Below are 449546 nucleotides of genomic sequence, written 5' to 3'. Positions count from 1 at the left end.
CCATCGTCGAGCTGGTACGGTGTTTCCCCGCGAGCCATTCGCGTGAGCAGTGCCCGCGGCTCACCCTGGTGACCCGTCACGACCGGCAGGAAGTTCTCCTTGCCGTCGTTCATGATCCGCTCTAACGTCTGATCGATGGATCGACGGTAGCCGATCATATCCACGTCGGACGGGAAATCGACACCCATCCGTTTCGCGGTCCCCGAGTACTTCTCCATCGAGCGGCCGAGCAGAATCGGCTCGCGGCCGATATCTCGAGCGAACTCGATGAGCGATTTGACGCGGGCGATGTGGCTCGCGAACGTCGTGGCGACGATCCCGCCGTCGTAGTCCTCCATGCTGTAGAGGGTGTCACGGAGGTGCTCGCGTGCGACGTTCTCGCTCGGGGTTCGGCCCTTTTTGTTCGCGTTGGTACAATCCTCGATGTAACAGAGGACGCCGTCGCCCTCGCGACCGATCTCACGGAACCGGTCCATATCGATCGGATCGCCGATGACGGGCGTGTGGTCCATCCGCTTGTCCAGTCCGTAGACGACTGCGCCCTCCGGCGTGTGGAGTACGGGATTGATCGCCTGGATGATCGAGTGGGTGACGTTGACGAACTCGAGTTCGACCTGTCCGCTGTCGCCGATCGACATCGTCTCGCCGGCCTCCATCCGGATGATCTCGTTGTCGAAGCCGAACTTCTGCTCGTCGTCGACTTCCTCTTCGACCAGTTCGCAGGTGAACGGCGTCGCGACGACGGGTGCGTCGTACCGGTGGCCGAGCTTGCTGATCGCGCCGATGTGGTCCAAGTGACCGTGGGTCGGAACGATCGCTTTCACGTCGCCCTCGAGGTCGCTCATCACCCGATCGTCGGGGATTGCGCCCATGTCGATCAGATCGAGGCTGTGCATCCCCTCTGTCTGGATGTTGTCGTGAATCAGGACCTTCGACAGGTTCAGCCCCATGTCGAAGATCACGATATCGTCGCCCGCGCGGACCGCAGTCATCTGTCGCCCGACTTCTTCGTAGCCGCCTATCGTTGCGATTTCAATGTCCATTAGTAGACCCGATCATAGCAGTCCTGTGAGACAGTCTTGCAGCCAACGTGGCTGGGTTGTGGGATTCTGAACGGTCGGCGACGTGAGCAAATCCGTCGGTCACGTCCTCGGCAATATCGACCGTTCGGTCCCGACTGTGCGCCAAGGACAGCGCTTCTTTCGGTTAGTTATCTAATGAAACTCCAGACGTAAGTACTCCATGTCTCGGCTCGGTTGAGCGGATCACTCCGACGCGAGCAGTGCCTCGACGTCGGGAATAGCACGTTGGTTCCCTTGTGGATGTGTGCGTGCATATCCTCCTCGAGCGATCTTCGCCGCTCTTTCGCGAAGGTTGTCGTCCTCGCCAACGTGTTGTGGCAAAATCGAGAGGAAAACCCATCTCCACAAACGCCACGAACGGAACTTTCGGGCGCTAAATCCGTCGTTACCGGATATCTAAGAGAGGGTCAGAACGAGTGTGCCAGTTCGATCCAATTCTTGCCGCTCGCGAGTTTGCTCGCGGCGAGAATATGGGCCAACTCGGATTTGAACCACCTGAAGACGGTCTCACTCGCTGCGCTCGTGAGCATGCGTCTTCCGTAATTCAAATCCTCGCGGCAGCACGCACTCGCGGCTCACGAATTTGTTCGCCGCGAGAAGTGGGCCAACTCGGATTTGAACCGGAGGGAGACATTCCGGGTCGCTCACTTCGTTCACTCCCGGGCTGTGACTTCCAGAGCTCAAATCCGAGTAGGATGTATTTCTACTGCTCACGGCTCACGACGTTCGCATTGTTCGCAGCAGAAATGGGCCAACTCGGATTTGAACCGAGAGCCTCCACCTTATCAGAGTGGCGCTCAACCTGATTGAGCTATTGGCCCGCGTCGCAATCAGTAGTTGCCGGGTGGGATGTTTAAGCGTTTCTTTCTTGGTGGCCCGTGCGAACCGCTACCGCGTGGGGTGGTCCCCGGCGTCGTCGTCCGATTCGTCCGACAGATCCGAGGTCCGCTCGTCGCCGAAATCGATCGTGTACGACTCGCCATCGGTCCCGTCGTCGACGGAGTAGTCGTCGGCACCGAGATCGTACGTTCCGTTCTCGCTCGAGCCGCCTTGCCCCTCTCGAGCCATCCCGTCGTCCGGAAAGCCGATCGTCCAGACCTGTCCGCTGGCGAAGCCGCCGGTCTTCTTGTCCGCGTAGGGGACGATCACGAAGCGTTTGAGCCCGGCGCGGATCGGGATCCGCGTCAGCGGAATCACGAGCAGGAAGCCGATGAGGTCCGTGACCAGCCCGGGCGTGAGCAGGAACGCGCCGGCGGCGATCAGCAGGCCGCCGTCGAGCAGTTCGTTGGTCGGCGGCTTCCCCTCCATCAGCGACCGCTGCATCTTCCGGATGGTTCGGCGACCCTCGGCGCGGACGAGCAACATGCCGACGAGTCCGGTCAGGACGACGAGCAACACCATCCCGACCCAGCCGATGTACGTCGTCTGGCTGACGACGACGGCGAGAATCACCGCGTCGAGAAAGGGGATGAGCAACAGCGCGAAGATCCACCGGAGCATGCCACGATATAGCCGGGGGAGGGTGAAAACGCTTTACTCTCGTTTCGCGTTCGGTGATTTCGAGCGGTCGAGCGACAGACGAGTCTCGAGCGCTGACGCTGCGAATTCGAGCCACGATCGAACGAAGGGCTTACGCCGGCGACAGCCGAGGTGTCGGTATGGACGATCCGACACGTGTCGAGTGGCGCGAGTGGGGACCGGACGCCTTCGACGAAGCGGCGGAGACGGACGTTCCCGTGTTGCTCTCGCTCACCGCGACGTGGTGTGACCACTGCCACGAGATGGACCGAGAGACCTACGCGGAGCCCCGAATCGCGGCGAACGTCAACGATAGCTTCGTGCCGGTACGGGTCGACGTGGATCGCTACCCGCGCGTGCGTGATCGGTACAACATGGGCGGCTTTCCCTCGACGGTTTTTCTCGCCCCCGACGGGACCGTGTTGACCGGCGCGGGCTACCTCGGCAACGACGGAATGCGACAGGTACTGGACAGCGTTCGGACCATGTGGGACACGAAGGGCAGCGGCGCCGGACGGGTTCCGCGACCGCTTCGGGAGGACAGCCCGCCCGCGGGTACACTCACTAGCGACGTCGAGTCCGCGATGCTCGGCCAGCTGACCGAAACCTACGACGAGGTCGCCGGCGGCTGGGGCCAGAGCCCGAAGTTTCCGCTCCCCGACGCCCTCGAGTTCGCGCTCAAGCGCGACCGGGAGATGGCGCTGCGCTCGTTCGACGCCGTCGGCGCGAACCTGTTGGACGAGTACGACGGCGGTTTCTACCGATTCGCGACCGACCGCGACTGGTCCGGGCTTCAGTACGAGAAGTTACTGGACTCCAACGGCGCGCTCGTGCGCGCGTTCGCGAACGCCTACCTGCACACGGGTAAAGACGAGTACCGAGAGCCCGCCGAGCGAACCATCGAGTACCTTACGACGACGCTGTGGAACGACGACGCCGACGCGTTCGCGAACAGTCAGGCGCCCGGCGACGACGCCGCACACAGCCTCGACGCGACCGACCGCGCCGCAGCCGACGAGCCGCCGGTCGACGACGGCGTCTTCGCCGGGCCGAACGCGCTGGCGATCGAGGGGCTCCTGACCTACTACGCCTACACCGACGACGAACGCGCTCGGCGGTACGCCGAGCGTGCACTCGGGACGCTGCGAGACGACCTGCTCACGGATGGCGTCGCCGCTCACGCCCTCGAGGGCGGGATAGAATCCGACGAGAGCGGCGAGCCGACCCCGCTGCTCACCACGCAGGCGCGCACGTTGGCAGCACTGACGACCGCCGCGAGCACCCTCGATACGGCCGTCCTCGAGGATGCCACCGGAGTCGCGGACGCGACGATCGATCGGCTTCACGACGAGGCGTCGTTCCTCGACGGGCCGGCAACGGGCGTCGGTCTGGTCGACCGCCCGCTCCGGCCGCTCGACGCGAACGTCGCGTTCGCGGACGCGCTACTGGAGCTATCGGTCCTAACCGACGAGGAGCGATACCGCGACGTCGCACGAGAAACGCTCGAGGCGTTTGCCGGCGCGAGCGACCGGTTTGGAGTCCAGATCGCCCGCTATGCGACCGCTACCGCACGATTACTCGAGGGACCGCTGGTGATCCGCGTCGCGACCGGCCCCGGAACGGACCTCCATCGAGCCGCCCTCCGACTGGCTGATCACGAGAAGATCGTCGTTCCCGGCGCCGACGGTCTCGAGTCGAAAACGGCTCGGGTCGAACGCGGGGAGATCGTTTCGGAATCCGCCAAAACCCCGGACGAGTTGAGCGAACGCGTGCAGACGATCCTCGAGTAACGCCCGACTGCACGTCCGTACCGGGTGAATCACTCGACTGTCAAACCACCACAGCGTTTATGTTTCTTCGGTTGGTCTGTGAGCACATGGCCAGTCTCAGGGACCTCGGGCTCTCGGAATACGAGGCTCGAGCGTATCGAGCGCTCTTAAACACGGGCCCCACAACGGCAAAGGAGTTGTCGCGGGCGAGCGACGTGCCGATGGGGCGGATCTACGACGTGTTGAACAGCATCGAACAGTACAACCTCGTCCGGAGTCAGACCGCGAGCCGACCGAAGAAGTACGTCGCCGTCGAGCCGTCGACGGCCCTCGACCGGCTGCTCGACGACAAGAAGCGCGAACTCGAGGAGAAGGCCGACCAGTACGAGTCGATCGTCGACGATCTGGCGGACGAACTCGACGCAGCGGAGCCGGTCGAAGACCAGTTCTGGACGGCCGCCGTCGGTCCCGACGAGACGATCGATCTCCTCCTCGAGCGACTCGCGGCCGCCGACGACCACATCGTGATGGTCTCCGCGGATCCGGCCCCGCAGTGGGATCTCCAGGCCGTCAGTGAGGAGGTTAACGCGGAGGTCGAAGACGCCCTCGATCGGGGTGTCACGGTCGATCTCTTGATGACCCGCGAGATGGTCTCGTCGCTCTCCGAGGAGGTGGGGAGACGCTATCGGGAGACCCTCCAGCAGCGCGACGATTTCGACGTGCGGACGAACGACGACGTCTCGGGCTCGTTCAACATCATCGACGGCGTCGAAGTCTGTATTCAGGTACCGAATCCCCTCTCCTCGGGCGACGCGTTCGGGATGATCGACCTCAAGGATCCCGAGTTCGCCGCGAACGTCCACGAGGAGTTCGTCCCGCGGTGGGACGTGGCCGACCCGCTCGAGTTCTGAGGCTGACACAACCAGAACCACGACTCGTCGAGTGAGCACATTTATGATAGAGAGGAAGAAATTCCGCGTATGCGTTCAGTTACTGACGGGTCGACCGTACCGATCGGGATAGCGACGGTCGTTCTGCTGGCCATGACGTTCGGCGGTGTAGCGGCGCCCGTTGCGGCACAGGAGGACGTCGATTCGGGAAGTATGGAGGTGACCGTCTCGGAGGACGGCTCGCTCGAGCGGATGGAGCTGTCGATGGGGATGACCGACGAAACGTACGATGAGTACGCGACGTGGGCCGAGATGGATAGCTACGAAACGGTCGAAGCGTGGTACGAATCGATGTTCGAAGCGGACGAGTCGATCGGCGACGCATCGGTAACGATGACGGAGCTCGACGGCGGGTACGAGTTATCGATAACGCTCGACGACGTCGATACGAGCGAAGAACCGTTCATTGATATCGAAGCGGACGACGGAACGGTCGTTTACGAGGAGTTCGACGTTCAGGATCCCGCCGACGATCCCGAACTCTCCGAGATTACGTATCAGGTCAATATGCCCGGAGAGATTACCGATTCGAACGCCCACGAGATCGACGGTAACGTGGCGGTGTGGGACCTCCACGACGAACACACCGACGAACTATTCGTCGAGGCAGCCCTCGAGGGCGGAATCGAACTCGACGTCGAGGAGAATACCGATGCGGACGAGGAGAGTGCCGACGACGAGTCCGAGAGCGACGACGGCACCGGCACCGACGACGCCGAGCGGTCCGCTGTGGACGACGATGACGGCGACGATAGCATGCCAGGCTTCGGGAGTACCATCGCGCTCGCCGCCCTCTGTCTCGCTGCACTGCTGGCGGTACGTCACCGAACGGACGCCCGGTAACAGACGGAGAGCCCCCGCGACGGCTTGTGGAGTCCGTCGTACCTTGTATCGACTCGAATCCGACAGCGACCCGAATCGATACGGAGAGGCCCTACAAGCGGCGCTCGAGCGAAAGAGGTGTTTTTACTTCTATACGTTAATTTCATCTTTTGAATACAGTGTGGTTTCTTTTCACCGGGACAGTGGTACGCGGTGGCAGTACGATCAATGACCGATCGATCCCATTCACGACGCTGGTTCATGCGGACGAGCAGCGCGAGCGTCGCCGGACTCGCACTCGCCGCCGGGGCGGGAACCGCGCTCGCTCAGACCGAGTGGACGGCCGCCGACGCACCGACAGAAGAGACGCTATTCGACGTCACACGGACAAGTCAGGGACCGTTCGCCGTCGGCGCGGGCGGCGTCGCGACGCTCCGACGGAGCGACGGCTGGAACGTCGTCCTCGAGCGCGGCCCGACCGTCGAGTCGAACCCGCTGAACGCAGTCGACGCCACCGACGACGGCGAACACGCCTGGTTCGCCGGCGGCAGCGGTGTTGTCGGTCAGTACGACGTCGAGGACGCACAGTTGACCGACTACTCCGCGCCGATGGAGATGACCAGCAGCTGGGAGGGAATCGCCGTCACGGGCGAAGCGGGCGAAGAGACCGTCCACCTCGTCAACGGCTCCGGCGAGTACCTCTCCGGAACGAAAACCGACGACGGTGGGATGGATTGGGGTGAGGTGGTCGAGCCCGGCGGCGGCTCGAGCGCCTTCGGGATCGATTTCCTCGACAGCGAGACCGGATACGTCGCCGATACCGCCGGCCAGGTGTACGAGACGACCGACGACGGCGACTCCTGGGAGACCATCGGCATCGACACTGCGGACGAGGGGCTCCTCGACGTGGTGGCCGTCGCGACGGACGACCTCACCGTCGCGGCCGAGGGCGGCGTGATCTACCAGTACGACGGCGAGGAGTGGACCGAGAACGATGTCGGCGAGGAACCCGTCCAGTCCGTCGACCGCGACGGCGAGACGGGCCTCGCTGCGGGCGGGGAGGGATTCGTCTACGACTACGACGGCGAGGAGTGGGAGCAACTCGAGTCCCCCACCGAAAACACCCTCTACGGCGTCGCGCTCGACGCGACCGGCGACTACCCGGACGCAGCGGTGGGCGAGGGTGGCACCGTTATCGAGCGTGGCGAGTATACCGCCGACGACGACGCCGAAGCCATCGAGACGGGCGAGTGGACCTCGATCGAGTCGCCAGTCGAGGAAACCCTCGCCGGCGTCGTCCACTCGAGTCGCGGCCCCTACGCCGTCGGCGCGGGCGGCGTGGTTCTCACCCGCCGGGCCGACGGCTGGGAGACCGTTCTCGAGCGCGGGCCCACTGTCGAGTCCAACCCCTTGAACGACGCGGCGGTCACCGACGACGGCGAGCACGTCTGGTTCGCCGGCGGCAGCGGCGTCGTCGGCCGGTACGACGTGGAGGAGTACGTCCTGACGGATTTCTCCGCGCCGATGGAGATGACCAGCACCTGGGAGGGGATCGCCGTCACCGGCGAGGCGGGCGAAGAGACCGTCCACCTCGTCAACGGCTCCGGCGAGTACCTCTCCGGAACGGTCACCGACGACGGTGGGGTAGAATGGGGAGAGGTGGTCGAGCCCGGCGGCGGCTCGAGCGCCTTCGGGATCGACTTCCTCGATAGCGAGACGGGCTACATCGCGGACACGAACAGCCAGGTCTACGAGACGACCGACGGGGGCGAAAGCTGGGAGACCATCGGCGTCGACGGCGGTAGCGTCGCGCTCTACGACGTAATCGCCCGCGCTCGAGACGAGATCTACGCCGGCGGCGGCGACGGGACGGTCTTCCGGTACAACGGCGCGGTCTGGACGAAGCTGTGGGCCGGCAGCAACGAACTGCTCGGCATCGACGCGACCGAAGACGAGGCGGCCGCGTCGGGCGCCGAAGGAACGATCTACGAGCGCACCGCTCGAGGCTGGCAGCCGGCCGAAACCGACGTCGAGGAGACGCTCGAGGACCTCTCGCTCGACGACTCCGACGAGTACCCACACGTCGCCGTCGGCGCGGACGGCACCGTCGTCGAACGGGGCGAGTACGAGGCCGATTCCGTCGAGGACGACGAGGAGCCCGCGCCGTGGGCCGAAGTCGACTCGCCGATCCCGGAGACGCTCCACGACGCGACCCACGCAGAGGACGGCTACGCGGTCGGGAACGAGGGCTACGTTCTCGAGCGCGACGCCGGCGAGTGGACCGTCGCGGTCGACGACGGACCCACGGGTGAGGGCAACGTGCTCAACGGGGTCGCCGCGACCGACGACGGCGGGACGGTCTGGGTCGCCGGCGGCAGCGGCGCGATCGGCGAGTACGACGTCGAATCGGACGAACTGACGGACCGCTCCGCACCCGACGGTCGAACAAGCACCTGGGAGGCCATCGACGTCACCGGCGAGGCCGGCGACGAAACCATCCACCTGATCAATGGCTCCGGCGAATACCTCTCCGGAACGAAAACCGGCGACGGCGAGGTGGACTGGGACGACGTCGTCGAACCCGGCGGCGGCTCGAGCGCCCTCGGAATCGACTTCCTCGACAGCGAAACCGGCTACGTCTGCGATACGACGAGCCAGGTGTACGAGACGACCGACGGCGGGGACTCCTGGGAAACTATCGGCATCGACAACGCGAGCGCCGGACTGACCGACGTCGTCGCCGAGGAGACGGACGCCATCCTCGTCTCGGCCGACGACGGGACGGTGTTCCAGTACGACGGCGCGGTCTGGACGAAGCGGTGGGCGGGCGGCACCGAACTGCTCGCCGCCGACGCCGTCGAAGACGCCGCCGCGACGGCCGGCTCCGAGGGGACGATCTACGAGCGAACGCCGCGCGACTGGCAGCAGGCCGAGACCGACGTCGAGACCGACCTTCGAGGCGTCTCCCTCGCCGAGGGCGACGAGGACGAACTCGCACGCGGTATCGCGGTCGGGACCGACGGCATCATCCTCGAGCGCGGCGACCCCGACGAGGACGAGGAAGACGAAACGGACGAAGACGAGACCGATGACGGCGCGGACGACGGAACCCCCGGCTTCGGACCGATCGCCGCGATCACGGGCGGCGGCGCCGGCGCGTACCTCTACGCGCGCAGCAAGCTCGGCGGCGGGTCGTCCGAAAGCACTGAGACCGAGTTATCGAGCGTTTCGAGCGAGTCGGCGGACGAAGCCCACGCTGGCGACGACGGGACTGCGAGCGAACGATCTGTGGACGAACGGAACGAGAAGTAACGACTAGCGATCGGCGGCTTAGCGCTCGAGGTCGCCGTTGACCTCCTCGCGCAGCGTCCCCATCTCGACGATGCGGTCGGCGTGGGCGTTGTGCTGGTGGATCGATTCGTCGTTGGACTGTTTCATCGTGATCACGGCGTCGTCCGCGAGGTGGTCGAACTCGTCGACGACCCCTTCGGCCAGCGCTCGCACGCAGTCCTCGACGAACTTCGCGTCCGAGTGCGCGTCGAAGGTCATGTGGTCCTCGTCGGGTCGCTTCGCGAGGTTGTAGATCCGGGCGCTCATCGCGTCGCGCGCGATGTCGATGACGTCGTTCAGATCGACCTCGGGGTCGCCGCTCGCTTCGACGGTCAGGGTCGCGTGCCCGCGCTGGGAGTGACCCGGCTGTGGGACTTCCTCCAAGAAGTCGGTGATCGTCTCCTGCTCGACGCCCAGATCCTCGAGCGTCTGTTTTGCGCGCGCAGCGGACATCCCCTGCGAGCACGGACAGACGGTCATCCCGGTTACTTCCGCGCCGATCTCCTCGCGGGTTCCCTCGTCCGTCGCCGTCGCGGAGGCGATGATATCGACCGTGTGCTGGGTCTCGCGGTCGCTCGCGGGCGTCTGCTCGCGGCGCATGAACTCCGCTTCCATCGAGACCTTCGCGGTGGAGGTGTAGTCGTGTTTCTCGAGCAGCCGTTCGGCGGCGTCGCCGCAGACGTCCTCGACGCGGTAGGCTTCCTCGCGGGTGGCCTCCTCTAAAATCTCGTCGATGACCTCCATGTTGCGGCTCATGTCCGCGCCCTTGCGCCAGGCGGGAAGATCGACGAAGACCTCGAACTCGGCGGTGAGGACGATCGGGCGTTTGCCCTCGCGGGCGATCTTGACGAGTTTGTCGACGCCGGTGACGCCGACCTGACTCAGACCGACGGTGACGTCGGGCGACGTTGCCTGCACGTCCGGGAGCTGGTGACTCATTGTCCGCATTCAGGGAAGGGGCCGATTCAACCTTTCGAAAGCTGCAGTCCTCGGTGGACGGGTGGCCAGTATTGCCAGCCACAGCGCGTGTCGTCGGCGCTCGACTCGAGCCTCGCGCTCGACCGTTCTTTAAGCGCTTCTGGTCACAAGGTGAAGATACGACGGAAGGACGTGGGGTTCTACGGACTCACCGATTCGCCACCGACGGGTATCCGCGGCTCACAGTCGTAGCCGTGACTCCCGAGTACTGGGTACGGTGTCGACCGCTGTTCAACTGCCACCGGTCACAGAATAGTGCTACGACGAGGGAACGGTCGCTTCTCAATGATTCACCCCGGGCAGCGGCAGGTGTAAGACCAACGTATCGGTGAACGGACTCGCCATAGTTTGGTGTCTCGAACTCGCGTTTCGGCGATACGTACGAGATAGGTAGGGACTATCCAGATAGCCGGAGTCTCCGTCTCCATTTCAAAAAAGACCCATAATAGGCGGGGCTGAAGCATACGATAGATTCCTGTGAGTCAAACACATGCGCGCCTAATTCACCAGTATGATGCACCGTCGTGGGTCGTCACTGTCGTCGGAGCGCTGTTCGGGATTGTCGGCGTCGCGTACGTGTACACACACCCCGTACCGATGAGCCTCTGGGCCATCGAATTCGCACTCGTCAGTGCCCCGGCCGCCCTCATCGTATACGGTGGCTATTGGGTGGCAACACGACCACTGAGTCGTTCTGATCGCTGGAGTGTCGCCGTCTGGGGACTCGTCGGCGGGAGTGTCGTCGGCGCGGTCATTGCCGGGTACATCGTCGTCGAGCGGCTCGTCGGCGGAACCGTCGTCGAGCCGGGGGAGTTGCTACTTCTCGGTGTCTCGAGCGGGATGGTCGTGTCACTGTACGCATCGATTGTAACGGAGCGACAGCACCTCGCTACCGAGCTCGGGACGGTCGAGTCGGAGCGACTAGCGAACGTACCGAGCGAGCCCCTCTCGGAAGACGCACTGGAGTTAGCCGAACTCGCACTGGACACCCGGTCGTGGAATCTCCTGTACGTACTCTCGCTGGCCGAGAAGCCACTCGCTGTCGAGACGCTCGTCGACCGAGTCGCGATAGTAGAACGCACGGACGGAACTGACGTGTACATCGATGCGATTCACGTACGAATCCCGAAACTGGAAGAAAAAGGACTCGTTCACTACGAGTCCGACACCGAGGTCGTACGCCCTGCGGATCGACTCGAACGGATCGTGAACGCAGGTGACGAACTCTCCCTGGTCGGTCGGCCGCTCGCTTCGGCACTGGATGCGTAACTAACCGTGTACGCACAGGATCGCTCCGAACGTGGCTCCCGGCCGGCGACGATAGCCGGCGTTCTTTAAGTGCTTCTGGTCACAAGGTGAAGCTACGAAGGGCATTTCGGCGCGGTCACACCGCGTTTTCGGTTCTCCGTTTCCCAGTACTCGAGCGACAGCTATGGCCACCGTTCCGGACCACGTCTTAGAGAGCGTCGACGAGTTGCTGACGACGATCGAACGCGAGCACAGCGTTTCCGTCGCGCTGGCGGTCGCCCGCGGCAGCCGTGCCTGGGGTGCGGCGAGTCCCGCGAGCGACTACGACGTCGGCTTCGTTTTCGTCTCCGAAGATCTGCGGCGGTACGCCCACCTCGAGACACCTCCGACGACGATCCACGAAGACGCCGAGAGCGACGGCATCGAACTGCAGGGCTGGGACGTCCGCACGTTCGCGCAACTGCTCGCGGACTCCAACGACGGCGCGATCTGCCTGCTTCGGAGCCCGATCCGCTATCGCACCGCGTACGACCCGACCGACCTCGCCGAATACATCGAGCGTACGTACAACCCGATGGATCTCTATCACGCGTGGCGCGGCATCGCGACCAGCAACTACCGCAAGTACATCTCGCACCATCTGGTGTCCACCGACGACGAACTGGTTCCGATCCTCGAGGTGCTCGAGGACGACGCGTACGTCGTCGAAACCGACGACGGAACGACCACGATCATGGCCAGCGACGAGCGATTCGCCGAGACGCAGACGAAACCCACCGTAAAACGGAACCTGACGATCTGTCGGGCGGCGATGTCGGCTCGATACCTGAAGGCGATCGGCGAGCGGGGCGAACACGACCTGCCGGCGCTCGAGTTCGAGACATTTCTGACCGAGCAAGCGCCAGCGGTCTTCGACGCGGAACGGATCGAGAGGGCTCGCGAGTTACTCGAGCGGAAGCGAGCGGGGGAAGGAACTGCAGAGATCGGAGACGCCGTCGGCCGCAAGTTCGCCCATCCCCCGCGGGAGATCGATCCCGAGATTCACGCACGAGAGGGGCCCGACACCGTACGGCTGGACGAGTTCGTCGACGAACTGATCGCAGCAATTCGGTGACGACGTCGATTCGGCCTTTACATACCTCTGGTTACAAGGTGAAGATACGACGGGAGAACGGTCGCTTCTCGATGAGTTGTCAACTGACCAGCCATCGGTTTCCACAGTCTGCGTTCACGCTCGGAACGTCGTGGCTTCGCAGTTCTTTAAGTACTTCTGGTCACAAGGTAAAGATACGACGGGAAGACGACCGTTCTACTGCACTCAAATTCACCAGCCGAGGGTATACTCGCTTCGAAAGCCGTGGCCGCGAAGACGTATCGCCCGGTGTCTCTTTAAGTGCTTCTGGTCACAAGGTGAAGCTACGAAGAGCTTTTCGCGAACCGCAGATCCTCGAGAGCCCCAGCGCCGTGTACGGCGCAGAGACCTATCCGTTACAGTGTCAGTCAGCCTGAGAGACCATCCGACTGGAGCGAGCCTTTTTCCGTCTGCCTGTCTGAGCGGGAGGTAATGAGAGACGACGGTGCTGAACCCGCAGGCGTCGACCACCCTTCCGCCGTCGGCGACGGCCAGCGACTCGAGTACGACGAGGACCGCCGCCTCGAGACGCGGCCGGGCTCCGGCTCGCTCTCCCGGGCGGACGTCCAACGCGACTCGACGGTCCGGCAGTGGGGCGTCGTCACGCCGAGTGCGACCGTCATCGGCCGCGCGGAGTCCCCCGACGCAGACCTCTCCGAAAGCATCCGGCGGCTCCACGACGAGCAACACGGTGCGACGCCGGGCTACAGCGAGCGCGCCCACCACCTCGATCGCCTCCGGACGACGCAGGCGCTGTGTAACGCCCTCGACGTGACGCCGTGGCAGCGGGACCTCGCGCTCGGCGTCATGGACGAGATCGACCTCACCGAGTTCGGCAGCCAGCGCGCCATCCCGAAGGTCGCCCTGGTCGTCATCCGCCACGTCGTCGACGTCGACCGCCAGCAGTACTTCGGTCTGGACGATATCGACACGCAGGCGCTGTCGCCCGACCGCATGGAGGAACTGTTCGGTCAGTACCGCGCCCACGACATCACCGACGAGGAGACGTTCAAACGCCTCGCCGCCGACTACGGACTGGACACGACGAGTCTGAACCGGCTTCGACGCGTGCTCAAAGAGCAACTCGAGGACGAGTTACCCGCCTACGGCCGAAACCCCTACCGAGACCCAAACCTGCCGGACGTGACGGGGACGACCGACGAAAGCGCGAGCGCGACTGCGGGAGGCGACGCGAACGGAAGCTAAGCCGTGCTACTGGTGCGCCGTCCCCCTCGAGGCGGGAACTACTCCAGTACGGCTTCGACGGCGTCCATCGCCCGATCGACTTTTTCGACTTCTGCGTTGTATCCCATGTGTCCGAATCGAAGGATGTCGTCCTTCAGATCGCCGAGTCCGGTCGCCAACACGATCCCCGCCTCGTCTGCAACCCGCTGTTGTACCTGCGTTGCTTCACCCGGGAGGTGAAACGCCGTCACGGTCGGAGAGGCGCGCTCGAGGTCGGGATACAGTTCGAGTCCGAGTTCGGCTCCCCGTTCTCGGCACCGTTCGGCGGCTGCCCCGTGGCGTTCGTAGACGGATTCGAGGCCCTCCTCGAGCAGCCGATCGAGGGCCGCGTCGAGCGCGGCGACGTTCGCGTCCAGGTGCGTGTAGGGGAAGCCGTCGGAGACGTCCCGCCACGGGAGGAAGTTCGTGTACAGCGAGGACGGATCGCGCTCCTCCATCGCCGCCCACGCGCGGTCGCTGATCGCGGCCGTCGTCAGCCCCGGCGGCGCGCTGAAACACTTCTGGGAGGCCCCCAGACAGACGTCGATCCGGTCGGTGGGAACCGGCGTCCCGCCGAGCGACGAGACGGCGTCCACGACGCTCAGGACGTCGTGCTCCTCGAGCAGGTCGAGGACGGGCCCCATCTCGTTGAGCGTCCCGGTGGGCGTCTCGCAGTGCACCAGCGTCACCACTCTGAACGGGTCGCCGGCGTCGGCGGCGTCCTCGAGCGCCGTCGCAACGGCTTCGAGATCGTATCCCTCGTCGTACGGTGCCGAGACGAGTTCCGCCTCGCCGTCGTACGAGTCGACGAAATCCGCGAAGCCGTCGCCGTAGAGTCCGTTCGAAACGCAGAGCACTCGGTCGCCGGGGGCGACCAGCGAGGCGATGGCCGCCTCGAGACCGAGAATTCCCTCCCCGCCGGGAACGACGATGTCGTGGGACGTGTCGTAGACCGCCGCGAGTTTCGTACAGACGTCGTCGTAGCGGTCGGCGAATTCGGGTTCGAGATCGGGGTTCGGTTGCTCCGCGGCCATCGCCTCCCTGACCGCCGGCGGGACCGTCGTCGGACCTGGCGTGAATCGCATACGATCCCGTGCGGGCCGCACCCATTAGCCGGTTACGGGACGTGCCCAAGTAGCGGGTTTGGGACGTCGCGTGCGGAGCGTGCCGGTTGCCGTCGCCTTTTCAGTCGTGCCTCCCTACTGGGCGTATGTCCAACGAAATTCAGCGGGTCGAACTCTACGCCGACTACGTCTGTCCGTTCTGCTATCTGGGGAAGAACTCCTTCGAGCAGTATCGCACACAGCACGAGGGGGTACTCGAGGTCGACTGGCGGCCGTTCGACCTCCGAAGCGGGAAGCGGAACCCGGACGGCTCGATCGATCACGATGTCGACGACGGCAAAGACGACCAGTACTTCGAGCAGGCGAGACAGAACGTTCGCCGTCTGCAAACGGAGTACGACGTCGAGATGGCCCAGGAGTTGGCGATCGAGGTCGACTCGCTGCCAGCCCAGCAGGCGTCGTGGTACGTCAAACAGGAGTACCCCGAGCAGTGGGCGGCCTTCGACGGGGCGATCTACGACGCGCTCTGGCAGGACGAGCGAGATATCGGCGACGAGGAGGTGCTGGCCGACGTCGCTGAGACGGTCGGGCTGCCGGCGGACGAGATTCGATCCGCGATCGACGACGACGGACTTCGAACCGAACTCGAGGACCGGTTCCTCGAGGCCCAGCGTCGCGGGATCACCGGCGTCCCGACGTTCATCGCCGGCGAACAGGTCGCCCGCGGTGCCGTTCCCCCGGCCCAACTCGAGCAGTTACTCGGCTGAGACGACGATCGTACAGAATCGCTCGCAGTGACGGCTTTCGAGGGGGTCGCGCCGTTCGACTGTCCGGACCCATTTTGCAACACAGGGAAACTCACTCGAGCGACCCGTTCACGCTGGCGGCAACGGGTACCACACCGTGGGTTCTTCGTTCACTCGAGTTTCTCGAGACTCTCGACGAAATTCCCTCGCGGCCCGACGAGCGTGATCGGCTCGTCCGCAACCGAGATATCGACCGTGGCGGGTAGCTCGAGTCGCTGCCGGTTCCGGCCGTCGCTGATCGCGTAGGCGGTGTCGGGTCCGGAGACCGCGAGTTCGAGGTCCGTTCCGGGATCGACGACCAGCGGCGGCATCCCGTCCGCGGCGGCCATCTGCGTGACGACGAGGGCGTCCATCGACGGGTGGACGAGCGGACCGCCCTCGCTCAAGTTGTACGCGGTCGAGCCGGTCGGCGTCGCCACGAGCACGCCGTCGGCGTGGCTCTCGGCGTACCGGTCGCCGTCGACCCGAACCTCGACCGCCGCGCCGCCGCCGTGGCCTCGCCGCTTCCCGTGGACGACGACCTCGTTGAGCGCGGGATCGAGCGTCCACTCCCCGTCGGCACAGGTGGCTTCGAGTCGGGCGAGTTCGCGCCCCTCGAGTGCACCGGTATCGCGACACTCCGCGACGAGATCGGTGACGACGTCGACCGCGTCGGCGGGTGCGACAGCGTTGAGAAAGCCGACCTCGCCGAGGTTGACCCCGAGAATCGGCGTGGAGCCGATCTCACGGGCGACGAACAGCAACGTGCCGTCGCCGCCGATACTCACCACGAGGTCCCGGTCGGCCATCGCGGCGACCGGCACGCCGGGTTCGCCGATCGGCTCGGCGGTCGCGTCGTCGACGACGGTGCGTACGTCGCACTCCTCACCGATTCCGGCGCCGCGCTCGAGCGTCTCGACCAGTTTCGCGGCGAGTCCCTGTGCGCGTTCGTTGTCCCGTTGTGCGACGATGCCGACGGCGACGTCCATTGTCGGCGAGTAGCCCTCCCGTCGTCAAAAAGCCACGTTTTGGCGGTGCCGTCTCGGTCGGTTTCTCTGCCCGAAGCCCGGACGGCAACAACATTCATCGTCGTGGGGCACACTCGAGCTATCTGAACGACGACGCGCGTCGCCACCCTCGCATGAGCACGTTCCCGAGCAGTTCGGTCGACTCGACGATGGCCGCCCGCAGAGCCGACGCCGTCGAACGGTTCGAGCCGACGAACGGCGGTGATCACCGTGAGTGACGACCGCGAGGACTGGTTCGAACGCGCGCTCGAGGAAAACGACGGGGCCGAGGAAGCGGCCGACGAGGGACCCGAGGAAACGACCAACGACGATCCGGCGGCGCTGGACGGCGAGCGAGGTTCGGACGGCGACGGGGTCGATACGCCGTCGGCGGTCGACGCGGATCACGACGAGGGCGATGCACCGGGCCGGAGCGACGGTGCCGCCGAAGACTCGCTGTTCGACGACGATTTCGGGTCGGCACTCGAGAACGTCGACGTGCCGAGCGTCGGGGACGAGCCGGGACCCGACGGGTTCTCGGATCTCGATTTCGGGCTCGAGGGCGCGGACGAACCCGACTTCGACGCGGAACTCGACTCGGAACTGCCGCGACTCGAGCTCGGGATCGAGGGGCTCGACCGGATGATTCAGGGCGGCGTTCCCGAACGCTCGTTGATCGTCGCGATGGGGAGCGCCGGGACGGGGAAGACGACGTTCGGACTGCAGTTTCTCGACCACGGGCTGGCACGGGGCGAGCACGCGGTGTTCATCACGTTGGAGGAGAGCCGAGCGCGGGTGATCGACAGCGCGACGGAGAAGGGGTACCCCTTCGACGAGTACGTCGCCGAGGACCGACTCGCGGTCGTCGACGTCGACCCAATCGAGATGGCCAACAGTCTCGCGTCGATCAAGAACGAACTCCCGGAGCTCATCGAGGAGTTCGACGCGTCGCGGCTCGTGCTGGATTCGGTCTCGTTGCTCGAGATGATGTACGAGGATCGCGCGACGCGACGCAGCGAGATCTACGACTTCACCCGGAGTCTGAAAGAGGCCGGCGTCACCGCGCTAGTGACCAGCGAGGTGTCCCAGGAGACGCCCTACGCCTCCCGGTACGGTATCGTGGAGTACCTCACGGACGCGGTGTTCGTCCTCCAGTACATCCGCCCGGACGACTTTCGGGAGACGCGGCTCGCGATCGAGATACAGAAGATTCGGGACGCGAACCACTCTCGAGAAAAAAAGCCCTACGAGATCACGAGCGAGGGGCTCTCCGTCTACCAACAGGCGAACCTCTTCTGAGACCCGACTGTTTCTGAGACCGGACAGTATCTCATTTCGCCTGCGTGACGGCACTCACCAGTAAGTGTGCGTTATGGCTGCGTTCGCTACCCATACTTTTGCGCCTCTCGCCGCCACCGATGGGCATGGCTCAACGGACGACGGCTGACGAGAGACTCACTCGATCCGACCTCGCCGCGTACCTCGCGGGGCTCTCCGAGGAGTTCGAGCGGGATAGCGAGGAGATTCACGTCGACGTCGGCAACAAGACGATATCGCTCACGCCGCCCGAGGAGGTCGACTGCTCCGTAGACGTCGTCGAACGCACCTCGATGCTTCGAGGCAGCCGCGAGACGATCAAGATCGAACTGAGCTGGAAGCCCTGATCCACTCCTGGATACTGCATCCCAAGCGGTGGCGTTCCCGACGAAGTGCAACGGAGTTCCCACCAGTGAAAAACCACAGCAACTGCTATTTCACTCCGCTCGCGACGCTCGAGTAGGGTCGCAATGTACGACACAATCCTCGTTCCCACTGACGGAAGCGATCAGGCGGCGGTCGCCGCAACGCACGCGATCGACATCGCAGCGATGAGATCGGCGACGGTACACGTGCTCTCGGTCGTCGACGATCGGGCGTTTCTGCTGCTCGACGACGACCGCGTCTCGGGGGTTCGAGCCGATCTCCGGGCGAACGCCCGCGACGCGATCGACGACGCGGCGACGGCTGCTCTCGGCCGCGACCTCGAGGTCGAAACAGCGATCGAGACGGGCCACCCCGCCGAGCGAATCGTCGACTACGCGGCCGATCACGGCGTCGACCTGATCGTCATGGGGACGAGCGGTGACGAGTACGAGACCAACGTCGTCGGCAGCGTCTCCCAGCGCGTCGTTCGGCAGGCTCCGACTCCCGTCCTGACCGTCGGGCCGGACGTCGACGGTTGAGCCAGCGGCCGGGTGCGATCACGGTAGCCGGCTGTCGGTCACCGTCGCCGCGAACCTGTCAGCCATTGTGGTCGGTCGGTTCACAGGAACCGGCGGTAGCAGCCGTGTTGGCATCGATACCGGCGCGAATCGACCACCTATATTGATATGTCGGCAGCCGCTAGGTGGATTCGAATGCGCCGTTCGCTCGTCATCGCCGTCACGTTACTCGCGATCTCGTTCCTCTTCGTCGGCGGGCCGTCGCTGTTGTTCTCTCCCTCGACCGACAGCGTCGCACCCGACGAAACGGAGGTCTCGCCGAGCATGACCTCCCTCGAGGAGTCGGACAGCGAGTTCTGGCGGTTTCTCAGCCCGGCGGAGCGCTTCCAGCAACGCAGTCCGCTCAACGTCATCGTTCGCGGAGACAGCGACGACATCCTGCGGATGATGACCGAAGAGGCCGACGGAGACTGGGAAGAGATCGAAGCGGTAGAAGCGGAGTACGAAGACAACGAAACCGTCCTCCAGGAACAGGAGTTCCTCGAGGAACACGACCGGCACGCGACGGGAATCGAGTGGGGTGACGCCCACGGGACGACCCGCTACGCGTACGTCGATCCGGGTCCCGACGAGGACGCCTACTGGACCGACGAGTCGGGACAACTCGAGGACGGGGACTACTACGGCCAGCGATACCACATTCGGCTCTACGAGAGCCCGAACTCGGACGATCAGTGGGTGGCGATGCAGGCCCACACCGAGCACTTCGACTGGTTCACGCTTCGCCACCGCGTCGACGGCGTCGAAGCCGCCCAGACGAAAATCGAGCAGGACTTCATGAATCATCCGCAGGTCGACGTCGAACAGGACGTGCGTCGAGTCTATCTCGACAATGCCGGCCCGTCGGACGCGAACGGCTGGGCGACCGTCGTCGATCTCACCGGCATGATCCTCCTGCCCGCCGGCGTCGGACTCGCGGCCAAACGACGCGCAAGAACCGCCAGTACCGGTATTAGCAGAGAAACCGACTCCGAACAGGTCTCCGATCACACGCCCGACGCGATCGACGACCACCTGACCGACGTCGACCGTCGCCGGATCGCGGCCGCCTACGATCGACTCGAGGCCGGCCACATCATCCTCCTGTTCACCATCCTCGCGATGTTCCTCGGCGTGCGACTGGGCGGGGTCGCCCTCGAGCGCAACGCCGAGTTCATGACACCGCACATGATCGCCGCGTTGCTGTACCCGGTGATCGCCCTCGGGATTCCCGTGGCGACGTATCTGATCGCCGGAACGCTCACGCGGCGGCTGGACGCCGCCATCGTCGCGGCGGGCTCGCTCGCGGTGGCCATCTGGTTGGATTACGGTCTGCTCGGCGTAGACTCGCTGCCCGTCGACGTCGTTCTCCAGCGGATGCTCGTGGTCGTCGCGCTGGGGCTGATCGCCGGCGGTGCAGCCAAACGCGCGACCCGCGAGTCGCGGTTCAACGACATGCTGATCGCCGGCGTCGTCATGTGGGTCGTCGTCCTCGGCGGCACGCTGCTCGGCTACTTCTGAGGCGTCGCGCCCGCGGCGCCGTACGCGTTCGCCGCTACAGATACGGCTCGCACACGCGCCGAATTCCCTCCTCGAGCGGAACGGTCGGCTTCCACCCGGTCTCGCGCCGGAGAGCGCTCACGTCCGCACGGGTATCGTGTACGTAGACGTCCTCCGGAATTGGGTTCTCGACGAACACCGGTTCGACGTCGGGCTCGAGTTCGTCGGCGAGCAGGTCGACGACCGCGTCGAACCTGTGAGCGGTGCCCGTCCCGAGGTTGTAGATGCCGGTCAGCTCGGCGTCGGCGACCGCCTCGAGCCCGCGGACGACGTCGTCGACGTGGACGAAATCCCGGGTCTGGCTCCCGTTGCCGTAGAGCTCCGGGCTGTCGCCGCGCGCGATGTCGTCGGCGAACTGCGTGACGACGTTCGCGTACGGCCCCTTGTGCCCCTCCGCACCGTGGTAGCCCTGATAGACCGAAAAAAGCCGAACGCCGGCGATCGTCGTCCCGTAGTGGGTCGCGACGTACTCCGCGTAACGCTCCCTGGCGAGCATCGACGCCTCGTAGCCGCTCGAGGCCTCGACGGACGCCGTCTCCGAAACCGGCGCGGTTCGGTCGCCGTAGACCGACGACGTCGAGGCGTAGACGACGCGCTCGCAGCCGTCGTCCCGGGCCTGCTCGAGCGTGTTGACGAACCCCTCGACGTTCACGCGCGCGCCGTCCGCGGGATCGCGTTCGTGCATCGCGTACGAGGAACGCGCGGCGAGGTGGAAGACGACGTCGACGTCGGTCGGGAGGTCGTCCTCGAGGACGGATCGGCGGCGATAATCGACCGTGTTCCGGAGGTTCGCGGGATCGCCCAGCGACTCGTCGTCGATCGCGATCACCTCGTGTCGGTCGGCGAGGTGGTTCGCCACGTTCGAGCCGATGAACCCGGCCCCGCCGGTTACCAGTACGCGCATCTGTTACAGGGAGTCGGTTTCGGCCGATACGTGCGGGCTGCTCTCGACTGACACTCGTGTGGTCACGGCGAACCGTTCGTTTCGCGCCGCCGCGTCCGCCCTTGCGTGGTGCATGCGTTCGCTTCGAACCGGCTGCTACTAAATCGCACAGCTTCCGCATCGGACGAGCGAGCACGACCCATCACGGAAATCGGCACCGCTCGATCACGAATTACGCGGTTTGCGATCCGCTCTACGCCGGTTTCGAGGGAATATGCGGCTCGAGTCGCGACCTCTAGCAGAACTGGACTACGTAAAGATCGGGACTATTTGACGGCGAGGCCTTAAGGTCCTGCAACTCGGTATCTACATGAAATGGCAAGTTCCACCCGCCAACGCCAACGTGATTCTGAAACCGACGAGAAAACGAACGAAGAAACACAGGGGCGGGTGTGTGACGAGTGTGACGGTGGCACGCTCGTCAAAAGCGAGGATCAGGGCGAACTCGTCTGTGACCAGTGTGGACTCATCGTCGAAGGCGCGAACATCGACCGCGGCCCGGAGTGGCGCGCGTTCAACCACTCCGAACGGCAGAATAAGTCCCGCGTCGGCGCGCCGACGACCCAGACGATGCACGACAAGGGCCTGACGACCTCGATCGACTGGAAGAACCAGGACGCCTACGGGCGATCGATCTCCTCGGACAAGCGCAACCAGATGCGCCGCCTGCGCAAGTGGCAGGAACGGATCCGTACCAAGGACGCCGGCGAGCGAAACCTGCAGTTCGCCCTCTCGGAAACCGACCGCATGGCCTCTTCGCTCGGGATCCCGCGATCCGTCCGCGAGGTCGCCTGCGTGATGTACCGACGCGCACTCGACGAGGACCTCATCCGCGGGCGCTCCATCGAGGGCGTCGCGACCAGCACGCTCTACGCCGCCTGCCGCATGGAGGGCATCCCGCGATCCCTCGAGGAAGTCGCCGCCGTCTCCCGAGTCGAACGCAAGGAGATCGGCCGAACCTATCGGTACGTGGCCCAGGAACTCGGCCTCGAGATGGAACCGGTCAACCCCAAAAAGTACGTGCCCCGATTCTGCTCGGAACTCGAGCTCTCCGAGGAGGTCCAGGTGAAAGCCAACGAGATCATCGACACGACGACCGAGAAGGGGCTGCTCTCGGGCAAGTCGCCGACCGGCTACGCCGCGGCCGCGATCTACGCCGCATCGCTGCTCTGTAACGAGAAGAAGACCCAGCGCGAGGTCTCCGACGTCGCGCAGGTGACCGAGGTCACGATCCGGAACCGGTACCAAGAGCAGATCGAAGCGATGGGGATCTACGAGTAGGGCGCGCTCGGATTTCGGCGATCAGTTGGAACTATCATTTTCGGTGGACTCGAAGCTCGAGCGACTGGTATCCGAAGACCCCATCGAAAAATGCGCCGGCCGGGAATTGAACCCGGGCCGCGAGCTTGGGAAGCTCGAGTCCTACCACTGGACCACCGGCGCGCTTCGTCTCTGCGTTCCTCGCGCGCCGAGGCTCGTAGTTCCGAAGGAACTACTCACCACCGGCGCATTGCGCTCACTTCGTTCGCTTGTGCGCCGAAAATCGCAAATCCTTCGGATTTGCTCACCACCGAAACACGTCTCCGACGTGTATCGAGCCCCACCTCGCTTCGCCCGGTGAGACACCGGCGCTCACCCCGTTCGTAGCCGTCGATCGCACTTCAACGTAGCGCTCCCCGAAGTTCCTTCGACGACGACCTCTCGATAACCCAACACTCGTACACTTTTTTCCAGTAGGGGGAGGCTATTAGAACGAGCCACCCGTACAGGCGTCCATGATCGACCTTCGCTTTTCGGAGGGGGAACTGGATCACCACCGCGACCACATCACCGATTTCGTTCGCGACCGCGTCGACGCCGCGGGTGCCGAAGGAGCCGTCCTCGGCCTCTCGGGCGGAATCGACAGCACGCTCACCGCCTATCTCGCCGTCGACGCGCTCGGGGCCGAGAACGTCCACGGACTCGTCCTCCCGGCGACCGTCAGCAGCGGCGAGAACATGAGCGACGCCGAGCGGGTCGCACAGAACCTCGAGATCAGCTACGACGTGATCGAGATCGAACCGATCGTCGACTCGCTGCTCGCGGCCTACCCCGAAGCCGAGGGCGACCGCGAGGCCGTCGGCAACGCTCGAGCGCGGGTTCGTGCCGTCCTGAACTACCTCGTCGCGAACCACGAGGAACGGCTGGTGCTGGGCACCGGGAATCGCAGCGAGGCTGCGGTCGGCTACTTCACCAAGTACGGCGACGGAGCGGTCGACTGCCACCCGATCGGGAACCTGTACAAGGCCCAGGTTCGCCAGCTGGCCCACCACGTCGGCGTTCCCGAGGATCTCGTCACGAAAACGCCGACCGCGGAGCTGTGGGACGACCAGACCGACGAAGACGAGATGGGCGTTAGCTACGAGACGCTCGACTCGATCCTCGCGACGCACGTCGACGGCCCGCTGTCGGTCGCCGCGACCGCCCGGCTGCTCGAGGTCGACGCGGAAACCGTCGAGAAAATCCGCGGCATGTACGAGCGCAGCGAGCACAAACGGCAGGTGCCGCCGGCACCCGAACCGTTGGACTGACCGCGACTCGTGTGGTCCACGTGTCTTATTCCGACTCTGATTCCGAGCGCCACTCGTCCTCGAGCAGCCCGTACCAGTAGGTGTCCTGAAACGCGCCGTCGACGAACACGTCGTCGCGGTGAACGCCTTCGCGGGTGAAGCCCACGGACTCGAGGAGCCGTCTCGAGGCCTCGTTGAACTCGAAGACGCGAGCGGTGATCTTGTGCAGCCCGAGCTGGTCGAAACCGTAGGCGACGAGACGGGCTGCGGCGTCGGTGCCGTACCCCTGTCCGTGGTGCTCCGGGGCGACCCAGTAGCCGATCTCCGCCTGTCTGGTCTCCCAGTCGATCGCGTTGAAGGCGATCGTCCCGACCGGCGACGAGTCGGCGACGATCAGGAGGTTTACCGTGTCGTCGTCGCAGACGACGTTCTCGAAGAACGCCCGCTCTTGTGGGCCGTTGACCGGTCGTGGGCGGCCGATCGCCCGCCAGATTCGCGGATCGTTGATCTCCCGTTGCAGAAACCCGAGGTCGTCCTCCTCGATCGGTCGGAGATCGATGCGGTCGCCGGAGAGAAACACCGAATCGGCCATTGGCTGTCGGTCTCACCGGTACGATAAAAGTGGTTGGGTCGCCCACACGTCCACCGAGCTCGGGCCCAACACTCGGCGATTGTCACGCGAATACGTCTTCGATGACCGTTACTCGACTACGCCTTCGATTGCCGTCACTCGAGCACGGCGTCGATATCGTCGGCGTGGCTCTCGACGAGGGTTCCGAACGCCTGCGCCTCGAGTCGCTCCTGGGTCGCTCGCTCTCGGTCGTCCCGAAGCCGTCGTTTCAAAACGGCGAGCGCGTCGTCGGCGTTTTCCGCGATCGTCTCCGCGACGGTTCGCGGGTCGTCCTCGATTCGGGAGATGAGTCCCATCCGTCGGGCTTCGTCGGCGTCGACGGTTCGGCCGGAGAGCGCGAACTCGAGGGCGTCGCCCTCACCCACGACTCGCGGTAGTCGGGCGGTGCCGCCCCAGGCACCGAAGAGGCCGAACGTGACGCCGGGCTCGCCGTAGGTCGAGTCGGGGGTTCCGACGCGGACGTCACAGGCGAGTGCGAGTTCGAGACCGCCGCCGCGTGCGGGACCGTCGATCCCGGCGACGACGACGGCCGGCGAGTCCTCGATGGCTCGGGCGACGCGCTGGCCCAGCCGAGCGAACTCCACGGCCCGCTCGCGATCGCCGTCGAGGTCGCCGACCGCGGAGAGATCCGCACCGGCACAGAAGGCGGGACCGTTCCCGGTGAGGTAGATCACGGTCTCGTCGGCATCGTTGATCGCGCGCTCGAGTGCCTCGAGGCCCGTCACGGTCAGCGCGTTTCGCGCGTCGGGGCGGTCGAACGCCACGGTACGGACGGAACGGTCGGTATCGACCTCCTGATCGATCATGTCACCAGTCGATCGGACGTTTCCAAAGGTCTTTGCCTACACCGTCGTAAGCCTCTGCTGATGGAGAAAGCCGACAGCTGTCGGCGTGCCGCCTACGACGCCGTCGCAGACGTGGAACCACCCGAGCTACACGACTACATCGAAGCCAGCCTCGCGGAGGCCTCGATGGTTCCCGGCGTACTGACGATCGAGAGCGCCGCGGCGACGGCGACCGACGGACACAGCGTGCTCGAGGCCGACGCACCGCCGTCGGAGAACGGGGCCGAGTACAGCGACGAACTCGACGACACGAGCGGGGTCGCCACCCAGGCTGCCGGCGTCCAGCTCATCTACGAGGGGCTGCGGCTGACGCGGGTGCTCGCACACGACGAGCCGTGGATCGAGAACGGAGCCGGCGGCGAAAGCGCCGAAACGGGAGACCTCGAAATCCTCGCGGCCGACATCCTCGTTGCCCGCGGCTTCTACCTGCTCGCTCGTACCGACGCCGCCGGCAAGGCCGTCCGGACCGTCCAGGCGTTCGGCCGCGATCAGTCCCGACGAACCATGGGAGACGGTGGAGAGACGGATCCCGCGACCATCGACGCCAATCTGGAACGCGATATCCTCGAACTCGCCGTGCTCACCGGCGCCGCAGCCGTCGGCGAGACACCTAGTCCGCGGCTGCTCGCGACCGTCGACGAGATCGCCGATCGCGTCGAGGCCCCCTTCCCGCCGGCCGCGACCTACCTCGCCGACCTCGAGCCGACGCGCTCCGAGCAGTCGCTCGAGGAGCACCCGACCGACCGAGCGACATCGGCGACCGACCCCTGATACGGATTGCTGTAACGATTTACCGGCCCGACCGCAGGACGGCTCGCGGTCGGGCCGGAAATGACTTACAGTAAACCGTACGAGACGGGCGTTTCCCAACCGAGACACACCCACCCACGCCGGTGGCGAATCGAAAGCCCTAAAGACGACTCGAGACAACTGAGAAATGCGCGCCTGGGTAGCTTAGCGGTAAAGCGCGTCCTTGGTAAGGACGAGAGCCCGGGTTCAAATCCCGGCCTAGGCTTGCTCCTTCGTTGCAGACCGTAATTCCCATACAGCGCCGCCCTAGCATAGTTCTTACGGCTGTTTTCAGCGAGAAGGGTACCCGTTTCAAGGGTTATTTTACCGGAGATACGACGGGCTAAAGGAAACCCGCGCGAGCAACCGCTCCGCACTGTATGGTGGTTTTCAAAAATGAGAGTTGAGCAACCGAACTATGCTAAGCGAGAACGGCGCACCACACAATCTCCTGAATATTCAACCATCAATAGTAGCTGCTGTCTCGATCAATACTACTGAGTGTCGCTAGCCACAACAAATCTTATTCACAATAACTTGGGTGAGGGTTCGTGGCCTAATCCAAGCAATTACTCCAACTCATTCTCTACTGTGATAGAGATTCGTGACACGATGGGCCGTTACATCTACTGTATAGATCTGGGTTTGATAGCTAATTCGGCACCTCGTGTGAATTGCAAGGGATGAAAACTGGATACTCGTACTTAGTATACCAGAAGGCCAGCAGGCAGCCCACCTCTTCAGTTCCTGTCTGACTAGCAAGGAAGTCATTGACAAGTTGCTCTTTCGACTTCCTTAGTCAAATTGGTAGTAACCATCCTATTTAGAAGAAGACTGAGGGAAGTTGTTGCCACAAAGATTCTTGGTTGTTGTTTCGATATAATATTGGGCGAAAGTTTTAATATACTAGGGATTCTTTGAAAGAGAGGAGAACTCCTACTGCGGTAGCAGGAATTGAGTAGAAGTGCGATCATACACGAGATTGTTCACATCGTTGTATGGTCAGCCCCCTATTTGTGAGCTAAGTACGATCCCGTATTTGGTCAAGATGCTAATCTAATGGGTTAGCATTCTCGCTCCGCTGTGATGGATGGTGAGGGGCCATATTTTCAGGCAATGTCGGGGAATACAACCCGAAGGTAGCTGACGACAGATATGGTAATACACCTCTTAGGTAGGTCCCAAGCAAGAGCGGCTGAAGGGAACTAGCAAGGGCCGTTTTGCAATTTGATAAAATCGTGTTATACTATATCATGATAAAGAGCGACGATACGATGGGTACAATAGTATAGTACAATCTCTAAAGAGTATCTTCTTAGTCTCCCTTGAATATCTAAACAGTTTCACTAAAAGAGATAGGAAAAATATACCCGGTCCTTTCATTGGAACTGTATAAGTAGAAGGGTTAGGTGGTATACTTGGGGTTCTAGTCGGGAACAGTTATTGTAGCCAACTAATTTCTAAACAAGATCTATGTCTCATTGAAACCAATCTGGGTATAGCTCTTGAATTCTAGAATAATTCTGTGAGAGTTGCTTTACCTTTAGTCCTGCAGAGATCCCTTAATGTTCTAACCTCTTCCGCTCCGCCTTCTAGTCTAATTCGAGTAACCTGATGCAGTCCTTTGTGTAGAAGCCTTGCCTCGAAGATCCGATGTAGCTATGGACCTCTACTTTCAGACTCCCGCTCAAATAGGATTGTAGGAAGACTTCTTTCCATTCCAATTTTTATGTTTTCTCTTATCATATTTTCTTTCTCCTCCTCGTCATGGTCGGATTCAAGAATTTCTCTAAACTCATCTTCACGCTCTTCCATAATTTCATCAGTTACTTTCGACAGAGTATCTGGGAGTTCCTCAATCATCTCTTGGGATGATTCGACTTCACTATATAAGCCTACAAAACCTCGTTCAGGACCTTCTGTCGTTATATCTCCCCAATTAGAGATCTTGTCTACCGAATAAACAGAAATATCAAAAGAATCGAGTGTGTGACCTCCTACTCCTACTCCCTGAATAACACGACGAGATATTAAATCAACCAGACTGCTAATTGCTGGTTCTTCCCAATCCTGATAGAGCAAGAGACTTCCAGAGGTATACGATTGAAATCCAGCGCCACTTGCATATAAAAGAATCATACGTCCCAAGTGAGGCAACTGACCAAACTCTCCTAGATCTTCGCCTACCTTTTCATGGTCTGACTTAATGATATACTCTTCTGCATTTTCAGTTGCAACTGCTCTTGAAAGATGTATATTCATCTCTTCAAAATCCGTTACACGTATTTGTTGTTCGTCATTATCACTTGCCATTGTAGAGGTAATAGGTGTCAATGAGTTATGAAACCTGTGGGCTATGCTGCAGCAGTCCTTTGTAGAGAAAAAATCTCCTGATTTAATTGACGGACTGGCCTTCAATGGGTTCAATTTCGTCATCACTTAGCTCTCTAAGCTCTCCGATCTTCTCACACATCTCTTGTAATAAACTGAAAGCGTTCTGTATTTGCCTTAGTGCTTCCTGTCGATCCAAGTTATCATAATCAGTGTGAGCAACATTATTCCGATAATCAACTAGTATTGAGATCTCATGATACTGTCTTTGGCTAATCATTTTTTCCGTGCCGGTTGGATGTTGAATGTGTTTCAGTGCCTCTTTTCGACTGTAGAATCTCGCCTCATTCCAAGATTTTTCACGACCAAACGCCTCAATTGATCTGATATTCCTTAGCTGACCTAGTTCTAATAGGGCTTTTTCGACTGCTCGACCTAAGACAAAGAGTGATGTCGAAAAATAGCCAAGGCAATATAGGTCCCTAGCCTCATAAACATCATTCCGGTACTCTTCAGGAATATCGTGTACGCTGATTTCCCATCCGCGACGTTCAATGAAGTCGCTGAATGGTTGATATATACCCTTATATGGTGATTGTGAAGTATGGTCAAGGATTTCTCTTAATCGACTCTCTAATTGTCCCGGCTTATCATCAAAGACGCCTTTTTCAGCTCGCCATGTGGCGGCTGCGACCGTTTGCCAAAAATCAACAAACCAATCTTCACTAAGGAGGTCTGGAAAATTATACAAATATTCTTCCAAGCATTGAATCAACGTATGGATATTGCTGATACCCTTGTGTAGCAGTGATCTAGATGGTTCCGACTCGTTGAGATCATCTACAAGCTCTTCAACCTCGTCTAATGACTCAAAAATTTTGTCAAAATCTCTATTTAGCCTGAATATACGTTGTAAAACATTTTGGTTTTCAAACGGTATCCATGGTTCTTCAAAATAATAATATAAATCGCCGTCGTCCGTTTTGAACTCTTTTGGATTCATATCCCTTAATTGGAGTAATGGTTAATAGTCTTCTTGGATACTATTATCATGAGATCTGCTATTCATCGGATGCGCAGTCCTTCGTATGGAAAGGATTGCGGGGCACGCAGCACATTTATACGTTGATAAGAAAAACTAAATGCTATAATGACGTTTCAGGAGGACTTGGCCGAATACGCGGAACGCTCCTCCGCACTTATTGACGGTTCGCCGCAGATGGATGAACAAAACACGAAGAGAAAAATCATTGAACCACTTATTGATCTTTTGGGTTGGGAAATACTCTCCTCAGATGTTGAACTCGAATATTCTGTCCAAATGGGTTCTGGGACGAAGAAAGTTGACTATGGTTTAAAACTTGAATCTGCACCCGTGGTTTTTGTTGAAGCAAAAGGATGCGATACGACGATCACCGAGTCCCATAAAAACCAACTCAAAAGTTATATGCGGCAAGTAGGTGTTGATTGGGGCTTGCTATCGAACGGACGAGAGTTTGAGGTTTTTAGACGCGACCATTCCAGTACTCGCCCAAACGAAATTTCCCTTGCGAAATTCCCACTCCAAGAAATAGAAGCCAACAAACACGCCTTAAAGGCACTTTCAAAAGAATCTATCAACACAGGTGAATCTCAACAGATAGCTCAGAAGATCGAATCAGTGAAGAAGGCGACTGATAGGTTACAGGAGAATAAAGAGAACATAGCTGAAGAGATAACAGGAGTAGTAACTGAAGTGATTGGTGAATCAGTGTCGCAGCGTGTTGAAGATGAAGCAAAAAGTTTCGTTGACGAACTGGTTTCTGTATTAGATGATCAAGCACATCGGATCAATGCCGAAAGTACACCTTCTGTAGCCGAGTCAACCAACCAGAGTAAAACAGATACCAAAGGCACATCCTGTATGGATTCGTCAGACGAAAAAGACGATTATATTATACAACTCTCCCAGAATGATACAGTAATCTATGAGCATTCAGGTCAAGTCCAATCGGAAGTGATAGCAGAGGTTGTAGATTTCTTAATACAACAAAAAGATCTGTTAGAGGAGATTAAATTGCCGTATGTAGCTGGAACCGGAAGAGGGACGCAGGCACTGGTAAATACGGAACCAGTTCATACGGATGGAAGCGAGATGAGGACTTACAAGGAACTTTCAGATGGGGCCTATTTACATACTACACTTAGTGCGAATTCAAAGATGAGATACATTCCACAATTGGCCGAGGAAATAGGGTTAAAATGCGAATTCAGTGGTGACTGGTAATTTAAGGCGTAGTTTGTGTGGAAAGGATTGTTTGCATACGGGTTGGCCAACAAATTGTTTACCCCCTTACACAGACTTGGTAGCGTGAAGAATAAGTATCCCTCAGATTGGGACTCACGTCGAAGAGAAGTTTATAAGAGAGACAGATATACCTGCCAGAATTGTGGTAGCAAGGGCGGGCGAAAAGGAAATACAGAACTCCATGCACATCATATTGTACCAATTAGCGACGAAGGCACCCATAATAAAAACAATTTGAAGACATTATGCAAAGACTGTCACGGAGCAGTACATAATGAAGGAAAGGTAGCTCCAACCGCTAACTCTAGTAGTGAAAAGAGTGTTCTTGAAGACGGAGAAAGTTTTGCATTAGCGATTATTGCTGTAATAGCTGGAGGTGTGTTTGGAATACCGATTGCATTTATTTCATCACTTAGCTTTGGAGAAGCAGCGGTAGCGGTGGCAATGGTCGCAGCTATTTTGCTTAGTATTCTGGTTGTTGTATTTCGAACAACAGATCTCTTGGCAGGTGTTGCTAATGAACCGAATGAGTTAGAAAGACTAGCTAAGGATGATGTGGAGAAGTTTATGCATCATGACGGTCTTGGATTGAAGGTCGAAATAAAGATCAATGATGATTCTAAAGTATACTGTGAAGAAGAGGGAGAAGTGGTTGAAAACAAAGCAAAAAAGGGAGATATAACGCATTGTGCCGGTGTTTCTAGAGTTAGTCGTAATAAAGATGGAGAGGTGTATATAACATATTCTGATAGCGTGAAAGAAATGTATGAGGACGCATACATAACTGCTGTCTCTGGTGAAAGTATGGCTGTTCCAATAACAAGTGAAAAAGATGATATGAACTTCATGATGATGCCTGACGAGGGTGAGAGGCTCATAGATGTTAATTACGTCAGGCACATAGATGTCGAATCTGGAGAATTTAAAATAGAATATGTTGATGGTCCCGAAGAAGTAGAAGCGAAAGAAACAGACCAAATCATAAGGGGCGCTACCCACGGTTAATTAAATATCTCTTATATGATTTCGGCGTCTTTCAGCCTTTTCGGCACTTGTACCCTTGTCATAGTGTTTATCTAGCACCTTTCCGCTCATATTCACCCGTTCCCCCGTTACGTCCTTTGGCTGTCCTGCGTTTCTTGCAGCAGTCACATAGCCCCGACGTAGTGCATGAGGACTTACTGATCCCGGACATTTGCACGAAGTATTCCAAGACATAGCTTCACAATCTTCGGGCTTCCGGTCGAACGGGCATTCCCCTCCGTTGTAGTAGCAGGGACGAGTTGCTGTGTAGACGTACCGTTGTATCGTAGTTTCTACTACACGACCACTCTTAGACGTAAGAAGGGGCTTTCTCCCGTGCTCATCGGTTACATCCTCCCGACTGTTCTCAATGTAATTACAGATAACGTCAGCCACTTCAGAAGTGATTAGCACGTCCCGCTCACTCTTTTCTTTATTCTTCAGAGGTGTTCCTCTCGTTGGTCGGTGGCGGAGTCTTAAGGCTGGCCGTCCATCATCAAAATCATCAATATCAAGCGCTCTAAGCCCGCTCATCCGCATCCCGGTCTTCCACAAGATCAGTAGGGTTACATGACGGTTTGTCGCGTACTCGTACTTCTGAAGGAATTCAAGCAGCTCAAGGGCTTCATCCCGGGTAAGAAGATCGTCGCAGATTTCGTCGTTCTCGCTGGTTTGGGGGATTCGAACCATATCAGACATACCCCGGGGAACTGCAGCGATGTGTTCACAGAACTCTATGAACTGCTTAACCGTCATCATGTCTTGCCGAGCTGTGATGACCTTCACCTTGGATAGTCGGTGTTCCTTGTACCGCTGGATCAGTTCACTGTCCAGTTCGTTAAGGTCTGTAAGGTTCTGTTCATCCAGCCAGTCACAGAACTGTCGTAGCGTCGTTCGGTAGTTCTTGATCGTCTTCTTGGTGACGCCCGGCTTCTTGTCGTTGAGAAATCTGTTCTTGGCTTCGTGCGGCGGTGTTTGTTTCAGGCTCATGGTTTTCAACACAGCCTGCAACACTGGCGCAAGCCCCTGTTAGCGGCTTCTGCGTCCGTCTCCGAGAGCCCGGGTTCAAATCCCGGCCTAGGCTTTCTGCGTTCGTTCGACTCCGTTCCTACAGAGTGAAAACTCGAGCATCCGAACAGCCCATTGTCCCTCGGTAAAAGACAGTAACCACCGTCACAGCAGATCCTCGAGAGATCCGACGGTCAGTGATCGATACCGGGTCGCTGGAAGGTCGTTTCGTCCGATATCGGCTCCTCGAGCGCCTCGTCGATTTCCGGGGCGGCCAGCACGACGTTTCGGTCGGGCTCATCCGGCCGTCTGAAGTAGTACGTGTCCGCACAGCCGGCGACCATCTCGGCCAGGGATCGGTCCTCGTCGTGGACGACGGACACGAGATCGCCGGTGACGGCGATCAGCACCGCATCGGACGGTTTGTGAAGTTCCTCCCGCAGCTCGTCGACGGTACAGTCAGCAGGGAGTTGCAGATGAACACCGTCGACGGTTACCCATCGCGTCTCCATACTATACCGTTCGTCCGTCACACGCTAGACGGTTGGGGTCGCAGCTACAGGCCGCTTATACGGCGACGGCGAATCGATCGGGACCCAACGGCAGAGCCACGCGACGCTCCGGCGATGCAGGTTAGAAGGACGGATTAGCACGATCCGGCCGGCGACTCTTCTCGACGGAGCGGACTCGAGCCCGGCTGGTCGAGGACGACGAGGACAGCCCGGGACTGAGCTGGCCGTAGCGGCGTCGGCTACGGCCGCGGAAGCGCCGGCCGCCACCGGGAGACGCCGTCCTCGTTGCGCGCCACCAGTACCACGCGTGGCTCGTCACCGACGGCGTACTCGGCGTAGTAGAGGATCGTCAGCTTCGAGCGCGAGCACGCCGTCAGGAGTTCGTTCGCCTCGAATCGAAACGGATTCCCCGCGCTGGACTCCCCCGCCGGTGGCTCGAGGTAGTGTTCGTACCAGAGCACGCCGCCGGGGGCGAGCGCGTCGACGATATCCGAGAGACGGTCGCGCGCGTCGAAGAAACTCACCGCGAGCAGGTCGTAGACGCCGCCCGGAACGCAGTAGCTGTCGACGTCGGCGAGGATCCAGTTCACGGGGTCCGAGGGTGGGGGACCGGTCGACCGCGTACGGCCCCGCTCCCGTTCACGCGCCCGAGCCAGTTTCGCACTCGAGAGATCGACGGCGTCGACGGTCCAGCCGCGCGCCGCGAGGGCGAGGGCGTTCCGGCCGGTTCCGGTGGCGACGTCGAGGGCACGTCCCGGCGATAGCTCATCGATGATCGATCGCAGAACTGGCGAAATATCGTCCGAGCACCGTGGCTGGCCACGGTCGGACGGATCATCCGTCGTCGGTGACTCGTCGTCGGTCACTGGTCGTACTCGCGGGGCGCAGGCCCTTAGGTAGTCGCCTCAGGAGACGTACAGCGAGTAGGCGATGACGGTGAAGCCGACGAGCATGAGGAGACTCTCGAGCAGAATGCCCGTCATCAGCGAGACCTCGAGCAGTTCGTAGAGCAAGCCGGCGAGTACCAGCCCCAGCGTGACGAGGCCGAAGCCGGCGGCGAGCAAGCCCAGCGCGCGCTGTCGCGTTCGACGGTAGGCTTTGTACGCGAAGAACGTGATAACGCTGCCCACGAGCAGGATAAGCGTCTTGACGACTGCGAGTGCGATAGCGATCGACGTTCCTCCATCGTGGACGCTCATGTAGTTCCACGTCGAGAATTACAAACTGGAACCAAGTAGCTTGCGTTCACGACGGTTTCGGCCGCGCCAGCCGAGCGTCGCTCGAGGCGATCGAACCGTTCGGTCGGGCCGCGCGCTTTTCACCGACCGCTTCGAATCGAGACCCATGACACGACTGGTCGAACTCGAGGCGACGGGACCGCGGAAGCTCGATCCCGACGATATCGACGACGAGAAAGGCGACGTCGCGATCTGTCAGTGTGGTCTCTCGGCGTCGTTTCCCTTCTGCGACGGCAGTCACCGGAAAACCGAAGACGAAGAGGCGGAGACGACCTACGTCTACGACGACGGCGACCGGCGCGCGGTGGATCGCGTCGTGACGGCCGACGAGGAGTATCGTAGCCACTGAAAGTCACTGCACACTCGATCGCAGGACCGCGTTGCGATCGATGTGTAAATCGTTTCAGTTGTTACGATAGCTGCCGAACTCGAGACGCCGTCACCGAATCGACCGCGCGGAGTTGGCCACGACCAACAAACTACTCGCGGCCATCGCGACCGCGGCGAAAAGGGGGTTCAACAGCCCGGCGATCGCCAACGGAATCGCGATCGCGTTGTAGACGAACGCCCAGCCGAGATTCTGTCGAATCCGCCGGTGGGTCCCGGTTGCGAGCGCGAACGTCTCGGCTACAGCCTCGAGGTCGTCACCGACGATCACGGCGTCCGCGGCGTCGGTCGCGAGTTCGGTGCCGCTGCCGAGTGCGATGCCGACGTCGGCCGCGGCGAGCGCCGGTGCGTCGTTGCTGCCGTCGCCGACCATCGCGACGGTGCCTCGCGTTCGGAGTCGGCGGATCGTCTCCGCCTTCGCTTCGGGCGGCACGCCGGCGAACACCTCGCTCACGCCGTCGACGTCGCGAAATCGGTCCGCCGCCGCTCCCTCGTCACCCGTGAGGACGACGACCTCGCGGCCGTCCGAGAGCGTCTCGACCGCCTCGTTCCAGCGCTCGCGGGGCGCGTCACCGACGACGATCACGCCGCGTGCCCGACCGTCCCAGCCGACGACGACCGGGACGTCGCCGTCGGCTCTCGCCGCCGAAATAGGCGACTCGAGCGACGGCGAGATCGAGAGTCCCCGGTCGCGACAGTGATCCGGGTGACCGACGACGACGCGCTCGTCGTCGACGAGACCGACGACGCCGCGGGGGTGGCGCTCGAAGCCATCGATGTCGGCGGTGTGATCGTCGTCGTCCTCCTCGTTGCCATCGATCGTGTCGCTCTCGCGGGCCGCATCGACGATGGCGCCGGCGATCGGGTGCTCCGAGAGGGTCTCGACGGCCGCGGCGCGACGGAGGACGGTCCGTTCGTCCGAGATGGGCCTCGAGTCGGCGGCGGGGCCACCGCCCTCGACGTGAACACGCTCGACCGACATCTCACCCTCGGTGAGCGTTCCCGTTTTATCCAGGACGACGATATCGACGTCGGGTGCGTCCTCGAAGAGCGTCTCGGTGGCGACGACGATCCCGCGTCGCGCCGCGGTCTGGACGCCCGAGGCGATCGCCAGCGGCGTGGCCAGTCCGAGCGCGCACGGACAGGAGACGATGACGACCGTGAGTCCGACGAGAAACGCCGTCGCGGGACTCGAGCCGGTCGCGAGCAGCCCGACGGTCGCCGCGACCGCGAGGAAGACGACCAGCGGAACGAAGATGGTCGCGAGTTTGTCCGCGAGCCGCTGGACGCCCGGCCGCGAACTCTGGATCGACCAGAGCAGCGAGACGAGTCGATCGTGGGTGCTTTCCGCGTCCTCGCCGACGGCGACGATCACGGGTGCGTCGGTGACGACGGTCCCGCCCCGGACCGAGTCCCCGGAGTTCTTTTCGACCGGCAGGGACTCGCCCGTGACCAGCGACTCGTCGACCGCGGCCGACCCCTCGACAACGGAGCCGTCGAGCGGAACGCGCTCGCCCGGCCGAACGAGCAGGCGGTCACCGGGATCGACCGCCTCGAGCGGGACCCTCTCGCCGTCGCCCGCGCGTCGAGCCTCGTCGACCTGCGCCTCGGTTAGCTCCGACAGCAAGCCGGCGGCCCGGCGCTTGATCACCCCCTCGTAGTAGGTACCGGCCGTGACGACGAGAATTATCGCGACCGTCACGTCGAAGTACAGATCCGTTCGCCCGAGGACCATCGCGAGCGTACTGTACGCGTAGGACCCGACCGCAGCCAGCGAGACGAGCAGATCCATGTTCGGCAGCCCCGCCCTGAGGCTGACGTACGCACCGCGAAGGATCGGATACCCCGTGTAAAAGAGCACGAACGACGTCATGAGCCAGATGTTCACGACCAGATAGTAGCCGTCGTAGCCGCCGAAGTCGGCCACCGGCTCGTAGCCGAAGTACGTCGGATACAGAAAGACGGCGTACCAGACCATCACCATCATCCCGAACAGCCCGCCGCCGATCAGGAACTTCACGAGCGCGGCGTCTCGAGGCGCTTCCTCGCGACCGTCCGCCCGGTCTCGAGCCTCGTAGCCGTAGCCCGAGACGATCTCCGGGAGCCGAGCGTCTTCGATCACGTCGGGATCGTAGACGAGTCGGAGCGTGTCCGTCGCGTAACTCGCTTCCGCACCCAGAACGCCCGACGTGCCGGTCGCTCGCGTCTCGAGAAAGGCCTCGCAGGTCGAACAGTGCATCCCGTCGACCGCGAGGAAGGCGTCCTCGCCCTCGAGATCGTCCAGGGACGACTCGTCGTCGAGCCGAGCGCGAACGTCGTCGGCGTCCGCGTCGTCGACGTCATCGAGGGTGCGATGGATCTCGAGACAGCCCCGGCAGCAGAAGGTCCCCGTGATGTCTGGATCGGTAACCGGCTCTCCCGGCGTTGGAAACGAACAGAGCGTACAGCCGTCGGGGCTCTGCCCCCCTCGGTCGGGCTCCGTAGCTCGTCCGCTCTCGCCGATGTCGACGGTGTCGTCGGCGTGTTCGGACTCGGAACGGGTGGGAAATCGGGTCATGGAAGCGAGGGAACGATCACAGCGGTCGAGGGACGATCACAGCGATCGGGAGAACGATAGCAGTGACTGTGGCAGGTAGGTTCCGTACAGTAGTACTCCAGTGCACACGAGCGAGTCGGCGCGCTCGGTGCCTGCCACACTCGTGTCGTGGTCGCGGGCAAGCGCGTTGCGGGCGACCATTCGCAGTTAGGACGACGCGCCGTTCGAGTCGTGATCGTGATGCCCCGGAACGGGCTCGAACGCCACGTAGAGGCAGGCAACGATGATCAACACGTTGACCGCGGAGACGACACCCGCCGCCAACGAGCTCTCGAGTGCGTACCAGGAGAGTGGCAGCAACGCCAGCAAGCCGACCGGAAGCGCCTGTCGCGGTGAGAACTCCTCGAGGTTCATACCGCCGTATAACGGTGGGTGATACGTAAATAGTGCCTCTTGTTCCTACGAGTCGGGAATCTCTCTAGCTGTTAACCCACGAGTATTCCAACACGAACACATGACGCAGTCGACAGAGAGCGACCAGTCGGATCAAATACGGGAGATCGGGCACGACGAGTACGATCCGGTCGGGACGCTAGCCCTGATCGGTCTGTACTTCCTCATTCTGGTACTCCTGTGGTTCTTCATGTACTTCGTCGAGTTCCTCGGAAACGAGCCGACGGTTACCGGCCTCCTGCTCTCGGTGGTGGGTCTCGCATGAACATTCACACGTACGAGAAGCTGTGGCTAGTCGCAGCGATGGTGTTGATCGTCGGCTTCATCGCGACGATCACGTACGGCTCGGTCGGTCTCGGAATCACGATGGTCGGCGATCAACAGCCCACCATCGAACCCAGCGAGATCAGCGACGACGAACGCTTCGGCGAGCCGCGCGTCGAACACGTCGGTGAGAACGAGTACGAAGCCTACGTCGTTGCACAGACGTTCGCCTTTTCCCCCGATCCAATCGAAGTCCCCGCGAACAGCGAGGTGACGTTCTACGTGACCGCTCGAGACGTTATCCACAGCTTCAGCGTCGCCGGGACCAACATCAACACGATGGTCATCCCCGGCGAAATCGCCGAGATGACCGTCGAGTTCGACGAACCCGGCGAGTACGGGATCGTCTGCAACGAGTACTGTGGTTCCGGTCACCACGACATGGAGGGAATGCTCCACGTCGTTCCCGAAGACGAGTTCGACATGACAGAGCTGTCGGTCGACGCGGACGACGAACTCGAACTCGGCGACGAGGCGGCGTTCAACGTGTCCGTCGAGAACCGAATGCTCGACGACCTCGAGACGACCGCGACGCTCGAGATCGGCGACGAAATGCTCGAGGAGGAACTCACCGTCGCTGGCGGCGATCTCGAGGAGACGACGTTCACCGTCGACACGACCGATCTCGGCGAGGGCGAGCACGACTGGACGGTCGCCATCGACAACTACGAGGAAAGTGGGACGCTGACCGTCGTCGAGGAACTCGAGACGGACGACGAAAACGAAGACGACGACGGCGACAACGGCTCTGACGGTGACGACGACGAGAACGACGATGGCGAAACCGACGGAGGTGAGGACGATGAGTGAAGCGGGATCGACGTACATCGACGCGTTCCCGGCGGAAGCGAAGGTCGTTCGGGCGGCCTTCTACAGCTCCTTCCTCGCGCTCGCGATCGGGGGCCTGTTCGGGGTCGTCCAGACCCTCCACCGGACCGACGTCTATCGGTTCATGGATTCGGCCGACTACTACACCGTGCTCACCGCACACGGCGTCTTGCTCGCGATTACGTTCACGATTTTCTTCCTCGTGGGCGTGTTCACGTGGGCGATAACGACGAGCCTCGACCGAGGTGTCGAGGACATCCGATTCACGTGGGCCTGGTACGGCCTGATGGTGCTCGGAACCGCACTCGTCGCGATTCCGATCTTCGCCGGCTTTACCGACTCGATCGACATGAGCGCGTCGGTGCTCTTTACGTTCTACGCGCCGCTACAGGCACATCCGCTGTTCTATCTCGGCCTCGTACTGTTCGTCGTCGGCACCTGGCTCGCCGGCGTCGACTGGTTCCGCTCCTGGCTGGCCTGGAAGGCCGAAAACCCGGACGAGCGGATTCCGCTACCGACGTTCATGGTGTTGACGACGACGCTCATGTGGTACATCGCCACGCTCGGCGTCGCTATCGCGATTCTCGCCTTCCTATTGCCGTGGTCGCTCGGCCTGATCGACTCCGTCAACCCGCTGCTCACCAGAACGCTGTTCTGGTTCTTCGGCCACCCGGTGGTCTACTTCTGGCTGATGCCCGCGTACATGATGTGGTACATCATGCTGCCGAAAGTCTCGGGCGGGAAACTGTTCAGCGACCCACTGGCCCGAGTCGTCTTCGTGCTGTTCCTGATCCTCTCGGTGCCGACGGGGATCCACCACCAGTATCTCGATCCCGGTATCGCGGAAGGGTTCAAGTTCATCGCGATGACGAACACGATGTTCCTCCTGTTGCCCAGCCTGCTGACGGCGTTTACCGTCGTCGCCAGCATGGAACACGGGGCCCGCCAGCGCGGCGGCGAAGGCTACTTCGGCTGGCTCAAGGCGCTGCCGTGGCGCGACCCCGTCTTCACCGGGATGGCGCTGGCCGGGCTCATGTTCGCCGCCGCCGGCTTCTCGGGGATGATCAACGCCGGAATGAACATCAACTACCTCGTCCACAACACGTTCTGGGTCGTCGGCCACTTCCACCTCACCGTGGGAACGGCCGTCGCCCTGACGTTCATGGCCGTCACCTACTGGTTCCTCCCGCAGGTGACCGGCAGGGCGCTGTGGAACCGCTCCGTCGCGCTCGTCCAGGTCGTCCTCTGGTTCGTCGGTATGACGTTCATGTCCAACGCGATGCACCGCGCCGGCCTGCTGGGCGTGCCGCGCCGAACCGCCGAACCGCAGTACGACGGCTTCGAGTTCGAGGCCGCCGTCGGCAGCGTCGGCGAACTCAACGCCCAGATCGCACTGGGCGGGATCTTGCTCACGCTCTCGCTCGCGTTGTTCTTCGCGAACGTCGTCGGCACGGCGTTCAACGGCAAAAGTGACAGCCTCCCCGCGAACGGCTACGCCGAGACGCTGTCGGGGTCCGAGGATGCACCGCTCGTCCTCGACAACCTCAAACTCTGGACGGCCATCGCCGTCGTGCTCGTGATCTTCGCGTACACGTTCCCGATCCTGAGCATCGTCGACCGCGGCGGCCTGTTCGGACCCGACGTCAACCCGTTCCCGGTCAGCCTCGACACGCTCCCGGTCCTCGGGCTGGTGCTCGAGCAGTACGTCACTACCGCCCTCGCTACCGCAGGCGAACTCACGGGATCGATCGTCACGGAGGTGACGCCGTAGTGCGCATCTCGAAGGGCGCGCTGCTCGTCGTCCTCGCGTTTACCGTCCCGCTGATCGTCGAGCTACGGACGGTCCTCGTCTGGGTCAACATCGATCTGAGCGTCCTCGAGTCGGCCGCGCTCGGACTCGTCATCGTCGGACTCGTCGTGGTCTGGGCGTTCCTGCCCGAACGGGAAGACGACCGCCAGGAACGAGACGACGACCAGACGGACGGAGACGTACCCAACGGTAACTGAGCCGCAGACGCGGTCGGTCAGTTCCCCCAGGTTTCGATTCGTCCCTCGTGGACGTCTTCCACGCAGCCTTCGCAGTCCGGATGGCCGTCCTCGTAACACGCCGGCCGATACTGCTCGTCGAGCTTCGCGGCTCGACGCTCGGCGTAGCGGCGACAGACGATCTTCGCTCGGCCCGCTTCGTCAACGGGCAGACCGCGAGCGTTTTTCGCCGCCTCGTACGCCTCGCGGGCTTCCGCGAGCTGATCGTTGGTCGAGCCGCGAGCGCGCTCGTACTGCTCGCCCGCCTCCCGGAACCGCGAGCGCAAGAACTGCTCGAGCCGACGGCGGTCCGACATTACCACTCCGTTAGCTCGCGAGAACTATAGACCCGTCGCCGACGGGCGCGCCGAAATTGCGGCGGTCCAGCGACTGGGGTACGTTGACCGACCGATTGAAGACGGTGAGTTCCCTAGGTTTGTCAATGCCGGAGTGCGACTACTGTGACGCGTCGTTTTCCGACGAGACTGCCTACCTCGAGCATCTCGCGAGCGACCACGAGGGCCAACTGGGTCGGATCGATCGGCGGCGCGTCGAGGACCACCGCGGGACGGGGGGCGATGGGGACGACGAATCGCTCGGACTTGCCGTGTACGGATTCGGCGCGATACTCGGTGTAATCGTGCTGGCGCTGGTCGGCTACGTCGTCATGATGGGCGTCAGTGACGACGGCGAGAGCCGCGTCCACGACCACGGCCAGCTCACCGTCGAGGTCGACGGCGAGACGTTCGACTTCGAGCAACAGGCGTACTACTACCAGGAACTCGGCGGCACGTTCCACTTCCACCCGGGCGACGGCAACGTCTGGCACATGCATCCCGAGCGGGTGACGCTCGAGGAGGCCATGGAGGACGTAACGATGCCGATCACCGACTCCTCGATCACGATCGAAGGCGAAACGTACGCCGACGAGGAGCCGGAGACGAGCGTCGATATCGCGGTCGACGGACAGACGGTCGACCTCGACTACGAACTGCAGGATGGGGACCACGTTCAGATCGTCGTCGAAACCCCGGACGGTGACGGAATCGACGCGATCAGTGACGATGGCGAGACCGACGGCGACGACGAGGAGACCGACGCCGGCGACAGCGGTGACGAGAACGCGAATTCCGACAACGGGTCCGATGACGACTGATCGAAGTCTCCCCGCCGTCTCCCGGTTCGGCCCGCCAGTATTCACTTTCACTCCGGCCCCGATACTTTAAATACTATTGGGCGCGAACCGACGTATGCCTCCCAGTGAAACCAAAGAGGAGGCGTGACACAATGAGCGACGTACGACAGCACGCGGACGACATACACGCGCAGTTTTCAGACCACATCGACGTGAGCGTCGACGACGTCGAGGAGCGACTGACCACGCTCGTCGACGAGTACAAGGTACCCATCGACGAGGCACGCCGAAGCGTCACCAACCACTACTTAGAGGAGGCCGGCCTCGAGCGCGAGGACATCTCGCGGGGCGGCAGCGAGGCGGCCAACGTCGAGGACGTCGACGAACCCGAGCAGTGGATCGACCTCACCGCGAAAGTTATCGAACTCTGGGACCCCCGGAGCGACTCCGTCGCGCAGGTCGGCCTGCTGGGCGACCCGACGGGGACGATCAAGTTCACCAAGTGGGCTAAATCCGACCTCCCCGCACTCGAGGAGGGCGGCGTCTACGAACTCCGAAACGTCGTCACCGACGAGTACCAGGGCCGGTACTCGGTGAAACTCAACTCGACGACGGTGATCGAGGAGCTCGACGAGGAACTCGAAGTCGGCGACGACACGAGCGAGATCGAAGGCGCACTCGTCGACATGCAAAGCGGCAGCGGACTCATCAAGCGCTGCCCGAAGGAGGACTGCACGCGCGTCCTCCAGAACGGCCGCTGTAACGAACACGGCGAGGTCGAAGGCGAGTTCGACCTCCGCATCAAGGCCGTCGTCGACGACGGCATCGACGCCCACGAGGTCATCTTCGACAAGGAGGCCACCGAGGACCTGACGGGGCTGAGTCTCGAGGAGGCCAAAGAGATGGCGATGGACGCTCTGGACACGACGATCGTCGCCGACGAGATCATGGACGACATCGTCGGCACCTACTACCGAATCGAGGGGCCGACGTTCGGCCGCTACGTGCTCGCCGACGACGTCGAAGAGCTCGACGGGCCGGCCGATCCGGAACAGCTGCTGATCAAAGCGAGGTCGATGTAACATGAGCCAGGCAGAACTCACCCGCGAAGTCGCCCGCCGCGTCTTCGCCTCCGAATTCAACGACTCGACGTATTCCTTCAAAGAGAGCGACGACGAGCGCGCACCCAACTACGCGCTCCTCCCGACCGGCGACCGCGCGAACCGCGTGTTCATCGTCGGCACCCTCACCGAAACCGAGGACGTCGGCGACGACAGCGAGTACTGGCGCGGCCGCGTCGTCGATCCGACCGGGACGTTCTTCGTCTACGCCGGGCAGTACCAGCCCGAGGCCGCCGCCGTATTGCGAGATACGGAGCCGCCTGCATACGTCGCCATCGTCGGCAAGCCGCGGACCTACGAGACCGACGACGGCACCGTCAACGTCTCCGTCCGACCCGAATCCATCGCGGTCGTCGACGACGCGACTCGCGACCGCTGGGTCGTCGAAACCGCCGAACGAACCCTCGACCGCATCGAAGCGTTCGAGGAGTGGGAGGCCGAGCAGGAAGCGCCCGAGAGCGGGTCGACGGCCCCCACCAACGAGTACGCCCAGATGGCCCGCGAGCGATACGACTCGCCGGTCATCAACTACCGCAACGACGTGATCCAGGCCCTCGAGGGACTCGAGGGGCTGGAAGACGAGGACGAAGCCGAAGCGCCGGCCTGAAACGGTCGACCGACGCCGTTCTTTTCGGAGCCGACTCGCTCGACTCGAGCGACGCTGCCAGCACAGCGGTTACCGGACTCGAGCGACGAGTAACGAGTATGAGCGAAACTGACGACAGCCGTGACGACCGCGCCAGACTCGTCGGGACGAATCACGTCGCACTCGAGGTCGGGGACATCGACGACGCGCTCGAGTTCTACCGCTCGCTGTTCGCGTTCGACCTCCGAGGCCGAAGCAACACGAAGGCGTTCATCGACATGGGTGACCAGTTCATCGCGCTGGCCGAAACCGATGCGGCCGGCGAGACGGCCGACGACGCGCGCCACTTCGGACTCGTCGTCGACGACGCGGGCCGCGTCGAACGGCGACTCGCCGAACTCGAAATCGACCGTCTCGACGTGCCGGGACTCGAGTTCCACGATCCGTGGGGCAACCGGTTCCAGATCGTCGACTACGAGGAGATCCAGTTCACGAAAGCGGATCACGTCCTCGACGGCATGGGGCTCGACAACCTCGAAAAGAGCGAGGACGCGCTCGAGGAGCTTTCGGAGAAAGGACTCGGCCCGGATTCGACGTAGCTCGTCACGACTCGAGAGCGCGCTCGAACAGCCCACCGATCGCGTCGAACTCGTCGCCGGTGACCTCGTGTCCCGTCTCGAGGTAGCGCCGCTCGTCGACGGTTGCGTCAGCCCGTTCGAAGACGCGAACCGTTTCGGCGACGTGATCTGGATCGACGTGAGGGTCGTCCACGCCGTAGCCGAGCAGGATCGGCGTTCCCGCGAGCGAGCCGTCGATATCGATCGATTCGAGGTCGTCCATCGAGCCGGGGAGCGTGCCGGAGAGGACGGCGAGGCCGCCGTAACGAGCCGGATTACGGTGGACGAACTCCGCGACGACGCAGGCGCCCTGCGAGAAGCCGCCGAGGACGGTTCGTTCGGGCGGGATGCCGATCGATTCGGCTCGCTCGAGCGCTGCGGCCACGCAGTCGACGCTCGAGGAGAGCCACGGTTCGTTCTCCGCTCGCGGTGCGTTCGCCGGGCGGGGATACCAGCGGCTTCGGTCGGCCTGCGGCGCGAGCACGGCGAGTCCGTGGCGATAGGTCGGCTCGAAGAGGTTGACGACGCCCTGTGCCGTCGCGCCGCGGCCGTGGCAGACGACGAACGCGGCCTCGGCGGCCAGCGCGGGAGCGCCGGCCGTGAGCAGCGGCTGGCCGGCGTGGGGTCCCGAAACTGCGCGCATCGATCGATCCGCGCCGGTCATCGCTCGAGGGCGGCTCCCGTTGGAGCCGTCAGTGCGGGAAGTTGACTCTCGATCAGATCGCGGTCCGCCTCGAACCGACCGGGCAGGTACAGCGACTCCCCCGGGCCGCCCGTCTCGCCGCTCGCGGCGACGCCGTCGGTCTCGGTCGCGAGTTCGAAGAGCACGCCGCCCGGTTCGCGGACGTACAGCGAGTGGAAGAAGTGCCGATCCTTGACCCGCGAGACGTCGTAGTCGCGCTCGGCGAAGAGGTCGTGCCACTCGTAGAGGGACGCTTCGTCGTCGACTCGGACCGCGACGTGGTGGAGCGTTCCGGGCCCCTCGCGGCCGAAGGGAGCCTCGCGATCGAGGATATCGATCGCCGTCGCTCGGGGTCCCGAGGCCCGGTATCGGATTCGGTTCTCGTATTCGGCCTCGTGGTCGAAGCCGAGCGTCTCGAGCGTGCTCGCCGTCGAGTACGGGTTGACCGACAGGAGCGAGACGCCGTGGAGTCCGCGGACGGCGCTGGCTTCGGGGACGGGGCCCGCCGTCCACGGCTCGGTACCGGTGTCGAGGTCGGAGCCGGGATCCGACGCCGGTCCGGCGACGAACTCGAGTGCCGTTCCGACGGGGTCTTCGAACTGCAGCACGCGCTCGTCGAATCGCTCGGAGGGGCCCTCGACGGCGATATCGTGATCCTCGAGTCGGGTCTGCCAGAACTCGAGTGCGTCTGCCGGAACGACGAACGAGACCGACGCGACCTGCGGTGTGCCGCGGCGACCCGGATCGGCGTGGGGGTCCGGAAACTGCGTCAGGACCGTTCCCGGGGAGCCGGCCGCGTCGCCGAAGTAGAGGTGGTGTTGCAGGATGTCCTCGTAGTTCACCGTCTGCGCGACGAGTCGCAGGCCGAGGACGCCCGCGTAGAAATCGATCGTCTCCTGGGCGTCCCCGACGATCCCCGTCACGTGGTGCAGCCCCGGCGTGTCGGTGAGCATGGGTTGCGTTCGGTCCGGAGTCGGATAGCCTGTCCGGTCGTGAGGGTCTGCAGACGCGGGACGCGGCACCTCGTCTGACGAACCGTTAAGTATCAGGACCGACGAATAGATGCCAATGGGCAACAAGAACAAGACGATCTCGTTTCGCGTGAACGAGGACGCGTTCGCGGCGCTCCAGGACATCGCCGAGGAACGCGACATCTCGTTGTCCGCGGTCTTTCGTGACTACGTCGACCTCCTCGTCGAACACGATGGCCAGGTCGAAGTCGTCCCCGAGGACGAACTCGAGGCGCGAGGGGCGGCCGGGTCGGGAGGCGACGACGGCGACCGGACGTTCCCGCCGAGCGTCGAGGTCCCGAAGAGCTTCATCCGCGAACACGAACGGCTCGAACTCGAGGCTGACCACCTCCGGGAACAGCTCGACGAGTACAAGGGCTACGTCAACGACCTGCAGGACCGACTCGAGGACGAGGAGGACGAAGTGCTGTTGCTCGACGAACTCGACGAGGAAGACGAGTCCTACCAGTTGCGGTAGAACGCGGTAGGAGTCAGCGTCTTATCTGGGGTGGCGCGTGTACAGATTGGGACTTAGTGGCTCTCTGCGGATTGCGATCAGCGGGTGAGATTCTGCTTCTCCCGTCGGATCTCGTCGTACTTTTCGTTCGCGCCGTCGACCTGCGCGAGCCCTTCGGCCGCCTCGAGCGTCCGCACCGCGTTGTCGAGGAAGGAAAGTACGTCGCCGGGGTAGGCGTACACCATGTAGTCGTCGGTCATCACGTCGACGATGGCGTCCGGACCCAGCCCCTGTGCGCGCAACTCGAGGAGATACTGCAGGAACTTCCGTTCCGGACAGCCGCAGTAGGGGTTGTTGTCACAGCCGCAGTCGAGGAAGTCCTCCGTGAAATCGAGGACGCGGTCGCGGGTCGCGTCGTCGAGTTTCTCGAGCCCCTGGCCCTGGAAAAGCATGTCCAGCGTCGCGCCCTTGAACGCGCCCTTCGGGATGTTCGTCTCGAGCTGGGAGCTGAGCTGGCGGTGATTCTTGACGTAGATTTTGTCGGTGATGGCCACGCGTTGGCGGTGCTAGGGCCTGTGTGCCGAAAAACGTCCCGGTCGACGGTCGCTGATGTGGCGTGTAACGGTCTCGTCGGCAGTGCGTCTGGAAATCCCGCGGTACGGAGTCGCACGGGTGCGTACTCGAGTCGTAACGTATTTCAGTCCGACCGCGCGTATTTTTTCTTGCAAGCGTGTCCGGGTTGGGGTAGTGGTTATCCTTCAGCCTTGTGGAGGCTGAGACGCGGGTTCGATTCTCGCACCCGGACTTTTTCGCGACGAACGAAGTGAGGAGCGGAAAAGCCGGAAGGCGAGATCGAACCAGAGAGAGCGCAGTCTTCCGAGCGAAGCGAGGAAGGAAGCGATCGACCGTGGTTCGATTCTCGCACCCGGACTTCCTGCAGCGTCATCGCGAACGGAGTGAGCGATGGCTCGGAGCAGCTTTGCTGCTCCGGCGAACAAATTCGTGAGCCGTAGGAGTCGTCAGAGAATCGAGTCACGCGAGACGAGCAGAGCGAGTCTCGCAATCGGGTTCGATTCTTGCACCCGAACTTCCTGCGGCGTCATCGAGAACGGAGTGAGCAATGCCTCGAAGTAGCCGTACTGCTCCGGCAAACGACCTCGTGAGCCACAGAAATTCGTCGGGTCAGAACCCAGGATCGTAATTACTCGGGGGTAACCTACGAGCTAACGTAGACATTACCTGACAGCTATGCATACTGGCTCCGTTCGACCGTATGGGGAAGGGAAGCGATACCAAATGAAACCGACGTGTGACGATGGAGAACACAAGCCAGCGTGGGATCCCCAGCAAGGGGAGAGCATCTGCCAGCGGTGTGGATACCCAGCGGAACGGATTGTGAACTATCTCCACCACTCATTATACAGACAGGAAGCCGACAGAGAGACGAGAAATGACTGACGAAACGGACGATGAGCAGCGCCCACCGGACGCAACCGATGAAGACGTCGCCGAGGCGATTTCACAGTTCGAATCGGATACGGATCGGTCAGAAGGCATTCTGATAGCGTGACATCTGCCCACGACTGAAGTCGTGGGTTTTCTCGCCCAATTCGGATAACCCTCGAGGACGAGCAGCGAGGGCGACACCGCCCGTCGAGCCCGTTTTACACTCTCGGAACTACATCGCGTCCTCGAGAAAACCGGTCAACCGCTCGACGAAGTACTCGGGCCGTTCCTCGGGAATCCAGTGGCCAGCACGCTCGAGTACCTCCCCCTCCACGTTCGTCGCAACCGCCCCCATGTCGCGAATCGGGAGCTCGCGGAACGACGCGGCACCACCCAGCGCGAGGACTGGGATCTCGAGTGGCTCCTCGGCGTGCGCGTCGTTGTTCGCAGCGTCCTCCTCGTAGGCCCGATAGTACTCGAACCCGCCCCGTAGTCCGCCGGCCTGCGAGTAACAGCGGACGTACTCGTCGCGGGCGTCGCCGGTGATCGCCGAGGGGTCGTACGCACCTTCGTTGTAAAACCACGAGAGGTAAAGCCGTTCCCGGCCGGCGACCAGCCGCTCCGGCAGGTCCGGAACGTTGTGAAAGCGCGTGTGCCAGAGCTTGCGTTTTCCGTCCTCGTTGATCCCCGGGAGGCCGGCCTCGAGCACGCAGAGCGCGGCGACCTCCTCGCGGTACTGAGCCGCGTAGGCGTAGGCCGTCGCCATTCCCCAGTCGTGGCCGACGAGCGCGATGGGCTCGTCGTCGAATCCGAGGTGGTGGACGAGTTCGCGGACGTCGGTCGCGACGGTGTCCTTGTCGTAGCCCGCACGGGGCGTCTCGGAATCGCCCATCCCGCGCAGATCCGGCGCGATGACGGTGTAATCGGTCGCGAGGGTGGGGATCACCTCGCGCCACTCGTACCAGGTCTGGGGCCAGCCGTGACAGAGGACCAGCGGCGGCCCCTCCCCGGCCGTTACGTAGTGGAGTTTGGTGTCGTTGACGCGAGCCAGTCCGTGCTCGAGGCCGTCGAGATCGTCGATATCCGCCGTGGTTCCCATGCGCTACTCGTTCGCACACAGTCAGTTCACTCTTCGGTTAGTGACGAACGAGCGATACGGCAGTCGCCGATCGAACGGCGGTTATCGCACTGACGACGCACGGACCGGACCGACAAGCCAATACCCACCCGCGCGTACGATCGGGCGATGTCCGACTCGGACGGTCCCTTCGACTGTGATGGCTGTGGCGCCGCAGTAGCACTCGAGGACGCCCGCCGCACGAAGACGATGGGCGGTCTCGACCCCACGAAGTGGCAGACGCTGTGCTGTCCGGACTGCGGCTCGCGGCTGCGGACGGTCTACGTCGGCGATTGATTCACCCACCTTTCTGCGACCTCGCGCGTTCGACCGCGATCGTACCCGTACGCAGGCTCACTCGTTTAGCGATCCCGTCCCGTGATGAACGGTATGGTCGACGCTCGACTCGATGGTGCGGTGAACGCGACGCGGCGAAACGCGGCGTTGGCCTGGCTCGTCACGATCGCGCTCGCGTCCTTCGCGGTCGCTCACGGTCTCTCCGGATCCTATCGCTGGTTCGCGTTCACCGGGTTCGCGGTCCTGGTCGTCGTCCTGCCGGCGGCGTCGTTTCGGGACCCGCGCGTAATGCCGCCGTGGGAACTGCTGGTGCTCGTCGTGCTCCCCGTCGCCGATGCGACGCTACTCGGTACATCTCCGCTGACGACGATCGGCGTCTACGTCGCCGTCGCGGCGATCGCGCTCGTCGCCACCGTCGAGATCGATCGGTTCACGGCGGTCCGGATGAACCACGCGTTCGCGATCGGCCTAGTCGTGCTCACGACGCTCGCCGTGGCCGGCGCGTGGAACGTCGCGCAGTGGCTGTCCGACGCCCTCCTCGGGACCGAGTACATCCTCGACGGCCGGTCGCAGGACGCGGCCAACCACGCGTTGATGGTCGACTTCGCCTACGCGGCGTTCGCCGGCCTGTTCGCGGGCGTCCTCTTCGATCGCTACTTTCGGACGTACGCGGAGAGTACCTCCGATCGAACGCCCGCACCGCGTGAAACCTCGCCCGACGCCGAACCGGATCCGGTTCCGACTCTGATCCGTGACCGGCTGGATGCACCCGAACGAACCGTGAGGGTGCTCTCACGTGCGATGCAGGTTGCCCTCGCCGTAATCTTGCTGTACGGTCTCCTCTCGAGAGATCTGACGACGGTCGTCAACGCCGCCATCGCGCTCTCGATCACGTTCCTCCCCGCCGTCTTAGAGCGCGACGCCCGACTGCCCCTCGAGCCCGGACTCGTCTTCTGGCTCACGGCGGCCGTCTTCCTCCACGCGCTCGGATCGGCCGGGTTGTACGGGATGATCGGCCCGTGGGATAGCCTGACGCACACGGTCTCGGCGTCGATCGTCGCCGCGGCGGGGTACGCCGTCGTCCGAGCGATCGACCTCCACACCGACGAGATCTACGTTCCGCCGACGATGCTGTTCGCGTTTATCCTCGTGTTCGTGCTGGCCTTCGGCGTCCTCTGGGAACTCATGGAGTTCGCGATCGACTGGAGCGCGGGAGAGCTCGGCCTCCAGGCGGTCGTCGCCCAGCACGGCGTCGACGATACGATCGTCGACCTCGTCTACGACGTCGTCGGTGCCGTCGTCGCCGCTATCTGGGGCTCGTTCTACCTCACCGACCTCTCCGAGCGAATCGCGGGCCAACTCGAGGCCTGAGCGCTCCGCGTTGGGCTCACCTCGCCGCGTCGGTCAGCCGTTGGATCTCGTCGTCGGACAGCGACAGCTGCGAGGCCGCGACGTTCGACTCGAGGTGGTCGGGGTCCGACGTGCCCGGGATCGGAAGGATGACGTCCGAGCGCTCGAGCAGCCACGCCAGCGCGACCTGCCGCCGCGTCGCGTCGTGTTCCTCGGCGATTTCGTCGAGCAGGTCGCCGTGTTCGTCGAGGTCGTCGCCGTCGATCGGCGCCCACGGGATGAAGCCGATGTCGTTCTCCGCACAGACCTCGAGCACGTCCGCGTTCGAGCGATCGTCCAGATTGAACCGATTCTGGACCGTCGCGACGTCGACGTGTTCGCGGGCGGTCTCGAGTTGCTCGACGGAGACGTTACTGACGCCGACCTGGTCGACAAGTCCGTCGTCCTGCAGTTCGGCGAACGTCTGCACGGAGTCTTCGTAGGGCGTGTCCGGATCGGGACGGTGGAACTGGTAGAGGTCGATCGTGTCGGTGCGCAGCCGGTCGAGGGAGGCGAGCACCTGGTTGCGGATGTAGTCTGGTTCGCCGTGGGCGAGCCACTCACCCTCCCGGTTGCGGAGGAGACCGGCCTTGGTCGCGACCAGCACGTCGTCCGGATCGCCGAGCGTCTCGCCAATGAGGCGCTCGCTGACGCCGGGGCCGTAGGAGTCCGCGGTGTCGACGAAGTCGACGCCGTAGTCGACTGCGTGCTCGAGGACTTCGCGTGCCGTTTCCTCGTCCTCCGGCGGGCCGATGATCCCCTCACCACAGAGGCGCATCGCCCCGAAACCGAGTCGGTGGATAGTCGTATCGCCGATTTCGAACGTGTCGCTCTCGTTGGTAGTCGTCTCGCTGCTCACGGAGAGAGCAAACAGAAGGAAAGGGATAATCGTTCGCCGTTCAGTTGCCACGACCGATCGACTCCTCGTGGGGCCCCAGACGTTCAGTCGTCGCTTTCTGTGCTGTTTTCGGTCGGACTGCCAGAGTCGCCGTTCTCGGTGCTGTTCCCCGCCGGATCGCTCGGGTCGTCGTTCTCGGCCGTCTCGCTTGGGAATACGTGCACGTTGCCGAGGTTCACCGATCCGTGGTCGGTTTCGATCATCAGTGAGACTTCGGTATCCTCATCGACCGTCGGTGCCTGATACGTCAGTTCGAAGTTCCCGCCGCCCGACACCGCCTCGTAACTCGCCGAGTCGACAGTGGCACCGGTTTCGTCGACTAACGACGCCGCACCCGGAATCGATTCGGACCCGTCCGTGTGAGCCAGTATGATGTAGGTGAACTCGGTCCCCGATTCCATACTCGGCGTCATATCGATCACCTTGAACTCGACGGTCCCATCGCCTGCTGGTTCGTCGTCTCCGTCCGTTTGTTCGCTTTCGTCGCCTTCGTCCGCTTGTTCGTTCTCGTCCTCCCCTTGGTGCTCACTTTCGTCGTCTTGGTCTCGGCTCTCGTCTCCATCCTGCGCCGAATCATCATCGACGTCTTGCTCTGAATCGTCCGCGTCCTGGTCCTCCCCGTCCGTGGCATCTGTATCGTCGTCATTCGCCTCGTTTTCCTCGTCATCGACCGAATCGTCGACATCGCTCGTATCGGTGTCGTCCGTATCCGTGTCCTCCGCTCCGGATCCAGTTCCGTCGGTCTCCAAACTATCGAGACAGCCGCCCAAGAGAGCCGTTGCCGATGTCACCGCTCCGACAGCCGTTCCCGCCAAATAGTTTCTTCGTCGCATAACTCTACCACTACCGATGGACTCCAAAAAATACACTAAAGAAATCTTGGGAATGAATCGTGGTATTATGAACGTGTAGCGGAACGACACGATGGACCGTCGCCACGAGTGAGGAAGTAACAGGAGAAGTATGAGCGCGGCGCCGCGGAGACGGGTCGTTCGCTCGAGGATGCAATCGACGACACGATCCGCTGCGGGCGTGACTATATGCCCCTCGAGCGAAACGCCACGGTATGGCACGAATCAGCTACGTCGATCCGGAGGACCTGCCGGCCGAGAAGCGAGACCTGCTCGACACGCTCTCCGACGCCGACGTGGACGACGCGGACCGCGGCCACTCGCTGACGGGTGGCACGCTGAACGTCTACCGGACGCTCGGGCGAAACGTCGCGCTACTTGAGGGGTTCCGAACCTACGGCTCCGTCGTCTGGACCAACAGCGGCCTCTCGGCGCACGAACGGGAGCTCGTCATCCTCGCGACCTCCTACTACGCGGAGACGGCCTACGAGTGGCACCAGCACGTTCGCGTCGCCCTTGACGAGGGGGTAGAGCCGGAGCAGATCCTCGCGGTCTCGCGCGAGGAACCCGACCGACTCGCGGACGAGTACGCGGCCCTCGTCGCGTACGTCGAGGAGTTCGTCGAGGGTGACGTGGCGGACGACACCCACGAGCGACTGGCCGCCCACTACGACGAAGCCGTGATCCTCGGCGTCGGCATGCTCTCCGGCTGCTATCTCGGGCTGGCGCGAGTGTTGCAGGGGCTGCAGGTGGACCTCGAGGACGAGTTCGTGGGATGGGACCTCGAGAACCTGTGAGTGAGATTGCCCGGTAGCCGGTTTCCGATCGACTCCGTTCGGACCGAGCCCTGGATAGTTCCGATCCACAGTTCGATATCACGCGAACGGGCGGCTCTCCACCTCGTCGAAACCGTCGCCGGGTTCCGAACGCCGTCCCGTAGTCGACAGCCGTGTTCGAGCGGAGTGCCACCTAGCGGATTCGAACCGGAGACAACACGAGGGCGCTACGAGGCGCCGTAGTTGTCGATCAGTGCTGGTGGCTATGCGAGTGGCCGTGATTGTCCGGGGGTGATAGCGACCGCTCGCACCGGACGTTCGTGTAGTGCGACTGAAACAGTTCCACGAACTCGTCGTCGGGATCGAACTGGTGGCGCTGGATACAGCCCACGTCTGCCCCGAGCAGGTGCACGCTCACGCTCGGCACGTCCGACGACGTCCGTACCTTGTGGATGTCGTTGTTCGGCGGGATGAGTTCGTAGAAATCGCCTCGTTCCACCTCCTCGGTACGGAGATGTTCGAGATCGGCGTGGCCGATGTGGTTGTCCTCGTCGTCCGCTCGGCGGTAGAAATCCTCCGTCTGCGTCCCCGAGTAGATGCCGACGAGTCCCCACGCGAGGTGATCGTGGACTGGCGTCTCGACGCCCGGCGGAAGCACGAGCGTGAACATCGTGAGCTTCTCCGGACGGCGGTACAGGAGCCACTGGGCGATGTCGCGCCCCATCTCCCCCTTGTCGTCGTAGCCGTCGGGAACGAGGCCGTCGTACGGTTCGGGAAGCCAATCGTCGTCGGTCAGCAGGTCCCGAAAGGGATCGCGGAGCGCTGCCAGGAGATCCGGAATCTCCTCGTGTGTGTCTGCGGCTTCGTCCACCGTGTCGACGAACGACCGGATGCGCTCGTTGTCGAGGTGCCATTCTTCGGTCATACCCTCCCTTTGCCGCGAAACGGCTTAACTCTCGTTCGGCTACGTTCCGCGTCGTTCGGAGAAATACGCCCTGTTTTCGAACCGGGAGAAACCGTCAGATGCTCGCTTCGCTCGGCGCTGTGACGTCCAGCGGTCAGAGTCCGGTCGGTTTCATCTCCGTCGCTCACGAGTTAGTCGCCACGGTACTGCCATCGCCCGAATGTGACCCGCGCCGAGACTGCAGTGGTCCCGGACCGAGCTAGAACTCCTCGGCGGTATCGATGCCGACGACGACGCCGCGGTCACCGTCTCCGAAGCGGTCGTCGACGCCGACCGCGTCCGCAAACACCAGTTGCGCCTGCTCGGAGTGAGCGAATTCGACCGCTGCGGCGACCTCGTCCTCGAATCCGAACTCGTCGGCTAGGTCGTCCCACACGGTTTCGGGAACGCGATACGCTCGAGTACCGTCGACAGTTGCGTACTCGTATTCCCGCTCGAGCGTGGAGTGGCGACCGATCAACGCCGCGTGAAGGACGACGAGCGCGTCCGAAATCGTCTCTGGGTCGACCCCGGATCGGTCGGCAGTCCGCTCGAGGACGGCATCGTCGATGTGTGCTTCGCTCGTCTCGGAGGACTGATCGTCGGACATTGGTTCGCGAGGAACGTCGTGGCCCGGCCGTTTTGGAGTTTCGCCGGGACTAATAAACGGCGCTTGCCGTATGTCGCTCCCGAAGGAGTCGTAGGGTCTCTGCTCACGTAAACGGGAACTCGTCGGGAATTCGTCGATCTTTGGTCGAGTCTGAGAGCTTCTCGAGTTGGTATCGGGCGAGAAAGGGATGCCGCCTCCCGGATTGTGAACTACGCGAACACGGTCGCTCGCTTCGCTCGCGCTGCGTGTTCTCTCGTTCAAACCGGTCGGTTGGATACTTTCCGCTCGGCGAATTGCCTCGCGGAAAAGTATGCCGCCTCCCGGATTTGAACCGGGGACAGCTCGATCTTCAGTCGAGTGCTCTCCCAGTCTGAGCTAAGGCGGCTCACTCACACATCCGTCGATGGTATAAAAAAGGATTTCGAATCGGAGTTGCTGTTCGTGTGAGTACCACCCACGGTAAGTTTTCCAGACAGTAATTCCCAGTAGGAACACGTATCGAACAATAACGGGGAGAATACGATCACGTTCATGAGCCATTGACCCGCGTCTGTTGGATTTCGGGATATTCAAGACACCCTTTTCCGGGCTGGCGAGTAATATCGTGTTATGGAAGCACTTACCTCGAGTCAGGAGGATCAAGAACTCTCTGCTGACACCATCCTCGAGTTGCTTGCCAACCGCCGCCGCCGATACCTCCTCTACGCGCTGCGCGGACAAGACGGCCCGATCGAGCTGTCGACGCTCGCCGAACAGGTCGCGGGCTGGGAGCACGACGTCCCGCCGGACGAAGTCGCCAAGAACGAGTACAAGAGCGTCTACGTCTCCTCGGTGCAGTGTCACGTCCCGAAACTGGCCGACGCGGGTGTCGTCGACCACGACGAGGACAATCACACCGTCGTCCTCTCGGAGAACTTCACCCAGCTCGAGCCGTACCTCCGCGTCGTCGTCAAGGACGAACCGGAGAACTCGACGCTCCACGCGGCCCTCACACAGGAGTCCGGAGACGGCCTGCTGGGTCAGATCCGGGAGAACGTCGCCCGACTCAAACACTAAGGCGTGGCATACGGCTGGACAGCGACGAGCAACGATCAGTTCGACTCGAGGCAGGGGGCCACTTTTTCCAGTGAGACGAACGGTTCGACACTGCTCGAGTCGATAGCCACGACTGCCGTCGCTGTCGGTATTTACCGCCGGGAGCGATTCCTGCAGATCGAAAGCGGTCACTGTGAGCGTATCCTCGAGTTACCGCACTCCGAGTGGAGCGATCGACGTCAGTAATCCCCAGTTCTCGACGTTGGGTGGAGGGTAATGGAATGCTATGGTGCAAACCGGACCGACAGCCGTGAGCGAGCACTCTCGACGACCGCTACCGGTCACCCCCAAAACGATCGTTGGCGCCGGAGACAACAGTTCGGATGACTATCACGGACCCATTACTGACATCGCAAAGCCACGTAGCCTCGCAAAATGGCCCGAGAACCCAGTCCGTGGGAGTTACTCGAACGTGCATCCTCGACGGCGCGGTCGGAGGGACCGCGCGAGTTGTACCGTCGAAGCGTTCCGGTGTACCGGCGGCGACGGGATCGACTCTGTCGACGACTGCTGTCTCGAGCGGGGGGCATTCCGGCCGGACGGACGTATCTCCGGGCGCGACGGCGAGTCGATCCCGAGTCGATCACGGACGCGGATCCCTTCGTTCGGCTGTGGCTCGATCCGGCCCGAATCGATCGACAGGTCCGAACGCCGTCGAAACGCTGGGGGCGAGTCGACGGTGGCGACTGGGATCGGGACACGGTCCCGGTCGGAGAGACGGCTGCCTACCGCAGCGTCGAGGCACACTTCGATCGGGGCGTTCCCTGGCGAGAGACGGCCGAGTTCGAGCAGTACCGCGAGCGACTCGCAGCCGGTGAACAGCCGAAGGGCTGTGCAACCGAGGCCGAACTCGAGGCGCGCTTCGAGGAGTTCGACGCGATCTACGAGCGAATCGCGACCGACGGCTACCGCTCGCAGCCGGAACTCTGGGCCGAGCGACCCGACTACCAGCGGGACGTCTTCTACAAGTGGGATCGGACGCTCGATCCGCGACTCGACGAGGTCACGGTGAGCATCGGCAGGGACGGAACGGTGTTACACGGCGACCGCGGCGACCACCGACTGGCCATCGCGAAGCTGCTGAATCTCGAGGAGATTCCCGTACTGGTCCGTCGCCGACACGCGCGCTGGCAGGCGATCCGCGACGAACTCTCAGCTGCGACGCGACGGTCGGCGCTGGCCGATCGGGCGAAAGCACACCTCGATCATCCAGACGTGTGCAAACTGCACGGGTTCGATTCCTCGAACGAGGGAAGGGGGGCCGCGATGTCGGTCCCGAGTAGTTGAGTAGCAGGAGTGCCCCGCAGCCGTTCGCTTCCGGCCGCACTATCGACGATTACCGACGGCGAATCGAACGGTATGGACCACGTGGTCGCCGTTCAGCCGCGCCTAACTAACCCCCTTCGTCGCGTCGTAACGGGTACGAAACATGCTCGAGAACCGAGACGACGACGCGTTCAGGCCGGCACCAGCCGACGCGGAGTGGGACCCGCAGTCGATGTCCGGCGTCGTCGGCGTGCGAATCGCGACGACTGACGACGATCGACCGTCGTCGACGGAGTGGATCTGGTCCTCGAAGTGGCTGGATCTCGTCGCTAAGCGCTAGCCGTTTCGGGTAGCAGTCACGGCGGGGACGTGGCTCGAACGTCGCTTTGGCCCGCACGGTGTCTCGACGAGCGTTCGTTCTCTGAGGAAGTAGTTCGCGAGCAGGTGACGCACCGCTCAGCCGTCGGTCTCGGCCAAGTCGCGGAGGTCGGGGTGGTCGGGAACCGTCCCCGATCGGCCGCAGTCGTCTCGATAGATCATCCAGTCTCGGTGGCGAACGAGGACGCCCACGGGAACCGACTCGAGACCCAGCAGCTTCGCGATGGCCAGTCGGTGGCGACCGTTGACGAACAGAAGGTCGCCGCCGCGACCGACGTCGACGAGCACCTCTTCGGTGACGCCGAGCAGGGAGCCGTAATCGAGGTCTCGCTGGGACCGGTAGCCGTCGCGTTCGATCCGCTCGTAGAGCGCATCGATCGCCGCACACCGATCCAGAATATCCTCGCGGGAGGTCAGACTCCGCCAGGACGGCTCGCCGGCGTCCGCCAGTTCGAGACAGCGCTCGACGAACGGGGTCTCGGTCCAGTCGACGCCGTCCTCGAAATGCGCGCGCATCGACTCGAAGAAGACGCTCTCGGTGAACCGATCGGCCCGGTACAGGTCGTATCGCTCCCGGTAGTCGTCGTCGACGATCTCCACGTCGTCGGTTCGGTCCCAGTCGCCGTCGCGGACGGTGCCCAGTTGTGCCTCCTTCTCGTGATAGGGGGGATAGGGACGACCGGTGAACGATCGAACGTTGGCCGGATCGACCGCCAGCGTCGCGAACGGATCCGGCGGATGATCGAACGGACCGAAGTCGTCGTCGACCGTTCGGCGAATGTAGGCGTTCTTGACCGGCGAGGGGACGTCGAACGGCAGATCGGCGTAGACGCGCTCTATGGTCCGAGTCGGCAGCGACGACCGATCGGGCAGTGACATACGGTGGGAAACGTCCCGTGGGCGCAAAAGATGGCAGAATCGTTCACGGTCCATAGTCGAATACTACCATCGGAGGCGAACACTCTCCACGCGGATAACGTTCCCATAACAATACCGTCTCGAACGGTCATACGAATCGAATTCATGTCTACCGAGGATCTCACGCGTCGCGAGAAGCTCCGGGGGTTGTACCTCGTTGCGACCTACCGCCCGGCACTCACGGTCTTCCTCATTGTCTTCAGCGGAATCGTCGCCGTACTGGAGGGCGTCGGGGTGAGCTTCATCATCCCGATCATCGAGATGGCGCAGGGGTCGGGCGAGGCCGCCGCTGACGACGAACTCGTCGGCGTCTTCCTGACCGCATTCGAGTTCATCGGGATACCGTTTACGCTCGGTTACATCGTGCTGACCGTCAGCGCGGTGATCACCGTTCGGTATCTCGCGTCGTTCGCCGTCGGCTGGATGCGCGTCTGGCTGCGGACCCACTACGTTCGCGACCTCCAGTCGCAGGCCTTCCGGAGCGCGCTCGACGCTCGAGTCGCCTACTTCGACAAGGAAGGCTCCGACGACGTCCTCAACGCGATCGTGACGCAGGCGGAGTACGCCGGAAAGGTGATCCGGGACTTTGTTCGCTTCTTCGAACAGGTGCTCCTGATCGGGATGTACCTCGCCATCGCCTTCTACATCTCGCCGCTCATGACCGTCGTCGCCGGGGTCGCCATCGTCAGCCTGACCTTCCTGGTTCGACACGTGCTCGAGGGCGGCTACGACGTCGGCGATCAGGTGGCCGACGCGAACGAGGGGATCCAACAGAGCGTCCAGACGGGGACCCAGGGGATCCGGGACGTGAAACTCATCGGGAAACACGACGAGATCTACGACACGTTCTCCACTCACCTCGAGCGCTTCACGAACTCGTCGATCAAACTCGGCCGCAACGAGGCCGCGATCGGCTGTGCGTACAACCTCGGGATCGCCGTCATGGTGTTCGGCCTGATCTACGTCTCGATCACGTTCGCGGATATGTCGCTTGGCGCGCTGGCCGCGTTCCTGTTCATCATGTTCCAGCTCGGCCCCCGCGTCAGCAACGCGAACGAGTACTTCTACAAGGTCGAAGGGCGGCTCCCACACCTCGTCCGAACGCAGCAGTTCATCGAGGAACTCGAGGCGAACAAGGATCACGAGGGCGGCGACCGACCGGTTCCCGAGACGCCGACGCCGTTGGCGTTCGAGGACGTCTCGTTCTCCTACGAACCCGACGAGCCGGTGCTCGACGACCTCTCCTTCCGCGTCGACGACGGCGAGTTCGTCGCGTTCGTCGGCCAGTCCGGCGAGGGGAAATCGACCATCGCCGCGCTGGTCGCCCGGCTCTACGAACCCGACAGCGGCGAGATCACCGCCAACGGCGACCCCATCGGCGAGTTCGACACCGACGAGTGGCGCTCGCGACTCGCGTTCGTCCGGCAGGACCCCTACATCTTCAACACGACGCTCCTCGAGAACGTCACGGCTGGGAACGCCGACGCATCCAGGGAGGAGATCGAAGAGGCCTGCGAAATCGCCCAGGTCACCGAGTTCCTCGACGAACTGCCCGAGGGCTACGACACCGAACTCGGCGACGACGGCGTTCGCCTTTCCGGCGGTCAGCGCCAGCGCGTCGCCCTCGCCCGCGCCCTGCTCGAGGACGCCGACATCCTCGTGTTGGACGAGGCGACGAGCGACCTCGACGCGAACATCGAACGCCGCGTCCAGGACGGCATCGAGGAGATGTCCCAGGAGTACACGATCCTCGCCATCGCCCACCGTCTCTCGACGGTTCGAGACGCGGATCGGATCTACACGCTCGAGGACGGCACTATCGCCGAACGTGGTGAGCACGGACAGTTGCTCGAGTTGGACGGCGCGTACGCGGAGCTGTACTCGGCGCAGTGATTGTGGCTCTAGTGTCGTGAGTTGTGGGCACTCGAGTTGGGATCGTCGATTCGTCTCGAGTCGAATCGGGCGGGAGGATCGTTTTCGTGGACCTATCGCGACGGGTTAGCGGAAGGGAGGTTGAGATGCTCGGCGGGAGATCGATTGTGAGCATCCAACGGCACGTACAGGGCAAGCAGGTACCGGTGTTCCTCTCACTCTCTTCAGTAACTGCAAAACGGGTGCAGAGCATGATTATGTTTATACGTTAGCATAAATTAGAGTGAATAATGAGACGACTCATTCGTCCAATGGTCATTCCGTTTTTTATGGCGCTCTTTCCGGCAGTGTGGTACATCAATCGTAACGTGACGACGGAGCGGCTACCACCCTACACGGAACCCACCACAGAAGTGGTCGCAATTGCTATCGGAACTGCGGTTTTCGGTTCTACCGTGTTTGCTGCGGTCGTCGCACGCTTCAGGCAGCAGCGTGGCGAGACTGAGCAGTATACGTTACCGTACCGTCAGCGGCTGTTTCAGCCAGATAATACCGCTCTCGCCGTATTCGGTATTTTCATCGCTGTCTCTTTCGTCTGGGCGCTCATCGAAATGGCTGGTTTTGGGCCGGCATGGCTTGGAGAACTACTACAGATAAGTCTTATTCCGATAGCTATTCCCCTAGTAGTTCTTGCACCGCTTGCAATACACTTTCACTGGGCAGTGGTTCTTGGACTCGTTCTCTGTGTCCTTTGGATGTCTCTTTTGGGGACCGTTTTTTCAGATGTCGTCCATCGCCGGACACTCCCTCTACTAACTAACTGAATTGCCTGTAGTGCCGGTCTTCACATCCTGTTCCTTCTATTTCCTCAGAGATGTGTCCGTGATCAATTCGTCCAGCCAGTGAGCGAGTGTTCCATCCGAACTACAGGAAGGAGTGTGACAGCGGGCGAGTTTCGATGGTGGGCTCGAGCGGGTTCGAACCGAAATCAGACGTGCTCGCTTCGCTGCGCGCGACTGATAGGGTTCGAACCCGCCCTCACATACATTTCTGTGGCTCGCGGAATTGCTCGCCACAGAAATGGGCTCGGGCGGGTTCGAACCACCGACCTCGGCCTTGTAAAGGCCGCGTCATAACCAGCTAGACCACGAGCCCGTATGCCGACCAAATCCCCCCGTCCGAATAACCTTTACTTTCTCACGCCGCAGGATCGGTATGGTCCTCGAGCGGGTCTGGAAGTCACTCCTCCTCATCGCCACTCTCTCCCTGATTGGCCTGCTCGTCCTCCAGTTGGGATTCGTCACCCCGCCCTGGGCCGAGGAGCGAGCCGAGGTTCGCGTCCTCGAGGCCGACACCGGCGACGAACTCGCCGTCATCGACGCCGAGGTCGCGGACACCCGCGCCGAACGCTACACCGGGCTGAGCGATCACGACTCGCTCGCCGACGGCGAGGGAATGCTGTTCGTCCACTCGAGCGAGGGCGAACGAACCTACGTCATGCGCGAGATGGACTTCGACATCGATATCATCTTCGTCGACGCCGACCGCGAGATCACGTCCATCGAGGAGGCCCGCGCACCCGAGACCGACGAGGACGGCGAGGATCTCGAGCACACCGGGCAGGCCCAGTACGTCCTCGAGGTGCCGCGAGGCTACGCCGACGGGATGGGAATCGAACCGGGCGACGTGATCGAAATCGAGTACCGATGAGCCCCACACGAAAACGTCCGGAGCGCGCTCGGCCGTCGAGATGTTTCGGTTCGTAGCAACCCTTATTGGCAACGGACCCCGAGCCGAACGCAATGGAGGACGTCGACTGGGACGATGACGACCCCTTCGAGGAGCAGCGCGAGCAGGTCGAGAGTCCGATGCGTCGCTTGCTCTTCGAGTACGGTCGTCCCTACTGGTTTTCGGCTACCGTCGGGCTGATCTCGAGCGTGCTCGCGCGAGCGCTGGATCTGTTGCCTGCACTGTTGCTCGCCGTCGCCATCGACGCGATTTTCGGTGATGCGGCCTTCGCCGAGCAGGTCCCGCTCGTGATCCTGCCCGAAGCGTGGCTGCCGGCGACGCGCGAAGGCCAGTTCTGGTTCGTCGCCGCCGCTATCGCGGGCTCGTTCGTCCTCGGTGCGATCTTCCACTGGCTGCGCAACTGGGGGTTCAACGCGTTCTCGCAGGACATTCAACACGACGTCCGGACCGCGACCTACGACAAGATGCAGCGCCTGGATATGGAGTTCTTCGCCTCGAAACAGACCGGCGAGATGATGTCGGTCCTCTCGAACGACGTCAACCAACTCGAGCGCTTCCTCAACGAGGGGATGAACTCCGCGACGCGGCTGATCGTCATGGTCGTCGGGATCTCATTTCTGCTGTTCTGGCTCAACCCGCAACTCGCACTGGTCTCGCTCGCACCCGTCCCGCTGATCGCGATCTTTACCTACATCTTCGTCAAGAAGATCCAGCCGAAGTACGCCGCCGTCCGCTCCTCGGTCGGGAAGGTAAACTCCCGGCTCGAGAACAACCTCGGCGGGATCGGCGTCATCAAGTCCTCGAACACCGAGCCCTACGAGTCCGACCGCGTCGAGGACGTCTCGAAGAAGTACTACAATACGAACTGGGAGGCCATCTGGCTGCGCATTCGATTCTTCCCGGGCCTCCAACTCATTTCGGGAATCGGCTTCGTCCTCACGTTCGTCGTCGGGGGCTACTGGGTCTTCACCGGCACCGCGCCGGGGCCGTTCACGGGGACGCTCCAGGAAGGTGTCTTCGTCGCGTTCATTCTCTACACGCAGCAGCTCGTCTGGCCCATGGCCCAGTTCGGCCAGGTCGTCAACATGTACCAGCGAGCGGAGGCCTCGAGCGAGCGCATCTTCGGTCTGATGGACGAACAGGGCCGGATCGAACGCGACGAAGGGGCCGCGGATCTCGAGGTGACGGCGGGACGCGTCGAGTACGAGAACGTAAGCTTCGGTTACGAACAGAACGAGCGGATCATCGACGACGTCTCGTTCGACGTCGACGGCGGCGAGACGGTCGCGCTCGTCGGCCCGACGGGGGCCGGGAAGTCGACCGTGCTCAAACTCCTCCTCCGGCTCTACGACGTCGACGACGGAGCCATCCGGATCGACGGTCAGGACGTCCGCGAGGTCTCCCTGCCGAGTTTGCGCCAGTCGATGGGGTACGTCGGTCAGGAGTCGTTCCTCTTCTACGGCACCGTCGAGGAGAACATCACCTACGGCACCTTCGACGCCTCCCGCGAGGAGATCGTCGAGGCGGCGAAGTCCGCCGAGGCTCACGACTTCATTCGGAATCTGCCCGACGGCTACGACACGATGGTCGGCGAGCGCGGCGTCAAGCTCTCGGGCGGCCAGCGCCAGCGCGTCGCCATCGCCCGCGCGGTGCTCAAAGATCCCGATATCCTCGTGTTGGACGAAGCGACCAGCGACGTCGACACCGAGACGGAGATGCTCATCCAGCGCTCGATCGACGATCTGACCGAGGAGCGGACCACGTTCGCCATCGCCCACCGGCTCTCGACGATCAAGGACGCCGACCAGATCCTGGTGCTCGAGGGCGGGAGTGTCGCCGAACGCGGCAGCCACGACGAACTGCTGGAGAACGGCGGGCTCTACTCGCACCTCTGGGGCGTCCAGGCCGGCGAGATCGAGGAGTTGCCCCAGGAGTTCATCGAGCGTGCCCAGCGCCGAACTGCGCGGACGGAAGCCGGCGATGACGACGACTGATCGCCGGTCGAACGCGATAGAATAGCAGTGCCGTCACCGAATGCGATTTTCTCGAGATCGGTCGACGGTTAGCTGAGAATCGTCCGATTGAACCGGTAGTAGCCGATCGCGAGCGGGACCAGGATCCACGCGGCGACGAACACCCAGGCGAACCAGGGCTCGAGGTAGAACGGAACGTCACCGGCGAGTCGATCCGCCGGCGGGACGGTCTCGACACCGGCGATGTCGACGAGCGTTCCGGAGATCACCGCGAGCGGCTCCCAGATACCGAGTCGTTCGACGAAGAGGTACCAGGTCGGGAGATCGGTGGTGCCGGGAAGTTCTCGCTCGAGTAGCCAGTAGATCGCCATCGGGACGGCCCACCAGAGCCAGTCGGTGACGATGTAGATACCGAGCACGCCGGCGACCGCCTTCGCGCGGGTGCTGACGCTCGCGGAGACGCCGACGGCGAGAGCAACGTACACCAGTCCGATGAGCACGGAGAACGCGAGGAGACTGACGTAGGTCACGACGTCGAACCCGTCGTAGAGGATTGCGATCACGATGCCGCCGACGACGAAGCCGATCACCGTCGGAACGGCGACGACGGCGGCTCGACCGAGAACCTTCCCGATGATCACGTCGAGACGGCTGTTCGGCAGCCCGAGCAGGAACCGAATGCTCCCGGATTCGCGTTCTCCGACGATCGCCTGATAGCCGACGACGAGCCCGATGATCGAGATCATCGTCACGACCACCGTAAAGAGGAAACTCAACGCCTCGTCGAACCCGGGGGCCGGTCCCTGGCCGGGGGTGTGGAGGAGGTGTGGGATGGACGAGATGCCCGCGACGAGCAGGATCATCAGCGCGGAGAGGATCCAGAGCATCATCGATCGGCTCGCGTCCGCGAAATCCTTCCGCGCGATCTGCACCCAGCTCATGCGTCGACCTCTTCGAGAGCCGCTTCGGCTCGAGACGCTCGCGCGTCGCCGCGGGTCGCCCCGTCACCGGTGGTGAACGCAGCGAACAGATCGTCGAGCGAGTGGTCCTCGGCGGTGATGTCGGCGATCACGCCGCCCGCGTCCTCGACCGCGTTGATGACCACGGCCTTCGACCGCGAGTTCGACACCGACGTCACGATGTCCGTGCCATCGACGCGGACGTCGAGGACGCCGTCGACCGGCTCGAGGCGCGACACGATTCCGTCGGGGACGGCGTCGACGGTCAGGATGAGCCGAGATTCGTCGTCGAACTGGTCTTTCAACGCGTCGATCGAGTCCTCGGCGACGAGTCGGCCGCCGCTCATGATTCCGACGCGGTCGCAGATCGCCTCGACCTGTTCCATGATGTGGCTCGAGAAGAACACCGTCGCGCCGCGGTCGAGTTCTTCCTGAATGATCGCACGCATCTCGCGGGCCCCGTTGGGGTCGATCCCGGAGGACGGCTCGTCGAGGATGAGTAACTCGGGTTCGCCGACGAGAGCCATCGCGAGCGCGACGCGCTGTTTCATCCCCGTCGAGAAGCCGCCGGCCTTGCGGTCGGCGGCGTCGGAGAGTCCGACGCGCGACAGGAGGTCGTCGGGGTCGTCCGTAGCCCCTTTCGTGTCGATGGCGAACTGAACGTGCTTTCGGGCGGTCAGACGCTCGTACATCCCGAAGTCCTCCGGGAGCACGCCGATCGACTGGCGGATGGCGAGCGACTCGTCTTCGATGTCGTAGCCGAGTACCGTCCCCGAGCCCGACGACGGCGGCGTGAAGCCCAGCAGCATGTTGATGGTCGTCGATTTCCCCGCGCCGTTCGGGCCGAGAAAGCCGTAGGCCTCGCCGTCTCGGACGTGGAGGTCGAGCGACTCGACGGCGACGACGTCTCCGAATCGTCGAGCGAGTCCGCTCGTCTGGATGGCGGTCATTGAATCACTCCTAGTTTACCGAACGGGAAACGTCATAACTATACCGATCAGTTCGACGTGGAATCAACGGCCGAACCGAGGCATAGAATGTACGCGACGACGCTCGGGGGACTCGAGCGCCGACCGTTCGGCGATCAGTCCGTCGCGGACGAGGTGTCAGCAGGAACCAGTTGGCTAATGACGAGTCGATCGATCATCGCTCGCGTTTCGAGGAGCGCGTCGTCGTTACCGAGAAAGATCTTCTTGCTCTGTGCGCCGGTAATGAGATCGTCCAGCACCTTCGCGAGTCGGAGCGTGTCGACGTCCTCGAAAACGCCCTGGTCGATTCCCCCCTGCATGATAGTGTGAAAGTGATCGACGAGTTCGTCGGTGAGCCGGTTGATCAGTACCTGATGATCCCGGTTGTGGTGGGACTGCGCCATGATCTCGTACAGCGCCGTCACGAACATCCAGTAGTCGAAGTCCGCTATCGCTTCGCCCAGGAGAACTCGGTCGATCTCGTCGTTCAGTTTCGCCAGCGGGTCGTCACCCGGAGAACTGTCTAACTCCCGGCTGTACTGATCGACGAGGACCGAGAGCGTCTCGGTCACCAACTCGTCTTTGCCGTCGAAGTAGTGATGGATAAGTTGGCGACTCTTCGGAAACTCGGCGTCGATATCGCGGACACGCAGGTCGAGGTAGCCCGTCTTGGAGAGCGCGAGGAGCGTCGCCTCGACGAGTTCTTCGTACGTGTCGTCCGGAATCGATGGAGGGGATGGTGTGGTCATCGGCGGTCGGTCGTGACCTACGAGTAGCAACCCAATCGACTTGAACCGTTCTCACCGCGCTCTCCGATCGCTGGCTCGCTCGGGCGTCGACACGCAGTCATCGACCGGTCACGACCGGTCATCGAACGAACCCGATGATACGGAAGGCGAACGCTATCAGCACAAATACCGACACCGCTCGACGTTCGTATTACGTTCTATAGGTACCGAAACAGATAGTATGTTCGAACCGTCACATCGGGTATGCCGCCGCGAACACCGCTGTTCGATCCTGCGGGCTACTTCGAAACGCGTTCCGAGACGCTACAGCAGGGACTGGCCGTCTTCGTGGCGTACACCCTCCTGGAGGTCGTCTGGCTTTCCGTCGTTATCTGGCAGCTCTTCGTCCCCGACAACACGCTGGCGATGACGCTCAATCTGTTAGTCACGTCGGCGACCCTGGGGGGCATCACGTTGCTCGTCGTCGCCGCGATCATGCACTTCGGAAGCGGGGGTGCGAACGCGAGCGGGTCGCACACCGACGCGGTCGCCGTCGCCGGCTGGGCGTACGCACCGAATATCGTCGTGTTCGTTCCGACGGCACTCTACGGCTGGCGACAGCTGCAGCAGCTGACGTACACCACGTTTACGCCCGAAGAGCTCACCGCCGATATCGCCGCCGTACCGGCGCTGAGCGAACTGGCGGCCGTGCAACTGATCACGGCGTTCATCGCGATCCTCTGGAGCATCTATCTTCTCACGCACGGAATCTCGAAAACGCACTCAGTACTGCCCAAAATAACCGTTGTCCCGGCGTTTTTCATCGGCATCGGATCCTTCATACTGCTGGTTTTTGGCCCGTAAACTCGCGTCGGGACGAGCTACCCGAGCGAACGGCCCTCGGCGACCCCTCAGAACGACTCCTGACCTTCCTGGTCGTCCTGGTCCGGTGCGCCCTCGTCCTGACGGTCCTCGCCCGTCGCGGGGGGCGTGCGGTCGCTGTAGTTCTTCCGTCCGATGGCCTCGTCGCCGACCATGTTCATGATCGCCTGTTCGACCTCGCCGTAGTCTCGGTACTCGTCCTCGTTCAGCGGGCCGATGACGTCCTCGAGCGTCGACGTCTCGCCTTCCATTTCGATCTCCTCGTCGCCGTACGCCTCGAGCAACTCGTCTTCGCTCATCGGATACTCCGCGGACTCGAGTTGGTCGCCGAGTTCGCCGAGTTCGACGCCCAGCTGTCGGTTGTCGTCGGTCATACGAGAACTGTCGGCGAGGCGTCGGAAACCGGTTGGCCCTGCGTTCGCCACTCGCGAAGACCGGCGAGAGCCGGACGCTCGTCGGGACCGAATCACCGCCGGCGCGACGACGAGCGCGCCGAGCCCGGCAGCGGGACCGACTGATTGTAACCCGCCACCAACGACGACGAGCGCGACGAGAAGTCCGAGCGCAACCGTCGCCGACTCCGCGTGATACGCGGGCCGTGCGGACGAGAGCCGACCGGAGCGAGGGCGGGCGAACGACCAGACCGCCAGACCGCCGGCTGCGAGTGCGGCGTACGCCACCGATCGACCCGCAAAGCCGCTGACGCCGACCGCGACGAGCGCGAGACCGAGCGCCAGCGCGAAGGCGGTCGTCGTTCGATCGACCGGCGACCGCTCGAGCAGCCACCAGACCGTCGCGAGGTAGGCGACTCCGACGGCGATCCCGGCGACGATATCGCCGGGGTAGTGGACGGCGAGGACGACCCGCGAGAAGCTCACCGCGAGCGCGAGGACGCCCGCGGCCGCGAGTCGGCTGCGACGCGTGCCGAGGGGAATCGCCAGCGCCAGCGCTCCGTAGGCGACGGTGGCTCCGACCGCGTGGCCGCTCGGAAAGCCGTAGCCGCCAAGCGTCACCGTCGAGACGTACGTCGACTCGAGCGCCGTCGGTAGCGTGCTCGGGGTCGTCGCGACGAGCTCCGGCCGCGGCAACGCGAAGAGATACTTCAGCGCGGTCATCGCGGCCAGCCCGCCGACGACGACGCCCACGAGCCAGACGGCGGGCGCGCGGTCGGCGTTTGGTGCGGTCGAGTCCGTCTCCGAACCCGTCCCCGGATACTCGAGTCCGTTCGGCGTTCCCCGCCACGTCAGCAACCACGACGCCACGATCGCGATCGAAATGAGGGCCGCGACGTCGCCGAGGCGGGTCACGAGTGCAGCGAGCAGGAGCAGCCACTCCGGAACGGAGCCGTGGAGGGCCTCGAGAGCGTCGCCGCCGCGATACATAGCGTCGAATTTCACGCACCGTCGGATACGGACGGGACCGGCAGGGGCAAGCGTACTAAATGGGGGTGAGAGCGAGTCGCGCCCACCGGGAGTTTCTTGGCCGCTCCGTGGGAGTACTCCCCATGAACCTACGCGACGCGACGTGGACGGACGTTCGCGACTGCGAGACCGATCTCGCGGTCGTCCCCGTCGGGAGTACGGAACAACACGGCCCCCACGCGCCGCTCGGGACGGATGTCATCGCCGCGGAAGCAGTCGCCGACGCCGGAATAGCCCGCGTCGACCGCGAGGTCGTGCGCGCGCCGGCGATTCCGGTCGGCGTCGCCGAAGAGCACCGCCAGTTCCCCGGGACGATGTGGGTCTCCGACGAGACGTTCCGGCGCTACGTCCGCGAGGCCGTCGAGAGCCTCGCCTACCACGGCTTCGACCGCGTGGTCATCGTCAACGGCCACGGGGGCAACATCGACGCGTTGCGGGAGGTCGGCGGTCGACTCACCCGCGACGGCGACGCCTACGCCGTCCCGTTCACCTGGTTCGAGGCCGTCGGCGAACACTCCGCGGAGATGGGCCACGGCGGGCCGCTCGAGACCGCCCTGCTTCGCCACTGCGAGCCCGACCTGGTTCGCGAGGATCGGATGGATGAAGCTCAATCCGGGCGAGCCGACGGCTGGGGCGAGTGGGTGAGTTACACGAATTTGGCCTACGATTCGGCGGAGTTCAGCGAGAACGGCGTCGTCGGGGATCCCGAGGCGGGCGACGAGCGGCGCGGCGAGGAACTGCTCGAGCGAGCGGGCGACGCGCTGGCGCGACTGCTCGAGGCCGTCGTGGAGCGAGACGTCTCGCGACCCGAGCGTCGGTAGCAGGCTCGACCGAGCGAGTATCGGTGACCGTGCGTCGGCTCGAAATTACTCTTCGTCTTCCTCGTCTGCGTCGTCCTCGTCAGCTTCACTCTCCGCTTCCTCCTCCTCTTCGTCGTCGTCCTCGTCCTCGGCGGGACCGGCGTCCTCGAGCGTGCCGCGAAGGGCCGGAATCGTCGAGGTGAGTTCGCCGACCTGTTCGCCGGCGTCGGAGATGTCCTCGATGGCTTCCTCGAGGTCGCCGATCTCCTCCTCGAGGTCGTCGGCGTCCTCGAAGGCGTCGGCTCGCTGCCCCATCGTGAACCACTTTTTGGCGTCGCGGAGGTGGTCTTCGGCGTCGCCGGCGTTCAACGCCGAATTCAGTCCGTTGAGCACGCCCAGCACGTTGTCCGCGTCGGTCTCCCAGACGTCGTCGGCGCTCGGCAGCGCGTCCCAGGCCTCCTCGAGCGAGGCTTCGACGTCTTCGCGCATCTCGTTGGCGGCTTCACCGAACAGTTCCTCGTCGTCGCCGAACGTCGCTTGGCTCATGTCATTCCCTTCACCGTGACTGGGGTTAAAAGGTCGCCCGAAAGTGAAAGTGAAAATCGACTCGAGCGGGGTGATACTGGCCGAACGGCAGCGAAGTTTCGAAAGGGAGGTCGATCCAGTCTCGAGGAGGAACGGAAGATGGCGGAAGCTAACTCGAACCAATCAGTGCAGCAACCCCTTTTACCGGGGGCATCGGCTGTCGTCTGCGACGCCAGCCTCAACCCCCGGCAAAACCCGTTGATGCTGTCAGAACGCATCGCGTTCTGACTGTTAATCAGAGTCGCAAGGCGGCTCTGATGATGCCAAAAGGCCGCCGTCACGGGGTTTCACCCCACTCCGGCGGCGAACCGCTCGCTTTGCTCGCGGACGGTGAGGGTCTTCCGCAGTGTTCCACTCGCAAGCGGAGTGAGCGAATCCGAGGCGGAAAAAGGTACGTGGTCCTCTCTACTGATCATTGTGAAGCGTTCGATGGCACGCTGTTTCAGTGGCAACGATAGTAAGAACTGAGACGGACTGCTGCACGTCATTGCCGGTGCAACCGCGACCGCCAGATGATTTTCGGTACGTCACTACAGAGGACCGTATCAGTGGGTACCGTAGTCGTTCACGTTGACGTTCGAAATCTCGAGACGGACACCGCCGGTTTCTGAATCCGTGATACGGACGTCCCAGCCGTGGACGTCGACGATCTCCTTGATAATCAGGAGACCGTAGCCGGTTCCCGTATCCGACGTGGAGTAGCCGGCCTCGAACACCTGCTCCTGTTCGGCTTCGGGAATGCCCTTCCCGTCGTCAGCGATGTAGAACCCGTTTTTCTCCTCGAGCAGCCCGACCTGAACCGTGACGTCCTGCGCACCGTGTTCGACGGCGTCCTCGCGAGCTTGTGAGTGAGGGCTTGTGGAACCGTGTTCCACTGCGTTCCGAAACGCGTTCTCGAAGAGCTGACCGACGAGACTCCTGTCGGCCTCGATCGTTCCGAGATCGGCCATCTCCGCGAGCTGACCCCGATCCTCGCCCGTTATCTGCCAGGCCCGTCTGGCTGTTTCCGCGAGATCGACGGATTCGGTCGTCTCAGCCGCTTTTCCGATCCGAGAGAGGGTCAACACGTCCGTGATGATCTCCTCGATTCGAGTGAGCGCCTGTTCGACTACGTCGAGGTACGTGTGACTGAATTCGTCCGTCACGAACTCGAGGTACCCCTTTGCGGTGGTCAAAGGGGAACGAAGATCGTGAGAGAGAATGTTGGCGAACCGTTCGAGGCGTTCGTTCTGTCGCTCGAGTTCGAGTTCGGTGCGTTTCCGGCCCGTGATATCGATCGTGACGCCGACCACTTCGGGCACTTCCCCCGGGCCACTCTCGAGCGGGAAAATACGAGTTTCGACCCACCGAATCTCGCCATCCGGTCGGATGATACGAAACTCTTCCTGGACGGACTCCCCGTTCAGGATGCGCTCATCAGCGCCCGCCATCATCTTCGCGACCAGATCATAATCGTCAGGGTGAGTGGCCTCGGTAACGACGGACAAATCCTCCCTCACATCTTCGACGGGACGCCCGTAGATCTCTTCGAACGAGGGACTCAAGTAATCGACGCCGGACGGGTCTCCCGACCAGACGATGACGCTCTCAAGCCGATCGACGAACTCGTGAAAATCAGCACGTTCCGTCAACTGTTGCTGAAAAGGCTGTGGCATATGGCCAGGTATTGTACTCCACTTGGGATAGCCTTGGCGGGGTGAAATACGGCCGCAAACGTATCAAAAGCACCGAATAAGGCATCAGCCCTTGTTTCATATTTCGCGTTACAATAACGTCGTCTACGGGGACGGCCGTTCACCAACGTGGATGGTCTTCGGACAGAACAAGTCGAGTGCCCGAGGTCGAAATCTCCCAAAGCGACCGAGAACAGCTGGGGTACTACCGATCCCGAACCGACTCCACGCGCATCAGCGGATAGCCGTCCTCCATTTCCATTCGCGTGACGACCTCACAGCCCTCGTAGTCGACGACGATGTCGACCTCGAGGAATCGACCGGTCAGTTCGGTGTAGTCGGCCGCCGAGTCGGCGAGTTCGGCCTCGAGTTCGTCGACCAACACCTCGACGGTCACGTCGGTACAGTGGGGCTGATTCTCGATCGACTCCTCTATCGCCTGCGCGAGACTCGCGGCGCTGTCCGGCGAGACCGGCGTGCCGGCGAACTGGTGGTAGAGCGTGCCGAACTTGATGCCGGCCTCGAAGCAGGCGGCCTCGGCAACCGTGGGGTCCGTGTCGGTGGTCATGTGAACGTGCTCGAGTGCGGTCGGCAAGGGGATTACGATGCGGGCGGCGTGTCACGCCGTTCCGCTGGACCGAAGGGTGCTACAACCACTCGAACCGACTCGGAACCGCATGGTTCTTATCGTCGCTTTCCCTCCCACCGAACGAATGGCACAGTCGGTCCTGCTGACCGGGGCTGCGGGGCGCGTCGGAGAGGCCATCCTCGAGGGCCTCGCGGACGACCACGAGTGGCGCTTGCTCGATCGCGATCCGCCGACGGAGGACTACCCGGGCGAGTTCGTCGTCTCGGATATCACCGAAGAAGAGGCCGTCCGCGAGGCGATGGACGGCATCGACGTCGTTCTCCACCTCGCAGGCGACCCCCGTAAGACCGCGCCGTGGGACAGCGTCCTGACGAACAACATCGACGGGACCCAGACCGTCTTCGAGGCCGCCGTCGACGCCGGCGTCGAGAAGGTCGCGTTCGCCTCCTCCAACCACGCGGTCGGCCACTACGAGACGGAGGAGCGAACGCCCGACATGTACCGGACCGACGACGACTACCTGCTCGACGGGACGGAACTCCCCCGGCCGGGGAATCTTTACGGCGTCTCGAAGGTCGCGGGCGAGTCCCTCGGGCGCTACTACCACGACGAGTACGGCCTCTCGGTCGTCAACGTTCGCATCGGAAACCTCACCCGGGGCCACCCGCCGATCGATTACGAACGCGGGCAGGCGATGTGGCTCTCCTACCGCGACTGTGCACACCTGTTCGATCGGTGTATTCGAGCCGACTACGGCTACGAAATCGTCTACGGAATCTCCGACAACGACCGGAAATATTACTCGCTCGAGCGCGCGAAGGAGGCGCTGGGTTACGAGCCGCGGGACAACTCCGCGGACCACGACTGATACCGGCCGTTTCGTTCTCCGTCGAGCACGACTGAAGCAGACCGTTTCGTTCTCTGTCGTCGTAACCGGAAGCCGCACCCCGACCTCGAGTCGCGACGTTTTAACGGTCGGCCGTCGCAGCAACTCCTATGGAGTACACGACGCTCGGGTCGACCGGCATGTCGGTCAGTCGCATCGGGCTCGGCTGCATGAGTTTCGGCAGCGGCCGCGACTGGATGCTCGACCGCGAGGAGAGCACCGAACTCATCGAGCGCGCGATCGATCTCGGGATCAACTTCTTCGATACGGCGAACGTCTACTCGACGGGGGAATCCGAGGCAATTCTCGGCGACGCGCTCGCGGGCTACGACCGCGATTCGCAGGTCGTCGCGACGAAGGTGTACGCCGAGATGGACCCCGATAACCCGAACTCCGGCGGGCTCTCCCGGAAGACCATCGAGCAGGAACTCGAGGCGAGCCTCGAGCGACTCGGGATGGATACCGTCGATCTCTACCAGACCCACCGCTGGGACTACGACACGCCGATCGACGAGACGCTCCGGGCGCTCGACGACGTCGTCCGACGGGGGAAGGCCCGATACGTCGGTACGTCGTCGATGTGGGCCCACCAGTTCGCCGAGGCCCTGCGGACGAGCGACGACCTGGGACTCGAGCGCTTCGCGACGATGCAGAACCACTACAACGCCTTCTACCGCGAGGAAGAGCGGGAGATGCTGCCGCTCTGCGAAAAGGAGGAAATCGGCGTCATTCCGTGGTCGCCGCTGGCCCGCGGCGTCGGCACCCGCCCGCTCGAGGCCCTCGAGTCGACGACGCGCGGGCAGACGGACGAGTACCTCGAACAGATTCCCTACCTCCAGGGCGGCGGCGAGGAGATCAACGAGCGGATTCAAGAACTCGCCGCCGAGAAGGGGGTCACGATGGCCCAGATCTCGCTTGCCTGGCTGCTCCACAAGGAGTGGGTCGATGCGCCCATCGTCGGGACGACCAGCGTGGAGCACTTAGAGGAGGCCGTCGAGGCCATCGAACTGGAGCTCTCGGCGTCGGATATGGCCTACCTCGAAGAGCCGTACGAGCCGTTGCGGATCGCCGGCCACGAGTAGTCGGTCGGAGGCGGAGCCCTGGTTTTCGTGTCTGAGTGTGGCAGGCGACGGTCAATCGTCGTCCGTCGCGGACGACGGTAGCTCGCCGGAGATCGTTTCGTCCTCGAGCCGGCCGGTTTCGTAGCCGTCCCAGTCGAACCGCTCCTGAAAGTAGACGGCGACGTGGACCAGCGCGAGCAGGACGGGCACCTCGATGAGCGGGCCGACGACGGTTGCGAACGCGACGCCGGAGCCGACGCCGAAGACCGCGACCGCGACCGCGATCGCGAGTTCGAAGTTGTTCGACGCGGCGGTAAACCCGATTGCGGTCGTCGTCGAGTAGTCGGCACCGATTCCGCGACCCATCCCGAAGCTCACGAGGAACATCACGACGAAGTAGATCGTGAGCGGGACGGCGAGCCACAGCACGTCGGTCGGTCGGGCGACGATGGTGTCCCCCTGCGTGGCAAACATCACGACGACCGTAAACAGCAGCGCCAGCAGGGTGATCGGGCTGATCGTCGGGACGAACTCCTCGTCGTACCACTCCTCACCCTTGGCTCGAACACCGCCGAGGCGCGTGAGGATGCCGCCGGCGAACGGGACGCCGAGGAAGATCGCGATCGCCCAGAACACCTGCGTGACGGTGATGTCGAACGCTTCGATGCCGGAGGCCATGGCCTCTAACCCGAGAATCGGCGGGAGGAAGAGCGCGAAGAACCAGATGTAGACACCGTAGGTGACGATCTGGAAGACGCTGTTGAACGCGACGAGTCCCGCGGCGTACTCGTTAGAGCCGTCCGCGAGATCGTTCCAGACGAGTACCATGGCGATACAGCGGGCCATCCCGATGAAGATCAGACCGAGGAAGTACTCGGGACGGGCGGGAAACCACGGGACGACCCCGCTGAAGAAGATCACCGCGAGCAGGAACATCAGCGTCGGTCCGATCAGCCAGTTCTGGATCAGACTCAACGAGAGGATGCGCCACTTCGAGAAGACCCGCGGCAGCCGTCGGTAGTCGACTTTCGCCAGCGGCGGATACATCATCGCGATGAGACCGATCTCGACGAGGGAGTACTCCTGAATCGGGTCGACGACCGACGGCGCGACGGAGCCGAGGCCGACACCGAGCGCCATCGCTCCGAAGATCCAGACGGTGAGATACTTGTCGAGGAAGTCCATCGACCGCGGGTCGCCGCAGTCCGAACAACCGCAGTCGGGTCCATGGTCGTGTTCGACGCCGCTCATGAAGCGAACTCCTCCGAGTCAGCGGTGGTCGACAGGCGTGAAACCCGGCACGTCGGCTCGACTGCAGAGTGCGTGGACATTGATCGTGAGTGAAACACCGCTATTCGTCGGCCGCGACGACGTCCAACTGTACGTCCGCACCGCCGGGGAGCGAACAGACACCGACGACGGTTCGGGGTGGCTGTTCGACCCCGTCGAACCGAGAGTCGTACACGGTGTCGACGGCTTCGCTGGCGTCCGGATCGGTGAGATGAACGTCGACCTTCATCACGTCGTCGAGCGTCACGTTTCGGGTTTCCAGCACCGACTCGAGGCGGTCGAAACAGGTCGCCGTCTGCTCCTCGATTGAGTGTGTGTTCAATACTTCACCGTCGATCTTCGGTACGATTCCCTCGAAAAAGATCAGATCCGACTCACCGGTCCGTTGACCGAACGCACCGGTGTGTTCGAATCCGTCCCGCTGTCGCTTGCTACGTGTGCTGAGTGAGTCGTCCGTGTTCATCGTCGGTGCCTGATTTCGTTGTCGCTCGTCCTCGTTCGTCGTTCGAACCATATTATATGAACAAGTGCTCAATCATTAAAGCGTTTCGAACGGCGCGGCGGCCTCGTTCGAGCAGCGTCGGACTGGGAGAAGAGAGCGTTACCGGGAGCCGTCGAGAACGGTTAAGAGAGCGGTTGCACGCTTCGTCGCGCGATATTTTCGCCATCGGCCGTCCTTTCGTTTGGTCACGAGTCCGGCGTCGGTGAGCGTCGAGAGCGCGTGACTGACGGCGCTGTCGCTGACGTCCACGAGCGGGGTGATTTCACAGACGCAGAGCTCGTCGTCTGCCGTCACGAGCAGCCGAACGAGCCGGTACCGCGTTTCGTCGCCGAGCGCCGAAAACGTCGCCACGTCGGTTCCGGCCGTCCGGCCATCGAGTACCGCTTCGAGGTCGTCGAGTTCGGCGAGTCGCTTCTGTAAATCCTCGTTCTGACACGTCCCGAGTTCGTCCTCGAGGTACCGTCGCAGCCTCGCTTCCGTTTCGGTCATAGACACAGTTGCACGTTTGCTCAAATAAGAGTTCCGTCAGATCCCGTCGGTGAGCATCGGCCCAGTTCGTAGGCTGGCTGGCGACGGCTCGTTCGAGTCGACGGACCGATCGGTCGCGAACTGAACGGCCAACCACCGTCAGAACAGCCCTTCGACGTCGGTCTCTCGAGCCGCCCGCCGATCGACGTGATCGGTGAGCCGCTGGTAAACGATGCCCCGATGCTCGTCCTCCCGAACGAAGTCGAACAGGAGCGTGATGAACCGGCTACCGTCGTCGCCGGCCTCGAGATCACGTCGAGCGTACGTCCGGGCCTGTTCGATTGCCCCCTCGTCGTAGCCAAGTTCCTCAGCGAGGACCGTTGCGGCGACCGCGGTCGGTTCGAATCCGAGATCCGCGAGCGTCGGCACCGATCCCTCGTGTGCGAGTCGAATCGGTCGCCGACGCTCGAGCAATTCGGGATCCGCCGCGAGGGCCTCGAGGAACGACCGAACGGGTTCGAGCGAAACGTCGCGGTAGTCGGCGGGCGGCCCGTCGAGATACGCGCGTGCGCTTTCGGCCAGCCCGACGGCACCCTCCCAGTTGCGGCCGCGGGCGTGGTGGACCGCGGCCGTGAACTGGATCAACCCGTGGAGCAGCCGCTCGTCGTCGGTATCGGCCTCGAGGTCGAGCCAGTACTCCTCCCAGGCGTCGTGGGCGGCGTGATAGAAGCCCGCGTTGTAGATGGCGGCGCCAGCCCGGAGCTGATCGCGCATAGTCGGTGTAGGCACTCGAAAGGGGTGAGACTGTCGGATGGGACGAACACCGAAGACGGTGATCGCCGGATACGTACCGCCTCCGGCGGGGCGGGCAGACAACTGAAAGGGAATACGCTGCCCACCGATGCTCAGTCGGCGGCAGCGTCTGGGACGAGCAGCGAGTCCCGACCGGTTACTTCGCCGCCACCGGTCATGGCGGTACTCGATTCCAACGACGATTCCCTACATTATTATGCAGCCGCTTCGCCGTTTCATGGTATGAGTTGCCAGCGCATAAGAGGGTATTAACAGGCTGCTACTGTCGGCTGTAGTGACTAACGTGCGAACGTGAACGAGGCGCAGAATCCACAGATTGCGAGTTACTCGAAGCCGTCTTCCCACCGAAAGCGGCCATTACGCTGGACGACGGTCCCGTCAACCTCGAGTCGCGAGTCCTCGCTGACGTCGGTGATCATGTCGACGTGGACCGCGGAGTCGTTGCCGGACTCGCCGTCGGGGAGGTTCGCGTCGTAGGCCCGTCCGAGCGCGAGGTGGATCGTGTCGCCCATCTTCTCGTCGAAGAGGATGTTGTCCGTGTAGCGGTCGATCCCGCGGTTCATGCCGATACCCAATTCGCCGAGTCGGCGGGCACCGGCATCGGTCTCGAGGATCTCGGCGATCACGTCCTCGCCCTGTTCGGCGTCGTAGTCGACGACCTCTCCGGACTCGAACTCGAGACGAACGTTTCGGACGGATTCGCCGTGGAGCGTCATCGGGACGTCGAAGGTCACCTCGCCTTCGGTGGCGTACGGCGCGGTGAACACCTCGCCGCTGGGGAGGTTATGCGAGTCGTACGCGACCGAGGCGGCGCTGTTGACCGCCGTGCGGCCCTCGATCCCCATTGTGAGGTCGGTTCCACGGGAAACGAGCCGAACCTCGGAGCCGTCGTCGAGAATGTCCTTCATCCGACCCATCTCCTCGGCGAGGACCTCCCAGTCCCGGAGAATCGCATCGTACGCGAACGCCTGGTACTCCTCGTAGGCCATGTTCGCCTGCTGGGCGAGCGACCGAGTCGGGTGGACCGTCGACACCCAGCGAGTGTCCATTCGGGCCTCGCGAATCTCGCTTCTGGCGCTGCCGTAGGCCTGACGGGTCTTCCCCGGCACGTCGGCCGTCGCGCTCGTGTTGCGTCCGCCGCCGAGCGAGAGGTAGACGTCGGCGTTTTCGACCAGTGCGAGCTCGTGCGCCGGGTTCTCGTCGAACTCGCCGTCGTGTGCGCGAAGATACGCGCGCGTGATCTCGCCGGAGCTGTAGGTTGCGAGTAGGTTCGCCCCCCGTTCGCCGAGCGCCTCGGCGACCGCCACCGCGAGTTCGTGGGCGTCGGGTCCGACGGCGAGCACGACGTCGTCGCCCGCCTCGACCCGGGCGCTCCAGTCGACCAGTACCTTCGCGTGTTCGCGTACGCGTTCGTCCATATCGATCCCTCTCGAGGCGGGTTACTAAACGTCCTCGTTCGACGCGAAAAGCGGATGCGGGGGAAGCGCCCCGTCGCTCAGGCGACCGTCGGCTCGTCGTCGGCCGTCGACTCGCGCGAGCGGACGACGGAGACGACCGCGTAGACGATCGGCGTGTCGACGACGGCGATGGCGAGTTTCAACAGGTACTGGCCGATCATCAGCGCCAGCAGTTCGCCGACGCCGAGTACGGGACCGACGCCGAGGAGAGCCGGCGCGAGCGAGAAGGCGATCGCGACGAAGATGACGGTGTCGATGGCCTGGCTGCTCGCCGTCGAGGCGACGTTGCGCAGCCAGAGTTTCTCGCGGCCGGTGTAGTCGCGGATCCGATGGAAGACGATCACGTCCCAGTTCTGGCTGACGACGTACGCGAGCAGGCTTCCGAGGACGATGTTCGTCGACGCACCGAGCACGTCCGCGAACATCCCCGGGTCGATGCTGGTCTCGGCTGCGGGGGCTGCGATAGTCGACCAGACGAGCAGGAGAACGACGAAGTTCATCGCGAAAGCGACGTTGACGACGATCTGTGCCGCCCGTCGGCCGTACAGTTCCGCATAACAGTCACTGGCCAGAAAGGTCAGCGCGTAGGCGAGTGCGGCACCGGGAAGCACCAACTCCGCGCCCGTGATCGGAAGCGAGAACGCGAGCACCTTCGAGGCCGTCAACTGCGCCGTCACGAGCGCCGTCACGAACAGCCCGATCAACGCCACCTGCGCGACCGTCGGGCCGGCGTGTGGCTGCGATGGGGAATTTGGCTCCGTCATGCCCATCGCGTATCAGCGGAGCAACCTAAACGATTCGAGACAGCCTCGAGTGCGCCTCGAGCGGCTCGTTGGATCGGACCGATCGGTTCCCGGAGCGGTCGTCCGGCGAACGTGAGCGAACGTATCACTCGTGCTCGAGTGAAATCGGTCGGGAAGACCCCCTGAACGGGCATTTCTCACGGTTGTGGGAATTTTATAGTCAGATCCAATATGGTTCTAAAACGCTCATATTTCGGCTTCAAACCGAGTTCTCACGCGTTTCGCTCAAGCGTGTGTCTGTCTCCCGAGAGGACGAGTATAACACAACTGTTATACGTAACCCGGCACTCTCTTGGATTGCAATGGCGAAAGGAAACGTTGATTTCTTCAACGACACAGGCGGCTACGGTTTCATTTCGACGGACGACGCGGACGATGACGTTTTCTTCCACATGGAAGACGTTGGCGGTCCGGACCTCGAAGAAGGCACAGACATCGAATTCGACATCGAACAGGCCCCCAAGGGCCCCCGCGCCACCAACGTCACCCGCCTCTAACACGGCTCTACACGTTCGGTAGCGGATTTCACAATCCAATACACATTCTTCGGTAGACTACACGGCAAGCGACCGCGATAGTGACAGGTCGTTCGAGTACGACGAACGTCGACGCGGAGGACAGTCGTCACCGAACGTGTCTCGTTCTACCACATTCACAGTCGAGAGTACGTCTTCGGAAACGCAGCGATCGTTTCACGATCCGTTCATTTTTCGTTTCGATAGTAAGCGGTCGTTGACTGTCTCGCACGACTAAAACTAGCCCGCAGAGACGCGAGACGTACAGATGCGACACTCCGAGCGACGAACCGCCAGCAAGCGGTGTGACGAGGCGCGTCGCCCGTAGTCATCTGTTACCGACAGTGGAACAGAATATCACTGTAATTATCTCAGTTAGACCGTACACACAGTCGAGAAACAGTTGATACGAGAACGATAACAAATAGTCGAACAGTTGGTGTATCGGTGTGGTTGCAACATGGACGATCTGACCGGATTTCAACGCGATCTGCTGTACGTGATCGCCGGAGCCGACGAGCCGTCTGGCCAGGAAGTAAAAGACGAAGTCGAGAAGTATTACAACAGCGAAATCAATCACGGCCGGCTGTATCCCAATCTCGACACGCTCGTCAACAAAGCGCTCGTCGAGAAGGGACAGCTCGATCGCCGAACGAACTACTACGCGATCAGCGACAGCGGCCTCGAGCAAATCGAAAACCGAAGAGAGTGGGAACAACAGTACATCGAGTAATCGAATTCGAGCCGGTCGACTGAGCGACGCGTGACAGTCGATGTCGTGCAGACGCTTCACCGTCGCACGACGGCGGCCACTCGGGGCTTCAGCGACGACTCGAGCGATGTGATCCGGCCGGGACGAGCACCAGCCGATGGGATTCGTCGGGTCTACCCTCGATCTCTCACGTTTCGGCCTCTCGCAGTCGATGACCAGTTCGGCGGTCGCTTCGAAGGGGACAGGAAGCGACGCGTCCCTCAGTATCGGTCAGCGCGTCACCCCCGAAACTCACGTTCCGTAGCGATGGGCACGGTCGCTGTTGTCGCCGTAGACGCGGTAGACCGCTCGGAAGCGTACGCTCCACAGTGTCCGTACGTGCTCGAGATCTCGGACGACAGTTACGGTGTACTCGTCACGCCGACCACCCCGTTTCGGCTACTAATATCGCAAGCAGGCGGCGACCCGGAACCAGTGACTGGTTCGGTTCCGGTTTGAAACCCCCTGTTTCCGAAACAGAGAACGGGCGTTTCGGATGGTTCAGTACCGTACTATCGGCCGAATCGGTTTCGGCCACGCTTCGGGTGTGTTGCGCATGGGCCCTGACGGATTCGAACCATCGACCACTCGGTATCTCACACACCCGCACCAGTTGCGACCGTGTTATGAGCCGAGCGCTCTAACCAGACTGAGCTAAGGGCCCTCACACGAACGAAATCGAGGAATATAGTTAACCCTTACTCTCCGTCCTGCTCGAGTCCCGCCCCAGCCGTCTCATCGAAGAACTCGAGCATCCTCGTTTGGGCCTCCTCGTGCCGCCGTCGACGCTCTGGAACGGTGATCTCCTCGACGCCCTCGGGAACGGCTCGATCGTACGACTCGTAGTAGCCGTCGGGGACGACCCAGTCGTTGTAGTACTCCGGTCGGACGTCGCGAACGAGCGTCAGCGCGACGTCGGCACCGTTGCCGGCGTTGACGATTGCCTGATGGTTCTGACTCGTAATTCGTCCGGCCGCGTACAACCCGTCGCAGTCGGTGCGGCCGTCCGCATCGGTCGGGACCACCATCACCGGACCCGGCTCCTCGGGTTCGCGGGTCACCGGAAGGTCCTCGAGAAACGCCGTCCGGGCCCACGACGCAACGATGAGTCGGTCGGCCAGGACGGTTCGGTCCTCGGCCTCGAGGACGAACCCACAATCGCTCTCGTCGCCGTCTTCGGAGCGCCGAACTGCCGTCACACCCGCTCGGTAGACGCGAGCGCCGGCCTCGCGAGCGTGCTCGCGGGCCAGTTCGAGGAACTGTGTCGGCTGGATTCCGAACGGAAAGCCGAGGTAGTTCTCGAGGTGGGCCGACTTCAACAGCGCCGAGCGGTCGTGTTCGAACAGGACCGTCTCGAGGTCCGCACGCGAAGTGAAGACGGCGGCGGAACAGCCGGCGGGGCCGCCGCCGATAACGGCGACGTCGTAGGTCGGGACGTCGTCGGTTGGGGGAGTCGTCGAGTCCGATGCAGCGGTCGAGTCGGTCGATGAATCAGAGTTCGTCATAGCTGGGATGGACGCTGGTGATCAGCGGTCGGTTCAGTCTCCCCGATCCCGGTTGCAGCCGAGAGCAGCGTCTCGGTGTACGCGGTGGCGGGATCGGTACAGAGCCGTTCCGCGGCGCCGGACTCGACGACCTGCCCGTCTCGCATGACGGCGATACGGTCGGCGAGGTGACGGACGACGCCGAGGTCGTGGCTCACGAGCACGAACGCACAGTCGAGTCCCGCCTGTAGGTCGAGCAACAGGTTGCACACCTGCGCGCGCACGGAGACGTCCAGCGCGGCGGTCGGTTCGTCGAGGACGACGAGCGCCGGCTCGAGGGCGATAGCCCGGGCGAGCGCGATTCGCTGGCACTGGCCGCCAGAGAGCTGGTGCGGTCGACGGTCGGCGTGGCGGTCGTCGAGGCCGACGAGCGAGAGCAGCGCCGAGATCCGCTCCCGTCGTCGGTCACGCTCCCAGCCGGCCTCGAGCAGCGGTTCGTCGATCGCCGTCCGGACGCGCTGTCGCGGATCGAGACTCGACTGTGGATGCTGGAAGAGGCGACCGATCGCGGCCAGTTGGTCGCGCGAGCGGTCGTCGACCGTGCCGAGCGTCTCGCCGTCGACGACGACCTCTCCCGTCGTTGCCGACTCGAGGCCCGTCACGAGATCGATAACGGTGGATTTGCCGGCCCCGCTCTCGCCGACGATTCCGAGAGTCTCGCCGCGGTCGACGGCGAGGGAGACGTCGTCGACGGCGTTCGTGTATCGGTCTCGCCCGCGTAAACGTGCGAGCCACGAGTCGTCGATCGGATAGCGCTTCGAAACGTCACGCAGTTCGAGGATCGGGTCGTCGACCGGGTCGGTGCTAGCGGCACTCGCGGGCGCATTCGAACCGAGCGTGTCGACATTCGGTGAGCCCGGTGGCGACGGCCGGGAGCCGATATCGTCGGCGACTCTCCCGCCGTCGACGCTGACGGCGGCGATCGACTCGAGTTCGCCACAGCGGACCCGTCCGCCGTCCTCGCGATCGACCGTCGGCGGGGCCGTCGTCCGGCAGCTCTCGGTCGCGTGCACGCAGCGGGCCGCGAACGGACAGCCCGTCGTCTCGGCGGTCGGATCCGGGAGCGTTCCGTCGACGGTGGGGAGCCGGTCGCCGGGCGTCGTCCCCTCGAGTCGGCAGGCGAGTAACGCCCGCGTGTAGGGGTGGCGAGGCGATTCCAACACCCGATCGGCCGGTCCGGCCTCCATCACCTCGCCGGCGTAGGCGACCACGACGCGATCGCAGCGCTCGCCGACGAGCCCCAAGTCGTGGCTGACGAGCACCGTCGCCAGATCGCGCTCGGCGACGAGGTCGTCGAGCAGATCGAGGATCGCTTCGCGCGTCGTCGCGTCGAGGGCCGTCGTCGGTTCGTCGGCCAACAGCAGGTCGGGGTCCGACGCCAGTGCGGTCGCGATCGAGACCCGCTGGGCCTCGCCGCCGCTCAGTTCGTGGGGATAGCGATCGAGGTAGTCGGGGTCGTCGAGGCCCACCTGCTCGAGGAGGGCGAGCGCTCGCTCCCGGCGCGTTCGGCTCGGTTCGCCCCAGTCACGCCGGGAGAGACCGAGGGCCGCTCGAAGCGAGCCGTCGTCGGGACGGTCGGCGAGTCGAAGCGCCTCCTCGAGGTGGAACCTGACCGAACGTGTCGGCGTCAGCGTCGCGGCGGGATCCTGAAAGATCGTCGAGAGTCGCGTCGCGCGAATCCGCCGGAGTCGTTCGTCGGAAAGCGAACGGAGATCGATGCCGTCGAACGTGACGGCGCCGTCGACCCGTGCAGTGTCGCCGTGCAATCCCGCGATCGCACGGACCGCAGCCGATTTGCCACACCCGCTCTCGCCGATGAGACCGACGGTCTCGCCCGCCTCGACCGACAGCGAGAGGCCGTCGACCGCACGAACGGGTTCCGTGCCGGTCTCGAACCGAACCGCCAGGTCGTCGACGGACAGCAGCGGGTCAGTCACGGCGGCTCACCTCCCGGCCGCTGCGCTCGGTACGATCGTTCGGATCGAGCGCGTCCCGCAGGCCGTCGCCGAGCAGGTTCGTCCCGAGTACCGCGACGACGATCGCCAGCCCGGGCGCGTTGACCAGCCACGAGGCCTCTCGAAGGTGGTGACGACCCGTCGAAAGCATCGTCCCCCACTCGGGGGCGGGCGGCTGTGCGCCGAGGCCGAGAAAGGAGAGGCCGGCCGCCGCGAGGATCACGCCGCCGAGGTCGAGCGTCGCCAGCACGACGACCGGCCCCGCGACGTTCGGCAGGACGTGGCGTCGCAGCACGCGGCGACGCGGCGCTCCGGTCAGCCGCGACGCCTGGACGAACGGTCGCTCGCGCATCTCGAGGACGCTCGAGCGGACGACCCTGGCGTAGCGCGTCCAGCCGACGACGGCGAGTGCGAGCGCGAGGTTGGTCAGGCTCGGGCCCAGGATACCGGCGACGACGAGCGCGAGGACGATCCCGGGAAAGGCGAGCAGCACGTCGACCAGTCGCATCAGCGCCTCGTCGACCCAGCCGCCGCAGTAGCCCGCGATGAGACCGACGACGACGCCGATCGTCAGTCGAACCGCGGTGACGAGGACGGCCAGTCCCAGCGTGATGCGGGCGCCGTAGAGCAGTCTGGTCGCGACGTCGCGCCCGAGTTGGTCGGTTCCGAACGGATGTGCGAGCGAGGGTCCCTGCAGCCGATTGCCGAGGTGCTGTGCGTTCGGATCGTACGGCGTGAGAACGGGGCCGACGATCGCGAGGACAGTGATGGTCGCGACGACGAGGCCGCCGGCGACCGCCGACGGATTTCGACGGAGGGCGCGGATCGTCGGATGCTCGAGGATCGCGGCCAGCGCGGACCGACGATTCGCGAGGACGCCGGTGACGCTCACGCGCGACCACCACCGAGCGAGACGCGGGGATCGAGTCGGTGATAGGCGAGGTCGGTCAGCAGGTTGACGAGGACGAACGTCGCGCCGACCAGGAGCGTGACCCCCTGAATCACGGGGAAGTCCCGCGCGAAGACGGCGTCGACGAGTAGCGTGCCGAGTCCCGGTCGCTGGAAGACGACCTCGACGACGACCGCGCCGCCGAGGACGTACCCCAACTGCAGCCCGATCATCGTCACGACCGGCAACAGCGCGGTCCGCAGCGCGTGAGCGGTCACGACGCCGCGTTCGGCGAGCCCGCGAGCGCGGGCCGCGTCGACGTACGGCTCCTCGAGCGTCTCGAGCAGCGACGAGCGCACGAGACGGGTGAGGACGGCGGCCATCCCGGTCCCGAGCGTGATCGCGGGGAGCACGAGGTGAGCGAGCGTCCCGGCACCGTAGACCGGGAATACTCCGAGTCGCAGTGCGCCCCCGATGATGAGCAGGTAGCCGAGCCAGAAGTTGGGCATCGAGACGCCGATCAAGGAGGTACCCTGACTGACGTAATCGATCCAGGTCCCTCGATAGACGGCGCTGACGACGCCGGCCGGAATCGCGATCGCGACCGCGATCAGGATCGATGCGCCGGCGAGTTCGATCGTGTTCGGGAGGTACGCGAGCAGTAACTCGAGCACATCGCCGTCGCCGTAGTACGATCGGCCCAGATCCCCGCGCAGGACGTCGCCGAGCCAGTTGCCGTACTGTATCGGAACCGGGTCGTTCAGCCCCTGTTCGGCCCGGAACTCCCGAACGTCCGCTTCGGAGGGCTGCCGTCCCTGTCGCTCGGCGAGGACCGTCCGCGCGGGATCGCCGGGCGTCAGATGAACCAGCCCGAAGGTGAGGACGGTGACGCCGAACAGGACGACGGTCGAACTCGCGAGGCGACGGAGCAGATAGCTCATGGGATGGGTGTCAGTCGTCGATTGCCGTCGGACGGGTCCTCCCTATCGACGGTTCCGGTCCGAACCGAACCACGGTCAGCCCTCGTACTCGAGGTGGGCATAGTCGGTCATCGGATTGATCGGGTGGAGATCGGGAAGCGAAACCGCCTCTCGGTGGGCGAGCACGTACTCGACGTAGTACAGCGGCAGGGCGACGGCCTCCTCGACGACTCGCCGCTGAACCTCGCCGTAGGCCTCGCGTTTGTCCTCGAGGGACTCGGCGAAATACCCCTCCTCGATGAGCGCGTCGACCTCGGCGCCGAGGTTCATCACGCCGGTTCCCTCCGACTCGTAGCGCTGCTCGTTGTCGCTGCCTTCCGAGTGGAACATCGCGCGGATGAGGTAATCGGCCGCGGCGCTGTTCGAGCCGAGCGTGACGATCGAGACGTGCGCGTCGCCGTCGGTGAACGTCTCGTAGAACGCGGCCGATTCGACGCTGCGGATCTCGCTGTCGACGCCGATCTCCTCGAACTGGTACTGGAGTCGCTCGGCGACGTTTCGATCGTCCGGCTCGCTGCCGTCGATCAGGATCGTCAGCGTCTCGCCGTCGTAACTCGAGTCGGCGACGAGGTCGCGCGCCCGGTCGTGGTCCGGCCCGAACGCGGGCAGGTCGTCGTGGCTCGACCACGGAATCTCGGGTGAGATCGGCCCGCGGGCCGGATCGCCGACACCCTCGAGGATGGTCTCGACGAGCTGTTCCTGATCGATCGCGTACGCGAGTGCCTGCCGGAGGGTCGCGTCGTCCGTCGGTTCTTTGTAGATGTTGACCCCGCCGAAACAGGTTCGGGGCGTCCGCTGGCTCGCGGTGGCCGTCTCCGCACTCGAATCGAGTCCGGAGACGGTGTTTCGCGGCGGATCGATCGCGACCTGTACGTCGTCGCCCTCGAGGGCGGTCACGCGCGTCGTCGCGTCGGAGACGACCTCGAACGAAAGTCGTTCGACGGAGGGCACGGTATCCCAGTGATCCTCGTATGGAGCGAGCGTGACGTCGTCCCCGTTTCGCTCCTCGAGTTGAAACGGCCCGGTACCGATCGCGACGTCGTCGTCCGCCTCGGTGTCGGGATGGACGACGCCGAAGTAGTTGTGCGAGATCGTTCCCGGCAGCGACGGAAACGGTTCGATCGTCTCGAACTCGACGGTGGTGTCGTCGATCGCGGAGACGCCATCGGGTTCGACGTTGATCCAGCCGGTAGCGCTACGGTCGTCGATGATTGCTTGGAAGGAGTCGACGACGGTGTCGGCGGTAAGCGCCGCCTCGTTGTGGAAGGTGACGTCCTCGCGCAGGTCGAATCGCCAGGTGTACTCGTCCTCGCGCATCCAGTCGGTCGCGAGAAGCGGCTCCGGTTCCATCTCGTGGTTCGTCCCGACGAGCGGTTCGAACACGCCGGTGAAGTAGGGGATGACGCCACCGTAGACGTCCCACTCGCCGTCCTGGGAGGATTGGGGGCGAGCGACCGTTACCGACTCACCGTCGCCCGATGGGTCGGAATCACCGAGACAGCCTGCGAACGTCGCGACACCGACTCCGATACCACCGAGAACGGCCCGTCGCGTGTGGCGTCCAGTCATGTGTTACTAAATCTTAACTCTATTTTAATATAGTTTGCTAATCTAGCATCGTCTTCTGATAAATAGTCTAGCCCGGCCGAGCGGGACCGCTGCATAGACTGGGGCCATACACCGGAGGCAGTATCGGATGGAGGGGGTGCTGACGCAGCCATCACGTCGTGTCTCTCGTCTGAAGGCAAATATAGTTGTCTAAATGAAACTGAGCTTTATTTCCAACGGCTGTATCGATGACCGCTGTGCGGGCGGCCGGAGATGACACTGGCTACTCGAGCAGCGCACAGTGCCGAAAACGAAATTAGTCGAGCCGTCGCGAACGGGGAGTCCGCTTACTCCTCGTCCTGGTAGGCCGACAGCGATTGATCGGTTCCGCCCTGTCGGTGGCGCGTCGCGAGGCCCGCCAGATGCGGCGCTTCGGGGACGATCAGTTGCTCACAGGCCGTCCGGCAGGCGTTCGTGCTCCCGGGGAGACAGAACACCGGCGTGTCGACGGCGATTCCGGCCGTCGCGCGCGAGGCCATCGCGCGGGTACCGACCTCGTCCCACGAGAGCGACCGAAAGAGTTCGCCGAAACCGGGGAGTTCGCGTTCGAACAGCGACGCCGTCGCCTCGGGCGAAACATCGTCTGCGGTGACCCCCGTTCCGCCAGTCGTGAGCACGATGTCGATATCCCGACGGGCGACCAGTCCGCGCACCGCCGTCCGGATCGACGAGTAGTCGTCCCGGACTAACAGCCGTTCTTGCACCTCGTGGCCCTCGGTCTCGAAACACTCCTGAATCGTATCGCCACCCGGATCGTCGGGATCCGGTTCGTCGGCCTGCGCGCGCGAACTCGAGACCGTGACGATCCCCACGTAGAGCGGATCGATGATATCGTGGCCGTGATCGTCGGTGCTCCGGCGGTCGTCGGTGTCGGTCGTCATAGGACGATATCCTCGCCGGAGGGCGATAATAGCTCCCCTCCCGGGAGCTGCCGACTCGAGCGACCGGGATCGAAGACTCGGCTCACGAGTCCGACCCTCCGTGCGATACCGTCACCGTCTCGCTCATCCCCGTCGGTGCGGGATTCTCGAAGGCCGACCAGTCGGACTCCATCTCCTCGTCAGTCAACAAACAGTCGTCGAGTCTGGACTGGAGGTCCTCCATCGCGATATTTCGGCCGATGAGTGCGAGTCGCGTCTCGCGGTCGCCCCACTCCTCGTCCCACGCGAGGTCGGGCTGGCCGCGTCGGTACTGCGCCTGTCGCTCCTCGGAGAAGCTGGCGATCCAGCGGCCGGTGACCTCGAGACTGGTCTCCGACCCGGCGTAGCTCGCCGTGATCGCCTGCTTCTCGCGGCCGGCGATCCAGCACAATCCCTTGGCGCGCACGAGGGTGTCCGGAAGATCGGCGAGGAAGGCCGCGAGGCGCTCGGGGTGGAACGGCCGTCGTCGATGGTAGGTATCGACCTCGATGCCGTACCGCTCGGGGGGATGGACGTGATCGTGAGCTCCATCGCCATGACCGTGTGACTCGTCGTGGCCCGGGTCGTGATCGTCGCCGTGACTGTGATCGTGCTCGTCGTGGCCCGGTTCGTGCTCGTCGTGGCCCGGTTCGTGCTCGTCGTGACTGTGACCGTGCCCGTCACCATCGTGGCCGTGAGCCGAGTCGTCCACATCGTGTTCGTGCGCATCGTCTCCGTCACCATCGGCAGCGTCGGTCTCGATCGCCTGCTTCCAGCCCGCCGAATCGGCCGCCGTCTCGAGATCGAATCGCTCGCTGTCGAGCAGCGCCTCGGGCTCGAGCGCGCCGTACTCGGTCGTGACGATCTCGGCGCGGGGCTGGAGCGTCTCGAGCAGGGCGACGACCCGCTCGCGTTCGTCGTCGTTCACGAGGTCGCACTTGTTCACGACGAGCAGGTCGCAGAACTCGACTTGCTCGAGCAGCAGATCCCCCAGGGGGCGACTCCCCGTCTCGTCGGGACCCTGCGGCTCCGGAATCGGTGGATCGTTTCGCTCGTCCGAATCGTCTCCCACGAACCGGTCGTAGAACCGCCGCGCGTCGACGACGGTGACGACCGCGTCCAGATCGTACGGACCGCCGGCTGGCCCGCGGACGAACTGGCGCGCGATCGGTTCGGGTTCGCCGACGCCCGAGGCCTCGACGACGAGGTAGTCGAACTCGTGTTCCTTCCAGAGCTGGATCACCGACCGGGAGAGTTCGCCGCCGAGGCTACAGCAGATACAGCCGTTCTCGAGGGCGAGCACCTCCTCGCCGGTCGTCAGATCGGTTCGAGCCTCCACGAGGTCGGCGTCGACGTTGACCGCGCCGACGTCGTTGACCAGGACGGCGATCTCTCGGTCGGTCGATTCGAGCAGGCCGGACAACAGCGTCGTCTTGCCCGCGCCGAGTTCGCCACAGAGTACGGTGACGGGAACGCTCATTTACTCGTTCGCGAGCGCGAGTTCACGTTGCTCTTCCGGTTCGAACGGATCGGCGTAGCGCTCCCAGTCGTCGTCCATCTCGGCGTCGGTCAGCACGCAGTCGTCGAGGCGGGCGATCAGGTCCTCGTCCTCGAACTCGCGGCCGATGAAGACGAGCCGCGTCATGCGGTCGCCCCACTGATCGTCCCAGTCGTCTTTCAGTCCCGGTCGCGCAGCGAAATACTGCTCGCGCTGTGCCTGGGGGAGCGTCGCGAGCCACTGCCCCGACGGGCCGGCGCGGACCGACGTCCCGGCCTTGTCGATCCCCATCGCGACGTCCTCGCGGCCTGCACTCCAGAAGAAGCCCTTCGCGCGGATGAGTTCGTCCGGCAGCTCCGTGAGCAGGGCCGCGACCCGCTCGGGATGGAACGGTCGATCTCGCTGGTAGACGAAGGAAGTAACGCCGTGTTCCTCCTGTGGGTCGTGGTGGTGATCGTGTTTGAGTTCGTGCTTCCAACCCGCAGACGCCTGTGCGCGCTCGAAGTCGAACTGGCCGGTGCCGAGAATTGCGTCGGGCTCGACGTTCCCGAACTCCGTTCGAACGATGTCAGCCCGTGGCTGAAGTCGCTCTAAGACGGCCTCGATCTCGTCTAGCGAGTCGTCGGGAGCGAGATCGCACTTGTTCAGCAGGAGGACGTCACAGAACTCGATCTGGTCCAGCAGGACTTCTTCCGGCACGCGGCCGGACTCGCCCTGGAGTTGCTGGTCCGTCAGCGCGGTCCCGGTGTCGAACGACTCCCAGATGCTGTGGGCGTTGACGACGGTGACCATCGTATCCAGTTCGTAGGTGTCCGTCGGATCGAAGTCGGCGTCCTCGAACCCCATCGCGAACGTCTGGGCGACCGGAATCGGCTCCGAGATGCCCGAGGATTCGACCAGCAGGTAGTCGAAGTCGCGACGGTCGGCCAGTCGCCCGACTTCGTCCAGCATGTCGCCGCGCAGGCGACAGCAGATACAGCCGTTGGACAGCTCGATGATCTCCTCGTCGCCGCCCAGGTCGGTCTGCTGGGTGACGTGCTCGGCGTCGACGTTCACGTCGCCCATGTCGTTGACGACGACGGCCACCTCGAGACCGTGGTCTGCGGTCAGCACGTGGTTGAGGACGGTCGTCTTGCCCGCACCGAGCGGGCCGCTGAGAACGGTTACGGGAATACGGTTGCTACTCATAGATCAGTTGTGAATGGGAACCCAACCCTTGTTAATGTTAGTTATTACGTAAGCGCCCACCACCTCATAACAAATTCTATTATCTTAGATCTCAACGTTCATACTATCAATGCCCGTCGTCAGCGTCTCGATGCCCGCCGAACTGATCGACCGACTCGATGCACACGCCACCGAACACGACTACACCGGCCGCAGCGAAGTCGTCCGCGAGAGTGCACGGTCGTTACTCACCGAGTTCGACGACGAGCGGCTCGCAGAGGAGTCCCTCGCCGGCGTCGTCACCGTGTTCTACGATTTCGGCACCCAGTGCGTCGAGCGTCGCGTGACGGAACTGCGCCACGAACACGACGCAGACATCGCCGCCAACGACCATAGCCACGTCGCGGACTACTGCGTCGATTGCTTCGTTCTCGAGAGCGATCTCGAGTCGATTTCGACGTTCGTGGGCAAGCTCCGAGCGATCGAAGACGTCGAGACCGTCGACTACTCGCTGGTTCCGCTCGAGTCCATCGGGCAGTTGCAGGACGCCTGATTCGAAGCGCGTCTCAGGGTCGGCGCAGGTCCTCGAGTCGCTCGTCGAACAGGTACTCCTCGGCCCAATTGAGTCCGTCTCGCTGGCCATTTTTCGGCGCCCGAAATCGGATCTCCATCGTCCCGCTCGCGGCGTCCGAGACGGGGATCAGATATCGGTTGTCGTTTATCGGATCGTACACGGCGAAGTACTCCGCACGGCCGTCCGCTCCCCGGCGGTCGTACCGCTCCCGTCGCTGGCGGGTACAGACCGTCTCGAACGCGACGGTTCCCGCAGTCTTCCGGTACGCCGTCTTGCACTGAATGCGGTGGAATCGACCACCGACTTCGACGACCAGATCGTAGGGCTCGTCGTCGGCGGCCGGCACGAGCACCGGAACGTCGCACACGGCGAACGCCGCCCGAACGATCGCTTCGGTGGCCTGGCCGCGCTTTTGTGGCTCCTCGAGGTTCTCGTATCGCGTGCTTCGGTCGAGCATGCACGGTTTCGCCGCGCTATTCGGTATAAACCATCGCACAGACACTCGAAAATCCACGTGCGGTGGCGCGCGCCGGAGCGCGTCGAGCGTGAAGTGAGACGCGGTCCGAAGCCGTGCGAGGTCGTCGCGAGTAATACGAGCGACTGCGTGGAAGACGCGAAGCGTCTTCCTGTGGATGAGCGAGTGAATAGAATGACGAGCGAATCGGCTGGGGAGGCGGTGGAACTCACCGTTGCCACGTGAGCAGAACGGTCGCGATAGCATCCCCCACTAGCAACATGGACGGCTGGCGGCTCTGACTCACCGTGTGAGCGAACCGCTCACTGAAGAAACGCCGAAGCTAAGACTCGAACAGGTGCGAGATGGTCCTGCTCGCTCACTCCGTTCGCTGCGCGGTCGGCGGCGCGAAGCGCCGACTGCTCGAGGAATATCCGATCCCTCGCTCGCTGCGACTCGCGTGTTCGAGTCCGTCTTGTTCCGCTGTTTCTCTCACCGGATTCGCTTGGAGTCACGACTCCTCGCGAGTAATGTCCGAAAAACAGCGCCAAAGCCAGGACTCGAACCTGGGACAACCTCGTATCTGCGGCGACCAGCGAAACGCTGTGTCACCGTAACAGCGAGGTGCTCTACCAACTGAGCTACTTCGGCTCATTTCCAAATAGTCGGGTGTGTTTGATAGGGCTTTCGTTTTGCTTGCTCCGTGTTCGACACCCTTTCACGCACCGCTCGAGTACCATCCCCCAATGAGCGAGGAGGACGCTGCGAGCGACGACCCCGACCCGACCAGCGACGACGGCTTCGAGTCGGTCGTCGCCACCATCCACGAGCGAATCGAACCCGACGCGGACGAACGAGACCGCCTCCGTGCGGTCGCCGACCGACTCGTCGCGCGGGCCGAAGCCGCCGCGACCGATCGCTGTCCCGACGCCGACGTCATCCAAGTCGGCTCGACCGCCAGAAACACCTGGATCAGCGGCGACCGCGACATCGACATCTTCGTGCGCTTCCCGCCGGATCTCGAGCGCGAACGCCTCGAGCGATACGGCCTCGAGGTCGGCCACGCGACCCTCCCCGACGGCCACGAGGAGTACGCCGAACACCCCTACGTCAAGGGGACCGTCGAGGGGTTCGATATCGACGTCGTCCCCTGCTTTCGCCTCGAGTCGGCCACGGAAATCCGCTCGGCCGTCGACCGCACGCCGTTTCACACGGAGTACCTCGAGGCCCGCCTCGACGACGATCTCGCCGCCGACGTTCGCCTCACCAAGCAGTTCCTGAAGGGGATCGGTGCCTACGGCAGCGACCTCCGAACGCGGGGCTTCAGCGGCTACCTGACCGAACTGCTCGTCGTCGGGTACGGCGGCTTCCGCGCCCTGCTCGAAGCCGCGGCGAACTGGCACCCGCAGGTCGAACTCGACCCCGAAGACCACGGGCGAGCGCGCGACGCCGGCAGTACCGACCGCCCGTTCGACGACCCGCTCGTCGTCATCGATCCGACCGACCCGGAGCGAAACGTCGCCGCCGTCTGCGCACCCGAAAACGTCGCGCGCCTCCAGCACTACGCCCGCTCGTTCCTCGAGAACCCCCGAACCGAGGTCTTCGAACCCACAACGCTGGAGCCGCTGAGCGAGTCCGAGCTTCACGCACACCTCGATCGCCGCGGCACGACGCCTGTCGCCGTCCGATTCGAGGCGCCGGATCTCGTCGAGGATCAGCTCTACCCGCAGCTACAGAAATCCGTCGACGGCATCGCGACCGGACTCGACGACCGCGGGTTCGACGTCTTCCGCGCGACGACGATGGCCGACGACACCGCGGTGATTTTCGTCGAACTCGCCGTCAGCGAACGTCCCGCGGTCGAAGCCCACCGCGGCCCGCCGATCCACGTCCGCAGCCACGCCGAGGGGTTCTACGACGCCTACGCGGACGATCCCGAGGCGTACGGCCCGTTCATCGCCGGCGACCGCTACGTCACCGAGCGTCCGCGTGAGTTCACTACTGCTCGCGAGTTCCTCGAGAGCGACCGCCTCTTCGACGTCGGACTGGGCGCTCACGTCGAAACGGCGCTCGCGGACGAGTACGAGGTCCTCGTGGGCGATGAGATCACGGCGCTGTGCGGGGAGTTCGGTCGAGAACTGCGGCGATACTTCGAGCCGCGTCCGTGAATCGAACCGGCCACCCAAAGCTTATCACGGCCTGTTATCGAGACATATGTGACATAAATGAGAGATGGCGCTCGAGTAGGAATCGGGCTGCTAGGGATCGGGGTAGGATTCGTCGCCCTGTCGCCGATTGCCGAAGCGTATAGTAGGACTGCCCATCCCGGGATGCTCGGAAGCGTGTTCGTACTGACGGTAGCTAACGTCGGAATCGTCTATTCCATCTTTGGCGTCGTCCTCACGGCCTGGAACCGACTATCTCGATCAACGCGACTACCGTACGGTATCGCCGTCCTCACGGCGGTCGTTGCTATCGCGGCCGTTACCGTCGTCGAGATAGCCAGCACGACGGGCATGAGCGAGGGAGTTCAGGCGACAATGGAGGATGCGACGGTAGGAGTCCCGCTCGTCATCAGTTGCTGCGTCGCCTGGGTGCTCCCGAGTATCGCTCCCGTTCGAGACATCCCGACCCGCCGTCGACGACTTCTCGCAATCGCGGGACCGGCTATCTTCCTGATAACGCCGCTCGCAATCGTGCTAACTGACGGTACCGCGTCTGCGGTTGGGATCGATACCGTCGTGCCAGTATGGATTTTCGCGGCCAGCGGTGTTCTCGCTTTCGCGGGAATGTACGTACTTCCTGCGTACATCGTTCGAAAGGCGCTCACAGCCGCGTAGCGCCGCCGCTATCGCCATATCGGTTCTGGACCGTATGCGTAGCCACGACGGTCGGCACGCGACAGCCTTCACCGCGCGTCGAGAACTCGAGCGACGAAGTCGAGGAGTGAGTCGGCGTCGTATACGGACAGGAGGGCCCGAAACGCCATCAGCTGCCGAAATCCAGATCCAGTCCGTGCGCATCGGCGACGTCGGCCAACGCCGACTCGGCCTTCTCGTCGAACTCCGAGTCGGGCTCGATCGGCTCTCGTCCATCGAACGTCTCGTGGACGATGGCGACGCTGTCGGCGAGCACGTCGAGTCCGTAGCCGCCCTCGAGGATGAACGCGAGCGCGGCGTCGGTCTCGTCGGCGAGCGTTCGGAACCGATCGGTCATCAGGGCGTACGCCTCCGTCGACAGCCGAATCCGCGAGATCGGATCGTGCCGGTGGGCGTCGAAACCCGCACTGATCAACAGCAGATCTGGGTTGTAGTCCGTCAGCGACGCCATAATTGGGCCCTCGACCGCGGCGAGGTACTCGCCGTCGTCCGTCCCGGCAGGCATCGGGATGTTCATCGTCGTTCCGGCACCGTCGCCCTCGCCGGTCTCGTCGATTGCGCCGGTCCCGGGATACAGCCCCTTCTCGTGAATTGAGACGAAGAACACGTCGTCGCGGTCGTAAAATATGTCCTGCGTGCCGTTGCCGTGGTGGACGTCCCAGTCAACGATTGCGACCCGGTCGACGTCGTACTCCTCGGAATCCAGCGCGTACTGGGCCGCGACCGCGGCGTTGTTGACGAAGCAAAACCCCATCGCGTCGTCGTAGACGGCGTGGTGGCCCGGCGGCCGGCCGATCGAAAACGGCGTCTTCCGCCCGGCCGCGCCCTCGAGTGCGGCCTCAGCAGCCCAGCAGGCGAGTCCGGAGCTGTGACAGACCGCGTCCCAACTCTCCTCGACGGCCGTCGTATCGGGATCCCAGTTACCGCCGCCGTCGGCACAGAACTCCTCGACGGACTCGATGTACTCTCGTTCGTGGACGGCGGCCATTCGATCGATGTCGCAGGGCTTGGCCTCGACGTACTCGACGCCGTGTTTCTTCTTCAGTCGCTCTCGGATCGCTCGTAGCCGGTCCGGCGACTCGGGGTGGCGCGAACCGGGATCGTGTGCGAGACAGGTCTCGCTGTAGCCGAATTGCATCTCACTCGAACAGCGAGAAGTACGTCTCGATGTCGTCCTCGGTGATGGTTCGTCGGTCGGCGTGGTGGGCGAGGGTTGCGGACGCCCGAGCGACGTTGTCCGCGTAGTCCTCGAGAATATCGGCGAGGGCGACGCGAGCGTCCATCGAGACGCGATAGCGATCGTCGATATCCAGCCTGGCGATGCGATCGACGGGAGCGACAGGGAGCTCGAGATCGTCCTTGTCGACGACCCGTTCGACGCCGAAATCCTCGGCCATCAGCGTCTTGCGCCCGTCCTCGGTCGCGTGCTCGGCGGCGTCGATCGCGAGCTCGCTCCCGTGTTCTTGGATCCGCGTTGCGAGTTCCTTCGACGCGTCGGCACTCACCCGAAGTTCGCCCGCGTTCCGCCGGATTATCGTGTCCACCGGGGCGAACGGGAGTTCGACGTTCATACCATGATAGGCGAAGCTAACTCCCTTAACGCTTTTCCTAGCCGCTCGATGAGGTTGCTCGCGGCGTCAGAACACGTCGTTTGCCTCGAGGCGACCGTCGCGGACGACCCCTCGGGCGGTTACCTCCTCGCCGAGACCCACGTCGACGTCGGTCGAGACGCTCATCGTCGACTCGCCGTCGTCCAGTACGACCGGATCGCCGGCCTGGACGACGACCCCGGTGAACTCGAGTTCCTCGCCGTCGGTCGGGTCGTCCGACTCGGTGGCTGCGTCGCTCGAGTCGTCTGCATCGGTGTCGGCCGCCTCTGGATCATCGGCTGCATCGTCATCGCCATCGTCGCCACCGGCGAACGCCGACAACCCGGCATTCGCGTCGCTCGAGTCTCCCGACTCGTTGCCCCCGCCTCCACTACCGGCCGAGTCGGACTCGAGCACCGTGATCGTCGACTGCCAGCCAGCGGAGGCCTCGAGATCGTCCTGCCAGCCGTCCTGGATCTCCACGTCGCCGAGGGCGACCTCGTCGCCCGGACCGATGTCGATGTCGGCCTTCTCGCCCCACATCGCCACGCGAATGTCGCCGGTCGCGTCCTGCACGCGGATGTTTCGAACCTGGCCCTCGGAGCCGTCGTCGCGGTCGAACGTGCGCTTCGGATCCGCCGAGCGGACGACGCCCGCGATGTCGACCATCTGGTCGATCTCGAGGTCCTCGATCGGCGTGCTCTCGGGGACGTACTCGACTTCCTCGTCGACCTCCTCGACGGCACCGCGGTTGCCGACGTGGAGTTCGAGCGTGCCGTCGCGATCCTTGACGTACCCGTCGATCACCTCGACCGTCGTGCCGGGGTCGATTGCCGTCGCGGTGTCGGCCTGCTCGTCCCATAGCGTCACGCGCACGCGACCGGTCGAGTCGCCGAGGACGAGGTTCGAGACCTTCCCCTCGGAGCCGTCGTCGCGGTCGAACGTGCGGACGCTATCGGTGTCGAGCACGAGCCCGACGAGATTGACGTTCGAGAGCCCGAGCGAGAGCGCCTCGACGGTGTGCGTATCGGCGACCTGCACGTCGACCTCCGCGTCCGGATCGGGCTGGACGTCATCGACACTGATTTCGACACCGGAGAAGCCCTCCTTCGGGCGGCCCTTGACGCGCAGCACCTGGCCCTCCTCGAGTTCCTCGATCGCCGCTTCGGCGTGCTGGTCCCAGAAAGCGGCTCGTACGGAGCCGGTCTCGTCCGCAACCTCCACGTTGACGACGCGACCGTCCTCGTCCTCGCCGTCGCGTTCGAAGGTTCGCACCTCGCCGATGCTGGTGACCTTGGCGATGAACTTCACGTCTTCCATGCCGGGTTCGATGTCGGCGATCCCGCCGACCTCGCTCTCGCCGATCTCGTGAGCGACGAGCATCGCCGCCGTCTCCTCGTCCGCGAGACCCCCCATCTGCTCGACTTTCGCCTCGACGGCCTCGCGAAACTTCTCGAGAGAAACGTCGGCCTCGAGGTCTTCGTACACGCCCTCGATGTCGCTCATTCTAGGTTCGTGCATGCGTAGGTCGCGCATAAGCGTTGTTCATTCGGCGTCGTCGACCGGGGTTCCGACTGGGGCCGGATCGATCCAGTGGCGTTCGATCCGTCCTCTCGAACCGGCCTATCCTCGCGTCCGAGCGCATACCCCTGCTGGTCCCGTCTTAGTATATAAAATCGCGGCTCGAGGGAGCGTCTCCGAGGTCGATCGTGGGAGACGCAGCCACGCACGAATCCGCCAGTCGGCGGCCGTCTGCCGGTCTCTTTCGAAAGGGCTTTAGTGTACACGGGGTTACGAAGAGATGAGTCCTGGTAGGGTAGTGGACTATCCTCTTGGCTTGCGGAGCCAGGGACCGGAGTTCAAATCTCCGTCAGGACGCTCACTTATCGCGAGTTCTTCACGTTGTTCAGCACTCGCTCTTGCGTTCGGTCCTGACGTGCCTTACGCTCACTTCGTTCGCGTAAGACTCCGTCAGGACGTTTTCACCGACGCAACAACGCCGAGCGCAACGAGGCGTTCGAATCGGTGGAAACTCATACGCGGAGGTTTGAGCAGGGAAGTCGCAGCACGACCGAAGGGAGCGACCGTCTTCCCGCGTTCAAATCTCCGGACGACGCATGCGTCGTCCGTGCTCTCTGCTCACTCCGTTCGCAGAGAACTCCGTTAGGACGCTCACTTATCGCGGACGCTTCGCATTGCTCAGCGTCCGCTCCTGTATTCGGTCCTGACGTGCCCAACGCTCGCTACCGCTCGCGTTGGACTCCGTCAGGACGCTTTTAGCCAGTCTACTGACGACGCTGCTCGAGGAAACTCCAATGGAACAGCTCGGTCGAACCGCCGTTTTCGAGCAGTAACGACGCCGTCGCTGACGACGGTCGCGAAGCGATCGTAAACAGGTCGTAATACCCGAATATGAGAGAGAATGCATCCCGTGTCTTCCGGCTTCGCACCTCACAGCACAGTTATACCTTTCCGGAAGGAAAAAGCCTATAATGCTTGATCTGACCTTTCAGATCTTATCGAACAAACAACGACGTCAGTTACTCACGAAATTATTGGAATCTCGCAACGATACTGGCGTTTGCGTTCCCGAAGAGGTCGTCGATGAGGATCAGCAGTTAGAGGAAGCCACTCTCGAACTCCGGCACCGCCATCTTCCGCTCCTGGAAGAAGCTCAATTTGTCGAGTGGAATTCGAGCAGACACACGGTCGAGCGCGGGGCGAAATTCGGCGAAATTCGTCCGCTACTCCGACTGCTGACCACCAACCCCCACAATCTCCCCGGAGAGTGGACGTAACTGATCGCAACTGAAAAAACGACGGTCTACAGAGCGTGTATCCCAGTTGAGTGCTCGAGAACAGCGAACTGACGTCGTGTCACGAGCGTCTATCACGACCGTGACCGACCGGAACATGCCGGCCGGGATGGTACCCGTATCCACCACTGAGACGCAGCCAACCAGCAGTGCACGGTGGGACACATGAGCGACAATCACGCGAACACGACGGGCGAATCGCACGAAACCGACGGCGAATCGCACGAAACCGACGGCGAATCGGCGACCGTCAGCCGACGACGAATCCTCCAGACGACGGCGGCCACGACAGTCGGTGGGGTCGGTCTCGCCGGCTCCTCAGGGTCGGCCGCCGCGAGCGGCTTCTCGGGCTGTGAGGAGTGGCTAGACGCACCCGCGGAGTACCCGGAGATCGACCTCACCAGTTCCAATCCGTCGGCGGCGAACTTCGACGCCCTCGAGGACGAGTCCGAACTCGTCGTCTCCGTCCACGGCTGGCTCGGCCTCGAGACCAGCACGGACCAGGCCTACACGTTCGAACAGGCACTCGAGGAGTCCGGCTACGATGCGCCGGTCGTCGCGGCCTCGTGGGAGGCCGACACCCGAAACTACTGGCGCGCCGAGAGCAGGACCGAGACGGCCGGCCAGCGACTCGCGTCGTGGCTCGCGTCCGATCGGGCAAATCTCGAGGAGCGGACGGTCAGGCTGATCGGCCACTCGCTCGGCGGACGGCTCTGTCTCGAGACGCTCACGGCGCTCGACGGCGAGGCGACGGTCGACACCGTCGCGCTGGTCGGCACCGCCGCGGACGACGATTCGGTCTGTACGGACGGCGAGTACGCCTACGGCATCGAAACCAGTTCCGAGGCAGTCTACAATTACCACTCGGAGAACGACGACAGCGTCTGTTACGGCTACGATCTCCAGTCGCTCTCGAGCGGCCTCGGCTGCGGCGGGGCAGACTGCGACGGCGGCTGGGTCACCGACGACAGCGGCTCCGTGCCGGACAACTACACCGACGTGGACGTCACCGACGAGGTCGACGACCACTGCGACTACACGAAGCCCGAGGTGGGCTGCGTGCCACAGATCGTCGCCGGGTTCGAGTGATATCGACTGAGAAGGCGTGCGAAAAGAACGATGACGCGAAAAACCGATCTCCGGAGCGTCGTCACTCGAGTACGAAAACTGGGTGAGAGGAGTAAGCCCCCTTCTGTTCGTCCCGGCATTCGGCTGAGCGTCCGCGCCGTCCGCGGCGAGGCCGCGGGGCGTTCGGGCTACCACGGCACGGACTTGCACCGGTGAGGGTTCGCCGTTCCATCGCTCCTCGGCCGTCTCCATGCGGTCGATCGTGACTCGCGGTTCTCGCGCCGAAGGCGCTCCGAACCGCGCACACGATCCGCGGATTCGAACCACGGGGTATCAACCGCAATCCTCTGCGGGTTAGCTCCCCTTCCTCTCGGTCGGGTTCGCGCGCATCATCGGTCGGGCCGAGACGTGTCGTTTCTGTTCCAGAGCCAGCGGTCTCCCGCTCCGGACTTGCGCCCGGTCACCTGCCCGAACAGGTGGGGGGACTTTCCTCGCGAGCGTTGGGCAACTCGAAGAGTTGGCCAACGTCAGATAGCAGTCCCGTCTCCGGGACAGCTACCGCGGCAGCCAGGCTCTCTCTCCCAGTTATCGTACGGCCGGCGGCCGAATAAGTCCCCCGGTCGACGCGACGGCTCACCGTTCGATTCGAATGGAAGCGTTTTAGGAGAACAATTCCCATGTATATCTGTATGTCCCAGCGACAGGGCGTCAACCTCTCCTACGAAGACGGTGCACGCGCGGTTGAACTCGCGCGCGAGTCCGTCGAATCTTTCGTACAACACGGGCAACGAGAACAACCGGGCAGCATGCGCGAGGCCTTCTACGAACGAACCGGCGCGTTCGTTCGCCTCGAGTCCACCCGCGGCCGGGGTAGCCTGCGTGGCTGCGCTGGCGGCTATCGCTCGGGCGAGCAACTCGGCCACGTCATCGTCGACGCGGCGATCGAAGCCGCGAGCGAGGATTCCTGTGGCTCCGAAGTAACCCCCTCAGAGCTTCCGAATCTCACTGTCTCGGTCTGTGCCGTCCGAAACGTCGTCCTGACCGACGATCCGCTGGCCGACCTCGAGTTGGGAACCCACGGCGTCGCCATCGACGGCGGTGGCGAGAGCGGCTGGCTCTATCCGACAGTCCCCGTCGAGAACCGGTGGAGCGCCGAGGAGTACCTCGATCGAACCAGCCGAAAGGCGGGGCTGGCACCGAAGGCCTGGCAGGACGACGACGTCATCGTCACGCTGTTCGAAGGGCAGGTTTTCCGCGAGCGCGACGCCGACGGCAGCATCGAAGAACTCTAATCGACGACGCGACGAGGCGTGCTGGTCGACTCGCCGACGCTGGCGAGGACCGCTGCAGCGTGCCGTCCCGTTCTACACTACTCCTGATACCGCGTTGATTTCGACGGATCGACCTCGAGCAACGCGGCCGACAGTCGACCGCCAGCGATCGCCAGTCCGTTCCAGAGGTGCATGGCGAGGAAGCCGCCGAGAACGCCTGCCGTGGAGACGACGAGCGCCGCCGGGAGCGTCTCGACGTCGTACGCGCCGACGGTGTACGTGATCGTCGGGTCCGCGTACACCAGCGGTGCGGCGAGCGCGGCCAGCACGAGAGAGGCAGCAGTAACGAACACGGTGAACGCGAGGATGCCGTAGGCGAACTTGGCGACCACTAACACCAGGCTGGTCCAGGTCGTCGGCGCGGCCACCAGCGCCGCGAGGGCGTCGAGAACGCCGTCCTCTGCCCGCGAGAGGCTTCGCGGGTTCTCGGCGCGCAGCGATTCGGGCAGCGGCGCGTCGACGCCGACCAGGTGGCTCGTCAGTCGCGCGTCGAGCGCCGCGAGCACCGTCGTTCCGATTAGCGTCAGGACGAGCAGCGGGAACCCGACGAGCGTCACGAGCAGGCCGAACCCAAGCGAGAGTCCGACGGTGACGGCGGTGAAGTAGATGATTCCGAGGGGGAACGCGATCAGCAGATAACAGAGGTTCAGGTAGGTCCGCGCGCGAAACGGGACCCCGAAGAACCAGCGCAGCGGTCGGTCGTCCGGTCCGTCAGTGCTGTCTCGAGCGGTCAGTGTTGCGTAGGTCATTGGCCTCGTTCGAGGCGACGGGCCGGCGAACCCTATAACGAGAGAGCGAGCTGGCGGATCGCCAACTCTGCACAACGGTTATATACCGGCGCGAATCGCGCCTCCCGTCACCGACCGTCGACCGCCTTCGGTCACCGATCGAACGTCCGGTAGATCGCGAGCAGTCCCGCGGTGTGAAAGAGCGTGATCGCGAGGAGACTCTGGGCGTCGGTGAGCCCGAGGACGGGGTCGAAGAGGTAGAGGATCAGGTACGGAATCACGGCGATACAGACGATCCCGACCGCGAGCGCGCGCATCGTCTGACTGTCGTTTCGCCGGTAGCCGCGGTAGGCGAGGTGGGCGACGAACAGCCCCACGACTGCGGTGAGGGCGGACGCGAGTGCGGTGATTGATTCGAGCATTGTCAGGTGGTGTAGACGACGTAGAGGATGACCAGCAGGCCACACAGCTCGGAGAGCGTCGTGAGCAGCAACTGGGCCGCGAGCGGGACGGCCTCGAGGTTCCCCGCGAGCAGTCGGACGAACATCGGGGCCGGCGCGAGCAGGAACATCCCGACGGCGAGCAGCAGGATCGGACGCGCCCGCGTCCGTCGGTAGCCCTCGACGAACCGGTAGGTGACGAGGACGGCGAGGACGGTCGCCACGAAGAACGTCACGACAGCGGCGAGTACGACGGGCGTCGAGCCGCCCTCGACGTCGACCTGCAGCGGCAGCGAGACGAGCATCGACGGCTCGAGTGGCCCAATCCACGTCGCCACCCCGGAGCCGATCGAATTGTCGACCGTCGCGACTCGGCGCGCCGCCTCGAGCCCGCTCGTCGGTGTGTTGATCGGTCCACTCATCCGGAGAACTCCTCGTAGAGCCGCGTGAACGTATCCGCAGCGTCTTCCTCGCGGTAGTCGACCGTCACGTCGAAGCCGTCGTCGGTCACGTCGATCGCGACGTGCTCGAGGCGGGCGACGTAGACCTTGTAGTGGTGGCCGTTCGGGTCGAGTCGTTGCTGGTCGGCCAAGAGCTCACGCTCCTGGAGGCGGTCGATACGACGATAGACGGTCGAGGGATCAGCGTCGCAGGCGTCGCTCAGCGCCTCGACGGACTGTGCGTCGCGGTAGGTCTCGAGGATGATCGTCCGCGCGTACTCGTCTTCGAGCAGGGCGAGTAGCTCCTCGGTGTCGGCGTCGACGACGGCCGTCATCGGTGGTCCCTCCCTCGAGCGTCGACGAGGTCACCCGAGTCCGAACGGCGTTCGAGTCGCACGGTCGTCGCGACGGAGCCGCAAGTCCTGCCGGTAGCGGACTGCGGGCCGTCGACGGACTCCGGTTGCCGGGCCGACACGTCCCTCCTGACTCCCGCTCGAAAGGCAATAATCGTTCGGATCTACGGGACGTTTGCGACGGCGTTCGCACAGACGGCGGTCACAGCACGTCACGCCCAGGTTCGAGGCCCCCGGCAAGATTTATGTTAACTGGCCGACGAGAGTTCGGACGTGAGTCTTCGAGCGGGATCCATCCGCATCGACGGCGTCGGGCGGACGATGCGGGCCGCAGCACTCAGTCCGTTCCGGCCGCAGACCTATCTGAATCTCTGCTACCTGCTGCTCGCGTTTCCGCTCGGCATCATCTACTTCGTCTTTCTGGTGACCGGCTTCTCGCTCGGGTTCGGGCTGCTGATTATCGCGGTCGGCGTGCCGATCTTGCTCCTCGTGCTCGCCGCGAGCCACGTCTTCGCGGCATTCGAGCGCGCGACGACCCGACATCTGTTGTCGATCAACATCGATTCGCCCGGCTACCCGTTTCTCGACGGCGAGGACGGGATCGACGGCGTTCGATTGCTCGTCTTCGGTCTCGAGACGTACGCGGCGATCTGTTACCTCTTTCTCAAGTTCGTCGTCGGCATCGTCTCGTTCGTCCTGCTGACGACGATGCTCACCACGTCGATTGCCCTGCTCCTGACGCCGCTGTACTACGACCAGCCGAACGTGCAGGTGGGGCTCGTCAACGGGGGCGACCCGATCCATCTCACGCCGTCGCTGGAACTCCCGTGGAACGAACTGCTCGTCGGGGTCGAGTTCGCCGTCACGATCGCCGAGTGGGAGGCGACGACGCTCCCCGAGGCGCTGGCGGTTTCGGTCGTCGGAGTCGTCGTCTTGGTCGCCTCGCTCGCGCTGTTGAACGCGTTCGCGTGGCTCAACGGGCAGGTCAGCCGACTGTTTCTGGGAACGGCCGGACGGGACGCACTCGAGTCCGTGCGCGAACGGACTGCCGACTAACCCGCCGGGTGCACAACTCGTATATAACTGTTTGCCACGACTGCCGGCCCGACAACTGTGAATCCGCTTATAGGATGCTCCCGGTCGACGGTCAGCACGCAATGGGAGACACGCAGACCGATACCGGCTCCGGAACCGGACCGATCGACGCAGCGGTCCCGTATCGAAACGAGCAGTACCGGCGATCCGAGCGCAGCGTAGCCGACGGCCGGAATCGCCGCAGACAGCCGGCGAGGGAGGTGTGACGATGGCCGCGATCGAAACGACCGGGCTGACGAAACGCTACGGCGAGGAGACGGCCCTCGAGGCCCTCGAGTTGACCGTCGAGGCGGGCGAGGTCTTCGGCTTCCTCGGGCCAAACGGCGCGGGGAAGACGACGACGATCGATCTCCTGCTGGACTTCATCCGGCCCACCGAGGGGACGGCGACGGTGCTCGGCTACGACACCCACGAAGAAACCGACGCGGTTCGCGACCGCGTCGGCATCCTCCCCGACGGCTTCGACCTCTGGGAGCGCTCCTCGGGCACCCGACACCTCGAGTTCGCCCTCGACTCCAAGGGCGGGACCGAATCCCCAGACGCCCTGCTCGAGCGCGTCGGACTGGACCTCGCCGACGCCGAGCGGCCGGTCGGCGACTACTCGAAGGGGATGAAACAGCGACTCGCGATGGCGATGGCCCTCGTCGGCGACCCCGAACTCCTCGTACTGGACGAGCCCTCGAGCGGCCTCGATCCCCACGGCATCCGGACCTTTCAGGAGATCATCCGCGAGGAGGCCGCGGACGGAACGACCGTCTTCTTCTCGAGTCACATCCTCGGACAGGTCGCGGCGGTCTGCGACCGCGTCGGCATCCTCGACGGCGGCGAACTCGTCACCGTCGACACCATCGCCGGACTGCGCGAGCGCTCGGGCGTGGGCTCGAGTCTCGTCGTCGACGTGGCGGGGGAGCCGTCGGTCGACCACACCGAACTCGTCGATATCGACGGCGTCAGCGAGGTGACGGCCGAAAAGAACGGTCGGCTCCGAGTCACGTACGCCGATCCGGCCGCGAAGGCGCACGCGATCCACCGACTCGTCGAGTCCGGCACGCCGATCGTCGACTTCGACATCGAAGAGGCGACGCTCGAGGACCTCTTCTCGGCGTTCACCGGCGTTGAAGCGGAGTCGGTCCGGGAGGAGAAAGCAGTTGACGACTCGACGGTCCCGCAGCGAACGGCTGCCGACGGCGGCCTGGCCGGCGAGTCCGCCAGTGCAGGCTCCGTCAGTGTCGACGAGGAGGTGGGTCGATGAGCACCGCGCTGCTGGCCCGAAAGGACTTCGAGGACGCGATCCGCTCGCGGATGATCTGGGCCGTGATGGGCGTCTTCGTCTTCCTGATGGGGATCATCGCGGTCGGCGCGGCGACCGACAACCTCTCCGATACCGAACCGACGGAGGTTATCGGCGTCGTCGCCAACATCGGCGGACTCCTCCTCATCCCGATTCTGGCCCTGCTCGTCGGCTACATGGCCGTCGTCGGCGAGCGACAGTCGGGCAGCCTGCGGGTGCTGTTCGGCCTCTCACACAGCCGCTGGGACGTGTTCGCCGGCAAACTCCTGAGCCGGCTGGCCGTCATCGCCGTCGCGTCGATCGTGGCCTGTCTCGTCGCCATCGTGATCGCGCTCGCGCTGTTCGACGACGTTCCCCTCCAAACGTTCCTCGGGTTCTCGGCACTGACGATTCTCCTCGGGATGGCCTTTACCGCCATCGCGGTCGGCGTCTCGGCGATGGCGTCATCGAGAATGCAGGCGATGGGCGGCGCGATCGGAAGCTACGTGGTCTTCACGCTCGTCTGGCATCCGGCCGTGACGGCCGTCCACTACCTCGTCGAGGGCGAACTGCCCGGACTCGAGGCCCCCGAGTGGTACTTCTTCCTCCTGCAGCTAAACCCGCTCGAGGCCTACCGCGCGGTCTCGAGCGAACTCGCCGACCAGTTCATCTGGCCGATGCTCGGCTGGCAGACCATGATCGAGGACGTTCCGGAGGAGACGATGGAGAATCCGAATGCGCTCCTGGTCTCGAACCGCGTGAGCGGCGATCTGCCGTTCTACCTCAGCGACTGGTTCGCCGCCGTCGTCCTGCTGTGTTGGATCGTGATCCCGCTCGCGATCGGCTACTGGCGGTTCGAGCGGGCGGATCTGAACTGAACGATGCCCGCCATCCAGCCGGCGCTGCGACCGGGAGTCGGTCACTCCCGCTCGTGGAGTTTCGACTCGAGCAACTGGTCGAGGGCGGCGAAGACGGCGTCGACGACGAGCCAACAGACGACGATATTGCCGAGTGCGAAGAGACCGATCCGAAACAGGCCGAGCGGACCCGAGATCATCATGGCAGACCAGTTGACGACGACTGCGAAGACCGCGATACCGACCAGTTTGAGCGTCAACAGGTTCACGATCGCGTCGCGGGACGGCGCCGCGTCGGTTGCAGACTCCATACCGCGTCTGCCGACGGCAGAGAGTTCAATCCGTTGATTCGTCGAACCCGACTCGCTCCGCGTCGGCCAGACACCGCTCGCTCGCGTCGTCGAGGTCGAACTCGCGGACGATCTCGCCGTCGCGAACGAGCGGCTCGAGCAGGGCCTCGCCGTCTTCGGGACCCTCCCGATCGGCGAGCGCGACGTGGTGGCCCCCCGCTGCCGTCCGGTACACCTCCTTGACGCCCGAGAGCTTGCCCCGCTTGGAGACCGACTCGCCCTCGAGGGAGACGATATCGAGGCTGAAGTCGACCGAGTCGGCGCCCGTGATGTGACTGCCGACGCCGAAGCCGTCCGCAATATCTCGAAGCTCGCGGATCGACTGGGGGGTGAGCCCGCCGCTACAGAAGATGTCGACGTCCTCGTGGCCGCGCGCGTCGAGTTCCCAGCGGATCTCGCGGACGATGTGTCGGAAGTCGCCGCGTCTCGAGCCCGTCGTATCGAGGCGAACGCCCTCGAGGCGGTCGCCCAACGTCTCGGCGGCCAACAGGCTCTCGCTCTTCTCGTCCCAGAAGGTGTCGGTCAGCGCGATCCGCGGGACGTCCTCGCCGACGGCCTCGTCGAACGCCGTCCACGCCTCGGCCTGGTTGCCCTCGCCGAAACAGAACATGAGCGCGTGGGGCATCGTCCCGCCGGCTTCCCGACCCAGAATATCGCCCGCGGCGACGTGCGAGAAGCCGTCGAGTCCGGCGAGCAACGCGGCGCGTTCAACCGTCGCCGCGATCGAGGGATGGACGTGGCGCGCGCCGAACGAGAGGACGGTCGAATCCGGGGCCGCCCGCCGAACCTCGAGTGCGCCAGTCGCGAACCCGCTGGGCTGGGACAGAAAGCCGAGTAGGGAGGTCTCGAGTTCGGCGAACTCGAGGTACGGCCCTTCGATTCGCATTACGGGACCGCCGTCGAACAGTTGGCCGTCGGGCAGCGCGTCGATATCCACGTCGCGGCCCGCAAAGAGCGTCGCAACGTCTTCGACGCCGGTGAACACCTCGAAATCGCCGGTCGGGAACTGATCGGCCGTCACCTCGGCGACGACGTGTGGGTTCTTCCCCGCGTGCTCGAGAGTGTCCCGGGTGCGCTCGAAGTAGGCGTCGGTGGCCCGGCCCTCGAGAATCGCCTCCGCTGGGACGGTTCCGAACGGGTTTGTCATACCGACGACTTTCCGGGGCGGACAAAAAAGCTACTTGTCTGCGGTCGGAGCCGCGAGCGCGTCCGGTTTGGCCCCGTCACGTGCGGTTCTGGGCTCCGGTGGACGTTACTCGGCCGTCGATCCGGTTTTCAGCGCCGACAGCTCGCGCGCGATAAACCGCCGCTTCGTGAGGACGAATCCGACGGCGATGAGGAGGAACCCGAAGACCGTCGAGGGGTAGATCGCTTCGCCGAGGTAGAGCCAGCCGACGACCGCGGCGATGGCCGGTGCGACGTACGAAACCATATTGAGTTCGACCGGACCGAGCGTTTCGAGCAGGGTGAAGTACAGGAAGAAGCCGAGCACGCTCGAGACGATCACCAGAAACGCCAGCGAGCCGATCGCTTGCGGGTTCGTCCAGGCGCCGACGTCGATCGGTTCGCCCATCGAGGCGCTCACCGCGTGCATGAGCATCGCCCCGCCGAGCATCGCCCACGCCTGCATCGTGAGCGTGGGAAGCGACGACTCGATTCGGCGCGAGAGGACGCTTCCGAGCGCCATCGCCGAAGCGGCACAGAAGATAAGGCCCGTCGCGACCACGTCCGACGACAGCAGATTCCCCGGATCGGGACGTGCGATGACGACCACGCCGGCCACACCGCAGAGAAGGGCGACGACGCCGATCGGGGTCAGCGAGTACTCGGGAACGAACACCCGCGAGAGGCCGGCCGAGAGAATCGGCGTGAGGCTCACGATGATCGCGGCCGTCGCGGCCGTCGTGTACTGCTGGCCGGCGAAGAGAAACGCGTGGTACGCGGCGATGAGAAACACCGCGCCGACGGCGACCTCGGTCCACTCGGTTCGTCCGCAAGGACGCCAGACGTCCGCCGTGACATAGACGTACGCGAGGAGGAGTATCGCGGCGAGATCGTACCGAAACGCGGCGAAGAGCACCGGCGGAAAGTGTAACAGCCCGGCGCTGATCGCCACGAACGTCGTTCCCCAGATGAGACAGAGGGTGAGAAACAGGCCGCCGTTCCGGTATCGGTTCACGAACCGGGTGTTATCGGCACCCCCGCTTGAATACACCGAACTCCGCGTTCCTCGAGAGCCCACCGCTCCGCGTCGACCGGTCCCACGGTTGCGTTACGGTCGCGCAGCGACGATCGGCCCCGAGACACTCGTCGCCGGCGCTGACGCCGTGACCGGGCGCTCGAGCGTCGTCGACGCCGCCCCCGATCCGTGAATCGCCTCGATCTCGTCGACCGTCGGCGCGCCGACGATTTCGACGCGGTCCCCGTCGACGGTCACGCGGTAGGCGCCGGCGAACGCCTCGTCGTCGTCGATTCGGTAGACGTCGTCCGCGCGTTCGACCGCCGTCGCCCCGCGGTTCTCGAGGAGCGTTCGGTAGGCGTCGGCGAACTCGTCGGCGTCGTCCTCGCTCTCCCAGGCGAGAGACCAGACGTGGCCGGTTCGGTCCTCGTCGTCCGCGTCGTGGTAGACCTGCATGGTGTCGCCGGTCCAGCCGTCGGTCGCCGGGGAGGAGTAGTTGTACGGCGAGAGGTCGGTCGCCCCGTCGGTGAGCCACCGGTCGACGACGTCGTTAGTCCAGAGGGCGGCGAACAACGTCGCCTCGCCCACCGTCTCCGTGCGGGGCTCGCTCCCGCGGGTGAACGGCTCCCAGTCGTCGCTCGAGCGGTCCGGCACTTCGACGTCGACCGGTCGATCGTCCGGGTAGCGCTCGGGGTGGATCAGCTGGCTCGTGCTCACCGGTCGATCGTCGTAGGCGTCGTCGACGGCCGACCAGCCGCCCCGATCACGGAGGTGGTCGACGAACGGCGGCCCCTCCGAGTACGGCGCGTAGATCGAGAGGAAGAGCCCGGCGTTGAACGGGGTCTCGCCGAGATTGGTGGCCGGCGGCCGCTCGTGGTCGGCGAGACACTGCCACTCCTCGCCGCAGCGCTGGTCGTACAGATGCGGGATGTACTCCGCTTCACCCTCGGTGAGCCCGATCTCGGCTCGCTGTTCGTCGATCGTCTGGCCGCTCCGGTCGAGCCCGAACTGTTGGTCCTGCAGCGCGTGGACCAGTTCGTGGACCAACGTGTTACGATTGATCCGAATCTCGTCGGTGTCGTCCGTGATGATGACGATTCGATCGTTCGTGTAGTAGCCCTGGACGGCCCCGCCGTAGAGGGTGTTCATCGCCTGACTGACGTCCGTCTCGCCGTCGACGATGAACGCGCCGCGCCAGACCTCGTTGACGAACGGCGACGCCGATCCGGGGGCGCCGCGCTGGCTTCGATACTCGTCTCTGGAGATCACCTCGAGCCTGACGTCGTGTTCGAACTGCAGCCCGCGAACGACCTCGATCCGGGCCATCGATCGGTACTTGACGGCCTCGAGTTGGTCCTCGGTGAGCGCGTCGTGGTCGTCGAACTCGAAGGCGTCGTCGTGGGCGTAGCCACCGACGTATCCGAGCTCTCGGTCAGTGTCGAACCGGTCCGGGGAGTCGGGAAGGGCACAGCCCGAGAGCACGAGAAGGGAGACGACCGCGAGGAGTCCGAGGTGGCCCCGTTGCATCGACCCCTTCTTTCGACGGCGAGGTCATAGGTTCATCGCTCGCCGCGACTCGAACGCATCCGCCGACTACCCACGGCGCTCAGTTCCGGAGCCGAGCCGCGAGCACGGCGACCGCGACGGCGATCACCGCACCGGGGGCGGCGAATCCGGGAATGGAGTCGTCGGACGCCGCCCCGTCATCCTCGTCCGCCGTCTCGTTCAGCTCACTCGGTTCGCCGGATTCGGCGTCGTCCGTGTCTCCGTTATCCGCGTCGTCAGTGTCCGCGGTGACGCCCGCCGCGACGGCGTCCAGGTCGTCGACCGACGGCGCGCGAACGATCGTCACCGTCTCGCCGTCCGTCTGAACGGCGTACGCGCCGGGATACGCATCATCGATCTCGTAGAGAGCCTCGCCGTCGACGGATTCGGCACCGTTGAGCTCGAGCAACTCGCCGTAGCCGTCGGCGAACTGCTCGGCGTCCTCGCTCGAGGCCCACTCGGTCTGCCAGACGAAGCCGGTCTCCTCGGTCGCAGGCGTTCCGTTCGCCGCCGCGGCCGAATCGACGTAGGTAACGAGTTGGTCGCCCGCCCAGCCGTCCGTGTACGGCTGATCGTAGTCGATGCGGAAATCGGGGGTGAGGAACGCGTCGTCTTCGATCACCGACGGCTGGGTTGGATCGAGCGCGTTCCCGCCGAACATCGCGACCATTCCCGCTTCGCCCACCGTCTCGGTCGCGACCTCGCCGTCGACCTCGAACGGTTCCCAGGCCTCGTCGGACTCGTCTTCGATGCTGACGTCGGCCAGTTCACGCTCTTCGTCGGGGTGGATCACCTCGGCGGAATGCTGTGGCGGGTCGTCGTAGGCCGCGTCGACTGCCGACCAGCCGTCGTCGGCCTCGAGCAGGAAGTCGACGTATGCCGGCCCCTCGTCGTAGGGATGGATGAGCATCGAGTAGATACCCCAGTTGACGTCGCTCGGTTGGGACGGCTGGACCTCAGTCTCCGGGAGGCAGTCCCACTCGACCCCGCAGTTGCGGTCGTACTCCGTCTCCACCGTCACGGCGTCGCCCTCGATCAAGCCGTTCTTCGCGTTATCCTGATCGATGGTCTCGCGGTCGTACCCCGAGAGATCGAAGTGCTGGTCCTGCAGCGCGTGGAGCAGTTCGTGACCGAGGATCACCTCGTCGACCTCGGGCGACTCCGGACTATCCGAAACGAGGACGACCTCGTTGGCACCTGGGTCGTAGTAGCCGCCGACGCTATCGCCGTACATGCTCTCGAGTTCGGCCTCCGCGTCGGTCTCGCTGTCGACCATGAACAGCGCCTCGTAGGTGACGTTCTGTTGGACCCGTTCGTCCGCGGAGAGTTCGACGAACAGTTCGTCGTGGTCCTCCTGGAACTCCTCGCGGGAGATGACGTCGACCGGAACCTCGTCCTCGAACGTCAGTCCGCGGATCTCCTCGACGCGCGCCATCGACCGGTAGATCACCGACTCGAGTTCGTCCTCGTCTTCGATGGCGGCGTCGTCACGGTCGTCGACGGCCAGTTCGTCGTCGTGCCAGTAGCCCTCGACGTAGCCGACGGTGTCTTCGGTGGCGGGGTCGTCGGGCCGGTCGGCGGAGTCGCCCGCGGGCAGCAGCGGGACTGCACCGCTGGCCGCGACGAACAGCAGTGCGAGCATCGACACCGCGACCAGCGCGGCGAGGAATCGCGTTCGCGTCAGTGTGGCCGTCATTTGGAAGCGTTGACAGGCAGTAGGGAAAGGAGTGTAAAAAGGTCGCTGGTTGGTGCTGTACTCCGCTGCTCTCGCTCGCCCCCGTCTGCGAGATAGCGTCCCCGACGACGGCCGTCCCGTCACGAACGTTTTTAGCGGCGAGTTCGTACGATACGCTAACTATGCACCTCGAGCCAGCCGACACCGCGGTCGTGGTCGTGGACATGCAAAACGGCTTCTGTCACCCCGACGGCTCGCTGTACGCGCCGGGCAGCGAGACGGTCGTCGAGCCCGTCGCCGACCTCGTCGAGCGGGCCGCCGGGGCCGACGCCGCGGTGGTCTACACGCGAGACGTCCACCCGCCCGAACAGTTCGACGACGCCCACTACTACGACGAGTTCGAGCAGTGGGGCGAACACGTCCTCGAGGGGTCGTGGGAGGCCGAAATCGTCGACGAACTCCCCGTCGAGGAGGCGGATCACGTCGTCGAGAAACACACCTACGACGCCTTCTACAACACCGAACTCGAGGGCTGGCTGAACGCCCGCGGCATCGACGATCTCGTCATCTGTGGCACCCTCGCGAACGTCTGCGTGCTTCACACCGGCGGCAGCGCCGGGCTGCGGGACTTTCGGCCGCTCATGGTCGAAGACTGCATCGGTGCGATCGAGGACGATCACAAGGAGTACGCCGTCGACCACGCCGACTGGCTGTTCGGCGAGGTGGTCGACAGCGACGGCCTCGAGTTCGGTGCCGAGTGAGTGGCGAGGACGGGTGAGCGGACGAGACGCGACTGCGCTCCGGCCACCGGTCGTCGATCGCCGATCGAGCCGAAGTGAGAGCGTTTTCTACCCCCCGTCCCAAGAGCGTGGTATGAGACGCTCTCGGCGACCTCGAGACGGGGTGCTCGAACGCCTCGCTGACGACGCGGGTGAGACCGCATGAACGAGCGACGAATGCGGACGATGTACGTCGTCGGGATCGCGCTGAACGCGGTCGCGCTGATCTACGCGGCGATGGACGGCTCGCCGCTGTTCGCGGTCACGTTCGGCATCGTCATGATCTACCTCGGCGTGCGATATTGGATGGTCTCGAACACGTAACTGACCGCGACCGCCTAAGAAGCGTGTCGCAGTTCAGGTGCAACAGTATCGACGGCGAGACTGTACGGAAAGTCGATGCTCGAGTCGGTCCCTCCACTCGTCGAAACGGTGATCTACGGCTACTTCCTCCTCGTCGCGGCGATCGGCTGTTACCTCCACGGACGCTTCTGGGTCAGTGCTCGGTGCCGGAATAGCGACGAGTTAGCCGATGAAGCGCCCGGTCTCGAGAGCTAGGTCCGCCCCGCTACGTCTCCCCATTCGAGCACCTCACCGCCGTACTCCTCGGCGAACGCGTCGGCCTCTTCTCGATCCGAAAACGGCAAGAAATCCTCGCCCATCGCCCCGTGAACCTCGCTGTCGGCGACGTAGTGGAGTTCCGTCGCGTCCGCGAAGTCCTCGGCGGCCGCGTGCGTCGAGATGTGCAGTCGTTCGTCGCCCTCGAGGAGGTCGTACGCGACGCTCGAGTAGTCCGTAACGAACGCGGCCCGTTTCTCCCAGCCTCGAGCCTCGCGTTCCGCGTGGAAGACGAGGAGTTCGGCGACGCTGTCGAACCGCGCCGGGCCGTCTCGATCCTCGGGTTCGCCGTCGGCGTAGAACACCTGCCCGGCGGGGCCGAAGTGATCCGCGATCGCCATCCCGCAGACGTCGCACTCCTGGCCCTCGGTGAGGTCGACGGGCTCGGCGGCCTCGTCGTCCGGCCCGCCGGCACCGAGACAGCCCGCGAGTGCGGCGGTCGCCAGGCTGCCGGCTCCGAGGAGGACCCGCCGCCGAGTCGGCAGCGGTTCCGCTCTCGAGGTCGCGGCCGTCATAGCCGTCGCCTCCTGACGGCTACGGCTGCGAGCGCGATCGGCGCGGCGATCCAGACGACCAGCGCGGCGACCAGCACGCCCGTCGACAGCCCCGCCTCGGCGAGCACGGCGGCGAATCCGGCGTCGCCGCCGGCGCCGAGTGCGCCGAGGACGAGTGCTCGAAAGACGCCCGTCGGATTGGAGAGGACCATGGCCGAGATAGCCGCGTCGGGCAGCCGAAACGCCGCGACTACGCCCAGCGCGAGCAGGTCGTGTACGAGCACGAACCAGGCCCACGCGAGCAGCGCGAAGCCGAGTGCGTGAGTCTTCTCCCGCGCCAACGTCGACAGCAGGACGCCGAGCGCGAGGAAGGCGAGCCCGAGGCCGACCGCACCGAGCAGGAAGCCGACGTAAGCATCGAAGCCGTCGAACCCGTACTCGAGTAAGAGCAGGCCGCCGGCGAGTCCGAAGCCGACGACCGTCGCGCTCGCGAGGACGGCCGCGCGACCGAGGGCGGCCCCGAGGACGATCCACGACCGCGAGACCGGGAGAGCGAACAGGGCGTGGAGCCAGCCGCTCTCCTCGCGGCCGACGATCACGTCGTAGCTGAACGCGAGCGCGACCAGCGGAACGAGATAGACGGCGAGCACGGCGAGGCTCGCCACGACGCGTTCGAAGCCGGCGGGGCTGACCGCCGAGCCGCTGAACGTCGTCAGCCCGAGAGCGAACGCCGCGAAGATCGCCGCGATCGCGATCGCCCAGCGGCTCCGCACCGCCAGCCGGTACTCGGTCGTCGCGACGACGAGCACCTGTTGAAGCGAGGTGCCGGACTCTGGCGCGTGGCCGACGCTCGAGGCAGAACCCGTCTCGTAGCCCGCGCTCGAAGCGGGATCCGTCTCGTAGCCGTCGTCGGGTTCCAGCTCTCGATCCGACGGTGCGGATCGGCGGTCGTCTCGTCGGTGATCGTGGCTCATGATGGGATCTCCTCGGTGGTGGCGGTCTCCGCGGGTTCGTCGCCGTCCTCGTTTTCGAGCGCCTCGTGGAACGCGGCCTCGAGTCCGGGCTCTCGAACTTCGAATCGGTCGACGAGCTTTCGATGGGACTCCCCGAGCGCGGCGACGAGGTCGAACGCCGTCTCGCGGTCGCAGGCGACCTCGAGCGCGTCTCCGGTGTCGGTAACGTCGCCGTAGCGTCGAACGACCGTCAGCAGCGCGGGGCGATCGCCCTCGCTCGCGGGGCGGACGGTGACGGTCACGCGACCGTCGTTCGATCGCAGGTCGTCGACGGCTCCCGCGGCGCGGAGTGTTCCGTCCTGCAGGACGACGACTTCGTCACAGAGGCGTTCGACCTCGCTCAGCACGTGCGAGGAGAGGACGACCGTGGCGTCGGTTTCGCGATCGATTCGTTCGATGATTCGGTGGAACGCGGCGACGCCGCGGGGGTCGAGACCGGCCGTCGGCTCGTCGAGGACGAGCACCGGCGGCTCCGCGAGCAGCGTGGCCGCGAGCCCGAGTCGACGTCCCATCCCGTTCGAGTAGCCCTCCACGGCGCGGTCGGCCGCGTCCGTCAGGCCGACGATCTCGAGGCAGTCCTCGATGCGCGCGTGTCGGTCCTCGAGCCCGCGGATGCGGGCGTGGATCGAGAGGACCTCGCGTCCGGTCAGCGCCGCCGGGAAACCCGTGTGTTCGGGCAGGAACCCGACGCGCTCGCGGACGCGGTGGCCCGCCCGCTCGACGTCGAGTCCGCCGACCTCGATCGTGCCGCCGTCGGGTCGGTCGTGGCCGACGAGCAGTTCGAACAGCGTCGTCTTTCCCGCGCCGTTCGTCCCGAGGACGCCGAACGTCGACCCCGAGGGTACCTCGAAGGAGGGACCGTCGAGGGCGACGACGTCGCCGTATCGCTTGTGTACGTCAGTGATCGTGAGTTGCATAGTAGTCCCTCCAGTCGTCGTGGGGCGGTTCCGCGAGCGGTCGGTGGTCGACGACGCCGCCGGTCTCGAGGACCGGGAACGAGCTCTCGGCGAGCCGGACCGCGTCGAACGCCGGGCTGTCGGCGAAGACCGCCGCCTGCGGTTGTTCGTGGACGATTCGTTCGACCGCGCCGGCGGGCTGGTGGCGGATCTCGCTGGAGCCGTCGCCGTCCAGATCGACGACGCTGGCGTCCGACCAGTAGTTGCCCCGGTCGGACTCGTTCCAGGCGACCTGCACGTTCTCGGAGGCGTACGCCTGCAGGTCGTTGTCGACGAAGCTGTTTCCGGCGACCAGTTCGCCGCTCGTCCCCGCCGTGACGGAGATGCCGAGGTCGTTCCCCAGCACGAGGTTGTCCGTGAGTTCGTTGTTCTGGGCGTTGTAGACGTAGAACCCGTTGCCGTTGCCGACGACATCGTTCCCCCGGATCTCGCTCCTGTCGATGTCCTTGACCAGGATCCCGTGGGCGCTCGAGCCGCGGTTGTTTATCGCCGCGTTGTCGACGATCTCGAGCCCCGCCGAGACCATCAGCGCGAAGCCGACGTCGTTGTCGAAGGCGACGTTGCCCTCGAGCCGGTTGTCGTCCGAGTACATGTAGTGGACGCCGTAGCGGACGTTCCACAGGACGTTGTCCTCGGTGACGACGTTCTCGGCCCACTGGTAGAAGATCCCGTCGCGGGTCTCCGTGATCGCGTTGTTCCGCAGGACGGCGTCGTCGGCCTCCCAGAGGTGGATGCCGTTGCCCCGATCGGTGCGCGGGGTGACGTCCGCGTGGCCGGCGATCACGGAGTCCTCGACGGTGACTCCGGTAGCCCCGTCGATCCAGACGCCGTGGGAGACGTCGGTGATTCGGACGTCCGAGACGGTCGCGCCCGCCGCCGTTTCGGCGACGCGAACGCCGGCGTGCTCGCCGCTCCGGTCCAGACCGGAGTCGCGGATCCAGAGCCCGTCGACGGTGACGTTTTCCGCGCCGATCTCGAGGACCGTCCCCTCGCCGCCGCCGTCGAGCAGCGCGGCGTCGGGATCGGTCGCCTCGAGCGTCAGCTTGGGTGTCTCGACGACGACGCGCTCGTCGAACCGCCCCTCGAGGACGATCGTGTCACCGGAGTCGGCAGCGTCGACGGCGTTCTGGAGCGAATCGAACGCCTCGCCGTCGATCGTCGCGACGCCCGGCTCGCCGGGTTCTTCGACGCCGTGAGGATCCGGCACGTCGGGCGTGACGGCGACGGCGTCCGACGCCGACCCGGTGTCGGCGCTCGCGGCGAACCCCGCTCCGGCGAGCGAGGCGATCAACATCGCCGCTGCGAGCGCAGCGAACCAGCCCTCTGTTAGCTGTGGACTCATGATCGGTGTCCCTCGGTTTCGGGTCGGTCGTTTTCGGTTCTCGAGATCGGCGGTCGATCGGCCGTCTCGGATCGAGTCCGCTCGCTGTCGGCCGTCTCGGATCGGGTCGGCTCGGCCGCAGTCGGACGGTCGATTTCCCGTTCCTCGCCGCCGTTGCTGTCCCGCTGTGCGCCGTCGTCCCCGCCGCGTCGACGGCGGAGATACTCTCGAGCCCGTTCGCCGCTCGAGCGGACCAGCGCGGGCGCGTCACGGACGGTCGCGTCCGTGTCCCGCAGGAGGTAGGCGACGGCGAGCAGGGCGACGGCCGTCAGCGTCAGGTAGCCGCCGGAGCCGAGCCACGCGTAGCCGCTGATATTGGCGATCTCGTAGGGTCCGATTACCGGCGGCGTGAAGCCCTCGACACCCCGAAGCGGGGCGTTCGGGTCGAGCGCGTGACCGGCCTGGTGCAGTCGGTACTGGACGACGGCGAGCGTCCCCGCGAAGAGGACGATCGTCGCCATCAGGTGGTAACGCAGCCGGCGGGCGAGCGCCTCCGCGGTCGGAGCCAGCGCGACGAACACGCTCCCGATGGCCGCGAGGACGAACGGAAGCGGGCCGAACGACCACTCCGGAACCGCGATCGCGTTCTCGTGGACTTCGTAGTTCGGCTCGAGGTAGACCGGGTCGGGGAAGTAGAACCCGACGTAGTGGTTGAGGAGCTGTACCTCCGCGTACTCCCCGCCGAGTCGCGGGTAGGCGTAGAGTTCGACGGGCAGCGCTCGGCCGGCGTACTGCGGCGCGGTGAGCGTGATCCGCCACATCGGGAACGCGATGGCGATCAGCAACAGCCCGGCCGCTACCACGGGGAGGAGCCGCCGCAGTTCGACCGCGCGTCGAAGCCGGGCCATCGCGACTCAGTCCTCCTTCGGTTCGACGAGCAGCCGCGAGCGCATCTCGAGGTGCAGTGCGCTGCAGAAGTACGCACAGTACATCCAGTAGACGCCCGGCTTGTCGGCCGTGAACGTCACCTCGCGCGTCTCCTGCGGAGCGGTCTTGACGTTGATGTCGTACTGCGGGATCGCCAGCGAGTGGACGATGTTCTCGGCGCTCTCGATGTTCGTCGTCGTGATGGTGACCTCGTCACCCTCCTCGACCGTGACCGTGTCGTGGCCGAAGTGGTTCCGCTGGTTGTACATCTTGACGTGGACGCGACCGTCCTCGCGCTCGATGCCGGTCTCGTCGAGTCCGATCTGATCTAGCTCGAGGTCGTCGGGGTCGTAGACCGTCTCGGGTTCGATGTTGTCCCGGTGGACGATCGTCGCGTCGTGTGGTTCGGGGTGGCCGGGGGTGTCTTTGACCAGTTGCATCCCCTCCTCGTCGTCGCCGATGTAGATCAGCTGGTCGTTGACGGGGAACGTCGGACCGACCGGGAGGAACCGGTCCATCGAGTGCTTGTTCAGCGAGATCAGCCAATCCCCGCGCGGGTCCGCGGTGTACGACTGAGACGTGTTCAGGTGGCCGGGGCTGTAGTGGACGTCGATCCGGTCGACGACCGCCTCGTCGGATCCCGGCTCGGAGTCGACCGCCCGTTCGATGTCCCACTTGACGACCTGCGAGTCGATGAACAGCGACGTGTAGGCGTGGCCGCGGTCGTCGTAGCGGGTGTGTAGCGGCCCCATCCCGAGTTCGGGCTGGCCGACGATGGCGTCCGTCAGGTCGTCTACCTCGTCGAGTCGAGCGATATCGATCACCGAGCAGGTGTTGTCGAGTTTCCCGGAGGCGATCGCGTAGCTGCCGTCGGGCGTGACGGTCACGCCGTGGGGGTTCGAGGGAACGTCGATGTAGTGAACGATCGGGCTGTCGCCGCCGTTGAGCGAACTGTCTTTCGTCCCGTCGACGACCGGGACGCCGTCGATCTCCTCGTAGTCGCCGTTCTCGACGGCGTCCTCGATCGCGGGGATGTCGAACGCCTGCACGTAGTCGGTGTCCGACCGCGTCATCTCGCTCTCGGTGACCGCTTCCTCGCTGTTGTAACAGGTCCCGAAGAACCACCGGCCGTCCTTTCCGGAGTCGGCGTTGTCCATGTTGCCGTCGACGAGCACGTCGAAGACGGGGTTCATCGTCTCGGGGTCGACCGCCGACAGTACGGACGTGTACTCCTCGGGGTCGTCGAGGTTGCGGCCGTCGTTCGGCAACGGCACCCGGAACTCGCCGACGCCGAAAATGTACTTCGTGTCGGGCATCAGCGCGCAGGCGCCGTGGGTCCCCTGCTGGTTCGGCAGGTCGACGATGGCGTCGGTCTCGAAGTACGTTAGATCGATCCGCGCCAGTCGACCGTTGGCCTTGTCGTTGACGAACAGCCACCGGCCGTCGTACTCGTTGTCCGTCTGGCTCACGCGGGGGTGATGGACGTCACCCCAGGTGTAGCCGCCCGATTCCTCGAGCATCTCTCTGGTCTCGTCGTCGTAGCCGTAGCCGCGGGCGCTCTCCTTCGAGAACACGGGGATGCGCATGAGCTGGCGCATCGACGGCACGCCGTAGACGCGCACCTCGCCGGAGTGGCCCCCGGAGAGGAACGCGTAGTATTCGTCGAGTTCGCCGGGCGCAACGTCGGTGTCCACGTCGTCGATGGAGACCGAGCCGTCGCGGTCGAGGATGCTCGTACAGCCGGCTAGCGACCCCATCGCACCGACCGCGCCGGCGGCCATGCCCGCTTTCATGAAGTCGCGTCGCGGGATCCGCGCGAACAGCGGATCGCGTTCCGACGCGGCGTCGATCTCGAGATCGACGTCGGTCGAGTGGGTCGTGTCTGTCGGTCCGTCGTCGGAGTCGTGTGTTTGTGTCATCGGTCTGGGTCTGCGGTGCGGCTCGAGGCCGCGTGCTGGTTACCACGCTGTGCCGGCGTGACGTGGCAGTCGGAGTCGCCAACGCGGTTCGACGCGCCGATCGACTCCCCGTCACAGTTGGCCCTCGGAAACAGCGGGTTATAGCTGGGACAGCGATTCCTGAGAAGTGGAAAAGGGCACGAACCGGTTCGGGAGAAAGTAGAGGTGGAGCTACTAGCACGGTTGAATTCGGCAACATCCTCCCCGATACGAACGCCGGTTAAGCCGGTTGGAGCGGCGATCTCGGTCCGAGGGCGACCGCGCGCGCTCGACGGACGGCTACGACAGCCGGAGGGCAGCAACCGCCGATCGGCGATGAATCGCGGCCTCGAGGCAAATCGAGGACGGCTCTACTCGGGCCGAAACACCCGATACGCGCCCTGACCGGTCGCGACCTCCTTCGTCTCGCCGTCCGGCGTCGTGCTCTCGACCGTAATCTCGCTGACGCCGACGCTGCCGCCGAGACGGACGACGTTCGCCGTCGCCGAGAGGTCGCCGACGGCGGGCCGCAGGTAGTTGACGTTCAGGTTGATCGTCGCGATTCGGGCGCCGAACGGTTCGTCCATCGCCGTCCGGAGCGCGAGGCCGCCGACGGTGTCGATCAGCGTCGCGGCGACGCCGCCGTGGAGATCCGCGCGCTCGTCCGACGGCGCGTTCGGCCGCGTGTTGCTCAACTTCTCGTCGTAGGGAAGCGCGAGCGTCATCGTGCCGTCGCCGACGTCGTCGACGCGCGTTCCGATCCACGAGAGGAACTCCTGGTTTTCGTCGATGAAGTGCTGGAGCAGACTTTCGAGGTCGTCGAACTCCTCCATCATCGCTCGCATGTCCTCGGTCATGTCCGTTGCTCCCAGACCGACGTTCTTTACGCCTCCGCTTCAGGGTTTGCCCGTTGACAACCGTTCATACTGCCGTCGCAAGCAGCGCCCTCACCCGTCTCCCGCGCCGTAGACGAGAACGAGCCTGCCTCGCAGGTCTCGTGGTGATCTCTGTGTCCGACACCGACCCCGAGTACGACGTCGACTTTCGAGCACACCCCGACCAGTACGAAATCGGCCGCGGCGAGCAGGGCGTGTTCAAGGTCGAACCGTACAAGAGCGAACTCCTCCCGCTGTGGTCGTACAAGAACGAGGAGGCGGCCCGCGAGTCCGCCGAGGCGATCTACGAACGGTACGAACGCTACCGGGAGGACGACGACTTTCCCGGAATGGACATGGCCCGAAAGTACCTCCAGATGGGGTACACGCGGGCGATGCGCTACGCGAAGTATCCAGGCGGAACAAAGTACGATTCCGGCGAGGAGCGCGAGCCCCAGCGTTGGGCCGATCCGGAGAAACGGGACGCCGCGCTCGTCTTCGAGCGCTACTGGGAGCGGGTTCGGGAGGATCAAGTCTTCCTCGAGGGGAACGGCGCTCACCGAGAGCGATAGAACGGGAAGCGGCGGCCGGCGTGTAGCGCTCGGTACGGACGAAGCAGGTACTGAAACTACTGTTCTTACCCTCCGGTAGTCCGACTATCTCGATCCATAGGCGAGAGTGCGACCCGTTTCCAACGGAGAGCTGGAGTTACTCGAGTGGTTCGATGACGTCGCCGGGGCGAATCATCCCGTCTTCGAGCACGTCCGCTCGGAGCCCACCTCGATGAGTGAGCGCCTGCAGCACGCCGTCCTGAGTGATGCGCTGAAGATGACTACACGGCTCACACAGTCGATCCCCTCGACAGATGGCGTCACCGATTCGGAATCGGTGTCCGACGAGATGATTGAGTGCGACGTCACGAGTTTCGACGTTCCGTCGGTGTTCTCCCGGTGCGAGTTCGATTCCCGCTTCACGTTCGATTGCCGCAACGGCCTCCTGCTCGATCAACGTGAGGTCGTATCCGTCGGGGCGTTCCTCGCCCGGCCCCCACTCGACGAAGGTTCCCGTCTCGATCTCGCCGAAGTAGCGATCGCCGCGGAGCCCCTTTCCGGCGACCGCCTCGACGTCGGTCCGTTCTCGCATCTCAGCTTCGGCTTCGGGTGCGATGAAAATCCGCTCGACGGTGCCACTCCCAGTCATGCGTGCTATGCATGTCCACAGGGCATAAACGCTCGGATATGGGGTGTCTTTGACAAGGTACCTCGGCGGTACGTCCGCTCAGGACGTGACCGAGGGAACGAATTGCAGCGACGACCGCTCGAATCCGAACGGAGCGTTCAGGCTACGGAAACCGTCTATCGCGGTCGCTGGCGACTCGAGCGTAGAATCAGTCGCCGACGCTCGAGCGAACTCGAACCCGAACCTTCTCGCCGGCCTCGAACTCCGTGTCCGGACAGATCAGCTTCGCCCCGAAGTCGGCGTCTCGAGCGCAGAACAGCGAAAGCCCGGTGATCGGCTCGCCGTTCGCCGTAACGACCACGTCGTTCCAGTCGATCGTTCGCCCTCGAGCGACGCCGAGTCGGTCTCCGTTCAGCGAGACGGGCGTCGAATCGCCCTCGAGCGCCCCGCCTCGGCCGTGAACCCCGCCACCGTCGTAGTGCGGGAGTCCTCCATCCAGCACCCCACCACCGTCAGCCCGAACCCCCACGAACGTCTCGCCAGGGTCGGGATGTGTCGGCGCGTCGAGCACGGCGTACGTCTCGCCGGTTGCAACCACCGTCCCGGTGCCGTCCCATCCGAGCGGCCGAATCTCGACGCCCACCTCGAGCGGGAGCGATCCCGACGCCCGATGCGGGTTCTGGTCGGGACCCCGAACGCCGACGTGGAGGTGGTTGTCGACCCAGGGGGCGAAAAAGCCCGCTCGGACGAGCGTTCCCAGCGAGTCCCCGCGTTCGACGTGTTCTCCGGCCTCGACCGACGGCTCGACGTGAAGGATACGGGCCGTCAGTCCAGCGAGATCGTCGGGGCCGTCGCAGTCGACCAGAATCAGATAGTCGTGCTCGGGCGCGTATGGCTTCGGCGGCGCGCGGACGGCTCTGGTCTCGAGGACGGTGCCGGAGACCGGACTCGGCGCTGCGGTCGTGCGGCCGTCCCGAAGCGTCCCGGGATAGAGATCGATCGCACAGCCCTCGTCGTGGGCGGGGTACGGCGAGTTGTACAGCGAGAAGCGCTGGTACTGTCCCAACAGACTCTCGGGGAGCGTCACGGCCATCAGTTGTCAGTACCGTCTGCGCAGCGGGAGCGTTTAGGTCCGTCGGGACCAACCGCGTGTCGATGCGAGTCCTTCGCGGCCGCGCGGCGACGATCGAGACCGACCGCGACGTCAGCCGGCGGCTGCTCTCGACGGCCGCTGCCGGCGAGCCCGCCGTTCGAGTTTGGACACCCCACCGGCAGGTCGCGTTCGGGCGTCGGGACCAACGACTCGAGGGCTACGAACTGGCCCGCGAGCACGCTCGTGAGCGCGGCTTCCCGCCCGTCGACCGCGACGTCGGCGGGCGAGCGGTGGCGTACGACGGCGAGACGACGCTCGCGTTTGCCCGCGCGGAACCGGTCGCGGACTTTCGTCGGGGCACGGACGACCGATACGGGCGCGCGACGGCCGCCGTCGAGGAGGCGCTTCGAGGCCTCCAGTCCGACATCGGATCCCTCGAGCCAGTTCGCGGCGAACCCGACGACTCGTTCTGTCCCGGCACGCACTCGCTGTCGCTCGAGGGAGCGGACGGTCGCCGCCGAAAGGTCGTCGGCATCGCCCAGCGCGTTCGTCAGGACGCCGCGGTGGTCGCCGGCTGTGTTCTCGTCTCGAACCGCGAGGGGCTTACGGCCGTCCTCGAAGACGTCTACGACGCGCTCGCGGTGCCGTTCGATCCCGAAACGGTCGGCTCCGTCGCGGCGGCGGGCGGGCCATCGGAACCGTCGATCGTTCGGTCGGCGCTCGAAGACGCCCTCGTGGGCGACGAGCGATCGGCCGTAACGGTCGACTCCGCAGCAGAACTCGGCGACAACTGAGTCCGTCCGAGCGGGACGGCTAACCGGTTAGACCGGCGGTATGTGGACGACCCGCAGGTGTCGACGGCGCGGCATCGTGGCGATGAGACAAGGTTTTTCCTCTCGGTGCCGTCGGGGTCGAGTATGACTCGAGTCCGACCAACCGTGGAGGAAGCACGATGACAACGGACACAACCGACTCGCAATGGACGGCCGTCCTCGAGGATGCGACGGCGATCGCCGAGGAGTACCAGGAGAACGGTTGGGACGCGGTCGTCCTCGAGCCCGACGCCGTCTCGCCGGTCGACGGCGAGGAACGAACCGGGTTCGACGTGGCGGTGTCGCCCGACGAGTACGAGTTCCTCGAGCGGCTCATCGAGAGCAGCGAGGTCACCGTCACGACGGCGGACGTCTACTACCGGCCGCCAGAGAACGACACCGATCCGCGGATCGCTCTCGCGGTCGAGCGCGACGACGACACGGAGACAGCCGTGTTCATCCCCCTAAAATACGATCTCGACGACTCGCGGGCCGTCTTCGAGACGGCGCTGCGGGCAGAGGAGCTCCTCCTTCACGTGACGACCGCCACGCCGGCGGACGACGGCTGGGTCAGCTTCTCGCACGACGATCCGTCGCTGTTCCTCGAGGAATCCGACGTCCGGGAGTGGAGCCAGTAAGGAACGGCTCCCGCTCGGCCGGAAATTATTCCGGCCGGCCGGAACGGTTCAGCACGAATCGAACTCGAACTCACCGTTGAGCGCCATCGAGTGGTCGTCGTAGTACGCGTAGAGGGTTTGTGGCGCGGTGTATCGCCCGCCGTAGTGGCCGACCGGGCCGTTCGTGTCGATGATGTTATCGGCGTGGTCCGTCGTGAACCTGAAGTCCTCACGTTCGAAGATGAGTTCGTCGTCGAGCCAGTATCGCACGATACCGTCGGCGTTCGCCTCGCCGTCGGTGACCGTGTTCGCGCACACGTAGTACTCGAACTCGTACCACACACCGGGTTCGATCGCGGGCGATCCCCGCGCATATTCCTCGCCGTCGAGGAGGTAATTGTGATCCCCGGTTCCGTCGCCGTTCCCCATGTGGTACGTGTTCGAGAGGAGGCGGAACGGGCCGTTCGGATCGGTGCCTCTGTCGGTCACGTACATACGATTACTCCAGCCGTTCGTTCCGTCGGGGGTACCGCCGCCGGCACTCCCTTCACCGCGGGCGATCGCACAGTTCCAGAGCCGACAGTTCGAGGGCGCATTACGGCCGCCCATCGTCCAGTTGGTGTTGAGCGCGAAGTTGACGCGCCCGTTGAGTTCGAACAGTCCGTCCTCGAAGTCGTAGTGCGTACTCACGCCCCAGTGGTCGTTTTCGCGGACCCGGAGTTGCAAGGCGCTCTCTCCGGACGCCGTCGGATCGGAAACGATCGTCATATTGTCACGGTCGCCGTTCGACACGCGGTAGATTTCCTCCCAGCTACCGTAGTCGTCGTAGTCGAGGTGAACGATCGAATCCGGGCGGTTACAGCTCGCAGCCGCAGTGTCGGCTCCGAGCCCGGCCACGCCAAGCAGACTGCCGGCACCGAGGAGGCTGCCAAACTGCAGCGTCCGACGTCGGGTGACGTTGGTGTTGGTCGTCTTCTCGCTCGATTCGTGTTCAGTTGCGTCTTCAGCCGCGCGGTTCTCCGCGTCCGTAGTATTCGTAGACATCCACTCTTCGTTGGGTGATAGTCGCTAATTGTATCGAATTCGCTACGAATGTGAAGATCGGTGTCAGGTTACCACGCGAATAGTTGTTGAGTGCAGAACAATCATAGTGCAACGACTACTTCACCCGTCCGGTCAATATTCGGTACCGGTGGGCTACAGACGGCAGCACCCGAAATCCCTTCGGCACGTACAGGGTGAACAAGTCGAATAATGGGCATCGAGACGGACGGTATACACGACGAGAACGGCCGGCTTACTGCCGTGGTTGACTGTTGGCACACGAACAACAGTAGACAGCCACTCCGTTATCAGCGATACCGAGACGTGAACGGTGCCGATTACTCCGCGTCTTCCTGCTCCCGCAGCTCCTCGCTCGCCGCACGAACTTCGCGCATGACACTCGAGATTCGCTCTTCGGCCTCGAGTTCGTCTTCGACGGAGAGGTCGACGCCCTCGACTTCCAGCAAGAACTTGGCGACCTCGGTCGACTCGTACATGACGTCGTCGAGCTCCTCGGCGGTGAAGAAGTCACACATCGCGCCGTAGAGGAATGTCGCACCGGCCGTCCGGACCTTGTCCTCGAAGGAGGATCGAGCCTGGTTGACCGCCTGCGGCGTGTAGGTGTCGGTCATGAAGGGGACGAGTTCGGGCAGGTTCTCCCCGATCTTGGTCATCTCGACGCCGGTCTCGGTGCGGAAGTCCGAACAGAGTCGGGCGATCGCCCACTCGCGGGCGGTGATGTAGGTTCTGTCCCGCAGGAACTCGTTGACCCGGTCGTACTGCGCGCCGTCCATCTTCGTAAAGCGGGCGTACTTCTGGACGTCCTCCGGGACGTCGGATTCCGCGGGTTCGGGGTCCGGGACGTTCGGCATCGGGCCGTCGCTACTCGCCTCTTCGGCACCGTCGTCGGTGTCGAGGGTGTCACCCGTAGCGTCGGGATCCGTTTCGCGCGTCTCGGAGCGAGACTCCGATTCGGAGGGAGATTCGGCGTCGTGATCGGCGTCGGACGCCGACTCGCGTTCGGCGTCGACTCGAGCGGCGTTCAGTCCGTCGTCGTCCATAGCCGCGTATTGCGAGCAACTCGGGATAAGCATTGTTCTCGAGTGTGTGCTTTGGCGGCGAGAGACCCCCATTACAAATCCGCGTCGAGGGACCTCGTCGCCATCGTAAACAGTTGCTGTGTGGACAGGAGTTCTACCGGATTTAAGTTCGTGAGGGATGTTCGCTACGACATGTCACAGACGCCAGTCGTGGTCAAGGCAGTACGAACCCCGCAGGGGAAAGAAGACGGCGTGTACGCCGACGTCCGCAGCGAGGACCTCTCGGTGCCGCTGATCGACGAGATCCTCGCCGAGACTGGTCTCTCCGGCGAGGAGGTCGACGACCTGATGTGGGGCTGCGCCCAGCAGCGCGGCGAACAGGACAACAACGTCGCCCGCGTCATCGCCCTCCTCTCGGAGCTCGGCGAGGGCGTCCCGGCGACGACGATCAACCGCTGGTGTGCCTCCTCCATGCAGGCGGTCATCTCCGCCTCCGACGCCATCGCCGCGGGTAACCGCGACGCCGTCATCGCCGGCGGCGTCGAGAGCATGTCCCGCGTCCCGATGGGCGAGAACACGATGGAGGTCCACCCGCGACTCGCCGAGATGTACAACATCGGCGAACTTCAGATGGGGATGACCGCCGAGAAGGTCGCCGAGGAGTACGGCGTCAGCCGCGAGGAACAGGACGAGTACGCCGCCCAGAGTCAGCAAAACGCCGAGGAAGCGACCGAGGAAGGCCGCTTCAACGACGAGATCGTCCCGATCGAGACCGAGGACGGCACCGTCTCCGAAGACGAGGGCATCCGTCCCGGCACGACCGCCGAGAAGCTCGCCGAGCTGCCGACCGTCTTCAAATCCGACGGCACCGTCACGCCCGGCAACGCCTCCCAGATCTCCGACGGCGCCTCCGCGCTGCTCGTCACGAGTGAAGCCTTCGCGGAGGAGCACGACCTCGAGATCATGGCCGAAGTCGGCATGAACAACGTCGCCGGCGTCGACCCGACCGTCATGGGGATCGGCCCGGTGCCGGCGACCGAGGGCCTGCTCGAGCGCAACGGCCGCGATATCGACGAGTACGATCTGGTCGAACTCAACGAAGCCTTCGCGAGCCAGTCGGTCTACTCGCGCGACGAACTCGGCATCGATCCCGAGATCTTCAACGTCAACGGCGGCGCTATCGCCATCGGGCACCCGCTGGGTGCCTCCGGCGCGCGCCTCCCCGTCACGCTGATCCACGAACTCCAGAAGCGCGGCGGCGGCCTCGGTCTGGCGACACTCTGTGTCGGCTTCGGTCAGGGTGCGGCGATCGAGTTCGACGTCAACTGAGCCACGGCAACTGGACCTTTTGGTCCAGGTTTTGCGAGGGAGGCTGCGTAGCAGCCGACCGAGACAAAAGGTGGTCGCGTCAGGGTGCGGCGATCGAGTTCGACGTCAACTGAGCGCCGGTCTCGGATTTCGTCTTTCGCGCGGGTGATACGAACAACTGGAAGCGACGGATACCGGGAGCGATTCACGTGCGGTGGCGCGCGCTGGGACGTAGAACGTCGAAGGCGAACCGCGGGACACCGATACGCGAGAGGTGAGTTCGACAGGCGGTGGAGATCGACTTCTCTAGCCAGATCGAGGGCGGGAAACAGTAGTCTCACCGAAACCGATATACTCGGTCCCACTCTACGTGGGATTATGGTAACGGTGGATTCGAAAGGGCGAATCGTCCTCCCACAGAAGGTGCGAGAGCGTCTCGGTCTCACTCCCGGTACGGAAGTCGATATTCGCGAAGAAGGCGATAAAGCGATTGTTGAGCCCGAAGACGACCCCGAACGGATTATCGAACGCATGGAGCAACTCGTCGAGGACACGCCTTCGGAGCGCGGGAAGACGACTCCGCTCGACGACGGGGCCGACCCGATCGCCCAGAAGCATAGAACTGCTGTTCGGCGAGGCGCGGAGAAAAACAGCGATGAGTGACGCTGGTGGCCCGTATCTTTTCGACGTCGGAGTGATTGCCCTCGCACACACGGGGGCACCCGTTCGCGAGACTGCCCTATCCTACGTCCGAGACGCCATCACCGGCGACATAGCTGCCGTCGTTCCGTATCCCGCGCTGTTCGGAGCGCACACCGTCCTGACGACGTACTACGGGCGGTCAAACGCGGACGCGTCTCGACTGTTACGGAATTTTATGGACGCGAAACGAATCCGGTGGTACGACGAGATGCCCGAAACCGTCGTTCGGGGTGGGTTTTCTCTGGCGGATGACGCAAATGTCGGTGGATGGGACGGCTACTATGCGCAGGTGGCCATCGACGAAGGGGTGAACACTGTGTTGACTATCGACAGCGACTTCGAACGGTTCGACGCGTTCGATACCGAGGTTATTCTCTCACCCGACGAGTTTAGTGAACTGAATGAATTCCTCGAGAACTGATTCATCAGCGTTCTACAGAACGAATCCATCTTAGCAGCTACTGAAACGGCGACTCGAGTCCCCACGACGAACCGGGCCCGAGTCCCCAGTTTGGCCGGGAGTTTAGATAGTCAGAACCCGAAGTGTGCGTATGAGTACCCTGTTGCTGGCGGCGATCGTCGGCATCCCGCTCGCCTGGCATCTCGCCCTCACGGCGTTCGCCTACTACGACGCGGGGAAGGTCGGTCTCGAGCCCCCGAAGAAGTGGGCCGCGATCACGTTCTGCATCCCCATCTTCGGCTTCTTCATCTACCTCTTCGAGCGCAGCGAACTCGACTACAAGCCCGAAGAGGACCCCTACCGTGGGCACAACTTCAACATCCACCCCTCGAGAGCCGACGACGCGCCGCTGCGGTCTCGCGGCGACGACCGGCCGGACCCCGACGACGCCGACTGGGACGGCACTGACGACTGGGAGGGACCGAACGACCGAAACGAGTCGAACGAGGAGTGGGGCGGTCGCGAGGGTGACTGGGGCAACCGAGACGACGGCGACGAAGCGCGCGAGAGTCGGTAGCGCTCGCTTAACTGTACGTCCAGCAGGAGGACGAAGCCCGACGTCACTCGCCGAACGCCAACGTCTTCACCACGACGGGGACGCTCTCGCCGCCCGGCATCGGTTCGCCGACGTCGAGGTAGTCGCCGTCGCCGACGACGAGTTCGTCGAGAACGAGGAGGGGTCGATCCGTTCGTCTGCGGAGCACCTGCCCGAGCACCTTCGCGCAGTTCTGTCGGGTGACGACGACCATCGGGAGCGACGGCGAAAGAGACTCGAGCGCGGGCACGAGCGCGTCGCCGACCGCTCGCAGCCGGTCGTACGCGAGCGGCCCGACGTCGTCGATCGAGAGCGCGACCGCGTCGACCTCGTCGGGATCGTGGCGCTCGAGGAGCCGCGAGACGCCCGCCTCGAAGCGCCCCTCGAGCGCCGCATCCGAACAGTTGGAAACGTCCGGAACCGCCGCGACCGGCACGTTTCGAAGGGGGAGCGTCGACGGCTCGAGCGAAACGGTCCGGCCGCTGAGCGTCGTCGTCTCCGTTCCGGCGCCGACGACGGTCGCCCGGATGTCCTCCGCGGGCTCGAGCACCGGCCACGATCGAACGACCGCGTGGTCTGCGAGCGCAGCGGCCAGCGAACCGCCGAGATCACCGTAGGCAAACGGATCGTCCGGCGGCGAGGCGACGAGCCGACCGACGCCGCCGCTAAAGACGACGCCGTCGAACTCGAGTGACTCGTCCGGAAGAGGACCGATCGCGAGGGCGCGGGTGAGGTCGTCGAACGGCGGTCCCGCGCACAGATCGACGATCCGGTCGGCCATCGCGGCCGCGAGGTCGTCCAGCGCGTCCGCAGGCGGTGACTCACCTCTCGCAATCGGCAACTCGAGCGCCTCGACGAGCGTCCGAGCGGGCGGCGAGACGGAGATGACGCGTCGCCGGTCGTCGAACGTGACGAGCCGACCGCCGACATCGAGACAGCGAGTCTCCCTGACCGCGACGCCGTCGCTTCCGGGTCCGGTCCTATCCCTCGCGGAGTCGCGCCCGTCGAAGATCGCGACGTTCGTCGTCCCGCCGCCGACGTCGACGTTGGCGACCAGTCCGCCGGCCTCGGCGGCGCGGGTCGCCGCGCCGGAGCCCCGACCCGCGAGGACGGCCTCGAGCGATGCGCCGGCCACCGCGGCGACGAACTGGCCGCTGTCGGCGGCCAATCGATGAACGAGCGGTTCGGCGTTCGCCCGGCGGGCGGTCTCGCCGGTGACGATGACCGCGCCGGTGTCGATCTCGTCGGCGGTCACGCCCGTGGCCTCGAGTTCGCGGTCGACGAACGCGGCGACGCGATCGACGTCGATGGTCTCCGAATCGAGCAGCGGGGTTTCGCGAACCGTCCCCCGATGGACGATCTCTCGATCCGTGATTTTGGGACTGGCAGCGCCGCCCGGCGGCGTCTCGACCCGCAGTCGGCTGACGATCGCGTGCGTCGTAGTCGTCCCCACGTCGACGCCGATGCTGGTGAGCGTTCGCCGGGCGTCAGCCACGGCGACCGCCCCCGCTACGTCGTGAACTCACGGTCGTCGTCGCGGAGGTCGATGCCGCTGGCCTCCCGCTCGAGCATCTCGGCTACCAGGTCGACGAGTTCGGCGCCGGCTTCGACCGGCGGCAGCCCGCCGTCGTGGATGTTCGAAATAACCGACTTCTTCGCCGTCGGGAGGCCGCGCTCGGGCCCGTAGACGAGGTACGCGCTCAGGCTCTCGGCGGTTCTGAGACCGGGGCGTTCCCCCACGAGATTCACGCAGCAGTCGGCCTCGAGTTCCTCGCCGATCGCGTCCATCACGTCGACGCGGCCGTACTCGACGAAAACCGGCGTGCCGACGTCGATATCGCGGTCGGCGAGGCCGTCTCGCAGGACCGCTAATAGCTCCGGGACGTTCGCCTCGACGGCCGTCGAGGAGAGCCCGTCGCTGACGATGATTTGGACATCGGGGGCGTGTGCACACTCCGCTCGCAGCGTCTCCAAGCTCTCGTCGGCGAGTTCCCGGCCGAGGTCCGGACGGGCCAGGTACTGGTCCGTGTCCGCGACCTGCGTTCGTAGTTTTACTAATTCGAGGTCGTCGACGAGAGTCTCGTCGACCCGCGAGTGAACGGCGTCGCGAGCGAGCCCGTGATCCGCGCGGAGCTCGAGGAGCGACGCCGTCGTCGGTCGCGGCCCGGCGCGGCCGACGCCCAGCCGCGTGGGGGTTCGGTCGACGATGCGCCGGAGCGCTTCGTCGCGTCGGTCGTCTACCTGCCCGGATTTGCCGGTCGAATCGGCGTCGTGAGTGCGATTTGAATCGGAAGCCATGGTTACGTGAAGATGGTCGGATCGCCCGCGCGGTCGGTCAGTCGTCCGTTCTCCCAGAGCCCAACGTCGACGAGCCACTCCCGGAACGGAGCCGTCGGCTCGAGATCGAAAATCTCCCACAGCGCGGCGGCGTCGTGGTAGCTGTTCGACTGGTAGTTGAGCATTACGTCGTCGCCCATCGGGACCGTGATGAAGTAGTTCGTCCCCGCCGCGGCGAGCAGGACGGCGAGATTCTCGATGTCGTTCTGGTCGGCCTGAATGTGGTTCGTGTAGCAGGCGTCGATCCCCATCGAGATGCCGTGCAGTTGGCCCATGAACACGTCCTCCAACCCCGCGCGGATGACCTGCTGGCCGTCGTAGAGGTACTCGGGACCGATGAAGCCGACGACGGTGTTGACGAGGAACGGGTCGTAGCGCTTCGCGAGGCCGTAGCAGCGAGCCTCGAGTGTCAGCTGATCGACGCCGTGGTGGGCGTCGCCGGACAGTTCGGCGCCCTGTCCGGTCTCGAAGTACATGACGTTCGGTCCCGACGAGGTACAGCGACGTTGGGCGAGGTCGTACGCCTCGTCGAGCAGGTCGACGTCGACTCCGAACTCGTCGTTGCCCGTCTCGGTGCCGGCGAGGCTCTGGAAGACGAGGTCGGCCGGCGCACCCTCTCGAATCGCGTCCATCTGGGTCGTCACGTGGGAGAGACAGCAGTTCTGCGTGGGGACGTCCCACTCCTCGATGAAGTCGTGGGTCGCCTCGAGGATCCGCGTCGTCGTTTCGACGGTGTCCGTGACCGGGTTGACGCCGATCACGGCGTCGCCGGCGCCGTAGGCCAATCCCTCCCGCGTCGCGTCGATGATGTTGTCGATATCGTCCGCGGGGTCGTTGGGCTGGAGTCGAAACGAGAGGGTGCCGTCCTCGCCGACGGTGGTGTTGCAGCGGGCCGTGATTTCCATCTTCGAGGTGACGAGCACGAGGTCCATGTTCGACATGAGCTTCGTCACCGCCGCGATCATCTCGCTGGTGAGTCCGGGTCGGATCGCCGCGATCTCGTGATCGCCCGTCTCGCTGGCGACGAGGTACTCCCGGAGGTCGGCGACGGTCCAGTCTTTGATCTCGTCGTAAATCGGCTCTCGGACGGCATCCTGAATGACTTGTGTTACCTCGTCCTCCTCGGACGGGACGACCGGGTTCTCACGAAGCGTCTCGAGGCGCATCCCGGCCAGCGCCCGTTTGGCGGCGACCCGTTCGGCGTCCGACTCGGCGGCGATTCCGGCCAGTTCGTCGCCCGTCTTCGGCTCGTTCGCCTTCGCGAGAACCTCGACGACGGAGTCGAACCGATCGCCGGCCGAGGCGTTCGTGGTTTGGATAGACATGGCAGACTGATCGCCAGTACATCGTGAAACGCCTTCACAGTTTGGTAGTAAGTCCCAAACGGCGGTTGCACTACTGAATTCGCAGTTGTTCGCTTACAGCCGAAGCGCGTAGACGATGACGAACAGGCCGATCAGTTGGCTGAGTTCCGAGGCGACGACGACCCCCTGTTCCGCGATCGACGGCGGGCCGACGACCGCGACGAGCGGAAGCCCCACGAGGAAGAGCGCGAACGGGACGCCGAGGACGAGGACGAACCCGAGCGAGAGGTACAGCATCGGCCGACTCTCGTTGCGCTGATACCCTCGATACGCGATGTACGCGATCCCCAGCCCGACGAACGCTTTCAGGACGTTGATCGCCAACATGGCCGCCTCGAACTGATTCGGATCCAACGCCTCGCTGACTTGTAGTGGTGTTTCGAGCATCTCACATCTCCCCGATCAGGCGGGTGAATCTGTCGGCCATGGGTTCTCGGCGGTCGACCTGGAAGTCGATGCCGTCGTCACCGATCTCGACGACGATCCGTTCGAGGTTGGTCGCGTACACCGTGTGATGGTGGCCGCGGTCCGTATCCAGGCGCGTCCGCTCGACCAGCAGGTCGCAGCGTCGCATATCCTCGAGTCGACGGTAGACCGTCGGTTTCGAGGCGCCACATCGCCCGCTCAGTGCGCTCGCTGACGCGGGCTCCCGGTAGATCTCGGTGAGGATGCGACGAGCCGTCTCGTCTTCCAGCAGCGCCGCGAGCTCCTCGAGTGGCCGATCCTCACTCACGGTAGCAACGCACAGGGGGAGCGGATATATAATCGTGACGACGACTTCACCCCCTGAAGCCGTGCTCGAGGCGCTATTGTGCCGGTCCGCGAGGAAACACACGAGATGGAGGGTTCACCGCACGCTTCGGTTCGCGCAGTACTCGACTCGCGAGGACGGCGCACTCGGCTCGAACGCGATTCGCCCGGACGAGCGATGCGTTCGACCGTCGCACTGGCCCTCGTCGTGAGTTCGCTGCTCGTCGCTGGAGCCGTGGGACCGGTCGTCGCCGCGGGCGCACCGATCGATGCGGACGGCACCGAAACGTCCGCTTTGGACTGCGCGAGCGACGAGTCCGACGCGGAGCCGGTGTTCGACGACCCCGACGACCTCGAGGCGTTCGTCGACGACGCGATCGCCGACCGGCGGGCCGAACACGAGATCCCCGGCGCAACCGTCTCCGTCGTCGAGGGCGACGAGACCGTTCTCGCGAAGGGGTACGGCGAGGCCGACGCCGAGGCGGGCACCCCAGTGCGGGCGAACGAGACCGCGTTCATGGTCGGATCGGTCGCCAAACTCGTGACCTGGACCGCCGTCATGCAGGCGGTCGAGGACGGCGAACTGGACCTCGACGAAGACGTCAACGCGTACCTCGAGGACTCCGAGGTCGAGGTCCCCGATACGTACGACGAACCCGTGACGCTGCGACACCTCGGCACGCACACCGCTGGATTTGACATCGCCCTCAGCCCCGGCCTCGTCGAAGACGGCGACGACGTGACCGCGCTCGAGACGGCGCTGGTCGAGGACCAGCCGGATCGGGTTCGCCCGCCCGGCGAGACGACCAGCTACTCCAACTACGGGACGATGCTCGCCGGCCACGTCGTCGAAGAAACGTACGACACGAGCTTCGAAGCGTACGTCCAGTCGGACGTTTTCGGGCCGCTCGAGATGGATCACAGCACGTTCGCCCAGCCCGTTCCCGACGATCACCCCGGCGAACTCGCGGCCCCGCACGCGGCCGACGGCGAGTCCGAAGACCGCTGGTACATCAACTGGCGACCGGCCGGCTCGATGAGCGCCACGGCGACCGATATGGCGTCGTTCATGCGCGCACACCTCGACGACGGGGCCGTCGACGACGCCCGAATCCTCGAGCCGGAGACGGTCGCGACGATGCACGACACCCATCACGAGCGCCACCCCGAACTCACCGACTGGCGGTACGGCTTCTACGAGTACGGGGCCACCGACGCCGACCTGCTCGCTCACTCGGGCGGGACGATGCACGAGGCGAGCAAACTCGTCCTCGCGCCCGAGGACGACGTGGGCATCTTCGTGAGCTACAATTTGCGCGACGACGCGGCCCCGCCCGGCGACGTCGTCGACGAGATCCTCGAGGCCTACGAGCTTCAGCCCGAACCCGAATCGGACGCGGACGTCCTCGAGGGGGCCACCCCCGACGAAGCGGGTGAACGCGCCGACGCGGTCGCGGGCGAGTATCGGACCACGATGGCTCCGACAGACGGGCCGGAGCAGGTCGTCGATCTGGCGATGCGGTTCTCCGTCGAAGCGACCGGTGACGGGCGACTCGAGAGCGATACGCTCGGGTTCAACGAACAGGAGTGGGTCGAGACTGAGCCCTACGTCTACCACGAGGTCGGCGGCCACGACGTGCTCGTCGCCGACGTCGTGGACGGCGAAGTCGAGTCACTCCACGCGAGCAGCGCGCCGATGCTGGCCTACGAACCCGTGGCGGCCCACGAGCGAACGCTCGTCGTCGGGAGCAGCGTCGGCGTCGCGGTCCTCGGCTTCGCGCTATCGGTCCTCGGCTGGATCGGATTCGCAACGTGGCGACGCGTGCAGGCCTGGCGAACGGGCCACGAGCCCAGCGAAGAAGAACTCGGTACCACCAGCGACGACCCCGCTCGAGGCTCGCTCCGCGAGCGACTCAGCGACCGACTGCGGCATCCGCCGTGGCTCGCTCGCGCCCCCGGGACGGCGCTCTGTGTCGTCTCGCTGGCGTTCGTCGGCTCGTTCCTGTGGGGACTCGGCGTCGACGGCGAGTTCGCGTTCGCCACGGTACCGACGCCGTTTCGGTTCGCGCTCGCGCTGCCGCCGCTCGTGGGTGCGTTGGCCCTCGCGACCGCGATCGGATCGGTCCTCGCGTGGCAGCGGGGTTACTGGTCGCGACGCGCTCGGATCCACCAGACGGTCCTCACCGGACTCGGCCTCGCGTTCGTCTGGTTTCTGGTCCAGTTCGGATTCCTGGGCGTATGACCGCGCGCAAAAAACGAGTCCGGTCGATCGATAACCGAGTCGAGTCGTCGTATCGACGTCCCGTGATCAGTCGTCGGCCGGTGCGGCAGTGTCGCCGCCGAACTGGTCGTCGGGCACCGTGCCGTCGTCGTTCCAGCCGCGTTCGTCGTAGTACTCCGCGAGCCCCTGATCGAAGTCGGGGATCTCGTAGGGCAGCGCGTCGTCGCCGCGGTCGAAGCCGCGCTGGTTGTTGAAGTGGCGCTCGAGCGAGACGACCTCGCCGCCGAGGTCGAGGAGTTCCTCGTAGTCGGCGTCCAGTAGCGTCTCGAGGCGCTCGGGCGTCACGAAGTCTCGGGAGAACTTACAGAGGACGCCGCTGTCTTTGATGACGTTGACGTTCTCGAGTTCGATCACCTTCGGCGGCTTGTTCTCGAGGCCGTCCTTGTCGAAGGCGTCGTCGGCGTCGACGAGCGGGTACTCGTAGGGGTAGAACTCGGCGTACATGTGGTCGGCGCCGCGGTTCGACGTGGCGAAGGCGAGTCCCTGTCCGTTCAGCGTGCGGCCGTCGTGGGCGGGGAACTCCATCCCCTTGACGGTCCAGTTCTCGACGCCGAGTTCGTCGTGGAACTCGTCGATGCCCTCCGCGAGCGTGTCGCCGATCCCCTCTCGGTAGGCGATTTTCTCGACCGTCTCGTGGATGAGATCGGCGTTGCCGAACTCGTCCTCGCTGGCGAGGTACGCCGCGACGGCGTCGCCGGCCGAAATCGTGTCCAGCCCGAGGTCGTCACAGAGCTTGTTCGACTTCATCACGTCGACGACGTCGTCGATCCCCGAGTTCGAGCCGAAGGCCATCACGGTCTCGTACTCCGGTCCTTCGGTGACGACCCCCGACTCCTCGTCTTTCGTCGGCAGTTTGCAGGCGAACGCGCACGCCGAACAGGTCCCCTTCTTGTACTTCTTTTCGGCGACCGCGTCGCCGCCGATCCCGGCGGCGCCCTCGAACGAGAGCTCCGAGAAGTAGCGGGTCGGCAGCGCCTCGACCATGTTCGCGTACTCGGTGACGGAGGTCGTTCCCGACTCCTTCATCGGATGTTCGGCCTGGGCGGCCTCGCCGTGGATCTCCATCTGGACCGGCGGGATCTCGATCTCGTGAGTCGAGTCGCCGTCGAAGGTGATCGCCTTGACGTTCTTCGCGCCGAGGACGGCACCCAGTCCGCCGCGGCCGAACGCGCGCTCCTTCGAGGTCATGATCGAGGCGAAGCGAACCTGATTCTCGCCGCCGGGTCCGATGACGACCGTGTGTTCGTTCTCGAGGCCGTGTTCCTCCTCGATGTAGTCGCAGGTTTCGGGAACGGTCGCCTCCTCGAGATCCGGCACCTCCTCGAACTCGACGCCCTCGTCGGTGACGTGGACGATGACGAGGTCGTCGCTCGCGCCCGTGATCTCGACCGCGCTGTAACCCGTCCCGGTGAAGTTCCGCGAGAGGAACCCGCCCGCGTTCGAGGAGAGTAGGCCGCCGGTGAGCGGCGAGACGCTCGTCGCCGACATTCGGCCGGTGAAGCTCATCGTCGAGTGCTGGAGCGGCCCCGTCGCGAAGTAGAGGCGGTTGTCGGCCCCCAACGGGTCGACGTCGAACGGAACGCGGTCGTGTGCCAGTTTCGTACCGAGCGCGCGCCCGCCGAGGTACTCCTCGAGGACGTCGTCGATGTTCTCGGTCTCGCTCGTTCGTGCGCCGACGTCGACCGTACACAGCGGTCCCCGTACGTGTTTCATATACACGATTATGCCCTCCCCGACTGCAAAATGCTACCGGTTCCTGTTACACGGACACAGGGTTCTGTTCGCTGATCGATACGACGGGCATCTCGTGTTCGAAACCGGTTCGGTACCCGTCATGTGGACGCGTAGTCCGACGAACTTTAGCCGTCTTGGTGTGAGCACTCGACAATGTCACGATCGGAGGGTCAACCCGACGACCCGACGCTGGACGATCTCTACGAACAACTCGAGACCTTAGCGGAGACGGTCGACGACCCCGACGAGCGAACGGAAGTTCGGCGGACGATGCGGCTGGCCGACCGACTCTCACACAACGGGATGGTCAACCGGGTGATCACGCAGTTCACCGGGAAGGACAAGGCGGAGGCGTTCGTCGGTAGCATGCTCATCGGCCTGCCGCTGCTCGTCGAGGACGGCGTCATCGAAATCGGCGAGTTCCTCGCCGAGACGCCGATCTTTTTCGCGATCAACCTCGCGCTCGCGGTCTCGCTCGTCGTCGGCATCCTCTACGTCGCCGACTTCCGCGAGGTCCAGATACACAACCCCTACTTCGGCGTGCTCCCGCGTCGGCCCGTCTGGGTGCTGGGAATCGCGTTCGTGACCGCGACGGCGATGATGACGCTGTGGGGCCGGGTCACCTGGGACGAGCCGTGGGTCAACCTCTGTCAGGTGTCGGTGATCTTCACCGGGATGGCCGTCGGCGGCTCGCTGGGTGACATCATTCCCGGCGAGGACTGATCGATTCCGTCACAAGCGAGATTGGAACACGTGCGGTGGCGCGCGCTGGGTCGCGCGAGGTCGTCGCGAGTACTACGAGCGACTGCGCGGAAGACGGGGAACGTCGTCCTGCGGATGAGTGAGTAGAGCGAACGAGCGTTAGCGCGGGACCGAAGGTCCCACGAACTATGCGAACGGTGCGCGGTTCGGAGTGAACGAAGCGAGCGAGAACCGCGAGGAGAACGGAGCGACCCGTGAGCAGAAATCGGCTGGGGAGGACGTGGAATTCCTCGGTGCCAGTGAAAGCAGAGTAGATGATTTTAGGGGTGTCGTAGAACGATTCGCACGATCTTCTTTTCACCCCATCTGTGCTGAACTATCCGATCATTGTACGTACGAACTGACCGCTGTGGTTCCTCCCAGTTACAGATGATGACCGACGAGTCGTGTTGAATACAGCGCGCGACTGTCCTGCGAGATTCGACTTGATTTGCAACTCCCACTAGCGATCGGTAAAGGGCGCGTATCCAGCGCGGCCAGTACCGAGACGAGCGGTCAGAACGGGACGTTCACACGCCGTCGGCAGGGATCGTAAACGTGAACGTCGTCCCCTCGCCGGGTTCGGAGTCGACCCAGATTTCGCCGCCGTGACGTTCCACAATTCGCCGACAGAGCGCGAGCCCGATTCCAGAGCCCGGCTGTTCGGTCTGACTGTGGAGTCGCTGGAACACCTCGAAGATACGGTCGGTCGCGTCGGGATCTATCCCGATTCCCTCGTCACGGACGGAGATTACCCAGTACTCGCCGTCGCGCTCAGCAGTGATATCGACCTGTGGCGGCTCGTCGCCGCTGTACGTGATCGCGTTACTCAGCAGGTTTTGGAAGAGCTGGCGTAACTGGCTTTCGTCGCCCTCGACGCGCGGTAAGTCGTCGGTCGAAATAGTAGCGTCGTTCTCTTCGATTCGCATCTCGAGATCCTTCAACACCGTCCCGAGGACGCTGTCGAGGTCGACCGGCTCGAACGTCTCGCCTTTCGTTTCGATCCGCGAGTACTCGAGGAGGCCGTCAATCATCTCGCGCATGCGGTCGGCGCCGTCGATCGCAAAGTCGAGGAACTCTTCGCCATCTTCGTCGAACGCGTCCCCGTACCGGCTATCGATCAACTGGAGATAGCTCGTCACCATCCGGAGCGGTTCCTGCAGATCGTGGGACGCGACGTACGCGAACTGTTCCAGTCGTTCGTTCGACAGTTCGAGCTGGCGCTGATACTCCCGCCGCTCGGTGATGTCCTGGACTAGCAACATCCCCGCGTAAATCTCGTCGTCGATGTTCCGAATGGGAAGCGTCTGTGCGAACAGGTCTCGGTCGTGATACTCCACCTCGAACGACCGTGCGTCGCCGTCGAAGACGGCTTGGAAGTGCGGTTTTATCGTTTCGATCAGTTCGTCGGGATAGCGCTCGTAGATACTGGCACCGACGATTTCGTCGGGAGAAATGCCGAGGTCTCCCAGGAGTTCGCCACCGGCGACGGTGTAGGTCAGGTCGTCGTCGTAGAGGCCGACTGCCCCGTCTGGGAAGTTTTCCACGAGCGACCGGTACCGACGTTCGCTCTCCTCTACGGCCCGTTCGCGTGCCTTCCGTTCGGTGATGTCACGGACGACGCCGATTCGTCTGCGCTCGTCGCCGGGCAAGACCGAGAACGTCGCTTCGGCAGGCACACGGTCGCCGTCTGCCGTCCGTACCGCCGCCTCTAGCTTGGGATCGTCGGCACGTCCGTCCACGATCTCGGTCTCCGTCGCGTTCGCTTGCTCGATCGTCTCGTCGTCGACGACCAGCGAGGCGTGTGAGCCGAGCAGTTCCTCGCGAGAGTAGCCGGTGAGCTCGGTGTAGGCGTCGTTGACCATCGTGAACCGATTGTCCGCGTCGACGACGTAGATACCGTCGTTGACGGTTTCGACGATCGTTTCGTACTGTTCGAGTTCTCGCTCCCGCTCTTTTCGCTCGGTGATATCACGGACGACGCCCGTTCTCCCGGTCATTCCATCTTCGTATTCGTACGGTCCGAACCGCCCCTCGACGGGAATCGTTTCGTCGGAGGCAGTATCGAGGTCGAACTCGAGAGATGCGTACTCCTGTTTATCTGCGAGAACGTTGTCGGCCAGCTCCTCCGCCTGCTCGTTGATCGTCTCGTCGTGGATGAGCGTGACGTGTTCGCCGAGCAGGTCGTCGCGCTCGTATCCCGTTAGTTCGCAGAACGCCTCGTTAACCATCACGAACCGGTCGTCGGCGTCGAGCGTCGCCACGCCGTCCCAGATGGTCTCGATCGTCTTCTCGTACCGTTTCAGCTCTTGCTCGCGTTCGTTTTGCTCGGTAACGTCTTGTGACATCCCCAGCGCGGCAAAGATGTCGCCAGAATCGTCACGAACCGGAACGAATCGGAACTGGTAGACCCTGTCGTCGATCGTCTCCTCGACCGTCGAGGGATCACCGTTGAGAGCCGCCTCGTAGCCCGGCTGGACAGCCTCCCGAACGTTTCGCGGCAGGTCGCGAACGGAGCTGCCCTCGATATCGGTTCTCGTCACGTCCGTGTCCCCTTCCGGTGTGCCCCCGAACGTCGTGTATCGGAGTTCGGTGTCGACGAGCGCAACGGCACCGTTAGGGAAGTGTTCGACGAGCGTTCGATAGCGGTGTTCGGTCTTCTCGAGTTCGCGTTCGCGCTCCTTGCGATCGGTCACGTCGCGGAAGTACACCGAGAGCCCGCTCTCGGACGGGTAGGCGTTCACCTCGAACCACGTCCCGAAAAAGCGCTCTTCGTACGTCCTCGGCTCTCCGGTTTCGAGCGCTCGGGAAAACTCGTCGAAGCCGCGAGATTCGCGGACCTCGGGGAATACCTCCCAGACGGTCTGCCCCAGTAGTTCGTCTTTCGGGCGCTCGAAAAGCTCTGCCGCTCGATCGTTGACGTGTACGAACCGGAAGTCCTCGTCGAGCGCGTAGAACGCGTCGGAGATCCGTTCGAAAATCTCGTTCAGTTCGCTCTCGAGCCGGTGTTCTCTTTGGTTGCGTTCGGAGATGTTCCGGACGATCCCAATCGAACCGTCGAACTCGCCGTTAGAAGTGAGAAAATTGACCTGCAACTCGCAGTGTAACGAGTCGTTCGTAGCGGTTTCGATAGTGGCCTCGTACGTGCCATCGTTGCTGACTCCGTCGCCGTCTCCGGGTCGGCGAAAATCGTTCTCGAAACGCTCGATGTCGGTCTCATCGAAAACGAGCGAGACGTGTTCATCGAGCAAGTCGTCGCGGCTGTAGCCCGTGAGTTCAACGATGGCCTCGTTGACTCCGACGAAGCATCCGTCGGAATCGAGTTGGTAGATGCCGTCGTCGATCGTGTTGACGAGCGTTCGATAACGGCAGAGAGCCTCTGACTCGTTTGTTTCCCCCCAGAAGAGGGCATCGACGGACTGTGCTCGGTCGACCATTGAGGGCGATAAGCATTCGGATGAAATAAGCGCTTGTAAGAAACGATCTCGTCGCGCCGAACACTTTCCCTATATTCGGCAGGTCGTTTCTGACGCCTATCCGAGAGGTGGGGAGCTGCTCCGGTAACGCCTCGGCCTGTACTTACCGTTCGCTGGGTGATTGCAGAGAAGGGATGCGAACCGTTCTATGACACCCTCAGGTCCACCCGAGAATCGTACGAGAAACGAGCGAGCACGCGAATCGCTCGAGAACCCTACTCCGTCGACTGCAGTTTCGGAATCTCGTGGTCCGGAACGTGCAACTCGTCGTCCAGCACGACCTCGAGCCGTCCATCCTCGATCAACCGATCGATCTGCTCGTGGGTGAACCGGCCGTCACACTCCGCGCCGACGAACGTCACGAAGCGCTCGGTGCGCTCGACGACGGTCGCGAGCGAGTCGCCGGTTCGGTAGGAGTAGTGGACGGTCGTGCCGGGGAAGAGGGCCGCAGCGGTCGTTTGGAGGGGAAGCGGACGGGGGAAGTCCATACGCGACCACGTTCGGAGGCGATTATATCTTTTGTGGAGCACGCCTCGGACCGCGCGGCGGAGGGTATCGGACGGGAGCGAGAGCAGACTCACACGAGAACAAGACCAGAACCGCACCGCACGTGGCGATCGATCGACGCCGACTACTCGAGGCCGTCCCCGTTACCGGCGAGTTCGCGCAGGTGATCGACGCCGACGGGCGGGCCGCGAACGAGCAGCGAGTCGCCGGCTGCACAGACCAGTTCCCCGGTCGGATCGAACGTCCATCCGTTGTCGTCACCCCGGCGGATCGCGAGGACGACCACGCCCGCACCCTCCTCGAACTCGAGGTCGGCGATCGTCGTGTCGTCCAGTTCGCTCCCCGAGCCGACGGTCACGGCCGCGATGACCTCCTCGCTGTCCTCGAGCGCCGCGCCGAACACGGGCGGGAGTTCGACGTCACGGAGGACGACCTCGGCGATGTCGACGGCGGCGTCACAGATCGCCTCGGAGGCGGCCGCGAGGTGGAGCAGTCCCCGGAGTTCGTCGGCGTTCCAGTCGCCGCCGGTCTCGATGACCCACGTCTCGAGGTCGGCCTTCCGGACGTCGGATTGCTCCTCGAGCGAGATGACCTCCCGCGCGAGTTCGTCGCTGTCGAACCGCGCTGCGCCGTAGGCCAGCCCGACCGCGAGTTCGGCCATGTCCTTGAGTTCGACGACGGCCTCGGCCGCGCGCTCGAGGTCGTCGGTCGTCTCCGGCGGCTCGGTCGGGGCGGGAAACGCTTCACCGGTCGCCCGTCGATAGACCGTTTCGATCCCGTCGCGTGACCCGCGGCCGACGATGACGTCGCCCGCCTGCAGCCGGTCGTCGCCCTCGGGCGAGAACGACCACTCGCCGTCGCGTCGGATCGCGATGAGCCGGACGCCCTCCTCGAGGTCGAGTTCGAGCTCCCGCAATCGGCTCCCGGCGAAGTCGGAGTCCTCGCTGACGGTCGCGCGAACGAGTCGCTCGTCGGCATCCGGGAAGGCGTGTTCGAACGCGGCCGGAACGCCGTCCTCCTCGAGGACGATTCTGGCGACGTCGCCCGCGGCCTCGGTGATCCGAACGGCGCTCGAGGCGACCTGAAAGAGGCCGACGAGCCGTTCGGCCTCCTCGGCGCGTTTCGCGGCGAGCATCAGGGCGATCCGGCTGTGGTACTGCAGGTAGTTCACCCGGGCTTCGAGTTCGACGACTTCGTCGGCGAGATCGGCGTCGTCGTAGCGCACGGCAGAGTAGGCGAGATCGACCGCGAGCTCCGAGGAGTCCTTGAGTTCGACGAGCGTCTCCCGGACGTTCCGGGGCTCGTAGGAGATTTCGCGCATTACCCCTGACCTGACGTGGCACACTAATCAAGATTGGGACATCGGTCAGCGCTCGGCACCGAACGTGACGGAGAGCGGACAGTGAGAGATTGAACAAAGGCAAACGGTCAACACAGCTACTATTGAATAGCTGACTGGACGGGAGTAGGGAAACTTAATGCGCCGGAGAATTACCTACTGACAGATGATAGGCCACGACTCCGCCGCCGACGTCTACAGACAGGCGTTGCCGGTCATTCTCGTCAGTCTCGTGGCAGGACTGTTCGCCGGCACGTTACTTGGCACCGAAACCATGCGCGAGGGGATCGAAAGCGTCCCCGGTATCTTGCTCCTCCTTCCCGCATTTCTCGCGACGCGCGGTGGCGTCTACGGCTCGCTCGGCGCACGGCTCTCGAGCGGCCTCCACCAGGGGCTGGTCGATCCCCACTTCGAGTGGAACGACCGCCTGCGGAACGCGATCGTCGCCTCGTTCCTGAACGGGTTGATCGTCTCCGTCTTTATCGCGGTGCTGGCGTGGGGCATCCTGCTCGCACTCGGTCGGGGCGGCAGCTTGATCGAACTCGTCATCATCCTGTTCGTCGCCGCGCTGTTGAGCGCGTTCGCGATGCTCGGGGTGTTGCTCACCGTGATATTCAAGGGGTATCGCCGGGGACTGGACCCGGACAACGTCATCGGTCCCGTCGTGACGACCGTCGGTGACGTCTTCGGCGTCGCCTTCCTGCTCGTCGGCATCGCCGTCGCCGGGGTGATCCTGTGAGCGGCAGCGACAGGGACCCGTTGAGCGTCGGCAGCGACCTCCTGCAGGGGGAGGACTTAGAGGACGACCTGCTGGCCGACTGGACCGTCGGCAACATCGTCTCGACGCTCGTCCCCCTCCTGATCGCGCTCTCGATCCTGCAGATGGTCTCGGGCACCGTCCTCGAGACGTTCGAAGACCAGTTGCTCGAGAACCCGTCGCTGCTCGTCATTGTGCCGGTGATGATCGGCACCGCGGGGAATTTGGGCTCGATCATGTGCTCGCGGCTCTCGACGCAGCTACACCTGGGGACGCTCGAGTTCTCGCCGGCCAACCCCGACATCCGGGCGAACATCGGGGCCGTCTTCGGGCTGGCGGCGACCGTCTTCGTCCTGCTCGGCATCGCCTCGTGGGGGATCGGACGGGCCCTCGGCGGGACCCTCGGCCTCGGCACGCTCCTGTTCGTCACGATCGTCAGCGGGATGTTGCTCGCCGTCTGGGTCGTCGTCGTCAGCACGCTGTCGGTGTACGGCTCCTACAAACTCGGCTACGATCCCGACGACACGACGATCCCCGTCGTCACGAACGTCTGTGACATCACGGGCGTGTTGATCCTCTTCGCCGTGGTCTGGATCGTGCTCTGAGCGGCACGAGAGCGGCGTTTACATCCGACTCGTCGATCGGCCACGACGAACGGGTCGATCGACCATCATGTTTTTTACAGTAGTCTGTGAGCGTGGACTATGGTCGTACAAGTACTATTGAGTGTCTCAGTATTCGTCACTATCCTGCTCCTCGTCGGCGTCGTCGCCGCATCCTACGTCGGAACGACCGTGGCGTTGAAACGGTTTTTCGACGGCGAGAGTCGGGACGTGCGGCAGGACCACCGGTGACGAGCGATCGTCCGAGCGCATCGTCGGTCACGGTGTGATCGGACGTGAACGCGACGTCAGTACGGAGCCGAAAGCGTCCGCGGAGACCGTCTAGTCGTCAGCGTAGATCCGATCGACGCGGTCCTCGAACTCGTCCAAGATCACGCGACGCTTCTTCTTCATCGACGGCGTCAGCATCTTGTTCTCCTCGGTGAACTCCCGGGGCACGAGTTCGAACTGCTTGATCGTCTCGTGTTTCTCGAAGCCCGCGTTGACCCGATCGACCTCCTGTTGGACGTATTCGCGGACGCGCTCGTCGTCACACATCGCTTCGGGGTCGTCGGGCAGGTCGATCCCTTCCTCTTCGGCCCACTCACGAATGTGCTCCGTGTTCGGCACCAACAACGCGCCGATGAACTTCTCGCCGTCGCCGACGACCATCGCCTGCTCGATGATCTCGCTCGCCGCGAAGCCGTCCTCGAGCGGGCCCGGCGCGACGTTTTTCCCCGTCGAGAGGACGATGATCTGTTTCGCGCGGTCGCGGAACTCGATGTAGTCGTCGGGGCGGAGATGGACGATGTCGCCGGTGCGGAACCACCGTTCGCCGTCTTCGTCCTCGGTGAACGCACCCTCGGTCGCGCCGGGCTTGTTCCAGTAGCCCTGCGTGACGTTCGGTCCCTTGACGAGGAGTTCGCCGACCTCGCCGGGATCGTCGTCGAACGTCTCCTGATCGACGACGGTCTCGTCGATCTGCAGGTCGATCCCCGGAAGCGCCGGGCCGATCGTTCCGATCTTCACCGCCTCCGGCGGGTTCGTCGTGACGACCGGCGAGGTCTCGGTCAGGCCGTACCCCTCGTAGATGGGCAGTCCCATCGCGTGGTAGAGCTGGCAAAGCTCCGGGGAGAGACTGCCGCCGCCGCTGATCAGCAGTTCGATCTCGCCCCCGAGCGCCTCCCGAACCGTCGAGAAGACGAGTTTGTCCGCGAGCGATCGCTTGGCGTTCAGGATCGCCCCGGGCGAGTCGGCCCGCTGGTACTCGACGCCCACGTCCGTCGCCCACTCGAAGATCCGCTCTTTGACCGACGACTCGCTGGCCTGCTCGCGAATCGCGTCGTAGATCTTCTCGTAGACTCGTGGCACGCTGGTCGCCGTCGTCGGCTGGACGAGACTAAAGTCCTCCTGCAGCGTCTCCGAACTCTCCGCGTAAGCGACGCACGCGCCCGTCGCGAAGAGGACGAAGTGACCCGCCGTCCGCTCGAAGACGTGCGCCAACGGCAGGTAGGAGACCGCTTGCGAGTCTTCGTCGAGCGCCGGCACGTCGTCGGGTTTGTCCGGCCGCGGCGCGAACCGCTTGCGCACCGCGTTCACGTTCGACCGGAAGTTCCAGTGGGTCAGCTGGACGCCCTTCGGCTGGCCCGTCGTCCCGCTGGTGTAGATCAGACTCGCCAGATCGTCGAGCTCGGGCGCGTCGACGCGCTCCTGGTAGGCCTCGAGGTCGAACGTCTCCTCGCCGCGGTCGTAGACCTCGTCCAACGTGTAGACGTCGTCGCGGTCGTCATACCCCTCGAGTTCGTCCATCGAGACGATGAACTCGAGGTCGAGTTCGTCCTCGACCTCGAGGACGTTCTCGAGCAGGTCCTCGTTCTCGACGACGACGGCGGACGCGCCGGGGTCGTCGAGCAGGTACTCGACCTGATTCGGCGAGGAACTCGTGTAGACCGTCGTGACGGCTGCCCCGGCACCGAGCAGGGCGAAGTCAGACTGCGCCCACTCCATCCGGGTGTCGGCGAAGATTCCCACGCGGTCCCCCTGCTCGACGCCGAGGTCGTGAAAGCCCGCCGAGAGCTTGCGGACGACGTCGCGCATCTCGGTGTAGGAGATGGTCCGGAACTCGCCGGGCGTCGCGGCCGGGAGCACCGAGTCGGTTAGGGATCGGTCGTAGATCCCACCCTTGTATTTTTGCGCCGGACGGTTCGCGTTCCGTTCGGCGGACTCCTCGAACATTCGCGCGAGCGTCGTCTCCCCGATTACCTCGTCCTCGTACTCTCGTTCGGCATCCCGCCAGTTCATATGCGTGTGACAGTACCTCCCGTGCGATAAAACGTGATGAAACGGAACTCATCTGTAGTTGCGTTTATTTACGTTCCGTAGGACGACTCAACGGATCTGTCTCGCCCGAAATCGGCCATTATGGCGAAAATAACCGAGCCGTTTCCCCACTGTTCGGAGGTTTATGGTAACAACCGACACAATTGCGTCGGGAAGCGGCACCGAACGTGGACATCCATCGGAGATACGGAACGAAGCGAACGTTCGTACAGTTCGATCGGCAGCGGTGCGGTCCGGCCGCGCTCGGTGGCCGGCAGAACCGCGCTCGGCGACCGGCGGAGCCGCGATTCACCCGCTATTCGGCGACCGAGCCATTGCCGACGATCAGTCGCGCCCGTCGAGGTAGCCCAGAACGCCCCGCGTGTTCATCGCCGCCTCGGCGGTAGCCTTCTCCTCGCCCCAGACGTCGACCATCTCACTCGAGGTCGCGAAGTGCTCGATCACGGCGTCGTCGTCCGCGAGTTCCGCCCGCTTCGTCTCGACGGCAACGACCCACTCACTGAGGACGGTCTCGTACTCCTCGAGCGCGCGGTCGAGGTCGTCGCCGACCTCCCGCGGGCCGAAGTGCGTGTAGAGCAACACGTCCGGGTCGATCGATTTCAGCGTTTCGCAGTCCTCGAGACACTGCTCGAGGTGGAAGTCCGACGGCGGCGACGTCTCCCGAATCTCCTCGGTACTCGGCACCCAGATCCCCGCCGCGTCGCCGGTGAAGACGGCGTCGTTCGCGGGATCTTCGAAAACGACCTGGTGGAACGCGTGGCCCGGCGCCGCGTGGACGCGCAGTTCGTGGTCGCCGAGGTCGACGACGTCGCCGTCTTCGATCTCGACGACGCGTTCCTCGTCGAGCGGCCGCGGCTCGACGTAGTACTCCCACTGCTCGCCGACGGCGGCTTTCGTCCCGGCGACGAGGCGCTCGGGATCGATGAGCAGTCCCGCACCGGCCGCCGGGACGTAGACGTCCGCGTTCGGGCAGGCCTCGGCGAGAAAGCCCGCTCCGCCGGCGTGATCGAGGTGAATGTGGGTCACCGCGATCACTTCGAGGTCCGATCGGTCGATCCCGAGGTCGTCGAGCGCCTCGAGGAGGAACTCGTGGTTGGTGCCGAGTCCCGTCTCGACGATTGCGGGTCGCTCGTCGTCGATGATGAAGGCCGCGCCGTACTCCGGCGTGTCGTACATGCCGGTGTCGATGTAGTAACAGTCCGTACAGTCGCCGGCCGTCACCTCGTGAACGTCGCCGATATCCGGTCCCATACCGGTAGCCTGTCGCCGTGCGGGAAAAAAGCTAGCATCGCGGCGACCGGACGACTGCGAGGCCCGGCGTCGACCGTGGCCGTTACACCCTTTACCACGGGAAGCCGTTGCTACCCTGTATGGGGGAGCACACCGCACCAGCATCGACGAGACTGCCATGAGCGACGGCGCCGCCGTTCGGCGACCGACCGACGCGACAGTTCCGTGGCTCGTCGGCGGCCTCGGCGCGCTCTCGTTCGCCTTCTTTTTCGGCTGGAGCCTTTGGTTCGCGTCGGAACTCGACCCGACGGCTATCGCACTCGGCTTCGTGACGGTCGCCGTTCCCGCACTCGGACTGGTCTGGGGCGGCTACCGACTCGAGCGGAGCACGATCGGCGTCGACCGACACCGTCGTATCGCCCAGTGGTGTTTCGGCTGCGGAGTCGGCTTTCTGGCGGTCAACGCTCTTATCATGATCTTCTTTCCCTGGCACACGACCTCCGGTAACATCTCTTGGGCGCAGTTCTCGCTGAACGTGGGCGCCGTCGCCGGACTCACCGTCGGCTACGTCGAAGCCCGGGCGATCCAGCGCGAGGTCGAGGCGACCGCGGCCACCGTTCGCGCCGAGCGACTCGCGGAGGAACGAGAGGTGCTCACCTACCTGAACGATCTCCTGCGACACGAGGTGTTGAACAGCGCCCAGATCATCAACGGTCACGCCTCGTTGCTCCTCGAGGACGCCGACGATCGGTCGCGAACCCACCTCGAGACGATCGACCGCAAGAGCGACGCGCTCACCGACGTGATCGACGACGTCCGGGCGATGCTGAACGCGAGTCGGGAGTCGGACGCGACCGAGCGCGTCGATCTCGGCGACCTGCTGGACGCCGAAGTGACGGCTCTCGACGACCGGATCGACGAACTGGAGATCGACGCCGACGTCCCCGACGCCGTGTTCGTGTCGGGAAACGAGGGCCTTAGATGGGTCTTCGCGAACGTACTCGAGAACGCCGTCGAACACAACGACAGCGAGCACCCGCGGATCGCGGTCACGGTAGAGACGCAAGCCGAAACAGTGACCGTCCGCATCGCGGACAACGGGCCGGGTATTTCGGCAGAAACGCGCGAGACGCTGTTCGATCGGAAGTCGAGAAACCACGGGCTGGGGCTGTATCTCGTCTACATTCTGGTACACAGGTATGGGGGCTCGGTCGAACTGACGGAGACCGGGCCACAGGGCAGCGTGTTCTCGATCACGCTGGCTCGAGCGGACGCTACAGACGACGATGGCGAACCGACGCGTGACCCAAAGACGGACACAGCCCACGGGACGGAAACGACGGGAAGCGCGGAGAGCGAGCCGATCTCGCGAACGGGATCACAATCGGACGACGGGGACGCGGGGCTACCCTGAACTGGAGGGACGCGAGATGCCGCCTGCGGGCCGGCTGCCGCTCGTCTCCCGTCGACGAGCCGTCGAACGCCCATCAGCGAGGCCAGAACCGTCCGACAACGGTTCGCTATCGCTCCTCCAGGCGATCCTTCCACTCGCCGATCCCCGACGGATCGAGGTGGACGTGCGCGTCGCCGACGTCTTCGAGACCGCGCAGTCGGGCCACCAGCTCCGACTCGATGTCGTGAGCCTGCCGGAACGGCATGTCGCCGTCGACCTCGACGTGAACTTCGACCTCGAGGACGGTGCCGTCGTAGAAGACGGTCAGATCGTGAACGCCCCGAACCTCGGGGTGACTGCGCAGGCGCTCGGTGATCTCCGCGCGCTTTTCGGGGTCCGGTGCGGCCCCGATGAGATAGTCGACGTTCTCGCGGCCGATCTCGACGCCCTGGTAGACGACCAGCAGACTGACGAGACCGCCGGCGATGGGATCGAGCAGCGGAAATCCGAGGAGGACGCCGAGGACACCGACGACGGCCGCGAACGTGGTGTAGATGTCGTTCAGACAGTCCGTCGCGAGCGCCTTGAGCGCGGTCGAATCGAGCTCCTCGTTGACCCGCGTCGTGTACCAGTAGACGAGATACATGTCGACGATCGCAAAGGCCAGCGCGGCGAGCAACAGCAGGTTCGCGTCCGGCGGGTCCTGCTCGAGCAGTCCCTGGATGGACTCGGAGAGCAACAACAGTCCGAGCACGGCGATGATCGCGCCGACGAACAGCGCGGTCAGCGGTTCGATTCGGTCGTGTCCGTGCGGGTGTGTGTCGTCGGGTTCGTCGTACGAACTCCGACCCCAGATTAGCACGACGACGCTCGCGACCAGATCCGCGACCGAGTGGGCCGCGTCGGCGACCAGCGCGACGCTGCCGAACGCCAGCCCCGCCGCCCCCTCGACGATGATCTTCGCCGCGTTGCCGAGGACGTTCGCCCACGAGGCCCGCGTGAACCCGCGTCGATCCGCCTCGGCGTCGGTCATTGCAGGGATTAGAGGGAGTCTAAACTTGTGTCTTTTCCTTCTGCGGTCGACGCTGTGACCGTATTGCACGGAGGATGCGCTCGAGGCGCCTCGAGTCGACCGCGGTTTTGCGATCGTCTCGTGGAGTGGTGCCACAGCGGCGGGCCGATGCGGGTCGACGTTCCGCAATCCTCAAGCCGATCCTGCGAGAACACCGGCGTATCCGGGCGATGGGGCCCGCCCGACCCAACTGCCGAACGCTCGCAGTCGCCGCGACCGACGTCGATTCGCCGACGGTCGCGTCCGACCGCGAGGGCGGCTGACGGTCCCTGTCAACGCTTCAGCCATGGCAGCCCACCCCATCGTCCGACTCGAGACGCTCGCACTGATCGGTATCGGCGGCTTCGCCGGTTCGAACCTCCGGTACTTCGCACTCGGCCTGTTCTCGGACGTGCAGGCCGTGTTGCTGGTCAACGTCCTGGGCTGTTTCGCGCTCGGGTTTCTGGTCTACGAGGCCCAGTACGCGGGACTCGTCGCCAAGCGGTCCCGAACCGTCTTCACGACCGGCTTCCTCTCGTCGCTGACGACCTACAGCACGTTCGCGATCCAGTCGGCGCTCGCGGCCGACCCCCTCCTGCTCGTCGCCATCGTCGCCGGCAACTACGGGCTCGGCTTCACCGCCGTCCTCGCGAGTCGGGAACTCGCACGCCGGCTTCGTGACGACGACGCCACTCCCGCCGCGGGAGGTGAGGCGGCGTGATCGGGAGCGCAGTTCCCGGGTTCGTCACCTTCGATCCCGAACCCGCCCACATCGTCGGCACTGGCGGCGCGATCGGTGCCGTGCTGCGCCACTGGGTGTATCTGCAGTTCTCGAGCGATCGGTTCCCGTGGCCGACGCTCGCGGTAAACGTGCTCGGCAGTTTCGTCTTCGGACTCGCGATGTTCGCCGGCGCGGGCGAGTCAGCGATTCAGCTGGTTGGAATCGGAATCTGCGGCGCGTTCACGACGTTCTCTTCGTTCTCCGTCGAGACCGTCCAACTGTACGAACGGGGCGACCGACTGCTCGCCGTCGTCAACGCCGGGGGGAACCTCGCGCTCTCGCTTCTGGCGATCGGACTCGCGTGGGGGCTCGTTTCGGTCGGTTCCCTGTAGCCAACTCGAGTCAGCCGCCTCCCGCCACCTCGAAGCGGCCCGTTTGTTCATCAGCGTTCGTCACCTTCCGTTCGGTATGGAACGCGAGGACGGCGTCGCTCACGCACCCAGAACCGGAGCCCGCGGACTGTGGGATCGGCTCGTCGGACCGGAGTCGACCCGAGCCGAGAACGGATTGATACTGGGATACAGCGTCGTGTTCTGTACGGGCCTGCTCCTGTACACCACTATCGCGCAACCGGACTGGACCCCGCTCCAGCGGGGCGTCGTCGTCCTCGTGGCCTTCGACATCGCGGGCGGGATCGTCGCGAATACGACGGTTTCCGGAACCCGGTGGTGGCACCGCCCCGCACAGACGCGCCGGGACCACCTTCGGTTCGTCGCCGGCCACCTCCACCCGTTCGTCCTCGCCTGGCTGTTCGTCGGACTGACGTGGGCGGACGCGGCCGTCATCTACGGATTCCTCGTCTGCGGTGCTGCGGTGATCCTCGCCACACCCGACGACCTCGAGCGGCCGGTCGCGATGGGCGTCTTCTCCGTGGGACTGCTGGTCGCGCTGTACGTCGTCGCGGTTCCGAACGGTCTCGAGTGGTTCGTTCCGTTCCTCTACCTCAAGTTGCTTCCGGGCCACCTGGTGGACGGCCGACGAGATCGCAAATCCGTAGCGAAGTCACGCTGAGACGCGTTCTACTCGGTGTTCGAGCCGCGTACGACCGTTACCGGAACGCCCGCCCGCCGGACGACCTGCTCCGCCACGCTCCCCAGCAGATATCGCGCGGACCCTGCACGACCGTGGCTGCCGAGAACGATGCCGTCGAACCCGCGGTCGTCGGCGTAGCCGACGATCACTCTCGCCGGTCGACCGACCTCGAGTGCCGTTTCGACGGTCCTGTCGTCCGGCACCGTTTCGCGGAGCGACTCGAGGACGGCCTCTCCCTTCTGCCGTTCGGTGCCGTGTTCGTCGTCGGCCGTGTAGCCCGGGAACGATTGTCGGCGGCTGTAGTCGATCATGGGGTCGACGACGTACAGTAGCGTCAGCCGGGCGTCTGGGAACTGCTCGAGTGCGTACTCGAGGGCCGACCGCGCGGGTCTCGAGCCGTCCACGGGGACGAGAACGTGGTTGTCCATACGATTGTAACGGGAGAGTGTCCAAAAAGGAATACCGGTCGCGGGACGGGTGGTGATTCGAGCCGGAAAGCACCGTCCGTTGACAGAGCGTACCCAACCCGTCAGCGCTGGCTCGAGACGTATCGTAGCCACTGCAAGTCAGTGCACACCTGAGCGCCAGACGGGGCGGTGATCAGTGTCTAAACCGTTGCAGTTGTTACTCTAACTGTGCGAAACGTGAAATCGTCGTTCAACATCGCCGTCAGGCGACGGTGAAGTCAGAAATTAGTTGCGGACGACGTTCGTCGCGCGGGGACCCTTGGGGGCCTGTTCGATGTCGAATTCGATTTCGGTGCCTTCCTCGAGGTCCGGACCGCCAACGTCCTCCATGTGGAAGAAAACGTCATCGTCCGCGTCGTCCGTCGAAATGAAACCGTAGCCGCCTGTGTCGTTGAAGAAATCAACGTTACCGTTTGCCATTACGAACAAATGTAGTTCCGGGCCACGGATAACCCTTGTGAGGGTCGTGGTACCACGATTCCGTTCGGAAACGATACCGTGAAAATATCGGTGGCGTCGTCCTTATCCACCGCTCACAGCAGTTCCTGGAGCAACACGGCCGCCAGTCCGAAGTAAATCAGCAGCGCCGTCACGTCTTTGACCGTCGTGATCAGCGGATCAGAGGCGGCCGCCGGGTCGAAGCCTAGTTTGTTCATGATCCACGGGATCACGTAGCCGACGACCGACGCGACCACGCAGACGGAGACGAGGCCGATGAACACGACGAGCGCCAACTCGAGGGCGTACGGCTCGTCGATCTGCCAGAGGTAGGCCGCACCGGCGCCAATGGCGCCGATGATGAGCCCGATCAGCAGGCCGATGAGTCCTTCGCGGGCGAAGTAGCGCATCGCGTTCCGGTCGTCGATCTGGCCGAGCGCGAGACCGCGGACGAAGATGGTCGACGCCTGCGTGCCGACGTTACCGCCCATGTCCATGATCACCGGGACGAAGAAGGCGAGCGCGACGACCGCCTCGAGCGTGTCCTCGAACTGCTCGATGACGCCGCCGGCGAGCAAGCCACCGGCGAGCGCGACGATCAACCACGGGAGTCGGAGCCGCAGGATCCGCGGGATCGAGGACTCGAGGATAGCCGAACTCCGGGACCGCTCGACGTCGGCGAAGGAGAAGCCGGCCGATTTCAGGATGTCTTCGGTGGCCTCCTCCTCGACGACCTCGAGCATGTCGTCGGTTCTGAGAACGCCGACGAGTACGCCGTCGTCGTCGACAACCGGAAGCGCAGAAAAGTCGCGGTCGGCCATCTCGGCTGCGGCGAGCTCCGGATCCGCGTCGGCGTCGATCGTGATCAAATCCGTCGACATGTGGTCCTCGACGACGTCGTCCTCCTGGGCGTTGAGCAGTTCCCGAAGGGACATGACGCCGACGAGTCGGCCGGAGTTGTCGGTGACGTAGAGGTAATAGACGGTCGTTTCGTCGGTTCGAGGCTCGAACTCACGGAACCGTTCGACGGCCTCTCCGACGAACGACTCCTGCGTGACGGCGACGTACTCGTCGTCGACGATCTCTGCCACGCGATCCGCGTGGAACTCGAGGTCGAGATTGCGCTCAGCGGCCCCCATACACCTCACCTCGGCTGTGGGACCGAATGACGCCGGCGAACTCGCCCTGCAGGAGGTCGGTAATCAGTTCCTCGAGCGTGCGACCGAACTCGTAGTGTGCGTTGGTGGCCTCGAGTATCGCGGTATCGATGCCGTATCGACTGCTGTGGTTGGTATTCAGCATGCACTACAAAAATATTAGAAGTGTCTAAAATCACTTTCCATCTAGGACTAATATCGTATTCGACTACCACGCCATTCGGTGACAACCCGAGGAGACGTCGCATCGATACCCGATAGATCGCCATCACGATCGATGGCGGATCGGTCCCGGTACGTTTAACATCGGACTCAGTGATTTGCTGATATGAGCGTTCGCGGCGACTTCTGGTCCATCTACCGGGAAGCGCTCCCCATCCTGTTGATCGCACTGGGCGGCGGACTCTTCGCCGGATTGGTGCTCGAGGGGATCTTAGAGAGCGTCGAGCGGTTTCCCGGCCTGCTCGTGATGGTGCCCGTGTTTCTGGCGACACGAGGGAACGTCTACGGTGCGCTGGGTGGGCGCATCTCGAGCGGGCTCCACCAGGGGCTTATCGAACCGCGGTTCGAGTGGAACGATCGGCTGGTCAACGCCGTTCTCGCCTCGTTCATCAACGGGATCGGTATCTCGATCGTCATCGGCGTGGTCACGTGGGCCGCGTTGCTGGTGATCGGCTGGGAGGTCGCCGCGCTGTACGAACTCGTCGGGATCATGCTGATCGCCGGCGTGCTGACCTCGGTCGTCCTCATCTTCGGCCTACTCGCGCTGATTTTTCTGGGCTACAAGTACGGTTACGACCCCGACAACCTCGTCGGCCCCATCGTGACGACCCTCGGTGACATCTTCGGGATGCTGTTCATGCTGTTCGCGATCGGACTCGTGGAGGTGCTCGTCTGATGGTCGTCCCCGCAGGCGGCTCGCTCGGGACCTGGGAGTGGAAACGCATCGTCGCCAACATGTTCCCGCTGCTCGTCGTGCTCTCGATCATCGTCCTCTGGGCCGGGATCACACTCGAGAGCGCCGAGGAGATGTTAGAGGAGTTCGCCGTCCTCGCGGTGATGGTACCGACGATGGTCGACATGGGCGGCAACCTCGGGGCGATCCTGAGCTCGCGGTTGTCGACACGCTTTCACCTGGGAACGACCGAACTCGATCCGCGCGACCGAGAGCTCTGGGGAGACGTGGCGGCAGTTCTCGCGCTCGCGGCGACGATCTTCACGGCGCTGGCGATCGGGGCCGCGGCGATCGACGCCATGTTGTTCGGCGGGGTCGTCGGGTTCGGCCCGCTGCTTCTGATCTCGCTCGTCAGCGGAATGTCGGTGGCCGTCATCGCGATCGTCTTCAGCTTCGCGGCGACCTACGGCTCTTATCGGCTGGGAATCGACCCCGACGACACGACGATCCCGATCGTCACCAACGTCGTCGACGTCTTCGGAATGGTCATCTTTATCGGCGTGTCGGCGGTCGTCCTCGGTTTCTGACCCGGTGGACACGGTCGATACCCGACCGGAATTTACAGGGGGAATCCGTTCGTTGCTGTACGCGTGTCACCAACCGTCGACGATCTCCGAAACGAAATCCGACAGGCCGTGGGTCGGTACGAACGCGTGGAGTCGACCGCCTTTACGAAAGAAGCGCTCGCCGCCATCTGCGACGCCGTCGACTACGACATCGGGACGAACGGCCTCCCCTCGAAACCGCAGATGCGCGCGGGAATTCTCTGGAAAATCGGCGCCCTCGAGGACGACGATCCGGAGCGCGCCGAGCGTCCGCTTCGAAAGGCGGAACTCGAGTCGGTTGCGAGCGCGCTTCGAGACGAGTAGCGGCAATCGGTTCGAGCGGCCCGCGGACGTTCGACGAGTACACCGCTGACGAGCGACGAGCGAACCGCCGGCTAACGGGGCGTAGAGAACCGCTTCAGGAGGTGCGCGAAAACTCGTGAAACTGCCGTCTGCTGTCCGTCCGTCGGACGTCTGACTGAGTTTCAAGTGTGACGATGTGGGCCTCATCTGTATGGTCACCCACCCGACCCGACGCAGCCGACCCCGACAGTCCCCCCACCGAGAGGCCCCAGAACGGAGGCGAGCGAACCGATGATGGGACTGCTCCGTACGATCCAGTTCCAGAAGCAGCCGCCCACGCTCGTGCCGCTCACCCTCGCCATCGTCGTCGCCGTCCTCGGCGCGCTCGTCTACCTCGAACTGGTCTCGATGCTGCTCGCCTACACCGGATAACGCCATTTACGCGAGACGTCGAAGCCGAACCGAGACGAAAAGATCGACGGCCCGATCAGGCTCGAGCCAGCTCCTCGAACGCCTCCGCGGCCGTCCGGGTCCCCTTCGAGATCAGCACGTCGCCGCCCCGGAGTTCGGCGTCGGCGTCGGTCACCAGCAGCCACCCCTCGTCGGGGCGACGGATGGCGATCACCGACATCGTCGACTCGACATCGGGAACGCCCGCCGCCACCGCGGTCCCGTCGAGTTCGCTCCCGGGTTCGATCTCGACGCGCGTGATTATCTCGTCGCTCTCCTGGACGGCGAGCTGGACGACGGGGTGAACCTCGATATCCCGAAGCACGCCCTCGCTGATGTCGATCGCCGCGTCGCTGATAACTTCCGTGCTGGTCCCCAGCCGGATGAGTCCCCGCAGCGCCACCGGGTCCTCCGCGTCGGCGGCCGCCCGGAGCGTCCAGGCCTCGAAGCGCGACTGCATGGCGTCGACCTCGACCTCCAAATTGCGGACCTCTTCGGCCAGCTCCGCGCTGTCGAACAGCACGCTGCTGTAGGCCAGATCGACCGCCAGCTCCGAGAGGTTCTTCATGTGGATGATCGTGTCCACGGCCCGCTCGAGGTCCGGAATCCCCGGATCGTCGACGGTCGGCGTTTCGTAGACCTCGCCGGTCAACACCTCGCAGACGTCGCCGATCGCCGTATCGGGGCCACGAAGGAGCGCGACGTCGCCGCTCGAGACGGTTGTCGTCGGGCCGGGATTCAACAGCCAGTCCTCGCCACGGCGGAGCGCGATTATACGGACGCCGGTCTCGGACTCGAGATCGATATCCTCGAGCGTGCGATCGGAGTACTCGGAGTCGGGGTCGACGACGCCGCGAACGAGCACCTCGGCGGCCTCGGGCAGGGCGGCGCGCATGGCTTCCGGGAGCCCCATCTCCTCTAAGACGATCTTCGCGATGTCGCCCGCCGCGTCGCTGATCGCGTCGGCGGCGGCGACGATTCCCAGCACGGGCGCGAGCTCCTCCGCGTCGGCCGGCTTGCGGACGGCCATCATGAGGCTCATCCGCGCGCGGAGTTCGAGGACGTTCATCCGCTCTTCGAGTCGGAGCACCTCCCGTGCGAGATCCGCGTTGCGGTGAAGAACCGCCGAGTACGAGAGGTCGATGAGCAACTCCGCGGTATCTTTCATCTCGACGAGTACGTCCTTGACGCTGACCGGTTCGTACTCCACCGATACCGACGACGCTTCGCCCTCGAGCGGATCCATACGTCGAACTCGGACCCCCGGCGAAAAAAGCGTTTCCCGCGAGGTCCGGGCTGGGGGGCGATCGATCGGCCGCATCGACCAGCGCAAGCACCTCGACGCTGGCTTCCGACACGGTTTTGGCCGGGCGCAAAGAACGCACGAGCAATGCTCGACCGGACCTATCTACGCGACAACCCCGAGGAGGTACGCGACGCCCTCGAGGCTCGAGGTGCCGACGTCGACCTCGACGAACTCCTCGAGATCGACGAACGCTGGCGGGAACTGAAAGCTCGCGGCGACGAACTACGCCACGAGCGCAACAAGGTCACCCAGCAGATCGGCGAACTGGTCGCCGACGGCAAACAGGAGGAAAAGGACGAGGCGATCGCCCAGTCGAAAGAGCTCAAAGCCGACATCGAGGAGGTAGAGAGCGAGGCTACCGAACTCCAGGCCGAACTCGAGGAGCGACTGCTCGAAGTGCCACAGCTCCCCCACGAGAGCGTTCCGAAGGGCGTCGACGAGCGCCACAACGTCGAGGACCGGCGGTGGGGGTTCGACGACCTCCGCGTCGACGCCGACGAGATCACCCCGCACTACGAACTCGGCGAGGCGCTAGACATCATCGACGAGGCCCGCGGGGCCAAGACGACCGGCTCGGGCTTTTACTTCCTCAAAGGCGACGGCGCGCGACTCGAGCACGCGCTGATCCAGTTCATGCTGGATCTCCACCGCGAGCAGGAGTACGTCGACGTCTTCCCGCCGGTTCCCGTCACGAGCGAGTCGATGCGCGGCACCGGCCAGTTACCGAAATTCGCCGACGACGCCTACCGACTCGGCGGCCGCGAGGACGACTACGAGGACGACGACCTCTGGCTCTGTCCCACCGCCGAAGTGCCGGTTACCAACATGTACGCCGACGAGATCCTCCTCAAAGACGATCTCCCGCTCAAACATCAGGCCTACACGCCAAACTTCCGGCGAGAGGCCGGCGAGCACGGCACCGAAACGCGCGGCATCGTCCGCGTCCACCAGTTCAACAAGGTCGAACTCGTCAACTTCGTCGAACCCGAGGAGAGCTACGACCGCCTCGAAGCCCTGCTCGAGGAAGCCGAGGAAGTCCTCAAACGGCTCGGCCTTCCCTACCGCATCCTCGAACTCTGTACCGGCGATCTCACCTTCGCGAGCGCGAAGACGTACGATATCGAGGTCTGGGCACCCGGCGACGACATGGACGACGGCCCCGAGGAAGGCGGCCGCTGGCTCGAGGTCTCGTCGGCCTCGAACTTCGAGGAGTTCCAGGCTCGCCGCGCCGGCCTGCGCTACCGGCCCGAACGCCACGAGTCGGCCGAGTACCTCCACACCCTGAACGCCTCGGGGCTGGCGATTCCGCGGGTGATGGTGGCGGTCCTCGAGTACTACCAGAACGAGGACGGCACGGTCGATATCCCCGAGGCGCTACAGCCGTATATGGGCGGCCAGGAGATCATCGAGGGCCACGAGAAGGTCGGCGAGAGCGCGCTCGGTGCAGGCGAACGCGAGTAACGGCCGTGCTTCCATCGTCCTGCTGTCACCGTCCGAAAAATGTGTTTCTGGTTCCGCGTCGGAGCCGGCTGCCGAATTACTTGCCCAGTTCCTCGACCGTAATCGCGTAGGAGCCGCTGCCGCTGTACCTGTCGACCAGAATACCGAGCTCCTCGTCACCGTCGAGATCGACCTCGATCTCCTCGTCAGCACCCCAGTCAGCCGAGAGTTCATCGTAGTCGCTGGTCGTTGGCTGGCGACCGTCGAGGGTCAGGTAGAGGTCGAACGTCGCGTCAGTGGCGGGACCGTCTAGCGTGACGGTGGCGCTACAGGGGTTCTCAGTCGCAAGTTCGTAGCTGTAGCTGTCGCTTTGATTGCCCCACCAGCCGTCGCTGAGTTCACCGTCGGCGCTTGCAGTGTTACTCTCGTCGCCGCATTCGCCAGGTTCCGGATCGGGATCCGGGTCTGGATCCGGATCCGGTTCAGTCCCCGGTTCGGTTGTTACCGCGTTCCCCGCATCGACGCGCCCGTACCCCTGTTCCTCCGCCGAGAGACCGATATCGACGGCCGTCTCGTGAAGGTGACTTCGCAGTTCGTCGTTGGAGAGCGATGGCCACGCCGAAAGTGCGAGCCCAGCAACGCCCGCGACGACCGGCGATGCCATCGACGTCCCGGAGAAGGAGTCGTAATCGTCCCAGTTGACAGTCGAGAGGACGTCACCCCCGGGAGCGGCTAGTTCGGTTTCCGGTCCGACGTTCGAGAACGACGACAACGTCTCACCCTCGTCGAGCGAGGAGATAGCCATCACCGTTTCGTAGGCGGCCGGGTACGAGACGCTGCCGCCGTAATCGTTACCAGCCGCTGCGACGAGTAGCGATCCCTCGTTCTGGGCGTAGGCACACGCGTCCGCCATCAGCTGGGTGTACCCGCCACCGCCCAGCGACATGTTGATAATGTCGGCACCTTGATCCGCGGACCACTGGATCGCATCAGCGATATCGGTCAGCGACCCCCCGCCGCCGTCGCCTAATGCTCGAGCCGACAGCATCGAGCAGTTCGAGATGCCGGCGTGGCCCTCACCGTTGTCAGCACCACCGGCCGCGATCCCGCCGACGTGGGTACCGTGGTTCTCGCCGGCGCTGGCGGGGTAGGGATCACCGTCGCCCGAAACGAAATCGTATCCGTAGTTTGAAACGGTACCGTCCATGTTCTCCGCGAGGTTGGGGTGGTCGTACTGCACCCCCTGGTCGACGATCGAGATAGTCACGTCCGGATCGCCGAGCGTTTCCTCCCAGGCTTCGGAACAGTTGACCTGCTGTGGCGCGTACTGCCTGTCGAACAGGGGATCGTTGACGGCGCTTCCGCCGACGTCTTCGGTACCTGCGCTATCGTCCTCACTGTCGCTCTCGAGAGCCTGCATCTCGAGGGTTTCGTAGGTGACGTTATCTTCGGCGTACTCGATTCCCTCGCCCTGAAGGACGTTCTGCTTGAAGTTTTCTTTCGCCGTTCTGGCCGCGTTTTCGGGAAACTCCACGGCCGCATAGCCGAGTGTTTCGTTAGTGTGGACGATCTCTGCGTTGGTCGGAATCTGCGGCCTAACCGCCTGTTCCGGACTCGAGACTGAGGCACCGACGCCGACGACGATTTCGTTCTTTTTCGGCCCCGGCTCGCGCCCCGGGGTCGCGGATACGACGCCGTTGAGGCCGAACAGCGCGCCGAGTGCGCCGGCTGCTTGCAGCACCGATCGTCTATCAAAATCACGGGTGTTATTTCCTAACATAGCCCGTAACGTCATATTCAAACCAATTATTAAATACTTTTTAAATTATTTAGAATTGAATCAATGTTGAATAGCCCTCTACTAGCATATGCATTCCCGCTGCACTCATTGTGTTTTTGATAGTAGTATCATTAAAATATCGTCTTTGGTTAGATAATAAATTGGAGAGTGTTTTCAATAAACCGACTCAGTTGGTTGGAGGAACAGACGGATTGCGGATGAGAATACTGTTTCCGGCCGGTTTCGGACCCAGGAACCACGTATCGATATCTTTTCGGTCGGCGATACTCGACTCAATCCGTCGGATATCTCTGGACGGAAACCAGACTGAGAGATCATTGATATTCTCCTGCGCCTGAACTCGCGTTAGAATGTAACCGACTCAATCGTCGGAGTCGTGTTCGGTTCCGGGAGCGTCCCGTTTTCGTGAGGGGAACGGTACTCGCCTTCGCGGCGATGATCCCACCTTTCGTCAGATCCCCACCGAACGTCGAGCGGTGCCGGCGTCGGTCGGCCGTATATTCCGCGTGGAAAGTGACCGGGACCGAGCACTGACTTGGTAGCCGCTCGTCGCAGTCGTCGCTCTTAGATGTAGTCGATACTCGGCGGCAGCTCGAGCTTCATGCCCTTGCGCTCGCGGATCTCCATGATCTTCTCGCGCTGGAGGGAGTCGGACATGACCTCGAAGCCGGCGTTCTCGGTGTTCCAGGCGGCGCGACCCTCGGTCGCGGAGCGGATGTCGCTCGCGAAGCCGATCATCTCGTCGACGGGTGCGATACCCTCGACGACCATGAGGTCACCCTCCTGATACATGTCGTCGACGCGGCCACGACGACCCTGGATCTCGCCGGAGGCGGCACCCATGTGGTCGTTCGGTACGTCGATCCGAGCGTCCTGCATCGGCTCGAGCAGCTTGATCTTCCCGTCGATCAGCGCCTTGTGGAGCGCGTTTCGGGTTGCCGGGATGACCTGTGCTGGGCCACGGTGGATGGTGTCCTCGTGGAGTCGGGCGTCGTGCAGTCGGATGAGGGTCCCCTGGACCGGCTCGTTCGCGAGCGGACCGTTGTCGAGGGCGTCCTCGAATCCCTCGATCACGAGTTCCATCGTCTCGTTCAGGTGCTGAATCCCCTTCGTATCGTCGATGAGGATGTTCGTCCCGTGGATGTGCTCGACTTCTTGGGAGTCGTCTTTGTCCATGCCGGCCTCTTGCAGGGCCTCTCGGCGTTCCTGCTCTGGCATGTCCATCGACGCCTCGCCCATCTTGATCGTCTCGACGAGTTCGTCCGGCATCGGCTCGATAGAGACGTAGAAGCGGTTGTGGCGGTTCGGCGAAATGCCTTCGATTTCGGCGCTCGGCTGCTGGGGCTGCTCGCGGTAGACGACGATCGGTTCACCGGTGTTGACCGGGATCCCCTGGTTCTTTTCGATACGCTGAGTGATGACCTCGAGGTGGAGTTCACCCTGCCCGGAGATCAGGTGCTCGCCGGTGTCCTCGTTGATCGTAATCTGGATCGTGGGGTCCTCCTTGGAGACCTGGCGCAGCGTCTCGATGAGCTTCGGCAGGTCGTCCATCGTCTGGGCCTCCACGCTCTTCGTGATGACCGGCTCCGAGATGTGCTCGATCGACTCGAACGGCGTCATCTCGACGGAGGAGACCGTCGAGCCGGCGATTGCGTCTCGCAGACCGGTGACGGCAGCGATGTTCCCCGCGGGAACGTGGTCCACTTCCTCGCGCTCGCCACCCATGTAGATCCCGACGGACTGGACGCGGTTCTTGCCCGCGGTTCCGGAGACGTACAGCTCCTGGCCCTTCTCGAGGCTGCCCGAGAAGACACGACCGGAGGCGACTTCGCCGGCGTGTGGGTCCATCGCGATGTCGGTGACCATGAAGACGACCTCGCCGTCCTCGTCGACGAGTCGCATCGTCTCGGCGAGTTCGGATTCGTCGTCGCCGCGCCAGATGCGCGGGATGCGCATCGGCTGGGCGTCGACGGGGTTCGGGAAGTGCTCACAGACCATGTCGAGCACGACGTCCGACAGCGGCGTCCGCTCGTGGAGCTCCTGACGGTTGTCGTTGCGCTCGAGTTCCATGATTTCGCCGAAGTCCATCCCGGTGCGCTGCATCGACGGCATCGAGACGCCCCACTTGTAGAGAGCGGATCCGAAGCCGACGGTCCCCTCCTCGACGGAGACGGTCCAGTCGTCGATGTCGTCCATGTCCTGGGTCATCCCACGGATAAGTTCGTTGACGTCGTGGATGACCGAGAGAAGACGCTGTTGCATCTCCTCGGGTCCTTCCTGCAGTTCGGAGATGAGTCGGTCGACCTTGTTGATGAACAGGGTCGGTTTGACGCCCTCGCGGAGCGCCTGTCGGAGCACCGTCTCTGTCTGGGGCATGGCCCCTTCGACGGCGTCAACGACGACGAGCGCACCGTCGACGGCACGCATTGCACGAGTGACGTCGCCACCGAAGTCGACGTGGCCCGGCGTGTCGATGAGGTTGATGAGGTGGTTGGTATCCTCGTACTCGTGGGTCATCGAAACGTTCGCCGCGTCGATGGTGATCCCGCGTTCCTGCTCGTCTTCCTCCGTGTCCATCGCGAGCTGTTCGCCGGCAGTCTCGTCGGAGATCATGCCCGCACCCGCGAGGAGGTTGTCAGAAAGGGTCGTTTTTCCGTGGTCGACGTGAGCGGCGATGGCGATGTTCCGGATGTTCTCCGGTTCGTCCATCAGCCGTTCACACTCTTGGACGATCTTCTTGCGTCGGCCCATATACACCCTGTTACCGGTAGCGGGGTCAAAAGGGTAGTGTTTCGTCGCCGTCGGAATCCGTCGAATTTCCCGGTTTTCGCGCCGGAATTTCCAGTTTGAGTGAGTGAATACCACACAAGCAACAGTACGAATCTGGCGCCGTATTCGCCGGCGAATCGGACGCTGGCCGAAACCGCGATGTCGACAAAAGCGATCCGCTGTCACGTCCGGTGCAGCAACCTGTTACGAACCCGACCGAACGGGAATCGCACTACCGGGCCCTACTCGGCAACCGTCGGTTGTCACGCACCGCATCGATCCTCGGCCGTCGAAATCGGGCGCAAGAGACATACGCCGCCGGAACTTGGTACTGTTACACATGGATCTCCGCGTGCAAGGCGCCGGCCCTACCTCCCCGTTCCTCGGTGCTCGAGATCTATTCGAGACCGAACACGACCTCTCGTTACCGGTTCACGTCCAGCTCCGGGACGATCCCGACGAACGGACCTGGGCCGGCCACCACGACGATCGCCACGTCCTCAACATCTCGAGACAGGCCGCCTCGAGCGCCATGGCTCGCGAACTTGCCCTCCACGAGTTCGCACACATGGCCCGACACGAACAGGAACATCCCTCACACACACAGTCGACGGAAGAAGTGCTCTACCTCGCGCTCGCCGGCAAGAGCGTCGAACGGCGCAAACTGGCCCACTGCTACCAGATCGCCAACCACATGAAAGATATCTACGCCGACGACATCACGCTCGCCGTCGGCCCCGGCGAGAAACTGCTCTCCTTTCTCGAATCGAGCCTCGCGATGGCGATCGCAGACCGCCCCGAGACGCCGTCCAGGCCCGGACTCGAGCGTCTCTCGGCGAGTGCCGATCCGGATATCACGGCGGTCAACGCCGCGTTCGCGCTCGCACTCGCCGAACGCCACGATCTCGTCGACGACGACCACCGGCTGTACGATCTCGCGTACGCGGCCGCGATGGACGCACCACACGTCGACTTCGAGGGATTCAAACGCCGCTTTCGCGAACTCGCTCGCGATCCCGACTCGAGTACCTATCGCCAAGTGCTCGTCGACGCGACCCGTGCGTACGTCGGTGGGGACGGGCGCGAGGGGCCCGCCGCGGACTGACCGTCGCTGACTGCCACTGACCACTACGCCACTCACACTTTTTGCGAACAGTAGATTTCGAAAGCGATCTTCCAGCGTCCACCTACAACCCCTCCCCAGAATCACTATTTTGGCATGCATCGCAAATTGGGAGACCGACCGGCGAGTAGATATATCGAACAGCGCCTATGTCAGTCGATCATGACTGGTGCGACAGACAGCACGTGTGGCATCGATCGGCGAACGTATCTCCAGGCAGCCAGTGGGTTTGCAGTCGCGAGTGCCATCGGTCTCGCGGGGTGTCTCGGCGACGAGACCGACGATTCGGACGACGGGAACGGTGACGACGAACCGGTCGGAACGCTCACCACGGAATTCGCCGCCGGAGCGGACGCGTTCGACGACTTCAACGACTTCACCGCGACGATTCAGGGTCTGTGGGTCGTTCCCGCTCCGGGGGACGAAGCCGACGAGACCGACGACGAAGAGACGGACGACGAAACCGAAGCGGGTGAGAACGATGACAGTGAAACGAACGGGGAAAGTGAATCAGACGAAACCGATGACGGCGAGACCGACGATGAAAGCGAATCGGAGGACGACGAAAACGACGAGCAGTCGGAAACCGATACCAACGCCGATCGAGCGTACTACGAGTTCGACGACGCCGTAGACGTCGACCTCGTAACTCTCGAGGACGGCTCGCAAGTGATCGACGAACGCGACCTCCCGGTCGACGAGTACGAGCTCCTGCAGTTAGACGTCAGCGAGATCGATGCAACGCTGACGAACGACGATCCAGCAACGGTAACCACACCCGATGACGGACCCCTCCAGTTCGACGAACGGTTCGAGATTCGCGACGGCGGAGAAACAACCTTCGTCGCGGCCGTTCAACCCGTCGAGCAGGACGACGCTGGGACGTACGTTCTCGAGGCCGTCGCAGACGGCACCGAAGTCATCACGGATGGCGAGAGTAGTGACGACGATACTAACGAGAACGGTGATGACGATACCAACGAGAGCGGTGACGACGGTGATGATGGTGACAACGGTAACAACGATACCGGTGGCGACGGAGACGGTTCCGGCAACGACGGAGACGATTCCGACGACGACGAGTAATCTACATCCACCGATCCGAACCGCGAGAATCGTGCACGAATCAGACGTAGCCCCTTTGTCGAACGGACGTCGCGAAGTTTCGCACAGAGATCCACTCAGAACGACGAATCGAACGTAGCGGCCATAAGGCTCAAGTATACGGCTTCGCTTCAACCCGAACATTTAATGTATGATTCGACGAATGGCGTAACATATATTGATGTTTTCGCGCAAGGACTGGGGGAGCGGGTCGGACGGCGAGCAGTTCACCGAAACGCTATCCCGACTGAAACGTGAGGGTGCGAGCGTTCTCGTCGTCGGCTCCGTTCGAGCTGATCAACGGCAGAACGTCTGTCGACGACTGCTGGGACAGGCGACCGTCCAGCCACGTCGACGCGTGCTGGTTTCGACCACCGGCGATTTACACGACGTCTCACACCTGGTCGACGCGGACGTCAACACGTCCGATACGCTCAAACTCGTTAGCTATGCCACACAGGCCCGCAGCACCGCCGCGAGTGACGTCGGAGCAAATCCGACGGAGACCGACTCCCCGTCGCTCGAGGCATCACCGACGACGACCACCGCGCTTGCCGACCTCGGTATCGCTATCTCGAGCGCAATCGAAACGCTCGAGTCAGAAGCGGACGGTCTCGCCCCCGCAGAACTCCGCGTTGGCATCAATTCGCTGGTGCCGCTCCTCGAGGAGTACGGTGTCGAACGCGTCTTCAAGTTCGTTCATCTGACGAACGGCCGGACTCGAGACGCCGACGGTATGATCCACTACCACCTACCGATGGACCGGGACTCAGATGTCGTCTCCGTGCTGGCACCACTGTTCGACATCATCGTCGAACTTCGGGAACAGAGCGGCGACTTTCAGGAACGGTGGTCGATCAACGACGGCGATCAGAGTTCTGGGTGGATCTCGATCGATCAGTCGTAGGGTTATGGTTGCTCGAGAGCCATATCTATTGTCTTGCCCGACGATTAGTTGTTAACAGCTACTTCGCTCATCCTTTGCCCCATGAAACCGAAATTTGAGCCGACAAAAAATGGCTTTGAAATCATAGACCCAATCGAAAGACACCGGCATCGGGTCGTTACGCATAAGCCAATTTCACTTAAAGAAGTAGAGTCGAACCAGCTTCAGTATCCGGTAGATAAAGCAGTTGAGTTTACAGCTGAAATGATTTCACTTCCAGCAAATGCAACCATCTATATTCGCAATCAGGACGGTTCCATGGTTGCAGAAGCTAGCCCAAGTGAGCCAATATCCTTGCCAGAGGGAAAATACACTCTTGACATATCGGTCCCACTTAAGATATACATTCAATTTAATGGGGAGGTCAGTATTTATGCGGATAACGATCAGACACACGTAATTTTTGGAGACACGATACCTCTCACAATTGGTGCTCGATCATATCATACGCGTCCAGCAGATACGATTAAAACCACAAAAGATCCGCTAGATATAATGCGAGCAGTATCTGCTTTCGGATCAGCACTAAAAACAACAACTGCTGAACGATCTTATCCAACACTACGGGGTCATCCGCCGGCAATCAAACTATGCGATGAGTTAGAAATACCAAATTCGTTTGAGAAGCCAGAAACAGGCATCCGAATAGAGATTCCTCCAGACTTCAATCACATATTCACCATTACGCCTCTCGCTTATTATTTAGGTGCAGACATAATTCCTAATGAGGAACCTAAAATAACAACCGCAGATGGATACTCATATGATGTGCAGGGTGATATTCATTTTGACACGGAAGTAAGACGGCTACTCAAAAAAATATTCTTCCTAGATTGTGTGGTCCGAACAGAAGGGCTTACACCATTACCACTTCATGAACGGAGTTTGTCCGAATCAGACATCGGGTTTGATATTAAAAAAATGTATGATCAACCACTTGCAAGCCAAATCAAATCATACCTTGATATTCCGTTTCATAAGGTTAAGCCCCATCTTCCAGAATGGCGACTCACAACACAGCTCAGACCGAATGAAGAGAGCATAGAGTTCCTTCCTTTTATTGCAAATAGGTTATCTCCAGTTAGCATACATGATACTGTTGGAAAAACATCGTCAGAGGCGCAAACAAGCGCTATCAAAGAGTTTTCACGAGGCAGTATGAGTATAGTTCGTGGAAAAGTAGAGAAGGACAACCAGGATAATCACATCGCGGCAAATAAGTCAATAGTGCAACAATCGTGGGAGAGCGAAGATTCATCTACGATAGTAAGCACAACACCCTTGTCTGCATTTTATAACAACATTGGCAGATCTCCAAAAGAAGACCCTATCGAAATAGAAGTTATTTGCAACGATCCAAACATGCAAGAAGAACTCGAGACAGTGAATGAAGTGTATAATTCACAGGAAGACTTCCCATTTGACGTTACTTTATACCATGATATTAGAACCGGAGAGTTTCAAGAGATTCTAACTAGCGAAAGTGACTTTCTACATTATATTGGGCATATTGATAACGATGGATTTCAATGCTTGGATGGGAAATTAGACGCGTCAAAAATAACTAAAGTAGGAGTGAAAGCGTTCTTGCTCAATGCATGCCAGTCATATGACCAAGGACTATATTTAGTAGAAGCAGGAAGCATTGGTGGCATAGTCACTCTAAACGATATAGTCAATAAAGGCGCAATTAGTGTAGGAAGTACCATTGCAGGTTTATTGAACCAGGGCTTCCCACTTTACGCTGCATTAGACATCGCAAGAGGTGAAAGTGTCGTTGGAGAACAATACCGAGTAGTTGGTGATGGAGTAACAACGATTGCACAGTCAAAAAATGGTGTTCCAAGTGTTTGCATGCTATCACAGAGAGATGATATGTTCACCATCAAAGTTCACATATATGAATCATCTTCAGTGAGAAAAGGGAGCTTATTTACGCCATACGTGGAACCAGCAGACGAGTATTATTTAACTCCAGGAGAAACCGAAAAGATAGAGGTTACGAAACGTCAAATTGAGGAGTTTTTTGATCTAGAAGATATTCCTGTAATAATAGACGGGTCTGTTCAATGGAGCAAAGGCATCAATATTGACGATTTATGATCTCTAAGGGCCCGTGTAAACTCCGCCAGCTGCGACGGTGCCTGCCTGAGACAGAATTAGTGAGATCGTGAACAGGACGCCGATCATTCGTGGGTGATTCTTTAGGTATTGGGTTAGGTCTTCCATGGTACATTTTAGACGTAGTGCTGGCCAGATATAAATTTATTTTAATAAATCATATAAATAAATAGTAGTGTTATTGTATAGGCCAACTGTGTGAAAAGGTAACGTCCACCTGATCTGCTATACAGGGAATCGATATCTCGAGCAAAAGGAGAACTCAGGGACTGTTTTACTCATCAAATAACTTCCGAAGGACATGATCGAACTCATCGTTTGAGAGTTCGTCTCGAATCGTGGCTGCCCACTTGCGATAATCGTAGAGATTAGAGACAACAGATTGGTACTGGTCGTCGACATCAAGACCAGACTGCAGTTCGCTTTCGAGCAATGCACGCTCGGTTGATAACCTGAAAAACTCGTCCATCGCAGCCTCATATTCCTTCTGCAGAAGCAACCGTTCAACCGTCAACTGTAATGCCTCGTCCGAAACAGGATCAATGAGAAGTTCGTCGGCGCCGCGGTCAACTGGGTCATCCGAGGGTACGTCACTAGCGAGTACAAGAATCTGGGTCTTCGGAGCATTCTGTCGAAACGCATCAAGGATGCCGCGGGCATCTGGTGTCTGCAGACTCCAGTCCAAAACGAGCAGATCGTAGCGTTCATCGATTTGTTCAAGAATTGAATGGTTGAAGTCAACTATATTGACTTCAGCAGCGACTCGAGCCCGCTCTGCGTTCATATTACTGAGAGAAAGAGTAGGATGAACCACGAACAACTGAGATGTAGATTTCAGCAACACAGCTTCTATCAATACTGCTTGAGCAGATACTATTAAATGTGGTCCGGAAAGAATCGACTATTAGTTAATTTGGTGCAATGTCCCTAACAAGACATATTGAAAGGCAATAACATATATTCAATAGTTAGCCATCCACTCTGATAGAGGAGTTGTGATAATGAGCAACATCTTGTCCAACCTTCGCTCCCAATGAAACCAAAATTCGAATCGAACCAAGATGGTATAGAGATCATTGATCCAATCGAGCGGTACCGAGATCGTCTTATTACACACGAACCAGTTACACCACAGTCTGTCGATGAAAATCAAGTTGCCTACCCAATTGGCGCAGCAGTAGAGGTCACAACGGACCGGATTTCATTGTCAGAGGTCAATTCCGTCTACGTCCGTGGGAAGGATAAATCAATAACAACTGAAGTCCAGCCAGATGAGCGGGTGGTTTTATCCCAAAATAAGCACACGCTCGATGTATCATCATCTATTAAAGTATACCTTGTTCTGGATAGTAGTGTTGAAATATATTCTGACAGGAATAAAACACATATTGAGCTAGATAAACACACGAACGTGATTATTGGGGCACGGTCATATCACACACGCCCAGCAAGAACAATTGAAACCACAACTGCCCCATCTGATCTAATGAAAGCGATATCAGCGTTTGGTTCTGCTTTGAAAACAACAGCAGCGGAACGTTCTTTTCCGACAGCACGTGGACACCCTCCAGCAATTGAAATCGGTGAGGAATTAAGCATTCCAGAAGAGATCAAACGACCAAAGACGAATATTAAACTCGCAGTTCCTCCAACACTCAAGCATATATTCACTATTACACCACTAGCATACTACCTCGGTGCAAAAGTCGTTCCTAAAGCGAAACCCCAGTTGATCACTGATAGCGGTTTCTCCTATTCACTTGATTCAAAAGAAGAATTTGAGACAACAGTTGAACGGTTACTGAAGCATGTGTTTTTTTTGGATTGTATCGTACGGACTGAGGGGATAACACCACTCCCCCTTCACGAGCGAGAGATGATTGAATCAAATCTCCCATTCGATCCTTCAGAATTATACGAACAATCGCTCTCCGAACAACTTGAGACATATCTTGAAAGTCCATTTTCTCTCACTAAAGTATTTCTCCCTGAGTGGCGACTCAAGGTACAACTAGAGAACACTCCAGAACACATTCCATTTCTCCCATTCATTGCTAATAATCTCTCTATCGTTGACGTTCAGGAGAAAACTAGTCAATCGACAAATCAAACAATCAAGCAGTTTTGGTCCTCCACAGGAGGATCGAAATTCGAGAGTCCCACACCGATATCAGCATACACCAACAGCATTACTCAAACACCAACAGAGGAACCGATCAGAATCGAAGTTGTCTGTAATGACCCAGATATGAATAGCGAACTCACAAGTGTTTACAGCGCCTACAGCGAACGTGATGATTTTCCAATTGATGTGACGGTTCATCACAGACTCACCACAGCGGATCTCAAGAAGGTTTTAGTGCGGGAAAGCGATTTTGTTCACTATATAGGACATATTGACAGCAATGGCGTTCGTTGTTCAGATGGACGACTTAACGTGGCAACTCTCAAGTCAGTAAACGCAAAATCGTTTTTTCTCAATGCGTGTCAGTCGAATAATCAAGGAATTCAGTTAATAAAAGCGGGAAGTATTGGCGGGGTAGTTACATCAAGCGATGTTCAAAACAGCGATGCTGTTCACGCAGGAAGCGTGATTGCTCGATTGTTGAATCAGGGGTTCTCACTGTATGGTGCTATCGATATTCTACGAAAAGTAACCAAAATTGGCCATCAATATCATGTTGTTGGTGATGGATTGTCAATAATAGCACAACCAAATAATGGTGCACCAAATATGTGTTCGATAACCAAACAACACGGAGATTTAATTATAGACATACATGAATATGTATCTATCCCCAATATGGATATAGGAGGGGTTTTTTATCCATATATTGAGTCGGTAGAGACATACCATCTGGTTCCAAAAAAGTTTGGCCCACTTTCAGTAACAAAACCAGAACTCGTAGAATTCCTCGAGCTAGAAAATATCCCCGTTCTGATGAATGGTGAATTGCGGTGGAGCGACGAAATTTCAATAAATGAGTTGTGACAGACAATAATGAGTATATGCTCCACTCCCCAAGCAAAACAACAAGAAAATAGCCAAAACGAGCGCGACGCTTAACGTGCAGCTGCCGCGACGCGCTCTTTCTCTTCTTTCTGGCTAACCGCGTACGTCTGGACGTCGTAGTTCGAGGCGCCGATCAGCTGCCGTGCGATAGCCTCCGAAACAGGCGTCGGCGTCTTGAACGATTCGTTGTAGACACCCTCGGCGAGGAACTTCAAGGACTGATCGACGCGACGCTGAGGCGCGACGTCGACGGCCTTCGGGACCGAAATTCCACCGTACTTCAGGCGGACGGTCTCTTCGCGCGGGGCTGCGTTCTCGACAGCGGTCACGAGCACCTGGATCGGGTTCTCCTCGGTGCGCTCGTGGATGAGTTCGAACGCGTCACGAACGTGGTTGAGCGACTGCTGTTTCTTGCCCGTGTTCTCCTCGGTCTGCATGAGACGGTTGATGAACCGCTCGACGACCGAGATCTGGGACTTTTTGAACTGCTTGCCGGCGTGACGGCCGGCGGTGTGTGCGACCGGCGTCACCGTGATGTAGCGTTCGGTGGACGGATCGTTGTACGCGATCTCGTCGATCTCCCACGTACCGAACAACTTCGCGCCGACGTCTGCGCCACCTGCAGGGGCGTCAGGGTCGGGTTGGTCTTCTGCCGCCATGATTATCGCACCGGTTTCTCTGCGTTTCCGCGGACCAGTTCCTTCAGGGCGACACCGTTGACCTTGTCGACCTTGTAGTTGACACCGGAGAGGTCACCCATCGCACGACCCTTCGCCCCACCGATACCGGCGATGGTGACTTCGTCGTGTTCGTCGATGAACGAGATGGCACCGTCACCGGGACAGAACGCGGTGACCTGCTTGCCGTTTTTGATCAGCTGAACTCGGACGCACTTCCGAATTGCCGAGTTGGGCTGTTTTGCTTCGATGCCGACCTTTTCGAGTACGATACCTCGAGCCTGTGGAGCGCCCTCGAGTGGGTCGGACTTCTCGCGAAGTCCACGGGCGCGGCGCGCGTAGTCAGAGTCGGACCACCGCTGATTCTGGCGGTCCTTCTTGAGCTTGCGCGCGGCGTACTTGCCGTTTGCCATGGGAAGCGATATCCGTTGAAGGCACTTAAGCGACCCGTTTCGAAGGCGCCGTTACGCCTCGAGAACGCTCGAGGTACCCCGCTCGTCGAATCTGAGCGCGTTTCGCTGAGACAAGTTACGGACAGAGAATGGCGTAGCGTGCCTCGGCAGGCGTGAGGTCGCCGAACGGAAAATCGGAGTGAACGTTAGATCAGCTGAACGTCGTCGATCCCGAAGTGCCGTTCGGCGAGTTCACGCGCGGCCTCGATCGTTTGGCCACCGGTACCGATCGCGACGCCACGGTCGTCGTTCGCGACCTCGACGTAAGCGACGGTATCCTCGTTCTCGCTGATCGTGACGTTGTACACCGCCGCCGGGGCGAGCGTGTTCGCGACGAACGTCTCGGGATCGTCGGCGGCTTCGACGAGTCGGACCGGCTTCCCGACGCGGTCTTCGTACTTCGTGACGGTCCGGCCGCCGGGACCGATCGCCTCGCTCATCCCGCCGCTCGAGACGACGACGACGAGTCGTTCGTCCGCGGGGTCGGCGTCGGTCGCGTCGGTTACCAGGCAATCCTGCCCGCTTACACCCGTGACCTCTTCGAACGCGGCGAGGTACTGACGGGCATCGTCGTCGAGGGTAACACCCATCGATCAGTCAGCTTGACTGCCGCCGGAGTCGGTCGATCCCATTCGGAGGTCGACGTCGCCGGTTCCGAGCTTGATCGGTTTGCCGACGATGACGTTCTCCGTGACACCGTCGAGGTCGTCGATCTCGCCGTGGATCGCGGCGTTGAGTAGGTGGTTGACCGTCACCTCGAACGCTGCACGGGCGAGGACGGACTGTTTCGAGCCCGAGATACCGTGGCGACCGATCGACTCGATCTCGCCCCGGTTCGTCATCATGTCCGCGACCAGCATGAGGTGACGGACGTTCACGTCGTCGAGCCCCTGTTCGGCGAGCGTGTTGTGCGTCTCCTCGATGATCGTCTCGCGTGCGGCCTCGATGCCGAGGTTACGATGAATCTCGTGAAGGTTATTACACGTCGTTCGCGAGGCGTCGACGCCCTCAATCTCGAGTGCGTCGCCGAAGGCCGATCCCTCGGTGTAGAGGACGAACTGCTCGCCCTCGTCGAGTTCCTCGCGTCGGATGACGACTCGAGAGACCTCTTCGATTCCCTTGAACGTGATATCGCGGAGCTCCTCGACCAGCTGGAGCAGGTCGCGGTAAGAGGGTTCCTCGGGACCGAACTGGATCTCGGTGCCCTGCTGGACCGTGCTCACGCCGAGATTGTCCTCGATGATCTCGGCGACTTCTTCGGCCGTGATCATCCGCTCCTCTAAGGTATCCTTGTTGAGCGAGATTTGGACGCGCATGTCCGCGACGTTCGTCGAGACGTCGCCGAGTGCGAGAATCTTCGTCGCCTCGAGGTTCCAGACGACCTCGTGGGCCTTCTCGCGTTCGGTGGCGTACTCGTCCTCGAGGTAGACCGTCATCATCGGCGTGTCGGGGGTCTTCCGAGCGTCGACGAGTTCGATGAGTCGCGGCAGCCCCTGGGTCACGTCGATCTCTGCGACACCGGCGTAGTGGAACGTGTTCATCGTCAGCTGCGTTCCGGGTTCGCCGATCGACTGCGCGCTGACGGTGCCGACGGGGTCGAGCGGATCGACGCGCGTGTCCATGTAGCGGGCCTCGACGGCCTTCGAGAGTTCGTCGGCGTCTTCGACGGTCGCGTCACCGCGGTCCTCGAGGGTTTCGTAGACCTCGTCTTTGAGTCGGCGCGGAAGGTTGGTGTCCTCGACGACGGCGATCGTGTCGTCGTCGACGTCGTAGTGGACGTTAGTCATCGGAGGTCACCTCCGCTCCCTCGGCGAGTCGCTCGTCCGCGTGTTCGGAGAGGTTCGTCACCTCTCGTTTCGTGCCGAAGAACTCCTCGCGCTCGGCTTCGGACTCGAACTCCGAGTCGAGTACGCGGTCCGCAATCGCCTCGACGTCGACGTCGTTGTCGTCACCCGAGGACACCTTGACCGGCGAGGTGCCGTCCTCACCGAACTCGAACTGGACGATGGTGTCCGAGGTGTCCCGGACGGTACCGTCGTACTGGCTCTCGAGTTCCGAAAGGGCGTTGATCAGTCGGCGCTGGAGGTAGCCGGACTTCGAGGTCCGGACTGCCGTGTCGACCAGCCCCTCGCGGCCACCCATCGCGTGGAAGAAGAACTCACGCGGGGTCAGCCCGCTCGTATAGGAGTTCTCGACGAAGCCGTGTGCTTCCGCCGAGAGGTCGTTCTGCTCGTAGTGGCTGAGGGTTCGGTCTTCGTAGCCACGGTTGATTCGCTCGCCCCGAACTGCCTGCTGGCCGACGGCGCCGGCCATCTGGGTGAGGTTGAGCATCGAGCCACGCGCACCGGAGTTGGCCATGACCACGGCCGGGTTGTCGTCCTCGAAGTGCTCGTCCGCGATGGTCCCTGCGTTGTCACGCGCACGCGAGAGCGTTTGCATGATCTTCATCTCGAGCGTCTCGTCGATCGTTCGACCGGGGAGACTCTCGAGCTCGCCGTTCTCGTAGGCCTCGATGAGTTCCTCGACGCGGTCGTTGGCGTCGGTGATGGTCTCGTCGATGCGGTCCTGGGCCTCCGCCGGGATCGTCTCGTCGTCGATCCCGATCGAGAACCCGAAGTGCATGATCGCACGCATCGCGAGCGTCGAGACCTCGTTGATGAAGATCCGCGAGCGCGTGTTGCCGTAGACCTTCGTGATGGTGTCGACGATCTCGCCGCCGAACTCGCCGACCTCGTCTTCGGCGATAGTTCCCTCGAGGAGTTGGCCGTCCTCGATGATGACGTCGTCGCCGACGGTGCCGGTGAACTCGAGGTTGAGGTCGTCCGGCAGGAGTTCGGAGAAGACGTCGTGACCGGTCCAGAACGGCTCGTCCTCGTCGTCGATCCCGCTGGGTTCCGGCAGTTCGTCGATCCGGGTCGCCCGAAGCAGGTCGAGCGCCTGGGTCTCGTTGAACCGCGGGTTGTCGTGGGTAAGTAGGTAGGTACCCGAGATGTGGTCCTGGATGGCGCCGATGATGTTCTCACCGAAACGCGGGGAGAGGATCTGCTCCTGGACGCGCATGAGGACGCGGGCTTCCGCACGGGCCTCCTCGTTCTGGAGGGCGTGCATGTTCATCTCGTCGCCGTCGAAGTCGGCGTTGTACGGCGGACAGACGACGGTGTTGAGTCGGAACGTCTTGTACGGCATGACCACGACCTCGTGGGCCATGATCGACATCCGGTGGAGCGACGGCTGGCGGTTGAAAATGACGATGTCGCCGTCGATGAGGTGTCGGTTGACCTCCCAACCGGCCTCGACCTTCTCCGCGAGCTGTTCGCAGTTCTTCTCGGTCACCTTCAGCCGGCGGCCGTCCGGTCGTCGGACGTAGTTCGCACCGGGATGGCCCTCTGGCCCGTTGGAAACGAACCGTCGGGCGTCCTCGAGATTGCGCTCGGTGACGTTCATCGTCTGGGTCATCTCCTTTGCGACGCGGTCCGGAACCCCGACCTCGTTGAGCGAGAGCGTCGGGTCCGGCGAGATAACGGTCCGGGCGGAGAAGTTTACACGCTTCCCGGACAGGGAGCCACGGAACCGTCCTTCCTTCCCCTTGAGTCGCTGGGAAAGGGTCTTGAGCGGCCGTCCCGAGCGGTGGCGGGCCGGCGGCGTCCCCGAAATCTCGTTGTCCATGAACGTGGTGACGTGGTACTGCAGCAGCTCCCAGAGGTCCTCGATGATCAGCTGCGGCGCACCCGCCTCGCGATTCTCCATGAACCGCTGGTTGATCCGGATGATGTCGACCAGCTTGTGGGTGAGGTCGTCCTCGGAGCGCTGACCGTTGTCGAGCGTGATCGACGGTCGCGCGGTGACCGGCGGTACGGGGAGGACGGTCAGGATCATCCACTCCGGGCGGGAGCGGTCGGAATCGATCCCGAGCACTTCGATGTCCTCGTCCGGGATGTTCTCGAACCAGTCCCGGATGTCGCTCGGCATCAGCTTGTTCGTGTCCTCCTCGGTGAGGTCGATGTCTAAGGCTTTCTCGATGGCCTTGCGCTGGCTCTCGCGCGGTCGGAACGAACCCGAGAGAATCTCGTTGACTCGAGTAAGTTCGATCTCGGTCTCCTCGGCGAGTTCGTCCGGCGAGGTTCGCTCGATGCCTTCCTCTTCGTCGCCCTGCATCGCGGCCGCGATGCGCTGGGAGTACTCGCTGGTGAGGACCTGCTGGACCTCGTAGTAGGTGGTCGGCTTCTCGTGGTCGATGTCGTACTGAATCTCGCCGCAGAACGGACAGCGATCCTTCTTCCGGGCCTGACGGATCGCCGCCTTGGTCACGTCGTTGAGGTCGCGACCCAGCTTTCGGGATTCCGTAATGTCGTCGCGGAACTCGTCGCGCTCGTCCTCCGTCAGGAGGAGTCGCGAACACTCCCGGCAGGTACCGCGCAGGAGCCGCCGAATGAGCTTCGTGAAGCCGACGTGGATGACGGGCGCGGCCAGTTCGATGTGGCCGAAGTGGCCGTTACACGAACCCGAGTGCTTCCCGCAGGTCTTGCACTCGAGGCCGGGGTCGATGACGCCCAGCCGGGGATCCATCAGCCCCATGTCGATGGGGAAGCCGTCGTCGTCGTACGTGTCGGCGGTGATGATCTTCGTCGCGCTCATCTCCCGATACTCCTCGGGCTCCATGAGCCCGAAGTTGATCGATCCGATGTCTTTTGGTGTGCTGTGTTGCATGGTGGTTGCTTAGACGGCGTCTGCCAGCTCGAGTCGCGGCGCGATACCCAGCGCCTTCATCTCGTCCAGGAGAAGCTTGAACGCGTAGCTCATTTCGATCTCGTGGATATCGGTCTCCTCGTCGCAGTTCGGGCAGTAAACACGCCGTTGTTCGACGTTCTCGACTGCGCTCATCCCACACTGGCCGCAGACGTGGATGAACTCGCGGTCGGACTCGTCGAGCAGTCGTTCTTTCAGCGTCATCGCCGCGCCGTGGCCGATGAACACGTCCCGTTCCATCTCCCCGATACGAAGTCCGCCTTCGCGGGCCCGTCCCTCGGTCGGCTGGCGGGTGAGCACCTGCACCGGCCCGCGCGAACGGGCGTGCAGCTTGTTCGAGACCATGTGGTAGAGCTTCTGGTAGAAAATGATCCCTACGAAGATCTCGGCCTCGATCTTCTCGCCGGTGACGCCGGAGTACATCGTCTCCTTGCCCGCAGAGTTGAAGCCGGCGTCCTCGAGGCCCCCACGAAGTTCGTCCTCGTCCTCGCCGAGGAACGGCGTCCCGTCGACGCGTCGTCCCTCCATCGCGCCGAGTTTGCCGCCGATCATCTCCAAGATGTGACCGACGGTCATCCGGGAGGGCAGCGCGTGCGGGTTGAGGACGAGGTCAGGAACGACCCCTTCCTCGGTAAACGGCATGTCCTCCTGTGGTGCGAGGTGGCCGACGACCCCCTTCTGTCCGTGCCGCGATGCGAACTTGTCCCCGAGTTCGGGAATTCGCTCGTCGCGCACAGAAACCTTCGAGAGCTTCGAGCCGTCCTCGCCCTCCATGAGCGTGACGGTGTCGACGACACCGGACTCGCCCGATCGCATGGTGACGGACGTTTCGCGGCGTTTCTGGGGCGAGAGACCGCCCATGTCGTCGGGCTCCTCTAAGAACCGTGGCGGACTCGTCTTCCCGAGCAGCACGCTGTTCTCGTCGACCGTCGTTTCCGGATTGACGAGACCATCCTCGTCGAGGTGTGCGTACGCTTCCTCGCCGCGTGCTCCGCGGACATCCTGAGACGGGATCTCGAAGCGGTCTTCCTGACCACCGGGGTAACGCCGTTCCTCGCCCTCGTAAGTCCGGAAGAAGTGCGAACGTGCGAGCGCGCGCTCGACGCTGGCCTTGTTCATGACCAGCGCGTCCTCGATGTTGAACCCCTCGTAGCTCATCACGGCGACGACGAAGTTCTGGGCGGCGGGTCGGTCGTCGAAGCCGATCTGCTCGGTCGTCTGCGTCTTGACCATCGACAGCTGCGGGTAGTGCAGCAGGTGCTGGCGCGTGTCCGGTCGGATCCGGTAGTTCGCGCTCGGCAGTCCCAGCGACTGTTTGACCATCCCTGCCCCCATCGTAATACGCGGGGAGGCGTTGTGCTCGGGGTAGGGGATCATCCCCGCACCGATCCCGAAGATCAACGACGGATCGATCTCGAGGTGGGTGTGTTTCTCGGTCAGATCGTCTTCGTCGACGGCGACGAGGATGTCCTCTTCCTCCTCGGCGTCGATGAACTCGATGTAGCCGTGGTCGACGAGATCCTCGAACTCGAGGTCGCCGTCCTGCAGCGCCTCGATCTCCTGATTGGAGATGCGGGGCTCGCCGCCTTCGACGACCAGGAGCGGTCGTCGCGCTCGGCCGGCGTCGGCGTTGACGATTACTTCGCGAGTGCGCTCTTTGACCGAGACGTTGACCATCTCGCTGACGTCCCCGATACGGCGCGCTTCGCGGATCTGTGCGGCTAACTCGTGCGGATCGGGGTGTGTCCCCACCAGCGACCCGTTGACGTAGACTTTCGCTTCTCGCTCTTGGCTGCTCATTGTTGATTAGTCGTCCGCAGTCGATCGTTCGATGCCCTCGAGACCCGGAATCCCCTCGACACCCATCGATGCAAGTTCACGTTTGAGTCCCTGTTCGTCCTCGACGTTCTGGGAGAGCTCCATCGCCTGCGCGAAGTTCTTCACCAGTCCACAGTTCGGCCCTTCCGGCGTCTCGGAGGGACAGATACGACCCCACTGGGTCGCGTGCAGGTCCCGCGCCTCGAAATGGGGCTGCGAGCGGCTGAGTGGCGAACGGAGCCGACGCAGGTGGGAAAGAACTCCCATGAAGTCCGTTCGATCTACCAGCTGGGAGACGCCGGAGCGGCCACCGACCCAGTTCCCCGTCGCGATCGGGTGCTCGAGACGCTCGGTGAGCACGTCGGAGCGCACGACCGTCGAAACCGACAGATTTCGGTTCCGCATGTTGGCGCGCTCGAGCTGGTATTTGACGTCCCGGGCCAGTTTATTCAACGCGGTCCGGAACAGGTCTTTCATCAGGTCGCCGCTGACCTTCAGGCGTTTGTTCGCGTAGTGGTCCTTGTCGTCGGAGTCGCGTCGGCCCAACGCGAGTTCGAAACAGGCCTCGGCCATCCGACAGAGGTAGTGGGCCTTGTTGATCCGAACGTCTTCCTCCTCGACGCCCTCCTCGTGGAGGTGTGGGAGAAGATAGCGGTCGATGACGTAGTTGGCCCGCTTGAGCTGGTAGTTCTTGCCCTGACCGGAGGCGACGCGTTTCCCGAGGGTCTCGATCGCCTCCTCCTCGGTCTGGACGTCGGCTTCCTCCAGATTCTCGAGCATGTACTTGACGACCTCGGGGTCGTTCGATACCTTGTGGACGATCTCCTCGTCCGACTCGAGGCCGAGTGCCCGAACGAGCGTGACGAAGTTGATCGATCCCGACACCGAGGGGAAGGATACCTCGAGCAGGCCGTCACGGGTTCGTTCACAGAGCACGAGGGCGCGGTAGCCGCGGCGCTGGGAGAACGTCTTGGCGACCTGAATCTCGTCGCCGTACTTGGTGTCGTATTCGGCGAGGATCTTGTTCGGCGCGAGGTCCTCGCTGGTCATCAGCACGCGCTCGGAGCCGTTGACGATGAAGTAGCCGCCGGGGTCGGCCGGGTCCTCACCAATCTCGATCAGTTCCTGATCGGAGAAACCGGCGATGTTACACTTCTCGGAGCCGACCATGATCGGCATCCGACCGATCTTCGTCTCGGTCGAGTCGACGACGCGCTCGTCGCCCTCCTCGCCCTTGACGATCGACATCTCCATGAAGACCGGCGCGGAGTAGGTGATGTTCCGGAGGCGAGCCTCCTGTGGGTACAGCAGTTCTTCGGAGCCGTCGGCCTCCCGAACGCGGGGCGTGACGACGCGCACGTCGCCGAGTTCGACGTGGACGGGCTCCTCGCCTTCCTTGTCGCCGATATCCGTATCGATCGTCGCCTTCTCGTCGACGACCTCCTGCATCCCTCGGCCGAGGAAGGCGTTGAACGATCGATAGTGGTGTTCGGCGAGTCGTTCCCTCGAGAAGTATTCGCGCGAAATGTCGCGTCGTTTGGATCTGTTCAGTTCTGTTGCCATTTATTCCACCACGAGTCGGTATACGACTGCCTGGTCGGTTGTCCGTGAGTCCCGAACGATTTTGATGACGTCGCCGATCTCCGCCTCGTCGGGTAGGGCGGAATCGTTACGTTTGATTTTCGGTAGGTCTGTGCGATCGATATCGTACTCGGCGAGGACCTCCTCGAGGACGTCCTCGTCGAGCACGGTGTGCTCCGGTACGAGTTCGTGTTGGCTTACGTCTACCATGTGTTGGGATTGGTGTGCGTGTCGGCTATCGGGAGAGAAGCGGCTGTCACGAGATACTACAGGCAGATACCGGCGGGACGCATTTAACGGTTACTAACTCGGGCGGGAGCAACAGCTATCCGACCGGGGCAGCCCTGATCGGAGGTGCCGATCACATGCGACAGTACCCCAGTATCAGTTAAATTCCTTGTGGAGCATGTGATAGTGTCGCAAAGAGTGGGCTCGAGGCACTTTCGTGGCTCGATTCACCGTACCACACGGTGATCGATTGGAAAGTCTTAATACCGTCACCGGGAAACGATGTGTTGTAAGCCCGGATGGTGTAGTGGCCCATCATACAACCCTGTCACGGTTGTGACGCGGGTTCAAATCCCGCTCCGGGCGCTTTCTGCTGACGCCAACTCACGAGTGAGGGCTGTAACGACGAGCGAGCGACGGCGTCAGCGAAACGCCGAACGAGGGATTTGAAAACAAAGAGTCGCAGGCCCGGAACGGCGCGAAGCGCCGCACGCCCGGACCGTCTCTGCCGGGTTCAAATCCCGCTCCGGGCACTTTTCGAGGACCACTCCGACGAGCGTAGCAATCGTTTCTCCCACGGATGAGTCCTCGGTAGGTATCCACGGACCAAACAGCACGAGAGTGCTGCATTACTCGAAGCTGAACGAAAGCTCATTGCTGTCAAGGGTGTGTGATAACGCAGTTGAAGAATAGCCGGAACACAACCCTTAAGAGTGTCACCGGGAAATCAAGGGATGCAGGTTGCCCGGATGGTGTAGTGGCCCATCATACAACCCTGTCACGGTTGTGACGCGGGTTCAAATCCCGCTCCGGGCGCTTTCTGCTGACTCCAACTCACGAGTGAGGGCTGTAACGACGAACGAGTGGCGGCGTCAGCGAAACCCCGACGAGGGATTTGAATCAGGGAGTGAAGCGAACGCAGTGAGCGAAACGATCGCGGTTCAAATCCCGCTCCGGGCGCTTCTCTCGATTGCAACTCTCGAGCGAGAAGCATCTACGACGAGCGAAGGCTACCTGTGTTGCGAACACTCACATCTCGAGAAACCTCCCGCTTCGGACGCGAGCAGTACCCCACCGACTGAGAGTTTTTAGTCGAACATCGGGCCAGATCCGCTATGCGCAACTCGAAGCATATCGGTGATCAAACGGAATCGAAAGCACTGACCGAACTGCTCGAGTACGGATACAGCGTCTCGATCCCTTTCGGCGACAACGACAGATACGATCTCGTCGTCGACGACGGGGGAGACCTGTATCGCGTGCAGTGCAAGACCGGCTGGCCGAATAAGACCGAAACGATGCGGTTCAATACGCACTCACAGACGACGAGGGACGGGTCATATCACGAGGAAACGTACCATGGGGAGATCGACGCCTTTCTGGTCTATTACCCAAAAAACGACACGTTCTACTGGATCGATGCCGCCGACGCGACCGGACAGAAGATGGAGCTTCGATTCGAATCCGAAATCGATCATCCGTCGATAAACTGGGCCGACACGTACGAGTTCGACGGCACGATCCCCTAACCAACGCAGGCCGTACGGCTACTCGAGTACGACAGGACCGACACCGTGTGGAACACTAATCATTTAGTATCCGCACCATCTTTCCACCCTATGACGGCTGCAGCGACGCCCGTCGACGCTCACCAATGACGAACCCGATCACCGTCCTCATCGTCGATAACGAACCGGGATTCGCCAACCTGGCCGGCGAAATGGTCGAACGCGAACGCGATGCGATCGTCGCCGAAGCGGCGACGAACGCCGAGGAGGCACTCGAGATCCTCGCGGAACGCTCGATCGACTGTATCGTCAGCGACTACGAAATGCCGGCGTTGACTGGACTCGAGTTGCTCGAGCGCGTGCGCGAAGACGATCCGGATCTCCCGTTTATCCTCTTTACCGGTCGCGGTTCGGAGGAGATCGCCAGCGAGGCGATCGCCGCGGGTGTGACGCAGTATCTCCAGAAGGAGTCCGGCAAGGAGCAGTACGCGTTGCTCGCGAATCAGATCACGAACGCCGTCTCCCAGTACCGGACCGAGACGGAGTTACGCGAGAGCGAGCGCCGATACGAGCAAACGCTGACGACGCTCCACGAAACGACGCGGGATCTGATGCGAGCGGGGACGAAACGAGAGATCTACCAGTCGGCAGTCGATACCGCGCGGGAGATCCTCGACGTCCCCGTCGCCGCTGCGTACGCGTTCGAACCGACGGCGGGACGTCTCGAGCACGCGGCGTCGACCCGAGAGTCGCGAGAGCTCGTCGATCCGGAGATGCAGTTCGAACAGGGCGAGGGCCACATCTGGGACGTGTTTTCCGAGGGAGAGAGCACCTACTACGAGGATGCGACGCGAGCGGGTGGGAGTGCAAACGCCAAGACGCTGAGTCGAAGCGAGCTGATCGTCCCGCTCGGAACCCACGGCGTGTTGGTTGCGGGGACCGAGGACGTCGACGGATTCGACGAGACGATGACGGAGCTGCTCCACATTCTGGCGGCGAACACCGAAGCGGCCTTAGACCGCGCGGAACGCGAGCAGTTGCTTCGGGAGCACGATCGAACGCTCACCAGGCAGAACGAGGAACTGACGCGGCTCAATCACACGAACGAGATCGTCAGGGAGATCAACCACGGCGTCGCACAGGCCTCGACGCGAACGGAGATCGAGACGACGGTGTGTGATCGACTTGCCGACACCGAACGCTACTGTTTCGCTTGGATCGCCTCGGCCGACGACGACCCACCCGAACCGACCGCGTGGGCCGGCGTCGACGCGGCCTTCATCGATCGGATCCGTGACGACGGCGACCGAGCCCCGGAGCTCGAGATGGTCAGGGAAACCCTCGAGACCGGAGGCGTGCAGGTCGTCCGAAACGTCCTCGAGGCCGACGGCTGGGACCGGCGCCGGAAGGAGGCGCTAACGTACGGCTACCAGACCATTCTCGCGGTTCCGCTCGCCGACACCGAGCGTCAGTACGGCGTGTTGCTCGTCCACGTCGCGGGCGTCGACTCGCTCGGCGACAGCGAGCGGGAGGTGCTCGGCGAACTCGGCGAGACGATCGGCCACGCGATCCGATCGGTCGAGCGCACGCGCGCGATGTTGACCGATAGCCGGCTCGAGCTCGAACTCGCGATTTACGACTCGCGACTGCTCCTGAATCGCGTCGCCGAGCGCATCGACGGGACGGTCGCCATCGAGGGGGTGATCTACCGAGATGACGAGGTCGTCGTGTTCGTCAGCGTCCCGACGACGGCGGATCTCACGCCGCTAGATCAGTGGGCGTCGATAGATACCCTCTCGATCGTCTCCGAAGGTGACGACGAGACGCTGTTCGAACTGACGGTTACGTCCTCCCCGATTCTGGACATCCTGCGAACCTACGACGTCCATCTGCAGACCGCGATCGCCAAAGACGGGACGACGACCCTCGTCCTCGACGTGCCACAGCAGGTCGAGCCCCGATCGCTGGTCGAAGCGATCAGGGAGGGGTATCCGGAGACGGAGCTCGAGGCCCGACGCGAGACAACCAGTGTGCGCTCGGCGCGGCAGCTCGATACGCATCTCGAGGAACGGCTCACGGCCAAACAGCTCGAGGCGCTACAGGCGGCTCACTACAGCGGGTTCTTCGAGTGGCCGCGCGAGAGCACCGGTGAAGAGCTTGCGGACGCGCTCGGCGTATCACCGCCAACCTACCATTACCACTTGCGAGCGGCCGAGCGAAAGCTCGTCACGCTGGCGTTCGACGGGAAATCTAGGTGATTAGTATCGATACCTACCCCTGGCTAACTGATTAGAAGGTATACTTACTTCCAATCAGTTCGTACGATACGTTGGCGATCTGCGATAGTCTATCGCCACCCCCAATCCCCCACCCCCCCAACTTTCCCCCCGAACTACTCCTTTCGAGAGGCATCCGTCGTCGACGACGTTCAGCTTCGAACGGACGCCAAGAGAGATCGGTATCGGCGAGATCATGTCGTGTAGTCGTTCAGGAGCAATAGAGTCGAAATTTATCCGTGTGGAACACTCGAGTCGAACTGGACTGTCCGCTGCTGAACCAGGCGTTCAGTGTGGGGTACTAATTATGTAGTAATCTCGGGCAAGCCGTAGCTAACTAATTAGGAAGTATAGTTAACCCCCAGTCGATCGTACCGATAACTGGCGATCTGCGATACCTCTCGCCACCCCCAATCCCCCCCCCACCCCCCACTTTTGCGCGGTACCGGACAGCGAGCGTCCGCTGTATCCGTTCGATCCGTCGATATGAAACTCGTACAGTGATCGACAGGCTGCTGGCCCGATCGTTGCTGCTGACTACTGGCGTGAACGCACTCCCTGCTGCGTCGGTAGATCACGTCGACTGGTGGTACTCGCGACGGGAACGTCCGCTTACCGGGTGCCGACCGATTCCTCCCACTCGATCCACTCCTGCTCCCAGCCGCGACGCGATTCGGCCCGACGCATCGCGTGTTCGCGGTCCTCGCGGGTCATTCGGTTGCGTTCGACGGCACCCGACTGTTCGCCCTCGACCAGCAGCGGGTCGAACGAGACGGCCGCGAACGTCGCCCGCTCGTCGTCGGCGGAGACGGCCTCGAGGCGTTGTCGCTGCGTCCCGCACGGAAAGACGATTCGGCCGTCGTCGGTCAGTTGTTCGAGCAGCGCTCGCGGTGGATCGACGGCGGCGGCCTCGAGGAGAATGCGATCGAACGGCGCGTACTCGGGGAATCCGTTCGCCCCGTCGCGGCAGTCGACGAGCACGCCGTCGTAGCCCGCTCGAGCGAGATTCTGGCGGGCCTCGATGACGAGCGGCCGGGAGATGTCGACCGCGTGGACGTTCGTGTCACCGACAATTTCGGCCACGACGGCGGCCGTGTAGCCGACGCCGGCCCCGACGAGTAATACGTCGTGGCCGTCCTCGAGGTCGAGCGGTTGCAACAGTCGGGCGACCGTACTCGGTGCGAGCACGCGAGTGCCGAGAACCTCGTGCTCCCGGTCGGCGTAGGCCGACCGATCGTCCTCGAGGAACTCGTGGCGGGGAACGTCGCGCATCGCGACGGCGACGGTCTCGTCGTGGAGGACGTCCTTGGCGTCGGACTCGAGACCGTCGACCATATCCTCTCGCAGTACCGCGGGGTCCATACCGAGAGTATCGGTCGGTCGGTAATCAAAGACGCGCTTGCGCGACCCGGCGGGTAAGACGGCGTTACTCGCCGCGCATCTCGACGAATCGAACGCCGCCGTGTTCGGTTCGCTCAAGTCCGCCTTCCTCGCGTTTCGTGGCTTCGACGAGCGTCTGAAATCGAGTTCCGATCGGCGCGAGAAGCTGTCCGCCGGGACGTACCTGTTCGACGACCGGATCGGGAAACGCCGGGGTCGCACAGGTGAAATACGCGGCGTCGAACGGCGCGTGGTCGGGCCACCCCTCGCGACCGTCACCTGCTCGAACCGAGACGTCCTCGTAGCCGACCTGCGCGAGTTGCTCGCGGGCCTGTTCGGCCAATTCGTCGCCGTACTCGACGCTGTAAACGTGCTCCGGGCCGACCAGCTCCGCCGTCACCGCGGCGTGGTAGCCACAGCCGGTTCCGATCTCGAGGACTTCCGACCCCGGCTCGAGGTCGAGCGTATCGGCCATGATTGCGACCATGTGGGGCGCGCTGATCGTCTGTCCGTCGCCGATCGGCAGCGGCCGGTCTTCGTAGGCGCTGTCCCGACGGTTCGGCGGGACGAAGGCGTGTCGAGGGACCGACTCGAGTGCCTCGAGGACGCGCTCGTCGTCGACGCGCGAGGCGACGGTCCGAACCATACGCTCGCGAGCGGCCTCGTCGCTGTCGGACATGGATACTGCGAGTTAGTCTCTCGTGAGCAAGAGGGTGTTCGTGGCGAGTGCCGGGCAGCGACGGGAGTGACGAGTCTGATGCGCTCGAGAGCGACAGCGCTACCAGGCGGACCAGGCGCTGCTCTGTTCGTCGTAGGCGTAGACCCGTTTCGCGTCCTTCGCGAGGATCGTGTCGCCGCGCTCTTCGTAGCGATCACGGTGGTAGCCCGAGGAATCCTTGCGGACGACGAAGGCGTCGATCTCGAACTCGTCGTCGCCGAACTCCTCCGTCTCGCCGACGGTGAACTCGTAGTCGCCGGGCACGTGAACCGTAATGGACCGGCTGTCGTTTCGCGAACCGTCCTGGGGATGGACGGTGACGTTGACGGCGACGTTGTCGACCTCGCGGGTCCAGACGGTCTCGACGTCGTCGACGACGGCCTCCTCGCGGCGCTTCTGGCCGTCGAGTTCGAGGCTCGTGACGCGAACCGTCGAGAGCACTTCGTCCGTCTCGAGGATGAACTCGTCGCCCGTCTCGATGGTCTCGCCTTCGGGAGTCGTTACGTTCGCCGTGAAGGACTCGCCCTCCTGGGAGACGATGACGTCGAGCGTCACCTCGCTCTCCTGTTCGGGCTGGATCTTGTGGACGTGGGCACACTCGCTACAGCGGACGGTTACGGTCCCGCCGCCTTCCGTCGCCGTCAGGACCTCGTGGACCGTCTCGAGGTCCGGCGAACAGGACGGGCAGTTCGTCGGAACCCGGTCCGGAATATCGTTCATACCCGTCGTAGACGCCGCGCACCTAAAAGCGAACTGAACTGCGGGCTGGGTCTACTGAACGGCGGCCAGGGTCCAGCGGAGTGGTCTCGAGTCACACGTGGATGCGCTCGGAACGCGAGTCGAAGCGATCGAATCAGGAGTCGGTGCGCTCGGGTTCCGCGTCGGAGTGTCCGACCGTGTTGGGGACGGGTTCGCCAACGACATCATCGCTGGAGGCGATTTCACAACCGTCGACGTCCTCACGATCGACGACGTGCCGCACGCGCTGGCCCGCGTGAACGTACGTCTCGTCGTGGCGTTCGGGCCCGGTCCGCGGATGGTCGGTCTCGACGCCCCGGAACCGAACCGGCAGCCCGGCCCCCAGGAAGAAGTTCGGGTGATCCTGGACGTGGAAGTGGAGGTGGGGTTCCGTCGAGTTGCCGGAGTTGCCACAGCGGGCGATCCGCTGGCCGCGTTCGACTCGATCGCCCGGTTCGACCTGCACGCTTCCCCGTTCTAAGTGAGCCAGTACGCTGTACTCGTCGTCGGCGTGTTCGATCACGACGTTGTTGCCCAGAATGCTCCGCTGGAGGGGATCCATCCAGCCGTCGGTCCGGTGATAATCGCGGTGGTCGTTCCGAACGCTTGCGACGACCCCGTCCGCGGGCGCGAGGATCGGTTCGCCGAAGCAGTGGTACGCCTCGGGCGGGCCGCGCTCGCCCTCGTGCGTTCGGCCGTCGTCGTCGGTGATCACGAAGTCGTAGGCGTATCGCTGGGTAAGGATCCCCCACGAGTGGGAGTAGTCGCGATCCGGACTGCCGTTGACGACGGACCACGTCCCCTCGACGGGCAGTCGATAGTCGACGTCGCTCTCGAAGGTCGACGGCGAGGGCGGGCTTCCGCGGTGGCGTGCGAGGATGGGGATGTGACCGCCCATCTGGAACACCCCCGTAACGAAGAGGATCGGCTGAAACTGGAGGGCCAGCATCGCGACGAGCGCGCGGACGTTGGTGGCTCGGTCACCCATGTCGATCCAATCCGTCGGCACGGTCTCGTCCGCATCGTCGTCGCTCCCCAGACCGAGAACCGTCCCGACGATGGCGACGACCAGCGGCCACAGCCCGGCGAGAAAGAACAGCGCGAAGAGTTGGAGCCCCGCGAGCGACTCGAACAGATAGCCGGGAATCGAGAGAAAACCCAGCAGGAATACGTACATCGGATCGGGAAACCGGCGACGGATCGCCGCCAGTCGCCCCGACTCGGTTTCGGTCTCGGGTTCGGACCCCGGACCGATCGGATGTGAAACTGCCATACGCTCTCGAATGCGTCCGAGAGAATCAACGTTTGGCGAAGGGTTTTTCTATAAGCGAAATATCACAAAAGCAAGCGGGCGATCCGAAGCGACTCGAGGCCGCTCGCGTCCGTCCACAATCAGTCCAGTCGGTACGTACCGAGCCGATGCACTGCCAGTTGGTAGACAATCGGAACGGCGACGAACGGACAGTTCTGTCACGTTGTCGCAGCTCAGTCCATGTTCGCCGGACAGTCGAGACCGACGACGCGAGCCGATTCGTCCACCGTCGCCCGGACGGGCGTCTCGCCGATCGTGACCGACAGCCGAACGCGGAGCGGGTCCTCCTCGAGAACCGTAATCTCGGTTCGATCGACGACCTCGAGCTCCCACCAGTACTGGCTGCTGATCGGTCGCCCCTGCTGGTGATACAGCAACTCGATCTCGGGATGGTCGAGCAGGACGAAGCCGACCGGTGCGTCCCAGGTGGCGGCGCAGGCTCGACACCGGGCTGAAAACCGGACCGATCCGCCGGCTTCCTCGCTGTGGACGGTTCGAATGGTCGGCTCGACGGCGGAGTAACACTCCGAACAGGTGCCGTCGGCGACCAGTTCATAGGACTGCAGGGCCAGCGTCGTCGCCAGTTCGACCAATTCCTCGAGCGAGGCCTCGACCGCGGCGTTCGGCGGCACCGACCAGTAAAACAACGGGTGATCGTCCTCGCAGGTCACCTCGAGAATGCCGTCTCGGTAGCTCGCGTGGGCAGCCGTCCCGCAACGGCTACAGCCGCTGTCGAGGGCAACCGGGCCGAGTCGCGTCCGACCGGTGTAGGTGCCCGCGATGATCGCGTCGATCACCTTCGAGCCGGCGTACGTGAGTCGATAGTCCTCGTCGCACTTCTCGACGAACGTTCCCCGGAGCTGCTCGAGGTGGTACCGGAACTGGCCCGAATCCCTGATCCCGACGGCCTTTCGGAGCGTCGAGAACGCGGCCGCCGACGCCGTCGGATTCGCCAGATGGTGCTCGCGAAACGCCTGCAGAATCTCGACGCGCGTCGAGTTGCCGAGCGCGGCGAACGCCGCTGCGGGATCGACGTCCTCGACGGTGCGGTTTTCGGCCCCGTTTCCGCTCGCTGTGGTTTCGGCGTCGTCCATTCGATCTGGGCTATCGGACGGGCTCGAGCGTCTTTACCGTTTGACTTCCCCTGCTCGCGGTTTCACCGCTCGCCTTTCGGGAGGTCTACGACCTCCCCTGCTCACGGCTGATCGCCCTTCGCTGCTGGAAGTCTAACGACTTCCCTGTTCGCGGCTCTCGCCGCTCACTCTGCCCGCGGAAGTTTCACTTCCGCGTCGTCCGCATACACCGTCGGCTCCCGCAGGATTCCGTCGAGGTGGATCGGAGCCTCCGTCTCGCCGCCGATGCCAGCGTTGTCACCGATCGCGATGTGAACGGTTCCAGCGGCCTTTTCGTCGAGCAGAACGGAGCCGACGAGTTCGGTGACGGCCACGTTCGTCCCGATACCCAGCTCCGCGAGGTTGTAGGCGGCGTCACCGACGTCTTCGGCCGCGCCCTCGACTGTCGCGCGAATTTCGTCGTCCGAGATGTGCGTGACGAGTCCATCTTCGACCTCGAACGTCAGCTGGTGGTCTGCCTCGAGTAGCCCGTGGGGACGCATCGTCCCGTCGACGACGAACGTCCCGGTCGCGGTTTCGGGACTGACGAACACTTCGCCCGCCGGCAGGTTCGACATGATGCCGGGTTCGTGAACGATACCGGTGTCTGCGAGCCACTCTCGGTCGCCGATTCCGAAGGCGATGTCGGTGCCGGCCGGCGTCGTGACCCGAATCTCGTCCGCGTCGGCGACCTGCTCGATCACGTCGTCGCAGTGGGCCGCGATGGACTCGTAGTCGGCGTCCAGCCCCGTCGTGAAGACGTCCTCGGTGATCCCCGGCAGCGTCGCGACGCGAGCGCCGGCGTCGTTGGCCTCGGTTCGAGCACGGGTGTGGCTCAGACTCTTCGTCGTCGGCGCGAGCACGACGTCCGCGCCGGCCATCGCCGCCGCGACGGGTGCGGGCGGCTCGCTGCCGTGGGTCTCTCCGGGCGGATAGCGAACGATCACCGACTCGTCGGCGATCTCGCTAGCGACCTCGTACAGCACGTTCCCGATCGGCTCGCGTTTATCGTCGGTGACGATCGCACACGATTCGTCGCTCTCGAGGGCCAGACACTGGCGAACTGCCGTCTCGGCGGCTGCGCGGAGTTCGGACATAGCGTATATCTACGCAACGACCCCGAAAGCTGTTGGCTTTACCGGCCGTCGCCTCGGGCGATACCGTTTTCAGGTAGGCATACAACTGTTCACGGAACGCATGGCGACGGCGACGCTCGAGGACGTCTTCTTCGACGAATCGACGAACGAGACGATCAGGAGCGTAGTTCCGGAGACCGCGATTACGCTTTTCGAGTACGTCACACATCTCGGCGACGGCGCGGTGTTGATCGTCTTCGCGACGCTACTCTACTGGTTCGGCGCCGAATCCCGCCGCGAGCAGCGCACGCTCGTAATCGCGATCGGACTCGGTGCGCTCGCGATCAGCGCCGGGATGAAGGGGATATTCGTCCGTCCTCGGCCGGAACTGTCGGGCGGCTACGGTGGGTACAGCTTTCCGAGCGCGCACGCGATGGGTGCGGCCGCCTTCTACGGCGCGCTCGCAGTGGTCGCAGACACCGGCACGCGACTCCAACGGTACGTTGCCGCCGGCACGATCATCTTCCTGATCGCGCTCTCGCGGATCGTTATCGGCGTTCACTTCGTTGGCGACGTACTCGTGGGCGTCGGTATCGGGCTCGTCTTCGTCGCAGTCGTGTTCCACGGTAAAACCGCCGAACCGGGCTCGATCTTCGTCCTCTCGGGCATCATCGCGATTCTGGCATTGGGCCTAGGCTCGCGGGAATTCACGACGATGACGATCGGTGCCGCACTCGGCGCGACCGTCTCCTGGCAGTACGTCAAATCGCGGTCGCCACAGCCACGCGGCGCAGCGATCTTGCTTCTGGCGTACCTCTGTATTCCGGTGATTCTCGGCCTTCGGGCGGTACCCGTCTTCTGGCCGGATCACGTGCTCCTTGACGCCGTCGAAATCATCGGCTACGCGGCCGTGACCGGCGCAATTTTAGCCGTCCCGATCGTCGCCGAACGGATGAACGACTGGCCACCGGTCGAGTGGCTTCAGGAGCGACTGCCGTTCAGCGGCCGAACGATCGACCCCAATCACGTGTCGTTCGCATCGGAAGACTGAGACCAGAGCAGATCGACCGAGTCGGTGAATCATCACGGAAACGGGCGACTAGCCGACCGATACCGCGCGCTTCGAACCGTGTCGATCAGTTCGTAGCGTTGGTCCGTTCGGTCCGTGTCTCCGGTGTGAGAGATGGCTCGAGTTCGGTTGCAAGCGCCTCGAGTTCCGTCGGCGTCCCGAAGACGTACACCCTGTCGTCGGGCTGCAGCGGCTCCTTGTCAGCCGGTAGCGAGAGGATCTCTTCGCCTCGGTCGATCACGAGGACGGTCCCGGGAACCCAGCCGGCGAACTCGCTCGCGAGCGGGCCCTCATCCTCGACGGTGATCGCCGTGACCGTCTCATCTCCAGCCCGGATCGCGGAGACGAGCGCATGCCCGTCGCTCGGCGTCTCCGGCCGCGTCGTGAGCTGGTAGCGGCCGTTCGGTTCGAACGCGTCCGCGTCGTCCGCGTCGACAACCACGGTCGTGACCGAACCGGCACTCGCCCGTAACATTCCGGTCGTGACGAGCCGGCTCGAGTCCTCGTCGGCCGTCCAGATCTCGATCGGATCGCCGGCGCTCGCTCGCGGCGACGGGTCGCCGGCGATCGCGACGGCCACCTGATCCGGCCCCAGCGTCGAACTCACACCAGCCTGTTGGTCGCCGACGGCGATCGACGTCACGGCACCTGCGTCGGTGAGATCGGCGCGAACGTAGCCGACGCCGAAATCCGACTCGATACGAGACTCCAGTCGAGACCGACGCTCCGGGACCGACAGCCCGCTCGGGAACAGGAACTGCCGATCCGCGAGCGCTCGCTTGCGTTCGTCGTCGACGGGCGGGTAGCCTTCGGCGTCGTCGATCGACGCAGGCAACTGCACGACGGTCGCGAGGCCGGCCGACTGGACGAGCGTCGCGACCGGGCCGCTGTGCTCGATCGTCGTAATCTCATAGACGCCACAGGCGAGGTGGTCGCCGAGCCGATGACCTCCGAACGCGGCGACACAGCCGACGAACAACACGCCGAGAAGGAACGTCCCCGAGGTGTAGTGAACCAGCGGCGAGTCAGCGACGACCTCGCCGTGGCGAAGCGCCTCCGCCGTCAGCCAGCCCGCCGGCAGGGCAGTCCCGGCGAGGACTGCCGGTCCGATCGGGAGTTCGCGAACGGTCAGCGCTCGATAGCCGAACGCGACCACGAGCCCTCCGACGCCCGCCAGCAGTCCGTAGCCGAGAATGCCGAGCAGTGCGGTTCGCGTCCATTCGAGCGTCGTGTTGCCGCCGAACTCCCCACCGGTCTGCAGCGGGTGTGTCGAAGCGACTGCCTCGAGTCCGAGTGCGATCGTCATCTCAGTGACTCACCTCGGGAGTTGCCGGTTCTCCGTCGTCCCGCTCGCCCCTTTCACCCTGCTCGTCTTCTTCGTCCGGTTCGGGACCGAAGGCGGCCACATCTGAGCCCAGGAGGAACACCTCGCTACCAATCTCGAGTGCGTCCGAATCGGGTTCGAACCGCCACTCGTACTCGGCTGCCGGCTCACTACCGCTCGGCTCTCCGTTTCGGATCGCGAATACATCGAGATCGCTCTCCTCGTCGGAGACGGCGTCTCGTACCGCGTCTGTTACGGTTGTCTGCCGAATCGCGGTACCATCCCGCTCGAGCAACGAAATCGCGTCGAACTCGTGGGTAGAGCCGGACGGCCTGACGACGATTCTGGCCTGTTTGTCCTCGAGAAGCACATCCGTATCAGTGGTCGGAACGGCGACGGTCACGTATCCATCGCCCCCACCCGTTACAGCGTCAGGCGAGAGCGAACCACTGCCGCTCTTGGATCGGTTGTCGCTCGGCCCATCGTCATGTGGAGCCGTGTTCGGACTGGTGTACCCACAATCTGCAACTGGGGCAGCGGTCGCGCTGAGCACCGTTCCGGAGACGGTCGACGACTCGGTGGCGACGAGGACGTCGTCGCCTGGCGCCAATCCTGTCGGGAGAAGCGCTCGAGTCGACACGGCACGCCACCCCTCCGGCACTCGCTTCGCGACACCGTTGGCGGGTGGCGCCGCGGTGATCGTCGCCCGGCCACGGCCGTCGACGGAGACGGACACTGCCTCGAAACCGTAGCTCGTCCGCAGTCGATCCTCGAGGCGCGTCTCGAGTTCAGCGATCGGGCAGTCCGCAGGGAGTCGCCAAGCACCGTCCTCGAGTGTAGCTCGGAGCTCCGGACCCAGCGGCGGGTACCCCTCGAACTCGCGGACGCCGCCGCTCGAGCGAATCGTTACCTGGCCCATCGCGTCGACCGCGTCGATCGCGTCCGCTGCGAGCGGTTGCGTACGTTCGGTTGAGCCGGCGGTAGTCCGCGGCAAGTCGACAGCGAGCTGATTCCCCCAGCTCGTCGCGTACAGCCCGAGGACGAAGCCGAGTCCGACGCCGAGAAGCAGGCCGGGCTGGATCGTACTCCCGTCGACGACGGCCGCGGCGTACAGGCCGGCGCCGGTGAGTACGACGGTCGCAACACCGCCTACGACCGACGGGATCCCCTCGTCTGTGACGTAGCCGATCACGACGGAGGCACAGCCGACGACTGCGGCACAGACGGTGCCGAACAGGAGGGCGATGGACACACCCGTGAGAATTTCGACGGGCGTTACGAACAACGGGATCATCGACACCTCGTACGTCGGTCTCGAGATCGGTGCTTGCCCGCTCTCGAGGGCGTTACTCGCGAAGCTTTCCGTCCGCTCGGAGCCGTCCCACTCCCGTTCCCCGGATACCACCGAATCGTGCGTCTGCAGTTCATAGCTGATCGTAAGTGTCTCGTTGGAATCGTACCGATAGACGTCTCGACAACCTAGTTTCGGCGTCGCAGTGTCGCAACTGCCACCGCAACCGCGAGTGCACCAACCGCGACGACCGCACCGAATCCGGGCAGTCCATCCGAATCGTCCGCCCCGTCGTCATCGGCCTCCTCCGAGACCGTGACTGTGACATCGGTCTCGTCGTCGTCGGTCGCGACCGTGTACTCGTACTCGCCCGTCGCGTCCTCGCTCACTGCCAGCGAGATCGTCTCGCTCGAGTCGGCCTCGAGCGTCAGTTCTTCGGTCGCGATTTCGCTGTCGTTGTCCGAGACGGTGACCGACTGCGTCCCCTCGACGCCGCCGGTGTTCTCGACCGTCACCGAGAGGTCGAACTCGTCGCCGGATTCGACGTCCTCGGGCGACTCGACGTCAGTGACGTCGAACAACGGAGGCTCGGTGACCTGGCTCGTCGCTTCGAGCGTTTCGTCGTCGACCGTCACCGCGTGCACGACGGTGAGACCGGTATCGACATCGGTCTCGTAGCCGAGGGTTGCAGTCGAGCCGTCGGAATCGACGGCAACCGGTTCCGTGATTGCAGTCTGGCTCTCGAGTTCGTACTCGACGGTGTCGATCACCGTCTCGTCGGCCGCGTTCTCGAGGTCGACCGTGAACTCGTACGGTTCGCCGGAGCCGACCTCCTCGGGGACCGAAATATCCGCGAGCGAAATCGTGCCGGGTTCGACGACCGCGACCGAGCCGAGGTCGGCCCCGTCGACGGAGACGTCGTACTCGGTGCCGACGGGACCGTCCGGCGTCCATTCGAAGTCGACGTCTGTCTCCGCGTCGGCCTCGAGCGAGACGGTCTGCGTGTCGACGACCTCGCCATTGGCCGTCAGTTCCGCGGTGTGGCTGCCCGGCCCGCCGTCGTTCTCGTAGGTCGCCGTCGCAGTGAGCGGACTGCCTTCGACGACGGCGTCCGCATCGAGGTCGCTCTCCTCGAGTTCGATATTCGGTGGTTCGACGACCTCGAGTTCGGCACTGTCGCTCTGATCGGCGACGGTAGCCGTGATCTCGGTTGTCCCCTGCTGGTTGGCGTCGACGACGCCAGCATCGACATCGACGATGCCGCCGGCGTCGTAGTCAGCGACTTCGGAGGCGGTGACCGTCGAGCCGTCATCGAGTGTGAGCGTGACGGTGACTCCCGTTTGCTGGCCTTCGCCGACGGTCGAGTCGTCGAGGGCGATCGAGAGGTCTTGGACTTGCCACTCGAGGACTGGGTAGTCGTCGGTGAGCGTCCAGAAGTTGTCGAAGTCTATATCTAAATTGTCAGTGGCATCGGAACCAGTAATCTCGTTAGTTCGAATAGAGGTACCAACATCATCGTTCGAATCACCAACGTTCTGATTCGACAGAGCGGCATTCCAATATCCGTTAGTTATGCTTCCATCAGTTCCAGACCGATCACCTTGATTTACACCAGCCAGTGCACCAGTTTCTGAATTACCGCGAATTGTTCCGAGAGCAAAGACGTCTGTGACTGGGCCCTCGTTGTTTCCAACGAGCCCACCCACCTCACGATCACCAGTAACACTACCAGTTGCGTAGGAATTTCGAATCGCTGAATTGGATCCTAGTGTTCCGACTAGTCCACCAACTTGTCGACCTTCAGCCTCAACTTCTCCGGTTGCATACGAGTTGAGTATCTCGATATTTCCTTGGCCGTTACCAATTATTCCGCCAAATCCTCGAGTATCACCACCTCTGACCGCAACATCCGAACCCGATCGTTCAATTGTGTTTTCCAAGTCTCGATCATCCGTCCTGACTAAGCCACCTCCTCTTTCAGTTTCAATTTCACCACTCGCATACACTGAACGAAGATCGCCACCGAGGTAGCTAACAACAACCGCTGCGCGGTCTCCGCTTACAAATGCGTCTTCAATATAAACTGATTCGACTGGACCGGTTGTTGCACCGAACAAGGCAATATCATCTTCGCCAGCACGATTAATTGTGAGGTCTTCGATAGCGTGGTCTTGTCCGTCAAATGATCCAGAGAATGGACTATCGCGGTCTCCGATTGGTTCGAACCCTGCACCTCCATTCCATGTTTCTGTTTCACTTGCGCCGATGTCCTCTTCGAGAACATAGTGCGCACTAAGGTCCTCGTTCATCAATTGCAACTCGTCAACCTCGGTGATTTTGTAAGGGTTCTCTGTTGTACCCTCACCGTCCAAGTCATCCAAAGTCAACTCCATTGCTACTACAGAGCCAGAAAATATGATTAAAATCGAGAGAACTATAAAAGTAGAAATTAAGCATGCTCGACATAAATAATTCATTATCATGTGGTATTTTAATTTGTTTCCGCAACGCGGATCTCTGGATTTGGTTGCTCGTCAATATAATTGCTGTCAGATGGAGGAATTATCTCTAATTCCAAGGTGCCCATATCTTGATCAGCACGAAGACTTTGTTCTTCATCAAAATCCAATTCAGCCTCATTACTGTCAGAATCAGTATCTGCTCTCACAACACCTTCTAATTGAGCAGATCCAGCTGTTGCAACCACGGTCGCATCTTCAACATCATTACCGTTCTCATCAATCACATAGACAGTCACTTCGGTGTCCGAATCAGGGTCGATTATTTGATCATCATTTTCAATTTCAACGGTCACCTCAGTATCCCCAACATCACCGATCCCACCGAGCATATTCAGCATCAGCGCCAGCGCCGCCACACCGACGACCAGCGCGATCACGAGTCGGATCGGCAGGCCCTCGATTGCCCGGTCGTCTCGAGCGAACGACGAGCGAGAACGGTTCGACCGGTCGGGCCGATCCGACCCGTCGGAGCGGTCCGACAACAGGGTGTCCGGTAGCATACCCCCTCTTGGTCGCGCCTTCTGACTTAAATGTTGGACTAAAAGTTCAAAAGGGAAGAGGGATCAACTCTCACTGTGAGCTTCGTAATCGGACGCGATGACGACCTCGAGGACGGTCCCGTCGGGCTGTTGGGTGCCTATCGTGCTCGAGACGGAAGCGAGGGGGCGACGCTGCATCTCGACTTCGACGGCCCGCACGCGATGTTGATCGTGGGCAAGCGCGGCTACGGAAAGTCCTACACGATGGGCGTCCTCGCGGAAGGGCTCGCTCGAGCCGACGGCGTCGCACCGGTGATCGTCGATCCGATGGGCGTCTTCGACACGCTCGCGGAGTCGACCCCCGGTGCGGGCGTTCCCGCGACGGTGATCGACGAGCCGGCCGTCACGCCGACCTCGCTCGATCCGAGCTCGTGGTGTGCGCTGCTCGGACTCTCGCCGGAGAGCGGCGCGGGCGGGCTCGTCTGGCAGGCCGCACAGGCGACGTCGACGCTCGAGGAAATGGAAGCCCACGTCGAGGCGACCGACGCGCCGGTCGCAGACAAACGAGCGGCGAGCAACCACCTCCGACTCGCCGACGCGTGGGAGGTCTTCGACCCCCACGGGATCGATGCCGACGAACTCGGCAGCTCGGCGGTGACGATCATCGACGTCTCGGGGCTCGAGTCCGCGCCGATGAACGCCGTCTGCCGCGGTGTCGCCGAAGCGCTGTATCGCGCGCGCGTTACCGACACGATCGATCGGCTCCCGTGGCTGCTTCTCGACGAGGCCCACACCTTTTTCGGCGGCGTGGCGGAACCGGCCCTCCGGACGATCCTGACTCGCGGGCGCGCGCCCGGTGTGAGTCTCGTCTCGGCGACCCAGCGGCCGAGTGCCGTCCCCGAAGTCGGCATCTCCCAGTCGGACGTCCTGATCTCTCACCGGTTGACCTCCCAGGCGGACCTCGACGCACTCCAGACAGCTCAGCCGACGTACATGAACTTCTCGTTGTCGGACGCTGACCGGCTCCCGGAGGCCCCCGGCGAGGTCGTCATCGTCGACGACGCGACGGAGACGATCCACTCGGCGCAGGTCCGGCCGCGTGACACCCCACACGGCGGTGACAGTCCGCGAGCGAGTGACGTCGTCGCGGACGACTGACGCGAATCGACGATCAGCACGGAGACCCGAATACTTCAATCGAAGTTGATGTTTAAATACCATGAGTCGGCCAAGAGCGACATGAGCGATATCGAGCGAATCGATCAGCGACTGTCCGCGGTCGAGCGCGCGGTCGTCGACGGCGACGTCGAACTCGACCGACTCGCCGATCTCGCCGCAGTCATCGAGGACGTCGAACGCCTCGAGACGAGACTCGAGGAACACGAGCGGCGACTCGCGGAACTGGAGGGGAACGTCGACGCGGTCACCGGTCTCGTCGGCAACGTCGAGACGGTCAACGAGGGCGTCGAGCGACAGGCCGACGCGGCTATCGCCGCCGTCGATCGGCTCGAGTATCGGATCGACGAACTCGAGCGATCGCTCGCAAAGCGGGAGCGACAGGCCGACGGCCGAGACTTCGGCGGCACCAGTGACCGTGCAGGAACGGAGCCGTCTGCACTGGAGACCGCTGGTGGCGACGAGCAGGCTGCCAGATCGGGACACGCGTCGGGAACCGGTGCGAACGAATCCGGCTCGATGGGGCTCGTGGCGGCGGAGCGTTCGACGGCCGACGCTTCGTTGGGGGAGTCCAGTGACGTTGAAGCAACGGCTGAAACGCTCCTCGAGCCACCGGAAGACGAGGTGGAAGCGGACGACGCTGACGGCGCTTCGTCCAGCGGACTCGCCGTCCAGGAGGCGATCGAACGGCGGCTGTCCGGATCGGACGACGCGGACGACGGATCCAGTTCGATTGGGACGTCCAGTTCAGTTGGCGCGTCCAATTCGGACAGCGCAGCCAGTGCGGACGATACCCAATTGGCCCAATTGTCGGACAAGGAGGACGATGAGGGTGACGGGAACGACGAATCGAGCAGTCTGTTCGCCTCGCTTCGCGCGACATTATCGTGATCCGATACGTTCTCGCCGTCATGTTGACGATCGCGCTCCTCGCGATCTCGATCCCCGCTATCGACAGGGGAGCGACGATGAACAGCGAGCGCCAGGTCGACGCGAGTTTAGCGGAGATCGACGACGAGGCGACCTCGCTGATCGAAAACGAGGAGACGACTCCCGACGGCCACCCCGATCCCCAGCGCGTCGTCGAGGTGACGCTCCCCCGGAGCACGCTGACCAGTGAGGGGGTCGACCACTTCGAACTGGTGCCCCACGAAAACGGGAACTACACGCACGCCCGGTACGTCCTCGAGGACGGCACCACGCGAGAGGAGGTTATCAGCGAGAAGATCGTCTGGAACGATCCCGACGGGAACGAACCGACCGAGTTGGGCGGCACCGGCGACCAGCGCCTCGCGCTCGTGCTGCTGGAAGACGAACGCGGGGAGCCGATAATCGTTGCTCGCCGTGTATAATTTTAAACCGGAACGCGCCGCCAGTATCGACATGTCACAGGACGGGGTCGCGAGCGCCCTTCGGTCCGTGCTCGACGAACTCGGGCTCGGATCGTTGCTCGGCGATGGCGAGCCGGAGGGGGCGTGTACGTGCAGTATCTCCTTCGAAGACGAGTTGGTGGTAGTCGACGCGAGCGACTGCGACGGCGACCTCGCGAGCGCACCGGCGTGTCGAGGGACGGTCGTCGACGCGCTCACCGACCGCGAGGCGACGGGTACCCTCACCCGATCGAACGGGATCGAACGACGGTACGGTGATCGGGGCGTCGAACTGCTCGGCGCGGCCGGCCGGTTCGTCGAACTGCTCGGCGAGCGCGACGAGCGACTCGCCGCGGCCGCCGCGCGTAACCCGCTCGAGGTCGCTGCGGAACTCGAGACCCAGATCGGGCCGGTCGCGGATATCGCCGTCGAGTCCGGACTCACGGACGCAGCGATCGGGATCGACAGCTACGATTCGGTGCTGACCTCGACCGTCGGACTCACTATCGGACACTACTTCGTCGACCAGCAGATCGACGACGGCGCGCGTCTCGAGGACGTCGAGACGCTCGAGACCGGGAGCGAAGCCCGCATCTACACGCGGTCGGACGGCGTTCCGCTGTACGTTCTCGACGTCGTCGATAGAACGCTCTCCGAAACGGAACGGAATCACCTCATCGAGGGGTACGAGGCCATCGCGGAGGGGTACGTCGAGGGAGATCGGGCAGCCTCGCGCGCGATCGAGTACGCGACCGACGAGCCGGCCGATCCGTTGCTGACCAGGGTGCTCTCGAAGCATACGAGCGGCTACGGCATCCTCGAGGATCTGTTCGCGGACGAACGGGTGACGGACGTCTACGTGACCTCGCCGGTGTCCCAGAACCCGATCCGTCTCGTCGTCGACGGGGAGTCGATGACGACGAACGTCCACCTGACGGTCGACGGGGCGCGGGCGCTCGCGTCGCGCGTCCGTCGAACCAGCGGACGGGCGTTCTCGCGGGCGAATCCGACGGTCGACGCGATGGCCGCCCTCGAGAACGGGACCGGGGTCCGCGTCGCCGGCGTCACCGATCCGGTCGCGGAGGGGGTTGCGTTCGCCTTCCGCGAGGAGGCCGACGACCGCTTTACGCTCCCCAGTCTCGTCGCGAACGGCACGATGCCGGCGGAGGTCGCCGCGTTTCTCTCGGTCGCCATCGAGCGCAATGCGGCCGCACTGATCGCCGGCACTCGAGGGTCGGGGAAGACGACCCTGCTCGGAACCCTGCTGTACGAACTGACGCCGGACACGCGGACCGTCCTGATCGAAGACACGCCCGAACTCCCCGTCGACCCGCTGCAGTCGGTCGATCGAGACGTCCAGGCGCTCCGAACCGGAACCGGTGACGGGCCGGAAATTTCGCCCGAGCAGGCGCTCAAGACGGCACTCCGACTCGGAGACGGTGCCCTCGTCGTTGGGGAGATCCGAGGCGAGGAGGCCCGCGTGCTCTACGAGGCGATGCGTGTCGGTGCAAACGCGAACGCCGTGCTCGGGACGATCCACGGCGACGGGGCCGACGAGGTCTACGAGCGCGTCGTCTCCGACCTCGATGTCGAACCCTCCTCGTTCGGCGCGACGGACCTCGTCGTGACCGTCCAGGCGTACCGAACGCCGAACGGCCGCGACCGCCGCGTCGCCAGAATCGAGGAGGTCATCACCAGCGGCGACGACATCTGGTTCGAGTCGCTGTACAAACTCGACGACGACGGAGACACCGTTCCGACCGGCCGGATCGACCGCGGAGAGAGCCGGATCGTCGACCGACTCACCAGGCCAGCCGAGGAGTACGCATCGGTGCGGCAGGCAATTTCGGAGCGCACGGAACGGCTCTCGAGACTCGCCGCCGACGGACGGACGAGTCCGCGCGAAGTAGCTGCGGCGTACGCCGACCGGGGGAGGGAGTGATCGATCGATGACGCTGTCGTCGGCACTCATTCGGCATCTGGCCGCGCTCTACCCCTACGACGTCGACGGGAGCGACGACCTCGTCGACTCGCTCTCGTTCATCGACTCGCCACACGACGACGAGACGGTTATCCGCGCGGGCTACGGCGCCGGTATCGTCGGCGCACTGCTCCCGTTGCCGCTGGTGATGACCTCGGCACCGCTCACCTTCGTCCTCTTTTTCGTCCTCGTGACGCCCGTCGCGGCGATTCACGCGATCCACTCGCTGCCGCATCTCCAAGCGGCGTTCCGCCGAACTGAAGCACTCGGCGACACGCCGAATCTCGTCGGCCGCGCCGTGTTGCGGATGCAGGTTCAGCCGGCGCTCGAGAGCGCCGTCCGATTCGCCGCCGAGACAGGACGAGGGCCGCTGGCAGCCAGCCTCAACGGCCACATCGATCGCTCGATGGGGACTGCGGATACCGGACTGCTGTCGTTCGCGGAGGAGTGGTCCGAGTGGTTCCCCGCGTTGCGCCGCTCCTCACACCTGCTTGCAACCGCCCAAGACGCGCCGGAGGGCGAACGAGCGCGAACGCTCGATCGAGCGCTCTCGGCGGTGCTCACCGGTACCCGGAACCAGATGGCGGAGTTCACCGCCGCCATTCGGGCGCCGACGACCGCGCTGTTCGCCTTCGGGATCATGATCCCGCTGGCGCTGATCGCGCTCGTTCCCGCCGTACCAATGGTCGGTTTCTCGGTCAACATCTGGATCATCGTGTTGCTGTACAACGTCGCCCTCCCGGCGTGTCTCGTCGCTGCGAGTCTCTGGCTCCTCGTCCGCCGCCCGGTCGCGTTCCCACCGCCGAAAGTCAGTCACACCCACTCCGACGTCCCCGACCGACTCTGGATGCGGGGGCTGTGGGGCGTCCTCGCGGGCGCGATCGGATACGCGATCACGATCACGTTCGGTCCCGCACATCTGGCGCCGATCATCGGCCTCGGTCTCGGACTCGGCGCCGGCCTGCTCGCCATCTTCGGGCCGATTCTCGAGGTGCGAAACTACGTTCGCGACGTCGAGGAACACCTCACCGACGCGCTCTATATCGTCGGCCGCCAGGTCGCCGAAGGCGAATCCGTCGAGTCGGCTGTCGAACTCGCGGCGGAACGAGTCCCCGCCGAAACGGGCGAGGTCTTCGAGCACGCCTCCGGCGTCCAGCGGCGTCTTCACACGGGCGTCGAAGCCGCCTTCCTCGGCGAGTACGGTGCGCTCAGAGACGTCCCGAGTCCGCGGGCCCACGGGACGGCCGCGCTGCTCGCGATCGCCGCCGACGAAGGGAAGCCCGCGGGTCGGGCGATCGTCTCGATGGCCGATCACTTAGAGGAACTCGACGAGGTCGAGGCCAAGACGAAACGGAGTCTCGAACAGGTGACGGGAACGCTCGACAACACGGCGGCCTACTTCGGACCGCTGGTGGCCGGGGCGACGGTCGCGATGGCCGCCATGATGTCCAGCGAGGACATGGTCGGGACGGCGGACCTCGACGCGGCCGCCTTTCCCGCCGAATCGCTCGCCATCGTCGTCGGCGTCTATCTCCTCACGCTGTGTTTCATCCTGGTACCGCTCTCGATCGCGCTCCGGTACGGGTTGGATCGCGCCCTCTTCGGCTATCACATCGGCCGAGCGTTGGTCACCTCGATGGTTCTGTACGGGTTTTCCGTCACTGTCATCGAGATGGCGCTCTGAAAGACGGTTCGGGACCGATTCCGTTCACCAACGGACGGGTCGGTTTCGGCCGGGAACCGAACGCGTACACCCGCGCACCGATTTCGGTGAACTCCGTCGGTTTCGATTGGTAGGGGGCGATAGCTTCAGCAGTTTTTGTTCGGATACCTAATATTTATACACTCCTAGAAGTACTATCAGCTATCGATCGTATCTTTGTCTATCCACCCCTGTAATTTATAAAGTTCTGGATTTTCGTATTGTTCAAAGGTTTTAATATAATATGGCGTAGACACGAAGTTGAAGCGGTGGGGACTGAATGAAACGCGCAACCCAGACGGAGAGCTGTGAGGAGTGTGGTGGCCGTCTTCGAACGACGGAAAACGAAGTTATCTGCGAGGAGTGCGGGCTCGTGGTCGGTGAAGACAGTATCGATCGCGGCCCGGAGTGGCGGACCCTCGAGAACGGTGACAGCCGACGCCGAACCGGCGCGCCGCTCGAGCGCTCGCGCCACGACAGGGGGCTGTCGACCAGAATTGGGTTCGGGGCGGGGGCGGAGGTGACGGGCAAGCGTCAGCGCCAGCTGGTCCGCATGCGCCGGCAACACAACCGAGCCCGATTCTCGTCGAAAGCCGAACGGAATAAGGCCTACGGCTTTACCGAGATCCGTCGGCTCGTCTCCTCGCTATCGTTGCCGACGCCGGTCCGCGAGCAGTCGTGTGCGCTGTTCGAATCGGCCCAGCACGAGGACTTACTCTGCGGACGCTCGCTCGAGGGATTTTCTGCAGCGACGGTGTACGCAACCTGTCGCGTCCAGTCGATCGCACGGACGATGGACGAAGTCGTCACGCAGGCGCGTGCGAACAAAAGCGAACTCAAGGCGGCCTACAACGCGCTCAATCGAGAGCTCGGTCTTCCGGTCGGCCCGATTTCGCCGGTCGAGTACCTGCCGCGGTACACGTCCGAACTCGAGCTGCAGGCGGATATCGAGAGTCGTGCCCGGGAGTACGCAACGTGGCTGCGCGAGCGTGGTCGAATCGGCGGGAAGAACCCCAGCGGTGTCGCGGCCGCCTGTCTCTACCGGGCAGCCTACGACCACGGCGTGGACGTCACGCAAACCGAAGTCGCCGAGCTAGCGAACGTCTCGCGGATGACGATTCGGTCGACGGCCACCGAGCTGAAACAGTACGGGTAGCGCCGGTTCGACGACGCCCCGGCCGGCGACTCGATTGCTCCCGGGGTCGACGTCCGTGATCGATAGCCTGCGACGACGCGACGTGAGTCCAGAGTTCTCGACCGTCGTAGCGACGGCGCCCCCGAGTGCAACCGAAGCGACCGTGTACAGGTTGAAAAAGGAGGACGCGCCAATCCCGATATGATTGCTATCGCCGGTGCGAAAGGCGGCTGCGGGAAGACGATCACGACGCTCGGTCTCACGGAGGGCTTCGCGCGAACCGGAACGCCAGCTATCGCGATCGACGCCGACCGACAGCTGCCGAACGTACACGTAACCGGCGGCGTCGACCGCGAGCCGACGCTCGCGGCGCTCACGTCGGAGACCGATGTCCGATCGGTCGCGCAGGTGAGCCCGCGAACGTCGCGTGCCGGCATCGTTCCCGCGCCGGAGCCGTCCGAGAAGCTCGACTTCGAGTCGGTGCTGGGTCGACTCGAGGCCGACTCGATACAGACGGTTGTCGACTGTCCCTCGGGGGCGGGACCCGACGTCGTCGAACCACTGTCGGCAGCCGACGGCGTGATCGTCGTCACGACGGACAGCGAGCGGAGCCTCACGGCCGCCGAGACGACGGTCGAGATGGCTCGCCGGCTCGGCGTGCGGGTGCTCGGGACGGTAGTGAACAGGTGTGAGGAGGTCCCAACCGAGGTCGAATCGTGGGTCGACGTGCCGGTACTGGGCGTCGTTCCGGAGGCAGAGTCGCCGCTGACGGACGAGGACACTACGGCCGCCTACGAGGAAATCGTCGAGACGTTGCAGATGCGAAACGCGACCGACCGAACGCCACCGGCGTACGACGACGAACTGCTGCCGACGGGCATCGACACCCTCGACCGGCGACTCGGCGGTGGGCTGGCACCCGGCTCCGTCGTGGCGCTGACCGCCGAGCCGGCCAGCCAGTCGGAACAACTGCTCTACGAGGCGACGGCACCCCGCGGCACGCTGTATCTCACGACCGAGCGATCGACGGCGAACGTCCGCCGGGCGATCGAGACCACGTCCGTCGAGACCGGGAATCCGACGATCCGCCACGTCGAGGGGACGGAGGTCCTCGAGGACGCAGAGGAGATCATCGGGAAGTTGCCCGACGGCGCCACGCTCGTCATCGACCTCGTGGATGTCCTGGAACGACACGATCGACGGGCGTACGTCTCGTTCCTGAACGATTTGAAAGATCGGATGGTCGAGACCGACGGCGTTGCCGTGCTGCACTGTCTCGACGGACCCGGCCGACCGGAGAATCGAACGGCGACGATCCACGCGGTCGACGCCGTCTTCGAACTGCGGACGAGAGAGCCGGATGTCGGAACGGCCGTCGAACACTATCTATCAGTTCCCAAGTTCCGTCCCGAGAGTACGTTCACCGAGACGATCGAACTCACCTTCGACGGCGTGGCGGCGATGGCGCTCGAGATGAACCAGGACGCGAACTAAGCGCTCGAAAAACGAGATGGGGGTGACCGATCCGAACACTCGGTCAGGGGGCCGACTCGGCCCGAACGAGGAGGAGACGAGTGCGGCTCAGAGGACACCAATACGACCGGAGAGACGCTTTTCGCAGCGTTCGATCGAGTGCGCGACGTCCTCGAAGGCATCGATCGCGTCGCAGTCGGGGTGGGCGTCGCGGACCGGCTGCCAGCGTGCCATCGCATTGTCGACGGCCGAGCGCTCCTCGATCACCGCCGTCGGGGCCCCGAGCTCCCGTTCGACGCGAGTCGCGAGGTGTTCGGGCTCGTCGGCCGTGGTTCGGTTGAGAACGATCGACGCGATCGGCGTGTCGAGTTCGAGTGCGATCTCCCGCGTTCGGAGCGCGTCCACAACTGCCGCTTCGGTCGGCGTGGTGACCAGGACGGCGACGTGGGCACACTGAAGCTGCGTGCCGACGTCGCGTGCCAGCCCCGCCGGACAGTCGATGACGACGCGGCTGCACTCCCGCTCGAGTCGGTCCACCACCCGCTCGAGTTCGCTCAAGTTCGACGCGCGAGCGCCGGCGAGCGTCCGGCCACAGGGGAGGATTCGAATCGAGCCGAACGAGTCGACGGCCTCGAGCGGATCGGCGCGGCCCGCGAGGACGTCGTGCAAGTCCGCGCCGCGGCCGCGGGGAAGATCCGCCGTCGCGAGATCCGCGTCGACGACGACGGCGTCGAGTTCCCGCGCGAGGTTCAGCGAGACGGTCGACTTTCCGACGCCACCTTTCCCCCCACTGACCGCGACGATCATGGGCCCCGGGTGAGGACGTCGGGGGTCGGTGCCCAGCCGTCCAGTTCGGCGAGCACCTCGTCCGACGTCGCGGTCGTTACGTTGGCGACACGGGACACCTCGAGGACCTCGATCGGCGGCTCCGTCGGTGCCACCGGACTGGCGAAACCGACGCCGCGGCGGCGTCCCGGCTCGACAGTGCCCTCCCAGACGTCCCCGTCCCACTCGGGTGCCGTAACGCCGTTTCGACGCGGCGGCCACGTCGGACCGTCGAGTCGGCTCTCGAGACGGACCGTCTGCGGGGTCGTCCGCGTGTTCGCGACGATTGCGGTCACGAATGTCACCCCCTCCCGGCGATCGGTTTCCCAGTCGACCTCGACCATGCCCGTATTTTCGGGCCCGCTATCGTATAAAGTTCTACACGATCGGAACGCTCCGGTGCGTCGACTCGCGACGGCAGAGTGCTCGAAATACTCACCGAGACCCGTGTAAAACTCGGTTCTGAGTTACAATCGGTCGAAAAGGCTCGAAACGGTTATCCCCCTCGGTAGTGGACTCCCGGACATATGATTCAGGTCGCGATCAACGGCTACGGCACGATCGGAAAACGCGTCGCGGACGCCGTACGAGAGCAGCCGGATATGGAGGTCGTCGGCGTCGCCAAGACGCGGCCGAACTTCGAAGCCGAAACGGCCCTCGAGAAGGGGTTCTCCCTCTACGCCGCCATCGAGGAACGCGCCGACCAGTTCGCGGAGGCCGGGCTCGAGATCGCCGGTCCCGTCGAGGACCTGGTCGACGAAGCGGACGTCGTCGTCGACGCGACGCCATCCGGAATCGGCGCGGAGAACAAGGCGATGTACGAGGAGTACGACACTCCCGCGCTCTACCAGGGCGGCGAGGACGCCGACCTCGTCGACGTCAGCTTCAACGCGCGCTCGAACTTCGAGGACGCCGTCGACGCCGACCACGTCCGAGTCGTCTCCTGTAACACGACCGGCCTCTCGCGGGTTCTCGCACCGCTTCGCGAGGCCTACGGCGTCGAGAAGGTTCGCGCGACGCTCGTCCGCCGCGGCGGCGACCCCGGCCAGACCTCGCGCGGTCCGATCAACGACATCCTGCCGAACCCGGTCACGATCCCCTCCCACCACGGGCCCGACGTCGAGACCATCTTCGACGACCTCGACATCGACACGCTCGGGATGAAGGTGCCCGCGACGCTGATGCACATGCACAGCCTGAACGTGACGCTGTCGGAGGAGGTCGACGCGAGCGAGGTTCGCGACCTGTTCGCCGACGAGTCGCGACTGTTCCTGATCCCCGAGCGGATGGATATCGACGGTAGCGGGAAACTCAAGGAGTACGCGATGGACGCGGGCCGTCCGCGCGGCGACATCTGGGAGAACTGCATCTGGGAGGAGTCCATCTCGACCGTCGGGACGGATCTCTATCTCTTCCAGGGGATCCACCAGGAGAGCGACGTCGTGCCGGAGAACGTCGACGCCATCCGAGCGGTACTCGGTGCGGCCGACGCCGAGGAGAGTATCGCGACGACCGACGAGACGATGGGGATCGGTCTGTAGATCCATCGTCTCGAGGGATCAACCCGGACGCGACACGCCCCCGCCTTCTTCGGTTTCGAACACCCCAAACAACTAGCGACGACAGAAAGTTTTTGCCCCGCGGTCTACTACACGTTCGCATGCGCCGAGACGACCGCGACGAACCCTTCGACGATCTGTTCCGCGAGATTGAACGCATGATGAACGAGATGATGAACGGAGCCGACGCGAACGTCGACTTCAACTCCTCCGGCGTCGACAACGGCTTCGGGATGGACACCCACGTCGACATCCACGAAACCGACGAAGAGATCCGCGTCGTCGCGGACCTTCCCGGCGTCGAGAAGGACAACATCGAACTCGAGTGCGACGGCAAGACGCTGACCATCTCCGCCTCGAGCGACCACCGCGAGTACGACGAGCGCGTCTCCCTGCCCCAGCGCGTCAACGAGCACACGGCCTCCGCGACCTACAACAACGGCGTCCTCGAGGTCGTCTTCGACCTCGCGGAGCAGTCGTCGGGAATCAGTCTCGAGTAGACGGTCATCGCGGTCGCAGTCGCGTTCGCTTATTCTCGGTCGGCCGTTTTTCGAATCGTAGCCGCGAGTCGGTCGTAAAACCCCGATTCGTACTTCGTCTCCTCGTCGATCGTCGGCCGCGCGTTCGTCTCGTTGACTACCACGCCGGCGTCGGTCTCGAGTAAGTCGACGCCGAGGAACGGAATCTCGAGTTCGCGGGCGACGGCTTCGGCCAGTTCGCGCCACGGCTCGGGTAGGTCGACGCCGGTCGCCTCCGCCCCGCGGTGGACGTTGTGTTTCCACTGGCCCTCCGCGACCGCCTCGTCGGGCAGGCGACGCTCGACCGCACCGACGTATTCGCCCTCGAGAACCATCACCCGGTAGTCGGTCGCGTCGGGGAGGTACTCCTGGACGAGAAAGGAGCGGTCGCCGGTCGCCCGGTAGTCGTGAACCAGCGAGAGGTAGTCACAGAGTCCCAGAAACGAGTCGAGGTCGTGCGCTTTCGCGACGCCGACGCCGCGGGTCGTCGAGTTCGGTTTGACGACGACCGGCGGCTCGAACCGCTCGAAGACGTCGGCGAGTTCGGACTCCGAGACGTCGTTCGAGACGTACACCGACTCCGGCACCGGGAGGTCGGCCCGACCGAGCCGCGCGATCACCTCGGCCTTGTTCCGCGAGGTCAACACCGTCTCGTGGTCGTTGAGCCACGGCACCTCGAGCAGGGCGTCGGCGACCCCGCCCTCCATCAGTCGGCCGGGGTAGACGTAGCCGACGTCGTACTCGTCGGGCGACCACGGCGCGTCCTCCCCGAGCGGCACCACGCGCTCGCTCGCGGGCACGTGATGAACCCGAATGCCTCGCTCCTCGAGCGGGTCGCGCATCCGCTGGAACGTCTCCTGATCGTTCGCGACCGCGAGATTGATCATACGGGAACGTCGGGAGTAAAGAGGTAAAAAGGTGCTCGGGACACTCAGTCAGGACTCTGATTGATGGCCGGGAGCGCGTCTCGAGCAACGGCGAGAGACGCGCGACTCGGGGAAGGGCAGGTGGTTCATCGATACTCACCGCGAGCGAGGCCGAAGGCCGAGCGAGCGGGCCGACGACTGATGTGGACGAACAACTGAAAGGAGTGAGGAAACGGAAGGAGGAGTGTCCTCGTGAGTGAAACGAACGAGGGCTCGGAAGTCGCAGCCCACGTAGCGAACGAAGTGAGCGAGTAGGAACGTCTTCCGGTGCTTTTCATCGAAGCTAAGCGGAATCGAAGATTCCGCGAGGTCCGAGAGAGCTTTGCTCTCTCGAGATTTTACCGAGGGTGCGCCGAAGGCGCACCCGCAGAGTAAAAGTTCGTTTTACGCAATCAGCTGCTCTTCGCCCCGTTCGACGACGATACGGCACGGCGGCGAGATCTTGTTGTAGGCGCGTCGGAGCGCGTCCTTGGCGAACTCGGCGTCGTCGACGTCACACCAGATCGTGAAGATGCGCTCGCCGGAGCCCATTCGCGCGGCGGTGCCGACGATCTTCCCGAAGGACTGTCGCATCCCGTCGGAGACACGGTCTGCACCCGCGCCCGTCGCCTGCTTGTTCTCTCGGATGACCTGGTGGGGGAACTTCCGGAGAATCATCTTGTAGTTGTGCTCACCGGCGTTTTTCAGCATGTGACGGTTGGCCGAGAGACGCGAGGCCTCGAGGCTCCCGTGACGGATCTGGACTTCCTCCTCGGTGATGAGGCTGATCTGGACGGGGTACTCGTCAGGATCGGCGCTGACGTCGCCCATCTTGTGCTGTGCAATTTTCGAGCCCGGGATGCCGGTAATGTATTCGCGGCGCGTGTAGGCCGGCTTATCGATTTCCCGGTACATTGAGGCAGGTTTGTCTGACATGGCTGTGATTACTTACGAAAACGCAGGCCTACCGTGCGGATAAAGGCTTCGAACCACGCGCTGGAACGGGGGTTCGAATACGCGAGCGGACGAGGCGATGCCAACCGATTGCATCGATACCGGTGCCGGTCCGAACGATCGGGAGCGCGTACCGATTTACCGACGGGAATCGACAGGAAGAAGGCCGAAAACGGTGCACGTGGTCGTCGAAGGTCGGAGCGTTTCGTCCGAGAGACGCGACGGAACCGACGTTCGCGGCGGACTCGAGTAGCCGTGGCTCCCGTAACGACACCGACAGCACGACGCGCGGCGACAGAATAGCGGCTCAGTTGGCGAGGACGTACCGGTCGTTTCGCTTCTCGACGAGACCCGAACTCGAGAGCGAGTTGAGAACGCTCAGGATCCCGATCTTCTTCATCGAGAGGATCTGTCCCATCTCGTCGGCGGTGGCACCGCCCGTCGCGTCGATGTAGAGGTAGACGAGCTTTCCCTGTGGGGACTCGACCTCGGTTGGCAGCTGACTGATTTCGGCGTTGGGGTGAGTCTGTTCTATCATCGTATCTACACCATCGCCGAACTTCCGTATAAATCTATGGTGGGGATAATGCATATTGGCTAACGAGTATTATTGTGATTATATCTATTGATTCGAAGTGGCAAGGGAAGCCATCGCGATGCGACGAATGTTATTGTCCCGCATACAGCAGACTGAAGCCTCTCGAGCAGGACCGAGCGACTGTCTCGTCTCGAAATAGTTTCCGACGCCGCTGTATCTCAGTTCGACTCGATTCGATTCGAATTGCTGAAATCGCACTAATCGACAGTAACAAATAAAATAGATGATCGTTATAATCTGGGCAAGCGATCCTGTATAAGGAGTATTAACATTCCCAGTCCGTGACGGCCGTCAACTGGGTGAACGGGACTCGAGTAGAGCCGTCGGGCGAACTGTTCCGGCCTCGCCATCGCTTACAGGCGAGTATTTGAGTGACTCGAGTCGTGGACGAGAGGTACAAGGTCCGCAGATCCTCGTCAGCGCGAGCGGCGAAACGTCGCGATGGCGGCGTTTTTAAGGCGCCTCCGCCGATAGTGTGATACATGATGAAGAGTTTCCGGATCGGCTCCCTGTTCGGGATTCCGATCAAGTTGGATCTCACGTTCTTACTGGTGTTGCCGCTGTTCGCGTATCTCATCGGCGTCCAGATCGAACCCGTCGTCGATATCCTCAACACGTCCATGGGCGCGGGGATCGACGTCGATGCGCTCACTACCGAGTGGTGGCTGCCCTACCTCGTCGGACTGATCGCCGCGATCGGCCTGTTCGTCGGCGTCGTCCTCCACGAACTCGGCCACTCGCTGACCGCCCAGCGCTACGGATTCCCGATCGACTCGATCACGCTCTGGCTGCTCGGCGGCATCGCCGCGCTCTCGGAGATGCCCGAAGACTGGCGACAGGAGCTGAACATCGCCATCGCCGGCCCAATCGTCTCAATACTCGTCGGTATCGGCTCCTACGGCCTCTTTCTCCTCACGCCGGAGAGCTTCGACGGCGCGCGGTTCGTCCTCGGCTACCTCGCGGTGTTGAACATCGTCCTCGCCGGGTTCAACATGATCCCCGCGTTCCCGATGGACGGCGGTCGCGTCCTCCGGGCGCTGCTCGCCCGCAACACGCCCTACGCGAAGGCGACCCAGCAGGCCGCCAGCGTCGGTAAACTGTTCGCGATCCTGATGGGGCTGTTCGGGCTCCTTCAGTTCAACATCATCTTCATCGCACTGGCCTTTTTCATCTACATCGCCGCCTCGAGCGAGGCCCAGCAGGTGACGATGAAAGCCGCCTTCCAGGACGTCACCGTCGGCGATATCATGACGCCCGCGAAGGATCTTCACACCGTCGGCCCCGAGACGTCGGTCGCGGCGCTGATCCAGCGGATGTTCACTGAGCGTCACACCGGCTATCCGGTGATCGACCGCAGCGGCTTCGAGGGCGAGCGACTCGTCGGTCTCGTCACACTGAGCGACGCCCGCGAAATCGACCCCGTCGAGCGCGACGCGTTCACCGTCGAGGAGGTGATGACGACCGACCTGAAGACGATTTCGCCCGAGTCGGACGCGATGACGGCGATCGAACGAATGCGCGAACACAACATCGGTCGCCTGCTCGTCGTCGACGACGGCGATCTCATCGGCCTCATCTCGCGTTCGGACGTGATGACCGCCTTCGATATCGTCCAGAAGAGCGGTTCGGTGAGCCCGAACCGGCAGCCACGAACCGCGGATTGAGCGACGGTCTGCCGACTGAACGACTGACTGACGACGTAATCGAGCGGTGAAGCGGCAAAACCCGCCGTTTCGGCCGTCTCGAGCGCCGCTATCAACATTCTTAACCGCGACCGGGGCCGACTCCCCGGCGATGCCACCGGCCATCGAGACGACGGACCTCGTGAAGGAGTACGGCGACTTACGCGCCCTACAGGAGTTGTCGCTCACCGTCGAGGAGGGCGAGTTCTTCGGCCTGCTCGGCCCCAACGGCGCGGGCAAGACGACGTTCATCAACACGCTGGTCGGCCTGGTCCGCAAGACCGGCGGCGACGCGCGCGTCTTCGGCCACGACGTCGAAGACGACTACCGGCAGGCCCGCGACGCGATCGGGCTGGCGCCCCAGGAGTTCAACGTCGATCGCTTCTTCCCCATTCGGGAAGTCCTCGAGCACAAGGCCGGCTACCACGGCGTCCCCGAGGACGAGGCCGCCGAACGCGCCGACGAGGTGCTGAAGCGAGTCGGGATCTACGACAAGCGCAACGAGCGCTTCGATTGGCTCTCCGGTGGGATGAAACGCCGGCTCCTGCTCGCCCGCGCGCTCGTCACCGATCCCGATCTGCTGATTCTGGACGAGCCGACGGCGGGCGTCGACGTCCAGTTACGCCACGACCTCTGGGACCTCGTCACCGAACTCAACGAGGAAGGGACGACGATCCTCTTGACCACGCACTACATCGAGGAGGCCGAGCGCCTCTGTGACCGCGTCGCGATCATGAACGAGGGCCGGAAGGTGACCGTCGCGACGCCGGACGACCTGAAGACCCGCGGCACCGACACGATCTCCGTTCGTCTCGAGTCCCAAATTTCCGCGGGCGCGACGGCCGACCTCGAGACGGATCTCGGCGCGTACGCACACGAGGTGACAACGTCGGCGGCCGGCGAGAGCCTCGAGGTGCGCGTCGACGACGGCGGTTCGACCGCGCCGCAGTTGCTCAACGATCTCGAGGCGATGGGCTACGAGATCGTCGACCTCGAGATTTCACGGACATCGCTCGAGGAGATTTTCGTCGATCTGACGCGGAGCGAGGATCGAACGGTGACCCGCTCCAGTGCGTCGTCCGCGGACGATGGCGCAGAGGAGAACGGCGAGAAGAAACGCGATGTCGAACGCGAGCGCGAACAGGAGGGGGTCGCCTGATGCTGTCGGTCGGCTTCCGGGCGCTCTTCCGGCGCGAACTGCTGCGGTTCATCCGGCGACCGAAGAACACGTTCATGCCGCCGGCGATCACGAACGTGCTCTACTTCGCCGTCTTCGGGCTCATCCTGGGCGGACGGATCGACGAGCCGGTGGAGGGGATCGGCTACATCCTCTTTCTCGTCCCCGGACTCGTCGTCCTCGGCACGATCTCCAACGCCTTCGAGAACGCCTCGTTCTCGATCTTCCACGGCCGGTGGAACGAGTACATCCACGAGACGCTCACCTCGCCGCTGTCCTACGCGGAGATGGTCGTCGCCTACGTCGGCGCGAGCGCCGTCCGCGGACTGATCGTCGGCGTGATCATCGCCGTTATCGGCCGGCTGTTCGTCCCGATATCGATCGAACACGGCCTGTTTCTCGTCGCCACGATGATCGTCATCGCATCGCTGTTCGCCGGTTTCGGCATCATCGGCGGGCTCGTGGCACGAGACTTCGACGATCTCACCGTCATGAACCAGTTCATCCTGCGGCCGCTGGTCTTCTTCGGAGCGGTCTTTTACTCCCTCGAGATGTTCGACCAGGCCTGGCAGGTGCAGGTCTCCCTGCTGAATCCGATGGTGTACATGGTCGACAGCGTCCGGTACGGTCTGCTGGGTCACTCCGATATGATCTCGGTTGCGCCGACGGCCTACGCCGAGTTCGCGCCGTATGTGTCACTCGGCATCCTGACACTGCTTACCGTCGTCGTTATCGCGGTCGACGTCTACCTGTTCAAAGTCGGCTACGGACTGACGGACTGAGAGAAAAAGCCGTCTTCGTGTCCTATTCGTCTCGATCTGCGACTTTAACCACCTGCTTCCCGATGTTTTCGCCCTCGAACAGTCCGAGGAACGCGTCCGGCGCGTTCTCGAAGCCTTCGACGACGTTCTCGCGGTACTGGATATCGCCGCTCTGGACGAACTGCGAGAGACGCTGGAGCGCCTCACCCCAGCGCGGCTGGTAGTCGCTGACGAGCAGGCCTTCGACTTTCGCGCGGGTCTCGATGAGTTTGGCGAGCTTTCGCGGGCCGGTCGGCACCTGAGTCTCGTTGTAGAGCGCGATCTGGCCGCAGACCGCGACGCGGGCGTCGACGTTTAGCCGGGGCCAGACGGCGTCCGTGATGGGGCCGCCGACGTTGTCGAAGTAGACGTCGACGCCGTTCGGACAGGTCTCGTCGACCGCGCCGGAGAGGTCGTCGGTCTCCTTGTAGTTGATCGCGGCGTCGAAGCCGAGCTCCTCGGTGAGCCAGTCGACTTTCGCCTCGCTGCCGGCGGTGCCGACTACGCGTGCGCCCGAGAGTTTCGCGAGTTGACCGACGACTGAGCCGACCGCGCCGGCGGCGGCGGAGACGACGACCGTGTCGCCGGGGTTGGGGTCGGCGACGTCGGTGGTTCCCCAGTAGGCCGTCACGCCGGGCATCCCGAGCACGCCGAGGGCCGTCGAGATCGGGCCGTGATCCGGGTTCACTCGCTGGAGTTCGCCCGCGTCCGCCGCGATGTGTTCCGCCCACAGGAGATCGCCGGTGACGAAATCGCCCGACTCGAACCGGCTGCTGTTGGACTCGAGCACTTCGCCGACGACGCTGGCCTGCATCGGATCGCCGACGTCCCACGGTTCGGCGTAGGACTCTGCATCGCGCATCCGCCCGCGCATGTACGGGTCGACGGACTGATAGAGCGTCTTGATCAGCACCTCGTTCGGGCCGGGTTCGGGACGATCGACGGTGACGAGTTCGAAGTTGTCGTGGGTCGGTTCGCCGACCGGACGGCTCGCGAGCTGCCACTGTCTGGTTTCTGCCATACCCCCATTGGGTGGGGACGGTAGGTTAATATTGGTGTCCCGGAACCGGCTGAGAGTTTCGTTCGTTAGCGTCGGACTCGAGTCCGCGACCCGGATCGGAACCAAACCGTAATCGGGGGCCGACCGCCGTTCGGAGCCTCGCAAATCCCGACCCGAAGGGAAACGTTTTGGCGGTTATCCGACAACGTTCTCGTATGGACCACGGCGTTCTCAACGAGTTGCTGGCCGGAAACGAGCGTCACGTCGACGGACTTCCCGAGGCCTACTTCGACGCGGTGCAGACGGGACAACACCCCGACGTCGTCACCGTCTGCTGTTCTGACTCGCGAGTCCCACAGGAACGGATGTGGGGCGTCGACGATCCGGGGACGGTGTTCACCCCGAGCAACATCGGCAACCAGGTCTGGGACGAGGACGACGGCGAGCAAATCGTCGACGGCGGCCTGCTGTACCCCATCCACCACGCCGACACCGACGTCGCCGCCGTCGTCGGCCACACCGGCTGCGGAGCCGTCACCGCCGCGTATCAGGCCGCAACCGGCGGCAGCATGCCCGGTCCGCGCGGCGTCGACAAGTGGGTCGGACAGCTCGTCCCCGTCGTCGAGGAGGCCCTCGAGAGCGACCTGATCGACGCCGATGCCGACGAGGAGACCGTGATTAACCAACTCGTCGAGTACAACGTCGACCATCAGGCGACGTTCCTCCGCGAGTCAGACGACGTTCCGGACGAGATCGACGTCTACGGCTTCGTCTACGACTTCCAGGGGATCTACGGCGACGAACACGGACGTGCGTATCTGGTCAACGTCAACGGCGAGACGAACCCTGAAGCGATCGCCGAGGAAATTCCGCCGGAGTACGTGGAAGCGACGCGCAGTCTGCTCTACTGAGGGCGACCACGCCCGCCAAATATCGAGTTTTGTCGCGTCGAGCCGGACTCGAGCGGCCCGCTGCCGGTAGCGTTTTGCCGGCTGCGATGAAACGTCACCCTATGCGGGAGTACCTCGAGTCGGACACCGGCTTTTACTACGCCGTCGGCGTCTTTACGATTCTCGTCTTCATCCTGGCGCTGGCAGTGCTCGCGATGGTCACCCCGGGCGGTATCGGCGCGACCGAACTCGGCGGGCTCGTCGTCGGCTTTTTCCTGTTCATGCTGGTGTTTTTCGTCTCCGTGACGGTCCACCGACTCGAGGGGCGAAACGAACTCTAACGAAACGGCGGGGATTGGACGGGAGACCCTCCAATGCCCGTTATCGGACCGGAACGGCGAGATGAATCGAGTCGCAGGCTTTATGCGTATCGGGGCACTCTCTTTAGAAGCAATGGCGAAAGGAACCGTTGATTTCTTCAACGACACTGGCGGCTACGGATTCATCGAGACTGAGGACGCGGACGACGACGTGTTCTTCCACATGGAAGACATCGGCGGCCCGGACCTTGAGGAAGGACAGGAGCTCGAGTTCGACATCGAGCAGGCCCCCAAGGGCCCGCGCGCGACGAACGTCGAGCGCCTGTAAATCGGAATTCGCGGAGGTATCGGCACTTCAGAACTGTATTTTACACCGACGAGCGACGGCGCTCTCCGGCGATAGCGAACCCGGTGAACGTTTAGTGGCTTCAGCGCCCACTGACTGGTATGACCGAATCGACAACCGACCCCGAGCCGACGATCCGCCGACGTGACGAGATCGAGTACGAACCCGTCAGCGCCGCCGACGGTCTCGAGAAGGGCGTCCTTATCAGCGACGACCACGGCGCGCCCAACTTCGCGATCCGACGGTTCGTCCTCGAGGCCGGCGCAGAGGTGCCCGAACACACGAACGAAGTCGAACACGAGCAGTACGTCCTCGAAGGCGAGTACACGGTGGGCATCGGAGAGGAAGAATACGAGGTCAGCGCGGGCGATTCGCTGCTCATTCCCGGCGGGACCGTCCACTGGTACCGAAACGAGGGCGACGAGCGGGGCGCGTTTATCTGTGCCGTGCCGAACGGCGACGACGCGATCGAACTGGTCGAGTGAGCGACGGCGACTCGACGACGGATACGGTTTCACTGGCAGCAGCCGCGAATCAACTATATCCCTCGGATCGTTGAATCGCCGGCAACGCAGTGAACGTCCTCTGTATTCTGGGCCATCCCCGGACCGAGAGCTTCTGTGGCGCGCTGGCGGACGCCTATCGCGAGGGGGCCGAAGAGGCCGGCGTCGACGTCCGCGAACTCGCTGTCGCCGACCTCGAGTTCGACCCCGACGTCCACGCCGAGAGCCCGACCGACCAGCACCTCGAAGACGACCTTCGGGCGGCCCAACGACTGATCGGGTGGGCGGACCACCTCGCCTTCGTCTACCCGAACTGGTGGGGGACGATGCCCGCGCGGCTCAAGGGCTTTTTCGACCGCGTCTTCGAACCCGGCTTCGCGTTCGCGGAGTACGACGAGGGCGAGGGTGCGGGCCACGCCGAGTTGCTCGACGACAAGACGGCCGAGTTGATCGTCACGATGGATATGCCTCCGTGGGTCTACACGTATATCTACCGTCAGCCGGGGACCAACGCCGTCAAACGCGCCACGCTGGGCTACGCCGGCGTGCGGACCACGCGGGTGACGGAACTGGGTCCGATCGAGTCCTCGACGCTCGAGGAACGGGAAGGCTGGCTCGAACAGGCCAGAGAGCGGGGACGAACGCTGGTAACGGGCCCGGAGTCCCGAACGGCGCGAACGACGCGCAAAGCCAAGACCTGGCTGGGCGCGCTCCGTCTCCAGTTCTACCCGATGGCGTGGCTCGCCTACACGATCGGTGCGCTGGCCGCGGTCGGCTCGAGCGACGTCTTCAGTTCGACCGCGTACTGGCTGGGGTTGGGCTTTCTGTGCTTCCTCGAGGCGGCGACGGTGTTGAGTAACGAGCACTACGACTACGAGACCGACCGGCAGAACGCGTTCGCCGGGCCGTTCACGGGCGGGTCGCAGGTGCTGGTCGACGACGCGCTATCGGTTCGCGAGCTTCGGACTGGGATCGGCGTAACGCTCGTACTCGCGGCGGTGTTCGGTGCTGCCACGGTGGCGGCCAGCGCCGGCTCGACGGCCGCGACGGCGAGCGCGGTGGCCGCGCTCGCGGTGCTGGCGCTCGGTTACACCGCCCCGCCGCTGGAACTGTCGTATCGAACGCTCGGCGAGGTGACCGTCGCCTGGACCCACAGTATCGGCGTGCTGCTGATCGGGTTCCTCGTCCTCGGCGGCACGTGGCGAGAGCCGGAGCCGTGGCTGCTCGGCGTCCCGTTCCTGGTAGCCGTTCTCCCCTCGATCACGCTCGCGGGGGTACCCGACTACGCGGCCGATCGAGCCGCAGGCAAGCGAACGATCGCCGTCCGGTTCGGGATCGGCGGCGCCGGCGCGGTCGCGATGGGAACGTCACTACTGGCCGCGCTGACCGCAGTCGGCTGGCACCTCCTGGGACTGGTTCCCGACGCGTACGGGCCGGCGATCGTCCTCTCCGTCCCCCACGCGCTGGGGATATGCTGGCTGATTCGCGGGCGACTGGACGAGGCGGCGGGCGCCCAGCGCATCGACGTGCTGATGGCCGTCTCGCTGGGCTACATCGCGTGGTTCGCCGTCGTTCCGCTGTACGGGTTGCTGTAGATTTCACGGACCGTTCGGTTCGACCAATCCAGGTTCCGGCCGTCTCGAGACCGTTCGATCGCGATAGTCGCCCCTTGATTTAGGTAGCCCTAAAACGATGGGCTTTTCAACAATTAGGTGAGCCTAAAATGTATGGAACCGACAGCAACTCGACGAACCGTTCTCGCGACGGGAACGGCGACGGTCGGACTACTCGCTGGCTGCGTTAGCGGAACTGGGGACGATAATGAAGGTGGCGACGATTCCGACGACGGATCGACCGCCGTGACGATGGAGCCGGTCGGTACCGTCGAGTTCGATTCGGTCCCGGAAACCTGGCTCGCCTACGAGAGCGACTACGCCGACATGGGCGTCGCACTCGGCGTCGGTGACGGGCTGCAAGCCGTGGGCGAACCGTACCGGTTCCACACTCACTACTACGACGAACTCGACATCCCCTACCCCGCGGAGCCGACGCCGCTGTGGAACGACGGCGTCGACAAGGAACTGTTCTACGAACTCGACGTCGACGTCCACCTGGTCGACCCGAACTGGCTCGAACACAACGCCGCGTTCGGACTCGACGCCGACGACGTAAGCGAGATCGAGGAATACGTCGCCCCGTTCGTCGGGAACACGATCTTCAGACGGACCGACGAGTGGCACGACTACGAGTACTACACGCTGTACGAGGCCTTCGAGAAAGTCGCACAGGTGTTCGGCCGCGAGGATCGCTACGAGGCGTTTTCGACGGTGCACGACGAACTGCTCGCGGAAATCGATGCCTCGCTGCCGGACGAGGACGACCGACCCGACGGCCTGTTGGTCTTCGAGGGGTCGAACGAACCCGAGGAGTTCTCTCCCTATCGCATCAGCGACGAGGGTGCCGGCAACAAACACTATCGCGACCTCGAGATCGGCGACGCGCTCGAGGGAACCGGCATCGGCGGCCTGAGCACGAGCGACCGGGGCACGATCGACTACGAGGCGATTCTCGACGTCGATCCGGACGCGATCTTCCTGCGCGGCCACGAGGACAAAAGCCGCGAAGAGTTCGAAGAGACCGTCCTCGAGTATATGGCGGATCACAGCGTCGCGAGCGACCTCACCGCCGTCGAAAACGAACAGGTCTTCCGCGGCGGTCCGATCTACCAGGGACCGATCTACAACCTGTTCGTCACCGAACGGACCGCACTCGAGTGCTACCCCGATCAGTTCGATGGGGAACTCTTCGACCGCGACCGAGTCGCCGAGATCGTCCGGGACGGGGAGTGAGATGAGCGGGGACGTCCCGTCGTCGAACGAGAGCCGCGGGTACGGTGGCGGCGCGATCGGCATCAGCGGCTTCGTCGGCCTCGTCGTCCCCCACGTGGTCCAGCACGATCGTCGGCAGCGACTATCAGCGGCTGACGATCGGCTGCAGCTTCGTCAGTTCCGCGCTGTTGGCGTCGGCCGACGTCGGCGCCCGACCCGGTATGCTGGTCCTGTTCGACAGCCCGAACCGGCTTCCGTCGGCATCTCGACGGTGCTGATCGGAGGCTCGTACTGCCGCGATCTGCTGTGAAAACGCGACCAACTCGGTGACCTATGAGCAACGAACACTCCCTCGAATCCCCGTCCGAAACGCGATCCGACAGCGAGACAGCCGAAACCGATCTCGAGCGCCGGCCACCGCCGACCGACGCCGACGCAGACGCGGACGGCTCGAGCCGACTCGTCGGCGAAGAGCTCGCCATCGGCTACCCCTCGACCGAGGAGCCGGTCGTCGAGGTCGACCGACTCGACCTTCCTGCGGGCGAGGTGACGGCCCTGGTCGGTCCGAACGGCAGCGGAAAGTCGACGCTGCTGAAGGCGCTGGCCCGCCAGCACGCCCCCGACGACGGCGTCGTCCTCCTCGACGGCGACGACATCGACGGCTTCGACTCCAAGGCCTTCGCCCGCCGCGTGGGCTTGCTCTCCCAGGAGCACGAGTCCCCGGGCAGTATGAGCGCCGAAGAGCTGATCTACTACGGGCGGTACCCCCACAGAGGCTTCTTCGATACCGTCGGCGCGGACGACGAGGCGGCCGTCGAACGGGCGATCGACCTCGCGGGCGTCGACCACCTGCGCGACGAGAACGTCGGTACCCTGAGCGGCGGCCAGAAACAACTCGTCTGGATCGCGATGGTGCTCGCCCAGGAGACCGACGTCCTCCTGCTCGACGAGCCGACGACCTACCTCGATCTCCACCACCAGCTTCGGGTGATGCAGGTCGTTCGAACGATCAACGAGGAACGCGGCGTCACGGTCGGCGTCGTCCTCCACGACATCTCCCAGGCCGCCCGCTACGCCGACAACCTCGTCGCGCTCCGGGACGGCTCCGTCTACGACTGGGGCCCGCCGGACGAGGTCGTCACCGACGAACTACTCGAGGAAGTGTTCGGCGTCGTCGCCACCGTCGGCTACGGCGAGGAAGGGCCGACGATCATGCCCCACCATCCCGTCGGGGAGTGAACCGCAGCCGGTCGTCCAGCCGCTCTCGTCCAACAGCCCTCACAGCCGCCAAACGGCTGTCGGAGGGCGGCCGGCACGTCGCCGGCCGCGCGGAGACGCGGAGTCGGGGAGGCGCGGACGCGGTCGCGTGCGGAACTGGTGTCTCGTCTCGAGCAGTGACGTCTTCTCCCGAGTAGTGAAGTCTCGTACAAGTGAAGTGAGCCGCAGATCGAGCGGATCGAAGCGTCTCTCGGCGGAGTACCAGTGATTCGAGACAGTGCGTTGTGACTCGTTATCAGGCGACACAGAAAGTCCGAATCGCTCAAGTACGCCACGCGACTATCTGTTGTCGTGTCGAAGCAGGTCCAGGAGGTCGAGACGATCTTTTGTCACGAGATCGGCAACGACTATCTCGTCGTCGTCGAACGTGACGGACAGCGGCTGTTCCGGGCGAAACTCGGGCTGTCCGAAACCTCGGCCGGCCCCCGCCCCGCGAAGTTCCGACTGAAAGACGGCTCGAGCGAGGAGCCCCGCCAGCCCGACGAGTTCGTCGAACTCGCCCGCCGAGCGAAGCGGATCCGTATTTCGGAACAGACCTCGCGGACGGGTCGTCAGGAGCTCACCGAGATGTTCGGCGGCTACCAGCTCGAGGACAAGACCAAGACCGTCCGTACCTGTCGGTACTGCGCCTCCGCGGGCCGCTACTCGCCGATCACGACGGACACTGCGATCAAGGACGACAACGACTGGATCTGCAAGGACTGCGCACGGCAGCAACTCGAACGCCAGCTGAGCTACGCCGGCGGCGGCGAGGTGACGGGGGCGGCGAAAGACCGCCTCGAGGACCTCATGATGGAGGTTCAGGACTTAGAACGGATCGTCAACCTGCTGAAGGGGCAACTCGACCCCGATCTGACGAAGTTCGATACCATCTCGGCGACGACCGACGAGGTCGACCCCGTCCGGGTGGACTCGATGAATCTGCATCCCGGCGTCCAGAACCTGCTCGAGGACCGGTTCGAGACGCTGTTGCCCGTCCAGAGCCTCGCGGTGGATCACGGGCTGCTCGACGGTGACGATCAGATGGTGGTTTCGGCGACGGCGACCGGAAAGACGCTCGTCGGCGAGATGACCGGGATCGACCGCGTGCTCGAGGGGAAGGGGAAGATGCTGTTTCTCGTCCCGCTCGTGGCACTCGCGAACCAGAAGTACGAGGACTTTCAGGACGAGTACGGCCACCTTGTCGACGTCTCGATTCGCGTGGGCGCGAGTCGGATTTCGGACAACGGCAACCAGTTCGATCCCAACGCCGACGTCATCGTCGGCACCTACGAGGGGATCGACCACGCGCTGCGGACGGGCAAGGAGATGGGCGACATCGGGACCGTCGTCATCGACGAGGTGCACACGCTCAAAGAGGAAGAACGGGGCCACCGACTGGACGGGCTCATCTCGCGGTTGAAGTACACCTGCGAGCAGCGGGCGAAACGCCGCGAGGAGTACGAGGGTGCACAGTGGGTCTACCTCTCCGCGACCGTCGGCAACCCCGAGCAGTTGGCGACGGCGCTCGAGGCGAAACTCATCGAGTTCGAGGAGCGGCCGGTCCCGATCGAGCGCCACGTCACGTTCGCCGACGGCCAGGAGAAGGTCCGCATCGAGAACAAACTCGTCAAGCGCGCGTTCGATACCGAGTCCTCGAAGGGGTATCGCGGGCAGACGATCATCTTCACGAACTCCCGGCGACGGTGTCACGAGATCTCGCGAAAGCTGGACTACTCCGCCGCGCCGTACCACGCGGGGCTGGACTACCGGAAGCGGAAACAAGTCGAACGCCAGTTCGGCGAACAGGAGTTGTCCGCGGTCGTCACGACGGCTGCGCTGGCCGCGGGGGTCGACTTCCCGGCCTCGCAGGTCATCTTCGACTCGCTGGCGATGGGGATCGAGTGGCTCTCGGTCCAGGAGTTCCACCAGATGCTCGGCCGCGCGGGTCGGCCGGATTATCACGACAAGGGGACGGTGTACGTCCTCGTCGAACCCGACTGCGCCTACCACAACTCGATGGAGATGAGCGAGGACGAGGTCGCGTTCAAGTTGTTGAAGGGGGACATGGAGTCGGTGATGACCCACTACGACGAGGGCGCAGCCGTCGAGGAGACGCTCGCGAACATCACGGTCGGCGGGAAAGCCGCAAAGGCGCTCAACGACCGCATGATCGGGGATATCCCGACGAAACACGCCATCGGAAAGCTCCTGCAGTACGACTTCATCGACGGCTTCGAACCCACGCCGCTGGGCCGCGTCATCACGAGACACTTCCTCGACCCCGGCGACGCGTTCGCGCTGCTCGACGGCATTCGGAAGGACGCCCACCCCTACGAACTCGTCGCCGACCTCGAGCTTCGCGACGACGATCTGTAAGCGGCCTCGAGTCTACCACTGAGACAATTCGGTTCGTCCAATCACGCCCGAGAGTCACACCCACGCGACGCCGGCCGGAACCCTTTTGAGGAACGTATCAGCGGCCGGAACGGTAAAGAACGAGAGTGCCAATGCAGCTATCAGCACGGGGATCACCCCGACGAAATCAATGGAGCCCGAACCACCCGCCGAGATCGAACCGCCGGCCAACGTCTTACTCGTACACGCGACCCGCGGCGAGTCCGACGCCTGCGCCGCACTCCGTCACGAGCACGACCCCACGGCCGAACTCAGCGTGACGTTCGGCGACGACCAGCCGACGGAGCCGAACGCTGACGATGTGGACGGAACGGTCGGACTGCTTCGGGTCGGCGACCTGTTACACAGCACCGGCGACGTGGATCCCGACTTCACCGACACCGTCGTCGTCGACTCCGTCTGCGATCCGACCGATCTCGGAGAGATCGGCGTCGCGATCAGTCGATTCTGTAAACACTGGGAGGAGTCGGACGAGCGGATCACGGTCTGTTTCGACTCGCTCGACGCGCTCCTGTGCAGTTCCGCTCCCAAGCGGGTGTTTCAGTTTACGCACGTGCTCACAACCCGACTCGCGAGCGTCGACGCTTCCGCGCACTTTCACTTCGATCCGACGCGTCACGAGGATCGCGTCGTCTCCACGTTCGGAACGATCTTCGATGCCGTCGTCGCCGACGAGGACGCCGAAGACTCGCTCCCGGAGGCGACCGACGAGGAGGTCGCGGACCTGCTCGCGGAGTGGAACGACGGCGCGGCAGGGACGATCGAGTTCGAGCCGACGCCGACGGCCGAGGCGACGGACGAAGACATCGCTCGAATTCTGGAGAAGTGACGACGCGACAGGACCGACGGAGAGTCGCTGACGCGTGGGAGTCTCGTTTTAGGGAACGAACGCGACGCCGAACAGTGCGAGTACGATCACGGCGATCGCACCGAGGACCCCACCCAGGGCGACGATCAGGAGGACGACCGGTGTCACGGCGATGGGGAGCGCGAACACTGCGTTAGCGAGGAACAAGACGAGCAAGCCGACGACCGCGTTGACGATGAACGGGCTGATCGCACGAACGATCGTCGCGGCGAGGAGTACACCCACGAGAACGAGGACGAGGAGGAGGATTTCGAGACCAGTCATGTGCTCGGCGGTATCACCTCGACCGGTAAAACCGTTCGGTGCGTAACGAAACCCTTTATGCAGTGCACCAGTAAGAGGGAGGTACGGGATCGTGGGTTAGCTTGGTATACTTCGGGCCTTGGGTGCCCGTGACCCCGGTTCAAATCCGGGCGATCCCATACTTCCTGCTGCGAGCAAACTCGCGAGCAGCAGGAATCTGAAAGAGCGCGGTTTGAACCTCGGAAGTCGCAGCGCTCGAGTGGAACGAGAGCGAGCGTCTTCCGTTGGTGCAAATCCGGGCGATCCCATACTGTATAACAGTGAAGCGGCGCGTTTTGCTGCTTCACGGCCCTCGTTCTCACATCACGTAGCGGCCGCTTTCTGGAGGTGGTCGGCGTGACGATCGCACCGTGGCCGTCGGTCGACACCTCGACGTGCAAACACTGCGGAGCGTACGTTTCGGGTCGATTCTGCCGCGTTTACGGTGACAACAACGATCGCACCCATCGTTGCGGAGAGCGTAACTCGTACCGCCGACTGACCCGCGGGTCCGCAGCTGGCGTTACCGTCAGCATTCCCGATCCGGAGACGGCCGTCGGTCACCACGGAGGTGAGGCCGATGTCTGAGTTCGTCCGGGCGAGTCAGCTGTACCTCGTCGAGAGTCGGACGCCCATAGCCCATCCAGCCCATCAAGCGACCGATGCCGACGTTCGCTGTGCGCTCGAGAAGCGAGAGGTTCGAACTGACGGCGATAACGCTTCGATCGGTACTGAACGCTCCAAAAAGAGACAGATCGAAAACTGGACGCAGTCAGGTCATAGTGGAAGCGACCATTCATGGCCACATTCTGTACACTCGAAGTCAGTTATTGCCCCTTTGTCAGAAACGTATTTAGCAACCTGTTCTCCCAATCCATCACACTCGGAGCAAAGAGAAGCTATCAATTCCTCTGGAATAAAGAATCGATCGCTCTTCAGTTCTGGCCCCAACTATGCGTGTGGTTCATCTCTCGAAAGCGTCCTTACATCATACAGATGTCGCACACTTCTGCCGGGTACTGAACGCAAGGATGGTGATTCACGGTGAGCGCCGCCGCCGATCGCGATCTCGAGGCGGAGTTGGCGAGCGCGGCCGCCGGTCACGTCCGCATTCCCGTCGACGCAATCTGTTCGGGCTGTGGGCGGACGCACGTCAAACGCGCGCGTCCCGAGGAGATGGACCAGCACCCGTAGGTTGATCTCCACGGGGAAGACATTCCGCTCGGTCCCGATGGAAGCGGCGTCTACATCGCCGACGATCACTTCGGGCGGCTATTCGTCCAGGCGCGGAACTTTGCCGACGCTGGTTGGATTCAGAACCACACCGATCCGACGACTACGCACCTCATTTCGATGCTGCTCGTTCAGGAGTGCCGGATCGCCGACCTCGAGGAGCAACTCGAAATCGTGAACGAGCGTATCAGTAATTCCAGCGAAGATTTCCCCAAAGACTCCACTGACGGCCAGTAGGCTTGCTCCACGCTGCTCGAACGGTCCATCACGTGCCCCTAAGGCCGGGTACTTACGCGGTGAGCAGAGCGCGCGCCGCGCTAGCGAAAATTGGACCTGCCGATACAGAGTCTTACGCTGGGTAAACCCACTAGTACAGGGTAGTGGAACCTCGATAACCGATGTTGTCGAGTCAGTTCAGGAGGGTGACAAGTGGAACGTGTGATGCTCTCCGAAGGTTCTTTTCTGCCTTTGACGTATGTTTTTACCAGAGTGCTGCCGTAATGAGGCGTCCGTGAATTGGACGCTGAGCCCACGTGTGACCTCCGAACAAGGACGCCAGCTCGTGTAGTTCGTAAGCAGCGATTGTTTTAACTTGATCAATGATCTTCGAGCGATAATGAGTACTCGAGCGGGCCCCTCCGACGGGGCAATCTGGGGTGACGTCGACGACGACGTGGCGCTCCACCGATATCGGACACTCGTCAACACGATCGACGACGGCGTGTATCAACTCGATTCGGACGGACGGTTCGTCGCGGTCAACGACGTGATCGTCGAGACGACGGGATATTCACGCGACGACCTCCTCGGCGAGCACGTCTCGCTCGTTCTCACCGATCACGACATCGAACGCACCGAACGTGAAATCCGAAGCCGGATCGAAGCAGAAAACGGGGACATCGCTACTTTCGAACTCGATGTCCAAGCTGCCGATGGCAGTGTGGTTCCCTGTGAACTGCGACTCAACGTGCTGATCGAGGCGGGGGAGTTCCAGGGGACGATCGGCGTTACCCGAGACATCTCCGAAAAAACGCTACGCCAAGAATCACTCCAGTCGGCACAGTCGTCGGTCGACTCGGTCACGAACGTGCTCGACGAGGCCAATATCGGCGTCTTCGTGCTGGACGAAGAGTTCACGATCGCGTGGGCCGACGAGACCATCGGGAAGTACCTCGGCCTCGAGCGCGACGACCTCGTCGGACAGGACAAACGAACGGTACTCGACAAAACGATCAAGCACCGATTCGACGATCCAGATCGATTCGCGGAGAAGGTTCGGGCGACCTACGAAGAGAACCGCCATTTCGAGACGTTCGAGTGTCGCGTCACTGCAGGCGAAACCCGGGAGCCACGCTGGCTCGAACACCAGAGCAAACCGATCGAATCGGGACGGTACGCCGGCGGTCGGATCGAACTGTACTACGATATCACCGACCGAAAACAATCAGAAGACGCTCGCCACGAGAGCGAAGAGCGATTTCAGTCGCTGGTCGGCGCCGTCGAAGAGTACGCGATCTTTCGGCTCGACCGGGATGGCCAGGTCATCAGTTGGAACAACGGGGCAAGAGCGATCAAAGGCTACGACCGCGAGGAGATCCTCGGCGAACACTTCTCGACCTTTTATACTGAGGAGGATCGAGCCGCGGGTATTCCCGAACGGAATCTGAAACAGGCGACCGAAAACGGATCCGTCGAAGACGAAGGGTGGCGGATTAGAAACGATGGCAGTCAGTTCTGGGCGAACGTGACGATCACCGCGATTTGGGGCGACGATGGAACGCACCGCGGCTACCTGAAGGTCACGCGTGATATGACCGACCGGCATCGGCGCAAGCAGGAGCTCGAACACGAACTACAGCGGGTTTTTGATCGATTCTCCGACGCGTTCTACACGCTCGACGAAGAGTACCGTTTCACCCACGTCAATGCCAATGCAGAAGAACTCCTCGGCTACCCGGAAGACGAATTATGCGGGAAGATCTTGTGGGACGTGTTTCCGGAGGCTGTCGGATCGGATCTCTACAACCACTACACCGACGCGATGGAAACCCAGAAGGCGATTTCGTTTGAACGTCACTCGGAACCGCTGGGTATCTGGGCCGAAGTGAACGTCTATCCCTCCGAGACCGGGCTTTCGGTCTACTTTACCGATATCACCGAGCGCAAAGAGCGCGAACGAGAACTCGAGCGGTACGAGCAGACGATCGAGACGATCTGGGACGGTGTCGCGACGCTCGACGCCGACGGCCGGTTCGTGATGGTCAACGAGGCGTTCTGCGAGATGGCTGGCTACGACCACGACGAATTGCTGGGAGAACACGTCACGCTCATCCACGACGAGACGGTCGACAAGCGCGCCGAGGAGTTGAAAGTGGAGATCGTCGAGGAAAAGAGGGAGTACGCGTCGATCGAGTTCGACCTCGAAACCGCCGACGGGGAGACGATCCCAGTCGAGGGCCGGTTCGGGCCGTACGAACTCGAAGACGGATCGATCGGTCGCACGGGTGTTGTCCGCGATATCTCTGAGCGCAAAGAGCGCGAACGGGCGCTGACACGGTTCGAGCAAGCGGTCGAGGAGTCGGGCCACGCGATCTATATGACCGACATCGATGGGGAGATTACGTACGTCAACTCGGCGTTCGAAGAGACGACCGGGTACACAGTTGCGGAAGCGGTCGGGAAGACGCCCAGCATCCTCAGGTCGGACGAACACGACGATTCCTACTACGAAACTCTCTGGGAGACGGTTCGAGCCGGCGACGTGTGGGATGAAGAGATCACCGATCAACGAAAAGACGGCGAACTGTACCACGCCGAGCAGACGATCGCGCCGGTAACCGACGACGACGGCGAAATCGATCGGTTCGTCGCCGTTCAGAACGACATCACCGAGCGCAAAGAGCGCGAACGCGCGCTCGAACAGCGCGCTCGTCAGCAACAGGCCGTCGCCGACCTCGGACAGTACGCGCTCGAAACCGACGATCTTGACGAATTGATGCACGAGGCAGCCCGGCAGGTTGCGGACGTGCTCGACAACGACTACTGCAAGGTACTCGATCTCGATACCGACGAACGGGAACTGGTGTTACGTCAGGGCGTGGGTTGGCAGGAGGGCATCGTCGGTGAAGCAACGGTGTCCTCCGTCGAAGCGGACTCGCAGGCTGCGTACACCTTGGCGAACAATCACCCGATCGTCGTCGAGGATCTCGAGACCGAAACGCGGTTCAGCGGCCCCGAGTTGCTGCGAAGCCACGATGTCCGCAGCGGAATCAGCACCATTATCGGACCGTTCGACGAGGCGTGGGGAATCCTCGGAACGCACGATACCGACCGTCGGGAGTTCACCGACCAGGACGTTACCTTCGTCAGGAGCGTCGCCACCATCCTCGCCGAGGCCATCGAGCGCCACCGGTACCAGCGGGAGCTCGAACAGCTGATAACCGACCTCGAGAAATCAAACGAACGACTTCAAGAATCGAACAAACGACTCGAACAGTTCGCGTACGCCGCCAGCCACGACCTCCAGGAACCCCTTCGGATGGTCTCGAGTTATCTCCAGTTGATCGACCGACGATACGGAGATGCGTTCGACGAGGATGGCGAGGAGTTCCTCGAGTTCGCCATCGACGGTGCCGATCGAATGCGCAAGATGATCGAAGGATTGCTCGCGTATTCGCGGGTCGAAACGCAGGGTGATCCGTTCGAGCCAGTCGACTTGAACGACGTCCTCGAAGCCGTTCGTTCGGATCTGCAGATGCGGATTGCGGAGAGCGATGCCGAGATAACAATCGAGGATCTTCCGCGTGTCGTGGGCGACGCCGGGCAGTTGCGCCAGGTCTTCCAGAACCTCTTGAGCAATGCGATCGAGTACAGCGGCGACCGGCCGCCACGGGTCGACATCGCCGCTGAACGCGATGGCGATGACTGGACCATTTCAGTTCACGACCAAGGGATTGGGATCGAGCCTAGCGACCAGGAGCGCGTCTTCGAGGTGTTCGAGCGACTACACACGCACGAGGAACACTCGGGTACGGGTATCGGACTCGCGCTCTGTCAACGCATCGTCGAACGTCACGGCGGCGAGATTGAACTGGAGTCCGAACCCGGTGAGGGATCGACGTTCTCGTTTACGCTACCGTCGAGCGATTGCGACGAATGAACGACCCGTATCGAACCAGAGGGAGATGTGAGACAGCTATTCACTACGCACGCAGACTTACCGTACCGTACAGATGGTTTTCGTCTGAATAGAACGGCGTGAGAGACGGGATTGACACCACTTCGTGCGGTTGGACGTCGCGAAGATCGGTTCCCCAATGTAAACACGAGACGAGTACCAGCCGTGTGCATATTCAGCCCATAGCCCGCGAGGTCGCCCCGGCCGTCGCGTCGATCACGACGGGTGTCGCCCCTCTTTATAAAAGTACTGTGGTCACATTTCTCCAAGAAGCTTCTTACACCGAACAGAAGCCAGTCCCATTGAAGCGCCTTCGTCAGAGAGAAAAACGTACTCACCGTTCGGATCCTCGAGTAAGGTCTCAATCAGTTTGGCTTCCGCATTTGAGGAGATAAGAATGGCAGGCTGGTTTGGATGGGTACTCCGAAAATGGTCGTAGATCTCCTGTGTTGGCATGTCGATCTCATCGTCGATTGTAATTACGCAACAGGTCCCGCTGAAGTCGTGTTGTTCAATAGCTGAGGGCGGAACGATTTCTTCAACTGTGAGCTGCACCTCTGATTGAGTGATCTCCGCAAGCAACTGTTGCCCCCTCGATTCTTCTGCGACGACCGTTACTCTAGTAGATCCTGACATTAGTGTACCTTATGTCAGCCAGCGCTGTCAATAGATTGCTTTCATGACTCACGAATTCACTTTGAAATCCATTTTAGAGTTATTCAAGATCAATTGTGTCAGAGTATGCTGAAATATACGAGCAAGCACCCGAACAACGGATCGAGCGCAAATACGAACCCGTCACCTAACGCGACGGTCCCTGCAAGCCGAACGACTTCATAACCACACCTGTTCACCCAGAACCCATGCCGGAGCCTCGAGGCGGCCCGAGAACCCTCTTCAAGCGCTGGCTCATCAACGGGATCGCGATCGCGATTCCGCTGGTGATTACGCTCCTGATACTGCTCGTCGTCGTCGATTTCATCCTCGGCGTGCTCTCGCCGGTCGTCCAGGGAATCATCTACGTGCTGCCGAACGATCCGCCGACGGCGGTCGTCCAGTTGGTGACGCTCCTCTCGCTGATCGCGTTCTTCGTCGTGATCGGCATCGTCGCGGAGTACACGCCCGGTCGGTACATCTCGAGGCGCGTTCACGCGACGATGGAGACCATCCCCGGAATCAGCACGGTCTACGAGAGCGTTCGCCGGGCCAGTACCATGTTGCTCGACGACGATACGGAGCAGTTCAAGGACGTGAAACTCGTCGAGTTCCCCCATCGGGACGCCTACATGCTGGCCTTTCTCACCGCGGATACCCCGAGGGTGGTCGAAGAGCGCGTCGACGACGGCACGATGGTGACCGTCATGGTCCCGCTTGGCCCGAATCCGACGACCAACGGGTTCGTGATGCATATGCCAGCCGAGCACGTCTACGACGTCGACATCACCGTCGAGGAGGCCATCCGCTCGATCGCGACGCTCGGCGTCGCCTCCACCGAACTCGGCGAAGCGGAACACGAGTGAAATTATCGACAGTCCGACTGTCACCGGTGATGACCAAAACAGATTGGCAGCACCTACATAACCCAGTAGTCGAAAGCATATGCGTGGCCGAAGCGGCCCACAGGAATACAGGAATGCGGCGTGTGCGCCCCCAGTAGCTCGCTGGCGGCGATTGTCGGACGCGGTGTCACGGCTCGAAGGGAGACTCAGTTTTACCGGTCGTCTCACACTCGAGGTGAGCGACCGCCGTCGGAACGAGACGGGCGCCGAACCCCCGGACTGAGGTGCCCGCGGGCGATTCGATCGGGACGGCTCGAGACGTGGCCGATCAGTTTCGCTCCGCTTTGCCACCATTTATACCCGATGGCGCACCTAAGAGTGTCCAATGGCGCAAGCGGGAAATACGGAACTCGTCGACGCATTCGAGCAGTTCTTCCGCAACTACTACGACAACGAGATCAAGCAGCTTGCGCAACGATACCCCAACGAGCAGCGCTCGCTTCATATCGACTGGCAGGACCTCTACCGGTACGATCCGGATCTCGCGGACGACTATCTCAACCAGCCCGAACAGCTCCAGCGCTACGCCGAGGAGGCGCTGCGGCTGTACGACCTGCCGATCGACGTCAGCCTCGGACAGGCCCACGTCAGGATTCGAGGGCTCCCCGAGACGGAGGCCCCCGAAATTCGGGAGATTCGCGCGCGGGATATGAACTCCCTCGTGCAGGTCCACGGCATCGTCCGGAAGGCTACCGACGTCCGCCCGAAGATCGAGGAGGCCGCCTTCGAGTGCCAGCTCTGTGGCACCCTGACGCGGATTCCCCAGTCCAGCGGCGACTTCCAGGAGCCCCACGAGTGTCAAGGCTGTGAGCGACAGGGACCGTTCAAGGTGAACTTCGATCAGTCGGAGTTCGTCGACTCCCAGAAACTCCGGATGCAGGAGAGCCCCGAAGGGTTGCGCGGCGGGGAAACCCCACAGTCGCTCGACGTCCACATCGAAGACGACATCACCGGCGAGGTCACCCCCGGCGACCACGTCTCCGCGACCGGCGTGTTGCGACTCGAGCAACAGGGCGATCAACAGGAGAAGTCGCCCGTCTTCGACTTCTACATGGAGGGGATGTCCGTCGATATCGACGAAGAGCAGTTCGAGGACATGGACATCACCGACGACGATAAGAAGGCGATCTACGAAATCTCCAACCAGGACGACGTCTACGAGCAGATGGTCGCCTCCATCGCCCCCTCGATCTACGGCTACGAGCAGGAGAAGCTCGCGATGATCTTGCAGCTATTTTCGGGCGTGACAAAGCAGTTGCCCGACGGCTCGAGGATCCGTGGCGACCTGCATATGCTGCTGATCGGTGATCCGGGTACGGGTAAATCGCAGATGATCGGCTACATCAAAAATATCGCCCCTCGAGCAGTCTATACGTCGGGTAAGGGTTCATCCTCTGCAGGGCTTACTGCCGCAGCTGTGAGGGACGACTTCGGTGACGGGCAGCAGTGGACGCTCGAGGCTGGCGCACTAGTTCTCGCCGATCGGGGCATTGCAGCAGTGGACGAACTCGACAAGATGAGGTGTGTCACGGGAGATACACAAGTCCATACTTGTAACGGAATCAAACCAGTTCGTGAACTCGCACACGAAGCGATAGCTGGCGGTTCGATCGAAGAGTACGAAAACGGCCGGACGATTCGAGACGTCGACATGGACGTATGGACCATGGCTGAGAACGGAAACGTGGTCAAACGTGACGTTCTCGCGATCCACGAGTACGACGCACCAAGAGAACTCCGGAGAGTCAAGTTAGAGAGTGGAGAACAGCTAACAACTACTGCAGACCATCCGTTCTTCATCTTGGAAGATGGAGAGCGTAAAGAACGTCAAGCACAGCATCTTCACGAAGGCGACTGGGTATATGTTCCTGAGAAGATTCCAGCGGAGATTACGGACGGCGGAGTCAGTATACTACCAGCCTCCGATGCAGAACCAGAGGTCGATCACATAACTGCCGCTCACGGGGCGATTTTGGGCTATATCGCTGGTGACGGGAACATCTTCTACGATCGAAAGGGCGGTAGCTATGGATTCCGCTTTACGAACAAGGAGGAAGAACTTCTGACCGACTTCGAAGAGGCCTGCGAGGTAGCGTTCAATACGGAAGCCGTCCGTCACCCCAGCGAGCAACGGAGTGACGGTGTCGAAACGGTCCGTGTCCACGGAAAACAGTACGTCGACAACCTTCTCGAGTCGGGAGCGAACCTCGAGACGTATGACGGAAAACGACTCCCCGAAACGATAACCAACGCATCCCGAGAGACGAAAGCAGCGTTTGTTCGCGCTCTCGCAGATTCCGAAGGAACGGTCGATGAACGAGCCGTCAAAATCCATTCCTCGAGCTATGAACTGCTCCTCGGAACGAAGATGCTCCTGCTCGAGTTCGGTATCTCGAGCCAGATCCAGACCCGGCATCACGATAAGAAGCGGGATTTGTTCATTCTCGCCATTACGTCCGACCAATCACTCAACGCGTTCGAGCGACACATCGGATTTACTCTCGGCCGAAAGCAGCATGCTCTGGAACGGGCTTGCGAACGGACGACGGGCACCCGAACTGTCTTAGACGTATTGCCCGAATGCGGTGAGTTATTTGAACAGGCCCGCGGTGCACTCCGATTGCATCAATCCGAGTGCGGTCTCGAGAGCGATGCGACCTACTGCAACTTCGAAAACGGGGATGCAAACGCATCGCTCCGACTCTCGAAAAGGATACTCGAAACGTTCGAGGAGCGAAAAGCGGCGGCCGGCGACCATCACAAAGAACTTGCTTCCGAGACATCCTGGGAGCGGCTTGCAGAACTTCGAGAGCAGTACCACGTCTCACAGCGGGAATTGGCCGCCGAAATGTCGCTTTCTCAGCAGCAGTTATCCGCTCGATGGGGAACTGATACCGACCTCCGAGAGCGAGTTCGGAACCGACTTCGTGAGCAACTTACAACGCCTGCTTCGCTCAATCTTGAGCCGCTCCGAACGCTGGTTGAGAGCGATGTGAAATGGCGTCGCGTAAAGACAGTAGACTCGGTAGACTCCCGGGAACATACCGACACCAGAGTTCGGGTTCTTGAACAACAACTTGCTGACGAACTCGGTGCATCCACCGTCGATTCGATTCGAGAGCGAGCACGGTCCTTGCTCGAGACGGACGAACCGGCTGAAACGTGGGATGAGCTCCGTGGCCAACTCGAAGCGTACGGAATTTCGTTCCAACAAGTTGCCAAAGAGATGGAGGTCGCAGGCTCGACGGTCTCACGGTGGTTCTCGGGAACCGTTGAAGTCAACAACTTCGAAACTGTCCAATCCGTCTGCACAGCATTACTCGACGAGAAACGACAGAGTATCTCAGAACTTCTCGAAGAAATCGACCGTCGGGACCTGTCTCGCGTGTACGACCTCACCGTCGAAGGAACGCACAACTTCATCGCGAACGGGATGGTCGTCCACAACTCCGAGGACCGCAGTGCCATGCACGAAGCCCTCGAGCAGCAGAAAATTTCGGTCTCCAAGGCGGGGATCAACGCCACCCTCAAGTCCCGCTGCTCGCTTCTCGGCGCCGCAAACCCCAAGTACGGTCGCTTCGACCACTACGAGCCGATCAGCGAGCAGATCGACCTCGAGCCGGCGCTCATCTCCCGATTCGATCTGATCTTCACCGTCACCGACGAGCCGGACGAGGAGAAAGACCGGAACCTCGCCGAACACATCATCAACACCAACTACGCCGGCGAGTTGACGACCCAACAGAAGCAGATGAACACGATGGACGTCTCGAGCGAGGAGATCGAGGAGATGACCGAGAAGGTCGACCCCGAGATCGATGCCGACCTCCTGCGGAAGTACATCGCCTACTCGAAGCAGAACTGCCATCCGCGGATGACGGAGGTGGCTCGCGAGGCGATCCGAGATTTCTACGTCGACCTGCGCTCGAAGGGGACCGACGACGACGCGCCGATCCCGGTGACGGCGCGAAAGCTCGAGGCGCTCGTCCGTCTCTCGGAGGCCAGCGCTCGGGTGCGGCTCTCGGATACGGTCGAAGAGTCGGACGCGAACCGCGTCATCGAGATCGTTCGCTCGTGTCTACAGGATATCGGGGTCGACCCCGAGACGGGCGAGTTCGACGCGGACATCGTCGAGGCGGGCACCTCGAAGTCTCAGCGCGACCGGATCAAGAACCTCAAACAGCTCATCAGCGACATCGAGGAGGAGTACGACGACGGGGCGCCGGTCGACATCGTCATGGAGCGGGCCGAAGAGATCGGGATGGACCAGTCCAAAGCCGAACACGAGATCGAGAAGCTCAAGCAGAAAGGTGAGGTCTACGAGCCGAGTATGGACAACCTCCGAACGACGTAATCGAACCGACTGTAGACGACGCCGGGGTCGACGATAGCGCTCGAGGGCGGTCAGTCACAGCTTTCGGATCGTTTGTACGGTCGACCGAACCGTCGCCGGTGCAACGTCGGCGACGTCGGCCGCCGCAGCCTGCGTGACCGTCGGCCACTCCTCGCGTTCGCCGGCCGCCTCGTAGAGACAGCCCGCCGCGACGCCGCTGGGGTTGCGCCCACTGACCGCCCCGTTCTGCAGCAACGTGGACGCAAACTCGTGGGCGCGGCGCTCGACGGCCGTCCCGAGGTCGAGTTTCGAGGCGTACCGTGGCAGATACTGTGTCGGATCGATCGGACCGGTAGGCAGCCCGAGTTCCCGGTTGAGCGCATCGTAGGCGACGGTGAGTTCGTCGTCGCTGGCGCGAGCGACGGTCGTCACCTCGGCGATCGTTCGCGGATTCGACTGCGTTCGACAGGTCGCATACACCGATGCAGCGGCGAACCCCTCGAGTGACCGTCCCGGAAAGAGACCCTCGGATTGGGCCGATTCGAACAGGATACACGCCTGTTCCCTGACTGAGTCGGGAAGCGACAGCGAGACGTTGACCCGCTGAATTTCGGTGAATCCGTACACCTGATTGCGTTTGGCCTTCGTGGAGATTCGAGCACGATTGTGTTCTCGGCGAAGCCGGGTAATCTGGCGTCGTTTCCGACCGGTGAGTCGAGACCGGTAGTCGGCGTTCGAGCCGGAGCCGTAGCCGATCTCCGTCGAGAGCCCACGGTCGTGTCTCGAGCGAGTCAACGGGGCACCAGTCCGCCGACGGTCGGTCTCCTCCTCATCGAACGAACGCCACTCGGGGCCGCGGTCGATCGAATCCTCCGCAGAGACGAGTCCGCAGTCCTCACAGATAGTTTCAGTTCCCCTCGTTCGTAATCTGCCGTCGCATTCGGGACAGTCGGAAGTTGAGTTAACATCAACCATTGGTTATTTCCATTCCGTATGTGATTTGAGGTTCGCGATGGTATTTAAAATGTAGGATGGGTAACGAGAATAATTACGCGAACGGCGTCCGATCGATAACTCGGTGCATCCGTAAGAAGGAGCCGAGCAACCGGTCGACGGTCGGAGCCCACGGCAGCGAAGCGGCCGGTCGAACGTGCAGTCGTTTCAGGATATTCGGTCGAACGACGAATCGTCGAAGCTCAGTGCGACAACCCGAGAAGTCGTTTCAGAGAGGAGCCGGATCGCGCCGTCGACGCCGACGACTCGTCGGCTGATGCCTCGCGCTCCGCGAGGAGGTGCTCGTATCGGTCGATGACGGTCTGTCGTCGGCGCTCGCTCGTCTCGAGTGCGCGTTCGAGTGCTGCGACCTGCAAGCGCAACTGTGTTCGTTCGATCCGAGCGTGGAGGGGTGGCTTCGCGGGCGTCGTGCGATCAGTTCCCCCCACGCTCGAGGGATGGCTGGACACGGAATCAGCCGTTCGCTCGGAGGGCGATCGTCCTCGCGCTGCCACGAGTTCGTCAGTGGGGGACGTTCCGGCGGGAGGTCGGTGCTCGACGGACATGGATACGGCTTCGCACGCAGGCCGGAAAAAGCTCAGTCAGTCGGCCGTCAGACGCGTCTGACGCAGGTCGTGCGCCTGAATGACACAGTCAGTTAGTTCCGGAGATGCTCGAGCACGCCGTCGGATCTACCGCTCCGACGAGCCCTCGCTCGCGAGGCTCGCGAGCACGCCCTCGAGATCGTTCGGCACCGGTTCGGGATCGGCACCCGCTGCTGCCGCGGCGTCGGGGTCCTTGAGCAGGTGACCGGTCGTCAGGCAGGCGACGCGCTCGTCGTCGTCGACGATCCCCTCGCGCCGGAGCTTCCGCAGGCCTGCAATGGAGGCCGCAGAGGCGGGTTCGACACCGATTCCCTCACTGGCGACGTCCCGTTGGGCCTCGGTGATCTCCTCGTCGGAGACCGCGACGGCGGTGCCGCCGGTCTCGCGGATGCCGGGCAATGCCTTCGGTGCGTTGACCGGGTTCCCGATTCGGATCGCCGTCGCGCGCGTCTCGACCTCCTCCCAGCGCGTCACTTCGTCCGCGCCGTTTTCGATCGCTTCGACCATCGGCGCTGCGCCTTCGGCCTGGACACCCGTCAGTTTGGGCACGTCATCCTCCGCGAGTTCGCCCGCCTGAACGAGTTCGCGGAAGGCCTTGTACAGCGCCGAGGTGTTCCCGGCGTTGCCCACGGGCAGCACGATTCGGTCCGGAACGGTGTCGTAGTCGGCGAGGAAACCCTCGAGGATTTCGAGGCCGATCGTCTTCTGGCCCTCGAGTCGGAACGGATTCAGCGAGTTCAGCAGGTAGGCCTCGCCCTGGCCGGCCAGCTCCTGGACGATGTCGAGGCAGGCGTCGAAGTTCCCGTCGACCTCGAGGATGCGAGCGCCGTGGAGACTCGCTTGGGCGATCTTCCCCGCCGCGACCTTCCCCGCGGGAAGGAGCACGAGCGTCTCCATCCCGCCGCGGGAGCCGTAGGCCGCGAGGGCTGCGCTCGTGTTGCCCGTCGAGGCGCAGGCCAGCCGGTCGACGCCGAGTTCCTTGGCGACCCGGACGCCGACGGTCATCCCGCGGTCCTTGAACGAACCCGTCGGGTTCATCCCCTCGTGTTTGATTCGCAGCGCCTCGACGCCGATATCCTCCTCGAGGCTGGGCACCTCGTACAGGGGCGTCGCGCCCTCCTGAATCGAGACGCCGGAGTCGAACGGCAGGGCGGCGGCGTAGCGCCAGACGCCCTGTCCCTCGAAGTCGTCGAACGTCGGCAGCTCGTCGTAGCGGACCTCGAGCAGCCCGTCACACTCGTCGCAGGTGTAACGGATGTCGTCGAACGGAGCGAACGTTTCGCCGCACTCGATACACTCGAGCCAGACGCCGTCGTCGGCGTCGTCGGGCGCTGCCGGCTGGTCGGCGGAGAGACTGAGACTCATTATCGGCCGAGAGGGGGGCGAGGGAGAAAAAGCACGTGGGTTCGGCGGTCTCGCAGCTCCGAACTCGTCGACGGAACGGCCAAAAACGAGCGCCTCGGTCGATCCGCGCAGTCTATCGCCTGTTCACCATCCCCCGCACTCGCTCACGACAGATGCAGTGCCAGCAGGGCCGCCGGCCCGAGCAGCATGATCAGCGTGGCGAGCAGTACTCTGAACGACATCTCCCGCTCGGAACGATTTGAACGCCACATATAACCACAGGAGATAGTTCATAGCGTCTACCGGACCTGTCGAGGGACAATACCGTATTTACTCGAATAATGTTCGGATTATCGACCGGAAGGGGGCACGTACCGACGGAGGGGGTGGCCGCCGAGCGTCGACGGCCGCCGATGCGATGACTTCGCGTCCGCGACTCGAGGGGAATACTGAAGCTCAACCGCAGAAAAGTGATGCGCGATCGGTCACTCGAGCAGCCAGCTCAACAGCGCCTTCTGGGCGTGCAACCGATTCTCCGCCTGGTCGAAGACGATCGATCGGTCGCTCTCGATGACATTGTCGGTAATCTCCTCGCCGCGGTGGGCGGGCAGACAGTGCATGACCGACGCGTCCGGCGCGTGCTCGAGTAGCTCCGAGCGAACCTGAAAGCCCTCGAAGGCGTCCATTCGGACGTCGTACTCGTCCTCCTGGCCCATGCTGGTCCAGACGTCGGTGTAGACGACGTCGACATCGGAGACGGCCTCGACCGGATCGGTCGTCACCGTCGGATCGCCGCCGAGGTCTCGAGCGCCCTCCAGTACGTCGTCGTCGATCCCGTACCCGTCGGGCGTGGCGACCGTCAGATCGATTCCGGCGATGGCACAGCCCAGCACGAACGACTGGGCGACGTTGTTGCCGTCGCCGATCCAAGCCGCGGAAACGTCTTCGAACCCACCCTCTTCCTCGCGGATCGTCAACAGATCGGCGAGCGTCTGACAGGGGTGGGCGTCGTCGGTGAGCCCGTTGACGACCGGAACCGAGGCGTACTCCGCGAACACCTCGATGTTCTCGTGTTTGAAGACGCGAGCCATCACGGCGTCGACGTACCGCGAGAGGGTTCGCGAGGTGTCTTTCAGCGGCTCGCCGCGGCCCAGTTGGATGTCGTCCTCGCCGAGGAAGACGGCGTGGCCGCCGAGCTGGGTCATCCCGGTCTCGAAGGAGACGCGGGTGCGCGTACTCGGCTTCTGGAAGATCATCCCCAGCGTCTGGCCGTCCAGATCGGGATGCTCCTCGCCTCGTTGCTGGGCCTGTTTGTACGTCTCCGCACGGTCGAGGACCGACTCGAGTTCGGCCGCCGAGAGATCGTCGATCTCGAGGAAGTGACGGACGTCGGCGTCGCCCGACATCAGTCGTCACCTCCGCGGAGCGTCGTCGCGACGCGTTCTAAGACCTCGACCGAGCGATCGAACTCGACGAGCGAGAGGCGTTCGTCCGGCGCGTGATCGAGGTCGGAGTTGCCGGGGCCGTAGGTGACCATCGGACAGTCCCAGACGCCGGCGTAGAGGTTCATGTCGCTGGTACCGGTCTTGCGCAGGAGCCGCGGATCGCTGCCCCCCTTCCGGATCGCCGCGCGGAACGCCCGGGCGACCTCGGTCCGTGGGCTCTCCATCACCGGCGGAATCGGCTCGGCCCAGGAGACGGTCCCGATCTCGAGACCGGCTTCGGCGGTCTCGCGGACCGTTTCGGCGTCCAGCGACGGCGGGATCCGCAGTTGCACGTCGAGCGTCGCTTCGACCGAGAGCCCGTCGTCGCTGATCCCGCCGTTCATGTCGACGGGTTTGGCGGTGACGCGCTCGAAGACGGCCGTGTACTCGTCGTCCTCGAAAGCGTCTTCGACCCCTGACCACCAGTTGGTCGCGTGCTGGATCGCGTTCGGTTCGGGACGCGAGGTGTGGCCGGACTCGCTGGTCGCGACGTAGGTGCCTGCTAAAAATCCGCGGTAGCCGAGCGTGATGCCCGTCGCACCGCTTGGCTCGCCGTTGACGACGGCGCGGGGTTCCTCGCGATCCTCGACGAGATGGCGCGCACCGCGCGAGTTCGTCTCCTCGCCGACGACGCCGACGAAGGAGACGCCCGTGCGGACGGCGGCGGCTGCCATCGCGGCCAGCGGGCCGGTGGCGTCGACGCTGCCGCGGCCCCAGAGGATATCCTCGCCGGTCTCTTCGGCGACCTCCCGCTCGACGTCGGTCTCGTCGGCCGACGTTACCTCGACCGGAATCTCGCCGGGCACGGTGTCGACGTGAGAGGTCAGGAGGACGGCGTCGTCCGCGGGTGCGCGAACGTTGCCGACCTCGTCGATCCACGCCTCGCGGCCGTAAGCGTCGAAGAAGTCGACGAGTCGCTCCGCGGCCTCCGCCTCGTCGCTCGAGGGCGACGGAATCGACACGAGGTCGATCAGGAGTTGGCGCGCGTCCTCGAGCGAGACGTCGGTCGTGTCTTCCATGGCTGCACTCATGATTCGGCACTCGCCTCGGGGGCGACGATCTCGGTCAGTGCGTCCACGAGTTGATCGGCCTCCGCCTCGTCGATCACGAGCGGCGGGAGCAGACGCAGGACGGTTCGACCAGCCGGAAGCGCCAGAATCTGGTGATCCATCGCCAGGTCGCGAGCGACGCGGTTCGCGCCGCGTTTGAGCTCGACACCGATGAGCAGACCGTCACCGCGGACCTCGCGCACTGCGTCGCCGAGTGCGGCCTCGAGTTCCGCCGTGAGATAGTCGCCCATCTCGGCGGCGTGGGCGGGCCACTCCTCCTCGACGAGCGTCGAGACGGTCGCGTGGACGGCCGCGGAGACGACGGGACCGCCGCTGAACGTGGCGTTGTGCGAGGCCGCGCCGTCGGCGATCCAGTCCTGCACGGCGACGGCACCGACGGGCAGGCCGTTGCCCAGGCCCTTCGCCGTCGTGAGCACGTCGGGCGTGACGCCCGCGCGCTGGCAGGCCCACATCTCGCCCGTCCGGCCCATGCCGGTCTGGACCTCGTCGAAGACGAGCGCCGCACCGGTTTCGTCGGTCAGTTCGCGAGCGGTCTCGAGGTAGCCCGCGGGCGGGACGTTGATCCCGCCTTCGCCCTGGATCGGCTCGAGGATGACGGCTGCGGTTCCGTCGTCCACGGCGGCCGCGAGTTCCTCGCTATCGCCGTAGGGGACGAACTCCACGTCGCCGGCGAGGGGCTCGAACGGCTCCTTGTACTTGTCTTTCCAGGTCGCCGCGAGCGAGCCCATCGTCCGGCCGTGGAACGAACGGGTCGCCGCGATGATCTTCGACTCGCCGGTCGCCGAGCGGGCGAACTTCAGCGCGGCCTCGTTAGCCTCGGTCCCGGAGTTACAGAACCAGGCGGACTCGAGTCCGTCGGGCGTCGCCGCGACGAGCGCGGCGTAGGCGTCCTCCCGGGACTGCACGGGATAGGAGGAGTCGACGAACGTCAGCTTGCCGACCTGCTCCTGGACGGCCTCGACGACCGCGGGGTGGCTGTGACCCAGCGGCGTGCACGCGAAACTCGCGCCGGCGTCGAGGTACTCCGTGCCGTCTGCGGTGTAGAGGTACGGGCCCTCGCCGCGTTCGATACCGATCGGCTTGCTGCCGGAGATGAAGTCGTGGTCGCTCATTTGGCGGCCTCCTGTGCCGTTTCGTCCTCCGTCTCGAGCACGCCGGGTTCGAGGGTCGTCCCCTCGCCCGCGAGCGCGCTCGTGATCGGTGCGTCGGCGTTCGCCGTCGCGACGATAACGGACGACGCGCCACCCTCGAGGGCCTCCTCGGCGGCCATGACCTTCTTGGTCATGAACCCTTCAGCGGCGGATTTGACCGCGGAGAACTCCTCGGGCGTGGACGCCGAATCGATCTTCGTCGACTCGTCGTCGGGATCCTCGTAAATTCCCGAGACGTCCGTGAGAAGCACCAGGTCCGCGTCGAGTGCGCCTGCAATCGCCGCGGCGGCGCGGTCGGCGTCGGCGTTGACCGCCGTGTAGCCGCCCGACTTCTCCTTGCCCAGCATCGGGACGGAGACGACGGGCGTGTAGCCGCCCGCGAGGACGGTCTCGAGCAGGTCCGCGTTCACGGACTCGATCTTGCCCGAGTGGTCGCCGCGCTTGATCTTCTTCTTGCCGTCTTCTTTCACGCGGACGGCGGACTTGCGTTTCCCTTCGAGCAGTTTGCCGTCGGTGCCCGAGAGTCCGACCGCATTCACCTCGAGGGTCTGCAGGCTCTCCACGAGATCCGTGTTGAGCTTGCCCGGCATCACCATCTTGAAGACGTCCATCGTGTCCTCGTCGGTGAAGCGTCCGACGACGCCGCCGGGGGTCTCGACGTAGGTGGGCTCCTCGCCGAGTTCCTCTAAGGTCTCGTCGACGGCGGTCGATCCCCCGTGGGTGAGGACGACATCTTCGCCGTCTTCGACGAGGCTCGCGACGTCCGCGAGTGCCCCTTCGGGGTCGACGGCGCGCGCGCCGCCGATCTTGACCACGGTCGTCACGCGAGCCACCTCCGGTGGCGAGTGTGACTAGACAAGTCGCAGCCCGCACAGCAATGCGAGCAGGAACGTCTTGGCGTAGTCATTTACGGTGCCCCCACGGGATGGAGCCCCGTAAATTCGAGTCCGGCCGTCTCCTCGAGCCCCAGCGCGATGTTGGCGGCGTGGACCGCCTGTCCCGCCGAGCCTTTCATCATGTTGTCGATGGCGGAGAAGACGACGATGCGCTTGTTCGAGGGATCGAGTTCGAAGCCGACTTCGGCGAGGTTCGTCCCCGCGACGGCCTTCGGTTCGGGGTAGCGATAGACCCCGGAGCCACCGGCGGCCATGCGGACGAACGGCTCGTCCTCGTAGCAGCCGCGGTAGGCCTTCCAGAGGTCGCCCTTCGAGACGGGGCCGCTCGGGAAGACGTGACTCGTCGCGCTCGCGCCGCGGATCATATCCACGGCGTGGCAGGTGAACGCGACGCTCGTGCCGAGGAACTGCTCGATTTCGGCCTCGTGGCGGTGTCCCGTCGGCGCGTAGGGACGCACGACGCCCGAGCGCTCGGGGTGGCTCGAGGCCTCGCCGCCGCCGGCACCTCCCTCGGAGGAGCCGACTTTGACGTCGACGACGACTTGTTCTCCACCCTCGAGAATGCCGTGCTCGAACAGCGGGTACAGACCCAGAATCGTCGCGGTGGCGTTACAGCCGCCGCCGGCGATCAGGCCCGCACCCGAGAGGTTCTCGCGGTTGATCTCGGGCAGGGCGTACTCGGCCTTTTCGAGGTACTCCGGCGCGTCGTGGCCGTCGTACCACTCCTCGTACTGCGCTTCCGTGTTCAGACGGAAGTCGGCAGAGAGATCGACGACGGTGTCGGCGATCTCGAAGAACTCGTCGATCTGGCCCATCGAGACGCCGTGTGGCGTCGCAGCGAACAGGACGTCGACGGACTCGAGATCCTCGGGTTCGGTAAAGCGCAGGTCCGAGCCGCGAAGCGGCGGATGGACGGAGCCGACGCTCTTGCCGGCCTTCGAGCGGCTGGTGACTTCCGTGATCTCGAAGTTCGGATGGCCGGCGAGCAGTCGCAGGAGTTCGCCGCCCGTGAATCCGCTCCCGCCGATGACGCTCGCGGTGACCGTCTCGGCGTTCGCGTCGGCGCCGGTCTCGGTGCCGACCGCCATCAGACGGTCACCTCGAGTTCGTCGTCGGTCTCGGCGGCCGCTTTCGACTCGAGCCAGTCGACGACGGTGCCGGCGATGTCGGTGTCGACGGCGCCGTCGAGCGCTTTGAACTCGACGGTGTGGTTGACCTCGTGGACGGTGTATCCGTCCTCAGTCTCCATCAGGTCGATCCCGAGCAGGCCGCCGCCGACGGCATCGCTGGCCTTTTTCACCAACTCTTTCGCTTCCTCGTCGGGCTCGAAGACGTCCGTCTCCGCGCCTTTCGCGGCGTTCGTGATCCAGTGGTCCGAGGAACGGACCATGCCGGCGATCGGTTCGCCGTCGGTCGCGAGCACGCGGATGTCGCGGCCGGGTTTGTCGACGAACTCCTGGACGTAGAACACCTTGTGCTCGTAGTGGCCCAGCGTCGCCTTGTGCTCCAGAATCGCCTCCGCAGCGTCGGGCGAGTCGATTTTGGCCATCAGGCGACCCCAGGACCCGACGACGGGTTTGAGGACGCAGGGGTAGCCGAAGTCCTCGATGGCTTCCATCGCGGTCTCCTTGGTGAATGCAACTTTCGTCGCAGGCGTGGGGACGCCGGCTTTCTCGAGCGCTAAGCTGTTCTTCACTTTGTCCGCACAGATGTCGGCGGTCTCGTGGCTGTTGACCACGGGGATGCCGTAGGCCTCGAAGAACTGCGTGGCGTACAGGCTTCGGCTCGTGGCGAGACAGCGGTCGACGACGATGTCGAGGTCCGCGAACTCCTCGGGGACCTCGCTGATGTCGAACGTCTGTTTGCGGACGTCGATCTTGGTGATCTCGTGGTCGCGCTCGCGAAGCTCGTTGAGGAGGAGCTTCTCGTCTTTGCGGATTCGTGAGTAGAGTATTCCTATTTGCAAGGTCACTCACCCCAGTCCTCTTCGAGCTCCGGGGCTCGCTCGAGGACTGGCGGCTCAGTGTCGACGACTTCTAGCTCTGCTCCACAGGTCGTACAGTCAACGATCTCTCCAACTTCCAGATCGTCGTGCAGGGACACCTCAGCCCCACACTCGACGCATTCGGTCATTGTACCTGCAACTGAGAGCCGATGACCCTTAAAGCCTTCGAACTTAACAGCAAAATTACACTACACAGACTGTCCGCTAAGCAGATGAAAAGGCGAATTCGCGGCAAATTTTGTCTGACATATCATGTAGACGGTGTGTTGTCCCCTCGCGGGGACGGTCGCGGTGCCGGCCGCGGGTATTCTGCCTCAGACATAGCCGTTCACCTCCTCGCGGAGCGCCTCGTGAGCCGCCTCGAGCGAATCGCTCGTCTCCGCGAGCGTCTCCTCGTCGGTCGACAGCGCCTCGCGGGCCGCCTCGAGTTGGTCCGCAACCGCCTCGGGAGCGGGTCCACCCTGCGAGTCGCGACTCGCGACGCTTTCGACGGGATCGAGCGCGGCCTCGACGGCCGCGGGGTCGACGAACGACTCGAGCGGCTCTCCCAGTACTTCCCGGGCAGCCGACTCGATCGCGTCGTAGTCGCCCCCGTTTGCTGCGGCGATCGCGACCATCTCGTGGGCCGTCCGGAACGGCAACCCGTTCGCTGCGAGCAGGTCGGCGACGCCGGTCGCCGTCGAGAAGCCCGCGCCGGCTTCGGCGGCCAGCACCTCCTCGTTCCAGTTGGCTGTCGCGACGGCCCCCGCCGCAACCTCGCTCGCATCCGTCACGGCGTCGACGGTCTCCCAGGCGTGGGTCGTCGCCCGCTGGAGATCGCGATTGTACGCGCGCGGCAGTCCCTTGAGCGTCGTCGTCAGTCCCTGGACCGACCCTGCGGCGTCGCCCGCGACCGCGCGGACGAGTTCCAGTGTGTCCGGGTTCTTCTTCTGAGGCATGATCGACGACGTCGAGGAGTAGTCGTCCGCGAGGTCGACGAAGCCGCGGTTCGCGAAGACGATCAGATCCTCCGCAAGTCCCGACAGCGTCGTCGCGTGCGTCGACAGCGCCTGCGTCGTCTCGAGCAGGAAATCCCGGCTCGAGGAGGCGTCCATCGAGTTCTCGACTATCCCCTCGAATCCCAGCAACTCGGCCGTGCGCTCGCGGTCGATATCGAACGTCGTCCCGGCGAACGCGGCGCCACCGAGCGGCGACTGGTTGATTCGGGCGTAGGCCTCGAGCAGGCGTTCCGTATCGCGGCGAACGGCTCCCTCGTAGGAGCACGCCCAGTGGGCGACCGTAATCGGCTGGGCGGGCTGGAGATGGGTGTAGCCGGGCATGATCGTCTCCGCGTTCGCCTCGGCGACACCCACCAGCGCCTCGCGCAGCGCGAGCGTCGTCTCGATCGCGTCGAGAACGTCCTCGCGCAGGCGGTAGCGGATGCAGGCTGCGACCTCGTCGTTGCGCGAGCGCGCGGTGTGCATCTTGCCGCCCTCCTCGCCGATGCGTTGGATAACGGCCGTCTCGATGGCCTCGTGGACGTCCTCGCCGTCGGGAAGCGAGCCGTGGCCGTCGACCTCGATGGCGTCGAGGGCCGTCAGAATCTCGCCCGCGACGTCGTCCTCGACGATCCCCTGCTCGGCGAGCATCAGGACGTGTGCGCGGTCGACCTCGAGGTCGGCCTCGAAGATCCGCCGATCGGCCTCGAGCGAGGAGAGGAAGCTCCGGGCGGGGCCGCCGCTGAACCGGTCCCGCCGGACGACGCCCTCGCCGCTCCCGTCGGTTGCGACTGCGGACTCGAGTTCGGACAGGTCGTCGTGAGCGCTCTCCTCGGTCATGGTTACTCGTCCTCGTCGGTTCCGCTGCCGTCGGTCGCGAGTTCGACTCCCTCGTCTGCAGCGTCTTCGGCGTCCGTCACCGAGTTCGCGAGACGGCGCTGGAAGCCGTGGTACTTCGCGACGCCCGTGGCGTCCTCCTGGTCGATCTTGCCGACCGTCTCGGTGTCGAAGGAGGCGTGCTCGGCGGAGTAGGCGGCGTACTCGCTGTCGCGGCCCACGGCGCGGGCCTGGCCACCCTCGAAGCGAATCGTGACCGTGCCGGTGACGCGCTGTTGAGTCTCGTCGATGAAGGCCTCGAGCGCCTTCACGAGCGGCGCGTCGATCAGGCCCTCGTAGCCCTTCTTCGACCAGCGCTGGTCGATCAGCTGCTTGAACTCGCGTTCTTCCTGCGTGAGGACGAGGCCCTCGAGGGCTTCGTGTGCGTTGAGCAGCGTCGTCGCGGCCGGGTGCTCGTAGTTTTCGCGGACCTTCAGGCCGAGCATGCGGTCTTCCATCGAGTCGGTGCGGCCGACGCCGTACGCGCCCGCCACGCCGTTCAAGTGCTCGATGAGCTCGATCGGGTCGTACTCGACGCCGTCGACGGCGACGGGGTAGCCCTTCTCGAAGGAGATTTCGATCTCCTGGGTCTCGCCGGTGGGGGCCTGCGTCCAGTTGTAGATCTCCTCCCCGGGGACGTAGCTGGGGTCCTCGAGTTCGGAACCTTCGACGGAGCGACTCCAGAGGTTGGTGTCGACCGACCACTTGCCGCCGTCGCCACCTTCGACTGGCAGGTCCTTCTCCGCGGCGTACTCGTTCTCCCACTCGCGCGTGAGCCCGAGTTCGCGCACCGGGGCGATAACCTCAAGGTCGGAGTCGCGCCAGACGGCTTCGAAACGGAGCTGGTCGTTCCCCTTGCCCGTACAGCCGTGGGCGATGCCGGTACAGCCCTGTTCCTTCGCAACCTCGAGAATCGCGTTCGCGATCACGGGGCGGGCGAGTGCGGTGCCGAGCGGGTAGCCCTGATACGTCGCGTTCGCGCGAACGCTGTCGAGACAGAGCTGTGCAAATTCCTCCTTCGCGTCGACGACGTAGTGTTCGAGACCGAGCGCTTCTGCGGTTTCTTCAGCTTCCTCGAATTCGGAAGCCGGCTGACCGACGTCGACCGTGACGCCGATGACGTCGTCGTATCCGTATTCTTCCTCGAGCAGCGGGACACAGACGGTCGTGTCCAACCCACCCGAGAACGCGAGTGCAACGCGTGTCATATCGTACTCGAGGAAAACGGCAGGAGCGACTTAAGCACATTGGTTTAATGCGCGTAAATTAACGATAGAGCGTCTGCTAACCGAGAATTCTAGGTTTGCTAGAGTGGTGAACGATGGAACAAGCGGGGGTCGAAGGGTGAAGTAGTAGTCGGGCTCAGAGGCCCGGCCGCCGCCGTCGCGGTCGTCGCGGCGAGACGGTCCCGTCGGTACCGAACGCGGCGAGCGTGGTACCGACGGTGAGACTCATTGGTGGCTCCTAGAGCGCCACCGGTATTAAATCCTGCTGAATAGCAAGTATTGCGGCTTTCTGACCGGTAGCGAGGGATGCGAACGATAACACATCACGAGAGTTCAATCGGTAGCAATAAGTCGAAACGACCGACGATGGCGATCGCGAACGCGGCGATAGCACCTACTCCTCGTCCTCGTCGGGAAGCGACAGCACGTTCTCCCGGCCGATTCGGAACACCTCGATCTCGTCGTCCTCCCGCAGGCTCCCGACGACCTGGCTCGTCTTGGCCTCCGTCCAGTCCAGTTCCGCGACGACCTCCTGCTGTTTGATTCGGCCGCCACGCTCCTCGAGCAGCCGCAGGACGCGTTCCTCGTTGCTGAGGAGTTCGGGCGGGGGCCCCGCCGCGGCGCCGGACGCGGGCGCCCCGTTCGACGGCGGCGGCGCGGTGACGTCACCACTGGGAGCCGGTTTGCCGTCCCGGCCGTGTCTGAGCCACCAGCCGATCACCGCCCCGGTAGCGAGCAGCCCGAGTGCAGCCAGTACGGCGAGCCACGTCGTCGGCAGTCCATCGTCGGGTTCGGTCACCTCCGCGCCCGAATCACCGTTCTCGATGAAGACGACCCGCGGCTGATCGTCGTTGAACTCGGTCCCGGCGCCGTCCCAGTAGACCGCGTTCGGTTCGGTGTTGTCAGCCGTCGGTTCGTGATCGTGGACGGCGTAGCCCTCGGGGCCGGTAATCTGTAGCGTCGTGCCGTCGACGAGCGTAAAGCCCGAGAGCGCGTCACCTGCCGTGATCTCGTTCATCACGACGCTGGCGAACGACGACCACTCGAACGTAAATTGGACGTGACCGATGTGGCGCGGCGCGGTGCTTTCGTCGATCGAAATGCTGGCGTTCGAGAGATTCATCTCCCGTTCCGTCGCGTTCTCTCCGTCGGCGCGGATCTCGTCCCAGTCGTCCATCTCCGCCGCGGCGAACGCCTCGCGGTCCGCTTCGATCTCGTCCGTTAACTCGTCCCACTCCGCTTCGGTGTTGTTCTCGTTCCCGAGGAAATACCGATAGTCAACCTCGAACGTCGCCGATCCGTTCTCGGTGAGGGAGACGGCGATGTGCACCTCGTCCGCCTCGTCGAGTTCCTCGCGCTCGGCCGGCTCCTCGTCCTCCTGAACCGTCGCGCCTGTGGCTCCAGCGTCGGCGACCGCGCCGACCGACGCAACCGGCAGCAACGCGACCGCACACCCGACGACCACGAGCACCCAGAGCAGGGCCCAAAGCCCCTTCGAATCCATTACCATGAACTGTCGTAGCCGTCCAAATAGGTCTTTCCGACGACGACAGCGATGTATTTTTGAAACGTTCGTCCGTAGCAGACTGTATGCACGGAACTCGTGGCAAACTCGAGGTCGAAACCCTCCTGAAAATCGTCCTCGCACTGGTCGCCGTCCTGCTGGTCATCAACATTCTGAGTACGATCATCAGCGGGCTCCTCGGGCTTCTCCAGCCGCTGCTTATGATCGCCATCCTGCTCGTGATCGGTCTCTGGCTGCTCGACCGCATCTAGCGAAACGCCACACTGATAGGTTGCACACCCCTACGAGCGCCGTAGTGTACAGCGTCAACGTCCCGGTCCCCGGACGCGTTCGAACGATCGCCAACGAGCTCTACCCGGAACTCGTCGGTTTCGACAGCGTCCGCGAAGACCACTCCTGTCTGCTCAAACGCCTCGGCGACGCCGATCACGTCGCCCAGTTACAGCACCGCGCCCACCGCGCGCTCGAGGGGAGCCCCGCTGTCGAAGCCCAGATAACGGGTATCGACTACTTCGAAGATCCGCCGCTCGGTTCCGCTCCCGTCGTCTACCTCGCCGTCGAGAGCCCCGGCCTCGAGTCGATCCACGCGACCCTCACCGAGACCTTCGACACCGTCGAGGGGCTCGAGGGAGCCGACTACGTCCCCCACGTCACGCTGGCCCGCGGCGGCGACCTCGAGACCGCGAAACGCCTCGCCGACCGGGAGATCGAACCGATCACGTGGACCGTCAGCGAACTCGAATTCTGGGACGGTACGTACAAGTTGCCGGTGAGCCGCGTCTCGTTGCCGGCTTGATCGAACTCGCCAGCAGCCCGACGCGGACTCATCGCCGGAATCGAACCGTGAGTCGTCCGGGAGCTATTACTCGACAGTTTGAGTACCTCGAGCCATGTACCGACGGGCAGTTCTCGCGGGTTCGACGGCGGCGTTACTGGCTGGCTGTAGCGAAGTGACCGGTCTAATGGACGACGGCTACGTCGACGACACGCTTCAGGACGAGGAACCGGCGGAGTTCGGCGCCGACGCCGGCGACGAACTCGCCGTCTCGGTCACCGTCCAGGAGATCAACGAGGGGAACGCGGTCAGCGTACAGGTCGCCGAGGTCGGCGAGGGCCCCCTCGACGCGCGATCGATCGAAGAGAGCGACAGCTACGACGTGACGATCGAATCCGACGGCGCTCACGTCGTCACCGTGACGAACGGCGTCGCCGAGGTGACGGTCGAACCGGTCGAGTGAGACGGGTGCGTAGTTCTCGAGGCAGGAGCTACGGCGCGGGCGTCTCGCCGTCGTAGGCGTCGAAATCGCCGTAGAAGTTGAGCATCGCGAACTTGAGTTTCTCGGGCGCGATGTCGATCAGTTCCTCGCGCTCCTCGTGCGGGAACGTGCTGTTGACGCTGTATCTGCCGAGATCTGATTTGGCCGACCGCGAGTAGCGTCGGTCGAGCAGCGCGCGGACGCCGACGTCCTCCGGCGACCGGATGACTCGACCCAACGCCTGTCTCGTTTTGCGAACCGTCGGAATCTCGACGGCGTAGCGCCAGCCCGTCTCGGTTCCCTCGAAGGCCGCGTCGTAGGCCTCCTGAACCGCTTCGGCCCGGTCATCTAGATGGGGGTAGGGAACGCCGACGACGAGGACCGTGTGGGCGTCGTCGCCGTCGAAGCTGACCCCCTCAGCGAGGGTGCCCCACAGCGACGTACACAGCACCGCGCCGTCGTCCGCGACGAACTGCTGGCGTAGCTCCTCGACGGACGTCCCCGGTTCGTCGAGGTAGACCGTCTTCTCGGAGCGCTCGTCGACTCGCTCCGCGTACCGACTCGCCTCGCCGTAGTTGGGGAAGAACGCGAGCGTGTTTCCGGGGGTCATCCGGACGGTATCGTGAATCGTCTCGGCGACCTCCTCCTGGACGGCGGGGTCGTCCCGGTCCGACGAGAACAGCGCCGGCGTCTCGACGGCGTACGTCCGCCGCCGCTCCTCGGGGAACTGCAACCCGTAGGCCATCGTCACCGGGTCCTCGAGCCCCAACACGCTCTCGGTGACGTCGAACGGCTGGAGCGTCGCGCTCATCAGGACGGTCGCGTACACCTCGTCGAACAGCCGGCCGGTCACCTGTCGCGGCAGACAGGAGTACAGTTCCGCGCGGCCGTACACCTCGTCGGTGCCGGCGTCGCGGGTGACGGCGACGACGGGGTAGAGCCCCTCCTTCGACCCCTCGTTCATCCACGCGCTGACGAACGCGGCGGCCTGTAAGGTCTGACACTCCGTCCGGGTGGCCGTCTCGCCCTCGCGGTAGGCCTCCTCGTACTGCTCGTCTAACTCCTGGCCGAGTTTCATCGCGGCCTCGAGGTCGTCTTGGATCCCCCGGCCGGAGTAGCGCTGGAGGAACTCGAGCGTGAGGTCGTCCTTCCGGTTCTCGTTCGCGATGGAGACGTCCGTCCAGTTCTCGTCGATCGCCTCCCGGTCGCCGAAGCCGAAGGAGTCCTCGTAGGTCTCGACGAGCGCGCGGTGGAACGCCGAGAGGGCGTTCGCGGCGTCCTCCGAGCGCGGATCGTCGGCGTCGGCCAGTTCGTCGAGCGCCGAGTCGAAGGTACGCTCGGAACACGTTCGCGTGGCGTGCTCGCGGGCGGCGTCCTCGACGTTGTGGGCCTCGTCGAAGACGGCGATGACGTCCTCGGGCTCTCGGCCCAGCCAGCGGAAGAACTGTTCCCGTATCGTGGAATCGAGCAGGTGGTGGTAGTTACAGACGACCAGATCGACGCCCTCGATCCCCTCCTTGAGCAGTTCGTAGCCGCAGAACTCCTGGGACTCCGCGTGCTCGTAGATCTCGTCGGGGGTGCGGACGTCCTCGAAGAGCCACGCGAAGAAGTCGTCCGTATCCTCGGTCAGGTTGTTCCGGTAGTAGTCACAGACGTTCTGCTCTTCGAGATCCTCGAGTCGCTCTTCGATGTTCTCGAGTTCGTCCATGACGGCGCTGCGAGCGTCCGCCGCGCCGCCGTCGCCCTCCTGGCTCTCGGACAAGAGCTCGCGCTGGCGACGCTCGAGTTGTCGCTTGTCGCGTTCGGTGTCGACGACCGCGCGGGTGTTGTCCCGCAGGGCCTGACACTCCTCGTAGCCGACGTCGATGTGACACATCGACGACTTTCCCTTGAAGACGACCGCACGAATGTCCTCTTCGCGGGTGATCGCCCGGGCCTCGGCGACGAACTGGCGCATCTGCTGGTGGACGTTGGTCGTGATGACGACCGTCTTGTCGTGCTCGCGGGCCACCTCCAGGGCGGGGACGAGCGAGGAGAGCGTCTTGCCGGTCCCGCAGGCGCCCTCGAAGAGCACGTCCTGGCCTCGCTGCAGCGAGTTGTGGATGCGGTCCATCGCCTCGCGCTGATTCTCGTACGGCTGTTCGTACGGGAAAAAGCGCATGTACCCGGCTGTTTCGGACACGGTGAATGATTGGTTCCCGCTGCGATAAAAGCGTTCGTCTCGGCTCGACGCACGCATATAAACGCGATCGGCGGCAATCGGTGATTGGTGGCCGGCCGTCCGGCAAATCGCGTAACCGCCGGCCGGCGAACGCACGCTACAGGGCCATATGTCTCTGGGCCGTCGCTACGGGTATGGCCATTCCCGGGTACGATTCCAGCAACGTCGCAGAGTTCACGCTCGAGCACGCGGGCGCCCGCGTCGCCGTCGTCGCGGGCGTCGTCCCAGACGAGTTCGGTCTCGAGAAGAGCGGCCGCGAGCCGCCGGTGGACGCGCTCGCGGACCCCGTCGAACTCGTCGGTCTCGAGGAACTGAAGGCCGTCGAGGCAGTCCGAATTGCGCTCGTCTACGACCCCTCGAAGCTGCCACCGGGTGCGAGTCCGACCGACGTCGCCGTCGCCGTCGACGGCGAGGACGGCTGGGACCCCCTCGAGTCGACCGTCGATCTCGAGGAGACGACGGTAACCGCGACCCTGAACGACCGCCCGCCGGGGTCGACGGTCGTGGCGGGCTACGACGACAGCGACGACGGTGGCGAGGTGCAGTAGCGTGTCGAAAGAAAGCCCAGTTCGATCGGCAACTCTCGTGACGAAACAAACGTCACCCCGTAGCCCGTAACACCGGTATGATCGCGATTTTCTCGGATACGCACAGCGCCAGTGGACACGAACTCGAGGGCGCGGCCCTGCGAGCGGCCCGCGAGGCCGACGTCGTGATCCACGCCGGCGATTTCACGAGCGAGGCCGCACTCGAGTCGTTCCAGGAGGAGTGTGCGGTGTTCTTTCCAGTCCACGGCAACGCCGACAGCGCGGCCGTCCGCGAGCGGTTACCGACGGCTCGCGTCGTCGAAGAGGCGGGTGTCCGGTTCGCCGTAACCCATCGACGGGACGGCGGAGAGACGGGACTGGCGATGTTCGGTCGCTCCCGAGACGCCGACGTCGTCGTCTCGGGTCACAGCCACCGACCGACGGTCGTCGAAACTGAGGACGTCCTCCTGTTGAATCCCGGCAGCCACGCCGATCCGCGCGGAAATCGCCCGGGGTTCGCCGTGCTCAGGCCGCGAACGGACGCCGACGCGGCCGAAAGACAGGGTGAAGAGGCGAACGGCGAACGGCGGACGCTCGAGGGTGAAATCCGCGAACCCGACGGGACGGTAGTGACGTCGTTCGAGCTGACGGTGCCGAGAACAGACACGCTGCAGGAATAACCTGCGGGAGCGGTATCGGTGTACGGAAACCGTTGCGTCAGGGGAACCAGGCGTCAGCGGGGTGTCGCGGTACCGAGAACACGCTCGGTGTGCGAGTGAAGCGGGAACACTCGGGCCGGCCGTCCCGGCCCGAAAATCGCCCGTTCGGTCCGAACTGGCGGTCGGAAGTCGACGGAGGCTGGTGTGAGGGTGATCGAACGGACGGGTGGTCTCGATCACGAGGGTGGAGGGCCGGCGACCGAGACGCATCGATAGCTACGCGCGCCGAGCGCATATACCCAGCGTAAGGTGAAAATACGGTTTTAGTTACTGTACGACTGGCTTACGGGGCCGTCGTACGACCAGCCGTCCACCGTTCTGCGATCGTATCGTGGCACGCTGCGGATACGTGAACGAGGTCGAAACGGTTTTGCACCCCGACACGGTAACGCTCTCGTATGCTGGGCTTCCTCCCCGACGATCCCGTTATCATCGTGATCGTGTTGATCCTCCTGTCGCTCGTTTTCTTCTCGTACCTGCTCCTCCGCAAGACCATCCTCGAGTTCCGCGAAGGCATGGGTCGCTGATCGGGAGGTTAGCTCGCGTCGAACGCGTTCCTAGCGGCCTCGAGCGCCGTCTCGATATCGTCGCCTGAAACGTCCCGGTGGGTACAGAACCGGATCGTCGTCGGCCCGAACGGCGTCGCCAGTACGTCTCGTTCCGCGAGTTCCTCGAGCACCGTCTCCGTCTCGAGACCCGTCCCCGCGACGTCCACGAGAACGATGTTCGTCTCCGGCTCTTGGACGTCGAATCCCGAAATCTCGGCCAGTCCGTCGGCCAGTAGCCGAGCGTGTTCGTGGTCGGTCTCGAGGTCGGAGACGTTCTCGAGCGCCTGCAGGCCGGGCGCAGCGATGATCCCGGCCTGGCGCATTCCGCCGCCGAGCAGTTTGCGGGTGCGACGGGCCCGCTCGACGAACTCCTCGCTACCCGCCAGCATCGAGCCGACGGGTGCACCGAGCCCCTTCGAGAGACAGAACATGACCGAGTCGACCGGATCGACGAGTTCGGCTGCGGGGACGGAAAGCGCCGTCGCGGCGTTGAACAGTCGCGCCCCGTCGAGATGCACCGGAACGTCGCGCTCGCGGGCCGCGTCGGCCGCGGCCGCGATCCGCTCGGGCGCGATGGCGAGTCCGCCGCGGGCGTTGTGCGTGTTCTCGAGACAAACGAGGCCGGTACCGGGCCGGTGGAGGTCCTCCGCGACGTACTCGTCTGCGATCTGGTCGGGCGACGGAACCCCGCGATCGGTCTCGAGCATCCGGACCTGCAGTTCGGCGTGCTGGGCGAACCCGCCGAGTTCGTACTTCACGACGTGGCTCTTGCGGTCCGCGAGCACCTCCTGTCCGCGGTCGGTGTGGACCCGCGCCGCGATCTGGTTGCCCATCGTTCCCGAGGGAACGTACAGAGCGGCCTCCATCCCTACCGCCTCCGCGGCGCGGGCCTCGAGTTCGTTCACCGTCGGGTCCTCGCCGTAGACGTCGTCGCCAACGTCGGCGTTGTGGGCCGCCTCGCGCATCACATTGTCCGGTTTCGTCACCGTATCCGAGCGCAGATCGATCATGACTCGAGGTGTGCAGTGCGGGCAGAAATAGTCGACGGCATATCGGCTCCGCCACGGTGGCGAACACATCGAAACCCCAAGGTTTTCTACGGTCTCGAGCGGCACCCATCGTATGGGCGAACCAACCGGTCCCAGCACCCACCTCGTTTCGGCGCTCCGACTCGCGGCGTTCGGGCTGCTCGCGCTCGGCTTCTCCGGCTGGGTGCTCGACGACAGCGGCGAGGTGAGCCTCGAGTCGCCCTTTACGCTCGCGTTCGGCGCCGGCGTCGCCTGCGCGTTGGCGTCGATCTACCTCGGGATCTTTCTGGCGAACCGAGACTGAGTTTCGTACCATTTCGATTCGAAAACGGTATCCCGGCGTCGGGAGACGTCTGGCACATGGACCCGCGTATCCGCGAACACGCCGAAATCATTGCGAATCACTCGGTCGATCTGCAGGACGGAGACAACGTCGTCGTCGATGCCCACCCCGTCGCCGAGGACCTGGTCGTCGCCCTCCACGAAGTGATCGGCGACGCCGGCGCGAACCCGATGACAGTGAGTCAGCGAACGGGTGCCCGCCAGCGGCGCGCCTTTTTGCGGGCCGGTGACGACGAGTACGAAACCCCCGAGCACGAACTCGCGCTCATCCAGAATACGGACGTCTACATCGCGATTCGGGCGGACGACAACGTCACCCAGACCGCGGATGTCGATCCCGAGACCAGCGCGGCTTACCAGCAGGCCCACCGACCAATTCTCGAGGAACGGCTCTCGACGCGCTGGTGTCTCACGCAGTACCCCGCGCCGGCGAACGCCCAGCTCGCGGAGATGTCGACGGAGGGCTACGAGGGCTTCGTTTGGGACGCCGTCAACAAGGACTGGGACGAGCAGCGCGAGCACCAGGCGAACATGGTCGAGCTCATGGATCCCGCCTCGGAGATCCGCATCAAGAGCGGCGAGACGACCGACGTGACGATGTCGATCGAGGGCAATCCGACGCTCAACGACTACGGCGAGCACAACCTCCCCGGCGGCGAGGTCTTCACCGCCCCCCAGCCCGACAGCGTCGAGGGCGAGGTGCTGTTCGACATGCCGCTCTACCATCAGGGCCGGGAGATCACGGACGTCTACCTCGAGTTCGAGGGCGGCGAAGTGATCGACCACTCGGCGGCGAAGAACGAAGAGGTCCTGACCGAGGTTCTGAACACCGACGACGGCGCTCGCCGACTGGGCGAACTCGGTATCGGGATGAACCGCGACATCGACCGGTTTACCTACAACATGCTCTTCGACGAGAAGATGGGCGATACGGTCCACATGGCCGTCGGCCGGGCCTACGACGACACCGTCGGCGAAGGCAACGAGGCCAACGACTCCGCGGTCCACGTGGACATGATCGTCGACATGAGCGAGGATTCGTTCATCGAAGTCGACGGCGAGCGCGTTCAGGAGGACGGGACGTTCGTCTTTGAGGAGAGCGACGGCTGAGCGGAGTTAAAACGCCGCGAATCCGACCGGGGAACGGCGCGAGCCGTGAGGAGTACCGACCGCGACAAACGGAGTGAGTCGCGGACTTTTTCATCGAAGTTTTTGCGTGAGTGGTAGCGAACGAAGTGAGCTACCCGAGCGGAAAAAGTTCGGAATGACTCGGTCATCGAGGTCGACGGGGAAGTGGTGCAGCGCGACGGGACGTTTACGTTTGAAGACGGGTTCGAAGACTAAGCGAACCGTCCGATCCGTATTTTTGCGTTCGCAGCGTCGCTCGAGGGTGCATCTCCCGAGCGAGTTCCAGCCGACCGAAACGCTTCGGCCGGATTTATGGCTCCGGCACCCGTACCGACGAACCATGACAATCCTCGTCGCGTACGACGGTTCGGCACCGGCACAGAAGGCAGTGAAACGCGCGTTCGACGAGTACGCAGACGAGGAGATCGTCCTGTTGCGCGTCGTCGACGTCGCGGACGGCTACACGGAGGCGAGCATCAAAGCCGTTCACGAACTGCTCACCGACCGTCGGGAGACGGCCGCCGAGAAACTCCGCGCGGACCTCCCGGAGATCGTCGACACCGCCGACGTCGACTTCCGAACGGAGACCGCCACTGGGGATCCCGCACGCGAGATCGTCACATTCGCGGAGGAACACGACGTCGACCACATCATCGTCGGGAGCCACGGGCGAGAGGGCGTTTCGCGGGTGCTGCTCGGCAGCGTGGCCGAACGAGTCGTCCGCCGAGCACCCGTTTCCGTGACCGTCGTCCGGTAATCGGTGCTACCTGAGTTCGTGAGTGCGTTTACGAGGTGGCGTCCGCATCCTCGAGCACCACGACATCACCGACCTGACCCTCCGGTTGGTACTCACAGCGATACGTCGCCATCTCGGGGGTCGCCTCGAACGCGAGCGTCTCGCGCTCGCCGACGATCTCGTTGCCGTCGGTCGAGTAGCCGTTGACGACCTCGCGGTCGTCGTCCCAGAACGCGATGTTGTGGTGGACGCCGTCCATGTTCTCCCAGGTGAGTTCGTACTCTCGGCCCGCCTCGAGCACGAGCTTCGGGTTCTCGACGCGGTCGACGGCGGCCGGTTCGACGCCGACCCAGCCGCCGACGTGACCGTCGAATCGGATCTCCTCGACGTCCCGCCACGCGTCCGGATCGGTGTCGCCCTCGACGAACTCCGCTTCGTCGACGACGGGGTCGGGTTCGTCGTCCCCGTTATCGTCGCTCGAGTCCGTCCCCAGACAGCCGGCGATGGAGACCGTCGTAAGGGTCCCAGCTACTCCCGAGAGGAGCGTCCGCCGGTCCGCGCTGTAGGGTGCCATTGTCGGTACTACGCGCGTAGGCAAAATAAGTCGCCGTTCGCTCGAGACGAACGGTCGTTGCGAACAGACAGTCGGTCACAGCCGAAGGCCGCGAGTTCAGTCGACCAGCGTCGCGACCATCTCGGAGACGAACTCGAGTTCGTCCTCGTTGACGCCGTGGCCCATCCCCTCGTAGAGCCGTTTCGTGACGTCGGCGTTCATCGCCGCGAGCACGTCGGCCGTCTCGTGGACCCGCTCCTCGGGAATGTGCGGGTCGACATCGCTACAGCCGAGGAAGACGGGGGTTTCCTCGAGGTCCGCGCCGTCGGTTGCGTAGTCGTCGAGCTCGACCGACTCGCCGATGAGGCCGCCGCTCAGGGCGGCGAGGCCGCCGTAGCGTCGCGGATTTCGGGCGGCGAATTCGCTTGCGAGGCAGGCCCCCTGCGAGAAGCCGACGAACATGAGGCGCTCGGTCGGGATACCGGCGTCGTTCGCCCGCTCGATCGCTTCCGAGATAGCCCGCAAGCCCGACGTTCTCCCCGGCTCGTTCCGCTCGACGGGGGCGAGAAACGAGTTCGGGTACCAGGTGTTACGCGCGGCCTGCGGCGCGAGGAGTGCGACGCCGTCTCGGTGAACCTCTTCGCCCATCTGGACGATGCTCCGGGCCGTTGCGCCGCGCCCGTGGGTGAGTACGATCGCGGCGGAAGCATCCTCGAGGGGCGTGCCGCCGGTGACGAGTGGCTGACCCTGATGCGGGCCGTCGACGTCGTACTCGGCGCCCATCAGAGACCACCGGTGCCGGCGCTGGCGTCGGGAAGGTCGTGTTCGACGACCTCGAGACCGAGCGCCTCGATCGCGCCGCGGAGGTGTTCGTCCTTGGCGTAGTCGGCGCCGTCTTCCTCGCGAAGTTCCTGCGCTTTCGCCAGGATCTCGCCGCGGCGGTCGTTGGGAATCTCGTACTTGTCGGCCGAGAGTTCGATCACCAGCCCGTTGTTGTCCGTGGTGTAGATCGAGTGGAAGATGCCGCGGTCGAAGACGTTGTAGCGGTGGCCCGCGTCCTCGAGTGCCTGCATCGTCTCCTCGTACTCGTCGGGGTCGACGCTGAAACAGAGGTGGTGGACGGCGCCGACGCCGCCACGCTGGCCCTGCCGGTTCGACGGGCGGTCGTCGCTGACGAAGAAAGTGAGGATGCGACCGTCGCCCGTGTCGAAGAACAGGTGCGTCTGGGAGGGGTCGTCGAGGTTGGGCTGGCGGAGGACGAGGGGCATCCCGAGGAGGTCGCGGTAGAACTCGACGGTGTCGGCCTCGTTGCTCCCCCAGATGGTGACGTGATCGGTGCCCGTCATGTGGACGGGGCTGTCGGGTAGCGCGGGCGTGACTGGGTTCTGGGTCTCGTTGGACATGTGGTGTAAATCCGTTCAGAGGGTTATTCAGCGAGCTGTTCGCCGAAGACGCGCGCCGCGTCGGCGGGAACGTCGAAGTCGTGGTAGTGTTCGCCCTTGACGCTCGAGAGGATGTTGAGTGCTGCGGCGGCGCCGTCGCCAACCGCGATGGCGGCCTGCCACTCCTCCGGCCGAACCATCGCACCCGTCGCGTACAGTCCCGGTACGCTCGTCTCCATCTCGACGCCGACGTCGACGACGTCCGCGTCGGTGAACTCGCAGCCGATCTCGGCCGCGAGGTCGCGGTTGGCACCCGTCGCGAGGACGACGTAGTCGGCTTCGTAGTCGCCGTCGTCGGTTTCGACCGCGAAGCCGTCGTCAGTCTCGGTGACCGCGGTCACGGGTTCGTCCTGATGGCGGTCGGCACCGAAGTCGTCGACCTGCTGGCGGGCGGTCGCCATGAACTCGCTGCCGCCGACCGAGCCGATGCCGAGGTAGTTGAACAGGTGGGCCTTGTGCATCCAGGTCTCGTCCGTGTCGAACACCGTGGTCTCGAGGCCGTTCTTCGCCGTAAACAGCGCCGCGCTCAATCCGGCGGCGCCGCCGCCGACGATGATTACCGACGCGTTAGTTCCGCTGTCGTCTTCGGTCGTTTCGTTGCTCATCTAGTTACACAATGTTACTGCACGGCTATGAACCCAGCAGAGACGTGAAAGCAACCACGTAACACTCGTGTTAGTGGAGTTGTTGAGCGACACGATCCGCACGGGACTGCGGTCGGCAGTGCGTAGGGGTAGCTTACCACACGATGCGCGGGAGAAGGACGGTCTTGAGCCGATGATCTACCCCCTGCGCACGCAGGCTCAACCCCTTCACGTAGTACTGGCCTACCGAGATAGTTACAGGAGCGAATCACTGGACGGGGACGAACTCGTGCGTCGCATTTGGGTTCGACGGTCGCCGTCCACGTGCTGGCCCGGTGACGGCTCGCTCGAGGGCCACAGCAACACCAAACCCCCCAACGGAGCCATCCATGAAAACCAGCCTCGAGGTGGAGTACTGGGTCATCGACGACGACGGCGACCTGGTCCCACCCGAATCACTGCTCGACGTTTCGAAGCAGATCGACCCCGAATTCGTCGAGCCGATGCTCGAGATCAAGACCACCCCGTGCCAGTCGATGGCCGAACTCCGCGCGGAGTTCCGCGACCTCATCAGTACCACCGTCGACGCGGCACGCGAACAGGGCAAACGGCTCGTTCCGCTGTCGACCCCGCTACACGCCGGCCCGGAGGAGGTCCCGTACCGTGACAAGCAGGGAACCGACCTCCAGCGTCGGATCGTCGGCCCGGCGTTCGAGGACGCCCGCGTCTGTGCCGGCACGCACATCCACTTCGAACAGTCGAACGTCGTCGATCAGCTGAACACGTTGACGGCGCTCGACCCCGCGTTCGCGCTCGTCAACAGTTCCTCGCACTACCGCGGCGAGCGCCTCCTCGAGTGTGCGCGCCCGTTCCTCTACCGACGCTCGTGTTACGATGCCTGCCCCGAACAGGGACAGCTTTGGCCCTACGTCGACAGCGTCGAGGAGTGGGAGACCCACCTCGAGGACGCCTACGACGGCTTCCGCGAACGCGCACTCGAACGCGGCGTCGATCCGGTCGACTTCGAGGACGAGTTCGATCCCTACGACGCGGTTTGGACGCCCGTTCGACTGCGCAAGGCGATGCCGACCGTCGAGTGGCGCTCGCCCGACACCGCGCTCCCGAGTCAGATCCTCCACCTCGCCGAAGAGGTGCGATCGATCGTCACGCACGCCGACGCCCGCGGCACCGTCGTCGGCGACGACTCGAACGCCGGTAGTGAGGTTCCCCTTCCCGAGTTCGAGACCGTCGAATCGATCACCGACGCCGCGATCTACGACGGTCTGAGTGACTCGAGCGTCCGTGCGTACCTACAGCAACTCGGGTTCACGCCATCGACGTACGATCCGCTCGCGAATCGACTCCCCGACTCGCGGCTCACGAAGCGGCAGGCGAAACGGCTGCGACTCGAGGCGGCGAGACAGCTCGAAGCCGACCTCGCGACCCAGCCCGCTCGAGCCTGAACCGGTCTTTCAGTTTACTGGGGACAGAGCCGAGACGGTCAGTGTATGCGTCCGACGTAACACGAGAAGTCGTGGCCCCTCCGATTCCTCTCTGATGTAGCGTGGTGAATACGGAAGAGATGTTCAGCACGGCCGGCAGTACGATCCAGCGGACGAATCGGTGTTAGAATCGCGGTAAACTAGCTGTCAGCCGACTACACGATCGACGTCTACGTTCGTGTTCGACTCGTCGGCGTCGACGATTGATCGTGGTCCGTCCGGGAGACACTCACGGGAGCCCGTCGATCAACTCTCGCGTCGCCTCCCGAGAGAACGCCTTCAGCGTCTCCGAGGTGACGTTACCGTGTTCAGTGACTGCGAGGATTGCCTGTGCTGCCGTTTCGTCGTCGGGAAACTCGCTGATAGTGATCGTATCGTACTGCCCCATCAGCATGTAAAAGTCCCGGAGTTCGCCACCCATCTCCTCGAACAGCTCTTCGATTTCATCGACCCGTTCTGGACTGTCTTCGATGTCTTCGACGCCCTGTTGGGTGTATTCCCACAGTGTTATGTATGAGGGCATTGCGTTGGTTTTTCCACCGTCAGACGACATAAACCCCCTATCGGCGCGCTAAAGTCGGACATCGTCAACCGCGCTTACAGGTCGGTCGAGCAACTGTTAGTGAAGTTGTTTCGGACGGCGGTGACCGTGGTGCATTTACGTGATCTATCTAGCACGCTTCGCTCGACCCGGAAAACGAGTATCGACCGTCAGTGCAATCGATCGAGCCACCGCTGGCCGGTCCGGAAGTCGGTCGGGATCTCGTCGCCGAACTCACACCGCGTTCGCTCCGTCTCGCAGGGGTTGCCCATCCCGACCTCGATCACCGGCGAGCCACCCTCGAAGATCGCCGTGCTCGCCGTCGTCAGCTGCCCGAACGCGTGCGGTTCGTCCGTCTCGGGCTCCGGATGGCGACAGATCGAGTCGTCGCCGGGTCCGTTCGCGTGATCCTGCGCGAACGCCCAGAGGTCGTCGCGATCGAGTCGGTCCACGCCCTCGAGCAACTCGAGCGACCGTTCGCGTCGGTCCGTCGAACTCTCGGTCTGCGTCGACTCGCCGTTCACGAAGTGGTTCGTCCTGGTCACGACGGGATCGTCGTCGACGACGATCCGCTCGGCCACCGGATCGACCTCGAGCAGGGCGGCGTCGGTCGCGTCCGCCAGAAACAGCGTCTGGCCACAGAGGTGACGCGTCTGGTGAGACTCGAGCAGTTCGCGGGCCTCGTCGACGGTGGCACACTCCTCGAGAATCATCCGGATGACGGTGCCGTTTCGAAGTTGGTCCTCCGGATCGACGTCGTCTCGTTTGCTATCGATGTAGGTGTTTGCCGCGACCAGCCCCCGACGTTGACGCCCTTGAACGTCGAAATCGTGCCGCAAGTGTCGACCGTCAGAAAGCCGTAGTAGTCGTCGATCGGCGGCTGCTCGATGATCGACTTCGGTCGCGTCCCGCGGCCCGCGATATCCCGGTTTTTGAGCACGAGCGGCCCGGCATCGCTGGCACCCGGATCGGCGGTCGTCTCGGCGCTACCGGTGTTGAACCCCCCGTCAGACTCGACTTTCGGCGGCGCGGCGAGCGCGTTCGTACATCCCTTCGGATTCTTTTCGGAGCACCCCGTCCCCTCGGCCAGTTCCTCGCAGAGTTCCGAATAGGCGAAGACGTAGACGTCGTAGACCTCCGGATCGACGTCGAACGTCTCGGCCATCGCCTCGTAGGCACGCAGGTGGCGTTCGGGGAGACTCTCGCGGCTCCGCCGGGCGTACTCGAGCAACGGCTCTACGTTGACCCCCTGCTCGTCGACGATCGACTCGAGTTCGTCGATTGCCCACTCGACGACCTCGTGTTCGGTCTCGGCGCGGCGGCGCGCTTGCTCGGCGAAGCTATCAGAGTTAGCGATGATATCGGTGTAGGCAGTCGCGTCGACGGCTGTATCGTCCATGGAGGGACGTTGGACTCGAGGGGGTTGTATCGTCGGCCTGAAATGGTATGCTGTGGGAATGGGGCCCATTCAGCGTCAGCATAGGTGGAGTACACACCCCTAGAGCCGATCAATCCACGCCTGCGGTGGCGCGCGCTGGCTGCGAGGCGCGACTCGCGGGAGCGCCTCGAGGGTGTGAACGGGGAGCGTAGCGACCCGTGAGCCGCGGCGAACGAATAGTGAGACGCGACCCAAAATTGCGCGAGGTCTTCGCGAATGAAATGAGCGAATGGCTCGGAAGGCGCGGAGCGTCTTCCGGTGGATGAGTGAGCGAACTCGTGAGCGAGCGTTAGCGCGTAACCTCCGGTTCCGCGAACCATGCGAGGGGGGCCGTTGGCCCGCGAGCAGAAATCGGCTGGAGAGGACGTGGAACTCATCGCCGCCAGTGAAAGTAGAGCACTCGTCTTCGGTTTCCGTCGTCTACACTTGAACGTTCACTACGTTCAGGTACTGAGCACTTGTATTGAAAGGGTGTACGCACGTCGGCAGCGGGGATGGTGATCGTCGCGTGTCGCGATGATCGGTGATTTCCCCCCTATCCCCAGCGTGATGCCGTCGACCGGCTCTGCCGACGTAGGCTACTAACGGTGTCAACGATGATTACGTTATCGGAGCGAGCAGTGTGAGCAAATCGGACGGATTCACACCCATGTTCGTTGCAGAACCACGGCGCGATGGGATTTGAACCGAAACCAGACGATCGTCTCACTACGTTCGACGCTGCGACTGGCAGGGTTCAAACCCATCGCTATTCGTGATTTCCTCCTCACGGCCGTTCGTCGAAAATCACGGGCGCGATGGGATTTGAACCCACGACCGTCGGATTAGAAGTCCGACGCTCTTTCCGGACTGAGCTACGCGCCCTCGAGTACGAATCAACGACCAACTGGCATAAGCAGTGTGGATTTCGGCTTCCCCCATCCACTGTACGTGATTTCCGGAGCGACACCGGGCCGTCTTGTGGTCGCTCCGGCAAACAGTTACAGCAGACCGTATCAGCCGTGAAATCGATACAACGAGGTGACGAACGGTAGCCGGTTGGCCAGCCAGATCGCAACCGGGAGCCCGATGATCGTCACCGCCAGAAACGCGGCGAGGTTGGCCCAAAAAAGGCTGAGCCACCAGCCGACGAAGACGAAATAGAGCGCTCGCACCACCAGCGAGTGCTGGCCGCGAGCCAACTGGGGGTTCGTAAACGACCGCGGTTCCGCCAGCGTCAGGACGGTCGGCACGAGGTTGATCACCTTGATTCCGATCGGTGCCAGCACGACGGTCACGTTCAGGAACCACGCGACGTTGACTACGATCGGCGTCGCCCACCAGCCGATGACCAGAAACCAGATCGCCCGTACGAAGAGGGATCGCTGCGTCACGGTCGTGAGTGGTGCGGACGAGGGGATAACCGCACCGATCGCCGCTTCCGGCGCAGCGACGAACTGGTTACACACGACTGCCGTCCGTCGGTGGTAGTATCTCCGCCGTCAACGTGTGAACCGACGGTTTCGCGGGTGAGGTAACTCACAATACGACATCACGCTCGAAAAAGAGTGGGCGTCAGGCCAGACCGTCGAACAGCGTGTTTACGCGTCTTCGTCACCCAGGTCGTCGTCCTCGTCGTCGTCGAGGCCGTTCTCGTCGTCCTCGTCGTCGTCGAGGCCGTTTTCGTCGTCTTCGTCGTCGTCGAGGCCGTTTTCGTCATCCTCGTCGTCGTCGAGGCCGTTCTCGTCGTCCTCATCGTCGTCGAGACCGTTCTCGTCGTCCTCATCGTCGTCGAGACCGTTCTCGTCGTCTTCGAGGCCGTTCTCGTCGTCGTCCAGCCCATCGTCCATCTCGTCGCCGTTTTCAGGGTCCTCTTCGTCGTCGTCCGCACAGCCTGCTACGGCGGCGACGATACCGACGCCGAGTGCCTGTGTGAATCGTCGTCTGTCGAGGGTTGGTGCTTTCATGGTACGCACCTGAGCCGATGTCCGATTGGCAAATAATGGGGAGAGTCCGTTGAGGAGGATGGTCTCGGATTCAAACGGATTGGCGATTTTTACCGTCTCGACAGGAAACGGTTGCAGCTATCGCCGCTGTTTCGAGCCGTACAACAGACCGGTGGACGAACGCTACGCCGAGATTAACCGGACGACGATTCGCGACGGAACCGATCACAGCGGCTCGGTGAAGCCCCCTCGAGAATTCGAGGCGACACGCCAGCGGGGCCCGGCGTTTCGGTAACTGCAACTGCGATCATCGGATAGGGTGACGCGGCGAGTCCCGCCGGCCGACGAACACAGCCCTTATGCGAGCCTCGCCTGTATCTCCCCTCGATGCACGTCATCGGAACGGTGGGGCTTCCCGGCAGCGGCAAGGGCGAGGCCGCCACCGTCGCACGCGAGAACGGAATCCCGGTCGTGACGATGGGCGACGTCGTCCGCCAGGAGACCGCCGACCGCGGGCTCGACCCGGCGAAAGATCACGGCACGGTCGCCCAGGCGCTGCGCGAGGAAAACGGACCGGCGGCGATCGCCGAGCGCTCGCTGCCGATGATCGAGGACCGCCTCGAGGATCACGACACCGTCCTCGTCGACGGCATTCGCTCCGGCACCGAGGTCGACGCCTTCGAGGAGCGCTTCGGGAGCACCTTCACGCTGGTCAGTATCGAAGCGCCGTTCGAGGTCAGAGCCGAGCGAATCGACGACCGCGGCCGCGACGTCGGTGAGGACGAGGGCGGGGAGGGACTCGCCGCCCGCGACGAGCGCGAGCGCGGCTTCGGGATGGACGACGCGATGGAGCGAGCCGACGTCGTCGTCGAGAACACGGCCACGCTCGAGGCGTTTCACGACCGAATCCAGTCGATCATCGAGCGGGGGACGACCGATTCCGAAGCCACTACGGGGAGCAACACGGAGGTCCACCAACCATGACCGATATCTACCGCGTCGACGTCGAGATCACGGCGCCGGTCTACGACACCGAAGTTACCAGCCGCGTCGCCGACGCCGTCGCGAACATCTTCCCGAACGCCGATCTCGAGGAGGAGTTCGGCGAGATCAGGGGTGAAGCGCACGCGATGGATCACTTCTCGGAACTGCTGCACCGACAGGAGATTTTAGACACCGCTCGCGGCGAGTTCTTCGCGAACCGGGAGGGCGACACCTTCAGCTTCGCGCTCAAGAAACAGGCGGCCTTCGAGGACCGCGTCAACTTCTCGGTGGGCGACCCCGCCGAACTCGGCGAGATTGCCGTCCGGGTCCGGGTCGAAGCGCCGACGCTCGAGGAGTACGTCGACCACGTCGCACCGCCGACGGAAGACGGCCGGCCGATCGAGGACTGAGCGCACCACGTTCCGGGAGCCGAACCGATTTTCCGCGCTTCGAGCGACGTCACGACACGAGTCACCGGCAGGGCCAGCAGTGAAAGGGAAGCGACACGTACGTCGACGGGATGCACGATACGATCGCCGTCTCCGAAATTATGGTTACCGACGTCGTCACCGCTCCGCCCGACGCGAGCGCGAGCCACGCTGCGACCCTGATGCGAGACGAACATGTCAGTTCAGTCGTCGTCGTTCGCGACGGCGTACCCGTGGGGATCGTCACCGAGGGCGACTTCGCGAGCCACCTCTGTGAGCGGGCCGACCTCAGCGGCGTCGACCTCGAGACCGTGATGGCGTCCCCGCTCGAGACGATCGCACCCGACATCTCCATCGTCGACGCCGTGGGCGTCCTGCGCGGGAACGGACTCGAGCACCTGCCGGTCGTCGAACGTGACGATTCGGGTGACGAAAGCGACGAATCCGGCACGCTCGTCGGCATCCTCACGACGACGGAACTGTCCTACTACGTCCCCCACCTCGCACACCGAACGGGCGGTCTCGAGCGCCATCACCCTCGACGACAGGTCCGGACCGACACCCTGTACGAACGCGACGACTGGGAGTTCGAGTACCGCGGCGAGGACGAGTCCACCGTGTCCGTCGGCGACGTCGCCCGCTTCTCGAAGGCGATTTCGGACGACGACGTCGAGGCGTTCGCCGAGATCACCGGCGACACGAACCGCGTCCACCTCGATGAGGCCTACGCCGCCGAGACCCGGTTCGGCGAGCGGATCGTCCACGGAATCCTCGCGAACGGCCTGATCAGTGCGGCACTCGCCCGCCTGCCCGGACTGACGATCTATCTCTCCCAGGAAAGTAGCTTCCTCGCCCCGCTATCGATCGGCGAACGGGTGACGGCCACCTGTGAAATCGTCGACGACCTCGGCGACGGCAAGTACCGGATCGAAACGACCGTCTCCGACGGCGACGAGACGACGGTGCTCGAGGGCGATGCCGTCGTCCTCATCGACGAGCTGCCGCCGGACGTCGCACTCGAGGGCGACGCGGCAACTGCCGACTGACGAAGGAGAGGTTGCTGGTAAGAGCGCCTCGATCGGCTACTCCGTACAGTCGTCGGCGGCCTCGAGCGATCGTTCGGCCTCCCGCTCGCGCTGATTCGCCGTGAGGAGATCACCGGACTCCGCCGCGGCCGCTGCCTCCCCGAACGCCTCGGCTGCAGCCGCCAGATGGCCGCTCTGACAGCGTGCCGTCTCGAACTGATCGTCCAGTCTGGCCGGCGAGTCTTCGGCCCCGTCGAACGTCTTCCGCGCCGTTTCGAAGGCCGACTCCGCGTCGCCGAACGCGGCCTTCGCCCGCTCGTACTCGTCGTTCTCGACGGACTCCTGCCCGTCCTCGAGCGCCGCGTGCCCGACGAGCATCGAATCGAAGCCATCGACGAGCGTCACGAGCGAACCGAGGACGCCGCCGAGCGACTCGATACCGTCCCCGAGATCCGCGGGATCGATCCGCGCCAGCTCCTCGAATCGATCGCCATCGAGCGCCTCGTAGTCGCTGACGGCCCCGCCGTGGCGCGCCTCAGCGGACTCGAGTTCGTCCATCCATCGGTCGACGGTTTCGGTAGCATCCTCGAGGTCGCCGTCATCGACGGTGCCGTCGAAGACTGCGTCGGCGTCCGACTCGAGGTTTTCGTCGGTGATCGTCTCGGTCACGACGACTAGCGCCTCGAGGATGTCCGCATACGTTTCCAGCGTCTCGATGTCGAGCGCGCGGTCGTCGTCCAGTTCGGCCGCGGCGGTCTCGAGGTGACCTCGTGCGTCGTCGATCAGCCCGGTAGGCTCGTCCGGGTCGAACTCGACGTCCTCGGAGTCGTCCACCCCGCCGTCCTCGATATCCAGCGCGAGCGCAGCTTCGTTCAGCGTTCCAGCCGCTCGGCTGAGTTCGCGTTCGCCGGTCCGGTCCTCGGCGCTGGTAGTCGACTCGCTGCGAGAGAGATCGTCGAGACAACCGGCGAGTGCAGGCAGCGCCAGCGTGCCGGCCCCAGCCCGCGTGAGATACTGTCGACGGTTCATTGATACGCAGAGATTCGTCTAGAGACCTATGAACGTAGTGGCAAACGCGTCAATCAAAACGAGCCGGGAACGATAGCGAGAAGCCGCGTCTACGGGCAGAGTTGCGTCGAAACGGCTATCCGAACGGACCCATGCCGCCCATCCCGCCGCCACCGCCGCCACCGCCGCCGCCCTGTTGCATCTGCTTCATCATCCGCTGCATCTCCTTTTCCGAACCCATGCCCTGGAACTGCTTGATCGTCTTCTCCATCATCTTGTACTGCTGGAGCAGTTCTCGGACGTTCTCCTCCTCGGTGCCCGAGCCGCGGGCGATGCGTTCGATCTGGCTCGCGCCGATGGCCTTGGGGTACTCCTTTTCGGCGTCGGTCATCGAGTCCATGATGACGCTGAAGGTGTGCATCCGCTCCTGGGTGACGTCCATCGCGTCGTCGGGGAGTTGATCCTTGATCCCGCCGCCGAAGCCGGGGATCATGTCCATCACTTGGTCGAGCGGCCCCATGTTGTTCATCGCCTCCATCTGCTTTTGCATGTCGTTCAGAGTGAACTGACCCGACAACATGTCCTCGGGGTCCCAGTCGTCCTCTTCCATCTCGGTCTGCTCCATCGCGCGCTCGACGCGCTCTGCGAGCTGGCCGAGGTCGCCCATGCCGAGCAGTCGGGAGATGAAGCCGTCGGGCTCGAAGCGCTCGATGTCCTGGACCTCCTCGCCGGTCCCGAGGAAGGCGATCGAGGAATCGGTTTGATCGACGGCCGTGAGGGCTCCCCCACCCTTTGCCGTACCATCGAGTTTCGTGATAACGACGCCGTCGATGCCGATCGACTCGTCGAACTGCTGGGCCTGGTCCTTCGCCCCTTGCCCGATCGCGGCGTCGAGCACGAGCAGCGAGGTGTCGGGCTCGACGACGCCCTCGATCTGCTCGATCTCGTCGATAAGGTCCTCCTCGAGCGCGTGGCGACCCGCCGTGTCCACGATGTGGACGTCGGCCTCGCTGGTCTCCTCGAGTCCCTTCCGGGCGATTTCGACCGGATCCTCGCTGTCCGGATTCCCGTAGTAGTCGACTTCCGCGCGGCCGGCCATCTGCTGGGCCTGCTCGTAGGCGCCGGGCCGGAAGGTGTCGGTCTGGATCACGGCCGGACGCAGTCCCTTCGTCGAGAACCACCAGGCCATCTTCGCGGCGGAGGTCGTTTTACCGGACCCCTGCAGCCCGGCGAGAAGGATGGTCTGTTCCTCGAGTGGCAGTTCGGTCGATTCGCCGATCAGGTCGACCAGTTCCTCGTAGACGATGCGGAGGACGAAGTCCCGCGCCGGCGTGCCGGCGGGGGGCTCTTCCTCGAGCGACCGCGCTTTGATGTTGTCCGACAGCTCCATCACGAGCGAGACGTCGACGTCGGCCGAAAGCAAGGAGCGCTGGATCTCCTTGACGATCTCCTCGATGTCCTCCTCGCTGAGTCGTGACTTCCCGCGGAGTTTGTCTAAAGTTCCCCGCAGAGAACTGCCGAGATCGTCGAGTACCATTTGCTTCGACTACGGGGCGACGGTGTTAAAGGCTTTTTCTACGGACGACAGGAATCGGGTCACGATTCAGTCCCACAGCTGTTCGATCCGATCTTCGACGGCAGCCAGCACCGTCGAGAGGACGTCGATCGGGTGGCGCGACGGCAACTCGAGATCCACGACGTCGGTTCCGTCGGGCGGCCGATGGAAATGGAGTCGCGCGTTGTGCACGTTCGGGTGTCTGTCCCACCGACACTCCCAGTGGTCGTCAGTGACCGTCGTCTCGACGTAGTGAACGGTAAAACCGCCGGTCGTGAACCACCGAACGTCGAGCCGAGCGGTATCGATCGAGGGTGGATATGGCTCGGTATCGATGTATCCCTCGAGGACGCGCGGTTCGTCGCTCCCGGGACGGAACGCCGTTCGTGAAACGAGTGGATCGTCTGCGAGTCGACGCTCGAGTACTCGGAGTGTTCGGCGATCGGGTGGCCCCGTCGACGGCGGGCCGTCGTCGGACGAGCCCTCCATCTACGGCGAGGTTGGGACGAGATGGCCGTCGTTCTGTGCGATCTGGCGCGCGAGTTCGTAGAGGCGAATATCTCGCTCGAGGGCGTGCCAGTCGCTCAGCCGCGTCATCACCGTGTGGATCTCATCGTGGTCGTCGTGATCGAACGCCGAGATCGAGGACGGATCGGTCGTCCCGAATTCGTCGACGTACTCGTCGCGTCGATCCTCCAGCGTGGCGACGCGGTCGACGATCTCCTCGACCGTATGTTCCTCAGCGAGTCGACTCGCTTCCTGCCACTCGAGATAGCCGTCGTTGCGCTCGTAGCGGGCCGGTTGGGCGTCCCGATCGGCCCGTACAATCCCCATCTCGGCGAGGCGATCGAGGTGTTTTTTCGCCGCGTTCGGCGAACAGTCCGCTGTCGAAGCGATCTTGGCGTACGGCGTCGGCTCCGTTACGCCGAGTGCGGTGTCGTAGACACGGTCGAACGTATCGGTGGTCTCGCGCCACCGCTGTCGCACGTCGTCGACGGCCTCCCGATCCGGGACTGGATCGAACTCGGTCATGGTCATCGGTACGTGCTGGTCGCTAATATATATGTGTGCCCGCAAATATCTGAACGGATCCGGACGGACCCCGAATGCGACGATCCCACTCACTCGTCGTCGATGCGTATTTCCGCCGACCCGAACAACGAACGCGTATGAGTTCGGATGCAGACGTAGATCCCTCGGAGTACGAGGGCCTCGAGGACGCGGACGTCACCATACGCGAGAACGAGCACGGCCTTCACATCGCCGACGACGAGGTGACGGGCGTCTCGAGTCAGGGACCGACGCCGGAGAAGGCCCTCGAGAACCTCGCGGCGGCGGTCGAGTCGTACAGGGAGGCGACGGACGACGATCCGGGCGACGACTGGCTCTAATCGCCTCTCGGTGGGCTCGCTCGAGTCAGCGGATCGGCACACCAGACGCAGCAGCGAACGGGACAGACGTTGAGAGCCGTGGGTGCGTGGCCGAAACACGTCGAAAAGATGCCGCAAAACGAACGCGAGAACACACAGGTCACATTCATCGGCACTGCACCGTGTACAACATATTCTATTCCAATTTTTCCACTTGAAATTGATAATGATGCCGGCGGCGAAGGGGGTTCAGGAGTCAGTTGGCCGATGCTATTATTGGGAGCAACGAATGACCTGACTAGAAGCTAACAGGAATCATCTGAACCCTGGTGTATTTGTGCAGTATCACTGCCGTTCAGTTCTGGAACAAAGCGTAGTTGGATACAAACTCCGGACTCAACGCCTCTAAGTTCGCCGGAGAGTACTTCGTCATCGCTAACACCGTGAAATCCCCACTCGTGGTCGCTTGCTAACTCCCGACTGAGGGTTTCAACCTCACCTCCATCCAACGTATGTGTAATCCAGTCCTCTACCCCATCAGACGATTCGAATGCAAAATGGAAGGTTCGCTCACGGTCGCTGGTGTTGTTGAATTCGACTTCTACGCGAAATTCCGAACTGTCAGTCAAGCGGGCACAGCCAGAAAGCGCAGCCAAACTACCGCCATACGCCGTTAAGAGTGTTCGGCGATTCGTTCGCATAGGATACACCCTCTCCGTATAGGAATAAACATGTTGATGTTATGTCCGATTCAATTCATAAATACTCATCGTCGGCCCTTAGCGCTTCGATCACCGGTGCAACCGGCCAGAGCACGCGCCGGTTTTACGGCACCGTTCGTGGTGAAGACGCCCTATGGACGAGTACGACATCGTCGTGGTCGGCGGCGGATCCGGCAGCCAAGTCGCGACTGCCGCAGCAGAAGAAGGGCTCGAGGCCGCCATCGTCGAACGCGGCCCGCTTGGCGGGGCCTGCATCACGCGCGGCTGTATCCCCTCGAAGGCGTTAATTCACCGCGCCGACGTCGTCGAGGAGATCCGACGCGCGCCGGAGTTCGGTATCGCGGCCGAAATCGAGGACGTCGACTACGGCGAGATCACGTCGTCGATTCACGACACGGTCTACGAGAAGGCTGAGAACCAGGAGTCGAGCCTCGAGGAGAGCGAGAACCCCACGCTCTATCGCGGCGAGGGCCGGTTCGTCGACGAGCGCACGCTCGAGGTCAATCCGAGCGAGCGCGACGCCGACAGCGTCGAGATTCGGGGCGAAACCGTCGTCCTCGCGGTCGGGGGTCGGCCGATGATCCCGCCGATCGACGGCCTCGAGGACGCCGACTTCCTCACGAGCGACGACGCGCTCTTTCTGGACGACCAACCCGACTCGCTCGTGATCGTCGGCGGCGGCTACATCGGCGCGGAACTGGGCTACTTCTTCGGCGCCCTGGGAACCGACGTGACGATGATCGGGCGCAGCGAAACGCTCGTCCCGCGCGAGGACGACGCCGTGAGCGAGGTCGTGACGGACTCCCTCGAGCGCTACTGCGACGTCTACGCCGGCTTCGAGGCCGCCGAGGTGAGTCAGGACGGCGACCGGGTCGTCGTCACCGCCGCGGCGAGCGACGGAGACGACAGCAACGACGGCGGCGACGCGGCCGTCGAACTGGAGGCCGACGCCCTCCTGCTCGCGACCGGTCGACGGCCGAATACGGATACGCTGAACCTCGAGGCCACGGGCGTCGAAACCAACGATCAGGAACACGTCGTGGTCGGCGATACGCTCGAGACGACTTGCAACGACGTCTGGGCCCTGGGCGATATCGTCGGCGAGCAGCCGTTCAAACACGCGGCGGACTACGAGACGCGAATCGTCACGGCAAACGTACTCGACGACGCCGGGCGCGAGGTCGACTACGGTTCGATGCCCCACGCCATCTTCACCAACCCGCAGGTCGCGAGCGTGGGACGGACGGAAGGGGAACTCGAGGAGGCGGGCACCGAGTACGAGTCCGCGACGGTTCCGTTCGACGCCGCGCCGCTGGGGATGATCCTCGAGGCCGGCGACGGGTTCGTAAAGGTGCTCGCGCGGCCCGACGGCGAGATCCTGGGCTGCCATATCGTCGGCCCGCAGGCCTCGACGCTGATTCAGGAGGTCGTCGTCGCGATGGAGAGCGGGTCGGGAACCGTCGACGACGTCGCCGATCCGGTCCACGTGCATCCGGCACTCTCGGAAGCGGTGTACGCCGCGTTCGACGAGTTGTCCTCGAGTACGTACTCCACGGCGCCGGATTGGCGGGATGTCAGCGACCGCGACGGGAGCCGGTGAGATCGGCGGTTCACGTCGGCACGGAGTGGACGAGACGAAGATCGCGACGTGACGGCCGTCGAATTACCAGTTCCAGGGGCCGTGTTCGGGATCGATCACACGGTGTCGACGGTCGATCGAGTTGATCGTCTCGATATCCTCCGCATCCAGGTCGAGTTCCCGTGCTGCGAGGTTCTGTACCATGTGCTCCCGACTGCTGGCTTTCGGAATCGCGGCGACGTTGTCGTGGCTGAGCAGCCACGCGAGCGACACCTGTGCCGGCGTCGCATCGTGTTTCGTTGCGACCTGTCGAATTTCGGGTACGTCGAACACCTCGCCTTGTGCCAGCGGCGAGTAGGCGACGAGCCAGTGGTCGTGTTTCTGTGCGTACGCGACCAGGTCCTCCTGTGGGAGCAGCGGGTGCATCTCGACCTGATGGGCAAACAGGGGTGCTTCGAGGGTCTCCCGGGCTTCGTCGAGCAGTTCTGGTGTGAAGTTCGAGAGGCCGATGCGACGAGCGTTGCCCGAATCGTAGGCGTCGTCGTACGCCGGCAAAATCGCGTCGTGGTCGTAGATTCCCGACGGCCAATGAACGTACAGGAGGTCGACGGCCTCGACGCCGAGTCGCTCGAGACAGCCGTCGATGGCGTCGGGAACGGCGTCCGGGTCGGACGGAACGTCGTGGTGGACGGTCTTCGTCGAGAGGAACACGTCGTCGCGGTCGACGGTGGCACCGCGTATTCCGTCGCCGACGAAACGCTCGTTTTCGTACACCTGAGCTGTGTCAATGTGTCGATACCCGACGTCGAGTGCCGTCCGAACGTTTTCGGTCCACTGCTCGCGGTCGTCCGCGGAATACGTTCCGAGACCGATTCTCGGGAAGGTATCGTGAGGCATTGACAGAGTCTCCTCGAGAGATTCAGTTGATCCTTCTGGTTCCGTCGTCACTCACTCGACCTCGCCGCTCTCGACTTCGCCGTCGTTGGCCAGCCACTCCGTCAAACTCCCCTCGTAGAACGCGACGTCCTCGTATCCCAGCGCCCGCAGGACGACGTAGGTGTGGCTGATTCGCCGCGCCGTGTTACAGTAGAGGACGATCTCGCGATCCGGCGTTATTCCGTACTCGGCCAGCAGCGCCTCGAGTTCGCCCTCGGGTTTCAGCCGCCGCGTCTCGTCGTCGACGACCTCGCGCCAATCGAAGCGAACCGCACTCGGCAGTCGGGCGTCCTCGAACTCGTGTTCTTCGCGCGTATCGACGAAGACCGCGTCGCGCTCGAGAGCATCCTCGACGGCCTCGAAGCCGACGAGTGGACTCTCTTCGCGTGCGAGCGGGTCGGGATCGTAGGTCGTCGCCTCGAGTTCCGACACCTCGCTCGTCGTTTCGTGGTCGCGGTTCCACGCGCTGTAGTCGCCGTCGAGCAGGCGCACGTCGTCGTGGCCGTACTCGAGGGCGGTCAGCACGAATCGCGCGGCGAAGACGCCGTGGGTGTCGTCGTAGGCGACGATCGTGTCGTCGGGAGCAATACCCGATTCGGAGAGCAGGTCCGCAAAGGCCGCAGCACCCGGCAGCGTCCCGCGATCGACGTCGCTCTCGTCGCGGTAGCTGTCGAAGGGAATGCTAACGGCGCCGGGAACGTGACCGATGCCGTCGTACTCCCACGGGTCGCGAACGTCGACGACGCGTAGCTTCGGGTCCTCGAGGTGCGCTGCGAGCCAGTCCGGGGTGACGACGACGGATTCGTCCATTGAGCGGATGTTGTCGGGTTAGCCCCGAGAACACACCGGTCCCGGCACCACTCCCCTGGGTACCGAGGTCTCGGCAAATATCTCCTCAGACTGCTGAGTTGTCGAGTCGCTGAACCCCGTCGTATGTCGGCCCGTGTTATAAGCCATTGGCAGTGGGCTCGAGCGCCGAATCCGCGCGTTTCCGGGCGTTCGAGATAGCGGCAACAGTCACCGTCACAGTCGACCGTCGTCCGAATTATCCGCTTCGAGAGCCACTAAGACCGTCCCAGCCGTTGGTTCGGGTATGGCAACAGACTACGCCAACGACGTGCTCGTCACGGCTGATTGGGTCGAGGAGCGACTCGACGACTTCCAGAGCGACGACGACGATCTTCGCCTCGTGGAGGTCGACGTCGACACGGAAGCCTACGAAGAGGCCCACGCACCCGGCGCGATCGGGTTCAACTGGGAGACCGAACTGCAGGATCAGACGACTCGAGACGTCCTCACCAAGGACGACTTCGAAGAGTTGCTTGGCTCTCACGGCATCAGCGAGGACTCCACCGTGGTCCTCTACGGCGACAACTCGAACTGGTTCGCCGCCTACACCTACTGGCAGTTCAAGTACTACGGTCACGACGAGGTCTACCTGCTCGACGGCGGCCGCGAGTACTGGCTCGAGAACGACTATCCGACGACGGACGAGGAGCCCGACTTCTCGGCCGTCGAGTACGACGCCGCCGGCCCGCGCGAGAGCATCCGCGCCTACCGCGAGGACGTCGAAAACGCGATCGACCGCGGCGTTCCGCTCGTCGACGTTCGCTCCCCGGAGGAGTTCACTGGCGAGATTCTCGCCCCGCCAGGCCTCCAGGAGACCGCCCAGCGCGGCGGTCACATCCCCGGCGCGAAGAACATCTCGTGGGCGGCCGTCACGAACGACGACGGCACGTTCAAAGAGTACGACGAACTCGAGGAGCTCTACGCCGACGAGGACATCGACGGCGACGAGACGACCGTCGCCTACTGCCGCATCGGCGAGCGGTCGTCGGTCGCGTGGTTCGCGCTCCACGAACTGCTCGGCTACGAGGACACCGTCAACTACGACGGCTCCTGGACCGAGTGGGGGAATTTGGTGAACGCGCCTATTGAGAAAGGCGAGGGCGACTGAGCGACGCGAAGGAGCCCTCGTAGCGGAACGGGGAGGCGTAGCCGACCCGTGGAGCAGGACGAGGCCGAGTGAAACGAGGCCTCGAAGTGAAGCGGTGAGCCGGTAGGCGAACCGCGGAACAGGCGAGGCGGACGACTGACGGGAGATTCGAGCGCAGCGAGAATCTCCGAACGGCGAGCGGTGAAACCGCGAGACACGAAGTGAAGGAGTTCGCCTCGAGAAAGCGAGCGGGGAACGAATGCGAGACCCGAGCGAAGTGAGGGTCTCGAAAAGCGAACGGCGTCAGCCGTGAGCAGTGACCCGAGAGTAGGGCGAGGCCGACTGAGCGACGCGAAGCAGGTCGAAGTCGAGTGAACGATGTGTGCGGAGTCGTACGAGACGGTAAGCCGACTCGTGATCTCGAAAACTTGCGATTTTTGAGGACCTCGAGCCGCGGAGCGAACGAACTCTCGAGAACCGATTCGAGACGCCGCTATACCTTCAGGAACGTGACCGAAAACGTCGAGCCCTCGCCGGGTTCGGAGTCGACCCGAATCGTCCCGCCGTGACGATCGACGATTCGGCGGCAAAACGCCAGTCCGATTCCCGAGCCGGCGGATTCGTCGACCGTGTGGAGACGCTGGAAGAGCTCGAAGATGCGTTCCTGATCGTCGGGACCGATACCGACGCCCTCGTCCCGGACCGAGATTATCCATTCGGAGTCCCGCTCTACAGCGGTCACGTTTACCCGAGGCGGGTCATCGCCGCTGTACTCGAGTGCGTTCGAGAGCAGGTTCTGAAACAGCTGTCGAAGTTGAGTCGCGTCGCCGCGAACGCGAGGGAGCGATTCGGTCGTGATCTCGGCGTCGTATTCGTCGATTCTGAGCTGCAAATCGTCGCGAACGTCCGCGAGGACGGCGTTCAGATCGACCGGTTCGAACGGATCCCCCTGCGTCTCGATTCGCGAGTACGCGAGCAGTCCGTCGATCATTGCCGTCATGCGTTCGGCACCGTCGATGGCGTACTCGAGAAACTCCTCGCCGTCCGAATCAAGGTCGTCAGCGTGTCTGTCTTCGAGGAGATCCAGATAGCTCGAGATCATCCGAAGCGGTTCTCGCAGGTCGTGGGACGCGATCGACGCGAAGTGGTCCAATCGTTCGTTCGACCGTTCTACCTCGTCGACCTTCTCCTCGAGTTCGTCGCGGACCGCCCGTAGTTCGTCGTTGCGTCGGTCGAGTTCCGCTCGCGCCCGTTCCAACTGATCGTTTCGCCGTTTCGCTTCGTGTTCTCTGATGATCGCCCGTGCGTCGTGAATACCGATCGTCAGGCCCGCGACGGAGCCGAGTGCGATCGCGATCGCTCGCTCACCGAACGTAAAGGAGGTAGCAACTCCTGGGTGAATGGCCCGTAGAAAGAGGAAGACGAGCATCACACCGATACCGCCGAGACACCACCCGGCGATGCGGAGATACAGCGCTCGATCGACGTCGATGGTCGACAGCCACCGCCCGACGTACAGTAACAGAATTCCCGGAAGACTGATGAGAACGAAGTCGATACCCGTTTCCGAAAGCGGGTTGCCCCGAGAAATTTCGAAAAACGACTGTCCTACCGCGATCACGATAAAGAGGACACCCAGTACCGAGATGAAGTGCGAACGGGACAGCATTCGATACCCGTACGTCACAGCGATATATGAGGAGTGTGGATCGGTCAGGGTTCGTTACGACGTGCGCGACCGTGACGGCTGAGCAGCACGCTCGGGGCCGAGATCAGCACCAAAAAACGGTCCACGGCAAGCGATGAGCGAACGGCGTGATCAGTGGAGGTTGTCGGCGGCGATGTCGTCGGGAGTAACGACATCGACGTCGTGATCGTCGAGCGCCGAGAGGACGGCCTCGAGTTCGTCGAGCGACTCGCCGACGTTCCGGTAAGAGAGCGTCGTGATCAGCCGGTAGTCGGCGGTCCACTCGATGAGTTGCGCAGCGTCAGCGGGGTCAGGGTTGGTCGCACGGGGGGCGAGGTGCGGGTTGCTGAGGTTGCCGTGGCCCGCGTAGCCGCCGACGAACGCGATGTCCGAGTACTCTTTCGCGAGTTCGAGCGACGACTCGTCGTAGCGGTTGAGCCCGTAGGAGTAGTACGCGTCGTCGAAGCCGTTGTCGGCGAGCCACTCGGCAGCGCGGCTGAACTCCTCTTCCTGCCGGCTCTCGCCGTGCTGGGTGAGGTCGGTTCCCGTGGCACCGCCGCTGGCGACGATCCAGCCGTCGTCCTGGAGGGACTCGAGGTCGGAGTGGGAGAGGTAGCCCGAGGAACCGACGTAGTCGGTGCTCACGAAGGCCGTTCCGGGGACGTCGTACTCCGCGAGGAGCGGCCCGGCCCCGTCGGCGACGTCGGGAGTACTCTCGGGGAACTGCAGCATGACTTTCCCGGTCTCGGGTCGCCCGACGAAGTGGTAGTCGTCACACCAGAGGGACAGCTCGCGGTCGCCGGCCCAGACGGAGATCTTGGTGTGTTCGATCGAGCCCAGGTCGGGATCGCCGTCGGTGTCGAGGACGCCCAGATCGTGGTGGACGAACGGGCCGTCTTCGCGCACGGCGCACTGGAGCAGCAGTCGATCGCCGTCGGTATCCGTGAGTTGGACGGTCGGGCTGACGTCGTGATCGCTCGCGAACGCCAGCGCGGGGAACTCGTCGGAGAGGTCGCGCGGAGTGTCGAACTCCCGTTTGATCATGATCCGTTCGGTCGAGCCGTCGGCATCCATCCGAGCGGACTGGGTCCCCGCGTAGACGCGGTCTTCGTCCGCGGAGAGCGATCCCTCTTCGACCGTCCACTTCGAGAGATCCTCGAACTCGTCGAACGAGCCGGGCTCCTCGTTGACCGGGTCCGACGACCCGTTGCCGTCGTCGTCATCGCCGTTTTCGTCGTCGCTGGTTTCCGACCCGGTCAGGGCGGAACAGCCGGCGACGGTAGCCGCCGCAGCAGTCGCGGTTGCGAGATACGTTCGTCGTTTCATTACGATTGAAGACAGTCGCTTTTGGATGATTGTTATGGCTACGTTAGTGTTCAGATCTCGTGAGTAGTCGGTGCCTATCGGCCCGAAGGGGGCCGCTACTCCCAGCCGACGCCGACCCGGTGTCGGTTCGGCAGACGACTACAGATCACGACACTACTAACTCGAGGCCGGTCGAACGACTCAGTATGACCGATTCCGAAGCCATCCTCGACGCCGTCCGCGAAGACAACCAGACCGCGCTCTCCCGACTCGGCTCGTCGAAGTCGCTGTACGCCGACACCGGCGGCGACATCGACACCGAACCCGTCCTCCGCGCGACCGCCGACGCCGAGCACGCCGCCTGGGAGACGTTCCTCGAGTGGGCCGACAGCGAGGCTCACGACGACGCGCGCGAGGCGTTCGAAGCCACCGCTGCTGAAGAACAGGACCACTACGAGACCGTTCTCGACCACCTCGGGGACGACGCGTACGAACCGGACGAGATCCCCGCGCTCCACGAGTACCTGCGCGGTCTCGAGTCGACGGTCGAACGCGTCGGCGGCTTCCTCGGCCGAATTCTCGCGAGCAAGCGCTCGAAAGAACAGGTCGTCGGCTACTTCGTCGGCGACGCCGACCCCCAGACCGCCGGCGTCTTCCGCGAGTTCGGCGACGATCTGGACGCACAACTCGAGCGCGCCGAGGAACTGCTCGAGGACGTCTGCGAGAGCGACGAGGACCGCGAGCGCGCACAGGAGGCCGCGAACGGAGCGATCGAAGCCGCCTACGGCGAGTACGTCGAGACCCTCGAGGCGATGGGTGCGAATCCGAAGCCGATCTGCTGACCGGGTGAAGAAGCGAAATCGGCGGCGCTACACGCCGTCGACCGTCTCCCGGTAGGCGCTGATCGACTCGAGCGCCTCCGTGACGAGGTTGGCGACCGCGCCGCCCTCGTCGTCCGCGATTTCGGTGAGGACGTGTTCGTGACGCGCGAGTTTGCCGTGGTCCGGCCCGCGGTCGGCCTCGGCTAACCGTTCGAACTGGGTCGACTGATTTTCCAGCCGTTCCCGGGTCTCGTCGTCCGACGCGGACTCGGCGGCGTCCTGGAGCGTTGCAGCGGCGTTCTCGAGTTCAGGTCGGGTCACACGTCACGATTCATCGGCGGCCGATAAAACCGTTTCACTCCTTCCGAGTCGGCGGAAATACCAGCAACCGCGTACGATCGCGTTAGGCGACGCGTTCGATCCGATCCGCGAGGTCCATCCCCGCCGCTTCGTCAGCGGAGAAGCCGGCCACGGCGTCGTGGAAGTTCGTCCGGTAGCTCGCCGGTCCCTCGTGGGGCATCTCGGCCGCGAGTTCGCCCGCGATGCCGAACGCGAGCGTGCCGTGGACGGCGGCCGTCTCGGCGTCCTCGAGCGCGCCGTGGAACGAGGCGACGGTCGCGCCGAGCATACAGCCGGTGCCGACGACCTCGCCGAGCATCTCGTGACCGACCGAGAGCCGAACGGCTCCGTCGGCGGTCGCGACGACGTCCTCGACGCCGCTCGCGACGACCGTCGCGCCGGTCGACTCGGCGAGCGACTGGGCCGTGTCCTCGATTGCCTCGTACTCGCCCACGGATTCGACGCCTTTCACCTCGGCTTCGACGCCCGCGAGCGCGCTGATCTCGCCGTAGTTGCCCTTGATAACCGAAAAGTCGACATCCTCGAGTAACTCCTCGGCGACGGCCTCTCGAGTCGGCGTCGCGCCGACGCCAACGGGATCGAGAACGACGGGAACGTCGCGCTCGGCCGCCGTGTCGGCGGCCTCGTGCATGGCCTCGACTTTCCCCGCCGGAACCTGCCCCGTGTTGAGCAGGATCGCGGACGCGCCGTTGGCCATCTCGCCGGCGTCGCCCGGCGAGTCGGCCATCACCGGGAGCGCGTCCCAGTGGAGCGTGAGGTTGGCGACGTCGTTCATCGTCACTTCGTTGGTCAGGTGCTGGACGAGCGGCGATCCGTCGGCAATCGCCCGCAGGGAGTTCGCGAGGTCGTCGCCGGTGGTATCAGTGGGTAGTGACTCACTCATCGGGTGTCGATCCGTTCGCCATCCCCTTCGCAGTTTCGACGGTTTCCGCGAGCGCGGCGGCCGCAGCCTGCGGATCGTCGGCCGCCGTGATCTCGGAGATGACGGCCACGCCGACCGCCCCCGACTCGACGACCGGGCCGGCGTTGTCGGCCGTAATGCCGCCGATCCCGACGACCGGAATAGAAACTGCGTCGACGATTTCGGCGATGCGCTCGGGCCCGACGCCGTCCTCCTCGGCGGCGACGTCCTTCGAGGACGTGCCGTAGACGGCGCCGATACCGAGGTAGTCCGCGCCCGCGGCTTCCGCCTCGAGCGCCTCTTCCACCGTCGAGGTCGAACAGCCGACGACCGCGTCGGGTCCGAGCAGGTCGCGCGCGACGGCGACCGGGAGGTCCGACTGGCCGACGTGAACGCCGTCGGCGTCGATCGCCTGCGCGATATCGACGCGGTCGTTGACGATCAGATCGACGCCCGCCTCGGCGGTCAGTTCGCGAAGTTCGAGACCGAGATCGTACCGAAACCGGGCCTCGGTCTCTTTCTCGCGGAGTTGGACGACATCGACGCCGCCGTCGATCGCCGCGCGGACGACGTCGATCGTCGACCGACCCTCGGAGATCGACTGCTGGGTGACGAGGTAGGTGCCGTAGTTCGAGGGATCCATGGACGAACTGCGGGTGCTGAGCCACTAAGCGACTTCGGTCCACGACATCTCGAGCGCAGGTCAGCGCGACTCGAGACAGCTCTCGCCGGCACGGACCAGCGACTCCCAGTCGGAACCGTCGCGGAGGTCGGACAGCGGCGCGATCGGCTCCGGGTCGGCCGACTTCTCGGCGATCGAGTACCGCCACCAGGCGACGTCCTGCCAGTCGCCCTCGGTGTACCCCATCGCGGGGAAGTCGACGCAGCGTTCGAAGCCGAGCCGTTCGTGAAACCGTTCCGTTTCGGGGTTCGGCACCGTCGTGACGGCGTAGGCGTCGCGGACGCCCTGGCGCTCGAGGACGGCGAACAGCGACTCGTAGAGCGCTCGACCGACGCCGGCCCCGCGGGCGTCGGCCGCGACGTAGACCGAGAGTTCGACGGTCCACTGGTAGGCGCGGCGCTTTCGGAGGCGACCTGCGTAGGCGTAACCGGCGATAGAACCGTCGATCTCGCAAACGAGCCAGGGATAGGTCTCGAGGGTCGACTCGATACGGTCGGCCATCTCGGATTCGGTCGGCGGGCTCTCTTCGAACGTGACCGCGGATGACTCACAGAAGGGGGCGTAGATATCGCGGACCGCCGCCGCGTCCGCCGGGCGTGCGAGTCGGATACGAGAGTCGGACTCCATACCCGAGTATTCTATCGATCGCTGATAAGGACGCGGAACTCGGTCGCCGATCGCTCGAGTGGAACTACTGACGGTCGCCGGACGTTCGAGTCCGAACCCATCGACGGAGGCGTGCGGCGAGTCGTCGGCCGCCGCCGTAGCCCCGTCGCCAAGTCGAGGGTCGAAGCAGGTATCTGAATCCGAGCAAAGCCATCGTGAGCCAGAAGACCAGCGCCGTCCAGACCCTACTGGCGCGTTCCGAGTGGGTCAACACGGGAATCGTGACGAACACGGCCAGCGCGAGGCCGAGTGCGCCCCCCGCTGCGGGCAGCGACAGCAGTTGGAAGTACTCGAGGGCGGCGACGAGCGGCGCGAAGGCCGCGCCCGCGAGTGCAACTCTGAACGCGACCGGCCGGACCGCTTGCGAGGGACGATCGACCGCGAAAACGTCCCGGCCGAGCCTGATGAGTTGCCAGCCGCCGAACGTGCCGAGCGAAGCGCCGAGCAGGAGGACGGCGTCCGGCTCGAGGCTGCTCGCGGCGAGCGCGAACGTACTCGAGACGACCGCGAGCGAGAACGCGACCGTTCCCTGTTCGGTCGGGTAGCGAGCCAGCAGGCGCTCCGCGACGAACAGAAACGTCAACCCGACGGCGACGCCGGCAACGATGTCGACGAGGTAGTGGACGCCGAGAGCGATTCTCGAGAGGCCGACGAGGCCGACGATCGCTGCAGCTCCGACGATCCGCTGGCGGTACGTGCCGATCGAGAGCCGCTTCGCGAGACTGACGTAGACGATGGTCGTCATGAGCGCGTGACCGCTCGGAAAGCCGTAGCCGCTGGCCAGCGCGGTGGCTTCGTACAGCGGCTGGAGCAGGCCGGGCAGCGACTCGATTGGAACGAGCGGCTGGCCCGGACGGGGCAAGCTAAAGACGTGTTTCAATCCGGTAATGAGCGAGAGGCCGGCTATCGTCAGCCCGATGATGACGGCCGCATCCTCCCGTTTGGTACTGTAGAACCAGTAAACCCCACCGACGACGAGCGCGAGAAACCAGACGTCACCCAACTGGGTGAGGAGGGCGACCAGGATCGCCGCCCACTCGGGAATGACCTCCTGTATCGGTTCGAACTCGCCGATTCCTCTGGACATGTCGGACTGTACGGTGATCGGACACTAATCGATATCGGCTCGTCCCGTCTCCGGCGACAGTTCGGTTCGGATTGGAGGGTCGACGGAACGGATCCACCCCGAACGTGGCCGTAACGGCACCCATTCTTTTCCCATCGGTGGTGGTCGCGTGTGATATGGACGACCAGTCACAACAGCTGACGGCGCTTCCCGACGACGAGGCGGACGCGCTCGCAGAGAACGCGCTCGAGACCGAGTACGTCGGCCGACTCGAGGCGTACCTCGCCGACGAACACGACGAATCGATGCCGACCGAGAACGTCCAGGCGTTCGAGCGGGCGGACGGCGTCCGGGCTGTTTCCTTTGCAGCCGAGACGGACGCAGCCGACGGCACCCCCAGGCCGGACGTTGCGATCACGATCCACTTCGACGACGGCGAGGTCGTCCAGGCGACCGCCGAACGCCACGATACCGACGACGGGACGGTGGATCTCGTCTTCCCGGCCGAAATCGCACCCAGGCCGGAGGCCGCGGTGAACGACATCCTCCAGCCGGACGGCCAGTCCGTCGAGGTGACCGTCGACGAATCGGACGAGATTACGGTGTACTCGATCGCGCTGTGAGGGTCGTGTCGGACGTGATCCGCTGATCAAACGCGTCGCTCGTTGCTACTAGTACTGCGTCGCTCGTGGCTACTGTTACAGTATCGTTTCCGACGAAACAGCGAAAACGCGATCGAAGCGAACAGTTGGTCTCGAGCCGGCTCAGTGAGCCTGGTCGTGCGGGTTCAGCGCCGTGCCGTAGTTCTCGGCGTGGTCGGTGTAGTCGATAAAACGCGGCGCGTCGGGGTCGAACGGGCGCTCTAAGCTCTCGAAGGCCTTCTTTTTATCCCAGCCCTGGAGCTTGCCGACCGCCGACTTGTCCTCTAAGTCGTGGTAGTCGAGTTTCGGCTCGGTGAGGTCCCACGCCTGCATCCCCTGCTCGGTGCGGATGATGACGCTCGAGTACTCGTCGGAAGAGCCGACGGAGCCGACGGTGATGTCCGAACAGAAACCGGTGAAGTCGGCACACTCGTCACAGCCCTTGAGCGCGGCGTCGTGGAAGTTCTCGACGTCTTCCTCGACGATCATGTTGCCGTCGTGGTCGTAAACCATCATCTTGCCGTTGAGGACGTCCATCTTCCCGATTTCGTCGGGCGAGATGTCGCGTTTCTCCTCCAACTGCTCGCCCATGAGGCTGTAGTAGTTGAAGTTCTTCGTGCACATCAGCGAGATGGTGTAGTCGACGGCCCGAATGCCCTCGTTCTGGGCCTGATAGTCCCAGTCGAAGTCCTGGAGGGCGCGGATGCCCTCGATCTCACACGGCGTCCCCACGAGGGCGAGCGAGAGCTCGTCCCAACCCTTGTCGGGGAGCTTGTGCTCCCACTGTTTCAGGTCGAGGTTGCCCAGCGCGAGCGTCTGGTTGTAGACCGTGCCGGCGTTCTCGATGAGCTCTTCTTCCGTGGTCGCGAGGAAACTCTCGGCCTTCCAGGCCTCCTCCTCGCTCTCGGTCGCGATGAGCGCGCCGTCGATCTCGCCTTCCTCGAGCAGCGTTGCGAGGACGCCGGTGACGACGCCGCCGTCCTGTGCGCCGTCGGTCCAGTCGTCCTCGACCTTCGCGGAGAACTCCGTAATCGGATCGCCGGCACCTTTGACGTTGTCGTCGCCGCCGGTGATCTTCCACTGGCGCTCGTAGCGCATCCCGCCGCGGGGACAGAAGTCCCAACAGAGCGAACAACCGGTACACATCTTGACCAGCTTAGGGAGGTCGTCCTCGCCGACGCCGATCGAATCGGAGGGACAGGCCGCAACGCAGGTCCCACACTGGATACAGCGACCCTCGTCGATGACGGCCTCGTCCAGTTCCATGAACCAGGTCTTCTCGTCCGGCGTCTCGATGTCGTTCATCTCTGCGCGGATCGAGTACTCCGGCGTCTCGAGGTCGGCACCCTCCGGAACGCCGACGCGAACGTCCGGCGCGCCGTTGTCGACGTCCTGACTGACGCCCTCGGCGGGTTCGGTGAACTCGAGGTCGCCGAGTTCGCCCATCTCGTCGACGTTGGCGACTCCGGCTCCGTCCGTGGCGACGCGCTTATTCTCCGTCTGTGGCGATGTGTTCGCAGTCTTCTCGCCGCAGGAGCAGGTGTTCGGCGAGCAGCTGTCGCCGCTGGCGTCGTCCGCATCGGTCTGGACCGTACCTTCTCGAGCGTGGTCCGTTCCCTCTCGAGACCGCGGCGCAGCGCTGCCGGTCTCGGGGAACATCACAGCCTCGTCGTCGTCCGTCTGCGACTCGGGAACGGTCGGGAACGTACGTTCGTCCTCGCCGTTAGTCCCCATGAGCAACACCCCCAGCAACCGGGGCCTCAGCTCCTTGCATGATCGTGCGGAGCTGCCCGTTATCGACACGGCGACACCACTCGTAGAACTGCTCGCCGTCGTGGCGGTCGTCGTTGTAGGCGTCGAACAGCTGCTCGAGCGCCGGAATCACCGAATCGGCGGGGACGGCGTTCTCGATCCAATCTAAGAACTCGTTGTCCGCGCCGAGCGAGCCGCCGAGACCGAAGTCCATCCCTTCGACGATGTCGGACTCGCCGTCTTCATCGATCTTGACGGTCTCGCCGCGGAAGCCGATGTCCGCGATCTGTGGCTGGGCACAGGAGGCAGAACAGCCGGACATGTGCATCCGAATAGCCTCGATATCGTTGGGCACATCGATGCGCTCGTCGAGTTCGCGGGCCCAGCGCTTGGTCCGCTTTTTCGTCTCGATGATCGCGTAGTTACAGAACTCGCTGCCCGTACAGCCGACGGCGCCGCGGGAGAACGCGCCGGGGTCGGGCTGATAGTCCTCGGCGAACGGCTCCGCGAGGAGGTCATCGACGTTCTCCTCAGGGATGTGCGTGATGAGGAAGTTCTGGTCGGTCGCGAGGCGAACGGAGGCGTCCTCGGTTCCGTACGTCTCGGCTGCACGGGCGGCCTCGGCGAACTCGTCGCCGCCCATCCGGCCGGCGACGACGTTGAAACCGACGTACTGCAGGCCGTCCTGCTTCTGGTCGTGGACGCCGACGTGGTCGCCCTGGTAGCCGACGGTCAGGTTCTCGCCGCCCGTCGGGAAGTCGATGGCCGTTCGGTTGCGGATGGCTTCCTCGAACTTCGCGGGACCCAACTGTTCGACGAGATAGCGCATGCGGCAGACGCCGCGGTTGTTACGGTCGCCGATCTCCTTGAACGTCTGGGCGACGGCGCGACAGAACTCCACGGCGTCCTCCGGCGGGATGAAGACGTCGAGCTCCGACCCCATCCGCGGACCGTCGGAGAGGCCGCCGCCGACGCGAGCGTGGAAGCCGTAGTAGTGCTCGCCCTCGATCTCCTTCTTCGCAGGAACGAGGCCGATATCGTTGATCTGGGACTGCGCGCAGTCGTGGGCACAGCCCGTGATGGTCATCTTGAACTTCCGCGGGAGGTTGGCGTACTCGCGGTTGTTCGTAAAGAAGTCCGAGACGGCTTCGATGACCGGCTGGGCGTTGAAACACTCGTGGTCGCTGATACCGGCCGCCGGACAGCCGAGCACGTTCCGGGCGGAATCACCACAGCCCTGGACCGTCGTCAGGCCGACCTCGTCGTAGCGGTTCCACATCTCCGGAACGTCCTCGACGCGGATCCAGTGTTTCTGGATGTCCTGTCGGGTCGTAATGTCGAGGTAGGCGTCGCCCCAGAGTTCGTTCTGCTCCGCACCGCCGTACGCTTCGGGTGCGACGGCGAGGTCGTCGGTCACTTCGCCGATGACCTCGGCCTGTTCGGGCGTGAGTTTCCCGCCCGGCACCTTGGTCCGGATCATGAAGTAGCCCTCCTGTTTCTGGGCGTACATGCCGGCCCACTTCAGGCGCTCCCACTCGCCGCCGCCGGCGCGCTCTTCGATCTCCTCAAACGAGAGTTCGTCGTCGGCGTAGTCGTAGACGTCGTCGATCACGTCGAGCGGGTGCTTGTTCTGCTTGTACTGCTCCGTCGTATTCACGCGAACCACCTCGTGTTTCGCCGAACGAAGTGAAGCGAAGTGCGAGACGGCAAAGCCGTCTCGGTAGTTCGTGTGAGTTCGAAAGCGCTCGTGTTTTCGTGATTCATGTGTACCACCGCTGGCGGGAGAGAGCGGCCAGCAGCGAGATCACGCTGTAGTGACGGATCATCGTTTGGCGGGTAGTCTCACGCAAACCCTATACCAGCCTGTAATGGGGCGAATCATGACGACGGTCGTTTTCACCAGCAATTATTGCCACATTCGAGCGACACGTGTAGCCAGTCAAAACGGGATTCAGTGTCGTGAGGACGGGAACCGGTCGGGCACGAACGCCCACAGCAAGAGTCGTCACTCATACCAGCAATACTCTCCGATAAGTGAGCGCAGTGCGTAAAACATGTCGATCTCCCGGCCAATTATTGCCACATCTATCGGTACCGCGACGCGAGATCGCGAAACGAGTCCGATCAGTCGAAGCAGACGACGGCAGTACCCGCGTCTCGAGGGTCGGGATCGAACGGATCCGGTTCGCTCGCAATTCCGTGCTGATACCGCGAACGGAGTGCGACGTGGTCGTCGACGTAGTAGGAGACGCGAGAGCCGCGCTCGTTCGTCGGCGTCCCCCGTTGGGTCTCCGTCGAGAGGTCGTAGACGATCGAGACCAGTACGGCCTCCATCTCGGACTCCGACTCCAGATTCGACTCGATCCGTTCCAGTTCGCTGTCCCGAACCGAGAAGCTGACCACTCGCGTCGCCGACCCGTACTCTTCGAGAAAACCGTTGTGCCGATACGCTTCCTCGAACTCGCGAGCGAACGCTTCGGCGTCGGTCAACGGATCCGAGGGCGACGGATACGCCATCGACTCGAGACCGTGGCTCTGAACTGGATCCTCGGGCTCAGGACGGTCGATATCGGCGCAGTCGTACTCGTCCTCGGAGATGAACTCCGACTCGGGGTCGTCTGCGCTCGTGAGTTGCTCCTCGAAGCAGCCGGCGAACGCCATTGAGAACGGCAGCACCGCCGAGAGGAGGGCACGCCGGGACCGGGGTGTGCGCATACATAGATGTCAGCGATACATTATATGTATGTTTCGTATTACGTGCTCCGGGTTTCGGACGTGGGGTTCGGGAGCGCCAACGGGCTTCGCCCGGGATCGCTCGTAGTGAACTGCGCCGAAAAACGGATCGGATCGACGACGGCTACGCCTCGTCGCCGAGCAGTCGGTCGATCATCTCGTCGGGATCGAACCGTTCGAGGTGGTCGTACCCCTGCCCGACGCCGAGGAACAGAATCGGTTTCCCGGTGACCTGCGCGATCGAGATCGCCGCTCCGCCGTTGGAGTCGGCGTCCGCCTTCGTCAAGATTGCGCCGTCGATTTCGGCGGCCTCGTTGAACTCGCGGGCGCGGTTGACCGCGTCCTGACCGGCCACGGCTTCGTCGACGAACAGCGTCATGTCGGGATCGACGACGCGGCCGATCTTCTCGAGTTGATCCATCAGTCCTTCATCGGTGTGGAGTCGACCCGCCGTATCGCCCAGCACGATGTCGATATTGTTCGCCTCGGCGTACTCGACGGCGTCGTACAGCACCGCGGCGGGGTCGCCGCCCTGCTGGTGGCTGATGAGTTTCGTGTCGAGCGCGTCGGCGTGCTCCTGGATCTGTTCGTTGGCCCCGGCTCGGTAGGTGTCGCCGTTGGCCATCACGGTCGAGTAGCCACGCTCCTCGAAATATCGGCTAAGTTTGGCGATCGAAGTCGTCTTTCCGACGCCGTTGACGCCGGTGAAGACGAGCGTCACGGGTTTGTCCTCGACCGCGATTCGCTCGTCGAAGTCGAACTGTCCGACGCTGATCACGTCGTAGATCGCGTCGCTCAGCGCCTCCTCGACGACGTCGCCGGTCGAGGTCGTGAACGTCCGCGTCTCGCCGACCAGTTCGTCGCGGATGTTGTCGAGGATCTCCTCGGCGACGCCCATCTCCACGTCGCTCGAGAGCAACGCCATCTCGAGTTCGTGTAACGGGCCCTCGAGGTCTTCCTCCTCGATGACGAACTTCCCCTTGACAAGCGAGCGCGCCTTGTTACCGAACCCGGTGGAGCCGTCCTCGGGGTCGGTGTCGTCGGCCGCGGCTGCGTCGTCGTCCGCGTCCGTGGCGACGCTCGCGTCGATCGCCACCGAATCCCGCTCGGTGTCGTCCGCGAAATCGCCGTCGGACGACTCGTCGGCGTCCGGAACCGGTTGCGTCACCCACGACTCGACCGTCTCGGACGACGCCTGGGTGTCGCTCGTCTCGGGAGCTGATTCGGGGTCCGACTCGACGCTCTCGCCCGCCGACTCGGTCGGCGGTTCGGTCTCTGTCTCGAGTTCGCGCTCCGGTTCGGCGACGTCGTCGACCGTCTCGTCGGTGGTATCTGGGGCTTCCGCCGTCTCCGTCTCGGGTGTCGTGCCGTCGGTGTCAGCCTCGGCTTCGGACGACTCGGTTTCGGCTTCCGAAGGGGTAGCGTCCCCGAGTTCGTCCTCCTCGAGTGCCGATTCGGTGCTCTCGGCTTCGGCGGGTTCGGACGCGGCGCTCTCAGCTTCAGCAGTATCGGCCGCAGCGCTCTCGACTTCAGCAGTATCGGTCGCCTCGAGTTCCGCGTCCTCGAGTTCGTCTTCGTCGACCTCCTCGACGTTCTCTTCGGCGGCCTCTTCGGCGTCTTTGCGGAAGCTCCCGAGTTTCTTCTTCAGGTTGTCGAACATGGTACGGATCTCCCGACGTTATTCGTCGGGGCCTTGGCCCTGCTGGCCCTGCATCTGCTGCATCTGCTGTTGCATCGCCTGCTGTTGGATCTGCTGGGCCTGCTGCTCGAGTTCGCTGCTCTCGGACTCGAGTTCGGCGATCTCCGAGTTGACCTCCTCGATGCGGTCGTCGAGGTTCTCCTGTTTGTTCTCGAGGGCGTCGACGGCGCCGTCCTGTTCGAACTCGGCGGCGTAGTCCGCGCCCAGTTCGACGATCACTTCGTCGATGTCCTGGATGTTCGCACGGAGGTACGCGCCGCCGCCGATCGGCACCTGCACCGTCGAATCCGTCTCGAGGCTCTCGAGGGCCTCGATCGCTTCGTCGGCTTCGGTCTTCTGCTGCTGGATCGCCTGAACGCTCTCCTCGAGCGCTTCGATCTCCTGTTCGATCTCCTGAAGCTCCTGGGAGAGCTGCTGAAGTTGCTGCTGACTCATTGTTCGACGACCTCCTCGAGGTCGATCTCGGTCCGCTTGAGTCGGTGCTGGCTCCCGAGCTGGGAGAGCGCGTGCTCCCGTGCGACGTTCTCGTTTTCGGCGTCGATCGTCGTTTCGAACTCCGCGAATCCGTCGCGGTTCTTGAACCGACCGGTGACCGTAAATTGACTCATGGCTACCACTCCGGCAGGCAGTCGGAAGAATCTTCCCTTCCGTCGGAGTCAGCGACCTGCCGACGGAACCGGATTACGCGGCGTCGTTCAGATCTGTCCGGGCTGTTGTCCCGAACTCGCGCCGGTCAGTCCGCTCGAGTTGCGTTTTCGCTTCACGATCGCGTCGGGATCGATCCCCTCGAACTCCGGCGGCAGTTCGCCGTCGGTCGCGTACTGGTAGAGCGCGGTTTTCGCGATGGCCGTCGCGGCGATGTGGACGACGACGAGCGCACCGAGCAACAGCACGGTCGGGACGACCGTGTAGACGAGCACCGAGCCCGGGTTCGCGATCAGCAACAGCGGCGCACCGATTCCGACAGCGACGACGAGCGCACCGAGCGTCACCGTCACGAGTCCGACGCCGAGGCTGACCCCGCCGGCTTCGCCCCAGGTCTCGCGGAACAGGCTGACGCTGTCGCGCAACGACTCCCGGACGCCGCCGTTCTGGAAGACGATGACGGGGACGATGAAGAACGTCATCATGAACCACGCCGCGCCGGCGATCGCTCTGACGATCTGGGCGCCCCAGCCTTCCTGACTCTCGAGAGCCTGGAAAATGAGGCCGATGACCGCACCCACGACGCCCCACGCGAGGATCGTCCGTCTAGATTCCCAGGCACCGGCGAACCCGGCCCGGAGGCTCGTCGACTCGCCGTGAAACAGGCTCCCGACCGAGTGGACCAACGCGGCGCTGAAGAAGGTCGCGACGGCCGTCGCGACGAACAGTACGAGGAAGGAGAGTGCGAGCATCGCCACTTGTGCGACGCCGTCGACCGTGCCGTCCGAGACCGACGCGACCTGGTCTACGGTACCCAACCCGAATCCGACGCCGATCAGGGCGACGAACAGTCCGACGAGGAGGAGGGCCAGTCCCGCCGTCCAAGTGAGTCCGTACAGCAGCGGAAACACGAGCAACCACTTCTCGCGTCGGAGCACGCCGAACGACGCCTTCGCAATCTGAAACCCGGTGCGAAACCGGGCGAATACTGATTGGAGGACCATACGCGGATCGTGTTCGCCATCAAATATAAATATTCCCGATAGAGCAACGCGATGACACGGCCGCACGAGCGTGCCAAACGGTTTTGCCGCGGCCACCGTACGGAACCGCATGAGCGAACTCGATCTTAGTGAGCTACTGCCTAGCGAACGGATGCAAACGCAGGCCCTCGAGGGCGACGTGACCCAGATCCACCGCGGCCACCAGTACGCCGACCCCGGCGATACGTTCACGATCGAGGACACCGCGTTCGAGGTGACCGACGTCACCGAACGGACGCTCGGGGACCTGACCGACGAAGACGCACAGGCCGAAGGAATGGACGATCTCGAGGCCTATCGCAACCTGCTCGAGCGCGCCCACGAGAACTTCGAGTGGGACGACGACAGCGAGATCGTCCGGCATCAGTTCGAACCACAGTCGGGCAACGACTGACTGGTTGGACTCGAGCCGCGAACGCATCGAACCGTCAGGGACGAATTTCCGTCGAGAGGCGTCTCGTTGCGTATCCCACGACGGCACCGATTACGCCCAGCGGGACCGTCACCGCGAGCGAGAGCGCGACCGCCGCGACCAGCCGTTCGGTCGTATCCAGCGTGTAGTCCCCCATCAGGAACAAGAACAACAGCCCGCAGCAGAACGCAAATACCAGGAGCCACCCGATGGCTACCCCCTGACCGCGATAGGCGGGGTATCCGGTCGCGACGAGCGCACCGAGCACGAGTGGAGCGACGGCCAGGACCACCCAAACGGTCTGTGACCCGCTCGAGAACACCACGTCCACCGCGATCGGCCATCCGAAACCGAGCAGAAACAGGGCTGGTGTGAGTGCCAGCACCAAGAGCGACTCCGAGACGTCGGAGCCGACGAGAAATCGCTGGGCTAACTGACGACGAGTCATCGTGCAGCGATCTTCGCTTCGCAGATTATAGTGTTAGCGATTTAAAATGTAGTGGCGGTCGTCTCGAGTGAACGACCGCGAAGAGTGAAAACGCAGTCCGTACGAGAACGCTACTCCAGATAGCCCAGCGCGTCCTCGATTCGGCCGAGTTCGGGTCCGGTCGTATCCTGTCCGACGACGTAGCCGGACTCGTTTGCGAGCAGCCCCGATCCGAGCAGCGGCGCGCCGTAGTTGACGGTACCGACGTCGGCCCGGACGTCGAGGACTTCCTCGAGCGTGTCCAGTTCCTCGTCGGTCGATTTCGGGTGACAGAGCACCCCTTTGTTCGTCGTGACCGCGGCGGTCCCGACGGTGCGAACGCCCGCGAGGTCGCCGCGTTCGACGGGCACCTCGAGGGTGTCTTTGACGATCTGGACCGTCTCCCGCGGGAGGTCGGGGTGGACGTACGCGCCGTAGTCGTTTGCCAGCACGACGTTCCCTGCGGCGTTGATGTTCCCCGGCAGTTCCGCGACGGGGAGATCGACCTCCTCCTCGAGCCGTTCGCGTTCGTACTCGAGGATGCGCGAACTGACGAGGAGTCCGTTCTCGTTACCCATCGCTAACGCGCCGACCGTCGAGGAGCCGCCGACGGTCGTCGGGACCGCGGGCACCTCGAGTTCGTCGGTCAGGTCGGCGATGACGTCGTCGTCGACGTCAGGGCGAACGAGCACGCACGAGTCGGTCGCCCGGGCGAAGACCCCGACGTACGCCGACCCGACGAAGGCGAGTCGTTGCAAATTTACTCGGCGACCTCGGCCTCGACGACGGCCTCACCCTCTTCGTCGAAGCGAGCCGCGCGGACGCGGAGCTTTCGCGGCGGGTTGGAACGACCGTTCGACCAGATTTCCTCGTTGATCGAGGGGTCCAGTCGGATGGCGTCCTCGTCGACCGCGAAGTGTTTCGCGAGGTGTTCGCGAACGAGTCGCATCGCGTAGTCGGCGGCCTCGTGGTTCGCGCCCTTCTTGACGTCGCGCAGCGGAACGGTAACGACGCGTTCCTCGAAATCACTTGCACTCATCGTTACTCGTCAGTGTCGTTGCGCCGCCAGTTGCGTCGCTTCGGGTTGCGCTGGACTTCCATGTCGGTCTTCATCATGACCCAGGCCGGAACGCGGCTGTTCTGGTTCTCGAGTTTGGCAAGACGCTTCTTCTTGCCCTTCGTTTTCTTACCCATAGTAGCCACAGGTAGCCTACGCTGGCATAAAATCTTGTCCATCTTGGAGACGAGTGCTCAGCGGGGCGTTCGGCCCGGTTATCGGTCGATACTGGTCTCGAGATAGCGCGTGACGGCCTCGAGCGTCGCCTCGCTGAGTTCGGTCGTGTACGTCCAGTTCTCGACGCCCTCGAGACCGTCGTGGCGGTGGAACTCCTCGTGGTCGTGACAGCCCGTGCCGTGGAATCGAGTGCCGCCGCCGACGTCGTCCGGCCCCGCGTAGGCGGTCGCCATCGGGGAGACTCGCATCGTCTCGTCGTCGACCCGCACCGCGGTGCCGAGATCGTGATCGCAACTCGAGTTGGCGACCGCCTCGACGGCGTCGGTATCCAGAAACGTGTGCAAGACCTCGTGGATCGCCATGTTTCGCGTGACCGCCCGCGAGTCCCAGAGCTCCGTTGCGCCGAGGTTCGCGACGGTCTGGGAGTCGCCGGTGTCGGTGGGCTGGCCCGTCACGTTGCCCGTCCAAGCGTTCGGAGAGAGCGTCCCACCGTAGCCGACACGATGATTGAGCGGGGCCCAAGACAGCAGGGCGTGACAGGTCGATCCCGTCAGCACGTCGCGCTCGTCGAGTCGCGTGCGAAAGCCCTCGAGTACCGTCTCGAGCGAGGGGACGACCGCCTCGGACGGCCGTGACATCGTCGGAAGCGGCAGCCGAACGAGGTCGCCGCGCTCGACGACCGCCTCGAGCCCCTCGAGTCGCGAGCGCTCGTTGGCGTACGTGAGCACCTGCTCGAACGCGTCCTCGATGGCCGAGAGCGCGTCCTGGAACGGCGGCGGCCAGTCGTCTCGAACGCCGTCGAAGCCGTAGCGGGTCCAGGCCCACAGCGGCACCGGCCGGGGGTAGACGCGGACGTGTAGCGGCGCGTCGTCGTCGCTGGCGAATCCGGCCGTCGGATCGCCACGGACGCTCGAGACGGCGGCCGCCCCGCCGAGCGAGACCAGCAGCTCTCGTCTCGAGACGAGTCGGCCGTCCGCGCTCGCGGCGAGTCGCGCGGACGAGGGGGGCGACGGAGTCAGGGCCGATCACCGGCGGAGGGAGCCACCATCGTCTACGGATCGCTACACCGGTCGGTGCTATGAGCGAGGGTCTTGCATTGTTCAGCCGGATCGGAGTACGAACGGCCTAGGCGGCGTAAGTCGTCGATACGCGACACGTTCGAGGGGACTCGAGCCCGTCGAGTCGGACGGCCGGTGCTATTCAAGCCGGGCTACCGGTGCTACGCGAGCGGGAACGACTCGACCGTCGAGTACACCGGCCCCGCGTCGGTGAGCGTGCTCTCGGTCAGCCGGATCTCGTCGACCGTCATCTCGCCGACCGTCGGATCGCGCTCCCGAACCAGTTCCTGGACGCGGTCCTTCCCACCCGCGTGTTCCATCCGCGCGAGCGTGACGTGGGGCGTGAACTCGTGGGACTCCGGCTCGAACCCCATCGCGGTCGTTCGCTCCTCGATGGCCTCGTGGAGTCGGGTTAGTTCCGCACCACCGCGTTCGACGCCGAGCCAGACGACGCTGATGTAGTCGAGACTCGGGAAGACCCCCAGTCCGCCGAATCGGGCGGTAAAGGGGTCGACGTCGGCGTCGTCGACGGCGTCCTCGAGTTCCCCTCGAAGCGACGGGAGTCGATCCTCGTCGACCTCGCCGAGGAACTTCATCGTGAGGTGGGCCTGCTCGGGATCCGTGAGATTCAGGCCGCTCGCGTCGGCGAACTCGGCCTGCAGCTCGGCGACCGATTCCGCGAGGTCGTCGGACAGGTCGACGCTGACGAAGAGTCGCATGCTCACGGGAGCGTTCGACCGTCCAAGTATTGAAGCTTGGCCGAGTCACGACGGCGCTCGAGACCGTCTCGTCGCCGACTGACGTTGTTAGGGACGCGGACTATTTCCGTGGGAACCGTACGAGGAGCAATGACAGCAATCGCCGTCGTCGGTGGCGGAATCGGGGGACTCACGACGGCCCACGAACTCGCCGAGCGCGGGTTCGACGTAACCGTCCTCGAGGCGAACGACCGATTCGGCGGGAAGGCTCGATCGATGCCGATCGCGGACGGCCCGGCGCCGCTCCACGGCGAGCACGGCTTCCGGTTCTTCCCGGCGTTCTACCGCCACGTCGTCGACACGATGGAGCGAATCCCTGACGGTAACGGGACCGTCGCTGGCAACCTCGTCGGAACCGAAGCCACGCTCATCGCGGGGGTCGACGAGGCGGACCGGATCGCGTCCACCAGCGCTCCCGACTCGCTTCGCGAGTGGCTCGAGGCGCTTCGCCCGGCGTTCGTCGAGGATCTCCCCGCCGACGACGTTCGGTTCCTGCTCGAGCGACTGCTGTACCTGCTGACCGCCTGCGACGATCGACGCGAGGGCGAACTCGACGACGTCTCCTGGTGGACGTTCATCGACGCCGAGAACCGGTCCCAGGAGTTTCGCGACCGACTCGCGTACGCGACGCAGTCGCTGGTGGCGCTCCGCCCGGAGGTCGGCAGCGCCCGGACGATCGGGACCATCTACCTTCAGCTCCTGTTCGGACAGCTCGACGCGAGCCGGCCGACCGAGCGCATCCTGAACGCGCCGACGAACGTGGCCTGGATCGATCCGTGGGTTCGGTACCTCGAGACGCTCGGCGTCGACCTGCAGCGAAACGCGCCGGCGCGCGGCCTCGAGTTCGACGGGCGGCGAATCACCGGCGTCGCGATGGCCGATGGTTGGACAGTTACGGCCGACGAGTACGTCCTGGCCGTTCCGGTCGACGTCGCACCGAACTTCGTCACGCCGGAACTGCGCCGGGCTGCGCCGGAACTCGGCCGAATCGAGCGACTCGAGACGGCCTGGATGAACGGCATCCAGTTCTATCTGAGCGAGGACGTCGAGCTGACGAGGGGGCACCAGGTGTACGCCGACTCCCCGTGGGCGCTGACGTCGATCTCCCAGCGGCAGTTCTGGACGAACTACGATCTCGAAAATCGGGGCCCCGACGCGGTCGAGGGCGTCCTCTCGGTGATCGCTTCCGACTGGGAGACGCCGGGGATCGTCCACGAGAAACCGGCCAGAGCGTGTACGCGCGAGGAGATCGCCGAGGAGATCTGGGCGCAGCTGAAAGCGCACCTGAACGCGTCCGACGATCACCTGACCGGCCCCGGGACGCGACTCACGGACGAGATGCTGGTCGACTGGTTCCTCGATCCGGCGATCGTCGAGACGGACGACGGCGTCGCGAACCGCTCCCCGCTGTTGATCAACACCGTCGGCTCGCTCCGGAACCGGCCGCCGGCGGACACGGCCGTTCGAAATCTCACGCTGGCCGGCGACTACGTGCGAACGAACGCCGATCTCGCCTCGATGGAGTCGGCCGACGAGGCCGGCCGACGCGCAGCGGGTGCGATTCTCGATCGGGCCCGGTATCGCGGCTCGAGACCGCAGCGCTGGGAACTCGAGGAGCCGGCGGTGTTCGAGCCGTTCAAACGCCAGGACCGAGTTCGATACCGACTCGGTCTGCCCCACCCCGCAGCGGCGACGCAGTCGATCCGGACGGCGACCAGGCGCCTCGGCAAGCGGCTCTGAGCGGGCGTCTCGACCGACGCCGACGAGACGGTCGGTAGCCGTGTCGCAGCCCTTAACAGTCGTCGCCGCCACAGCTACGGCAATGACTGACCGAGAGGGCGACGACGATCGAGATCACCGCTTCTCCGAGGGAGAGGGGTTCAGCGACGCCTACGACGAGTTCGATCTGGACCCGCCGGAGCTGGGCGTCGACCCCTCGAAGGTCGACCCCGTCGACTCGCGGGTCGTCACCGACACGCTCGACAAACACAACATCGGCAGCGACGACGTCGACGCGGACGAACTGCTCGACGTCGGGCTGAACTACATGCAGATCAACCGCTACGAGCAGGCGACCGACGCCTTCGAGCGGGCCGCCCAGTTCGCCGACGACGACCGCACGACCCAGGAGGCCTGGGTCAACAAGGGCGTCGCCCACGCCGAACTCGAGGAGTACGACGAGGCGATCGGTTCCCACCAAGAGGCGCTCCGGATCGACGGAGAGAGCGAGCACGCCGCGACCGCCGAGACGAACCTCGCCTACGCGCTCTGGGAGTTCGGCGAGACGGCACAGGCCTTAGAGCACGCCGAGCGCGCCGTCGAAGTCGACGAGCGCTTCGCCGAGGGCTGGTTCAATCGCGCCTTCTTCCTCTCGGAGCGCGGCCTGGCCGAGGAGGCCTTACACTGCATCGACAACGCGATCCGACTGGGCCTACGCAACGCGAAGGTGCTCGAGGAAAAGGCCGAGATCCTCGAGGATCTGGGCGAGTACGACGAGGCCGAGGAGATCGCCGAGGAGGCCAACGAGATGCTCGAGCGAGCCGAACAGGAGATGGTGGACGAACGCAGGGAAACCCAGGGCCACACCCCCGAATCGGCGGGCGTCCCCGACGGACGACCGGGAGAGCAGGGTCGGCGAGACGGGACCGGGACCGACATCACCGACCCCGGCCGCGCGTCCGAGCGAGACGACGAGGAGTGGCGGCTCGAGTAACGCATGATCGTCAACGAACGACAGACGCCGGAGGGGCTGTTGGTGGCGGTCTGCGACGAGGACGTCCTCGGCGAGACGTTCGAGACCGACGAGATCTCGCTGACCGTCACGGAGGAGTTCTACGGCGGCGACGGGGCCGACGAGGGAGCCGTCGTCGACAGCCTCGCTCGAGCGGACGTCGCCAACATCGTCGGTCGAGAGGCCGTCGAACTCGCTGTCGAGAAGGGCTTTATCGACGAGGCGAACGTCCTCGAGGTTGGTTCGACGCTGCACGCGCAGTTACTGCGAATGTAGGTATGGAGGCTCCCAACGGGACCTACAGATCCGTCTTCTGGAACCGATAGTAGCCGATCGCGACGGGCACGACCAGCCAGCACAACAGGACGACGAGGCCGAACCAGTCCTGTAGGTAGAACGGCGCGTCACCTGCGTACCGTTCGGCGGGCGTCATTCCGGCGGCCTCGAAGTCCTCGAGCCCGTACTGGAACATGAACGGGAAGACTTCGCCCTCGACGACGTTGCCGACCAGCGTGGTGTAGGTGGTGATCGGATTGAACTGATCGACGAACAGGTACCACGCCTCGGCCTCGACGGGCGGCCCTTCGCCGTAGACGAGGTAGTACGGGCCGGCCGTGACGAGTTCCCAGAGCGCGAGGACGAGCATGTAGAGCCCGACGACGATCGCCATCGACTTCCCCCGCGTGGAGACGCCGGCGGAGACGCCGACGGCCAGTCCGGCGAACGAAACGCCGAACAGGATCGAGATGGCACCGAACGCGAGCCAGTCGACGAACGGAACCGAGCCGAACAGCACCGCGCCTAAGACCAGCGCGACGACGAACGCGAGGAAGACGGCCGTCGCGACGACCGCCATCCGACCGAGCAGTTTCCCGAACACGATATCGGTCCGGTTGGGCGGCAAGCCGAGCAGGAGTTTGATGCTGCCTGACCGACGCTCCCCGACGACGGCCATGTAGCCGACGATGAGCGCGGCGATCGGGATGATCGTCTGCAACGGGAGCGCGATGAAGCCGAGCACTTCGGCCGCCGTGACGTCGTCGGCCGTATACCAGATCGCGACGTAGCCGATAGTGACGAGGCCGACGAGGAGGGCGATCAGCGCCCAGAGCAGTTTCGAGCGGCCGGCGTCTTCGAACTCCTTTCGCGCGACGGTGGTGATGTGTTGGGTCATTCGGCCACCTCCGGCGTCGCGGCCGCAGGGCTCTCCGTTTCGTCAGTACTCCGTCCTCCGGGGTCGTCACCGCCGTTCGTCAGCGTCGTGAACAGCGACTCGAGCGAGACGTCCTCGATCCGGACGTCCCGAACCGTCGTCCCAGCGTCGTCGAGCGCGATCACGGCGCCGGCTTTCGCCGCCGGATCGGCGATCGAACACTCGAGCGTGCGGCCCGAGACGGTGACGTCGGCGATTCCGTCGACGGCGCCGACGGCGTCGCGGAACGCGTCGGCAGAATCAGCGAGTGTCAGCTCCATCGTCCCGCCGCCGCCGATCGACTCGCGGAGCCCCTCGATGGTGTCGACGGCGACGAGTTCGCCCTCGTTCAACACGCCGATCCGGTCGCAGACGGCTTCGACGTGTTCCAGAATATGGCTCGAGAAGAAGACGGTCGTCCCCGTCTCGGCTTCCGAACGGACGAGCTCTTGCATCTCGCGGATACCGTGGGGGTCGAGCCCGCTCGAGGGTTCGTCCATGATGAGCAGGTCGGGATCGCCGACCAGCGCCATCCCGGTCGCGAGCCGCTGGCGCATTCCCTTCGAGTAGTCGCCGGCGGGACGCGCGGCGTCGTCGGCCGAAAGTCCCACGCGCTCGAGGACCGCGTCGGGATCGTCGGCGGCGTCTTTGGTCTCGATCGCGAACTCGATGTGTCGACGTCCCGTGAGGCGAGGGTAGATGTCGAACCCCTCCGGGAGGACCCCAACGCGGGGACTGATCGCGTCGGCTTCGTCCTGGGCGTCGTAGCCGAGCACCGTCGCCGACCCCGCGCTCGGACGGGTGAAATCGAGCAGCATGTTGATCGTCGTCGACTTGCCCGCGCCGTTCGGCCCTAAAAATCCGAACACCTCGCCCTCCTCGATCGTGAGATCGAGGTCGTCGACGGCGGTGAGGTCACCGTACTGCTTCGTCAGTCCGACCGTTTCGATCGCAGCCATTTTGTTGGAGAACACACAGGAGGAGTATTTAATTACGGGGGCACGATTTCAGGGGAAGAACACGCGACGATCCGTTGGGAGTGCGGCGCTCCCGAACAGGTCACTACGGCCGTCTCTCACGTACCAACATGGTTTGGAAACACTGATATGTCGGTCGCCAGGGGACAGTGTGACTGGCGGGGCACCGATACTGGACCACCTGACCAACCAGCCCACGTTCCCTGCCGAGGCACCCACCCACCAACCGTCCGCCCTGTTCCCCTTCTTGCAGTCCCGTCGCTCCCTCCATTTGTCGACTCCGTAAGCACTCGTCTCTCCCCTGATCGACCGGTAAACTCGTCGAATTCGAGCGCTCCAGATCCGAAGTGAGCGGGTTGCGTGCGAACAGTCCAGATCCGGCGAGACGGATTCGTACGGACCCGGTTCGACCGATACGAGTGCCGTCGGACCGAAGGAGTGTTTTGTCTGGGGTTCCTGCTAGCAGCCAATGAGTCAGCAGAATCTCGAGGCGCTCGACGTCGAGTCCATCCGCGAGGAGTTCCCCATCCTCGAGCGGGAGTTCGACGGCCAGCAGGTCGTCTACCTCGACAACGCGGCGACGACCCAGACCCCAGACGCGGTCGTCGACGCGATGAGCGACTACTACCGAGAGTCCAACGCCAACGTCCACCGGGGGATCCACCACCTCAGCCAGGAGGCCTCGATCCTCTATGAGGAGGCCCACGACCGCGTCGCGGAGTTCATCAACGCCGACGGCCGCGAGGAGATCATCTTCACCAAGAACACGACCGAGAGCGAGAACCTGCTCGCCTACTCGTGGGGGCTGAACGAACTCGAGCCCGGCGACCGGGTCGTCCTCACGGAGATGGAACACCACGCCTCGCTGGTCACCTGGCAACAGATCGCCCACCAGACCGGCGCCGACGTCGAGTACATCCGCGTCGACGACACCGGCCGGCTGGACATGGATCACGCCCGCGAACTGATCGACGACGACGCGGCCATCGTCTCCGCCGTCCACGTCTCGAACACGCTGGGCACGGTCAACCCCGTCTCCGAACTCACCGATCTCGCCCACGAGCACGGGGCCCTCTCCTTTATCGACGGCGCACAGGCGGTGCCGAACCGTCCCGTCGACGTCGAGGAGATCGACGCCGACTTCTACGCCTTCTCGGGCCACAAGATGGCTGGTCCCACCGGTATCGGCGTCCTCTACGGCAAGCAGGAGTTGCTCGAGGAGCTCCAGCCCTACCTCTACGGCGGCGGCATGATCCGGAAGGTCACCTTCGAGGACTCGACCTGGGGCGACCTCCCCTGGAAGTTCGAACCCGGCACGCCGCCGATCGCCGAAGCTGTCGGCCTCCACGCGGCGATCGACTGGCTCGAGGACATTGGGATGGACCGCATTCGAGCCCACGAGGAGGAGCTCGCCGCCTACGCCTACGACCGACTCGAGGCCGAGGGCGACGTCGAGATCTACGGTCCCGAGGGCGGCCCCGACCGCGGCGGGCTGGTCAGCTTCAACATCGACGGCGTCCACGCCCACGACCTCGCCTCGATCATGAACGACCACACGGTCGCGGTTCGCGCCGGCGATCACTGTACCCAGCCGCTACACGACAAGCTCGGTGTGGCGGCGTCGACTCGAGCGTCGTTCTACGTCTACAATACGCGGGAGGAGGTCGACAAGATGGTTGCGGCGTTAGACGATGCGCGGCAGCTCTTTAGCTGACGTGCGAGGGACGTCTCGCCGAGCAACGCAAGGCTCGAAGCGGCTTCGCCGCTTCGTAGATGCGCGGCAGCTGTTCGCATAGGCGAACGCCTGCGAACACACGCAGCGGTGAGCGGAGTCGTACCGTATTTCCATACGCATCGTTATATGGCAGCGAGACTAATAGTCGGTAATGGAGAACGTGTCTCTCGGCGACATCTATCGCGGCTCGAACGAGCAAGCGAGGGCGATACAGAGTCTGCTGTACGCCATCGCACTGACACCACTGTTGCTACTGCCGTCGTCCGCTCGAGAGATCGTCTCGAGCGAAGCGATAGCGGTCGCCGTCGGTATCGGCGTGCTCTCCGGCGTTGCGGTAACGCTCCTGCTAGAGGGCGCCCAGATCGGGTCGAACCGTAGCGACGGGACCATGACGATCGTCGCCCTCGCGAGCATCGCCGTCGGTACGGCCCTCATGTGGGTGGTGTTCCCGAGAGAACACCTCCCGACGTTCACGCAATTCTGCGTCGTCTTTATGTGGAGCATTGCAGTTACCTCCGTGGCTCGGCACATCGTCCGGCCGGCAGTAGTCGGGTCAGCGAACGCTCGAGAGTGATCACGACCCTCCCTCAATCACGAACGGTCCGACGTGACTCCGCCGAAGGTATCTCTCAACAGCGAGATAATCCCGTCTTGAGGCCGAAGGCCGGGCGTGAATCGCGTACGCTCCGTTCCGCAACCTCCGTCGATGGCCGGCCGGATATTCACTTTCACCGTGCACGGCCAACCTATAAGTCAACTCAGTGACATAGACTATGTATGGCGAAAAGGACCGTCACCCGGACCCATGTTGCGTCCATACGCAACCAGCAACAGGTCCGCGACGGTCTCGATTCGCTCGGGTTCGCGGCCTCAAAACTCTGGAATGTTGCCCGGTGGACCATCGGGCGCATTTGGGACGAAACGGGGACAATTCCCGGCGAAGGCGCGCTCAAGTCGTACCTTAAAAACCACGAACGCTACGCTGACCTCAACGCACAGTCAAGTCAGGCAGTTCTCGAAGAATTGTCTGAGGCGTTCAAGAGTTGGTACGGCCACCGCCGAAACGGGAACAAGAACGCGAATCCGCCCGGCTTCTTCTCACGGGCGCGTAGCGCCCGTTCGAATGGTCCGTGAGACCGACGGTCTCACGCTAACCGAAAACACGGCGACGACCACCCACGTTCGACCGTCACATTCAAAGAAGACGGCTTCAAGCACGACCCGAAGAACGGACGTATCCGTCTCTCGAAAGGGCGGAACCTCAAAGCGCATTGGTCGGACTTTCTTCTGTGCGAATATGAAACCCGACCGGACGCCGAAATCGAGAACGTCCAACTGGTTCGTGCGGTCTACGAACACGGAGAGTGGCGGTTGCATATCGTCTGCCGGCATGAGGTCGAATTCCGTTCATCGGGCGACCGAACCGCCGGTATCGACCTCGGGATATGCAACTTCGCTACCGTCTCGTATGGAGACGAAGCTACGTTGTATCCCGGTGGCGCGCTCAAGGAGGATATCTACTACTTCGCCAAAGAACGGGCGAAGTGCGACGATTCAGCCTCTTGGGAAGCGCGCCGGCTCGACCGGAAACAGACCGAGCGCCGAACCCACTTCTTGCATACGCTCTCGAAGCGCATCGTTTCGGCGTGCAAGCAACGTAGCGTCGGGACCATCGTGATTGGCGACCTTGGCGGTATCCGCGACGACGAGAACGGAGACGCCCGCAACTGGGGCGACCACGGCAACCTCGACCTTCACGGGTGGGCGTTCGACCGCTTCACGTCGATGCTCGAATACAAGGCTGAGGACGAAGGTATCGAGGTCGTTCGGAAGTCCGAGCGTGATACCTCGAAAACGTGTTCGTCGTGTGGGACGAAAGACGGGAACCAGCGTATCGAACGCGGGTTGTACGTCTGTGACGACTGTGGAACGGTCGCCAACGCCGACGTTAACGGAGCCGAGAATATCCGACGAAAGGTACTCCCGAATCTCGCCACAGACGGTGGCCGGGATAGGGATAACGGCTGGATGGCACAGCCAGCGGTTCACTTGTTCGACCGTAGCGAGGGCAGTTTCGCCCCGCGAGAACAAGGGTCGAACCGCGAACCCTAATATCCCAACGCGGTACGGGAAACCTCGGCGTTCACGCCGGGGAGGATGTCATTAGTTTCGGTACGTCGTGGCGACGGGTATGAGCGGTGCGACACTCACCCTCCGTCGGGCCGACGAGAACGCTCGTACGTCGAAACCCTGCTGGACGCGAACGAGTTGCCCACGTCGGACGTTCGGACCACGCCCGCCCGGTTCTACGTCGGCTACGCCGGAGACGAACGGGTCGGTGTCGGAGGCCTCGAGTCCGACGGAACCGACGGACTTCTCCGATCCGTCGTCGTCGAACAGTCGGCCCGCGGGAGCGGCTTCGGAACGGCGCTCTGTGACGCGTTGGAACGCCGGGCTCGAGCCGACGGCGTCGAGACGCTGTACCTGCTCACGACGACCGCTACCGACTTCTTTGCGAATCGCGGCTACGCGGAACTCGAGCGGGCCGACGCGCCGGCCGCGATCCGAGAGACGACCCAGTTCGACGACCTCTGTTCTGCGTCGGCGACGTGTATGCGAAAACACCTCTCGGACCAGTGCTGACGGGACCGGCCGAAGACGTGCAGTCCCGGTCGACGAGTCGCTGAAGTGGGTCACGTTCGCTACGAGACCGGCGACCGAATACGGCCGCGCAACCGCTCGAGATCTGTACGTTTATCCCCGCCTCGTCGAAACACGACCGGCATGCTCGAGACAGTCCGAACCCGCGCCCGCCCGTACTTCGAGGACGCCCCGCCGGCCCACGACTGGCACCACGTCCAGCGGGTCGAGACGCTCGCGGAGACGCTGATCGACCGCCATCCGGAGTCGGCGTCGATCGACGACCGCATCGTGGGTCTCGCCGTTCTCCTCCACGATATCGGGCGGGAACGGGAAGATCGGGGCGAGATCGACGACCACGCGACCTGGGGGGCCGCGGAAGCGGGTCGAATCCTCGAGGACGTCGGTGCGGACGCGGCGACGATCGAGCGCGTCCAGCACTGCGTTCGCGCGCACCGATACTCGAACGCGATCGAACCCGAGACGCTCGAGGCACGGATCGTCAGCGACGCGGACAACCTCGACGCCCTCGGCGCGCTCGGGATCGCTCGCGTCTTCGCCTACGGCGGCGAGGTCGGCTCGCCGATTTACGATCCCGCGGTGCCGGTCGCCGACGACGAAACGCCCGACGGCAGGGCTCAGTACAACCACCTCCACAAGAAGATTCTCGACCTCCCTGAGCGCATGTACACCACCGCCGGCAGCCGCATCGCCGACGAACGCGCGGCGTTCGTCCGCGAGTACGTCGCGCAGTTCGACGCGGAAGTCGCCGGCGAGCGGTGAGTAGAGGGCAAGATGGTGAGCAGGGAGCGATACGCGTGAGCCGCGGGCGATCGAGAAGTATCTGGCTCGAGACTCCCATCTGCCTCCCCGTATAAATAACAAACCCGCGAAGAATTTTTTTGGCCCGCAATCGTACTGGCCGGTGCCGAGGTGAGAACGATGTACGAGAAAACGATCGGCCGTCCCAAACGGGACCCGTTCGAGACCCTGATCGGCGTTCTCGCCGCGGCCGACCGGTACGATATCCTGCTGCTGGTCGTTCCGGTTGCGTTCGCGGTTGCACTGGTCGCGGCGAGCGTCTCGAGCGTCTCGCTCGTTCAGGCGATGGCCGTCGCTGCAGTCGTCGGCGCGGCCGTCGTCGTCGATGCCTGCTACTGGAACCCGCCGATCGATCAGGGCTCGTCGTAACCACTGAAAACTACTGTACACCCGATCGCATGCGATCGGTGTGTAAATCGGTTCAGTCGTGACTATCGGCGCATCGACCAGCAACCGTTTTCACGTCGGTCGCGTACACACAGGCCGTCTCGCGACCGAAATACCGACGTCGTGCGGAGCCCCGGAACCCTTTTACAACTCTCGCGTCTATCCGTACACACCAATGGGACTGGGCTCCGATATGTACAGACAGCAGATCCTCGACCACTACAAGAACCCTCGTAACTACGGGGAGATCGAGGATCCGACGTTCACGCACATCGGCGAGAACCCGATGTGCGGCGACGAGATTCGCATGGACGTCGTCCTCGAGGACGACGAGGAGACGATCGAACAGGTCGCGTTCTCGGGCGACGGCTGTGCGATCAGTCAGGCCTCCGCGAGCATGCTCTCGACGAAACTTCCGGGGACGACGATCGAGGAGTTACTCGAGATGGACCGCGACGACGTGATTGATATGCTCGGCGTCGACATCTCGCCGATGCGGATCAAGTGTGCCGTACTAGCAGAAAAGGTTGCACAGGACGGCGCGGAGATCTACCAGGGCGAACTCGACGTCGAGAAAACGACGACCGAGGACTGAGTCCGGGGTCCCAAGAGTCGGGGTTCGGCCGAATAATTCGAGTGCGGCATTCGTCCAGTTCTCACGTGATAGCGTCGCATCTTCGTCTCGCCCGTTCGACCTGATTCGCCTCGCAACGACGAGAGCCAGTGACCGATAACTGATGGCCTCCAGAAGCGTCCGTGGCCTGTCAGTATTTCGAATTCTCCAGCAAAGCACCGATCACAGATAGCTATTTACTATATCGTGGCGTACGGATTTCGATGATTGTCCACACACTGTCCGAAGACCGACCCGCACCCCCCTCCGTTACCGAAACGATCGTCGACGCCGTGAGCGAGGCCGAGGACTGTGATCCACTGACGCTGCCGCCGCTGTGGAACGTGATCGACCCGGAAGCGTTGGACGCGTTGTTCGAACCGACACGCGGAGGAGAGCCGCGTACGGGTCGCGTAAGCTTCGTTTACGTGGGATACGAGATCACTGTCGACAGTACTGCCGAAGCGGCAGTGGCGGTCTCGGTAGAACCAGTCGCGTAAAAACTACGCCGTCGACGCCGAAGGGACGTCGCTTACTCCGGCTTCAGCCCGTCGCCCTGGACGCGCATGACACTTTCGCCGTCGGCGAGGTTCGGCGCGTCGACCAGTTTGACGATCCGCTTGTCGCCTTTCGACTTGCGAAGGTAGATCCGGAACGTGGACTTGTGGCCGAGGATGTTGCCACCGATCGGCTGGGTCGGGTCGCCGAAGAACGAGTCGGGGTTCGAGGCGACCTGGTTCGTGACGATCACGGCGGCGTTGTAGAGGTTTCCGACCTTATCGAGGTCGTGGAGGTGCTTGTTGAGCTTCTGCTGTCGGTCCGCGAGCTGGCCACGGCCGACGTACTCCGCGCGGAAGTGGGCGGTCAGGGAGTCGACCGCGAGCAGGCGGACGGGGTACTCCGAGTCCTCGTGCTCGCTGGCCAGCTCCTTGGCCTTCTCGGCCAGCAGCATCTGGTGGTTGGAGTTGAACGCCTTCGCGACGTGGATCTTGTCGAGGATGTCGTCGATGAGTTCGTCGACAGCGTCTTTGTCGTCGGCCGAGCCCTCGATCTCTCGATCCTCGAGCGCCGCGTTGATGGCCTCGTCCGGAAGCCCGCGAACCATGTCGTCGATCCGCTCGGGTCGGAACGTGTCCTCGCTGTCCACGAAGATACAGGAGCCGTGGAGCCCGCCGACCTCCTTGGGGAGCTGGACGTTGACGGCCATCTGGTGAGTGACCTGCGATTTCCCGGAGCCGAACTCGCCGTAGACTTCGGTGATCGACTGGGTCTCGATGCCGCCACCGAGCAGGTCGTCGACCTCGTCGATGTGCCAGCTCAATTTGCCGATTTCGTTCCGTCGTTCCAGGACCGTAGTCCCGGTCTCGAAGCCACCGATGTCGGCTGCGTCACGCGCGGCGCGAACGATGTCCGCGGCCGTGGACTCGCCGACGTCGGCCGTGTTCGAGAGTTCGGAGGGTGAGGCGACGGCGAGACTCTGGAAGGATTCGAATCCAGATTCGTTGAGCTTCTCTGCAGTTGCCGGTCCAACGCCGGGGAGCGTCTCGAGATCTGCTGTTGGCATACTCCGTGCTTGTGCCGGACACCTCATAAACCCTCGTTAACAGGAGAGTGAAAGTGAAAGTGCCGGGCGGCGTCGGGATGAAAAGGCATCACGACACCAGATTTATCCGAAAAGGCGAATCGAACGAGACCGAGACACGCGAGGAGACTGTCGAGTGATCCGAACGATCGAGCCTCCAGTGACGATCACGGTCGCCGTTCGTCGGGATCCCACTCGAGGCAGTAGAGCCGATCGCCGCCGCCGACGAACAGCCGGTTCTCGGCGAGTGCGGGCGTCGCCGTGATCGGTCCCTCGAGACCGAAGTGCCAGCAGAGGTCGCAGTCGTCGGAGAGATCGATGCCGTACAGCGAGCCGGTGGAGTCGCCGACGCAGCAGATGTCGCCGGCGACGACGGGACTCGAGGCGACCTCGCCGTCGAGTGCAACCCCCTTCTTCGCGAACAGCCAGCCGCGGAGTTTGCGCCGGCCGAACGTCGTATCGGTGACGTGGAGGTAGCCGTCCGACGCGCCGACGAACGTCGTATCGAGCTCGGGGAGGACCGTCGGCGTGGAGGTAAACGACTCCTGAATCTGGTAGGTGAACCACGACTGGCCGCTGTCGGCGTGCAACGCGACGAGCGTGCCGCTCCCGTCGGCGACGTACACCCGCTCGTCGACGACCGTCGGTCCGTCGACGATGACGCCGTCGGTCGGGGCATCCCAGAGCTCCTCGCCCGTCTCGGCCTCGAGCGCGAGCACCGTCTCGTCGTCAGTCCCGACGTAGACGCGATCCTGGTCGTGAGGTTGTGCGTCGTCGTCCGCCATTTGTGCGTCCTCGAGCGACAACAGATCCAGGTCGGCTTCGTCGACCGACTGCTGACCCCAACCCTGCCCACCGGTCCGGTCCCGCGCGCTGTCGACCGCCGGCGCGCCGACGACCGCCGCGTCCGTCTCGTGGCTCCAGACGAGTTCGCCAGTTTCGGCCTCGAGCGCCGAGACGCCCGTGCCGTGTCCGGCGTACAGGACGCCGTCAGCAAGCGCCAGCGAGGACTCGGTCACGTCCGGCAGTTCCGACGTCCAGATCTGCTCACCGGTCGCGGGGTCGAGCGCGTAGACGACGTCGCCGGCACCGAGATACAGCAACTCGTGGGTGACGACCGGTGCCGCGTCGGTCGCACCGGTCGTCTCGAACCGCCAGCGTTCGCGGCCGTGCTCGCGCTCGAGCGCGTAACAGTTCCCGTGACTCGTCCCGACGAAGACGGTGTCGCGGTCGAGGACCGGCGATCCGACGGGGCCGACGAGGTCGGCCGTCCAGCCCTCCGTCACGCGAGTCGGTCCCTCGAGGTCGCGTCGAACCCCCGCGTGTCGCGGGTCTCCCTTGAACTGGTTCCAGTGGCTCACTGGCAGGGCCTACCCAGCGGGCCGACATAATGGATGCGACACCGATCGACGAGCGCCCGGTCCGGTCGACTGTCGGTCGTCGCGGTGAGCGAGCTGCGGCTGGGCGGTCGTGAAAGGGCGGCAGGAAAAGGTGGCAACAACTGGTGTATGGCGCAGTTGGTGATGATGTGGCGGTAGGTTCCTGCCGTACTTCGACGTACGAACGGGACCATAATATCGGTGGTGCCAACAGTATTTGGTACCGGGGTGCCACCGACTCGCTCAGAAACGCGAACACCCCCGTTCGACTCACTCCCAGGGATGCGTACCGCTCGAACTCGGCCACAGCGGGTACCAGTACTCCTTTTCGCGTTCGATCTCGAGTTCGCCGTCCAGGCTCGCCTCGAGTTTGAACTCCGCACTCGAGTCGCGCTCCCGGCCGGAGCGAGGCGCGAAGGGGTAGAACGCACCGCGGCGGAAGGAGTAGATCCAGTAGGCCGTTCCGCCGAGGTTCTCGTAGGCGAACACCGCCGCCAGCAGCCGCGAGCCGTAGCCGTGTTCGATAAACGTGTCCGCGGCGAAGTGCATGCTCGTGATCAGGTCCTCGGGGTTCGAGTCCTCGAGGACGACCCAGTGGTAGCCGTGGTCGTCGCTAGTGACCGCGAAGTCGGTGCCGGTGTCCTCGCGGCCGGCCTCCAAGATCGCTTCGACCTCGTCGACGGCGTCGCGAAAGCTACTCGAGTCGACGCCGGAGAAACAAAGCGCACCGACGTCGAGCGAGTCGTAGCCGAGGTCGGCCTCCATCGTGAGGTAGGCGGTGCTCATCCCGAAGAGGTCGTCGGGGTCGGCGTCGCGTCTGGCGTCCGTCTCGGCGCGCAGGCCGAGTACGGCGCGGAGTCCGTCCAGCAGTCCCATATCTCGTGTGATACGGTCAGCTGTAAGTCATTTCCGGAGCGACCGCGACCCGTACAGCGGTCGCTCCGGTACACAGTTACAGCGGATCGTATGAGGTTGGCGTACCCTCAGAAGGATTGCATCTCCCGCTCGAGGTTCCGGAGCTGTTCGATCCGGTTCTCCGTCGGCGGGTGCGTGCTGAACAGTCGGCCGACGATGCCGGACTTGATGGGGATGATGAAGAAGGCGTTCATCTCGGCCTCCTCGCGCATGTCGTTTTTGGGAACGTTGTCCATCTCGCCGGAGATCTTCATGAGCGCGGAGGCCAGCGCGGAGGGGTTACCCGTGATCGCGGCCGCGCCGCGGTCGGCCGAGTACTCGCGGTAGCGCGAGAGCGCCCGAATGAGGATGTAGCTGATGATCCAGACGAGCAACGAGACGAGGATGGCGACCATGATGCCGCCGCCCTTGCCGCCGCGACTCTGCCCGCCGCCGAAGAAGGCTCCCCAGCGAACGACCATGAACGCGATCGTCGCGAGTAGCGAGGCGAACGTCATCACCATCATATCCCTGTTCTTGACGTGGGCGAGTTCGTGGGCGATGACGCCGTCGAGTTCGTCCTGATCGAGCGTCCGCATAAGCCCCGTCGTCACCGCGACGGCGGCGTTCTTCTGGTTGCGTCCCGTCGCGAAGGCGTTGGGTACGTTCGAGTCCATCACCGCGACCTTCGGTTTGGGGAGGTCGGCCTGTTGGGAGAGGCGTTCGACGGAGCCGTGGAGTTGCGGGTACTCCTCGGCCGAAACCGTCTTCGCGCCCATGCTCCGGAGGGTGAGGGTGTCGCTGTAGTAGTACTGGACCAGCGACATGCCGCCGAACAGCATCGCGAAGACGAGCAGGTTCGCACCGCCCGTAATGTATGCGGTCATCACGCCCGCGAAGACGATGTACAGCGCGAAGAGCAGAAACATCGTCAGGAACATCCGAAACCGTAACCCCCAATCCGCCTGCCAGTTCATACTGTCACTGAAGGGGTCCGATACAATAAGTGCCGTGACGATTCGGTCGCTCGAGGACCGGAATCCGCCCTCGAGAGACCGGATCTCCCGGAGAAGTGATGTTTTTCGTGACCGTTGGGCGAACCCCCTCGTTTCGCATGGAGACCCCGTGACGTGGTCACGTCTGACGGGACCGGAGAGCCGATCGTCTGACGAGCGTCTGACGCGTTCGTTGGCAGAGACGAAACGGGGCTTGGTCCGGTCCGACCGGATAGTGAATCAGGGTTCTCGAGCGTATCGAACCGGGAACGACACCCAGGTAGCGGTACTCGCCGCTCGACGAGAGGAGCAGGGCGCGCGACCGGCGACCCCCTCGTTTCGTGTAGAGCTCTCAACCTGTGAGAACCGGTGAACCAGCGAATCCGGCTTCCGGCGTCGACATGTCGCTTCGCGAATTATAGACGATCGTCAGTTCCACAACAATTGTACGCAGCGGGAGTGCGGTCGCAACGGTGCTATCGAAACGGTAGCCAAGAGGTCACGCATCCGAGGTCTCGCCGTCATGGTCGAACACGATAGACGAGACGTCCTGAAGTACACCGGCCTCACGGCGATGGGCGGCCTGCTCTCGACCGGCGTCGCAGCCGCCGACGAGGCCCGATCGACACCGCTCGAGGAATCCCCCGGCTGGTCGTCACTGGGCGGAAACCCGGGGAACAATCCGGTCGTTCCCGCAGGGTCCGACCCGGAGCCGCCGGTGACTGTCGCCTGGGAGTACGACCACGGTGGTCCCGTGGCGGTGGTCGACGACACCGTCTATCTGACGGCCGACGGTGAAGTCCACGCGCTCGACGCCGCGGACGGAACGCTCGAGTGGAAGACGGAAAACATCGGTGCGACCGGAACGCCTGCGGTAACGGCCGACCTCGTGTACGTCGGCGGCGAACGGCTGACACAGCTCAAGCGCGACGACGGCGAGATCTGCTGTCAGTCCGATCTCGGGTACGACGAGGCGATTCCGTCGCCCGTCATCGCGAACGACCGGGTGTTCGTCGTCGCCGACGGCGTGCTGTACGCCGTGGACGCCCACGACAACGATGAACGATGGCAGTTCGAACCGGACGGCGACCCGCTGTACGAGCAGCCCGTCGCCGTCGGCGGCGGTGCCGTCTTCGCCGTCAGCGAATCGCGAGCGTTCGCGCTCGAACTCGAGGACGGTACCGTTCGCTGGGCCGACGAGGAGCCGGTCGGCGACGACGAGCACAGTCGGTTCATGGAGCCGAATCCGCGCCAGACGAGTTCCCCCGTCGCGACCGACGACGTCGTGGCGATCGGCAGCGCGGACACGGACGAGAACTCGATGTGGCCGCTCGGGTACACGACGCTATACGACGTCGAAACCGGCGAGCAACGCGCGAGCAGCGAACGCAACCCGTTCGATCCGGGTCCGATCACCGACGGCAGGTTCTACGGTCTCGACTCGCACAAGGGGACGGGCTACGACCGGGAAACGGGTGAGGAGGTCTGGAACGCCGAAGTAAACACGTACCGCGTGCCTTCGATGGCCGTCGGCGACGGGATCGTGTACGCGGGGCTGACGATCGACGGCATGGGATACGATCCCGACGACGTTCCCGAGGAAATCGACGGCGTGTACGCCCTCGACGCCGAAACCGGCGAAATCGAGTGGTCCGTCGGAACGAACGAGATCCCGTCGATTGCGATCGCCGACGAAACGATCTACGCCAGTTCCGAGACGCTGGTCGCCATCCGTTCCGAGGGCGACGATCGCCCCGATGGGTCCGACGAAGAGGATCAAACCGACGACGGCGATGATGCCGACGGCAGCGACGATACCGACGACAGTGGTGAGGACGCGCCTGCTGAGGATGAGAACAGCGACGGCGGCGACGATACGAACGAGTCGACCACCGGCGACACGGACGAACCGGATGTCGACGACGCGGACGATGGCAACGCGAGCGACGACGAATCGGGAACCGATAACGGAGCGGAAGATACCGAAGAGGCAGTACCCGGCTTCACCACGGGTGCAGGCGTCGTGAGCGGTGCAGCGGCGCTCGAGTGGCTCCGCCGCCGGAACGGGAGCGCGGACGACGCGGCGAAGTAACCCGCACCGTCGCTGACGCCGTCGGTTGGATTTCAGTCTCCCCTCACGCGACCGTCGTCTCCCGTCCGGCATCGCTCGAGCGAGCGCAACGCACAGAGCGCGTCGTTTAACTCTCTCACCCACCAATCGGCGATAATGAGTGATTCTCGCGCGTTCTGTCCCCGGTGTGGGGACCCCGTTCCCGAGCGATCGGCCGAGGAGACCGACGCCGCGGATCCGCTGCGGCCGGGTGCGGAAGTAGAGCTCTGTGACGCCTGTTACTTCGACGACTTCGACTTCGTGGACGTGCCGGATCGGATCGACGTTCGCGTCTGTGCCACCTGCGGGGCCGTCTACCGCGGAAATCGGTGGGTCGACGTGGGCGCACAGGATTACACCGACGTCGCCATCGAGGAGGTCAGCGAGGCCCTCTCCGTTCACGTCGACGTCGACGACGTCGCCTGGCAGGTCGAACCCGAGCAGATCGATCCGAACACGATCCGGATGCACTGTTACTTCACGGGCGTCGTGCGCGGAACCCCGGTCGAAGAGCAGGTGACGGTCCCGGTCAGAATCGCGCGCCAGACGTGCACCCGCTGCGGGCGCATCGCCGGCGACTACTACGCCAGCATCGTCCAGATTCGGGCCGAGGACCGAACGCCGACGAGCGAGGAGATCGAGCGAGCGAAGGTGATCGCGAACCAGATCGTCGCCGACATGGAGGAGACGGGAGACCGCAACGCCTTCGTCACGGAGACGACAGAGACCGACGACGGCCTGAACATCAAGGTCTCGACCAACAAGATCGGGAAGAAGATCTCGAACAAGATGGTCGAGGAGTTCGGCGGCACCGTCAACGACGCCGAAACGCTCGTCACCGAGGACTCCGACGGCAACGAGGTCTACCGAGTGACGTTCGCCGTTCGACTGCCGCCGTACAGACCCGGCGAGATCATCGAACTCGACGACGACGATGGGGGACCGGTGATCGTCCGCAGCGCCCGCGGCAATCTCAAGGGCATCCGCGCGACGACCGGCGAGCGCTACGAAGCGAGCTACGAGGAGGGGAACTCCCCCGACGCGCGCAGACTCGGCGACCTCGAGGACGCCGTCGAGACCACGGTCGTCACCATCGAGGACGAGAACGCCGTGCAGGTGCTCGATCCCGAAACGTATCGGGCGAAGACCGTCGCTCGACCGGACTACTTCGATCCCGACGCGGAGACCGTCCCCGTCTTGAAGAGCCGCGCCGGACTGCACATCCTTCCCGATCCGGACGGCGATTCTGAGATCGAACGCGACGGGCCGTACGATCCCTACGGAAACGATGCCTGAGGACGACCCGACGCCCGAGGAGGGTCCGACGACCGTCGACGACGTCCTCGAGCGGGCGCAAGCCGACGCGCCCCTCGCCGCCATCGTCGAAAAGCCGCGCGCCGAAACCGCCATCGAGTCGCTTCGAGCCGAAGGCGTCTACGACGATTCGAGGCGCGTGCGCGAAGAGCGAGGGCGAAGCGGAGGGACGCCCTCGGATCGAACGGGGAGTGAAACGACCCGTGAGCGCGGGGACGGGTCCGACACGATCGCACTCCCCATCACCGAGCCGCCGACGGAGACCGACGTCCTCGAGGTCGTCCGCCAGCTCGAGCCCGAGCCCCGCAACCGGGACCTCGAGGACCTGCTCGCCGACCGCGGCTGGAGCGATTCGGAACTCGAATCGGTTCCGGGCTCGTGGGCCGTGATCGGCTCGGTGATCCTCGTGACCGTTCCAGCGGGCTGTCCAAACGAGCAAGCCCTCGGCGAGGCGCTGCTCGAACTCCACGGCGAGGCCGACAGCGTGCTGGCCGACGAGGGGATCGCGAACGACGGCGATGCGGGCACCCACCGCGAGCCGCGAACGCGCCTGCTGGCGGGCGAACGCGACACCGAGACTATCCACACCGAGCACGGAACCAGGTACGGACTCGACCCCGCGACGGTGATGTTCTCGCCCGGAAATCAAGCTGAGCGCGCCCGAATGGGAGCCGTCGTTGCGGACGGCGAGCGCGTCTTCGACATGTTCGCCGGCATCGGCTACTTCACCCTCCCGATGGCCCGCGCCGGGGCGCGGGTGACGGCGAGCGAGATCAACCCGACCGCGTTTCGCTACCTGCTCGAGAACGCCGTGCTGAACGACGTCGGCGACCGAGTCGACGCCTACATGACCGACTGCCGGGATCTCGCGAGCGAACTCGAGGTCGATCGGGTCGTGATGGGGTACTACGGGAGTGCCGACGCCGAAGTCACCGGCGCGGACGGCGACGAGCACGGCACGCGAACCGACGAAGCCCACGAGTTCCTCCCGACGGCGCTCGAGGCGCTCGTTCCCGGCGGCGTCGTCCACTATCACGAGGCGACGCCGACGTCGCGACTGTGGGACCGGCCGATGGATCGGCTCGAGACGGCGGTCGCCGACGCCGGACGAACGCTCGACGTACTCGACCGACGGCGCGTGAAGAGCCACAGTGCGGGGGTCGAACACGTCGTCCTCGACGTCCGGGTCGAATAGCGATAATCGACGTTTAGGCCGATTCTGAACGGAATTTTGGAGATACGTGATCTGTTTCGAGAGCGATCGCCGCGATCGACCAGCCGTACTCGAGGCCGGTACGGCCACAAGTATCTCCGCCGAATTGCTAAGTTAAATACTATTATAATATTGTAATTAATCTTGCGACACTATTCTCCAGTAGACAACAGTAGTTTTTACTTATTAAATTTAGGTTCGGATTAAGACCGTGGTCTGCCACAGCAAACGGCAGAATCACCGACTAATACATGAGCAGACAACGATCGAAATCGACGCTCCGACGGAGCATAGTTGTCGTATTTGCGCTGTTAATGGTTACGTCACTCCCGGCAATGGCGGGGGCCGGGACGCTCGACGGGACATCGGCAGCCGACGACCAACTCGACGATGTCGAACTGGCAGGGGACCGGATCGACGAGGCGCTGCACGAGGCAGACGGAACCACGGAGATGGTGGTTCGGTTCGAGAGCGCCGACGTCGCCGCCTCGGCGAGTACGGCGGACGCCATCGGCGAGTTGCAACAACACGCCCAAGCAACGCAGACCGACACAGTCCGGTGGGCCGCAGAGACGGACGGTGTCGATTACGTCAACCGGTTCTGGATCGCGAACGCGGTCCTCCTCGAGGTCGATACCACGCAGGTGTCGCCCGAGGAAGTGCTGCGGTACACCGGTGCCGAGTCGATCCACGCGAACTTCGACGTGGAAACGATGGGTGAGCGAGACGACAGCGACGCCAGTACGGACGGCGAGTCAGCGGATGAACCGTCGGCGGAGCCGACGAACGAAAGCGTCACGTACGGTCTCGATATGATCAACGCGACCGAGGTCTGGGACGAACACGGAACCCAGGGTGAGGGCGCAGGTGTCGCGGTCCTCGATACGGGCGTCGACACCGACCATCCCGACCTCGAGATCGACGACGGAAACTGGATCGAGTTCGACGGGAACGGCGAGCCGGTCGACAGCGACCCCAACGACGGAAACGGCCACGGAACGCACGTGAGCGGAACCGTCGTCGGACCGGACGATCCCGACGGTGACGTTCCCGCCTACGGCGTCGCCCCCGGGGCCGAACTCTACCACGGAAAGGTTCTCGACGACGCTGGCGGCGGAACGTTCGCGCAGATCATCGCTGGGATGGAGTGGGCCGTCGACGACACTGACGCCGACATCGTCACGATGAGTCTCGGCGTGGACGGCTACGACGACGAGATGGTCGAGCCCTCCGAAAACGCTCGAGACGCCGGCGTCGTGCTGGTTTCGTCGATCGGAAACAGCGGTCAGGGAGTCAGCGGAGCCCCCGGAAACATCTACCCCAACGTCGCGAGCGGTGCCGTCGACGAAGACGCACAGGTCGCGTCGTTCTCGAGCGGCGAACTCGTCGAGACGGAGAGCGCGTATCCGGACGCACCGGACTACTGGCCCGACGAGTACGTCGTGCCGGACGCAGCGGCACCCGGTGTCGAGGTGCTGAGCGCGGTCCCCGGCGGTGGCTACGACGGGACCTACTCCGGAACCTCGATGTCCGCGCCACACAAAGCCGGCGCCTTTGCGCTGATGGTCGCCGCCTCCAGCGGTGACGCCGACCGCGAACTGCTGTACGATGCGATGGAAGAAACCGCCTGGCAACCGGATCACGCTCCCGACGAGGATCCGAACACCGAGTACGGACACGGGATCATCGACGTCGCCGCCGCGACCGACCTGGTCGCACTCGACAGCGGCGTCAACGGCACCGTCACCGACGACGACGGCGTTCCGATCGAGGGCGCAACCGTCGATCTCGATGACGGCGGGAGCACCACGACCGATGCAGACGGCCAGTATCACCTGATCGCCGCCGAAGGCGAGTACACCGTGACCGCCGACGCGTTCGGCTACGAGAGTGCGAGTTCCGACGTGACGGTCGAAGCGGAGGAAGTCACCGTCCAGGAGTTCGAACTCGCCGACGGACTCGACGTCGAACTGATCGACGAACAGCCCGACGGCGTCGAAGGCGGTGACGCGGTCGACGTGACCCTCGACGTCGCGAACGCCGAGACGGTAACCGTTGATTTCGATGGCGAGTACGAAACCGACGACGCGACCCTGTTCGTCGAGGGTGAGGAAGTCGAGTTCGGCGAGTCAGTCGACCTCGGCGGTCCCGTTACCGACGAACTGACGATCACCGTCGAAACGACCGCGGACACCGACGGCGAGTTCTCGCTCGAGCACACCGTCACGGGACTCGACGACGAGGCGGTCGTCACCACCGGTCCGACGACGGTGTTCGAGGAGTACGTTCCCGTCGCCGTCGTCGACGACAGCAACACGCACGGTGCCGACGTCGCAGCGACCCTCGAGGAGTCGCTGCCACCGATGTACGCGCCGACCGTCGTCGACGCCGAAGAGGCGATGAACGGCTACGACGCAATCGTCGTCCAGCAGATAGACGAGGCGAACGCCGAGGCGTTCATCGACGCTACCGACGACGCGGCTACCGGCGTCGTCTACCTCGACCAATGGGGTGAGGAGAGCAACGCGATTCCGGTTCACTCCGAGCTCACGGGTGAGCCGAGCGCCACGTTCCAGGACGACTTCGTCACGCCGCCGATCGGCTACGAACTGACGTCGACGCACGACATCTTCGACGGTGTCGGCGACGATGGCGACAGCGTCGACCTCCACACTGCGGCGTTCGGCGACCACACCTGGTTCGACGACACCGAGTTCGACGTGCTGGCGGAGACCGCCATAACCGGAACCGACACGACGGTCGGCGACGGGTTCGCCGTCGACGAACGGAGCGCCACGGTTCTGGCATCGAACCTGGGGTACACTACGTTCGTCGGTGACGGCGACTACACCGACGACGCCGATACGATTCTGGCGAACGCCGTCGAATACCTCCAGACGGATCTCGGAACCGGCTTCCAGGTCGACATCACGGACACCAACGAGCCGGTGATCGAAGGCGACGAACTGACCGTCGGCGCCACCGTGAGTAACGTCGACGCCGAGAACGAGACGCAAACCGTGGCGCTCTCCGACTTCGAAGGCAACGAGGTCGACAGTACGACGGTCGAACTCGAAGAGGGTGAAACGACGGCGATCACGCTGACGTGGGAGACCAACGTCAGTGACGCCGGAACGGCCCCCGTTACGGTTGCAAGCGACGACGACGCCGCTTCCAGCAACGTGACGATCATCGAACAGCCGGACGGTCTGCTGACGTTCGGTGAGGGCGATCACATCGGAACGATCGGCGAGACGACGACCGTCGAGATCAACACGTCCGCCGATGCCGTCGCCGGATACGAGACGCAGGTGCAGTTCGATCCGGACGTCGTACAGGTCACCGACATCGAGGGTGTCGACTTCGCCGACCCCGTGACGAACGTCGACAACGACAACGGGACGTTCTCGATCGCACAGGCGCAAGCCAGCGACGAATCGGCCCCGACGCTCGCCGAAGTCGAGTTCGAATTCGTCAACGAGAGCGACGGCGACTCCGCACTGGCGTTCGACGAGGCGAACACCTACCTCAACGACGAACACGGCGAGCTCGACATCCTGCCGATCGACGGCACGATTTCGACGGCCTGGCCCGGCGACGTCAACGCCGACGGGGAAGTCAACGCCTACGACGTGACGCTCACCCAGCAGTATCTCGCCGGCGACGAACCGACCGATACGTTCCACGAGTCGATCGCCGACATGAACGGAAACGGGCAGGTCGACGCCGGTGACGTCACGCTCATCCTCGAAGAGATCGTCGCTGCCCACGGCGCAGACGCACTCGAGGCATAGCCAGAAAACACACCCACATCGCCACGAGGCGATTTTTGTCCTGAAGCGTATCGAACGGAAGCGTATCGAACGGAACCGATTTGCACACCAGATCAACACAATGACAGATACGAGATCACTGAAGCGACTATTCGTCCTCGTCATGGTGGTCGTCCTCGCGACGACGGCGATGGCGGCTGGCGCACACGCAACGACCGCCGACGGCGGCTCACACGGCGAACTGACGACGACCGGCGCGGACGGTACGCTGGCGCTCGAGGTGACCGACTCGAGCGACGACACCGTCACCGTCACAGTGTCGTCCACTGCCGCGGACAGCGCCGGCTTTCAGGCGAACCTGAGCTACGCACCGACCGACACGAGCGTCGAGAGCGTCGAGTTCGAAGAGTTAGGGGGCGTCAGCTACCACTCCGACGACTCCGACACCGGGCACGTGTTCCTGACCCAGTCGAACGTCGGCTCGGAGAGCGTCGACGAACCGACGCTCGCGACGGTGACGATGACCGTCGGCGACGACGGGCTATCGGGGCTCGAGTTCGTCGACGGCGATTCGTTGGTCACGGACGGTGACGGCGAAGTCATCGGCGAAACCGACGACTCATCAGCGGGCGAGACGGCCCCGAGTAGCGGCGGAAGCGGTGGTGTCGGCGACGGAACCGACGGTAACACGAATGCGACCGAAACCGAGAGCGATGAGACAGCGGACGGTGACGAAAGCGGTGTCGACGATACCGCCGGAGGCGGTGAAACAGACACCGACGATGGAGACGGCGCGGATGACACTGACGACACGGACGACGACACCGACAGCAGTGACGACAACAGCGACGACGAGACCGACGCCGACGACGGAGAGAGCGCAGACGACGAAAACGGCGCGGACGACGCCGACGATAGTGACGGACTGCCGGGCTTCGGTCTCGCCCTCACGATCGGAACGGTGCTCGCCGTACTAGTCGGCGTAACCGTCCGTCAGCGCCGACGCTGATACTGTCTGTTGTAAGCCATTTCCGATAGGACCGCAACCGTCCTGCGGTCCCACCGGTACATCGGTACAGCAACCCGTACGAATCGCCTCCTCCTCTCTCGTCGGGTTCAGACCGCTCCTCGGCCGAGACCGGGCGTGACATTCATAACGGCGGGGAGAATTGAACTACGTATGGACAAGAACCAGTTCATCGCGCTCGGCTTCGCGTTCCTCATGATCACCTCCATGATCGCGTGGGGCGCACTCGCCGCGTTCTGAGTGCATCGCGTTCGCCGTCCAGCCAGTCGAGAAGGCGCCCGACGGAAGGGACGACCCGAAACGACACTCGGTTCTCGAGCGATGAACGCCTATTTCTAGCCGTCCGTGTCCCAGACGTCGGCCAGCGGACTCGAGGACGATGAGCCGCGACCCGACCGTCGGGAACGCGAGCGGTTCCGCGACCGTTCGTCCGTCGTCGAGGTGCCGGTCTCGCTCGTTGCCGACGTCGTGTTACCCCCGCCAGCACCACCGCTGTCGGCGAGCGCCGCCTGCGGCTGGAACTCGGGTAAGTCCGGTTCCGAGAGCCGATCGACCTGTTCTTCGAACCAGTCGGGCATGTCCGTGCGTGCGCGCTCGAAGAGGTCGAGCAGGCTCGAGTCCGCGAGATACGTCGCCCCGTAGTCGTCCGGCGCGCGGACGACGCGGCCACAGCCCTGGATGATGGTTCGCAAGGCGGTACGGTAGTACCAGGCCCACTGGCCCTCCTCGAGTCGGTGGGCGACCCGCGAGTCCCCTGTGTTGAGGAACGGCGCCTTACAGAGCACCTGCCACCGACAGAGATCGCCTTTGAGGTCGAGCGCTTCCTCCATCTTCACCGAGAGAAAGACGTCGGGATCGTCGCTCGCTTTCCAGGCGTCGAGTGCGGCGTCGCGGCCGTCCCGATCGTGGGTCCGGACGCGGTCGCCGACGCCGAAGTCGGAGAGCATGTCGGCGAGTCGCTCCTGAATGTCGTAGGAGTGGGCGTGGACCAGCCCCTTTTCGTCGGGATGGTGTTGCATGAGCCGAACGATCGTCCGGGCGATCTTCGGCGTCGTCTCCGATCGGTGCTCGTAGGTCATCTTCCCCTGCGTAACGTCGTACAGCGGCCGATTTTCGACCGGGAACGTGTGCTCGACGTCGACCAGCGCGACGTTCTCCGGATTCAGCCCGACCTGTCGGCAGAAGGCGTCCTTGTTCAGAATCGTCGCCGACAGCAGCGCGAACTTGTTGCCGCGGTCCCAGACCGTGTGCTTGAGGTACTTCTCGGGACTCATCGGCTTGATCGTGAGGGGGCCGCCCGCGGGCTCGTCGTCGTCGGCGCGGCTCTCGACGCGGGCGCTCGAGGGCTCGGATTGGTCGACCAGCCACGTCGTCGGACTCTCCGGATCGCGGTAGTCCGAGACGAACCAGTCGAGTTCGCCGATGAGTTCCTGGAGGCGGTCGCGCTCGCGCACCTCCGCGGGCGACAGCGAGTCCTGAGAGAGCAGGTCGTCCTTCCGGCGGCCGCAGATCTGAGCGAGGTTCTCCGCGTAACGGACGGCGCGATCGAGGGAGTCGATCTCGGGGACGCGGAGCTCGTCCCAGAACGGGACGGTCCGCGGTCCAAGTTGGATGGTCGCGTACATCTCGGCCCACTGGGCGAGCCCGTGGGCCTCGTCGATGACAACGACGTCGCGCGTACGAAACACCTCGCTACCCGCAGTCTGCATGAAGTAGGCGAGCGTCATCGCTGCGATCGACCGGTTCGAAGCGATCGCTCGATCCGAAAAGTACGGACAGCGGTGTTTGACCGAACAGTCGTAGCCCCGTTCGCGGACGCAGGGGGCCTGATTGACCGGCGTGTTGCGCTCGTCCGGCAGGATACAGCTGTAGTTCGATTTCCCGCGGATGACGTTCAGGTCCGACAGCAGGTCGTCGGCCGCGACGTCGTCCAACTGCGAGACCTGCGGCGTCGTGTAGTAGGCCCCCGTCGCGTCGCTGGGGTCGCTATCCTCGACGTGGCGTGCACAGCCGGCGACGGCTCGCGCGAGCAGGGACTTGCCGCTACCCGTCGGCGCGCGAACTAAGACGACGTCGTTGCCGGCCGCGAACGCGTCGCGAATGTCTCGGAGGGCTTGCTCCTGGGTCCCGCGGTAGCTCGGCGCGGGGAACTCCTCGAAGATCCGCTCGGGATTCACCGTTCGACTCACGGACCGGCCGCGTCCTAAAGGCACCGAACCGTTTCGCGAATCGACGACGGGCGTCCGGACGGAGATGAAGGAGGAGACTCGAGACGGGCCGGGAACGGAGTGCCTACCGGCCGATAGCCGGACGATTACGAATACGATGTCGACCCTCGAACAGGGTACGGAAGATCGGTTCGCGAGGCGTATCGCGGTCACTCGGCCCGCGCGGCGCTTCGCTCGTGGCGTTCGACTCCCACCTTCCGCGTGCGCCAGACGATGGCGCAGTGGTCGTGGCTCACGCGACGACGGTGGTCGGTCGGCGAACGGCTCCGCTCGCGGGGCTCTGCATCGCGCTCATATCACGTACCAGCGCCGGCCGGCCGCGACTCCGCTCGATTTTTTGGCCGATCTCTCGACCCGCAGTCGCGACTACGCGGCGCGAAGCCGCGAGGTCTCCTCGTCGACTTGCTCGAGTCGGTCGACGTCCTCGGCGGTCGGCTCGTCGGGGATCACCTCGATACAGGGGTAACACAGCAGGTGCGCCGTTCCGTCCGCGAGCTCGAGCGTCATCGCGGTCCCCTCGCCGCCGTCGCCGAACGTCCAGAGGTTGGCGATGCCGCCGGCGACCGTGACCGTCCGGCCGCAGCCGTCACAGGAGTCCCGTGCCATACCCACCGCTGGGTGCCGAACGGTGAAAGTCGTTCCCCCGGACCGGTCTCGTGCCGGTGAACAGTATATACGTCACGTCGTGCTACCGTCGGTCATGGAGGTGAACTGCGAGGGCTGTGCCGGCTGTTGTCTGAACTGGCGACCGTTTCAGGGGTCCGAAACGGACGGGACGGCCCGTCGACGCCGACGCGCCCGACTCGAGACCGACGCCGACGGCGACGCTAGCGAGACGCGAGTCCCCTTCGACGACGATACGAACTTCGTCGCCCTGACTCGAGACGAAGTCCGATCGTTTCTCGAGGCGGGGATGGCCCCCGCGCTGACGCCGCGATTCTGGCGGGCTCGAGACGCGGGCGAAGGAGTCGAGATCGACGGCTACAGCGTCGCCGCCGTCGCCGGCCGCCCGGTCTTCTTCGTCGGCCTTCGAAAACCGCCGAAGCCGGTCGCTCCCTTCGACCGTGAGGAACCCACGTGGCTCCCGGCCTGCGTCTTCCTCGACCCCGAGACGCTGCAGTGTCGCATCCACGGCGACGACCGATTCCCCGACGAGTGTGGGTCCTATCCCGCACACAACCTCGCGCTCGAGCAGGAGACCGAGTGCGAGCGCGTCGAAGCCGCCTTTGGCGGTCGGCGCCTACTCGAGGACGACGTACCCGAGGACCTCGACGGACTGCTGCTCGGCACGCAGGCCCTCGGCGCGAAGCTCTTCGCCCACCCGCGACCCGAGGATCTCGAGGGGGTCATCGACCGGACGGCTGCCGGAGCGCTAACGAGCGAGGATCGCGCGGAGTGTCTCGCCGTCGCCGCGGCCTCGAGCCCCGGCACGCTGGTGACCTCCGACTATCACTACGACTGGGGGAAAGAGCGGGCCCTCGACGCGGCAGGTGCCGACGGCGATTCGGCCGACGGCTCCGGCGACACGCGCGGTTCGGCCGATGGTTCCGACGACACTCGCGTCGAATCGTGGGTCGGTCCGGCGATCCGAGAGTGGGAACGGCGACGCCGAGCCGCGGACGGGACGGTCCCCGACTCGGCTATCGCCGCCGACGTCGAGGAGGGCCGCGGTGCGCCGACGACGCCGGGCTGGGACGCCCGCAAGTGACACGATGGACCCACGCTGGGATGCCCTCGAGTGACGCGGCGAAGCCGGACTTGCAGCTCTCGACCCCCTGCGACCGGCTTACGCGATACTGCGAGATGGCCGTCGCTCGCGGCGATGAGAACGGGGAGAACGAACGCCGCGGTGTCAGTCCGACTTCATCCGTTCGAACTGATCGAGCAGTTCCTCGGCTGACTCGCCGGAATCGTACTCGACTTTACCGTGATAGATCGTCCGCTCGTCGTCGAAATCGGTGTCGACCTTCGAGGCTTGCTGCTCGCGGCGCTCGTGTTCTTCTTCGTCATAGGCACCCATTGACATAGTAAGTACACACATGTTGGTGACTGCCATACATTAATGTAACGGTCCCTCACCCCAATCTCTCCTCTCCGGGGAGAACGATCCCCGCTCGAGTTCCGCGCAGACACGTAACACGTATGGACTCCCACACCGAAATGAGGGTGTGGCACGGCCGCTTCGCTTTCGGTATTCGCCCTCGGCGTGGAGCGAACAGAACGTCCGACAGAAGATTCTGCAGCCGCTTCGATCGAACATCGGAGCGCGTGCAGTCCCGCCGCGATTCGAGATCGGCGCCGACTGGGAGACGCATCGCTTCGAGATGCAAAACGGCGACATCGCACTCTTCGCGCGAAACGACGACGAAGCCTACTGGATGGGGAACACCGAAACGCCCTCCTCGCTGTGGCGAACTGACAAGTTCGGCTGGCGGGAAGTTCCCTACCACGTCTCCCGGTGGACCCAGCGCGAACTGCTCACGACGCTCCACGAGGAGGACCCGTGGCTCGCCGACTACCCGCATCTCTCGTGGTACTTCCTGCCGGTCTTCATGTCGAAAGACGGCCGCGAGTCGACGCGAGCCTTCTTCCGCGAGCACGCCGCCGGCTTCCCCGACGCCGGACGACGCGAGACGACGCGTTTCTTCGAGGACTTCTTCAAGACCGGTGTCCTCGACGAGTACCGACACGTCATGTCCGGCAAGTTGGGGACCAGCGATCACGTCGACCGCGTCCGCATGAGCGCCTCGATGGGCGAGTTCATCGCCGCGAAGATCCTCAGCGATGCCGGCTACGACGTCGTCCCCGAAATCGAGGTCACGACCGGGCACTCGCTGGATTTCCGGGCCGAAGACGAAACGACCAACGTCCTCGTCGAAGTGACCCGACCGCAACCGCCGGCGAACCGGGCGGCGTCGGGTCCCGTCGCCGCCGTTCGCGACACCGCCGAGACCAAGACCAACGGCCAACTCGCCGAACACGGCGGCGGCGCCGTCCTCTTCGTCGACTGCTCGAGTTTTCGCGACGACGCCTGGAACGCCGTCCGCGGCGAGCAACCCGACGTCCGACACCGCCCCGCCGTCGTCTATCGCGCCCGCCCGAACGGCCACGTCGAAGGCTACCAGAAGGGATCGGTCCCGCTGGACCTCGAGAACGCGATCGACCTGCTGAACTGACGCGAGGGACGGTACCGCTCTCGACGCATTCTCTCGAGTACGAGTCTCATCGATCTGTGAGTGTAGAGACACGTATTTGGTGTGCGGTATCAACCAACATAGTATGCGAGCCGCAGTACTCGAGGAACACGGCGAACCGCTCTCGATCGAAGACGTCGACGCACCGGATCCGGATCCCGAAGGGGCAGTCGTCGAAGTCGAAGCCTGCGGCGTCTGTCGGAGCGACTGGCACGGCTGGCAGGGCGACTGGGAGTGGCTCGATCTCGAGACGCCGATCGGACAGATTCTCGGCCACGAACCGGCCGGTCGGGTCGTCGCCGTCGGCGACGAGGTCGAGAGCGTCAGCGAAGGCGATCACGTCGCCGTTCCGTTCAACCTCGGCGACGGAAGCTGTCGACGCTGTCAGCGCGGACACTCCAACATCTGTGAGAACGTGATGCCGCTGGGGTTCGTCGAACAAGTGCAGGGAGCCTTCGCCGAAGAACTCCACGTTCCGGTCGCCGACCACAATCTGGTCCAGCTGCCGGACGGCGTCTCGTCGGTCGACATGGCCGGACTCGGCTGCCGGTTCATGACCTCGTTCCACGCGCTGGCCCACCGCGCCGACGTGGGTGCGGGCGACTGGGTCGCCGTCCACGGCTGTGGCGGCGTCGGCCTCTCGGCGGTCCACATCGCCGACGCGCTCGGCGCGAACGTCATCGCGGTCGACCTGACGGACGACAAACTCGAGAAAGCCCGCGAACTCGGCGCCGTCGAAGGCGTCAACGCCGCCGACGTCGAGGACGTACCCGGGGAAGTGCAGGCGATCACGGACGGCGGCGCGAACGTCTCGATGGACGCCCTCGGCATCGCGACGACCTGTCAGAACTCAGTGCTCAGCCTCGACGCCCACGGCCAGCACATCCAGGTCGGACTCACGACCCAAGAAGAACAGGGGATGGTCCACCTGCCAACCGACGCGATGACGATGCAGGAGATCGAGTTCATCGGCTCGCTGGGCATGCCGCCGACGCGCTACGACGAGATCTTCCGGATGGTCTCGACGGGCAAACTCGAGCCCGAGAAGGTCGTCTCGGAGACGATCGGACTCGAGGACGTCAGCGACAAACTCGCGGCGATGACCGACTACGAGACGGTCGGCATTCCGGTCATCGACGAGTTCTGAGCGGCGGGTAGGTGCCCCGTTCGGCGGGGGCCGACGGTCGGGACGGCTGCAGCTATCTCCTTCACTGATAGTCACGTGGTACCGAGTAGCACGTTTATCTCCATACCCGGCGAAGTAATACTCCCCATGAAGGGTGAATACGACTCCAGAGACGCTGGTTTAGCATCGATTACGCCGGGGATCGATCGGCGACGGCTGTTGCAGATACTGGGTGCGGGCGCCGCACTGACGCTGGGACCGAACGCGGTCGCTGCCGGTTCCACACCGGAGCACGAGGCGGTTCCCCCGGACCAGTCCGATGACGGAATCCACCCCGTTTTCGGCTTCGCGGCGCTCGCCATGAACGTCGATCCGCCGGTCGAACCGGATCACGTCGTCGACGCGATGATCCGACCCCGCGAGGATCACGAGATTCCGGAGTTCTTCTTCGAGCCGACGGGGCTGTACGTCGAGCCGGGCGACACCGTCCAGTTCAGACTCGTCACGCCGCACCACACCGTGACGGCGTACCATCCCGCACAGGGACAACTGCCGCGGGTTCCGGACGACGTCCCGCCGTTTTCCTCGCCGGTGTTGCCGGTGAACGCTTACTGGCTCTACACGTTCGAGCAGCCGGGCGTGTACGACATGCACTGCGGTCCGCACGAGATCTTCGGCCACGTGATGCGGATCGTCGCGGGCGAGGCGACGGGCCCCGGTGCGGAACCGGTTCCCGAACCCGAAGCGATGGCCGAACCGAACGGCGATGACGGAGAGATGGCCGACGAAAACGGGCCTCACCAACACGGCGACGGCCACGAGGACGGCCCGCACGACCACGGGAACGGGCCTCACCAACACGGCGACGACCACGGGGACGGCCCGCACGAACACGGGAACGGGCCTCACCAACACGGCGACGGCCACGGGAACGGGTCGAACGGCGACGGAACAGAGCCTGGCGAGGACGACGCGGAGCCCGACGACGACGCGGGACCACCGGACGACGCGGAGGGGGAGGGTCCCGAACTCCGACCTCCGGTCGGCGCCGCGCTGACCGTCCTCGGCGACTCGGCGCTCGACCCCGAGCGAATCGTCGAGGAGGAGACGGTCTCTTGGGAGGAGATCGACGACGCGAACAAGGAGCTCGTGCTCTGAAACGCGCGTCCGAACCGTCGAAGCTCTCCGACGCGTTCACGAAGCGGACGAGACCGTGCAAAGCGCTGTGCAATTCGCCGGCTCTCGGTCGGGCAGTCGCACGCGAAACGCAACCCTATCGTACGAGGGCGGTAGGGCTCTCCAGTTTGAGATCGTCGCAGGGAGTTGGAACTGAGCGAGCGGCGAGAGCGAGAAGCCGGCGCAAAAAATCGTCGAACGGTTAGAACGAAACGGCGTCGGGCGCGTACGGGCTGCCGACCGGGGTCGGATCGCGGTCGCTGTAGCCGACGCGGCCGACGGCCTTGTCGCTCACGGCGCTGTAGACGGCGAATCGGGCCTCCTCCGGGGACTCGAAGGTCTCGGACTCGAGGCGGGCGAGTACATCCGCGACCGTCTCGGACCCGTTTGGAAGTTCGAGGGTTCGATCGCCGTACTGATCGATCATCTCCTCGGTCGTGGCGGGATACTCGTGGTCGTCGATGACGTCGCCGGTGCCATTGAGCAGCATTACACGCTAACTACTGTGAACGATAATTATAAACATTGTCCATATACGTTCTCTAGCCCCACCGTAGACCTAGAGGTCCTAGATGTTCATTATAGATCGTGTGTTACCGTCTCTCGGAGACCGGCGGAAGAAACGACTTTACGAGCCCCGGCCCTCGACTCGAGTGATATGCCGTACGCCGATTTACACGTCCACACGACGCGCTCGGACGGGAGCCTCGAACTCGAGGAGGTACCGGCCGCCGCCAACCGAGCGGGCGTTGACGTCGTCGCGGTAACGGACCACGATCGGGTGCAGCCGTTCGACGAGCCCGTGGTCGAGCGCGAGGGTGTGACCCTCGTCAGCGGGATCGAACTCCGCGTCGAGACGCCCCACGGCGAGCGCGTCGACCTGCTGGGGTACGGCGTCGAGTCGACCGGCGATCTCGAGGGAGTGGTCGACCGAATCCAAGCGAATCGGGTCGAACGGGGGCAGGCGATCGTCGACTGCGTCGAGACGCGACTCGGCGTCGATCTCGGCGTCACAGTCGACGACGGGTTCGGCCGACCGCACGTCGCGCGGGCGATCGCCAACCATCCCGACGTCGAGTACGGCTACGAGGACGCGTTCGATCGGCTCATCGGCTACGGCGACCCCTGTTTCGTGCCGCGTGACGTGCCCACCTTCGAGCAGGGGTTGGCGGCGCTCACCGCGTCGTGTCGGCTCGTCTCGCTGGCTCATCCGCTGCGCTATCGTGATCCCGACGCCGCGCTCGCGCTGACGGCCGATCCCGACCTCGAGGCCGTCGAGTTACACTACCCCTACGGACACGCCGACATCGATCGCAGTCTCGTCGAGCAGGCGATCGAGCGCAACGATCTGCTGGTGACCGGCGGAACCGACGCACACGACCGCGAACTCGGGATCGACGGTCTCTCGCGGCACGAATACGAGCGGTTAGCGTTGTCGTAACGACGACACAATCTTGGCCGATAGCGGAGGGTTCAATGCATCGTGGTGCCAAGGCGCGAGTATGAACTGCCACTACTGTGACCGCGAGGCCGCCTTCGCCGCCGAGTCCGAAGGCCTCAAGGTCGGTCTCTGCGAGGACCACTTCCGCGAGCGCCTCCAAGAGCTCGCGGAAGCCGACGGGCTGGAGACGTTGAAGGAGAAAGTCGACGTCGATCGAGCCGAATAGCTCACACTCCTCTTACGGACGGTTCGCAGTACTCCGCCGAACCGGACGACGCGGTCGATTCAGGCCGTTCGACCGGCGTCTACGTCGATCGCGTCGACCGGACAGACGTCTACACAGAGCATACAATCGATGCACTGGGCCTCCTTCGCGGGATCGGCCTTCTCCTCGCTCTCGGGGTGGCCCGGGGTGTCGACCCACTCGAAGACGTCGACGGGACAGTCCTCGAGACAGGCACCGTCGGCGATACAGAGGTCGAAATCGACGGCAACGTGGGTGCCGTGGATGCCGAGTTCCTCCGGTTCGTCGACGGGACCCCAGACGGCGTGCCCGTTGTGTTCGTCGACTTTCTCGCGATTCTCGGTAAACTGTGGGTCTATGGCCATTGCTAGCAGACTGAAACGGGCGGCTGACACTTAAAAGTATACACCTGCCGAGCACTGAGAAGGGCGGGCCGCATCGATGTCGGGCGCTCAGTGCTGGGAAGCACACGCTGACGAACGCGTTTCGACGAACGCACAGCCGTCCGCTCGCCGGACGTATCCGCGTTAGTCCTCCGGCATCCGGCTCCCGTCGCGTCCCACGATCCGGTCGTCGAGCAGTTCTCGCATCCAGACGGCCAGGCCGTGATCGCGGCCGTAGGTCCAGACGGCCATCTCGTGGACCACGTCGGGGAGATCGCTCTCCGTGACTCCGCTGGCGACGATGGCCCGCTGGTCGACCATGAGAAGCTGTCCGGGCCACTCCGAGTACACCTCGTTCGTCGACTGCAGGTCTTCGGCCACGACAACGTCCGCACCCGGAATCCGCTCGGTGAACGCCTCGTGATCGTCTTCGGTCGGAACTTCGACGTAGACGGACACACCGCGATCGGCGGCGGCCTGCAAGCTGTCGAGAATCGACTGATCGGCCACCTCGGTCGCCGGGAGGAGATAGTGGACCGACTCCTCGGCGTCCTCGAGAAACGTGACGACCCGCTCGCTGACGTGTTCTTTCTGCGAGATCGCCCACATCCCCTCGTCGTCGCGAGACTCCGGCTCCTCGAGTTGGCCGAGCGCGTTCTCGGCCGCGTTGATCCGGGAGTCGTAATCCTCGCGGATGCGCCGACACGCCGTCTCGACCGAGACGGCCTTGTACTCGCGGGGCTCGGTCTGCTGGACGTCGACCAGCCCCTTCTTCTCGAGCCGTTCGATCGTGTCGTACACGCGCGAGCGAGGAACGTCCGCGACCTGACTGATTTCCTTCGCGGTCCCCGTCGAGAGACGGGTGAGCGCCACGAAACAGCGGGCTTCGTACTGCGTCAATCCGAGTTCGGTGAGCGTCTTGACCGCTTCCTCGGCGTTGGACACGGTCGAGATAGGACGATGACTCACGAAAAGGCGCGGCTTTCTCCCGCCGTGTCCGCCGAGAGATCAGTCGAAAACGGTGAACGAGGTACTGCCACAGGGACAGCCGTCGGCGCTCCCGATCGGTCGAACCTCGTCCGAACCGAGCCAGACCGCTAACGCCCTACCACAGTGTTCACATCGCGCCGCGCCCTTCCGCCGTGACTGTGCTGTCATCGCCCGAGTTACTCCGCCGGATCGTATAAGCAGATTGCGAGTTCGTGTGAAGTGGGTGGTAACGTGCTCCGACTGTAACAACAGTCCGAACCTGTCCCGTCCTCGAGGGGCTAACCGTGAGTCAGTAGCCGAGCGAGAGCGCGCGGTTCGCGACGAGTGCGACGAACACCGGCACGAGCAACCCGGTAGGAACGCCGAAGGCGAACTCCCCAACCGAAGCGGTCGGCGAAGCGTCCGATCGGCTACTCGTCACCGATCACGGTCGCTGAGGTACTGCGTCCGGCAGCGGCTGCCTCGAGATTTCGGAGCCCCTTATCGTCCCGTCACGCGCGACGGTCACGTCGATCGGTCGGCCGAACCGGACAGACACTTCCGCTCTCGCGTTTACGAACGGGTATGCAGCCTCACGTCCGAATCGTCAGCACCGGCGGAACGATCGCGAGTACCTCGAGCGAGGACGACGTCGGAAAGACACCCTCGGTATCCGGCGACGACCTGGTCGACGCCGTCCCGGAGATCGCCGACCACGCCGAGATCGACGTCGACGACATCTGTCAGGTTTCGGGATTCCAGATGACGTTCGAGAACGCGGGGGAGATCGTCGACGCGGTCGAACGCGCCGCGAGCGAGGGCGCCGTCGGCGTCGTCGTCACCCACGGTACCGACACGATGGCCGAGTCCGCCTACTACGCCGACGTGGCCGTCGACGCCGAAATTCCGGTCGTCTTTACGGGCGCACAGCGACCGTTCGACCAGTTGGGCACGGACGGACCGACGAATCTGTTGACGGCCGTCCGAGCCTCGGCACACGACCGGTTTCGGGAGACGGGTGGTAGCTACCTCGCGTTCAACGACAGCGTCCACGCCGCTCGATGGGTCGTCAAGGGACACACGAGTACACTCGAGACGTTCGACTCGCCCAGCGCAGGCCCGATCGCGGAACGCACGCCGAACGGGGTTCGATTCCTGCGGGAACCGGGCCGCTACTCGGCACCCATGCCGGGCGCGCGCGTCGATCCCGAGGTTCGCGTCGAACTCGTGACGAACGCGATGGGCGTCGACGGCCGACAGATCGAACGCGCACTCGAGTCGGACGCGGGCGTCGATGCGATCGTCGTCGCGGGAACCGGGCTCGGAAACGCGACCGGCGAACTCGGCGCGGCGCTCGAGCGGGCGATCGACCGCGGCGTGCCCGTCGTGCTCACCTCGCGCTGTTACGCCGGGGCGACCGCCGGACTGTACGGCGGTTCCGGCGGCGCGAAGACGCTGCTCGAGGCGGGCGCGATCAGGGGCGGCGACCTCCCCGCCTGGAAGGCCAGAGTGAGAACCGCACTGGCGGTGTCGGCGGCTGGCGACGAGACACCGAGCGCGACCGAACCGGTTCGGGACGCGTTCGAAGACGTCGATTCAGTCGTGTGAGTTGGCCGATCCGTAGGCGTTCACACCGCGTTTCGACGGGTCGCCGCCGACCCGCCGATTCGTCTCCGCCGTCGAGCGCATCGCTTTTGCAGCCACCGACGAATACTGGCGTATGGATCTCACACGCCGTCCTCGGCGGCTTCGCCAGGACCGGGTTCGCGGGCTCGTCAGCGAGACGAGCCTCGATCCCTCCGACCTCATCGCCCCGATCTTCGTCGACGCGACGACCGACGAGCGACTCCCCATCGAGTCGATGCCCGGCCACGAGCGCGTCCCGATCGAGCAGAGCGTCGCCCGCGTCGAGGAGGTGCTCGAGACCGGCGTCGAAGCCGTCATGCTCTTCGGGATTCCCGAGTCGAAAGACGCCGAGGGAACCCGTGCCTGGGCCGAGGACGGCGTGATTCAGGAGGCGACGCGGCAGATCACCGCCGAAACCGACGCGTACGTCATCACCGACGTCTGTCTCTGCGAGTACACGGACCACGGCCACTGCGGCCCGCTCGAGGAGGAACTCCGCAGCGAGGGCCACGGCGAACGCTGCGCACACGGCCACGGCGCCACGCTGACGGTCGACAACGACGCGACGCTCGAGTCGCTCGACCGGATCGCCGTCTCCCACGCGGCGGCGGGGGCGGACATGATCGCCCCCAGCGGGATGATGGACGGCATGGTCGCCGCCATCCGCGAGGGACTGGATCGCGAGGGGTACGAGCACGTGCCGATCATGAGCTACGCCGCGAAGTACGAGAGCGCGTTCTACGGCCCGTTCCGGGACGCCGCCGACGGCGCGCCCTCTTTCGGCAACCGCCGACACTATCAGATGGATCCCGCGAACGCGCGCGAGGCCATGCGCGAGGTTCGCCTCGACGCCGAACAGGGTGCGGACGTCCTGATGGTCAAACCCGCGCTACCGTATCTGGACATCGTCTCGAACATCCGCCGGGAGTTCGACCACCCCGTCGCCGCCTACAACGTCTCCGGCGAGTACGCCATGCTCCACGCCGCCGCCGAGAAGGGGTGGCTGGATCTCGAGGAAGTCGCGCTCGAGTCGCTGCTGTCGATCAAACGGGCCGGCGCGGATCTGATTCTGACGTACTTCGCGGAAGACGTCGCCGAGGGGCTGTCCAGGAACCGGTAGCGACTGTCGGTCGACTACCGATTACTCGAAGGCGACGTGCCGTCCTCGAGAGACCGAATCGAACCCATTCGTGAGACGAGGTGTCGGAAACGTGGGCCGAGAGACGCCAGTCGTCGAGGCCATCATCGCTCGTCTTAGCCAGCATTCTGACGAATGTCCAACCCGTCGAAATCCAGCCACGTGCGTGGCAACATCTGCCGCGCGTGAGTGGTATACCCCCCGCTGGGACCGATAGTACGTCGAGACTGCGAACCTGACAGCGACCTCGAGTTTTTCACAGTGTACAAAGATCGAATATATAACCACGGTTCGGAAAAACCGCCAAATCGTATTGCCTTATACACATTAAACCACCTTTAGATCTGTTTGCTTGTCCCTATTACACCCAGATAAGTAGCCGAATATCAACGCTAACCATTATATGCAGCTAGTCCATCCGCACCAGACGTGATTCAGAAGACAACCATGAGGCAGAACAGCTCGTACGTGGACATACGTCTACAAAAGTCAGGTGGTAAGGCGGAATCGATGGGGGCCCAAGCATGATCGAGGCAGTGCCGCTTCAGGAGACGGCCGATCTCGAGTCGATCGCGACGGGGATGAACCTGATGTGGGCGTTGACGGTGACGTTCCTAATCTTCTTCATGCACGCAGGGTTCGCGATGCTCGAGGCGGGGCAGGTCCGCTCGAAGAACGTCGCGAACCAGCTGACGAAGAACATGCTGACCTGGGCGGTCGGCATCTTCGTCTTCTTCATCATCGGGATGGGACTCTCGAACAACGTCGGTGCGGCGCTGGGCGGCGGCGAGTCCAGCGACTGGACGATGTTCGGGCAGGGATCGTTCGATTGGGTAATGTGGCTGTTCAGCGCGGTGTTCGCGATGACCGCCGCGACGATCGTGTCCGGTGCCGTTGCGGGCCGCGCGAAACTCCGCGCATACGTTACGTACACCTTCCTGCTCGCCGCGGTCATCTACCCCGTCGTCGCGGGGATGGTCTGGTACGGCGGTGACCCGCCGATCCTCGCCGACCTCGGCTTCTCCGACTTCGCGGGCGGCATGGTCGTCCACGGCGTCGGCGGTGTCGCCGGCCTGACCGCGGCCTGGATCCTCGGCGCTCGCATGGACAAGTACAACGACGACGGCAGCGTCAACATCATCCCCGGTCACTCGATGACGTTCGCCGTACTGGGGACCCTGATCCTCTGTTTCGGCTGGTTCGGCTTCAACGTCGGCACGGCCGCGACGGTCATCAACCCCGAGACGTTCGAACTGGCTGACTTCGACTACGTCGGAAGCATCGCGATGGTCACCGCCCTCGGGATGGGGCTGGGCGCACTCGGTGCGTCGTCCGTCTCGCTGCTCATGAACGGGAAAGTCGACACCCTGTACGTCGCGAACGGCATGCTCGCCGGACTCGTCGGCGTCACCGGTCCGACGGACCTCATCACCCCGATGGGTGCGATCGCGATCGGCTTCCTCGCCGGCGCACAGCTCCCGATCGTGTTCAAGTTCGTCGACGAGAAGCTCAAGATCGACGACGTCTGTGCGGTCTTCCCGGTCCACGGGACCGCGGGGATGCTCGGCCTGATCATCTACCCGCTCTGGTCGCTCGAGGGCTCCGCCATCGGTGGCGGCGTCGTCTCCGGCGGCATTCTCTCGATCGAAGCGAGCGCGTTCGCTCCCCAGATCCTCGGCGTCGCGGTCATCACGATCTGGACGGTCGTGGCGACCGCAGCCGTCTGGGGCGCGTTCAAGGCAATCGGTCAGGCACGAGTCACGCCCGACCACGAACGCGACGGACTCGACCTCGCCGAACACGGCGTCGACACCTACCCCGAATTCGGTGGGCCTGACGTCGCAACTGACGGTGGCGAAAACACGGTCGTTCGCACGGATGGTGGCAAAGACAAGATCATCCGCACGGACGGCGGTGAACCCAACGACGGCGAACTCAAGATGATTACCGCGATCATTCGTCCCGACAAACTCGGCGCGGTCAAGAAGGCACTCGCCGAGACCGGCGCCCCGTCGCTGACGGTCACCAACGTCTCCGGCCGTGGCTCCCAGCCCGCAAAGAAGGGGCAGTGGCGCGGCGAGGAGTACACCGTCGATCTCCACCAGAAAGTCAAAATCGAGTGCGTCGTCGCCGATATCCCCGCCGAAGAGGTCGTCGAGGCCATCGGTGAGGCCGCCAACACCGGCGAGCCTGGCGACGGCAAAATCTTCGTGATGCCCGTCGACGACGCCTACCAGGTCCGAACCGGAAACACCGGACAGGACGCCGTCTGAAGAGGAGTACGCGGTCGTCAGAGACGTGAGCCAGCACGCGTTTCCGCGAGCGCACTCGTGCTCGTGCGACCCGTAACACCGATGCGCTGGCACTCGACGCTCGCTCCGAACCGAGCGTCACCGATCGCCGACGGCATACTCGGCGATCGACACCAGTGTGTTCCGCTGTGAATTCGATTGTGTCACCTCACACTGGATCTGCCGTACGTTTTCTTTGCGGTCGACTTCTTTCGAGTCTCCGGAACTCCGGTAGTGATGTCGACCGTCGAGTCCCTGGCGGTCGCAGCCGACCGCCGACGCTAACCCTTACGTGGGAATGGACCCTCCGCTCTAGATGTGACTCTACAGACAACTCGAGCCACGCAACGGCGTCGGACGAACAGCGGCCCTGCAGTGTGCGACAGCGTGACGGCGAACGGAGGTGTCTCGAGGTGAGCGAACCGAACGACGGCGAGCTCAAGATGATCACCGCGATCATCCGTCCCGACCGCCTCGGCGCGGCCAAGGAGGCGCTCGCCGAAGTCGGGGCCCCGTCGCTGACGGTCACGAACGTCTCCGGACGCGGCTCTCAGCCCGCGAAGAAAGGACAGTGGCGCGGCGAGGAGTACACCGTCGATCTCCACCAGAAAGTCAAGATCGAGTGCGTCGTCGCCGACATCCCCGCCGAGGCGGTCGTCGAAGCGATCGGCGAGGCTGCGAACACCGGCGAACCCGGCGACGGGAAGATCTTCGTCCTCCCGGTCGACGACGCCTACCAAGTCCGAACCGGAAACACCGGACCGGACGCCGTCTAAGAGGAGGTCTCGAGGCTACCACGTCTCTTTCGTGCGTCATCGAACGCTCACATCGCCGCTGGCCGACTCTCGGACCGACCAGCCTGGTCGACGACGTCGCCGCTACGTCTCTCCGCTCGAGCGACGCGATCGACGCCCGGCGAGTCCCACCAGCGCGCGGCGCTTGATCAGTGCGAATCCGACCGCGACGACGGCAAAGCCGGCGACGGTTGTCGGCTCGAGCGCCTCGTTCAGCGCGAGCCAGCCGACGAGCGCGGCGAAGACCGGCAGCAGGTAGCTGACGAGGTTGAGTTCGACCGACCCGATCCGATCGAGCAGGTCGAAGTACAGCAGATATCCAACGCCCCCGGCGACGGGGACGAGGTAGAGGAGCGCCAGCACGGCGGCGGGCGTCCACTCGACGGACTGTGGCTCTCCGAGCGAGAGGCTCACGGCGTGAAGGATCGGCGCACCGACGAGCATCATCCACCCCTGCAGGGACGCAACCGGGAGGTCGGTCCGGGTCCGCTGAGTGAGCACCGCGCCGAGTGCGAACGCGACGGCAGCGGCGAACACGAGCGCGACGCCGAGCGACTCCGCCGTGTAGAGGGCCGACAAATCAGGGTTGGCAACGATCGCCGTCCCCGCAAATCCGAGTCCGAGACCGACCGTCCCGACCACGCCGAGCGCCGTGCTCGAAAGCAACAGCCGCGAGAGCCCCGCAGTCAGAATCGGGACCGTCGCGACGACGACGGCGGCGACGGCGCTCGTGACGTGTTGCTGACCGGCGAACAACAGCGCGTGGTGGAGCGCGATCAACAGCGTCCCGCCGGCGAGGATTCCCGCCCACTCTCCGCCACGAGGGCGAATGCGATAGCCTCGAGCGGCGGCGTAGCCGAGGATCAACAGCGCCGTCGCGTCGAATCGAAGGGCGGCGAACAGGACGGGTGGGACGACCTCGACCCCGGCGCGAACGGCGGGGAAGGAGGTCCCCCAGATCGCACCGACGAGCAGAAACGTAATCGCTGTTCGATGACGCATGTAACAATATCCGATAACTCGGAGAACGGGGGTCTTAATCGTAGTGATCGACGCGAAGCGGGCGGCTGCGAGGAGTGCCCGACTCGCGGTCCGCGGCGCGGACGATCGGCCGGCGACCGAACCTCGGTACTACTTTCCCGTCCCGTGGCCAAGGCTCGGATATGAACGACGACAACTCACGCGACCTGTACGACCGGGCCCTATCGGTCATGCCCGGCGGGGTGAACTCGGCGGTTCGAGCGGCGATCGAACCCTATCCGTTCTTCGTCCAGAAAGGCGACGGTGGACACGTCATCGACGCCGACGGCAACCGATACATCGACTGGGTGATGGGGCTCGGACCGCTCCTGCTGGGCCACGACCTCCCCGATCCCGTGCAGGCGAGCATTCAGCAGAAGGCTAGTGAGGGGCCGATGTACGGGACGCCGACGGAGGTCGAAGTCGACCTCGCGGAGTTCGTCGTTCGACACGTCCCGAGCGTCGAGAAGATCCGATTCGTGAATTCGGGGACCGAAGCGACCACATCGGCCGTGCGACTCGCTCGCGGCTACACCGGCCGAAACAAGATCGTCGTCATGCAGGGCGGCTACCACGGCGCCCAGGAGTCGACGCTGGTCGAAGGCGACGCCGAGAACCCTCGGCCCTCTTCGGCGGGCATCCCGCAGTCGTTCGCCGAACACACCCTCCCGGTGCCGTTCAACGACGAGGAGGCGATCCGCGAGGTGTTCGACGAGCACGGCGAGGACATCGCGGCCGTCCTCACGGAACCCATCCTCGGCAACTACGGCATCGTCTACCCCGAAGAGGGCTACCACGAGTTCCTCCGCGAGATCACCGACGAGCACGGCTCCCTGCTGATCTTCGACGAAGTGATTACGGGCTTCCGCGTCGGCGGCCTGGGCTGTGCCCAGAGCGAGTTCGGCGTCACGCCCGATCTGACGACGTTCGGCAAGATCATCGGCGGCGGCTTCCCCGTCGGCGCCATCGGCGGCCGCGCCGAGATCATCGAGCACTTCGCTCCGTCGGGCGACGTCTTCCAGGCCGGCACCTTCTCCGGCCACCCGGTGACGATGGCCGCCGGCCTCGAGACCCTGCAGTTCGCCGCCGAGAACGACGTGTACGAACACGTCGACGGCCTCGGCGAGCAACTCCGCAGCGGACTGACCGAGATCCTCGCCGACCAGGCCCCGAGCTATACGGTGACTGGCACCGCGAGTATGTTCAAGGTGATCTTCACGCGCGACGGGCCAGGGAGGGACTCGCTCGAGGAACAGTGCGGCGCGGGCTGTCGGCAGAACCCCACCTGCCCGCGTTACGACTACTGTCCGAAGAACGCAGCCGACGTCAAGAACGCCGAAACCGAACGCTGGCGCCGGGTCTTCTGGGGGAAGATGAAGGCACAGAACGTCTTCCTCTCCCAGAACCAGTTCGAGTGCCAGTTCGTCAGCTACGGGCATACCGAAGCCGACGTCGAGGAGACCCTCGAGGCGTACAAGCACGCGCTGTGAGCCGGTCGGCTCGACGGTACGTCGACGGACAGTGACAGAGATCACGGGGTACAGTCCCGTCACGGCTATCGGCCACGCACACCGGCGTGACGATCGGCGACGCACCCGTCAGTAGCGGATCGCTCTCGAGATGAGAACGCACGTCGACGAGATCGACTGGGCGCGGTTCATCGAGCGGCTGCTGTACCTGTTCCCGCCGGTGATCGGGGTCGGAATCGTCGGCGTCCTGCAGGACGCCGAACCCGGCGTTCCCGGCCTGCAGTTCGCGTTGTTCCTCGTCAGTGCCTTCGGCTACACGTTCCTGACGCTCGGGCTCCTCGTGGCGATCTTCTTCGACGCGCGGCGGATCAGACGGCTGCCGCAGGCCAGCGGAAACTGGCACCCGAACCCGTGGCTCAACGCTGCCTTCGCGCTCGTCTCGGCACCGCTCGCGGGTGTCGTTTATCTCGCACGTCGGCACAGACGGTTCGGCACGCGGTCGGGCTGGTCGGGTTGGTGGCTCGTCGTGGCGGTCTCGCTCGCGACGACGCTGTTCGGGATCGTCGCCGCGACGATCGCGATCATCCTGACGATTCCGGGGCTGCTCGCGGCCGCGATCGCTCTCGCGGGGACGATCGCGTTCGGCGCATTCCCGATCGCGATCCATCAGGACGCGGCCTACGTCTGTACCGACGGGGACTCGTGGCGACCGAACCCGGGATTCTACCTCGGTGTCGCGTTTCTCAGCCTGTTCGTCCCGCCGCTGCAGCCCCTCGTCGCGGGCTACTATCTCACCCGACGACGGCGGGAGATGGAGCTGTCGTGAGAAGCGAGAACGGTCAACATCGCAAAAGCGAGGACGACGGACACGGTCGATACGGAGACGAAATCGGCACAGAGGCTCGAGTCATCCAGAGACGGCCGGACAGTCCGACACGCCTCACTCACTCCATCACGAGCGATCGATCCGTCTGGCGCTCGAGCGCCACTTCGGCCTGATCGTCCGACAGGGCCGGAAGCTCGACCGTGAACACGCTCCCGTCGTGACCCGTCTCGGTCAACTCGACCGACCCGCCGTAGCGGGTCGCCAGCTGGGAGACCAGATAGAGCCCCAGTCCGTGCGTACTGCCGCGGCTTTCGACGCGCTCGAACAGCGTCTCCTGTTCCGAGTCAGGGATGCCAGGACCGTTGTCCGCAATTTCGATGCGGACGGTTTCGGACATCGTGTCGACAGTGACCGCCACGGCCGGTGTCTCTGCATCGTTGTGTTCAACGGCGTTCGAGAGGAGGTTCGCGAAGATACGAGCGAGCAGGTCGTCGGCCCGGACGAACGCGGTATCCGGTATCGAAGTCGCGACGTCGACCGACTCGAACCGCCGGTCGAGTTTGCTGAGTTCCGCCTCCAGTACGCGGGCGGCGTTTACGGGCTCGAGTCGATTCGGCCCCTCGGTCGCCTGTAACAGCACACGGACGTCGTCGATCACCGTCGACAGCTCCTCGGACTCGTCGATCACGATCCGTGCCCACTCCCGCTGTTGCTCGGTCAGCCCCGTGGCCTCGGCCTCGAGCAGCGACGCGTAGCCGTTGATGACCGTCGACGTGTTCAACACCTCGTGTCGGAGGATGCTGTTGAGGTAGTCGAGATACTCCCGCTGGTCCTCGAGATACGCCGCCTGAAGCGAGGCCCGTTCGGCGGTCAGGGCGCGCTCGATGGCCCGGCCCTCGAGACAGCCGATCAGTAAGCCGACGCTGGCGCCGAGAACGACGGCCCATCGGATCCACGGACCGACCACGAGCCACGAGTCGTACGGCAGGGCGACGATCAGTGCGAGATTGATCGCGAGGAAGACGACGGCACCCGTGAGACCCCAGCCGACGACCCGCAGATACCGATCCGGCGAGAGATCCGACGATCGGAGCCAGTAGCCGCCGAACACGATCCCGGCGAGAAACGGGATCGTGGTGACGACGCCGACCAGAAACCCGCCGTCGAAGACGATCGGCGAACCGACCACAAAAAGGAACGCGACCTCACCGAGCAGCGCGAGCGTCAACAGCGCGCCGAAGCCGACCACGTACTGCGGGATCCGGTCGCGGTCGACGAAGTTGCTGTTCGCGGCCCAGTGCATAGTCGTTCTACACGCGCCCACGTTTGTTAGCCGTTCCGGCGGTCGGGTTCGCTCGGATCGAGCGTAGCGCAGTCGAGTGCAGGCTGTGGGATTTTACCACCGATCCTGATAGGGCACTCCGATGACTCGCATCGACGACACCGGCGACGAGGGGAGATCGATCGAAGTCCGGGCCGTCAGTCGGCTGTTCGACGATACGACGTTCCCGCTGACAACGGACGAGGTGCTGGCGGAGTTCGCCGACGTCGAGATCAGTTACCCCCACCAGTCGGATACGCTGGAGACGGTCCTCGAGACCTCCGGTCACGAGACCTACGAGAGCCGGAACGAACTCGAGTTGGCGATCCTGAACGGCGTCCGGCGCGACGCCGTCGGTCGGCCGCGCTACAGCGACCGCGGGGACAGCCCCCACGACACCGACGAGCAGACCCGGATGCAACAGTCGTTCTGAAACACGATCGTCGACACACCACGCATCATGAGCACCGCAACGACGACCCCGCGTGACGCACTCACGGCTCAGTTAGAGCGGCTGTACTACATCGAGCGAACGTTACAGTCCGCGCTCCGAACCCTCTCGACCGACGTCTCGATCGACTCGCTCGACGACCTGCGCGCGCTGGAGTGTCGCGAGCAGCTCCAGTACGTGATCGACGACCACCGCGAGGAGAGCGAACGCCACCTCGAGCGGATCGAACGGGCCTTCGACGCGCTCGGCGTCGCCCCCGATACTCGCCGCGTCCCCCAACTCGACGGCCTGATCGCCGACAAGGAGGCGTTCAACAACGTCGTGCTGAACGACGCGATTCGGCCGCTGTACTACATTCAGACGGTCCTGCAACTCGAGGCGATCGAGTGTACGGCCTACGAGACGACGATGGCGCTGGCGACCGAACTCGAGGCCAGTGACGCGTCGGAGTCGTCCCAAACTGGCGACGACGAAGCGACCGACGACTTCGCATCGGTCGTCGAGGCACTGCAGGACAGCTACGACGACGAGCGACAGGTGCGGACCGAGATCGAGTCGGTGCTCGACGGCGAAGCCGTGGAAACGCTGCTCGATGCGCATCCGGTGGCCGAGCCTCCGCGGGAATCGCTCGATCGCTCCCGGCGTGAACAACCGTAATCCGAGACCACCCATGAACATCGAAACGCTCGAGGATCTGTTCGGCTATCAGCTCCAGCGCGCGTACTACGTCGAACGGACGCAGGTCGAACTGCTAGCCGAACTGGTGTCGAACACGTCGGACGACGACCTCGCGGACCGGCTCGCGACCCACCGCGAGCAGACCGAAGACCACGTCGTCCGGCTCGAGGGCCTCTTCGAGACGCTCGGCCGACAGCCATACGCGAGTCGAACGCGAACCGCCGACGGGGTGGCGGAATCGTGGCGACAGCACGAGGAGTCACCGGAGTCCGTTCCGACCGTCCTCGAGATTGCCCTCGTGTCGGAGCGACTCGAGATCAGGGCCTACGAGTCGCTGCTCACCCTCGCCGGACGGCTCGCTTACGGCGAGGACGTCGTCGAGCCGCTCGAGGCGATTCTCGAGGAGGAGCGAGCCACCCTCGACGCGCTCGAAGCGCTCGAAACCGAGCGATCGGTGCTGGAACCGGTCGCCGCCGACGATACGTAGCGACGCCAGGCAGTAGCTGACAGCCGAGACGCTCACGGACCGAGTCGATAGCTCGACGTCCCGACTGGGAGAAACGGCAGGCTGCTGCAGGCACCGTCACTTCAACGAAACGCGTGCAACTAGTTCGAAACCCGACGGTAGCGACGTCGGCTCCGACGCCAGAATGGTGCAACTGACCCGTGACGAGAGCAGCCGCTGAGACACCGCGATAGCCGACCAATTTCCATCTCGAGTATGAATACGAGCATCGAAGTCGAGTACTGGGTGATCGACACCGACGGCGAACTCACGTCTCCGGGCGCGCTGGCGGAGACCTCCGACCAGACCGAACGCGAGTTCGTCGAGCCGCTGTTCGAGCTGAAAACGCCCCCCTGTGAGACGGTCGACGAACTCCAGCGGACGTTCGTCGAGGAACTCGACCACGTCCTCTCGAGAGCGCGGCGAGTCGACAAACGACTCGTTCCGCTGGGGACGCCGATCAACAGCGACGAAATCGAGCGACGGCCCGACGAACGCGGCCGGATCCAGAAGGAAGTCGTCGGCGAGAACTTCGACTACGCGAAGTACTGCGCCGGCACGCACATCCACGTCGAGAAGCGAAACGTCACCGACCAGCTCAACGCGCTCATCGCGCTGGACGCCGCACTCGCACTGGTCAACTCCTCGCCGTACTATCAGGGCAATCGGATCGCCAGCAGCGCCCGCGCCTACTGCTATCGAAAGAAGAGCTACGAGGAGTTCCCCAAACACGGCCAGCTCTGGCACTACGTCGAGACCGTCGGCGAGTGGCACCGTCGCCTCGAGCGTCGCTACGACGAGTTCAAACAGGCCGCCCTCGAGGAAGGGATCGACGAAAGCGCCGTCGAGGAACACTTCTCGCCGGACGACGTCGTCTGGACGCCGGTTCGCCTGCGGGAGGCGATGCCGACGGTCGAGTGGCGCTCGCCGGACGCCGCGCTGCCGAGTCAGTTGCTTCGACTGACCGACGAACTCCGGTCCGTGATGGAACAACTCCACCACACGACCGTCGAGATCGAACGCGACAGCGATCCCAGAAACACCGGTCACGTCACGAACGATGGCATCAGTCTTCCCGAGTTCGACACCGCCTGCGACCTCGCCGAAGCCGCGATGCACGACGGACTCGACTCGACCGAGGTCACGAGATACCTCGATCGGATGGGCTTTTCCGTCGACGACTACCACCCCATCTCGACGCGGATCGACGGCCGGCAGTTCGTCCCCAAGAGCGACGCCCGCGACCTGCGACTGGAGTACGCGAGTCTGCTCGAGGAGGACGTCGACCGCCTCGTGCAGTCGCTCGAAGTGTAACGGGACGGGAGTGCGGTTTTGTTGTTCGGAGTCGCTCGTGAGAGTCGCGATTAGTTAGGCGAACAGTGTAACAGATCGAGCAGTAACCCATTCAAAACTTGCGGAGAACAGCGCGCTGACTATAGCGGCTGAACTCAGCACGAAGACCTCGGTTGGTTTGGTACTCCTGTAAACCTACATAACCAGTAGCACAAATCGAGTAAATAGCTGCTTCAGCGGCATCTTTAGATCGATCTGCGGCACAATGATATATAGGCTCTCTCTAAAAATTGATGGGGCAAACATATAGTTTAGGTGCGTCTAAATACAGTGATGAGATCTAATAGCGAATCGAGGTTGAGCGATACTTCGCGGCGAACCCTTCTGACAGCCGTAGTCGGAACAGGTTCACTGGGGCTGGCTGGTTGTCTCGGCGGCGATGACGATAGTGGCGATAATTCCGACTCAGACGTGGCCGACGAGTTCGTCTTCGCGGCCACGGTGCGCGATGACCCCGACGATGTCGAACGAGACTACACTCCCCTCGCTGAATGGGTGGAATCCAAAACCGGCGTCCCTACGAGAATAGACCCCGTTCAGGGTGACAGTGCTGCGATCAGCGCCTTGGCTACAGGACAGGCACACGCCGCGTATCTCAGTGGGGGACCCTCTTGGGTTGGATGGCAAGAATATGGTTTGGAGCCACTCGCAGTCGAAGCTGATGAGGCGGGTCAAACCTACTACACGGCCGCTGCCTGGGTCCACTCCGACAGCGGGCTCGAAACGGTCGAGGATCTCGAAGGCGTGGACAGTTGCCACACGGGGGATTTGACCGGGGCGGGGATGCTGATCCCGGTAGCGTATTTGGCCCAGGAAGGTTTGGTCTCCTTTGAGGAAGATGACGACGTCACGGCTATCCGAGATGCTGTCGAAGAGTTCTTCGGTGATCCAGTGGTTGGTGGTGGCTATGTTGGGGCGCTACAATGTCTCTCCGAGGGACACGGAGACGTGGCCTTCGTGCGAAAGAGCACGCCAGAGGATTACTGCGGGGGAGAGGATGCAGAGGATTGGTGCTTGAATACGAACGAATACGACGTTTTGGAGGAATTCGCGGACGTGCCGAGCCACCCGATCATGGCCAGTCCGGAGGCGACCGACGTCGAGAGAGAACTGCTCCAAAACGCGCTCCTCGAACTCAACGACGGCGCGGAAGGCCAAGAGATCCTTGCGGACGTTCTGGGTGTATACCAGCTGCAACCCTCTACGTCGGAAGAGCACCTCGGCGCCTACGGCGAGTTGATCGAAATCTTGCCTGGAATTGCGGACCACCTAGTCGAGTAAAGAGATGAAAGGAGAGTTCACGAAGACGTACCAGAACACCAGGGATCTGAAGAAGCCTGCGAATTGTCCGCAATGACTGCACCCTCACCACCCCCGATCCGCTGTCGAGATCTATCCGTTGGCTACGACGGGGTGCCTGTACTCGAGAATCTCTCCGTTACAGTCGAGGAAGCAACCACGGTAGCGATCGTTGGCCGAAGCGGGTGCGGGAAGAGCACGCTCCTGAAAACCCTCGCCGGGATCCTCGAACCCCTTGGTGGTGAAGCAACCGTCCTCGGTACAACATTCCCGCAAACTCCCCCGAGAGGCACGCTGGGTTACATCCCGCAAAGTTTAGGCCTCGTGATGCGTGGTACGGTGCTCCAGAACGTGCTTCACGGAACGCTCTCCGATCTCGGCACGGTGAGGAGTTTCCTCGGCCGGTTCCCTCGAGACGCCGAGCAGGAGGCGCGGGCTGCTATCGAGGATGTCGGACTCGCTGGTACGGAACAAAGCCGCGTCACGGAACTTTCCGGTGGCCAACGCCGACGCGTGGCTATCGCTCGAGCCTTCGTTCAACGACCTCGCGTGCTCTTGGCTGACGAGATGCTCTCCGAACTCGACGAGGAGACGGCGCGGTCGATCGTGAACTGTCTTTGCGAGCTGCAAGAAGGGACGGGGATGGCCGTGGTCGTTGTGGAGCACAACCGTGACATCGCCCGAGCGATGTCAGATCAGGTTCTACACTTGGAGAACGGTGGCATCCAAGAGCGTATCGAACCCACGAGCACGAACCACCCGGATACACAACAGAACGATGTCTAAGGGAGCAACACCTGAGACCATCACCTCTCTGTGGGATCGCCTCGGTACGGGCACTGGGACGGTCCTTTTATTCGTAGTCCTCTCGTTGGCCGCGTGGAGCTTCCTGGCGTTGAACCTTCATCAGACGAACTTTTCGGGGGGTGCGGAGGGTCTCGGGTTCCTGTTCGACGCGGCCATTCCACCAGATATGAGCGTACTCGAGGTAGGGCTTCGCGGACTCGTGGAGACGCTGTACATCGCGTATCTGGGCACGCTTATTGGGGTCACGCTGAGTCTCCCTGTGAGTCTATTGGCCAGTCGAAATCTCTTCCCGTGGTACGTGAACGTACCTGCGAGGTGGTCCCTGGCGGGGCTCCGGGTCCTTCCAAGCATTTTGTGGGCGATCATCTTCGTGATTCTCGTCGGTACGGGACCTCCGGCGGGCGTCCTTGCGATTAGTCTGTACACGATCGGGTTTGTCGGGAAACTCGAGTACGAGGCGTTCGAAGGGCTTGATAATGAGCCTATGGAGGCGGTAGGATCCTTGGGTGCCAGTCGGTTCCAGGTGCTTCGCTTCGTGGTTCTACCTCAGGCTGTCAATTCGGTAATCAGCCAGGCGGTATTCATGTTCGAATACAACGTTCGCCACGCTGCCGCGATCGGAATCGTCGGTGCTGGAGGTATCGGGTACTACATCATAGGATATTTGGATTTCTTCGCCTACGACAGGGTCATTGTCCTCCTCGGGATCGTGTTCGTGGTCGTCGTTGTCACCGACGAACTCAGCTACCGGTTTCGTTCGTTCTTCACTGGGAACGCGGGTACAAGCTTCGGCAAATGAAGCGCTTGAAAGGGAAAACGAGTCCCCTCCCCTGCCGTCACGAACCGAAAGTCGGTGAGCGATACGCGCCTGCTATTCGGCATCCCGTTGCGAAAGTCACCGGGTTGCGATAGAAAGACCGGCGCTCAGTAAGCAGTAGCGTGCGAACTATGGTAACAACTGGAACGATTTACACACCGACCGCATCTCCGCGGTTCTCGCTCACGATGTTCGCTCCGAACCGCGCTCCCATCGTACGATCAGGTGCGCATTGACTTTCAGTGGCTACTATAGAGAACGATGTCGCGCTCTCGAGTCGAAACGGGATTGCGTTACCGATGGCCGAGTAGCAGTCACGCTGAACGAACGGCGCACGTCAGATGAACCCGACGACGAACGCCAGTCCCATCCCGATCAACACGACGGCCGTGATCGTCGGCAGGTAGGGCGTATATCGCTCGATGCGCTCGCGGTGGTGTTCGTACCCCGCGATCAACAGCAGCGTCGGGAGGATGATCGCGACGATGACGGCCAGCGAGTAGATCAGCATCAACTCGAGACAGAGCTCCGTCCCGGCGCCGCTACAGATCGCCAGAATCTGAATCGGCTCCTCGTGGGCGAAACCGAGCAGGAGCGCCGTCGTTCCGAGCGCGAACAGTCCGCGCTCTGCGTGTTCCTCCGTGAGATGCTGGTGACTGCCACCGCCCGGAAGGGCGTTTCGGATGCGCTCGAGGAGCCCCCGGTCGTCGTCGTGATCGTGGTGTCCGTGGCTGTCGTGAGCACTGGGTGCGTGCCCGTGGTCCGAGTGCGTCTCGCTCCCGCCGTCGGTGTGATGGCTGCGCCCGTCGTGTGCGTGTTCTTCGTGTGGGTGGTCGTGTCCGTCGTGACCGTGCTCGTGCTCGTCCAGTCCGTGGCCGCCGTGACGGTACTCGTGGATGCCGAGCAGGATCAACAAGATCCCGGCGACGACGCCGAGCCACGGGCCGTCCGCGAAATCGGCGAAGGAACTGAACCAGAAGTACGCCAGTACGAGGACGACGCTACTGACGAGGTGACCGACCCCGAGGATCAGCGCCGCGAGGAAGCCGTAGAGCCAGCGACGCTGTTTGTTGAGCGCGTACGTCGCCGCGATCGGCCACCCGTGGTCCGGCAACACCCCGTGAATGAACCCGATCGCGATGACGCCGAGAACGACTCCGATCTCCATATCGAAAAGCCATCGCCTGCGGGGTTTACAGGTTGTTATGACCCGAATCGGGACATCGTAATACGACTGCTAATCGTTGGTAATCGGGGGTGATAAAATGCTAGAACGGCCACGAGCTACAACGGTGAGTTGTGAACTCAGTTACCGTCGTCGTACTCGTACTCCTCCTCCGGGTCCTCGACGCCCTCGGTTCGGGAGCCGACCCACGCGCCGAGCGAGAGCCCGTAGACGAGGTGGCCGGCGTGGAACAGGGCGAGTTCGTCGGCGTCGAGTCGAATGTCCAGCACCTCCTTCAGCATGATCTGGGAACCAAAAGCCGAGAGGGCCATTCCGTAGATCGATCCCCAGACGATGCCGCGCTGTTCGGGTTCGATCGAGCGTTCGGCGTCCTGTAACGCGAACAGTCCCCCGAAGAGGGCCCCCGCCTGAATGCCGTAGACGAAGTGCAAGAGCAGCCCGGCGATCGGGTGGTCCTCCGGATCGCCGCCGGAGACGTACTGCGAGTAGAAGTTCGCCGACGGCGGCAGCGACCGCAGGATCGGCAGCCGAAAGGCCGTCATGATGATCGTCGCCACGAACCCCGCCTGCAGTCCGCGGATCGCCGCGTAGGTCGCGTGCTCCGCCCGCGACTGTTCGGCCATCGCTCTGGGACCCTCCTTGGACTCGCCCGTCGACCGTAACCGTCGTAATCGATTGGATAGCGACATAGTGTTCTCGGGCCGCCTTCTACCACGAACGGTGACTTAACAGTCCGGCGTGCAGTGTACGGGTCGCTCGAGACGATCCGTTCGAAACGTGTATAGTAATCGAACTGTATGGCTACCGTACCAATGCGCTCGACTGAGAGCCGATCGTTCGTCGACGGACCGTCGATGGCGGCCGGCGTCTACGTCGGTCTCCTCGGATACCTCGCCGGAGCGGTCGCGGGTGTCGACGGAACCGGACGCTCCGTCGGCTTCTGGCTCCTCGCGGTAGCCGTCGCACTCGCACTCGGCGGGCGTCCGGAGCTGTGGGTCGCGTTCGGGCATCGTCGGCTGCTCGCGGTACCGATGTTTGCCGCGATGGTCCCGGGAATCGGACTGATACTCGTCGACGAGACCGTCGGCGCCGTCGACGTCTCGCTGTCCGTGCTGTTCCCGCTAGTCGGACTGATGGCGGTCGGGCTGGCGCTCTGGATCCTCGGAAACAGGGTCTACGCGGATCGAGCCGCGGGGGACGTCCGCGCGCGCTGGGTCGCGAATCGGGACCCGCGGCGGCGACGATGGATGCACGCCGGAACGGTCGCGCTCGTGGTCGGCAGTGTCGGCGCGTTCGCCGCGGTGCTGTACGGTCTCCCCTCGTTTTTCCTGAGTGGCGCCGTCGCGGGGATCGTCATCCTGCAGATCAGCGTCCGTCGACACCGAACGTACGAGGCCTGTGAGCACGGCCTGCGATACATCGAGTCGGGCACCGTAGCCACCTCCTTTCGCCCCTGGGATCGATTCGACGGCTACCACGAAACCGATGGGGCGGTCGTCCTCGAGCGTCGCTGGCGACTCGACGAACGAATGGCCGGCGACGAGGTGCCGGCCGCGGCTCGCGACGCACTCGAGGCGGCTATCGGCGGGTCGAGCAGACGCGAGTGAGATCAGACGCGGGCGACACCGACCGAGTGAGTACCGCGCCTCGAGCCGACCTTTTGTGTCCGGTGGCCGTAGTGACACGGGACGATGGTCTACCTCTACGCCGAACACGTGATCGAGGACTACGAGACGTGGGAGACCCACCACGAGGAGAACGCCGACGCGCGTGCGGCCCACGGCTCCCTCGGGACGCAGGTGTTCCGTAAGCGCGCCGATCCGACGACGCTACTCGTCATCCAGGAGATCGAGGACGACCGTCTCGAGGAGGCGCTCGCGTACTTCGAGTCGGCCGAGTTTCAGGCGGTGCTGGACGCCGCGGGCGTCGTCGACGTTCCGGAGTCCGGACTTCTCGATCGAGTTCACGAGCAGGACGTCTGAGAGACGTTGCCGTTTCGACACCGCGACGACAACGTGCTTTTGCCCGTTCAGTACGAACGACGGGGCATGACAACGGTCGAGGCGAAACTGGAGGCCGCCCGTGCCGACCTCGCAGAGCGCGACGGCGTGTTGATCGCCTTCTCCGGCGGCGTCGACTCGAGCGTGGTGGCCGCACTCGCCCACGACGCCCTCGGCGAGAACGCGGTCGCCTGTACCGCCCGCAGCGAGACGCTCCCCGAGGCCGAACTCGAGGACGCCAGACGGGTCGCCGAGGAGATCGGCATCCGTCACGAGATCGTCGCCTTCTCCGAACTCGAGAGCGACGCGTTCGTCGAGAACGACGACGATCGCTGCTATCACTGCCGAACGATGCGACTGGGTGAGATGCTCGAGACGGCCCGCGAGTTCGACATCGAGACCGTCTGTGACGGGACGAACGCGGACGACCCCGGCGCGGGCCACCGGCCCGGACTCCAGGCGGTCGACGAACTCGAGGTTCACTCGCCGCTGCTGGCACACGACATCTCGAAAGGCGAGGTGCGCGCGATCGCCGAGCGGTACGGGCTGTCGGTCGCGGACAAACCCTCGATGGCCTGTCTCTCCTCGCGTATTCCGACGGGGCTCGAAGTCACCGAGGAACGACTCACTCGCGTCGAGCGCGCCGAAGCGCTGCTCCGCCAGTGGGGCTTCGACCAGTTCCGCGTCCGTGACCACGACGGCCTCGCGCGTATCGAGGTCGCTCCCGACGAACTCGAGCGGGCGCTCCAGGTGGAGTTCGTCGAAACGGTCCGCGACGAACTCGAAGGGCTCGGGTTCGACCACGTGACGCTCGACCTCCACGGCTACCGAACTGGGAGCGTAAGTCCGGCGACCGACACCGCCGACAGCGAGGACGACTCCGCGACGGACGAGCCACTCGTCGACGACGTCTTCGCCGCGGAGTCACAAACCGACGATTGACCGGCCCCCGAGCCACCGATTTCTCACCCGCAGATCTGTCCGCACTCGTGAGCGTTCGGCCCCGATTCCGTCACCGATCTCGGTTGGGATTTCGACATCGTACGGAATGGCGCGCTTTCGTCCAACACTCCTCCAGAATATAACCGTCTTCTCCGTGGAGAACCCATCAGTAGTGGACTTTTTACACTAACGTCCGGGAATATTGCGCATTTCGATACGGACGTAGCACTAGAATGGGTACCATTGGATGATGGACGCTGACGTGCCGCTCGAGTGGAACACGGAAGAGTGTCGGACGTACACCCCGGCCGACATCGACCGGGAAATGCAGTATCGGACCTATCGCCACGAATCCGGTGACCTGCGCCTGAAGGTCGCGCCGGCCTCGCTCGACGGCGAGGACCACCCTGGCTACGCCCTGACCGCGACGACCTATCCCGGTCTCGACCTCTCCGAAACGATCCGTGTCAGAACCGTACTCACCTTCAACCGCTGCGATCGGATCGCAACCCAGTTCATGGACCTCTTTTCGGCGAGCTACGACGGCCCGGGATCGCTCGAGGACGCCCTCGAGTACGCCCACCAGCGAACCCGCGAGCACCGGTAGCGAGCGAGCGCGGTTCGGTCGCGCTTCGGTTCTACCCGCCTCGATCGGACGACGAATCGTCTCGCGGCGAGAGCGATCAGCCATCGCCGCCACCGACGGGAAGCGACCGCGTGTCGGTGTACCAATATACCGAATACCGTGCGAATATTACTCGTTAACGATTGATGATTGCTTGTTCAGAAAGTAAATTTGCGAAAACGTAAATACCTCCGGCACCAAGTAGGTGTATGAGCACGAGAGACCCAGCCGAGCCGACGGTCGCCGAACCTACCGAACAGTCCGACGTCCCAGTCTACATGCCCGGAACCCCGACGCTCGGGTTCACGACCGCCCTCGAGCGACTCGTCAGCAAACTCTCGCGGTAATCCGAGACGGCGCTGGCAGTTGCGAACCGGAGACGAGAACACCCGATTTTCAGCGGAGACGTTACTCGCACGGAATAGCGACCGCCGTATCGACGTACTGAATCAGCGAGCAACAGCGTTAGAATCGCTGCACCAGAGCGACAGCGATGACGCGAGTCGACGAAAATAGTGTCAGTTAGTCGTCGGACGGCGCGGCGGATCCCTCGCCCATCGCGGCGGCCGCGGACTCGCTCTCCGCGAAGGGGTACCACGACTGCTTCGCGTCGTTCATGTACGGCGCCTCGAAGTCGGTCTCCTCGGGTTCACAGAACTCGACGAGCTGTTCCGTGCCGACCGCCTCGACCCACTGACGGAACGTCTGCCCGTCCTCGCGGTGGGCCGCGAACGCCTCGAGCAGGTTTCGGATCGCGCCGGGGGCCTCGTCAGCGGGGACGCGCTGTTGGATCCACTCGACGAACGACGGGTTCTCGCCGACGCCGCCGCCGACGCCGATGTCGAACGCTTCGACCATCTCGCCGTCCTTCCGGGCGCGCATGCCCTGCAGACCGATGTCCGCGGTCATCGCCTGCCCGCAGTCGGCCGTACAGCCGGAGTAGTGCATCTTGATCTTGCCGACGTCGTCGGGCAGTTCGACGTTTGCGTTGAACCAGCGCAGCATCCGAGCCATTCGGCCCTTCGTCTCGGTGAGCGCGATCGAGCAGAACTCCGTCCCGGTACAGGCCATCGCACCGCGCTCGAACGCGCTCGGCTCGGGCGGATACTCCTCCAGCAGCGGCTCGGCGAGTAGGTCGTCGAGGTCGTCGTCGTGGACGTCGACGACGACGGGGTTCTGGCGGCGGGTGAGTCGCAGTTCACCGGAGCCGTACTCGTCGGCCAGGTCTGCGAGTCCGATCGCGTCTTCGGCGGGGAGACGACCGACGGGCACGCTCAGCCCGACGTAGTTGAGTCCGTCCTGTTTCTGGTCGTAGACGCCGACGTGATCGTGTTTCCCCTCGCGGGTGGGACGGCCGGCGTTGTACGTGTACTCGTCGCGGAAGTCCTCGCCCGCGCGGTGCATCTCGAAGTCGACGTACTCCGCCTGCATCGTCTCGCGGATCTTCTCCATCCCCCAGTCCTCGGCGAAGAACCGACCGCGGTTCTTCGAGCGGTTCGTGCGACCGCCCTCGTCGTGGTAGAGTTCGACGAAGGCGCGGCCGACCTCGTAGGCGTTCTCGGGACGAACGAAGACGTCGAGCGGCGTCGCGGCGCGGGGTTGGCGACCGCCGAGACCGCCGCCGATACGCACGTTAAAGCCCTTGACCGTCTCGCCGTCGATCTCCTTGCGGGCCGGCTCGAAGCCGATGTCGTTGAGCGAGTCCTGCGCGCAGCCGGATTTCGAGCCGGTCACGCTGATGTTGAACTTCCGGGGCATATTGGCGAGCGCGTCGTCGCCGCGAAGCTCCTCCTCGAAGCGCTCGAGGAGCGGGCCGGACTCGACGTACTCCTCGACTTTCCCGTGGAGCGCCGATCCCGAAATGTTCCGCATCGTGTCGCCGCCCGACGAGCGTGAGTGGACGCCTTCGGCCTCGAGCTTGTCCCAAATCTCGGGGACGTCCTCGAGTTTGAGCCAGTGGAGTTGGACGGACTGACGGGTCGTTAGATCGATCCAGCCGTTACCGAACTCGGGGTTTTCGACCGGCCCCGTCGCGTAGTCGCGGGCGACCTCGCCGATGACGCGTAGTTGACCCGGCTCGAGAATGCCGCTGGCGTTGGTCAACCGCATCATGAAGTACGATTCCTGGCCGCTGCGCTGGTGGAACAGGCCCCAGAACTTGAACCGGGTGAACCACGTCCCGCGTTCGTCTTCCGGAATCGCCTCGTAGCCGCCGTTTTCGGCGAACTCGAGGATGTGTTCTCGCACCTCGTCGCCGTAACAGTCGGCCTTCTGTTCTTCTTTCTTGTGGACCATCAGACACTCACCTCGTCTCCGAGCGAACGAATCGGCACGGATTCGCCACTTTTCTCTCCAAACATGTCGCAAGTCACGTTTATGCATCACGTACCTAACGCACATAACCCTAATCGTTTACAAACACCGAATTAAGTCGGTGTTTTAGGATCAGACGCCGAATGTACAATGAAATATATCCTGTACTAGGATGTATGTGAACAGCGGTCGAACCGTCTACAGTTCGGTAATTCGACGGGTGTCTGCGTGACTGGAGCGCAAAAATGGGAGCGTCCAGCGTCCGTAATCGAGAACAAGTGGTGACGAAACGCACAGCAGTACGACGGTACAGCAATCGAAGCGCGTGACCGAAATAGCGCGCGTCGTCTCTCAATCGTCGGCCGGGGTCGGCGAACGCGAGCGGACGGTCGACGACCGTGACTGGTAGAGCAGCCCGGCGATGGCGAGCGAGACGACTCCGAGTACGAGATAGACGACGAAGCCGGTCGCGTAGCCACTTACGCCCTGAACGTCGACGAAGAGACCGAGGATCGGTGGGACGACGAAGCCGCCGAAGCCGCCGATCCCGCCGATGAGTCCGGAGGCGCCGCCGACCGCTTCGGGGACGTACTTCGGGAGCAGCTGGTAGATAGCGGCGCTGGCGATGCCCATTCCGGCACCGAGGAACACCGTCGCGGCGATCGCGAGGTACAGATCACGAGTGACCACGAGCGCGAGTGTCGCGATCACCACGACGACGAAACTGGCGATCGTCGTCTCTTCGCCGCCGAACCGGTCGCTGATCGCGCCGCCGGACGCACGAAAGAGCGGCGACGAGAGCGTAAACGCCAGTGCGGTAACGATGCCGGCCGTCTGGACGTCGAGCCCGTGAAGGTTGCTCCAGTAGGAGGGGTACCAGACGGTGAGCGCGAGGTAGCCGCCGAAGGAGACGAAGAACATCGCCGTGAGCAGCCACGAGCGGCGGATAGTCGCGGCCTCGCGGATCGATTCCATCGCGTCGCCGCCCGGGAACAGCTCCTGGCCGTTTTCTTTGGCTCGCGCTTTCGCCGCCTCCTCATCGAAGCCGCGCTTTCGGAACTGGAAGTACGGCGAGTCGACGGCGTAGAGAACGAAGATCCCCGTCCCGACGAGCAGGAAGAGGAACCACGCGGCGTACGTACCAGTCAGGCCGAGATAGAGGAGGGCGAACGGGGCGACGATGGTGAACAGTCCCGGCGACGTGGTGCCGAGTCCGGCGAAGATCGCGAGCATCGTTCCCCGGTGTCTCGAGCGATACCAATAGGAGGTGTCGGCGATCCCTACCGAGAACGCCGCGATCCCGCAGCCGGATAACGAGCCGAAGACGAAGATCAGCGGGTAGTGGGTCATCGTCAGCCCGTCGGGGTAGGCCAGCACCAGAATCGTCAGCAGTCCGCCCATACCGACGACGGAGAGACCGAGCAGGATAGCGAACGGTTTCTTCGCGCCGACGTCGTCGACCCACGCGCCGAACGGAATGCGAAGCAACGACCCGGTCAGCTGCGGGGCGGCGACGAGCAGTCCGAGGAGGAGCCCGGAGAGGCCCAGCACCTCCTCGAACTCGGCCGCAACGGGACCGTAAACGACGACGCCGGCGAAGCCGACGAAGTAGCCGAACGTCAGGATCGAGACCGCGCGTCGGGGGCTGCCGCGGATGCCGGAGCCGTCGGCACCCGCGCTGGTATCGCGCTCGCTCATCCGTCGGCACTCGTCCAGAACTCCGTCTCGGTGTCGTGTGCCCGACCGTCGCCGTGGGTCCACCTTCCGCGGGACGCCGTAAGCTTACGGACCATCGTCGACCACCTCAGTTGAACAATCCACACCGAAGTCGGGGACGTGCTCTCCAAACATGTCCAAATTCACGTTTTCAGTTCATGAGAGTAACCCCTATAACAGTATTCGTTTACAAACGGCCAAAATTAGAGGTTTTAGACAGAAGACATATCATATGCAAACAAATATGGACAGTATTAGGATGTAGATCCAACGCAAACGCAGATCGAGTGGATGATTCCAAACAGTGAGAACCATTCACAACCGAGAGGCGGCGGGTCGCCGTCGGAGACGCTACTCGCTGGAGCGGAGACGACGGACGAGAAGGGACGACGCGCTCAGTACGGCCGTCACGCGCTGATTTCGGCGACGGCTCTGGCTTCGCGCTCGTGGGGTGCCTCGAGTCGCACCGCACACTGTTTGAAGTTCGGTTCCTTCGAGCGCGGATCGACGTCCGGCAGGGTAAGGTCGTTGACCGCGGGGTGGTGGATCGGGAGCCAGACGACGCCGTCGGGGATCGACTCGTCGGCCTCGACGCGAGCCGTGACCGAGGCTCGGCGGGAGACGACCTGCGTATACTCCGCGCCGTCGTCGACGCCGTCCGCATCCGTGGCCATCTCCCCGTCGACGAGTTCGTCGGAGAGCGCCGCGGCGGTCGCGGGGCTGACGCGCGCCGTCGGCGGTTCGTCGTCGCGGGTGCGGACGCCCGTGTTGTACGCGTCCGGACGCCGCCCCGTCGTCAACGTCAGCGGGAACTGCTCGTCGGTCGGCTCCGGCAGCGGCCGAGCCTCGCCCGTCGAGAACTGCGCGCGGCCGGAAGGCGTCGGGAACGACCACGATGCTTCGGACGCACCGGTACCTGCGTCCTCCGTCTCCGCATCGGCGTCGGCTAGCGGCCCCTCGTAGTAGCGGTAGCCCCCCGAGACGTCGGGTTCGGGAGCGGGCCAGCGAACGGCGACTTCCGCCTCGAGTCGCTCGTAGCCGATCCCCGAGAGATCGGCTGGCGTTCCCGCGGTCAGCGCCGCCAGCTCCTCGAAGGTCGACTTCGGCTCGAGCGGTTCGTCGAACAGATCGGGAACGAGTCGACCGGCGAGTGCATCGATCAACTCGAGATCGGTCTTAATTCCCGAGGGGGTGTCCGTGGCGGCGCGCACGCGCGAGACCGTTCGTTCCATGTTGGTCGTCGTCCCCTCCGACTCGCCCCACGTCGCCGCCGGGAGAACGACGTCGGCGAGCTCGACCGTTTCGCTCCGGAACGCGTCCTGGACGACGAGGAAGGCGTCTTCAAGCTGGTCGCGGACCTGCGTCGTGTCGGGCATGCCGGCAACGGGGTTCGTCGCGACCGCGTACACGGCCCCGACGTCGTCGCCGATCGCGTCGACGATGCCGACCGGACCGGGGCCAGTGTCGTCCGGGAGTCGCGAGACGGGGACGTCCCAGGTGTCCGCGACCGCCTCGCGGTGGTCGGGGTCGGTAAAGGGCCGCTGGCCAGGCCAACTCCCCTTCGACGAACAGACGCGAGTGCCCATCGAGTTCGCCTGCCCGGTCAACGAGAACGGACCGGAGCCGGGCTCGAGGTTCCCGGTTGCCAGACAGAGATCGATCAGCGCACCTGACGCCGCCGTCCCGTTGACGCTCTGGTTGATCCCCATTCCCCAGTAGACGAGGGTGGGATCCTCGAGCGCGTCGGCGATCCGATCGACGTCCGCGAGGGAGACGCCGGCGGCCTCGGCGGCCGTCTCGGCGTCGGGAAGTTGCGCTCGCAGTTCGTCGAACCCCTCCGTCGCCTCGGCGACGAACGCCTCGTCGACGCGGTCGGTTTCGACGACGCGGGCGAGGACCGCACGGGCGAGATCGAGGTCACCGCCGGGTTCGACGGGAACGTGGTGGTCGGCGACCTCGCTGGTCTCGCTCGCGACGGGATCGACCACGATCAGCTCGGAGTCGTCCTGTTGGGCCGAGTGATTTATCCACCGAAACATGACCGGATGGGCGGCCGCGGGGTTGGCTCCCCAGACGAGGTGCGTGTTCGCTTCGGGGATGTCGTCGTAGGTCGGCGGCGGCGCGTCGCTCCCGAAGGCGTCGTAGTAGGCGGTGACGGCCGACGCCATACACAGCGTCGTGTTCGCGTCGTAGTACCGCGTGCCGAAGCCGCCGCGAGCGAGTTTGCCGAGCGCGTAGGCCGCTTCGTTGGTCTGCTGACCGCTTCCCAACACGGCGACGCTGTCCGGACCGTCCTCGAGCGCCGTATCGAGGCCTTCCGCGGCGCGCTCGAGTGCGGTCTCCCAGGTCGTCGGAACCAGTTCGCCGTCCCGCCGGACGAGCGGCCGCGTCAGCCACTCGCCGCCTGGGTCGACGGTCTCGCTGATACCACGCTGGCAGGCGAGCCCGTTGTTGGTCGGATGGGCGGCGTCGCCGCGAACGACGTCGAGGCCGTACCCCTGCTCGACGGCTCGCTGGACGTGTCCGCAGCCAACGGCACAGCGCATGCACGTCGTCGGGACGAGCTCCGTCACGGGGGCCACCCCTCGGCCTCGAACCGCGCGGTGTGTGATTTACAAACACACCCATCAGCAAGAATTTGGCTCAACATCATACACTCGTTCACAGAAATAGAGAACGTATGCAACTACTAAACGGTGAGCGTTTACAAACCGTTATTTTCGAGGCGATAACGCGGTACTTCCAGCAATCTACGGATAGATAGGAGGAATATAAGGACGTGAAAGTATCGGACGACACGGGTCGACCGAACGAGTGTCCACGTATCACGAGTCGTTTCGCTGAGGGCCTGATAGCCGGCGTCAGAACCCGTTCGCTCGGTTCGCTCGAGTCGAGCGAAATACCGGGACCGATGGCTCACAACCGAGCGTCGAATGTGACGCGCCGAGAAATCTGACCGTCACTCCCGTCCGACCCACTTCAGGACGAACAGCGTCCCTTCGAACAGCAGGATCATGGTGAGCGCGACGAGGATGGGGGCCATCATCGTCGGGTCCATGGTGAACATAAACGAGAGCCCGAAGAAGGCCGCCCAGAAGTACAGCCGTTTCTGAGCCAGCCAGCGACGGGTCGTCACGCCCATCATGATCGCGAGCATGATGAACAGCGGAATCTGGAAGACGATCGCGAGGAAGCCGGTTAGCGTGATGACCAGGTCGAACGTCTCGCCGAGCGCGTACGCGATGTCCGCACTGCCCTCGGCGTAGAACGTGAAGTACTGGAACAGCACCGGCAACACGAGCACGTAGGAAAACAGCATCCCGAGCCCCGCGAGGACGACGCTCATCGGCACCGCTGCAAGGTAGTACTTGCGCTCGTGGGGGTACAGCCCCGGTCGCATGAACAGGTAACACTGATAGACGAACACCGGCAGCGCCACCATGATCCCGAGCAGTGCCGAGAACTTGATCCGGGTCAGCCACAGTTCGAGCGGGTGGTAGACGTGCGGCGGCGGCACCTCTTCGGCCGCGTACGGGAAGATATCCGTCCAGACGTAGCTGATCGCGTCCGACGCGAACAGCAGTCCGATCGAGGTCCCGGCCGCGCCGACGAGCAAGACGACCGCGAACCGAAGCACCATCTCTTCGATGTGGTCGGCCAGCGGCATCTCCTCGTCGTCCGGCGGCGTCGAGATGCCGCCGACGTCGTCGTCCGGATCGGGATAGGAGGGTTCGTCGATGCTATCCGGGCGATCGACGATGCCCTCGCCGTCGGTTTCGACCGGCAGATCGGACTCCCCGTCGTGGTCGCTCTCGGAGGGCGGTTGCTCGTCATCCGCCTCCCGTGGCTCCGCGGCTTCGTCGACGGGATCCCCGCCATCCCTGTCGTCCACCGACTCGTCCGACATCTATCGGAATATCAGACGGCCACCGGTTATAGGCCTTTTTCTTACGAACACTGCACGAGAGGGACAAGGTCTCGAAACCGGCAGTTACCGTTCCAGCACTCGAAAGGTTGATAACTGGATATCAGTTAGCCACAGGCAGTAAATGAGTTCTGCCGTCGGAGAGGATACGGCCAAAGCTATCAACACTGGCCGTGAGACGATCGGCGCAGTGTTGTCTGGCGCGCAGACGCATCTGCAGAAGGTGTTCATCGTCTTCACCATCGGCTTCGTCGGCTCCTTCTACGCGCTTCGGATATGGATCTGGGGCTTCCTCGAGGCGACGGCGAAAGCGGAGATGGATCCGAGCGTCGCAGAGGCGACGGATATCATCACGCGAACCCCGTTCGAGGTCATCCTCTTACAGGCGAAGATCGGCCTGCTCGTCGGAATCATCGTCGCGATTCCGGCACTTCTCTACTTCTCGCGTGACGCGCTCCGCAAACGCGGCATCGAATCGGTCGTTCCGGTCTCGAAGAGCTACGTGGCCGGGTTCGCGTTGACGTCGATCACCCTGTTCTGTATCGGGCTCTTCTACGCCTACGCGATCTTCTTCCCCTACGCGTTCGACTTCCTCGGAACCGTCGCCCACGACGCCGGCGTCAATCCGAGCTGGGGGATCACCGAGTTTACCGAGTTCATCGCCCTGCTGACCCTCTCGTTCGGGCTGGCCGCACAGCTGCCGCTGCTGATGAGCGTGCTTTCGTACACCGAGATCGTCTCCTACGAGACGTTCCGAGACAAGTGGCGTCACGCGATCGTCGCCATCACCGTCTTCGGCGCGATGTTCTCCCCGCCGGACCCGTTCACGCTGATCATGTGGGCGATCCCGCTCGTCGCCCTCTACGTGTTCAGCCTCGGACTCGCGAAGGTCGTCGCCAACATCCGCCGACGCGGCGCGGCCGAACTCGACACCGGCACCGGCTTCATGAAACGGCGGGTTCTGCAGTTCGGCGGCGGACTGGTGCTCGTCGCCGTCGCGACGGCGGCGTTCGTCAATCAGGGCGGGTTCGACTACCTCGAGGAGTCCGTCTACCCGCTGCTCCCGTCCGGGTTCCGGCCCGAGGGGACGTTCGGCCTCGAGTCCATGGCTGCCGAGTACGGACTGCTCGGCGACGCTGCCGTCGGCGGGATCGGTGCCGTGTCGATCGGCTTTCTCGTCCTCGTCGGCTACACGATCAAGGTACTGCAGGGCCCGGTCTACCCGCGGGAGGGAGACATCAGGGGCGCCGAGGATCACGAGGACATCGACTTCGAGACGCTCGCGGCCGAAGACATCGAGGAGGTCCCGACGCAGGTCTTCCTCGCGATGGACGAGGAGACGGCCCTCGAGTACTCCCGACAGGCGATGTACGACGACAACCGCGACAAAGCGCAGGCCATCCTCGATCGGTACGACGGCCTCGAAGAACAACGGCAAGCGGACGACAGCGAGGACGGCGCTGCGAGCGCCGCAGGCGGCGCAAGCGGAGCGGCGAGCGGTGGCGCGGCCGCCGAGGAAGAGGAGGGGAGCGTCTTCTCGAGTACGGCCGCCGGGATGCTCGATCCCTTTACGGAGGAGGAGACGACCGAGGAGGACATCGGCGGCTACGCCTACGACCTCGCGTTCATCGTCGACAGCCTGACCTCGAAGACGATCTACATCGTGGGCGTCTTCATGGCCGTCCTCGGCGGCACGTTCCTCGCGCTGTACCAGGGCGGGTTCGGGATCATCCTCGCCCAGTTCGTCGACCGCGTTCCGCCGGAGGTCTTAGACGAGGTGACCGACGATGCGGTCGCGACGGACGAGATCACGCCGGAACTGATCGGCGAACTCGGATTAGTCATCGCCTTACACCCCGTCGAGGTGCTGATCTTCATGGTGAAGGTAAGTACGATACTGGCCTTCATCGCCGTCGCCCCGATGATCATGTACTGGGGGTGGCCGGCAGCGAAGGAACGCGGCCTCGTTCGCGGCGACCCACGGGTGTTCCTCGTCTGGGGCGGCGCGCTGTTCGCCGGCTTCGGCGTCGGGCTGTTCCTCGGCTTCTACTGGATCGCCCCGATGGTCATCTCGTATCTCATCACGGACGCCGTCCAGAACGGAATGGTCGTCACCTACCGGATCAACAGCTTCTCCTGGCTGGTGATCTACACCACCCTCGGCGTCGGCTTCCTGTTCAACATCATCGTCACGATGGCGCTGTTCCACATCGGCGGCATCGTCAGCTACCGGACGATGCTCGATCGCTGGCGACCGATCGTCGTCGGGATCTTCACGGCCGCCGCCTTCCTCAGCCCGAAGGGGATCCTCACGATGTTGCTGGTCGCGATTCCGATCGCCCTGACCTACATGCTGGGACTGGCCGTCCTCTACGTGCTCACCGGCGGCGGTCGGCTGTTCGGTGGCGGTGGTGGCGGCAGAGCGACCGAATCCGATGCCGACGGCACCGTGGCCGAATAGTGTCACTCAGACGGTATCGTCCGTTACGTGGGCTGAAATCCACTCGTCGACTCGCGCGACCGTTTCGTCGATCGTTGCTGTAGTCGTATCGACGAGCGTAAAGTCCTCGTCGTTCGCTGCGTCCTTGAACCACTGATTGAACTCGATCTGGTCGTCGATGTCGGACTGATCCATGTCGAACTCCCCGGGGTGACGGCCGGGCGCACGAGCCTTCAGACGCCGTTCTTGTTCGTCGTCGTCACAGACCAGGACGAGGTAGTGGATCGCTGAGAAGCACTCGTGTTGTGGATGCGCCTCGATGCTCGCGGGAACACCGGTCCCGGCGCCGAATAGTACCGGCGGCCGTTTCGACTGCGCGACGTCCCGACAGAGGCGAAGCCACGTCTGGACGTACCACTCGATGTCGTCCCAGAACTCGTCCTTCCATACCACGTCCGAGTCGAGTACCACCACGTCATCACGCACTCCCCGAAGTTCACGGAGTACTGCCGACTTTCCGGTGCCACCTGCACCAGTGACCATGAGCAGCGGTTCCCGATGAATCGACTGTTCGTGCCCGCACTCCGGGCAGACGATCACGGACGCCGTCGAATCGACCGTCATATCGAGATGCACGGCACCACACCCAGGACATTCATCGAACATACCACAGATGATGGGGAGAGGATCATAACATTTATGTCTAGACTGAGTACTCACTCAGTATGGGGCGCCGAGACGGTACTGACGACACAGACCCACACGACAGCGAGATCGTCTGGGCGGTAATGCAGGCGCTCGCAAAACACGGCTACGCCGACCTCACGACCAAGAAAATCGCCGCGGAGTATTCGAGAGGCGAATCGGCGCTGTACTACCACTACGACTCGAAGGACGACCTCATCTGTGCGTTTCTCGACTCCTCACTCGATTGGTTCGACCAGGAACTCGACGCGATCGACGCAGCAGACCCGGACGAGCGACTGTTCGAAGCCTGCGAGATCCTCATCGGCAACGTTCTCGATCCAGACGACGGTGGGGAATACGCAGGACTGTACATAGCCCTCGCAGAACTGAGCGCTCATGCCCCGTACAACGAGACGTTTCGTGAACGTCTGGTGAAACAGCAGCGATCGGTGATCGAGAAACTAGCAGCCATACTCGACGACGGAATCGAGGACGGAACGTTTCGTCCCGTCGATCCCGAGGCGACGGCGGCGTTTCTCGTCGTCACCTGCGACAGCATCATCGATCACGCGGTGTTACTCGGGATGGACGACGTCGCGTCGATGATTCGAGCGCAGTTATTTGCGTTCGTTCGTTCGAATCTGCTGGCCGCGGACGGACCCGACGAACTGCGCTAACGGTCCGGTCCTGAAAAGCGTGCCATCGTTTTCCTCACAGCTATCGAAGGCGCACTCGACGCTCACTTTCCGTCCGTACCGTTTCCTTCGTGGCGTTGCGTTTTTGCCCAGTACGTGGAATATGCGCGAGAGAGAACCATGCGAATACAGCGAATCGACAGTCGAAGACGGTAGCCTGACGCCGACCGGCGTAGCGGGCGTTGATAGTCAACTACGCGATACTGCCGTCGTCGAGGGAACGATCCCCCCAATCCTGATCGATCGCTACTGGCAACATGCGTGATGGTTTTGAACCCGTTTCCGGTTGGTATTTGCATCGCGATGAACGGACAGTCGGCTGAGGAACCGGAATCTCGTTCCGGACGGGAACGAGGCGGACGATTCGAACAGCGAGGGTTGTAACGACTGAAACGGTTTGGACGCCGATCGAACTGAAAGTCACTGCACAGCTCCCGATTCGCCGATCCGCTGCGAGCAGTGTGTAAGTCGTTTCAGTTGTTACTATAGAGTCTGGCGAGGTCGGCGTTTCGTGTGGGGTAGAGTACGGATCGCAGTTTTGTTCGGTCCATCGAGACTCGGACCGCACTCGACTCGGTTACGCAGACGCCACAGTATTCCTCCGAGAATACTATGGGAGTGCAACAGCATATCACCACTTGCACAGATGAGATGGAGTGACCCGGACAAAATAATCCACAAAGAGTGACCTAACTATGCCCAAGATCAGCGTCGAAATTCCCCAGGAACTCCTCGACGATCTCGACGGCCACGTCGGTGACGACGGCAAGTTCGTCAACCGCAGCGACGCGATCCGCGCCTCGATTCGAAAGACGCTCGACATCTTAGACGAGATCGACGAGCGCCACGATCGACTCGAGGACGACGAACGCGAGTAGAAATTACCATCGGCGGAAACTATTACACGGTGGTATGCGACTGTACCCGTATGACATTACCGGCGATCGGACGAGTAGACGGCGCCGACCCGCAGACGGTCGAGTTCCCGCTCACGGCGACCACACAGCGCGCGCTCCACGAGGCGATCGGCCACTGCTACGACGAACTCGCGATCAGTCGCGAGGCGTGCGAGGACGGCGACGCCGATCTGCCTGACGACCTGTTCGCCCATCTCGAGGCGCTCTACGTCGCGACGGCAGACGAGTCGCTCTCGCAGTTCGAACTCACGTACGAACGCGCGGAGCGACGAGAACAGAAGTAACACGCAGGTCGGGTCTCCGATCCGACTCCTCGGCGCTCGCACGGACTACTGTACGTCAGTTCCGGAGCGACCGTCCCTGCAGTTCTCCGGCAAACCGATACAGCAGCCCGCCTCAGTCGTCCTCGAGCGGCTCCGCGAACCCGAAGTTCGGTTTGACGTCCTCGACGCGAACGGTGACGACGTCACCCTTCTCGGTCGACGGGACGAACAGTCGGTAGCCCTCGACGCTCGCGATGCCGTCGCCCTCGCTGCCGACGTCGACGATCTCGACCTCGAGTTCGTCGCCCGTCGCGACCGGAGCGGTGAGCCGTCCCTTCGCGATGAAGAAGATCTCGGAGGACTCCTCGCGGCTGGCTTTCGGCGACGTGACGCGAACGTACTGGAACTCCTCCTCGACGTCCGCCCGGAACTCGTCGACGTCCGGCCCCTCGAAGACCTTGACGACGAAGTTACCGCCGGTGTCGAGCAGTTCGAGGGCGGTCTCGAACGCCTGTCGCGCGAGGTACAGCGACCGAGCCTGGTCGAGCGAGTACTCGCCGGACATGTTGGGTGCCATGTCGGAGACCACGGCATCGACTTTGCCGCCTGCGGCTTCGACGACCCGTTCGCGGGTTTTCTCCTCGGTCATGTCCCCGCGGAGGGTTTCGACCTGATCGACCAGCGCCGGATCCTCCAGCTCCTTGATTCGCTGGAGGTCGACGCCGATGACGGTCCCCTGCGGACCGACCTTCTCGGCGGCGACCTGCAGCCAACCGCCGGGTGCGGCGCCGAGGTCGACGACCGTATCTCGGCCCTCGATGACGTTCTCGAGTTCGTCGAGCTGTTTGAGCTTGTACGCGGCTCGACTGCGGTATCCCTGCTGTTTCGCTCGGTTGTAGTAGTCGTCTTTTCGTGTCATAGTACGGATCTCACGCGGCACCGCGAGCGGTCCGGCCCTCGGTCAGTCGCTGACCACGAGATCGGATCGTCGGCGGTACCAGTCGGCTCGAGAGACTGGCCGACCGTGTTCGCCTCCACGTACGGGACAGACGCGGAAAGACCTGCTGAAAACGATCCGCACCACCGCGAGGCGCTCGAGCGGTTCTGTCGCCGGTATCCGTCGGAAGTGCTGGGAGTCGCCGCGGGTAGCCACTGTGAGTCGTGCGGCCAATTCAACGGGAGCCGCAGGTTCGTGCAGGTCGTTTACCGTCGCCGCTCTCGACCGAGCGAGTATGGAAACGCCACCAGCACTGAAAGCGGCGGCCAGTGATCGAGCGGAGATCACGATCACGAAACGCGAGTACGACGACGAACAGATCGTCGCGGTCGACTTCGGGCCAACCGACGGCAAGCCGTCGCTCGACATCGTAGACGGGATGGCGATCGTCGTCGTCAACGACAACCAGTTCGAGTTCGAGGTGCCAGCCGACGCGGCCGACGTGACCGTCAACGACGGTGTGCTGACGATCACGGGGTAGATCGGACTCGACGAGGTTGCCGAGGTCGTCTTCGATAGGCGTCGGACACGTACGGACTGCGTATCGTCGGTCGCAGGAAGCGAGTCCCCGCCTGTATACCTCGTGTCGTGAACGTCACGAAATCCAGCAAAAAGGGTCGCATTCCCTCGGATGCGGAACGTTACAGACAGGCCGAACGAGCACCGATGCCGGTAGCCGTGTAATGAACTCCCACAGGAAACGGGACGGGTATCGGCTCGACCGGTACCCGTTCGGTCGCGTGCACCCGCCACCGTGATGGAGTGTATCGCTCGTCGACGGGGAGCAACCGTTCCATATCACCCCCCAATGCCTCGTTTAGTGGTGCAATACAGCGGTCCGTTCGCACTCGTCGACGTTCCAACTGTAGTACTATAATTGATAATAAAGTAATTAAATCCGATAATTCATACTATCAGGATTGGAACCAATAGTGTACTATCAATCACCGGTTTTGCCGAATATCGACGGATAGTTCCAGGAGTGTATTGTGACCCATATCTGCTTCTGACGGCCCTATAGTCGAAATTATCCGATAATCGAATTCGTCCAAACTTCGGAAAACGAGTGTCACTGCGTCGAATACATTCTTTCATTCATAACTCTCATTTTGGATACGTTCACCGTTTACAACAGCCATAACAATGTGTCACGAAAGAAGGTATACGGATGGCACTAGCGGTGAGTATCAATGAAATGTTTAATCTTCAATAACACGCCGGCTCACGTCCATCAGTACAAGCACGCGGTCCAACGGCTCGAGGACCGCGGTCACGACGTCCTCGTCTTCGCCAGAAGCGACGAATTTACCGAAACGCTCCTCTCGTATCACGATCTCCCATACGAAACCTACGGCAAACGAAGCGAGTCGCTCCAGTCGCTCGCCTGGGAAATCCCGACGCATCTGTACAACATCGCCCGCCGCGTCCGGAAGTTCGACCCGGACGTCATCTTCGGTAAGGGGCCGTACGCGGCGGCCGCCGGGATGCTGTCCCGAACGCCGTCGATCGCCGTCCTGGACTCCGAGACGTCGTTCGATCACGTCGTCGCCCGCCCGTTCGTTCGGGCGATCCTGACGCCGAGCGCCTTTCGGAAGGACCTCGGGAGCAAACACTACAAGTTCTCGGGCGTCGCGGAGTCAGCCTATCTTCACCCGGACGTCTTCGAACCGGATCCCTCGATCCGGGACGATCTCGGCGTCGGGGCGGACGAGCCCTACGCCATCGTCCGGCTCAACGCGTTCAACGGCCACCACGACGTCGGAAAGAAGGGGTTCTCGCTCGAGCAGCGCCGTCGACTCCTCTCGGAACTCTCCGAGCACGCCACTATCTTCGTCTCCGACGAGGGCGGCGACCTCGACTTCGACGACCTCCCGGCGCGCCCGTTCGATCTCCATCCCGCGAAGATGCACGACGCGCTCGCGGCGGCCGACTTGCTGGTCGCGGACACCCAGACGATGGTCACCGAGGCCGCGCTGCTCGGCACGCCCGCGATCCGCTCGAACTCGTTCGTCGGCGAGGCGGACATGGGGAACTTCATCGAACTCGAGGAGGCGGGCCTGATCAGGAACCTCGAATCGTTCGACGCGGTCTTAGAGCAGTCACAGGAGCTGCTCGCGGACGACTCGACGACGGACGTCTGGGAACGACGGCGCGACGAGTACGTCGCGGATATGGACAACTTGACGGAGTTAATCTGTAACATCGCGACCTCCTACGGCGATACGCAGCCGAAACAGCCCGCTAAAACGGTCACGGGGGTGAGCTGATGCGGGTCTGTTCGATCGTCGGCGCTCGGCCCCAGTTCATCAAGGCCGCGGTCGTCTCGCGGGAGCTCCGAGCCGTCGGCGAGGAGGTGTTAGTCCACACCGGCCAGCACTACGACGAGGAGATGTCGGACGTCTTCTTCGACGAACTCGGCATCCCGGAACCGGACTTCAACCTCGGCGTGAAATCGGACACCCACGGCCGTCAGACCGCGAAGATGATCGCCGAGATCGAACCCGTCGTCGAGGAGACCGAGCCGGACGTCATCCTGCTCTACGGCGATACGAACTCGACGCTCGCGGGAGCCATCGTCGGCTCGAAGTGCGACGTGGTCGTCGCTCACGTCGAAGCAGGGCTGCGCAGTCACAACCGGGAGATGCCCGAGGAGATCAACCGGGTGCTGACGGATCACGCCTCCGATCTCTGTTTCGCGCCGAGCGAACGGGCCGTCGACGCGCTCGCGAGCGAGGGGATCACCGAGGGCGTCTACTGGACCGGCGACGTGATGTACGACAGCATTCTCGAGGTCCGCGAGCGGGTCGCAGACGGGTCTTCGGTGCTCGACGACCTCGGACTCGAGGCGGGCGAGTTCATCCTCTCGACGGTCCACCGCCAGCACAATACGGACACCCGAGCGAACCTCGAGTCGATCCTCGACGCCCTGTCGGACGCGCCGTTACCGGTCGTCTTCCCGGCCCATCCCCGAACGATCGACCGACTCGAGGAGTACGGTCTTCGGGAACGAGCAGAGGCCGAACTCGAGATCGTCGAACCGCTGGGCTACCTCGACTTCGTCCGGCTGCTCGACACCGCCGAGCGCATCGCGACGGACTCCGGCGGCGTCCAGAAGGAGGCCTTCTTCCTCGAGACGCCCTGCGTGACCATGCGGGAGGAGACGGAGTGGACGGAGACCGTCGACGCCGGCTGGAACGAACTCGTCGGCGCTGACGCCGACGCCATCCGCGAGGCGCTGCGAGGTGATCGGACGCCCGAGGAGACGCCCGAGCCCTACGGCGACGGGAGAGCCAGTCGCCGGATCGCGGATATCCTCCAACGACACGTCGACACCGCCGAGTCGGAGCTGGCGGTCGAGTCGCTGGCGTCGGACTGACGGTATCGATCGGGGGAGGCGTATTCAGGGCCTCCCCTTAGGCGAACGGTGGGCGTCGGAGTACTCATGGCCGACAGCCCCGACGTCGAACTGGTCGAGACGGAAGACGACTACATTCACGTTCGATTTCGCGACCCCGATCGCTACGACGAGATCCGAACGCCCGACTGGGCGAAGGAACCGGCCGAGTCCGTCTCCGACGGAAGCGAGGTCCGAACCGGCAAGCTCGAGGGCGAGGACGACTGGGAGGTAACCAGCGTGCTGATCGAGAAACACGTCGGCGAAGCGAAGGCCGAGGAGCAGGCCCGCGAGATCGTCGAGAAGATCGAGTCGTAAGACGGGATATCGTCGTTCGGGGTGTGCTCGAGCGACCCGACTCCCGTCGGTTGCGAACGCCGGACCGGCAGTGTTCTCGCCGAGGTGTGGACGATCAGCCATGACACGTGACGGCACGACTACCGAGCCGATCAGTCGGCTGACGGCTCCTCGGGGGTCGAGGCCGGCTGTTGTTCGATTCGCGCGGCCCGCGTCCAGCCGAGATCGCGGTCCCTGAGGACGTCGAGCAGGCACTTGAGGTTGAGCGCGTCGTGGAACTGCTTGTATCCGATCACGAGCAGCGGCGCGTACACCAGCAGTCGCCAGTCCTCGCCCTCGATCTGGATCCCCAAGGCGGCGATCAGGAAGACGATGCTCGTAAAGAAGACGAGCACCGCGAGGACGGTGAGCACGTGGCCCGATGCCACGAGCCAGCCGATGTACGCGAGCACCACGAAGCTCGCGAGCGGGAGGAAGAACATCTCGACCAGCCGGAACGGGAGCGCGATCCGGTTCAGGTAGCCGTAGGACGGATCGGTGACGACCGACCAGTGTTTGATGATGGTCATGTAGTTCCCCCGGTACCAGCGCAGCCGCTGGCTGTAGAGGTCGCGCCAGGTCGCCGGCGCCTCCGTGTAGACGCGGGCGTCGCTGACCGAGACGCGGTAGCCCGACCGGAGCACCTTCATCGTGACGTCGAAGTCCTCGGTGAGGGTGTCCGGATCGTAGGCGAAGACCTCCTCCAGAACCTCCCGACGGTAGGCGCCCAAGCAGCCGGGTACGACCATCACGATGCCGAAGTAGTCCAGCGCCCGGCGGTAGATGTTGACGCCGATGGTGTACTCCAGTTGCTGGCAGCGCGTAACCAGCGAGTTGCGGTTCCAGATCGTGACGTTGCTCGCGACGGCGCCGATCTCCTCGGCGGCGGCGAACGGCGCGACGATGTTCTTCAGGGCGTCGTAGTCGATGATACTGTCCGCGTCGACGGTGACGATCACGTCGCCGCCCGCGAATAGCAGGCCGTAGTTCAGCGCGGAGTACTTGCCGCCGTTCGCCTTGGTGACGACCGAAACCCGCTCGAACGCCGCGGCGTACGCGTTCGCCTCCGCGAACGTGCCGTCAGTGCTCCCGTCGTCGATCGCGAGGATCTCGAGTGAGTCGGTCGGGTAATCGGCATCGAGCAGCGACTGAATCGTCCGCCCGATGTACCCTTCCTCGTTGTACGCGGGGATCAGGACGGTGACGCTCGGGTACGGCGGTTCGGGCTCGTACTTCGAGCGGCCGATCTGATCGTGGAAGAACGCGATGAACGCGATGAACCAGTAGTAGATGAAGATCAAGACGACGGCACCCAGGTGAACCAGCGCGATCGGCGACGGAACGAGCCAGCCTAAGTACACGATGACGGCGACGTAGCCAACCAGGCCGACTGCCAGCGCCCGCGCGCCGAACAGGTCGCCGTACTGAGGTGCGCGCTCGACGACGTAGTACGACCATCCCAGATAGACGGTCAGCAGCCCGATGAGGAGCCCGATCGCGTACAGCGTCCCGAGAGGCATGACGTTGATGAGCAGTCCGAACGGCACCAGCGCCGAGAGGAACAGGGCGACCGACCGCCACTTGACGGCCCGAACGCCGCGCCCGATCGTCTGCCAGAACGCGACCGCGACCGCAACCATCGCCGAGACCGACTGCCCGACGCTCATCGGCTCACCTCGGCGATCGGCTCGAGGACGCGCCAGCCGTCGTCGGTCTCCTCGATCGCGCCGGTCTCGAGGCCGACCGAGAGCTGTTCGATCGTCACGAAGGCGACGTCGCCCTCGCCGTTCATGTGCTGGATCAGCGATTCGAGTTGATCGAGTCGCTCCTCGGTCGTGAAGTACTGGTAGTGGAGCATGACGACGTGGATGTCGCCGTTCGCGTGGGCTTCGTCGAACGAGTCGGTCATCGTCTCGAGGTCGTGGAACGGAACGTCGTCCCCGTCCGCGCCCGCCTCGCCGTACGCGCCCCAGTCCTCGAACGCCTGCGTCTCGGAGACGTGGGTGAGACCGCCAGCCTGGAAGACGGCTGACTCGGGGGTGTCGTAGTACTGGTCGGTGAACCACTGGCCGCCGGAGACGGTCGTGTAGTTCGCTTCGGCGAGCACCTCGACCGTCGTCGCGTCGTAGGTGTTCATCGGCGGGATGAACGTCGAGGACGGCGACTCGACGCAGTCGGCCAGCAGCGCCTCGCCGTCGGCCAGTCGCTCGCGTTGCTCCTCGCGGGGGAGGTCGCCGAACTCGCTTCCGCCGTAGAAGTCGGTCACCGACTCGTGCGTGTAGCCGTGGAGCGCCATCTCGAACTGACCGGGGGCGTCCGCCTCGAGCGATCGCAGGTACGGACAGAGATCCGGGTCGTCGGTGAGCGGGGCCTCGCCGGCCGTGTCGGGGATGATCCCGAGCGTGACCGGCACCTCCTCGTCGAGGAACACTTGATTGACCGCGCGCAGTTCGTCCTGGTTGTAATACGGCTGGATATCGTCGTTTCTGAAGACGACGATCGAATCGTACTCCTCCCAGGAGCGGTCGACTGACGCCGGTTCGGCAGGCTCGTCTTCGAGCATCGGCGTCACCGACACCGCACCGGCGATACCGGCGACGAGCACCATCACCACGAGAACGGTGCTGAAGAGCTGTCGCGCTCGCTGAGACTCGGGGACCAACCGCGCTGGCACCCAGTTCAGGTGGTCCTCGGACGACGGAAGTGTCGGGAACGTGACCGTCGGTAACGGGCCGGTGGATTCCGCGTTGGACGAGGACGACCGGTGGCCACAGTCGAGACAGCGATCGATCGTCTGGAGCGGCGATAGCTCCTCGTCGGCCGCCGACCGACCACATTTCTCGCAGCCGTCGGAAAACGCCTCGAGCGAGGCGACGTGCCCGCAGTCGTGTTCGACGATCCGATCGTCGACGAACGACCGCGAGCCGCAGTGCGGACAGGGGGTCTGGTGTACGTCGGTCATTACCTACTGGAGGAGCGGTGACCATCAGTACTGACAGCGATCTGAATGTATCCGGGGCGCGTTACCTCGAGGTTACCACCACCTCGAGACCCGTCGAGGCGTCCCGTTTATCCTCGCGGCGCTAGTACGGACACGACAGCACGAGCGAGCAAGCAGGGAACTATGACACAGACACCGAATCCGGCGCAGACGATCGCGGGCTCGATCCTCGGCACCAAGTGGAAACCGCGGTTGATCGTCGCGCTCGCGACCGAAGGCCGACTGGGGTTCGGAGAGTGCAAACGCGAACTCGAGGATATCTCGAACAAGGTGCTCTCGGATAACCTCGAGGAGCTGCGAGAACACGACGTCATCTCGCGGGACGTCGTGCAGGAACAGCCCCGTCGCGTCGAGTACGAGCTGACCGCGGCCGGCCGGGAGCTGTACACGATCCTCGAGTCGATGGCCGACTGGGACGCGACCTACGTCGTGGGAACCGGGGCACCGACGGTGTTGCTGGCCGACGACGAGCGACGACTGCTCGAGCTCTACTCGGTGTGGCTTGCAGCCGACTACGACGTCGTGACGGCCGCCGACGGCCGCGAGGCGCTGGCCCTGCTCGACGAATCGGTCGACGTCGCGATCCTCGATCGGGCGATGCCGGGCCTCTCCGGCGAGGAAATCGTGGCGGCCGTCGCGAACGCCGGCCAGCGAACGCCGGTCGCAATTCTGACCTCGAAACAGGTGTCGCCGGACGACGTCTCTATTCCGGCCGATCGGCTGTTACGAAAGCCGATCGCGAAAGCGGAGCTGATCGACGTGATCGAGGAACTGAACCGGCTCAACACCGTCGCGCCGGTCGCCCGTGACGTCGAGGCGCGCGCCCATCGGCTCGCGTTCCTCGAGACGCACCTCGGCTCGGCCGCCAAATCGACCGAGCCGTATCGACGGGCCAGAGCGGAACTGGACGCGCTCGAGACCGAACGAGCGGCGACAGCGGCGGCTCGTGAGCCGTGGCGACGGCTCCTCGAGCGCGAGGACGAGGACGGTTCCGAGGCCGAGTCGGGGTCGGAGTCGGAGTCAGCGACGGACGACGACCCGAATTAGTGTCGTTCTCGGTCTGAACTGCTGAGCGAAACGTGCAGTAGTGTTCGCTTTCGCCCGGCAGCCGACGCTCGGAAGAGGACCAGCGGTCTCTGCCGCCGAAACGGGGCCAAGCTGTTTTGAGACTCCGCGTGGTGGGGATGCTATGACGACGAGAGCGGTCGGCGGTCGGCGCGTGTTGCTCGTCGAGGACGACGATCTGCAGGCGCGGCTGTACCGAACGATGCTCCGCCAGCACACCGACTACTGGGGCGAGAGCCCGATCGACGGCTCGGACGAGCCGGCCGTCACCATCGAAACCGCCGAAACGCTCGAAGGCGGTCGGACGGCGCTCGAGGAGGCGTCCGAACCGTTCGCCCTCGTGTTGCTCGATCTGAACCTGCCGGATTCGAGCGGACTCGAGACGCTGAACGCGGTCCTCGAGGTCGTCACGGAGACGCCGGTCGTCGTGCTGACCGGCATGAACGACGCTACGATCGGCCGGGAGGCGGTCGAGCGCGGGGCACAGGACTACCTGATGAAAGAGCACGTCACGCCGCGGTTGCTGTCCCAGACCGTCGCGTACGCTATCGAACGGCGCAGTCGAACCGGCGAACTCGAGCGCCAGCGCCGGGAGCTCGCGGTGTTACACTGGCTGGTCCGCCAGGAGATCAGAGACGACGCGACCGTCGTCCTCGGGTGGGCAGCGGAGCTCGAGCCGTCCGGACCCGAGGAGGAACGAACCGTCTCGCGAATCGTCGAGGCGGGCGAACGAATCGTCGAACTCACCGAGTCCGTCGGCGCGACGGTACAGGCCCTCGAGGAGTCACAGCCGGCGCTGACGGCGGTGGATCTCAGCTTCGTCCTCGAGGAGGAGATCGAGCGGCTCGAGCGCCGGAACGATTGCGAGGTGATCCTCGACCGGCCGGACGGTGAGAGCCCGGTTCGGGCCGACCGGTTCCTCAATATCGTCGTCCGGAACCTGCTGACGAGTGCGCTTCCACCCGAGAACGGACCGGGCGGCGAGGTGAAGGTCTCCGTTCGGCGTAACCACGATGCGGACCGGGCCGTCGAACTGGCGGTGTCCGACACCGAGGCCGAACTCCCGCCGGCCGATCGCGAACGGGTCGCCGACCGCGGCCACAGCGTAAACGGCTCCGACGTCGGACTCTACCTCGTGCGGACGTTCGTCGACCGCTACGACGGTCGTCTGGAGATCGAGGAGGGTGAGAACGGCGAGTCGGGAACCACCATTCGAGTACTCCTTCGAGCCCCGACGTAACCCGAGCGATCAGTCGAATCCGACTCGAACCATCTCGCCCCACTCGGCGTTGCCGCGCAGGTACCGCACGAGCGCGATCCACGCGATCAGGGATTTCCACTGTCGGAAGGGGAAGTGCTCGAGCAAGGCGTAGCCGAGCAACGCGGCGATGTCTCTGGGGTTTCGATACCGTCGGAAACTGATCACCTCGTTCAGCACGCTCAGCCACGAGAGCAGCGTCCCGATTCCGATGGCGATCGCCAGAAAGAGGACGAAAAAAGGCGCGTTCAACACGCCGAGAATGAACGCGAGCGGAACGATGACGTACCCGAGACCCTCGATAAGCGGTCCGATCGCTTCGACGAGCAAAAAGAACGGCAGCGCGAACAGCCCGATCATGCCGTACTTTCGGCGTCCGATCATCGATCGATGGAGCCACAGCGTCTCGAGCAGCCCCTGAAACCAGCGCATCCGCTGAGCGCCGAGGACCTTCCGCGTCGTCGGCACCTCGGTCCAGACGACGGGGTAGGGGACGAACTCGATTCGGTAGTCGGTGTCGGCGTAGTGGCGGTGGAGTCGAACGATGAGCTCCATATCCTCCGTGATCGTCTCCGTCGAGTAGCCGCCGACCTCCCGGACGGCGCTCGTTCGGAAGAGCCCGAACGCCCCGGAGATGATCAGCAGGCCCCCGAGGCCGGAGAGTCCGATGCGACCGGAGAGGAACGCGCGAAGGTACTCGATGACCTGAATGTTTGCCAGCCGGTTCTTCGAGAGTCCGACGTCGGTGATAACGCCTCGAGAGGTCTCGCAGCCGTTGACCACGCGGACCGCCCCGCCCGTCGCGAGCGTTTTGGTTGGATGCCGGAGGAACGGCTCGGCGACCTCGAGCAGCGCGGTTCGTTCGACCATGCTGTCGGCGTCGATGGCGCAGAACAGCGGCTGGTCGGTGAAGAAGACGCCGGCGTTGAGCGCGTCCGCCTTCCCGCCGTTTTCCTTGTCGATCACGACGAGGTTGCGGTCGGTCGACTGATAGACGTCGTGAACCGCCTCGCAGGGGAGATCGAACGGGACCGAGGCCTCGACGCGGTCCAGATCGAAATCGTCCGTGACCGCCTCGAGCGTGCCGTCTTTCGACCCGTCGTTGACGACGATCACCTCGACGTTGGGGTACTCGATGTTGAGCAGCGAGCGAACGGAGTCGACGATGACCGCCTCCTCGTTGTACGCCGGGACGACGATGGCGATGCCCGGCAGGAACGGCGAACTGTACGGATCGTACGTGGGCTTGAACAGCCAGTTACGGATGTTCCACCGGAGGACGACGAACGAGACGAGATGGATGAAGAGATAGCTGCCGTTGACGAGGGCGAAGTAGCCCACGAAAAAGAGGCTGGCCAGCCACAGCAGGTCGGCTACGACCATCCGACGGCGGCCCTCCGTGGTGGATTGTACTCGGCTCGCGCCCACTCGATCGCCGCAGCCGCGTCCTCAGCCGGTTCGGTTTCGGGGTCGACGTCGATCGCCGACGGCAGCGCCGCACCGGCCTTGGTGAGCGTCCGCGCCGCGGTCAGCCGACAGCGCTCGTTCGGATCCGTCACGACGGCGTACTGGAGCCACTCGATCGAGGAGGTATCACCCCACCGCCCGAGCAGATCGTAACACGCCGTCCGAACCCCCGGATCTGGGTCCGAGAGCGCCCCTTCGACGTCGACGCGGGCGCGAATCTCCTGACTCCAGCCCTGTCGTTCGAACGCGGCGAGCGCGGCGGCCCGAACCTGCGGCGAATCGTGTTCGAGCAGTTCTCCGAGCCACTCGAGGAGGTCGGATCGGCGCTCGAGGCGGCAGTGTGCGAGCACGAGCAGCGACTGCAACAGCAGTTCCTCGTCCCACCACTCGCCGTCGACGATGAGCTTCGACGTCAGCGCCGAGGCATCGACCCGATTGAGTCGGTACAGCGTATCGAGACCGAACACTGACAGCCGCTCGTCGTTACGAAAGCAGAGCAGCGACGTCCCGTCGTCCGCGGCGGTCTCGCCCTCGCAAACGAGGAGCAGCCGTGCAGCGGCCGCACGCGTCGTGGAGTGGTCGAGACAGGTCGTACGCAGCCGATCGGTCGACACCGGTCGCTCGAGCAGGCTCAACCAGATGAGCCCGCGGAGTCGCCGCGTGAGTCGCCACGAATCGAGCGAGCGATCCGCCCGGTCGTCGATGCTCGCCGCGGCAGCGAGCGACAGCAATTGTTGGCGTTCGTAGCCGCGAAGCCGGCGGAGGTACTGGGAGACCACGTCCCGGATAACGTACCGCTCGAGTCGGGAGTGGCTCTCGTACCAGCCGGCCCAGTCGGGGTCGGGTTGCTCGAGACGGACGAACAGTTCCGGCATCAGTTCCGCACGAATCGCCTCGCGGCGCTGGTCGAGCCAGAAGCGGATCACCGAGAGGAAGAGGGTGACCGCGGCGACGAGGAGACAGATGGCGAAGACGACGACGGCCGCGACGAGCAGTGTCGACACCATCAGAGGAGTCGGTTGAGTCTGGCGACCACTTCCGAGGGGCTGAACGGTTTCACGATGTAGTCGTCGGCTCCGAGGTCGAACCCCTGGATGACGTCGTCCTCGAGCCCCCGGCCGGTGATGAGGATCACCGGCATTCCGTCGTACCGGTCCGTTCGCTGGAGTCGACGCAGTACGCCGAAGCCGTCGGTGCCGGGGAGCATGACGTCGAGCAACATCGCGTCCGGAAGCTCGTCGGCCTCCTCGAGATACGCCCAGCAGTCGTCGCCGTCGTCGATCACGGTAACTTCGTAGTCCGCGATTTCGAGCCGGTAAGAGAGGATCTCCGAGATCTGTTCGTCGTCCTCGACGACGAGTATGTGTCCGCTCATGATTCGGCCTCTGGATCGATCGCGAGGAGTATCTCGCCGGCCAGTCCGTGGGCGGTGACCGACCGACGAACGAAGCGTTGGGAGCCACAGACCGGCAGCCAGTCGTCGGCCTTCGGCGTGGGACCGACGACGACGACGGGGACCGGAAGCGACGTCTCCGGCGTCCGCAACGAACGGAGCGTCGCGTCGTCGATCGTATCGACGCCGTCGGCGGAGAGGAAGACACAATCGATCCCGTCCCGATCCGCGTGCGACCGGAGTTCTGCGACCGACACGGTGTCGACCGCACAGCCGACCGCCTCGAGCGTCTCCGCCATCGAACGGCCCTCGGCCGCGTCGTCGTCCACCGTCGCGACAACTACTCGAGGCTCGTCGTCAGGATCGAAGTGGATCGACGCGAGAACGTCCGCGACCATCTCCGTCGACGCCCGCGGCGAGAGCAGTCCCGAGACGCCGAGAACCGGCGCCGGAATCGACTCGTCGTCGACGACCGAGAGCAACGCGATCGACGTCCCCGCCTCGAGTCGATCGAACAGGGCCGTGAGGCTCTCGATCGACGGCTCCGGGAAGGCGCGCCAGTCGAGGACGACGTGTCGGGCCGCGTCGGCCCCCTCGGCCGACGATCGAACGTCGTCGACGCTCGAGACGACCGTCGGTTCGTATCCCGACTGCTCGAGTTGGTCGACGAGAACGTCGGCGAACGGGCCCGACTCGAGGACGAGGTCTATCGACGCCGATCGGTCGGGATCGTCGACGCTCGGCGTGGGTGCGGCCACGTCGCCGTCCGCGTCGGGCTCCAGCGCCGGCTCGACCGTCTCTGGGTCGTGAGCGACGAGTGACGAGAGTTCGTTCGACGCGGCGAGGATCGTCTCGACGGACTCGCGCTGGTCAACCGTCAGCGAGCCGTCGGGGTCTTCGAGCATGGTTTCAGCGGTCGCGTGAACCACGGCCAGTCTGCGGCGGAGTTCGTACTGAAACGCCGCCTCGGCGTCGGTCGGTTCGGAGGTCACGGATGGTCGTATTAACAGTGCCCGTTCCTATAAATCAACACCCCGAAGCAAGGCGTTCAGGCTCGCTCTCCGTCTCAGAATCGGACTGATACTCGAGCTATCGTCGCCGGTTGATAGCGGCTCCATCCGCTCGAGTCGGCTCTCGCACCATACGTTCAAGCCCGCTGGCACCGTACGAATCGTATGGCAGTACCGACCGGCCGCCCGATCCGCGTCCTCTGCGTGGACGACGACGCCGCAATACTCGGACTTACGGCCGCGGTTCTCGAGAAGACGACCGACTCACTGGTCGTCGACACCGAGGAGGAGCCCGAAGGCGCCCTCGAGCGCATTCGAGAGCAGCGATACGACTGTATCGTGACGGACTACGAGATGCCGACGATGAACGGCATCGAACTGTTAGAGGCCATCAGAGAGTTCGACGAAAACCTCCCGGTGATCCTGTTTACCGGCTCCGGCTCCGAGGCGGTCGCGAGCGAGGCAATTACGGCGGGCGTAACCGACTACCTCAGGAAGGGGGGCGGAACGAACCAGTACGAACTCCTCGCGAACCAGATCACGAACGCCGTCTCGGGGTACCGGAACCACCGGGAACTCGAGTGCAAGAACGCGGCGATGGACGAGGCCCCGGTCGGAATCACGATCACCGATCCCTCGAAGGCGGACAATCCGATCGTCTACGCGAACCGAACGTTCACCGAGTTAACCGGGTACCCGCAGTCAGAGATCATCGGCCGCAACTGTCGGTTTCTGCAGGGAGAGCGGACGCGACAGGAACCTGTCGACGAGATGCGGGCGGCGATCGACGCCCGGAAACCGGTTTCCGTCGACGTCCGGAACTACCGGCGCGACGGGACGATGTTCTGGAACGAGGTGACGATCGCACCGATCGGTGGCAACGGGGAGTCGGGCCTGCACTTCGTCGGCTTCCAGAAGGACGTGACGCGTCGAAAGCTCGCCGAAGAGCGACTCAATCGGCAGAACGATCTGCTTAACGAGTTCGCGAGCACCGTCTCTCACGATCTCCGCGGACCGCTCGCCATTGCGACGGGCTACCTCGAGCTAGTCCGGGACCAGATCGACGACGACGTTCCGTATCTCGATGACGTCCAGGCGGCCCACGAGCGGATGGAGACGTTGATCGACGACATGCTGTCGCTGGCCCGAGCGGGGACCGTCGCCGCCGAAACCGAATCCGTCTCGCTGGCCGCGACCGCCAACGACGCCTGGAACGCGAGTCCGCACGTCGATTCGACCCTCGAGATCGAGGTCGACGAGCGGACGACGCTCCGCGCCGACGAAACCCGTCTCGTCCAGTTGCTCGAGAACCTCTTCGGGAACTCGCTCGTTCACGGAACGACCGAGGAGCACGACGGTGAGAAACCGACGGTAACCGTTACCGTCGGGACGCTCGAGGACGGGTTCTTCGTCGAAGACGACGGTCCCGGCGTTCCGGCGGCGGACCGGGACCTGATCTTCGAGCCGGGGTATACGACCGGCGAGGGAACCGGTCTCGGGCTGCGAATCGTGAAGGACATCGTCGACGCCCACGGCTGGGACGTCTCGATCGGCGAGGGACGGGCGGGCGGTGCCCGGTTCGAGATCACCGGCGTCGAGTCCGGCTGAGACGGTCTGCTGTACCGATGTACCGGTGGAACCGTAACCGCCCTCCGATCGTGCCGGAACTGACGGACAGCGCTCCGAACGATCGGTATCGTCGCGGATCGCGATCGGCGCGATCAGAGGACGGTGACGCTCTTCGCCAGGTTCCGCGGTTTGTCGATCGGTCGATCGAGCGCGTCGGCCAGCCAGTAGGCGACCAGCTGGAGTTGGACGTTCGCGACGATCGGCATCACCGCCGGATGCGTCTCGGGAACCTCGAGGACGTAGTCGGCGTGGCTGCCGACCGTCTCCGGCGAATCGGTCACCGCGACGACCGGCGCCCCGCGAGCCTGTACCTCCGTCACGTTCCCGATCGTCGCCGACGTCTTCTCCCGACCCGAGACGATCGCGAACACCGGCGTCGCCTCCGTGACCAGCGCCAGCGGCCCGTGTTTCAACTCGCCGGCCGGGAACCCCTCGGCGTGTCGGTACGTGATCTCCTTGAGCTTCAACGCGCCCTCGAGCGCGACCGGCGCGTTGTACCCCCGACCGATGAAGAAGTAGGCGTCGGACTCGAGGAACGCCTCGGCGACTGATCGGGCGTTCGAATCGTCCAGTACGGACTGGATGTGATCGGGAAGCCGCCGGAGTTCGCGAAGGTGCTCGCGCGAGGCGGACGAGGAGGGATCGGCGGTGTCGGCCAGCGCGGTCGCGAGCAGCGAGAGGGTGACCTGCTGGGAGGCGAACGACTTCGTCGCGGCGACGCTGATCTCCGGGCCCGCGCGGATGTAGAGCACGTGGTCGCACTCCCGCGCCGCGGAGCTGGCGACGACGTTGGTCAGCGCGAGCGTCGTGGCGCCGGCGCGGTTCGCCCCCCGAAGCGCGCGCATCGTGTCGGCCGTCTCGCCGCTCTGGGTGACGCCGACGACGAGCGTCTCCTCGTCGACGGGCAGCTCGTCGGCGTCGTACTCGCTCGCGACGAACGTCTGGGCGGGGATCCCCCGACGCTGGAGCAGGCGCTCGCCGAACAGTCCCGCGTGGTAGGACGTTCCGCAGGCGACGAACTGGACCGAAGAGGGGCTCTCGAGCCCCTCGAGTTCGGGGAGCGAGACGGTGCCACCCAGCTCTTCGATGCGACCGCGCAGACAGTCCCGAATGGCCCGGGGCTGTTCGGTGATCTCCTTTCGCATGTAGTGGTCGTAGCCGCTCTTGCCGGCGTCCTCCGGATCCCAGTCGATCGTCTCGATAGACTTCTCGACGACGGCGCCCGACTCGTCGGAGACGGTGACCGACGAGGGCGAGACCGCGGCGAACTCGCCGTCGTCGAGGTAGACGACCTGGTTCGTGTACTCGATGAACGCGGGGACGTCGCTCGCGAGGAAGTTGCCGTCTTCGCCAAGCCCGAGAACAAGCGGCGACTCGTGTCGGGCGACGTAGATCGTCTCGCAGCCGGGAAACACCGCCGCGATCGCGTAGCTGCCCTCGAGTCGGTCGATCGCCGCGCGAAACGCCGCAAAGCGGTCGACTCCCGCCGAACGCTCCTGATCGATGAGGTGGGGAACGACCTCGGTGTCGGTATCGCTCCGGAACTCGTAACCGGCCGCCGACAGCTCCTCGCGGAGTTCGCAGTAGTTCTCGATGATCCCGTTGTGAACGACGGCGACCGAACCGTTGGGGCTCGTGTGCGGGTGGGCGTTGACGTCCGACGGCGGGCCGTGCGTACTCCAGCGCGTGTGGCCGATTCCGGTCGGGCCGTCGAAGCCGTCGACGGCGTCGCTCCCGATCCAGTCGTCCGAATCCGTGCCGCCGTCGGTGAGCGCGCGCTCGAGTTCCGAGAGTTCGCCCTGCCGTTTTTCGACCGCGAGCGGGGCGTTCGCCACCGCGATTCCAGCCGAGTCGTAGCCGCGGTACTCGAGGTTCGAGAGGCCGTGGAGGAGTCGCTCGAGGACGGTGTCGTCCGACTCACCGCCGGCGTAGCCGATGATTCCGCACATCAGGAACGCACCTCGGTTTCGTCGTCGATCCGACCACGGACCGTCGTGCCGGCGGCGATCGTCGCGGTGGCCCCGACGATGGTCCCCGGCGCGTACGTCACGCCGCCGCGATCGGTGACCCGATCGGCGAGTAAGGCCCCGATCGGCTCGTCCTCGAAGAACCGGTCGCCGACGCGAACGTCCCCAGGGCCGCCCGGAACGACGGACGCGTGGCCGACGTCGACACCGATTCCGGTCACGCAGTCGACGACCGTCGCGTTGGCGCCGAGACGGCTGTCGGCGTCGATCACGCTCCGCTCGACGACAGCGTTCGAGCCGACGGTCGCGTTCTCGCCGAGACAGGTGTGTGGGCCGACGACCGCCCCGGGACCGACCTCGCAGTCGCGGTCGATCACCACCGGCGAGCGGATCGTCGCCGAGTCGTGGACGGTCGCGGAGGAGGCGACCTCGTCACCGATCACGCCGGTATCGAACAGCGCGTCTGAGAGATCGAGCAGATCCCACGGGTAGGTCGCGTCGAGCCAGTAGCTGTCCGAGACGGTGCCGCGAACCGTCTCGCCGTCTTCGATCAGCGTCGTGACCGCGTCGATCAGCGACGATTCGCCGTCAGTCGGCTCCGTTCGACGGATCGCGTCGAAGATCGACGGCTCGACGGCGTAGACGCCGGCGTTGAGTTTGTACGCCCGCTTGTCCTGTGGCCTTTCGACAAGCTCCGCGACGGTGCCATCGTCATCGAGAATCGCGCCGCCGTACTCGCCGATCTCCTGTCGTCTGACGAGACCGATCGTCGCGGCGGCGTCGACGTCGTGGGCGGTAGCGACGTCGTCGATGAGCCGGCTGTCCACGAGCTGATCCCCGTTGACGACGATCGTCGTTCCGTCGATGATCGACGACGCAGCGCGAAGCGCATGTCCGGTTCCGAGCTGTCGGTCCTGCCTAACGTACGTAAGATCGGCCTCGCGATAACTCGAGCCGAAGTACGACCGGATTCGGTCGCCACGGTAGCCGACGACGACCGTGATCGAGTCGATTCCAGCCTCGATCAACTGATCGAAGACGTGCTCGAGGATGGGCCTGGTTCCCGCCGGGAGCATCGGTTTGGGTCGATTCCGAGTCAACGGCCTGAGACGGGTCCCCTCACCCGCCGCGAGGACGACCGCAGAAGGGAGACTCATACCGAACGGGCGATTTCTCGGTATTTCGTTTGTGTCACCTTACTGCACGATAACGATAGACATACCCGGCTCGAAGAGTGATCGCTCCAAACGACCCCCACCGCCCACCCGTATCTCCGTTTCAGCGACAAACTCGAGGTTTCGATGCGGCGGTACTCGCCGCGTCGCCCGTGTCGCGCTCGCGCGTAAAGGGTGGCTTTTTATGGCAACCGTCCGTACCCCGAGCTATATGTTCAAGGCCATCGTGAGCGCGGCAACGCTCACCAGCGCGCTCGATTCGGTGAGCGTGCTGGTCGACGAGTGTAAGATCCACCTCGAGGAAGACGGTCTCGAAATTCGAGCCGTCGACCCCGCTAACGTCGGGATGGTCGACCTCTCGCTCGATGCGGCGGCGTTCGAATCCTACGAAGCCGACGGCGGGCTGATCGGTGTCGACCTCTCGCGACTCGAGGATATCGCAGGCATGGCCGAATCCGGCCAGCTCGTCCAGCTCGAACTCGACGAAGAGACGCGCAAACTCCACATCCAGATCGACGGGCTCGAGTACACCCTCGCGCTCATCGACCCCGACTCCATCCGACAGGAGCCGGACATTCCGGATCTCGACCTGCCCGCAGAGGTCATCCTCGAGGGCAAAGACGTCAACCGCTCGGTGAAAGCAGCCGATATGGTGAGCGATCATATCGCACTCGGCGTCAAGGAGGCGGACGAGTACTTCTACGTCGACGCGGAGGGCGACACCGACGACGTCCACCTCGAACTCACCCAGGAGGACCTGATCGACCTGCAGGTCGGTCCGGCCCACTCGCTGTTCTCGCTCGACTACCTCAAGGACATGAACAAGGCGATTCCCTCCGACACCGAGGTCACGCTCCACCTCGGCGAGGAGTTCCCCGTCAAGATCTACTTCGGCTTCGCGGAGGGACAGGGACAGGTCACCTACATGCTCGCACCGCGCATTCAGAGCGACTGATCGCGCCGCCTCGACGGAAAACCGTTCTTACGGTGGGAGTGTTTCTATTCGTTACTCGTATCACTGGATTTATTGGGCGCCGTCACGTCAGCGTGGGTCAATGGCAATCCTCGTCGAGTTCGCCGTCCCCGCCGACGAGTTTCCGCTCGGCTCGCTGTTCTCGGCGGTTCCCGAGGCGACGGTCGAACTCGAGCGGATCGTTCCGACGAACGGGGCAGTGTTTCCCTATCTCTGGATCAGCGGTGCGGACCGACACGACGTCACGGCCGCACTCGAGGCGTCGCCGCCCGCGGAGACGTTCACGCTGGTCGACGAGCTCGACGACGGCAACGTCCTCTTTCGAGCGGAGTGGGATCCGACGGCCAACGGCATCGTCAGCGCGATCGTCGACTCGAACGTCACGCTTCTCTCGGCGGTCGGCAAACGGAACCAGTGGCGGTTCAGACTCCGAGCGGACGACCACGACGCGATCAAACGGTTCCAGAGCCGGTGTCGGACGAACGACGTTCGGCTCTCCGTTCGCCGACTCCAGCCGCTCGAGTCCCGCGAGACGAACACCGAGCTGACGCTGGCCCAGCTCGAGGCGCTCGAGTTGGCGTTCGAACGGGGTTATTTCGACGACCCCAGACGGGCGACGCTCGACGACCTCGCGACCGAGCTGGGAATTACCCGACAGTCGCTCGCGGGACGGCTCCGTCGCGGGCACCGGAACCTGCTCGCCCGTCTGTTCGGAATCGACGAACAGGTGGCTCGACGCCCAACGTCGTTTTCGGCCGAGTAGTCACCGCGCCCCAGACACCGATAGGAGCCCTGGACGTCGATGGACGCCCGATCGGAGGATGGGAGCACAAGCGACCCGTGAGCGAGAACCGCAAACGGTGTGGAAATTACTCCAGTCGTAACTATCGTATCGAACTGATGTGTACGCACCGTTATTTAATGATACTACATAGTAAGGATACGACCTACCAGTCTCTCCAGAGTAGACGTCGTATGCCCTCCGCAGACGATCAGACGGACGCGTCAGAGGCGGCCGAACTCCGATACGTCGCGACGTTCGACCCCGAAGCCGGCGAGCGGGCGAGCGAAGCCGTCGTGACGGCCGTCGCCGCGCTCACCGGCGACGCGCCGGCGGAACTCAGCCCGCTCTACGAGGCCGTCGAACCCGACTCCCTCGACTCGCTCGTCCGGCACGCCCGTCGAAGCGACGACGCCGGCGTCCACCAGCTGTGGTTCACCTACGAGGGGTTCGACATCGGCGTCCACAGCGACGGGGAGATTCGAATCCGACGGGGACCCGTCGCAGCCGAGCCGTAACTCGAGTCACCGACCCTCGAGACGATGGGTCGCGGGTAGCCGGCCCTCGAATCCGCGGAAGCCGGATAACCGACCTCGAGCAGCCGAACGGAACCCCCGCCGAGCGCGCCGTCACTCGTGTTCGTCGAGAAACGCCAGCAGTTCCTCGTTCACGTCCGCCGCGTCCTCGATGAAAAACAGGTGCGAACCGCCCTCGAACCGCTCGAGTCGAGCGTTCGGAATCGCCTCCTCGAGCAGCGTCCCGTTCCCCGCGGGGACGACCCGATCGTCGGTCCCGTGGAGGACCAACGTCGGCACCCGAATGCTGTCGAGACGGTCGCTGACGTCGAAGTTCAGGACGGCGGCGGCCTGGGCCTCGCGGGCCGGGTCCTCGGCGTCCTGTTCGAGTCGCCACTCGAGGATACGGTCCATCAGGTGCGGATTCCGATTCGTGAACCGTTCGTTGAACGCGGGACGCATTCGATGCCGCAATTTTTCGCGCTCGGTGGCCCCCTTCGGCACGTCGAAGATGAACTCCTGTGTCTCCTCCGGGACGGGAACGGCGTCCGGACCGCCGTGGCTCGTACAACAGAGCGTGAGCGTCTTCGCACGGGTGTACTCGATCGCGTAGCGCTGGGCGATCATCCCGCCCATGCTCGCCCCGACGATGTGGGCCTCCCGGATGCCCGCGTCCTCGAGGACGGCCTCGAGGTCGGCCGCGAGCCCGCCGATGGAGTAGCCGGCCAGTTTGAAGATGAGCGGCGCGCGGAGTTTGCGGGGCAGTCGCGGGAGGACCGGCGGCAGCCCGGTGTCGGACTGGCCCGTTCCGCGGTTGTCCGGCGCGACCATGTCGTAGCTGTCGCGGACGGCCTCGCGCTGCCACCGCCACATCCACCGGCCGTAACCCAGTCCCTGCACGAAGACGACCGGCGTCCCGCCGTCCTCGCTCTCCTCGCGCTCGTAGTAGATCGACACACCGTCGCGTAGCGCCCGTGGCATACTCGGAGTGACGTATCGGATCCCCTTGAAATCGACCCTCGTTTGCGCTATCAGCACCGGGAGTGGCCGACGATCGAGCGATCCAATCGCCGGTTACCACCCCCCGTGATCCGACGAACAATCAGCGGGTTTAACCCCGCGCAGTAACATCCCATTACCGATGCAGCGACTGCACGCCCGGTACCCGTTCCTCGAGGCCGCCCGCGACGCGGTGGCGACGGAGGCCGTCGATCTGGCCACCGTCGTCGAGCAGGACGACGCGGTCGTCGACCGCGCTCGCGAGCGCGTCGTGGCGGCCCTCGAGGACGGCGAAACCGGTGAACCGCGGCGGGAGGCCCGCGTCGAGTTGCTCTCCTATCCGGTCGCGCGCGTGCTCGTCTCGATGGTCGAGGAGAACATCCTCGTGCGCAAGTACGCCCGCGCCGAAGCCGCGACGGCCTACGACCGCTTTACGGCCGACCTCGAGGAGACGACCGAACTCAAAAGCGTCGAGTCGACGGGGCTCGACCTCGAGACGCTCCTCTCGGAGTTCGACCTCCACGGCGACGTTCGGGAGACGTCCGGTGGCTACCGGATCGACGTCGGAACCTACCTGCCGCTGGCGGAGGACTGCTGGGACGACGAGTGGCGGCTCGTCAACCGCGCGTTGGCCGACGGCGAGGTGCCGGTCTCGGAGGCCGAACTCCTCGTCTTGCTCCAGGAGGCCATCCGGAGTCGGATCGAGGAGGGGCTTCCGTTCGACGTTCCCGAGGTCATCGCGACGGCGCTCGAGGAGGAGGAAGCCGAGATTCGGGACGTGCTCGCCGACCTCGAACTCACGCGGGAGATCGACACCGTCGTTCCGGACCTGTTCCCGCCGTGTATGAAGGCCCTGCTCGATCAGATTCAGAAGGGCGAACACCTCCCACACCACTCCCGGTTCGCGATCACCGCCTTCCTGGCGAACATCGGGATGACGACCGACGAGATCGTCGACCTCTACCGCGTGAACTCGTCGTTCGGCGAGGAGATGACCCGCTATCAGACCGACCACATCCGCGGCGACTCCTCGCCGACGGAGTACTCCGCGCCCTCCTGTGCGACGATGCAGTCCTACGGCGACTGCGTGAACAAGGACGATCTCTGCGAACGTATTCCACATCCGATGGCCTACTACGAGGAGCGGATCGACGACGCCGACGACGACGAGGTCGAAGACTGGCGTGACGAGAGCGACGAAGGGCAGGAAGCGAGCGGCGATTGATCGGGGCGAACCGGTGCGACCGAGCGCGCGACTATTTTTCGGGCTCCTCGGACAGTTCGTCTGCCTGTCGCTGAATGTCCTGTAACGCCTGCTCCTGTTCGCCACGAGCGAGACCCCCCGATTCGACGTGTCGACCCTCGTACTGCCAGGAGGGAATCGCGTCCCAGACGTCGGACTCGCCGTCGTCGGTGTTCCCGTCCTCGTCGTCGCCGTTCGTCTCCGTGCTCGAGCCGGCCGTCGACAGCACCACAACGACGCCGAGCACGATCAGCAGCGCCAGCGCGGCGCCGGCCAGCAGCGGATCGACGGCGCCGGTCATCCGCACGACCACCGACGAGACGAGGAGCACGAAGACGGCGGCGACGGCGAGACGCCGAAGACGACTCACCGACCCCGTTCGCGACTCAGCACTGACGCCGGAATTGTCCATATGTACTGTCATTTACAGGGCGTGAAAAAGATACCGCAGCGTCGTCGGATCCGTGTCCCCGCCGACGTGAACGACCGACTTCAGGCCGCGCTCTGGGCGTCCGGGTCGTCGTCCGTCTCGAGTCCGTCCTCAGGATCGTTCAGGACGAACGCGAGGGCGATGCCGACGGCCGTCAACAGGAGGATGAAGCCGACGATGGCCATCACGAGCATCTCCCCGCCGTCGGTCGACATGGCTTGTCCGTTGCCACCGTATTCGGAACCGATACCGATCATGACGCCGAGCATCAGGAGGACGGCGGCGACGGCGACGACGATTTCGATGATTCGCTCACGCTCGAGCATTACCGGATGGATTTCGGCGGACCGGGCAAAAGCGCTTCGAAGGGCGCGCCCCGAGGACCGGGTCCGACTCGGCCGACGATCCTCCTCGACAGCCCGGCATATCTCCACTCGAACTGAAGGGGTTCTCCGTCTAAGGCATATAAAGCAGCTGCCGGCAACTGCCGGCAAACGCGTTATATCGCTCGAACGCCTAGAATCTTCGAATAGCCAGCCGACTACAACAAAGCCGATCAGCAGCCGTTGATCGCACCGCTTCGACGCACCCATGAACACAACAGCGTCACCGAAAACACCACTGCCAGTACCGCCGAGCAACCGCCTCGAGGCGCGGGCGCGCCGCGCTCGCACCGAACCGATGTCCGTCCTCTCGCTAGGCGATGGCCTCTACGAGGTCGAATCGGCCAGCAACCACACCTACCTCGTCGACCTCGAGGGCGGTCGCTGCACCTGTCCGGATCACATCTTCCGTGAGGCTCGCTGCAAGCACATCCGCCGGGTCGCCATCGAGATCACCGACGGTCGAACGCCGCCGCCGGGCGAGGTCGCGGTTCCCTGTCACGACTGCGGAACCGCCGTCTTCGTCGACGAAGACGCGGCGAACGCCCCCGCCTACTGTGACGAACACGCGATCTGGCCGGGCAGCGCGGTCCGCGACCGCGAGACGGGCGACCGACTCACGGTCGTCGACGTCTCCGACCTGCGGGCTGACGCGGTCCAGATCGGCGCAGCCGACTGTTCCGTCGCCGACTACGGGACGAACGAGAACTACGAGCCAGACGTCCCCGTCGTCGGGGCCGTCTACCCCCATGCAACCGTCGCCACGAACGGCGTCATCCCTGGCTCGCTGAAGGTCTACGTCTTCCCGCGAACGCGACTCGAGAAGGCGGCGTAGCGTTCGCTTCGACAGTTCACAGTCGATCACACACTGTCTGTTGGACAGTCGTTGAACGTGTATGGGTCATCCGTTATACCAGTCGACCGTTGACAAACAAATTCGAAATATGCTAATCCTCAGCAATTTGAGTGTACAAACGTACATCATCGACAGCTTCTACAGTGGTAATTAATTCTATTTTGTTACCGTCTATGCCCTCGATTCCATCACTACTGAACGTGGCACTACCTCCACTATCGCTATCACCGACATGGATAGTGACCTTATAATCTCCTAATTTGGTCATCGTTTCTTCTTTGACCTCAACTGATGACGTAGAAGAGCCGTCAACCGCTTCGGTTTGATGCTCTTTTTCATAGACAACCGCTTCATCTTCTTCTATTGTCACGGTAACGCCGATATCTTCCGCTAAACGGTTCATAATCAATATTCGATGTAGTTTGAATTCAACAGTACTACTATCGGAAATACAGCCCGGAAGTACGGCCACGAGTCCAGTCACTGAGAGATATTTTCGTCGTCGCATGCTACGTACGTACCTTATTGTCCAATATATGTATAAAATCTATCCAATCTCGTATGGAACCGTAACTGACTCCCGTTGCAAAGGAGGTAACTTCTGGCAACCACACTACGTGAGCCATACACAGCACCATTAACACGCAGTTCTCGGGCAGTCTCGACCAAGACAAAGCGTTACCGCTTGCCACTCTCGTCGACGGTGTCTCCCCGTCACGACATCTGGGACGGATCATCACCCGCGTAGTAGATTGCCGTTTCGAACCGGCTAGACGGATACCTGCCGACGAACCATGTCACTCGAGCCCATAAACGATCGAAAACGAATCGGCCGTTGACTCACGACCGTTTTATTGAGACGCGCCAACAACTACCAGGCTATGAGCGACGGGATCGACCACGGCCAGTTCGCGGAGGGACGCCACGTCAACTACTGGAAGCTCGATCGCGCCCTCGAGCGCGAGTTGCGTCGAATCTACACCGACGACGAGTTCGAGTGGGCCGAGTCCCGGCTCTCGGAGTTCGGCGAGATCGTCGGTCACACGATCGCGGACAACGCCGATTACATCGACGATCACGGGCCGGAACTCGAGCCCTACGACAAACACGGCGAGGTCCAGAACCGCGTTCGTTACCCCGCCGAACAGCTCGAGAACGAGCGACTGGCCTACGAGATGGGGATCGTGTCCGACTCGTTCGAAGCCCCACCCGGCCGCGAGGAGCCGATGCCGCTCTCGCACAACCTCGCGATGCAGTACCTCTTGTGTTACGCCGACCCCGGATTCGACTGCCCGGTGGCGATGACCGCGGGCGCAGCGCTCGTCCTCGAGAAGTTCGACGACGGCGACCTCGCCGGCTACTACGAGGGGCTGACGAGCCGAACCTACGCGGACCTGCTCGAGGGCGCGATGTTCCTCACCGAAAAACAGGGCGGCAGCGACGTCGGGGCGAACGAAACGCGCGCCGAGTGGGACCAAGACGAGGAGTGTTGGCGCCTCTACGGCGAGAAGTGGTTCTGTTCGAATATCGACGCCGAGGGAACCCTCGCGCTGGCCCGAACCGAGGACGCCCCCGAGGGCACGCAGGGCCTCTCGATGTTTCTCGTCCCCCACGCAGACCCCGACGAGGCCGGTGACGGCCCCTACACGAAGGGCGACCGACTCGAGGACGGCCCGCTCGCACCCGACGAGGTGAACGACCAACTCTATCGGCGGCTGAAGGACAAACTCGGGACTATCGCCGTTCCAACTGGGGAAGTCGAGTTCACCGGCGCGAAAGCCCACCTCGTCGGCGAGGAAGAGAACGGGTTCAAGCAGATGACCGAGATGCTCAACGTCGAGCGGCTCTCGAACGCCGCCGCCTCCTGTGGAATCATCGGTCGCGTGCTGCTCGAGAGCAAGATCTACGCCGCGAACCGCGAGGCGTTTGGCGAGACAATCGACCAGTACCCACTAATGAGAGCCGATCTGGTCGACATGGCCGTCGACCACGAGGCCGCGATGGCGTACACGTTCGAAGCGGCGCGGCTGTTGTCCGAACGCGAGCGGGCCGAACGCGGCGCAGATTCGGCGGAGGGCGATACCGACGCCGAGGACACCTACCGCCTGATGCGCCTGCTGGTGCCGATCGCCAAGGCGCGAACGGCGCGAATGGCCGTCGACACCGCCTCCTACGGGATGGAGATTCACGGCGGCAACGGCTACGTGAACGACTTCGTCACCAACCGACTGCTCCGGGACGCACAGGTCCTCCCGATCTGGGAGGGCACCGAGAACATCCTCTCGCTAGATGTGCTCCGGGCGCTCGAGCGCGAGGACGCCCACGAACCGCTGTTCGAGGCGATCGAGGACCGACTCGAGACCGTCTCGCACCCGGCGCTGGCGGACGCCGCCGAGACGGTCGAAGCGGAGTACCACGACCTCGCGGGGGCGCTCGCAATGCTGGCCGGCGCGGACGGCGAGTACGCACAGCTCTCGGCCAAGCGCCTCGCCCACTACGTCTTCGACGTCTTCACCGGCGCACTCCTGCTCAAGGAGGCCCAAACGAAACTCGACGACGGAAACGGCAGGATGGCGCTCGTGGCCCGGCGGTTCGTCGCGACCGAACTCGAGACCCCCGACGCGAGGGGGATTGCGAGCGGCGACCGGTTCGCGCTCGAGGCGTTCGAACCGATCGTCAGGGGGGCGTCGGTCGATCCCGAAACGCTCTCGGAGCCGATGGCGGCGGACGACTGACCGGCTCTGCCGACGATCGAGGTATCGTCAGTCGAGTTCGGAGCCGTCCTCCGAGTACTGTAGTTCGACCCCGTTGTCGACGAGCACGTTCCACCACACCCACCAGAACGCCAGGTACAGAACCGAGGCCCCCGCTGCGAACGCCAACATCGGCTCGGCTGGTGGGAGTGTCATGGTACACGCCTCCGTCGCGTCTCGAGATTGCGGCGTACTCACGTCTTCGAGACGGGTGTGTGAAAGACACACACGGTCAAATAGCTTCGCCCCACCGCAGCCAGTGACGGTCCGTTTGACACCCTTATTCGAGCATTTCGGCGGCCTCTTCTACCTCCATCACGCCCTGTTCGACGGCGTTGAGCACGCGGAGAACGTCTTCGTCCGGCCCGTCGTCGTCGTCACCGACCTCCGCGAGCGTCACCTTCTCGCTCTCGCCGACGAATTCGGCGAAGTCGGTGCCGTCGGCGATGGCCGTCTCCTTCTTGACGCGGTAGTTGCCGCCGTCGGTCACGTAGAGGTCGCCGGGGTGGAAGAAGTACCAGTCCTCGCGGTCGAATCGGACGCCGATGCGGGGTTTCGCACCGAAGTTCCGGGAGAAATAGATCAGCGCCTCCACTTCCTCGCCGGTGAGATAGATGGGGTCACCCGAACTCGATTTCGCTTCGATCGCGTAGAACTGCTCGCCGTCGCCCGCGAGGACGTCCGGCAGTTCGCGTTCCGTCGCGGAACCGCTCGCGGGTGCACGCATGACCGCGAACCCGGCCTCGTCGAGCGCGTTGACGAGTTCCCGTTCGCGTCTGTCACCCTTCGCCTGAGACATACACGCTCTCACCCGCCGGCCCTAATAAAGGGAGGGAGAACGCGGTGAAACTGATCGGGCGGCTACAGCGGAATCAGTGCGACCGCCTCGAGGACAAACGAGGGCGCAGTCTCGGCGTCGTCCAGCCCGAACTCGATCGCGAGATAGAGCATCGTGAACTGGAAGGCGTTGAGCACGGCGTGGGCGATGGTCGGCACGAGGAGGTTGTCCGTTTTCGCGTAGAGGTAGCCGAAGATCACCGAGCCGCCGAACATGATCGTGAGCGACGCGAGGGTCGCGACGAGCGTTTCGGCGAGGAGGTACATCGGGAGGTGGACGGCCGCGAAGATGACGCTCGTGACCAGAATCGCGTTCGTCCGCGAAAAGCCCTCGTAGAGGCGTTTCTGGATGACGTTCCGGAAGAGGAACTCCTCGGCGGGAGCGTTGAAGAAGAACACGATGAAGATCATGATCAGGATCATCGTCTGGTTCTCGCCGACGATATCCATCACCTGACTCTCCGCGGCGGGCACGTCGAGCAGCATAAAGAGGATACTCACGGCGTAGAGGAACACGATGATGCCGACGCTGCCGCCGATCAGGTACTTCCAGTCGTTTCGGGTCGGGACGCGGAGGTCGATCCACGACAGCCCGCGACCGGTGGCGAGCAGGTAGATCACGCCGGCTAGCGCCATTCCGACGAAGTTCAACATCAGGAGTAGCGTCCGGCCGCCCATCGAAGCGTCGCCCAGCGAGCCGCCCATGACGGCATCGAGCAGGGAAGGATCGACCAGGAAGGCGGGGAGCGTTGCGAACTCCGCCATGAGGAGACCGAAGACCGTCAGTCCGATCGCGACGAACGTCGATCGGAGCGGCGCACCGTCACGCTGTTCCGAATGCGAGGGCGTTTCCATGCGGAGGGCTACGGCATCGCCCTCCTTGGGTGTTCCTTTCTCGAAACAGCACCGAAAACGACCGACCGAACGGCCGGCTTACGCCTCGTCGGCGAACGAGAGCGCGCCGTTCTCGAACAGTTGAGCCAGCAGTCGCTGCTGGCCGATCCGGAGGTGCCGGTTGACCGTCGGCTGAGTTACTTCGAGCATCTCGGCGATCTCCTCGCCGGTGCTCTCGCGGGGCCACTCGAAGAAACCGGCCAGATACGCCGTCCGCAGCACCTCGAGTTGGCGATCGGTCAGTTCGTCGAACAGCGACGACAGCTGTCTCGTGGTGGACGATCGCCTGACGTGGCGCCGCGACTGGAGTTCGACGCCGGCGTGCCGCTCGGCGAGCATCTCGACGAACTCCCTGACGTCGGTCGTCGTGGGAACGTCGACGGTGATCATCGTTCGGTCGCCGTCGGCGGTGATCGACCGCGGGCTGGCGCCGTGACGAACCAGCCGAGAGGCGACGACGTCGCTCGTGACGGTCGCCTCGAACAGACACTGCTCGTCCGACTCGGTGACGAGTCGCGCGTCCGTTACGGAGACGAGCTCGTCGAGGACGGTACGGACATCGTCCGGCGCGACACCGTTCGTCTCGAAGAACAGCACCGTTTCCGAGCCGGAGTCGACGCCGAGGCCCTCGTACTCGACGGTCGCGCCGGTCTTCCTCGCGATTTGAGACAGCGCGTCGTCGCTGCCCTCGAGCGCGAGCGTGAGTTCGACGAGCGTCTCCGCGTGGAGCGCTTCCTGCGTCTTCGCCGCGTTCGTCGCGTTCGCGATTCCCTCGCCGAGCTCCGCAAACACCGTCCGCTCGAGGTCGGTGAAGGCGTCCGGCTCGTCGGCGTACACCGTGAGCACGCCGTAGCTGTACTCCTCGAACGACAGCGGCACGGAGAGCACCGACTGGAAGCCCGCATCGAGCGCACTGGTCCGCCACGGCTCGTCTTTGAGCCCCTCGACGACGTTTTCGACGACCGAAGGCGTCCCCGACCCGACGGTCCGAACGGACGGCTCGTCCGCGTCGGTCTCGAGATCGAACGACACCGCGTCCAGATACTCCGGTTCGGCGCCCGCCCAGCTCCGCGGCTCGAGCGTCCTTCCGGCGGCGTCGACGTCGCCGATCCAGGCGAACGCGACGGTGTCGCCCTCGACGAGCCGTTCGGGGACGGTTTGCTCGATCTCTTCGCGGCTGTTGGCGCCGATGAGCGACCGGTCGATCCCCCTAATGATCTCGGTGATCTGAATCTGGCGTCGGAGCCGCCGGTTCTGTGCCTCCAGCTCCGCGTCGCGTTCTCGAAGGCTCGCCTCGCTCTCGAGGCGGTCGAACGCGGCTTCGGTCGTCGCGACGAGGGTCTCGACCAGTCGTCGCGCCTCGTCGTCGATGGTGGCGGGCGGAGTGACCAGGACGAACACCCCGTGGTCGCCGATCGGGACCAGCAACCCGCCCGGCACGTCGCCGCCGAACAGCGGCGAGCGGTCGCTGGTCGCAGCGTCGTCGACGACCGTCTGTGAGCCGGCCAGATAGGTGTTCCAGAGCACGGAGTCGTTGTCGCCGACCGTGATCGACGGCGCGCCGTCGGTTCGATCGGCGAACTCGTCCGTGAACGCGGTCGGCTCGAACCGATTCGTTCCCGAGTCCAGCAGATACACTCCCGCGCTCCCCGGTTCGAGGATATCCGCGGCCGTCTCGACGACCAGTTCCGCGATCGCCGTCTCCGTCTCGGCGTTGAGCAGGTCGCGTGCGGTCTCGTGGAGCGACTCGAGCGTGAGTTCTCGTCTCTTCTGCTCGGAGATGTCCTTGATCGAGCCGCGGTACGCGCGGAGGTCGCCCGCCGCGTCGAAGATCGGCTCGCCGGTCGCTCGTACCCACCTGCTCTCGTCCTCGTCGGGTTGGAGCCGGGCTTCGAAATCGTACCCCCGTTCGGCGTCCATCGCGTTTCTGAGTCGGGTGCGAACGAACGGGCGATCGTCCGGATGATAGCTCTCGAGAGTCGTCTCGAGCGTGGGCGTGACGTCGCGGGAGAGGCCGTGCAATCGATAGCACTCGTCGGTCCAGGTCGCTGCCGGCGGCTCGGCGTCGACGTCCAGTTCCCAGCCACCGACCTTCGCCATGCGCTGGACCCGCTCTAACAGATCGGTCGTGCGCTCGAGTTCGCGTTCGCGCTCCTTGCGCTCGGTGATATCGCGGACGACGCCCGCGGTGCCGGCGAACTCGCCGTCGTCCATCGGTAACAGCGCAACGTGGTTCTCCGCTTCGATCACGTCGCCGTCAGCTGTCACGAGGCCCATTTCGAAGGTCCCGTACGGTTCGCCCTCGCGGAGCAGGTCGCGAACCAACTCCCTGGCCGCCTCGAGATCCGCGCTCGTCATGACGTCCGCAACGTCCCACTCGAGCATCTGCTCGGGCTCGTAGCCCGTAAGCGACTCCATCGCGTCGTTGACGAACTGGAACTCGCCCGATTCGTCGAGCGTATAGACCGGGTCACCGACCGCCTGAATGATCGTCTCGTAGCGCTCGAGTTCGCGTTCGCGTCGTTTGCGGTCGGTAATCTCCTGAAATGCCCCTCGAACTTTGACGATGGTCCCGTCCGCTTCGACCGGGTCGCCGATCGTGCGCACCCACCGTTGGTCGCCGTCGTCCGACTGGAGCCGGACCTGGAGATCGTACGGTTCGCCGTCCTCGATGGCGCGCTCGAGGGCCGACCTGACGGTCGGCCGATCCGCTGGGTGGTAGAACTCGAGCGCTCGCTCCACGTCGACCGCTTCGCTGGGCGGGAGCCCGTGAATCCGGGACACCTGATCGGTCCACTCGAGATCGTACGGCTCCTCGGTCGCGTCGAGCTCCCAGGCCCCGATGTTGGCCAGCCGCTGGGACTGCTCGAGGAGCCGCGTGGTTCGCTCGAGTCGACGCCCGTTCTCGATCTGCTCGGTGACGTCGGTGATGACACCCTCTAGCGACTCGAGTTCGCCGTTCTCGTCGAAAACGCCTCGTCCGCGTTCGCGGACCCAACGGCGGTCGCCGTCGGCCGTCTCGATCGGGAAGGTTACTTGAAACGGCTCCCGGTTCGCGACGGCCTGCTGAACCGTCTCCCACAGCTCGCCGTGTCGCTCGAGGATGATATCCGAAGCCCAGTTCACGTCGTCGTTCTCCAGCATTTCGGGGTCGTAGCCGGTGAGTTCGAAACAGCCCTCGCTGACGAAGTCGAACGGCCAGTCCGGCTCGTTCCGACACCGGTACACCATCCCCGGGACGTTGCTCATCAACGTCGAGAGCTGGCGTTCGCGCTCTTTGCGTTCGGAGATGTCGCGACCGATCCCCGTGACGACGGCGTTCCCGTCGAGATCCTCGAGTCTGGCGCCGATGAACTCGTAGGGAATCGACTCGCCGTCGGCGGTGAGCAGCGACACCTCCACTCGCGCGGAGCCCGTCTCGAGCGCTTCGTCGATCGCGTCGGCGACCAGTCGCTGATCCGCGGGCGAAAAGAACTCGGCGGCGTTCATCGACTCGATCTCCGCTGTCGAGAAGCCGGTCACCGACGAGAGCGTCTCGTTCCACCGCTGAATCTCGCCGTTCCCGTCGATAACGTAGAAGACGTCGTCGACGGCGTCGAGCAACTCGTCGGTGTACGCCGTGTGCCGCTGTAACTCCCGTTCGCGAGCCTTCTGCTCGGTGATGTCGCGACTGATAGCCACGAACCGGTTCGCCTCCGGGAGATCGAGGTGCAGCAGCTGTATCTCGACGGGAAACTCCGAGCCGTCACGGCGCAGATAGCGCCCTTCGAACGTCCGTCGGTCACCGACCGACAGCTCCTCGAGGATCGACTCGACATCCGCTTCGTCGACCAGTTTGTCGTACGTCCAGATCCCCGTCCCGAGCAGTTCGCCCTCCTCGTACCCCAGTTCGGTACGGAGCCGTCGGTTCGCGTCGACGATCCGCCCGTCGGCGTCGAGAACGTCGATCATGTCGGGAGCGCTCTCGAACAGCGTCTCGAGCCGCGCGTTCGCCGCTTCCAGTCGCTGTTCGCGTTCCTTCCGCGCGGTGTCATCCCGACCGGAGACGACGATCGAGGCGACCTCCCCCGCCTCGTTCGTCACCGGCCGAAACGTGCCGCTCACCCACCGTCGATTCCCGTCCGGGTCGTTCAATTGCGCTTCGTACTCGACGTACACGCCGGATTCGGCGCGGTCGATCCACGCTTGTACGTCCCCAGTCGGCGTGTCAGCCCACCAGGACATCGCTGGGAACGGCTCGCCGATCGCTTCCTCCCGGTCGCTGTCGAGATACTCGAGGGCCGTCTCGTTGATCCGTCGCACCGTCCCGTTCGGATCGAGCAGGGCGACGAGCGTCTTCGGATCGTCGAAGACCGCTTCGAACTGTCGGTCGCGTTCTCGAACCGTCGTCGCGAGCGTCTCGATGGCCGCCGACAGTCGACCCAGTTCGTCGTCGCGCTCGAGGTCGAACGTCGGCTCCGCCTCTCGGACCCGGCTCGTGTCGACTCGTGCCGATGCGTCCGCGGCTCGGTCGTTCGGGGCCGGTGCCTTCGCGGTTGGTTCGTCCGGTACCGGTGTATCCGGGTCCGTCTCGTCCCGTTCCGTCGCGTCTGCAGCGGCTCCGTTCCGACTCGTTCCGTCTCCTCCCCTCCCGTCCCGGCTCGACGCCGGCAGCGAACTGTCGGCCGTGAACTCGGCGACGAACGACTCGAGGTCGGTCGCGAGTCGCTCGAGGGCGGTATCTCGGTCCGGATCACCGGATGCGGCGAGTCCGAACAGTAACGGCAGGACGACCGGAATGCCCGGCGTCGGTTCCGCTATCGGACTCGGATCCATCGATGCCGTCGGTCCGACGGAACTCGATACAACAACCAGTAAACCGATCAACGCGCCGAACGCGAGCGAGAGGAGGCCGAGAGCGAGCAGTCGGATCTCTCGACCGGTGAGACACACGAACGATCCCCTGCAAGACGAAGGGATAGCCATACAGCGCGTACGCAACGCCCACAAATGATGTTCGCGGTTTTAGATTTCTCCACACTTAATATATTTAAGAACTGTATTATTGAAATAAGATTGTCGGAGAGAAGGGAGAGGAGAGACGGCCCAGAGCGCGACGGGTTCGGTACGAGTACCCGGACGGAGTCGTGCGGTTTCGTCCGGGCTTCTATACACGTAGTGTCTCAATCGCAACGAGATTACGTGTATAATGGACAGGAGAATAGCCGTCGTTCGCGTTCGGACGAACATAATGCCCGAAGCGACGCTCGATTACCACAACGATTCGATCAGCCTCACCGTTATCGACGCCCTCGCCGACGCGACCGAGACTGATCCGACCGAACTCGAGCCCCTTTACCACGTCGTCGACCCCGAAGCGCTCGATCAGCTATTTACTGGGAACGCGACGGTCAACGGCCGGGTCCAGTTCTCGTACGGTGATCACGCCGTCGAAGTCCGAAGCGACGGGACCATCCTGATCGACGGAACGGTCCATGTTCGTGCGTAAGCGGTGGCTACTGCCGACTCGAGTGACGTGCCCGCTACCGATGGTCGACAGCACGCGGCTCGAGCGACCGACTCGAGCGGCGGCCAACTGGAGATGATTCCATCGATCGCGACGAGCGACGGCGACTGTCCGCCGGTTTCCAACTCGATCACCGCGCTCGTCGTCGCGAACGATCACCGGTACGGAGACTACCTCGAGGCGACCACCGGGGACGAGTTCACGATCCGGACGGCCGAGTCGATCACGGACGCGATGGCGCGGCTCGAGGACGTCGACTGTCTCATCAGCGAGTACACGCTGGCGGACGGCGACGGCCTCGACCTGCTCGACCGGGTAACTGATCGAACGCCCACCTTACCGATCGTCTTCCTCGTGGACGGCACCGACGACTCGTCGGTCGCCGTCGACGCGATCCATAGCAACCGATGGGCCGACTGCGTCGCCCACCCCGACACGACGACGCTTCCCGACCGACTGCGACACCGCGTCGAGACGCTCGTCGAACACCGCCGACTCGCCGCGCTCTCCCGCCGATCGCTCGCCAGCGTCGAACTCGCCCAGGACGCGGTCGCCATCACCGCACCCGACGGCAATCTCGAGTTCGCCAACCGATCGTTCGCGATGCAGTTCGGCGCCGATCGCGACGCGCTCTGCGGGACGGTCTGGCAGACGTTGTTCACCGACGACAGCGTCGAGCGCCTCGAGACCACCGCGATCCCGACCGTCACGGACGGCTGGCGCTGGACCGGCAGCTGTACCGGACTGCGAGGATCGGGCGAGCCGTTCGACGTCAGGGTTCGGCTCGGGGGACTCGAGGACGGGAGCCTCGTGTTCGGCGTGGATACGCCGACCGTCGAAGGGTGAAACTGCGGGACGAAGCGCCGAAGACGAAAGCGCCGAAGACGAGAACGAACACGCGCGTCGCGCACGACGCCGGCGGGATGGTTAGCCGTGCCGAACGGTTCGACACCGCGAGAGACCGTATCGGGTCCCGAGAGAGTAGTGTCAGCTCACAACGACTCGGTGTCGGTCGGCTCGTAGATCTGAATCCAGCCGTCGCTCCTGACTTTGACGAGGTAGTCGGTGTAGTGAAATTCGACGGTTCCCGTCCCTCGTCGAGGTGCGGTTCCCGCACTGGAGCCGAAGAACGCATCTTCGATGCCGGCCACGTCGACAGTCTCGTACAGCGGCGGGGATTTCACCTCGCTCGGGGAAACGTCAGCGGCTTCCGCGATGGCGAACACGATCGGCGTCGTGAGGCCGCCGTCTCGGTCGGGTTCGTAGTGTCGCTGTGCGACCTGTCGCCAGTGAGTGTCCCCGCTGAGGGCCGGTTCGCCGCCACTGATTCTCCCGTTATTGCTCTCCATCGTTCATCTCACTTCGCGCGTGCGTTTCTTGAGCGCCGTCGAGAGTCGCCCCCATGCCCGCGAGCGCGGTCAAAACCTGTTCGGCGTTCCCGGCGGTCGTGATCGTTTCGGACTCGTCGGCGAAGGTGATGACACCCTCGTCGACGAGCTTGGGAACGTGGGCGTGATAGAGCGAGACGTACACCCGCTCTCGTTGGCCGTCGGTAACCTCATGGTCGGGAACGTCGTTCTCCCACGCGGCGATTTTCGTCGCCAGATCGATCAGCGACCAGTTCGCATCCTCCAGGAGCGTGTAGCAGAGATACCGACGCCGAGGGTGGCCGAGCGCCTCGTAGACGTGATCCAACTCCAGTATCTCTCGCGGCGGGAGATCCCCGGCCGACGAGCGTTCCGTGTGGGCATCGTCTCTGCCATCCCACTTGGTATCATCACTCATGGTGCTGGAGAGGATGCGACCCTCAGCCATTAACCTTCGTTGTCAACCGACTACACAATACGACGCGACCGCGAGGCATCTCACCGGTTACAGGGTTCATCGAGGCCCGCCGAGACCGGCGAATCCGGTTCGGTTCGCGGATCACCCGACTCGGGACGCGGCTCGCCGTCGGTCGCCGGGACTCTACGTTCCGTGGTCCCAGCTCCCCATGTAGTCGCGTTGGGTGTCCGTCAGCGAGTCGAAGTCGACGCCTTCGGCCGCGAGTTTGATCTCCGCGATCTCCTTGTCGAGTTCGTCGGGGACGTCGTGGACGCCGGCCTCGTACGCGTCACTGTTCTCGAGCATCTCGCGAACACAGACGGCCTGAATACCGAACGACTGATCCATCACTTCGACGGGGTGGCCCAGCGAGATCGGCGCCGCGAGGTTCACGAGTCGCCCCTCGGCGATGACGTTGAGTCGGCGACCGTCCGCGAGTTCGTACGCTTCGACGCCGTCGCGGGCCTCGTAGCGGTCAACAGCGAGGTCGTCGAGCGCCTCGAGGTCGATCTCGATGTCGAAGTGCCCCGCGTTGGCGAGCAGGACGCCGTCGTTCATCGACTCGAAGTGCTCCTCGACGATGACGTCGCGGTTGCCCGTCGTCGTCAGGAAGACGTCGCCCACTTCGGCCGCCTCGGTCATCGGCATCACGTCGTAGCCCTCCATGTGGGCCTCGAGCGCGCGCCGGGGCTCGACTTCGGTGACAATGACGTTCGCGTTCTGGCCAGAGGCCTTCCGAGCGACGCCCTTGCCGCAGTAGCCGAAGCCGGCGACGACGACGTTTTTGCCGGCCCACGAGAGGTTCGTGGTCATGGCGATCGACGCGAGGGAAGACTCGCCGGTGCCGTGGACGTTGTCGAACAGCCGCTTCATCGGGGTGTCGTTGACCGCGAAGACGGGATACTCGAGCGCCCCGTCGTCGTCCATCGCGCGCAGGCGGTGGACGCCCGTCGTGGTCTCCTCGGCCCCGCCGACGATGCCGTCGATCAGTTCGGGGTAGTCCTCGTGGATCGCGGCGACGAGGTCCATCCCGTCGTCGACCGTCACGGTCGGCTCGTGGGCGATGACGGCCTCGATCGCGGCGTAGTACTCCTCGTCGTCGACGCCGCGTTTGGCGTAGCTCGTGATGTTCTCGTGGGTGTCGAGCGCCGCGCTCACGTCGTCGTGAGTCGACAGCGGGTTGCAGCCCGTGACGGCGACTTCCGCGCCGCCCTCCGCGAGCGTCTCGACCAGGATCGCCGTCTTCGCTTCGACGTGCATCGCCATCGCGATTCGCTCGCCCTCGAAGGGCTGGTTGGCGACGAACTCCTCGCGGACGTGCTCGAGGATGGGCATGTGCTGGGTCGCCCAGTCCATCTTTCGGCGGCCTTCCTCCTGTGCGGCCTCGAGATCCGCCAGTTGCTCGCTGATCGGCGGATACGCAGTGTCGGTCATACGATAACTGAGTAGGAGGGGAGGCAAAACGCTACCGAACCCGGACCGTCGTTGGCAGGGGTCGGTCCGAGCCCAGTCTCCGCGAGCCGTGTCGCTCGAGCGCGTGAAAAACGGTTACAACGAAAGGGTCGGTGTGGACCGAGTCTACGCGATTCGATCAGGACGCTTCGCGTACCGTCAGCGTCGCGATCGGTCCGAACGGCGGCGACGGGATCGTGCCTCTGACAAGGTGGAACTCGAATCCGTCGGTCGACGTTCGGCGGTCGGTTCGAGGACGATCAGATCATTACTCGGCGCCGTTCGCGTGGGACGGTGGGCCCCCGCCGTTACCGTGCCCGCGGTCGTCGTCGTCTCCGTCGCCGTCATCAGACGGACCGCCGGCGTGAGCCGGTGGTCCCTGGCTGCTCTCGGTGTCGTTACTCGGTGGGCCGGCGTGGCTCGGCGGGCCCGCGTGATCCGGTGCGTTACCCGGGTTGTTCTGGACGACAAAGGAAGCGATCTGGAGCCCCCGCGGCTCGTCGTCGGTCACGTTGTTGGTCTTGAACTCGTTGAGAAGTTGCCCGAAGTTCTCCGGCTCCTCCTCGACCGGCTCGAGGATCGTCGTCGTCTCGACGGACTCGTCGTCGACGGTCGCCTCGAGCGAAATTTCGACGCTCTCGTTACCCGTCGGTGCCTCGAGGTCGACCGTTCCGTTCTCGTCGGTCGTGTGCGTCCCCGCGTCCACGTACGAGGCGTTCTCGTCGACGGTCGAAACGGTCACATTGACGTTTTCGATGACCTCTCCGTCCACGATGGCGGAGTATCCATCATCGGTCGATTCGACGTTGATCGACGGATCGTCCTCACCGCTGTTAGTTGCTGCGCCCGCAGCTGCGCTCGCTGCGACAACGCCCGGCAGTGCGAGCGCCGACAGCACCACGACAGCGGCGAACACCACTGCGAATAGTTTTCGATTACTCATCCACTCAGATATTCAGTACTTCGTGAATAAACCCCGTCGGCAGTTCTCGACGATTCCGGACCAATGTGAGCGCCTGAGAGACAGTTCGAGCGTTTATAACTAGTTCTGAACGTTCAATTCGGTTCACTGTACCGATTGTTCAACCGAACGGCTGGGTCAGTTTTCGGCACGATCGACCAGCGCTTCGGCGGCCTCGCTCGCCTGCGTTCGAACCGCCTCCTCGTCGAGGGACCGCACGTCGCGGTCGCACATAAGCACCTGACCGTCACAGACGGTGTGGCGAACATCCGAAGCCGCGGCGGCGTACGCGAGGTGGCTCACGAGGTCGTGACGCGGCGTCAGGTGAGCGGACTCGAGGTCCAGCACAGCGAGGTCGGCGGGTGCCCCTTCCTCGAGTCGACCGACGTCGAGTCCGATTGCGTCCGCGCTGCCCTGCGTCATCATCTCGACCACCGATTCGGCGGGGACCGCGCTCGCGTCGCCGGTCTCGAGTTTGCCGATCATGGCCGCGTCGCGGGCCTCGTCGAGCATCGAGAGGTCGTTGTTCGAAGCCGCGCCGTCGGTGCCGATACCTACCGTCACGCCCGCGTCGAGCATGCGCTGGACCGGGGCCATCCCGCTCGCGAGTTTCATGTTCGAGGCGGGACAGTGGACCACGCTCGTCCCGGCTTCGGCGAGCAGACCGATCTCGCTCTCGTCGAGGTGGACGCCGTGGGCGACGAAGTCGCCCTCCTGGACCATCCCGCGTTCTGCGGCGTAGGCCATCGGTCGGACGCCGTGTTCCTCGACGATCGGCGTCACCTCGTTCGTCGTCTCGTTGGCGTGGTAGTGGATCGGCACGCCGAGGTCGCGAGCCTGCGGGACGAACTCCTCGAGATACTCGCTGCCGATCGTCGTCAGCGAGTGGGGCATAAACGCCGTCGAGATCCGGCCGTCCGCGCGGCCGTCGAGTTCCTCGGCCACTTCGAGCCCCTCTCGAGCGTCCTCGCGGGCCTCCTCGTCGTTCGACGCGACGGTGACGATCCCGTGACCGAGACGGGCGCGGAGCCCGGCCTCCTCGACCGCGTCGGCGATGTTCGGGACCATGAAGTACATGTCCGCGAAGGCGGTCGTCCCGGATTTGATCATCTCGAGTGCCCCGAGTCGCGTGCCGTGGTAGACGTCGTCGGGCGTCAGTTCGGCTTCGGTCGGCCAGATATCCTCCTGAAGCCAGGCGTCGAGAGACTTGTCGTCGGCGTAGCCGCGCATGAGCGTCATCGCGACGTGACAGTGGCCGTTGACGAAGCCGGGCGTGACCAGCGAGTCGGTGGCGTCGAGGGTTTCGTCGGCATCGCTCGCGAGGTCGTCGCCGACCTCGAGAATCTCGCCGCCGTCCTGATCGACCAGTACGTCCGCGCGCGTGACCGTGATGTCGGGCAACAGCACCTGCCCGCCGGTGATCGCCAGTGTCGTCATGGGATGGAGTTTCTCCCGCGAGGGCCTTATACTGTCGAAAGGGCGTCAGCGTGGTTCGCATCGCCAGTAGCGCTTGCGCTCGTAGACTTCGTAGTCGAGGGCCTCGAGTATCGCCCTCGTTTCCCCCGGCACGTCCCCCGCGAGCCCCTCGTCGTGAAGTTCGACGAAAACGGTCGGTCGGTGGCGCTCGAGCGTCGTTCGAGCACCGCGGAGGACGGCGGGAGCCGCGCCCTCGACGTCGATTTTGAGGTGATCCGGCGGCCAGAGGTCGTCCTCGAGCACGATATCGTCCAGCCGACGGATCGGAACCGACGGTACGTCGGCGACGGCGGCTCCCCAGCGGGTCGCGCTCGCGCGGTCGAACGCCGACAGTTCGGGGTACGTCGAGACGTAGAACGGGTGCTCGCCGCTCTCGTCGCCGACGCCGCAGGCCAGGACGTCGATCCGGCGCTCGAGATCGTTCGCGCGAACGTTTCGCCGCAGTCGCTCGACGGTAGTCGACGAGGGCTCGAACGCGACGACGCGGCGACCGGGCGCGCCGCTCGCCAGCGCGAGTGCGTAAATCCCCACGTTCGCGCCGATATCGTAGACGACGTCCGACGGCCCACAGCAGGCGGCCAATTTGGCGAGCATCGCGTCGCTCCCGTGGCGGTTGAGCGGCTCGTAACAGCGAACCGTCCCCGCCGACGTCCGATTACGGCGCGCGAGGAGTTCGCGGTCGTAGTTCGCCGCGGCGAGGCGGTAGTACCCTCGATAGCCGACGCTGCGAGCGGCCTGAAGCGTCCGATTCGCGAGAGACACCAGTTCCGACGTCTCCATCCACTCGGTGGTTTCGAGACGGATGCGATTGTATATGCGGTCCCTACGCCGACGCCAAGGGCGGAGTTCGGCCAAACGACTACGTCGAGCACGGTGTATCCCTCGAGTATGGAGGCGGAGACGGTCGAGCGACTCGTCGCCGACGCGCTCGAGGCCGAGGTCCGGTCGTGGTACCGGCCGCGGTCGGGGTCAGTTGCGGAGACCGTCGTCTGTCGGCTCGAGACGGGTGACTGTGGTGGGGAGGACCGGCCCTCTCGAGTCGTCTGCAAACGCGGTGGGGCGAGCGTCTGGACGGACGACGTGATCGAACCGCTCGTCCTCGAGTACGTGGCCGAAGCGACCGACCTACCGGTCCCCCGCGTCCTCGCGTCGGGATCGGTCGAACTCGAGGGCGAATCGAACGATCCCCTCGAGCGCTGGGCGATCTACGAGTTTCGGGAGGGGCGGAATCCCGGGCCTCGGTATCTCGACCTCGAGCCGGCCGTTCGCCGACGGCTCGTCGCCGACGCCGGCGAACTGCTCGGACGGCTCCACGCGACGTCGGCACTCGCGTTCGACCGCGTCGGCGGACTGGCACGCGGCGCGGACGACCGATCGCTCCGCCTTCGAGCGCCCGACGGCTGGCACGCCGTCGATCCAGGGTGGCCACTGACGGGCTTTCCGGTCCCCCTGGCGGGCGACGAGGGCTGCCGTCCGGTGGTGACCCACGGCGACTACCAGCCGAGTAATCTCCTCGTCGACGACGAGGGTGCCGTGACGGCCGTCCTCGACTGGGGCAACGCCCACGTTACGCACGCCGAGTACGCGCTGGCTCGAGCGGAAGCCCGGTTCGTCGACGTCTACGCGGGCCGGCTCCCGCGGGCCGAACGGGAGCGGCTTCGAGGGCTGTTTCGGCGGGCGTACGCGAACGATGCGCCGCTCGAGACCGGGTTCGATCGGCGCGCGTCGATCTACAAACTGCTGTGGGTCGCCCAGTCCGGGGCGAACTACCTGCGAATCGCTCGCGAGCCCCGCGGCCGACGACAGCTTCGGACGCAGGTACGGCGGCTGCTCGAGTGAGTCGAAGCCGAAACGAGTCGCACGTTCGCCTCGAGAGCGTCGCGGCGGGGTAGAGCCGTATCCGTCCCGGACAGTCGGCGGATTTATCCACTCATTTGTCGACACGTCGACTATGAACGGAAGCGAGGACGACCGCAACGGTCGGACCGAGACGGACGCCGAGAACCGCGACGGGTACGGCGTGAATCGCGACTGGGAGCGCGACCGCGAGCAGTCTCGAGTCGACGACCGGCCGACCGTCGACATCGGTGACGACCGATCGGTCTCGAGTCCGACACCGGACGCGGACCCCCCTCGAGAGCGAGCCCCGGAGCCCCCGGAACCCCCGGATCCCGAGACGATCCGCAACTGGACCGCGCTCACGGTCGCGCTCGCGGTGGTCTCGCTCGCGAGCGCCGCGGCGATTTTCGTCGCCTACGACGCGCCGACGGCCGCCGCCGGTGCCGTCGTCCTCGGTGCCGGGTTCGGTGCCATCGCGCTCGTCGGGCGGACGGCCTCACCCGCCGTTTTCGGCCACCTCGACGATGCCTGGGCCGAACATCGGCTGTACGTCTGGTTCTCGACCGGACTGTTCGCCCTCGGCGCCCTCCTCGGTGCACTGCTCTACTTCGCCGGCGTGAACCTGATCGATTTCTTCCTCGAGATGATCATGGAGGAGTTCGGCGAGGACGAACTCCCCGGCGGGACGGACGGCGAACTCGGCGAGGAAGCCGGGTTCGAGCTCACGGCCTCGTTTTTCATCGTGAACAACACGCCGCCGTTCCTGGCCGCCATCTTCGGTGCGCTCACGCTGGGGTTACTGACGTTCGTCATCATGGTCTTCAACGGCGTGATCGTCGGGAACATCGCCGTGTTCGCCGGGTTGGAATCCGGGTTCGGCGTCATTCTCGCACTGCTCGTCCCCCACGGCATCTTCGAACTGCCGGCGCTGTTCATCGCCGCCGGCGTGGGCTTTCGGTTCGTCCATCGGGTCGGACAACGAATCGCCGGCACTCGAGACGCGCTGTTCACGAAGGGGTATCTCCTCCGGACCGCCGCGCTGGTCGTCTTCGCGTGGCTGATCCTCGTCCTCGCCGCGTTCGTCGAGGCCTACGTGACGTTTCTCATCGCGGACGCGCTCTTCCCGAACGCGACCGGATAGTGGCCCGGATACGGCAGGTCAGGATAAAACGTACGCTCGCCTCACATCTCACTCGCCACGCTCACGACGGAAAACCGTGCCACACGCGAACTGAAAACCCTCGTTTCTATTGACTACCGACGGAACCACTCGAGCGGCTTCAGTACCGCCAACCGATAGTCCTCGTGGGGGTCGTACTTCGCGAACGAGAGGCTGTTCGCCATCACGCTCACGCTCGAGGCGGCCATCGCCAGCCCCGCCAGCGCCGGATTCAGGAGCCCCAGCGAGGCGATGGGGATCAGCGTCGTGTTGTAGGCGAAGGCCCAGAACAGGTTCTGGCGCACCTTCGAGATGGTCGCCTCCGAGATCCTGACGGCCTTCAGCACGTCCGCCGGATCGTCGCGCATCAGCGTCACGTCCGCCGACTCGATGGCCACGTCGGTGCCCGAGCCGATGGCGACGCCGACCTGTGCGGTCGTGAGCGCGGGCGCGTCGTTGACCCCGTCGCCGACCATCATGACTCGAGCCCCCTCCGACTGCAGGTCCTCGATGTGGTCTGCCTTATCCTCAGGGAGGACTGCCGCACGCACGTTGTCGGGATCGATGCCGACCTGTTCGGCGACTGCTCGAGCGGTGCGCTCGTTGTCGCCGGTGAGCATGACGACCTCGGTGCCCCGTTCGCGCAGAGCCGCGACGGTCTCTTTCGCACTCTCGCGAACCTCGTCGGCCACCGCGAGCACGCCCAAGAGTTGGCCGTCCACCGCGACCGGCATCGCCGTCTTCCCCTCGCGCTCGAGTCGCGTCAGCGTCTCCTCGGCGGGTTCGGTGTCGATGCCCGCGTCCTCGAGCAGCTTTCGACGACCGATCAGCACGCTGCCGCGGTCGGTCTCGGCGCGGATCCCGTGGCCGGGGACGTTCTCGAACTCGCTGACGTCGCCGACGTCGATCCCTCGTTCCGCACAGCCCTCGACGATCGCGCGGGCGATCGGGTGTTCGGAGCCGGATTCGGCCGTCGCCGCGGCACCGAGGACGAGCGACTCGAGGTCCTCCTCGCGTTCGGTTAGGAGACCGCCGTCCGCCGCAGTATCGCCGCCGTCGGTGGCGGCTCGCTCGCCCACGAGTTCGACGTCCATCAGCACCATCTCGCCGTGGGTCAGCGTCCCCGTCTTGTCGAAGACGATGGTGTCGATACCGCGGACCTGCTCGAGCACGTCGCCGCCCTTGAACAGCACGCCGTTCGTGGCGGAGAGGGTCGAGCCGACCATCGTCGCCGCGGGCGTCGCCAGCCCCAGCGCGCAGGGACAGGCGATCAGCAGGGCCGAAGCGAGCACGACGACCGAGAACTCGAGGACCGGCACGCCGCCGATGACGGGGCCGCCGCCGACGGGCTCGAGGATCGGAATCCAGCTCCCGAGCGCCGACGAAACGCCGTACAGCGCGTCCGGAAAGAGGAACCAGAGCGTCGCCCAGAGAATCGCGTTGACGATCACCGCGGGGACGAAGTAGGCGCTCACTTTGTCGACCAGCCGCTGGATCTCGGGCTGGCGCGACTGGGCCTCTTTCACCCGATCGACGATCTGCTGGATCGCCGTCTCGGAGCCGACTTTGGTGGCCTCCACGAGGAGCACGCCGTTCTCGTTGATCGTCGAGCCGACCACTTCGTCGCCCTCGCCCTTCTCGACTGGGACGGACTCGCCGGTGAGCATCGACTCGTCGACGGCACTCTGGCCGTCGACTACCACGCCGTCCGTCGGAATCCGCTCGCCCGGCCGGACCTTCATCACGTCGCCGACCGTGACGTCCTCGAGTGGGACCTGCCGTTCGTCTCCGTCTTCCACGACGGTCGCCTCCTCGGCCTCCATCTGCAGGAGTTCGCGGAGGGCGTTGCCGGCCCGAGCCTTCGATCGGACCTCGAGCCAGTTGCCCAGCGTGATGAACCAGAGGATGAAGGCGACGGCCTCGAAGTAGAGCCCGCCGGTGATCGCGCCGGCCAGCACCGCCGTACTGTAGACGTAGCCCGCGGAGGTGCCGACGGCCACCAGCGTGTCCATGTTCGCTCGCCGATTGTGCGAGAACGCCCGCCAGGCGCCGCGGAGGAACTCCATCCCGAGCGTCCCCATCAGGACCGTCGCGAGGACGAACTCGAGCCAGCCCGGCGGATGGGCCAACGCCGCCGGAATCGGCGAGGCGACGCCGGCGAGGCCGAACAACATCTCGATCATCATCGGCAGGAACGCGAGCGTGAGGAGTCCGCCGCCGATCACCAGTCGTCGCTGGCGCCGAAGCTCCTTCTCGACGGCGCGCTCGCGCTGGCTCGAGCCCTGCGTTCCGTCGGTGTCGTCGCGCTCGTCGCGGACAGGTTCGTAGCCGGCCGCCTCGATAGCCGTGTGAATCTCACCCAGCGAGACGTCGTTCGGGTTGTACTCGACGCGAGCCTCGTCGGACGCGAAGTTCACGTCCGCTCGAATCACGCCCGGCAGTTCCGTGACCGCGTCCGCGACGGAGCCGGAACACGTCGAACAGGACATCCCCATCACCGTGATCGTCTCCGACTCCGAAGCGGCCTCGTAGCCCGCGTCGTCGATGGCGTCGTAGATCTCGGCCAGCGAGACGGCCTCGGGGTCGTACGCGACCGTCCCCTCGTCGGTCGCGTAGTTCGCACTCGCCGACTCGACGCCCTCGAGGCCCGCCACCGCGTCCTCGACGGTCCCCGAGCACGTCGAACACGACATGCCGGTGATCTCGAGGTGCGCTCGTCTGGTGCTCATGTATAGCTGTACGGGATAGACGTTCAAGCGGATTGTGCTTTTGAATATAAGAATATCTTCGAGCGCGAGTTTCGAAACTAAACTCGATCGACTCACCGGCCGAACGATTGAAGCCGGTCGTTATCGGACCGTCCTCGTTCGGCTCCGTACGTCAGTCGAGCCTGTGATACGGTTGGTTTCGAAAGAAGAGTCGCCAGCTAGCAGGCGCTGGTACCGACGTGGTGGTTACCGCCACGGTGGTCACTATGGGTGTCTCCGTCGGCGGTCCCAACCTGCTCCGATATCTCGAGGTCGAACCGTCCACCGACCTCGAGCGCTTCGCGGACGAGGCCGGCGCTCGGGGCGAGGGCGTCGTCTACGTGTTACACGACGAGGAAATCGTCGGCGCGGTCGCGCTGGCAGACGTGATCCGCGAGGAGAGCTTCGAGGCCATCGACGCGCTCCACGGGATGGGCGTCGAGGTCGCGATGCTGACCGGCGACGACGCGGACGTGGCCCACAGCGTCGCCGACGAACTCGGCATCGACACCGTCTTCGCCGAGGTACTGCCCGAGGACAAAGACGAGAAGATCCTCGAGTTACAGGATCGAGGCCACCTCGTCGCGATGGTCGGCGATGGCGTCAACGACGCGCCCGCGCTTACTCGAGCCGACGTGGGAATCGCCATCGGCTCGGGCACCGACGTGGCCGTCGAGTCGGCGGACGTGGTGCTCGTCGAGAACGACCCGCGCGACGTCGCCAGCCTCGTCCGACTGAGCGCGAAGAGCTACCGGAAGATGCAGGAGAACATCGTCTGGGCGGCCGGCTACAACGTGTTCGCCCTGCCGCTTGCCGCTGGGATCCTCGCGCCGATCGGCATCTTACTCTCGCCGGCCGTCGGCGCGGTGCTCATGTCCGCGAGTACGGTGATCGTCGCGATCAACGCGCAGTTGCTCCGGCGGGCGGATCTGTCGGTGTGAGGAGGTATCCGAGAACTGTTTTACAGTAGGATCTGACCTACTCCCCCGAGAAGCACAAGGACCGCCCCGAGGAACATCGCCCAGACCCACCGATCCGCTGGCACAGATGCAGACGGATTCTCCGAGAATCCTAGGACAAAAAGCGCACTACAGACCGTTCCGACGCCGCCTATCGCCATCAGTGCGGCTGCGATACCGGTGTTTCCGGCGGCGACACTCGAGAGCCCCATCGCTCCGACAACGACGCCACAGAGGATCGTCGACGCGTAATAGAGACGTGTAGTATCCATATCTAATCCTGTACTGGCAGGTAAGTAACAGTTTCCGTGGGAGCGGGCGAAACTCCACCTCGAGAGCAAGGCCAACGAGAACTCGGTTGCTGTTCCCGGGTCGCTATGGGAGTTCGGTTCGAAGTGACGACTACAGCTCGGCCGTGTCTTCAGAGACGAGCGTGATACCCTGGAAGACGCATCTCGCAGTGTCGTGATGACGGGCATCGGCATCGGCCCGCGCGTAGAACGACCGGTGTCAACGAACAGCGGTGTCGTACCCTGCGGAGATTCGCCCGGATGAAAAGACAATTCCCCCACCGTGCCCAATACCCGGGCAATGCGAATCGCCGTTCCCAACAAGGGCCGCCTGCACGAGCCGACGATCGACCTCCTAGAGCGGGCGGGACTCCACCTCGAGAACGGTGCCGACCGGAAACTGTACGCGGACACGGTCGACCCCGACGTCTCCGTCCTCTTCGCCCGCGCGGCGGACATCCCCGAGTACGTCTCCGACGGCGCGGCGGACCTCGGCATCACCGGACTCGATCAGGTCCACGAGGCCCGCGTCGACGACGTCTCGGAGCTGCTCGATCTCGAGTTCGGCCGCTGTCGCCTCGTGCTGGCGGCGCCGGAGGACGGCGACATCGAGACCGTCGACGATCTGGCGGGCAAGACCGTCGCCACCGAGTTCCCGAACATCACCCGCGACTTCTTCGATGACACCGGCGTCGAACCCGATATCGTCGAAGTCACGGGAGCGACGGAGCTGACGCCGCACGTCGAGATGGCCGACGCCATCGTCGACATCACGAGCACGGGGACGACGCTCAAGATGAACCGGCTCGCAGTGGTCGACGACGTGCTCTCGAGCTCGGTCCGGCTGTTCGGCCGCGAGGACGTCCTCTCCGAGCCGAAAGTCGAGGAGGTCCGGACGGCGCTCTCCTCGGTCAAGCAGGCCGAGGGCAAGCGCTACCTGATGATGAACGTCCCGACGACGAAACTGGACGACGTCCGGGACGTCATTCCCGGGATGGGCGGGCCGACGGTGATGGATATCGCCGGGAAGGACGAGAACGGCGACGAAAAGGTGGCCGTCCACGTCGTCGTCGACGAACAGGACGTGTTCGAGACGATCACGGAGGTCAAAAAGGCCGGCGCGAGCGATATCCTGGTCACCGAGATCGAGCGGTTGATCGAGTAGTCGCGATCGGACCCTCGAGACGAGGGCGGCGCGAATCGTACGGCGGCCAAGGGCAGTGTGGACCGTATCAGGACCGGAGGAGTAGGATCGACGGTGGATTCAAGGTCGGTACTCACGAACGCTGATCAATGGCCGGAACCAGCTTCGTCAGGCCGCAGTGGTTCCACCTCCCGCTCACAGCGGTCGGGCTGCTCGTCCTTCTCGGAGTCGTGGGAGCCACGCTGGTCGCACTCAGTATCGTGTTCTATCTACTGCTCGGGCTTCTTTTCGGCGTCCCCCTCGCGTTCGTCGTAGGCGAACTGTCGATATCCCGAATCGCTGCCGACCGAGCCAGCGAACCGCTCGCGTGGCTCGCCGGGGTTCTTCTCTGCATCGTGTCGATTCCGTGGTTCGACCGGTATCACCGGTGGCTCGGTCGCGTACTCCGGGAAACGAACGTCGATACCGATACGGAGGACTGAACGGACACTACTCCGACTGCGACTCCAGCCGAGAGTCGACCGGTCCCTCGAGCGACTCCGCTTCGAGCAGCGGCTCGAACGCCGGGAGCGTCGCTCCGGGGGAGACGAGCCCCTGCACTTGGTCGTACGCGAGGGCGCGATGGTCCTCGAGCAGCGGGAGGTGGGTCCGGCAGAGCGAGACGTGGACGCGCTGGCGGAGTTCGAGGAGCGACGTGACGGCCGTCGCGTCGTGTTCGGCGTCCGCGATTCGTGCGACGAGCGTGGACACCGGGAGGGAGCCGTCCTCGGCGAGGAGACTGCGGAGCACCTCGCGTCGACGGTCGTTGCCCAGCACGCGACGGACTGCCGCACGCGGGAGGGCTCCCTGAAATCGCTCGATACTGCCGGGAGCGGGGCTATCCTGCGCGGTTGCCAGTCGGTCTGGATGGATCGTCATCGATAGCTGAAACTCAGCCGAGGATCCAATAAACGCGGCTGGTCGTTCCACTCCCTGAGACACAGTTCACCCCACTACGAATCGTTCACGGGCCGGTAAACGATCGATAATCCGGCCGAAGAGAGTGATCGGTCTCGGTGAACGGTTCAGGAGATCAGCGCGGAGAGTCGGAGATGCGACCGTCGAGAACGAATCGAAAACCGTGACCGACCGATACTGTCGGTTTCCGTGACCCAGTTCGGCGAAGGCGCCGCTGAGAATCAGCGTTCACCGCGAGGACCGAAACTGAGCGGCGTTACTCGAGCAGGCCGAGGTCCTCGAGCCGTGAGACGATCTTGTCGACGGCGTGTTCGGCGTCGACGGGCTTCTTTCCGCCGGTGATGACGAGTTTCCCGGAGCCAAAGAGCAGGGCCACCACTTCGGGGTCGTCGAGGCGGTAGACCAGGCCGGGGAACTGTTCTGGCTCGTACTCGATGTTCTCGAGGCCGAGACCGATCGCGATCGCGTTCAGGTTGAGGTTGCGGCCCAGGTCGGCGCTGGTGACGATGTTCTGGACGACGATTTCGGGGTCCTCGTTGACCTGAATCTGCAGTTCACGAAGCTTATCGAAGACGATACGCAGGCTCTCGTGGACGTCGTCGGTCGATTTCGCGCCGGTGCAGACGATCTTCCCCGAGCGGAAGATCAGGGCGGCGGACTTGGGGTTCTGCGTGCGGTAGACGAGGCCGGGGAACTGTTCGGGGTCGTAGTCGGCCCCCTCGAGGTCCATGGCCACGCTCTGTAGGTCGAGCTCCTGTCCGATACCGGTCGACGCCACCACGTTTTCGATGTTGATGGTGTCCTTGGGATCCGTCATAAGTCGCTTAAAAAGACGTATTTAAGGTTTATAAAGGTTAGTACCGCCACCTGATATATCCGGTATATAGGGCGCCCGCGTCGATCGAATACCGCTCGATTTCACGGCGATTAGTGTCTGATAAACGGTCCTGGCCCGAACGAATCTCGAGCGAACCGTCACGAAAAACGGTAGGCTCATGGCTTCCCCGCGGCGACGACTACGCGTGTATCTACTCGAGCTCGGCGGCGAGGACGACGCCTTTGCGGCCCGCGAGGCAGCCAGCGGGGCCGCCGACGTCCGTCGAATCGCCCCCGGACTCGCCGTCGCGAACGCCGTCGCTCCCGAGCGAATCCGCGGATTGGCGTACACTCACCGCGCGAGCGAACTGCTCGGCCGGACCGACGCCGACCCGGCGAGCGCCCGCACGCTGCTCGAGGCCGCATCGATCGACCGCGAGGGAACGGTTGCGGTCCGTGCGACCGACGTCCACGGCTCGAGCGGCGTCGATACCGAGCGAATGGAGCGTGAACTCGGCCAAATCCTGGTCGATCGTGGCTTCGCGGTGGATCTCGACGACCCCGACCACGTGCTCCGGGCGACGTTTTCGGAAGGGGCACTCGAGTCCGGTGGCGGGCTCGAGGCTGAACGAGAGACTGGTGACCTGTTCGCGTCCGAAACGGGCGACGAAGCGCTCGACGAGACGGTTGCGGTCTGCGCGCTCGGCTGGCTCGCCGCCGAGAGCGTGCGCGATTTCGGCTCGCGCGCGCCCACGGACAAACCGTTCTTCCAGCCCGGGAGCATGGACCCGCTGCTCGCCCGCGCCGTCGCGAACGTCGCGGGGGCGCGGCCGGGAGCCACGGTGCTGGACCCGATGTGTGGCACCGGCGGCGTGCTCGTCGAGGCCGGACTGGTGGGTGCCGACGTCGTCGGGACGGACGCCCAGGCGAAGATGGTCGCGGGTGCGCGGAAGAATCTGGGCCACTTTCTCGAGTCAGACGAGCTCTCTCCCGTGGGTGTCGAGCGAGGCGAGTGGCACGTCGGTCGCGGCGACGGCACCCGGCTGCCGCTGGCGGACGACGCCGTCGACGGCGTGGTGTTCGACGCCCCCTACGGCCGGCAGTCGAAGATCGAGACGCACCGACTCGAGGATCTCGTGTCGGGTGCGCTGTCGGAGGCCCGCCGGGTCGCCCCGCGGGCCGTCGTCGTCGCGGATCGGTCGTGGGCCGGCGAGGCGCGGGAAGCGGGTTGGGAACTCGAGGCCGCGTTCGAACGCCGCGTTCATCGGTCGTTGACGCGGTACGTACTGATTCTCGAGCGGCGGGAGCCGTAGTCGACCCGAGTTCGAACGAGAGTAACGCGAGTCGTCTCCGCGCGTCAGATCACAGCGTTCGTCGAGGAGCGCGGTTCGAGTCAACGGCGAGTCACTCGGTGATAGACGCGGTCAGTATCGCACCACGGCGTCTCCCGGACGGCAGGGACTCGCTACTGCCGGATGGTGACGGTCAGCGTCGACGTGATCCAGGCCTGATCGTTCCGTGGATCGGTGACGACGGCGACGACACCGTCGTCGACGGTGAACTCGGTGTATTCGTCACGTATTTGCTCTGCAGCAGTATCGTTGGCGTCTTACTCATTGGAATCTGAAGGGAGGAGCTGATCCGACTGTAACCGTTCATCACGAGTCGCCGGCGTCGCGAGCCGACCGCCACTCGTCGTGACACGCGTTGCTACAGAACCGAACGATGCGGTACCTCCCGTCCGAATCCGTGTATCCGACCGTCGGGTGCCAGCTACCGGGATCGAGGCTCGTTCCGCAGGTCGCACAGCGGTCGGGGGAGTCGGGCGTTCCGGGGGTCGACGGGGAGCCGTCGTCATCCATCGAAACCTCCGGCGCTGGAGTAGCTCATCGGCGACTCAGTTCGCGCGTGCGTACCCCGAGGCGGCTCGTTCACTCGGCGTCTCCGAGTTCGCGGTGACGGTAACGGTGTCGTCTCGAATGCTGACCGCACACCCCGCTATCGTAAAGGAGAGCTGCGTCCCGTTCTGTGCCCGACCGGTTCGCGGTTGGAAAATCGCGTTGAGAGCGTCCGGATCGATTACGGTATAGAGCGGCGGCAGTTCGTCGACTGGGGTATCTGTCGCGGCCGAAACCGCCAGAGCTACCGTGGTACACACCTCGTCGGCCGGAGACAGCTGTTGGGTTACGGGTTCGGTTGCGCTCATCTGTTGATCTATCCGTAGAAACGGAGTGTACCGGGAAAGCCATACTAGCTCAACTGAAAGATGCGCGCTCGAGCGGAGGCTATCAGTTGAGATACCGGTGGGCGAAGCTGCAAGCGGAGACGAACGCGGCGTTCGATCGACGGCCTCAGTCGGTGTAGAGGAGTGTCAAGAGTTTTCGCAGGGCTGCGCGGAGGTGGTGATTGAACGTCGGCTGTGCGATGTCGAGGGTTGCCGCCACGTCTCGTCCGCTGCTCGCGCGCGGTGATTCGAAGTAGCCGCTGAAGAAGGCCGTTCGAAGGACTTCCGCCTGACGTTCGGTGAGACGGTCGTCGAGCGTCGTCTGGAACGCCTGACGCGTCTGCACCGATCGCTCGTCTTCGCGACTCGCCACCAGCGTCGACTCCGGATACGTCGACTGGAATCGCTCCGCAAATCCGCGAACGTCGGCGTTGCTGGAGAGTTCGACCGTCAGTTGGCCCGTTCCGTGCTCTGCCGTCAGCGTCTGCACCGTCACCCCCTGTTCGAGACAGAACGAAACGACGTTCGGCTCCCGCAGCGTACACTCGAACACGCAGCCGCCCTCCCGTTCTGCGACGAGCGCGAGATCGTCGATGGCGAGCGCTCGCTCGGCGAACGCGACCACCTCCTCGACCGGCGCGCCGTGGGTCGAGAAAAAGACCCGAAGCCGATCGTCGGTTCGCGGGACGACGCTCTCGAAGGTGATCTCGCAATCGACCGCGTCGGTCAACTCCAGGAACACGAGCTCCGCGTCCCGCACCTGAAACTTGAGTTCGACGACCCGATCGCTGATCAGCGCCTTCTTGCTCTCGACCCCGTTGATCGCGTGGGCGATCGTCTCACCGAGTTCGGAGAGGACAGCCTGCACCCGATCGGTGAAGATCCCCGGGCGATCCGCGTAGATGGTCAACACGCCGTACAGCGTCTCCGCGTACACGAGCGGAATACTCGCGATCGACCGATAGCCGCGTTTCATCGTCTCCTCGCGCCACGGGGCGTACGAGAGATCCCGCATCGTATCCTCGATCACCTGGAGTTCACGCGTGCGTACGGCAGTTCCACCCGGCCCTCGCCCGGTCTGGCTCTCGTCGGTCGTGATCGTGACGCTCTCGAGATAGCCGTCCTCGACGCCCGCACGAGCGTGTGGCGTCAGCGCCTGCGTGAGCGCGTCGTGTACGCCGATCCAGGCGAACCGGAACGAGTCGGCGGCCACGAGTCGATCGCAGACGGCTTGCTCGATCTCGGTTCGCGTCGTCGCGTGGACGACGCCCTGTACGATATCGCGGATCATCGCGTTGATCTGGTCGAGTTGCTCGAGCGACTCGGTCTGCGTCTCGAGTTCGGCCTCCCGCTCCTGCAGTCGCCGTTCGCGCTCGAGACGCTCCAGTGCCGCCTGCGTGTTCGTCGCCAGAATCTTCGCGTAATCGACGCCGGTAGACGGGATCGTCGGCGAACTCGCCGAGCCAAGGAGGAAGACGCCGTGGGTAGCGAGCGGGAACACGATTCGGCTGTCCAGCGGGAACTCGGCGTTCGTGCGGTCAGTCTGGGAACTCCCGTCGGCGTCGATGAGGACCTGATCCGTGGCGAAGGCTCGTCCGACGATCTCCGCACAGGACGACGTCAGTCGGGTCGAAACGTCGGCCACGTCGCCGGTCGGGTTCTCGGTGGGTAGGGGTTCTTCCGCTCGGTCGGTGGCGGCGAGCGGCCGCAACGTGCCGTGATCGGTGTCGTAGAGACAGACCATCGCGACGGGAAAGTCGAGTGAGTCCGCCGCCGCCGTGACCGCTCGCTCGGCGATGTCGTCGAAGGACGTCATCGCCATCAGTTCCCTCGAGACCGTCGACAGCGCGGTCAACTGCGTCTCACGCTGGTGGCGCTCGAGCGCGTGCCGGAGCGATCGAGACAGGAGTTCGCTACCGATCTCGTCTTTCACCAGGTACGCCTGGGCACCCTGCTGGACGGCACGGATGCCGACCGACTCATCGGAGAGACCCGTAAGCACCACGATTGGCACGGCTACCGAGTGCTCGAGGACGGTCGTAAGCGTCTCCAGTCCCGTGCTATCCGGGAGCCCCAGATCGAGCAACACGATATCGACCGTCGACTCGGCCAACTGCTGGAGTCCCGTCTCGAGTCGATCGGCGTGCAGTAGCTCCATCGTACCGGTTCCAGGTTCCGGGTGTGGGGTATCGCCACTCCCGCTTTTGATCGACGACAGGGGAACGGTCGTTTCCCGAAGCATCTCCTCGATCAATCGGGCATCGCCTGGATTGTCCTCGATGAGGAGAACACGGAATGTATCGTCCGCTATCATAGACGCAGATCACGTCACCACAGTCACAGTTTCGTTCACGTTCCGATTTGATTCAGCAGACATTCGGTTGTGTTAGATTTTTGAGACAGTACTCGAGTTGTTCGTGTGAATCCCACTACATTTAGACGATTACTCGTCGATATATAGTCTGATGACGAGCGGACAAATAAATCCACAGGCGTGGATGAACGGTCAGGCATCCTGTGACGCCCTCTCGGCAGTTCCACAGTCCCGGCCGTTTGAGTAGTCGACCAACAGTTCGGGTCACCCACACGTGTACTCTTGCGTTCAGTTATTCCAGGCCGCTCGGCCCGCATCGGTCGCCGCGGAGACCCGCACGAGTCGCTCGTCCCGATTCGTCCTACGAACAGACCCAATTCCAGGCGATCGAACGGCGCGTCGGCGAGCGGAGTCGGTCCGACCGGTGTGTCCGAACGAAGTGCCGCTGGTAGCCACGCCTACCCGGCTAACGAATGTACTGAGAATCGATCGTCATTTTGCCGAATTAATCGAAGCGATCGGCACGTAGCCAGGGGCTCGAGTAGATTCGCGGGTTCTCCCGTGGAAATCAGTACCCGAAGGCGGCGTTCGATTCGCCACGACGATTCAGCGACCGTCTTCGGTGACCCCGTTCGGTCGCTATCGGACAGGCATCGATTCGGACTACTGCGAAGCGATCCGCAGCGGTCCGTTGCCGTTCACGCCGCCCGTCCGTCGACGAGTCCCTGCAGTTCGGTCGCGACCTCCGGCGGGACGACGATCCGTCGCGGCCCCGCGACGTACTGACCGTCGGGTTCCGCGTACTCGAGTTTCAGGATCGTCGCGTCGCCGAGTCGGCGCGTCGAGACGCCTTGAATGACCTCGAGATCGATCGCCTGATCGGGATCGTAGAGGTAGACCGTCCGCTTCTCGCGGTCGAGTGTACCGACCGACCGCAGAAACGACGCGAGCACGAGCGCGATGAGCGCAAGGGGGAGCAACAGCGCGGCCATCCCGGTAAACGGGCCGGCACCGACCTCCAGCAGCTCTCGCCGGGAGACGTACCGCCCGACGACCATCAGCGAGCCCATGACGCCCATCATCGCGATCGTTCCGAGCGCGGCGTCCATCGCTCGCTCGAGAGCCGTCCCGGACGGCGTCGCGATTGGAAGCCGGCTGGCGAGGGCCTCAAGCCGGCGTTCGGTGTGACTGGTGACGGCGAACGCGAGAATCGTCACGACGACTGCGGCGAACATCGCGATGATAATCGCGCCGGCGCCGGCCTGCGCGGCGAGATCGTACAGTCGCCAGAAGACGATGATCGTGATCGCGGCGAAGAACGTCCCGACGCCGAGCGACCACAGCAGGCGAACGGTTCGAGACGTCGAGGCGTCGCGTCGCCACTGAATCGTCTCGGTATCGTTCGGATTCGCAGCGTCCTCGTCCATACCAGCACTCGCGACCCGTCGTGTAAAGCCTGTTCGATGTCGGTCAGCCCGTACGGGCGAGCATCAGAACAGCAGCGCGTCGATCACGACGAAGCCGACATAGGAGATGATAATCGAGCCGGCCAACGAGCCGATCCACGCGAGGACGGTGTACCCCATCTTACGTGCGCTGACGCCCCCGCCGGCGCCGGCCGCGGCGTAGCCGCTCCCGATGATCGCGCTGACGATGATCTCGTTGAACGAGACCGGAATGCCGTAGAGGACGGCGACCTGGGCGATGATGAACGACGGGATGAGCGCGGCGATCGACCGACGCGGACCGAGCGAGGAGTAGTCCTGCGAGATCGCCTTGATCATCCGCGGCGCGCCGGTCCACGAGCCGAGCAGGAGGCCGAACCCGCCGCCGACGAGCAGGGCGATCAGCGGCAGGCCGACGTCACCCGACAGCGGAATCAGCGGCCCGACCGCCAGTCCGACCTGACTGCCGCCGGCGGAGAACGCGACCAGTCCGCCGAGGATCAACAGGAAATGGCGCTCGCCCTGTTCGATGTCGCTCCGAAGATCGATCGCGATCGCACCCGCCCAAAGCGCCGCCATCACGGCCGTCGCGGCGACGATACCGACGAGCTCCGGTCCCGGAACCCAGCCGCTCGAGGCCTGTGCGATCGATTCGCCGCCGGCACCCTCCGAGCCGAGGATCGCAAACTCGATGTTCGCGACGATGACGCCGACCAGCGCCGACAGGCCGATTATCAGATACTCCTCCGCGATCGGTTCGCTCCGGAGTACTCGAGCGATCGCGTAGGCGAGGCCACCGCCGACGAAGGGGGTCAGAATCCACAACGTGGCGATTTCCGTGTACTTCGCCCACGCGGGATCGCCTCCCATCGCGAGCCCGACACCGACGACTGCGCCGGTTACCGTAAACGCGGTCGCTATCGGATACCCCGCGAAGACGCCGATTGCGACCAGCCCGGCCGCGATAATCAGGGCGACGGTCGCCGCCAGCGGCGACAGCGTCACGCCGCCGATCAGGTCGGCACCGACCGCCTCGGAGACGTTCGCGCCCTGCAAAACTGCACCGGCGAAGCCGAGAATACCGACGAGAAAGCCCGCTCGCATCACCGAGATCGCGTTCGCGCCGACCGCCGGGGCGAACGGTGTCGACCCGCTCGAGCCGGCACCGATCGCCCAGGCCATGAAGAGACTGGCGAGTGCAGCGACCAGAAACGTCGCGATCGTCACGATCTCGACCATCTATCCCGGCTTACCAGCTAGCCCTACAAGTGTGTGCCGACCTGTACCCGTCTCTCGAGACCCTACGACGTTCGCGAGGAGTGAAACGGCCGATCCCCACCCTAAAAAGTCTCGAACACCCCGAGCATCTCCTCGTCACGCTGCGCAACCGACAATTTGCAGCGGGCGAATGATGCTACCGATGGTCCGGGCAGTGATCAGTCAGTGAAAATCGCAGATTGCGAGACTGTACCGGCGCGACTCGGGTGACTCAGTTCGTCGTCGACCGCGAGTTGTCTTCCGGCTCCGGCGGCGGTTCGGCGCCCTCGATCGCCTCCGCGGCGTCGGTGTCCTTCTCGACTTCGACGTGCCAGCGGTCGATCTCCTCGTCGAACTCGGCGAGGCGATCGGAGACGTCGTCTTTGAGAACGTCGTCGTTGACGTTGACCTCGAAGACGAACTGCTCGCCGTTGCCGCCGTTGCGCGTCGACTGCTGGATGTTAGCGCTGACGAGTTCGTTGTCGAAGTAGTACGGCGCGAGCTGGGTCATCACGTTCTGGTAGACCGTGTCCTCGACCCGGCGGAACGCCTTGCGGCTGGCGGAGTCGGCCGCCCGCGCGACGTAGTCGATCGACTCCTTCCAGTTGCCGACCGCGGCTTCCGCGTCGTCCTCCTCGAGTCGCTCGTACGACTCCGAGAGCTTCTCGCCGGCGGTCTTGATGTCCTCGTCGGGGTTCTTGCCGGCCTTCTCCCCTTTCCCCTCCTCGATACTGGCCTGCTCGGACGTCTTCTCGCTGACGTCGGTATCGAGGGTCTCGTGAGCCTTGGGGCGCCACTCCTCCCATTCCTCGAACGCGCGAGTGAAGCCCGCCTGGTAGTCGGCGGCAGGGTCGTGAACGCCGGCGTCTCGGAGCGCGCGCGTGATGCGCTCGCCGTGCTCGACGACGTCGCCCCAGTCACCGCGGACCTTGAATCCCGAGATACTCTCTTCCATTCGGCTGGCCGGGTGATAGGAGATGGACCGCTATAAACTTCCTTGCTGCGAGCAAATGGTGCCGGCGAGCGCGGGCGCCAACACTTCCGCTCGAGCGTCGCAACCGTCTCGACGATGTGGGGATGGTGTTGCTGATACTATGAACAATCAGGGTGACGGTCGATCAGTGAGAGCCATCACCGTGGCGCAGCCTCCCGCCGTCAGCGGCGGACCGATACGATGAACTACCCGGCGACAGCCTGTAGAGATATGCCGATCGAAGACCGGGACAACGCGTATCTCATCACTCACGCACTGGCGAAAGACACGCTCTCGCGGCTTCGCGACGTCGAGACCGAGCAGGTCAGCTTTCGGAAAGGGCTGGTGAAGCTCGGGCGCATCTGCGGCTACGAGATCATCGACGGCCGGATGGAGACCGAGTACGTCGAGATCGAGACGCCGCTCGAGCCCACGATGGGCGAGCGCGTCCGCGGGCTCGACGACGTCGTGATCATCAACGTCCTGCGCGCGGCGACGCCGTTCGTGGAGGGACTCCTGAAGGCGTTCCCCCGCGCGCGCCAGGGCGTCATCAGCGCGAGCCGCGACGAGGAGGCCGGTCGCGACGAGGACGGCTCGTTCCCCATCTCCGTAGACTACGTGAAACTGCCCGAGATCACCGAGGAGGACACCGTGATCGTCGCGGATCCGATGCTCGCGACGGGAAGTACGATGTGTACCGTCCTCGAGCACGTCATCGAGAACTCGCCGGAGCCGGAGAACCTGATCGTCCTCTCGGCGGTCTCCGCCCCCGAAGGACTGCTCCGCGTCGACGAGGAGTGTCCGCAGGCGGATCTGTTGACGGTGTCGATCGACGACTACCTCGACGACGACGGCTTCATCGTCCCCGGGCTGGGCGACGCCGGCGACCGCGCGTTCCGGACGACCTAAGCTGTCACTCGCGCTGCCGTCGCCTTTTTGCGGATAGGCTGTGAGTCTATGACATGGACTACAGCGTCGTCGATCCGGACGAACTCGAGCCAATCGAAGACCGAGACTGTGATCTCCGCCTGGTGAGCAAATCTGCCGGCCTCGAGAACGTTGCCATCAACCGCTTTCGAGCGGAGCCGGGCGAACAGTTGCCCCTGGCCTACCACTATCACGAACAACAGGAGGAGGCGTTTATCGTCCAGTCGGGGACGCTTCACGTCGAAACCCCCGACGGCGAGTACGAGGTGCCGGCGGGGTCGGTGTTTTCGGTCCGGCCTGAAGCGCCACAGCGGGCGTACAACCCCGCGGACGCCGAGACGGCGGTCGAGGTCTTCGCGATCGGTGCGCCGGCGGTCAGGGGTGACGCGGTGAAGTACGAACCGGACGACGAGTGATCGGGTTCCCGGCGACCGAACTCGCAAGCATCCGCCCGTTACGACTCGCGCAACCCCCGTTTGCCACCTGGTCGTGGCTACTGATCCGTTCCGCAGGTATCGATCCCGAACAGTGCGTTCATCGGGCAGCGCTGGATGATCGCCGTCGCGAAGATATCGCTTCCGGCGATGAACGCGAGCGCGCCGAGCGTCCGATTTCGGTTTCGGTAGCCGAATACGAGTAACGCGAGGCCGACCACGACGCGCCAGACGCGATCGAACCCGCCGACGTTTCGATCCATGCGCGGAACCACGAGTGCGACGTCCGTAGGGATTTCCTTGCAGTCCAGTGAATCTCCTCGCGGGTATCCGGTGCACTCGAACCCCTTCGTTTCCGGTCGAACCGACCGCAACAGCCGTTCGGGCGGGGTACGACGGCTGTCGGTCGAGGCGAAACGGTCATCTGGACTCCCGCGCGAATCGCGGTTCTGTTACTCCTCGGACTTCGACTCGTTATCCCCGCTCGAGAGCCCGTCCGTTCGCTCGCGCTCGAGCGCCGGGGGGGCCTCGTGGGAGTCGGCGTAGCCGTCGAACCAACGGGCGATGCGCTCGAGTCGGTCGACGACGTGGGCCGGTTCGCCGGAGCGGGAGAGTTCGTGGCCCTCTCGCGGGTAGCGAACGAGTCGCGTGTCGACGCCGTGTTTCTGCAGGCCGAGGTAGAACAGTTCGGCCGTGTTCGCGGGCGTGCGGTAGTCGCGGTCGGAGTGCATCACGAGCGTCGGCGTGTCGACCCCGGCGACGTGGGCGGCGGGTGACTGCTCCCAGAGGAACTCGGGTTCCTCCCACGGCGTCGCCCCGAAGTCGCCCTCGATCAGCTTGAACGCGTCCGTCGAGCCGTAGAAGCTCGTGAGATCGTAGACGCCGCGCTGGGAGACTGCGGCCTCGAAGCGGTCGGTCTGGGTGACCGCCCACGCGGTCATGAAGCCGCCGAAGCTGCCGCCGGTGACGAACTGCTCGCCTTCGTCGACGTACTCGCGCTCGCAGACCGCGTCGACCCCGGCGAGCACGTCGGTCAGGGTGACCTCGCCCCAGTCGCGCTCGATGGCCGTCGCGTGGTCCTCGCCGTAGCCCGTCGATCCCCGCGGGTTACACCAGAAGATGACGTATCCCCGCGCCGCGAGCGTCTGGAACTCGTGCCACATCGTTCCGGACGTCGTCCACTGGGCGTGTGGCCCGCCGTGAATATTGACGACGAGCGGGTACTGTTCGTCGGTGGCGTCGGCGTCGAACTCCGGTGGCGTGAGCAGCCAGCCCTGAATTCGGTGACGTTCCTCGCTCTCACTCGATTCCTCGTCGACCTCGAGCCACACCTCCTCGGGCTGTCGGACGGGTTTATCGGCGAGGTAGTCGGCGTTGACCCGCGTCAGCCGGTGGACCTCGTTGCCTCCGCGCGTGGTGACGAAAACGTCGCCGGGATGGTCCCACTCGCTGAGGACGTACGCGACGGCGTTCTCGCCGACGGAGAAGCCGCCGATGTCAGTGCCGTCGCCGTACACCTTCGCGGGGTCCTCGCTCGCGTCGCCCGGCACCGACCACAGCACCCGCGACCCCTCGTCGGGCGTCGAGAGGTACAGCGTCTCGCCGTCGGGCGCCCACTCGAAGCCACAGCGGTGGCCGACGGTCCGGTCAAGCGACTCCGTCGGCGTTCGTTCCTCGCCGGTTTCGCGGTCGTGGACCCGGATTTCGGTCTGGCGCATCGAGGCGTTCTCCTCGGGCGTGTACTCGAAGGCGATCCGGCCGTCGTCGGTCGCCTCGAGCGACGAGACCCAGCCCGTGGTCTCCGTGAACGAGTCGACGGCTCCCGAAGAAAGGTCGTGTTCGTACAGCTCGTACGTGAGCGAGTCGTCCGGCACCTCGCCGGTCTTAGCGGCGTAGTAGACGGTCTCGCCGTCGCCCCACGTCGGCGCGACGTAGTCCCGGTCGACGGGCTGGTCGTCCGTCCCGGTGAGCCGCGCGATCGCGTCACCGTCGGGGTCGTCGGTCTCGGAGGACTCGAGCGCGGCCGCGACGTCGAGCGCGTATACGTGACTCCGTCGGCCGTCGAGGTACTCGGTTCCGGCGCGGTAGACCATCCGGTCGATGACGCGCGGATCAGGCTCCTCGGGCTCGTAGTCGGGATCGACCGCGAGGTCGCGGTTCGTCTCGCGGTCGTCAGGAGTGACCTGCTGGGTGAACAGTAGTCGGGAGCCGTCGGGACTCCACTCGAGGTCGCCGATCCCCCCGACGACCGACGTCAGCCGCCGCGCTTCGCCGCCGTCGGTCGGAACGAGCCACAGCTGTTGGCGGTCGGTCTCGCCGCGGGTGCTGGCGAACGCGAGCCGGTCGCCGCTCGGACTGAAGCGGGGCTGGCTGTCGACGCCGTCGCTGGCGGTGAACTGTCTCGGTTGGTCGCCGCCGACGGGAACGACGTAGATCGTCGCGGTGTACGACTCGTCGTCCTCGGGCGTTCGACGGACGAAGGCGACGCGCTCGTCACCGGGTTCGAACTGCGGATCGCTCACCTGCACGATGTCGTGGTAATCGGCGGCCTGAATCGATCGCATAGTCAACACTCCCCAGTCGTGAACCTTGTTCGCATCGATACGTTCAGCCCTATCGATTCGACACTGCTCGTCGAATCGTTCCCACACAATCGGACTCGAACGGTTCAGTTACTTTTTCAATATGACGGGCGTAGGTGTCGTCCGTGGCCGCTGGAAACACACCCGATTCGATCGGTGCAGGCAACCGAGGATCGGATAGATCGGATACAGCGTTCGTGGTCGCAAGCGGCGTGTACAGCGGTGTCGTTCTCGCCGGGTCCCTGGTGGTGCTCGCTGTGGTGACCGGATCCTGGCCAATCGGCCCCGTCGCCACCTACCCGCTCGGCTTCGCCGGCGGATTCGTCGGCGGCGCCGCGCTCGCGAGAGCGGACCGCCACCTCCCGACTCGACTCGGCCGGACGCTCGGTCGTCGACTGGCCGTCGTCGCTCCGGCGCTCGTCTTCGGTCTCCTCTGGCTCGTCGCGCTCGAGGGGGGCGCCGGAAACGTCGCACTCGCGACGGCGATTCTCGTCTTCGCGGCGGGCTACGTCCTCTCACAACTGGCCGGAAATCGATACGTCGACAGCGTGACGCCCGGCGACCCCGAGGAAACCTGGCGGTGGGACCCGCCCGGTTCCCCCCGACTCGACGCTGCCCTTTTCGTCCTCTACGTCGCGCTCGGCGCGGGCAACGCCGCCGGCGGAAGCTGGGAGCAGGCGCTGCTGTGGCTCTCACTCGGGATCGTCTGGATCGGGACCTGTCTCGCGGAAGGCCGGTGGGCGTTCGGTCCCGGACGGGATCGCTGCGAGATTCAGGTCTACGAGACCGGGTTGGTCAAACGACGACCTTACACGAAGTCGTTCGTCGCGTGGCGCGATATCAACCATACTCGCCTGCGCGGCGACGAACTCGTCCTCGATTACGGCCTGCGCGACGTCCGATTCGACCGCGACGAACTCGAGAATTCGGAGGCCGTCCTCGAGGCGGTCGATCGGCGGCTGTCGGAGACTGGCTCACGATAACGACAAGAAACCCCGAACGACGTCGAAACGCCCAGAAACGTGCGTTTTGGTCCCTCGCCCATCGACCGTTCTCGCAATCATAGTGTCAGTGAATTTTTGTGAAGGGCGAACGAAACGCGACCGATGGCGAGCATCATTCTCCCGACCCACCGCTGGACGCCGGCGGCAGAGATCGTCGTCGATACGCTCCGCGACGACGACGAACTGCTCGTCGTCTGTGACTCGCACGAGGACCCGGTCGTCGACGACGCGCCGTCGCGGGCCACCGTCGTAACCGCGGGGGAGCCGGTCGGCTGTTCGGGGAAGGCGAACGCGCTGGCAACAGGAATGGAACGCGCGTCGGACGAGATCGTCGTCTGGACCGACGACGACGTCAGTCGGGAGGACGGCTGGCTCGAGCGACTCGTTACCCACGCTCGCGAGACCGGGGCCGCGACGGAAGTCCCCGTCTTCGTGGGCGGCGGGCTCTGGCGACTCTTCGAGCCGGCGATGGTCGTGCTGGGAACGAGCGGAACCGCGTCCGGCAACTACGTCTGGGGCGGCGGCGTCGCGTTCGATCGAACCGAACTCGACGAGTCGGCGTTGCTCGCCGATCTGCGCCGAACCGTCGGGGATGACACGCTCCTCAGCACGTACGTCGACGACGTCTGGGTCGATACGGATCACGTTCGCCCGGTTCACGTAGACGGCTCACCGGAAGGTGTCTACAACCGAATCGCCCGGTTCGGGAAGACATCGGCGTTCTTCGAACCGGTCCAAACCGGCGTTCTCTTCGCGATTTCTCTCGTGTTCGTCGTCGTCACTCTGGTGTTCCCGCTTCTCGCAGCGCTCGGTTCGACGCTCGTCGGAATCGCCGCCTACCGAAAACTCGAGCTCGAACGTCCGTCCGTCTTGCTCACCTTCCCCTCGTTCCTGTTCGTTCCCCTCTTTCTCGCGGTGGGTGTCGCTGCACCCACGTTCCGCTGGGGCGGTCGAACCTACCGGTGGGAGAAGAAGTTCGACGTGATCGTCGTAGATAGCTGAAGACACACGGTGCGAACACCGTCGCCGCTACCGTCACTCGAGATCCACTCGCCCGCTCGTCGCGCTCCGCAACCGATCCCGAAACGCGTCGGCCTCCGCGAGCGGCACTCGGACCTCGAAGGAGACCGACGCCTGATACGCCGCGTCGAACTCGTAGCCCTCGCTCTCGAGGATGCTCCGAACGGTCCCCGAATCGTCGTACTCGACGCCGATCGAGACCGTCTCGTGGGGACGTTCCTCGACGATCCCGGCTTCCTCGACGGCCTCTTTGACCGCTCGAGAGTAGGCGCGGACGAGACCGCCGATGCCGAGATTGGTGCCGCCGTAGTAGCGCGTGACGACGACCGCGCAGTTTTCGAGTTCCTGCTGGGCGAGGACGTTCAGCGCCGGCTTCCCCGCGGAGCCGGAGGGCTCGCCGTCGTCGCTCGAGTACTCCCGGAGAAACGTGTTGCCGGCAGTCGCGTCCTCGTCGGCCGCATTCGTACTCGAGTTCGTCCCGCCGACTCGCACTCGATAGGCGGGCACGTTGTGAGTGGCGTCGGCGTACTCCTCGCCGACGGCGTCGACGAACGCCTCGGCGGCGTCGACGGAATCGACGGGGCGAACGTGGCCGATGAACTCCGACCCCTGAACGACGAACTCGGCGGTCGCGGGCTCGGACACGGTCAGATAGGTGCGACTCACGCGGAGTCACCCCGCAGGCATCGTGGGAGCCGAAACCGCCACCGAATCGTCCGTCGCTGCCGCGCGACCATAGCGAGCGTACGCTCGCCGTCGGAAAGAGCCCGTCGGTCCGTCTCGAGGCGATTCGCGAGACCGACCCGGCGATCGAGAGCGAGAGACCGTCGGAAGCAGAGGCCCGAATCGAGTCAGTTCGACCCGTACGTTAGTAATCGTGGGTGACGTCTAGGACAGTATGAGCACCGAAGCCATCGATCCGAAGCTCGCCGACGAACTGCGAAGCGTCTGCCGAACGACGGTTGGCGACGAACTGCGGAGTGTCACCTACTTCACCGAGGAAGCGGTCGAACAGCTCTATCTCCGCTCTGACCTCGATCAGACCGCCGATCTGGTCGGCTTCGCGGACCACGAGCGACTCGGCTTTCGCTCGCAGTCGGCGTACCGAAACACGCAACTGGGCGAGTACGGGGCGACGATCCGGATGTTCGAGAACGGCTACCTCTCGCGGGTGATCCGCGGCCCCCACGGCGTCTGGGTGACGACCGACTCCATGTCGATGGAACGGTTCGAGGAGCTCACGAGCGCGCTCGAGGTCGTCCTCGACGAGTTCACCGACGACGTCGATACCGAGAGCGAGTGAGCGATCGGCGTTCGACCGACCGTTAAACGCCCCTCGACTACTGGATCTCCATCTTCCGGACGAACTCGAGTTCGCGGATCGCGGTGAAGACCTCGCCGGAGAGCTCCTGATCGGTGATCAGGTACAGTTGGGGCTCGTCGGTGAACTCCGGGTCCTCGCTAATCGTCTGGCGGATCGAGATGCCGTGGTCTGCGAGGGTCCCGGTGACCCCCGCGACGATCCCCTTCTGGTCGGCGTTGTCCGGCGTGATCGTCAACACCGTCAGGTCGAGCACTGGTGCGAGGTCCATCAGGCTCGGCACCTGCGAGATGTTTTGAAAGATTCGTCGCAGTTCGGGGTCCTCGAGAATGACGTCGGTCGTCGAGTCGACGACGCGGCGGTCGACGCCGATCTCGCGGGCGATACCCGTGTTCGGAATCTCGATGCCGCCCGAAACGACGCGGCCGTCGTCGTTGACGGAGAACCCGCGCTCGAGTAGGAGCCGAATAACCGCCTGCTGGCTCGGGGATCCCTCGAACTTCTCCATGATCTCGTCGAACATTCGTTCGCGTATCTATGCGTGCTGGGGTATAATGTCCGGTGATCGACTGCTGGAGCGGCTCGATCGACGGCGGACCGCAGCCAGTGTCGCCAGTTCGGCCGGAAACGGCCAGCTCGAGCACCGATTCTGACTCGATCGGAACCCGTACACGGCGTCTGACGGGCGATTTTTGAGGGTCCAACCAGTAGCCACCCCCATGCGCGCACTCCGAAGCTGTGACTTCTGTGACGGCGAGGCCGTCGGGACCTTCGAAGTCCTCCCGCCCGAACTCGAGCCGACCGAGACCGAACAACGGCGTATCGTGCTCTGTGTCGGCTGTCGAGATCAGTTCGAAAACCTCCTCGAACCCCTACTCGCCCGCGCAGGTGTTGGCGAAACGAGTCAGACGGTCGGAACCGACGAGACAGCGACCAGCACGGACGGCGACAGCGGCACCGTCGTCGCCTCGGCGAACGAATCGACACAACGAGCCTCGAGTCCGAACGCGACCGTTTCGGGATCCGACGCGGACGAGGCAGACGAAACGGACGGTGCGAACGGTGCGGACAATACGGACGATGAGGACGGTGCGGACGGGATGGATAATACGGACGCTGCGGACGACACGAACGAAGCCGACACGGACGGCTCGGCGACCAAGTCGACACTCGAGGACGGAATTACGTTCGAGCGAGCCGAGACGGCGGCGGAGTCGAACGAAGCGACCGACGAAGAGACGGCGACCGACGCTTCGAGCGGTACCGACGGCGAGGAGAGCGACACGACAGCTGGCGGATCGACGGCTCAGCGGACCGCGAATCGGCCGCCGAAAGCCTACGGAAAGGTGATTCGACTGCTGCAAAACCGGGAGTTCCCCATGCCGCGGGCCGCCGTCGAGAACCTGGCCGCCGGCGCCTACGACCTCGAGTCACACGAGGTCGAGGCGGTCGTCGACCACGCGCTCGAAGAAGGCGAGTTCGTCGAGAGCCGTGACCTGCTCGAGCGACCCTAAAGGGTTCCCTTCGTACTCGGCGTTCCCGTTCGTCGCTCGTCGACCCGCGTCGCGTCGTCGAGCGCTCGCGTCAGGGCTTTGAACAGCGCCTCGACCTCGTGGTGGGCGTTCTCGCCGGTGACCTCGCAGTGAACGGTGAGCCCGGCGTTCATCGCCAGCGACTCCACGAAGTGACGAGCCATGTCGCTCGTGAACTCCCCGATCTGCGCCTGCGAGAACGTCCCGTCGAAGTAAAATCGCGGGCGACCGCTCACGTCGACGACCGCACCGGCGACGGCCTCGTCCAGCGGGACCTTCCGATCCGCGTAGCGAACGATGCCCGACCGATCGCCCAGCGCCTCGTCGAACGCCTCCCCGAGGACGATCGCCACGTCCTCGACCGTGTGGTGGTCGTCGATCTCGAGGTCGCCGTCGCAGTCGATCTCGAGGTCGAACAGCCCGTGTTTGGCGAACGACGTCAGCATGTGGTCGAAAAAGCCGACTCCGGTATCCACATCGGCGTCGCCGCTGCCGTCGATCGACAGCGCACACTCGATCGACGTCTCGGCGGTCTCGCGGGTAACGGTCGCCGTTCGCTCGCTCATACCGTTGCGATATCGCCGCCGGTACAAGGAAATTGCGCTCGGGGCCTGTCGGTACGAACGAACTCATTCGAGTGCAGCGCCCGATTCGGGGATTGTGACCAGTTCGAGCAGCCAAAATAGAACCACCGCCTCAAAATTGGCTATAAAACGTCTAATCGTCCCTCGTGGCGTTTCGAAACGTCATTTCAAACACACTAACGCCCTGAAACGGACCGAAACGACGCCAAGGTTCGACCCATTATATGATGTGTTGGCTGAATGTCGTTCATACAGGACGGTGACTCGAACCGATGTCTAACCACTCCCCGCTCTCGAACGAATCGCTCGGTCCCTCCAGCCCTGACCCGGACCGATCACACGACCAGCCCGACCGAACGCCCCTCCGATCGATCAAAGGACCGGCCCAGTTCCTCTCGTTTTGGGTCGCGATCGCCCTCCCCTTCGTCCACCTGCCCCTCGTCGCACAGGGACTCGGCAATCCGCAGATCACCCTCACGTTCCTGGTGCTACTCGCGGTCAACGTGTTCGCGCTCTACGTCGGCCACGGCTACAAGCAGTGATCGCGCGATACTGTCCCCGAGCGCAACACTGTCTTCCGATTCCGTACGTCGATCCCACCCTCGAGCACCGTCTCTCCTCCTGAATCGTCCTCGGGTCGCGCAAGCAGTAACGACACATTGTCTCGTTCCGAACTGATTAATGTCCTCCCGTTCGCAGAGACGAGTACTCGATGGGGATTCGTGTCGACTGGCGTTCGAGCTGTAGTCTCACCGGGACGGTACTGAAGTGGCTCGCCGTCCCGCTCGCCGTCCCGCTCGTACTGGCGGTGTTCGACGGCGACGGCCCGCTGGCGTTCGTCGCTGCAATCGTCGCAACGGTCGTCGTCGGCATCGCACTCGAGCGGCTGAGCGACGACCGGGATTTGGGACAGCGCGAGGCGTTCCTGATGGTCGCGCTGACCTGGTTCGGCGTCGCCGCCATCGGCTCGATCCCCTTCGCACTCGTCGGTCTCGGCGCGCCCTCGGCATCCGCATTTTCGACGTCAGTGGGCGGGCTCGTCAACGCCGCCTTCGAGAGTACGAGCGGGCTCACCACGACCGGCGCGACGGTGATGAGCGGCTGGGATTTCGAAAACCAGTCCCGCGCAATCTTGCTCTGGCGACAGCTGATCCAGTGGCTCGGCGGCCTCGGGATCCTGATCGTCGCCATCGGTCTGCTCTCGAACCTGATGGTCGGTGGGGCACAGCTGATGGAGACCGAGACGCAGACGAGAAACGTCCGAAAACTCCGGCCGCACCTCGACGAAACCGCACGGCTCATCTGGGGGCTGTACGTCGGCTTGACGGCGCTCGCCGCGGGGACCTTCTACGCGCTCCACCTGCTCGGCGCGGCACCCAACATGGACCTCTTCAACGCCGTCTCCCACGCGCTGACCAGCGTTGCGACGGCCGGATTCTCCCCGGAGCCCGAGAGCGTCGGCGCGTTCGAGCCGATCGTTCAGTGGGCCGTCATGCCGTTCATGATCCTCGGGGCGACCAACTTCGTCCTGCTTTACTACATCACGCAGGGTGACATTCGTCAGCCCCTCCAGTCCGAGGAGTTCCGGTTCTACGTCGGCGTGCTGGTGAGCCTGAGCGCGCTCATCGCGGCGATCCTCTGGATCGATCCCGCGACCGACGGCACCCTCGAGCAGACGGTCAGACACGGGCTGTTCAACGTGGTCTCGCTGGTGACGACGACGGGCTACGCCTCGACCGATTTCGGGCTGTGGCCCGCCGGGGCGACCTACCTCCTGTTCTTCTCCATGTTCATCGGCGGGATGGCCGGCTCGACGACCTGTTCGATCAAATCCCTGCGCTGGCTGGTGACCCTCAAGGCGTTCCGGCGCAACCTCTTTACGTCGATTCACCCGGAGGCAGTGCGCCCGCTTCGGCTCGGAAACACCGTCGTCGACGAGGAGACGATCCGCGACATCTACGCCTACGTCCTGCTAGCCATCGTCATCTTCTTCCTGCTCACGGTCTTCGTCGTCGTCGACGCGGCCCGCGCCAGCACGGCCGTCACCGAGTTCGAGGCCATCGGCGCCTCGGCCTCGATCTTCCTCAACATCGGCCCCGCGTTCGGCCAGTTCGGCCCGATGGACAACTACGCCGGCTTCTCCACCGCCACCCGCACCGTGATGATCGTCATGATGTGGATCGGCCGCATCGAGATCATTCCGGTGCTCGTGTTGCTGACGCCGGCGTTTTGGAAGTCGTAACAACGAAATTTTATTCTGCGGTCTGTCGCGGTCGCGAAGCACCGCGACCGCGATGTCCCTCGATAAAATTTCGATCAAAAGCACTCCTCCCTCCGTTCTCTCACTCCTTTCAGTCGTTCGCTCACATCAGTCGTCGGCCCGCTCGCTCCCTTTGGTCGCTCGCGGTCGGCAGATAGTTGCCTGCCCTCCCCCGAGTCCCACGGCTCTTCGCGTTGCTCGAGCCGTGCTCCCGGCCGGTGAGCCCACATGGCGCGCGCTGAGTCGCAGTGAACGTCAGTGAACTGCGGCTCGAACGCGTGCGAGGGATGAGCGACTGAAAGGAGCGAATCGGCTGGGGAGGACGTGGAAATCATCGCCGCCAGTGTGAGCAGCACGCTCGAGTCATCGTTCAGTTCCTCGGAAACAGCCTCAAAATACCGACTCCACTCCAAACCTCAACTTCCGTCGACCGCGTTCTGCGCCTCCTCGAGCGAGAAGTTCCCCTCGTACAGCGCGCTCCCGACCACCACAGCCGCAGCCCCAGCCGCCTCGAGTTCTCGCACGTCCTCGAGCGTCGCCACACCGCCGCTGGCGACGACCGGGATCTCGGTCGCCTCGACCAGTTCTCGAACCGGGTCGGTCGCGACGCCCTCGAGTCGACCCTCCACGTCGACGTTCGTAAATAGAATCGCCGCAGCCCCCAGTTCCTCGTACCGCTCGGCGGCTTCGACCGGCGAAATCCCGGCCCCCTCGGTCCAGCCCTCGACGACGACCTCGCCGTCTTTCGCGTCGAGGCTGACGACCACGCTGTCGGGGTGTTCGTCGCTAATTTCGGCGACGATATCCGGGTCTTCGACCGCCGCCGTCCCGAGGATGACGCGGTCGACGCCGCGCTCGAGCAGTTCGATCGCGTCCGCGGCGGTTCGAATCCCGCCGCCCAGTTGCGTGGGGACGTCGACGGTCTCGAGCAGCGCGTCGATCGCGTCGCCGTTCTTGCGCTCGCCCTCGAACGCGCCGTCTAAGTCGACGAGGTGTAACGACTCCGCACCGGCGTCGATCCAGCGCTCGGCGGCCTCGACGGGGTCGCCGTAGGTCTTCTCGGTGCCACGCTCGCCCTGGACGAGCTGGACGACGTCGCCGTCCTGCAGATCGACGGCGGGAATCACTTCGAACGTGGGAAAGGCGCTCATAGCGGGTCGCAAGCGAGGCGCGCGCCTAAAGCCACCGACTTCGTGTCGGACTCGAGTCGGCTCCGCCCGCTCGGGACGCGTTGTCGAACGTTCCGCTCCCCTGAGACGGCGCTGCAAACGGGTTCGAACTCGTTACAGTTCGATCGCTGTGGGGAGACGTTACGTGGCGAGCCGGTGTGGGTCGTCATACCCGAATGTCGGCATTCGTCGCGCTCGCACAAGAGCCCGTCACTCGTCCCGAACTGACGACGGACATGCTCGTCGTCTTCGGCGTCGTCGGGCTGGCGCTCGTCCTCTTCGTCACCGAGCGGCTGCCGATCGACGTAACCGCGATCCTGCTTATCGTGGTTCTCGTCGTCTTAGAGCCGTGGACGGGGATCGATCCGAGTACGGGCATCTCCGGGTTCGCGAACGACGCGACCATCACGGTGCTCGCGATGCTCATCCTCAGCGGCGGGATCGCCCGCACGGGACTCGTACAGGAGTTAGGACGACGGATGGCGTCGTTCGCGGGCGACAGCCTCCGGAAACAGTTGTTTGCAACGGTGCTCGCGACCAGTCCCGTCTCCGGTTTTCTGAACAACACGCCCGTCGTCGCGCTGCTGGTCCCGGTCGTCACCGACGTCGCGAACCGGGGGAACACGTCGCCGTCGAAGCTGCTCATTCCGCTCTCTTATGCGTCGCAGGTCGGCGGGATGCTCACCCTCATCGGCACCTCGACGAACATCCTCGCGAGCGACATCAGCGCCCGCCTCGGCGACGACTACCCAGAACTCCACGGGTTCTCGATGTTCGAGTTCACGCAGTTGGGCGCGATCGTCGTCGTCGTCGGCGCGCTGTACCTCATCTTCGTCGGCCACTACCTCATTCCCGAACGGGTCCCGCCGCGAGCGGACTACCTCGAGGAGTACGACGTGGGCGATTACGTCGTCGACGTCGCCGTGGTTCCCGGCTCGCCGATCGCCGGCGCAACGGTCGACGACGCCACCGAAGGATTCGGCCCCGAAATCGACGTCGTGCAGGTCGTCCGAGAGGGGACTCGTTCGATCGCTCCTCGCCGAGACAGCCGCTTGCGAGAGGGGGATATCCTCGTCGTTCGCACCGATCGCGACGCGATCACGATGCTCGAGGACATCGTGGGCGTCGAACTCGTCGGCAACCCCCAGTCTACCCCGGAGATTTCGGACGATGACGGTGAGGGGATCGTCACGGAACTGGTCGTCTCGCTCGACTCGCGGCTGGTCGGCGAACGGCTCGAGCCCGAATCCTTCCGCCGGGAGTTCGGCGCGGCCGTCCTCGGACTCCGGCGTCACGGCTCGCTCGTCGGCGAGCGCCTCGTGGGGCGGCGACTCGACGTCGGCGACACGTTGCTCGTCCAGGCCCCGCCGGACACCCTCGACCGGCTCGCTCGACGCAACGACGTGATCGTCGCTCGCGAACCGCCCCGACCCGAGTACCGGGCCGACAAGGTGCCGATCGCCGTCGCGATCATGATCGGCGTCGTCGCGGTCGCCGCCCTCGAGATCTACCCGATCCTGATTTCGGCGCTGGCGGGCGTCGTCGCGATGATCGTCACGGGCGTCCTCGAGCCGAACGAACTGTACGACGCCGTCGAGTGGGACATCATCTTCCTGTTGGCGGGCGTGATCCCGCTGGGGATCGCCTTAGAGCAGAGCGGTGGGGCCGCGTATCTCGCCTTCCTGGTCGTCCAGTCTGCCGGATTCATGCCGACGCTCGTCGTCCTCTGGCTGTTCTACATCCTCACGGGGTTGATCACGGAGGTCATCAGCAACAACGCCAGCGTCGTCCTCCTGATCCCGGTCGCCGCGGCCGCAGCGGCCGGAATCGGCGCGAACCCGCTCGCGTTCGTCTTCGCGGTGATGTTCGCGGCGAGTACCGCGTTTCTGGGACCGATCGGCTACCAGACCAACCTGTTCGTCTACGGCCCCGGCGGGTACAGGTTCAGCGACTACTTCCGCGTCGGCGCGCCGCTGCAGTTGATTCTATCAGTCGTCACCGTGCTCGGAATCGCGTTCTTCTGGGGCGTGTGATCGATTCGACGTGATGGCCGTCTTGAACGGACAGGGTGGCAAACGAAACGAGCAAAGATATCATCCAGATTTAATATTGTTCGAACAACGTCGTTAGACGTTCCAGTACTTCTTTTACCAATATGCCTGTACTATCAACCGATGGTCGAAACCGTGCTGTTGGTCGGTATCGTCGCCTCGATCTTCGTCGGGTTCAACATCGGCGGTTCCTCGACCGGGATCGCGTGGGGACCCGCTGTGGGTGCGGGAATCATAAAAAAGACCACGGCGGCCGCCCTGATGACGATGTTCGTCTTCCTCGGCGGCTGGACCGTCGGCCGGAACGTAATGGACACGCTCTCGGGCGACATCATCACAATCGAAATCTCGCTCGCGGCCGGTGTCGCCGTGCTCTTTTTCATCGGTCTGGGAATCCTCGTCGCGAACGTCTTCGGTGTCCCCGTCCCGACATCGATGACGACCGTCGGGGCGATCGTCGGACTCGGGCTGGCGACCGGAACGACCAACTTCGAGACGATCGGCTGGATCGTCTCGTGGTGGGTCGTCACGCCGATTATCGGGTTCTGGATCGGTGCCACGATCGGTCGCTATCTCTATCCGGAACTCAATCGCCGGTTCGAGATCAAATCGTCCGAGGGATCGTTGCTCGCCCTCGATCGCAGCGGTTCGGTTCCGAAACCGGCACTCGGACCGAACACGACCCTCCAGGAACTCGGCGGCACGATCGTCGTGCTCATCATCGGCTGTTACATGGCCTTCAGCGCCGGTGCGAGCAACGTCCCCAACGCCGTCGCCCCGCTCGTAAGCAGCGGCGCGCTCGAGCCCAACGCAGCGATTATCATCGCGACGGTCGCGATCGGACTCGGCGGCTTCACCATCGCTCGCCGGACGATGGAATCGGTCGGCAGCGAACTCAGCGACATCCCGTTGCTCGCGGCGCTCATCGTCATGACCACCGCGTCGACGATCACGACCGCCCTCTCGTGGATCGGCATTCCGATCAGTCTCGTGATGGGGTCGGTGATGACCATCGTCGGCCTCGGCTGGGGACGTGCGACCCGTCCCGTCACGGCTCGAGAGGTCATGCGCGGAGACACTGACACTGAGATTGCGATGGGCGCACTGGCGGCGGAGCCGGACGCGCCCGTGACGCAGATCGGTGAGGAAGAATCCGAAGCGGCGCTGGACGCGGGCGACCTGTTCAATCCGCGAGCGGTGATGAAGTACGTCTCGATGTGGATCATCGGCCCGTCGATGTCGACCCTGTTGGCCTACGGCTTCTTCACGCTCGTTCCGTTCGTCAACTGAGCCAGTCCACTGCGTTTATTCACCTCGCTATCGTAGTTTGCGTATGATTTCCCGCGTCCTCGTCCCGATGGACGGCTCCGAGATGAGCGAACACGCACTCGAGTACGCCCTTCGCGCCCATCCCAACGCCGAAATAACCGTGTTACACGTCGTCGGCGGTCCGTCGCCGATGTGGGGGGAGGCCACGGCCCTCTCGCTCGCCGACGATCTCGAGGTCGACGCAGCGGAACACGCGGAACCCGTGTTCGAGCGCGCACGCGAGATCGTCGACGCGGCCGACGGCGACGCCACGCTCGAGACGGACATCCAGTTGGGCCATCCCGTCCGAGCGATCATCAATCGAGCCGACGATTACGAGACGGTCATTATCGGCAGCCACGGGGGAACAGTGGCAGAACGACTCTTTGTCGGAAACGTCGCCGAAAAGGTCGTCCGTCGGTCGCCGGTTCCGGTGACGGTCGTTCGGTAATCAGGTCGGCTCATACGGACCGCTGTACGTCAGTTCGATACAACCGTGACCGTCCTGCGATTGTACCGAGAGATCGATACAGCAAACCGTCTCAGTCCTCAGCCTCGTCCGTCTCCTTCTCGGCGGTCGATTTTTCGACCAGTTCCTCGACTTCGTCCTCTCGAGGCCGGCGGTCGACGCGCTCTTCGACGGATTTGACCTGTTCTTGCATCTCGGCGAGTTGCTCGTTAATGGTCTCTTCGACCGTTTTCTCAACCGTTTCTTCGACTGTCTCATCGACGGTTTCGCTCACCGTCTCCTCGACTGTTTCACCCACCGTCTCTTCGACCGTTTTCTCGACCGTCTCGCCTACCGTCTCATCGAC

The 449546-nt window shown here is 63.8% G+C and carries 433 protein-coding genes, 13 tRNA genes, 1 other RNA gene and 7 pseudogenes (1 of these 454 running past the window's edge); 214 read left to right on the top strand and 240 right to left on the bottom strand.

Annotated features, from left to right (window positions below):
- From BLT08_RS14955 to BLT08_RS14945, 3 genes are all read right to left on the bottom strand, one after another.
- On the bottom strand, positions 1 to 1043 hold the 5' portion of the coding sequence (locus BLT08_RS14955; protein ID WP_090309133.1) for a ribonuclease J. 304 nt of this gene lie to the left of the window's left edge; only the first 1043 of its 1347 coding nucleotides appear in the window; it begins with the start codon at positions 1041 to 1043; its stop codon lies beyond the left edge, outside the window.
- Positions 1044 to 1829: 786 nt separating this feature from the next.
- Positions 1830 to 1903 (bottom strand) — tRNA-Ile (locus BLT08_RS14950).
- Between the two features lie 67 nt (positions 1904 to 1970).
- Positions 1971 to 2582, bottom strand: a complete 612-nt coding sequence (locus BLT08_RS14945; protein ID WP_090309130.1) for an FxsA family protein — start codon at positions 2580 to 2582, stop codon at positions 1971 to 1973.
- Positions 2583 to 2740: 158 nt separating this feature from the next.
- On the opposite strand from BLT08_RS14945, the gene BLT08_RS14940 reads away from it, so the two are divergent.
- The 4 genes from BLT08_RS14940 to BLT08_RS14925 all read left to right on the top strand — a co-directional run bounded on the left by BLT08_RS14940 (position 2741) and on the right by BLT08_RS14925 (position 9453).
- Positions 2741 to 4390, top strand: a complete 1650-nt coding sequence (locus BLT08_RS14940) for a DUF255 domain-containing protein (RefSeq protein WP_090309209.1) — start codon at positions 2741 to 2743, stop codon at positions 4388 to 4390.
- An 86-nt stretch (positions 4391 to 4476) separates the two neighbouring features.
- Entirely contained in the window at positions 4477 to 5280 is an 804-nt protein-coding gene (locus tag BLT08_RS14935) for a TrmB family transcriptional regulator (protein ID WP_090309203.1), read from the top strand.
- Between the two features lie 69 nt (positions 5281 to 5349).
- A complete protein-coding gene (locus BLT08_RS14930) occupies positions 5350 to 6162 on the top strand; it encodes a PGF-CTERM sorting domain-containing protein (protein ID WP_090309127.1) in 813 nt (270 codons plus the stop codon).
- 207 nt (positions 6163 to 6369) lie between these two features.
- Positions 6370 to 9453, top strand: a complete 3084-nt coding sequence (locus BLT08_RS14925) for a beta propeller repeat protein (RefSeq protein WP_175529330.1) — start codon at positions 6370 to 6372, stop codon at positions 9451 to 9453.
- A gap of 18 nt (positions 9454 to 9471) precedes the next feature.
- On the opposite strand, the gene mptA is transcribed toward BLT08_RS14925, so the two are convergent.
- Positions 9472 to 10410, bottom strand: coding sequence for a GTP cyclohydrolase MptA (gene mptA / locus BLT08_RS14920; protein ID WP_090309116.1), 939 nt, complete (start codon positions 10408 to 10410; stop codon positions 9472 to 9474).
- Positions 10411 to 11046: 636 nt separating this feature from the next.
- Here mptA and BLT08_RS14915 point away from each other — a divergent pair.
- From BLT08_RS14915 to BLT08_RS14905, 3 genes are all read left to right on the top strand, one after another.
- Positions 11047 to 11718, top strand: coding sequence for a hypothetical protein (locus BLT08_RS14915; protein ID WP_090309111.1), 672 nt, complete (start codon positions 11047 to 11049; stop codon positions 11716 to 11718).
- 163 nt (positions 11719 to 11881) lie between these two features.
- Positions 11882 to 12811 (top strand): nucleotidyltransferase domain-containing protein, encoded by a 930-nt coding sequence (locus BLT08_RS14910; RefSeq protein WP_090309108.1) that lies wholly within the window; start codon positions 11882 to 11884, stop codon positions 12809 to 12811.
- 450 nt (positions 12812 to 13261) lie between these two features.
- A complete protein-coding gene (locus tag BLT08_RS14905) occupies positions 13262 to 14035 on the top strand; it encodes a DNA-directed RNA polymerase subunit epsilon (RefSeq protein ID WP_090309104.1) in 774 nt (257 codons plus the stop codon).
- Positions 14036 to 14073: 38 nt separating this feature from the next.
- Here BLT08_RS14905 and BLT08_RS14900 read toward each other — a convergent pair whose 3' ends face one another.
- Complete coding sequence (locus BLT08_RS14900; RefSeq protein ID WP_090309101.1) at positions 14074 to 15138, bottom strand: pyridoxal-phosphate-dependent aminotransferase family protein; 1065 nt, start codon at positions 15136 to 15138, stop codon at positions 14074 to 14076.
- 125 nt (positions 15139 to 15263) lie between these two features.
- Here BLT08_RS14900 and BLT08_RS14895 point away from each other — a divergent pair, with 125 nt between their 5' ends.
- A complete protein-coding gene (locus tag BLT08_RS14895) occupies positions 15264 to 15884 on the top strand; it encodes a DsbA family oxidoreductase (protein WP_090309097.1) in 621 nt (206 codons plus the stop codon).
- A gap of 149 nt (positions 15885 to 16033) precedes the next feature.
- Here the strand turns inward: BLT08_RS14895 and BLT08_RS14890 are convergent, their stop codons facing one another.
- Entirely contained in the window at positions 16034 to 16891 is an 858-nt protein-coding gene (locus BLT08_RS14890; RefSeq protein ID WP_090309092.1) for an NAD(+)/NADH kinase, read from the bottom strand.
- 240 nt (positions 16892 to 17131) lie between these two features.
- Here BLT08_RS14890 and BLT08_RS14885 point away from each other — a divergent pair, with 240 nt between their 5' ends.
- The 4 genes from BLT08_RS14885 to BLT08_RS14870 all read left to right on the top strand — a co-directional run bounded on the left by BLT08_RS14885 (position 17132) and on the right by BLT08_RS14870 (position 20670).
- Complete coding sequence (locus BLT08_RS14885) at positions 17132 to 18208, top strand: KaiC domain-containing protein (RefSeq protein ID WP_090309087.1); 1077 nt, start codon at positions 17132 to 17134, stop codon at positions 18206 to 18208.
- A gap of 125 nt (positions 18209 to 18333) precedes the next feature.
- Complete coding sequence (locus BLT08_RS14880; RefSeq protein ID WP_090309084.1) at positions 18334 to 18573, top strand: amphi-Trp domain-containing protein; 240 nt, start codon at positions 18334 to 18336, stop codon at positions 18571 to 18573.
- 123 nt (positions 18574 to 18696) lie between these two features.
- A complete protein-coding gene (locus tag BLT08_RS14875) occupies positions 18697 to 19131 on the top strand; it encodes a universal stress protein (RefSeq protein ID WP_090309080.1) in 435 nt (144 codons plus the stop codon).
- Positions 19132 to 19305: 174 nt separating this feature from the next.
- Complete coding sequence (locus BLT08_RS14870; protein WP_090309077.1) at positions 19306 to 20670, top strand: hypothetical protein; 1365 nt, start codon at positions 19306 to 19308, stop codon at positions 20668 to 20670.
- A 34-nt stretch (positions 20671 to 20704) separates the two neighbouring features.
- Here the strand turns inward: BLT08_RS14870 and BLT08_RS14865 are convergent, their stop codons facing one another.
- The gene (locus tag BLT08_RS14865) at positions 20705 to 21613 is read right to left on the bottom strand and encodes an NAD-dependent epimerase/dehydratase family protein (RefSeq protein ID WP_090309072.1); all 909 of its coding nucleotides are present in this window, start codon (positions 21611 to 21613) and stop codon (positions 20705 to 20707) included.
- Positions 21614 to 21967: 354 nt separating this feature from the next.
- Between BLT08_RS14865 and BLT08_RS14860 the strand changes: the two genes are divergently transcribed.
- Positions 21968 to 22933 carry a transcription initiation factor IIB gene (locus BLT08_RS14860; RefSeq protein WP_090309067.1) on the top strand — a complete coding sequence of 322 codons (966 nt, stop codon included), beginning with the start codon at positions 21968 to 21970 and terminating at the stop codon, positions 22931 to 22933.
- A 91-nt stretch (positions 22934 to 23024) separates the two neighbouring features.
- On the opposite strand, the gene BLT08_RS14855 is transcribed toward BLT08_RS14860, so the two are convergent.
- A tRNA-Gly gene (locus tag BLT08_RS14855) sits at positions 23025 to 23095 on the bottom strand.
- Between the two features lie 332 nt (positions 23096 to 23427).
- On the opposite strand from BLT08_RS14855, the gene BLT08_RS14850 reads away from it, so the two are divergent.
- Positions 23428 to 24222 carry an NAD+ synthase gene (locus tag BLT08_RS14850; protein ID WP_090309064.1) on the top strand — a complete coding sequence of 265 codons (795 nt, stop codon included), beginning with the start codon at positions 23428 to 23430 and terminating at the stop codon, positions 24220 to 24222.
- Positions 24223 to 24247: 25 nt separating this feature from the next.
- On the opposite strand, the gene BLT08_RS14845 is transcribed toward BLT08_RS14850, so the two are convergent.
- Together BLT08_RS14845 and BLT08_RS14840 are read right to left on the bottom strand one after the other, a co-directional pair.
- Positions 24248 to 24793: a GNAT family N-acetyltransferase gene (locus BLT08_RS14845; protein ID WP_090309061.1), complete on the bottom strand. Its 546-nt coding sequence runs from the start codon at positions 24791 to 24793 to the stop codon at positions 24248 to 24250.
- A 134-nt stretch (positions 24794 to 24927) separates the two neighbouring features.
- Positions 24928 to 25638 carry an enoyl-CoA hydratase/isomerase family protein gene (locus BLT08_RS14840; protein WP_090309058.1) on the bottom strand — a complete coding sequence of 237 codons (711 nt, stop codon included), beginning with the start codon at positions 25636 to 25638 and terminating at the stop codon, positions 24928 to 24930.
- A gap of 60 nt (positions 25639 to 25698) precedes the next feature.
- Between BLT08_RS14840 and BLT08_RS14835 the strand changes: the two genes are divergently transcribed.
- Both BLT08_RS14835 and BLT08_RS14830 read left to right on the top strand, forming a co-directional pair.
- The gene (locus BLT08_RS14835; RefSeq protein WP_090309055.1) at positions 25699 to 26448 is read left to right on the top strand and encodes a DUF7114 family protein; all 750 of its coding nucleotides are present in this window, start codon (positions 25699 to 25701) and stop codon (positions 26446 to 26448) included.
- A gap of 172 nt (positions 26449 to 26620) precedes the next feature.
- Positions 26621 to 26692 (top strand) — tRNA-Thr (locus BLT08_RS14830).
- Between the two features lie 1433 nt (positions 26693 to 28125).
- On the opposite strand, the gene BLT08_RS22605 is transcribed toward BLT08_RS14830, so the two are convergent.
- Positions 28126 to 28779: a hypothetical protein gene (locus tag BLT08_RS22605; RefSeq protein ID WP_139171313.1), complete on the bottom strand. Its 654-nt coding sequence runs from the start codon at positions 28777 to 28779 to the stop codon at positions 28126 to 28128.
- An 82-nt stretch (positions 28780 to 28861) separates the two neighbouring features.
- Entirely contained in the window at positions 28862 to 29800 is a 939-nt protein-coding gene (locus tag BLT08_RS22600) for an MAE_28990/MAE_18760 family HEPN-like nuclease (RefSeq protein WP_139171312.1), read from the bottom strand.
- Positions 29801 to 29947: 147 nt separating this feature from the next.
- On the opposite strand from BLT08_RS22600, the gene BLT08_RS14825 reads away from it, so the two are divergent.
- Entirely contained in the window at positions 29948 to 31063 is a 1116-nt protein-coding gene (locus BLT08_RS14825; protein ID WP_090309052.1) for a type I restriction enzyme HsdR N-terminal domain-containing protein, read from the top strand.
- 84 nt (positions 31064 to 31147) lie between these two features.
- Positions 31148 to 32089, top strand: a complete 942-nt coding sequence (locus BLT08_RS14820; RefSeq protein ID WP_090309199.1) for an HNH endonuclease — start codon at positions 31148 to 31150, stop codon at positions 32087 to 32089.
- Here the strand turns inward: BLT08_RS14820 and BLT08_RS14815 are convergent, their stop codons facing one another.
- The 4 genes from BLT08_RS14815 to BLT08_RS14800 all read right to left on the bottom strand — a co-directional run bounded on the left by BLT08_RS14815 (position 32090) and on the right by BLT08_RS14800 (position 34826).
- Positions 32090 to 33097: a tyrosine-type recombinase/integrase gene (locus BLT08_RS14815; RefSeq protein ID WP_090309197.1), complete on the bottom strand. Its 1008-nt coding sequence runs from the start codon at positions 33095 to 33097 to the stop codon at positions 32090 to 32092. It lies immediately after the preceding gene.
- Positions 33098 to 33309: 212 nt separating this feature from the next.
- Positions 33310 to 33627 (bottom strand): hypothetical protein, encoded by a 318-nt coding sequence (locus BLT08_RS14810; protein ID WP_090309049.1) that lies wholly within the window; start codon positions 33625 to 33627, stop codon positions 33310 to 33312.
- 239 nt (positions 33628 to 33866) lie between these two features.
- On the bottom strand, positions 33867 to 34493 hold the full coding sequence (locus tag BLT08_RS14805) for a class I SAM-dependent methyltransferase (RefSeq protein WP_090309046.1): 627 nt from the start codon (positions 34491 to 34493) through the stop codon (positions 33867 to 33869).
- Positions 34494 to 34532: 39 nt separating this feature from the next.
- The gene (locus tag BLT08_RS14800; protein ID WP_006087815.1) at positions 34533 to 34826 is read right to left on the bottom strand and encodes a DUF7521 family protein; all 294 of its coding nucleotides are present in this window, start codon (positions 34824 to 34826) and stop codon (positions 34533 to 34535) included.
- A gap of 145 nt (positions 34827 to 34971) precedes the next feature.
- On the opposite strand from BLT08_RS14800, the gene BLT08_RS14795 reads away from it, so the two are divergent.
- The gene (locus BLT08_RS14795; protein ID WP_090309043.1) at positions 34972 to 35214 is read left to right on the top strand and encodes a CDGSH iron-sulfur domain-containing protein; all 243 of its coding nucleotides are present in this window, start codon (positions 34972 to 34974) and stop codon (positions 35212 to 35214) included.
- Between the two features lie 90 nt (positions 35215 to 35304).
- Here BLT08_RS14795 and BLT08_RS14790 read toward each other — a convergent pair whose 3' ends face one another.
- Positions 35305 to 37809, bottom strand: a complete 2505-nt coding sequence (locus tag BLT08_RS14790; RefSeq protein ID WP_090309040.1) for a heavy metal translocating P-type ATPase — start codon at positions 37807 to 37809, stop codon at positions 35305 to 35307.
- A gap of 186 nt (positions 37810 to 37995) precedes the next feature.
- Positions 37996 to 38202, bottom strand: coding sequence for a DUF8131 family protein (locus BLT08_RS14785; protein ID WP_090309037.1), 207 nt, complete (start codon positions 38200 to 38202; stop codon positions 37996 to 37998).
- Positions 38203 to 38302: 100 nt separating this feature from the next.
- On the opposite strand from BLT08_RS14785, the gene BLT08_RS14780 reads away from it, so the two are divergent.
- From BLT08_RS14780 to BLT08_RS14765, 4 genes are read left to right on the top strand one after another with little or no spacing between them, the layout of a single operon-like run.
- Positions 38303 to 38506, top strand: coding sequence for a hypothetical protein (locus BLT08_RS14780; protein WP_090309034.1), 204 nt, complete (start codon positions 38303 to 38305; stop codon positions 38504 to 38506).
- Positions 38503 to 39375, top strand: a complete 873-nt coding sequence (locus BLT08_RS14775; protein WP_090309031.1) for a cytochrome c oxidase subunit II — start codon at positions 38503 to 38505, stop codon at positions 39373 to 39375. The genes BLT08_RS14780 and BLT08_RS14775 overlap by 4 nt, the downstream gene beginning before the upstream one ends.
- On the top strand, positions 39368 to 41164 hold the full coding sequence (locus BLT08_RS14770) for a b(o/a)3-type cytochrome-c oxidase subunit 1 (protein ID WP_090309191.1): 1797 nt from the start codon (positions 39368 to 39370) through the stop codon (positions 41162 to 41164). Before BLT08_RS14775 ends, BLT08_RS14770 begins: the two co-directional genes overlap by 8 nt.
- Entirely contained in the window at positions 41164 to 41400 is a 237-nt protein-coding gene (locus BLT08_RS14765; RefSeq protein WP_090309028.1) for a CbaC protein, read from the top strand. Before BLT08_RS14770 ends, BLT08_RS14765 begins: the two co-directional genes overlap by 1 nt.
- Before the next feature lie 17 nt (positions 41401 to 41417).
- Here the strand turns inward: BLT08_RS14765 and BLT08_RS14760 are convergent, their stop codons facing one another.
- Positions 41418 to 41735, bottom strand: a complete 318-nt coding sequence (locus tag BLT08_RS14760) for a DUF7091 family protein (RefSeq protein ID WP_090309025.1) — start codon at positions 41733 to 41735, stop codon at positions 41418 to 41420.
- A 125-nt stretch (positions 41736 to 41860) separates the two neighbouring features.
- Here BLT08_RS14760 and BLT08_RS14755 point away from each other — a divergent pair, with 125 nt between their 5' ends.
- The 4 genes from BLT08_RS14755 (at position 41861) to BLT08_RS14740 (ending at position 44859) form a co-directional block, all read left to right on the top strand.
- The gene (locus BLT08_RS14755) at positions 41861 to 42574 is read left to right on the top strand and encodes a ubiquitin family protein (RefSeq protein WP_090309022.1); all 714 of its coding nucleotides are present in this window, start codon (positions 41861 to 41863) and stop codon (positions 42572 to 42574) included.
- Positions 42575 to 42705: 131 nt separating this feature from the next.
- A complete protein-coding gene (locus BLT08_RS14750; protein ID WP_006087804.1) occupies positions 42706 to 43635 on the top strand; it encodes a hypothetical protein in 930 nt (309 codons plus the stop codon).
- 1 nt (position 43636) lies between these two features.
- Complete coding sequence (locus tag BLT08_RS14745) at positions 43637 to 44281, top strand: RPA family protein (RefSeq protein ID WP_090309018.1); 645 nt, start codon at positions 43637 to 43639, stop codon at positions 44279 to 44281.
- Between the two features lie 98 nt (positions 44282 to 44379).
- Positions 44380 to 44859: a VOC family protein gene (locus BLT08_RS14740; RefSeq protein WP_090309015.1), complete on the top strand. Its 480-nt coding sequence runs from the start codon at positions 44380 to 44382 to the stop codon at positions 44857 to 44859.
- 4 nt (positions 44860 to 44863) lie between these two features.
- Here BLT08_RS14740 and BLT08_RS14735 read toward each other — a convergent pair whose 3' ends face one another.
- Together BLT08_RS14735 and BLT08_RS14730 are read right to left on the bottom strand one after the other, a co-directional pair.
- Entirely contained in the window at positions 44864 to 45541 is a 678-nt protein-coding gene (locus tag BLT08_RS14735; RefSeq protein ID WP_090309010.1) for an alpha/beta hydrolase, read from the bottom strand.
- Positions 45538 to 46512 (bottom strand): VOC family protein, encoded by a 975-nt coding sequence (locus tag BLT08_RS14730; RefSeq protein ID WP_090309007.1) that lies wholly within the window; start codon positions 46510 to 46512, stop codon positions 45538 to 45540. The genes BLT08_RS14735 and BLT08_RS14730 overlap by 4 nt, the downstream gene beginning before the upstream one ends.
- Positions 46513 to 46627: 115 nt before the next feature.
- Between BLT08_RS14730 and BLT08_RS14725 the strand changes: the two genes are divergently transcribed.
- Positions 46628 to 47047: a DUF8146 domain-containing protein gene (locus BLT08_RS14725; RefSeq protein ID WP_090309004.1), complete on the top strand. Its 420-nt coding sequence runs from the start codon at positions 46628 to 46630 to the stop codon at positions 47045 to 47047.
- A 77-nt stretch (positions 47048 to 47124) separates the two neighbouring features.
- Here the strand turns inward: BLT08_RS14725 and BLT08_RS14720 are convergent, their stop codons facing one another.
- Positions 47125 to 47580 carry a DUF5814 domain-containing protein gene (locus BLT08_RS14720; RefSeq protein WP_090308999.1) on the bottom strand — a complete coding sequence of 152 codons (456 nt, stop codon included), beginning with the start codon at positions 47578 to 47580 and terminating at the stop codon, positions 47125 to 47127.
- 179 nt (positions 47581 to 47759) lie between these two features.
- Between BLT08_RS14720 and BLT08_RS14715 the strand changes: the two genes are divergently transcribed.
- A tRNA-His gene (locus tag BLT08_RS14715) sits at positions 47760 to 47831 on the top strand.
- Between the two features lie 873 nt (positions 47832 to 48704).
- Here the strand turns inward: BLT08_RS14715 and BLT08_RS14710 are convergent.
- Positions 48705 to 49571 carry an alpha/beta fold hydrolase gene (locus BLT08_RS14710; RefSeq protein WP_090308994.1) on the bottom strand — a complete coding sequence of 289 codons (867 nt, stop codon included), beginning with the start codon at positions 49569 to 49571 and terminating at the stop codon, positions 48705 to 48707.
- Positions 49572 to 49718: 147 nt separating this feature from the next.
- On the opposite strand from BLT08_RS14710, the gene BLT08_RS23095 reads away from it, so the two are divergent.
- The gene (locus tag BLT08_RS23095) at positions 49719 to 49886 is read left to right on the top strand and encodes a hypothetical protein (RefSeq protein ID WP_175529329.1); all 168 of its coding nucleotides are present in this window, start codon (positions 49719 to 49721) and stop codon (positions 49884 to 49886) included.
- Positions 49887 to 49979: 93 nt separating this feature from the next.
- Positions 49980 to 51257: a DUF2238 domain-containing protein gene (locus BLT08_RS14705; protein ID WP_090309187.1), complete on the top strand. Its 1278-nt coding sequence runs from the start codon at positions 49980 to 49982 to the stop codon at positions 51255 to 51257.
- A gap of 16 nt (positions 51258 to 51273) precedes the next feature.
- On the opposite strand, the gene BLT08_RS14700 is transcribed toward BLT08_RS14705, so the two are convergent.
- Both BLT08_RS14700 and BLT08_RS14695 read right to left on the bottom strand, forming a co-directional pair.
- Positions 51274 to 52134, bottom strand: a complete 861-nt coding sequence (locus tag BLT08_RS14700) for an aldo/keto reductase (protein ID WP_090308989.1) — start codon at positions 52132 to 52134, stop codon at positions 51274 to 51276.
- An 83-nt stretch (positions 52135 to 52217) separates the two neighbouring features.
- A complete protein-coding gene (locus tag BLT08_RS14695; protein ID WP_139171311.1) occupies positions 52218 to 52964 on the bottom strand; it encodes a hypothetical protein in 747 nt (248 codons plus the stop codon).
- Between the two features lie 275 nt (positions 52965 to 53239).
- On the opposite strand from BLT08_RS14695, the gene BLT08_RS14690 reads away from it, so the two are divergent.
- Positions 53240 to 53821, top strand: coding sequence for a carboxymuconolactone decarboxylase family protein (locus BLT08_RS14690; protein ID WP_090308982.1), 582 nt, complete (start codon positions 53240 to 53242; stop codon positions 53819 to 53821).
- 229 nt (positions 53822 to 54050) lie between these two features.
- Here the strand turns inward: BLT08_RS14690 and BLT08_RS14685 are convergent, their stop codons facing one another.
- The 3 genes from BLT08_RS14685 to BLT08_RS14675 form a co-directional block, all read right to left on the bottom strand.
- Complete coding sequence (locus tag BLT08_RS14685; protein WP_090308979.1) at positions 54051 to 54725, bottom strand: cysteine dioxygenase family protein; 675 nt, start codon at positions 54723 to 54725, stop codon at positions 54051 to 54053.
- 238 nt (positions 54726 to 54963) lie between these two features.
- Complete coding sequence (locus BLT08_RS14680) at positions 54964 to 55353, bottom strand: DUF8048 family protein (protein WP_090308975.1); 390 nt, start codon at positions 55351 to 55353, stop codon at positions 54964 to 54966.
- A gap of 311 nt (positions 55354 to 55664) precedes the next feature.
- A tRNA-Phe gene (locus BLT08_RS14675) sits at positions 55665 to 55738 on the bottom strand.
- A gap of 224 nt (positions 55739 to 55962) precedes the next feature.
- Between BLT08_RS14675 and BLT08_RS14670 the strand changes: the two genes are divergently transcribed.
- From BLT08_RS14670 to BLT08_RS23090, 3 genes are all read left to right on the top strand, one after another.
- Entirely contained in the window at positions 55963 to 56409 is a 447-nt protein-coding gene (locus tag BLT08_RS14670; RefSeq protein ID WP_006087790.1) for a DUF7344 domain-containing protein, read from the top strand.
- 414 nt (positions 56410 to 56823) lie between these two features.
- Positions 56824 to 57735 (top strand): hypothetical protein, encoded by a 912-nt coding sequence (locus tag BLT08_RS14660; protein WP_090308968.1) that lies wholly within the window; start codon positions 56824 to 56826, stop codon positions 57733 to 57735.
- 142 nt (positions 57736 to 57877) lie between these two features.
- Positions 57878 to 58054 carry a hypothetical protein gene (locus BLT08_RS23090; protein ID WP_175529328.1) on the top strand — a complete coding sequence of 59 codons (177 nt, stop codon included), beginning with the start codon at positions 57878 to 57880 and terminating at the stop codon, positions 58052 to 58054.
- A gap of 116 nt (positions 58055 to 58170) precedes the next feature.
- On the opposite strand, the gene BLT08_RS14655 is transcribed toward BLT08_RS23090, so the two are convergent.
- Complete coding sequence (locus BLT08_RS14655; protein WP_090308964.1) at positions 58171 to 58971, bottom strand: hypothetical protein; 801 nt, start codon at positions 58969 to 58971, stop codon at positions 58171 to 58173.
- A 144-nt stretch (positions 58972 to 59115) separates the two neighbouring features.
- On the opposite strand from BLT08_RS14655, the gene BLT08_RS14650 reads away from it, so the two are divergent.
- Entirely contained in the window at positions 59116 to 60903 is a 1788-nt protein-coding gene (locus BLT08_RS14650) for an ABC transporter ATP-binding protein (RefSeq protein WP_090308960.1), read from the top strand.
- A gap of 269 nt (positions 60904 to 61172) precedes the next feature.
- Positions 61173 to 61706 (top strand): hypothetical protein, encoded by a 534-nt coding sequence (locus BLT08_RS14645; RefSeq protein WP_245724225.1) that lies wholly within the window; start codon positions 61173 to 61175, stop codon positions 61704 to 61706.
- A 257-nt stretch (positions 61707 to 61963) separates the two neighbouring features.
- Here the strand turns inward: BLT08_RS14645 and BLT08_RS14640 are convergent.
- Positions 61964 to 62037, bottom strand: a tRNA-Val gene (locus tag BLT08_RS14640).
- 60 nt (positions 62038 to 62097) lie between these two features.
- Between BLT08_RS14640 and BLT08_RS14635 the strand changes: the two genes are divergently transcribed.
- Positions 62098 to 62592: a DUF192 domain-containing protein gene (locus tag BLT08_RS14635; RefSeq protein ID WP_090308951.1), complete on the top strand. Its 495-nt coding sequence runs from the start codon at positions 62098 to 62100 to the stop codon at positions 62590 to 62592.
- A 92-nt stretch (positions 62593 to 62684) separates the two neighbouring features.
- The gene (locus tag BLT08_RS14630) at positions 62685 to 64625 is read left to right on the top strand and encodes an ABC transporter ATP-binding protein (protein WP_090308946.1); all 1941 of its coding nucleotides are present in this window, start codon (positions 62685 to 62687) and stop codon (positions 64623 to 64625) included.
- A 68-nt stretch (positions 64626 to 64693) separates the two neighbouring features.
- Here the strand turns inward: BLT08_RS14630 and BLT08_RS14625 are convergent, their stop codons facing one another.
- The 3 genes from BLT08_RS14625 to BLT08_RS14615 all read right to left on the bottom strand — a co-directional run bounded on the left by BLT08_RS14625 (position 64694) and on the right by BLT08_RS14615 (position 67280).
- Positions 64694 to 65545, bottom strand: a complete 852-nt coding sequence (locus BLT08_RS14625) for an ABC transporter permease subunit (protein ID WP_090308942.1) — start codon at positions 65543 to 65545, stop codon at positions 64694 to 64696.
- The gene (locus BLT08_RS14620; protein ID WP_090308938.1) at positions 65542 to 66513 is read right to left on the bottom strand and encodes an ABC transporter ATP-binding protein; all 972 of its coding nucleotides are present in this window, start codon (positions 66511 to 66513) and stop codon (positions 65542 to 65544) included. The genes BLT08_RS14625 and BLT08_RS14620 overlap by 4 nt, the downstream gene beginning before the upstream one ends.
- Positions 66514 to 66647: 134 nt before the next feature.
- Positions 66648 to 67280, bottom strand: coding sequence for a TetR/AcrR family transcriptional regulator (locus tag BLT08_RS14615; protein ID WP_090308934.1), 633 nt, complete (start codon positions 67278 to 67280; stop codon positions 66648 to 66650).
- 243 nt (positions 67281 to 67523) lie between these two features.
- Here BLT08_RS14615 and BLT08_RS14610 point away from each other — a divergent pair, with 243 nt between their 5' ends.
- Positions 67524 to 68123, top strand: a complete 600-nt coding sequence (locus BLT08_RS14610) for a YIP1 family protein (RefSeq protein ID WP_090308930.1) — start codon at positions 67524 to 67526, stop codon at positions 68121 to 68123.
- A 47-nt stretch (positions 68124 to 68170) separates the two neighbouring features.
- On the opposite strand, the gene BLT08_RS23085 is transcribed toward BLT08_RS14610, so the two are convergent.
- Both BLT08_RS23085 and BLT08_RS23765 read right to left on the bottom strand, forming a co-directional pair.
- A complete protein-coding gene (locus BLT08_RS23085) occupies positions 68171 to 68515 on the bottom strand; it encodes a DUF5789 family protein (protein WP_175529334.1) in 345 nt (114 codons plus the stop codon).
- A gap of 459 nt (positions 68516 to 68974) precedes the next feature.
- Positions 68975 to 69256, bottom strand: a pseudogene (locus tag BLT08_RS23765) (phosphatase PAP2 family protein); the annotation flags it as partial.
- A 389-nt stretch (positions 69257 to 69645) separates the two neighbouring features.
- Between BLT08_RS23765 and BLT08_RS14600 the strand changes: the two are divergent.
- The gene (locus BLT08_RS14600; protein ID WP_090308922.1) at positions 69646 to 70383 is read left to right on the top strand and encodes a creatininase family protein; all 738 of its coding nucleotides are present in this window, start codon (positions 69646 to 69648) and stop codon (positions 70381 to 70383) included.
- Between the two features lie 45 nt (positions 70384 to 70428).
- On the opposite strand, the gene BLT08_RS14595 is transcribed toward BLT08_RS14600, so the two are convergent.
- The 3 genes from BLT08_RS14595 to BLT08_RS14585 form a co-directional block, all read right to left on the bottom strand.
- A complete protein-coding gene (locus BLT08_RS14595; protein ID WP_090308919.1) occupies positions 70429 to 70908 on the bottom strand; it encodes a DUF5790 family protein in 480 nt (159 codons plus the stop codon).
- 584 nt (positions 70909 to 71492) lie between these two features.
- Positions 71493 to 72602 (bottom strand): PAS domain-containing sensor histidine kinase, encoded by a 1110-nt coding sequence (locus BLT08_RS23760; protein WP_090308916.1) that lies wholly within the window; start codon positions 72600 to 72602, stop codon positions 71493 to 71495.
- 223 nt (positions 72603 to 72825) lie between these two features.
- Positions 72826 to 73188, bottom strand: coding sequence for a dihydroneopterin aldolase family protein (locus BLT08_RS14585; protein WP_175529327.1), 363 nt, complete (start codon positions 73186 to 73188; stop codon positions 72826 to 72828).
- Between the two features lie 145 nt (positions 73189 to 73333).
- Between BLT08_RS14585 and azf the strand changes: the two genes are divergently transcribed.
- Both azf and BLT08_RS14575 read left to right on the top strand, forming a co-directional pair.
- Positions 73334 to 74077, top strand: a complete 744-nt coding sequence (gene azf, locus BLT08_RS14580; RefSeq protein ID WP_090309184.1) for an NAD-dependent glucose-6-phosphate dehydrogenase Azf — start codon at positions 73334 to 73336, stop codon at positions 74075 to 74077.
- Between the two features lie 128 nt (positions 74078 to 74205).
- Positions 74206 to 75177 carry an aldo/keto reductase gene (locus tag BLT08_RS14575; protein ID WP_090308910.1) on the top strand — a complete coding sequence of 324 codons (972 nt, stop codon included), beginning with the start codon at positions 74206 to 74208 and terminating at the stop codon, positions 75175 to 75177.
- Positions 75178 to 75228: 51 nt separating this feature from the next.
- Here the strand turns inward: BLT08_RS14575 and arsB are convergent, their stop codons facing one another.
- The 6 genes from arsB to BLT08_RS14545 all read right to left on the bottom strand — a co-directional run bounded on the left by arsB (position 75229) and on the right by BLT08_RS14545 (position 80450).
- Complete coding sequence (gene arsB, locus BLT08_RS14570; protein ID WP_090308906.1) at positions 75229 to 76407, bottom strand: ACR3 family arsenite efflux transporter; 1179 nt, start codon at positions 76405 to 76407, stop codon at positions 75229 to 75231.
- 100 nt (positions 76408 to 76507) lie between these two features.
- Positions 76508 to 76960 (bottom strand): RidA family protein, encoded by a 453-nt coding sequence (locus BLT08_RS14565; RefSeq protein WP_090308902.1) that lies wholly within the window; start codon positions 76958 to 76960, stop codon positions 76508 to 76510.
- A gap of 87 nt (positions 76961 to 77047) precedes the next feature.
- Entirely contained in the window at positions 77048 to 77437 is a 390-nt protein-coding gene (locus BLT08_RS14560) for an ArsR/SmtB family transcription factor (RefSeq protein WP_090308897.1), read from the bottom strand.
- A gap of 138 nt (positions 77438 to 77575) precedes the next feature.
- Positions 77576 to 78190, bottom strand: coding sequence for a DUF309 domain-containing protein (locus BLT08_RS14555; RefSeq protein WP_090308894.1), 615 nt, complete (start codon positions 78188 to 78190; stop codon positions 77576 to 77578).
- A gap of 362 nt (positions 78191 to 78552) precedes the next feature.
- The gene (locus tag BLT08_RS14550) at positions 78553 to 79647 is read right to left on the bottom strand and encodes an aminopeptidase (protein ID WP_090308891.1); all 1095 of its coding nucleotides are present in this window, start codon (positions 79645 to 79647) and stop codon (positions 78553 to 78555) included.
- Between the two features lie 77 nt (positions 79648 to 79724).
- On the bottom strand, positions 79725 to 80450 hold the full coding sequence (locus BLT08_RS14545; RefSeq protein WP_090308888.1) for a queuosine precursor transporter: 726 nt from the start codon (positions 80448 to 80450) through the stop codon (positions 79725 to 79727).
- A 341-nt stretch (positions 80451 to 80791) separates the two neighbouring features.
- On the opposite strand from BLT08_RS14545, the gene BLT08_RS14540 reads away from it, so the two are divergent.
- Both BLT08_RS14540 and BLT08_RS14535 read left to right on the top strand, forming a co-directional pair.
- Entirely contained in the window at positions 80792 to 80986 is a 195-nt protein-coding gene (locus BLT08_RS14540; protein WP_006087767.1) for a cold-shock protein, read from the top strand.
- Positions 80987 to 81464: 478 nt separating this feature from the next.
- Entirely contained in the window at positions 81465 to 81737 is a 273-nt protein-coding gene (locus BLT08_RS14535; protein ID WP_090308885.1) for a PadR family transcriptional regulator, read from the top strand.
- 575 nt (positions 81738 to 82312) lie between these two features.
- On the opposite strand, the gene BLT08_RS14530 is transcribed toward BLT08_RS14535, so the two are convergent.
- The 9 genes from BLT08_RS14530 to BLT08_RS14490 form a co-directional block, all read right to left on the bottom strand.
- Positions 82313 to 82419: transfer RNA gene (locus BLT08_RS14530), tRNA-Ile, on the bottom strand.
- A gap of 34 nt (positions 82420 to 82453) precedes the next feature.
- On the bottom strand, positions 82454 to 83260 hold the full coding sequence (locus tag BLT08_RS14525; protein ID WP_090308880.1) for an NAD(P)/FAD-dependent oxidoreductase: 807 nt from the start codon (positions 83258 to 83260) through the stop codon (positions 82454 to 82456).
- On the bottom strand, positions 83257 to 85236 hold the full coding sequence (locus BLT08_RS14520; RefSeq protein WP_090308876.1) for a dipeptide ABC transporter ATP-binding protein: 1980 nt from the start codon (positions 85234 to 85236) through the stop codon (positions 83257 to 83259). The genes BLT08_RS14525 and BLT08_RS14520 overlap by 4 nt, the downstream gene beginning before the upstream one ends.
- Positions 85229 to 86107 (bottom strand): nickel transporter permease, encoded by an 879-nt coding sequence (gene nikC / locus BLT08_RS14515; RefSeq protein ID WP_394328198.1) that lies wholly within the window; start codon positions 86105 to 86107, stop codon positions 85229 to 85231. The genes BLT08_RS14520 and nikC overlap by 8 nt, the downstream gene beginning before the upstream one ends.
- A 35-nt stretch (positions 86108 to 86142) precedes the next feature.
- Positions 86143 to 87084, bottom strand: coding sequence for a nickel ABC transporter permease (gene nikB / locus BLT08_RS14510; RefSeq protein ID WP_090308869.1), 942 nt, complete (start codon positions 87082 to 87084; stop codon positions 86143 to 86145).
- 75 nt (positions 87085 to 87159) lie between these two features.
- Entirely contained in the window at positions 87160 to 88692 is a 1533-nt protein-coding gene (locus BLT08_RS14505; protein ID WP_090308864.1) for an ABC transporter substrate-binding protein, read from the bottom strand.
- Positions 88693 to 89018: 326 nt separating this feature from the next.
- Positions 89019 to 89612 (bottom strand): MogA/MoaB family molybdenum cofactor biosynthesis protein, encoded by a 594-nt coding sequence (locus tag BLT08_RS14500; RefSeq protein WP_090308861.1) that lies wholly within the window; start codon positions 89610 to 89612, stop codon positions 89019 to 89021.
- An 82-nt stretch (positions 89613 to 89694) separates the two neighbouring features.
- Positions 89695 to 91110, bottom strand: coding sequence for a CobW family GTP-binding protein (locus tag BLT08_RS14495; protein WP_090308858.1), 1416 nt, complete (start codon positions 91108 to 91110; stop codon positions 89695 to 89697).
- Entirely contained in the window at positions 91111 to 92316 is a 1206-nt protein-coding gene (locus tag BLT08_RS14490) for a GTP-binding protein (RefSeq protein ID WP_090308854.1), read from the bottom strand.
- A gap of 109 nt (positions 92317 to 92425) precedes the next feature.
- Between BLT08_RS14490 and BLT08_RS14485 the strand changes: the two genes are divergently transcribed.
- The gene (locus BLT08_RS14485; RefSeq protein WP_090308851.1) at positions 92426 to 92848 is read left to right on the top strand and encodes a CopG family ribbon-helix-helix protein; all 423 of its coding nucleotides are present in this window, start codon (positions 92426 to 92428) and stop codon (positions 92846 to 92848) included.
- A 13-nt stretch (positions 92849 to 92861) separates the two neighbouring features.
- Here BLT08_RS14485 and BLT08_RS14480 read toward each other — a convergent pair whose 3' ends face one another.
- Positions 92862 to 93326, bottom strand: coding sequence for a group I intron-associated PD-(D/E)XK endonuclease (locus tag BLT08_RS14480; RefSeq protein WP_090309181.1), 465 nt, complete (start codon positions 93324 to 93326; stop codon positions 92862 to 92864).
- A gap of 542 nt (positions 93327 to 93868) precedes the next feature.
- A tRNA-Asn gene (locus BLT08_RS14475) sits at positions 93869 to 93974 on the bottom strand.
- Positions 93975 to 94069: 95 nt separating this feature from the next.
- Between BLT08_RS14475 and cca the strand changes: the two genes are divergently transcribed.
- Together cca and BLT08_RS14465 are read left to right on the top strand one after the other, a co-directional pair.
- Positions 94070 to 95491 carry a CCA tRNA nucleotidyltransferase gene (gene cca / locus BLT08_RS14470; RefSeq protein WP_090308848.1) on the top strand — a complete coding sequence of 474 codons (1422 nt, stop codon included), beginning with the start codon at positions 94070 to 94072 and terminating at the stop codon, positions 95489 to 95491.
- Positions 95492 to 95548: 57 nt separating this feature from the next.
- Positions 95549 to 96163 (top strand): hypothetical protein, encoded by a 615-nt coding sequence (locus tag BLT08_RS14465; protein ID WP_090308845.1) that lies wholly within the window; start codon positions 95549 to 95551, stop codon positions 96161 to 96163.
- Between the two features lie 148 nt (positions 96164 to 96311).
- On the opposite strand, the gene BLT08_RS14460 is transcribed toward BLT08_RS14465, so the two are convergent.
- From BLT08_RS14460 to BLT08_RS14450, 3 genes are all read right to left on the bottom strand, one after another.
- Positions 96312 to 97340, bottom strand: coding sequence for a histone deacetylase family protein (locus BLT08_RS14460; RefSeq protein WP_090308841.1), 1029 nt, complete (start codon positions 97338 to 97340; stop codon positions 96312 to 96314).
- A gap of 1 nt (position 97341) precedes the next feature.
- On the bottom strand, positions 97342 to 97773 hold the full coding sequence (locus BLT08_RS14455) for a histone (protein ID WP_090308838.1): 432 nt from the start codon (positions 97771 to 97773) through the stop codon (positions 97342 to 97344).
- Between the two features lie 66 nt (positions 97774 to 97839).
- Positions 97840 to 99297 carry a single-stranded DNA binding protein gene (locus BLT08_RS14450; protein ID WP_090308834.1) on the bottom strand — a complete coding sequence of 486 codons (1458 nt, stop codon included), beginning with the start codon at positions 99295 to 99297 and terminating at the stop codon, positions 97840 to 97842.
- Positions 99298 to 99596: 299 nt separating this feature from the next.
- Between BLT08_RS14450 and BLT08_RS14445 the strand changes: the two genes are divergently transcribed.
- From BLT08_RS14445 to BLT08_RS14435, 3 genes are all read left to right on the top strand, one after another.
- Positions 99597 to 99669 (top strand) — tRNA-Arg (locus BLT08_RS14445).
- Positions 99670 to 100283: 614 nt separating this feature from the next.
- The gene (locus BLT08_RS14440; protein ID WP_090308830.1) at positions 100284 to 100589 is read left to right on the top strand and encodes a DUF7344 domain-containing protein; all 306 of its coding nucleotides are present in this window, start codon (positions 100284 to 100286) and stop codon (positions 100587 to 100589) included.
- A gap of 183 nt (positions 100590 to 100772) precedes the next feature.
- Positions 100773 to 101696, top strand: a complete 924-nt coding sequence (locus BLT08_RS14435; protein WP_090308826.1) for an esterase/lipase family protein — start codon at positions 100773 to 100775, stop codon at positions 101694 to 101696.
- A gap of 80 nt (positions 101697 to 101776) precedes the next feature.
- On the opposite strand, the gene rnpB is transcribed toward BLT08_RS14435, so the two are convergent.
- Positions 101777 to 102258: RNase P RNA component (rnpB, locus tag BLT08_RS14430), an RNA gene on the bottom strand.
- Positions 102259 to 102364: 106 nt separating this feature from the next.
- Between rnpB and BLT08_RS14425 the strand changes: the two genes are divergently transcribed.
- A complete protein-coding gene (locus tag BLT08_RS14425) occupies positions 102365 to 102967 on the top strand; it encodes a TIGR00296 family protein (protein ID WP_090309176.1) in 603 nt (200 codons plus the stop codon).
- A 77-nt stretch (positions 102968 to 103044) separates the two neighbouring features.
- On the opposite strand, the gene BLT08_RS14420 is transcribed toward BLT08_RS14425, so the two are convergent.
- The 4 genes from BLT08_RS14420 to BLT08_RS14405 all read right to left on the bottom strand — a co-directional run bounded on the left by BLT08_RS14420 (position 103045) and on the right by BLT08_RS14405 (position 104949).
- Positions 103045 to 103755 (bottom strand): sensor domain-containing protein, encoded by a 711-nt coding sequence (locus BLT08_RS14420; RefSeq protein WP_090308821.1) that lies wholly within the window; start codon positions 103753 to 103755, stop codon positions 103045 to 103047.
- 131 nt (positions 103756 to 103886) lie between these two features.
- Positions 103887 to 104156, bottom strand: coding sequence for a DUF7521 family protein (locus BLT08_RS14415; protein ID WP_090308817.1), 270 nt, complete (start codon positions 104154 to 104156; stop codon positions 103887 to 103889).
- A gap of 2 nt (positions 104157 to 104158) precedes the next feature.
- Complete coding sequence (locus tag BLT08_RS14410) at positions 104159 to 104596, bottom strand: DUF7521 family protein (RefSeq protein ID WP_090308813.1); 438 nt, start codon at positions 104594 to 104596, stop codon at positions 104159 to 104161.
- A complete protein-coding gene (locus BLT08_RS14405; protein ID WP_090308809.1) occupies positions 104593 to 104949 on the bottom strand; it encodes an ArsR family transcriptional regulator in 357 nt (118 codons plus the stop codon). The genes BLT08_RS14410 and BLT08_RS14405 overlap by 4 nt, the downstream gene beginning before the upstream one ends.
- A gap of 291 nt (positions 104950 to 105240) precedes the next feature.
- Here BLT08_RS14405 and BLT08_RS14400 point away from each other — a divergent pair, with 291 nt between their 5' ends.
- The 3 genes from BLT08_RS14400 to BLT08_RS14390 all read left to right on the top strand — a co-directional run bounded on the left by BLT08_RS14400 (position 105241) and on the right by BLT08_RS14390 (position 108210).
- On the top strand, positions 105241 to 106023 hold the full coding sequence (locus BLT08_RS14400) for a sensor domain-containing protein (protein ID WP_090308805.1): 783 nt from the start codon (positions 105241 to 105243) through the stop codon (positions 106021 to 106023).
- Positions 106024 to 106270: 247 nt separating this feature from the next.
- Positions 106271 to 107314 carry an ABC transporter ATP-binding protein gene (locus tag BLT08_RS14395; RefSeq protein WP_175529326.1) on the top strand — a complete coding sequence of 348 codons (1044 nt, stop codon included), beginning with the start codon at positions 106271 to 106273 and terminating at the stop codon, positions 107312 to 107314.
- A complete protein-coding gene (locus tag BLT08_RS14390; protein WP_090308798.1) occupies positions 107311 to 108210 on the top strand; it encodes an ABC transporter permease in 900 nt (299 codons plus the stop codon). Before BLT08_RS14395 ends, BLT08_RS14390 begins: the two co-directional genes overlap by 4 nt.
- Positions 108211 to 108251: 41 nt before the next feature.
- On the opposite strand, the gene BLT08_RS14385 is transcribed toward BLT08_RS14390, so the two are convergent.
- From BLT08_RS14385 to BLT08_RS14365, 5 genes are all read right to left on the bottom strand, one after another.
- The gene (locus BLT08_RS14385) at positions 108252 to 108500 is read right to left on the bottom strand and encodes a hypothetical protein (protein ID WP_090308793.1); all 249 of its coding nucleotides are present in this window, start codon (positions 108498 to 108500) and stop codon (positions 108252 to 108254) included.
- Positions 108501 to 108525: 25 nt separating this feature from the next.
- Positions 108526 to 109686 (bottom strand): nicotinate phosphoribosyltransferase, encoded by a 1161-nt coding sequence (locus BLT08_RS14380; protein ID WP_090308790.1) that lies wholly within the window; start codon positions 109684 to 109686, stop codon positions 108526 to 108528.
- A 105-nt stretch (positions 109687 to 109791) separates the two neighbouring features.
- Positions 109792 to 110718: a DMT family transporter gene (locus tag BLT08_RS14375; protein ID WP_090308786.1), complete on the bottom strand. Its 927-nt coding sequence runs from the start codon at positions 110716 to 110718 to the stop codon at positions 109792 to 109794.
- Positions 110719 to 110811: 93 nt separating this feature from the next.
- On the bottom strand, positions 110812 to 112245 hold the full coding sequence (locus tag BLT08_RS14370; protein ID WP_090308781.1) for an Hvo_1808 family surface protein: 1434 nt from the start codon (positions 112243 to 112245) through the stop codon (positions 110812 to 110814).
- A 79-nt stretch (positions 112246 to 112324) separates the two neighbouring features.
- Positions 112325 to 113959 (bottom strand): Hvo_1808 family surface protein, encoded by a 1635-nt coding sequence (locus tag BLT08_RS14365; protein WP_090308778.1) that lies wholly within the window; start codon positions 113957 to 113959, stop codon positions 112325 to 112327.
- A gap of 161 nt (positions 113960 to 114120) precedes the next feature.
- Here BLT08_RS14365 and BLT08_RS14360 point away from each other — a divergent pair, with 161 nt between their 5' ends.
- The 3 genes from BLT08_RS14360 (at position 114121) to BLT08_RS23075 (ending at position 115275) form a co-directional block, all read left to right on the top strand.
- The gene (locus BLT08_RS14360; protein WP_090308773.1) at positions 114121 to 114699 is read left to right on the top strand and encodes a cysteine hydrolase family protein; all 579 of its coding nucleotides are present in this window, start codon (positions 114121 to 114123) and stop codon (positions 114697 to 114699) included.
- Positions 114700 to 114879: 180 nt separating this feature from the next.
- Positions 114880 to 115041 carry a hypothetical protein gene (locus BLT08_RS23080; protein ID WP_175529325.1) on the top strand — a complete coding sequence of 54 codons (162 nt, stop codon included), beginning with the start codon at positions 114880 to 114882 and terminating at the stop codon, positions 115039 to 115041.
- 75 nt (positions 115042 to 115116) lie between these two features.
- On the top strand, positions 115117 to 115275 hold the full coding sequence (locus BLT08_RS23075; protein ID WP_175529324.1) for a hypothetical protein: 159 nt from the start codon (positions 115117 to 115119) through the stop codon (positions 115273 to 115275).
- Here the strand turns inward: BLT08_RS23075 and BLT08_RS14355 are convergent.
- The 7 genes from BLT08_RS14355 to BLT08_RS14325 form a co-directional block, all read right to left on the bottom strand.
- Positions 115272 to 115850, bottom strand: a complete 579-nt coding sequence (locus BLT08_RS14355) for a nitrous oxide reductase accessory protein NosL (protein WP_090308770.1) — start codon at positions 115848 to 115850, stop codon at positions 115272 to 115274. The genes BLT08_RS23075 and BLT08_RS14355 overlap by 4 nt on opposite strands.
- Positions 115847 to 116803 (bottom strand): ABC transporter permease, encoded by a 957-nt coding sequence (locus BLT08_RS14350; RefSeq protein ID WP_090308767.1) that lies wholly within the window; start codon positions 116801 to 116803, stop codon positions 115847 to 115849. The genes BLT08_RS14355 and BLT08_RS14350 overlap by 4 nt, the downstream gene beginning before the upstream one ends.
- The gene (locus BLT08_RS14345; protein ID WP_090308763.1) at positions 116800 to 117759 is read right to left on the bottom strand and encodes an ABC transporter ATP-binding protein; all 960 of its coding nucleotides are present in this window, start codon (positions 117757 to 117759) and stop codon (positions 116800 to 116802) included. Before BLT08_RS14345 ends, BLT08_RS14350 begins: the two co-directional genes overlap by 4 nt.
- A complete protein-coding gene (gene nosD / locus BLT08_RS14340) occupies positions 117740 to 119140 on the bottom strand; it encodes a nitrous oxide reductase family maturation protein NosD (protein WP_090308758.1) in 1401 nt (466 codons plus the stop codon). The genes BLT08_RS14345 and nosD overlap by 20 nt, the downstream gene beginning before the upstream one ends.
- A complete protein-coding gene (locus tag BLT08_RS14335) occupies positions 119137 to 120027 on the bottom strand; it encodes a hypothetical protein (RefSeq protein WP_090308754.1) in 891 nt (296 codons plus the stop codon). Before BLT08_RS14335 ends, nosD begins: the two co-directional genes overlap by 4 nt.
- A gap of 6 nt (positions 120028 to 120033) precedes the next feature.
- Positions 120034 to 121965 (bottom strand): TAT-dependent nitrous-oxide reductase, encoded by a 1932-nt coding sequence (nosZ, locus tag BLT08_RS14330; protein WP_090308750.1) that lies wholly within the window; start codon positions 121963 to 121965, stop codon positions 120034 to 120036.
- Positions 121966 to 122354: 389 nt separating this feature from the next.
- Positions 122355 to 122840, bottom strand: a complete 486-nt coding sequence (locus BLT08_RS14325) for a PaaI family thioesterase (protein ID WP_090308748.1) — start codon at positions 122838 to 122840, stop codon at positions 122355 to 122357.
- 152 nt (positions 122841 to 122992) lie between these two features.
- Here BLT08_RS14325 and BLT08_RS14320 point away from each other — a divergent pair, with 152 nt between their 5' ends.
- A complete protein-coding gene (locus tag BLT08_RS14320) occupies positions 122993 to 123430 on the top strand; it encodes a DUF4385 domain-containing protein (protein ID WP_090308745.1) in 438 nt (145 codons plus the stop codon).
- Between the two features lie 136 nt (positions 123431 to 123566).
- On the opposite strand, the gene BLT08_RS14315 is transcribed toward BLT08_RS14320, so the two are convergent.
- Both BLT08_RS14315 and BLT08_RS14310 read right to left on the bottom strand, forming a co-directional pair.
- Positions 123567 to 124058 (bottom strand): MOSC domain-containing protein, encoded by a 492-nt coding sequence (locus tag BLT08_RS14315; protein WP_090308741.1) that lies wholly within the window; start codon positions 124056 to 124058, stop codon positions 123567 to 123569.
- Positions 124059 to 124245: 187 nt separating this feature from the next.
- Positions 124246 to 125130, bottom strand: a complete 885-nt coding sequence (locus BLT08_RS14310) for a DUF8155 domain-containing protein (protein ID WP_090308738.1) — start codon at positions 125128 to 125130, stop codon at positions 124246 to 124248.
- A 62-nt stretch (positions 125131 to 125192) separates the two neighbouring features.
- Here BLT08_RS14310 and BLT08_RS14305 point away from each other — a divergent pair, with 62 nt between their 5' ends.
- Both BLT08_RS14305 and BLT08_RS14300 read left to right on the top strand, forming a co-directional pair.
- Positions 125193 to 125924, top strand: a complete 732-nt coding sequence (locus BLT08_RS14305) for a lipoyl protein ligase domain-containing protein (protein WP_090308735.1) — start codon at positions 125193 to 125195, stop codon at positions 125922 to 125924.
- 158 nt (positions 125925 to 126082) lie between these two features.
- Positions 126083 to 126580 (top strand): DUF7529 family protein, encoded by a 498-nt coding sequence (locus BLT08_RS14300; RefSeq protein ID WP_090308732.1) that lies wholly within the window; start codon positions 126083 to 126085, stop codon positions 126578 to 126580.
- Between the two features lie 48 nt (positions 126581 to 126628).
- Here BLT08_RS14300 and BLT08_RS14295 read toward each other — a convergent pair whose 3' ends face one another.
- Positions 126629 to 127603 (bottom strand): hypothetical protein, encoded by a 975-nt coding sequence (locus BLT08_RS14295; RefSeq protein WP_090308728.1) that lies wholly within the window; start codon positions 127601 to 127603, stop codon positions 126629 to 126631.
- A gap of 338 nt (positions 127604 to 127941) precedes the next feature.
- Positions 127942 to 128664, bottom strand: a complete 723-nt coding sequence (locus BLT08_RS14290; RefSeq protein WP_090308724.1) for a DUF5806 family protein — start codon at positions 128662 to 128664, stop codon at positions 127942 to 127944.
- A 171-nt stretch (positions 128665 to 128835) separates the two neighbouring features.
- On the opposite strand from BLT08_RS14290, the gene BLT08_RS14285 reads away from it, so the two are divergent.
- The 4 genes from BLT08_RS14285 (at position 128836) to BLT08_RS14270 (ending at position 131630) form a co-directional block, all read left to right on the top strand.
- Positions 128836 to 129972, top strand: coding sequence for a thiolase family protein (locus tag BLT08_RS14285; protein WP_090308718.1), 1137 nt, complete (start codon positions 128836 to 128838; stop codon positions 129970 to 129972).
- A gap of 357 nt (positions 129973 to 130329) precedes the next feature.
- A complete protein-coding gene (locus tag BLT08_RS14280; RefSeq protein ID WP_090308714.1) occupies positions 130330 to 130614 on the top strand; it encodes an AbrB/MazE/SpoVT family DNA-binding domain-containing protein in 285 nt (94 codons plus the stop codon).
- Positions 130607 to 131074, top strand: a complete 468-nt coding sequence (locus tag BLT08_RS23755; RefSeq protein WP_090308710.1) for a type II toxin-antitoxin system VapC family toxin — start codon at positions 130607 to 130609, stop codon at positions 131072 to 131074. The genes BLT08_RS14280 and BLT08_RS23755 overlap by 8 nt, the downstream gene beginning before the upstream one ends.
- A gap of 130 nt (positions 131075 to 131204) precedes the next feature.
- Entirely contained in the window at positions 131205 to 131630 is a 426-nt protein-coding gene (locus BLT08_RS14270; protein ID WP_090308705.1) for a PLD nuclease N-terminal domain-containing protein, read from the top strand.
- Between the two features lie 43 nt (positions 131631 to 131673).
- On the opposite strand, the gene BLT08_RS14265 is transcribed toward BLT08_RS14270, so the two are convergent.
- From BLT08_RS14265 to BLT08_RS14245, 5 genes are all read right to left on the bottom strand, one after another.
- Positions 131674 to 133143: an ethanolamine ammonia-lyase reactivating factor EutA gene (locus BLT08_RS14265; RefSeq protein ID WP_090308701.1), complete on the bottom strand. Its 1470-nt coding sequence runs from the start codon at positions 133141 to 133143 to the stop codon at positions 131674 to 131676.
- Positions 133144 to 133157: 14 nt separating this feature from the next.
- Complete coding sequence (gene eutC / locus BLT08_RS14260; protein WP_090308697.1) at positions 133158 to 133946, bottom strand: ethanolamine ammonia-lyase subunit EutC; 789 nt, start codon at positions 133944 to 133946, stop codon at positions 133158 to 133160.
- Positions 133947 to 133948: 2 nt separating this feature from the next.
- Positions 133949 to 135310 (bottom strand): ethanolamine ammonia-lyase subunit EutB, encoded by a 1362-nt coding sequence (locus BLT08_RS14255; protein WP_090308693.1) that lies wholly within the window; start codon positions 135308 to 135310, stop codon positions 133949 to 133951.
- Positions 135311 to 135403: 93 nt separating this feature from the next.
- Positions 135404 to 135736 carry a DUF7521 family protein gene (locus BLT08_RS14250; RefSeq protein ID WP_090308689.1) on the bottom strand — a complete coding sequence of 111 codons (333 nt, stop codon included), beginning with the start codon at positions 135734 to 135736 and terminating at the stop codon, positions 135404 to 135406.
- A 1-nt stretch (position 135737) separates the two neighbouring features.
- Complete coding sequence (locus BLT08_RS14245) at positions 135738 to 136082, bottom strand: ArsR/SmtB family transcription factor (protein ID WP_090308686.1); 345 nt, start codon at positions 136080 to 136082, stop codon at positions 135738 to 135740.
- A 195-nt stretch (positions 136083 to 136277) separates the two neighbouring features.
- Here BLT08_RS14245 and BLT08_RS14240 point away from each other — a divergent pair, with 195 nt between their 5' ends.
- On the top strand, positions 136278 to 138341 hold the full coding sequence (locus tag BLT08_RS14240; RefSeq protein WP_175529323.1) for a serine hydrolase domain-containing protein: 2064 nt from the start codon (positions 136278 to 136280) through the stop codon (positions 138339 to 138341).
- 66 nt (positions 138342 to 138407) lie between these two features.
- Here BLT08_RS14240 and BLT08_RS14235 read toward each other — a convergent pair whose 3' ends face one another.
- On the bottom strand, positions 138408 to 140093 hold the full coding sequence (locus tag BLT08_RS14235; protein WP_090308680.1) for an aldehyde ferredoxin oxidoreductase family protein: 1686 nt from the start codon (positions 140091 to 140093) through the stop codon (positions 138408 to 138410).
- Positions 140094 to 140267: 174 nt separating this feature from the next.
- Here BLT08_RS14235 and BLT08_RS14230 point away from each other — a divergent pair, with 174 nt between their 5' ends.
- The gene (locus BLT08_RS14230) at positions 140268 to 140837 is read left to right on the top strand and encodes a DUF2391 family protein (RefSeq protein ID WP_090308677.1); all 570 of its coding nucleotides are present in this window, start codon (positions 140268 to 140270) and stop codon (positions 140835 to 140837) included.
- A 548-nt stretch (positions 140838 to 141385) separates the two neighbouring features.
- Here the strand turns inward: BLT08_RS14230 and BLT08_RS14225 are convergent.
- From BLT08_RS14225 to BLT08_RS14215, 3 genes are all read right to left on the bottom strand, one after another.
- Positions 141386 to 144292 carry a PAS domain-containing sensor histidine kinase gene (locus tag BLT08_RS14225; protein ID WP_090308674.1) on the bottom strand — a complete coding sequence of 969 codons (2907 nt, stop codon included), beginning with the start codon at positions 144290 to 144292 and terminating at the stop codon, positions 141386 to 141388.
- Between the two features lie 254 nt (positions 144293 to 144546).
- On the bottom strand, positions 144547 to 144819 hold the full coding sequence (locus BLT08_RS14220) for a hypothetical protein (RefSeq protein ID WP_090308670.1): 273 nt from the start codon (positions 144817 to 144819) through the stop codon (positions 144547 to 144549).
- Positions 144820 to 144962: 143 nt separating this feature from the next.
- Positions 144963 to 146159: a potassium channel family protein gene (locus BLT08_RS14215; protein ID WP_090308668.1), complete on the bottom strand. Its 1197-nt coding sequence runs from the start codon at positions 146157 to 146159 to the stop codon at positions 144963 to 144965.
- Positions 146160 to 146343: 184 nt separating this feature from the next.
- Between BLT08_RS14215 and BLT08_RS14210 the strand changes: the two genes are divergently transcribed.
- From BLT08_RS14210 to BLT08_RS23070, 3 genes are all read left to right on the top strand, one after another.
- Positions 146344 to 146916, top strand: coding sequence for a magnesium transporter (locus tag BLT08_RS14210; RefSeq protein ID WP_090308665.1), 573 nt, complete (start codon positions 146344 to 146346; stop codon positions 146914 to 146916).
- Between the two features lie 20 nt (positions 146917 to 146936).
- Positions 146937 to 147539 (top strand): magnesium transporter, encoded by a 603-nt coding sequence (locus BLT08_RS14205; RefSeq protein WP_175529333.1) that lies wholly within the window; start codon positions 146937 to 146939, stop codon positions 147537 to 147539.
- 99 nt (positions 147540 to 147638) lie between these two features.
- Positions 147639 to 147788, top strand: coding sequence for a hypothetical protein (locus BLT08_RS23070; RefSeq protein ID WP_175529322.1), 150 nt, complete (start codon positions 147639 to 147641; stop codon positions 147786 to 147788).
- 90 nt (positions 147789 to 147878) lie between these two features.
- Here BLT08_RS23070 and BLT08_RS14195 read toward each other — a convergent pair whose 3' ends face one another.
- A complete protein-coding gene (locus BLT08_RS14195) occupies positions 147879 to 149837 on the bottom strand; it encodes an AMP-dependent synthetase/ligase (protein WP_090308658.1) in 1959 nt (652 codons plus the stop codon).
- A 363-nt stretch (positions 149838 to 150200) separates the two neighbouring features.
- Positions 150201 to 151127 carry an MBL fold metallo-hydrolase gene (locus BLT08_RS14190; RefSeq protein WP_090308654.1) on the bottom strand — a complete coding sequence of 309 codons (927 nt, stop codon included), beginning with the start codon at positions 151125 to 151127 and terminating at the stop codon, positions 150201 to 150203.
- Positions 151128 to 151284: 157 nt separating this feature from the next.
- Between BLT08_RS14190 and BLT08_RS14185 the strand changes: the two genes are divergently transcribed.
- On the top strand, positions 151285 to 152520 hold the full coding sequence (locus BLT08_RS14185) for a sensor histidine kinase (protein ID WP_090308650.1): 1236 nt from the start codon (positions 151285 to 151287) through the stop codon (positions 152518 to 152520).
- 106 nt (positions 152521 to 152626) lie between these two features.
- Here BLT08_RS14185 and BLT08_RS14180 read toward each other — a convergent pair whose 3' ends face one another.
- Positions 152627 to 153532 carry a cation diffusion facilitator family transporter gene (locus BLT08_RS14180; RefSeq protein WP_090308645.1) on the bottom strand — a complete coding sequence of 302 codons (906 nt, stop codon included), beginning with the start codon at positions 153530 to 153532 and terminating at the stop codon, positions 152627 to 152629.
- Positions 153533 to 153660: 128 nt separating this feature from the next.
- Between BLT08_RS14180 and BLT08_RS23285 the strand changes: the two genes are divergently transcribed.
- The 4 genes from BLT08_RS23285 (at position 153661) to BLT08_RS14165 (ending at position 155342) form a co-directional block, all read left to right on the top strand.
- Positions 153661 to 153834: a hypothetical protein gene (locus tag BLT08_RS23285; protein ID WP_217636379.1), complete on the top strand. Its 174-nt coding sequence runs from the start codon at positions 153661 to 153663 to the stop codon at positions 153832 to 153834.
- 23 nt (positions 153835 to 153857) lie between these two features.
- Positions 153858 to 154271, top strand: a complete 414-nt coding sequence (locus BLT08_RS14175; protein WP_090308641.1) for a fluoride efflux transporter FluC — start codon at positions 153858 to 153860, stop codon at positions 154269 to 154271.
- Positions 154268 to 154663 (top strand): fluoride efflux transporter FluC, encoded by a 396-nt coding sequence (locus BLT08_RS14170; protein ID WP_090308637.1) that lies wholly within the window; start codon positions 154268 to 154270, stop codon positions 154661 to 154663. The genes BLT08_RS14175 and BLT08_RS14170 overlap by 4 nt, the downstream gene beginning before the upstream one ends.
- Positions 154664 to 154739: 76 nt before the next feature.
- Positions 154740 to 155342 carry a hypothetical protein gene (locus BLT08_RS14165; RefSeq protein WP_090308632.1) on the top strand — a complete coding sequence of 201 codons (603 nt, stop codon included), beginning with the start codon at positions 154740 to 154742 and terminating at the stop codon, positions 155340 to 155342.
- A gap of 8 nt (positions 155343 to 155350) precedes the next feature.
- Here the strand turns inward: BLT08_RS14165 and BLT08_RS14160 are convergent, their stop codons facing one another.
- From BLT08_RS14160 to BLT08_RS23065, 4 genes are all read right to left on the bottom strand, one after another.
- Positions 155351 to 155791 (bottom strand): universal stress protein, encoded by a 441-nt coding sequence (locus tag BLT08_RS14160; RefSeq protein WP_090308629.1) that lies wholly within the window; start codon positions 155789 to 155791, stop codon positions 155351 to 155353.
- A 264-nt stretch (positions 155792 to 156055) separates the two neighbouring features.
- Positions 156056 to 156250 carry a cold-shock protein gene (locus tag BLT08_RS14155; protein ID WP_006087710.1) on the bottom strand — a complete coding sequence of 65 codons (195 nt, stop codon included), beginning with the start codon at positions 156248 to 156250 and terminating at the stop codon, positions 156056 to 156058.
- Positions 156251 to 156363: 113 nt separating this feature from the next.
- The gene (gene mgtE, locus BLT08_RS14150) at positions 156364 to 157407 is read right to left on the bottom strand and encodes a magnesium transporter (protein WP_090308625.1); all 1044 of its coding nucleotides are present in this window, start codon (positions 157405 to 157407) and stop codon (positions 156364 to 156366) included.
- Positions 157394 to 157570, bottom strand: coding sequence for a hypothetical protein (locus tag BLT08_RS23065; protein WP_175529321.1), 177 nt, complete (start codon positions 157568 to 157570; stop codon positions 157394 to 157396). Before BLT08_RS23065 ends, mgtE begins: the two co-directional genes overlap by 14 nt.
- 183 nt (positions 157571 to 157753) lie before the next feature.
- Between BLT08_RS23065 and BLT08_RS14145 the strand changes: the two genes are divergently transcribed.
- The 4 genes from BLT08_RS14145 to BLT08_RS23060 all read left to right on the top strand — a co-directional run bounded on the left by BLT08_RS14145 (position 157754) and on the right by BLT08_RS23060 (position 159660).
- A complete protein-coding gene (locus BLT08_RS14145; RefSeq protein WP_090308622.1) occupies positions 157754 to 158323 on the top strand; it encodes a magnesium transporter in 570 nt (189 codons plus the stop codon).
- Complete coding sequence (locus tag BLT08_RS14140; RefSeq protein ID WP_090308619.1) at positions 158323 to 158907, top strand: magnesium transporter; 585 nt, start codon at positions 158323 to 158325, stop codon at positions 158905 to 158907. The genes BLT08_RS14145 and BLT08_RS14140 overlap by 1 nt, the downstream gene beginning before the upstream one ends.
- A 63-nt stretch (positions 158908 to 158970) precedes the next feature.
- Complete coding sequence (locus BLT08_RS14135; RefSeq protein ID WP_090308614.1) at positions 158971 to 159249, top strand: hypothetical protein; 279 nt, start codon at positions 158971 to 158973, stop codon at positions 159247 to 159249.
- Between the two features lie 270 nt (positions 159250 to 159519).
- Positions 159520 to 159660, top strand: a complete 141-nt coding sequence (locus BLT08_RS23060; RefSeq protein WP_175529320.1) for a hypothetical protein — start codon at positions 159520 to 159522, stop codon at positions 159658 to 159660.
- Positions 159661 to 159715: 55 nt separating this feature from the next.
- Here BLT08_RS23060 and BLT08_RS14130 read toward each other — a convergent pair whose 3' ends face one another.
- Positions 159716 to 160924 carry a potassium channel family protein gene (locus BLT08_RS14130; RefSeq protein WP_090308611.1) on the bottom strand — a complete coding sequence of 403 codons (1209 nt, stop codon included), beginning with the start codon at positions 160922 to 160924 and terminating at the stop codon, positions 159716 to 159718.
- 144 nt (positions 160925 to 161068) lie between these two features.
- On the opposite strand from BLT08_RS14130, the gene serS reads away from it, so the two are divergent.
- A complete protein-coding gene (gene serS / locus BLT08_RS14125) occupies positions 161069 to 162445 on the top strand; it encodes a serine--tRNA ligase (protein ID WP_090308607.1) in 1377 nt (458 codons plus the stop codon).
- A 76-nt stretch (positions 162446 to 162521) separates the two neighbouring features.
- Here serS and BLT08_RS14120 read toward each other — a convergent pair whose 3' ends face one another.
- The gene (locus tag BLT08_RS14120) at positions 162522 to 164204 is read right to left on the bottom strand and encodes a S8 family serine peptidase (protein WP_175529319.1); all 1683 of its coding nucleotides are present in this window, start codon (positions 164202 to 164204) and stop codon (positions 162522 to 162524) included.
- Positions 164205 to 164789: 585 nt separating this feature from the next.
- Positions 164790 to 166976: an elongation factor EF-2 gene (locus BLT08_RS14115; protein ID WP_090308599.1), complete on the bottom strand. Its 2187-nt coding sequence runs from the start codon at positions 166974 to 166976 to the stop codon at positions 164790 to 164792.
- A gap of 358 nt (positions 166977 to 167334) precedes the next feature.
- Here BLT08_RS14115 and BLT08_RS14110 point away from each other — a divergent pair, with 358 nt between their 5' ends.
- The 4 genes from BLT08_RS14110 (at position 167335) to BLT08_RS14095 (ending at position 172270) form a co-directional block, all read left to right on the top strand.
- Positions 167335 to 168099 carry a DUF5781 family protein gene (locus BLT08_RS14110; protein ID WP_090308596.1) on the top strand — a complete coding sequence of 255 codons (765 nt, stop codon included), beginning with the start codon at positions 167335 to 167337 and terminating at the stop codon, positions 168097 to 168099.
- 180 nt (positions 168100 to 168279) lie between these two features.
- Positions 168280 to 169203, top strand: a complete 924-nt coding sequence (locus BLT08_RS14105) for a hypothetical protein (RefSeq protein ID WP_090308593.1) — start codon at positions 168280 to 168282, stop codon at positions 169201 to 169203.
- A 199-nt stretch (positions 169204 to 169402) separates the two neighbouring features.
- Positions 169403 to 170128 (top strand): DUF7504 family protein, encoded by a 726-nt coding sequence (locus BLT08_RS14100; protein WP_090308590.1) that lies wholly within the window; start codon positions 169403 to 169405, stop codon positions 170126 to 170128.
- A gap of 81 nt (positions 170129 to 170209) precedes the next feature.
- Entirely contained in the window at positions 170210 to 172270 is a 2061-nt protein-coding gene (locus BLT08_RS14095) for a hypothetical protein (RefSeq protein ID WP_090308587.1), read from the top strand.
- 3 nt (positions 172271 to 172273) lie between these two features.
- Here the strand turns inward: BLT08_RS14095 and BLT08_RS23810 are convergent, their stop codons facing one another.
- Complete coding sequence (locus BLT08_RS23810; RefSeq protein WP_449289285.1) at positions 172274 to 172396, bottom strand: DUF7503 family protein; 123 nt, start codon at positions 172394 to 172396, stop codon at positions 172274 to 172276.
- Between the two features lie 166 nt (positions 172397 to 172562).
- Entirely contained in the window at positions 172563 to 173072 is a 510-nt protein-coding gene (locus tag BLT08_RS14090) for a HalX domain-containing protein (protein WP_175529318.1), read from the bottom strand.
- A 249-nt stretch (positions 173073 to 173321) separates the two neighbouring features.
- Between BLT08_RS14090 and BLT08_RS14085 the strand changes: the two genes are divergently transcribed.
- The gene (locus BLT08_RS14085; protein WP_090308580.1) at positions 173322 to 175280 is read left to right on the top strand and encodes a hypothetical protein; all 1959 of its coding nucleotides are present in this window, start codon (positions 173322 to 173324) and stop codon (positions 175278 to 175280) included.
- A gap of 71 nt (positions 175281 to 175351) precedes the next feature.
- Here the strand turns inward: BLT08_RS14085 and BLT08_RS14080 are convergent, their stop codons facing one another.
- The 8 genes from BLT08_RS14080 to BLT08_RS14045 form a co-directional block, all read right to left on the bottom strand.
- The gene (locus BLT08_RS14080; protein ID WP_090308577.1) at positions 175352 to 175960 is read right to left on the bottom strand and encodes a 30S ribosomal protein S7; all 609 of its coding nucleotides are present in this window, start codon (positions 175958 to 175960) and stop codon (positions 175352 to 175354) included.
- 2 nt (positions 175961 to 175962) lie between these two features.
- Positions 175963 to 176391 carry a 30S ribosomal protein S12 gene (locus BLT08_RS14075; RefSeq protein ID WP_004267302.1) on the bottom strand — a complete coding sequence of 143 codons (429 nt, stop codon included), beginning with the start codon at positions 176389 to 176391 and terminating at the stop codon, positions 175963 to 175965.
- A 185-nt stretch (positions 176392 to 176576) separates the two neighbouring features.
- Complete coding sequence (locus BLT08_RS14070; protein ID WP_090308574.1) at positions 176577 to 177020, bottom strand: NusA-like transcription termination signal-binding factor; 444 nt, start codon at positions 177018 to 177020, stop codon at positions 176577 to 176579.
- A 3-nt stretch (positions 177021 to 177023) separates the two neighbouring features.
- Positions 177024 to 178217 carry a DNA-directed RNA polymerase subunit A'' gene (rpoA2, locus tag BLT08_RS14065; protein WP_090308571.1) on the bottom strand — a complete coding sequence of 398 codons (1194 nt, stop codon included), beginning with the start codon at positions 178215 to 178217 and terminating at the stop codon, positions 177024 to 177026.
- A complete protein-coding gene (locus BLT08_RS14060; protein WP_090308565.1) occupies positions 178210 to 181137 on the bottom strand; it encodes a DNA-directed RNA polymerase subunit A' in 2928 nt (975 codons plus the stop codon). Before BLT08_RS14060 ends, rpoA2 begins: the two co-directional genes overlap by 8 nt.
- A 9-nt stretch (positions 181138 to 181146) precedes the next feature.
- Positions 181147 to 182976 carry a DNA-directed RNA polymerase subunit B gene (gene rpoB, locus BLT08_RS14055; protein WP_090308560.1) on the bottom strand — a complete coding sequence of 610 codons (1830 nt, stop codon included), beginning with the start codon at positions 182974 to 182976 and terminating at the stop codon, positions 181147 to 181149.
- A 6-nt stretch (positions 182977 to 182982) separates the two neighbouring features.
- A complete protein-coding gene (locus BLT08_RS14050; protein WP_090308556.1) occupies positions 182983 to 184557 on the bottom strand; it encodes a DNA-directed RNA polymerase subunit B'' in 1575 nt (524 codons plus the stop codon).
- Complete coding sequence (locus BLT08_RS14045) at positions 184558 to 184785, bottom strand: DNA-directed RNA polymerase subunit H (protein WP_090308553.1); 228 nt, start codon at positions 184783 to 184785, stop codon at positions 184558 to 184560.
- 311 nt (positions 184786 to 185096) lie between these two features.
- Here BLT08_RS14045 and BLT08_RS14040 point away from each other — a divergent pair.
- From BLT08_RS14040 to BLT08_RS14025, 4 genes are all read left to right on the top strand, one after another.
- Positions 185097 to 185169, top strand: a tRNA-Asp gene (locus BLT08_RS14040).
- 377 nt (positions 185170 to 185546) lie between these two features.
- A tRNA-Asp gene (locus BLT08_RS14035) sits at positions 185547 to 185619 on the top strand.
- Positions 185620 to 185918: 299 nt separating this feature from the next.
- On the top strand, positions 185919 to 186332 hold the full coding sequence (locus tag BLT08_RS14030; protein ID WP_090308550.1) for a group I intron-associated PD-(D/E)XK endonuclease: 414 nt from the start codon (positions 185919 to 185921) through the stop codon (positions 186330 to 186332).
- Between the two features lie 125 nt (positions 186333 to 186457).
- Positions 186458 to 188569, top strand: coding sequence for a bacterio-opsin activator domain-containing protein (locus tag BLT08_RS14025; protein ID WP_090308547.1), 2112 nt, complete (start codon positions 186458 to 186460; stop codon positions 188567 to 188569).
- Between the two features lie 630 nt (positions 188570 to 189199).
- On the opposite strand, the gene BLT08_RS14020 is transcribed toward BLT08_RS14025, so the two are convergent.
- The 6 genes from BLT08_RS14020 to BLT08_RS13995 form a co-directional block, all read right to left on the bottom strand.
- Positions 189200 to 189949, bottom strand: a complete 750-nt coding sequence (locus BLT08_RS14020; protein WP_090308543.1) for a protein-L-isoaspartate O-methyltransferase family protein — start codon at positions 189947 to 189949, stop codon at positions 189200 to 189202.
- 64 nt (positions 189950 to 190013) lie between these two features.
- On the bottom strand, positions 190014 to 190646 hold the full coding sequence (locus BLT08_RS14015) for a protein-L-isoaspartate(D-aspartate) O-methyltransferase (RefSeq protein WP_090308540.1): 633 nt from the start codon (positions 190644 to 190646) through the stop codon (positions 190014 to 190016).
- Between the two features lie 99 nt (positions 190647 to 190745).
- Entirely contained in the window at positions 190746 to 191405 is a 660-nt protein-coding gene (locus BLT08_RS14010) for an HVO_0476 family zinc finger protein (RefSeq protein WP_090308537.1), read from the bottom strand.
- 133 nt (positions 191406 to 191538) lie between these two features.
- Positions 191539 to 192696, bottom strand: coding sequence for a M23 family metallopeptidase (locus BLT08_RS14005; RefSeq protein WP_090308534.1), 1158 nt, complete (start codon positions 192694 to 192696; stop codon positions 191539 to 191541).
- 212 nt (positions 192697 to 192908) lie between these two features.
- Positions 192909 to 193829 (bottom strand): DUF7351 domain-containing protein, encoded by a 921-nt coding sequence (locus BLT08_RS14000; RefSeq protein ID WP_090308531.1) that lies wholly within the window; start codon positions 193827 to 193829, stop codon positions 192909 to 192911.
- A gap of 164 nt (positions 193830 to 193993) precedes the next feature.
- Complete coding sequence (locus tag BLT08_RS13995) at positions 193994 to 194944, bottom strand: aminopeptidase (RefSeq protein ID WP_090308527.1); 951 nt, start codon at positions 194942 to 194944, stop codon at positions 193994 to 193996.
- Positions 194945 to 195044: 100 nt separating this feature from the next.
- Here BLT08_RS13995 and BLT08_RS13990 point away from each other — a divergent pair, with 100 nt between their 5' ends.
- Positions 195045 to 195974, top strand: coding sequence for a phosphatase PAP2 family protein (locus BLT08_RS13990; RefSeq protein WP_090308523.1), 930 nt, complete (start codon positions 195045 to 195047; stop codon positions 195972 to 195974).
- Between the two features lie 85 nt (positions 195975 to 196059).
- Here the strand turns inward: BLT08_RS13990 and BLT08_RS13985 are convergent, their stop codons facing one another.
- The 5 genes and pseudogenes from BLT08_RS13985 to BLT08_RS13970 form a co-directional block, all read right to left on the bottom strand.
- A complete protein-coding gene (locus BLT08_RS13985; RefSeq protein WP_090308519.1) occupies positions 196060 to 197298 on the bottom strand; it encodes a DUF8167 domain-containing protein in 1239 nt (412 codons plus the stop codon).
- 1 nt (position 197299) lies between these two features.
- Entirely contained in the window at positions 197300 to 198721 is a 1422-nt protein-coding gene (locus BLT08_RS13980) for a DUF8167 domain-containing protein (protein ID WP_245724222.1), read from the bottom strand.
- 74 nt (positions 198722 to 198795) lie between these two features.
- On the bottom strand, positions 198796 to 200313 hold the full coding sequence (locus BLT08_RS13975; protein WP_245724221.1) for a CARDB domain-containing protein: 1518 nt from the start codon (positions 200311 to 200313) through the stop codon (positions 198796 to 198798).
- A gap of 24 nt (positions 200314 to 200337) precedes the next feature.
- A pseudogene (locus BLT08_RS23750) lies at positions 200338 to 200916 on the bottom strand (GLUG motif-containing protein); the annotation flags it as partial.
- 182 nt (positions 200917 to 201098) lie between these two features.
- Positions 201099 to 201629 (bottom strand): DUF7382 domain-containing protein, encoded by a 531-nt coding sequence (locus tag BLT08_RS13970; RefSeq protein ID WP_090308512.1) that lies wholly within the window; start codon positions 201627 to 201629, stop codon positions 201099 to 201101.
- Between the two features lie 75 nt (positions 201630 to 201704).
- On the opposite strand from BLT08_RS13970, the gene BLT08_RS13965 reads away from it, so the two are divergent.
- The 7 genes from BLT08_RS13965 to BLT08_RS13935 all read left to right on the top strand — a co-directional run bounded on the left by BLT08_RS13965 (position 201705) and on the right by BLT08_RS13935 (position 210466).
- Positions 201705 to 202766, top strand: a complete 1062-nt coding sequence (locus BLT08_RS13965) for an ATP-binding protein (RefSeq protein ID WP_090308508.1) — start codon at positions 201705 to 201707, stop codon at positions 202764 to 202766.
- A gap of 81 nt (positions 202767 to 202847) precedes the next feature.
- Complete coding sequence (locus tag BLT08_RS13960) at positions 202848 to 203675, top strand: DUF7310 family coiled-coil domain-containing protein (protein ID WP_245724220.1); 828 nt, start codon at positions 202848 to 202850, stop codon at positions 203673 to 203675.
- Entirely contained in the window at positions 203672 to 204136 is a 465-nt protein-coding gene (locus BLT08_RS13955; protein WP_090308502.1) for a DUF7311 family protein, read from the top strand. The genes BLT08_RS13960 and BLT08_RS13955 overlap by 4 nt, the downstream gene beginning before the upstream one ends.
- A 31-nt stretch (positions 204137 to 204167) precedes the next feature.
- Positions 204168 to 206096: a type II/IV secretion system ATPase subunit gene (locus BLT08_RS13950; protein WP_090308499.1), complete on the top strand. Its 1929-nt coding sequence runs from the start codon at positions 204168 to 204170 to the stop codon at positions 206094 to 206096.
- Between the two features lie 7 nt (positions 206097 to 206103).
- Positions 206104 to 207819 carry a secretion system protein gene (locus BLT08_RS13945; protein ID WP_090308495.1) on the top strand — a complete coding sequence of 572 codons (1716 nt, stop codon included), beginning with the start codon at positions 206104 to 206106 and terminating at the stop codon, positions 207817 to 207819.
- 298 nt (positions 207820 to 208117) lie between these two features.
- Entirely contained in the window at positions 208118 to 208993 is an 876-nt protein-coding gene (locus tag BLT08_RS13940) for a transcription initiation factor IIB (protein ID WP_090308492.1), read from the top strand.
- Positions 208994 to 209173: 180 nt separating this feature from the next.
- Positions 209174 to 210466 (top strand): DUF7125 family protein, encoded by a 1293-nt coding sequence (locus BLT08_RS13935; protein ID WP_090308488.1) that lies wholly within the window; start codon positions 209174 to 209176, stop codon positions 210464 to 210466.
- 87 nt (positions 210467 to 210553) lie between these two features.
- On the opposite strand, the gene BLT08_RS13930 is transcribed toward BLT08_RS13935, so the two are convergent.
- Positions 210554 to 211252, bottom strand: coding sequence for a MinD/ParA family ATP-binding protein (locus tag BLT08_RS13930; protein ID WP_090308485.1), 699 nt, complete (start codon positions 211250 to 211252; stop codon positions 210554 to 210556).
- A complete protein-coding gene (locus BLT08_RS13925; protein WP_090308482.1) occupies positions 211249 to 211614 on the bottom strand; it encodes a DUF7857 domain-containing protein in 366 nt (121 codons plus the stop codon). Before BLT08_RS13925 ends, BLT08_RS13930 begins: the two co-directional genes overlap by 4 nt.
- A gap of 183 nt (positions 211615 to 211797) precedes the next feature.
- Here BLT08_RS13925 and BLT08_RS13920 point away from each other — a divergent pair, with 183 nt between their 5' ends.
- The gene (locus BLT08_RS13920) at positions 211798 to 212811 is read left to right on the top strand and encodes a type II glyceraldehyde-3-phosphate dehydrogenase (protein WP_090308481.1); all 1014 of its coding nucleotides are present in this window, start codon (positions 211798 to 211800) and stop codon (positions 212809 to 212811) included.
- 119 nt (positions 212812 to 212930) lie between these two features.
- Entirely contained in the window at positions 212931 to 213329 is a 399-nt protein-coding gene (locus BLT08_RS13915) for an Hsp20/alpha crystallin family protein (protein ID WP_090308478.1), read from the top strand.
- A gap of 29 nt (positions 213330 to 213358) precedes the next feature.
- Here BLT08_RS13915 and BLT08_RS13910 read toward each other — a convergent pair whose 3' ends face one another.
- The 3 genes from BLT08_RS13910 to BLT08_RS13900 form a co-directional block, all read right to left on the bottom strand.
- The gene (locus BLT08_RS13910; protein WP_090308474.1) at positions 213359 to 214234 is read right to left on the bottom strand and encodes an ATP-grasp domain-containing protein; all 876 of its coding nucleotides are present in this window, start codon (positions 214232 to 214234) and stop codon (positions 213359 to 213361) included.
- 423 nt (positions 214235 to 214657) lie between these two features.
- Entirely contained in the window at positions 214658 to 215188 is a 531-nt protein-coding gene (locus BLT08_RS13905) for a 50S ribosomal protein L16 (RefSeq protein ID WP_090308471.1), read from the bottom strand.
- A 325-nt stretch (positions 215189 to 215513) separates the two neighbouring features.
- Positions 215514 to 215744 (bottom strand): MarR family transcriptional regulator, encoded by a 231-nt coding sequence (locus BLT08_RS13900; protein ID WP_090308467.1) that lies wholly within the window; start codon positions 215742 to 215744, stop codon positions 215514 to 215516.
- A 542-nt stretch (positions 215745 to 216286) separates the two neighbouring features.
- Here BLT08_RS13900 and BLT08_RS13895 point away from each other — a divergent pair.
- The 3 genes from BLT08_RS13895 (at position 216287) to BLT08_RS13885 (ending at position 219445) form a co-directional block, all read left to right on the top strand.
- Entirely contained in the window at positions 216287 to 217468 is a 1182-nt protein-coding gene (locus tag BLT08_RS13895; RefSeq protein ID WP_090308464.1) for a CBS domain-containing protein, read from the top strand.
- A gap of 130 nt (positions 217469 to 217598) precedes the next feature.
- Positions 217599 to 218645: an ABC transporter ATP-binding protein gene (locus BLT08_RS13890; RefSeq protein ID WP_090308461.1), complete on the top strand. Its 1047-nt coding sequence runs from the start codon at positions 217599 to 217601 to the stop codon at positions 218643 to 218645.
- Positions 218645 to 219445: an ABC transporter permease gene (locus BLT08_RS13885; protein ID WP_090308456.1), complete on the top strand. Its 801-nt coding sequence runs from the start codon at positions 218645 to 218647 to the stop codon at positions 219443 to 219445. The genes BLT08_RS13890 and BLT08_RS13885 overlap by 1 nt, the downstream gene beginning before the upstream one ends.
- A 22-nt stretch (positions 219446 to 219467) precedes the next feature.
- Here BLT08_RS13885 and BLT08_RS13880 read toward each other — a convergent pair whose 3' ends face one another.
- The gene (locus BLT08_RS13880) at positions 219468 to 220484 is read right to left on the bottom strand and encodes an NADP-dependent oxidoreductase (protein ID WP_090308451.1); all 1017 of its coding nucleotides are present in this window, start codon (positions 220482 to 220484) and stop codon (positions 219468 to 219470) included.
- Positions 220485 to 220678: 194 nt separating this feature from the next.
- Between BLT08_RS13880 and BLT08_RS13875 the strand changes: the two genes are divergently transcribed.
- The 10 genes from BLT08_RS13875 to BLT08_RS13830 all read left to right on the top strand — a co-directional run bounded on the left by BLT08_RS13875 (position 220679) and on the right by BLT08_RS13830 (position 229854).
- Complete coding sequence (locus tag BLT08_RS13875) at positions 220679 to 221374, top strand: carbonic anhydrase (protein ID WP_090308447.1); 696 nt, start codon at positions 220679 to 220681, stop codon at positions 221372 to 221374.
- Positions 221375 to 221475: 101 nt separating this feature from the next.
- A complete protein-coding gene (locus BLT08_RS13870) occupies positions 221476 to 221694 on the top strand; it encodes a hypothetical protein (protein ID WP_090308445.1) in 219 nt (72 codons plus the stop codon).
- Between the two features lie 112 nt (positions 221695 to 221806).
- Positions 221807 to 222001 (top strand): cold-shock protein, encoded by a 195-nt coding sequence (locus tag BLT08_RS13865; protein WP_005554588.1) that lies wholly within the window; start codon positions 221807 to 221809, stop codon positions 221999 to 222001.
- A 119-nt stretch (positions 222002 to 222120) separates the two neighbouring features.
- A complete protein-coding gene (locus BLT08_RS13860) occupies positions 222121 to 222504 on the top strand; it encodes a cupin domain-containing protein (protein WP_090308441.1) in 384 nt (127 codons plus the stop codon).
- An 89-nt stretch (positions 222505 to 222593) separates the two neighbouring features.
- Positions 222594 to 224117, top strand: a complete 1524-nt coding sequence (locus BLT08_RS13855) for an NAD(P)H-dependent oxidoreductase (RefSeq protein ID WP_090308438.1) — start codon at positions 222594 to 222596, stop codon at positions 224115 to 224117.
- 132 nt (positions 224118 to 224249) lie between these two features.
- Positions 224250 to 225371 (top strand): ABC transporter substrate-binding protein, encoded by a 1122-nt coding sequence (locus BLT08_RS13850; protein WP_090308435.1) that lies wholly within the window; start codon positions 224250 to 224252, stop codon positions 225369 to 225371.
- 1 nt (position 225372) lies between these two features.
- The gene (locus BLT08_RS13845; RefSeq protein ID WP_090308432.1) at positions 225373 to 225660 is read left to right on the top strand and encodes a hypothetical protein; all 288 of its coding nucleotides are present in this window, start codon (positions 225373 to 225375) and stop codon (positions 225658 to 225660) included.
- Between the two features lie 23 nt (positions 225661 to 225683).
- Positions 225684 to 226589, top strand: coding sequence for an ABC transporter ATP-binding protein (locus tag BLT08_RS13840; RefSeq protein WP_090308430.1), 906 nt, complete (start codon positions 225684 to 225686; stop codon positions 226587 to 226589).
- Between the two features lie 330 nt (positions 226590 to 226919).
- The gene (locus BLT08_RS13835) at positions 226920 to 228986 is read left to right on the top strand and encodes a DEAD/DEAH box helicase (protein WP_090308427.1); all 2067 of its coding nucleotides are present in this window, start codon (positions 226920 to 226922) and stop codon (positions 228984 to 228986) included.
- A 169-nt stretch (positions 228987 to 229155) separates the two neighbouring features.
- The gene (locus tag BLT08_RS13830) at positions 229156 to 229854 is read left to right on the top strand and encodes a DUF7504 family protein (RefSeq protein ID WP_090308424.1); all 699 of its coding nucleotides are present in this window, start codon (positions 229156 to 229158) and stop codon (positions 229852 to 229854) included.
- Between the two features lie 48 nt (positions 229855 to 229902).
- Here BLT08_RS13830 and BLT08_RS13825 read toward each other — a convergent pair whose 3' ends face one another.
- The gene (locus BLT08_RS13825; RefSeq protein WP_090308422.1) at positions 229903 to 230157 is read right to left on the bottom strand and encodes a pro-sigmaK processing inhibitor BofA family protein; all 255 of its coding nucleotides are present in this window, start codon (positions 230155 to 230157) and stop codon (positions 229903 to 229905) included.
- Positions 230158 to 230242: 85 nt separating this feature from the next.
- Between BLT08_RS13825 and BLT08_RS13820 the strand changes: the two genes are divergently transcribed.
- From BLT08_RS13820 to BLT08_RS13805, 4 genes are all read left to right on the top strand, one after another.
- Positions 230243 to 230315, top strand: a tRNA-Pro gene (locus BLT08_RS13820).
- A 208-nt stretch (positions 230316 to 230523) separates the two neighbouring features.
- Positions 230524 to 230763, top strand: a complete 240-nt coding sequence (locus BLT08_RS23395) for a DUF7563 family protein (RefSeq protein ID WP_090308419.1) — start codon at positions 230524 to 230526, stop codon at positions 230761 to 230763.
- A gap of 456 nt (positions 230764 to 231219) precedes the next feature.
- Positions 231220 to 231369 carry a hypothetical protein gene (locus BLT08_RS23055; protein WP_175529311.1) on the top strand — a complete coding sequence of 50 codons (150 nt, stop codon included), beginning with the start codon at positions 231220 to 231222 and terminating at the stop codon, positions 231367 to 231369.
- A 655-nt stretch (positions 231370 to 232024) separates the two neighbouring features.
- A complete protein-coding gene (locus BLT08_RS13805; RefSeq protein WP_090308416.1) occupies positions 232025 to 235567 on the top strand; it encodes a PAS domain-containing sensor histidine kinase in 3543 nt (1180 codons plus the stop codon).
- Between the two features lie 273 nt (positions 235568 to 235840).
- Here the strand turns inward: BLT08_RS13805 and BLT08_RS13800 are convergent, their stop codons facing one another.
- A complete protein-coding gene (locus BLT08_RS13800; protein WP_139171309.1) occupies positions 235841 to 236221 on the bottom strand; it encodes a hypothetical protein in 381 nt (126 codons plus the stop codon).
- A 227-nt stretch (positions 236222 to 236448) separates the two neighbouring features.
- Between BLT08_RS13800 and BLT08_RS13795 the strand changes: the two genes are divergently transcribed.
- Entirely contained in the window at positions 236449 to 237105 is a 657-nt protein-coding gene (locus BLT08_RS13795) for a DUF502 domain-containing protein (RefSeq protein ID WP_090308409.1), read from the top strand.
- A 364-nt stretch (positions 237106 to 237469) separates the two neighbouring features.
- A complete protein-coding gene (locus tag BLT08_RS13790) occupies positions 237470 to 241498 on the top strand; it encodes an LAGLIDADG family homing endonuclease (protein ID WP_090308406.1) in 4029 nt (1342 codons plus the stop codon).
- Positions 241499 to 241552: 54 nt separating this feature from the next.
- Here the strand turns inward: BLT08_RS13790 and BLT08_RS13785 are convergent, their stop codons facing one another.
- The 13 genes from BLT08_RS13785 to BLT08_RS13725 form a co-directional block, all read right to left on the bottom strand.
- Positions 241553 to 242452: a transcription initiation factor IIB gene (locus BLT08_RS13785; RefSeq protein ID WP_090308404.1), complete on the bottom strand. Its 900-nt coding sequence runs from the start codon at positions 242450 to 242452 to the stop codon at positions 241553 to 241555.
- 221 nt (positions 242453 to 242673) lie between these two features.
- Positions 242674 to 242919, bottom strand: coding sequence for a hypothetical protein (locus BLT08_RS13780; RefSeq protein ID WP_090308401.1), 246 nt, complete (start codon positions 242917 to 242919; stop codon positions 242674 to 242676).
- A gap of 243 nt (positions 242920 to 243162) precedes the next feature.
- On the bottom strand, positions 243163 to 244440 hold the full coding sequence (thrC, locus tag BLT08_RS13775) for a threonine synthase (protein WP_090308398.1): 1278 nt from the start codon (positions 244438 to 244440) through the stop codon (positions 243163 to 243165).
- A 464-nt stretch (positions 244441 to 244904) separates the two neighbouring features.
- A complete protein-coding gene (gene argF, locus BLT08_RS13770) occupies positions 244905 to 245825 on the bottom strand; it encodes an ornithine carbamoyltransferase (protein WP_090308395.1) in 921 nt (306 codons plus the stop codon).
- Positions 245825 to 246934 (bottom strand): [LysW]-lysine hydrolase, encoded by a 1110-nt coding sequence (locus BLT08_RS13765; protein ID WP_175529317.1) that lies wholly within the window; start codon positions 246932 to 246934, stop codon positions 245825 to 245827. Before BLT08_RS13765 ends, argF begins: the two co-directional genes overlap by 1 nt.
- Positions 246931 to 248085, bottom strand: coding sequence for an aspartate aminotransferase family protein (locus BLT08_RS13760; protein ID WP_090308388.1), 1155 nt, complete (start codon positions 248083 to 248085; stop codon positions 246931 to 246933). Before BLT08_RS13760 ends, BLT08_RS13765 begins: the two co-directional genes overlap by 4 nt.
- Positions 248082 to 248948 carry an acetylglutamate/acetylaminoadipate kinase gene (locus BLT08_RS13755; protein ID WP_090308385.1) on the bottom strand — a complete coding sequence of 289 codons (867 nt, stop codon included), beginning with the start codon at positions 248946 to 248948 and terminating at the stop codon, positions 248082 to 248084. The genes BLT08_RS13760 and BLT08_RS13755 overlap by 4 nt, the downstream gene beginning before the upstream one ends.
- Positions 248949 to 249031: 83 nt before the next feature.
- On the bottom strand, positions 249032 to 250108 hold the full coding sequence (gene argC, locus BLT08_RS13750) for an N-acetyl-gamma-glutamyl-phosphate reductase (RefSeq protein ID WP_090308383.1): 1077 nt from the start codon (positions 250106 to 250108) through the stop codon (positions 249032 to 249034).
- Positions 250108 to 250992: a lysine biosynthesis protein LysX gene (lysX, locus tag BLT08_RS13745; RefSeq protein WP_090308379.1), complete on the bottom strand. Its 885-nt coding sequence runs from the start codon at positions 250990 to 250992 to the stop codon at positions 250108 to 250110. Before lysX ends, argC begins: the two co-directional genes overlap by 1 nt.
- Positions 250989 to 251153 carry a lysine biosynthesis protein LysW gene (gene lysW, locus BLT08_RS13740; protein WP_005554620.1) on the bottom strand — a complete coding sequence of 55 codons (165 nt, stop codon included), beginning with the start codon at positions 251151 to 251153 and terminating at the stop codon, positions 250989 to 250991. The genes lysX and lysW overlap by 4 nt, the downstream gene beginning before the upstream one ends.
- A 186-nt stretch (positions 251154 to 251339) precedes the next feature.
- Positions 251340 to 252842 (bottom strand): argininosuccinate lyase, encoded by a 1503-nt coding sequence (gene argH / locus BLT08_RS13735; protein ID WP_090308376.1) that lies wholly within the window; start codon positions 252840 to 252842, stop codon positions 251340 to 251342.
- Between the two features lie 2 nt (positions 252843 to 252844).
- Entirely contained in the window at positions 252845 to 254086 is a 1242-nt protein-coding gene (locus BLT08_RS13730; protein ID WP_090308373.1) for an argininosuccinate synthase, read from the bottom strand.
- A gap of 412 nt (positions 254087 to 254498) precedes the next feature.
- Positions 254499 to 255608, bottom strand: coding sequence for a helix-turn-helix transcriptional regulator (locus BLT08_RS13725; RefSeq protein WP_090308370.1), 1110 nt, complete (start codon positions 255606 to 255608; stop codon positions 254499 to 254501).
- An 86-nt stretch (positions 255609 to 255694) separates the two neighbouring features.
- Here BLT08_RS13725 and BLT08_RS13720 point away from each other — a divergent pair, with 86 nt between their 5' ends.
- From BLT08_RS13720 to BLT08_RS13710, 3 genes are all read left to right on the top strand, one after another.
- Complete coding sequence (locus BLT08_RS13720; protein WP_090308367.1) at positions 255695 to 255880, top strand: DUF7554 family protein; 186 nt, start codon at positions 255695 to 255697, stop codon at positions 255878 to 255880.
- Positions 255881 to 255924: 44 nt separating this feature from the next.
- The gene (locus tag BLT08_RS13715) at positions 255925 to 256425 is read left to right on the top strand and encodes a 2'-5' RNA ligase family protein (RefSeq protein ID WP_090308364.1); all 501 of its coding nucleotides are present in this window, start codon (positions 255925 to 255927) and stop codon (positions 256423 to 256425) included.
- A 94-nt stretch (positions 256426 to 256519) separates the two neighbouring features.
- A complete protein-coding gene (locus tag BLT08_RS13710; RefSeq protein WP_090308361.1) occupies positions 256520 to 256867 on the top strand; it encodes a hypothetical protein in 348 nt (115 codons plus the stop codon).
- Between the two features lie 28 nt (positions 256868 to 256895).
- Here BLT08_RS13710 and BLT08_RS13705 read toward each other — a convergent pair whose 3' ends face one another.
- Complete coding sequence (locus tag BLT08_RS13705; RefSeq protein WP_175529316.1) at positions 256896 to 259067, bottom strand: ATP-dependent DNA helicase; 2172 nt, start codon at positions 259065 to 259067, stop codon at positions 256896 to 256898.
- Between the two features lie 173 nt (positions 259068 to 259240).
- On the opposite strand from BLT08_RS13705, the gene BLT08_RS13700 reads away from it, so the two are divergent.
- The 3 genes from BLT08_RS13700 to BLT08_RS23635 all read left to right on the top strand — a co-directional run bounded on the left by BLT08_RS13700 (position 259241) and on the right by BLT08_RS23635 (position 260879).
- Positions 259241 to 259654 carry a hypothetical protein gene (locus BLT08_RS13700; RefSeq protein WP_090308356.1) on the top strand — a complete coding sequence of 138 codons (414 nt, stop codon included), beginning with the start codon at positions 259241 to 259243 and terminating at the stop codon, positions 259652 to 259654.
- Positions 259655 to 259731: 77 nt separating this feature from the next.
- Positions 259732 to 260313, top strand: a complete 582-nt coding sequence (locus tag BLT08_RS13695) for a metallophosphoesterase (RefSeq protein WP_090308354.1) — start codon at positions 259732 to 259734, stop codon at positions 260311 to 260313.
- A 437-nt stretch (positions 260314 to 260750) separates the two neighbouring features.
- Positions 260751 to 260879, top strand: coding sequence for a DUF7859 family protein (locus tag BLT08_RS23635; protein WP_006092488.1), 129 nt, complete (start codon positions 260751 to 260753; stop codon positions 260877 to 260879).
- Between the two features lie 8 nt (positions 260880 to 260887).
- On the opposite strand, the gene BLT08_RS13690 is transcribed toward BLT08_RS23635, so the two are convergent.
- Positions 260888 to 261910: a threonine aldolase family protein gene (locus BLT08_RS13690; RefSeq protein ID WP_090308350.1), complete on the bottom strand. Its 1023-nt coding sequence runs from the start codon at positions 261908 to 261910 to the stop codon at positions 260888 to 260890.
- Positions 261911 to 262022: 112 nt separating this feature from the next.
- Between BLT08_RS13690 and BLT08_RS13685 the strand changes: the two genes are divergently transcribed.
- From BLT08_RS13685 to BLT08_RS13675, 3 genes are all read left to right on the top strand, one after another.
- Positions 262023 to 262232: a hypothetical protein gene (locus BLT08_RS13685; RefSeq protein ID WP_090308347.1), complete on the top strand. Its 210-nt coding sequence runs from the start codon at positions 262023 to 262025 to the stop codon at positions 262230 to 262232.
- 56 nt (positions 262233 to 262288) lie between these two features.
- Entirely contained in the window at positions 262289 to 263380 is a 1092-nt protein-coding gene (locus BLT08_RS13680; protein WP_090308342.1) for an aminopeptidase, read from the top strand.
- 358 nt (positions 263381 to 263738) lie between these two features.
- On the top strand, positions 263739 to 264155 hold the full coding sequence (locus tag BLT08_RS13675; RefSeq protein WP_090308339.1) for a universal stress protein: 417 nt from the start codon (positions 263739 to 263741) through the stop codon (positions 264153 to 264155).
- 28 nt (positions 264156 to 264183) lie between these two features.
- Here BLT08_RS13675 and BLT08_RS13670 read toward each other — a convergent pair whose 3' ends face one another.
- The 4 genes from BLT08_RS13670 to BLT08_RS13655 all read right to left on the bottom strand — a co-directional run bounded on the left by BLT08_RS13670 (position 264184) and on the right by BLT08_RS13655 (position 266734).
- Positions 264184 to 264708 carry a cupredoxin domain-containing protein gene (locus tag BLT08_RS13670; protein WP_090308335.1) on the bottom strand — a complete coding sequence of 175 codons (525 nt, stop codon included), beginning with the start codon at positions 264706 to 264708 and terminating at the stop codon, positions 264184 to 264186.
- Between the two features lie 96 nt (positions 264709 to 264804).
- Positions 264805 to 265470: an alpha/beta hydrolase gene (locus tag BLT08_RS13665; RefSeq protein WP_090308331.1), complete on the bottom strand. Its 666-nt coding sequence runs from the start codon at positions 265468 to 265470 to the stop codon at positions 264805 to 264807.
- Positions 265470 to 266090 carry a VOC family protein gene (locus tag BLT08_RS13660; RefSeq protein WP_090308326.1) on the bottom strand — a complete coding sequence of 207 codons (621 nt, stop codon included), beginning with the start codon at positions 266088 to 266090 and terminating at the stop codon, positions 265470 to 265472. The genes BLT08_RS13665 and BLT08_RS13660 overlap by 1 nt, the downstream gene beginning before the upstream one ends.
- A 23-nt stretch (positions 266091 to 266113) precedes the next feature.
- Positions 266114 to 266734, bottom strand: coding sequence for an FAD-dependent oxidoreductase (locus tag BLT08_RS13655; protein WP_090308322.1), 621 nt, complete (start codon positions 266732 to 266734; stop codon positions 266114 to 266116).
- A 368-nt stretch (positions 266735 to 267102) separates the two neighbouring features.
- Between BLT08_RS13655 and BLT08_RS13650 the strand changes: the two genes are divergently transcribed.
- Positions 267103 to 268176, top strand: a complete 1074-nt coding sequence (locus BLT08_RS13650; RefSeq protein ID WP_090308318.1) for a glutamate-cysteine ligase family protein — start codon at positions 267103 to 267105, stop codon at positions 268174 to 268176.
- 268 nt (positions 268177 to 268444) lie between these two features.
- Here the strand turns inward: BLT08_RS13650 and BLT08_RS13645 are convergent, their stop codons facing one another.
- From BLT08_RS13645 to BLT08_RS13625, 5 genes and pseudogenes are all read right to left on the bottom strand, one after another.
- Entirely contained in the window at positions 268445 to 268738 is a 294-nt protein-coding gene (locus tag BLT08_RS13645; protein ID WP_090308314.1) for a GYD domain-containing protein, read from the bottom strand.
- 188 nt (positions 268739 to 268926) lie between these two features.
- A pseudogene (locus BLT08_RS13640) lies at positions 268927 to 270155 on the bottom strand (C45 family autoproteolytic acyltransferase/hydolase).
- An 828-nt stretch (positions 270156 to 270983) separates the two neighbouring features.
- A tRNA-Arg gene (locus BLT08_RS13635) sits at positions 270984 to 271058 on the bottom strand.
- Positions 271059 to 271189: 131 nt separating this feature from the next.
- Entirely contained in the window at positions 271190 to 271567 is a 378-nt protein-coding gene (locus tag BLT08_RS13630; protein WP_090309171.1) for a YccF domain-containing protein, read from the bottom strand.
- A gap of 207 nt (positions 271568 to 271774) precedes the next feature.
- Positions 271775 to 272140: a hypothetical protein gene (locus BLT08_RS13625; RefSeq protein WP_090308311.1), complete on the bottom strand. Its 366-nt coding sequence runs from the start codon at positions 272138 to 272140 to the stop codon at positions 271775 to 271777.
- Between the two features lie 366 nt (positions 272141 to 272506).
- Here BLT08_RS13625 and BLT08_RS13620 point away from each other — a divergent pair, with 366 nt between their 5' ends.
- The 3 genes from BLT08_RS13620 (at position 272507) to BLT08_RS13610 (ending at position 274577) form a co-directional block, all read left to right on the top strand.
- A complete protein-coding gene (locus BLT08_RS13620) occupies positions 272507 to 273103 on the top strand; it encodes an AAA family ATPase (RefSeq protein WP_090308308.1) in 597 nt (198 codons plus the stop codon).
- Positions 273100 to 273513, top strand: a complete 414-nt coding sequence (locus tag BLT08_RS13615) for an RNA-binding domain-containing protein (RefSeq protein WP_090308305.1) — start codon at positions 273100 to 273102, stop codon at positions 273511 to 273513. The genes BLT08_RS13620 and BLT08_RS13615 overlap by 4 nt, the downstream gene beginning before the upstream one ends.
- A 110-nt stretch (positions 273514 to 273623) precedes the next feature.
- Positions 273624 to 274577 (top strand): CBS domain-containing protein, encoded by a 954-nt coding sequence (locus tag BLT08_RS13610; protein WP_090308300.1) that lies wholly within the window; start codon positions 273624 to 273626, stop codon positions 274575 to 274577.
- Positions 274578 to 274613: 36 nt separating this feature from the next.
- Here BLT08_RS13610 and BLT08_RS13605 read toward each other — a convergent pair whose 3' ends face one another.
- From BLT08_RS13605 to BLT08_RS13590, 4 genes are all read right to left on the bottom strand, one after another.
- Positions 274614 to 275585, bottom strand: a complete 972-nt coding sequence (locus tag BLT08_RS13605; RefSeq protein ID WP_090308296.1) for a hypothetical protein — start codon at positions 275583 to 275585, stop codon at positions 274614 to 274616.
- Positions 275586 to 275700: 115 nt separating this feature from the next.
- Entirely contained in the window at positions 275701 to 277101 is a 1401-nt protein-coding gene (locus BLT08_RS13600; RefSeq protein ID WP_090308293.1) for a signal recognition particle protein Srp54, read from the bottom strand.
- Positions 277102 to 277167: 66 nt separating this feature from the next.
- Positions 277168 to 277608 carry a toxin-antitoxin system TumE family protein gene (locus BLT08_RS13595; protein ID WP_090308289.1) on the bottom strand — a complete coding sequence of 147 codons (441 nt, stop codon included), beginning with the start codon at positions 277606 to 277608 and terminating at the stop codon, positions 277168 to 277170.
- Positions 277609 to 278151 (bottom strand): DUF7342 family protein, encoded by a 543-nt coding sequence (locus BLT08_RS13590; protein ID WP_090309166.1) that lies wholly within the window; start codon positions 278149 to 278151, stop codon positions 277609 to 277611. It abuts the gene before it with no gap.
- A 137-nt stretch (positions 278152 to 278288) separates the two neighbouring features.
- Between BLT08_RS13590 and BLT08_RS13585 the strand changes: the two genes are divergently transcribed.
- Positions 278289 to 278510 (top strand): type II toxin-antitoxin system HicB family antitoxin, encoded by a 222-nt coding sequence (locus BLT08_RS13585; protein WP_090309163.1) that lies wholly within the window; start codon positions 278289 to 278291, stop codon positions 278508 to 278510.
- A gap of 284 nt (positions 278511 to 278794) precedes the next feature.
- Here the strand turns inward: BLT08_RS13585 and BLT08_RS22595 are convergent, their stop codons facing one another.
- Complete coding sequence (locus tag BLT08_RS22595; RefSeq protein ID WP_139171308.1) at positions 278795 to 279190, bottom strand: hypothetical protein; 396 nt, start codon at positions 279188 to 279190, stop codon at positions 278795 to 278797.
- 154 nt (positions 279191 to 279344) lie between these two features.
- On the opposite strand from BLT08_RS22595, the gene BLT08_RS13580 reads away from it, so the two are divergent.
- Complete coding sequence (locus tag BLT08_RS13580; protein WP_090308286.1) at positions 279345 to 280811, top strand: dihydrolipoyl dehydrogenase; 1467 nt, start codon at positions 279345 to 279347, stop codon at positions 280809 to 280811.
- A 63-nt stretch (positions 280812 to 280874) separates the two neighbouring features.
- Here BLT08_RS13580 and BLT08_RS13575 read toward each other — a convergent pair whose 3' ends face one another.
- Both BLT08_RS13575 and BLT08_RS13570 read right to left on the bottom strand, forming a co-directional pair.
- A complete protein-coding gene (locus BLT08_RS13575; protein ID WP_090308283.1) occupies positions 280875 to 281687 on the bottom strand; it encodes an aldo/keto reductase in 813 nt (270 codons plus the stop codon).
- Positions 281688 to 281738: 51 nt separating this feature from the next.
- Positions 281739 to 282536, bottom strand: a complete 798-nt coding sequence (locus tag BLT08_RS13570; protein ID WP_090308278.1) for a sulfurtransferase — start codon at positions 282534 to 282536, stop codon at positions 281739 to 281741.
- 283 nt (positions 282537 to 282819) lie between these two features.
- Between BLT08_RS13570 and BLT08_RS13565 the strand changes: the two genes are divergently transcribed.
- Positions 282820 to 283683 (top strand): sulfurtransferase, encoded by an 864-nt coding sequence (locus BLT08_RS13565; RefSeq protein WP_090308275.1) that lies wholly within the window; start codon positions 282820 to 282822, stop codon positions 283681 to 283683.
- 472 nt (positions 283684 to 284155) lie between these two features.
- On the opposite strand, the gene BLT08_RS13560 is transcribed toward BLT08_RS13565, so the two are convergent.
- Positions 284156 to 285331 carry a sensor histidine kinase gene (locus tag BLT08_RS13560; RefSeq protein ID WP_090309160.1) on the bottom strand — a complete coding sequence of 392 codons (1176 nt, stop codon included), beginning with the start codon at positions 285329 to 285331 and terminating at the stop codon, positions 284156 to 284158.
- Positions 285332 to 285481: 150 nt separating this feature from the next.
- Positions 285482 to 286675: a polysaccharide deacetylase family protein gene (locus BLT08_RS13555; RefSeq protein ID WP_090308272.1), complete on the bottom strand. Its 1194-nt coding sequence runs from the start codon at positions 286673 to 286675 to the stop codon at positions 285482 to 285484.
- Between the two features lie 185 nt (positions 286676 to 286860).
- On the opposite strand from BLT08_RS13555, the gene BLT08_RS13550 reads away from it, so the two are divergent.
- Positions 286861 to 287496: a rubrerythrin family protein gene (locus tag BLT08_RS13550; protein ID WP_090308269.1), complete on the top strand. Its 636-nt coding sequence runs from the start codon at positions 286861 to 286863 to the stop codon at positions 287494 to 287496.
- A gap of 27 nt (positions 287497 to 287523) precedes the next feature.
- On the opposite strand, the gene BLT08_RS13545 is transcribed toward BLT08_RS13550, so the two are convergent.
- From BLT08_RS13545 to BLT08_RS13525, 5 genes are all read right to left on the bottom strand, one after another.
- Entirely contained in the window at positions 287524 to 287796 is a 273-nt protein-coding gene (locus BLT08_RS13545; protein ID WP_090308266.1) for a DUF7553 family protein, read from the bottom strand.
- A gap of 82 nt (positions 287797 to 287878) precedes the next feature.
- On the bottom strand, positions 287879 to 288718 hold the full coding sequence (gene thiM / locus BLT08_RS13540; RefSeq protein ID WP_090308263.1) for a hydroxyethylthiazole kinase: 840 nt from the start codon (positions 288716 to 288718) through the stop codon (positions 287879 to 287881).
- Positions 288711 to 289379 carry a thiamine phosphate synthase gene (gene thiE, locus BLT08_RS13535; RefSeq protein WP_090308260.1) on the bottom strand — a complete coding sequence of 223 codons (669 nt, stop codon included), beginning with the start codon at positions 289377 to 289379 and terminating at the stop codon, positions 288711 to 288713. Before thiE ends, thiM begins: the two co-directional genes overlap by 8 nt.
- Before the next feature lie 60 nt (positions 289380 to 289439).
- Positions 289440 to 290045: a GNAT family N-acetyltransferase gene (locus BLT08_RS13530; protein WP_090308258.1), complete on the bottom strand. Its 606-nt coding sequence runs from the start codon at positions 290043 to 290045 to the stop codon at positions 289440 to 289442.
- Between the two features lie 64 nt (positions 290046 to 290109).
- Complete coding sequence (locus BLT08_RS13525) at positions 290110 to 291171, bottom strand: phosphatase PAP2 family protein (RefSeq protein ID WP_090308255.1); 1062 nt, start codon at positions 291169 to 291171, stop codon at positions 290110 to 290112.
- Positions 291172 to 291326: 155 nt separating this feature from the next.
- Here BLT08_RS13525 and BLT08_RS13520 point away from each other — a divergent pair, with 155 nt between their 5' ends.
- Positions 291327 to 291773, top strand: a complete 447-nt coding sequence (locus tag BLT08_RS13520; RefSeq protein ID WP_090308252.1) for a hypothetical protein — start codon at positions 291327 to 291329, stop codon at positions 291771 to 291773.
- A gap of 141 nt (positions 291774 to 291914) precedes the next feature.
- Here BLT08_RS13520 and BLT08_RS13515 read toward each other — a convergent pair whose 3' ends face one another.
- The 7 genes from BLT08_RS13515 to BLT08_RS13485 all read right to left on the bottom strand — a co-directional run bounded on the left by BLT08_RS13515 (position 291915) and on the right by BLT08_RS13485 (position 299624).
- The gene (locus BLT08_RS13515; RefSeq protein WP_090308248.1) at positions 291915 to 293525 is read right to left on the bottom strand and encodes a Coenzyme F420 hydrogenase/dehydrogenase, beta subunit C-terminal domain; all 1611 of its coding nucleotides are present in this window, start codon (positions 293523 to 293525) and stop codon (positions 291915 to 291917) included.
- Positions 293515 to 295200 carry a nitrite/sulfite reductase gene (locus BLT08_RS13510; protein WP_175529315.1) on the bottom strand — a complete coding sequence of 562 codons (1686 nt, stop codon included), beginning with the start codon at positions 295198 to 295200 and terminating at the stop codon, positions 293515 to 293517. The genes BLT08_RS13515 and BLT08_RS13510 overlap by 11 nt, the downstream gene beginning before the upstream one ends.
- Positions 295201 to 295667: 467 nt before the next feature.
- A complete protein-coding gene (locus BLT08_RS13505; RefSeq protein ID WP_090308243.1) occupies positions 295668 to 296258 on the bottom strand; it encodes a hypothetical protein in 591 nt (196 codons plus the stop codon).
- Positions 296259 to 296400: 142 nt separating this feature from the next.
- The gene (gene ftsY / locus BLT08_RS13500; protein ID WP_090308240.1) at positions 296401 to 297936 is read right to left on the bottom strand and encodes a signal recognition particle-docking protein FtsY; all 1536 of its coding nucleotides are present in this window, start codon (positions 297934 to 297936) and stop codon (positions 296401 to 296403) included.
- 18 nt (positions 297937 to 297954) lie between these two features.
- Positions 297955 to 298410, bottom strand: a complete 456-nt coding sequence (pfdA, locus tag BLT08_RS13495) for a prefoldin subunit alpha (RefSeq protein ID WP_090308237.1) — start codon at positions 298408 to 298410, stop codon at positions 297955 to 297957.
- Positions 298407 to 298583, bottom strand: coding sequence for a 50S ribosomal protein L18Ae (gene rpl18a / locus BLT08_RS13490; RefSeq protein WP_090308233.1), 177 nt, complete (start codon positions 298581 to 298583; stop codon positions 298407 to 298409). Before rpl18a ends, pfdA begins: the two co-directional genes overlap by 4 nt.
- Before the next feature lie 87 nt (positions 298584 to 298670).
- On the bottom strand, positions 298671 to 299624 hold the full coding sequence (locus tag BLT08_RS13485; RefSeq protein WP_090308230.1) for a DUF6159 family protein: 954 nt from the start codon (positions 299622 to 299624) through the stop codon (positions 298671 to 298673).
- Positions 299625 to 299733: 109 nt separating this feature from the next.
- Here BLT08_RS13485 and BLT08_RS13480 point away from each other — a divergent pair, with 109 nt between their 5' ends.
- The gene (locus tag BLT08_RS13480; RefSeq protein ID WP_090308225.1) at positions 299734 to 300057 is read left to right on the top strand and encodes an ASCH domain-containing protein; all 324 of its coding nucleotides are present in this window, start codon (positions 299734 to 299736) and stop codon (positions 300055 to 300057) included.
- 34 nt (positions 300058 to 300091) lie between these two features.
- Here the strand turns inward: BLT08_RS13480 and BLT08_RS13475 are convergent, their stop codons facing one another.
- The 6 genes from BLT08_RS13475 to thpR form a co-directional block, all read right to left on the bottom strand.
- Positions 300092 to 300523, bottom strand: coding sequence for a hypothetical protein (locus tag BLT08_RS13475; RefSeq protein ID WP_090308221.1), 432 nt, complete (start codon positions 300521 to 300523; stop codon positions 300092 to 300094).
- Positions 300524 to 300633: 110 nt separating this feature from the next.
- Complete coding sequence (locus BLT08_RS13470; RefSeq protein WP_090308216.1) at positions 300634 to 301299, bottom strand: translation initiation factor IF-6; 666 nt, start codon at positions 301297 to 301299, stop codon at positions 300634 to 300636.
- 2 nt (positions 301300 to 301301) lie between these two features.
- Positions 301302 to 301580, bottom strand: coding sequence for a 50S ribosomal protein L31e (locus tag BLT08_RS13465; RefSeq protein ID WP_090308212.1), 279 nt, complete (start codon positions 301578 to 301580; stop codon positions 301302 to 301304).
- Between the two features lie 2 nt (positions 301581 to 301582).
- The gene (locus tag BLT08_RS13460) at positions 301583 to 301735 is read right to left on the bottom strand and encodes a 50S ribosomal protein L39e (protein ID WP_006092547.1); all 153 of its coding nucleotides are present in this window, start codon (positions 301733 to 301735) and stop codon (positions 301583 to 301585) included.
- Positions 301736 to 301813: 78 nt separating this feature from the next.
- On the bottom strand, positions 301814 to 302719 hold the full coding sequence (locus BLT08_RS13455) for a hypothetical protein (RefSeq protein ID WP_090308207.1): 906 nt from the start codon (positions 302717 to 302719) through the stop codon (positions 301814 to 301816).
- A gap of 275 nt (positions 302720 to 302994) precedes the next feature.
- On the bottom strand, positions 302995 to 303552 hold the full coding sequence (gene thpR / locus BLT08_RS13450) for an RNA 2',3'-cyclic phosphodiesterase (protein WP_090308203.1): 558 nt from the start codon (positions 303550 to 303552) through the stop codon (positions 302995 to 302997).
- Positions 303553 to 303681: 129 nt separating this feature from the next.
- On the opposite strand from thpR, the gene BLT08_RS13445 reads away from it, so the two are divergent.
- The 3 genes from BLT08_RS13445 (at position 303682) to BLT08_RS13435 (ending at position 306598) form a co-directional block, all read left to right on the top strand.
- Complete coding sequence (locus BLT08_RS13445; RefSeq protein ID WP_090308200.1) at positions 303682 to 305331, top strand: hydroxysqualene dehydroxylase; 1650 nt, start codon at positions 303682 to 303684, stop codon at positions 305329 to 305331.
- A gap of 82 nt (positions 305332 to 305413) precedes the next feature.
- Entirely contained in the window at positions 305414 to 306304 is an 891-nt protein-coding gene (locus BLT08_RS13440; RefSeq protein WP_090308197.1) for a tetratricopeptide repeat protein, read from the top strand.
- 3 nt (positions 306305 to 306307) lie between these two features.
- A complete protein-coding gene (locus BLT08_RS13435) occupies positions 306308 to 306598 on the top strand; it encodes a DUF424 domain-containing protein (RefSeq protein WP_090308193.1) in 291 nt (96 codons plus the stop codon).
- A 22-nt stretch (positions 306599 to 306620) separates the two neighbouring features.
- Here BLT08_RS13435 and BLT08_RS13430 read toward each other — a convergent pair whose 3' ends face one another.
- Together BLT08_RS13430 and BLT08_RS13425 are read right to left on the bottom strand one after the other, a co-directional pair.
- Entirely contained in the window at positions 306621 to 307496 is an 876-nt protein-coding gene (locus tag BLT08_RS13430; protein WP_090308189.1) for an ABC transporter permease, read from the bottom strand.
- A complete protein-coding gene (locus BLT08_RS13425) occupies positions 307493 to 308473 on the bottom strand; it encodes an ABC transporter ATP-binding protein (protein ID WP_090308186.1) in 981 nt (326 codons plus the stop codon). The genes BLT08_RS13430 and BLT08_RS13425 overlap by 4 nt, the downstream gene beginning before the upstream one ends.
- Positions 308474 to 308960: 487 nt before the next feature.
- Between BLT08_RS13425 and BLT08_RS13420 the strand changes: the two genes are divergently transcribed.
- From BLT08_RS13420 to BLT08_RS13385, 8 genes and pseudogenes are all read left to right on the top strand, one after another.
- Positions 308961 to 310205, top strand: a complete 1245-nt coding sequence (locus tag BLT08_RS13420; RefSeq protein ID WP_090308183.1) for an aminotransferase class V-fold PLP-dependent enzyme — start codon at positions 308961 to 308963, stop codon at positions 310203 to 310205.
- A 172-nt stretch (positions 310206 to 310377) separates the two neighbouring features.
- Positions 310378 to 310800: a hypothetical protein gene (locus tag BLT08_RS13415; RefSeq protein ID WP_090308178.1), complete on the top strand. Its 423-nt coding sequence runs from the start codon at positions 310378 to 310380 to the stop codon at positions 310798 to 310800.
- A gap of 203 nt (positions 310801 to 311003) precedes the next feature.
- A pseudogene (locus BLT08_RS13410) lies at positions 311004 to 312338 on the top strand (RNA-guided endonuclease InsQ/TnpB family protein).
- Between the two features lie 156 nt (positions 312339 to 312494).
- Positions 312495 to 312869: an arsenic resistance N-acetyltransferase ArsN2 gene (gene arsN2 / locus BLT08_RS13405; protein WP_245724219.1), complete on the top strand. Its 375-nt coding sequence runs from the start codon at positions 312495 to 312497 to the stop codon at positions 312867 to 312869.
- 141 nt (positions 312870 to 313010) lie between these two features.
- Positions 313011 to 313649, top strand: coding sequence for an HD domain-containing protein (locus BLT08_RS13400; RefSeq protein ID WP_090308174.1), 639 nt, complete (start codon positions 313011 to 313013; stop codon positions 313647 to 313649).
- 159 nt (positions 313650 to 313808) lie between these two features.
- Positions 313809 to 314057, top strand: coding sequence for a DUF8015 family protein (locus tag BLT08_RS13395; protein WP_090308169.1), 249 nt, complete (start codon positions 313809 to 313811; stop codon positions 314055 to 314057).
- A gap of 193 nt (positions 314058 to 314250) precedes the next feature.
- A complete protein-coding gene (sufU, locus tag BLT08_RS13390; protein ID WP_090308166.1) occupies positions 314251 to 314670 on the top strand; it encodes a Fe-S cluster assembly sulfur transfer protein SufU in 420 nt (139 codons plus the stop codon).
- Positions 314671 to 314912: 242 nt separating this feature from the next.
- Complete coding sequence (locus BLT08_RS13385; RefSeq protein ID WP_090308162.1) at positions 314913 to 315188, top strand: DdfA family disk-determining factor; 276 nt, start codon at positions 314913 to 314915, stop codon at positions 315186 to 315188.
- 32 nt (positions 315189 to 315220) lie between these two features.
- Here the strand turns inward: BLT08_RS13385 and radA are convergent, their stop codons facing one another.
- The 4 genes from radA to htpX form a co-directional block, all read right to left on the bottom strand.
- Complete coding sequence (gene radA / locus BLT08_RS13380) at positions 315221 to 316252, bottom strand: DNA repair and recombination protein RadA (RefSeq protein WP_090308159.1); 1032 nt, start codon at positions 316250 to 316252, stop codon at positions 315221 to 315223.
- Positions 316253 to 316437: 185 nt separating this feature from the next.
- On the bottom strand, positions 316438 to 317631 hold the full coding sequence (locus tag BLT08_RS13375; RefSeq protein WP_090308155.1) for an outer membrane protein assembly factor BamB family protein: 1194 nt from the start codon (positions 317629 to 317631) through the stop codon (positions 316438 to 316440).
- Positions 317632 to 317919: 288 nt separating this feature from the next.
- On the bottom strand, positions 317920 to 318525 hold the full coding sequence (gene pspAB, locus BLT08_RS13370; RefSeq protein ID WP_090308152.1) for a PspA-associated protein PspAB: 606 nt from the start codon (positions 318523 to 318525) through the stop codon (positions 317920 to 317922).
- Between the two features lie 107 nt (positions 318526 to 318632).
- Entirely contained in the window at positions 318633 to 319520 is an 888-nt protein-coding gene (gene htpX / locus BLT08_RS13365) for a zinc metalloprotease HtpX (RefSeq protein ID WP_090308149.1), read from the bottom strand.
- Between the two features lie 541 nt (positions 319521 to 320061).
- On the opposite strand from htpX, the gene BLT08_RS13360 reads away from it, so the two are divergent.
- The 6 genes from BLT08_RS13360 (at position 320062) to BLT08_RS23630 (ending at position 329215) form a co-directional block, all read left to right on the top strand.
- Positions 320062 to 321630, top strand: a complete 1569-nt coding sequence (locus BLT08_RS13360) for an outer membrane protein assembly factor BamB family protein (protein ID WP_090308146.1) — start codon at positions 320062 to 320064, stop codon at positions 321628 to 321630.
- 135 nt (positions 321631 to 321765) lie between these two features.
- Positions 321766 to 322944: a 60S ribosomal export protein NMD3 gene (locus BLT08_RS13355; RefSeq protein ID WP_090308143.1), complete on the top strand. Its 1179-nt coding sequence runs from the start codon at positions 321766 to 321768 to the stop codon at positions 322942 to 322944.
- A complete protein-coding gene (locus tag BLT08_RS13350; protein ID WP_090308140.1) occupies positions 322937 to 324157 on the top strand; it encodes a class I SAM-dependent methyltransferase in 1221 nt (406 codons plus the stop codon). Before BLT08_RS13355 ends, BLT08_RS13350 begins: the two co-directional genes overlap by 8 nt.
- Positions 324158 to 324489: 332 nt before the next feature.
- Complete coding sequence (locus BLT08_RS13345) at positions 324490 to 327969, top strand: S8 family serine peptidase (RefSeq protein WP_245724218.1); 3480 nt, start codon at positions 324490 to 324492, stop codon at positions 327967 to 327969.
- A gap of 100 nt (positions 327970 to 328069) precedes the next feature.
- Positions 328070 to 328957 carry a hypothetical protein gene (locus BLT08_RS13340; RefSeq protein ID WP_090308135.1) on the top strand — a complete coding sequence of 296 codons (888 nt, stop codon included), beginning with the start codon at positions 328070 to 328072 and terminating at the stop codon, positions 328955 to 328957.
- A gap of 135 nt (positions 328958 to 329092) precedes the next feature.
- Positions 329093 to 329215, top strand: coding sequence for a hypothetical protein (locus BLT08_RS23630; protein WP_281245270.1), 123 nt, complete (start codon positions 329093 to 329095; stop codon positions 329213 to 329215).
- 95 nt (positions 329216 to 329310) lie between these two features.
- Here the strand turns inward: BLT08_RS23630 and BLT08_RS13335 are convergent, their stop codons facing one another.
- Positions 329311 to 331152 carry a helicase C-terminal domain-containing protein gene (locus tag BLT08_RS13335; protein ID WP_090308132.1) on the bottom strand — a complete coding sequence of 614 codons (1842 nt, stop codon included), beginning with the start codon at positions 331150 to 331152 and terminating at the stop codon, positions 329311 to 329313.
- Between the two features lie 417 nt (positions 331153 to 331569).
- Positions 331570 to 331809 (bottom strand): DUF7561 family protein, encoded by a 240-nt coding sequence (locus BLT08_RS13330; RefSeq protein ID WP_006092570.1) that lies wholly within the window; start codon positions 331807 to 331809, stop codon positions 331570 to 331572.
- 94 nt (positions 331810 to 331903) lie between these two features.
- Between BLT08_RS13330 and BLT08_RS13325 the strand changes: the two genes are divergently transcribed.
- The gene (locus BLT08_RS13325; RefSeq protein WP_090308126.1) at positions 331904 to 332911 is read left to right on the top strand and encodes a YkgJ family cysteine cluster protein; all 1008 of its coding nucleotides are present in this window, start codon (positions 331904 to 331906) and stop codon (positions 332909 to 332911) included.
- A gap of 144 nt (positions 332912 to 333055) precedes the next feature.
- Here the strand turns inward: BLT08_RS13325 and BLT08_RS23050 are convergent, their stop codons facing one another.
- On the bottom strand, positions 333056 to 333229 hold the full coding sequence (locus tag BLT08_RS23050) for a DUF5786 family protein (RefSeq protein WP_245724217.1): 174 nt from the start codon (positions 333227 to 333229) through the stop codon (positions 333056 to 333058).
- Between the two features lie 142 nt (positions 333230 to 333371).
- On the opposite strand from BLT08_RS23050, the gene BLT08_RS13320 reads away from it, so the two are divergent.
- The 3 genes from BLT08_RS13320 (at position 333372) to BLT08_RS13310 (ending at position 336681) form a co-directional block, all read left to right on the top strand.
- Complete coding sequence (locus tag BLT08_RS13320) at positions 333372 to 334379, top strand: DUF5784 family protein (protein ID WP_090308120.1); 1008 nt, start codon at positions 333372 to 333374, stop codon at positions 334377 to 334379.
- Positions 334380 to 334482: 103 nt separating this feature from the next.
- Complete coding sequence (locus BLT08_RS13315) at positions 334483 to 335544, top strand: zinc-dependent alcohol dehydrogenase family protein (protein ID WP_090308117.1); 1062 nt, start codon at positions 334483 to 334485, stop codon at positions 335542 to 335544.
- Positions 335545 to 335670: 126 nt separating this feature from the next.
- A complete protein-coding gene (locus BLT08_RS13310) occupies positions 335671 to 336681 on the top strand; it encodes a hypothetical protein (RefSeq protein ID WP_090308115.1) in 1011 nt (336 codons plus the stop codon).
- 220 nt (positions 336682 to 336901) lie between these two features.
- Here BLT08_RS13310 and BLT08_RS13305 read toward each other — a convergent pair whose 3' ends face one another.
- Positions 336902 to 337189 carry a DUF5789 family protein gene (locus tag BLT08_RS13305; protein ID WP_090308111.1) on the bottom strand — a complete coding sequence of 96 codons (288 nt, stop codon included), beginning with the start codon at positions 337187 to 337189 and terminating at the stop codon, positions 336902 to 336904.
- Positions 337190 to 337357: 168 nt separating this feature from the next.
- Here BLT08_RS13305 and BLT08_RS13300 point away from each other — a divergent pair, with 168 nt between their 5' ends.
- Both BLT08_RS13300 and BLT08_RS23045 read left to right on the top strand, forming a co-directional pair.
- Positions 337358 to 338140 (top strand): PHP domain-containing protein, encoded by a 783-nt coding sequence (locus tag BLT08_RS13300; RefSeq protein ID WP_090308107.1) that lies wholly within the window; start codon positions 337358 to 337360, stop codon positions 338138 to 338140.
- 61 nt (positions 338141 to 338201) lie between these two features.
- Entirely contained in the window at positions 338202 to 338366 is a 165-nt protein-coding gene (locus BLT08_RS23045; RefSeq protein WP_006092578.1) for a DUF6757 family protein, read from the top strand.
- A 59-nt stretch (positions 338367 to 338425) separates the two neighbouring features.
- Here BLT08_RS23045 and BLT08_RS13295 read toward each other — a convergent pair whose 3' ends face one another.
- From BLT08_RS13295 to BLT08_RS23625, 3 genes are all read right to left on the bottom strand, one after another.
- Positions 338426 to 338749 carry a 4Fe-4S dicluster domain-containing protein gene (locus BLT08_RS13295; protein ID WP_090308104.1) on the bottom strand — a complete coding sequence of 108 codons (324 nt, stop codon included), beginning with the start codon at positions 338747 to 338749 and terminating at the stop codon, positions 338426 to 338428.
- Positions 338750 to 338911: 162 nt separating this feature from the next.
- Positions 338912 to 339712: a TrmB family transcriptional regulator gene (locus tag BLT08_RS13290; RefSeq protein WP_090308099.1), complete on the bottom strand. Its 801-nt coding sequence runs from the start codon at positions 339710 to 339712 to the stop codon at positions 338912 to 338914.
- Between the two features lie 334 nt (positions 339713 to 340046).
- Positions 340047 to 340178 (bottom strand): hypothetical protein, encoded by a 132-nt coding sequence (locus BLT08_RS23625; RefSeq protein ID WP_281245269.1) that lies wholly within the window; start codon positions 340176 to 340178, stop codon positions 340047 to 340049.
- A 143-nt stretch (positions 340179 to 340321) separates the two neighbouring features.
- On the opposite strand from BLT08_RS23625, the gene BLT08_RS13285 reads away from it, so the two are divergent.
- The 4 genes and pseudogenes from BLT08_RS13285 to BLT08_RS13270 form a co-directional block, all read left to right on the top strand.
- Positions 340322 to 341344, top strand: coding sequence for an asparaginase (locus BLT08_RS13285; protein WP_090308096.1), 1023 nt, complete (start codon positions 340322 to 340324; stop codon positions 341342 to 341344).
- Between the two features lie 112 nt (positions 341345 to 341456).
- A complete protein-coding gene (gene hemB / locus BLT08_RS13280) occupies positions 341457 to 342482 on the top strand; it encodes a porphobilinogen synthase (protein ID WP_090308093.1) in 1026 nt (341 codons plus the stop codon).
- Positions 342483 to 343024: 542 nt separating this feature from the next.
- On the top strand, positions 343025 to 344773 hold the full coding sequence (locus tag BLT08_RS13275; RefSeq protein WP_090308090.1) for an ammonium transporter: 1749 nt from the start codon (positions 343025 to 343027) through the stop codon (positions 344771 to 344773).
- A gap of 437 nt (positions 344774 to 345210) precedes the next feature.
- Positions 345211 to 345567: pseudogene (locus BLT08_RS13270) on the top strand (P-II family nitrogen regulator); the annotation flags it as partial.
- 102 nt (positions 345568 to 345669) lie between these two features.
- On the opposite strand, the gene BLT08_RS13265 reads toward BLT08_RS13270, so the two are convergent.
- A complete protein-coding gene (locus BLT08_RS13265; RefSeq protein ID WP_090308087.1) occupies positions 345670 to 346587 on the bottom strand; it encodes a DMT family transporter in 918 nt (305 codons plus the stop codon).
- 161 nt (positions 346588 to 346748) lie between these two features.
- On the opposite strand from BLT08_RS13265, the gene hemL reads away from it, so the two are divergent.
- Positions 346749 to 348095, top strand: coding sequence for a glutamate-1-semialdehyde 2,1-aminomutase (gene hemL / locus BLT08_RS13260; protein ID WP_090308082.1), 1347 nt, complete (start codon positions 346749 to 346751; stop codon positions 348093 to 348095).
- A 130-nt stretch (positions 348096 to 348225) separates the two neighbouring features.
- Positions 348226 to 348900 carry a hypothetical protein gene (locus BLT08_RS13255; protein ID WP_090308079.1) on the top strand — a complete coding sequence of 225 codons (675 nt, stop codon included), beginning with the start codon at positions 348226 to 348228 and terminating at the stop codon, positions 348898 to 348900.
- 118 nt (positions 348901 to 349018) lie between these two features.
- Here the strand turns inward: BLT08_RS13255 and BLT08_RS13250 are convergent, their stop codons facing one another.
- Entirely contained in the window at positions 349019 to 350203 is a 1185-nt protein-coding gene (locus BLT08_RS13250) for an ATP-binding protein (RefSeq protein ID WP_090308076.1), read from the bottom strand.
- 121 nt (positions 350204 to 350324) lie between these two features.
- On the opposite strand from BLT08_RS13250, the gene BLT08_RS13245 reads away from it, so the two are divergent.
- The 7 genes from BLT08_RS13245 to phnE all read left to right on the top strand — a co-directional run bounded on the left by BLT08_RS13245 (position 350325) and on the right by phnE (position 356113).
- Positions 350325 to 350654, top strand: coding sequence for a DUF5789 family protein (locus BLT08_RS13245; RefSeq protein ID WP_090308073.1), 330 nt, complete (start codon positions 350325 to 350327; stop codon positions 350652 to 350654).
- Between the two features lie 27 nt (positions 350655 to 350681).
- A complete protein-coding gene (locus BLT08_RS13240; protein ID WP_090308070.1) occupies positions 350682 to 351329 on the top strand; it encodes a YciE/YciF ferroxidase family protein in 648 nt (215 codons plus the stop codon).
- 13 nt (positions 351330 to 351342) lie between these two features.
- On the top strand, positions 351343 to 351837 hold the full coding sequence (locus BLT08_RS13235; protein WP_090308065.1) for a YciE/YciF ferroxidase family protein: 495 nt from the start codon (positions 351343 to 351345) through the stop codon (positions 351835 to 351837).
- Positions 351838 to 352071: 234 nt separating this feature from the next.
- Entirely contained in the window at positions 352072 to 353169 is a 1098-nt protein-coding gene (locus tag BLT08_RS13230) for a glutamate-cysteine ligase family protein (protein ID WP_090308060.1), read from the top strand.
- A 450-nt stretch (positions 353170 to 353619) separates the two neighbouring features.
- Positions 353620 to 354489: a phosphate/phosphite/phosphonate ABC transporter substrate-binding protein gene (locus tag BLT08_RS13225; RefSeq protein ID WP_175529314.1), complete on the top strand. Its 870-nt coding sequence runs from the start codon at positions 353620 to 353622 to the stop codon at positions 354487 to 354489.
- 72 nt (positions 354490 to 354561) lie between these two features.
- Entirely contained in the window at positions 354562 to 355293 is a 732-nt protein-coding gene (locus BLT08_RS13220) for a phosphonate ABC transporter ATP-binding protein (RefSeq protein ID WP_090308053.1), read from the top strand.
- Complete coding sequence (gene phnE / locus BLT08_RS13215) at positions 355286 to 356113, top strand: phosphonate ABC transporter, permease protein PhnE (RefSeq protein ID WP_090308050.1); 828 nt, start codon at positions 355286 to 355288, stop codon at positions 356111 to 356113. Before BLT08_RS13220 ends, phnE begins: the two co-directional genes overlap by 8 nt.
- A 355-nt stretch (positions 356114 to 356468) precedes the next feature.
- Here the strand turns inward: phnE and BLT08_RS13210 are convergent, their stop codons facing one another.
- Together BLT08_RS13210 and BLT08_RS13205 are read right to left on the bottom strand one after the other, a co-directional pair.
- The gene (locus BLT08_RS13210; RefSeq protein ID WP_090308047.1) at positions 356469 to 357299 is read right to left on the bottom strand and encodes an ABC transporter permease; all 831 of its coding nucleotides are present in this window, start codon (positions 357297 to 357299) and stop codon (positions 356469 to 356471) included.
- A gap of 137 nt (positions 357300 to 357436) precedes the next feature.
- Complete coding sequence (locus BLT08_RS13205; RefSeq protein ID WP_090308043.1) at positions 357437 to 358006, bottom strand: DUF6789 family protein; 570 nt, start codon at positions 358004 to 358006, stop codon at positions 357437 to 357439.
- Positions 358007 to 358114: 108 nt separating this feature from the next.
- Here BLT08_RS13205 and BLT08_RS13200 point away from each other — a divergent pair, with 108 nt between their 5' ends.
- The 5 genes from BLT08_RS13200 to BLT08_RS23040 all read left to right on the top strand — a co-directional run bounded on the left by BLT08_RS13200 (position 358115) and on the right by BLT08_RS23040 (position 361231).
- The gene (locus tag BLT08_RS13200) at positions 358115 to 358924 is read left to right on the top strand and encodes a hypothetical protein (RefSeq protein WP_245724216.1); all 810 of its coding nucleotides are present in this window, start codon (positions 358115 to 358117) and stop codon (positions 358922 to 358924) included.
- A gap of 84 nt (positions 358925 to 359008) precedes the next feature.
- Positions 359009 to 359299 (top strand): cyclase, encoded by a 291-nt coding sequence (locus BLT08_RS13195; protein WP_090308031.1) that lies wholly within the window; start codon positions 359009 to 359011, stop codon positions 359297 to 359299.
- A 66-nt stretch (positions 359300 to 359365) separates the two neighbouring features.
- Positions 359366 to 360259, top strand: coding sequence for an ATP-dependent sacrificial sulfur transferase LarE (gene larE, locus BLT08_RS13190; RefSeq protein WP_090309149.1), 894 nt, complete (start codon positions 359366 to 359368; stop codon positions 360257 to 360259).
- A gap of 250 nt (positions 360260 to 360509) precedes the next feature.
- The gene (locus BLT08_RS13185; protein WP_090308026.1) at positions 360510 to 360866 is read left to right on the top strand and encodes a hypothetical protein; all 357 of its coding nucleotides are present in this window, start codon (positions 360510 to 360512) and stop codon (positions 360864 to 360866) included.
- A 227-nt stretch (positions 360867 to 361093) separates the two neighbouring features.
- Entirely contained in the window at positions 361094 to 361231 is a 138-nt protein-coding gene (locus tag BLT08_RS23040) for a hypothetical protein (protein ID WP_175529313.1), read from the top strand.
- 175 nt (positions 361232 to 361406) lie between these two features.
- On the opposite strand, the gene BLT08_RS13180 is transcribed toward BLT08_RS23040, so the two are convergent.
- The 4 genes from BLT08_RS13180 to BLT08_RS13165 form a co-directional block, all read right to left on the bottom strand.
- A complete protein-coding gene (locus tag BLT08_RS13180) occupies positions 361407 to 363179 on the bottom strand; it encodes a nitrite/sulfite reductase (protein WP_090308021.1) in 1773 nt (590 codons plus the stop codon).
- 369 nt (positions 363180 to 363548) lie between these two features.
- Positions 363549 to 364895 (bottom strand): MFS transporter, encoded by a 1347-nt coding sequence (locus BLT08_RS13175; RefSeq protein WP_090308017.1) that lies wholly within the window; start codon positions 364893 to 364895, stop codon positions 363549 to 363551.
- Between the two features lie 425 nt (positions 364896 to 365320).
- The gene (gene nasA / locus BLT08_RS13170; RefSeq protein ID WP_139171307.1) at positions 365321 to 367486 is read right to left on the bottom strand and encodes an assimilatory nitrate reductase NasA; all 2166 of its coding nucleotides are present in this window, start codon (positions 367484 to 367486) and stop codon (positions 365321 to 365323) included.
- A gap of 386 nt (positions 367487 to 367872) precedes the next feature.
- Entirely contained in the window at positions 367873 to 368820 is a 948-nt protein-coding gene (locus BLT08_RS13165) for a twin-arginine translocase subunit TatC (protein WP_090308013.1), read from the bottom strand.
- Positions 368821 to 368962: 142 nt separating this feature from the next.
- Here BLT08_RS13165 and BLT08_RS13160 point away from each other — a divergent pair, with 142 nt between their 5' ends.
- On the top strand, positions 368963 to 371299 hold the full coding sequence (locus tag BLT08_RS13160; protein WP_090308009.1) for a twin-arginine translocase subunit TatC: 2337 nt from the start codon (positions 368963 to 368965) through the stop codon (positions 371297 to 371299).
- A gap of 6 nt (positions 371300 to 371305) precedes the next feature.
- Here the strand turns inward: BLT08_RS13160 and BLT08_RS13155 are convergent, their stop codons facing one another.
- The gene (locus BLT08_RS13155; protein ID WP_139171306.1) at positions 371306 to 371944 is read right to left on the bottom strand and encodes a P-loop NTPase family protein; all 639 of its coding nucleotides are present in this window, start codon (positions 371942 to 371944) and stop codon (positions 371306 to 371308) included.
- Between the two features lie 59 nt (positions 371945 to 372003).
- Here BLT08_RS13155 and BLT08_RS13150 point away from each other — a divergent pair, with 59 nt between their 5' ends.
- The 3 genes from BLT08_RS13150 (at position 372004) to BLT08_RS13140 (ending at position 373861) form a co-directional block, all read left to right on the top strand.
- The gene (locus BLT08_RS13150) at positions 372004 to 372642 is read left to right on the top strand and encodes a TetR/AcrR family transcriptional regulator (protein WP_090308002.1); all 639 of its coding nucleotides are present in this window, start codon (positions 372004 to 372006) and stop codon (positions 372640 to 372642) included.
- 713 nt (positions 372643 to 373355) lie between these two features.
- Positions 373356 to 373538: a ribbon-helix-helix domain-containing protein gene (locus BLT08_RS13145; RefSeq protein WP_090307998.1), complete on the top strand. Its 183-nt coding sequence runs from the start codon at positions 373356 to 373358 to the stop codon at positions 373536 to 373538.
- A gap of 50 nt (positions 373539 to 373588) precedes the next feature.
- Positions 373589 to 373861: a hypothetical protein gene (locus tag BLT08_RS13140; protein ID WP_090307995.1), complete on the top strand. Its 273-nt coding sequence runs from the start codon at positions 373589 to 373591 to the stop codon at positions 373859 to 373861.
- Between the two features lie 112 nt (positions 373862 to 373973).
- Here BLT08_RS13140 and BLT08_RS13135 read toward each other — a convergent pair whose 3' ends face one another.
- Positions 373974 to 374759, bottom strand: a complete 786-nt coding sequence (locus BLT08_RS13135; RefSeq protein ID WP_090307990.1) for a 23S rRNA (uridine(2552)-2'-O)-methyltransferase — start codon at positions 374757 to 374759, stop codon at positions 373974 to 373976.
- A gap of 313 nt (positions 374760 to 375072) precedes the next feature.
- On the opposite strand from BLT08_RS13135, the gene BLT08_RS13130 reads away from it, so the two are divergent.
- The 4 genes from BLT08_RS13130 (at position 375073) to BLT08_RS13115 (ending at position 378549) form a co-directional block, all read left to right on the top strand.
- Positions 375073 to 375318 carry a DUF7127 family protein gene (locus tag BLT08_RS13130; RefSeq protein ID WP_090307987.1) on the top strand — a complete coding sequence of 82 codons (246 nt, stop codon included), beginning with the start codon at positions 375073 to 375075 and terminating at the stop codon, positions 375316 to 375318.
- Between the two features lie 709 nt (positions 375319 to 376027).
- Positions 376028 to 377104: a DUF354 domain-containing protein gene (locus tag BLT08_RS13125; protein WP_090307984.1), complete on the top strand. Its 1077-nt coding sequence runs from the start codon at positions 376028 to 376030 to the stop codon at positions 377102 to 377104.
- A complete protein-coding gene (gene wecB, locus BLT08_RS13120) occupies positions 377104 to 378213 on the top strand; it encodes a non-hydrolyzing UDP-N-acetylglucosamine 2-epimerase (protein WP_090307981.1) in 1110 nt (369 codons plus the stop codon). The genes BLT08_RS13125 and wecB overlap by 1 nt, the downstream gene beginning before the upstream one ends.
- A gap of 66 nt (positions 378214 to 378279) precedes the next feature.
- A complete protein-coding gene (locus BLT08_RS13115) occupies positions 378280 to 378549 on the top strand; it encodes a hypothetical protein (protein ID WP_090307976.1) in 270 nt (89 codons plus the stop codon).
- 131 nt (positions 378550 to 378680) lie between these two features.
- Here the strand turns inward: BLT08_RS13115 and BLT08_RS13110 are convergent, their stop codons facing one another.
- Together BLT08_RS13110 and BLT08_RS13105 are read right to left on the bottom strand one after the other, a co-directional pair.
- Positions 378681 to 380207, bottom strand: coding sequence for a glycosyltransferase family 2 protein (locus tag BLT08_RS13110; RefSeq protein WP_090309142.1), 1527 nt, complete (start codon positions 380205 to 380207; stop codon positions 378681 to 378683).
- Between the two features lie 23 nt (positions 380208 to 380230).
- Entirely contained in the window at positions 380231 to 381529 is a 1299-nt protein-coding gene (locus BLT08_RS13105) for a DUF2334 domain-containing protein (RefSeq protein ID WP_090307972.1), read from the bottom strand.
- Between the two features lie 162 nt (positions 381530 to 381691).
- On the opposite strand from BLT08_RS13105, the gene BLT08_RS13100 reads away from it, so the two are divergent.
- Positions 381692 to 382615: a winged helix-turn-helix transcriptional regulator gene (locus tag BLT08_RS13100; RefSeq protein ID WP_090307967.1), complete on the top strand. Its 924-nt coding sequence runs from the start codon at positions 381692 to 381694 to the stop codon at positions 382613 to 382615.
- A 142-nt stretch (positions 382616 to 382757) separates the two neighbouring features.
- A complete protein-coding gene (locus BLT08_RS13095) occupies positions 382758 to 383873 on the top strand; it encodes an ATP-binding response regulator (protein ID WP_090307964.1) in 1116 nt (371 codons plus the stop codon).
- Between the two features lie 9 nt (positions 383874 to 383882).
- Here BLT08_RS13095 and BLT08_RS13090 read toward each other — a convergent pair whose 3' ends face one another.
- The 4 genes from BLT08_RS13090 to BLT08_RS13075 are packed head-to-tail and all read right to left on the bottom strand — an operon-like array spanning position 383883 to position 387743.
- Positions 383883 to 385274 carry a glycosyltransferase family 2 protein gene (locus BLT08_RS13090; protein WP_090307960.1) on the bottom strand — a complete coding sequence of 464 codons (1392 nt, stop codon included), beginning with the start codon at positions 385272 to 385274 and terminating at the stop codon, positions 383883 to 383885.
- Positions 385265 to 386365 (bottom strand): HEAT repeat domain-containing protein, encoded by a 1101-nt coding sequence (locus tag BLT08_RS13085; protein ID WP_090307955.1) that lies wholly within the window; start codon positions 386363 to 386365, stop codon positions 385265 to 385267. The genes BLT08_RS13090 and BLT08_RS13085 overlap by 10 nt, the downstream gene beginning before the upstream one ends.
- Positions 386365 to 386733: a response regulator transcription factor gene (locus tag BLT08_RS13080; RefSeq protein WP_090307950.1), complete on the bottom strand. Its 369-nt coding sequence runs from the start codon at positions 386731 to 386733 to the stop codon at positions 386365 to 386367. Before BLT08_RS13080 ends, BLT08_RS13085 begins: the two co-directional genes overlap by 1 nt.
- Positions 386730 to 387743 carry a hypothetical protein gene (locus tag BLT08_RS13075; RefSeq protein ID WP_090307948.1) on the bottom strand — a complete coding sequence of 338 codons (1014 nt, stop codon included), beginning with the start codon at positions 387741 to 387743 and terminating at the stop codon, positions 386730 to 386732. Before BLT08_RS13075 ends, BLT08_RS13080 begins: the two co-directional genes overlap by 4 nt.
- A gap of 183 nt (positions 387744 to 387926) precedes the next feature.
- Here BLT08_RS13075 and BLT08_RS13070 point away from each other — a divergent pair, with 183 nt between their 5' ends.
- On the top strand, positions 387927 to 389369 hold the full coding sequence (locus tag BLT08_RS13070; RefSeq protein ID WP_090307945.1) for a response regulator: 1443 nt from the start codon (positions 387927 to 387929) through the stop codon (positions 389367 to 389369).
- Positions 389370 to 389482: 113 nt separating this feature from the next.
- Here the strand turns inward: BLT08_RS13070 and glmS are convergent, their stop codons facing one another.
- A complete protein-coding gene (gene glmS / locus BLT08_RS13065; RefSeq protein ID WP_090307942.1) occupies positions 389483 to 391339 on the bottom strand; it encodes a glutamine--fructose-6-phosphate transaminase (isomerizing) in 1857 nt (618 codons plus the stop codon).
- On the bottom strand, positions 391339 to 392514 hold the full coding sequence (locus BLT08_RS13060) for a sugar phosphate nucleotidyltransferase (protein ID WP_090307939.1): 1176 nt from the start codon (positions 392512 to 392514) through the stop codon (positions 391339 to 391341). The genes glmS and BLT08_RS13060 overlap by 1 nt, the downstream gene beginning before the upstream one ends.
- A 229-nt stretch (positions 392515 to 392743) precedes the next feature.
- On the opposite strand from BLT08_RS13060, the gene BLT08_RS13055 reads away from it, so the two are divergent.
- From BLT08_RS13055 to BLT08_RS13045, 3 genes are all read left to right on the top strand, one after another.
- Positions 392744 to 393487 (top strand): DNA polymerase sliding clamp, encoded by a 744-nt coding sequence (locus tag BLT08_RS13055; RefSeq protein WP_090307936.1) that lies wholly within the window; start codon positions 392744 to 392746, stop codon positions 393485 to 393487.
- Positions 393488 to 393587: 100 nt separating this feature from the next.
- Positions 393588 to 394268 (top strand): helix-turn-helix domain-containing protein, encoded by a 681-nt coding sequence (locus BLT08_RS13050; RefSeq protein WP_090307933.1) that lies wholly within the window; start codon positions 393588 to 393590, stop codon positions 394266 to 394268.
- A gap of 212 nt (positions 394269 to 394480) precedes the next feature.
- Positions 394481 to 394804 carry a HalOD1 output domain-containing protein gene (locus BLT08_RS13045; protein WP_090307930.1) on the top strand — a complete coding sequence of 108 codons (324 nt, stop codon included), beginning with the start codon at positions 394481 to 394483 and terminating at the stop codon, positions 394802 to 394804.
- Positions 394805 to 394915: 111 nt separating this feature from the next.
- Here BLT08_RS13045 and BLT08_RS13040 read toward each other — a convergent pair whose 3' ends face one another.
- Positions 394916 to 395782 carry an alpha/beta fold hydrolase gene (locus BLT08_RS13040; RefSeq protein WP_090307922.1) on the bottom strand — a complete coding sequence of 289 codons (867 nt, stop codon included), beginning with the start codon at positions 395780 to 395782 and terminating at the stop codon, positions 394916 to 394918.
- A 160-nt stretch (positions 395783 to 395942) separates the two neighbouring features.
- Between BLT08_RS13040 and priL the strand changes: the two genes are divergently transcribed.
- Complete coding sequence (gene priL / locus BLT08_RS13035) at positions 395943 to 397025, top strand: DNA primase regulatory subunit PriL (RefSeq protein WP_090307917.1); 1083 nt, start codon at positions 395943 to 395945, stop codon at positions 397023 to 397025.
- A gap of 31 nt (positions 397026 to 397056) precedes the next feature.
- Here the strand turns inward: priL and BLT08_RS13030 are convergent, their stop codons facing one another.
- Both BLT08_RS13030 and BLT08_RS13025 read right to left on the bottom strand, forming a co-directional pair.
- On the bottom strand, positions 397057 to 397455 hold the full coding sequence (locus tag BLT08_RS13030) for a hypothetical protein (RefSeq protein ID WP_090307913.1): 399 nt from the start codon (positions 397453 to 397455) through the stop codon (positions 397057 to 397059).
- Positions 397456 to 397535: 80 nt separating this feature from the next.
- Positions 397536 to 397799 (bottom strand): DUF7472 family protein, encoded by a 264-nt coding sequence (locus BLT08_RS13025; protein ID WP_090307909.1) that lies wholly within the window; start codon positions 397797 to 397799, stop codon positions 397536 to 397538.
- A gap of 265 nt (positions 397800 to 398064) precedes the next feature.
- Here BLT08_RS13025 and BLT08_RS13020 point away from each other — a divergent pair, with 265 nt between their 5' ends.
- On the top strand, positions 398065 to 398691 hold the full coding sequence (locus BLT08_RS13020; protein WP_090307906.1) for an SWIM zinc finger family protein: 627 nt from the start codon (positions 398065 to 398067) through the stop codon (positions 398689 to 398691).
- Between the two features lie 112 nt (positions 398692 to 398803).
- Here the strand turns inward: BLT08_RS13020 and BLT08_RS22590 are convergent, their stop codons facing one another.
- Positions 398804 to 399196, bottom strand: a complete 393-nt coding sequence (locus tag BLT08_RS22590) for a hypothetical protein (RefSeq protein WP_139171305.1) — start codon at positions 399194 to 399196, stop codon at positions 398804 to 398806.
- A gap of 397 nt (positions 399197 to 399593) precedes the next feature.
- Here BLT08_RS22590 and BLT08_RS13015 point away from each other — a divergent pair, with 397 nt between their 5' ends.
- Complete coding sequence (locus BLT08_RS13015) at positions 399594 to 401447, top strand: acyl-CoA dehydrogenase family protein (protein ID WP_090307902.1); 1854 nt, start codon at positions 399594 to 399596, stop codon at positions 401445 to 401447.
- A 27-nt stretch (positions 401448 to 401474) separates the two neighbouring features.
- Here BLT08_RS13015 and BLT08_RS23035 read toward each other — a convergent pair whose 3' ends face one another.
- The 4 genes from BLT08_RS23035 to BLT08_RS13000 all read right to left on the bottom strand — a co-directional run bounded on the left by BLT08_RS23035 (position 401475) and on the right by BLT08_RS13000 (position 408011).
- On the bottom strand, positions 401475 to 401621 hold the full coding sequence (locus tag BLT08_RS23035; protein WP_175529312.1) for a hypothetical protein: 147 nt from the start codon (positions 401619 to 401621) through the stop codon (positions 401475 to 401477).
- Positions 401622 to 401745: 124 nt separating this feature from the next.
- Positions 401746 to 402264, bottom strand: a complete 519-nt coding sequence (gene hjc / locus BLT08_RS13010) for a Holliday junction resolvase Hjc (RefSeq protein ID WP_090307898.1) — start codon at positions 402262 to 402264, stop codon at positions 401746 to 401748.
- A gap of 62 nt (positions 402265 to 402326) precedes the next feature.
- Positions 402327 to 403157: a CPBP family intramembrane glutamic endopeptidase gene (locus tag BLT08_RS13005; RefSeq protein ID WP_090307894.1), complete on the bottom strand. Its 831-nt coding sequence runs from the start codon at positions 403155 to 403157 to the stop codon at positions 402327 to 402329.
- Positions 403158 to 403235: 78 nt separating this feature from the next.
- A complete protein-coding gene (locus BLT08_RS13000; protein WP_245724214.1) occupies positions 403236 to 408011 on the bottom strand; it encodes a PAS domain S-box protein in 4776 nt (1591 codons plus the stop codon).
- A gap of 415 nt (positions 408012 to 408426) precedes the next feature.
- Here BLT08_RS13000 and BLT08_RS12995 point away from each other — a divergent pair, with 415 nt between their 5' ends.
- Both BLT08_RS12995 and BLT08_RS12990 read left to right on the top strand, forming a co-directional pair.
- Positions 408427 to 408684, top strand: a complete 258-nt coding sequence (locus BLT08_RS12995; RefSeq protein WP_090307884.1) for a DdfA family disk-determining factor — start codon at positions 408427 to 408429, stop codon at positions 408682 to 408684.
- A 3-nt stretch (positions 408685 to 408687) separates the two neighbouring features.
- On the top strand, positions 408688 to 409548 hold the full coding sequence (locus BLT08_RS12990) for a PAS domain-containing protein (RefSeq protein WP_245724213.1): 861 nt from the start codon (positions 408688 to 408690) through the stop codon (positions 409546 to 409548).
- 146 nt (positions 409549 to 409694) lie between these two features.
- Here BLT08_RS12990 and BLT08_RS12985 read toward each other — a convergent pair whose 3' ends face one another.
- The 6 genes from BLT08_RS12985 to BLT08_RS12960 all read right to left on the bottom strand — a co-directional run bounded on the left by BLT08_RS12985 (position 409695) and on the right by BLT08_RS12960 (position 415195).
- Entirely contained in the window at positions 409695 to 410051 is a 357-nt protein-coding gene (locus tag BLT08_RS12985) for a HalOD1 output domain-containing protein (protein ID WP_090307880.1), read from the bottom strand.
- On the bottom strand, positions 410038 to 410487 hold the full coding sequence (locus BLT08_RS12980; protein WP_090307875.1) for a DUF7344 domain-containing protein: 450 nt from the start codon (positions 410485 to 410487) through the stop codon (positions 410038 to 410040). Before BLT08_RS12980 ends, BLT08_RS12985 begins: the two co-directional genes overlap by 14 nt.
- A gap of 183 nt (positions 410488 to 410670) precedes the next feature.
- Positions 410671 to 411960: an adenosylhomocysteinase gene (locus BLT08_RS12975; RefSeq protein WP_090307871.1), complete on the bottom strand. Its 1290-nt coding sequence runs from the start codon at positions 411958 to 411960 to the stop codon at positions 410671 to 410673.
- A gap of 286 nt (positions 411961 to 412246) precedes the next feature.
- Positions 412247 to 412921, bottom strand: a complete 675-nt coding sequence (locus tag BLT08_RS12970; RefSeq protein ID WP_090307867.1) for a hypothetical protein — start codon at positions 412919 to 412921, stop codon at positions 412247 to 412249.
- A gap of 156 nt (positions 412922 to 413077) precedes the next feature.
- Complete coding sequence (locus tag BLT08_RS12965) at positions 413078 to 414376, bottom strand: amidohydrolase (protein WP_090307863.1); 1299 nt, start codon at positions 414374 to 414376, stop codon at positions 413078 to 413080.
- A 45-nt stretch (positions 414377 to 414421) separates the two neighbouring features.
- On the bottom strand, positions 414422 to 415195 hold the full coding sequence (locus BLT08_RS12960; RefSeq protein ID WP_090307858.1) for an FkbM family methyltransferase: 774 nt from the start codon (positions 415193 to 415195) through the stop codon (positions 414422 to 414424).
- 108 nt (positions 415196 to 415303) lie between these two features.
- On the opposite strand from BLT08_RS12960, the gene BLT08_RS12955 reads away from it, so the two are divergent.
- Positions 415304 to 416254, top strand: a complete 951-nt coding sequence (locus BLT08_RS12955; RefSeq protein ID WP_090307855.1) for a phosphotransferase family protein — start codon at positions 415304 to 415306, stop codon at positions 416252 to 416254.
- 112 nt (positions 416255 to 416366) lie between these two features.
- Positions 416367 to 417395 carry a stage II sporulation protein M gene (locus BLT08_RS12950; protein ID WP_090307852.1) on the top strand — a complete coding sequence of 343 codons (1029 nt, stop codon included), beginning with the start codon at positions 416367 to 416369 and terminating at the stop codon, positions 417393 to 417395.
- 113 nt (positions 417396 to 417508) lie between these two features.
- Here the strand turns inward: BLT08_RS12950 and BLT08_RS12945 are convergent, their stop codons facing one another.
- Complete coding sequence (locus tag BLT08_RS12945; RefSeq protein WP_090307849.1) at positions 417509 to 420142, bottom strand: heavy metal translocating P-type ATPase; 2634 nt, start codon at positions 420140 to 420142, stop codon at positions 417509 to 417511.
- Positions 420143 to 420393: 251 nt separating this feature from the next.
- Here BLT08_RS12945 and BLT08_RS12940 point away from each other — a divergent pair.
- Positions 420394 to 421101 (top strand): annotated as a pseudogene (locus BLT08_RS12940) (HAD-IC family P-type ATPase); the annotation flags it as partial.
- 20 nt (positions 421102 to 421121) lie between these two features.
- Here the strand turns inward: BLT08_RS12940 and BLT08_RS12935 are convergent.
- On the bottom strand, positions 421122 to 421391 hold the full coding sequence (locus BLT08_RS12935; RefSeq protein WP_090307847.1) for a hypothetical protein: 270 nt from the start codon (positions 421389 to 421391) through the stop codon (positions 421122 to 421124).
- A 319-nt stretch (positions 421392 to 421710) separates the two neighbouring features.
- Here BLT08_RS12935 and hisG point away from each other — a divergent pair, with 319 nt between their 5' ends.
- Positions 421711 to 422574: an ATP phosphoribosyltransferase gene (gene hisG, locus BLT08_RS12930; protein ID WP_090307844.1), complete on the top strand. Its 864-nt coding sequence runs from the start codon at positions 421711 to 421713 to the stop codon at positions 422572 to 422574.
- Between the two features lie 128 nt (positions 422575 to 422702).
- The gene (locus BLT08_RS12925) at positions 422703 to 423035 is read left to right on the top strand and encodes a hypothetical protein (protein WP_090307841.1); all 333 of its coding nucleotides are present in this window, start codon (positions 422703 to 422705) and stop codon (positions 423033 to 423035) included.
- Between the two features lie 7 nt (positions 423036 to 423042).
- On the opposite strand, the gene BLT08_RS12920 is transcribed toward BLT08_RS12925, so the two are convergent.
- Together BLT08_RS12920 and BLT08_RS12915 are read right to left on the bottom strand one after the other, a co-directional pair.
- Entirely contained in the window at positions 423043 to 423471 is a 429-nt protein-coding gene (locus tag BLT08_RS12920) for a DUF7344 domain-containing protein (protein WP_090307837.1), read from the bottom strand.
- A 295-nt stretch (positions 423472 to 423766) separates the two neighbouring features.
- Positions 423767 to 424327 carry a TATA-box-binding protein gene (locus BLT08_RS12915; protein ID WP_006092636.1) on the bottom strand — a complete coding sequence of 187 codons (561 nt, stop codon included), beginning with the start codon at positions 424325 to 424327 and terminating at the stop codon, positions 423767 to 423769.
- A gap of 205 nt (positions 424328 to 424532) precedes the next feature.
- Between BLT08_RS12915 and BLT08_RS12910 the strand changes: the two genes are divergently transcribed.
- The gene (locus BLT08_RS12910; protein WP_090307835.1) at positions 424533 to 425639 is read left to right on the top strand and encodes a methyltransferase domain-containing protein; all 1107 of its coding nucleotides are present in this window, start codon (positions 424533 to 424535) and stop codon (positions 425637 to 425639) included.
- A 345-nt stretch (positions 425640 to 425984) separates the two neighbouring features.
- Here BLT08_RS12910 and BLT08_RS12900 read toward each other — a convergent pair whose 3' ends face one another.
- From BLT08_RS12900 to BLT08_RS12875, 6 genes are all read right to left on the bottom strand, one after another.
- Positions 425985 to 426188 (bottom strand): DUF7576 family protein, encoded by a 204-nt coding sequence (locus tag BLT08_RS12900; RefSeq protein WP_090307830.1) that lies wholly within the window; start codon positions 426186 to 426188, stop codon positions 425985 to 425987.
- A 35-nt stretch (positions 426189 to 426223) separates the two neighbouring features.
- A complete protein-coding gene (locus tag BLT08_RS12895) occupies positions 426224 to 426532 on the bottom strand; it encodes a HalOD1 output domain-containing protein (RefSeq protein WP_090307827.1) in 309 nt (102 codons plus the stop codon).
- Between the two features lie 145 nt (positions 426533 to 426677).
- Positions 426678 to 428864: a bacterio-opsin activator domain-containing protein gene (locus BLT08_RS12890; protein ID WP_090307823.1), complete on the bottom strand. Its 2187-nt coding sequence runs from the start codon at positions 428862 to 428864 to the stop codon at positions 426678 to 426680.
- Between the two features lie 698 nt (positions 428865 to 429562).
- Positions 429563 to 430291: a hypothetical protein gene (locus BLT08_RS12885; RefSeq protein WP_090307820.1), complete on the bottom strand. Its 729-nt coding sequence runs from the start codon at positions 430289 to 430291 to the stop codon at positions 429563 to 429565.
- Positions 430292 to 430354: 63 nt separating this feature from the next.
- Positions 430355 to 431548 carry an inorganic phosphate transporter gene (locus tag BLT08_RS12880; protein ID WP_090307817.1) on the bottom strand — a complete coding sequence of 398 codons (1194 nt, stop codon included), beginning with the start codon at positions 431546 to 431548 and terminating at the stop codon, positions 430355 to 430357.
- 250 nt (positions 431549 to 431798) lie between these two features.
- Positions 431799 to 432521, bottom strand: a complete 723-nt coding sequence (locus BLT08_RS12875) for a DUF5828 family protein (RefSeq protein ID WP_090307813.1) — start codon at positions 432519 to 432521, stop codon at positions 431799 to 431801.
- Between the two features lie 249 nt (positions 432522 to 432770).
- Between BLT08_RS12875 and upp the strand changes: the two genes are divergently transcribed.
- Positions 432771 to 433448 (top strand): uracil phosphoribosyltransferase, encoded by a 678-nt coding sequence (gene upp, locus BLT08_RS12870; protein WP_090307809.1) that lies wholly within the window; start codon positions 432771 to 432773, stop codon positions 433446 to 433448.
- A 53-nt stretch (positions 433449 to 433501) separates the two neighbouring features.
- A complete protein-coding gene (locus BLT08_RS12865; RefSeq protein WP_090307805.1) occupies positions 433502 to 433882 on the top strand; it encodes a cupin domain-containing protein in 381 nt (126 codons plus the stop codon).
- 77 nt (positions 433883 to 433959) lie between these two features.
- Here the strand turns inward: BLT08_RS12865 and BLT08_RS12860 are convergent, their stop codons facing one another.
- Both BLT08_RS12860 and BLT08_RS12855 read right to left on the bottom strand, forming a co-directional pair.
- Positions 433960 to 434163: a YgaP family membrane protein gene (locus tag BLT08_RS12860; RefSeq protein WP_090307801.1), complete on the bottom strand. Its 204-nt coding sequence runs from the start codon at positions 434161 to 434163 to the stop codon at positions 433960 to 433962.
- A gap of 189 nt (positions 434164 to 434352) precedes the next feature.
- Positions 434353 to 436464 (bottom strand): S9 family peptidase, encoded by a 2112-nt coding sequence (locus BLT08_RS12855; RefSeq protein ID WP_090307798.1) that lies wholly within the window; start codon positions 436462 to 436464, stop codon positions 434353 to 434355.
- Between the two features lie 278 nt (positions 436465 to 436742).
- On the opposite strand from BLT08_RS12855, the gene BLT08_RS12850 reads away from it, so the two are divergent.
- Entirely contained in the window at positions 436743 to 437465 is a 723-nt protein-coding gene (locus BLT08_RS12850; protein ID WP_245724212.1) for a hypothetical protein, read from the top strand.
- A gap of 123 nt (positions 437466 to 437588) precedes the next feature.
- Positions 437589 to 438488: a glycosyltransferase family 2 protein gene (locus tag BLT08_RS12845; protein WP_090307795.1), complete on the top strand. Its 900-nt coding sequence runs from the start codon at positions 437589 to 437591 to the stop codon at positions 438486 to 438488.
- Between the two features lie 33 nt (positions 438489 to 438521).
- Here BLT08_RS12845 and BLT08_RS12840 read toward each other — a convergent pair whose 3' ends face one another.
- On the bottom strand, positions 438522 to 439172 hold the full coding sequence (locus BLT08_RS12840) for an IMPACT family protein (RefSeq protein ID WP_090307791.1): 651 nt from the start codon (positions 439170 to 439172) through the stop codon (positions 438522 to 438524).
- 232 nt (positions 439173 to 439404) lie between these two features.
- Between BLT08_RS12840 and BLT08_RS12835 the strand changes: the two genes are divergently transcribed.
- Positions 439405 to 439809: a DUF7522 family protein gene (locus BLT08_RS12835; RefSeq protein ID WP_090307787.1), complete on the top strand. Its 405-nt coding sequence runs from the start codon at positions 439405 to 439407 to the stop codon at positions 439807 to 439809.
- Between the two features lie 37 nt (positions 439810 to 439846).
- Here the strand turns inward: BLT08_RS12835 and BLT08_RS12830 are convergent, their stop codons facing one another.
- On the bottom strand, positions 439847 to 440350 hold the full coding sequence (locus BLT08_RS12830) for a TrpY family transcription regulator (protein ID WP_090307785.1): 504 nt from the start codon (positions 440348 to 440350) through the stop codon (positions 439847 to 439849).
- A 196-nt stretch (positions 440351 to 440546) separates the two neighbouring features.
- Between BLT08_RS12830 and BLT08_RS12825 the strand changes: the two genes are divergently transcribed.
- Positions 440547 to 441341 carry a hypothetical protein gene (locus BLT08_RS12825; protein ID WP_090307777.1) on the top strand — a complete coding sequence of 265 codons (795 nt, stop codon included), beginning with the start codon at positions 440547 to 440549 and terminating at the stop codon, positions 441339 to 441341.
- Here BLT08_RS12825 and hisB read toward each other — a convergent pair.
- Entirely contained in the window at positions 441338 to 441925 is a 588-nt protein-coding gene (gene hisB / locus BLT08_RS12820; RefSeq protein WP_090307772.1) for an imidazoleglycerol-phosphate dehydratase HisB, read from the bottom strand. The two genes, BLT08_RS12825 and hisB, sit on opposite strands and share 4 nt — an antisense overlap.
- Positions 441926 to 442215: 290 nt before the next feature.
- Here hisB and BLT08_RS12815 point away from each other — a divergent pair, with 290 nt between their 5' ends.
- Both BLT08_RS12815 and BLT08_RS12810 read left to right on the top strand, forming a co-directional pair.
- Positions 442216 to 442485: a DUF8028 family protein gene (locus BLT08_RS12815; protein WP_090307769.1), complete on the top strand. Its 270-nt coding sequence runs from the start codon at positions 442216 to 442218 to the stop codon at positions 442483 to 442485.
- A gap of 170 nt (positions 442486 to 442655) precedes the next feature.
- Positions 442656 to 444185, top strand: a complete 1530-nt coding sequence (locus BLT08_RS12810) for a TrkH family potassium uptake protein (protein ID WP_090307766.1) — start codon at positions 442656 to 442658, stop codon at positions 444183 to 444185.
- 434 nt (positions 444186 to 444619) lie between these two features.
- On the opposite strand, the gene hisA is transcribed toward BLT08_RS12810, so the two are convergent.
- A complete protein-coding gene (gene hisA, locus BLT08_RS12805) occupies positions 444620 to 445354 on the bottom strand; it encodes a 1-(5-phosphoribosyl)-5-[(5-phosphoribosylamino)methylideneamino]imidazole-4-carboxamide isomerase (protein WP_090307762.1) in 735 nt (244 codons plus the stop codon).
- Between the two features lie 194 nt (positions 445355 to 445548).
- Between hisA and BLT08_RS12800 the strand changes: the two genes are divergently transcribed.
- From BLT08_RS12800 to BLT08_RS12790, 3 genes are all read left to right on the top strand, one after another.
- A complete protein-coding gene (locus BLT08_RS12800; protein WP_090307758.1) occupies positions 445549 to 447405 on the top strand; it encodes an SLC13 family permease in 1857 nt (618 codons plus the stop codon).
- A gap of 141 nt (positions 447406 to 447546) precedes the next feature.
- On the top strand, positions 447547 to 448713 hold the full coding sequence (locus BLT08_RS12795) for an inorganic phosphate transporter (protein WP_090307754.1): 1167 nt from the start codon (positions 447547 to 447549) through the stop codon (positions 448711 to 448713).
- Positions 448714 to 448756: 43 nt separating this feature from the next.
- Positions 448757 to 449182, top strand: coding sequence for a universal stress protein (locus BLT08_RS12790; RefSeq protein ID WP_090307751.1), 426 nt, complete (start codon positions 448757 to 448759; stop codon positions 449180 to 449182).
- A gap of 91 nt (positions 449183 to 449273) precedes the next feature.
- On the opposite strand, the pseudogene BLT08_RS12785 reads toward BLT08_RS12790, so the two are convergent.
- A pseudogene (locus tag BLT08_RS12785) lies at positions 449274 to 449546 on the bottom strand (hypothetical protein); the annotation flags it as partial.

This window comes from Natronorubrum texcoconense, from assembly GCF_900100335.1.
GTDB lineage: Archaea > Halobacteriota > Halobacteria > Halobacteriales > Natrialbaceae > Natronorubrum > Natronorubrum texcoconense.
This window is presented reverse-complemented; position numbering and strand designations above follow the sequence as displayed.

What these genes read in the sequence shown, in the direction of transcription:
- BLT08_RS23060 (WP_175529320.1), top strand. Translation starts at nt 159,520, where the DNA reads ATGATGGGACTGCTCCGTACGATCCAGTTCCAGAAGCAGCCGCCCACG.
- BLT08_RS14565 (WP_090308902.1), bottom strand. Translation starts at nt 76,960, where the DNA reads ATGGTTCGAACGACGAACGAGGACGAGCGACAACGAAATCAGGCACCG.
- BLT08_RS14235 (WP_090308680.1), bottom strand. Translation starts at nt 140,093, where the DNA reads ATGAAACACGTACGGGGACCGCTGTGTACGGTCGACGTCGGCGCACGA.
- BLT08_RS22605 (WP_139171313.1), bottom strand. Translation starts at nt 28,779, where the DNA reads ATGGCAAGTGATAATGACGAACAACAAATACGTGTAACGGATTTTGAA.
- BLT08_RS14390 (WP_090308798.1), top strand. Translation starts at nt 107,311, where the DNA reads ATGAGCACCGCGCTGCTGGCCCGAAAGGACTTCGAGGACGCGATCCGC.
- BLT08_RS13830 (WP_090308424.1), top strand. Translation starts at nt 229,156, where the DNA reads ATGGAGCCCGAACCACCCGCCGAGATCGAACCGCCGGCCAACGTCTTA.
- BLT08_RS12800 (WP_090307758.1), top strand. Translation starts at nt 445,549, where the DNA reads ATGTCGGCATTCGTCGCGCTCGCACAAGAGCCCGTCACTCGTCCCGAA.
- BLT08_RS13520 (WP_090308252.1), top strand. Translation starts at nt 291,327, where the DNA reads ATGGACGACCAGTCACAACAGCTGACGGCGCTTCCCGACGACGAGGCG.
- BLT08_RS23810 (WP_449289285.1), bottom strand. Translation starts at nt 172,396, where the DNA reads ATGGAAGACCTAACCCAATACCTAAAGAATCACCCACGAATGATCGGC.
- BLT08_RS12880 (WP_090307817.1), bottom strand. Translation starts at nt 431,548, where the DNA reads ATGGTCGAGATCGTGACGATCGCGACGTTTCTGGTCGCTGCACTCGCC.
- BLT08_RS14915 (WP_090309111.1), top strand. Translation starts at nt 11,047, where the DNA reads ATGAGCCTCTGGGCCATCGAATTCGCACTCGTCAGTGCCCCGGCCGCC.
- BLT08_RS14620 (WP_090308938.1), bottom strand. Translation starts at nt 66,513, where the DNA reads ATGACCGCCATCCAGACGAGCGGACTCGCTCGACGATTCGGAGACGTC.
- BLT08_RS14080 (WP_090308577.1), bottom strand. Translation starts at nt 175,960, where the DNA reads ATGGCGGCAGAAGACCAACCCGACCCTGACGCCCCTGCAGGTGGCGCA.
- BLT08_RS13875 (WP_090308447.1), top strand. Translation starts at nt 220,679, where the DNA reads ATGGACCACGGCGTTCTCAACGAGTTGCTGGCCGGAAACGAGCGTCAC.
- BLT08_RS13275 (WP_090308090.1), top strand. Translation starts at nt 343,025, where the DNA reads ATGATCGAGGCAGTGCCGCTTCAGGAGACGGCCGATCTCGAGTCGATC.
- BLT08_RS13515 (WP_090308248.1), bottom strand. Translation starts at nt 293,525, where the DNA reads ATGGGGACTAACGGCGAGGACGAACGTACGTTCCCGACCGTTCCCGAG.
- BLT08_RS12895 (WP_090307827.1), bottom strand. Translation starts at nt 426,532, where the DNA reads ATGAGCGCAACCGAACCCGTAACCCAACAGCTGTCTCCGGCCGACGAG.
- BLT08_RS13165 (WP_090308013.1), bottom strand. Translation starts at nt 368,820, where the DNA reads ATGTCGGACGAGTCGGTGGACGACAGGGATGGCGGGGATCCCGTCGAC.
- BLT08_RS22595 (WP_139171308.1), bottom strand. Translation starts at nt 279,190, where the DNA reads ATGCGAACGAATCGCCGAACACTCTTAACGGCGTATGGCGGTAGTTTG.
- nosZ (WP_090308750.1), bottom strand. Translation starts at nt 121,965, where the DNA reads ATGACACAAACACACGACTCCGACGACGGACCGACAGACACGACCCAC.
- BLT08_RS13440 (WP_090308197.1), top strand. Translation starts at nt 305,414, where the DNA reads ATGACTGACCGAGAGGGCGACGACGATCGAGATCACCGCTTCTCCGAG.
- BLT08_RS14865 (WP_090309072.1), bottom strand. Translation starts at nt 21,613, where the DNA reads ATGCGCGTACTGGTAACCGGCGGGGCCGGGTTCATCGGCTCGAACGTG.
- BLT08_RS13880 (WP_090308451.1), bottom strand. Translation starts at nt 220,484, where the DNA reads ATGGCAGAAACCAGACAGTGGCAGCTCGCGAGCCGTCCGGTCGGCGAA.
- BLT08_RS13230 (WP_090308060.1), top strand. Translation starts at nt 352,072, where the DNA reads ATGAATACGAGCATCGAAGTCGAGTACTGGGTGATCGACACCGACGGC.
- BLT08_RS14710 (WP_090308994.1), bottom strand. Translation starts at nt 49,571, where the DNA reads ATGGGAACCACGGCGGATATCGACGATCTCGACGGCCTCGAGCACGGA.
- BLT08_RS14940 (WP_090309209.1), top strand. Translation starts at nt 2,741, where the DNA reads ATGGACGATCCGACACGTGTCGAGTGGCGCGAGTGGGGACCGGACGCC.
- BLT08_RS13415 (WP_090308178.1), top strand. Translation starts at nt 310,378, where the DNA reads ATGGAGAACGTGTCTCTCGGCGACATCTATCGCGGCTCGAACGAGCAA.
- BLT08_RS13590 (WP_090309166.1), bottom strand. Translation starts at nt 278,151, where the DNA reads ATGACCGAGTTCGATCCAGTCCCGGATCGGGAGGCCGTCGACGACGTG.
- nikB (WP_090308869.1), bottom strand. Translation starts at nt 87,084, where the DNA reads ATGAGCTATCTGCTCCGTCGCCTCGCGAGTTCGACCGTCGTCCTGTTC.
- BLT08_RS12795 (WP_090307754.1), top strand. Translation starts at nt 447,547, where the DNA reads ATGGTCGAAACCGTGCTGTTGGTCGGTATCGTCGCCTCGATCTTCGTC.
- BLT08_RS14455 (WP_090308838.1), bottom strand. Translation starts at nt 97,773, where the DNA reads ATGAACGTCGAACTCCCGTTCGCCCCGGTGGACACGATAATCCGGCGG.
- BLT08_RS14935 (WP_090309203.1), top strand. Translation starts at nt 4,477, where the DNA reads ATGGCCAGTCTCAGGGACCTCGGGCTCTCGGAATACGAGGCTCGAGCG.
- BLT08_RS13970 (WP_090308512.1), bottom strand. Translation starts at nt 201,629, where the DNA reads ATGCTACCGGACACCCTGTTGTCGGACCGCTCCGACGGGTCGGATCGG.
- BLT08_RS13675 (WP_090308339.1), top strand. Translation starts at nt 263,739, where the DNA reads ATGACAATCCTCGTCGCGTACGACGGTTCGGCACCGGCACAGAAGGCA.
- BLT08_RS13465 (WP_090308212.1), bottom strand. Translation starts at nt 301,580, where the DNA reads ATGAGTGCAAGTGATTTCGAGGAACGCGTCGTTACCGTTCCGCTGCGC.
- mptA (WP_090309116.1), bottom strand. Translation starts at nt 10,410, where the DNA reads ATGAGTCACCAGCTCCCGGACGTGCAGGCAACGTCGCCCGACGTCACC.
- BLT08_RS13195 (WP_090308031.1), top strand. Translation starts at nt 359,009, where the DNA reads ATGGTCTACCTCTACGCCGAACACGTGATCGAGGACTACGAGACGTGG.
- BLT08_RS13985 (WP_090308519.1), bottom strand. Translation starts at nt 197,298, where the DNA reads ATGACGATCGCACTCGGACTCGAGGCAGTCGCTTCGACACACCCGCTG.
- BLT08_RS14550 (WP_090308891.1), bottom strand. Translation starts at nt 79,647, where the DNA reads ATGGACGAACGCGTACGCGAACACGCGAAGGTACTGGTCGACTGGAGC.
- BLT08_RS14795 (WP_090309043.1), top strand. Translation starts at nt 34,972, where the DNA reads ATGACACGACTGGTCGAACTCGAGGCGACGGGACCGCGGAAGCTCGAT.
- BLT08_RS14425 (WP_090309176.1), top strand. Translation starts at nt 102,365, where the DNA reads ATGTCCCAGCGACAGGGCGTCAACCTCTCCTACGAAGACGGTGCACGC.
- BLT08_RS14090 (WP_175529318.1), bottom strand. Translation starts at nt 173,072, where the DNA reads ATGAACGCAGAGCGGGCTCGAGTCGCTGCTGAAGTCAATATAGTTGAC.
- BLT08_RS14115 (WP_090308599.1), bottom strand. Translation starts at nt 166,976, where the DNA reads ATGGGCCGACGCAAGAAGATCGTCCAAGAGTGTGAACGGCTGATGGAC.
- BLT08_RS12935 (WP_090307847.1), bottom strand. Translation starts at nt 421,391, where the DNA reads ATGGATACTACACGTCTCTATTACGCGTCGACGATCCTCTGTGGCGTC.
- BLT08_RS14140 (WP_090308619.1), top strand. Translation starts at nt 158,323, where the DNA reads ATGGTCGTCCCCGCAGGCGGCTCGCTCGGGACCTGGGAGTGGAAACGC.
- BLT08_RS14525 (WP_090308880.1), bottom strand. Translation starts at nt 83,260, where the DNA reads ATGACGAACTCTGATTCATCGACCGACTCGACCGCTGCATCGGACTCG.
- BLT08_RS12885 (WP_090307820.1), bottom strand. Translation starts at nt 430,291, where the DNA reads ATGGACGAGGACGCTGCGAATCCGAACGATACCGAGACGATTCAGTGG.
- BLT08_RS13400 (WP_090308174.1), top strand. Translation starts at nt 313,011, where the DNA reads ATGCTCGAGACAGTCCGAACCCGCGCCCGCCCGTACTTCGAGGACGCC.
- BLT08_RS13425 (WP_090308186.1), bottom strand. Translation starts at nt 308,473, where the DNA reads ATGGCTGCGATCGAAACGGTCGGACTGACGAAGCAGTACGGTGACCTC.
- BLT08_RS14050 (WP_090308556.1), bottom strand. Translation starts at nt 184,557, where the DNA reads ATGGCAACAGAACTGAACAGATCCAAACGACGCGACATTTCGCGCGAA.
- BLT08_RS14230 (WP_090308677.1), top strand. Translation starts at nt 140,268, where the DNA reads ATGTCACGATCGGAGGGTCAACCCGACGACCCGACGCTGGACGATCTC.
- BLT08_RS14345 (WP_090308763.1), bottom strand. Translation starts at nt 117,759, where the DNA reads ATGCAACTCACGATCACTGACGTACACAAGCGATACGGCGACGTCGTC.
- BLT08_RS23095 (WP_175529329.1), top strand. Translation starts at nt 49,719, where the DNA reads ATGTCCGACTCGGACGGTCCCTTCGACTGTGATGGCTGTGGCGCCGCA.
- BLT08_RS14225 (WP_090308674.1), bottom strand. Translation starts at nt 144,292, where the DNA reads ATGGTCGACCGAGCACAGTCCGTCGATGCCCTCTTCTGGGGGGAAACA.
- BLT08_RS14130 (WP_090308611.1), bottom strand. Translation starts at nt 160,924, where the DNA reads ATGGATCCGCTCGAGGGCGAAGCGTCGTCGGTATCGGTGGAGTACGAA.
- lysW (WP_005554620.1), bottom strand. Translation starts at nt 251,153, where the DNA reads ATGACCGAATGCGTCGAGTGTGGGGCTGAGGTGTCCCTGCACGACGAT.
- BLT08_RS14625 (WP_090308942.1), bottom strand. Translation starts at nt 65,545, where the DNA reads ATGAGCTGGGTGCAGATCGCGCGGAAGGATTTCGCGGACGCGAGCCGA.
- BLT08_RS13210 (WP_090308047.1), bottom strand. Translation starts at nt 357,299, where the DNA reads ATGGAGATCGGAGTCGTTCTCGGCGTCATCGCGATCGGGTTCATTCAC.
- BLT08_RS13620 (WP_090308308.1), top strand. Translation starts at nt 272,507, where the DNA reads ATGCACGTCATCGGAACGGTGGGGCTTCCCGGCAGCGGCAAGGGCGAG.
- BLT08_RS12945 (WP_090307849.1), bottom strand. Translation starts at nt 420,142, where the DNA reads ATGAGCACCAGACGAGCGCACCTCGAGATCACCGGCATGTCGTGTTCG.
- BLT08_RS14815 (WP_090309197.1), bottom strand. Translation starts at nt 33,097, where the DNA reads ATGAGCCTGAAACAAACACCGCCGCACGAAGCCAAGAACAGATTTCTC.
- nosD (WP_090308758.1), bottom strand. Translation starts at nt 119,140, where the DNA reads ATGAGTCCACAGCTAACAGAGGGCTGGTTCGCTGCGCTCGCAGCGGCG.
- BLT08_RS13650 (WP_090308318.1), top strand. Translation starts at nt 267,103, where the DNA reads ATGAAAACCAGCCTCGAGGTGGAGTACTGGGTCATCGACGACGACGGC.
- BLT08_RS14480 (WP_090309181.1), bottom strand. Translation starts at nt 93,326, where the DNA reads ATGCTCGACCGAAGCACGCGATACGAGAACCTCGAGGAGCCACAAAAG.
- BLT08_RS13910 (WP_090308474.1), bottom strand. Translation starts at nt 214,234, where the DNA reads ATGATCAATCTCGCGGTCGCGAACGATCAGGAGACGTTCCAGCGGATG.
- BLT08_RS14280 (WP_090308714.1), top strand. Translation starts at nt 130,330, where the DNA reads ATGGTAACGGTGGATTCGAAAGGGCGAATCGTCCTCCCACAGAAGGTG.
- BLT08_RS14595 (WP_090308919.1), bottom strand. Translation starts at nt 70,908, where the DNA reads ATGAGCCAAGCGACGTTCGGCGACGACGAGGAACTGTTCGGTGAAGCC.
- BLT08_RS13055 (WP_090307936.1), top strand. Translation starts at nt 392,744, where the DNA reads ATGTTCAAGGCCATCGTGAGCGCGGCAACGCTCACCAGCGCGCTCGAT.
- BLT08_RS13930 (WP_090308485.1), bottom strand. Translation starts at nt 211,252, where the DNA reads ATGATCGTCGCGGTCAGTGGGGGGAAAGGTGGCGTCGGAAAGTCGACC.
- BLT08_RS13305 (WP_090308111.1), bottom strand. Translation starts at nt 337,189, where the DNA reads ATGCTGCTCAATGGCACCGGCGACGTCATCGACGACCACGAGTATCCC.
- BLT08_RS14845 (WP_090309061.1), bottom strand. Translation starts at nt 24,793, where the DNA reads ATGGCCGATTCGGTGTTTCTCTCCGGCGACCGCATCGATCTCCGACCG.
- BLT08_RS13445 (WP_090308200.1), top strand. Translation starts at nt 303,682, where the DNA reads ATGACAGCAATCGCCGTCGTCGGTGGCGGAATCGGGGGACTCACGACG.
- BLT08_RS14365 (WP_090308778.1), bottom strand. Translation starts at nt 113,959, where the DNA reads ATGACGGCCACACTGACGCGAACGCGATTCCTCGCCGCGCTGGTCGCG.
- BLT08_RS12960 (WP_090307858.1), bottom strand. Translation starts at nt 415,195, where the DNA reads ATGGAGACGTCGGAACTGGTGTCTCTCGCGAATCGGACGCTTCAGGCC.
- BLT08_RS14380 (WP_090308790.1), bottom strand. Translation starts at nt 109,686, where the DNA reads ATGACAAACCCGTTCGGAACCGTCCCAGCGGAGGCGATTCTCGAGGGC.
- BLT08_RS14495 (WP_090308858.1), bottom strand. Translation starts at nt 91,110, where the DNA reads ATGAGCGTTCCCGTCACCGTACTCTGTGGCGAACTCGGCGCGGGCAAG.
- BLT08_RS14075 (WP_004267302.1), bottom strand. Translation starts at nt 176,391, where the DNA reads ATGGCAAACGGCAAGTACGCCGCGCGCAAGCTCAAGAAGGACCGCCAG.
- BLT08_RS14160 (WP_090308629.1), bottom strand. Translation starts at nt 155,791, where the DNA reads ATGGACAACCACGTTCTCGTCCCCGTGGACGGCTCGAGACCCGCGCGG.
- BLT08_RS13095 (WP_090307964.1), top strand. Translation starts at nt 382,758, where the DNA reads ATGACGACGAGAGCGGTCGGCGGTCGGCGCGTGTTGCTCGTCGAGGAC.
- BLT08_RS13250 (WP_090308076.1), bottom strand. Translation starts at nt 350,203, where the DNA reads ATGCACTGGGCCGCGAACAGCAACTTCGTCGACCGCGACCGGATCCCG.
- BLT08_RS23045 (WP_006092578.1), top strand. Translation starts at nt 338,202, where the DNA reads ATGAACTGCCACTACTGTGACCGCGAGGCCGCCTTCGCCGCCGAGTCC.
- BLT08_RS13950 (WP_090308499.1), top strand. Translation starts at nt 204,168, where the DNA reads ATGTCACAGGACGGGGTCGCGAGCGCCCTTCGGTCCGTGCTCGACGAA.
- BLT08_RS12825 (WP_090307777.1), top strand. Translation starts at nt 440,547, where the DNA reads ATGCGCGCACTCCGAAGCTGTGACTTCTGTGACGGCGAGGCCGTCGGG.
- BLT08_RS13720 (WP_090308367.1), top strand. Translation starts at nt 255,695, where the DNA reads ATGCACGGAACTCGTGGCAAACTCGAGGTCGAAACCCTCCTGAAAATC.
- larE (WP_090309149.1), top strand. Translation starts at nt 359,366, where the DNA reads ATGACAACGGTCGAGGCGAAACTGGAGGCCGCCCGTGCCGACCTCGCA.
- BLT08_RS14335 (WP_090308754.1), bottom strand. Translation starts at nt 120,027, where the DNA reads ATGGCCCGGCTTCGACGCGCGGTCGAACTGCGGCGGCTCCTCCCCGTG.
- argF (WP_090308395.1), bottom strand. Translation starts at nt 245,825, where the DNA reads ATGTCGGGCGACGCCGACGTCCGTCACTTCCTCGAGATCGACGATCTC.
- BLT08_RS14165 (WP_090308632.1), top strand. Translation starts at nt 154,740, where the DNA reads ATGGAACGCGAGGACGGCGTCGCTCACGCACCCAGAACCGGAGCCCGC.
- ftsY (WP_090308240.1), bottom strand. Translation starts at nt 297,936, where the DNA reads ATGTTCGACAACCTGAAGAAGAAACTCGGGAGCTTCCGCAAAGACGCC.
- BLT08_RS14575 (WP_090308910.1), top strand. Translation starts at nt 74,206, where the DNA reads ATGGAGTACACGACGCTCGGGTCGACCGGCATGTCGGTCAGTCGCATC.
- BLT08_RS13945 (WP_090308495.1), top strand. Translation starts at nt 206,104, where the DNA reads ATGACGCTGTCGTCGGCACTCATTCGGCATCTGGCCGCGCTCTACCCC.
- BLT08_RS14780 (WP_090309034.1), top strand. Translation starts at nt 38,303, where the DNA reads ATGACGCAGTCGACAGAGAGCGACCAGTCGGATCAAATACGGGAGATC.
- BLT08_RS13920 (WP_090308481.1), top strand. Translation starts at nt 211,798, where the DNA reads ATGATTCAGGTCGCGATCAACGGCTACGGCACGATCGGAAAACGCGTC.
- BLT08_RS23090 (WP_175529328.1), top strand. Translation starts at nt 57,878, where the DNA reads ATGCTCGAGAACCGAGACGACGACGCGTTCAGGCCGGCACCAGCCGAC.
- BLT08_RS14185 (WP_090308650.1), top strand. Translation starts at nt 151,285, where the DNA reads ATGAGCGACGGCGCCGCCGTTCGGCGACCGACCGACGCGACAGTTCCG.
- pfdA (WP_090308237.1), bottom strand. Translation starts at nt 298,410, where the DNA reads ATGAGTCAGCAGCAACTTCAGCAGCTCTCCCAGGAGCTTCAGGAGATC.
- BLT08_RS13860 (WP_090308441.1), top strand. Translation starts at nt 222,121, where the DNA reads ATGACCGAATCGACAACCGACCCCGAGCCGACGATCCGCCGACGTGAC.
- BLT08_RS12925 (WP_090307841.1), top strand. Translation starts at nt 422,703, where the DNA reads ATGGCCGGAACCAGCTTCGTCAGGCCGCAGTGGTTCCACCTCCCGCTC.
- BLT08_RS14740 (WP_090309015.1), top strand. Translation starts at nt 44,380, where the DNA reads ATGAGCGAAACTGACGACAGCCGTGACGACCGCGCCAGACTCGTCGGG.
- BLT08_RS14270 (WP_090308705.1), top strand. Translation starts at nt 131,205, where the DNA reads ATGAGTACCCTGTTGCTGGCGGCGATCGTCGGCATCCCGCTCGCCTGG.
- BLT08_RS13925 (WP_090308482.1), bottom strand. Translation starts at nt 211,614, where the DNA reads ATGGTCGAGGTCGACTGGGAAACCGATCGCCGGGAGGGGGTGACATTC.
- BLT08_RS14255 (WP_090308693.1), bottom strand. Translation starts at nt 135,310, where the DNA reads ATGTCTATCCAAACCACGAACGCCTCGGCCGGCGATCGGTTCGACTCC.
- hemB (WP_090308093.1), top strand. Translation starts at nt 341,457, where the DNA reads ATGGATCTCACACGCCGTCCTCGGCGGCTTCGCCAGGACCGGGTTCGC.
- BLT08_RS12890 (WP_090307823.1), bottom strand. Translation starts at nt 428,864, where the DNA reads ATGATAGCGGACGATACATTCCGTGTTCTCCTCATCGAGGACAATCCA.
- glmS (WP_090307942.1), bottom strand. Translation starts at nt 391,339, where the DNA reads ATGTGCGGAATCATCGGCTACGCCGGCGGTGAGTCGGACGACACCGTC.
- BLT08_RS13730 (WP_090308373.1), bottom strand. Translation starts at nt 254,086, where the DNA reads ATGACACGCGTTGCACTCGCGTTCTCGGGTGGGTTGGACACGACCGTC.
- hemL (WP_090308082.1), top strand. Translation starts at nt 346,749, where the DNA reads ATGAACGACGACAACTCACGCGACCTGTACGACCGGGCCCTATCGGTC.
- BLT08_RS13080 (WP_090307950.1), bottom strand. Translation starts at nt 386,733, where the DNA reads ATGAGCGGACACATACTCGTCGTCGAGGACGACGAACAGATCTCGGAG.
- BLT08_RS13800 (WP_139171309.1), bottom strand. Translation starts at nt 236,221, where the DNA reads ATGTCAGGATCTACTAGAGTAACGGTCGTCGCAGAAGAATCGAGGGGG.
- argH (WP_090308376.1), bottom strand. Translation starts at nt 252,842, where the DNA reads ATGACCGAGGAGAGCGCTCACGACGACCTGTCCGAACTCGAGTCCGCA.
- BLT08_RS14560 (WP_090308897.1), bottom strand. Translation starts at nt 77,437, where the DNA reads ATGACCGAAACGGAAGCGAGGCTGCGACGGTACCTCGAGGACGAACTC.
- BLT08_RS13670 (WP_090308335.1), bottom strand. Translation starts at nt 264,708, where the DNA reads ATGGCACCCTACAGCGCGGACCGGCGGACGCTCCTCTCGGGAGTAGCT.
- BLT08_RS13110 (WP_090309142.1), bottom strand. Translation starts at nt 380,207, where the DNA reads ATGGTTGCGGTCGCGGTCGCGTTCTGGCAGACGATCGGGCGCGGCGTT.
- BLT08_RS13790 (WP_090308406.1), top strand. Translation starts at nt 237,470, where the DNA reads ATGGCGCAAGCGGGAAATACGGAACTCGTCGACGCATTCGAGCAGTTC.
- BLT08_RS13385 (WP_090308162.1), top strand. Translation starts at nt 314,913, where the DNA reads ATGATTGTCCACACACTGTCCGAAGACCGACCCGCACCCCCCTCCGTT.
- BLT08_RS13665 (WP_090308331.1), bottom strand. Translation starts at nt 265,470, where the DNA reads ATGGGCGCCGAGTACGACGTCGACGGCCCGCATCAGGGTCAGCCACTC.
- BLT08_RS13565 (WP_090308275.1), top strand. Translation starts at nt 282,820, where the DNA reads ATGGCAACAGACTACGCCAACGACGTGCTCGTCACGGCTGATTGGGTC.
- BLT08_RS13255 (WP_090308079.1), top strand. Translation starts at nt 348,226, where the DNA reads ATGAGAACGCACGTCGACGAGATCGACTGGGCGCGGTTCATCGAGCGG.
- BLT08_RS14800 (WP_006087815.1), bottom strand. Translation starts at nt 34,826, where the DNA reads ATGAGCGTCCACGATGGAGGAACGTCGATCGCTATCGCACTCGCAGTC.
- BLT08_RS14660 (WP_090308968.1), top strand. Translation starts at nt 56,824, where the DNA reads ATGGCCCGAGAACCCAGTCCGTGGGAGTTACTCGAACGTGCATCCTCG.
- BLT08_RS14370 (WP_090308781.1), bottom strand. Translation starts at nt 112,245, where the DNA reads ATGCAACGGGGCCACCTCGGACTCCTCGCGGTCGTCTCCCTTCTCGTG.
- BLT08_RS14305 (WP_090308735.1), top strand. Translation starts at nt 125,193, where the DNA reads ATGCGAGTCCTTCGCGGCCGCGCGGCGACGATCGAGACCGACCGCGAC.
- BLT08_RS13050 (WP_090307933.1), top strand. Translation starts at nt 393,588, where the DNA reads ATGGCAATCCTCGTCGAGTTCGCCGTCCCCGCCGACGAGTTTCCGCTC.
- BLT08_RS13025 (WP_090307909.1), bottom strand. Translation starts at nt 397,799, where the DNA reads ATGCTCGAGCGTGAGCGAATCATCGAAATCGTCGTCGCCGTCGCCGCC.
- thpR (WP_090308203.1), bottom strand. Translation starts at nt 303,552, where the DNA reads ATGCGACTCTTCGTCAGCGTCGACCTGTCCGACGACCTCGCGGAATCG.
- BLT08_RS13105 (WP_090307972.1), bottom strand. Translation starts at nt 381,529, where the DNA reads ATGACCGACGTACACCAGACCCCCTGTCCGCACTGCGGCTCGCGGTCG.
- BLT08_RS13000 (WP_245724214.1), bottom strand. Translation starts at nt 408,011, where the DNA reads ATGGATCCGAGTCCGATAGCGGAACCGACGCCGGGCATTCCGGTCGTC.
- BLT08_RS14635 (WP_090308951.1), top strand. Translation starts at nt 62,098, where the DNA reads ATGGTCCTCGAGCGGGTCTGGAAGTCACTCCTCCTCATCGCCACTCTC.
- BLT08_RS14295 (WP_090308728.1), bottom strand. Translation starts at nt 127,603, where the DNA reads ATGTCTACGAATACTACGGACGCGGAGAACCGCGCGGCTGAAGACGCA.
- BLT08_RS23035 (WP_175529312.1), bottom strand. Translation starts at nt 401,621, where the DNA reads ATGACACTCCCACCAGCCGAGCCGATGTTGGCGTTCGCAGCGGGGGCC.
- BLT08_RS14690 (WP_090308982.1), top strand. Translation starts at nt 53,240, where the DNA reads ATGGCACGAATCAGCTACGTCGATCCGGAGGACCTGCCGGCCGAGAAG.
- BLT08_RS23635 (WP_006092488.1), top strand. Translation starts at nt 260,751, where the DNA reads ATGCTGGGCTTCCTCCCCGACGATCCCGTTATCATCGTGATCGTGTTG.
- BLT08_RS23760 (WP_090308916.1), bottom strand. Translation starts at nt 72,602, where the DNA reads ATGCCACAGCCTTTTCAGCAACAGTTGACGGAACGTGCTGATTTTCAC.
- BLT08_RS14460 (WP_090308841.1), bottom strand. Translation starts at nt 97,340, where the DNA reads ATGCAATTCGGCTACAGCGAGACCTGTCTCGCACACGATCCCGGTTCG.
- BLT08_RS12815 (WP_090307769.1), top strand. Translation starts at nt 442,216, where the DNA reads ATGTCTAACCACTCCCCGCTCTCGAACGAATCGCTCGGTCCCTCCAGC.
- BLT08_RS13475 (WP_090308221.1), bottom strand. Translation starts at nt 300,523, where the DNA reads ATGACTCGTCGTCAGTTAGCCCAGCGATTTCTCGTCGGCTCCGACGTC.
- BLT08_RS13235 (WP_090308065.1), top strand. Translation starts at nt 351,343, where the DNA reads ATGAACATCGAAACGCTCGAGGATCTGTTCGGCTATCAGCTCCAGCGC.
- BLT08_RS13895 (WP_090308464.1), top strand. Translation starts at nt 216,287, where the DNA reads ATGATGAAGAGTTTCCGGATCGGCTCCCTGTTCGGGATTCCGATCAAG.
- BLT08_RS13700 (WP_090308356.1), top strand. Translation starts at nt 259,241, where the DNA reads ATGGCCATTCCCGGGTACGATTCCAGCAACGTCGCAGAGTTCACGCTC.
- BLT08_RS14490 (WP_090308854.1), bottom strand. Translation starts at nt 92,316, where the DNA reads ATGAGTAGCAACCGTATTCCCGTAACCGTTCTCAGCGGCCCGCTCGGT.
- BLT08_RS14190 (WP_090308654.1), bottom strand. Translation starts at nt 151,127, where the DNA reads ATGGGACCGGATATCGGCGACGTTCACGAGGTGACGGCCGGCGACTGT.
- radA (WP_090308159.1), bottom strand. Translation starts at nt 316,252, where the DNA reads ATGCCAACAGCAGATCTCGAGACGCTCCCCGGCGTTGGACCGGCAACT.
- BLT08_RS13160 (WP_090308009.1), top strand. Translation starts at nt 368,963, where the DNA reads ATGAGTTCTGCCGTCGGAGAGGATACGGCCAAAGCTATCAACACTGGC.
- BLT08_RS14025 (WP_090308547.1), top strand. Translation starts at nt 186,458, where the DNA reads ATGACGAACCCGATCACCGTCCTCATCGTCGATAACGAACCGGGATTC.
- BLT08_RS13060 (WP_090307939.1), bottom strand. Translation starts at nt 392,514, where the DNA reads ATGAGTCTCCCTTCTGCGGTCGTCCTCGCGGCGGGTGAGGGGACCCGT.
- BLT08_RS13900 (WP_090308467.1), bottom strand. Translation starts at nt 215,744, where the DNA reads ATGATAGAACAGACTCACCCCAACGCCGAAATCAGTCAGCTGCCAACC.
- BLT08_RS13360 (WP_090308146.1), top strand. Translation starts at nt 320,062, where the DNA reads ATGGTCGAACACGATAGACGAGACGTCCTGAAGTACACCGGCCTCACG.
- BLT08_RS14900 (WP_090309101.1), bottom strand. Translation starts at nt 15,138, where the DNA reads ATGCGATTCACGCCAGGTCCGACGACGGTCCCGCCGGCGGTCAGGGAG.
- BLT08_RS14070 (WP_090308574.1), bottom strand. Translation starts at nt 177,020, where the DNA reads ATGGGTGTTACCCTCGACGACGATGCCCGTCAGTACCTCGCCGCGTTC.
- BLT08_RS13995 (WP_090308527.1), bottom strand. Translation starts at nt 194,944, where the DNA reads ATGTCCGAACTCCGCGCAGCCGCCGAGACGGCAGTTCGCCAGTGTCTG.
- BLT08_RS13185 (WP_090308026.1), top strand. Translation starts at nt 360,510, where the DNA reads ATGGACGCTGACGTGCCGCTCGAGTGGAACACGGAAGAGTGTCGGACG.
- BLT08_RS13310 (WP_090308115.1), top strand. Translation starts at nt 335,671, where the DNA reads ATGAAGGGTGAATACGACTCCAGAGACGCTGGTTTAGCATCGATTACG.
- BLT08_RS13695 (WP_090308354.1), top strand. Translation starts at nt 259,732, where the DNA reads ATGATCGCGATTTTCTCGGATACGCACAGCGCCAGTGGACACGAACTC.
- BLT08_RS13090 (WP_090307960.1), bottom strand. Translation starts at nt 385,274, where the DNA reads ATGGTCGTAGCCGACCTGCTGTGGCTGGCCAGCCTCTTTTTCGTGGGC.
- BLT08_RS13325 (WP_090308126.1), top strand. Translation starts at nt 331,904, where the DNA reads ATGGAGGTGAACTGCGAGGGCTGTGCCGGCTGTTGTCTGAACTGGCGA.
- thiE (WP_090308260.1), bottom strand. Translation starts at nt 289,379, where the DNA reads ATGGATCCCTCGAACTACGGCACCTACCTCGTCACCCAGCAGTCGATC.
- BLT08_RS13355 (WP_090308143.1), top strand. Translation starts at nt 321,766, where the DNA reads ATGAGTGATTCTCGCGCGTTCTGTCCCCGGTGTGGGGACCCCGTTCCC.
- BLT08_RS13645 (WP_090308314.1), bottom strand. Translation starts at nt 268,738, where the DNA reads ATGCCCTCATACATAACACTGTGGGAATACACCCAACAGGGCGTCGAA.
- BLT08_RS14325 (WP_090308748.1), bottom strand. Translation starts at nt 122,840, where the DNA reads ATGACCGAGGACATGCGAGCGATGATGGAGGAGTTCGACGACCTCGAA.
- hisA (WP_090307762.1), bottom strand. Translation starts at nt 445,354, where the DNA reads ATGAGCGCCTTTCCCACGTTCGAAGTGATTCCCGCCGTCGATCTGCAG.
- BLT08_RS13725 (WP_090308370.1), bottom strand. Translation starts at nt 255,608, where the DNA reads ATGGATTCGAAGGGGCTTTGGGCCCTGCTCTGGGTGCTCGTGGTCGTC.
- BLT08_RS23075 (WP_175529324.1), top strand. Translation starts at nt 115,117, where the DNA reads ATGCTCGAGTCGGTCCCTCCACTCGTCGAAACGGTGATCTACGGCTAC.
- BLT08_RS14925 (WP_175529330.1), top strand. Translation starts at nt 6,370, where the DNA reads ATGACCGATCGATCCCATTCACGACGCTGGTTCATGCGGACGAGCAGC.
- BLT08_RS14085 (WP_090308580.1), top strand. Translation starts at nt 173,322, where the DNA reads ATGAAACCAAAATTCGAATCGAACCAAGATGGTATAGAGATCATTGAT.
- cca (WP_090308848.1), top strand. Translation starts at nt 94,070, where the DNA reads ATGAGCGAGGAGGACGCTGCGAGCGACGACCCCGACCCGACCAGCGAC.
- BLT08_RS14685 (WP_090308979.1), bottom strand. Translation starts at nt 54,725, where the DNA reads ATGACCGAAGAATGGCACCTCGACAACGAGCGCATCCGGTCGTTCGTC.
- BLT08_RS14100 (WP_090308590.1), top strand. Translation starts at nt 169,403, where the DNA reads ATGTTTTCGCGCAAGGACTGGGGGAGCGGGTCGGACGGCGAGCAGTTC.
- arsB (WP_090308906.1), bottom strand. Translation starts at nt 76,407, where the DNA reads ATGAGCGGCGTCGAACACGACCATGGACCCGACTGCGGTTGTTCGGAC.
- BLT08_RS13020 (WP_090307906.1), top strand. Translation starts at nt 398,065, where the DNA reads ATGAACACAACAGCGTCACCGAAAACACCACTGCCAGTACCGCCGAGC.
- BLT08_RS14730 (WP_090309007.1), bottom strand. Translation starts at nt 46,512, where the DNA reads ATGCTCACCGACACGCCGGGGCTGCACCACGTGACGGGGATCGTCGGG.
- BLT08_RS14610 (WP_090308930.1), top strand. Translation starts at nt 67,524, where the DNA reads ATGCCGCCGCGAACACCGCTGTTCGATCCTGCGGGCTACTTCGAAACG.
- BLT08_RS14440 (WP_090308830.1), top strand. Translation starts at nt 100,284, where the DNA reads ATGCTTGATCTGACCTTTCAGATCTTATCGAACAAACAACGACGTCAG.
- BLT08_RS14005 (WP_090308534.1), bottom strand. Translation starts at nt 192,696, where the DNA reads ATGGCAGTTTCACATCCGATCGGTCCGGGGTCCGAACCCGAGACCGAA.
- BLT08_RS14220 (WP_090308670.1), bottom strand. Translation starts at nt 144,819, where the DNA reads ATGGACTTCCCCCGTCCGCTTCCCCTCCAAACGACCGCTGCGGCCCTC.
- BLT08_RS14930 (WP_090309127.1), top strand. Translation starts at nt 5,350, where the DNA reads ATGCGTTCAGTTACTGACGGGTCGACCGTACCGATCGGGATAGCGACG.
- BLT08_RS14420 (WP_090308821.1), bottom strand. Translation starts at nt 103,755, where the DNA reads ATGACCTACGCAACACTGACCGCTCGAGACAGCACTGACGGACCGGAC.
- BLT08_RS13265 (WP_090308087.1), bottom strand. Translation starts at nt 346,587, where the DNA reads ATGCGTCATCGAACAGCGATTACGTTTCTGCTCGTCGGTGCGATCTGG.
- BLT08_RS14505 (WP_090308864.1), bottom strand. Translation starts at nt 88,692, where the DNA reads ATGACTGGACGCCACACGCGACGGGCCGTTCTCGGTGGTATCGGAGTC.
- BLT08_RS13435 (WP_090308193.1), top strand. Translation starts at nt 306,308, where the DNA reads ATGATCGTCAACGAACGACAGACGCCGGAGGGGCTGTTGGTGGCGGTC.
- BLT08_RS13795 (WP_090308409.1), top strand. Translation starts at nt 236,449, where the DNA reads ATGCCGGAGCCTCGAGGCGGCCCGAGAACCCTCTTCAAGCGCTGGCTC.
- BLT08_RS12915 (WP_006092636.1), bottom strand. Translation starts at nt 424,327, where the DNA reads ATGACGGATCCCAAGGACACCATCAACATCGAAAACGTGGTGGCGTCG.
- BLT08_RS13100 (WP_090307967.1), top strand. Translation starts at nt 381,692, where the DNA reads ATGACACAGACACCGAATCCGGCGCAGACGATCGCGGGCTCGATCCTC.
- BLT08_RS14310 (WP_090308738.1), bottom strand. Translation starts at nt 125,130, where the DNA reads ATGGCCGTGACGCTCCCCGAGAGTCTGTTGGGACAGTACCAGCGCTTC.
- BLT08_RS14905 (WP_090309104.1), top strand. Translation starts at nt 13,262, where the DNA reads ATGAGAGACGACGGTGCTGAACCCGCAGGCGTCGACCACCCTTCCGCC.
- BLT08_RS14290 (WP_090308724.1), bottom strand. Translation starts at nt 128,664, where the DNA reads ATGGACGACGACGGACTGAACGCCGCTCGAGTCGACGCCGAACGCGAG.
- BLT08_RS13585 (WP_090309163.1), top strand. Translation starts at nt 278,289, where the DNA reads ATGAGTTCGGATGCAGACGTAGATCCCTCGGAGTACGAGGGCCTCGAG.
- BLT08_RS14405 (WP_090308809.1), bottom strand. Translation starts at nt 104,949, where the DNA reads ATGACGGCCGTCGTCGACGCCGACACCGAGGAGCTACTCGCCCTGCTC.
- BLT08_RS13550 (WP_090308269.1), top strand. Translation starts at nt 286,861, where the DNA reads ATGACCGATTCCGAAGCCATCCTCGACGCCGTCCGCGAAGACAACCAG.
- BLT08_RS14315 (WP_090308741.1), bottom strand. Translation starts at nt 124,058, where the DNA reads ATGACTGGGAGTGGCACCGTCGAGCGGATTTTCATCGCACCCGAAGCC.
- BLT08_RS14000 (WP_090308531.1), bottom strand. Translation starts at nt 193,829, where the DNA reads ATGGACGACGCCGAAACCACAGCGAGCGGAAACGGGGCCGAAAACCGC.
- BLT08_RS14360 (WP_090308773.1), top strand. Translation starts at nt 114,121, where the DNA reads ATGCACCTCGAGCCAGCCGACACCGCGGTCGTGGTCGTGGACATGCAA.
- BLT08_RS13680 (WP_090308342.1), top strand. Translation starts at nt 262,289, where the DNA reads ATGGACCCGCGTATCCGCGAACACGCCGAAATCATTGCGAATCACTCG.
- BLT08_RS14045 (WP_090308553.1), bottom strand. Translation starts at nt 184,785, where the DNA reads ATGGTAGACGTAAGCCAACACGAACTCGTACCGGAGCACACCGTGCTC.
- BLT08_RS13345 (WP_245724218.1), top strand. Translation starts at nt 324,490, where the DNA reads ATGGTTACGTCACTCCCGGCAATGGCGGGGGCCGGGACGCTCGACGGG.
- BLT08_RS13615 (WP_090308305.1), top strand. Translation starts at nt 273,100, where the DNA reads ATGACCGATATCTACCGCGTCGACGTCGAGATCACGGCGCCGGTCTAC.
- BLT08_RS14680 (WP_090308975.1), bottom strand. Translation starts at nt 55,353, where the DNA reads ATGTCCGACGATCAGTCCTCCGAGACGAGCGAAGCACACATCGACGAT.
- hisB (WP_090307772.1), bottom strand. Translation starts at nt 441,925, where the DNA reads ATGAGCGAGCGAACGGCGACCGTTACCCGCGAGACCGCCGAGACGTCG.
- BLT08_RS12985 (WP_090307880.1), bottom strand. Translation starts at nt 410,051, where the DNA reads ATGGAGAGCAATAACGGGAGAATCAGTGGCGGCGAACCGGCCCTCAGC.
- BLT08_RS14435 (WP_090308826.1), top strand. Translation starts at nt 100,773, where the DNA reads ATGAGCGACAATCACGCGAACACGACGGGCGAATCGCACGAAACCGAC.
- BLT08_RS12810 (WP_090307766.1), top strand. Translation starts at nt 442,656, where the DNA reads ATGGGGATTCGTGTCGACTGGCGTTCGAGCTGTAGTCTCACCGGGACG.
- BLT08_RS14195 (WP_090308658.1), bottom strand. Translation starts at nt 149,837, where the DNA reads ATGAACTGGCGGGATGCCGAACGAGAGTACGAGGACGAGGTAATCGGG.
- BLT08_RS14010 (WP_090308537.1), bottom strand. Translation starts at nt 191,405, where the DNA reads ATGAACGATATTCCGGACCGGGTTCCGACGAACTGCCCGTCCTGTTCG.
- BLT08_RS14300 (WP_090308732.1), top strand. Translation starts at nt 126,083, where the DNA reads ATGACAACGGACACAACCGACTCGCAATGGACGGCCGTCCTCGAGGAT.
- pspAB (WP_090308152.1), bottom strand. Translation starts at nt 318,525, where the DNA reads ATGGGACTGCTGGACGGACTCCGCGCCGTACTCGGCCTGCGCGCCGAG.
- BLT08_RS13605 (WP_090308296.1), bottom strand. Translation starts at nt 275,585, where the DNA reads ATGAACCGTCGACAGTATCTCACGCGGGCTGGGGCCGGCACGCTGGCG.
- BLT08_RS12970 (WP_090307867.1), bottom strand. Translation starts at nt 412,921, where the DNA reads ATGAGTAATCGAAAACTATTCGCAGTGGTGTTCGCCGCTGTCGTGGTG.
- BLT08_RS13845 (WP_090308432.1), top strand. Translation starts at nt 225,373, where the DNA reads ATGAGCGGGGACGTCCCGTCGTCGAACGAGAGCCGCGGGTACGGTGGC.
- BLT08_RS13150 (WP_090308002.1), top strand. Translation starts at nt 372,004, where the DNA reads ATGGGGCGCCGAGACGGTACTGACGACACAGACCCACACGACAGCGAG.
- BLT08_RS13125 (WP_090307984.1), top strand. Translation starts at nt 376,028, where the DNA reads ATGAAATGTTTAATCTTCAATAACACGCCGGCTCACGTCCATCAGTAC.
- BLT08_RS13525 (WP_090308255.1), bottom strand. Translation starts at nt 291,171, where the DNA reads ATGTCCAGAGGAATCGGCGAGTTCGAACCGATACAGGAGGTCATTCCC.
- BLT08_RS14385 (WP_090308793.1), bottom strand. Translation starts at nt 108,500, where the DNA reads ATGGAGTCTGCAACCGACGCGGCGCCGTCCCGCGACGCGATCGTGAAC.
- BLT08_RS14355 (WP_090308770.1), bottom strand. Translation starts at nt 115,850, where the DNA reads ATGACGGCCGCGACCTCGAGAGCGGAACCGCTGCCGACTCGGCGGCGG.
- BLT08_RS12790 (WP_090307751.1), top strand. Translation starts at nt 448,757, where the DNA reads ATGATTTCCCGCGTCCTCGTCCCGATGGACGGCTCCGAGATGAGCGAA.
- BLT08_RS13220 (WP_090308053.1), top strand. Translation starts at nt 354,562, where the DNA reads ATGACTGCACCCTCACCACCCCCGATCCGCTGTCGAGATCTATCCGTT.
- BLT08_RS14465 (WP_090308845.1), top strand. Translation starts at nt 95,549, where the DNA reads ATGAGAGATGGCGCTCGAGTAGGAATCGGGCTGCTAGGGATCGGGGTA.
- BLT08_RS14825 (WP_090309052.1), top strand. Translation starts at nt 29,948, where the DNA reads ATGACGTTTCAGGAGGACTTGGCCGAATACGCGGAACGCTCCTCCGCA.
- BLT08_RS13885 (WP_090308456.1), top strand. Translation starts at nt 218,645, where the DNA reads ATGCTGTCGGTCGGCTTCCGGGCGCTCTTCCGGCGCGAACTGCTGCGG.
- BLT08_RS14840 (WP_090309058.1), bottom strand. Translation starts at nt 25,638, where the DNA reads ATGATCGATCAGGAGGTCGATACCGACCGTTCCGTCCGTACCGTGGCG.
- BLT08_RS13595 (WP_090308289.1), bottom strand. Translation starts at nt 277,608, where the DNA reads ATGGAGGGCTCGTCCGACGACGGCCCGCCGTCGACGGGGCCACCCGAT.
- BLT08_RS14750 (WP_006087804.1), top strand. Translation starts at nt 42,706, where the DNA reads ATGAGCGACGTACGACAGCACGCGGACGACATACACGCGCAGTTTTCA.
- BLT08_RS13505 (WP_090308243.1), bottom strand. Translation starts at nt 296,258, where the DNA reads ATGCGCACACCCCGGTCCCGGCGTGCCCTCCTCTCGGCGGTGCTGCCG.
- BLT08_RS14585 (WP_175529327.1), bottom strand. Translation starts at nt 73,188, where the DNA reads ATGACCACCGACACGGACCCCACGGTTGCCGAGGCCGCCTGCTTCGAG.
- BLT08_RS14645 (WP_245724225.1), top strand. Translation starts at nt 61,173, where the DNA reads ATGAGACGACTCATTCGTCCAATGGTCATTCCGTTTTTTATGGCGCTC.
- BLT08_RS13560 (WP_090309160.1), bottom strand. Translation starts at nt 285,331, where the DNA reads ATGCTGTCCCGTTCGCACTTCATCTCGGTACTGGGTGTCCTCTTTATC.
- BLT08_RS14735 (WP_090309010.1), bottom strand. Translation starts at nt 45,541, where the DNA reads ATGACCGGCGCGGATCGATCGATGCGCGCAGTTTCGGGACCCCACGCC.
- BLT08_RS13130 (WP_090307987.1), top strand. Translation starts at nt 375,073, where the DNA reads ATGGAAACGCCACCAGCACTGAAAGCGGCGGCCAGTGATCGAGCGGAG.
- eutC (WP_090308697.1), bottom strand. Translation starts at nt 133,946, where the DNA reads ATGGCTTCCGATTCAAATCGCACTCACGACGCCGATTCGACCGGCAAA.
- BLT08_RS13350 (WP_090308140.1), top strand. Translation starts at nt 322,937, where the DNA reads ATGCCTGAGGACGACCCGACGCCCGAGGAGGGTCCGACGACCGTCGAC.
- BLT08_RS13480 (WP_090308225.1), top strand. Translation starts at nt 299,734, where the DNA reads ATGAGCGAACTCGATCTTAGTGAGCTACTGCCTAGCGAACGGATGCAA.
- hjc (WP_090307898.1), bottom strand. Translation starts at nt 402,264, where the DNA reads ATGTCTCAGGCGAAGGGTGACAGACGCGAACGGGAACTCGTCAACGCG.
- BLT08_RS14755 (WP_090309022.1), top strand. Translation starts at nt 41,861, where the DNA reads ATGCCGGAGTGCGACTACTGTGACGCGTCGTTTTCCGACGAGACTGCC.
- BLT08_RS13460 (WP_006092547.1), bottom strand. Translation starts at nt 301,735, where the DNA reads ATGGGTAAGAAAACGAAGGGCAAGAAGAAGCGTCTTGCCAAACTCGAG.
- BLT08_RS12980 (WP_090307875.1), bottom strand. Translation starts at nt 410,487, where the DNA reads ATGAGTGATGATACCAAGTGGGATGGCAGAGACGATGCCCACACGGAA.
- BLT08_RS14535 (WP_090308885.1), top strand. Translation starts at nt 81,465, where the DNA reads ATGGACGATCTGACCGGATTTCAACGCGATCTGCTGTACGTGATCGCC.
- BLT08_RS13690 (WP_090308350.1), bottom strand. Translation starts at nt 261,910, where the DNA reads ATGATCGATCTGCGCTCGGATACGGTGACGAAACCGGACAATGTGATG.
- BLT08_RS12865 (WP_090307805.1), top strand. Translation starts at nt 433,502, where the DNA reads ATGGACTACAGCGTCGTCGATCCGGACGAACTCGAGCCAATCGAAGAC.
- BLT08_RS12835 (WP_090307787.1), top strand. Translation starts at nt 439,405, where the DNA reads ATGAGCACCGAAGCCATCGATCCGAAGCTCGCCGACGAACTGCGAAGC.
- mgtE (WP_090308625.1), bottom strand. Translation starts at nt 157,407, where the DNA reads ATGGGGGCCGCTGAGCGCAATCTCGACCTCGAGTTCCACGCGGATCGC.
- BLT08_RS13315 (WP_090308117.1), top strand. Translation starts at nt 334,483, where the DNA reads ATGCGAGCCGCAGTACTCGAGGAACACGGCGAACCGCTCTCGATCGAA.
- BLT08_RS13840 (WP_090308430.1), top strand. Translation starts at nt 225,684, where the DNA reads ATGAGCAACGAACACTCCCTCGAATCCCCGTCCGAAACGCGATCCGAC.
- BLT08_RS13850 (WP_090308435.1), top strand. Translation starts at nt 224,250, where the DNA reads ATGGAACCGACAGCAACTCGACGAACCGTTCTCGCGACGGGAACGGCG.
- BLT08_RS23040 (WP_175529313.1), top strand. Translation starts at nt 361,094, where the DNA reads ATGAGCACGAGAGACCCAGCCGAGCCGACGGTCGCCGAACCTACCGAA.
- BLT08_RS13575 (WP_090308283.1), bottom strand. Translation starts at nt 281,687, where the DNA reads ATGCCTCACGATACCTTCCCGAGAATCGGTCTCGGAACGTATTCCGCG.
- BLT08_RS13340 (WP_090308135.1), top strand. Translation starts at nt 328,070, where the DNA reads ATGACAGATACGAGATCACTGAAGCGACTATTCGTCCTCGTCATGGTG.
- BLT08_RS13140 (WP_090307995.1), top strand. Translation starts at nt 373,589, where the DNA reads ATGACATTACCGGCGATCGGACGAGTAGACGGCGCCGACCCGCAGACG.
- BLT08_RS23065 (WP_175529321.1), bottom strand. Translation starts at nt 157,570, where the DNA reads ATGCTGAATACCAACCACAGCAGTCGATACGGCATCGATACCGCGATA.
- argC (WP_090308383.1), bottom strand. Translation starts at nt 250,108, where the DNA reads ATGGCGGTCGGCACCGAGACCGGCGCCGACGCGAACGCCGAGACGGTC.
- BLT08_RS13300 (WP_090308107.1), top strand. Translation starts at nt 337,358, where the DNA reads ATGCCGTACGCCGATTTACACGTCCACACGACGCGCTCGGACGGGAGC.
- BLT08_RS14250 (WP_090308689.1), bottom strand. Translation starts at nt 135,736, where the DNA reads ATGCTCGAAACACCACTACAAGTCAGCGAGGCGTTGGATCCGAATCAG.
- BLT08_RS14350 (WP_090308767.1), bottom strand. Translation starts at nt 116,803, where the DNA reads ATGAGCCACGATCACCGACGAGACGACCGCCGATCCGCACCGTCGGAT.
- BLT08_RS14910 (WP_090309108.1), top strand. Translation starts at nt 11,882, where the DNA reads ATGGCCACCGTTCCGGACCACGTCTTAGAGAGCGTCGACGAGTTGCTG.
- BLT08_RS14175 (WP_090308641.1), top strand. Translation starts at nt 153,858, where the DNA reads ATGGCAGCCCACCCCATCGTCCGACTCGAGACGCTCGCACTGATCGGT.
- thiM (WP_090308263.1), bottom strand. Translation starts at nt 288,718, where the DNA reads ATGAGTGAGTCACTACCCACTGATACCACCGGCGACGACCTCGCGAAC.
- BLT08_RS14095 (WP_090308587.1), top strand. Translation starts at nt 170,210, where the DNA reads ATGAAACCGAAATTTGAGCCGACAAAAAATGGCTTTGAAATCATAGAC.
- BLT08_RS13045 (WP_090307930.1), top strand. Translation starts at nt 394,481, where the DNA reads ATGCCCTCCGCAGACGATCAGACGGACGCGTCAGAGGCGGCCGAACTC.
- BLT08_RS14615 (WP_090308934.1), bottom strand. Translation starts at nt 67,280, where the DNA reads ATGACCACACCATCCCCTCCATCGATTCCGGACGACACGTACGAAGAA.
- BLT08_RS13085 (WP_090307955.1), bottom strand. Translation starts at nt 386,365, where the DNA reads ATGGTGTCGACACTGCTCGTCGCGGCCGTCGTCGTCTTCGCCATCTGT.
- BLT08_RS14285 (WP_090308718.1), top strand. Translation starts at nt 128,836, where the DNA reads ATGTCACAGACGCCAGTCGTGGTCAAGGCAGTACGAACCCCGCAGGGG.
- BLT08_RS13940 (WP_090308492.1), top strand. Translation starts at nt 208,118, where the DNA reads ATGAAACGCGCAACCCAGACGGAGAGCTGTGAGGAGTGTGGTGGCCGT.
- BLT08_RS13285 (WP_090308096.1), top strand. Translation starts at nt 340,322, where the DNA reads ATGCAGCCTCACGTCCGAATCGTCAGCACCGGCGGAACGATCGCGAGT.
- BLT08_RS14555 (WP_090308894.1), bottom strand. Translation starts at nt 78,190, where the DNA reads ATGCGCGATCAGCTCCGGGCTGGCGCCGCCATCTACAACGCGGGCTTC.
- BLT08_RS23080 (WP_175529325.1), top strand. Translation starts at nt 114,880, where the DNA reads ATGAACGAGCGACGAATGCGGACGATGTACGTCGTCGGGATCGCGCTG.
- BLT08_RS23070 (WP_175529322.1), top strand. Translation starts at nt 147,639, where the DNA reads ATGGTCGTACAAGTACTATTGAGTGTCTCAGTATTCGTCACTATCCTG.
- BLT08_RS13135 (WP_090307990.1), bottom strand. Translation starts at nt 374,759, where the DNA reads ATGACACGAAAAGACGACTACTACAACCGAGCGAAACAGCAGGGATAC.
- BLT08_RS13145 (WP_090307998.1), top strand. Translation starts at nt 373,356, where the DNA reads ATGCCCAAGATCAGCGTCGAAATTCCCCAGGAACTCCTCGACGATCTC.
- BLT08_RS23755 (WP_090308710.1), top strand. Translation starts at nt 130,607, where the DNA reads ATGAGTGACGCTGGTGGCCCGTATCTTTTCGACGTCGGAGTGATTGCC.
- azf (WP_090309184.1), top strand. Translation starts at nt 73,334, where the DNA reads ATGGCACAGTCGGTCCTGCTGACCGGGGCTGCGGGGCGCGTCGGAGAG.
- BLT08_RS14945 (WP_090309130.1), bottom strand. Translation starts at nt 2,582, where the DNA reads ATGCTCCGGTGGATCTTCGCGCTGTTGCTCATCCCCTTTCTCGACGCG.
- thrC (WP_090308398.1), bottom strand. Translation starts at nt 244,440, where the DNA reads ATGAGTCTCAGTCTCTCCGCCGACCAGCCGGCAGCGCCCGACGACGCC.
- BLT08_RS13990 (WP_090308523.1), top strand. Translation starts at nt 195,045, where the DNA reads ATGGCGACGGCGACGCTCGAGGACGTCTTCTTCGACGAATCGACGAAC.
- BLT08_RS14240 (WP_175529323.1), top strand. Translation starts at nt 136,278, where the DNA reads ATGCGTTCGACCGTCGCACTGGCCCTCGTCGTGAGTTCGCTGCTCGTC.
- BLT08_RS14650 (WP_090308960.1), top strand. Translation starts at nt 59,116, where the DNA reads ATGTCTACCGAGGATCTCACGCGTCGCGAGAAGCTCCGGGGGTTGTAC.
- rpl18a (WP_090308233.1), bottom strand. Translation starts at nt 298,583, where the DNA reads ATGAGTCAATTTACGGTCACCGGTCGGTTCAAGAACCGCGACGGATTC.
- BLT08_RS13420 (WP_090308183.1), top strand. Translation starts at nt 308,961, where the DNA reads ATGAGTCAGCAGAATCTCGAGGCGCTCGACGTCGAGTCCATCCGCGAG.
- BLT08_RS14600 (WP_090308922.1), top strand. Translation starts at nt 69,646, where the DNA reads ATGAACCTACGCGACGCGACGTGGACGGACGTTCGCGACTGCGAGACC.
- BLT08_RS13295 (WP_090308104.1), bottom strand. Translation starts at nt 338,749, where the DNA reads ATGGCCATAGACCCACAGTTTACCGAGAATCGCGAGAAAGTCGACGAA.
- BLT08_RS14895 (WP_090309097.1), top strand. Translation starts at nt 15,264, where the DNA reads ATGTCCAACGAAATTCAGCGGGTCGAACTCTACGCCGACTACGTCTGT.
- BLT08_RS14890 (WP_090309092.1), bottom strand. Translation starts at nt 16,891, where the DNA reads ATGGACGTCGCCGTCGGCATCGTCGCACAACGGGACAACGAACGCGCA.
- BLT08_RS13600 (WP_090308293.1), bottom strand. Translation starts at nt 277,101, where the DNA reads ATGGTACTCGACGATCTCGGCAGTTCTCTGCGGGGAACTTTAGACAAA.
- BLT08_RS14060 (WP_090308565.1), bottom strand. Translation starts at nt 181,137, where the DNA reads ATGCAACACAGCACACCAAAAGACATCGGATCGATCAACTTCGGGCTC.
- BLT08_RS12900 (WP_090307830.1), bottom strand. Translation starts at nt 426,188, where the DNA reads ATGGATGACGACGGCTCCCCGTCGACCCCCGGAACGCCCGACTCCCCC.
- BLT08_RS13625 (WP_090308311.1), bottom strand. Translation starts at nt 272,140, where the DNA reads ATGAAAGCACCAACCCTCGACAGACGACGATTCACACAGGCACTCGGC.
- BLT08_RS13865 (WP_005554588.1), top strand. Translation starts at nt 221,807, where the DNA reads ATGGCGAAAGGAACCGTTGATTTCTTCAACGACACTGGCGGCTACGGA.
- BLT08_RS13890 (WP_090308461.1), top strand. Translation starts at nt 217,599, where the DNA reads ATGCCACCGGCCATCGAGACGACGGACCTCGTGAAGGAGTACGGCGAC.
- BLT08_RS14030 (WP_090308550.1), top strand. Translation starts at nt 185,919, where the DNA reads ATGCGCAACTCGAAGCATATCGGTGATCAAACGGAATCGAAAGCACTG.
- BLT08_RS14880 (WP_090309084.1), top strand. Translation starts at nt 18,334, where the DNA reads ATGGCTCAACGGACGACGGCTGACGAGAGACTCACTCGATCCGACCTC.
- BLT08_RS13710 (WP_090308361.1), top strand. Translation starts at nt 256,520, where the DNA reads ATGTACCGACGGGCAGTTCTCGCGGGTTCGACGGCGGCGTTACTGGCT.
- BLT08_RS14785 (WP_090309037.1), bottom strand. Translation starts at nt 38,202, where the DNA reads ATGAACCTCGAGGAGTTCTCACCGCGACAGGCGCTTCCGGTCGGCTTG.
- htpX (WP_090308149.1), bottom strand. Translation starts at nt 319,520, where the DNA reads ATGAACTGGCAGGCGGATTGGGGGTTACGGTTTCGGATGTTCCTGACG.
- BLT08_RS14210 (WP_090308665.1), top strand. Translation starts at nt 146,344, where the DNA reads ATGATAGGCCACGACTCCGCCGCCGACGTCTACAGACAGGCGTTGCCG.
- BLT08_RS22600 (WP_139171312.1), bottom strand. Translation starts at nt 29,800, where the DNA reads ATGAATCCAAAAGAGTTCAAAACGGACGACGGCGATTTATATTATTAT.
- BLT08_RS14670 (WP_006087790.1), top strand. Translation starts at nt 55,963, where the DNA reads ATGGAAGCACTTACCTCGAGTCAGGAGGATCAAGAACTCTCTGCTGAC.
- BLT08_RS13685 (WP_090308347.1), top strand. Translation starts at nt 262,023, where the DNA reads ATGGGCGAACCAACCGGTCCCAGCACCCACCTCGTTTCGGCGCTCCGA.
- BLT08_RS13005 (WP_090307894.1), bottom strand. Translation starts at nt 403,157, where the DNA reads ATGGAAACGCCCTCGCATTCGGAACAGCGTGACGGTGCGCCGCTCCGA.
- BLT08_RS12920 (WP_090307837.1), bottom strand. Translation starts at nt 423,471, where the DNA reads ATGACGATCCATCCAGACCGACTGGCAACCGCGCAGGATAGCCCCGCT.
- BLT08_RS13015 (WP_090307902.1), top strand. Translation starts at nt 399,594, where the DNA reads ATGAGCGACGGGATCGACCACGGCCAGTTCGCGGAGGGACGCCACGTC.
- BLT08_RS14020 (WP_090308543.1), bottom strand. Translation starts at nt 189,949, where the DNA reads ATGGACCCCGCGGTACTGCGAGAGGATATGGTCGACGGTCTCGAGTCC.
- BLT08_RS12855 (WP_090307798.1), bottom strand. Translation starts at nt 436,464, where the DNA reads ATGCGATCGATTCAGGCCGCCGATTACCACGACATCGTGCAGGTGAGC.
- BLT08_RS13935 (WP_090308488.1), top strand. Translation starts at nt 209,174, where the DNA reads ATGATTGCTATCGCCGGTGCGAAAGGCGGCTGCGGGAAGACGATCACG.
- BLT08_RS14870 (WP_090309077.1), top strand. Translation starts at nt 19,306, where the DNA reads ATGCGCCGTTCGCTCGTCATCGCCGTCACGTTACTCGCGATCTCGTTC.
- BLT08_RS13155 (WP_139171306.1), bottom strand. Translation starts at nt 371,944, where the DNA reads ATGTTCGATGAATGTCCTGGGTGTGGTGCCGTGCATCTCGATATGACG.
- BLT08_RS14790 (WP_090309040.1), bottom strand. Translation starts at nt 37,809, where the DNA reads ATGACCCGATTTCCCACCCGTTCCGAGTCCGAACACGCCGACGACACC.
- BLT08_RS14770 (WP_090309191.1), top strand. Translation starts at nt 39,368, where the DNA reads ATGAGTGAAGCGGGATCGACGTACATCGACGCGTTCCCGGCGGAAGCG.
- BLT08_RS13430 (WP_090308189.1), bottom strand. Translation starts at nt 307,496, where the DNA reads ATGACCCAACACATCACCACCGTCGCGCGAAAGGAGTTCGAAGACGCC.
- BLT08_RS13610 (WP_090308300.1), top strand. Translation starts at nt 273,624, where the DNA reads ATGCACGATACGATCGCCGTCTCCGAAATTATGGTTACCGACGTCGTC.
- BLT08_RS14215 (WP_090308668.1), bottom strand. Translation starts at nt 146,159, where the DNA reads ATGCGCGAAATCTCCTACGAGCCCCGGAACGTCCGGGAGACGCTCGTC.
- BLT08_RS13530 (WP_090308258.1), bottom strand. Translation starts at nt 290,045, where the DNA reads ATGGAGTCCGACTCTCGTATCCGACTCGCACGCCCGGCGGACGCGGCG.
- BLT08_RS14410 (WP_090308813.1), bottom strand. Translation starts at nt 104,596, where the DNA reads ATGAGTGGACCGATCAACACACCGACGAGCGGGCTCGAGGCGGCGCGC.
- BLT08_RS14850 (WP_090309064.1), top strand. Translation starts at nt 23,428, where the DNA reads ATGATCGACCTTCGCTTTTCGGAGGGGGAACTGGATCACCACCGCGAC.
- BLT08_RS14180 (WP_090308645.1), bottom strand. Translation starts at nt 153,532, where the DNA reads ATGACCGACGCCGAGGCGGATCGACGCGGGTTCACGCGGGCCTCGTGG.
- BLT08_RS14745 (WP_090309018.1), top strand. Translation starts at nt 43,637, where the DNA reads ATGAGCCAGGCAGAACTCACCCGCGAAGTCGCCCGCCGCGTCTTCGCC.
- BLT08_RS13555 (WP_090308272.1), bottom strand. Translation starts at nt 286,675, where the DNA reads ATGAAACGACGAACGTATCTCGCAACCGCGACTGCTGCGGCGGCTACC.
- BLT08_RS14415 (WP_090308817.1), bottom strand. Translation starts at nt 104,156, where the DNA reads ATGCTCGAATCAATCACCGCACTCGCGTCCGCCCTCACCGCAGTCGTG.
- BLT08_RS13245 (WP_090308073.1), top strand. Translation starts at nt 350,325, where the DNA reads ATGACTCGCATCGACGACACCGGCGACGAGGGGAGATCGATCGAAGTC.
- BLT08_RS14015 (WP_090308540.1), bottom strand. Translation starts at nt 190,646, where the DNA reads ATGTCCGACAGCGACGAGGCCGCTCGCGAGCGTATGGTTCGGACCGTC.
- BLT08_RS13040 (WP_090307922.1), bottom strand. Translation starts at nt 395,782, where the DNA reads ATGCCACGGGCGCTACGCGACGGTGTGTCGATCTACTACGAGCGCGAG.
- BLT08_RS13175 (WP_090308017.1), bottom strand. Translation starts at nt 364,895, where the DNA reads ATGAGCGAGCGCGATACCAGCGCGGGTGCCGACGGCTCCGGCATCCGC.
- BLT08_RS13580 (WP_090308286.1), top strand. Translation starts at nt 279,345, where the DNA reads ATGGACGAGTACGACATCGTCGTGGTCGGCGGCGGATCCGGCAGCCAA.
- BLT08_RS13870 (WP_090308445.1), top strand. Translation starts at nt 221,476, where the DNA reads ATGCGGGAGTACCTCGAGTCGGACACCGGCTTTTACTACGCCGTCGGC.
- BLT08_RS13765 (WP_175529317.1), bottom strand. Translation starts at nt 246,934, where the DNA reads ATGAGTGCAGCCATGGAAGACACGACCGACGTCTCGCTCGAGGACGCG.
- rpoB (WP_090308560.1), bottom strand. Translation starts at nt 182,976, where the DNA reads ATGAGCAGCCAAGAGCGAGAAGCGAAAGTCTACGTCAACGGGTCGCTG.
- BLT08_RS14860 (WP_090309067.1), top strand. Translation starts at nt 21,968, where the DNA reads ATGGCAAGTTCCACCCGCCAACGCCAACGTGATTCTGAAACCGACGAG.
- BLT08_RS14725 (WP_090309004.1), top strand. Translation starts at nt 46,628, where the DNA reads ATGGGCAACAAGAACAAGACGATCTCGTTTCGCGTGAACGAGGACGCG.
- BLT08_RS14705 (WP_090309187.1), top strand. Translation starts at nt 49,980, where the DNA reads ATGGTCGACGCTCGACTCGATGGTGCGGTGAACGCGACGCGGCGAAAC.
- wecB (WP_090307981.1), top strand. Translation starts at nt 377,104, where the DNA reads ATGCGGGTCTGTTCGATCGTCGGCGCTCGGCCCCAGTTCATCAAGGCC.
- BLT08_RS12965 (WP_090307863.1), bottom strand. Translation starts at nt 414,376, where the DNA reads ATGACGACACTGGCGATCACCGGCGGGCAGGTGCTGTTGCCCGACATC.
- BLT08_RS13240 (WP_090308070.1), top strand. Translation starts at nt 350,682, where the DNA reads ATGAGCACCGCAACGACGACCCCGCGTGACGCACTCACGGCTCAGTTA.
- phnE (WP_090308050.1), top strand. Translation starts at nt 355,286, where the DNA reads ATGTCTAAGGGAGCAACACCTGAGACCATCACCTCTCTGTGGGATCGC.
- BLT08_RS14120 (WP_175529319.1), bottom strand. Translation starts at nt 164,204, where the DNA reads ATGTTAGGAAATAACACCCGTGATTTTGATAGACGATCGGTGCTGCAA.
- BLT08_RS14155 (WP_006087710.1), bottom strand. Translation starts at nt 156,250, where the DNA reads ATGGCAAACGGTAACGTTGATTTCTTCAACGACACAGGCGGCTACGGT.
- priL (WP_090307917.1), top strand. Translation starts at nt 395,943, where the DNA reads ATGCAGCGACTGCACGCCCGGTACCCGTTCCTCGAGGCCGCCCGCGAC.
- BLT08_RS12830 (WP_090307785.1), bottom strand. Translation starts at nt 440,350, where the DNA reads ATGTTCGACGAGATCATGGAGAAGTTCGAGGGATCCCCGAGCCAGCAG.
- BLT08_RS14110 (WP_090308596.1), top strand. Translation starts at nt 167,335, where the DNA reads ATGGATCTCCGCGTGCAAGGCGCCGGCCCTACCTCCCCGTTCCTCGGT.
- BLT08_RS14485 (WP_090308851.1), top strand. Translation starts at nt 92,426, where the DNA reads ATGCCCGTCGTCAGCGTCTCGATGCCCGCCGAACTGATCGACCGACTC.
- BLT08_RS14545 (WP_090308888.1), bottom strand. Translation starts at nt 80,450, where the DNA reads ATGACGGAGCCAAATTCCCCATCGCAGCCACACGCCGGCCCGACGGTC.
- BLT08_RS13115 (WP_090307976.1), top strand. Translation starts at nt 378,280, where the DNA reads ATGGCCGACAGCCCCGACGTCGAACTGGTCGAGACGGAAGACGACTAC.
- BLT08_RS12875 (WP_090307813.1), bottom strand. Translation starts at nt 432,521, where the DNA reads ATGGAAGAGAGTATCTCGGGATTCAAGGTCCGCGGTGACTGGGGCGAC.
- BLT08_RS14835 (WP_090309055.1), top strand. Translation starts at nt 25,699, where the DNA reads ATGGAGAAAGCCGACAGCTGTCGGCGTGCCGCCTACGACGCCGTCGCA.
- BLT08_RS13070 (WP_090307945.1), top strand. Translation starts at nt 387,927, where the DNA reads ATGGCAGTACCGACCGGCCGCCCGATCCGCGTCCTCTGCGTGGACGAC.
- BLT08_RS23085 (WP_175529334.1), bottom strand. Translation starts at nt 68,515, where the DNA reads ATGACCGACGACAACCGACAGCTGGGCGTCGAACTCGGCGAACTCGGC.
- BLT08_RS13660 (WP_090308326.1), bottom strand. Translation starts at nt 266,090, where the DNA reads ATGTCCAACGAGACCCAGAACCCAGTCACGCCCGCGCTACCCGACAGC.
- BLT08_RS12955 (WP_090307855.1), top strand. Translation starts at nt 415,304, where the DNA reads ATGGAGGCGGAGACGGTCGAGCGACTCGTCGCCGACGCGCTCGAGGCC.
- BLT08_RS13805 (WP_090308416.1), top strand. Translation starts at nt 232,025, where the DNA reads ATGAGTACTCGAGCGGGCCCCTCCGACGGGGCAATCTGGGGTGACGTC.
- sufU (WP_090308166.1), top strand. Translation starts at nt 314,251, where the DNA reads ATGGGACTGGGCTCCGATATGTACAGACAGCAGATCCTCGACCACTAC.
- BLT08_RS13960 (WP_245724220.1), top strand. Translation starts at nt 202,848, where the DNA reads ATGAGCGATATCGAGCGAATCGATCAGCGACTGTCCGCGGTCGAGCGC.
- BLT08_RS14810 (WP_090309049.1), bottom strand. Translation starts at nt 33,627, where the DNA reads ATGGAGACGCGATGGGTAACCGTCGACGGTGTTCATCTGCAACTCCCT.
- BLT08_RS13570 (WP_090308278.1), bottom strand. Translation starts at nt 282,536, where the DNA reads ATGGACGAATCCGTCGTCGTCACCCCGGACTGGCTCGCAGCGCACCTC.
- BLT08_RS14540 (WP_006087767.1), top strand. Translation starts at nt 80,792, where the DNA reads ATGGCGAAAGGAAACGTTGATTTCTTCAACGACACAGGCGGCTACGGT.
- BLT08_RS14500 (WP_090308861.1), bottom strand. Translation starts at nt 89,612, where the DNA reads ATGACGACCGACACCGACGACCGCCGGAGCACCGACGATCACGGCCAC.
- BLT08_RS13915 (WP_090308478.1), top strand. Translation starts at nt 212,931, where the DNA reads ATGCGCCGAGACGACCGCGACGAACCCTTCGACGATCTGTTCCGCGAG.
- BLT08_RS14630 (WP_090308946.1), top strand. Translation starts at nt 62,685, where the DNA reads ATGGAGGACGTCGACTGGGACGATGACGACCCCTTCGAGGAGCAGCGC.
- BLT08_RS14775 (WP_090309031.1), top strand. Translation starts at nt 38,503, where the DNA reads ATGAACATTCACACGTACGAGAAGCTGTGGCTAGTCGCAGCGATGGTG.
- BLT08_RS12845 (WP_090307795.1), top strand. Translation starts at nt 437,589, where the DNA reads ATGGCGAGCATCATTCTCCCGACCCACCGCTGGACGCCGGCGGCAGAG.
- BLT08_RS12950 (WP_090307852.1), top strand. Translation starts at nt 416,367, where the DNA reads ATGAACGGAAGCGAGGACGACCGCAACGGTCGGACCGAGACGGACGCC.
- BLT08_RS14760 (WP_090309025.1), bottom strand. Translation starts at nt 41,735, where the DNA reads ATGTCGGACCGCCGTCGGCTCGAGCAGTTCTTGCGCTCGCGGTTCCGG.
- BLT08_RS12975 (WP_090307871.1), bottom strand. Translation starts at nt 411,960, where the DNA reads ATGACCGACACTGCGTATCCGCCGATCAGCGAGCAACTGGCGGATCTC.
- BLT08_RS14450 (WP_090308834.1), bottom strand. Translation starts at nt 99,297, where the DNA reads ATGAGCGACATCGAGGGCGTGTACGAAGACCTCGAGGCCGACGTTTCT.
- hisG (WP_090307844.1), top strand. Translation starts at nt 421,711, where the DNA reads ATGCGAATCGCCGTTCCCAACAAGGGCCGCCTGCACGAGCCGACGATC.
- BLT08_RS13485 (WP_090308230.1), bottom strand. Translation starts at nt 299,624, where the DNA reads ATGGTCCTCCAATCAGTATTCGCCCGGTTTCGCACCGGGTTTCAGATT.
- BLT08_RS13180 (WP_090308021.1), bottom strand. Translation starts at nt 363,179, where the DNA reads ATGGTCCACAAGAAAGAAGAACAGAAGGCCGACTGTTACGGCGACGAG.
- BLT08_RS12860 (WP_090307801.1), bottom strand. Translation starts at nt 434,163, where the DNA reads ATGGATCGAAACGTCGGCGGGTTCGATCGCGTCTGGCGCGTCGTGGTC.
- BLT08_RS13330 (WP_006092570.1), bottom strand. Translation starts at nt 331,809, where the DNA reads ATGGCACGGGACTCCTGTGACGGCTGCGGCCGGACGGTCACGGTCGCC.
- BLT08_RS23050 (WP_245724217.1), bottom strand. Translation starts at nt 333,229, where the DNA reads ATGTCAATGGGTGCCTATGACGAAGAAGAACACGAGCGCCGCGAGCAG.
- BLT08_RS14395 (WP_175529326.1), top strand. Translation starts at nt 106,271, where the DNA reads ATGGCCGCGATCGAAACGACCGGGCTGACGAAACGCTACGGCGAGGAG.
- BLT08_RS12995 (WP_090307884.1), top strand. Translation starts at nt 408,427, where the DNA reads ATGCCCGAAGCGACGCTCGATTACCACAACGATTCGATCAGCCTCACC.
- BLT08_RS13200 (WP_245724216.1), top strand. Translation starts at nt 358,115, where the DNA reads ATGGCTACCGTACCAATGCGCTCGACTGAGAGCCGATCGTTCGTCGAC.
- BLT08_RS13905 (WP_090308471.1), bottom strand. Translation starts at nt 215,188, where the DNA reads ATGTCAGACAAACCTGCCTCAATGTACCGGGAAATCGATAAGCCGGCC.
- BLT08_RS13395 (WP_090308169.1), top strand. Translation starts at nt 313,809, where the DNA reads ATGTACGAGAAAACGATCGGCCGTCCCAAACGGGACCCGTTCGAGACC.
- BLT08_RS13785 (WP_090308404.1), bottom strand. Translation starts at nt 242,452, where the DNA reads ATGGTTGATGTTAACTCAACTTCCGACTGTCCCGAATGCGACGGCAGA.
- BLT08_RS14655 (WP_090308964.1), bottom strand. Translation starts at nt 58,971, where the DNA reads ATGTCACTGCCCGATCGGTCGTCGCTGCCGACTCGGACCATAGAGCGC.
- upp (WP_090307809.1), top strand. Translation starts at nt 432,771, where the DNA reads ATGCCGATCGAAGACCGGGACAACGCGTATCTCATCACTCACGCACTG.
- BLT08_RS13655 (WP_090308322.1), bottom strand. Translation starts at nt 266,734, where the DNA reads ATGAGCAACGAAACGACCGAAGACGACAGCGGAACTAACGCGTCGGTA.
- BLT08_RS14145 (WP_090308622.1), top strand. Translation starts at nt 157,754, where the DNA reads ATGAGCGTTCGCGGCGACTTCTGGTCCATCTACCGGGAAGCGCTCCCC.
- serS (WP_090308607.1), top strand. Translation starts at nt 161,069, where the DNA reads ATGCTCGACCGGACCTATCTACGCGACAACCCCGAGGAGGTACGCGAC.
- BLT08_RS14875 (WP_090309080.1), top strand. Translation starts at nt 18,697, where the DNA reads ATGTACGACACAATCCTCGTTCCCACTGACGGAAGCGATCAGGCGGCG.
- BLT08_RS14105 (WP_090308593.1), top strand. Translation starts at nt 168,280, where the DNA reads ATGACTGGTGCGACAGACAGCACGTGTGGCATCGATCGGCGAACGTAT.
- BLT08_RS13205 (WP_090308043.1), bottom strand. Translation starts at nt 358,006, where the DNA reads ATGTCGCTATCCAATCGATTACGACGGTTACGGTCGACGGGCGAGTCC.
- BLT08_RS13760 (WP_090308388.1), bottom strand. Translation starts at nt 248,085, where the DNA reads ATGAGCGACCACGACTTCATCTCCGGCAGCAAGCCGATCGGTATCGAA.
- rpoA2 (WP_090308571.1), bottom strand. Translation starts at nt 178,217, where the DNA reads ATGACTAACGTCCACTACGACGTCGACGACGACACGATCGCCGTCGTC.
- BLT08_RS13030 (WP_090307913.1), bottom strand. Translation starts at nt 397,455, where the DNA reads ATGGACAATTCCGGCGTCAGTGCTGAGTCGCGAACGGGGTCGGTGAGT.
- BLT08_RS13825 (WP_090308422.1), bottom strand. Translation starts at nt 230,157, where the DNA reads ATGACTGGTCTCGAAATCCTCCTCCTCGTCCTCGTTCTCGTGGGTGTA.